The sequence below is a fragment of the Rhizobium freirei PRF 81 genome, assembly GCF_000359745.1.
In the GTDB taxonomy this organism is placed as follows: Bacteria; Pseudomonadota; Alphaproteobacteria; order Rhizobiales; family Rhizobiaceae; genus Rhizobium; species Rhizobium freirei.
The window spans coordinates 1-461373 of the sequence record NZ_AQHN01000084.1 but is presented as its reverse complement, the minus strand read 5'-3'; the positions used below and the strand labels follow the sequence as shown (position 1 = coordinate 461373).

Here is a 461373-nt window from a genome sequence, read left to right as displayed (position 1 = left end):
CTACGGCGGTCCCAACCAGCCTATCGGTCTCGCGGCAGGAAAGCGAGTGATCGTCGCTCTGGCGCGCGGTGGCTACTACGCAGAGGGATCGGCAGCCGCTCAGCATGAGCATGCCGAAACCTATCTGCGTTCCGTCTTCTCGCTCGTTGGCATCAACGACGTCGAGTTTATCATTGCTGAAGGCGTGGCGGTTGGTCCCGAGTTCCGCGAAACCGCTCTACGCGGCGCACTCGACACCATCCAGACGCTCGCCGCTTGATGTCGAGCTCGCGGAATTGACCAATGCTGAAAATCGACTTCTACACCGATATCGTCTGCCCGTGGTGCATCATCGGGCAACATCGGCTCGACAAGGTCCTGCGCGAGCGCTTTCCGGACCTCGACGTTGATATCGAGCACCATCCGTTCGAGTTGCATCCCTCCGCACCGCAGGGGGGATTCAAGCTCGAAGACTATTTCCGGATGCGCGGCATCGATGTCGCGCAGGTGGGCAAAGCCTTCGCCGGGCCGGAAGGAGAGGCGCGGGCGTCGGGCCTCGACCTGACGCTCAGTCTCGCGCAGCAGCCTTATATCTACCGCACCGTCCATGCTCATACGTTGTTGAGGCATGCACGCGAGCGCGGTACGCAACATGCGCTGTCAATGGCGTTGATGAAGGCATTCTTCTTCGACAGCCAAAACATCTCCGACAAAGCGGTCCTGGCTGAGATCGCCGTGCCGCACGGCTTCACCGCCCAGCAGGCGCGAACGATCCTGGCGGACCCGAAGGAACAGGCAGAGAGCGACAAGGAAATCGCCAAATCGCGGGCTAAGGGCATACGCTCGGTGCCGACCTTCGATATCGGCGGCGTTGTCATGGGAGGCGGCTCGGAGGATCAGATCGCGATGGCAATTACGAGATCCGTGAGCTGACGAATGCATGATTACGGCGGCGTCGCCGCCATGATGCTCGAAGACGTATCACGCCCTGTCCCCCAAGCTGGGTGCTGGTGCGTCTTCGGGAGGTGACTGCCGGTCTATCCGGCCAGTGGCAGGACGGAGTTCAGGTGCTGGCACCACTCATATCGAGCGGTGTCGGCGCCGTTACAGCCCTTGTCAAACGCCGGGTCTTCCTGGTCTCAAGATGCCGTTGGCATGCATCCCATTCAACATCTCGACCGAGACGTTCCTGAAGGAGATCCGCAAGTACCTTCACCTTGGTTGGCATCGCACCCGCCACCGGCGGTCTCACAAGATAGAGCCCCGCTTCCGGGCAAGGATAATCTTCAAGCAGGGGCACCAACTCGCCGGACAGAAGGCCGGGACCAATCAGGAACGACGGCAGCATCGCAATTCCGAGGCCCGCCAAGGTGGCGGTTAGCAAAGCCTGGCTGTTGTCCGCCATGAAATGACCTTGCGGGCGCAGGGTGACAACATCTGCTCCGTTCAGAAATCGCCATGGGTGATCGGCATGAACGAGCGTAAGGTGTCGCCCGATGTCATCCAGCGTTTCAGGGGTGCCGTGCGCCTCGACATAAGCGGGACTGGCAACGACGCCGCTCCTAATCGGCGCAATCCGCGTTGCCAGCAGGGTGGAGTCCGGCAGTGCGCCGATCCGTATCCCGACGTCGAAGCGTTCACCGACAAGATCGATGAGCCGATCGCTGTAGAAGGCATGGATGCGTAATTTCGGATAGCGCAGGCCGAGTTCGGCCAAAAGAGGCGCGAGATGCGACTGCCCGAACGACAAAGGCGCAGCAATCCGCAGTGTTCCGCTTGGTTCGTCCGTTCCGGTCATGGCGTCGCGCGCCGCCGCCATATCCGCGATCATGCGTTCGGCATAGGGTTTGAAGTTTGCGCCTTCTTCCGTCAGTTGGACACCGCGCGTAGTGCGCACGAACAGGGTGACGCCAAGCGACTCTTCGAGCCTCGCGAGGCGACGGCTCAATATCGATTTCGACATTCCGAGACGACGCCCTGCCGGCGTTAGCCCGCCCGCATCGGCGACCTCTGCAAACACAGCAATGTCCTCCAGATCCAGCATGCCGTTCCTCATTGTGCAACGCGACGTCGCGCAATAATGGTCCGGTGGATCGGCATTTGCAACTCTACTTTCGTCACGATGCTGGGATTGCTGGGGGAGCGCATTGCCGCAACGGCTGCTTTTGGACATTCCGGCTGCCATCTTGGCCACGAGACCATGGTGGCATTTGCTACCCAGTTCCGCAAATCTGCGATCGACGACTGGCTTTTATCGGCGCGATCCGAGCCGTCAATGCTGAAGTAAACCCTGTTTGATCAAGGATAACTTCGGCCGTCGTCTCAATACGCGTGTTGCCGGCCTCGCTAGTTTCTCGGCCGCATCGCCAAAGCGGTCCCTCCGATTTTACGATCGCGCAGCTCTTGCGCGACATGAACACCGGCGGATGGATCGGCATCACGCCAGCCGCGCCATCCGATCGCCAAGAAAGTTGCGTTCGGCCTCCGTGCCCGAAAGCTCTATCGCTTTCTCGTAGGCCATGCGTGCAAGGTCGTCTTTGCCGAGCCGGGCAAGGATATCGGCCCTGACCGCGTGATAGGGCTGATATTCGGCGAGCAGGCCGGCGATGGCTGCCAACCGGTCGAGCGCGACCGCCGGACCTTCGGCATAGGACAAGGCAACGATGCGGTTCAGCTCGAATACAGGGTTCGGCTTGACCGCAATCAGGGCGTCGTAGATCAGCGCAATCTCGCACCAGTCGGTCTCCTGGAACGACGGCGCCTCCACATGCACGGCCGCGATTGCCGCCTGCAGCTGATAGACGCCTGGTCTCCCGCGCCTGAGTGCCCTTTCGAGAAGCGATGTGCCTTCCGCGATCATGGCCTGGCTCCATGCAGCCCGATCCTGACATTCGAGAGGGATGATCTCGCCGAGATCGCCCAGGCGGGTCGCTGCGCGGGAGTGGTGGAGAAGCATGAGGGCGAGCAACCCCTCGATCTCGCCCTCATGCGGGCAGAGCGTCAGGAGAATGCGGCAAAGCCGGATCGCCTCGTCGCAGAGGTCGACCCTTACATGCCGGTCGGACGAGGCGGCATAGCCCTCATTGAAGGTGAGATAGATGACAGCGAGGACGGCGTCGAGCCGCTCGCTCCAGCTTTCAGGCCCCGCGACGGTGTAGGGAATGCCCGCCTTGGATATCTTATGACGCGCACGCACCAGGCGTTGCGCCATGGCGTCAGTGCTGACGATGAAGGCGCGGGCGATTTCCTCGGTCGTCAGGCCCGAAATGGAGCGCAGCGTCAGCGCCACACTGGTTTTACGGTCAAGCGCCGGATGGCAGCAGGTGAAGATGAGGCGAAGCCGCTCGTCGGGAATGGCCGCTTCTTCCGGCGGCTCGGCATCTTCACCGTCGAGTGCGATCAGGGCCGCCAGTTCGTCCGACTTGGCGCGGAAGTTGGCTGCCTTGCGGATACGGTCTATTGCCTTGCGCTGCGCCGTGCGCATCAGCCATGCCTCCGGCGAGCGCGGTAGACCATTGCGACCCCAGTGGATCAAAGCCGATTCCAGCGCATCCTGAAGACAGTCCTCGGCAAGTTGGAAATCCCTCAGCCTCGCAATCAAGCACGCCAGCAGCCGGCCACCGTCGGTACGGATGAGCCTGTCGATCTCGTTCGCCGTTTGGACGGCTGCTGGGGCATTGACCATCAGAGCATGTTCGCAAGGTTCCGAATAGGACGTACTTCGACACGGCCATAGGTCGCAGTAGGGATCATCGCAGCGTAGCGGATCGCGTCGTCGAGGTTAGCACAATCGAAGATGTAGAAGCCGCCGAGCTGTTCTTTGGACTCGGCGAACGGACCGTCCAACGTCTCTGTCCGGCCGTTGCGGACGCTTACCGTCGTTGCCGTCGAGGGTGCTTCGAGCGCATCACCCGCAACCAGAACGCCATCCTTGGCGAAGCGCTCGGTTACCGCCTGGTAAGCCGACATCAACGAGCCGAATTCAGGCGTACCGAAATTCGGCGACGAGTCGGGCGCAGAATAGATCAAAGCCATGTATTTCATCATAAGCTCCTCAATTTGCCTGTTTAGGTTTCTGCTCCTTCAAAGAAGGGACGTCGATGACGAACGGCTATGGTCCGGATCGACATTCCGACCGAAATATTTTTCGCTGGGCTCAAAAAAGTGACCGCAGCAGATATCCCGTTGCACCCAGCATGGAGACTTGCCTCTTTCGGCGTATCGCAACTATTTCTTTTCAGTCACGGTTAGCCTGCGTTGCCCTGCATTTTATGCCGCGCTACCCATTCGAAAGACAATTGCTCCACCTGTCATTCCCGCACCTGCGGCGGAAAAAAGCAACTGCTCACCGGGAGCGAAGGGCTGCCTTCGATTTTCCAGGGACAGGGAGAGCGGGATCGTTGCGGCCGAGGAGTTTCCAAAATCGCCGATGGTGCTGACCGCCCGCTCGACAGGAATCGCCAGCTGCTCGCAGACGGCCTCGATGATACGGATATTCGCCTGATGCGGTATGAAACGGTCGATGCCCTCCGGCAAGCATCCGGCCTGTGCTAAGGCCCGGCCGGCGGATTGGCTCATCATGTGAACGGCTTTCGTAAAGACGGCCCTGCCGTCCCGCATCGTCATCGTCAACAGATCCGGGTCCATGCCGGCATGAAAGGGATGGGCGCTGCCGCCGGCTGGAATGGAAATGAGATCGTAACCGGCGCCCTCCGACACGAGATCGACGCCGACAATGCCCGATTGCGGATCGGCGGAAGGCACCAGAACCACTGCGCCGGCGGCGTCTGCAAAGACCACGGCGCTTGCCCGCTCCTTCATGTTGACGCGCCGGCTCAGGATGTTGGCGGCGACCACGAGGACAGGCCTCCTCTGACTTCGCACGAAGCCATCCGCCAGCGTCAACGCATAAAGGAAGCCGGAACAGGCGCCCGCGAGATCGATGGCGCCCGAGGCCGAAAGGCCCAGCTTGTGCGTCAGCAGAGGTGCGGATGGCGGCAGCAGATGGTCGGGCGTGGACGTCGCCAGCAGCGTCAATGCGACCGTCGTACGATCGATACCGGCGTGATCGAGCGCCATGGATCCGGCATGGGCCGCCATATCGGTCAAGGTTTCGCCGGGTGCCGCCCAATGCCGTTTGCGTATGCCGGTTCTTCGCTCGATCCAGCCCGCCTCCAGGCCCAACCACCCCTCGATCTCGGCATTGTCGATGCGGCGTTCGGGAACATAGTGACCGAGGCCTGCGATCCTGCTCGACACGGTGCTCATGACGCGGCCGCGCCGATGAAATCGGCCGCCTCATCAATGGCCTCGTAGGCTCGCTGCAAGTCATGTGCCGTCACACAATAGGGCGGCATCAGATAGATAACGTTGCCGAGAGGACGGATGAGGAGATCCCTTTCACGGAAAAAGGCACGCAATTTCGGACCTACTTCCGAGAGATAGCCTTTTGTTTCCACGGCAAGATCGAGCGCCGCGATCGTGCCCTGCTGCCGGACGGCGGCAAAACGCGGATCGGACTGAAATTGGGAGAGCCAGTCGCGATGCATGGCTTCGATATTCTCAATCCGCGGCAGGACCGGTTCATCCCGCCAGATGTCAAGATTGGCAACCGCCGCCGCGCAAGCGATCGGGTTGGCCGTGTATGAACTGGAGTGAAAGAACATGCGACCACGATCTTCGGAGAGATGAGCCTCGAAGATTTCCGGGATGCACAGCGTCACCGCCAGCGGCAGCGCACCGCCGGTTATCCCCTTGGACAGGCACAGGATGTCCGGTGTGACGCCCGACTGCTCGCAAGCAAATAGCGTTCCGGTCCGGCCCCAGCCCGTCATGACCTCATCGGCAATCAGCAGCGTCTCATGGCGTGCGGTGATCCGTCGAAACTCCGTCAACAGATGGGGCGGATACATCTTCATTCCGCCGGCGCCGAGCACCAGCGGCTCGACGATAAAGGCGGCAACATCTCCGGTTCGGCAGTATGCTTCGAGTGCGTCGAGCGTCTCCTGCTCTCGACCGGGCACTGGGAAGGGAATGCTCGCGACGTCGAACAGCAGGGGTTCATAGGCGGCATTGAACACGCCTCGGGCGCCGATCGACATCGTACCGATCGTATCGCCGTGATAGCTATGCTCCATGACGACGATGCGGGAACGCGGGACGCCGCGGTTGTGAAACAGGCCAAGCGCCATTTTCAGTGCGACTTCGACAGCCGTCGATCCGCTGTCCGAGAAGAAAACATGCGACAATCCCGGCGGTGCCAGCTCGATGAGCCTCCTTGCCAGCCTCTCCGCCGCCTCATGGCTGTATTCCGCGAAGATAATCTGGTCGAGCTGCTCGAGCGCGCTCCCTATTGCCTGCATGATAACGGGATGGCGATGCCCATGGGTGATGACCCACCATGAGGAGATGGCGTCGAGGATCGAGCGACCGTCATGATCGAACAGATAGGCTCCTTCGGTCCGGACGATCTTCTTGAACACCGGATCAAGCTGATGCTGCGTGAAGGGATGCCAAATCGGCGAGGAAGCGTGGCCACTGGTCATGCGAAAACCTCGCGGAAAACGGAAAGATCGAAGTGATCGGCAAAGGCGGCGCGCAAGGCGGCAGAGGTCAAAGGATCAAGATGCGGTAGACGGCCGAGGATCGGAGCACCGCCCATCTCCCCGATGATCTTCATCGTGTCGGGGCGGTCGTTACCGATGAAGGCGACGCCGAGAATGGGTATCTCGCGCCGCCGCATCGCCTCAAGCGAAAGCAATGTGTGATTGATGGTGCCGAGTTCGGTGCGGGCGCAAAGAATGACCGGATAGCGCCAGCGCGCAAATACATCGGCAAAGGTGCATTTCGAGGTCAGGGGCACGAGCAGCCCTCCAGCGCCCTCGATCACCAAGAGCGATGGCGTGGGCGGTGGTGTCAGCATGTCGGGGTCTATCGCAACCCCGTCGATTTGCGCCGACAGATGCGGTGAGGCCGGCGTGCGCAGGCGCCATGCCTCTCTTAGAATGCGCTGCTGGGGGATCTGCCCAAGCATGGCGACCGTTTCGCTATCGGTCTCGTCCTCCAGACCCGATTGCACCGGCTTCCAGTAGCAGGCGCCGAGGGCATCCACGAGCGCAGCCGAGAACACCGTCTTGCCAATGCCGGTATCCGTTCCCGTTACGACGAGACTGTTTCTCATGAAGCCTCCGTCGTCAGGAGTTCTGCTAGCCGGTCTACCATGGCTGCGATCGTCGGCCTGTCGACGTTGGTCGTGATTGTGATGCGCAGACGCGCCGTACCGGCCGGAACAGTGGGGGGCCGGATCGCGCGGATATCGAAGCCGCTGGCGCGCATGCGCTCGGCAACGAGCATCGTGCGGCCGTTTTCGCCGATAATAACCGGAAGGATCTGCGTGCCGGTTCCGGCCAGACCTAGACGCTCGGCAAATTGGCTGTTGGCGAATGCGACGAGATTATGCAGCGTTTCGCGCCGTTGAGGCTCGTCTGCAAGGATAGCCAGTGCCTCGCGGACGCCTGCCGCCTGCAACGGCGATGGCGCGGTCGCATAGATGAAAGCGCGCGCCCGATTGACGAGATAGTCGCAAATCGTGCGGCTTGCTCCGACCAGTGCGCCGGCGGCTCCCAAGGCCTTTCCACAGGTATGCAGGACGATGACATTGTCCCGGCCTTCCAGATCGGCGGCGTAGCCCCGCCCACCTTTGCCATGAACTCCGGTTCCATGCGCCTCGTCGATATAGAGGAAGCCTTCGTTGCGGTCCGCGATCTCGACCAAGTCGCCCAACGGCGCACGGTCGCCATCCATCGAGTAGAGGCTCTCGGCGACGATCCAGGGCACGCCCTTGCCGCCGCTCCGGCGCCAAGAACGGATGGCATCCTCGACGGCGGCGGCATCATTGTGCACGACCGAAACGGCGGCCGCCCGTCCCGCCCCGATCCCGTCATGGGCGCTCGCATGGACCAGGGCATCATGGACGATCAGATCGCCGCGCTGAGGCAGGGTCGAAAGAATTGCGAGATTGGCGGCGTAACCGCCGCCGAAATAGAGCATTCGCTCGCAGCCGAAAAAGGCGGCGGCCTCCTCCTCAAGCATCTCGTGCTCGGCATGATTGCCGCGCAGCAGGCGCGAGCCGCCGGCACCGACCGGCACGCCACGCTCGAGAGCGGCGATCACGGCCGCCCGCATGCGAGGCGATGAGGCGAGGCCAAGATAGTCGTTGGAGGTGAAGTCCGATCCGATGTCCCGGCTGAGCTCCCGCTGACGCCCTCTCTGGCGAAGCTTTTGCAGCTTCACATCATAGAGATCGAGCAGACCGGCGCTCATTCGCGCATCTCCAGCGTTGCCGGCGTAAGACGCAGGCGGCGCAGCAGGCTGCTGTCGCGATCTTCGCCAGGGTTGGCCGCCGTCAGCAGCGTATCGCCGATGAAGATCGAGTTGGCGCCGGCAAAGAAGCAAAGGGCTTGCATCTCGTCGCTCATCGATGCCCGTCCCGCCGTGAGGCGGACATGGGATTGCGGCATCATCAGCCGGGCGAGAGCAATGATGCGAACGAAGTCGATGACATCGACGGGAGCAGCCGCGGCCATCTTGGAGCCGGGCATCGGGATCAGCATGTTGATCGGCACGCTTTCCGGGGGCTCGGGCAGATTTGCCAGGGTGAGCAGCATGTCGATCCGGTCGCCGACCTCTTCGCCCAGACCCAAAATGCCGCCGCTACAGACCTTGATCCCCGCTTGGCGAACATGGGCGAGCGTCTCCAGCCGGTCGTCGAAAGTTCTGGTGGTGACAACCTGCGGGTAGAACCGTTCGGACGTATCGATATTGTGATTGTAATAATCCAGCCCGGCCTCGGCGAAAGTGCGGGCCTGCTGGTCCGACAGCATTCCGAGCGTCATGCAGGTTTCAAGGCCGAGAGCCTTCACGCCCTCGATCATCGAGACGATCGCCGCTTCGTCGCGCGGCTTTGGGCTGCTCCAGGCGGCACCCATGCAATAGCGCGTCGCCCCTTCCTGTTTTGCCTTCTTGGCCTCGGCGATCACCGTTGCGGTATCCATGAGCTTCGTGGCCTTCACATTGGAGTTGTGGAAGGCGGACTGGCTGCAATAGCCGCAATCCTCGGGACAGCCGCCCGTCTTGATGTTGAGCAACTTGCTGAGCTGAACGAGATTGGGATCGAAATTTTCCCGATGGACGCTATGCGCGCGAAACAGCAGGTCGTTGAACGGCAGCTCGTAGAGATCGCGGGCTGCGTCAGACGTCCATTTTTCGCGTTCGGTATGCTCGGTGGTCCCTGGTGCTGGGTCAGCGTTCTGCATGGCACTCTCCTGGCGCGATGGTCCAAGGGCAGCACTCCATCAGGCACTTGAATAATAGATAATCTATGATTATGCTGCCACCTTCGAGGTTATTGGCATCTCGCAATTGAGATCAAGCAGTATTATCATAGATTATCTAGGATATGAGAATGGCAGAAACAGTCGCAGAGCGCATTGCCCATGTCATCGGAGAGCGCATCGTCTCAGGCGAACTTCTCCCCGGAACCCCTCTTCGCCAGGACCGGATCGCCGAGGAATTCGAGGCGAGCCACGTCCCGGCTCGCGAAGCTCTCCAGCTCTTGCGCGCCCAGGGCCTGGCGACGAGCGAACCGCGTCGAGGCATGCGCGTCGCTCCGCTGGACCCCGCATCGATCCGCGAAATCGTGGAAATCCGCGCGGCCTTGGAAACGCTGGCTTTCAGGCTGGCGGCCGCCCGGATGAACGCGGCAAACTTTGAAAAAATCGAGCAGGCGCTCGCCGAGGGGGAGCAGGCGAAGACCATGGCCGAATGGGAAAAGGCCAATCGCGCCTTTCACAGGGCGCTGGTTGCGCCCTGCAAAATGCCGAGACTCTTGTCCATGCTGGACGACCTCCAGCTTGCCAATTCCCGCATCATCTTCTCGGCGGCCCGTTCGACGGACCTGCAACCGGATTCCAGCTATGCTCACCGGCAGATCGTCGGCGCACTTCGGCGGCGTGACATCCACCGGGCGGTAAACCTGCTTGGTGCCCATATTCGTGGACTGGAACGGAATGTGGATGAGCCGGGCGCCAGATCACCCCATTCGGGCGCAAGCAAGACCGAGCCCGGATTTGAGTGACAATGTCGCAGCATCGGGCCTGAACCACTTCCCATCCTGCTCAGCCTCAGCCTCATCCAATCCGACGATCGGCTGTTCGTCGGGTAATGCAAGAACCTCCGCAGGCAGCCCAGGAGAAGGGACCGGCCTATTTTTCAACCGGCGACGAACACAGCCGATGACTGGTTTCAGGCAACGGAAAGATCGCCTGCATTCTGCCAGCGGTGCAGCAACGCATGCAACTCCTCGCGATCCTTCTGATCGAGGCGCAGCAGACCCGGGACGCGGACGGGGCCGACATTCAGGCCGGAATATGTGACCGCCTCCTTGACCACCGTAACGTTGGCACCATTGCGGAATTTGGTGCGCATGCGCTCGAAGGGTTCAAGCCTGTTGACGACGGCGCCGGCAGCAGCGAAATCGCCTTTCGCCAGGGCCGCGTGGACGGCAAGCGACAGCTTTGGCGCCACGTTGACGAGGCCGGAGGTGAAGCCTCGCGCACCCGCCGCCGCGAAGGTCGGAGCCCAGCTTTCGGCGAGACCGCAGACGAAAAGCGCACCGCCCGGATCGGAAGCCGCGATCGCTCTTGAAAGCAGCATCAGATCCGTCGTGGCAAATTTGATGCCGGCGATGTTGCCGTGACCGGCTAGGCGAACCATGTCTTCGACGCTGAAGCCATCGGCCCTGACATAGGCGACAAGCGGAAGCGGCGAAGCCTCGGCCAGTTCACGGAAGTAATCGATCTGCGAAGCAGGAGCGGCGAAAGGATCGACCGGCTGATGCGACATGACGGCAGAGGCGCCGATTAAAGCCGCGTCCCTGGCCATTCGGATCGCTTCGCGCAGTGAACGACCGATCGCCGCCGTCACCGGCGCCTTGCCGTCGACACCCGATATGGCGGCTTCGTGGACTTGGCGGATTTCTTCCGGGGTCAGCGCATAGAATTCGCCGGTATTGCCCGCCGCGACGATATTGTGAATGCCGGCCTCAGCCACGCGCCGATAGACCTGAGCGGTCACGCGCGGATCCACCGCGCCGCTTCCGTCATAAGCCGTGACGGGAACTCCGGACACACCGGTCAGCACCTGGCGCATGGTTTCAATGCTCATCGTCTTATCCTCCCTCTTTATCGATCATCGAAAAGCAAGCATGGCAATGCCGGGCGAAAGCAATTGAGCCACCGCCTGTGCCGACATCCCGTCAAACGCCCTGGAACATGCGGGCGCGCGCATTCAATATATGCCTCTTCATGGCGTCATGGGCTTCGGCTTCCCGCCGCGCGAAGATTGCCTGCACGATGGCGGCATGCTCATCCTGCACCATGCGGATCTGCTCAGGCGTTCGCTTGAGACTGAGGCTCCGGGTCACGGAATGACCGATGGCGAAATGCGACCGGAACAATTCACGCGCTGTGATGTGGAACTGATTGCCGGTCGCGATCGCAATGGCATCGTGGAATTCCTGATCCTCCTCGGCGCCAAGCCTGCTCTCCCGAAGACACTCCTCGATCTTCAAGAATGCCGCCGTGATGCGCTCCTTGTCGGCCGGCTGCCAGTCGCGCGCGGCAAGCTCGGCCGCCTCGGCCTCGAGACCAGCGCGGAACTCGAAGAAGCGCTGGACGTCGGCGAGCGATCCCACCGGCACCATCTTCAGGACCGACGAATCCGGTCGCTGCCGGACATAGGAGCCGGATCCCTTGCGAGAGACGATCAGACCATCCGCGCGCAAGCGCTCCAGCGCATCCCTCACCACGGGCCTGGAGGCCCCGAATATTTCGGCAAGCCTGGTTTCCGGCGGCAACCGTTCGTTCACCGGGAATTTTCCATCGGCGATCATCGCGATGATCCTCTCGTAGATGACATCGCCATAGCGGGTCGGGCCTGCGCTGGCGTCGTTGGCGACCGAGAGTTTCATTGGCGTCCTTCTTGAGGCTGCCAGTGGAGCAAAGCAGCCTTTCCAACGCGAACCTACATAATCTGTAAATATCTGTCAATTTCTGTATAAATATGAAAAGAAACACGGGTTGCGTCCAAAGGGCGCAACCCGCCATGCCTGCGGGAGCCTCCCGCACCACTGTTAGTTCTGGCGTGCAGTCGCGATCACTTCACGCGCGCCGCGCCTGAATGGCTGGGATCCTCAACCATCGGCGCGCTTGGCACCATGCGCCCGACGACAAGGACCAAAAGAGCCGCTGCAAGAAGGCAGGCTGCGAGGAAGAACATGGGTGCGATCGTATTTCCGGTCGAATCCTTGATCCAGGGAACGACGTTCTGCGCGATGAATCCGCCGAGATTGCCGACGGAATTGATGGCGGCGAGACCTGCCGCAGCCCCGGCACCGCGTAGGAAGCGCGAAGGCAAGCTCCAGAAGACCGGCTGGCCTGCGAAGATACCGCCGGCTGCAATGCACAGGAAGGCAAACTGCAAGGTATGGTCCGGGATGACGGCGGACAGGACGAGGCATATGGCGCCGAGAAGGGCGGGAATGACGATGAACGGCGTCTTGGAAGTCGCCTTGTCAGCCGCTGCCGGCACGACATAGAGCGCAATGGCGACGAGCAGCCAGGGAATGATGTTCAGGAAACCGTTCGTCGTGTTGCTGACACCGAAATTCTTCACGATGGTCGGCAGCCAGTAGCTAAGCCCATAGGCGGCCAGCGGGAAGCCGATATAGCAAAGCGCCATCAGCAGAACGCGCGGATTGACGAGAGCCTTGAAGCCATCGGAAGCATTCTGTTCCATGCCTGAATTTTCTGCGGCGAGCCGATCCTTGAGCCAGGTCTTTTCGGCATCCGCGAGGAAGGTCGCCTTCGACGGCAGATCGGGCAGATAGAACAGCGTGATGATACCGGCAATGATGGCGGGCACGCCCGTGACAAGAAAGACCCATTGCCAGCCGGCCATGCCGTAGAGGCCATTCAGATCCAGAAGAACGCCGCCCAGCGGCGCGCCGATCGCATTGGCAAAGGCGCTGAAGATCATGAAAAGGCCGACCATGGTGCCGCGATAGGCCGAGGGATACCAGAGCGTGAGCAGATAGAGCACGCCCGGAAAGAAGCCTGCCTCGCAGGCGCCGAGCAGGAAGCGCAGGATGTAGAACATCGTCGCATTTTGAGTATAGGCGAGCGCGACCGTGACGATCCCCCAGGACACGAGGATACGCGCGAACCATTTGCTGGCGCCGAACCTGTCGAGAAGCAGGTTGCTCGGCACCTCAAAGATGAAATAGCCGATGAAGAACAGCGAAGCGCCGAGACCATAGGCATATTCGCTCATGCCGAGGTCGCCGACCATTTCCAGCTTTGCGTAGCTGACGTTCTGACGATCGATATAGGCGATCAGATAAAGGATCCCCAGGAACGGCATGAGCCTCCAGGTGATCTTCGAGATAAGCTGCTTTTCATCAACCACGCCTCTTCCTCCCAGAAAGATGGTTACGATTGATATAGATAGCGCAACTCGGCTGTTATCAATGCATCGACCTACAAAGCTCATTTGCCGACCGGGTTCACGGTTAACGGCAAACGCGCAGGCCCTCTCCCTCACCGGGTTGAGCGCCTTTAAGCTCGCACCTTACGCGACGCGTTCGAACTGCGTGCGGATGTGTTCGATATAGTGCTGGCCGGGCGAAGACGCCTTTACCATGGCCAGTGCGGCCTTTTGCGGTACGCCGGTGAACTGACGCTCCTCGCCGTTCTTGAAGCGGATGTAAAGCCGCCCATCGTCCGAACCGAAGAAGACGGATTTGATGATTTTCGATGAAACCGGAAGTTCTTGCATGGGTCACCTCTCTTTCATCCGGCTTTTCGCATAGAAAACCAAAAGATGGGTGAAGTGACCTAGTTAATGAAAGATACAGTTGTATTGGCAGATTTTATCGATTGCCGCTCAATGGCTTACAGCTCCTTCGGCAAAGCGTCGTTGGCATAAAGGGCTGCGAATTCCGCGCTCGGCGGAATAGGCTTGATGATGTCGATCAGCACGCCGTTCGGATCGGCGGTCATGAAATGCCGTTGACCGAAGGCCTCGTCGCGAATGGCAAGCAGAATGGGCAAACCAGCCTCACTCAGACGATCATGGACGCCATCGACATCTTCCACCTCGAAATTGAGCAATAGCCCGGCCACCTTTCCCCGCCCCTGCTCAGGGATCGTCTCGTGCCGGCCGTCCAGAATGGCGAGATTGATGCCGCTATCCTCAGCCGATTGCAGATGCACGTACCAGTCGCTCGCGAAGTTCTTCTGAAAACCGAAATGCTCAAGGTAGAAGGCTGCGGTCTCTTCAACGCGCTCGGTCATGATGACCGGATAATAGCTCGTCACCTTCATGCTTCACTTCCCCCTCAAAACAACATACAGTCTGCCTGTATTTTCTCAAATAACATACAGGCTGCATGCATGCAAGACTACCGCTCCAATCGGGACAGAACCGAAAAGACCAAAGCCGCACTCATCGCGGCCGCGCGGACGTTGTTTGTGGACAAGGGCTATGCCGAGACCTCGACGCCGGAGATCGTCGCCGCGGCCGGCATTACGCGCGGGGCGCTCTATCACCATTTCGAGGACAAGCGCGCACTCTTTCGCGCCGTCGTCAGAGAGGAAGCCCTTGCGGTGACGCGCGCCATAGAGCAAGCGATACCGGAGCAATTTACGCCGCTCGAGGCGCTGGTGGCGGGGAGCAACGCCTATCTCGACGCAATGCGGATCGTCGGACGCACCCGGCTTCTGCTCATCGAAGGGCCGACCGTGTTGGGTTTCCTCGAAATGAAACAGCTGGACGAGGAAACCACCACGCTCAGCCTGAAGCACGGGCTTGCAGCAGCGCTCAGCCATGGCGGCGGGCCGGACACCGCCATCGAAGCGCTCGCCGATATTCTTTCAGCCGCATTCGATCGTGCCGCCCTCGCCGTTAATGCCGGCGGCGATGCAGACCGTTATCGCGCGGCTATTGCGCATATGATCGAGCGTATTGCAGGCTGAGCCGTCATATCAAGGCAGAATTCCGAGGAGCCGTCATGTTCGATCTGATCATTCGCAATGCCAACCTGCCCGATGGCCGCAAGGGCATCGATATCGCAATCAAGGATGGCAAGATCGCTGCCTTGGAAGCCTCGATCGCGGCGACTGGGAAGGAGGAAATCGACGCCACCAACCGGCTGGCAAGCCCGCCCTTCGTCGATCCGCATTTTCACATGGACGCGACCCTGTCGCTCGGTCTGCCGCGGATGAATGTCTCGGGCACGCTTCTCGAGGGCATCGCGCTCTGGGGCGAACTGCGTCCGATCGTGACGAAGGAAGAGCTTGTCGAGCGTGCGCTGCGCTATTGCGATCTCGCCGTGACGCAAGGGCTGCTGTTCATCCGCAGCCATGTCGATACCTCCGACCCCAGGCTGGTGACGGTCGAGGCGCTGCTCGAGGTGAAGGAAAGGGTCGAACCCTATATCGACCTGCAGCTCGTCGCCTTTCCGCAAGACGGCTATTATCGCGCCAAGGACGGCGTGGCGTCGCTCACGCGCGCCCTCGATATGGGCGTCGATATCGTCGGCGGCATCCCGCATTTCGAGCGTACCATGGAGGACGGCAGAGCCTCGGTCGCAGCGCTCTGCAGGATCGCTGCGGATCGTGGTCTGCCCGTCCATATGCATTGCGACGAGACCGACGATCCGATGTCGCGCCATATCGAGACGCTGGCGGCCGAAACCATCCGCTTCGGGCTGCAGGGCCGTGTTGCCGGCTCGCACCTGACCTCGATGCACTCGATGGACAACTACTATGTCTCCAAGCTCATCCCCTTGATGGCGGAAGCGCGGATCAATGTCATCCCAAACCCGCTGATCAACATCATGCTGCAGGGCCGGCACGACACCTACCCCAAGCGGCGCGGCATGACGCGGGTGCGCGAGCTGATGGACGCCGGGCTTAACGTCTCCTTCGGCCATGACTGCGTGATGGACCCCTGGTATTCGATGGGCTCGGGTGACATGCTCGAGGTCGGCCACATGGCGATCCATGTCGCTCAGATGGCCGGCATCGAAGACAAGAAGAAGATCTTCGACGCGCTCACCATCAACTCGGCCAGGACGCTCGGGCTCGAGGGCTATGGGCTGGAAAAGGGCTGTAACGCCGATCTCGTCCTATTGCAGGCTGTCGATACGCAGGAGGCTTTGCGCCTCAAACCCAATCGCCTCGCTGTCATCAAACGTGGCAAGGTCATCGCCCGATCCGCACCGCGCATCAGCGAGCTCTTCCTCGATGGCAGGCCTTCGCGGATCGACGGCGGACTGGACTACGTGCCTGTCGGCGGATGACGACGCAACCGCTCCATCAAGAAACTGTCGAGGCGCGCACCCAAAAGGCACCTTGGCGGAGCAAGCCGGATAATTTGAATGGCAACGATGCCGCGGAACGATTTGCGCGGCCGATGCCGGCGCTCGTCCGCTCGCCACCACATGCTTCATCCACAGACCGGACCTTGTGAAGGACGACTGATCGAAACTTGTCTTTACAACTAACATGTCAGCGTGATACGCACTAATTCACCAGATTGGGAGAGGATCGGATGAAAGAGAATTTTGGCCTATCGGCCGCCTTGGCAACGCCTTTTGACGCCGACGGTGAGATTGTCATCCCCGGCGTCATCGAACAGGCGAAGCATTGCATTGCCAATGGCTGCAAGAGCGTCACGCTTTTCGGCACCACGGGAGAAGGCGCGTCGATCGGCATGCAGGAGCGCAAGCAGGTCCTTGCAGCGATGATCGCGGCGGGCATCGCTCCCTCGCAGATCGTCATGGGCGTTCTCGTCGATGCCGCCGAGGATGCTGCCGCGCAGGCCGGCCAGGCACTCGCGCAAGGCGTTCGCAATATTCTTCTGGCGCCGCCTTCCTATTTCAAGAACGTCAGCGACGACGGCCTCTTCAAATGGTTCGCGGCCGTCTTCACCATGCTCGGCGCGCATGCCCGCGACGTGATCGTCTACAACATTCCGTCAGTCACGATGGTGCCGCTCTCGGTTTCGCTCGTCGGCCGTCTGCGCGCGGCTTTTCCGGATGTCGTCGTCGGCGTCAAGGATTCCTCCGGTGACTGGCCCTATACCGAAACGCTCTTGAAGACGCATGGCGATCTCATCATCCTGATCGGCGACGAGCGACATCTGGCGCGCGGGGTTCGCCTCGGCGGTCAGGGCGCAATCTCCGGCATGGCAAACCTGCTTCCCCGCGAAGTGCAGGCCATGGCGGAACAGGGTGCAGACGATGCCAATGTCGAGCGTTTTGTGGACGAACTGCTGAACTATCCCGTCATCCCGTCCATCAAGGCGATCCTCGCCCGCCTGACGGATGATGAAAGCTGGCTTGCCGTGCGCCCGCCACTCGTGTCAATGAACGGGCAGGATTCTGACAAGCTCTTTGCCTCTTTCGGCGCATTGTTTCGCGCCAAGGCGGCCTAACCGAACAGCCCGGAGCTGCCGATGGACGGACTAGGCGAACAACCGACGTTGAGAGAGAAGGCCTATGAAAGCTTCACGCGCCATCTTTTGGCGCGCGACGTCCGCCCGGGCCAGTTCATCTCGCAGCGACGGCTCGTCGAGCTGACGGGATTGACGCTCGGAGCGATCCGCGAGCTGATCCCTCGCCTGGAAGCAGAAGGTCTGATCAAGACGGTGCCGCAGCGCGGGTTGCAGATCGCCCATATCGATCTGGACCTGATCCGCGAAGCGTTCCAGCTTCGCCTTTTTCTAGAGAAGGAAGCGGTGGCGCTGTTCACCTATTCAGCCTCGGACGAGACGATCGCCAAGCTGTTGAAAGATCATCGCGATATCGCCGATGCCATCCGCGCCGGCGACAGCTCGCAGGAACTGGAGCTGCACGCGCAATCGGTGGATTGGGGCATGCACGACGCCTTTATCGACGCGCTCGGCAACACCATCATCTCCAATGCCTATCGGGTCAATTCCATCAAGATGCGGCTTATCAGTCAGGACAGGTTCCGCATCAACGGCCATGTCGGCCCCGTGATGGAAGAGCATTTGAAAGTGCTCGAGGCCATTGAGCGGCGATCGGCCGAAGAGGCCGTTACCGCTCTCGTATCCCACATTGGCGGAGCACGGGACCGCGCACTGAAGATTTGAATAGCTTTGAATAACGGGCCGCGAATGAGGAGATTTTCGGCCAAAGGAGGAGGAACAGGATGTCATCGTCATTTTTCAATCCGACACGTCGCGGCTTCATGGCCGGCACGGCCGCACTTGGCGCGGCAAGCCTTCTGGGCGTCCGCACCGCTTCGGCGGCCGTCGACTGGAAGCGCTTTTCCGGCACGACGCTCGAAGTCAACCTGGTCAAGAGCCCGCGCAGCGAAACGATCCTCAAATATTTGAGCGAGTTCGAAGCGCTGACGGGCATCAAGGTCAACGCAGAGGCGACGCCGGAGCAGCAGCAGCGCCAGAAGACCACGATCGAGCTAAGCTCCGGCAAGCCGAGCTTCGACGTCGTGCATCTGAGCTATCATGTTCAAAAGCGCCAGTTCGAAAAAGGCGGCTGGCTCGCCGATATCAGTGGCTTCATGAAGGATCCGTCGCTCACCGATCCGTCGCTGACGGAAAACGATTTTGCGGAGGCCGGCCTGAAGTTCGCCAAGGACTCGGCAGGCGTCATGCGCTCCCTGCCCTTCTCGGTCGATTACTGGATCGTCTACTGGAACAAGACCCTGTTCGAAAAGAAGGGCCTTGCCTATCCGGAAACCTTCGAGGACATGGCCAAGGCGGCCGAGGCGCTGACCGACAAGTCGACCAACACCTACGGCTTCGTCGCCCGCGGCCTGAAGAATGCCAACACGCCGGTCTGGACGACCTTGATGCTTGGCTATGGCGCAACGCCGCTTTCCGCCGACGGCAAGCTGCAGACGGAGTCTCAGGGAGCGGTGGATGCCGCCAAGCTCTATCAGCGCCTGATGACAAAATCGGCACCTCCCGGCATTTCCGGCTTCAACTGGGCCGAAGCGCAGTCGGCCTTCCTGCAGGGCAAGATCGGCATGTGGCTCGATGGCGTCGGCTTCGCACCACCGATCGAAAATCCGGAAAAATCCCGCGTTGTCGGCCAGGTCGGCTACGGCATCATGCCGAAGGGGCCGAATGCCCAGGCAGCAGCCACCACCGGCGACGGCATCGGCGTGACCGCCGCCAGCCAGAAGAAGGAAGCCGCCTACCTCTTCTGCCAATGGGCGATCTCGCATGACATGGGCGCGCGTCTCTTGCAGGCCGGCGCCGGCGTTCCCTTCCGCCAGTCCATTCTGGAGGACAAGAAGGTTCGCGAGGGCGTCAAGATGCCAGCCGCCTGGCTGGATGCCGTCGCCGGCTCCGCCAAGGTCTCCCAGCTTGCTCTGCCCGTCATCATCCCGGTCACGGAATTCCGCGACATCTATGGCGTCGGCTTGACGAATATGATCGGCGGGGCCGATCCGGCAAGCGAACTCAAGACGGCAACGGCACAGTTCGCACCGGTGCTGGCGCGAAGCGAGGGATAATGGCCTCCGTGAGCATTGAAGAGACCAGAGCGGCGACTGAGGGAAGGAGCAGGCCGAAAAGGCTTGCTCCCAACTATTGGCCTTTCGTCATTCCGGCACTGATCGTCATCGCCGCCGTCATCGTCTTTCCCTGGGTCTTCACCCTGTGGATGAGCGTGAACAAGTGGACGCTCGGCCAGTCGCAGAGCTTCATCGGCTGGGACAATTACGTCCGGCTGGCGACCGACGCGCGCTTCTGGGAATCGCTGTGGCACACGGTTCTCTATACCGTGCTCTCCGTCGTCGGCCCGTTGATCTTCGGAACGCTGGCAGCACTCATCTTCGATGCCAATTTCCCGCTGCGCGGCTTTTTGCGCGGCGTCTTCGTCATGCCGATGATGGCGACGCCCGTTGCCGTCGCCCTCGTCTGGACCATGATGTTCCACCCGCAGCTCGGCGTGCTCAACTACCTGCTGTCGCTGGTCGGCATCGGGCCGCAGGAATGGATCTACAACCAAAACAGCGTCATCCCTTCACTCGTCCTCGTCGAGGTCTGGCAGTGGACGCCGCTGGTCATGCTGATCGTGCTCGGCGGCCTCGCCTCCGTTCCGCGCGAACCCTATGAAAGCGCCGAAATCGATGGCGCCAATGCCTGGCAGAAGTTCCGCTATCTGACGCTGCCGATGATCATGCCCTTCCTGATGATCGCCGTCATCATCCGCGGCATCGACGCGATCAAGAGCTTCGACATCATCTATGCGATGACGCAGGGCGGCCCGGGAACGGCATCCGAGACGATCAACATCTACCTCTACAACACCGCGTTCTCCTATTACGACATCGGCTATGGCTCGGCCATGGCCGTGGTGTTCTTCATCCTCATCGTCGCGCTCTCCTTCATCCTGCTGATGATGCGGCAGCGCACGCGATGGACGGACGCGGAGGGACATTGAGATGAAGCGTTCGACACTCAACCGCATCGGCCTGTTCTTCGTGGCCCTGGTCATCGTTTCGCCCGTTGTGCTGTTTTTCCTCTGGATGATCTCGCTTTCGCTGAAATACGAGATCGACAACGGCGCCTATCCGCCGATCCTCATTCCGGATCGCATCGCCTGGGCGAACTACGTCAATGTTTTTCAGGAAAACAATTTCTTCCTGTATTTCTGGAACTCGATCCTGGTGACGGGTGCGGCTACCCTGCTTGCCCTCATCATCGGCGTGCCGGCAGGCTATGGCATTGCGCGGCTGAAGGCTGAGAAGTCCGCGATCGTCATCATGATCGCCCGCATGACGCCCGGCCTGTCCTTCCTCATTCCGTTGTTCCTGCTGTTCCAATGGCTCAATCTTTTGGGAACGCTCTGGCCGCAGATCATCATTCATCTCGTCGTCACCGTGCCGATCGTCGTTTGGATCATGATCGGTTATTTCGAAACGACCCCGATGGAGCTGGAGGAGGCCGCAAGCATCGATGGCGCGACGCCGTGGCAGGTCTTTCGCCTCGTCGCCCTGCCGATCGCGCGGCCCGGCATCGTCGTTGCCTTCATTCTCTCGGTCATCTTCTCCTGGAACAATTTCGTCTTCGGCATCGTGCTTGCCAGCCGCGAGACCCGTACGCTGCCCGTCGCCGTCTACAATATGCTCTCCTTCGAACAGGTGAGCTGGGGACCGCTCGCAGCTGCCGCCTTGATCGTGACGCTGCCGGTTCTTGTGCTGACGATGTTCGCACAACGACAGATCATCGCCGGCCTGACCGCCGGCGCCGTCAAATGACGCATCTCACCTTTCCGACAGGACCACATTCATGGCACCGGTAAACATACAAAACATCCAGAAGCGCTACGGCCAGGTGAAAGTCATTCACGACATCAGCGTCGATATCGCCGATGGCGAATTCGTCGTCCTCGTCGGTCCGTCCGGCTGCGGCAAGTCCACGCTGCTGCGCATGATCGCCGGGCTCGAAGAAGTCAGCGATGGCGAAATCCACATCGGCCGCCGCGAAGTCAGCCATCTGCCGGCGCGCGATCGCGACATTGCCATGGTGTTTCAGAATTATGCGCTCTACCCGCATATGACCGTCGCGGAAAACATGGGCTTTGCGCTGAAGCTGAAAAAGGCAAGCCCGGCCGAGATTAACGCCAAGGTGCAGAAGGCAGCCGCCATCCTCGGCCTGGAAAATCTGCTTGACCGCCTGCCGCGCCAGCTTTCCGGCGGTCAGCGTCAGCGCGTCGCCATGGGACGGGCGCTGGTGCGCGACCCGCAAGTCTTCCTGTTCGACGAGCCGCTGTCCAATCTCGACGCCAAGCTGCGTGTGCAGATGCGCGGGGAGATCAAATCCATGCATCAGCGCATCGGCACGACGACGATCTATGTCACCCACGACCAGGTCGAGGCGATGACCATGGCCGACAAGATCGTCGTGCTGCACGGTGGCCTTATCGAACAGGTCGGCTCGCCTCTCGAGCTTTACGACCGCCCGGCCAATCTCTTCGTTGCCGGCTTCATCGGCTCGCCCTCGATGAACTTCATCGACGGCCGGATCGAGGAAGGCGTCTTCCGCAGCGACAAGGGTCTTATCCTGCCGCTGCCGGAAGGCTTATCCATCGCCCAGTATGGGGGCAGGCCGCTGGTCTACGGCATAAGGCCCGAACATATCCGCGTCGCGACGAGCGGCATTTCCGGGCGGGTCGGCATCGTCGAAGGCACAGGATCGGAAATCTACGCCAAGCTCGATTGCGGCGGCGAGGAGATCTCCTGCCTGTTCCGCGAGCGTCTGAACATCCGCTTCGGTGACCAGATCGATATTGCGCTCGACCAGGCCAGCGTCCATCTGTTCGACAAGGCGAGCGGAAAACGGCTTTGACCTCCCCTTGCGTTTTCGATCCGCCGGCCGGCGCTCCCAGGCATGTCCTTTGCGTGGGGGCCGCTGTTCTCGACACGCTGTTTCGCGTTCGCACGCTACCGTCCGGCGAGGGCAAGGTTCTGCCCTACGACATGCTGCAGATCGCCGAGGGCATGGCCTCGAGCGCAGCCTATGCCGTTGCTCGGCTCGGCGGCCGGGCAAGCCTCTGGGGTGCCGTCGGCGATGACGAAACCGGCGAGCGGATCCTTCGCGAACTGAGCAATGCCGGTATCGTCACGGACGGCATGCTGCGCGTCGAAGATGCCCGCTCCGCCGTCTCGACCATCCTTGTGGATGACCTCGGCGAAAGACTGATCGTTCCCTTCTACGATGCGAAGCTGCATCACAGCGCCAAGGCATTTACGCCCGAAGACATGGCTGCTTTCGATGCCGTGCTGGTCGATGTCCGCTGGCCGGCACTGGCGCTGGAAGTACTGCGAACCGCAAGAGCAATGGGCAAGCCGGCCATCCTCGACGGCGACGTGGCGCCGGACGGCATCATCGAGCGCCTGGCGCCGGAAGCCACTCATATCGTCTTTTCCGAGCCCGCCACGCAGCGACTAACCGGAACGGACGATTTCACTGAGATGGCTCGCCTGCTGAAGCAGAGATTCAGCCATGCCTTCATCTGCGTGACAGCGGGTGCGGCCGGCAGCTTCTGGTTCGACGATGAGAGCAACGGCATCCGGCATAGCCCGACAATTACCGTCAAGGCCATCGACACGCTGGCGGCCGGTGACATCTTCCACGGCGCCTTCGCTCTTGCCATTGCCGAAGGCAAAATGCCCGCCGACGCCATCCAGCTCTCGTCCGTCGCTGCCGCGATGAAGTGCGAGGTGTTCGGAGGCCGATCGGGGGCGCCGACGCGTGCCGAGGTCATCGCACGCCTTGGCATGTATGACGCGTCAAGCCCAGCATAGGGAAGGCATTCAAATCCCGGCATAGCATTGGCCATCCGCCGTTAATGGGGGGTGACACCGATGCACGCCTGGATTATAAAAATTGCGCGACTCAAGCAGGAGGATCGCCAGATGAGAAATTTCAGCACCAATTGACGCTGAACGGCAATGCCGAATGGGGCTGCTGTCCAGCCTATTCTCGTCTACCGACATCCTCTTCCGTGCCCATGGAGGGCATTCATGCTTCGTCGTTTTTTCTCGTATTATGCACGCTATAAAAAGCTGTTTTTCCTCGATTTCGGCTGCGCCGTGCTGGCAGGCCTGCTGGAACTCGGCTTCCCTCTGGCAGTCAAGCTTTTCGTCGATGAATTGCTGCCGAGCCGCGACTGGGGTCTGATCTTTGCGACGGCCGCGCTGCTGCTTGTCGTCTATGCGATGAACACTGGCCTCTCGGCCATCGTCAACTATTGGGGCCATGCGCTCGGTATCTCGATCGAGTCCGACATGCGCCGTCAGGCCTTCGACCATATCCAGAAGCTCTCTTTCCGCTATTTCGACAACAACCGCACCGGTCACCTGATCACCCACGTCACCAAGGATCTCGAGGAGGTGGGCGAGATTGCGCATCATGGCCCCGAGGATCTGTTCATCGCGATCATGACCTTCGTCGGTGCCTTCCTGCTGATGTTCAGCGTCCATTGGAAGCTCGCGCTGCTGACGACGACTATCGTACCCTTCATGACCTGGCTCGTTAGCCGCTACGGCTCCAAGATGACGCTGAACTCACGCAGCCTGTTCGGCAAGGTCGGCAACTTCAACACGCGCATGCAGGAAACCGTCGGCGGCATCCGGGTGGTGAAGGCCTTCGCCAACGAGAGATATGAAAGCCAGCTGTTTGCCAGCGACAACGAGGACTACAAGACGACCAAGCTGGACGGCTATGCCTATATGACCGCCGGCATTGCGCTCAGCTATTTCAGCACGCGCCTGGTGCAGCTCGTCATCATGATGGCCGGGACCTGGTTCGTGATTTCGGGAGAGCTGAGCTATGGCGGCTTCGTCAGCTTCCTGCTGCTCATCAATGTGTTCTTCCGGCCGATCGACAAGATCACCTCGGTCATTGAAACTTATCCGAAGGGGATCGCCGGCTTCAAACGCTTCCTGTCTCTGATCGACACCGAGCCGGACCTTGCCGATCGGCCAAATGCGATCGCGGTCGATCATCTCAAGGGCGATATCGCCTATGATAGCGTCGCCTTCGGCTATTCCGAGCGGGACTCGATCTTCAAGGATCTCTCCCTGACCATCGCCGCCGGCGAGACTGTCGCTTTCGTGGGCGCCTCCGGCACCGGCAAGACGACGATCTGCTCGCTCTTGCCGCGCTTCTATGACGTGACGTCAGGCAGCATTACCATCGACGGCATCGATATCCGCGACATGACGCAGGCCTCATTGCGCAGCCAGATCGGCATCGTGCAGCAGGATGTCTTCCTGTTCGGCTCGACCATTCGCGAGAACATTGCCTATGGCAAGCTCGGTGCTACCGACGAGGACATCATGAAGGCGCTGGAACGCGCCTCGCTCGACGAGTTTATCCGCTCCCTCCCCGGCGGGCTCGACACACCGACCGGCGAGCGCGGCGTCAAGCTCTCGGGCGGGCAGAAGCAGCGTCTTGCGATCGCCCGCATATTCCTGAAGGATCCGCCGATCCTCATCCTCGACGAGGCAACTTCCGCGCTCGACACGGCGACCGAATATGCGATCCAGCAGGCGCTGTCGGAGCTGGCAAAAGGGCGCACCACGCTTATCGTCGCACATCGGCTGTCGACTATACGCAATGCGGATCGCATCATCGTCATGGGCGACAATGGCATTATCGAGCAGGGATCGCATGACGAGCTGCTCGCTCGCCGCGGTGCCTATGCCCGGCTTCACAACGCACAATTCGGCCTCTACGCCTGATTGGCCATGGAGGTCGATGCCCCAAGCCGAGGCTTCGCGCCTCGGCAACTGCCGTCTCCGACAGGCGGGGCTGGAAACGCCGTGCCATTTATCAAGCAGTTCCGAGCAAAACTGCGCGGCCTCATTGAAAATCGAACACACTGAGACCTGCGGCCATTTCATCGAGACCAAGCGGTCGCGTGACCGGCGGCTCGGCTCTCGCCAGGCAGCCCTGGCGCTCGCACAGGCGGCAGGCCGGGCCGATCGCCACGGACATCGGGCTCAGCGCCTTGCCGTAGACGATCTCGTCGCGATGGACGAGATCGCAACCGATAAGAAGCGCCGTGCGGCGTGCCCTTTCGCCGAAATCCGCCTGCGGGCCTTCAATGGTGCGCGATATCGTCAAGAAACCCATGCCATCAGGCATTTCCGTCACTTCGGCCAGTATCTGCCCCGGCTGGGCAAAGGCGGCGTGAACGTTGAGCTTGGGACAGCCGCCGCCGAAACGGGCCTGCGGGAAACCCTGTGCCCCGACCTTGCGCAGACGGTGGCCGGCGCTGTCGATTTCCATCAGGAAGAAGGCGATGCCGGAAGCGCCCGGACGCTGCAACGTCGTCAGACGCGTGGCGGCCTGCTCGAAGGAAACACCGAAACGGGCGCCAAGCCCGTCAATGTCATAATGCAGGCGCTGCGCCGCCGAAAGATAAGCGCCATAGGGCATGAGCAAGGCATGCGACGCATAGCGCGCCAGCTCGAAACGGGCGATCCGCCTGGCTTCCGGCGTCGAGAGAGCAAGCGCGTCCAGTTCGGCGGCAATCTCTTCGCGCATGACAAGCAGGGAGACCTCGGTCGCGATCTCGCGGAGCTGATCGAAGGGTGACAGCCTCTCGGAAAGGAACAGTCGCATCGAATGGCGGTCGTAACGCCGGCGCAGGCCGGGCATGACGCGCACCGGCAACAGACGAACGGCAACGCCGTGCTCGCTTTTCAGCCATGTCTTCAAGGCGCCGGCGATATCGTCACCCGGTGCAAGCCGCGTATGAAAACCCTCCGCGGCGTCCTCGATGCGAGCAAAGAAATTCGCCCTGCCCTGCAGCCGGTCATGCACCTCGTCGAGCGGCAGGCGCGGGCCGGCCACATCCGCAACCCGGCCCTCACGGGACAGAAGCTCGGCAAGATCTGAGAGCCTCGCCGCCTGCTCGCGATAGGCACGGTAGAGCCGGATCATGCCATTCGCCGCATTGGGCGCAGCCTCCGCAAGCTCGATCAATTCCTGATCGCCGGGGATCTCGCCGGCCAGCAGCGGATCGGCGAAGACTTCCCGCAATTGCCCGGCATTGCCGCCCTGCCCGCCCTGCAGCTCATCGAGATCGACCTTGTAGACGGCCGACAACTTCAAGAGCAGCTGCACGGTCAGCGGTCGCTGATTGCGCTCGATGAGATTGAGATAGGACGGCGATATGTCCAGCGCCTGCGCCATCGTCGTCTGCGTAAGACCGAGACCGGTCCGGATACGGCGAACCCGCGGTCCTGCAAAAATCTTACGCTCAGCCATTTGTCATTCCTTTTACAGAATTCACGGGAAGTCGATTTTCACAAACTTTACAAATTTACTGACAGCCGTTGTCAACAATAGCACATCATAACCCTTTTATCTATTGGGATCTTTTGGTTTTCCTGGCGATCAAAGCGAACATCTTGTAAAACTCGTCATACGCACAGCATCAACAAGACACTGCGTCGAACAGTATAGCGAGACCTGAATGACAGATTTTTACAAACCGATTTCCAGCGCCGTGGCAGGGCGTTTCGATAGGGTTTCGCCGATGACAACCGGCGGTCACACGCCAAGCAACAGTGCATGCGCGGCTGAAGCCGGCTGCAGAGGAATATCCAGCTCAAGAGGAGGAGAATGAAATGCCATCGATAGCACGCGTTCGGGAGAGAGCGGAAGAACAGTCGCTCACCATGAGTACCGACCAGCAGGCTGCAATCCGCATGCTGGCCAATGAGCTGCACCGCCTCAACCAGGCGGTCACGAACGCGGTCGAGGCTGGCGTTTCCGTTGAGCTCGTTCGCTCGGCGCGCCACCATGGCGGCAACGGCAACTGGGGCGACCTGTTGATCCCCGTCATCGTTGCCAATGCGGCTCGCACGAACTAGAGGGCCACATTCAGCGGCCATGCCCGTTGCGCGCCCGCGCGCTGATGAGTGGCGATGTCCACTCATCAGCCGGTCTCCGCACCTGCAAACGGCGGCCCTTGCCTGTGCCGACAGATGAACTGAAGATGGAGCCGCGGCGACCAATCGCTGCCGCAGTGCGATTGGTGGGTCACCAATGCAATTGCTGCATGAACGGATGGTGCAGGTGCCGGAGTTGTAATTTGGGCACAGGGCCTGGCACCGTGCAGGAGATTCCCGACGCGTTCGGCTTTCGCGATCCGACCTATTTCGGCTTTCAGCCACGTCTTCAAGCGGAAGACCGGGTTTTCGCCAGCCGCCTATCGCGACGTCGCCCGCAGCCGCGACGTCGCTGAAAATGGAATATGCCGGTTGACCGTGACCGCGAGCGATTGCAGTACTGATCAGGCGATCAGCCCTTTCATCGGCAGGACATGATCGGATCCGGGGAAGACATCGCGCGTCAACACGGCAGGCGAGGCGCCAAGCAGGTCGACCGCGATACCCTTGACCACGGCGCGCAGATCCGTCGTGGCGGCAAGGTCACGGCCATCTCGCAATTGCACCTGTTTGAGACCGGGCCAATCGGCAATCACCCGGCCGCCCTTGATCGCGCCGCCGGCGAGAAATGCCGTCGTTCCGGTGCCGTGGTCGGTGCCCTGCGTTCCGTTGACTTGAGCGGTACGGCCGAATTCGGTCGCAACGAGGATGGCCGTGTCCTTCCATGCCGGGCCAAGCTCCTGCTGAAAGGCAGCCAGGGAATTGTCGAGCCCGACGAGCAGCTTGTTGAGCCGTTCGACCTCGCCGGCATGGGTGTCCCATCCTTCGAAAGCCAATGCCGCGACGCGGGGGCCGTCATCCTGCGCGAGCAGGCGTGCAGCGCCTCTCGCCATCTGCTCCATTCCGGTGGGGTCGCCCGGGCCGCCTCTTGCCTTGACGTCGAGGCCAGCGGCGATCTTGCCGGTCGAAATGCCCTCGGCCAGGATTTTCGCAAAGAGCGGGTCGGTGTGATTGTAGAGATCCATCAGGCGTGGCGGCAGATCATCGCTGACCGGCTGCAGGTTGGACGGAGACCAGCCGAGCACCGGCGCCTTTCCGCGGATGACCAGCGGGGCGTTGGCACCCACGGACAATCCGCGGATCGCCGATGCGCCCGGCGCAACCTTGTCGCCCTTCGGCAGGCCTTCCAGCATCCGGTTCAGCCAGCCGGACTCGACGCGGCCGGGCGTCTCATAGCCCGATTCCAGCACATCCTGACCGTCGAAATGGGATCGGTCGCGATAGGGTGTCGCGCTCGCATGCACGACGGCCGCCTGCCCTGCCCGATAGAGCCGGTTGAAGTTCGGCATCGACGGATGCAGCGCAAAAAAGCTGTCGAGCGGCAGCGCTGCCTGAGGGCCGCTCGTCGTCATGGCGATCTGTTGCCGCAGCGTTTCGTAGTCGGGATCACCGACGGGCGGCACGGCCGTCAACCCATCGAGCGCACCACGCAGAATGATGGTGACGAAGCGCGGGTCGCGTCCGCCGGCCGCGTGGGCGAAGCGCGGAATGAAGGCCCAGGCGAACAAGGCGCCTGAAGCGCCAAGAACGGCACGACGGGTGGGGGTCATGAGTTCGCAGGTCATGGGTCAGCGCCTTTGAAATTCGGGGGAAAGATAAGCGATCGCCAGACCCTGATTGCGGGTCTCCGCGCGCGATACGGCCTGTAGCGTCTCATTCGAAAGCAGCGGCCCGAGGCTGTCGGAAGCGAACCGACGGGGATCGATCTGCGGCGGTACCGCATTCGCGATCATATTGGCGACATCCATGCGCATGCTGAGGCCCTCGCTGGAGGCCCAGACATCGACCGAGTCCGCAAAGCCGTTGGGGCCAGCCGGCGCCCAGAAGGGTTGGCCCATCGCGGTCAGCGCGCCGAGAACGACATTCGGCTTCGGCGTCTCGCCGCTCGCCCGCAGAAGAGCGATCATGAACTCGAGCGGCGAACGAACCTTGGACAGCGTCGGGTTCCAGGCCTCCTCGGAGCCGATCAGCGCCCGATAGACGGCGGAGAGATCGCCATCCGTCTTGCTGAATGTCGCAGCGACGGTCTGCACCAGCGCCGGCGGCGGCGTATCGGCGACGAAATGCCGAACAAGCTTGGTGGCGATATGCTGCGCGGTCGCCGGGTGGCGGGCGAGATCCCGCAACGCTTCCCGCCCCTGTCCGACGCCATTATCGGCATAGGTAAGGCCGAGAATTGTCTGGTCGCCAGGTTCATGGGCGCCCGCGTTGAAGACGAAGGTGCCGGGGTCGCCGAGCTTGCCTTCGGCGCGCGCCACCGTCCAGCCGGTGATGATCTTGGCAAGAGTCGTCACATCGGTTTGCGTGTAGCCGCCATTGACGCCGAGCGTATGCAGTTCCAGCGTCTCGCGGGCGAGGTTCTCGTTGAGGCCGCGTTTCTTGCTGGCGTTGGCCTTGGAGTTCGGGCCGATCGATTGCTGATTGTCGAGATAGCCAAGCATGGCCGGATGGGTCTCGACGGCGAGCAACATATCGGCAAAACGCCCGAAGACGTGCGGCCGGATGGCTTCGCGCTCGAAGGCGCCGGCAAGGATGTGAACCTCCTCGCTCTTCGAGACGGCGACCGCGAAGTGGTTTGCCCAGAACATGGCGAGCCGCTCGCCGAAGCCGATCAAGGGCTGCCGGATGGTGCCGTTGAAGCGCGCATCCGCTTCGGCCAAAAGGATCTGCTGCGGAAGATACGGCATTGCGGCCATTGTAGGCTTTTCCTGCTTCTCGACCGGCTTGCCTGTTGGCGCCGTCATGGCCGGATTGCCTGGCTGGGCTGCCATGGCGCCCGATGTCTGCACAGGCGGTTGTTGTTGTGGCAATTGAGGCCCTTGCATCGGCTTGTCCTGCTGCATGGCGGTTGCAGCCTGCTGTCTCGCCTCCTTGCGCTGTTCCTGGAAGGCAAAGAGAGAGACGAGAAGATCGGCGCTGGACTGAAGCTGCGGTCCGACCGGAACGGGAACGAAGCGTTCGGTGATTTCCTCCATCAATGCCCCGCGCGGGTTCGATGCGATCGGCGCGGTGCCGTTATGGTCCGCTCCCAACCCGAACCGGGAAAGGGCGAGCGCGGCATAAACATCATTCGATTGCTGAGCCATGTTCTGCCAACTCCTATTTCAAACACATTCCTTAAACGCGGTCGTCATTCCGATCCGTCGCCCGGCAAGCATGATCATTTTGTGACAGCGGCTTTCGGCACGCTGCGGCGGATCATGCTTTCGGCAAGGGCGCGGCGTTCGTCGTAGGAGAGCGTTGCCGCGAAATCGACGGCGCGCTGCTCCAGCTTGGCCCTCAACCCAATATCGGCGTTGCGGGCTCTGGCCAACGCAGCCGACAGCGCGGCCGTATCCAGCGTCGGCTGCCCCAGAATGGAAGCGGCGTCGACCTTGGCCTGTTGCCCGTCGAGAATGGTTTGCCGTTCCTCCTTGCGCGCCTCGTTGAGAGCAGCCCGCAGAGCCTTCCTCTGCGGCGACCGCAATTGCTCGCCGCCCAAGGGCATCATCCCGGTCGGCGCCTGCGAATTGCGGATCCAGGTCAACCCTCCACCTGCAAGTGCTGCAATCATGAAGGTGTTCAACACCAGCAGAGATATGACCAGTATTCGGAAACTGCGGTCTGTCATTGGCTTTCCTGCGTTATGGTCACGTCCGGTCCGATGTCGCCGAACATGGTGCTGGTGCCATCGGCTATGGATGGCGTTTCCGATGTCAGGCTTGGCGCCAATACGGCGATGGCAACGCTGCCGGCAAGAGCGCCCGCGAGCCCGACGCCGACAAGGCCAATGCCGGCGGAGCCGAATCGGAACCAATTGCGGATCTTCGACCGGCGGGCAAACCGCGCGACGATCCGGCTATCCAAGCCGGCGGGAGCGACTTTCGGCATATAGGTATCGAGCAGCGCATCGAGATCGGCAGCCCGCGCCAGCATGCCGTCCACATCGATGTTCCTGGCATAATCGCGCGCCGCCGCTCGCTCCGCCTGAGGCCAGCGGCCGATATCGCCGCCATAGGCATCGGCCAGTTCCGCAAACCGTTCGCCGCTCATCGGGCCTGCGATATGTTCAGCCATCGCTCTGTTCCTTCAACAAAAGCGCCTGCAGGGATCGCCTTCCCCGCGCCAGCAGGCTTTCCAATGCATCCACGCTGATATCCATGATCGCAGCCGCTTCCACATTCGACAGCGCCTGATAATAAACCAGAATGATCGCCTCGCGCTGCCGGGGCGCGATCATCTGCATCGCCCGCTCCACACGCCTGGAGGGATCATCCTCGCTCATCAGACCCGCATCCGGTCCCGGCCCTTCATCCTCGATGTCGGGCGGTTGCTCGGCAAGCACGTCCTTACGCCGGCGCAGGCGATCGTAGCAAAGGTTGATCGCGACGCGGTGCACCCAGGTGCTGAAGCGGGCGTTGCGCTGGCGCCAGCCGCCGGCGTTTCGCCACACCCGCAGGAATGTCTCCTGCGCCACATCCTCGGCCTCGGCGGCATCGCCAAGCATGCGGGTCGCCACCGAAAGGATGCGAGGCAGCTGCCGTGTCACCATCACGCGCATTGCCGGCACATCGCCGGCGGCGATGCGGCCCACCAGATCCTCATCCGGGTCGCCACTCTCGGGCGCGCGATCCCTTTTCATCGACAATCGCCACCGTCCAAGTTTCGTGCGACTTTGGCATAGCACGCCCCTTCCCTGCCGTTGACAAGAGAGCTTTGCCTACCCGGCGCATTGTACCAATCCGATCGCAGCGTCTCTTTCCTTCGACATCGAGCATGGGTTCTCAACGGTTCAACGGACCACGCGCCGAAATCCGTCGCTCTCCCCTCATCGATTTGCGAATAATTGTGGCCGGCTTCATGGCGCTGCGGCAAAGATGCAAAAGCCGGAGCGCCTGGATGCTGAGGCCTGACCTCTAACCTCCAGGCTGCCGGCGCATCGCTGGTTCAGATACGAAGGTCGATTCCGATCAGAGCGTGAGCAGATCGCTAGTCGTCTGTCCTTGGTCTGCGGCGGCGTAAGGGTTGCCAAATTCAGGCGCTTGCGGGCGCTGTGCCTTCACGGCCGCTTCGAACTGGCTTTGCGTCAGCGATCCCGAATTTGAGGTATCCAGGCCCTTGAACAATGCCGTTGCCTGATCTTCGCCGACACCCGACGGGCGGGCGGCCACGAATTCCGCTTCGGTCACGCTACCGTCGCCGTTGGTATCCATGGAGGAAAATAGGTCGGAGAGCTGCTTGTCGCTCATATGTCCGCCATGATGCATGTGCCGGCCCGAACGCATTGCCTCCGCCAACTGCGCTTCAGTGAGTGAGCCGGTCTTGTCCTTGTCGAAGCTTTCGAACAGCGTCCGGGCCTGATCCTCGCTGGCGCCGGAGGGACGCGCGGCGACGAATTCCGCCTCGCTGATATTGCCATCGCCGTTGGTATCCATGGCTTTGATCTTATCGTTCTGACTGCCGCTCACCGTAGCGGCCGCCGCGGACTGCTGCGTGCTCGACGTCGAATCGACGGAGCTGCCGTCGGAGTTAGACGTCGAGCCGTCGTTGCTATTGTCGCTGCCAGCCTGAAGGTTGAGAATGATGTTCATCAGTTGCGCCATCAATTGCTCAACGGCGGCGCTTTGAGATTGACCGTCTGATGATGACGAGGAGCTTGCGCCGGACGAACCGCCCGATAGGGTCAAGGATGCGGTATCGTCCGTTGCGGACGATGCCGAACGGGATGTCAGATACTGATAATAGTTGTTTGATAAGACCGAGGTAATGCTCGTCATAGGGGCCTCCTGGTGCGAGCGTTGAGGAGAATTGCGATAGCCTGCGCGTACACGAATAAAACTTAAGGCCGTCGAGGCCGGCCGGCGCCGGCGCGCCGCCATGGCTTCGACCATCGATATGGGCGGATGAAATTGCCGAAGGCTGGAGGTCAAATCCGCTTTGCGCCCGGATTTGACGGATCGGCCAGCCATGAAGCGGCGATCGCCAGCGGCGACCTGTCGCCATCATGGCGCTATCGGCATCTGCACATTTTCGATCTAGCACTTCCCAACGCAGCGAAATTGCCGAATGAAACTTGCGCGTGGCTTATAGGTGCTTGACGAATACGTCTCGTTGCGATTTTCATTATCGATTTATAGGGAGTATCTAGGGGTTCGCTTCGCAATCTGATGTTGTCGGCAATATGGGGTCACCGGCACTGACGCGGCGAGACGGAATAGAAATACCAAGAAGAGGGGTACGGCTGGAAATGGGCTTCTGTGGAGAACTGAATGCGGCGAACTAAGGAAGAGGCGGCGGAAACTCGAAACGAGATTTTGCAATCGGCAAAAGCCCTGTTCCTCGACAAGGGATATGAGAATGTCAGCCTCGAGGAGATAGCCACAGCAGCCGGTGTTACGCGGGGGGCGGTGCACTGGCATTTCAAGAACAAGCAAGGGCTGATGTTTGCGATCCGCGATGAGGCGCAGCAGCCATTTCAGGAGCTGGCCGAACGCATGTCGCGGGAGTTGCCGCCCAACCCGCTCGATCTCGTGGCGGATGCGATTGCGGCCATATTCGAGGACGTTCAGCATGATCCGCGCAAACGCAGCATGCTGAAGGTGATGATGCATCTCGACATGGCGTTTTGTGACGGAACGACGAGCCGCGCGAGTTCCTTCCGGCAGGACATGCACGATAATTTCGAGCGAATCTTCACGTTGATGAACGAGAAGACGCAGTTGCCGGCGCCCTGGACACCGGACACGGCTGCCTCGGCGCTAACCGCCGTCATCGGCGGCCTGATCACCGAATGGACGCTCGACAGGGGCAATTTCCAGCTCGCACCCTGCGGACAGATGTTCATCAAGATGGTTTTGAAGACCTGGTTCCCATCAGCGCAGATGCAGGAAATCGAGACATCTGCGGCTTAAAAGCTAAAAAGGATCCGGAGGGAAAGCCGGATCCTTTCTCTTTGATCGGAGGTCAACCGATCAGTTGAAGAAGCCCGACGGATTGGAACGTCAGGCTTCTCTTACCCGGCGCGGGCCGGGTAGTCTCTTATTAGAAGCTACGCTCGAAGCGCAGGATACCAGCCCACTGATCCTGGTTCACAGAATCGAAGTTGCTGTAGGAAACTTCCGGCTCGATGAGCAGGTTCTTGACCGGGTTCCACTTCAGGTTCGTGGTAGCGGCAAAGATCTTGCTGTCGGTGTAGGCGAGCTGGAGGTTCCACTTCAGCTTTTCGTTGATCGGAACGCTAGCGCCGCCCCAAACGGCCCAGTCACCCCAGCCGCACTTCGATGCATCAGCAACCGGGCAAGCAGAACGGTCAAGGTTCGTGCCGGCATACTTGTTCAGCTTCTTGCCATCGGTGTTGTAACCACCCATCAAGAAGGCCGAGAATACGCCGAAGTCAGCGTCGACGCGAGCCTTGATAGCGCCTTCTTCGACGATCGAGTCGTAACCGCCGACAACCTTGAAGCCGAAGTTGCCAACCTTGTAACCGATACCGGCAACGGCGTCAGGAGCGTAGTGGTTGGCCTTATCGTCTGCCCACCAGCTGGAGCCGTAGGAAGCGCCGGAGCCGCTGGAGTTGCTGTCTTCGACCGAGACCACAGCCGTGAAACCGTTGCCGGCATCGTAGTTGTAGCTGATCTGGTTCAGTTCGTACGGGCCGTCATAGATCACGTCGTCGTTGATGACGTCGCCGGCATAGCCGATGTAGGAGTTGTACTGCGAGTCAGCCTTACCGACGAGGAAGCCACCGAGGCTGATGTTGGCGAACAGCAGCTTGGTGCTGGTCGTGTTGCCTTCGCTCCAATCCCAGCGGATAACCATGTTGGTCTTCAGCGGACCGTATTCGGTGTCGGAAGCGGTATTGACGTTCAGCTCAGCACGGGTGTGCCACAGCGTGCCCTGCTTGCTGTTCGGGTTGTAGGCATCGTACCACTCGCCCTCGGTGCGGACGCGGCCGCCGATCTTGAGGCAGGTTTCCGTGCCCGGAATGAAGAAGTAGCCAGCACCGTATGCGTCGCAGATGCGAACGTATTCCAACGGCTCCGGCTGAGCAGCGACGATAGCGTCGGCTGCCTGGGCACCGGATACTGCTGCCAGCGCAGCAGCGGAGCCGAGAAGAAGGCTCTTGATGTTCATTATAAGCTCCTGGTTGCAATATGCATTTCTGACTTACCGCGAGTGCAGGGCTGGAATACCACTTTAAAGATCGGTCTCATTCAAACGCGACCAGGCAGCCCGGCAGATACGCACCTAATGTTGGCTTGAGTCCCCTCGAACCTCCACAATTGACCCCGCAGCAAAAGCCTTGAAATGCCTTTACCGATCCGGCCGATCCCTCGACCGTGAGACAACTTGTGTCCTGCATTCGATTTACAAACAGCCCGTATGTTTGTCAATTATGTGAAACCCACCCTGGTATTAGTCTTGACCGCTGTTGCCTAAATGCAACTGCCGACAGCGTGGCCCATGAAACCTCCTCCGGCGATAACCGAAAGGCGCCGATTGCGCCTACCGGAAGCATGAACGCGCAAGCGGGCGGCATCCTGGACAAGTCCGAGCTTGGTGGTCGACTCTGATCGGCGCGCACCGATATTTTCGACTCATGGTGGAACGTTCCCGTTGAAGCCATTCGGTGCCCGGCGCAGCTGGGAGCCACCAGGCAAAATGCGATCGTCGCTACAGGGTTGACAGCAGCCAAAGAGAGAGCTTAGCCTTTCCGCATTCACCAGGGGGGTCCCGGCAAGGGGCTGAGATACTGCTGGACAATATGGCTTTGCCTGTTGTGGCGCAGTGACCCGTTGAACCTGATCCAGTTCATACTGGCGTAGGGACGGTGCAAGCGCTCGATGGCTCTGGGTTCACGCGTGGAATCCATATCGACGTCTTTTCATCATTCCGGCTGATTGACTGGGTCTCCAACCGCAATTTGGAGCCTCAAACCATGAATATTGCCGCAAAAAACCTCACCCCCACCGTCACGACCGGCCCGCTGCCGGCCTCGAGGAAGATCTACATTCCCGGAGACATCCATGCCGATATCCGCGTGCCGATGCGTGAGATCAGCGTTCATCCGACGGCGGGCGAACCGCCAGTCATCGTCTATGATTCCTCCGGCCCCTACACGATCGAGGGCGCCGACATCAGCATCGAGCAGGGCCTGTCGCAGCTCCGCCGCGACTGGGTGCTCGCCCGCGGCGATGTCGAGGCCTACGAAGGCCGCCACGTGCGCCCCGAAGACAATGGCTTTGTCAGCGGCGACCGGTTGACACCCGAATTTCCCGGACGTCGCCAGCCGCTGCGCGCCAAAGACGGCAAGGCGGTCACGCAGCTTGCCTATGCGCGCGCCGGCATCATCACGCCGGAGATGGAATTCATCGCCATCCGCGAGAATCTCGGCCGCAAGGCGAAGGCCGAAGCCCTGATTCGCGACGGCGAAAGCTTCGGCGCCCATATTCCCGACCATGTAACGCCGGAATTCGTTCGCCAGGAAGTCGCCGCCGGCCGCGCCATCATCCCGGCCAACATCAATCACCCCGAAGCCGAACCGATGATCATCGGCCGGAACTTCCTGGTGAAGATCAACGCCAATATCGGCAACTCCGCCGTTACCTCCTCCATGGCAGAGGAAGTCGAGAAGATGGTCTGGGCTGCCCGCTGGGGCGCCGATACCGTCATGGATCTTTCGACCGGCCGCAACATCCACAACATCCGCGAATGGATCATCCGCAATTCGCCGCTGCCGATCGGCACGGTTCCGCTCTATCAGGCGCTCGAAAAGGTCGGCGGCATTGCCGAGGAACTCACCTGGGAGGTCTATCGCGACACGCTGATCGAGCAGGCCGAACAGGGCGTCGACTATTTCACCATCCATGCCGGCGTGCGGCTGCATTACATCCCGCTGACCGTCAATCGCGTCACCGGCATCGTCTCGCGCGGCGGCTCGATCATGGCGAAGTGGTGTCTCCATCACCACCGCGAGAGCTTCCTCTACGAGCATTTCGAGGAGATCTGTGACATCTGCCGCGCCTATGATGTCTCCTTCTCGCTCGGCGATGGCCTGCGCCCCGGCTCGATCGCCGATGCCAATGACGCCGCGCAGTTTGCCGAACTCGAAACCCTGGGCGAACTGACGAAGATCGCCTGGGCGAAGGACTGCCAAGTGATGATCGAAGGCCCCGGCCATGTGCCGATGCACAAGATCAAGGAAAACATGGACAAGCAGCTCGCCGTCTGCGGCGAAGCGCCCTTCTACACGCTCGGGCCGCTGACGACGGATATCGCGCCGGGCTACGATCACATCACCTCCGGCATCGGCGCGGCCATGATCGGCTGGTTCGGCACGGCCATGCTCTGCTACGTTACCCCGAAGGAGCATCTCGGCCTGCCCGACCGCAACGACGTCAAGACCGGCGTCATTACCTACAAGATCGCAGCCCATGCGGCCGATCTTGCCAAGGGTCATCCGGCCGCGCAGGTGCGGGACGATGCGCTTTCGCGCGCCCGCTTCGAGTTCCGCTGGGAAGATCAGTTCAACCTGTCGCTGGACCCGGACACCGCCCGCAGCTTCCACGACGAAACCCTGCCGAAGGAAGCCCACAAAGTGGCGCATTTCTGCTCGATGTGCGGCCCGAAATTCTGTTCGATGCGGATTTCACACGACATTCGCGCCGAGGCGCAGAAGGAGGGGCTGGACGCGATGGCGGCCAAATATCGCGAAGGCGGCGATCTCTACATGCCGGTCGACAACCTTCCGCATCCGGCCGAGTGAGATGCGCGTCCTTGTCAAAGGGGCCGGCGTCGCCGGCCTCGCGGTCGCCCATGAACTTCATGTTCGGGGCGCGGACGTAACCGTCCTGGACCCGTACCTGAACTTCGACCATGCCGCGTCCTGGCTCGCCGGCGGCATGCTGGCGCCCTGGTGCGAACGGGAAAGTGCCGATGAGGCGGTGCTCCGGCGCGGCATGGATGCCGCCGATCGATGGGATGCGATGCTGCCGGGCGAGGTGGTGCGCAACGGCACCCTGGTGGTCGCGCCGCCGCGCGATCACGGCGAGCTCAAGCGATTCGCGAGCCGCACCTCCGGCTATCATTGGGTGGAAGAGAGTGAAATCGCCGCTCTCGAGCCCGCCCTTGCCGGCCGTTTCAGGCAAGGCCTGTTCTTTCCGCAGGAAGCGCATCTGGACCCGCGCCGGGCGCTGCGCCGATTGCAGGAAAAGCTTCTGGCGAGAGGCGTTGCTTTTGCCGCCATGGATGTGAGCGAGGACGATTTCTCCGAAATCGTCGATTGCACCGGCGCCGCCCGCATCGGACACAGCAAGGATCTGCGCGGCGTGCGCGGTGAGATGCTCTATCTACGCACCGAAGAAGTGGCACTCGCCCGGCCTATCCGCCTGCTGCATCCCCGCATTCCCGTCTATATCGTTCCACGCGGCCAAGGGCTTTTCATGGTGGGAGCGACCATGATCGAGACCGAATTCGGCGGTCCGATCACGGCGCGTTCGCTGATGGAACTGCTGAACGCCGCCTACGCGCTGCATCCCGCCTTTGCAGACGCCGCGGTCATCGAAACCGGTGCCGGCATCCGTCCCGCCTTTCCCGACAATCTCCCGCGTGTAGGCCGCGAGGGAAATGTCGTCGTGACGAACGGTTTCTATCGCCACGGTTTCCTGCTGGCGCCGGCAATGGCGGCCGAAACTGCCGACCTCGTCCTTTCCGAACAATCCAGACAAAGGAGCCCCAGATGCGCCTGATCATCAATGGAGAAGCTCAGACAATCGCCGCAACCACGCTTTCGCAGCTTCTGACGGCGCTCGACTACGAGGGCGACTGGCTGGCAACCGCCGTCAACGGCGAGCTCGTGCATCGCGAAGACCGCGACGACCATGCGCTGAACGACAACGACAGGATCGAGATCCTGACACCGATGCAGGGAGGCTGAGCCATGCCCGATTTTTACGGAAGCCAAATCGAATCTCGCCTGCTCCTGGGTACGGCACGCTATCCTTCACCGGCAGTCCTTGCCGAGGCGGTCAAGCGATCGCAGACGGAGATCGTCACCGTATCGCTGCGGCGCGAAACCGCTGGCGGACGCAGCGGCGGCGCCTTCTTCGATATGATCCGCGCGCTTGACGTTCGCGTTCTTCCCAATACTGCCGGCTGCCATGGCGTCTCGGAAGCGGTGCTGACGGCAAAGATGGCCCGCGAGGTATTTCAGACCAACTGGATCAAGCTCGAAGTGATCGGCAATCACGATACGCTACAGCCCGATGTCTTTGCGCTAGTGGAGGCCGCACGCATCCTCGCCGGCGACGGCTTCGAGGTCTTTCCCTATACGACGGACGATCTCGTGGTTGCCGAACGGCTGCTAGAAGCCGGATGCAAGGTGCTGATGCCCTGGTGTGCGCCGATCGGAACGGCGGCCGGGCCGCTCAATCTGTCCGCCCTCCGCTCGATGCGGGCGCATTTCCCCGAGATACCGCTGATCGTGGATGCCGGCATCGGCAAGCCCTCGCATGCGGCGACCGTCATGGAACTCGGCTTCGATGCCGTGCTGCTTAATACAGCGGTTGCCGGCGCCGGCGATCCGGCCGCGATGGCGGAAGCCTTCGCCAAGGCCATCGATGCCGGCCGGCAGGCCTTCGGCGCGGGCATGCTCGAGCCCCGCGACATGGCTGTGCCGTCGACACCCGTGATCGGAAAGGCGGTGTTCGCGTGAGGCTCGATCCCTTCTACCTCATCGTCGACAGCGCCGCCTGGATCGAAAGGCTGGTGCCGCTGGGCGTCAAGCTGGTGCAGCTGCGCATCAAGGATCGAACCGCCGCTGAAATCCGGACGGATATCCGCAAGGCCAAGGCAGTCTGTGCCGCGCATGGATGCCAGCTTATCGTGAACGACTACTGGCAGCTCGCCATCGAGGAGCGCTGCGATTTCATTCATCTCGGCCAGGAAGATCTGGCCGAGGCGGACCTCGATACGATCCGGGCGGCAGGGATGAAGCTGGGGCTTTCGACGCATGACGAGGCGGAGCTGCAAACCGCGCTTGCGGCCCGCCCCGATTACATCGCTCTCGGGCCGATCTATCCCACGGTCCTCAAGGCCATGTCCTGGGCACCGCAGGGCCGACAGCGCATCGGTCACTGGAAAGCGCTACTCGGCGATATCCCGCTCGTGGCTATCGGCGGCCTGACCGTAGAGCGCATTCCCGGCGTGCTGGAGAACGGCGCCGACAGTGCTGCCGTCGTCACCGATATCACCCGCAATTCCGATCCCGAATCGCGAACGCTCGAATGGCTCAAGGCGACGCGCGGCCACATTCCGGCCATTTGATCGCACGCGAAACTTCGACGAAAGCACGGGATTTCCATCCCTTAGCGTGGATGAACGGCGCATTCATCGTATATTCAGCTGAACATAATCATGCTTCAAACGTTGAATAGATGACTCGCGAATTCGCTGAGCAATGTAGACTGCTTTGGAGGTGGTCATGATTAAGAAAACGGTCCTTACAGTTTTGCTGGCTGCCACTGTTGTCGGCGGCACATTGGCTCCCGCCAACTTCGCCCAGGCGCAGCAATATTATCGCTACCACCATCACCATCACAATGGTGGCGCAATCGCAGGCGGCGTAGCCGCAGGCCTCCTCGGCGGCCTTATCGTCGGTGGCGCGCTTGCCAACCGCGGCCCCGTTTACGGTGGCCCGGTTTACGAAGCACCGCCGAGATGCTGGCTTGAAAGCCGGCCGGTTCCGAACCGTTATGACGACGGTTACCACTACGAGCGCGTCCGCGTCTGCGATTAAGCAGCCAACGCTTCGTCGAGGCAGAGACGGAGGTCTCGGTTAACGAGCGACTTTGCGTTGCCGGCGGCTCAAACCGCCGGCAACATGTTTATGGGCTGCATTGGTGGCGGCTGTGCGCCGATCTAGAGGCCATGCGTTCTCGGATAGGCGTTACGCTCGGGGAAAGACCGGCCGGCTAGGCTCTCCGGATGAGGCCTCCAGATTTCGACGCTTAGCGGATAGCATGGCGCCGCATCGCTCGAATGGCCGCTGCCGCAATCACCGCCCGGGCAGGCGGAAAGAGCGCCGAGAAGATCGATCTCAGCAAAGAACTCAATGAAATCGCCCGGCCTTACGGGACTTGCCTTCATGAAATACTGATGGGTATCGTGGGTGAACCCCGTGCACATGAAGACATTCAGCACGTCGTGAACATGCATTTCCGCCTCCTGCACCGGCATGTTCATTTCGGAAGCAAGCGCGCGCGACAGGTTCGAATGGCAGCAGTGGTGGTAATCGCCGCCCTTCAGCAGCCGGTTTGTATAGGGATCGCAACGCGTGCCGATAACGTCGTGGACGCCGGCTCCATCCTTGTCCCATCCATACCAGCCGAGTGTGTCATGGGTGATCGTCGCCATCGGGCGCAGATATGGCAGGCTGCTCCACAAGCGATCGCCGACGCCGACATGCGTGGCGTGAAGGGCGCGGGTCTTGCCGCTGAAGAATCGTTCCGAAAGATCGTCGGCATTCCATAGATTGAGGTCGCCGACCTGCGAGCCTTCCATGCTGACGATGCGGAAGAAATGCCCCTTCGGCACCCGGAAGCTACCCGCTTCCCGCGGCGGCACGATGATCTCAGCGACCTTGATCATGCTTTGCCTCGCGGCCTGGAGTTTATCCATCCCGGCCGGCGGCAGGGTCTCATTCGGATAGACGACAACGGCCGGCTTGCTGCGCCGTTCCTCGGCATCGGCGGGAGCGGAAATATCACGAACTGTCTGCATTGCGGTCACATAGCCCCCTGGCGGATCTGGGTTTCGAGGTTTCGGGCCTGTAGAGCCGCGGCACCGCAGGCGCCGCCGCGCAAGCCACGACATCGCCTGCAATGTAGCGACATCAGGCCAATGCACAACGCTCATTGTTCTTGCGCTTTGGCTAAGTTTTACTTAGCCTTTGTTCATGCGACAGATCCCTCATGCCTCCCTTTGCGCCTTCGAGGCGGCCATGCGTCACGAGAGCTTCGCCCGAGCGGCGGCCGAACTCAACCTGACGGCGGCCGGGATAAGCCAGCATGTACGCATAATGGAGAACTGGCTCGGCGTTGCGCTATTTACGCGCCATGCCCGCGGCGTGACGGCAACGGCGGCCGGCCGCGAGTTTGGGGCAGCCGTGGCAAATGGCCTCGGCCACATCCTGAACGCGGCGCAGCAGCTGAAGCGTGAGAGCCATGACAGGCCGGTCAGCGTCGCCTGCATCGCATCCTTTGCTACACGCTGGCTGATACCGCGCCTGCCGGAATTCCGAAGGGAACACCCGGAAATTAGAATCAACATCGTCTATGCGCTCGATGCGAAGACGCCGGAAGCGGCGAGCGTCGATCTGCTGATCCGCCATGGAACAAGACCCGGGGCAAATTCCACCCCCCTTTTGAGCGCTCAAACGCAACCGACTTGCTCGGCGGAGTTCAAGCTTCGTCATGGCTCGTTCAACGTACCGGGCGACCTGATCGATGCCGAACTCCTGCATGATGAAACGACGGCCGCCTGGGGGCGCTGGTTCGCCCTCGAGAATGTCCATCGGCCTCTGAAGCCAGGCCCGATCTTTGCCGATTTCAGCCTAATGATCGGATCAGTCGTCGGTGCTCAGGGCATAGGCCTCTGCCCGGTCTCCCTGATTGCCGAGGAACTGGCCAATGGGACATTGGTCACCCTGTTCGATTCGCCCTTGGATACCGACAAATTCTATTGGCTGATCGAAGCCACGCGCCTTTCCAGGGAAGCGGAAACCTTTCGCGACTGGCTCGTTGCGGAGAGCAGCGGATCGGATTCCAAGCCGGATCCGTGAGCTATCAGCACCTCCTCACCTCGCCGCTGCACTGCGTCGTTAAGGCGCGGCCGATATCCACAAACGAAGCCGGGCAGGTCCGCCTAGACAGATGGAAACTATCGATTCTTTCTGATTTATCTATTTTGCTTATTGCGGCGCACGCTCTATGTTGCGACGCAAAAGTCATTCAGTCCAAACATTGCAAGGATACCATGTCCGTTCTCAATACCGCCGTTAAGCCGTTCAAAGCTCAGGCCTTCAAGCAGGGCAAATTCATCGAGGTCACGGAAGCTGACATCGCAGGCAAGTGGGCGGTCTTCTTCTTCTATCCGGCCGATTTCACCTTCGTCTGCCCGACCGAACTCGGCGACGTCGCTGATCACTATGCCGAGCTGCAGCGCCTCGGCGTCGAGGTCTTCTCCATCTCGACCGACACGCACTTTACTCACAAGGCATGGCATGACAGCTCCGAGACCATCGGCAAGATCCAGTATGCCATGATCGGCGACCCGACGGGTGCAATCACCCGCAACTTCGACGTCATGCGCGAAGCTGAAGGCCTTGCCGACCGTGGCACCTTCGTCGTCGACCCGGACGGTGTCATCCAGGCCATGGAAATCACCGCCGAAGGCATCGGCCGCAACGCCGTCGACCTCCTGCGCAGGATCAAGGCGGCTCAGTATGTCCGCTCGCATCCGGGCGAAGTTTGCCCGGCCAAGTGGGAAGAAGGCGAAAAGACGCTCGCTCCCTCGCTGCATCTCGTCGGCAAGATCTGATCTGAGGACGACTGGCCCTTCCTTGATCCCAGGGAGGGCCACCCAACACATGCAAGAGCCCATACGTCCGCCGTATCAGGCAGGCGACGAATTCTCATTTCCCGCAGGAGACATATCGATGCTTGACGACGCACTGAAAAGCCAATTGAAGGCCTATCTGGAAAAAGTCGTGCGTCCGATCGAGATCCGCGCCAACGTCGACGACAGCGCAAAATCGACGGAGATGGTGGCTCTTCTGAAAGACATCGTTGGTCTCTCCGACAAGATCACGCTTTCGCAGCAGCAGGATGGCAGCGAGCGCGCGCCCTCTTTCGCGCTGACAAGCCCGGGCCACGATATCAGCCTGCGTTTTGCCGGCATTCCGCTCGGCCACGAATTCACTTCGCTTGTCCTCGCATTGCTGCAGACCGGTGGCCATCCGCCCCGCGTCGAACAGGCGATCCTGGATCAGATCCGCGATCTTGAGGGCGATTTCCGCTTCGAGACCTATTTCTCGCTATCCTGCCAGAACTGCCCCGACGTCGTGCAGGCGTTGAACCTGATGTCGATCCTCAATCCGCGGATCAGCCATGTCGCCATCGATGGCGCCGTCTTCCCGCAGGAGGTCGCCGACCGGCAGGTCATGTCCGTGCCGACGATCTACCTGAACGGCGAGGTTTTCGGACAGGGCCGCATGGAAGTCGAGCAGATCATCGCCAAGCTCGACACGGGCGCCGTCAAGCGCGCCGCTGAAAGGCTCAAGACGCTGGAAGCCTTCGACGTGCTGGTCGTCGGTGGCGGACCGGCCGGTGCGGCTTCGGCAATCTATGCCGCGCGCAAGGGCATCCGCACCGGCGTCGTTGCCGAACGCTTCGGCGGCCAGGTGCTCGATACCACGGCGATCGAAAATTTCATTTCGGTTCCGCACACCGAAGGGCCGGCTTTCGCCACGGCGCTTGAGACGCATGTCAAAGACTATCCGGTCGAGATCATGAACCTGCAGCGCGCTCAGAAGCTTAGCCGCCACGGCGACCTGTTCGAGGTGGAGCTGGAGAGCGGCGCGACACTCAAGTCCCGCTCCGTCATCCTTTCGACCGGCGCGCGCTGGCGGCAAATGGGCGTACCGGGCGAGGAACTCTATCGCAACAAGGGCGTCGCCTATTGCCCGCATTGCGATGGTCCGCTGTTCAAGGGCAAGCGCGTCGCCGTCATCGGCGGCGGCAATTCCGGTGTCGAAGCGGCGATCGATCTTGCCGGCATCGTCAGCCACGTCACGCTCATCGAATTCGACGGCAAGCTTCGCGCCGACGACGTGCTGCAGCGCAAGCTCCGCAGCCTTGCCAATGTCGATGTCATTCTTTCGGCCAAGACGACAGAAGTGCTGGGCGACGGCAGCAAGGTCAACGGCCTTGTCTACGAGGATCGACTGAAGAGTGAAAAGCATACTCTGACGCTCGACGGCGTCTTTGTGCAGATCGGATTGCTGCCGAATACCGAGTGGCTGAAGAACACGATCGCTCTGTCTGTTCGCGGCGAAATCGAGGTCGATCATCACGGCCAGACATCGATGCCGGGCGTCTTTGCGGCCGGTGACTGCACGACGGTTCCCTATAAGCAGATCGTCATTGCCGTCGGTGAAGGCGCGAAGGCCTCGCTTGCAGCCTTCGACTATCTGATCCGCACCTCGGCGCCGAGCGAGGAAGAGGCCAAAGCCGCCTGAGCCGATCTCAGCATCGCCGATTACAAAAGCGGCTTTTGGCCTCAGCCGAAGCGGGCTACGAGAAAATCAATCACGCTGCGCAGCATCGCCGTGGGGCGCCGATCCGGTGCGTAAACCAGATGCATCGGCGTCGGCTTGTACGACCATAGCGGCAATACGGCTTCCAGCCGCCCGGCATCGAGATCGGCAGCCAAAAGCAGCTCCGGCTGCAACACGATGCCGGCACCATGCAGAGCGGCGACGCGCAGAGCACCACCCTGGTTTGTGGTGAACCTGCCCTTTATGGCGATTTCGCATGTCTCGCCTTGTGGACCAACGAGATGCCAGCGGCCCTGCAGGCGCCAGTAGGAATGCCCGAGACACATATGATTGACGAGATCCTCCGGTCTCTCCGGTTTGCCGCAGCGGGCAAGATAATCCGGCGACGCCGCGAGAATCCGCCGGTAAGGCTTTAAAGGGCGGGCCACCAGACCGGTATTCGTCAAGGCGCCGATCTGAATACCGAGTTCGTAGCCCTCGCCGATCAGATCATACGGATTGTTGTCGAGCGCCAGATCGACGCTGACTTCGAGATTCTGATGCAGATACTCGACAAGAGCCGGGACGAGGGTCTGGGTGCCGAAGCTGACGGGTGCGACGAGGCGAAGCCGGCCGCGCGGTGCCGATTGCAGTTCCGAGGCCGCCGCCTCGGCCAGCTCGACCTCAGTCAGCACCGTCTTGCACCGTTCATAGTAAAGCTTGCCGACCTCGGTCAGCTGATGGCGACGCGTGGTGCGATGAAGCAGCCGCGCGCCAAGGCGCTGCTCGATCGTCCGGATATGCTTGGCAACCATGGTGGCCGATACCTGGCTGACCTCCGCGGCCGCGGCAAAGCTTCCCTCGTCGACGACCCGGACGAACATCGCCATGCCAGCCAATTTGTCCATGATTGCGTACCTATAGGTTCGGAATGAACCAATTTACAGCCTATTTATCGACTTTTGGTTTTGCAAGATAGTCCCATCAGCCTGATGTCAGGCAAGGTTTATCAAGGAGTCGTCATGCCCATCTTGCGCTTGGAAATGCATCCCGGACGCACACAGGACCAGAAGCGTGCCTTCGTTCGCGAGGCGACCAAGGTCGCCGTCGAAACGCTGGCCTGCCCGCCGGAATCGTTGGAAATCATCATTACCGAGATTTCGAAGGATTCCTGGGCGACGGCAGGCAAGCTGAAATCGGATAGCTGAGAGGATCCGATCTGATGATCTTGGTCTGGCGGTCTTAATCGGACCGTCAGGCCTCGTTCGGCGTCAAGACATGGCGCCCCCATGCTTCGGCCCAATCCATCAGACGCGCCATCTCCTGCTTGAGAGCGTGGGAACGGACGATATCGGCAGCGTGGTTCAGATTGGCGCGCGGATTGTAAAATGCGCCGATTTCTTCGCCGCTCTCCTGCCTTGCCGCCTCTAGGCGGGGAGCTGACGGCCGCACACATCGTCGAGCGCTTCCCAGCGGGGCAAGAGAGCCCTGATGGCTGGGCAATCTCGGTGATAGGCGAAGCCGAATCTCAGATGGCTGGCATCGATTGCGTATCCGAGTTTTCCAAATCTATCTGGCCCACCGGCGAAGTAGCCTTGCTTGCATCCCGGATTAAGGCATATTTGACTTGCGTCGCTTTCAGGTCGCGATACCAATCCACCAGTGCACCCCAGGGGTCAGTCAGCTTCGAAAGGCCCGACACGAAGGCGACAACCGTGCCGATCTCGGTTTTTCCTGTTACGACATAATATCCACCCAGAACGAAGATGCCGACATAGCCCAGCTGGATCATCAGATTCATCAGGAAATTCATCGCATATTTCAGCTTGTAGATGCTCATGTTGATAGAAAAGAGGGCGTGAACGCGATCAGTCTGGGCCGTTTCAACATCGGTCGGGCCAAGATGCTCTATCATTCCTTCGCTAATATCACGCATGACATTGACCTTGCTTCCGACCCACCGGTTGATGGCGGCCTGCATGATCGGAACAAATCCGACCTGCGGGCAATAGACAACAGCGATCACTAGCGCCATCAGTGGCTGGAGGAAGACGAGGTAGCCGCCAACGGCAACGAGAATTCCGATCTGCAGAAGCGGTTCGGAGATACTCGTTCCGACGAAACCACCAACAGGTTCGGCCTCGGCGAGAACGATCGAAAGCTGAATGTTCTCCGCAACGACCTCCATTGAAGATCCATCCGAACACCCCGAGGATGCAATCGTCCAGTTACGGAGCCATCTAATCGCGACCTCTCCTACCCAGCTCCGATAGACGTTGAGCCCGAGTTTTATAAGACCTTCAGCAGTGACAAGACCGAGATAACCGAGCGCCAGCCACACAATGTCATGATATGCAGCTCCCGTTGTCGCAGCGTTGACGATGCGCCTCTGTAGCTCCAGTGGCGCCGCCTCGATGACAAAAAGCAAGACAGAAATGGCAGCAAGCGCAACCTGATTACGCCGCCCCATCATTAAGATAAAGCCAAATAGGCTGCTAGGCACCTCGGGGGCTCCTTGATATCGGTGACGGCACGCGCTGCCGCCTATTTTGAGGCACACTTGGCTATGGCGGGCTTTAACCAGCCCTAAATCCAAGGGGGCTGATCGCTCTCGCAATCTCGCCTCCAGGCGATCTCCACAACAACTGGACAAGCCGGAGCGGCACAGGACATTCGCGCACTTATGCGCCGGGCTCTGTTCTCAGAGAAAACTCATCGATCTTGGATCCGCTCATGTCCGATCTCGCTTATACTCTTCTGTTTCTGTCCGCCCCCTCAGTGCGAACTGAGGCATGCACGCGCTTCTTGCCAAACGCACTTGGTTGCGAGACGACCGATGCCGCCGGGATGAATACCAAACTGGCGCATAGTGCACTGGTCCAGGTCAAACCGGTCACAGCAGAAACGCCGATCACCCAGGGTGATACCGCCAGCCATGCGGCCAATACGATCCTTTCCCACTCCAGGCCCTGTCGATCCGGTTGCGTGGCGCCGGACATCAGCACGATGCCTGTCAAAACGAAATTCGCCGTAGATACGGCAAGACGAGGCAGATCCGGATAGAGGAAAAGCAGCGTAGCTGATGCGACGACAAGGAACACTCCGATCGCATTTGCGCTAAAGTCGCTTAGACTCTCGCTTCGCATGTTCATCTCCCACGATTTCTTCGCCGGTAGCATATAGTTCCCGAGACTCTCTGCATTGCTCTCGATCAATTCGAGCAGCCCCAGGCTGCTCGCCTCCGATCAAGGCATCGAGATAGCAATACCGCTATAGGGATCGATCCAGGTCAGATGATCGGTGACCGCCTTCACGCCCGGCACATTCTCCGCAAGTACCTTTGCCGCCAAGCGCTCGCGCTCGTCGAAAATGGAACCCGAGAGTTCCGCAATGCCATCCCTGACATTTACATGGATAAATCCGTTCTCACTCCAGCTGCGCTTTCCAAGTTCGTCAGCGATGCGGGCTTCTATCTCCGCGTCGCCACACGGCTCAGCCGTTGTGGCCAATATGCCCGCAAGAGCACGCAGCAGGTCGGAGCGAGTAACAATCCCCACCAGCTTTCCGCCATCCACGACGGGCAGCCGCTTGATGCTCTCGCGCTCCATCACGTCGACGGCTTCACTGATCGAAGAGAAAGGCGAGATCGTCTTTACGGGTGACGTCATGACTTCCTCGACCAGCCGCCCATTGGCGTGCGCATATTCCTGTGCCAATCGGCCGGGACTTACGAAGAACTCGAGGAGCGCAGAGCGCTGGCGTTCGGTTTTGAGCTCGCCCCGCCTCAAGAAATCGCCTTCGCTGATGATGCCGACGACAACGCCTTTGCCGTCGACGACGGGAAGCCCGCTCAGATGCTTGTCCAGCAGCAATTTTGCTGCTTCGGCGATCGGCGCAGACATTTTCACGGTCACGGGCGCGGGCGTCATGATGTCTTGAATAAGCATGGTTTTCTCCCTATGAGCGGACTTCGAAGGCAAACCCTGTGCGTAGCAGCACCGGCGTCTCAAGGCGCTGCCCGCCTCTCGCAAAGCGCCGGTTGTCAAAGGCAATGCCGGCTTGGCAATGCGTTCTGGAACAGATCGACCAATAGCGCCGATATGGAAGATCGGGGTTGATTGAGGTCAAAAACGGAGAGCAATGTTCGTGAGAAAAGGGCCTCCGGCGAATTGAGAGATCGCCGTGCCGGTGCAGGATCAGCTCCCCTGCCGGCCGAGCATTTCCATCTTCTTGAGCCACCGGCTTCTTTCTTCAGGGCTGGCCCGTTCGATCATGCCGAAGAACGTCTGGCGGACGGGTCGAATTCCGCAGAAGTTAAGGATGCTGCGACGCAAAACCTCCGTACCGTGAGCGCCGAACCAAAACCTATAGACAATGGTCGGCATACCCATCGTGACGATGATCCGCGCCGTGCAACCTCCAAGCAGTTTTCGCGTAGCGCCCCTCTCTGCATACTGGAAGGCAATCCCCGGCCGAAAAACCTGCTCAAGAAACGCCTTGAGCAGAGCTGGCATTGTGCCAAGCCATAGCGGGAAAACCAAAACGATGTGTTCCGCCCACTGAATTGCTTCACTCGCCGCAACAAGCACATCGGGTACGGGACCATTCTCAAACGCTTCCCGAGAGCGAAGCAACGGAAAATCCAGCTGCGAAATGTCGAGCCTGCGGAGCGTAAAGCCTGCTTGGGCGGCTCCATCCGCATAGGAATCGGCAAGTGCTCCGCAGATATGTCCTTGGCGGCCATCGGGATGTGCTTCAATGATCAATATATGCCGTGACGAGATCGCACCTCCTGCAGTTGAGGGAGAAACGTATGCCGAGGCAGTCTCTTCATACTGCTCTCTTGTCGACCGAACCGAAGTTGGCCGTTGGCAAATCCACCAGTTGACTTCCTATCGTTACGGATCCTGTCGACTTGGCCTTGATCTGTCGCAATACCGGATTCAATTTGACACCGGGCATTCCGGATATGTGAGCAGGATCAGTGCCAATCCATTCACGTCGGCGACATTCTTGCTGGGATGAAGGGAGCGATGCATATCGACGATATAGTGAAGCATCATTGCAGCGAGAGCGGCTGCTGCTCCTTGAAGGATATACCGAAGAAGAGCTCGTCACGTCGGTTCTGGCTCGCGACTTCAGAAGTGGCGTGGTTCGTTTGAGAGCTTTTGATGTCAACGGCGGCTTTACGGCCGTCTCAATGGTGTCAGCGGCGCCGTCGAGCAATTGATCCTTCCATTTTTTGATATGGTTCGGATGCACGTCAAACTACCAGGCAAGCTCGACTGCCGTCTTCTCGGCATTGATTGCACGGGGGTACAACCTTCGCCGTAAAGTCAGGGCTGGCGCCTGCTCAGGTCATACTGCCGCGTTCACAAGCCGAAAGTCGCTTATCTCAACGGTTCAATTTTCCCGAGCCGCTTCTATCGCCGATAGGATTTGCTTTTTCTGTCATGGTTGGCGCATTTTCGTGTATTATCCAGCACATAAGGTCGCCGGCCCAATCCGATCGAGGCTCTGCGCTATGAATAGTGGACGACATTGAGCGTTTCGGCCGGTTGCAGGCCCTTGTTGTCGGCAAACACACCCTCGCAGGAAACGATACCAACGATAGCGGTCTAAACGGGATTGGAGAGACCAAGGAGGCGAGAAATGAAGGAACGGCGCTGGCAAGACCATATAATATTCGTTGTCGGGTTGTGGCTAATCGTATCCCCCTGGAGTCTTGGCGCGCTGGGCTCCGATTCCCTTCCCCTCGGCGGCGCTGCGTGGAGCTTCTTCCTCTGCGGGCTGGCTGTTGCAGCGCTGGGAGGACTTGCATATGCCTCCCGTTACGTATGGGAGGACAGGCTGGACATCCTGTTTGGCGTTTGGCTTGTCGCGTCGCCGTGGATCCTGCGATTTGCCGACCATACCCTGCTCACATGGAACGCAATTCTCTCGGGGCTGCTGCTGACAGTTTTGGCGGGTTGGGTCCTTTGGGGAAAGCATCTTACGGACCTATAGATCGCGGCCATTTTGGTTGGCTATCCACGATCACCTGAGGCAGGTGCTCCGGCCTGACCGAGAATACAAGTGCCGGACCCAAGGTTTCCACTCTGTGTCGGTTCGGGGATAGATCCTTACGCGCCGATCCTCAGCATCGTTTGCTTCATCGGCATCAATTGGCCGAGCGCTGCAGCTCAGCGCCATTTTGAATCGGTTCGCCCCGTGTATGTACGAACAACACCCCGACCACGGTCACAATCATGAGAGCCAGGATAACAAGCAGCATATGATCGATCATAAACCAGCGCAGCGAAGAGAGCCGATTGAAGAAATGCGCCATAACAAGTAATCCCAAAGCTGGATATTCAGCCGTCAAGAAACAGCGGTCGGAGCCGTCATCGATGGGCTTCAATACGCCCACTTCCCAGCCTCATCTTCAGCAATTATGGTTGCGGTCAACCATCGGCGCATTGCGCAGGATCAATTCTCATTTCCGCGTCGACGTAGGTATGCTCAGACGTGAGCTCATGGCTTTGCGGAGGCCAATTCCATCCGCAAGCGAATTACCAGCATCCACTTGACTGCGATCAATGACCGCGAGGCGCATATAGATTTTATTGGTCATGCCGCCAGACGCGCTGCGTCTGGCGTCGGATGGGACGGCAGACTGCCACCCCATCCCTCCAAAAAGAGGAGAATGAAAATGGCCGATAAAGCAACGAAGCTGCCTCTGAAAACCGACGATAAACCTGGCAAGACGCCAGATCTCGGATGGTTACCGTTCGAAAGCCTGCGCTCGGAAATAGATCGTCTTTTCGAGGATTTTACGCCGGCACATTGGCACCGCCCTTTCGGGCGCCTATCGCGCGGAAGGACTTTCGTCGTAGCGACGGCGCCGGCGATTGATGTGATCGAAAGGGAACACGCCTATGAGATTTCGGCGGAACTCCCCGGCATCGATGCCAAAGACATCGATGTGAAACTTTCGAACAGCACCCTGACCATCAAGGGCGAGAAGCACGACGTCAAGGAAGAGAAGGATAAGGAATATTACCTGTCCGAACGTCGCTACGGCTCATTTGAGCGAAACTTCCAATTGCCTGAAGGTGTCGATACCGGAAAAATTGAAGCATCTTTTGTCAATGGTGTGTTGACGATCGTTTTGCCCAAGACCGCCGAGGCCCGCAAGAACGAACGGAAAATCGCCATCAAAGGCGCTTGAGTTAGAAGACGGCTCGCACAACAATGAACAGGCAAGATTCACGGTCTTGCCTATTCACTTTTTTGAATTGCTTCCGCCTCACGAGAACGATCGGCCATATGACACTCCGCGGCAAACCGAAGTCCCGGCTCATCGATGACCGACAAAAAGGCATGGCGCCTAGCGTTTCCGCTTTTCTTTGAATCGCAGAAACGCTCTATCTTCTTGTTTTCTTACGCATTCCGGACGGAAAACCGCTGCGCACTTTTCCTGGAAATGCTTGTCAAAAATATCTCGGATATTCAACCGATCGTCAGATGATTTTCGACGGCAGTCACGCCGGGTATCGACCAAACCGCGTGCTCCGCCGCACTACGCTCACTCCACGCATGTACGGCACCCTCCAGAGCCACTCGTCCATCTGTGATTTTGACGCGGATGCGATCCGCTTCGACCTCGGCGTTATGATCGCTCTTCGATGTCAGGCGTCATTGCGTTCAATCAATTCAGCTGGATGCAACTTCTCGTCTCGCGCAGGAGAGCTGGGTCCCGGATTGCTACGGTTGGACACCGATAGCTCAACCTGCCAAAGAGCTGTGTCGCTGGATGGTGCTGTCATTGTGAAGCCCGCCTTTCGGCAAAAACTCAGCATCTTGAAATTATCAGGCAGGACGGAACCGCACAGATCTTTCAGTCCTTGCGCACTGGCAAAATCAAGAAGCCGTTTCAAGAGCGCACTTCCAAGGCCCTTTCGTTGGCAGTCGCTTCGCACAAGCAGGCCGAAATCGGCTACTTCCTGAGCATTGTCAATCACAAGCCGGGCGACACCGACAATCTGCTCGTCGATATCAGTTGCGACAAAAGCCATTTCCCGCTCGTAGTCGATATGCGTCATTCGAGCGACGGCGGCATTGGAGAGCTTGGTTTGCCCAAAGAAACGCGCACGTATGTCGGATGGCGATATGCGCTCAAGCATCGAGCTGTATGCCCGGGCATCGCCGGGGCGTATGGGCCGCAGTACGAAAGTCCGGCCCGCCAGGCGGATCTTTCCTATCCATTCGGTGGGATAGGGTTTTATGACAAGGCGGCGACTTGGCGCCGGTTCGTGTAGGCGGGAAGGGTCAATCTCGATTCGCGCATCCATCGCAACGACGGCCTGACCGGTAACAGCCAAAGGATTAATATCGATCGCGCGGATGAAGGGGAAATCGACGGCCATTTGCGACAGAGCAAGAAGCGTCCTCTTGATGGCATCGAGATTTGCGGGGGGTACATGACGGAACCCGCGCAACAGCTTCGATATTCTCGTTTCTTCGATGAGGTCTGCCGCTAGGTTATCGTCAAGTGGCGGGAGCGAGATAGCAATGTCATCGATTTGCTCTACGGCTACCCCTCCGGCTCCAAAGGCAACGACTGGGCCAAAAATAGGGTCTACGGAAAGACCGGCGAACAATTCGATACCTCCTTCCACTCTTATCATGGGTTCGACGACAAACCCGTCGATCTGCTCCCTTAGCCCCGCCTCCGCTGCTCTGTTTTGCATATCACGCGCCGCACGGCATGCTGCGGCTCGGCTTCGAATGTCGAGCGCGACACCGCCAATTTCGGATTTATGCGTAATGGAGCGCGATAGGATCTTAACGACAATGGACCGATGGTTACGAAGCATTGCAGTGGCAAGCTGCGCGACGGCGGCGACATTTTTCGCAATTGAACATTCTGCACTGGGAATTTGATAGAGGCCCAAGACTGCCTTCGCCTCCGGCTCCGTCAGCATCGTTCGCGACTGGCTCGCGACGCCCTCCATCAGCCTTAGCGCTTGCTTCTTGTTGACTGCAAGTTCCGAGGTGACGGCGATGTCAGTCAGCGCCTTTTGGCGCCGTCCCCATTCTCCAAGAACATGCAGGGCGGCAATCGCGTCGTCGGGCATTCCATAGTCCGGTACGCCCGCGGCGCGCAGAATAAACCGGCCCTCACGGCTGGCCTTGCCACCAAGCAGACACGCTAGCAAGGGCTTGCCGGGCCAGTCCTTTTCCTGCACGGCGTTAACGATTGCCGCCGCCGTGGCGGCCGGCTGTGCGGCCTGGACCGGGCAATGCAGAGCAAGTATCGCATCAACATTTGGATCGCGCGCAACAATCCTGACGGTTTCGGCTATTCTTGCTGGCGGTGCGTCCCCCAGAACATCGACCGGATTGCTTTTCGACCATCCCGATGGAAGGATCTTGTCGAGCTCGCTTGTCGTTTGCGCGGTCAACGCTGCCAGGTGCTCGGCGCGATCAAGAAGGCTATCGACCGCTAAAACCCCCGCGCCCCCGCCATTGGTGACCAGCGCAACCCGCAATGATTGCGGTGGCTGGGCCTTTTGCGTAATTTCTGCAGCCGCGAGCAGTTCCGTCAGACTTTTGACTCGAATGATACCGGCGCGCTTCAGTACGGCGTCGACAAGGCGGGAATTACCGGTCAACGCGCCTGTATGGGTCGTTGCCGCCTTCGCTGCTTCGCGATGCCTGCCTGGCGCGATGGCGATCAGCGGCTTCGTCCGGCCCGCCGCGCGAGCAGCAGAGACGAATTTCCTCGGATCTGGAATGGATTCCAGATACATGACGATTGCCGCCGTCTGATGATCGGCAGCCAGAAAATCTATAGCGTCGCCCGCATCGACATCAATCATATCACCGAGGGAAATAATCTTTGAGAAACCTATGGAGTGATCGCATGCCCAATCCAAGAGTGAGCTGACGACCGCTCCCGATTGCGAAATTAAGCCGATTTTCCCATGTTCTGCACCCGTCAGGACGAAACTCAAGTTGAGGTTCGCATCCGGAAGAATGAGACCCACAACATTGGGTCCGACGATACGCAAATCGTATGGTTTCGCGGCAGCAAGCACCCCTTTTTTCAGTTCATCGTCAAAATTTCCGGTGACGATGATGGCAACCTTCGTTCCCCTACGGCCGAGTTCCCGGACAATGGAGACGACGGTCGGTGCCGGCGTTGCAATTATCGCGACATCCGGGGGACTGGGCAAAGCATCGACATCCCGAAAGCACTTCCTCCCGAGGACATGTGCGTATTTGGGGTTTACGGGCCATATCTCTCCACAAAAACCACCCTCAATGACATTCCTGAGAATTTTTGAACCGATCGCCTCCTCGCGACTTGATGCCCCGATGATCGCCACCGATTTCGGGCGCGATAACACAGCTAGATTCTTGATGGACATACGGGTACGTTTCCTCGGATTAGCGGTAGACCAAAACAGGTATGTGGGCTTTGGCGATTACGCTGGCTGCAACGCTTCCCATGAGCAATGAAGACAGACCACTTCGCCCATGCGTAGCCATCGCGATCAGATCGCAATCCAAGCTGTCAGCGGTGTCGACGATGGTCTTGGCGATATCATTGCTCTTGATAACCAGCGTCTTGCAAAGGACGCCCTTATCCGAAGCTCTGAGCTTCTGACGCGATAGCATGGCCTTGCAGTTTGAAGCGGCAGACTTTTCGTGCTCCTGCTGCTGATTTCGGTATTCATCGCTATCGATGGCCAGCATGCGGAAGGGCTCGGCCACGGCCAGCAAGGTCACCTCGGCATTCATCTCGGCAGCAAGCGCCATGGCCCGTGCGGCAGCTTGTGAGGCCATTTTGGATCCATCGGTTGGAACCAATATATGTCTGAACATCGATAGCCTCCTTGTTGAACTCGGGGCGGATCGTCAAACCCGCCACCATCGATCGAGCAGTCGGTTGTCGGCCGATTCGCGGGAGAACCCATTTGACGACTGCGCGGCTGGATAGCCGGGTTTGGGGCCAGCGAATTCAGGCGGATGACCACAGGCCTGCTAGTGTCCCCAGAATATGGGCAGCTTGGCAGTTTCAAGCATCGTGCGCGTAACGCCGCCAAAGACGAATTCCCGAAGGCGCGAATGGCCATACGCTCCCATGACAAGCAGGTCGGCCTGCACATCGACCGCGTGCTGGGCAAGCATTTGCGCTACGCCCTTGCCCTGACCCGAGAGAACGTCGACAACCACCGAAATTCCGTGCCGTGCGAGATAGGCCGCCACGTCGGCTCCCGGTTCTTCGCCATTCGAAGAAGCCGTCTCTGTGGGATCGATCATGGTCACATGAACTTCTTCCGCAGCTTTGAGCAATGGCAAGGCCTGTTGCACCGCGCGAGCGGCCTCCATGCGAGAATTCCATGCGACCACGATCGACCGTGGCGTCATCGTCGCCGGGCGATCAGTCGGATTGAAAAGCAAAGCTGTCGGCGACTGGAAAAGCGCCCCATCAATCACGCGCTTACTAAATTGCACGTCCGCGGCGGCCCCGGCACCGACAAGTACGAGATCGGCATAGAGTGCGCACGGCGCAATATCCTCTCCCGCCCACGCATATTCCGTGTACAAGTCCTGGACATCGTAGGACAGGCCGGATTGGCTGAGGCTGGCCTTGGCAGTTTCCACCGCATCAGCCAGCTTCGTAAGATCGCCCTCGCGCTCCTCCAGCCAAGCCGCGGAAACAAACTCGCCATAGCCGCCGACGGGCGGCGGCGCCGCCATCGCGACGACCAGGATCGAAAGATGCGCTTGGGCAGCCTCGCTGAACACGATAGCCTGCCTAAGATCTTTCTCCAGATGGTTTACTCCGATGGGAGCGAGGATTGTCCTGAAATTCATCGCCTGATCTCCAAGTCTGAGCACGAGCATTTCCCGATATTGCCGTACTCGTTCCAACGCGCCTTGATCGGCGTCAACTTTTCGGTCGCAACTTGTAAACCTCGACGCGATTTCATGTTTTTGCGATGTTTTGATCAAAGACAATGTGGGCAAGCCCACAGCCGGGCAAAGTTTCTCTCCAAAGAAGATTGTGGCAACGGAAGGAAACTTAGATGCTTCGAGCATTAATCGTATCCCTCGCCGCACTTGGCATTATTTACGCCAGTGCCGGTACAGGGAGGGACACAACAAGTACCGCGCAAAAGGAAAGCACAGGAAAGGCGGAGAAGAGGCCGCGAATGGGGTACGAGGACCCCTATTTCCCACCGGCCAAGGGCCACGGTTTTTGATGGAACTACTCGCCAGCGAGCGTTGAGCCCGCGTCCGTGCTGTTCGCGGGCTTTCAAGCCCTTTGATCGGGTCTTCCCTCCGATTGAGCATCGGAGCCCGCTCAAATTCCCTCGGCGATATAAGCAAGGCCTGGCTCTTTGGCTTGAATCTGGTGCAGAATTTCGTCGACTAGTTCGGTCGTCCTGCGCGCGGCATTCAGCTTGATCCAGTCGATTGAGGCCGTTTTCTTCGACAATTGCTGCGAAAGCACATCCACCGTTGCATCCGATACGCCTCCCTTGCGCGTCTGAACGCGTTGCCAAAGCAAGCCGGGGTCTGCGTCAAGCCAGAAACCAGAAAATGTGCACCTCTTCTCCCGGGCGGCGAACTCGAGAAGCTTGCGATTTTCGACCCTGTCAAAGACCGCATCGGCGACTGCCGCACCATCTTGAGCGAGGATAACCCGGCTACGCCATGAAATTTCCCGGTAGACTCGAACGGAAACCTCAGGGCAATACGCGGTTTGAGGTAAACGTGTTTCAGGGGGCACATCATAAAGGGACTTGCGAATGCGGTCACTTTCGAGAATGCGCGCCCCGGGCGGCACGCCTATATGGGGCGCAAGTGCTTCGGCAAGCGTTGATTTGCCCGATCCGCTAAGCCCGCCAATCGCAATAAGGCTTGGCCGGGGCGGCTGAAGAAGACCGACTGCCAGCTCGAAATAAGCTCGGGCTTCGGATGCAAGTGCCGAGGCTTGAGCACCGGCTCCTTCAGCCTGCGTGGCGACGACATGCGCGCGCACCGCAGCACGCACCGCCATGAAGAACGACAATGCGGCAAAGCCATCGTCCTCGCCGGTCTCATCAAGATATCGGTTCATGACGAGATTTGCCAACTCGACATATCCCCGATGCCAGAGGTCCATCAGCAGGAATGCCAGATCATAGAGAATGTCGCTGGTGGCGATATTGTCATTGAACTCGATACAATCGAACAGGCAGGGACAGCCATCGAGGAGAAAGATATTGCGCAGATGCAAATCTCCGTGACAGCGTCTGACTTTTCCAGCGGCCGCTCGTCTGTCGAGCAATCCGGCAAGCCCGGCGAGCCGCTTGTTGAAGCGCGCAGTCAATTCCTCGACCTCCTCCGGGGAAAAGACCTGGCTGGTGGCGAAGCCCGCCTCATTGATCTTGAGGACGGCTGCCGTGTTTGCAGCGCCGGCGCCATCATGAACGATAGGCGCTCGGCGGTGAAACTGGACAATGGCGCCTGCAAGCGCCGTCATCATCTGAGCAGTCAATCCGCCCGATTGGGCGACGTGGTCCAGAAGAAGTGATTGATCGAAACGCTTCATCTCAACAATGGTCTCGATCGCCGACCCCTCGCCGTCAATCGCGAACTCACCATCTGGTGCTTGCGTGATTGTGCGCATGGCAAGATAGATTCCGGGCGCAGTAGGGCCATTCAGCTCGATCTCTCTCAAGCAGGCGGTCCGCCTCTTATCCAAGGTGGAAAAGTCCACATAGGGCAGCAGGACCGCTCGTTTCATCTTATAGGCGCGATCTCCGGACAGGAATATTCGGGAGATGTGCGTCTCCATCATCTGCACCGGATCGCCATCCCGCGATAAAGAGTGCTTGAGAAAGGATGTGACCTTGGATTGGTCTTCGACGATCATCGGCCAGCTCCGCATATCGTTATATCGTTTCGATGATGGAAGTCTGATGCCGAAGGGGTTTTGCAGCATTGATGCGCATCAATGAAAAACCCGCATCTCGACATAGGGCTTCAGTGCAATAACGGCTGTAGGGGAAAGAGGAATGGAGAGATCTCCACGACAACGACTGGCCGAGGCCCTAGTCCCAATCGTTCGAAGAGCCGGAGCTGTCGTCTGTTCACTTCAAAACTGCGGCCATGTACCGTTCAACGTTTCGGATCAGCATTGAAGTTTGCATTGATCCCGACGCCTGAGGCCGACGCCTATATAAGGCTCTCACCGACGATGGTATGGGACTGCGTCGCTGATCCGTTCGCAACCGCGACGGAGAGAACCATCTTTCCGTAACGGAGCATCAGCTCCAATTTCAGTGTATCGCAATCAGGGCTTGGCGGAAGCGCATCGATGCAAGCCCGAAGAATGCGGCCCCGATGATGGCGAGAGCCAACATCTGTAGCCAGACGATGGAAAGGCCGGCGCCACGATAGAGGATTGCCTGGGAGAGGGCCACGAAATGCGTCGATGGCGAAGCCATCATACCCTGCTGCAGCCAGTTTGGCATGCTCTCAAGCGGCGTGGTGCTGCCCGATAGCAGGTTCATCACCACGAGAAGCGGCATAGCAATCAGGCCAAATTGCGCCATAGATGTCGAGATGGTGGCAATGAGAATGCCGAGGGCCGTGACCGAAAAGAGATAGAGGACAGCCGCCGCGACAAACAGCGGAAGCGAGCCTGCTACGGGAACCGCCAGTACACGTTCGACGACAACAAGCAAAGAGACGATTGCTGCTGCAACGATGACCAAGCCGTTCGCCCAGATCTTGGCGAGCATGATCTCGATAGGTCTTATGGGCATCACGAGGAGGTGTTCGATTGTGCCGTGCTCCCGTTCGCGGATTAAGGCCGCGCCCGCGAGGATCACTGCAAGAATGCTGACATTGTTAATGACCTGCATGACTGAAGTGAACCATTCGGATTTGAGATTCGGGTTGAACTTGGCGCGAACCACAAGATCGATTGGATCGATCGGTGTCTTTCCGGGGATTGCTGCCAGGACTTCCTGCAGGATGATGTTTTGAATGTAAGTGGCGCCATTGCCCGCCTGCGACATGGCGGTCGCATCAATATCGATGGCGACGGACGGGTGCCTGTTAGCAATTACGTCCTGCTCGAATTTTGGCGGAATTTCGACGACAAAAACAAAGCGCCCCGCGTCCATACTTGAATCGACCTTGCTGGCGTCAACTAACACCGGCTCGTTGAAGAATGGCTTGAGGAGCGCGTCGCGCAACCGCGCTGAGAGCATTGAATGGTCTTCATCCACGATAGCGACCGACGCATTTTCCACGTCGAACTTCGCACCCGTCGCCACAGCGTAGATCGCGAAGGTAAAGGTGTAGACGATCAACAGCATCAGGACCGGATCTGACCGGAGACTGTGGAGTTCCTTCACGCCGAGCCGCAAGATTCGCAAGAGGGAGGCGACCATGTCAGGCTCCCTGCTTGCGCAGCACGACGACTGCGGCAGTGATGAAGGCGATGCCGAACATGACCAGCGCGACAAAATCCGGCCATAGAGCCGAGAGGCCGAGCCCCTTGGCAAAGATACCGACGCTGACCGGCTGATACCAGGCAGCCGGAAAGGCAAGCCCCATCAATCGCCCGCTGCCGGAAAGCGAGGAAACAGGAACCAGCAAGCCCGAGAAGTTCACAGCCGGAATGATGGCGATGATCGCCGTGGCGAAGATGGCCGCAACCTGGGTTTTGACAAAACTCGATACAAGCAGGCCGAAACTGGTGGTGGCGAGGACATAGGCTAGTGAACCGGCGGCAAGCGTCGCAAAGGAACCTTTGAGGGGAACGTCAAAGACAAACCGGGACACCAGGACCAGGGAAAGGAAACTCAGAAAGGCGATCACCACGTAGGGAAGCTGCTTGCCAAGGAGAAATTCGAAACGAGTGACGGGAGTTGCCCGGAAATTGGCGATCGACCCTGTTTCCTTCTCTCTAACAATGCCGACCGCCGTCGTGATGGCTGGAATCAGCACCAACACCAATACGATAACGCTCGGCACGATAGCATTTACGCTTTTAAATGCCTGATTGTATCGAAAGCGCGGCTCAATATTGATCGGATAGGGGGAGCCCGCTTTGCCATTTCGGCGCGTTGCTTCATCCGTCAAATAGTTCAACGCGAGACCTGTCACGTAACCTCGCGTGGTTTCCGCCCGGAAGGGCATGGCGCCATCAAGCCAGACAGCGACCTCGGGCCGGCGCTGGCGTAGCAGGTCGTGGCCAAAGTCGGAGGGCACCTCGATTGCAAGCTTCAGCTCCCCGCTTTTCAATCGAGCGTCCATATCGCCGGACGAGATGATGGGCGGCTGCTCGTCAAAATACCGCGCCCCCTGGAAACTCTCCAGCAATTGCCGGCTTTGAGCAGTCTGATCTTGATCATAAGCTGCAAAGGGAAGGTGTTCGACATCGAAGGAAATGCCGTAGCCGAAGGCGAGAAGAAGAAGGACCGGCCCAAGGAAAGCGAAAACCAGACGCGTGGGATCGCGGAGGATTTCCAACGTCTCGCGCCATGCGTAGGCCCATAGGCGGCGCGGGTCGACCGCGCCGGACATCTCGGTCTTTTTATCCCGAACTGGATCCGAAAGTTTGACCAGCCCCGCATCGTGACCCGTTCCGGCCTCATCGAGTGCGCTAATGAACACGTCTTCAAGCGTTTCCTTCTTTCGCTGTTGTTTCAACTCGTCTGGGCTACCGATCGCCAGCACCTTACCCTCGTGCATCAGCGAAATGCGGTCGCAGCGCTCAGCCTCGTTCATGAAATGCGTAGATAGGAAGATCGTGACCCCCTCCTCGCGCGCAAGAGCGATCAGGAAACGCCAGAAATCATCGCGGGCAATGGGATCGACACCGGAAGTCGGCTCGTCGAGAATGAGTACCTCCGGCCTATGGATCACGGCGACGGCGAGCTGCAGCCGCTGGCGTACGCCCAGCGGAAGGCCCTCGGGCTGATCGCCGGCAACGTCCGAAAGATCGAAGCGGTCGAGCATTTCTCCGACGCGCGGTTCGATCGTATCATGTGGCATGCCGAACAGCCGAGCGTGCAGCGCCAAGTTCTGCTGCACGCTCAATTCACCATAGAGAGAAAAAGACTGTGACATGTAACCGACGCGGCGGCGGGTCGCCATGTCGCGTGCATCAAGCGGCTGACCGAATAAAGCTGCACGCCCCTCGCTTGCGGGCAAGAGGCCTGTCAGCATCTTCATCGTCGTACTCTTCCCCGAGCCGTTCGAACCGAGGAAGCCGAAAATCTCGCCCTTTTCGATACGAAAGCTGACGTGATCGACTGCGGTGAAAGTGCCAAAGCGGCGGGTAAGCTCCTCCGCCTCGATCGCAGGAGGGCCACCATAAGGCATGCGGGGAGGAACCTCGATCGGACTATGAGCCCGACCGACATTCTTCGGCATGAGGGCCACGAAAGATCGCTCGAGCGAGTTCTCACCCGTCCGTTGTTTGATCTCGGCCGGACTACCGGTGGCGATGACGCGGCCGGCATTCAACGCGACCAACCAGTCGAATCTCTCCGCCTCTTCCATATAAGCCGTCGCCACGATGACGCTCATCTCCGGACGGCGGTCACGCATGCCGGAAATGAGTTCCCAGAACTGCCGGCGCGACAATGGATCGATACCCGTCGTGGGCTCATCAAGGATCAATAGATCGGGATCGTGAATGAGAGCAGCGCAGATTCCCAGCTTCTGCTTCATGCCGCCTGAAAGTTTGCCCGCAGGCCGATCCCTGAACGGGGCAAGGCCAGTGGCAAGCAGAAGCTCATCGATTCTCGTTTTCCGAGTAACGCTGTCCTGCCCGAAGAGGCGGCCGAAAAAATCAAGATTTTCCGCAACCCCAAGCGTGGGATAGAGATTTCGCCCAAGCCCTTGCGGCATGTAGGCGATACGTGCGCACACCGACCGCCGCGCACGCGCGTGGCTCATATCGCCACCGAGCACTTCCACATCTCCGGCTTGAATGCGAACAACGCCTGCAGCAAGCCCAAGCAAAGTCGACTTGCCGACCCCATCGGGTCCGATAACGCCACAGGTGGAGCCGGCGGGAATTTTCAGGTCGACATCGTCGAGGGCCAGTGTCTTGCCGTAACGATGAAAAACATGCCGAAGGTAGACTGCCGCGTCGCTCATTGCGGCAGCTTCACGGTAAGCTCAGAGGGCCACGGGATGTTCTTGACGCCGCGCACATAGGCCACGCCCCGTACTCCGATCTTCACTTGCGCCTCATATTGCTTCAGGAGACTGGACGCGATCTGGAGTTTGACGCGGAACATCAATTTCTCCCGCTCGTCCTGCGTCTCGACGGTCTTGGGCGTGAACTGTGCATCGGTTGCAACGAACGAAACAGTGACGGGGACCACGTAGCTGGGGGCTGGATCGAGTATGATCCGTGCCTCATCGCCAATGGCAATTGATCCCGCTACCTTGGCTGGCAGGAAGACAGTCATATAGACATTGGAAAGATCGAGCAGCGTAACGATCGGAGCACCGGCAGCAACGACTTCACCCGATTGTACCAGCTTGTATTCCACGCGACCTCGGCGTGGTGCGGTCAAGACTGCGTCGTTAAGCAATGACTGAATTCGTGCGACTTCGGCGCGCGCTGTATCCGTCGCCGCCTTTGCCTCGTCCAGCGCCGCCGCAGCAGCAATACGGGCTGCCTGCGCGGCTCTCAGTTGGCTTTGGCGCAAATCGAGTTGCTGTCTCGTACCAGCACCGCGAGTATTCAGATCGGACGCACGGTCGTATTCCTGTTCGGCAAGCACAAGCTCGCTGTCACGTTGAGCGATCAAGGCTTCCGCCTGGATTGCCGCTTTTTCCGCGCGGCGAACCTCCGCTTGCGCACCAGCGAACTGAGCTTGCAGATCAGCGGTATCCATTCGAGCTACCACGGCGCCGGCATCAACGGTCTGCCCCTCGCTGACAAGAACTTCGGAGACGCGCCCGCCGAATTTGGCGGAGACCAGAACCTGTTCTGCCTCGATCCGCCCATTAGCCATGGTTATGCCTTCGGGAAGCCGCTTGCCTCCCAGCCTGTCCCATAATGCGTGCAATCTACCCGTGAGGTTTGCCTCATTCGCAGCTGCCGCAGGGCGGCAGCTGATGCCAGAGCCGATCGTCAGTGTCGCGATTATGAAGAGAGGCATAAAATGACGCACGAAACCGCAACTCCGGCAAGTGTTGAAAGACAAGGATCCGACATTGGAACCAATGTCTTGCTTCTATTGCGGGACAACGGCTCCCACATTGACTTAGATCACTAAGCATGGAGGTTTCCACCCGCTATCATGGCATAACATGCCGCTCCACAATCAAGCCTGCCGCGCTGAGAACGGGGAGAATATATCCTACCTTAGGTGTTGGATTCGATTTTGCGGCAATCAATGGCTCGAGAAAATCGGAAAGCCCGCCGTTTCAAGCATGGCCTGCGTCACGCCACCGAATATGACCTCTCGGAGACGAGAATGACTATAGGCGCCCATGACAACAAGACCGGGTGCGACATCGCCGACATCTCTTTTCAATGTTTCCTCAACGCTTCGTCTGCCGCTTGATAGAATACCGACAGCAACGAGCGCCGATTGCGGTGCCAGATTTGGGGGCATCGTTCGCAGCGTTGAAAAGAGCTGGCGCCCTCCCCGCGCGTTGATCCACGTCAAGGCACGGGGCCTTCTTTGGTCGAAGATATTCGAACACTTTTGTCAGGTTCTACCAAGGTATCAGCCGCATGCAATTTGCGAGCCGCGATCAAGTTAAGACCGCACTTCTGCTGCTGGCGCTGACAAGCCTATCGTTGGGGCTTGTCTTTCATTTTTGGGGCCGGGCTGATGCCGCTCGTACGACCTGGACGGTTGGTGTTTTCCCGATTCTTGCGGCGCTTCTGTTGGAAATCCTGCACGACCTATGGCGCGGAGAGGTTGGGCTCGACATCGTAGCAGCACTATCAATGTCCGCTGCAGTCATCTTCGATGAGACGCTTGCGGCCGCTGTTGTAGCGGTGATGTATTCCGGTGGCACCTTCTTGGAAGGCTTCGCCGAAGGTCGAGCGCGCAGGGAGATGCGCGACCTCCTCTCGCGCGTCCCCCGGACTGCGACGCGACATCGCAAAGGTGCGCTCGAAGACATAGCGCTGGACCAAATCAAGCCGGGCGACAGACTGCTGGTTCGGCAGGGCGATATTGTCCCGGTGGATGGAACGATAGCTTCCGCTCTCGCCTTTCTCGATACGTCTCCGTTGACGGGAGAATCTCTGCCTGTCCGCGTGGTAACGGGTGCAGAGGCCATGAGTGGCTCAACAAACGCAGGCGATGCATTTGACCTTATCGCTACACGGCTCGCCAACGAGAGCACCTATGCGGGGATCGTGCGCCTTGTGGAACAAGCGCAACGGTCCAAGGCACCGATGTCGAGGCTGGCCGACCGTTGGTCATTGGGCTTTCTTGCCATTACCGTCGCACTTGCTTTTGCGGCGTGGTGGTTCACACGAGACCCAACCAGAACAGTCGCCGTTTTGGTCGTCGCAACGCCTTGTCCACTGATTTTGGCGGTGCCGGTAGCCCTGGTGGCAGGTCTATCGCGGGCCGCGCATTTCGGGGTACTGATCAAGGGCGCCAAACCTTTGGAAATGATGGCGCGCATTCGCACACTTGTACTCGACAAAACAGGCACCTTAACGGATGGGCGCCCCGAGATTATCGAGATCGACAGCCGTAACGGCATGCCCGAAGATGATGTGCTCCGTCTTGCCGCAGCACTCGACCAAGCGTCCAAGCATCCGGTCGCACAGGCAATTGTCAGTGCCGCCAAGCAAAGAGGAATAACGCTGCCGGTGCCATTAGAGGTAGCGGAGATCCCGGGCGAAGGCGTCATCGGAACGGTCGACGGCCAGATGGTCATCGTGGGTGGCGAAGATTTCGTAGCGCGGCGTACAGGTCGAAAGGCCGGCAGCAATCAGGCCCTTGCAGCCGGCTCCGTCCTTGTGGCTCTAGCCGTGGACGGTCGCCTGGCTGGTTATCTCATCATGGCCGATCCACTTCGGGAGGGAGCTGAAGCGGTACTAACCAAGCTGCGTCAGGAAGGTATCGAACGCATTCTGCTCGCGACTGGCGACCGCATGGAGGTGGCAGAGCGCGTCACAAAAGGACTCCGTCTGGACGGGCTTTGCACGGAACTGACACCCGACCAAAAGGTCCTGACAGTTCTGACTGAGCGGAAGAACGGCCCGGTGATGATGGTGGGCGACGGCGTCAACGATGCGCCGGCGCTCGCGGCCGCAGACGTGGGCGTAGCTATGGGTGCCCGCGGAGCTGCCGCCTCGGCCGAAGCGGCCGATGTCGTCCTGCTCGTGGATCGCATCGACCAACTTGGAGTGGGGATCGAGATCGCCCGGCGCTCTCGGCGCATTGCGCTCGAAAGTGTCGCAACAGGGATCGGTTTTTCCGTTCTGGGCATGCTGGCCGCCGCATTTGGCTATCTTACACCCGTGCAGGGCGCCTTGCTCCAGGAAGCGATCGACGTTGCCGTCATTCTGAACGCCTTACGGGCACTGCGCATTCGGCCTTATGCGCCTGCTACCTGCGAGTCTAAGCCTTCTGACGACTCGATACAGCGGCCGGTCGCCTGAGCCCATTACCCGCCAAGGCGCCTCCTTGCCTGGCGACCGCTCGGCGCAGGCTTTCGAACAGAGACTTGATGCATTTCTTGACATCAAAAATGGGGGTGACAATTCGGCGCCGCTTCCTTCGGACATTCGAGCCTAGCGCGGGCACCGATGGCAAACTAGGTCGGTATTTGGCGGCATTGCAACAATATCTCTTCAACCCACAAGGGAAAGAGAGCCACTCTTTCACCTCTTGCGGTGACAATTGACTCGCAATCGCTCAGCCTCACCTGATTGCAGGGATGGATGGCGGTCGGCTCGCCGAGTAAGGTTTCGGAATCAGCAGGCGCTTTGGACGTAACAACTGGGCCGAGATGGTGGAAGCATAGCAAGAACACGCCACGCCGAATAAGGGACTGAGATGGAGAGCATTGAATCGTTCGAACGGCTCGCACTGGCATTGGCTATCGGCGCGGTTGTGGGTGTAGAGCGTCACTGGCGGGAGCGCGACGAAGGCGCCGGAAAGCGAACCGCCGGAATCCGCACCTTCATGATCGCTGGCATGCTCGGCGGTCTTTCGGGCCTGATCGAACAGACGCAATCCGCACCGCCGGCGCTGTACGGCCTCGTCGTCGGCGCCATGTTCGCGATCTTTAGCGCAATCTTCGCCCTCTATCAGTTTCGGGAATCGATCGTGGAGGGCGATTACAGTGTCACCACCGTCGTCGCCGCCATGGCAACCTTTGCACTGGGAATTTTGGCCGTGCTCGGCAATGCGCGGTTGGCAGCGGCCGGTGGCGTTTCGCTCGTGGCAATCCTGGCCAGTCGCGAGATACTGCATCGGTTCGTTCGGGCTCTCAGTTGGAACGAGCTGCGATCGGCCATCGTTTTCCTTGCAATGGCTGTCATTGTCCTGCCCATCCTGCCGGATGCGCCAGTCGGCCCGTTCGGTGGCATTTCCCCCTCCGGCACCTGGCAATTGGTCGTCCTTCTCGCCGGCATCTCCTTCCTGGGATATGTCGCCGTCAAGGCGTTCGGGCAGGTTCGCGGCGAACTCGTCGCCGGAGCGGTCAACGGCCTGGTATCGTCAACCGCGATTGCCGTCACGAATGCCCGCCTCAGTCTCACCGGGCAGTCCGCGGCATTGTTGGTTGCCGGCGCAACGGCCGCAAACGCTGTCTCGTACCTCAAGGTACTTCTCTATCTCGCCATCCTTGCGCCGCCGATCGCGGCGCGCCTCGGCCCCTCCCTGGTTGCCGCCGCCCTCGTGATGGCCGGTTTTTCACTGCTCTTTGCACAGAAGGATACTCCCCGGCCCCCTGAACTGGGCACCCGAAATCCGTTCGAATTGCTGTCCGTTTTGAAAACTGCACTTCTCCTGGTTGCTGTGAGCTTCTTGGCGCGGGCGGCCGCAGCCTGGTTCGGGCAGTCAGGCTTGCTCGTCGTCTCGACGCTCTCTGGACTCGCAGATATTGATGCCATCACCGTTACGATTGCTGGCATCATTGACACCATAGGCGCTGAATTTGCGGCGACGGCTCTCGGGGCAGCCGTCATCGCCAATACGGTGGCAAAAACGGCATATGCTTTAGCCCTGGGCGGTCGCGCGTACGGTGGCCGTTTTCTACTGGCCAGCGCCAGCGCACTCGTCGCTGCCATCGTCGTGTTCGAAACAATACCGATGATAGAGTGGCTTATGATGGAACATTTGCCGAGATAGCAAGCTGCCGGTTCTTCGATGAACGATAGAGACAGTTAAGTGTTTGAGTATGCAGTAAATCGGCTCAGAATACTCACGTCACGCGAAACCCACGGCAACCGTTTGGAAACGCATAAAAACCTGGAACGATGACGGGGTTATTTTTGCGCCGATCGCGGCCTCAATTGCCCACAAACCGCATAACCCGATCAATATCCTGGGTGCTACCTAAAGCCCGGCACGATCGCTACCTTGATTGCCCAGTCTTCCGGCGCATTCGACGAATGCCGAGCCTTTTTTTTCAAAAGGTCGGAATGGGCAGGCGTCAGCATCATCGAACCGGCACGTTAGAAGAAAACAAGCCCGTGAGCCCCGGCAACAGCGCCGAATGCCGTTGCGACCGCAAGCAGAAGAAGAAATTCGTGCAGGCGGCTTATGCGACGGAAGGCTGCCTGCGGGTCCTTCTGAGCGTCCCGCTGGAATTTCGCATGGGAGAGTGGCTCGATCACAAACAGCATAAGCATGAAGATCAGCCATATGCCAAACATTGCCGACATCCACCAGAAATTCGGATCGGCGAAGCGGTCCCAGAGCTCCATCCTATAGGTCATCCAGAGGCCCGTTATGCCCGCAACCGGTATGGAGATTCGAACCTGTGCCGAGAAATGCCGTTCAACGCTTTCGAACAACATCTGTGCGTCAGCACTGACCCGATCAGATCTGACGAGCGGCAAAATGACCAGCGTCACGAAGCTCAGTCCGCCGATCCAGTGAACGACGGCAAGAACGTGCAGAGCCCGGGCGACCGCGATGTCATCCATCATTCACGCCCTCACATGACGACCGTCGTTCCTGCAATCGATGGCACGAGCGCGGATGCTTTGCAGCGTCAACCAATTGCCAGCAAGATCCAACAGCTCAATTTCTTTGGCAAATCCGGCCGCGAACTCCCGAAACGGCACGAGGTTGATCTCTGGAACCCCGATCAAAGCGGGCACGGACAGTTCCATCGCCCGAACGATCAGCGATCGAAAGCCGCCACCTTCCACCTCGACCTTGCCGAATTTGGAGAGCACCAGAAGGTCAGTCCTGTCAGAGAGACTCTCTCCAACCGCCTCGCAGGCTACAAGCAATCGATCGGTATCGAGGGCGCATCCACGCGCTTCCCGCCCGCGATCCTCCGATATTGCATAGAGCTCATCACTCGCAAGATCCCTGAGATACATATCGCATTTGGTGCGATCAGATCGCGGCTCGCTGTGCTGGATCAGGCCGGCAAGGCGCATGCCCTCGTCCATCATCGTCTTCGTCGTATCTCTCAGAAATCTCTCGAAATCCGATCCCTTCGAATAGACGATTGCGGTAATGGGGTAGCTGGAGTGATCGAGGCGCATTGGTGGCATCCTTCGGATAGGGCCTGATTGAAGTTTCGATCGCATTCACCGGAAGAGCGGAAGGCAGGCCACCCTTGCCAATGACGCAGATGGCAGGCCACGTCAAAAGACGCCGCCCCGACATGTGCAGGGAAACATCTGTCATGCTTTAGCGCGAGCATCACAGCAAGTTTCCTCTGGCAGCACCTTGTTCAGGATGGCGCGAACCGCGGCAAGGCCCGGATCGTCGGAGCGATTCATGATGCCGATCAGCTGCACGAAATGATCGTCGGACGCCGTTTCCATGAACGAGCGGACAATCGCCGCAAAGTAGCTTGCCGGCTCCATCGCTTCTGCAGCAGCTGCGTTTTCGAGCCGTTCGGCCAGTCCCTCCATGCCAAGGGCATCGATCAGCCTTTCGGCGGTTTGGGGATTATCGAGGCTTGCCAGCAGCGCACCGAACATGGTTTCTCCTCACTGTACCAGAGGGGTCGCAGCACCCTTAAGCGTGATACCCCGGATGTCGGCACTGCCCACAAGCAGCGAAATATACTGCGCTGTCGCCTGCCGGCGGACATGTTCTTCGAGATATTCGGCGATCTGCGCTCTGACTGCTTCGAACGGCAGGAGCGAACCCTCGATCTTGCGAACGAGGCGAATGAGATGAACCCCATAGCGGCTTTCGACGGGCGCCGATATCTTGCCGACGGCAAGCTCAATCAATGCGGCTTCGAATTCCGGTGTCGTATCTCCCAGGCTGATCTGCCCGAGGCTGCCACCGACCTCGCGGGAGGGACAGTCGGAACAGTCTCTGGCCAATTCGGCAAAGCGCTCCGGCTCGCGTTCCAGAGCGCCAGCAAGGGAGGCCACTCGCTCGCGCGCCTCGGCGAAGGCGTCGGCATCCTGCCGCCGCGCTGCAATCAGGATATGATCCACCTCGAAAAGCGGCGGCGTCACGAAACGCTTGCGGTTATTGTCATAGAAGCGACGCAGCGCCTCCTCGTCTGCCGCAGGCGTCTGCACTTCCCGCTCGAGGAGCGCACGCAGCAGCGCGTCTTCGTCGGTTTCGACGCGCCCCTCGGCATCGGCCTGTGGCTCGATGAGGATGCCCAGGCACCGCGCCTCCTCCAAAAGCAGATGGCGAACGACGAGCGCTCGCGTTGCGGCATGCCACGCAGCACCCGGATTGTCGGCCGGGAAATTCTGCGTCTCGGCAGCGATGTCCTTGCGGGAGATCGGCACGCCATTGACGCTGACCGGCGGCATGATGCCTGCCCCGGCCGCGCGACTTGGCTGGTGATCGTGCCGGTGCTCGTGCTCGTCGAGAGGCTGTGTTGCGGTACGGTCGATGATGATGGAAACCATGGTTCATTCCCCCGGATGGCGGTAGGAACGAGACGGATGGCGCCGTCGATCGAAGCGGCTCCGCACGACCTGATAGCCGGGACGCCCGAGATACCAGATCGGTGCACTCCAGACATGGACCAGGCGGGTAAACGGAAACAGCAGGAAGATCGTCATGCCGAGCAACAGGTGCGTTTTGAAGATGGGATGCACGTCAGCGACGTAGGCAGCGGCAGCCGGCTGCAGCGTCAGAATGCCCTGCGCCCAGTTCATGAACTTTACCATCTCATGACCGTCCATATGGTGGAGCGAGACGGAGATGGTGGAGAGGCCCAGCGTCAGCTGCAGCCATAGAATGAGCAGGATCGCCATGTCCCCGAAGCTCGACGTCGCGCGGATGCGCGGATCGAAGAAGCGGCGATGGGCAAGAAGCGTGATGCCGATGAAGCAGGCGATGCCGGCCACACCACCGACGACGATCGCAAGTCCCTGCTTGAAACCGTGCGGGATCCCAAGCGCGTCGAAAATCGCGATCGGCGTCAGCAGCCCGCCGGCATGGCCGATGAAGATGACCAGAATGCCGATATGAAAGAGATTGGAACCCCAACGCAGCTGCTTGCGGCGCAGCAGCTGCGACGAGCCGGTCTTCCAGGTATATTGCTCGCGATCGAAGCGGATCAGGCTGCCAAGCAGGAAGACGGTGAGGCAGAAATAGGGATACCAGCCGAAGAGTGCGGAATTGATCGTCTCGGACATGATCTTCCTCCTTCAATGAGCGTTGCCGCGCGCATCGCGATGTGCGGCCCGCAGTCGGGTTTGAAGCCGTTCGGTAGAACAGCCATCCATGGCCCCGCTTCCCGGACCGAAGGTGACGGTCGTTTCCTCCCATTCCGCATCAAGCGCGGCGAGATCGCCGGCCTCTCCCTCGGACAGATCCGCTTCGCCGGCCGCATGGAGCGGGACGCCCGCCATGACGCGAATGGCCGTTAACACGGCTGCATAGGGAGAAGCCCTTGAGACCAGGCGCTCTTCAAGCGCACCCAGAATATGGGCCGTCTCGGTTAGGAGGTTGAGCGCCTCGCCAAGCGGCTTCGTCGACAGATATTCGAGGAAGAGCGGCAGATAGTCCGGAAGCTCATTGGCCTGGAGTTCCAATCCGTCCTTCTCATAGAGGGCGGCAAGATCGACCATGGCCTGGCCGCGATCGCGGCTTTCTCCGTGCACATGCTCAAAGAGATGCAGCGAAAGGCGCCGGCTCCTGTCGAAGAGTTCGACATAGCGTTCCTGCAGCTCGAAGAGATCGAGCGATGCAAGATCGTTAAGAAGCGGACGAAGCGCCGATGCGGCGGAAGGCGGTACGAGTTTTTCCGCCGCAATCGCCTCTTCGATCTCCGGCACGGCGGCGCAGAGCTCCTCTGACGGATAGGTCAGGAGTGCGGAGAGTGCGCGGAAGGTAAGAACGGCATGTCTCTCGGTCATTATGCGATCTCCATCGGGTTCTTGGCCTTCTTCTGCGGCTTCGTGCCGAAGAGATTGGTCTCGCTTGAGCCACCGGAACAGCCGTTGCCGAAGGAGAAGCCGCAGGAGCCGCGCAGATCATAGGCGTCCTCGCTCCATTCGCGGTGTGCCGTCGGGATGACGAAGCGGTCTTCGTAGTTGGCAATCGCCATGATCTGGTACATGTCCTCGATATCGGCGCCGGTGAGCCCGACATTCTGGGCAATACGTTCGTCGATGCGGCCGTCGATGGACTTGGCACGCATGTAGCCGCGCATGGCAAGCATGCGCTCCAGCGCCAGTGCCACGGGCTCTTCGTTGCCTGCAGTCAGGAGGTTGGCGAGATATTGAAGCGGAATGCGCAGCGAACGAACGTCCGGCATATCGCCGTTCAGCCCCATCTTGCCCGCGGACGCCGCCGATTGGATCGGCGAAAGCGGCGGCACATACCAGACCATAGGCAAGGTGCGATATTCGGGATGCAGCGGGAAGGCGACCTTCCAGTCCATCGCCATCTTCCAGATCGGCGAAACAACGGCGGCCTCAAGCCATGCCTCCGGCACGCCGTCGGCGCGCGCCTGGGCGATCACCTTCGGATCCTTCGGATCCAGGAAGAGATCGAGCTGGGCCTGGTAGAGATCCTTCTCGTCCGGTGCGCTTGCGGCCGCCTCGATGCGGTCGGCATCGTAAAGCAGCACGCCGAGATAGCGGATACGCCCGACACAGGTTTCCGAGCAGACGGTCGGCTGGCCGGCCTCGATACGAGGATAGCAGAAGATGCACTTTTCCGACTTACCGGACGACCAGTTGTAATAGATCTTCTTGTAAGGGCAGCCGGAAACGCACATGCGCCAGCCGCGGCACTTGTCCTGGTCGATGAGCACGATGCCATCTTCTTCACGCTTGTAGATCGCGCCCGAGGGACAGACGGCAGCACAGGCCGGGTTGAGGCAGTGCTCGCACAGCCGCGGCAGGTACATCATGAAGGTGTTCTCGAACTGGCCGTAGATCTCCTTCTCGATACCCTCGAAGTTCACGTCCTTGGAGCGCTTCTCGAATTCGCCGCCAAGGATTTCCTCCCAGTTCGGGCCCCATTCGATCTTTTCGATGCGCTCGCCTGAAATCAGCGACCGCGGGCGCGCGGTCGGAAAGGCCTTCGATTCCTTTGCGGTGTGCAGATGGTCGTAGTCGAAGGTGAAGGGTTCGTAGTAGTCGTCGATTTCAGGCAGGTCGGGATTGGCGAAGATATTGGCGAGGATGCGCCATTTCGCACCGATCTTCGGCTCGATCTTGCCGTTCCGCTTGCGCCGCCAGCCGCCGTTCCATTTCTCCTGGTTTTCCCATTCGCGGGGATAGCCGACGCCAGGCTTGGTCTCGACATTGTTGAACCAGGCATATTCGACGCCCTCGCGGCTGGTCCAAACGTTCTTACAGGTGACCGAACAGGTATGGCAGCCGATGCATTTATCGAGATTGAGAACCATCGCGATCTGGGCACGGATCTTCATTCTGCAGCCTCCTTCTGAGCATTGGTTGTAAGCGGCTCTTCCAGCCAATCGACCTTGGACATCTTACGCACGACGACGAATTCATCGCGGTTGGAGCCGACGGTGCCGTAGTAGTTGAAGCCATAGGCAAGCTGAGCATAGCCGCCGATCATATGGGTCGGCTTCAGGACCGTGCGGGTCACCGAATTATGAATGCCGCCGCGGTTGCCGGTGAGTTCCGAGCCGGGCGTGTTAATGATCTTCTCCTGGGCGTGATACATCAGTACCATGCCCGGCTTGATGCGCTGCGAAACGACGGCACGGGCCGTCAGCGCGCCATTGGCGTTGAAGACTTCGACCCAGTCGTTGTCGACGATACCTGCCGACTTCGCGTCCGTCTCGGAAACCCAGACGACTGGTCCGCCCCGGTTCAGGGTCAGCATCAGGAGGTTGTCGGTGTAAGTGGAATGGATGCCCCATTTCTGGTGCGGCGTCAGGAAATTGAGGACGATTTCCTTGTTGCCGTTCGGATGGCGATCCTTGACGACGCCGATGGTCTTCAAATCGACCGGCGGTTTCCAGGTAACGAGACCTTCCCCGAAAGCCCGCATCCAAAGATGATCCTGATACAGCTGCTGGCGGCCCGTGAGCGTACGCCAGGGGATCAGCTCATGGACGTTGGTATAGCCGGCATTGTAGCAGACCTTCTCGCTCTCGATGCCCGACCAGGTGGGAGACGAGATGATCTTGCGCGGCTGCGCCTGGATATCGCGATAGCGGATCTTCTCGTCTTCCTTGGGAAGGGCGAGATGCGCATGGTCGCGGCCGGTCGCCTTCGACAGGGCTTCCCAGGCCTTCACCGCCACTTCGCCATTGGTCTCCGGCGCGAGCATCAAGATGACCTCTGCGGCATCGATGTCGGTCTCGATTTTCGCAAGGCTCTTTGCCGCACCGTCCCGATGCACACCGTTCAGCGCTGCAAGCGCTGCCACTTCATGCTCGGTCTTCCAACTGATGCCCTTGCCGCCATTGCCGATCGAGGTCATCAGCGGTCCGAGTGCGGTAAAGCGGGCATGGATGTTCGGATAGTCACGCTCGACGACTGCGACTGACGGCATGCTGCGGCCAGGAATCGGCTCGATCTCGCCACGTTTCCAATCCTTGACGTCGAAGGGTTGCGCCAGTTCTCCGGCGCTGTCGTGTTGAATCGGCGTCAGTACGACGTCCTGTTCGACACCAAGTACTTCCGGGGCGACCCGCGAAAAGGCTTCGGCGATACCCTTATAGATGTCCCAATCGGAGCGTGCTTCCCAGGCCGGATCGACTGCCGCCGACAGCGGATGGATGAAGGGATGCATGTCCGAGGTGTTGAGGTCGTTCTTCTCGTACCAGGTGGCAGTCGGCAAGACGATGTCGGAGTAGACGCATGTGGTCGACATGCGGAAATCCAGCGTCACCAGCAGGTCGAGCTTGCCGCGCGGTGCCTCGTCGTGCCAGACGACTTCCTTGTTGCGGACAGCCCCTTCCGGTCCGAGATCCTTGCCCATAACGCCGTTTTCGGTGCCGAGCAGATGCTTCAGGAAGTATTCGTGCCCCTTGCCGGAGGAGCCGAGCAGGTTCGAACGCCAGACGAACATGTTGCGCGGCCAGTTGGCCGGATCATCCGGATCTTCGCACGAAAGCTCTAGCTCGCCGGATTTCAGGGCCTTCGCGACATAATCCTTCGCCTCCAGGCCGGCCGCCTTCGCTTTTTCCGCAATCGAGAGCGGATTGACCTTCAATTGCGGGGCCGACGGCAGCCAGCCCATGCGCTCGGCGCGGACGTTGTAGTCGATGAAACTGCTTTCCCAATCGCCTTCCGGCGCCGTCGGCGACAGGATTTCGGCCGCCGTCAGCGTCTCGTAGCGCCACTGATCGGTATGCGCATAGAAGAACGACGTCGAGTTTTGGTGGCGCGGCGGACGGGACCAGTCGAGCCCGAAGGCAAGCGGCGTCCAGCCGGTCTGCGGCCGCAGTTTCTCCTGCCCGACATAATGAGACCAGCCGCCGCCGGACTGACCGATCGCGCCGCAGAAGACAAGGAGATTGATCACGCCGCGGTAATTCATGTCCATGTTGTACCAATGGTTCATGCCGGCGCCGATGATGATCATCGAGCGGCCATTGGTCTTCTCGGCATTGGTTGCGAATTCACGGGCAACTGTAATGATCGCATCGCGCTTGACGCCGGTGATGTGCTCCGCCCAGGCGGGCGTAAAGGGCACATTCTCGTCGTAATCGCGAGCAACATTCGCGCCGCCGAAGCCGCGATCGAGACCGTAATTCGCCATCATCAGATCATAGACGGTCGCGACCTTGATGGGCGCGCCATCGGTCCCGGCGATTGTCCGGACAGGGACATTGCGGGTGAGGATTTCGCCATGTTCGGTCGCCACGAAATGCTCCGTGGCCCGGCCGCCGAAATAGGGAAAATCGACTGCCTCGATCGCAGCGCCCTCACCCGCAAGCGAGAGCTTGAGAGACGTGTTGCGGCCGTGGCCGTCCTTCTCCTCAAGATTCCACTTGGCCGTTTCTCCCCAGCGATAACCGACGGATCCAAGAGGAGCGACCAGCTCGCCCGTCTTCTCATCGATCGCGACCGTCTTCCATTCCGGATTGTTGGCTTCACCGAGCGCGCCTTCCAGTTCCGAAGCCCTGAGCAGGCGTTCGGGAACCAGCCGACCGTCGCGCTCCACAAGCCGCACGAGGAACGGCATATCGGTATAGCGGCGGGTATAATCCTCGAAATAGGGAACCGACCGCTCGAGGTAATATTCGCGCAGGATCACATGGCCCATGGCAAGCGCCAGCGCCGCATCCGTTCCCTGCTTCGGGTTCAGCCAGATATCGGCGAATTTCGTCGCCTCGGCATAGTCGGGACTGACGACGGCGCTCTTGGTGCCCTTGTAGCGGACTTCGGTGTAGAAATGCGCATCCGGCGTACGCGTCTGCGGCACGTTCGAGCCCCAGACGACGATAAAGCCGGCATTGTACCAGTCAGCGCTTTCCGGCACATCGGTCTGCTCGCCCCAGGTTTGCGGGCTTGCCGGCGGCAGATCGCAATACCAATCGTAAAAGGACATGCATACGCCGCCGATGAGCGAGAGATAACGCGCGCCCGCCGCATAGGAGACCATCGACATCGCCGGGATCGGCGAGAAGCCGATGACGCGGTCCGGGCCATGCGCCTTGATCGTATAGGCATTGGCCGCAGCAACGATTTCCGTCACCTCGTCCCAATTTGCCCGCACGAAGCCGCCATGGCCGCGAATGGAGATGTAGGACTTGCGCTTTTCGGCATCCTCGACGATCGACGCCCAGGCGGCGACCGGCAACATGGTTTGCCGCGCCTTGCGCCAGAGCTTCAGGAGCCGCCCCCGGATCATCGGATATTTCACGCGCGCGCCGGAATAGAGATACCAGCTATAGGAGGCGCCCCGCGAACAGCCGCGCGGTTCATGGTTCGGCAGGTCCGGCCGCGTACGCGGATAGTCCGTCTGCTGCGTCTCCCAGGTGACGATGCCGCCCTTCACATAGATCTTCCACGAGCAGGAACCCGTACAGTTCACGCCATGGGTCGAGCGGACGATCTTGTCGTGCTGCCAGCGTTTGCGGTAACCGTCCTCCCAGGAGCGATCCTCGCTGGTGACGATGCCGTGGCCGTTGGAAAACTGGCCGACATTCTTTCGAAAGAAGGTGAGCCGGTCGAGGAAATGGGACATGTGGTTCTCCTGGTCTTACTCGGCCGCCGCGGCCTTGCCGGTGGTATTTCGCTTGTTGCGCTCGACGTCGTAGAGAAGGCTGCCCTTGCGGGTATAGGCGGCCCATGTGAGGACGAGGCAGGTCACGTAGAAGATAAGGAAGGCCCAGATTGCCGCCTGCGGCCCGCCCGTGAAGGTGATCGACAGCCCGTAACCCATCGGAATGAAGAAGGCGCCGAAGGCAGCGATGGCCGAGGTAAAGCCGGTGATCGCAGCGGATTCCTTTCCCGCCTCCAGGCGACGGGCTTCGGGCGTCGCGTCCGGCATCAGCCGGATCATTTCCTTGCCCATGATCGCCGGGATCATCTGGAAGGTCGAAGCATTGCCGACGCCGGTTGCGAAGAAGAGCACGAGGAAGGAGATGAAGAAGCCCCAGAAGGCGCCCGGTTGATCCTTGGCCGCGATGAACCAGAGGACGCCGCCGGCACCGGCCATCATCAGTACGAAGACCCAGAAGGTGACCCGCGCGCCGCCGAAGCGGTCGGCAAGCCAGCCGGTTCCCGAGCGGGAAAGTGCGCCGACCAGCGGACCAAGGAAGGCGAACTGCAGCGCGTTGACATCGGGAAACAGCGTCTTGGCAAGCAGCGGAAAGCCCGCCGAATAGCCGATGAAGGAGCCGAAGGTTCCGGTGTAGAGCCAGCACATGATCCAATTGTGCCGACGCTGGAAGATGACCGCCTGCTCGGCGAACGAGGCCTTTGCCGAAGCGATGTCGTTCATCCCGAACCAGGAGGCAAAAGCCGAGATCGCGATGAAGGGCACGAAGAAGAAGCCGGCATTCTGCAGCCAGAGCGGTGCGCTGCCGGTCGCTGCTTTCGTCATCACCGGATCGCCGCCGAGCCAGCCGAAGATGCCGGCGGTGATGACCAGCGGAACGACGAACTGGACGACGCTGACGCCGAGGTTGCCGAGACCGGCATTGAGGGCGAGCGCATTGCCCTTTTCCGACTTTGGAAAGAAGAAGGAAATATTGGACATCGACGAGGCGAAGTTGCCGCCGCCGAAGCCGCAAAGCAGGGCAAGAAGAAGGAAGACGATATAGGGCGTATTCGGATTCTGCACCGCAAAACCGATGCCGACGGCAGGAATGATCAGTGACCAGGTCGTGAGCGTCGTCCATAGACGGCCGCCGAAAATCGGCACCATGAAGGAATAGAAAATCCGGAAGGTCGCGCCGGAAATACCGGGAAGAGCCGCCAGCCAGAAGAGCTGATCGGTGGTGAACGTGTAGCCGACGAGCGGCAGCTTCGCGACGACCACGGACCAGACCTGCCAGATGGCGAAGGAAAGAAGAAGCGCCGGAATCGAAAGCCAGAGATTGCGCCGCGCGATGCGCCTGCCCTTTTCCGTCCAGAAGGCCGGATCTTCCGGACGCCAGTCTGTGAGCACGGTATCGCTGCGGCGAGGCTCGACCTTCGGCGCCGGCATGCCCTGCATTTCCGGGAAGGGCGGCAGCGCGTCGAGGGTCTTTTCCACCGCACCACGCTCCATCTGACGGATGGCCATATGCATCCAGACGAGGGCGGCCGAAACCAGCAGGAACAGCGCCATGAAGCAGCTGGTCCAGAGGCCGGTGAGGTCAAGCAGGACACCGAAGAGGATCGGGAGCAGGAAACCGCCGAAGCCACCGATCATCCCGACCAGCCCGCCGACGGCACCGACATGATCCGGATAATAGGCCGGAATGTGCTTGTAGACAGCAGCCTTGCCCAGCGCCATGAAGAAGCCGAGAACAAAGAGGACGACGGTAAAGCCTACCAGGCCCATCTCAAGGTGGAAGGTGGCTGGGCCGTTGAGTGTTTTGACCGCGTAGTCGGTCGGCGGATAGGCGAGGATGAAGGTGGCGACGATGGAAACCAGGAACGTCCAGTAGAGCACGCGCCGCGCGCCATAGACATCCGACAGATGGCCGCCATAGGCGCGGAAAAGGCTGGCTGGCACGGAGAAGAAGGCCGCGATCATGCCGGCGGTGCGAATATCGAGCCCGTAGACATTGATCAGATATTGCGGCAGCCATAATGCAAGGGCGACAAAGGCGCCGAAAACAACGAAATAGTAGAGCGAGAACCGCCAGACCTGCACATTCTTCAGCGGTTCAAGCTCGAGCCATGCGCTCTTTGGCCTTTGACCGGTGCGGCGGCGTTCGGCATGGATGGGATCGTCTTCCGTCATGAACCAGAAGAGGATGGCCGTGACCACCAGGCCCGCCGCCCAGATCTCCGCAACCGCATGCCAGCCCCAGGCCACCAGGACCAGCGGCGCGAGAAACTTGGTGACGGCCGAGCCGACATTGCCGGCCCCGAAGATTCCGAGCGCCGTGCCCTGTTTGCCGGGTGGATACCACCGCGATACATAGGCAACCCCGACGGCAAACGAGCCGCCGGCGATGCCGACCCCGAGAGCCGCGAGAAGCATTTGCGGATATGTATGCGCATAGGTCAGCAGAAATGTTGCCGCGGCAGCGGCAAACATGGTCCCGACGAGCACGATGCGCCCGCCATAAAGATCGGTCCAGATTCCGAGTATGACGCGGATCAACGAGCCGGTAAGAATAGGCGTGCCGACCAGAAGGCCGAATTCGGTCTCGGTGAGCCCAAGCTCGTCTCGAATTCGAATACCGATGATGGCGAAAATGGTCCAGGCTGCAAAACATATCGTAAAAGCAATCGTACTTGCGGTAAGGGCAGTACGCTGTGCCTTGTGATCAATCTCATCGAGAGCAGGCATGACGATATTCCGTTCGTGACAAAGAACGAGTCCCTCTTTGGCCTCGAAATCGGAATAACTGCGAATGCGGGATGCGACTTTGATTTCCGTCAAATGGAGGAGCCGATGCAAAGTATTTTTAAATAATACCGAATACGCCGCAGAGGAAATTCGAGTAAAAGCGTCTAAATTGACTTATTTATACTTATAGATTGATAAATGTCGTGTCTTGAATATAAACTTGTCATCTATCTAAAGGAGGTCACATATGCGATCCGACAGTGCCGCGAAGATTCGGAATCTGGACCTCTTCGCAGGCATGCACGACGACGCGTTCGACACGCTTGTCCACGGCAGTTTCCTGCAACGTTTTCCCCAGGGCGTTACGCTCGTTCGTGAGAGCGACCCAGCTGATTTTCTCTACGTCGTCGTCGACGGATTGGTGGAAATGTATGCCGGAACCGGTGCGAGGGAGACGACGTTGGACATCGTGGCACCCGTTGGCGTCTTCATCCTTGCGGCCGTACTCAACGATGAGATCTGCCTTCAATCGGCACGAACGCTGGAACCGTCCAATATTCTGATGATTCCCGCGGCCAGGATCCGTCAGGCCATGCAAAGCGATGCTGCTTTTGCCCGTGCGACGGTGATCGAACTCGCCGCCAGTTATCGTCGAACGATTAAGGACTTGAAAGACCAGAAATTGCGTACTGGCGCCGAGCGCTTGGCGAACTGGCTCTTGCGAACCGAAACAGAACAAGGAGGCCAAGGGTCGGTCGAAATTCGTGTGGAGAAGCGAATTCTTGCCTCCCGGCTAGGGATGACGCCAGAAAATTTGTCGCGAGCGTTTTCCGCCTTGAAGGCATACGGTGTCAAAGTCAGAGGATCGCGCATCAGCATTTTGGACCCCGCCAGCTTAACCGGCTTTGCAAAGCCAAACACGCTGATCGATACTCCTGAGAAGAAAACCGCACTGCGCAGCAATTAGTTCTTCCGGCGGAACTTGATTGCTGCCTTCGGCGGGCGCGACATGATCGCTCGATATGAGGAATCCGCGAATTGCAGGGTCGTTGCCGAAAGCACGATAGGCCTCCAGTCTCACCGGCCTTCTCGATAGCAGCGTTCCAAATCAGGTGCACACTTATGATCCAATAGAACGAATCAACCGCTTCATGGATCGCGTAAAACCCACCCTTCGTCGCCCATACCATCGCAGCGTTTTGCTCGGCCCCTTGACCGGCGTCGATTGACCGACCTGCCGTTTGCCAATGAACGCGCTTGAAGGGATGTGAAGGCGCGACCCATCGGTGTCAGATCGCCAAGCCTCGAAAATGCACGATAATGTCCTTTACCGTGCATAGAAACGACAAGAAGATGACTTTCATCCGCCACTGCACATCATCGTCGGTCGCGCCCTCGATGACCCGTGGCCGGACACGCCGGCCTGCCCGCCGGAATCGTTGGAAATCATCATTACCGAGATGTCGAAGGATTCCTGGGCGACGGCGGGCAGGCTGAAATCGGATAGCTGAACCAGTCCGGTTTCATGATTACGGCCTGGCGGTCCCTGTCGGATCTTCAGGCCTCGTTCGGCATCAAGCTCTGGCGTCCCCATGCTTCGGCCCAATCCATCAGCCGCGCCATCTCCTGCTTGAGAGCGTGGGAACGGACGATATCGGCAGCGTGGTTCAGATTGGTGCGCGGATTGTAAAATGCGCCGATCTCTTCGCCGCTCTCCTGCCTTGCCGCCTCCAGGCGGGACTTCACTTCCTCTACTTCGGCCTTCACCGCAAAGTACCGCTTCATGACCTCGACAAGGTCACGGTCGCTGGCATTGGTCTCCATGCGTGCTCCATCTCACTCATTTTAGCGTTTCGCAATGATCCGATTCGGTTGGCGAAATCTAGACGGAGTGGCGGACCGACACAGATGTCCGGTACTCAGAGGGGGGTAATTGACGTTTCCATGTCGCATTGGAACTACGACCAGTTTTCCTTGACGGACTGCATCACCACATTGGTCGATGTGCTTGCAACGAAGGGCAGGCTGGAGATCTTCTCGCCGAGAACGATGCGATAACGGCGAATATCCGACGTCCGCACCTTGAGGAGATAGTCGAAGCGGCCGGCGATCATGTGGCACTCTTCGATTTCCTTGATTTTCTTGATGGCATTGTTGAAGCTGAGCAAAGCCTCCTCGCGCGTGTCGGTCAGCTTCACTTCGGCAAAGGCGACATGATCGAGGCCGAGCTTGATCGGATTGAGCACCGCCTTGAAGCCATCGATGTAACCGGAATCGATCAATTTCTTCAGCCGCGCCTGGCACGGCGTCTTGGAAAGACCGACCCGTTCGGACAGCTCCGTGATCGACATGCGGCCATCTTCGACCAGCGCGTCGAGGATCTTTTGGTCGAATTGGTCAATTTCACTGGATTTGGTCATTCTTATAGGCATTCCTATTTGAAATACGGGCCATTGAAGTCCAATATGACTAGAAAGCCGCAATTTCAAGGCGGAATGCCTTTCGGGAATGAAGTATGTTCGCACCGAAGCAACGGGAGGGCCAAGCAGGGCGAAATCGCTCGCTCCTGCCTGGTTATCGGGTCCCTTGCACCTTGAGGTTATCATGACTGCCATTGTCGCACACGCCGCAGAAGAACCATCGTCAGACGCCGCCCCATTCTCGCAGTTTGCCCCGCCGATCCAGCCTCAAAGCGCACTTCGCAGGGCAATCACTGCCGCCTACAGGCGTCCCGAGACCGAATGCCTCCCCATGCTGGTCGAGGCCGCCACCCTGCCGGAGCCGGTTCGTGAGGCTGCGAAGAAGACGGCCAAGACGCTGATCGAGGCGTTGCGCGCCAAGCACAAGGGCGACGGCGTCGAAGGGCTGGTGCAGGAATACTCGCTTTCGAGCCAGGAAGGCGTCGCCCTGATGTGCCTTGCCGAGGCATTGTTGCGCATTCCCGATACAGCAACACGTGATGCGCTGATCCGCGACAAGATCGCCGGCGGCGACTGGAAATCGCATCTGGGCGGCGGCCGCTCGATGTTCGTCAATGCCGCGACGTGGGGCTTGGTCGTCACCGGCAAGCTGACATCGACCGTCAACGAAAGCGGCCTTTCCGCCTCGCTGACGCGACTGATCGCCCGCTGCGGCGAGCCCGTCATCCGGCGCGGCGTCGATATGGCCATGCGCATGATGGGCGAGCAATTCGTCACCGGCGAGACGATCGACGAGGCACTGAAGCGCGCCCGCTCGCTCGAGGCGAAGGGCTTCCGCTATTCCTACGACATGCTCGGCGAAGCGGCGACGACGCATGCCGATGCCGAACGCTACTATCGCGACTACGAGACCGCCATCCATGCGATCGGCAAGGCGTCTGCCGGCCGCGGCATCTATGAAGGCCCTGGCATCTCCATCAAGCTCTCCGCGCTGCATCCCCGCTATTCGCGATCGCAGGTCGACCGCGTCATGGGCGAGCTTCTGCCGAAGGTGAAGGCGCTCGCGCTGATTTCCAAGCAATATAATATCGGCCTCAACATCGATGCCGAAGAGGCCGACCGGCTGGAACTGTCGCTCGACCTGCTGGAAGCGCTTTGCCTCGATCCGCAGCTTGCGGGCTGGGATGGCATCGGCTTCGTCGTACAGGCCTATGGCAAGCGCTGCCCCTTCGTCCTCGATTTCATCATCGATCTTGCCCGCCGCTCCGGGCATCGTCTGATGGTCCGCCTCGTCAAGGGCGCCTATTGGGACGCCGAGATCAAGCGCGCGCAGCTGGACGGCCTCGAAGGCTTCCCGGTTTACACCCGCAAGATCTACACCGATGTCTCCTATGTCTCCTGCGCCAGGAAGCTGCTCTCGGCAACCGACGTCGTCTTCCCGCAATTTGCCACCCACAACGCCCAGACGCTGGCGACGATCTATCAGATGGCCGGAAGCGATTTTTCGGTTGGCAAGTATGAGTTCCAATGCCTGCACGGTATGGGCGAGCCGCTCTATGAGGAAGTCGTCGGCGCCGAAAACCTCGGTCGCCCCTGCCGCATCTATGCGCCGGTCGGCACGCATGAAACGCTGCTCGCTTATCTCGTCCGCCGCCTGCTGGAGAACGGCGCCAACTCCTCCTTCGTCAACAAGATTGCCGATCCTGCCGTTCCCGTCTCCGAACTGATCGCCGACCCTGTCGAGCGCGTGCGCGCCATGCCGATCATGGGCGCGCAGCACGACAAGATCGTCCTTCCCGCCGATCTGTTCGAAGGCGCCCGGGCGAATTCTTCCGGCATCGACCTGTCGAACGAAATGGCGCTCTCCGACCTCGCCGGGCAGCTTCATGCGTCCGCCGCCAAGACGTGGGTCGCCAAGCCGCTACTCGCCGATGGCTCCGAACGCGGCGAGACGCGCCCGATCCTTAATCCCGCCGATCATTCCGATGTCGTCGGCCAGGTTGCCGAGCTCGCCCCCGATGACGCAGCCGAAGTGATGCGCCTTGCCGCCGCGGGTGCCGCGCAATGGGCTGCGGTCAGCCCGGATGCGCGCGCAGCTATATTGGAGCGCGCCGCCGAAATGATGCAGGGCGAGATGCCTCTGCTCGTCGGCTTGACGATCCGCGAGGCGGGCAAATCGGCTGCCAATGCCGTCGGCGAAGTCCGCGAAGCCATCGACTTCCTTCGCTATTACGCCGCCCAGGCGCGCAAGGTGCTGGCGCCCGAAAGCGTGCCGCTTGGCCCGATCGTCTGCATCAGCCCATGGAACTTCCCACTGGCAATCTTCACGGGTCAGGTTGCCGCCGCGCTGGTCGCCGGCAATCCCGTCGTCGCCAAGCCGGCCGGCAACACGCCGCTGATTGCTGCCCAGGGTATCCGCATCCTGCATGAAGCCGGGATTCCGCGTGAAGTACTGCAGTTCGCGCCGGGCAGCGGCAGGATGGGTTCTGCCTTGGTCGGTGCGCCTGAAACGGCCGGTGTCATGTTCACCGGCTCGACGGAAGTCGCACGCCTGATCCAGGCGCAGCTTTCCGAAAAACTGTCGAAATTCGGCAAACCAATCCCGCTGATTGCCGAAACCGGCGGCCAGAACGGCATGATCGTCGACTCCTCGGCCCTCGCCGAGCAGGTCGTCGGCGACGTCATCGCTTCCGCCTTCGACAGTGCCGGCCAGCGCTGCTCGGCACTGCGCGTGCTGTGCCTGCAGGAAGAAGTGGCGGATCGTACCCTGACCATGCTGCGCGGTGCGCTTCGCGAACTGTCGGTCGGCCGCACCGACAAGCTTGCGATCGATATCGGCCCCGTCATCGACGAAAGCGCCAAGCGCGGCATCGACGAGCACATCGAACGCATGCGCAAGCTCGGCTGCCCCGTCGAACAGCTCGACCTCCCCGCGAGCGCTGCAAAGGGCACATTCGTCGCCCCGACCATCATCGAGCTGAAGAAGCTGAGCGATCTCAAGCGCGAGGTGTTCGGACCCGTGCTCCATATCATCCGCTACAAGCGCAAGGGGCTCGACAAGCTGATCGACGACGTCAACGCATCCGGCTATGGCCTGACCTTCGGCCTGCACACCCGGCTTGACGACACGATCGCCCATGTCACCGGACGCGTGAAGGCGGGCAATCTCTATGTCAACCGCAACATCATCGGCGCCGTTGTCGGCGTTCAGCCGTTCGGTGGCCGCGGCCTTTCCGGCACCGGCCCCAAGGCAGGCGGTCCGATGTATCTGCGCCGCCTCGTCGTCTCCTCGACCGAACCGTTGCGCGACGCGAGCGTCCAGACCGATCCGGCTGCGCAGCAGTATCTCACCTGGCTCGACAGCAACGGTGCTGCCGGGGCTGCCAAGCAGGCCAAGGCGCTTGCCGGCCAGTCGTCCCTGGGCTTCAACGTCGAACTCCCAGGCCCGGTCGGTGAGCTGAACCTCTATGCGCTGCATCCGCGTGGGCGGATCCTGCTCGTCCCGCAGACCGCACTTGGCCTGCAGGTCCAGATCGCGGCCGCACTCGCAACAGGCAATTCGATCACCATCGACGCAGCTTCCGGCTTGCAGAGCGAGCTTCGGAATTTGCCGGCGGCAGTTGCCGCCCGCATCTCCTGGTCGAAGGATTGGGCAGTCGATGGACCATTTGCCGGCGCCCTCATCGAAGGGGATGCCGAGCGGGTCAAGCAGACCATCAAGACGATCGCCGCACTTCCCGGCCCGCTGGTCCTCACCCAAGCCGCCTCAAGCGATGAGATAGCCAACAAGGCCGATGCCTATTGCCTGAACTGGCTGCTGGAAGAAGTGACGACTTCGATCAACACGGCGGCTGCCGGCGGCAATGCCAGCCTGATGACGATCGGATAACGTCGGTTGCAAAGCTGAGAATCTGCCGGCCGGGCGAATACCGCCAGGTCGGCAGCATGTTATGTTGCGTCGATGATCGCACGGAACCTTCGACTTCAAAGCCCGACTAAAAATCCCATGGTGAAACGAGTTCAAGGCTTGCCGTCTGAAAATCAGACAGATTGCGCGTTGCCAGGCGGCCACCATTTACGCGCGCAATCGCCGCGATCATGCCATCCTGTGCCGACATCGGCCGCCCCTGTCGTTTCGAGCTGCCCATGATCTCGCCATAAGCCAAGGCAGCCTCCTCGGTCAGACCGAAAATTCGATCTGAAAATCGGCGGCGCCATTCCGACAGCCTTTGCTCCAGTTGTGCCGCACGCTGATCAGGTAAAATCTTATGGATACCGAAGGCGATTTCGCCGATCACGACAGTGGAAAGTGCGATCTCTGCATCATATCGGCCAAGCCAAGAAATCACTGCCGCATCCGGCAGCTTTCGGAATGTCTCCGAGATGACATTGGTATCGAGGAATATCACAGATCTATTCCGGGATTAGCCCGCCGCCCTTCCCGAATGACCGCCTCCAAATCAATGTCTTCTCCATCGGTCATGGCCATACGGGCATAGAAAGACGACGCGGGTTCGCGGCCGGCCTCGCGGATCTCGTAGGATTCCAGCGCACGTTCCACAATATCGGCAATGGTGCGGTTTTCGCGCCGGGCAAGCCGATGGGCAAGATCCCGCGCCTTGGCGCTACGAACGGATAGTTGAGGTTCAGCCATATCGATCTCCAGTCTAGTCAATATAAGCGCACCGGATTTAGCCATCAAGATGGCGGCTGATGGCTGGATGGCTAAGTAATACGAGGCGTCACGCCGCCTTGCTGATGCGCACCGGAATGGACTTATAGGAAGGCGTGCCGCTTTCCTTGTCCTGATAATCGATTGGGATCAGGCAATTGGCTTCGGGATAATAAGCCGCAACCGAGCCCTCCGAAATATCGTAGGAAATCGCCGTCAGCTGCAGCAGCCGCTTAGCCCCGGAGGGCAACGCCGTTTCGATCTCGATGAGATCGCCATGCTCCAAACCATTGGCGCGCAGGTCCTTGTCGTTCATGAACAGCACGTCGCGACGGCCAAAGACGCCGCGATAGCGGTCGTCCAAACCGTAGATCGTCGTATTGTACTGATCGTGGCTGCGGATCGTCGCAAGCTTGAGGATGCTGCTATCCGAAAGCAGGATATCCTCGTTAAGCCCGGAAAACAGCTTGAATTCGGCCTTGCCCGAGGGCGTATTCCAGAGACGTTCCGTCGGCCCAAGCGGCAGACGAAAGCCTCCAGGTACGCGGATGCGTTCGTTATAATTCGCAAAATCGGGATAGACGATTTCGATCTTGTCGCGGATCAGATCATAATCGGTCACGAGTTCCATCCATGAAACCTTGCTATCGGGCAAACTGGCCTGCGCCATGGCGGCGACGACGGCCGGCTCCGAACGCAATTCGTCCGAGGCCGGCTTCAGGCGGCCGCGCGAGGCGTGCACCATCGACATCGAATCCTCGATCGTCACCGACTGCGCACCGGTTGCCTGAACGTCCTGTTCGGTGCGGCCGAGCACGGGGAACAGGAAGGACTCCTTACCAACAAGCAGATTGGAGCGGTTGAGCTTGGTATTCATGTGGACGGCGAGATCGAGCTGGCGCATGCCCTCGGCACACAATTCCGGATCGGGAAGCGCGATCGAGAAATTACCGCCGAGGCAGATCAACACCTTGGAGCGCCCCGCCGCCATCGCCTGCATCGCGGCGACGGCATCATGACCATGATGGGCGGGAGACTTGAAACCGAAGGCGCGCTCGACGCCCTCGATCAGCGCGGCATTCGGCTTCTCGGTGATCCCGACGGTGCGGTTGCCCTGCACATTGGAGTGACCGCGCAGCGGGCAGATGCCGGCGCCGGGCTTGCCGAAATTGCCGCGCAGCAGCAGCAGATTGGCGATCTGCTGCACATTGGCCGTCCCCATGGCGTGCTGGGTGATGCCCATGCCATAGGCAACGATCGTCGCCTTGGATTTGGCATAGATCACAGCAACCCGCTCCAGATCGGCCCGGGCAAGGCCCGAAACCCGCTCGATGTCGGCCCATGCGGTCTGATTGATGTCGTGGACCAAAGCATCGAAGCCAGTGGTGTGTTCTGCAATGAAGGCATGATCGAGCACATCGTCCGAGGTCTCGGCAAGCGCCAGAACACCTTTCATGATCCCCTTGAGCGCCGCCGCATCGCCACCGATCTTGACCTGATAGTAGGAGGAGGCAATCCGGGTCGATCCGAAGGTTCCCATTTCGATCGGGTCCTGCGGATCGGCGAAACGCTCGAGCGCCCGCTCCTTCAGGGGATTGAAGACGATGATCGGCACGCCGCGGCGCGAGCATTCGTGCAGCGTGCCCATCATGCGCGGATGATTGGTGCCGGGGTTGTGCCCCATGGAAATGATCAGATCGCATTCGTCGAAATCGTCGAGCGATACCGTGCCCTTGCCGATGCCGATCGATTGCGGCAGGCCGACGCTGGTCGCCTCGTGGCACATGTTCGAGCAATCGGGGAAATTGTTGGTGCCGTATTCGCGCGCGAAGATCTGGAAGAGGAACGCAGCTTCGTTAGAGGCTCGACCCGACGTATAGAACTCGACCATATTCGGATCGGGCATGCTGCGCATGACCTCGCCGATGCGGGCAAAGGCGTCCTCCCAGGCAACGGGTCGATAGGTGTCGGTTGCGTGGTCAAAAACCATCGGATGGGTCAGCCGGCCTGAGTTCTCCAGCTCGTAATCGCTCCATGTCAGCAGCTCGCTGACCGTATGTTCGGCGAAGAATTCCGGCGTTACGCGCTTGTTCGTCGCCTCCCATGTGACCGCCTTGGCGCCGTTTTCGCAGAATTGGAAGGTGGAAGTGTGCTCCTTGTCGGGCCACGCGCAGCCGGGGCAATCGAAGCCGGTCGGCTTGTTGGTGCGGAAAAGAAGGCCGGGCGCCTCGGTAATGTCCATCTGCTCGCGCACCGCATTGGCAGTGGCCTTCAACGCTCCCCAGCCGCCGGCGGGGCTGTTGTAGGGACGGATACCAGGGACTTCACGCTTTTGCGCCATCATACGCTCCTGTGTTTATCCAACGGCCTGTTCCTAACGATTAGGCGCGCCGCAGAAGGGAGTAAAGCACAATCCACCGGCGGCCGGCGGGACGGTCCCTACACGGCGCCGACATATCTTCAATCAGCCTGGAAGATCGGCAAGCCTCAATTCTTGAACACCAGGCAGGTGCCGCCCTGCCGCCGGATCTGGGTGCAAACGGCGTCGGCCTCGGCGCGCGTCTGCCGGCCGATACGGGCCGCAAAGCGGATGCGCCGGCCGAAATCGGCATTGCGCTGGCGCACGATCAAAGGCTTTTCCGCATTCAAGGGAGAGGGCAGCTTCTGGACATTGCTTGCAAACAGACGGCGAGCGGCATCGACCTGGAAATGCTCGGCCAATTGCGCCCCCCAGGGCGCCCAAGGCCGCTCCTGTTCGAAGGGTATCGGCTTCAACCGCCGGCTTTCGGCAAGAGCGACACAGGATGGAATGAAAGGCTTGTTCTTATCCAGGGCAGGCGCGGCAAGATCGGGCGGCCCATCCCGCCATTCCTCGACCGTATGCGCAGTGATCGCACTGACGTAGCTGCGCGTCTCATAGGGAAGATCGCCGGAATTCAGGAAGTTCGCCAAGCCGCCTTCGCCGGCATTATAGGCGGCGGCGGCCAGTCCCAGATTGCCGAAGCGATTACGCAACTCGTCGAGGTAGGTCGCCGCCTTGCCGAGCGCTTCAAGCGCATCATAGCTGTCGCGAACACCGCGCAGCCGTGCCGTCCCAGGCATGAACTGCGCAATGCCGCGCGCGCCCTTGGGGCTAACGGCATCAGAGCGAAACGTACTCTCGCGCCAGACCAGCCTTGCCAGATAATCCGGCGGCAGATGATTGGCGCGGGCGAAATAGTCGATGGCCGCGCAAAGATCGCGGTTATAGCTTTCCTTGCGAAGGCAGAGAGTTTGACCCATGTCCGTGATCATGGGGCCGGAAATGCAGACCGACGGCGCAGCGCTCCATTCCGGCTGCGCATTTGCCGGGCGAAAGGCCGAAACCGTAACAACGCACAAAGTGACCAAGGCAACAACGCCTGTCCAATGCCGCTTGCCTGCCATCCGCGCGATACCCGTTGAAGATCGTCCGATCGCAAAGTTGCGATCTCTTCATAGCATCGTTGGACTGCGGCGAGAACCTATGACGGCGTGATGCGCCTATCATATGGCCGCCCGTCTATTCGGCAAGGCGTCCGCCACACATAGGCGCCGGCGCACCTGTTGTGCCAGGGAAGCTGATCGGCAAGCCCCGCAGCACCCGGACGGCCAGGAACGCAAAGCACTCCGCTTCGACGGCATCGCCGCGCCAGCCCAGAGTTTCGGCAAAGATCGGCTCGACGCCGGCGCGGCTCTGCAGCATTGACATGATCGTCGGATTGTGGCGGCCGCCGCCACTGACGACGACCTTCTTCGGCCGGCGCGGCAACAGATCGAGTGCCTTGCCGACGGCGCTTGCCGTGAAGGCCGAAAGCGTCGCGGCACCGTCTTCCGGGCTGAGGCCATCGGCCATCGAGGCGCCGAAATCGAAACGATCCAGCGACTTCGGATAGGGGGCCGTCATATAGGGATGCTGCAGTAGCCGCGCGAGCCTCGCCTCGTCGACCGTACCGGCACGGCCAAGCGCGCCGTCGCGATCCATTTCGCCGAGACCACGGGACTTGATGAAGTCGTTGAGCGGCGCATTGGCCGGTCCGGTATCGAAAGCAACGAAATTGCCCTCGCCATCCCACCAGGTGATATTGGCAACGCCGCCGAGATTGAGGATGGCGGTCTCGCCGGCAGCACCCGCGCCGCGCAGCAGGGCGGTATGATAGGCGGCTGCGAGCGGCGCGCCCTGCCCGCCGACGCGCATATCCGCCGAGCGGAAGTCATAGGCAACCTTGGTGCCGAGGATGGAGTGCATCAACTCTCCATCGCCGAGCTGACGCGTCTGTCCCAGCCTATCCTTTTGCGGCGCCCGATGCAGTACCGTTTGCCCATGAAAGCCAACGACGCCGATGTCGGCCATGGTCATCCCCTTGCTTTCCACCAGCTCTCTCACGGCCTCCGACTGAGCCCTCGTCAGAGCCTCTTCCGCCTCTTTGAAGATCGCGGGCTCAGGGCCTTCAAAATTCCACACCCGCGCCTGCCGCAGCGTCTCTTCCAGCAGCGTCCTGATCCAGCCGGGATAGGGAGCGAGCACATAGGGGCCGAATTCCTCGATCCGCTCGCCGTCCGTCTTCAGCATGGCGACATCGATATTGCCGTCGAGGACGGTTCCGGTCATCAGACCGACTGCCCAGATTGGTTCCATGGTCAGCTCCTATGCTGCGTTGACGAGATCGCTGATGGTCTGGCGAAGAGTAAGGATACCGCTGTCGAAATGGCGTGTCGGATGAATGCGGTTGGTGAGCAGGGTCCAGGCCCTGCCCTTGTCGAAGTCGATCCATAGAGCGGTGCCGGTAAATCCGGTATGGCCGATGGTTCCGGGCGAACACAGGGCACCGCCATGCCAGCCGTCGAAGGGCCGCTCCCAGCCATGCGTGCGTGTGGCGGAAAGCGGTGTCCGCATCAGCGCGATCGAATGCGCCGATACCCCGGTGCCATCGAGCAGGCCTTTGGCGAAATCGAGAACAGCCGCCGCCGTTCCGAAAAGCCCGGCATGGCCGGCGCCCTGCAATGCCGAGCAATTGTCGTCATGAACTTCGCCCGACAGGATGCGATGGCGCCAAGTGCAGTCCTCGGTCGCTGCTGCCTGATCGGGCGCGGCGGAAAAGGCAAAGCCCGGGCCGGGGTCCATGGCGCGGATCTTCTGCCCGCTCAGGCGCTCAAGTGCAAAGCCCAGCAGGATGAAGTTGATGTCGGAATAGACCGGCGGACCGGACCGCCACTCGCGCTGCAGGATGAAGGTGCGCAGGAGATCCGGGTCGCGGCCATAAGTGTAGATCGGCTCGACCGCCGGAAAAGGTGTCTGATGCCCGAGGCATTGGCGAAAGGTCACCTTTCGCTCCCACGCCTCGGCACTGTATTGGCGAAGATCAGGCAGAAGCGTCGTCAATGGCGCGTCAAGATCGATGGTGCCGGCCTCTGCCAGCGCCAGGATGCGCGGCGTGGTGAAAATGACCTTGGTGAGAGATGCCAGATCGAACCAGGTGTCGACCTCCATCGGCCTGACGTTTGGGATCTTCTGCGCCGAACCGATGGCGCGCACGAGCCGGTTGCCGCCGAGATCGACCATGCCGAGGACGCCGCCTGGAATACGGGCCGACGTCACCGCCTGTTCGAGCGGTGTAAAGGCCCGATCAAACCGTTCTTCAAATTGCATGTGCCCCCCAGCCATATCTCACTCCTCGCCGGTCGCTCAGGCTTCGGCCAGAGCCACGTGATCCGGCGCGAACCGGCGCCATTCCGGCGCTGCCGGCTCGAAGCCGATCGGCCGTACGAGTGAAGGAACCTGACGCGTGTCGAGCGCGAAGTTTTCCTTGCGCCGCGCAACCGTCGGCACCGCCGAAATCAGCCGTCTGGTATAGGAATGCTTGGGCTCCGACAAGACCGAGGCGGCATCGCCGATCTCAACAATCTGCCCGGCATAGATCACGGCGATACGATGGGCGATCCGCTCCACGACGGCCATGTCATGCGAGATGAAGAGATAGGCGAGCCCATATTCGCGCTGAAGCTCGATCAGCAATTCCAGAACCTGCGCCTGAACGGAAACGTCGAGCGCGGACACCGCTTCGTCAAGCACCAGCACGGACGGGTTCAGCATCAGCGCACGCGCGATGCAAAGCCGCTGACGTTGGCCGCCTGAAAATTCGTGTGGGTAGCGCTCCAGGGCGTTTTCCGGCAATCCCACGCGCTTCAAAAGCATCAGCATACGCTCGCGCATCTGTGCCGAAACGCGCGCGCCCGATGCGATCACCGGTTCGGCGAGGATGCTGTCGACGCGAAGGCGCGGATTAAGCGAGGCATAGGGGTTTTGGAAAACCATCTGCACGGCACTGGTACGATCGGCAGCCTTGCCGGCATTGGTCGTAAACGTGCCTCGGGTCGACTTGACCAGCCCGAGGATCGCCCGCGCGGTGGTGGATTTGCCCGAGCCGCTCTCGCCGACGATCGCCAGCGTCTCGCCGGGCATCAAGTCGAAGCCGACGCCTTCGACAGCATGGACCGCACCGGTCGCGCGGCGCAGGAAGCTGCCCTTGACCGGAAAGCGCACGGTCAAGCCATCCACCTTCAACGCCGGATTGGCCTGCGTCTCGGCACGCTGGAAATCCGTGCGTGCGGCCTGTCCGGATGCGAAATGCGGGACGGAATGCAAGAGATGCTGGGTGTAGGGATGCGTTGGCTGATCAAGGATCTGATTGAGTTCGCCTTGCTCGACCGCCTGGCCGGCCTGCATCACCATGACCTTGTCGGCAATGCCGGCGACAAGACCGATGTCGTGCGTGATAAAGATCATCGACATGCCGGTCTCACGCTTCAGCTCGGCGAGCAGCGCCATGATCTGCGCCTGCACGGTAACATCGAGCGCCGTCGTCGGCTCGTCGGCGATCAGCAGGCGAGGATTGCAGGCAAGAGCGGTCGCGATCATCACACGCTGAAGCATGCCGCCGGAAAGCTGGTTCGGGCAATAGGTGAGACGGCGCGCAGCATCGGGAATGCGCACACGATCCAAGGCATCCTTGGCCGCCGCCTTTGCCTGGCGTCCCGTCAGGCCACGATGCAGCCTGAACGACTCCTCGATCTGCGTGCCGATGGTCAGGACCGGATTGAGGGACGTCATCGGCTCCTGGAAGATCATGCCGATCTCGGCGCCACGGATCTTCGTCAGCTCCGCTTCGCTTGCCTTGGTGAGATCCAGAATGCTGTTGTCGGCGCGCTTTAGCAGGATCGACCCGCCGGTGATGCGGCCGCCGCCAAAATCGACGAGGCGATTGATCGAGAGCGCGGTAACGGATTTGCCCGAACCGCTCTCACCGACGATCGCCAGCGTCTCGCCGGCTTCGAGATCGAAACTGACGCCGCGAACGATAGGGTTTGCATCGGGATTGCGCCCGAAGCCGACACGAAGATCGGAAACCGAGAGAAGCGGTGTCATACCGTGGACCTCCGCATCTTCGGATCGAGAATATCGCGCAGGGCATCGCCCAGCAGGTTGAAGCCGAGAATAGAGATCATGATGGTCACGCCGGGGAAGATCAGCAGCCAGGGCGCTGTCTCCATGAGATTGCGGCTGTCGCTCAGCATCAGGCCCAATGAGGAGGCAGGCGGCTGCGTGCCCAAACCGAGGAAGCTCAGACCCGCCTCCGTCAGCAGCGACCAGGCGAGCGCCAAAGTCACCTGCACCGTCAAAGGCGCGACGAGATTGAGCAGCAGATGCCGCGTCAGGATATAGGAGCGGCTGCTGCCGAACGTGCGGGCGGCATCGACGAAATCGCGTCCCTTCAGGGAAAGAGCCGGGCCGCGCACGACACGGGTGAAGATCGGCGTATAGACGATCGCGATCGCAGCGACGCTGGTCCAGGTGCCGGGGCCGACGATGGCGATGATCAGCAATGCAAGCAGGATTGCCGGGAAAGCCAGCAGCACATCCATCGTGCGCATGACCACACCGTCCCAGCGCTTGCCCGACCAGGCGGCGGTCAGGCCAAGCAAGGTGCCGATCAAGGTCGCAACGGTGACGGAAAAGAAAGCGACGGTGAAGGATTCGCCGATGCCATGCATCAGACGGCTCGCGACATCGCGGCCGAAGAGATCGGTGCCCATCCAATAGGTGAGGCTCGGGGCGTGCAGACGGTCGATGCGGTTTTGCGTCAGGGGATCATGCGGGGTCACACCCAGCGTACCGAGAATGGCAAGCAGAACGTAGATAAGGACGATGACGCCGCCGATCCGGCCGCTCACATGTCCGAAAATAGCCTTGACGATCCGCATCAGCCTTCTCCCAGACGGACGCGCGGATCGAGCGCGACATAAGCGAGATCGACGAGCAGGTTGACGATCATGAAGTTGAAGGCAATGAACAGGACGCTGCCCTGCACCAGCGCATAATCGCGCTGCAGGATGGCATCGAGCACCATGCGCCCGAGCCCCGGCAGCGCATAGATCTGCTCGACCAGCACCGCACCGCCGAGCAGATAGCCGAATTCGACGCCACTCAGCGTCACCACCGGGATCAATGCATTTGGCAAGGCATGCCGCCAGATGACGCCGCGTGCCGGCACACCGCGACTGCGGGCGGTGCGGACATAGTCATCGCTCAGGACATCGAGCATGGCGGAGCGGACGACACGCGTCACGGAGGCGGCAAAGGCAAAGCCAAGCGTCAGTGCCGGCAGGATCATCTGGCCGAGATTTTCGAGCGGATTCTGCCAGATGGGCGTGAAAGCACCCATGGTCGGCAACACGCCGAAACCGGCCGACAGAGCGTAGATCAGCAGAAGACCGAGCACGAAATTCGGCGTGGATTGCCCGATCATGGCGACGATGCGCACGGCAAGATCGGACAGTTTTTCGTTTCGCGTGGCGGCAAAGACGCCCGCCGGCAAGCCGATGGCGAGCGCGATCACCATGGAGAGCAATGCAAGTTCAAGCGTCAGTGGAAAGCGCTCGAGGATCATGTCGAGCACCGGCTTGCCATAGGTAACGGATATGCCGAGATTGCCTTGGAATACCCCCAGCAACCAGTGCCAGTATTGGATAGGCCAGGACTGATCGATGCCGAAATAGGCAGCAAGGGCCTGCCGCTGCTCCGGCGTCAAAAGACCTGCGTTCGTTCCGAGCATCGCCGTGATCGCATCGCCCGGCACCAGCCGGATGGCGACGAAGACGAAGATGGACACGCCCAGCATGATCAGCGGGAATGTCATCAGCCGACGCGTCAGATATGACATTGCAATTCCTCTAGAGCAATTCCAGCAAAAGCGCGAAGCGGCTTTGCGGCTGGATTGCATGAAAACAAAGAGATAGAGCATTTCCGTCAGTCCGTTTGAAACGGAAATGCCCTAGGTCTCGGTCGTCGTTACTTGATCGAGACTTTGCTCAGGCCGAACAGCGAACCGGTCGGCGTCGGGACAAAGCCTTCGACGTTCTTCTGCTCGGCCGTATAGCCATAGGCCGTGTAGAGCCAGATCCAGGGCGAAACTTCGGCGATGTGCTTTTCGAAATCGGCAAAGATCGCCTTGCGCTTGGCCGGATCGGTTTCGGCGCGGCCCTTCTGCATCAGGCCGTCGAGCGTATCGTCGATATAGTTGGCGACCTTCTGCAGGTTGCCGGTCTTCGTCCAGTAGCGATTGTACATCGAATAGGGGTCGGCGCTGCCGCCATTGAGCGCGACTGCCATGTCAAAGTTGCCCTTGAGCCAGGTGTCGACATAGACGTTGAGTTCCATCACCTTGATGTCGAGCTTGATGCCGATTTCGGCGAGCTGCGACTGGATGACCTGCGCTTCGGCGGTCGCGGTCGGCGGCTCGCCGGTCGCGGCGATCACGGTCGCCGAAAAGCCATTGGCAAAGCCGGCGTCGGCCATCAGCTTCTTCGCCTTGGCAACGTCGCGCTTATAGCAGAAGAGCTGGCTCGGGTCGGTCGCATAAAGCGGCATCGTCAACGGCCCGGTCACCTTGCCCTCGCCGAGCGCTGCCGTATCCATCACGTCCTTGCGGTCGATGGCACAGGAAATCGCCTGGCGCACGGCAAGCTGGTCCATCGGCTTGCGGGAAGGATTGAGCTGAAGGACATTGTATGACAGCACCGGCGTGCGGGTCAGCTGCAGCTTCGGCTCCTTCGGCACCAAGGTCGCGACGAGCGGATCATTCAGCAAGGCAAAATCGGTCTGGCCGGTGCGCAGCGATGCAAGGATCGCCGTTTCGTCGGGCAATACGCTGATATTGATGCCGTCGACGCCGATAGTCCCGCCGGCCCAGTCCTTGTTGGCGCTCAGCACTTCCTTGGAATTCGGAACCCAGCTGTCGAGCTTGAAGGGGCCGGAGCCGATCGCCTTCGTGCCAATGGTGCCGGCGGCAATTTCGCTTGCCGGAACGACGGCGGCGTTGAGGCTGGTCATGGCCGTCAGAAGCGGAACGTCGGGCTGCGACAGGTTGAAGACCACGGTCGTGGCGTCCGGCGTGTCTATGCTGGCGATGGACAGGAAGTTGGCGCGGGCGACCGCACCGGTCGCCTGGTCGAGAATACGCTGGAAGGAAGCCTTCACGTCAGCCGAAGTGACGGGCGCCCCGTTCTGGAACTTGCCCTTGGCTTTAAGTTTGAAGGTCAGCTGCTTGCCATCGGGCGAGAACTGCCAGCTCTCGGCGACGCCGGGCACGATCTGCAGATTGCCGTCGAGGCGAACGAGCGGCTCGTAAATCAATTCCAGCAAGCGGATGGAGGAGAAGGCAGTCTGCTTATGTGGATCGAGGCCGGTCGCGTCCTGCGACCATGCCATGCGCAGCGTTGCTGCCTGCGCTGGCATTGCGACCGCGGCCATGCCGAAGCCTGCCGCCAGCACCACCCCCGAAATCAACTTCCTTACAAAATGCGCTTGCATTCCTATCCCTCCGACTTTTTTCAAATGTCCCCGGCCGATTTTGGCCAATTGATTGCCGTTGCGGCTCGCCGCGACGTCCTTTTAAGCACTCTTCGCATTGATGGCCTTGCGCAGGAATCCATCAGCGTTTTGCAATGCCACGCGGGCTTCTTCAATGCCCATTCCGGTTATTTCCATGAGAATGGCGAGCTTGACGTCGTTGCCGGTCAGGTCGAGCACGCGGCGCGCTTCCTGCTGCGAGCAACCGGTCGCCTGCATGACGATGCGCGCGGCGCGCGCCACCAGCTTCTTGTTGCTGGCGCTGACGTCAACCATCAGATTCTGATAGCTTTTACCGATGCGGATCATGCTCGCCGTCGTCAGCATGTTGAGAATGAGCTTCTGGGCCGTACCGGATTTCAGGCGGGTCGAGCCGGTCAGGATTTCCGGGCCGACGACCGGTGAGATCGCCAGATCGGCGATACCGGCAATGATGGAATTGGGATTGCATGACAACGCAACGGTGAAGGCACCTATGCTCTTGGCATAGTTCAAGCCGCCAATGACATAAGGCGTGCGGCCGCTGACGGCGATGCCGACGACGACATCGACCTTGGTCAGGTTGATCTCTTCCAGCGCCTGGCGTCCCTGCTCCGGATCGTCTTCTGCACCTTCGATCGAACGCCGCAGCGCATCCGGGCCGCCCGCGATCAGACCAACCACCATGTTCGATGGCACGCTGAAGGTAGGCGGGCACTCGGAAGCATCGAGAACGCCGAGACGGCCGCTCGTGCCTGCCCCCATGTAAATCAGTCTGCCACCCTTCTGGAAGGCGGCGACGATCTGATTGACGGCAGCGGCGATGGCCGGAATGACCTTCTCGACGGCGATCGGCACCGTCTGATCCTCATAATTGATCTCGCGCAGCAGATCGAAAGTCGGCAGCAGATCGATATGCATCGTATTCGGATTGCGGCCTTCGGAAACCAACTGCTCCAGCTCGGATATCAACTTCTGCTCTGTCATGGGCCTGTTCTCGAAATGAGGCTTCGATATCGATAGGTCAGGGTGATGCGCCCGATCCCCCGGGAATCGGACACACCGCAGCAAAGATCGGCTTTCAGCAAGACCGACGACCGAAGTCGGCCGAGACGCAGGATGGCCTTTTCGGCTTCGTTCCCCGTCCATTCCCTGTTTACCTTCATTAACATTATGTCCATTTATTCCTTTCGTCAATCTATAAAGGAATAAAATATTCCATGCTAGCCGTTCAAAACCGCAGCCGCAAAATCCATCACTCAATGCTGACAAATCGCCCTTCTGGCCAGGATGATCGCACCGGACACAGCATCGCCGTCAATCGGCTTGAGGCTGCGGCGCACATCCGGCGCAAGCCACGGCTCAAGCGGGCTTGCAAGTCCACCAAGCAGGCAGACGCGCGGCGCGCCTTTTTCGAAAAGAGTACGGATCAAAGTATCGATATGTCCGGCGGCACTCTGGACGATGCGCCGCGCCACGGCATCGCCCTGATCGGCATGACGCAGAACCATCGGTGCAAATGTCGCGTAGTCCGTCGCCGATGCGCGATCCATCCAGGCGACGGCCTCCATCGGATCGTTCTGGAACCGCTGCATGATCTCGCTCAGCAATGCCGTCTTCTGCTCGCGGCCATCATGGGCGCGCAGCGCAAGCTGCACCGCCTTCAGCCCGAGATAGGCGCCGCTGCCCTCGTCGGAGATCGGAAAGCCGTAGCCGCCGACCCGCAATTGCCGCCCCTCTACGAGACCGAGCCCGATCGACCCGGTGCCGGCGATGACGATCGCGCCGTCACGACCGGAATGGGCACCGAGACAGGCGCCCTCACCATCGCTGACGAAATCGATACTGGCGAAGGGATGCTCTATGGCCTTGAGGGCAGCAAGCGCACCCTTGCGGCCAATGCCCGCCAAGCCGACGCCGGCGTGAATGCGGACGATATCGGATGCGCTCAGACCCGCCTCTTCGATAGCAGCATCGAAGGCCCTGGTGATGGAAGCCCATGCCTGATCTATGCCGAGCCGCGTCGTTGCCGGACCGGATAGTCCCTGCCCCAGCACCGTGCCGGCGGCATCCTCGATGCGGGCGCGGCAGCCGGTGCCACCACCATCGATACCGAGGAAATAAGGGGGGCCTTTTGCCGCAGCGATCATGACGTCAGCCGTTCGATATCGGCGCCGCAGAGGCGCAGCTTGCGGTCGAGCTGCTCGTAGCCGCGATCGAGATGATAGACGCGATTGACGATGGTCTCGCCCTGCGAAACCAGCGCCGCCAGCACGAGCGACACCGAGGCGCGGAGATCCGTCGCCATCACCTGCGCCCCTTTGAGCGGTGCCCCGCCCCGCACCAGAGCCGTCGTGCCCTGCAGGGTGATGTTGGCGCCCAGCCGTATCAGCTCCGGCACATGCATGAAGCGGTTTTCAAAGACCGTCTCTCGGACGAGAGACGCGCCCTCCGCACAGCAGGCAAGCGCCATGAATTGTGCCTGCAGGTCCGTCGGGAAGCCCGGATAGGGCTCGGTGGTAATATCCGCGCCCTTGAGCGGTCCATCTCTCGAAACGACAAGGCCGCGGTCGCTCGGCCAGACGCTGACACCCATGGCTTCCAGCGCCTGCACGACCGAGGCAAGATTTTCCAACCGGGCGTGAATAAGCTCGAGCTGGCCGCCGGTGATGGCGGCCGCCACCGCGTAGGTGCCGGCCTCGATGCGATCGGGAATGCCGTGGTGTTTGGCCGGCCGCCATTGGGTGTCGCCATCGATCAGGATGCGGTGCGTGCCCGCCCCTTCGATCCTGGCACCCATGGCGCTGAGGCAGGCGGCGAGATCCGCGACCTCCGGCTCGCGCGCCGCGTTCAAGATCTCCGTCTCGCCCTTCGCGGCGCAGGCCGCCATCATCACCGTTTCCGTTGCGCCGACCGATGGGGAGCTGAGCACGATGCGGGTGCCCTTCAGCCCATTTGGGGTCTGTGCGACGATCAAACCGTTTTCGATGGCGATATCAGCACCAAGGGCCGCGAGCGCCTTGATATGCATGTCCACCGGCCTGGCGCCGATGGCGCAGCCGCCCGGAAGAGAAACGCGCGCATGACCGAAGCGAGCAAGCAGCGGCGCCAGCACCAGAACCGTCGCCCGCATGCGCCGCACCGTATCGTAGGAGGTTTCCTTCGAGACGATGGCGCTCGGATCGATCGTTGTGGAATGCGCCGTGCGTGTGATCTGTGCGCCATGGAGAGCAATGACACCGAGCATGTTCTCGACATCGCTCACCAAAGGCAGGTTGGTGAGCTCCAGCGGATGCGGGCTCAAAAGCGCCGCCGCGATCTGCGGCAGGGCGGCGTTCTTTGCACCGGAAATCGTCACGGCACCCTGCAACCTTTTGCCGCCGGAGATGCGAAGTCTGTCCATGATCAGAAACCCGTTGAGGCGGGATGCGAAATGCCGGAGATTTCGCCATCCGTTTCCCGCGGAAGATTATTCGATCATTCCACCCTGTCAATCTGGATTGGAATTTTTTATTCCAATTCTCTGTGATAGTCTCGTTGCTCGAAGCGCGGTTGCCGAGCGTCGCCCGAATGCTATTTTCGGTGAGCACGCGACGATGCGTGAATCGGCCGCGATGGCTCGGGGGGACCCCAAAGGACCAAATGTCTATCTTGAAGAAAATCAGCGCGCAGCTCGAAACCATGGCGCCCGCAGATCGCCAGATCGGGCAATTCATCGTCGAAAATCCCGACCAGATGCTGCGCCTCTCATCGGCGGCTCTGGCTAGCGAAACCGGGCGCAGCCAGTCGAGTGTCGTCAAGTTCAGCCAGAAGCTCGGCTATGCCGGCTATCAGGAGCTGAAGCTCGCCGTCAGCGAGGCGAAGGCCCAGGAGTGGCCGGCGCCGGCCGGCATGATCCACGGCACGATCGAAGTCGGTGACGGCTATCTGACCATCCTGCAGAAGCTGCTGGGCAGCAAGCTGCAGGCCATGCAACAGACGATCTCGGTCAACAACGAAGGCGATATCGACAAGGCGCTCGAGGCGCTTCACGATGCCAGGCGCATCCATCTGGCCGGTGTTGGCGCCTCCTCGCTGGTCGCCCGGGATTTTTCCTACAAGCTGATGAAACTCGGCCGCAATGTCCTGCATGATAGCGACAGCCACGTGCAGATGGCGAACGCATCGACGCTTGGCCCCGACGACCTGCTCTTTGCCCTTTCCTATTCCGGCGCCAGCATCGAGACGCTGCGGATCGCCGAGCTGGCGAGCCAGCGCAAGGCGACCGTCATCGCCGTCACCGGCCTCCAGGACAACCCGCTTGCCCGCGTCGCCGATATCTGCCTCCACACCGTCGGCGATGAAGATCGCGTCCGCTCTTCGGCGATTACCGCGCGCGATGCGCAACTGATGCTGACCGACCTGCTGTTCATTCTATTGGTCCAGCGCCAGCCCGATGCCAACGACTATGTCCATAATAGCGAGACGGCCGTTTCGGTATTGAAGGCGAAGCGGCTTTCCTAAGCAGCGTTTGCCGCACCGGTTCGCGGTAAACAAGCTGTGACGGCTGCGCGTCTGTACGGCACGGGTTTACGGACGTAGCCTGCGAGCCTTTCGCAACACACCCGGAGACATGTCATGGACCTTGGCCTCAAGGATAAAGTCGTTCTGATCACGGGCGGCTCGAAAGGCATCGGCTATGCCTGCGCCGAGCTCTTCGTGCAGGAGGGTGCACGGGTCGCAATCTGCTCGCGCTCGCAGGCCAATATCGATGCGGCGCTTTCCAGGCTTCGCGGAGTACGCGGCTATGCCGCCGACCTGATATCCGATGAGCAAGCACTTGCAGTCGTGAACAAGGTCGAGGCGGAAATTGGTCCGATCGATATCCTCGTCAACAGTGCCGGTGCGGCGGCGCGCACGCCGGCCGACGAGCTGACCCCGGCCATCTGGCGGGCGGCGATGGATGCAAAGTATTTCTCCTACATCAACGTGATCGATCCCGTCATCAAGCGCATGGGCGCGCGCGGTTCGGGCGCGGTAATCAACATCATCGGCAATGGCGGCAAGATCGCCTCTCCAGTGCATCTCGCCGGCGGATCTGCCAATGCCGCCTTGATGCTCGCCAGCGTTGGGCTTGCCAACGCCTATGCCGGCCGGGGCGTACGCGTCCTCGGCCTCAATCCGGGAATGACCGAAACGGATCGCGTCTCCGAAGGCCTGAAGGCGGCGGCAAAGGCTTCCGGTTCGACCGAGAAAGAAGCACTTGCCGAAGCGTTGAAGCGCATCCCGATCGGCCGCATGGCCGATCCCACCGACATCGCCAACGTCGTCGCTTTCCTGAGCTCCGCCAAGGCAAGTTATGTGACAGGCGTCGTGATCAGCATGGACGGTGCACAGGTGCCCGTCATCGTTTGAGTTCATCCTCTGAGTTCAAATTCGGCGGCTTCAAGCCGTCGACTTCCAATCCAGCCCGATATCGAGCGTCGGCGCGCTATGTGTCAGCCAGCCGGCGGATATGAGATCAACGCCGGCTGCCGCGATCGCGACGGCAGTCTCCGGCGTGATGCGGCCAGACGCTTCGGTGATCGCCCGCCCGGCGACGATATCGACCGCCTCGCGCAGTTGAGCGGAAGTCATGTTGTCGAGCAACACGGCATCGACGCCCTCGCGCATCGCTTCGCGCAGCTGCTCCAGCGTGTCCACCTCGACTTCGATCTTGACCATATGGCCGACGCCCGCCTTGGCGCGGTGGATCGCTTCAGCAACGCCGCCGGCAATGGCGACATGATTATCCTTGATCAGAACCGCATCATAGAGCGCGAAGCGATGGTTTATGCCGCCGCCGGCGCGCACGGCATATTTTTCCAGTGCTCTCAGACCCGGCGTCGTCTTGCGCGTGCAGACGATCGATGCCTTCGTGCCCGCGATCGCCTCGACGATACCGCCGGTCACGGACGCGATGCCCGAGAGGTGGCCGAGGAAGTTCAGGGCGGTGCGCTCAGCCGTCAACAAACCGCGCGACGGCCCTTCGATCGTTGCGATCACGTCGCCTGCCTTGACCTTCGTACCATCTGGTAGATGACGGGTCATTGCGATACCGGGATCGACCAGCTGGAAGGCGAGTTCCGACGCATCGAGACCGGCGACCACGCCCGGCTGGCGGGTCACCATCGCCACGCGGGACCGATGCGTCGCCGGAACGACCGCCGCCGTCGTAACATCCCCGGCAAGGCCGAGATCCTCCACCAGCGCGTTGCGCACCAGCGGCTCGATGATGAGGCGCGGAAGGGGAACGAGGGTCATGTCAGGCGCTCCTTGCAAGGGAATTGGAGGTAATGGAGGATGCGATATCAAGCGCATCCGACAGGCGCATGCTGCGGCGCTGTGCATCCGGCAACTTCAGAGGAAAATCCGTGCGGGCATGTGCCCCGCGCGATTCCGTCCGTAAGCTGGCAAAAACCGAGAGCAGCAGCGCGACGAGAGCCGGATCGGAGGCGGGGCCATCGCCATCAACCAGCGGCAGCAATGCGGCGATCGCGCCATGAATGGCTCCGGCATTGCGCAATACTCCGAGATGGCTGGAGACGATCGACCGAACAAGTGAAGGATCGGGCGTCGCAACATTTATCCGCTCCTGCGGCAGCGCCGTCCGGCCCGCGTCGAGGCCGGCGATATCTAGTCCGGCACGCATGCCCATGACGGCAGCCTCGAGCAGGGAGTTGCTGGCAAGCCGGTTGGCCCCATGCAGGCCGGTCGACGCCGCCTCGCCAACCACCCACAGGCCAGATACGGAACTGCGGCCCTGTTCGTCCGTGGCCACGCCGCCCATGTGATAATGGACAGCCGGGCGCACCGGAATGAGATTGCGCGACGGATCGACGCCGGCCTCCCGGCAAAGCGCGTCGATAACCGGAAAACGCGCCGTGAAGCGATCGCCGAGCACCTGACGGGCATCGAGGAAAACGCGGCCGCCGCGAGCAATTTCAGCGCTGATGGCGCGCGCGACGACATCGCGAGGAGCAAGCTCAGCCCCCTCGACCGCAGCCATGAAACGTTCGCTCTTTTCGTTCAAAAGCATGGCGCCTTCGCCACGAACAGCCTCGCTGACAAGCGCCAACGGCCATCGTCGACTGTCGAGTGCGGTCGGATGAAACTGCACGAACTCCATGTCGGCCAGAAGTGCGCCTGCCCGGGCGGCAAGCGCGATGCCCTGCCCGAAATTGCCGGCTGGATTGGTCGTCGCATCGTAGAGACCGCCTATGCCGCCCGTCGCGAGCACGACGCGGGAAGACGGGAGAATGACCATCCCCTTCTCGGTTGCGCACAACAAGCCGGCGATGCGATCGCCGTCGAGCAACAGGCGTCTTGCTTCATAGCCCTCAAGGATCGTGATCGATGGCGTGCGGACAGCCGCTTCCACGAGCGCGCGGACGATGGTCGCTCCGGAGCCATCACCCTTGGCGTGCACTATGCGGCGCAGCGAGTGAGCCGCTTCAAGCCCCAGAGACAGTTCCCCCTCGCTATCGCGATCGAACTCAACGCCAGCCTGCTCCAGTGCGGCGATGGCAGCGGGCGCTTCCGCAAGGATTCTCGCCGCCACTTTCGCATCGCAGAGCCCGTCGCCGGCGGCAAGCGTATCGGCAAGATGCAAGGAGGCACTGTCGCCCTTACCCACACTGGCGGCGATGCCGCCCTGCGCCCAGGCACTCGACGTCTCGCCGCCAAGCGTCGCGCGCGTCACGATCACGGACGGTTCCGGCGCTAGGGTCAGAGCCGTCATCAACCCGGCAAGACCGCTGCCGACGATGACGACTCGACCGTTCAGTTCTTCGAGAACCTCGCTCATATCGCCAGCATCCTTTCCACCGCGCGACGGGCGTCGGCCGCGATCGCCGGATCGACCGTCACTTCGTGCCGCCCCTCTTCCAATGCCTTGCGGATGTTGCCGAGGGTGATGCGCTTCATGTGCGGGCAGAGATTACAGGGCCGGACGAATTCCACATCCGGATGATGGACGGCGACGTTGTCGCTCATCGAACATTCGGTCAGAAGCACGACACGGGACGGGCGCTTCCTGCCGACATAAACGGACATCACCGCCGTCGAGCCTGCGAAGTCTGCCGCCTCGACGACGTCGGGCGGGCATTCCGGATGGGCAAGGACGGTCACGCCGGGATAATTCTCGCGAAGCTGGCGGATATCATCGGCGGTGAAAAGCTCGTGAACTTCGCAGTGTCCATGCCACGCGATGAGTTCGACATTGGTTTCACGCGCCACGTTGCGCGCAAGATATTCGTCCGGGAGCATCAGCACCTTCGGCACGCCGAGCGATTCCACTACCTGACGGGCGTTGCCGGAGGTACAGCAAATATCGGATGCCGCCTTCACCGCTGCCGATGTGTTGACATAAGTGACGACCGGAACACCGGGATGGGCCTGGCGCAGCAAGGCGATATCTTCGGGCGTGATCGATTCTGCCAGCGAGCAGCCGGCCTCCAAATCCGGGATCAGGACCGTCTTTTCCGGATTCAGCAGCTTGGCGGTCTCTGCCATGAAATGCACGCCGGCAAGGACGATGATGTCGGCCTTCACTTCCGTAGCCTTGCGGGCAAGCGCGAGACTGTCGCCGACGATATCGGCAACGCCATGAAAGATTTCCGGCGTCTGGTAATTATGCGCCAGGATGACGGCGTTGTGTCGTCGCTTCAATTCGAGGATCGCTTCGACGTCATCCTGGAACGTCAGCCATTCGGCTTTCGGGATAACGCGGCTGACACGGTCATACAGGGAGGATGCGGATGTGGGTTTGTTCATGGCCGTCTCCTTATTATACTCACTTTGAGCATATTGTGCGCAAATAGATATTCTCAATGTGAGTACATGTCAATTGCGGGAGAGTGGCAATTTCGTTCCGGCGAATTCGCGTTCTTCGAGAACCGCGCGGCGGAAGCGGAAGAGTTTGGCGGGCCGGCCACCGGTCTCGCTCTCGGTGCCGCCGGTCTCCTCGACCAGCTCCTGCTGTTCGATCAGCCGGCGGAAATTCTGCTTATGCAAAGTGAGCCCCGCCAAGGCCTCCACGTTTTTTTGCAATTGCAGAAGCGTGAAATTCTCAGGCATGAGTTCGAAGACGACGGGGCGATATTTGATCTTGGCTCTTAGTCGCGCCATGCCGGTTGCAAGGATGCGGCGGTGATCGGCAAACATCGATCTGCCGAAATTGTGCTTGATATCGCAGCCCGCCTCGGCGACGAGACGCGCCTCGTAGAGCAGTTCATAGCGCTGCAGGACGAGATCTTCGTTCCATATGGCGCCATTCAACGCAAAGGTGAAATCGGCGCGCCGGCGACGCTGATCGCGGCGCATCGCATCCTCATCGATCCACGGCACGAGACGGGCGGCAACGTCGTCAAGGATCGGCGGCCGGCCGCTTCGATGATCCTCCCAGGGAAGATATTCGTACCATCCGTGCCAGCCCGGCATCCCGCCACCGGGCGCCGCCTGCTCGCGCACCAGCCCCAGATAGCTGATGGAAATCGTGCGCCCGCCGAGAATTTCGTTGTTGCGATCGCGATCCGCAAACGTATAGAGCTGCTCCAGATAGCCGACGGGGTGGGCGGTCTGCTCCTGAACCCATTCGCGCAATCCGCTTTGCAGTGTTCGATGCCCAAGTTCGAACGGTCCCGATGGCAAAGCATCGCCCGACCGCAACGTCATCACCTTGGGGTCGCTGCCCGTGACGGCTGTCAGAACCGCGATCAATTCGGCATGCGCAAGCCCGATGGTCAAGCGAACTCCCTCACCTTGTTCATCACAGCTTTCTCGCACGAAGCGGCGCGCAAGCCAATGCGGGCGCAGGCGCGCTCCACATCTCCCGGTAAGATGAAGTGTATCAAATCGATCGTCGGGAATAGCGATCTTTACTGCCACGATGCCAGCAGGTCCTTTCCTGCCTCGGTCAGCACGACAAACCCATGTTCCCGCTCCACGAGACCAAGATCCACCGCATCCTCCCAAACGGGCAGGCGAGGACAACTCGTTCGTCAGGCGTCCATCACTTCATGGTAAGGCCGCGGGCCGGCCTTCAAGAAAACCAGGAGATCGATGACAAGAGTATTGGGCGCTTGCAATATCACCTCCCTGAGTAGGGAAATAGAAGAATACACCCTGAGGCCACACCTGTCATAATGCGCTCCGACAGCTTGCCAGTGACTTCAAGACTGCGGATGATCAATGGGGATGAGCGGACCAAGCTTAGCGGACCACATAATCGGGGTATTGCTCGCAAATCAGATCGATGATCGACAAGGTCCCGGACAGATGTCTACGCAAAGCTGCAACGGCCGCCTCGGCATCGGCGGAGCGAACCGCATCGACGACGGCCTGATGGTCGACGATGATCTGCTCCAGCTTGCCCGGCATCGGCAGATTGAGCATGCGCAGCCGATCGATGTGCACGCCCTGGCGCCGCACCGTCGACCACAGACCCAAAATGTCCGCCCGCTCGTAAAGCACCCGATGAAAATCCTTGTCGAGCATGTCGAAGAGATCGTAGGTTTCTGGCGACACCACATGTTTCTGACGGGCCAGAACTGTTTCCAGAGCTGCTGCCGTCTCATCGGGCGATTCCAGCGTTAGCCGGCGGACAGCCTCAAGCTCGATCGACAACCGTAGAAAGTGCGCCTCGATCGCGTTGCGGACATCGATCCGCGAGACGACGGTCGCATATTGCGGATAGACCTCCACCAGCCCCTCTTCCTCCAACCGGATCAAGGCGTCACGCACGGGGGTCTGGCTGACATTGAATTCGCTTTGCAGCGAGATGCGCGACAAGACCGTCGTCGGCGGCAAACTCATCGAAAGAATGCGTGATCGCAGGATTTCCAGAATCTGAGGTCCAACTTGGCGGGAGCGATCGAGGGTAAATTCTTTCGGGTTGAGCTTCACTGGCGTCCTTTCTGATCGAGAGCACTCGCTCATTAAACACAAATGAGGTCTTGATGCACTGATACATTAGTGCTTTAGTTGACCTATGCCAACTTCATTTCTCAGGGTTGGATCAATCGGGAGGAGTAAATGAGAGGATTTCTTCGCTGTCTGACCGCGGTCGGCATCACGCTCGCCGGCGCGTTTTCCGCCAGCGCGGCTGAGAAGACCGAGATTTCGATCACGCGTCAGCCGGGCATTCTTTATCTCGCGAGCCACGTCATGGAGACGCAGAAGCTGATCGAGAAACATGCGGCAGCCGATGGTCTTCAGGACGTCAAGGTGGAATGGCGTACCTTTAGCGGCGGCGGCGCCCAGACCGATGCCCTGCTGTCCGGCAATGTCGACATCGTCAACACCGGCACCGGCAATCTCCTGCTACTTTGGGACCGCACCAGGGGCAAGGTGAAGGGCATCGTCACAAATTCGGCCCAGCCGGTCATCATGGTGTCGCGCGATCCGCGCATCCAGTCGTTAAAGGATATCCAGGCCGGCGATAAGATCGCCGTGCCGACCGTCGGCGTTTCGACGCAGGCGATCCTCTTGCAGATGGCCGCCGCGCAAATGTATGGCGACGACCAGGTGCACAAGTTCGATGCCAATACGGTGCAGCTTGGTCACCCCGACGCGATGGCCGCGCTTGCCAACCAGACCCATGAGGTCAAGAACCACTTCTCCGCCCCGCCCTTTCAGTATCTGGAACTGAAACAGCAAGGCGTTCACAAGGTCATCGATTCCCGTGACATTATCGGCGGCGAGCTGACCCAAGGCACCTTTTTCACCACGACCCAATTCGCAAGCGCCAACCCGACTATCATCAGGGCGGTGCGCGAGGCAACGGCCGAGGCTATCGATCTCATCAAGAAGGACCCGAAGTCGGCGGCGGAAGCCTACAAGACCGTCAGCGGCGACAAGACAAGCGTCGACGATCTTTTGGCGATCCTCAACGAGCCGCACATGATGGAGTTCCGCACGGACCCGCAGGGAACCATGAAGTTTGCGGCGCATCTCTACAAGATCGGCACGCTGAAAACGATGCCGAAGGCTTGGACCGACTATTACCTGCCGGAAGCAGCCGACCTCAATGGCAACTGATGCCTGCGGGCGGCGCGAATGCCGCCTTCAAGCCACCCCTCGGAGAAGGCTCATGCTTCAGGCAAAAACTCGCGCCGACATGCCGATGACGGAAACAATGACCGCAACACCGCTTCTGAATGTCGACAAGGTGACGCTTCGCTATAAGACGCCGAACCTGCTCATCACTGCTACGGAAAACGTGAGCTTCTCGGTTGCCCAATCGGACCGCTTCGTCCTCCTCGGCCCTTCCGGCTGCGGAAAATCGACCCTGCTGAAGGCCATCGGCGGCTATATGACACCGACCGCCGGCCGGATCGAGATCAAGGGGCAACAGGTCAGGAAGCCCGGCGCCGACCGCATGATGGTCTTTCAGGAATTTGACCAGCTGCTTCCCTGGAAGACCGTACTCGAAAACGTCATGTTTCCGCTGACGACGGCCCGCCGCTTGCCGCGCAAGGAGGCGGAGGCCATTGCCCGCGACTATATCGAGAAGGTGAAACTGACACGCGCTGTGGACACCTATCCGCATATGCTTTCCGGCGGCATGAAGCAGCGCGTTGCTATTGCCCGTGGCATGGCGATGCAGCCCGATATCCTCTTGATGGACGAGCCCTTCGCGGCCCTTGATGCCCTTACCCGCCGCCAGATGCAGGATGAGCTCCTACAGCTCTGGGAGGATACCCACTTTACCGTCATCTTCGTGACGCACTCGATCGCCGAGGCGATCAAGATCTCCAACCGCATCCTGTTGCTGTCGCCACATCCCGGCCGCGTCAAGGCCGAAGTGCGCAATGTGGAAGCCGTCCGTGACGACCCTGCGGCCGCCGCCAAGCTGGAGCAGGAGATCCATCACATGCTGTTTGCCGAGCAGGGACATAGGGAGTAGACCATGAGCACGCCGCAGATTATCTTTGCTCCCCAGACGGCGGAAACCGCTGGCCATATCGCAGCCGTCGAGCAGAAGCTCGGCACGATGGAGCTCCTCTGGCAGTCCGGCCTGTTTCGCAAGTCATTGCTGATTGTCGTCCTTGCCATCATCTGGGAGGCCTATGCCCGGCATCTCGACAATCCGCTGCTGTTCCCGACACTGAGCGACACGCTGACAGCTCTTTACGACCATTTCGCCGACGGTGTGCTGCCGGCTCGCATCTGGACTACGTTGAAGATATTGGTGACAGGCTATGTGTCGGGAACGGTGCTGGCCGCCGCGCTGACGGTCGTTGCCATCAATACGCGCATCGGTACCGATTTCCTCGAAACCATGACGGCGATGTTCAATCCGCTGCCGGCGATCTCGCTCTTGCCGCTCGCCCTCATCTGGTTCGGCCTCGGCCCGGCAAGCCTCATCTTCGTGCTTATCCATTCCGTGCTCTGGGCGGTCGCCCTCAATACGCACGCGGGCTTCCTCGGCGTCTCCCGCACCTTGCGCATGGTAGGCGCTAACTATGGACTGACCGGACTATCCTACGTTTTCCGCATTCTGATCCCAGCGGCCTTTCCATCGATCCTCACCGGCCTGAAAATCGGCTGGGCCTTCTCCTGGCGCACGCTGATCGCCGCCGAGCTTGTCTTCGGCGTCTCCTCCGGTCAGGGCGGCCTCGGCTGGTTCATATTCGAGAACCGCAATCTTCTTGACATCCCCTCGGTCTTTGCCGGCCTGCTGACTGTGATCGTCATCGGGCTTATTGTCGAAAACCTGGTTTTCCAGACGATCGAGCGCCGGACCCTGCAAAAATGGGGTATGAAAGAGTGAAAAGGCACACGGACTTATCTCTTCGATCAACATTCGGATACAAGGCGCAAATATAATGAACAGCAGGAAGAAGCCCTCGGAGCTGCGCAGCGCCAGATGGTTCGCCCCGGACGACCTCAGAAGCTCCGGACATCGCTCGCGCACCATGCAGATGGGCTACGGTCCGGAAGAGTGGACCGACAAGCCGGTCATCGCCATCCTCAACACCTGGTCCGACGCCAATCCTTGTCACGCCCACTTCAAACACCGGGTCGAGGACGTGAAACGCGGCATCCTGCAAGCCGGCGGCTTTCCGCTGGAGCTGCCTGCGCTGTCACTCTCGGAAAGCTACGTAAAGCCGACGACCATGCTCTATCGCAACATGCTGGCGATGGAAGCGGAGGAACTTTTGCGCTCGCATCCGGTCGACGGCGCGGTGCTGATGGGCGGCTGCGACAAGACCACTCCTGGCCTCGTCATGGGTGCGCTTTCCATGGGCCTGCCGATTATCTACCTGCCCGCCGGCCCGATGCTGCGCGGCAACTATCGCGGCGAGTACCTGGGCTCGGGCTCCGATGCCTGGAAATTCTGGGACGAGCGCCGCGCCGGCACTATCTCGGAGAAGGAATGGGTCGATGTCGAGGCCGGCATCGCTCGTTCCTATGGCCACTGCATGACCATGGGCACGGCCAGCACCATGACGGCGATCGCCGAGGCGCTCGGCCTCATTTTGCCGGGCGCAAGTTCCATTCCGGCGGCGGATTCCAACCATATCCGCATGTCCTCGGCCGTTGGCCGCCGCATCGTCGAGATGGTCTGGGAGGATCTGGTTCCCTCCAAGATCGTCACGCAAGCCGCCGTCAACAATGCCGTCACGGTAGCAATGGCGACCGGCTGTTCCACCAATGCCGTCGTGCACCTGATCGCGATGGCACGACGCGCCGGCGTCGATCTCACGCTCGACGATCTCGACGCGGCCGGGCGCACGACGCCAGTGCTCGCCAATATCAGGCCGACCGGCAAGGCCTACCTGATGGAGGATTTCTACTATGCCGGCGGTCTTAGGGCGCTGATGGCAAAACTCTCCTCCAAACTAGACCTCACCACGCTCACCGTATCCGGTGTCACCCTTGGCGAAACGCTGGAGGGTGCCAAATGCTACAATGACGACGTGATCCGCTCGCTCGACAATCCCGTCTATCACGAGGGGTCGCTTGCGGTGCTGAAGGGCAACCTTGCGCCGACCGGTGCCGTCATCAAGCCCGCTGCCTGCGACCCACGCTTCCACAAACATCAGGGACCGGCCCTCGTCTTCGACAGCTATCCGGAGATGAAGGCGGCGGTCGACAACGAAGATCTCGATATCACGCCGGATCACGTCATGGTGCTGCGCGGCGCCGGCCCGCAAGGCGGCCCCGGCATGCCCGAATGGGGCATGCTGCCGATCCCGAAGGCGCTCCTGAAGAAGGGCCACAGGGATATGCTCCGCCTTTCCGACGCGCGCATGAGCGGCACGAGCTACGGCGCCTGCATCCTGCACGTCTCGCCGGAATCCCATGTCGGTGGTCCGCTGGCGCTGCTGCGCAATGGCGATATCATCCGGCTCGATCTCGAGGCGCGTCGCATCGACATGCTGGTAGACGAGGACGAGCTGCAGCGCCGGCGCGAGGCCTGGGTCAAGCCTGCGGAAAAATTCGGCCGCGGCTATGGCTGGATGTTTTCACGCCATGTGGCGCAGGCCGATACCGGCTGCGATTTCGACTTCCTGGAAACCAGCTTCGGCCCGACGCCGGGCGAACCCGACATCTATTGATCTCAAAGGATATATCGCATGAGCAATTATGTGCTGAGCAGCGAGACGCGCGACAAGCTGATGGGCGTCGCCACACCGACGATCGCCACCGCGCTTTTCCGGCGGGGTTTGCGCAATCAGTTCATCCAGGATGTGCGGCCACTCTCGCCAAAGAAGGCGAACATGGTCGGCCAAGCCTTTACGCTTCGCTACATTCCCGCACGCGAGGACCTGAACACGCTCGAAGTCTTCCGCAACCCCGAGCATCCTCAACGCGCTGCCGTCGAGCAGTGCCCGCCTGGCTTCGTGCTGGTTATGGATAGTCGCAAGGATGCGCGCGCCGCCTCGGCGGGTTCTATCCTTATCTCGCGGCTGCAGGTGCGTGGTGTTGCCGGCGTCGTTACCGATGGCGGTTTCCGCGACAGCCCGGAAATCGCGGCTCTCGATATCCCCTCCTATCATCACCGCCCATCCGCCCCGACAAACCTGACGCTGCATCAAGCCATCGAAATCAACGGCCCGATCGGCTGCGGCGATGTGGCTGTCTTCCCCGGCGACGTTCTCGTCGGCGACAATGAGGGCGTTATCGTCATTCCGGCGCATCTTGCCGACGAAATCGCTGCTGAGACGGTGGAGATGACGGCCTATGAGGACTTCGTCACCGAAGAGGTCATGAATGGTGCAACCATCATCGGCCTCTACCCCGCGACCAGTGACGCGCCGAAACTCAAATTCGCAGAATGGCGGAAGAAGAAGGGCCGATAGGGGCCGATCAAGTCACGCAGCCGGCGGGTACGGCCGGCTGCGATTCTCAAGACTATTCTTCCTTGACCAGCTTCAGAACGAGCTGCTGGAGATTGCCGCCATCGCTGAATTCGACCTTGTCGAAGTCGCTGTTCTTCTGCCGCTCTTTGTTGGAAATCTCGCCGAGCCGCTTCGTCAATTCCACACGAATCGTGCTGCACTTCGGATCATTGGGCACGGAGAAGCCGACGCTCATGGCCTCGATTTCCTTGACCATGTCCTTGATGTAACCACCATGCACCCGCTCATGCACTTCGACCCCGGCGATGAACTTCTGCCAGCTCTTGTGGGTCGACGCCGACAATTGCGCCGAAGGTTTCGGCAATGTGTAGGTGATGATCAGCTTCGGTATGTTGACGGTGATCTTGCAAGCGCCATCCGGCTGCGGCTCATATTTCCGCGTCCAGGTCAGCTTGAAATCCGTATGAGCAATCGCCCTGACCTTCGGTCCGAGCAACGGGCCGCGTTCGCCGATCGAATCGTAGAGCTCGCGCCCTGATGTGCCGGTAATCGCGTAGGTCTTCGTCGTCTCGACCGCCTGCCAATCGGCATGGGCCGCCATCGGCAAGGAAGCAATGCACATCGCCATTGCGAGCAATCGAATATCTGCTGTCACGAACGTCCCCATATCCACCGCGTCACGCGCGGCGAAGCTAGCCGGTGACCCCGGTTATTTCAACGAGCACCTGGCTTCAAAATGCCGAGTTCGTATTAAGCACCTCCTCGGCATCCTCCCGCTCCATCTCGAAGACCCTCCTGCCGACGGCGAAGCTGAAACCATTGCGGGCGAAAGCAGACAGTTCCTTTGCCTTGCGCTTCTCATCAAGATCGCCGCGCCGGAAAGGCCCGAAACCGCGTTTCCGGGCAAAGATGACGGCGGAGTGGAGGTCGTCGACCTCCTCGACCGCGGCAACGACGGTTTCGCCGTCAATGCCCTTGGATGCGAGCTTGAAGGCAATGGCCTTCTTCGATTTGCCGGAACGAACCGCCGAACGCGTGCTGATTTCGGCGAAGGCGACATCGTCGAGCACCTTCAGCTCATAGGCGAATTTGACCGCGAAATCGGCAAGCGCCTTGATCTGCGCCTCGCTGATGTCTTCGAACTTCTGCTTCGCTTTCTTGGCGATCGCGTCGAACAGCTGCTTCTCGGTCATCATCCGGCGCTCGAGACGATAGATCGTGGAATTGCGCGCCCAAGAGAGCATGCGGCTTGTCGGCGTTTCATCCATGAGGGAGGGCATTCGGCAAAAGGAGAATCATAGCAACGGGGATTTTAGCGCGGGCCAAGCGCCCCAGGCAACGAATGCGGTTTTCGGTCCAAATTCGCTTGGTAATCATGGGATGATTGGCTATGGTGATAGTGCGGCCGCGGCAATAATACGCCGAGCGTCGAACTCCCTTCGACGGTGGAGGCCGTCTCAAGCACCACATTGCTATGGATCACGGAGCCTGCGGCTCGCCTGAGAGCTTTGCCGATCGGCCAGCAGCGCTCCGTTCAGAGGAGGCAGGAATGGATTATCGCAAGCTCGGCCCAAGCGGGGCCGTCGTCACGGCCTATTGCCTTGGCACCATGACTTTCGGCGCGGAAGCGGACGAGGCCGCGTCGCATGGGCTTCTCGACGATTATTTCGCATGGGGCGGCAACTTCATCGACACCGCCGACGTCTACAGCGCCGGCAAGTCGGAGGAGATCATCGGCCGCTGGCTGAAGGCGCGTCCGACCGAGGCGCGCCAGGCCGTCATCGCCACGAAGGGCCGCTTCCCGATGGGCAATGGCCCGAACGACCATGGCCTGTCGCGGCGCCATCTCGGCCAGGCGCTGGACGATTCCCTGCGTCGCCTGGGCATCGAGCACATTGATCTCTATCAGATGCATGCCTGGGATGCGCTGACGCCGATCGAGGAAACGCTGCGCTTTCTCGACGACGCGGTCAGCGCCGGCAAGATCGGCTATTACGGCTTTTCCAACTATGTCGGCTGGCATATCGCCAAGGCCGTCGAGATCGCCAAGGCGCGCGGCTACACGCGGCCTGTCACGCTGCAGCCGCAATATAATCTGCTCGTCCGCGACATCGAGCTCGAGATCGTCGATGCCTGCCTGGACGCAGGCATGGGCCTGCTCCCCTGGTCGCCGCTCGGCGGCGGCTGGCTGACCGGCAAATACAAGCGCGACGAGATGCCGGCCGTCGCCACAAGGCTTGGCGAAAACCCCAATCGCGGCAGCGAATCCTTTGCGCCGCGCAATGCGCAGGAACGGACCTGGGCAATCATTGCGGCCGTGGAAGAAATCGCCAAGGCACGCGGCGTCACCATGGCACAAGTCGCCCTCGCCTGGACGGCCGCGCGGCCAGCCGTCACGTCGGTCATCCTTGGGGCGCGTACGCCGGAGCAGCTTGCCGACAATCTCGGCGCCGCCGAACTGAAGCTGTCCGAAGCGGAGATGGGTCAGCTGAATGAAATCAGCGCACCGCAACCCGCCGCCTATCCCTACGGCGAGAGCGGCAGAAACCAGCGCCATCGCAAGATCGGGGGCGGCCGGTAAGACGGATTTGGCGGCGGAGCGACACCGCCTCTGCCGCCAACTTCCTATCGCGCCGGTATTGGAGAGCTGCAAGCTCTGCGGTCAGACCAGCGGCGGATTGAGCCTGGCAAATCCCTCCTGCCGCCGATACGGAAAATAGGGATAGGGTGCAGCGACGGCGCTAACCTTATCCAGTTTCTCGATCTGTTCCTTGGAGAGCATCCAGCCGACCGCACCAAGATTCTGCCGCAACTGCGCTTCGTTGCGCGCGCCGATGATGACGCTTGCCACCGTCGGTCGGCTCAGCAGCCAGTTGATCGCGATTTGCGGCACGCCTTTACCGGTTTCGGCGGCAATCTCGTCGAGTACGTCGACAATATCGAACAGTTTCTCGTCATCGACCGGCGGCCCGAAGGATGCCGTCTCGTGCAGGCGGCTGGTTTCCGGCAGCGGATGACCGCGGCGGATCTTGCCCGTCAACCTGCCCCAGGCCAGAGGACTCCATACCAGCGCGCCGACATTCTGATCCGCGCCGAGCGGCATCAGCTCCCATTCGTAATCGCGGCCCGCGAGCGAATAATAGACCTGATGCGCGACGGGGCGGGCGTAGGAATGCCGTTCTGAAACGGCGAGCGATTTCATCAGCTCCCAGCCGGCGAAATTCGAGGCGCCGACATAGCGGACCTTGCCTGCCTTCACCAAGCCGTCGAGGGTGGACAGCGTCTCTTCGATGGGTGTCGAGGCATCGAAGGCATGAAGCTGCAGCAGGTCGATGTAATCGGTGCCGAGACGATGCAAAGCTGCATCGACCGACTTGATCAGCCGCGAGCGCGAAGCACCCCAGTCGGCAGGTCCATCTCCCATCGGCAACGCGGTTTTGGTCGAAATCAGCACGGCGTCTCGCCTGCCGCGGATCGCTTGGCCGAGCACCTCTTCGGAGGCGCCGGCCGAATAGACATCGGCAGTGTCGAAAAGATTGAGGCCGGCCTCGAAACAGATGTCGATGAGGCGGCGGGCCTCCGTCGCATCCGTCGTTCCCCAGGCGCTGAATAGCGGGCCGCTGCCGCCGAACGTACCGGCTCCGAAGCTGAGCACGGGTACTTTCAAACCGGAGGCACCAAGATTTCTGTAGTCCATCGTCGATCTCCTTTGCTGTCCTGAGTAGATAGACGCCGCGGCTTGGCTGATATAGATTGCCGGAAAGAAATTGATTTATGACTTGAATTCATCATGAGCCGACAGGATATCAATCGATCCGGGGAAATGGAGGTCTTCGTCCGCGCCGTGGAGCTCGGCGGCTTTACCGCGGCCGCAAGGGCCTGCCGCATGACGCCCTCGGCCGTCAGCAAGCTCGTTACGAGGCTGGAGAAGCGCCTCGGCGCACGCCTTATCAACCGTTCGACCAGACGCCTACAATTGACGCCGGAAGGCTGCGGCTTCTACGAGCGTAGCGTCGCAATCCTCGCCGATATGGCCGAGGCTGAACGCCACGCCTCGGCAGGCGAGCAGGTTGCCGGGCATATCCGCATCAATACCAGCGGTTCCTTCGGCAATCATGCGCTCGCTCCGCTTATTCCGACCTTCATGGCGCTCTATCCGGATGTCTCGCTCGAGCTCATTCACACCGATCGGGTCGTGGATTTGCTGGGAGAGCGGGCGGACGTGGCCATTCGCACCGGACCGCTCAAGAGTTCGAGCCTTACAGCTCGCAAGCTTGGCGCGGCGCGCAGAATGATCGTTGCATCGCCGGACTATCTGCGGCGATACGGCGTTCCCAGCATGCCGGCGGAGCTTGAAAGGCATTGCCGCATCGGCCTTTCCTATTCCCGAGCGATGGAAGGCTGGCCGCTTAAGCTCGGCGACCAAACAACGACACTTCCCGCGGCACGCGGCCTGCAGGTCGGTGACGGCGAGGCCATGCGCCACCTGGCGCTAGCGGGCGCGGGTCTTGCACGCCTTCCCGTCTTTACTGTCAGATCCGATCTCGACGCCGGACGGCTCCTGCCTGTCCTGGAAGGGTTCAATCCCGGCGATGTCGAGGAATTCTATGCGGTCTATATCGGCCAGGGCGGCCCGCTGCCGGCGCGTGTACGGACGCTTCTGGAGTTCCTGCGCGAAAATGTCAGCCTGTGAAGGAGCGGTGCGGCCCATTGGGCCGCACCGCATTGATGAGTGCTTTGCCGCTCGGCCCGGTTAGGCGGTCGGCTGGCGGGTCTTGCGCAGATAGGGCAGCACCGTATCGAACGAGCCGAAACGCGCAATTGCGTCCTCGTTGGAAACGGCGGCAGTGATGATGACGTCTTCGCCCTGCTGCCAGTTCGCCGGTGTTGCGACCTGGTGCTTGGCCGTGAGCTGGATCGAGTCGATGGCACGGAGAATTTCGCCGAAGTTGCGGCCCGTGGTCATCGGATAGGTGAGGATCAGCTTGATCTTCTTGTCCGGACCGATGACGAAAACGGAGCGAACGGTGGCGTTATCGGCCGGCGTGCGTCCTTCCGAGCTTTCGCCCGCGCCTGCCGGCAGCATGTCATAGAGCTTGGCGACCTTGAGATCCTTGTCGCCGATCAGCGGATATTCGACGTCGAAACCGGTCGCCGTCCTGATATCGCTCTTCCATTTGACATGGCTTTCGACCGGGTCGACCGAAATACCGATGACCTTGACGCCACGCTTGGCGAATTCCTGCTCCAGGCCTGCCATTGCACCCAGTTCGGTCGTGCAGACGGGCGTGAAGTTCTTCGGATGGGAAAACAGAACAGCCCAGCCGTTGCCAATCCAATCGTGGAACTGAAGCTCGCCCTGCGTCGTCTCAGCGGTGAAATCCGGAGCGATGTCATTGATACGCAAACTCATCACATTACCTCCCAAATAAAAGCCTCACCGCGTGCCTTGGACAGCGGGCAGAGGACATGGTCAAAAGAGCCGCGGCAGTACAATGGCGCTGAATGCACGGTGTGAAAAGCCCCCTTTCAAACCGAGGCGGCAACTGTCGCCGAAATACCTTGGGGCCTGCGATGCCTCGCACGCACCTTCAACGCTTCGAGAAAGCCATAACCGCTTGGCCACCGTCCAAATCCGCTCGCAATGTTGATATGTCCGGCAAGGCCGATATTGCGCACATCGGAATTCCAGAGCCGCCCGAACATGGTCAGCCGATCGAGCGTCATATAGATATCGTTCAGGCTTCCGACCGTGATGCTGGGAAAGGGCAACGCCTCAGTCGGCATCGTACCAAAGGAGAGATGACCGGCATGCAGCCTCTCGGTCACCGGAATATCGCAGGGCGCAACGAGAAGCGCGCCCTTTACCCTGCGTGCAGCCGGACGCCCCGCCAGTTTGGCCGCCAGCAGGCAGCCCAGGCTGTGGGCGACAAGATAGGCTTCACCGGCATCTTCGAGCGCCGCCTCCAGGTTTTCCATCCAGCGATCGAGATTGGGAAAATCCCAATCGGCCTGCTCGACGAGCCGAACGTCGGGTTGATCCTGCAACCAGTAGCGCTGCCAATGCCCGTCGCCCGATCCGAACAATCCGGGCACGATGAGTACTCTGCTCATGATATCCTCGCAGCCGATTTCAGCGAGACCCGCAAGACGAAGCAAGTGGCGCCTTCGTTCAATACCAGGGCGCCGGCGTGGCGCACCAATAATAGAGTTCGTAGTCGCGGGCCGAAGGCTCCCGGTCGTAGCTTGCGACAAACATCTCGTGCGTGGGTGCAGGCCCGCCCTTCCGCTTATTCAACGGAGACAAACCGAAGATCGCCTTCAGACGACTGATGATATTCGATGTCATGCAACCCTCCATCTCGTTGAACTTAAAAACCGCATGCTTGCCGGTCGAACCGGCGTTGCCTCGTTATTCCGCAGCCGCCAGCACCGTCACCGGATGCGGAAAGAAGGCGGCCAGCTCGCCGACGACCTCGTTGATCCGATTGGAAAGCTGTTCGGAGGAAACCTTGTAGCCGGTGAAATCGCGATCCGAAGCATAGACTGCGGTCGGCAGCGTGTGGGCCATGAAGAAGCCGAAGAGCGGCCGCAGCTGGTGCTCCACCATCAATGCATGCCGGTCGCCGCCGCCGGTCGCGGTGATGATGATCGGCTTGGCGCGCAGCTCATGCGGATCGATGAGGTCGATAAGATGCTTGAAGAGCCCCGGATAGGATCCCTTGAAGGTGGGGGAGCCGATGATCAGCGCATCCGACGAGACGATATCGTCGATCACGCTCTTCGCCTGATCGTCGAGATCCCTGCGCCATTGGGCCACGCCAAGCGAAGGACCGACATCGTGCAGATCGTAAACCTTGCTGGTAAATCCGTAGCGGTTGCCTGCCAGATCGGCGATGGTCTGGACCAGTGCATGGGTCTTGGACGGACGGTTGAAGCTGCCGGCAATACCGACCAGTTTAGGCGCACTCATTTTCATCCCTTTCAGAACGTCAGACGCGTGTTCGATAGTGCGAATATTGTCCACAAATTTTGTAGATTAAAAGGAACAGCCATCTCTGAGTTACCCGGAAAGGGAAAATCTGTTTCCTGCATCGGGCCGCGTGGATCAGGCTTTCCTATCAGGGTCTAGGCGCGTTAGCTGCCGATCGATCGAGGTCATTTCCTGTGGGAAAACAAAAAACTTCATGCCGCCAACACATGACCGGGACACGCATATGGCAGTAATCCCCGCGCATCCCGACCGTGATGATTGATCGGGATTGGCCCCAGCTTAGCCTCGCACAGCTGGGACAGCGCAAGAGCGAAGGGAAACGGTCGGCAAGTTCTGCGCGAGGCCCTTCCACAACAGCAACATCAGGACCTGGGGTCTTAAATGAGAAAGCATATCGCTGCCGCCGTCTTTGCTGCAGCACTCTACACCTTCGCCGGCGCCGCCCATGCCGATTGCGGCTCGGTGTCGATCGCCGAAATGAATTGGGCATCGGCCGGCGTCGCGGCAAATGTCGACAAGATCATCCTCCAGGAAGGTTATGGCTGCTCGGTCGAGCTTGTCACCGGCGATACGCTGCCGACCTTCACCGCCATGAACGAGAAGGGCCAGCCGGACGTCGCGCCCGAGCTCTGGATCAACGCCGTGCGCACCCCGCTCGATCAGGCGGTTTCTGAGGGCAGGCTTGTCATTGCGGCCGGCATTCTTTCCGAAGGCGGTCAGGACGGCTGGTGGATTCCCAAATTCCTGGCCGACGCCCATCCCGAGATCAAGACGGTCCAGCAGGCATTGGAACATCCGGAATTCTTCCCCTCGCCGAATGATCCGAAGAAGGGCGTCATCTACAATTGCCCGCCCGGCTGGCAATGCCAGGCCTCGCTCGGCAACCTCTTCCGGGCGCTCGATGGCGAGAAAAAGGGATTTGAAATCGTCGAAACTGGCTCTGCCGCCGCCCTCGACGGCACGATCGCCAATGCCTTCGAGAAGAAGACCGGCTGGCTCGGTTATTACTGGTCGCCGACCGCCATCCTCGGCAAGTACCCGATGGTGCGTTTGTCGTTCGGCGTCCCGCATGACAAGGCCGAATGGGACGCCTGCACATCGGTGATCGATTGCGCCAATCCGAAGGTCAACTCCTACCCCGTTTCGGAGGTCTTCACCGTCGTCACCAAGCAATTCGCCGACAAGGCCGGGGTTGCTATGGACTATCTGAAGAAGCGGAAATGGACGAACGGCCTGGTAAACAGCGTACTTGCCTGGCAGACGGACAATCAGGGCACCAATGAAGATACTGCGAGATATTTTCTGAAGAGCCACGAGGACATCTGGACGACATGGGTAAGCCCGGAAATCGCCCAGAAGGTGAAGGCTTCGCTCTAGGAGAACAACCCTGGCGACGCGAGGTGCTATCGCGTCGCCGATTCATATGCCGTGCTCACATACGATCCCATGAGCCGACCTGGAATTGCGACAAAAAAACTCGCTCCTGGGGGTGGGCAGAAAAGCAAAGCACGCTATCTGACGCATATGAGTGGGGAGACATATTAGATCGATGGAGGAGGTAATCCGGCACATGGAAGAGGCTTCTCATGCGTAATTCAGTCTTGAATGCTCTTGGACAACCGCTTTACTACAGCGACACGTCGACTGGTTTCTTTTCCGCTACCGGCTCAGGTCCGGTGCTCAACGGTACGGCAGGCAACGACTCCATGTGGGGTGATGGCTCCGTCAACGTGACGATGATGGGCGGCACCGGTGACGATATCTACTATCTCTATTCCAGCATCAACCGCGCCTATGAAGCGCCCAATGCCGGCATCGACACCATTAATACCTGGATGGATTACACGCTGCCCGCCAATTTCGAAAATCTCACGGTGACGGGCAACAACCGCCATGCCTATGGCAACGACGGCGACAATATCATCACCGGCGGCAGCGGCAGCCAGACCATCGATGGCGGCGCCGGCAACGACGTGCTCACCGGCGGCGGCGGGGCTGATACGTTCATCATTAGCAAGGGCAATGGCAGCGACCTCATCACCGACTTCAGCGATGACGACAAGGTCAGGCTCAACCAATATGGCCTGACCTCATTCGATCAGGTCGTCAGCCATTCCGCCCAGGAGGGAGCCAATGTCCGGCTCGATCTCGGCAACGGCGAAAGCCTGGTCTTTGCGAACAAGACCGTCTCCGATCTTCACGCAGACCAGTTCCAGCTCGGGCTCGACAGATCCTCGCTGACACAGACCTTTTCGGACGACTTCAATGCGCTTTCGCTGCATGAGGGTACGCAAGGTACCTGGGATGCCAAATATTCCTGGGCGCCAGACAAGGGCAGCAGCCTGAACAGCGAACTGCAATGGTACATCAACCCATCCTACGCGCCGACGGCATCGGCAAACCCGTTTTCCATCTCCGACGGCATTCTGACGATCACGGCAAAACAAACGCCGGATGCACTAAAATCGATCGTCGAAAACCATGACTATACATCGGGCATTCTGACCACCCATTCCACCTTCTCGCAGACCTACGGCTATTTCGAAATGCGGGCAGAGATGCCGCATAACCAGGGCGTCTGGCCTGCCTTCTGGCTGCTGCCAGAGGACGGATCCTGGCCGCCGGAACTCGACGTGGTGGAAATGCGCGGGCAAAATCCCGATACGGTCAACGTGACGGTTCATTCGAATGCCACCGGTCAGCACACGATGACCTCGATCCCGGTCGAGGTGCCAAGCACCGATGGTTTCCACAATTACGGCGTGCTCTGGGGCAAGGATCAGATCGTCTGGTATTTCGACGATGTTGCGGTCGCCCATGCCGCTACGCCTGCCGATATGCACAGCCCGATGTATATGCTGGTCGACCTCGCCGTCGGCGGCGTCGCGGGTACGCCAACGGACGGGCTGCCGAACGGATCCGAGATGAAGATCGACTATATCAAAGCCTATTCCCTGGACGATCATGCCGCCCAGCTCGCCGCCTCGGCCCAAACAGCGCATACGACCGATTGGCACATCTAGCGCGCTTGGTGCGTGGCGTGGCGGTTGTCAGTTTGCTGATGAGGCCGCGAAAACCGCTAACTGAGCATCGAAAGCACGCCTATATGCTGGCCGTGCTTCGCCGCGGGCGACATAGGCCGAGAGGTTCGGATACTCGTTCAATAGTTCCGAACCTTTCAGCCTGAGCAGCACCGACACCATCAAAAGGTCACCGGCGCTGAAATTGCCGTCGAGCCATTCGGCATCGCCAAGGCGACCGGAAAGTTCGCTCAGCCGTTTGCGAATGCGCTCCTCGACGATAGGCAGGCGCTGCTCGCACCAGCTCTCGCCGCGCTCCAGCAGTCTAGCGACTGCACGCTCGTTGATCGGTGGCTCCATTGTAGAGACTGCCGCAAACATCCATGTGATCGCACGCGCCCGTGCATTCGCATCGTTTGGGAAGAGGCCTTCGTGGCAATCCGCGATGTGGAACACAATCGCTCCCGACTCAAACAAGGCGAGATCGTTTTCCTCATAGGTCGGAATCTGCCCGAAAGGCTGAAGCGCGAGATGCGCGGGTTCCTTCATCGCCTTGAATGAAACAAGGCGGACCTCGTATGACTGGCCGACTTCTTCAAGCGCCCAGCGAACGCGCATGTCGCGGGCCAGACCTCTGCCGCCATCGGGCGAACGTTCGAACGCGGTAATCGTAATCGTCATGATGCTCTCCATAGCTTGTCCGTCTTAAAGACGATCGGCTAAACGAGAATCCGACATCGTCCGATCAGTGAGATCCGATCCTAGTCCTCCTTGAATGCGCGCTTGATCTGATCGGTCATCGGTTTCGTCAGATAGGCCAGGACGCTTCTCCGCCCCGTCTGCATGAAAGCCTCCACAGGCATGCCTGGCAAGGGCGTCAATTGCCCGAGGCGGACCCATTCCTGCTTTGCCACCCTTGCCCGTACGACATAATGGCTCTGGCCCGACCGCTGGTCGGTCACCAAATCCGCAGAGACGGTCTCCACATGCCCGTTCAGCTCCGGTGTGATCCGTTGATTGAAGGCGGGAAACCGCAATGATACCGGCTGTCCGACGGCGACCTGATCGATATCCTGCGGTGCGAGCTTCAGCTCGGCCACCAGCGCATCCCGGTCAGGAACGATCTGCATGATCGTCTCGGCCGGCGAGATCACGGCGCCCTCAGCATGGACGCCCAATTGATCCACGATGCCGGCCTGCGGCGATCTAAGATCGATCCGTTTGAGATCATCCTCGGCCGCGACCAGACGCTCCGAAAATTGCCCGATGTCGCTCTCCGCCTGACGCAGCTGCTCGGAGACCTGCGAGCCGCGGTCGGCATCGATCTGCAGGATCTGCAATTCGGTTTCCGCGATCTTGCCGCGGGTGCGGGCGATCGATGAGACGAGATTGCCGAGATCGCCGTTCAACGACGCGCTTTCACGCTGGAGCGAAAAGACCTTGGTGGCCGAAATAATGCCTTGGTTGAGCAGACCTTCGAGACTGCCAAGCTCCTTAGCGATCAAAGCAATCTCCCTTCGCTTGCCCTGCTCCTGCGCCACGAGACCTTCGATCTCCTGGTTCAACTGCTGAATTCGCTCGCGCAGCTGCGATTTCTGACCGTCGCGTGACGCCAAGCGGTCTCGAAAAAGCTGCCGCTCGCCGGCCAGAATGGCCCTGACATCCTCGGTGCCGGCGGCAGAAAGCAGATCGGCCGGAAAGACAATGTCGTCCTTGCCGTCGCGCTCGGCCACCAGGCGCGCCGTGCGCGCGGACAGTTCGTTGAGGCGCTTGCGGATGATGGCGAGATTTGCCCTGGTCTGCGTGTCGTCCAATCGCACAAGCACCTGGCCCGCATCGACATGATCACCGTTCCTGACGAAGATCGTGCTGGCAATGCCGCCCTTCAGATGCTTCACCGGTTTCACATAGCTGTCGACGACCAGGCTGCCGGAGGCGATCACCGCCCCGGAAATTTTGGTGGCGGCCGCAAGCCCTCCCATGACGCCGAATAGCAGCAGTATCGCGACCACCACAAACAGCGACAGGCGGCGAATGGCGCGTTCGGTCGATGATGAAGGCCTGTCGCTCATCGTGCTTCCCCGCCCGCGATCACTAGAGTTGCCGGTCCGGCAGGCTTGGGCGGCAATCCGAGAACATCCTTCTTCGGGCCGAATGCCTGCACCTGACCACCGGCAACGATCATTACCGTGTCGGCAGCCGCAAGCGCGCTTGGCCTGTGAGCAATGACAATGGCGATACCGCCGCGCTCCCGCACGCCCGAAAGCGCCGCGGTCAGGCACGCCTCCCCGTCCGCATCGAGGTTCGAATTGGGCTCGTCCAGCACCACCAGGAACGGATCCCCATAAAGCGAGCGCGCCAGCGCGATGCGCTGCCTCTGGCCGGCTGAGAGCCGTGATCCTGCCTCCCCGATCATCGTATCGAAACCATCGGGGAGCTTGACAATCATGTCATAGACGCCGGCAGCCTTTGCCGCTCTTATGACCGGCTCGGGCGTCGCATCCTTGGCGAAGCGGGAAATATTGTCCGCGATCGAGCCCTCGATGAGACCGACATCCTGCGGCAGATAGCCGATATGACGGCCCAGTTCGTTCACATCCCATTGGGACAAGGCCGCCTTGTCGAGCCGCACCGTGCCGATCGTTACCGGCCAAAGGCCCGTCAGCGCCCGGGCAAGCGACGATTTGCCCGATGCACTCGGGCCGATGATGCCAAGCACCGTGCCCGCCGATATTTTGAACGAGATATTGCGCAGGATGAAATCTCGGCCGCCGGGAGATATCACGCTGATATTTTCGACGCCGAGTTCGTTCACGGGTGCCGGCAGAGTAAGAACATGCTGCCCGGCCGGCGCGACATCGAGGAGAGCTGCAAGCCGCGCCCAGCCCTGACGGGCCGCAACGAAACCCTTCCACTGAGCAATTGCAAGCTCCACCGGCGCCAGCGCCCGCGTTACCAGGATCGAGCTTGCTATGATGATGCCACCGGTCGCTTCCTGACGAATGACGAGGATCGCACCGACCGCCAACACGGCGGATTGAAGCATCATGCGCGCCATCTTTGCCGCGATGGTCAGTGCGCCGACGATGGCACCCGCGGCAGACTGATGTCTCAGGTAGTCATCGTTCATGGCAGTCCATTTTTCGGTCAGCCGGCCGGCAAATCCCATCGAGATTGCGGCTTCCCAGTTTCGCCGTGCGGCCTGCGCGAAGCCGAGACGCGCGGCCGAAGATTTTGCCGCCTCAAGCGCCGGCCGCCGCGACAGCGTTTCGGCAAGCAGGGTGATGCCGACGAGCAGCACGGCGCCGCAGAGGGCGGTAACGCCGATCCAGACGTGAAACAGAAAGCAGAGTATCAGGTAGAATGGCACCCAGGGCAGGTCGAAAAACGCGGTGGAACCGCTGCCCGACAGGAAAGAACGGATCTGCTCGAGATCACGGATCGATTGCAATCCGTCATCCGAGGTCTGCTTTTGGGTCGGCAGGAACAGGAGCGAGCGGAAGATCCTTCCGTTCAATCGCTCGTCGAGCGACATGCCGATCCGCGCAAGCAGCATGGAGCGCAGCAGCTCCAACGCTCCCTGGAAAAGAAACAGCGTCGCAACGATGACGACAAGTCCGGAAAGCGTCGGCAGGCTGCGGCTCGGAATGACGCGGTCATAGACCTGCAGCATGAAGAAGGAGCCGGTCAGCGCCAGCATGTTGATGGCCGCGCTCGCAAGAGCGATGCTGAAGAAGGCCTTGCGCAATGATGAGAGCATCAGCGCGACGAAGGTCTGCGGCGGTTCTTTCGGGACGGCAAGCACCTCGCTTCGATCCTCAATATTGGCCGTCGCGAGCGACAGGAGTTTGCACAACGTTCGTCCGCGCCGCCTCCTATTCGGCGCTTGGAACCTGCAAAAAGGATCGGTGACGACGTCGCCGCCGTTTCCATTTTGCACCTAACCTTCGGCCATCCCACGCAGTTCAGGAGGCCGAAATCTTCCCTGATTCCAATCCCCGTGAAGCCAATCTGGGCGTCGGGTCATGGGACAATTGCGCCATCAGATGGAGCAGGAATATTCATCGGCAAGATCTGCCGACACTTAGATCGGGATAGGCAGGCGTTTTTTTTCATAAGCGCCTGCCATATCCAGCCTTATTCGAACTTCTCGGTTGTATCCGCCTTGCCTTTCACCCAGTAGCCGGATGCCTTGATCCAGCTCAGCGGATAGCCGCGCTCTTCGACGAGATAGGTTCGCAGCGCGCGTGTCACCGAGGCTTCGGCGGCAATCCAGACAAAGGTGCCGGCCGCAAGCTCGACCGAACGGAGAATGCTCATCAGCGCCGACGCATCGGTTGCCTGCGACAGGGGCCGATGCGCCCAATGCATCGTCACCCGCGCTTGACTTCGAAGGACCTGATGCTCGGCATCGTCAGCAACTGCGACGATGGCCGTGATATGTGCGTCGCCGCCGGCCTCCTCGATGCGGCGGCCGATTGCCGGCAAGGCCGTCTCGTCGCCGATGAGCAGCCAATTCTTGATGTCGTTGGAGATAACTGCGGAACCGCGGGGGCCGCCGATCTCCAGCCTGTCGCCAACGTTGGCTGCAAGCGCCCATTGGGTAACGGGGCCAGCTTCATGAATGGCGAAATCGATGACGAGCGTGCGCGCATCATTATCGTAACGACGAGGCGTATAATCACGCCGTTCCATTTCCCCGCCCGGCCCCGGAACGAAGACCTTGATGTGATCGTCGGGTGCCAAGCTGACGAAATCCGCGAGATCTTCGCCTGCAAATTCTATGCGCAGCATGCCGGGCGTGGTGTTTTCGACGCTGGCGACGGTCAGCAAACGCCGCTTCAGCTCATGGCGCACGCGCTCGATCTTTGGAGCGGAGCCATTCAGATTTGAGATATGGGAGTTATCCATCTGCATCCTTTCGAGGCTCTTTGGTCTCGATCTGCAGGACACAGTCGCGCAGACCGAAGCCGCAGAGCCGTTCGATCATACGCGTTGAGTGACGTTAACGCTTACGTGGCGGGGCAACACCCGGCCAATTCGCATTTCTCTATAGAAGAGGAGCGCTCATTTCGCAACGAAAAGATGATTATTTTAGACAAGATTTTGATCACAAGTGACGAAGCCATGCTGCGATCCTTTGCCGAGGAGACCGGCGCACCCTTTCAAGTGCGCCGGCAACCCTGATTACTGGAGCGCCTTTTCCATGATCCGCGCCAGCCGCTCGGCAAAGGCACGCGGATCAGCCGGCTTGTCGCCGTCGAGCACACGCGCCTGGTCGAGCAGCAGGAACGCCGCATCGTCGCGCAGCGAGGGCGCATCGATCTTGGCCGCAATCGCCTTGACGACCGGGTGCTCCATGTTGATTTCCAAGATCGGCTTGGCGCCGGACTGCAGGCGCCCAGCCCCTTGCAGGATCTTTTCGAGCTGCCGATCGTAGCCCCGCTCGGAAGCGACCAGGCAGACGGCGCTTTCGATCAGGCGATCAGACGCGCGGACGTCGGAGACCTCGTCGGCAAGCTTTTCCTTGGCAAAATCGATGAAGGCCTGTACCTCAGCCGGAGCCGTCGAGCTTTCCGGCTTGTCTTCATCCTGCTTCTTGAACTGCGCGAGATCAGCCGACCCTTGAGTGATCGACTTGAAGCTCTTGCCCTCGAATTCCGGAGCATTGGTCACCCAGAAGCTGTCGACGGAATCAGTCAGCAACAGAACCTCGATGCCGCGGGCGCGGAAGCCTTCGAGCTGCGGCGAAGCCTTCAGCTGTTCCAGGCTGCCGCCGACCAGATAGTAGATCGCCTGCTGGCCTTCTTTCACATCCTTGACGTAATCGGCAAGCGATCGGTAGCCGTCCGCAGAGGCCGTCGTGCGGAAGCGCGACAGCGCCAGCAATTGTGCGCGGCGCTCGAAATCCTCGTAGATCCCTTCCTTGATCAGGCTACCGAAGTTTTCCCAGATCTTCAGGAAAGCATCGTGGTCGCTCTCGGCCTGCTTCTCGATCGCGGTGATGATGCGATTGGTGACCCCCTTGCGGATCGCCGACAGGATCGGGCTTTCCTGGATCATCTCGCGCGAAACGTTGAGCGGCAGGTCTGCCGTATCGACAAGACCGCGCACAAAACGCAGATAGCGCGGCAGCAGATCCGCCTCGTCGGTGATGAAGACGCGCTTTACATAGAGCTTCATGCGGCCCTTGCGATCCGGGTCAAAGAGATCGAAGGGCTGCGAGCCGGGCACGAAGGCGAGTGCCGAATATTCATGGCGCCCCTCCGCGCGGAAATGCACCGTCAGCGCCGGCTCGTCATACTGGCCCGAAACGCCGCGATAGAAATCGGTATATTCCTCGGCCGTGATATCGTTCTTCGACTTGGTCCAGAGCGCGGTGCCGTCGGTGAGCTGCGTGGCTTCCTCGCCGGGCTTCTCGGCGATCTTGATCGGCACCGGCACATGACCGGACTGTTCCTTGACGATGCGCTCGACGGTCCAGCGCGAGGCATAGCTCTTGGCATCTTCCATCAGGTGCAGCGTGATGCGGGTGCCGCGGGCCGGAGCCTCGCTCACATCGACGGGGGAGACGCTATAGCCGCCCTTGCCATCGGAAGACCAGAGCCATGCGTCTTCCGCACCGGCGCGGCGGGAGATGACATCGACGCGATCGGCGACCATGAAACAGGAATAGAAGCCGACGCCGAACTGGCCGATGAGCTGGGCGCCCTCGCCCTGCTTGTTGGCCTCGATGCGCTCCATGAAGGCGCGCGTACCGGAGCGGGCAATCGTGCCGAGGGCCTCGATCATCTCGTCACGGCTCATGCCGATGCCGTTATCTTCGACGACGAGCTTGCCGCCATCGGCGTCGAGCGTCAGCAGAATGCGGCTGTCGGGATCGTTGGCCAGCAGGCCGGGATGGGCAATCGCCTCGTAGCGCAGCTTCTCGCAGGCATCGGCCGCATTCGAGATCAGCTCGCGCAGGAACACATCCTTATCCGAATAAACCGAGTGAACCATCATATGCAGAAGGCGGGCAACGTCGGCCTCGAAGACGTGGCTCTCGGCGGTCATTTCTGCGGTGGTGGTCGTCATATGCGTCTAGTCTCCTGGGAATGTTGAAAGTCGCGCCGAACAGGTGGCGGATGACGAGAGAAATTTCAAGCGGGCGTTGTCACGCCAAGCTCAAAACTGGCGGGTAGGCTTTGCTTCGTAGGCAAAATCACTCTCCCAGCGGTTCCTCCATTTGAGCCTATCATGCAGGATTGGCATCAGTGCGGCATGGTATCTCAACGACCGTCATGAGATTCGCAGCCCTATGCAGGTTCATTCCAGCCACTGACGAAACCGCCTCGCCAGCAGATGCCGATTGTACGTCATCTCGGGCTTTCGGTCATTGGATAGCGGCGGCAGTCGAACAGTATAAACCTCGCATCACTTGCATTGGCCGTGATAGTGAACTATATATGCTGCGGTAACGTTGCTGGTGAGCGCCAACAAAACTGGATGCTCGCAATGTTTCGGTCGCTTTGCTCTTCTGACCACGGATGTACTGGCATTGGTGTGGGAGCGACAATCAGGAAGGTCGGCGCGTTTCGCTCCGGCCTTTTTTGTTGCCTGCAATTCCGGGAGGCAACATTATCGCCTTTCGACAGTCAACCGAAGGCGCTCCTGTCCGGCAGGAACGGACTGCGATTGCCGCAAACCCGTCTGCGCGAACCATAATCCGGCGGGTTCAATTGATGATGCAGGCCGTGCCAATTCGCTGACACGTCCAAGTAAAGCTCGCCACATACGTCTGAGCACTTGGCCCTCGTATCCCGGGAACCCCGAGCTTAGGGAAACTCCCTCCATCGAGAACGTGATTTGTTCAGCTTACCATGCCGGGAATAACAACTTGGCGCCGACGAAATTGTCAATTTTTGCTGTTCAACAGCTCGATGATGTCAAGATTCTGAAGTTAAGAGGCGCGATGCGGCGCTTCGAAGCTCAGAACACGCTGTTCAGGCTAGAGCATTGGCGGTACTCGCCGAGGACGCACGCTGTACGATTCATGATCAAATGATGATATGGAAGCCCAGCCTAAAATGCTGATTCAAGCGATGAAAAATGTGACGTCGCCTGCTATATTCAAAGCGGCATCTTGTGCTGGGAGGCAGCTATGTCCGGGAGAAAAGAGCCAGCTCGTTCTAATATCGCCCCCATCCAAGGGCATCACATCCGCACGAAAAAGGGGCGGCAATCTCGAGTCTTTCAGAGAGCCAATCGCCAAGTCATCCTGATGGCCGCAGCCGTTATCATCGTGTTTTTTGTGGCAGTAACTCTGCAAGCCTTGCTAACGTAACTCAGGTCAGTTTCCCGAACTGGTTATTCTGGCTACCGGTACGCCGACACTTTATCGGCCCTTCGGGTTCCGTCAGATCAAAGAGGTGATCTTCAGTTCTGGATAGTTCCAGCGGTAAGGAAACTCCAGCATTTCCCGCTTCGAAAGGCCCGCGAGACACCGCGTATCAGCGCCAACGAGGCTGTCCAATGCCAATAGCAGCGCATGCGAGAGAGCCCGCGGCCTGCCGGCTTGACTCTGCTGACTTCCTATGAGAACATAAAGTGAACAAATGGAGGCATCCATGACGAAAGCCGAACAAGTCATCGAACGTGCCATGACCTTTGTCGCTGTCTCGAAGGCCCTTCGGGAGCGCGAACAGGAACGGCGCGCCAACTGGACGCGCCGTGTCGAAATCAGCCGGCCGCTACCGCCCCTGCCGCGCGCCGTTCAGCTTTCGTTGAAACTCGATAGCTGAAGCGGCCTGGGTGGTGACAGCACCCGGCAGGCTGAGAAGCGCCCGCCTTTCGGCGGGCGCACTGCTCTTTGGTGACATCAGGCCTTGAAGAAGGCGAGCAGGTCCGCATTGATGACGTCTGCATGCGTCGTCGCCATGCCGTGCGGCAAGCCCTTGTAGACCTTCAGCGTGCCATTCTTTAGGAGTTTGATGGAAAGCTCTGCCGAGTCTGCGATCGGCACGATCTGATCGTCATCGCCATGCATGACGAGCGTCGGCACGTCGATCTTCTTCAGGTCTTCGGTAAAATCCGTCTCCGAGAAGGCCTTGATGCAGTCGTAATGCGCCTTGGCGCCGCCCATCATGCCCTGGCGCCACCAATTATCGATCACGCCCTGCGAGACCGCAGCGCCCGGACGGTTGAAGCCGTAGAACGGGCCTGCGGGGATATCGCGGAAGAATTGAGCGCGGTTGGCAACAAGTGCAGCGCGGAAGCCGTCGAAGACTTCCAGCGGCAGGCCGCCGGGGTTCTTCTCGGACTTGACCATGATCGGCGGCACGGCGCCGATCAGCACTGCCTTCGAAACGCGGCCATGACCGCCATACTGAGCCACATAGCGGGCAACTTCGCCGCCACCGGTCGAATGGCCGACATGAATGGCGCCCTTGAGATCCAGATGCTCGGCAAGCGCCGCAACGTCGGCTGCATAGGTATCCATCTCGTTGCCGGTTGCCGTCTGGCTGGAGCGGCCGTGGCCGCGGCGATCATGGGCGATGACGCGATATCCCTGATTGAGGAAGAACAGCATCTGGGCATCCCAGTCATCGGAGCTCAAAGGCCATCCGTGATGGAAGACGATCGGCTGGCCCGTTCCCCAATCCTTGTAGAAGATCTGAGTTCCGTCCTGGGTGGTGATCGTGCTGCTGCTCATGGTGTCCTTACCTTTCGAAGATTGCTTTTTAGAGGCTTGTGCAGGTTGAGCGAAGGGTGTGGCGGCTGCGGCGGCGAGGCCTAGCCCAGCTGCCATGACACTCCGGCGCGTAGCTTGATGGATCGACTGGCTCATTTCAATCTCCATAAATTTATCACGCGATTTATTATCGCGCTGCAGAAACTCATAAACCGGTTGCGCCGCGCTGTCCATCATAAATTTATCTCACTATAATTTATCACGATAAATAATTTCTCAAAATCGGAATGATGCCACAGCAAAACGGCGGATAATCCGCCCCGCCGGCTCCGTCCCTTACCTAATTTTGATGACCGCCTTTTTGCCGCCCGGATCTATGGCCCAGGCTTGTCGGCAAAATGTGAGCTCGCGAACTCGGCGGCTTTGCCTCCCGCCTTCCTGGCATCGTCGAGCCAGAAGGGAAAAATCTGCCATTGGTGGATCATGCCGGGCCAGACTTCCAGGCTCACATTCCCACCTGCCTGCTGCACCTTGTCCGCCAGCCGCTTGCTGTCATCGAGCAGCGCCTCGCGCGATCCAACCTGAATCAGCAGCGGCGGAAAGCGGGCGAAACTGGCATAGAGCGGCGACAGATCGGGATCGGTGGTCGAGTGGTCGCGCGCAAAAGCATCGTGGATGACTGCGAGCTCGGCTTTGCTCATGAACGGATCCTGGGCAGCGTTGGCGGCCAGCGATGCTCCGGTTCCGGCAAAATCGGTCACCGGGCTCATGGCGATGACGGCAGCGGGAAGCGCTCCGCTGAAGCGGATCTGGTTCAGGACGACTTCCATGGCAAGAGTCGCCCCGACCGAGTCGCCGGCAATTACGATGTTTCCCGGCTTGTATCCGGAAGACAGAAGCCAGCGATAAGCGGCCATGGCATCGTTGATCTGTGCCGGAAAGCCATAGTCGGGCGCAAGACGATAGTCGATCAGCAGCACATCGGCCGATGCTGCCTTGGCAAATAGAGCGGCAATGTTGCGGTGCGTTCTCAGCGAGCCGCTATAGAAGCCACCGCCATGCAGATAGAGAATTGCCCGCCGGCCGATCGGATGATGCAGCCGGGCCGGCCATATCAGATTGGCATCGACCCCGTTGGCATCGACATGACGAATCTGCACGCGTGTCGGATCCGGCGTCGATGCCATCAGCTTTTCGAAGTCTGTGCGCCGTTGCACGAGATCCTTGTCGGACATGGCGCCATTCTGACGAATGGCTCCGATCAGCTTCTCGACCTGCTCGCTCGATGCCTTTGTCTGCTGCTCGACATCGGAGGCCCAGGCGTCCGATGTCATCAGCTTTGTCGACAGGCCTGCGGCGATCAGGACACTCATCGCCACGGCAAAACGAAGGATGAAACGAAATGACCGGAACTCATTCATACAAATAGCCTTTTTTCCCGCAAGGCTGCACACGATATCGTGATGCCACGGTCGCAGAAATGCGATTTGTGTCAAGTATCGCAGGCGATATGAGCTTGAATTCGATCTGCCTGACTGCCCATTGCGCCGGCAATCTGCCGCCATAGGAGAGACCGCCGAGGATGCTCTAACGTAGCGGCCACAAGCCGTGTATCCTACATTCGATTCCAGACCGGGCTTGCATCCGGATCAGAGCTTGCCATCGCTCTCCAGACTTCGATTTAGGGTTCTGTAAATAGGTGAGAACACGGTCTTTCCCGACACGATAAAGCTGTCATAGGGTCTTGCCGAACGAAATTGCTAACAAGGCTCCGTATCATGGCGACGCACCGTTTCACCCCCGCTCTCTATCACAATGTCATCGGCTCGCTGCCGCCGGCCCTGCATGTCGCCGATGGCGATACCGTGATTACCGAAACGCTGGATGCCGCCGGTTACGACAAGCATGGCGTTCACCGCATCTCGGGCCCCAATCCGATGAACGGCCCGATCTTCGTCGAGGGTGCGGAGCCGGGCGATTCCCTCAAGGTCGAAATCCTGAGCATGGTGCCGACGCGCGATAAGGGCTTCACCCGCAGCGTCGTCGCCAGCAATGTCGTCGATCCCCAGGATGTCCGCGCGCTGCCCGCAAGCGAGAAAGTCATCTGGCAGATCGATCGCGAAGCCCGGACGACGAGGCTCGCCGAACCAGTCGCCGGCCTTGAGGCCTTCACGTTGCCGCTCTCGCCGATGATCGGCTGCTTCGGGGTCGCGCCCGCGCTCGGGCAGGCCATCTCGACCGCCACCAGCGGCGAATTCGGCGGCAATATGGACTATCGGCTGCTTGGGCCGGGCACGACCATCTGGTTCCCGGTATCGGCTCCCGGCGCGCTTTTCTTCCTCGGCGATTGTCACGCCGTCCAGGGAGACGGCGAGATCGTCGGCACGGGGATCGAAACGACCTTCGAGGTGACGGTGCGGCTCAGCGTGGAAAAGAAAAAGACGATCATCTGGCCGCGCGGCGAAACGGCGGACGATATTTTCACCATCGGCAATGCCCGCCCGCTCGATCAGGCCCTGCAACATGCCACCAGCGAAATGCTGCGCTGGCTCGGCTCCGACTACGGGCTGGACAAGACGGCCGCCAGCCATCTTCTCGGTCAGGTCGTGCGTTACGATGTCGGCAATGTTTTCGACCCGGCCTACACCATGGCCTGCCGCGTTTCGAAATCCTGGCTGAAGCGCCGGTAAAGCGTAAGGCGTAAGGCGTCAGCCGGCATCCAGCGACTGGTCGCGCCGCTGGCGCGACACGTTGCTCTCCTGCCGCTCCCGCGCCATGTGGCTGACGGCAGCGCGCAGCTGTGGATGCCGCGACATGAACAGATTGAAATCGCGGCGCTCCAGCACAAAAAGCTGACAGAAATCCACGGCAACGACATCGGCGGTGCGGCGCGCGCCGGTCAGCAGCGCCATTTCGCCGAAGAAGGACCCGGCGCCGAGCGGAATTTCGTCGTCTTCCAGCTGCACCTCCACTGCACCGGAGGCAATGAAGAACATGCTGTCGCCACGATCGCCCGTGCGGATGACACGGTCGCCCGGCGAGGCCGATCTCGGCCGGAAGAGCAGAAGAAGCTCCTCATGCGCATTGTCGTCCAGCTCGGCAAACATCGGGAATGTTTCGATCAGCTGCTCGATCTCGAGATGATGCTGGCGATCGCGCTCCTCGCGCTGCTTGTTGATGACGGCCAGTTCGCGGCGAAGCCCATCCTGCTTTGCCATGCCGTATTTGTTCGCCAGCGACGGCCAGCGGGAAAACGTCCATTTCTCCAGCTTTTCGATGGCGAAGAAGGCGAGCGGATTGAGCGTAATCGACAGGATCGCGCCTGCGAGAATGAGATCCTGTCCTTCACGGGACAACAGGCCCAGCGAAACGCCGAGCCCGGCCAGGATGAAGGAGAATTCCCCGATCTGCGCCAGACCGGCCGCCACTGCAAAGCCCATGCTGGCGGGATAGCGCAGCAACAGCACGACGCCGAAAGCGATCAGGGACTTGCCCAGCATGATCAGCGCCAGCACGCCGATGATCATCAGCGGTTCGCGGATCAGGACCATCGGATCGAAAAGCATGCCGACCGAAACGAAGAACAGCACCGAGAAGGCGTTCTGCAATGGCAGGGAGTCGGCAGCCGCCCTGTGGCTGAGATGCGATTCACTCATCACGAGGCCGGCAAAGAACGCGCCGAGCGCGAAAGAAACCCCGAATATCTCCGCAGCGCCAAAAGCAATGCCGAGCGCGATCGCCAGAACCGACAGCGTGAACAGTTCGCGCGAGCCGGTGCGTGCCACCGACGTCAGAAGCCAGGGCACGATGCGCGGGCCGAGGAAGATCGCGACGGCAGCGAAGGCCGCCACCTTGACGAGCGTCATGCCGATCGTCAGCCAGATCGAACCCGAAGCCGTATGATCCCCAGCAGTCACATGGCCACCCATGACACCGGCAAAGGCCGGCAGCAGGACGAGGGCGAGCACCATGGCCAGATCCTCGACGATCAGCCAGCCGACAGCCACGCGGCCATTCGTCGAGCTCACCAGATTGCGTTCCTCGAGCGCCTTCAAGAGTACGACCGTACTGGCAACCGCCAGGCTCAAGCCGAAGACCACGCCGGCGCCGATGCTCCATCCCCAGAGGGAGGTCAAACCAATCCCCAGGACTGTGGCGATCATGATCTGGCCGATGGCGCCGGGAATGGCGACGCCGCGCACAGCCAAAAGGTCGGCGGCGGAGAAATGCAGGCCGACACCGAACATCAGGAGAATGACGCCGATCTCCGCCAGTTGCGAGGCCAGCGAGACATCGGCGACAAAGCCCGGAGTGGACGAGCCGATGATGACGCCAGCTACCAGATAACCGACGAGCGGCGGCAGACGCAGCCTGTCGGCCATATAGCCGAAAACGGCCGCGAATACGAAGCCGGCGGCAATCAATGCGATCAATGCAACGTCGTGCGGCACGGCGGTCCTTCCCGTTTCACGGCGTTAAAGCCCGTTCCTCTTTGTTTCAGGCTACCTAGAGCGCTTCCGCTTTTCTTCGAATCGCTAAAGTGCTCTATGTTCTTGTTTTTTCGCATTCCAGACGGAAAACCGCTTCGCACTTTTCCTGGAAGTGCTCTAGCATCGCTTCTGCCGGGCCGTCTACCGGTGATATGAAACTGAGAGAAAACACCGCCTTGCCGATAGACGGCCCGCTATCAGGCCGAAGACAAGGCGATGTGGCAGCTCAAGCTTATTGGTCAAGAACGATCTGCAACTTGACATCCGTCGGCCGGGCCTCGACAGCGCGGTCGAAGGCCTCGATCGATTGTTCGAAGGCGAAGGTCTCCGAGATCAGCGGCTTCAAGTCGACGCGGCCGGAAGCGATCAGCGCGATGGAACGTTCATACTGATGCGCATAGCGGAAGACCGTCTCGATACGGATTTCCTTGGTCGAAGCGGTGGAAACATCGAAGCCGACCGGATTGACCGGCAGGCCGACGGCGACGATGACGCCGCCGGGACGCGGCAGCTCCATCACGGTTTCCCAGGCCTTGGGCGAACCCGAGCATTCGAAGATGACATCGGCACCCCAGCCGTCCGTCAGGCGGTTGACCTCCTCGATCAGGTTCTTTTCGCGGATATTGACGGGGATGACGCCCTGATACTGGGTAGCGATATCGAGCTTCGGCTGCGCGAGATCGGCAACGATCGCCCGCGCGCAACCGCCGGCAAGTGCCGCAACCGCCACCATGATGCCGATCGGACCGGCGCCAAGCACCACGGCCGTGTCGCCGGGCGTAATGCGCGCCTTGGTCGCCGCCTGCATGCCGACAGCGAAAGGCTCGACCATCGCGCCCTCTGCAAAGCTGACATTGTCGGGCAGCTTGAAGGTATAATTGGCCGGATGAACGACAAAGGGCGTCAACACGCCATGGATCGGCGGCGTCGCCCAGAAGGTGACGGCGGGATCGACATTGTACATGCCGAGGCGGCTTGCCTTGGAATTGGCATCCGGAATGCCCGGCTCCATGCAAACGCGATCACCGACCTTCAGATGCGTCACTCCGGCGCCGACTTCGACCACAGTGCCAGCCGCTTCGTGGCCGAGCACCATCGGCTCGTTGACGATGAACGGGCCGATCTTGCCATGCGTGTAATAGTGAACGTCAGACCCGCAGACACCGACGGTATGGATCTTGATCTTGACCTCTCCCCGCCCGACCTCCTGCGGCAGTTCGATATCGCGGATCGCCAGCTCATGCTGACGTTCCAACACCAGGGCACGCACCTTGCTCATCACATTTTTCCTCTTTCAAAGCCGCCACCGACCCCGCTGCCGCAGAGCCGAGTTTCATGTCGGTTATACTCGTCCGAATGGATGCCGCGAAACGATCTTTGCACGACAGCAGGCTAAATCGCATTCAATCGGCGTAATACACCAACCTGGAATCCGGGAATTTTAGAGAAAGCTCATTATTTAACAGCCCTATTGCCAATATTGACTGGCGTTCCATTTCTTGTCTTTCTAATAATCGAGGAAAGGAGGGGCTCATTATGGCAGTATACGATTGGACCGGGCAGCGTACCCGCCGGATGAAAATGGTGCGCACAGCAAGCTTTGCAATGGTTCTGATCATCCTGATGGCGATACCCGCACTATTGCTGCACTACAATCTTATCCAGTACCCCCATTGAGCATCCGAGTAAGTAACAGCGTCACGCCGCTTTCTTCGCGCTAGCTTTCGGCTTGCGCGAAACATTGTCGCCAGCCTTGCGATCGAGCGGCAGGCAATCCAGCACGGCGAGAAGCGCGATAATTCCAAGCAGAATAAAGGCGAGACGAAACTCGATGGCGACGATGCCGCCCGCGCCAAGTGGCGCGCTGATCGCCTGGCCGATACGGATGCCGATGGCGCCGACGGCAATGCCCATGCCCATGGTCAGCTGAAAGATGGTGCTGAACAGTGTATTGGCGCCCGTCATCTGCTGCGGCGGAATGTCGGCAAACGCAATCGTGTTCAAGGCCGTGAAATGCATCGACCGGCACATGCCGCCGATGAACAGCACCGGCACGATGAACCAGAGCGGCGTATCAGGCGAGAACAAGGCACAGGCCACGATGAAGACGGCATTCAAAATGCCGTTGACGATCAGCACCGGCTTGAAGCCGAAACGTCGCAAGATCGGCGTCGTTGCCGGCTTCATCGCCAGATTGCCGGCAAAGACCGCCAGCGTCAGCATCCCCGCGTGAAAGGCGCTGAGCCCGAAGCCGACCTGGAACATCAACGGCAGCAGGAAGGGCACGGCCCCGATGGCGATCCGGAACAGCGATCCGCCGGCGATGGTAATTGCGAAGGTCACACGCTTCAGCCCGGAAAGATCGATGAGCGGATGCTCCGTCCGGAGAAAATGAAAGACGGCGACGGCAAGCAGAATGAAGCCGACGATCACATAGGACCAGGCTTCCAGCCACGCGGGATCCGGGCGCCCGATCAGCTCCATCCCATACATCAGGCTTGCAAGACCGATGCCACTGACGGCGAAGCCGACCCAATCGAAGGGTGGGCGCGCCGTGCTCTTGGTTTTCGGAATAAGCATGAGCGCGAAGACGAATGCCAGAACCCCGAGCGGCAGATTGAGGAAGAAGATCCAGCGCCAGCTCGCATGATCGGTGATGAAGCCGCCGAGCGGCGGCCCGAGGATCGGCGCCACCAGCGCCGGCCAGGTGATCGTCGCAATCGCCGAGATCAGCTTGTCCTTGGGCGTGTTGTTCAAAACGACCAGCCTGCCCACGGGCACCATCATCGCTCCGCCGATACCCTGCAGGATGCGCATGGCGACGAAGGAGGGGACGCCATTGGCGAAGCCGCACAGAACCGAGGCAAGCGTGAAGATGACGACTGCGGTCGTGAACACCAGCCGCGCCCCGAAGCGATCGCTGATCCAGCCGCTGATCGGAATGAAGACCCCGAGGGTCAGGAGATAGGCGCTCATGCCGATATTGAGATCGACGGGGCGGGCAGCGAAGGAAACGGCCATCTGCGGCAGAGCGGTCGCGATGACCGTTCCGTCCAGATTTTCCATGAAGAAGGCACCGGCGACGAGCAGTGCAATCCGCAGCGACCGGGAGCCCGTTGCCTGCGCTTCCTCCTTTTGCCCGCGCGTGGACATGTCATTCATACGTCTACCACTCCGAATCCGCCTCGCATTTTTGCGCATTTAAATGGTTCTGCAACGTTTCCGAAAGGCCGAAATCGGCCAATACGACCATTTGACCGATCACGTTTCGATTGGGAGACGGTGAGCAATTTGATCGTCATGCGATCACCTGTCACCATGCGAACGGGCCGAAACGCAGCGCGTCTGCGGATCACATCAATGAACAGACTGGTCAGTCTGTGCCAGTAGGCAGTCATGCGGAAGACATGTTAGGGTTTTCCGTCGAAACATGCCGCATGAAGAACGGCAGCATTGATACAAGAACCCTATGGAACAGCCTCAATGAAGCCGAGATACCAACATGAAGCCTCCCGAACCGGCATGGGTTGATGATTGGTCTCGCAATGGCGCATCAACAGGAATGAGAGCCCCGCATAATGAAACATGGCCTTGACGCAGTGCCTGCTCCGGAGTCGAAACTGATTATAACGCAGTCACCATTCGATGCTTTTGTGCGAAAATACGGCACGATCCCTCGCCGTGGCGTCTTCGGCTATTTCGTGCACGAACTCGGTCGCCGCATCGTCGGCGGGCGCTACCCGGTCGGCACGACGTTGCCGAACGAGCCGGATCTGGTCGAACAATTCGGCATCAGCCGCACCGTTATCCGCGAAGCGATGAAATGCCTTGCCGGCAAGGGGCTGGTGGAGATCAAAACCCGCGTCGGCACGCGCGTCAAGGAACGCTCCAACTGGCATCACCTCGATACGGATGTCATGGTCTGGTACTACGAGACCGGCCCCTCGGTGGAGATCATGCGCTCGATCAAGGACCTGCGGCTGGCGCTCGAGCCGGAAGCGACGGCGCGCGCAGCCGCACGCTGCACGGATGAAGATATTGCCGCCATTCGCTCCGCCTACGAGGAGATGGTTTCCACGATCGGCGACATCAACACCAACGCCGATGCCGATCTGCGTTTTCATACGGCCATTTTCGGCGCCACGCACAATATGATCTATTCGCAGCTGATCGACCTGATCGCCGTCGGAATCTACGCCAACCGGACGCTGTCAGGCCATGAAGACGTCGCGGAAGGCCAGAAACGCGCCCTGCCCTTTCACAAAGCCATTCTCGATGCGATCGCCGCGCGCGACGCCGATGCCGCGCTTCTGGCCTCGCGGCGCCTACTGGATTCCTGGCTGGTCAACTATCGCGACTTCTGATCGCAGCGGCACGAAACGAATGCCGGCGCCGGAAAAGATGGCCGCGCCGGCATCGTCGCATCAATGCGTTATCGCATCTTGCGCTTCCGTCTTGAGCTGAGACCGGCGGCCGGCATCGTCGGCAATCGGAATGAGCCAGACGGTTGCGAAGGTCGTGGCAGCCACGACGACGACACCCAAGAAGCTCCAATGCAGCGCCGCGTCGAAAACATTTCTGATCGCCGGATCGCCGACGAGGTCGGAAAGGCCCGTCGGCTGATTGAGGATATCATGAAGCCGGTTTGCCAGTTCGCCACTGCCATAATGCGCAATACCGATGTTCATGATCGCACCGAGCGCGGTCGCGCCGAGAGTATTGCCGAGACTGCGCGAGAATATGATCGATGCCGTGGCGCTGCCACGCATCGACCACTCGACGCTTTCCTGAACGAGCACGACGCTGGTGAGGCTGATCAACCCCATGCCGAAGCCCATGAGGAACGAACCGATGCCGGCAATGACAGGGCTGCTCTCAGGCGTCAGCAACAGGAGAAAGACCGCACCGAAGGGAAACATGAAGCTGCCGACACGCAATGTCCTGCGGATGCCGAAGGTGCGGAAGAACCGGCTCGACAGCATCACGGCGAGCGGCCAGCCGACGATCAGCATCGTCAGGGTGAAGCCGGCCTGAAGCGGCGAACGACCAAGCACGCCCTGAACATAGATCGGCAGAACCGTGGTCAGGCCGATGAGGGCCATGCCGGCAAGCAGGGTGGCGGCATTGCTGGTCGCGATCAGCCTGCGGCTCCAGAGTGCGATGGAGATGATCGGCTCCGGCGCCCGCCGCTCCTGTAACAGGAACAGAATACCAGTGACGACGAAGACGATCGCGAGCGGACAGAGAATCGCAAAACCCGCATCGGTCTCGGTCAGGATGATGAGCAGCGATACGATCGATATCGAAAACAGGATCGTGCCGAGATAGTCGATCTTCGCCTCGCGCGGGGTAACGGACTCGTGCAGAAAGACCATGAAACCGGCGATGGAGAGCACGCCGATAGGCAGGTTGATCCAGAAAATCCAGGCCCAGGAGAGATTGTCGACGATGATGCCGCCGGCGAGCGGGCCGATGACGGCGGAAACCGCCCAGACACTGGCAAGCGCGCCCTGCACCTTGGCCCGCTCTTCCAGCTTGTAGAGATCGCCGACGACGGTCATCGTCACCGGCTGAATAGCACCGGCGCCAAGGCCCTGCAGCAGCCGGAAAACGATCAGCGAGGCCATCGACCAGGCAATGCCCGCAAGCGTCGACCCCACCAGAAAAATGAGGATGCCGCAGATCAGTATGGGCTTGCGTCCGAAAGTGTCGGAGAGCTTGCCGTAGATGACCGTGGTCGTGGACTGCGCCAGGAGAAAGGCGGAAAACACCCAGCTGTAATAGGTAAAGCCGCCGAGCTGACCGACGATGCGCGGCATGGCGGTTGCGACGATGGTTGCTTCGACGGCGACCATGAAGGTCGCGAGCATGATCGAGACGATGACCAACGGGCGTCTCGAACGATCGACCGTGCTGGACATGACATTCCTTTCTGACTGCTGCCCCCGCATCGAACGCGCGCAGGCGGTCGAGACAGCCATGATCGAGCGTGTGTTTTTGGAATCGACGTCAGGGGACGAGGCGACGGGAGGGGCTTTTGCCTGCTGAATCGTTATAGTAAGCATTGCATACCGATGCTGGCGGATGTCAACCGTTTAAACGCGACCATTCACCTTGGAGACCAGGGCCTGGGAAACCGATCCGGCCGATTGAGGTGGCTCCGAGAAACCCGGCTTCATACCTCCCTTCCCAAAGGACGCCGTTCGGCAACTCTCCGCCACGGCAGCCCAAATTGGGCGCACGGAAAATTTATTCCCATTGATTTGTTTAGTTTCTGAACTTAGTGTCGAGAAAACGATGCCAAATCCAGACGGAACTTCGAATTGCTAACCTCTTCGCAGCAGCAGCTTTTGCGGGTCATCGGCCAATCCGGTCCATCGAGCCGTACGGTTCTGGCTGCGTCCATGGGTCTGAGCAAGGCGGCCATGAGCGGAATTGCCCGCGATCTGATTTCCCTTGGCGTATTGCACGAAACGGAGACGGTCCATGGCCAGGGTCGCCCGTCTATCCTGCTGGATCTGCATCCGGAAGGCGCCTTCTTTGTCGGCATATCCTTGCTCGAAGATCCGGCACCGATGGTCCTCAGCGACTTCAACGGCAATATCGTTGCGCGCCGGGCCATGCCGCTCTCGCGCGATCCGGACGTTATCGCCGATCTGATCTCCGAGGCGCTGCCGAAGCTGCTCGCAAGACGTAAGGATGCCGCCCAAAAGCTCTACGGGCTCGGCGTCGCCCTTTCCGGCTTCGTCGACGAAAAGCAGGCGAACTGCGTCCAGTCCACCCTGCTTGGCTGGCAGGATGTGCCGCTTGCAAATATCATTCGTCGAAAAAGCGGCATCGACACATTTATCGAGAACGATGCGAAGGCGGTCGCGGTCAGCGAGAAGCTGTTCGGCAGCGCCCGCGATATCCGGAACTTCAGCGTCGTCTCCTTCGATGACGGTATCGGCTGCGCCCATTTCATCGGCGGCCAGCTTTATCGCGGCAATCACGGCGGCGCCGGCGAGATTGCCCATTGCACCATCGAGCCCGGCGGCTCGCCCTGCCGCTGCGGCAAGCGCGGCTGCCTCGACACCGTAGCCTCGCTGAAGGCGATCAAGGAAATGGCGAAGGCGGAAGGTCTTTCCTGCCGTTCCATGAACGATCTCGAAACCGAAGCGTCGCTCGGAAACGCGGCGGCGATCCGCATCCTGCATCGGGCCGGCAATGCCCTTGGCCTGGCGATCGCTCATCTGATCCAGTTCAACGATCCCGGCATGATCCTGATTACCCATGTCGAAGGCCGTTTCGACGGCCTTTTCGGCACCGTCATGCGACAGGCCGTCGAGGCGAATGTGTTGCCGCGCTATGCCGGCCAGACGCCGATCCGCACGCGGCGCGTCGATGGCGACATCTGGGCGCGGGGCGCTGCCAGCATTGCCGCCCATAATTTTCTGATTGGTCCCACACCGAATTGAGGTTCCCATGCGCATTGCCGTCGGAGGCATTCATATCGAATGCAGCACCTACAATCCCGTCCTGAACGAGGAGAAGGACTTTCGCGTTCTTCGTGGCGAAGAGCTCACTGCCGCACCCTACTTCGCCTTCCTCAAGGATTATGACGGCGAATTCCTGCCGACCATTCACGCAAGGGCCATCGCCGGTGGGCCGGTCGCCCGCCGCACTTATGAGGCCTTCAAGGCGGAATTCCTGGAGCGTCTGAAGCCCTTGCTGCCGCTCGACGGGCTCTATCTCGCCATGCATGGCGCCATGTATGTCGAGGGCATGGAAGATGCCGAGGGCGATTGGATCAGCGCTGCCCGTGCTCTCGTCGGCGACGACTGCATGGTCTCGGCCAGCTATGATCTGCATGGCAACGTCACGCAGTGCATCATCGATGCGCTCGACATGTACTCCACCTACCGCACGGCGCCGCATATCGATGTCGAAGAGACCATGCGCCGCGCCGTCAAGATGCTGACGGAAAGCCTGAAGACCGGCGTGAAGCCGATCCTGCTCTGGGCGCCGATCCCCGTGGTGCTGCCGGGCGAACGCACCAGCACGGTCGATGAACCAGCCAAGGGCCTCTACGACATGCTGCCCGGGATCGACGCCATCGATGGCGTCTGGGATGCATCGCTGATGGTCGGCTATGTCTGGGCCGACGAGCCACGCACCACCGCAGCCGCCATCATGACGGGCACGGATCGCGCTGTCCTGGAGCGTGAAGCAAAGCGCATGGCACAGGCCTATTGGGACGTACGCAGGGACTTCGTGTTCGGCTGCGAAACCGGCTCGATCGAGGAATGCGTCACCAGGGCAATCGCCAGCACGACAGCACCTGTGGTTCTGGCGGAGTCCGGCGACAACCCCACAGGCGGCGGCGTCGGCGACCGCGCGGACGTGCTTGCCGAACTCATCGCCAAGGGTGCCAAGGGCGTCATCTTCGCCGGCATTGCCGACAAGGCGGCGACGGAAGCCTGCTACGCGGCCGGCATCGGCGCTACCCTTGAGCTCTCCGTCGGCGCATCGCTCGACACGAAGGGAAGTAGGCCGGTGAAAGGCAGCTTCACCGTCAAGTTCCTGCTCGATACCAAGGAGGCAAGCGACGCACAGGCCGTGGTTTCCATCGGCGGCATCGATCTCGTACTGTCGGCCAAGCGCCGCCCCTATCACAATATCGTCGACTTCACACGCCTCGGCCTTGATCCGCACAAGGCGAAGACCATCGTCGTCAAGTCCGGCTACCTCTCGCCGGAACTGGCGCCGATCGCCAATCCGAACCTGATGGCGCTGTCGCCCGGCGTCGTCGATCAGTTCGTCGAACGCCTGCCGCGGCTACGCAAGACCAAGCCGACCTATCCCTTCGACAAGGATTTCGACTTCATGCCAGAGACGACGCTTTCGGCGCGTACGGTTGGTCGCTGACGCTTCGGAGCGTTCAGCGACCGAGCATAGATCCTTTGGGACGACGGTCAGGCGCTCTGTTTCGCGACCGCCTGATCACATTGCGCACAGGCATTCTGCATCGCCGGAATTGCGCAAAAGGAACTTTGCGGCGAAGTTCTGGTCGGCACGGTGCGCCTGACCCGCGCGAAGCGTGAACAAACCGAAAGGATGCCCTCGATGACCGCCTTCACCACACGCCCCGAAATCCTCGGCACCTTCGGCGTCGTCACGTCCACACACTGGATCGCGTCGGCTGTCGGCATGAGCATTCTTGAAAAAGGCGGCAACGCCTTTGACGCCGCGGTTGCGACCGGCTTCGTGCTGCAGATTGTCGAGCCGCATCTTTGTGGCCCAGGCGGCGATATGCCGGCCATTCTCTATTCGAAGAAGAAGAACAAGGTCGAGGTCATCTGCGCTCAGGGGCCGGCACCGACGGGCGCAACGATCGAGCATTATACGCGCGAAGGGCTGAATCTTATTCCCGGTGACGGCCTGCTTGCATCAGTCATTCCCGGCGCCTTCGACGGCTGGATGCTGATGCTGCGCGATTATGGCAGACTGTCTGTTCGCGACGTTCTCGAACCGGCGATCCATTATGCAGAGCGGGGTCATCCCGTCCTGCCGCGCGTCTGCGCCACCATCGCGGGTCTTGCCGATTTCTATCGCAAGGAATGGCCGACCTCTTACGAGACCTGGCTTCCGGGCGGAGCTGCCCCGGAACCCTGGTCCAATTTCAAGAACCCGGTCCTCGCCGAAACCTGGAAGCGCGTCGTCGCCGAGGCGGAAAGCAAGAGCGACCGTGAGGCGCAGATCGAGGCCGCGCGCGACGCGTATTACCGCGGCTTCGTGGCGGAAGCGATCGACGGCTACCTCCGCAAGACCGAGGTCATGGATGCGAGCGGCGAGCGCCACAAGGGCGTGCTGACGGCCGATGACATGGCCAACTGGCGTGCCGCGATCGAGGCGCCGCAAACCTACGATTATCATGGCTGGACGGTCGCCAAGATCGGCCCGTGGGGCCAGGGGCCTGTCTTCCTGCAGGCGCTGTCGCTGCTCAAGGGCTTCGATATTGCCGGCATGGAGCCTGCCGGCGCCGATTTCGTCCACACCGTTACCGAGGCCATGAAGCTCGCCTTCGCCGATCGGGAAGTCTATTACGGCGATCCGAATTTCGCGACCGTACCGCTCGAAACCCTGCTGTCGGATGCCTATGCCGACGAGCGCCGCAAATTGATCACGCCGGAAGCCTCGCTTGCCCTTAGCCCGGGCAAGCTGGCGGGCTTCGAGGATCAATACGATCTTACCATGAAGATGCTCGAGGTGCCGGAAACCAAGAGCGGCGCGGTCTACGAGCCGACGATGTCGCACCTCACCGAGAAGCGTGGCGACACGGTGCATATCGACGTCATCGATCGCGAAGGCAATATGGTGTCGGTGACGCCTTCTGGCGGCTGGCTGCAATCCTCTCCGATTATCCCCGGCCTCGGCTTCTGCCTGAACTCGCGCGCCCAGATGTTCTGGCTGCAACCCGGCCTGCCCTCTTCGCTTGCTCCGGGCAAGCGACCGCGCACGACACTGACCCCGACGATAGCCTCGTATGAAGGGCGTCCGACGCTTGCTTTTGGCACGCCCGGCGGCGACCAGCAGGAGCAATGGCAGCTCTCCTTCTTCCTGCGCTATGTCCATCACGGCTTGAACCTGCAGGAAGCGATCGACAAGCCGCTATTCCACAGCACGCATTTCCCGAGTTCCTTCTATCCGCGCACGCGCGAGCCGGGCGGCCTGACGGCGGAGGCGAATTTCAGCGCCGCAGTGCTCGATACGCTTAAGGGAAAAGGCCACAGGCTGACCGTCGCACCGGAATGGACCGTGGGCCGGCTGACGGCAGCAAGACGCGATAATGATGGCCTTCTGCGTGCCGCAGCAACGCCACGCCTGATGCAGGCCTACGCCGTCGGGAGATAAGCGCTGACGGCCTGTCCGGCCGTTGCGCTCGCGCTGCGGTATAAAGTGCAATCCGCACGTCAACGAGCCGAAGACGCCACCCAAGCCCGTTTCTGGCCTTGACGTCCGTCAAATCCACGCAAATATCCATGGCGTGTTTTCATCTTATCTGGAGTGAACCTAATGACCGATAGCGTGCTCGATATTCCGGTAAAGAGGATCGATGGCAGCGATACGACGCTCGCCGACTACCGCGGCAAGGTCATCATGGTCGTCAACGTCGCCTCCAAATGCGGGCTGACGGTGCAGTACGAAGGATTGGAAAAGCTCTATGAGACCAATCGCGACGCGGGTCTCGTCATCGCCGGTTTCCCGGCCAACGACTTCAAGGGGCAGGAACCGGGCTCGAACGAAGACATTCTGAGCTTCTGCACGCTCACCTATGACGTCCAGTTCCCGATGTTTTCGAAGATCGCGGTCACCGGCGAAGAGCGTCATCCGCTCTACAACAGCCTGATCGCCTCGGGCGTCGAGACGACCGGCGACGGTCCGATGCGTGAACGCCTGGCGAAACATGGCCTCGAAACCGGGCAGGACGGCGGCATCGTCTGGAATTTTGAGAAATTCCTCATCGGCCGCGACGGCAAGGTCGCCGCTCGCTTCGCTCCCGATGTGACAGCCGACGATCCCCGACTTCTCTCCGCTCTGGAACGAGAGCTCGCCCGCGCTGACTGAGGCACGTCGTCGCCCTGTAAATTTCCAAGATAGCGCATGACATCAATGGGTTGCGCCTCTCTCAAGACAGGGCGAAGCATGCTCAGCCGGATGGCGTAGTTGCCTGCCCTTCCGCCCAGGAGTAAGTTTCCGTATCCGAATATGTCCGGACGGAACGCTGCATCAATTCTGATGGGAGGATGTCATGCGCGAACCTGATATGCAGAAACTCGATAATCTAGTCGGACGCCTGGTCGGCGATCTCGGCGCAGCGGTCTCGGGTGTGTTGGTGACACTCGGGGACCATCTGGGCCTGTTCAAGGCCATGGCTGACGGAACGCCGATGACGTCGGCGGAATTGGCCGACAAGATCGGCGTGAAAGAGCGTTATGTGCGCGAATGGCTGTCGGCTCAGGCCGCGGCCGATTATGTCACCTATGACGACGAGACCGAGCGTTTCTATCTGACGCCGGAACAGGCCATGGTGTTCGCGGAGGAAAACAGCCCTGCGTTCTTCGCCGGCGCTTTCGATGTCGTTCAATCCATGTGGATCGACGAGCCGAAGGTCGCTAGCGCCTTCAAGGCCGGCACCGGCCTTGGCTGGCATGAGCACAGCGCCTGCCTGTTCCGCGGCACGGAGCGGTTTTTCCGGACGGGCTACAACAGCCATCTCGTCGCGGAATGGATACCTGCGCTCAACGGCATGCATGAGAAGCTTCAAGCCGGTGCCGCCGTTGCCGATGTCGGCTGCGGGCACGGCGCCTCGACCATCCTGATGGCGCAAGCCTATCCGAACTCGACCTTCTTCGGCTTCGACTATCATCTGCCGTCGATCGAGCGAGCGAAAGCGGCCGCAAAGCAAGCGGGTGTCGACACCCGTATCACCTTCGAGCAGGCGACTGCCAAGGATTTCCCGGCCGCCGGCTACGATCTCGTGGCGATGTTCGATTGCCTGCACGACATGGGTGATCCGGTCGGTGCCGGCAAACATGTCAAGGAGAGCCTCGCCGACGACGGCACCTGGATGATCGTCGAACCCTTCGCGCGTGATTGCCTGAAGGATAATCTCAACCCGGTGGGCCGCGTCTACTACGGCGCTTCGACGATGATCTGCACGCCGGCCTCGCTATCGCAGGAGGTCGGGCTGGGCTTGGGCGCGCAAGCCGGCGAGCTGAAACTGCGCAAAGTTGCCATGGATGCCGGCTACTCGCATTTCCGCAAAGCGACCGAAACGCCGTTCAACATGATCTTCGAAGTCAAGGTATGAAAATCGTGCCGATCGCTCCGGCGAACGCGCGGCACACATGATGCTCTACAGGCGTTGTCCGTCTTCACCGAACAGCGAGGCGAGCGCCGGCTGAAAATAGACCGGCTGCTCGCGGTCGAGCGCGACATCCTCGTCGGCATCGATGCGCACCGACAGCGTTCGGCGAGGCGAATTGCTGGATCACGCCGCCGCTCATGACGGCAATGCGATCCGCCAAGATCAGTGCCTCGATCTGATCATGCGTGACATAGATCATGGTCGAACCAAGGCCGCTATGAAGCCGCTTCAACTCGACGCGCAACTCGGTTCTAAGCTTGGCATCGAGATTGGAGAGCGGCTCGTCGAACAGGAAGACATCGACATCACGTACGAGAGCGCGGCCGATGGCGACGCGCTGGCGCTGACCGCAGGAAAGTTCGCCCGGCCGCCGCTTGCGCAAGGGATCGATCTGCAGGATCCGCACGGCGCGGTCGACGCGCTTAGCGAGCTCGTCCTTAGCCATGCCGGCGATGCGAAGCCCGAAGGAGAGATTTCCCTTGACCGTCATCGTCGGATAGAGCGCATAGGACTGGAAGACCATGCCGATGCCGCGATCCTTCGGCTCCTCCCAGGTAACGTTCTTGTCGCCGATCCAGATCTGCCAGTCGCTGATATCGGTGAGGCCCGCAATGGTGTTGAGCAAGGTCGACTTGCCGCAGCCGGACGGGCCTAGCAAAACGATGAAGCGGCTTTTCCGAATAGACATGCTTGCCGGCAAGCAGCGCCTTCTTGCTGATGGCGTAATGCGAGACAGGCGTCGCCAGGTTGACGATGAGGCCGATCTGCGGATCGGAAAGCATCTCATCGAGCGCAACGGCTTCGATGCCGATGGCATGGGTCTTGCCGGTGCGAAGATTGATGCCGCCGAGATTGGGGCGATAGCCGAGCTCGCCTGCCGTGCGCTTGACGAGCTCGATGGTCTCCCGATTGACCTCGGGGCCTTCCTTCAGGGCCCGGCTGACTGTCGTGACGGAAAGGCCAAGAGCTGCCGCAACTGTCCGCAAGGTGACCCGCTGCCCCGCCTCGCGCCGCAAACCGCGCCCTACCGCCAATCCCTGCACTTTCGACAAATCATTCCGCTCCGCCATGTTGGCGCGAGCATGCCCGCAGGCGTGTGACGATGCAAGCGCGGGCTGTGATCAAAATCGAAGAGGGGTGCGTGTTTGAATCGCCGATCCAATGGTGTCGCGCAACATCGGGATACAACCTTAAGTGCCGATATTCAGGTCGCGTTCAGAAAAGCAATCTCAAAGTGTATTTCGTTGATCACTCCACCATTAGGGGCAAGCTCATGGACAAATATACCAAAACTATTTTGACAATCATCGCCGTCGCGCTCGCTGCAATCGCCATCCAAAACACAATTACGCCGGCGCAAGCCATCGGTGGTGGCTGCGGCACAGAAACCTACCGGCCCTGCTATGTAAAGCTGGTGAATTAGCGCAACCACCGCTGCCCGTGGGATACCTCGGGCAGCTCTTATTCCAGCCGATTATGAATCAGCGATCTTGCGTGCAGCCTGAATGGCCGTGCGTGCACCGGCGCGCAACTGCGCCGTTTCCGTACCAGCGATGACCAGATCGAGACCGAGCTTCAGATATTCTCCGGCGCGGGCGCCATCGCCGCCGAAGGCGCAGATCACCTTGCCGTGGGCACGGCAGCGTGCAAGCGCTGTTGCAAGCGCCTGATCGATGGCGGCGCTATCGGGCGCAAGCCGCGCGCCATTCGAAAGCGCGATGGAAAGATCGGACGGGCCGACGAAGATGCCGTCGATACCGTCAACGGCAAGAATCTCGTCGATCGCGTCCAGCGCGGTTCGCGTTTCCACCATGGCGATGGTGACGGTCAGGCTGTTGGCGGTCTGCAGATAGTCTTCGGCGGGAAGGCCGAAGTGATTGAGAGCAAGCGACGGCCCCCAGCTGCGCTCGCCGAGCGGCGGATACTTGGTGGCCTTCACCAAAGCGCGGGCGTCATCGGCGGAATTGATCATCGGCGCGATGATGGCGGAAGCGCCGGCATCCAGCAGCCTGGAGGCGGCGGCGAAATCGCCGACGGGAATGCGGGCAATCGCCGGCTTGCCGGCAAGTCTGACATGGGCGATGCCGCTTGCAGCCGATGTCATGTCCCACATGCCGTGCTGCATATCCAGCACGATGGTATCGAAACCCTCCTGCGCCAGATGGTTGACGAGCATCGGATCGGGTATGCCGACCCAGCCGGAGATCATGCCGCCATTCTCGCGGCGCTTCAGGCGTCCGGCAAAACCGTTCATGTCAGTCGTCATCGTCTTTCCTCACCTATCAACATCAGCCCCAATTTTTTGGAGCCAGCCTCAACCGCCAAATCACGGCGAGCCGTTGCAATCGACAATACTCAATTCCCATTGTCGAGCCACTCGAAAGTGCGCATCGGATAGACGCAAATCGACGTAGCACGACTCCGACGGCCTCACCTAACGTGCGTGAAATGGATTTCAAATCTGCCAGACGACCATGACAAATATGCAGCTATTTTTGTTGGCTGGCTGCGCTCACAAGATGACCAGGATATGACCGAAGACGAACGATGCCGCCAACCGGACGACATCGTTCGTCCACCCGACCACAAGGTTTCGACGGCCCCCTGAACGCTCAACGCCCCGCGAAGCGCTGTTTCGCAAAGTCAGTGACAGGCGTGTACAGACTGATGAGCGTGCCCTCGGGATCGCGAAGCTGCGCCGCCCGGTTGCCCCATGGCATCAGTTTCGGCTCGTGCACCACCTCTGCAGTGTCCTTCAGCCGGGAGAACTCCGCGTCGACATCATCGACCTGGAATTCGATGATGATCGAGCGATTGGCGCGGGGTTCGGCGCTGCCTTCCTTGAACAGGGCGACGGTCTCGGCGCTTCCGATCGCAAGCGTTGCCGCGGGGGTGACGATCTCGGCAAAGACCGGCGCCAGCCACTCGGCCGCCTGACCCGTGACCATCTCATAGAAGCCAACCATTTTCTTGATGTCTGAAGCGATCAGACGCGTGGATGCTAGTTTCATCGGATACTCCTTCAAAAGGCCGGCCAAACATATCGTTGGCGGTTCGAAGGCTCTTGTCGCACAGTCCTGTTGCCACCATACTGGCAGCAGGAGTCAGCAGGAATGCGTCGCGCCGACCGTTTGTTTCAGATCATACAGATATTGCGCCGGTCGAGCCGACCGGTAACCGCTGCCGTGCTGGCAGATGAACTCGAAGTCTCCAAGCGCACGGTCTATCGGGACGTTGCCGACCTGATGAGCCAGCGAATTCCCATCGCGGGCGAGGCAGGGTTCGGATATCTCCTCTCGCCCGACTATGACATGCCGCCGCTGATGCTGACCCCCGAGGAAATCGAGGCAGTCGTCCTCGGAGCGCAATGGGTTGCCGGTCGCTCCGACAAGAGCCTCGCCAATGCTGCCCGCGATGTCGTTGCGAAGATCACTGCAATTGTGCCTGCACACTTGCGCCCGTTCATCGTCGAGCCGAGCGTCGGCGCGAGACCGGTCATCCAGGGAGCGGCAGAGGAGAACATCGACCCCTCGATGCTGCGGGCAGCGGTTCGCGAAGGGCGGAAACTTCGACTGCGCTATCGCTCCGACGCAGGCGCGGAAACGGCAAGGACTGTCTGGCCCGTTATCCTTGGTTACTCCGACACCAGCCGAATTCTGGTGGCCTGGTGCGAGCTACGCCAGGGCTTCCGGCATTTCCGCACAGATCGGATTCTCGCGGCTGACATGCTCGGAGAAGGTCATGGCCTGCGGCCAGGTGAACTGCGTCGTCGCTGGTCCGACTGGCGAGAGGCCGAACTTCAGCGATCTCCTCGGCAAAACTAAGTCTCGGGTGCCGACGCTATTGTCCGCCGGCACCCGATAACCTCAGATGATCCCGCCGCCGCCGGCAACGGATGCCGGACGTTCGGCGGCAACCTTGCCGCGATAGCCGCTTGCTCGATAGGTCGCGACCGGATCGATGGCACCGCCGGCCCGGCGGCGTGCTTCGGCAAGGATAGGCTCGACATCGGCGCGATAGGCGCGCTTCAGCGTTTCCGATGCCATCAGCGCGTCGTTGGCATCCTGATAGTCGCCGAGTGCGTTGCGATCGACGATCAGCGCCTGCGCATAGGCGCGGCGGATTTCGTTGGCGCTGGAGATCAGGCTTTCGATCGGGTCCGTGACATTGTGCGACTGGTCGATCATGTGGGCCGGATTGAAGTCGTTGACCCCGCGCCGTTCCGCATCGACCAGTTCATTGAAGACAAGGAACAGGCGATAGGGCTCGATCGCACCGGCATCGAGATCGTCGTCGCCATACTTCGAGTCGTTGAAGTGGAAGCCGCCGAGTTTGCCGAACTGAATGAGGCGCGCCACGATCATCTCGATATTGGTATTCGGCGCATGATGGCCGAGGTCGACCAGGCACTGCGCTTTCGGGCCAAGCGTCTGCGCGATCAGGTAATTGGTGCCCCAGTCCTGAACCACCGTCGAATAGAAGGCCGGCTCGTACATCTTATGCTCGGAGAACAGCCGCCAGTCATCCGGCAGCGCCTTGTAGATGTCGGCCATGGCGGCGAGGTAGCGCTCGAACGCTTTGGTGAAATTGGTCTGCCCGGGGAAGTTCGAGCCGTCGCCGACCCACACGGTCAGCGCCTTCGAGCCGAGCGCCTTGCCGATCTCGATACATTCGATGTTGTGCTCGACAGCCTGGGCGCGGGTCGCCGCATCGACATGGCTGAGCGAACCGAACTTGTAGGAATGCGCCTGGCCGGGCGCATCCGAGAATGTATTGGAGTTCATGGCGTCGAAGCCGAGGCCAAGCGCCTCGCCCTTGACCTTGAGTTCCCGCGGGTCCGCCTTGTCCCAGGGAATATGCAGCGAGACCTTGGGCGTCGCGCGGGTCAGCTGCTGAATAACGGCGCAATCGTCGAGTTTGTCGAAAATGCCGCGCGGCTCGCCGGTGCCGGGGAAGCGGGCGAACCGCGTGCCGCCAGTGCCGACCCCCCAGGACGGGACCGCAACGAAAAATTCGGAAACCTTCTTGGTCACGGCCTCGATATCGACGCCACGTCGGGCGAGCGAGGCGCCAAGCGCCTCATAATCGGATTTCAGCGCGGCGGCGCGCTTGTCGTTTTCTGCAGCAACCAGATCGGGCGCAATTCTAAACTCGGCCATTCTTTCCTCCCAAACGATGAAGGCCCGCGCCGGCAAGCATAGCTGCGGCGCGGGCCGCTTGATATCAGCGCGTGAAGCTCTGCGCGTTGCCGGCGTCGACGTTGATGATATTGCCGGTCGACTTGGCGGACAGGTCCGAAGCCAGGAAATAGATCGCCTCGGCAATGTCCTCGGGCAGGACATTCAGCTTCAGCATCGAGCGCTTGCGGTAATGTTCCTCCAGCTCGTCCACCTCGATCTTCGAGGAGGCAGCGCGCTGTTCACGCCATTCACCGTTCCAGATCTTCGAACCGCGCAGGACGGCGTCGGGATTGACCGTGTTCACGCGGATGCCGGCTTCTGCGCCCTCCAGCGCCAGGCAGCGGGCCAGATGAATTTCGGCCGCTTTCGCCGTGCAATAGGCGGCGGCATTCGGCGAGGATGCAAGGCCGTTCTTCGACGCGACGAAGACGACGTTGCCGCCGAGGTTCTGACGGCGGAACAGCCGGAAGGCTTCCCGCGAAACGAGGAAGTAACCCGTCGCGAGGATATCCATGTTGCGGTTCCACATCGAAAGCTCCGTGCTTTCGATCGGCGCAGATGATGCGATCCCAGCATTCGAGACCAGGATATCGACACCACCGAACTCGACGCACGCCTCCGCAAAGGAGGAAATGACAGCATCTTCCTTCGTCACGTCAAGCTTGACACTGCGCACCGCATCGGCACCGTACATCTTGGCGAAATCTGCCTGCGTGCCTTCAAGCGCCGCCTGGTCGATATCCGCCAGAACGACGCAGGCGCCTTCGCCCACCAGGCGAGCGGCCGTGGCGCGGCCGATGCCGCCGGCACCGCCGGTCACGAAAGCGACGCGGCCGGCAAGGCTCTTCGGCTTCGGCATGCGCTGCAGCTTGGCCTCTTCCAGCAGCCAATATTCGATATCGAAGGCTTCCTGCTCCGGCAAGCCCTGATACTCGGAAACCGTGGAGGAGCCACGCATGACGTTGATGGCATTGACATAGAACTCGCCGGCGATACGGGCGGTCGCCTTGTCGCGGGCAAAGGAAAGCATGCCGACGCCGGGAACGAGGAAGATCACCGGGTTCGGGTCGCGCATGGCAGGCGAATTGTCATGCTTGCAATCATTGTAGTAGCGCGCGTAATCGGCGCGATAGTCTTCCAGTGCCTTGTCGAGACCGGCGATGACGGCATCGACGTCGGGCTTGGCGGGATCGAAATCGACGATCAGCGGGCGGATCTTGGTGCGCAGGAAGTGATCCGGGCAGCTCGTGCCGAGCGCGCCGAGCGGGCGAAGATTCTTCGAATTGACGAATTCGAGTACGGCGCCCTGATCGTCGAAATCGCCGAGCTTGCGTTCGGCCTTGCCGATGCGGCCTCGGATTTCCGGCATCAGCCGGGCGGCGATGGCACGGCGTTCCGCCTGCGGCAGGCTTTCGACGACCGCGCCGCCAAAAATGGTCTTGCCTTCCGTCTTGGCGGCAAACCACTCGATCGCCTTGTTGATGATCTGAAGCGTCAGCTCGTAGCATTCCTTGGCATCATTGGCCCAGGTGAAGAGGCCATGGCTTTCGAGCACAACGCCCTTGGCATTCGGATGCGCCTTGACGAAGGCTTCGAGATCGAGCCCAAGCTGGAAACCGGGACGGCGCCAGGGCAGCCAGCCGATCTCGTCGCCAAAAATTTCGCGCGTCAACTCGCGCGAATTCTTCGCAGCCGCAATGGCGATGATGGCATCGGGATGCATGTGATCGACATGGGTGAACGGCACGAAGCCGTGGAGCGGCGTATCGATGGACGCTGCGCGCGCATTCAGATTGAAGGTGCAATGCGGCAGGAAGCCGACCATGCGATCCTCGTCTGCAACACCCTGATAGATGTTCTTCAGGCTGTCGAGCTTGTCCTGGTAGAGCGTCGCGAAGCCATCGAGCTTAATGGTGCCGACATCGCCGCCGGAGCCCTTGACCCAGAGTACCCTAACCTTTTCGCCGGAGAGCGGATCGGTTTCCATGACCTTGGCCGAGGTGTTGCCGCCGCCATAGTTGGTGATACGCTTGTCGGCACCGAGCAGATTCGACCGATAAAGCAGCTTGCCCGGCTCATCGAGGCCGGCCGCATATGCATCATCCCAACGGTTCTTCAGAAGCTGAACGCCAGCCGCCATGTCATCCTCCCTTGAAATCAAGTCTTGTAGATCAAGCCTTCGGGCGGATCGGATCGTGATAGAGCCGCCCTTTGTGTGCAGGGTATCGCTCACACTTCATCATCTTGTCAATCGAAAACGATCAAAATCGATAATGCTGCGATGCGATATGAAAGATTATGATCGTTTATGATTGACACATTGTCATATTTGCGAAATAACCGCCAACACGGAGGAACCAATGCACGAACGTGAACGCCATCGCATTATTCTGAGCGCCGTACAGGAAAAGTCTGTCGTGACGATTCAGGATATTTCCGAGCTGACCGAGGCTTCGGAGGCGACGATACGTCGTGATATCGCTGCCCTGCATGTGCAGGGAAAGATCCGGCGCGTGCGCGGCGGCGCGGAATCGATCCATCCTCCGCAGCTTGGCAATCTGGCGGCGCGGCCGTTCCGCGTATCCGAAGCCGTCAATATCGATAGGAAACGCGCAATTGCGCGCAAGGCGGCCGAACTTTGCAGTCCCGGCGACGCCATCATCATCAACGGCGGCACGACCACGTTCCAGCTCGTGCACTATATCTCGGCCTTCCGGCTGCAGGTTATGACCAATTCCTTCGCCATTGCCGAACATCTGGTCAAGCATTCGAAGAACACGGTGACATTGCCGGGCGGCGCGATCTATCGCGAACAGAGCTTGATCCTTTCGCCCTTCGACAATGATACCATCCGGAATTTCTATGCGCGGCGCATGTTCATCGGCGCGCAGGGCGTCGGCCCGCTCGGCGTCATGGAAGCCGACGCGCTGGTCATCCAGAGCGAGCAGAAGCTGATGCGCCAGGCCGACGAGCTCGTCGTGATGGTGGATTCGAGCAAATTCCGTCAGCGCTCCAGCCTGATCCTCTGCCCGCTCGAACAGGTCTCAACCATCATTACCGACGACGGCATTTCGGCCGACACCGTCCGCATGATCGAGGATGCGGGCATTTCGCTTGTTGTCGCAAATGTTTCGGCTCAGGCCGAGGAGGAAGATTCCCCATCGGTCGCATGAAACGCGCGGCTGAGATGGGGTGAGCATGCCTATTAACTTTGGGAGGAAGTGACATGAATATAGCAAAGAAACTGACGCTCGGCGTTGCGCTTGCCGCCACGCTTTTCGCCGGCGCGGCAAGCGCCAAGGACGTCAAGATCGGTCTCGTAGTGAAGTCGCTGGGCAACGGCTTCTTCGAGGCCGCCAACAAGGGCGCTCAGGAAGCCGCCAAAGATCTCGGCGGCGTGCAGGTGATCTACACCGGCCCGACCTCGACCACGGCCGAAGGCCAGATCGAAGTGATCAATTCGCTGATCGCACAGGGCGTCGATGCCATCGCGATTTCGGCAAACGATCCCGATGCAGTCGTCCCGGCCCTCAAGAAGGCGACGCAGCGCGGCATCAAAGTGATTTCCTGGGATTCCGGCGTCGCAAAGGCCGGCCGCATCCTGCAGCTGAACCCTTCGTCCAATGAGCTGATCGGCAAGATGTGCCTGACGCTTGCCAAGGATCATCTCGATGGCGGCAAGGGTAACTTCGCCATCCTGTCGGCCACGACGACGTCGACGAACCAGAATATCTGGATCGGCGAGATGAAGAAGCAGCTCAAGGACTTCCCGGGCCTCAACCTGGTCACGACCGTTTATGGTGACGATCTCTCTGACAAAAGCTATCGTGAAGCCCAGGGCCTCCTGACCTCGCATCCGGAAGTCAAGGTCATCGTCGCCCCGACGACGGTCGGCGTGCTAGCCGCTTCGCAGGCCGTCAAGGATGCCGGCAAGATCGGCCAGGTCTACGTGACCGGCCTCGGCCTGCCGTCCGAAATGGCCGGCGCGATCAAATCCGGCGCGACGAAAGAATTTGCGATCTGGAACCCGATCGACCTTGGCTACTCTGCAACGCAGATCGCCTATCGCCTCGTCAAGGGCGAGACCGACGGCAAGCCGGGCAGCGAGATCAATGCCGGTCGCATGGGCAAGATCAAGGTTGGCGAAAACGGCGAAGCCGCCATGGCCGATCCGTTCGTCTACAACGCTTCGAACATCGATCAGTTCTCCAAGGTTTTCTGATCGAAACAAGCATCCGCAGCTCTCCGGCGGCGCCAGCCGCCGGACCTGGTTCCACTGATCCGGTACATTGCTGATGACCACAGTCCTTCAACGTTCCCTAGCGGATACACCAGCCGCGAACAGTCAGGCCATTCTGGAAATGCGCGGCATTTCCCAGATCTTTCCCGGCGTCAAGGCGCTGGATGGCGTCAGCATTTCGCTTTACCCCGGCAAGGTGACCGCCCTGATCGGCGAAAACGGCGCGGGCAAATCGACCCTCGTCAAGATTTTGACCGGCATCTACCGTCCGAACGAGGGCGAAATCCTCGTCGACGGCAAGCCGATGGCTTTCGCCAGTGCACAAGCCGCCATCGATGCTGGCGTGACGGCCATTCATCAGGAGACAGTGCTCTTCGACGAGCTGACCGTCGCCGAAAACATCTTCCTCGGCCATGCGCCGCGCACATCCTGGCGCACCATCGACTGGAAGAGGATGAACGGCCGGTCGAAGGAACTTCTTCAATCGCTTGAAAGCGCCATCGATCCGACAATCCGATTGAAAGACCTCTCCATTGCGCAGCGCCATCTCGTGGCGATTGCACGCGCCTTGTCGATCGAGGCCCGCATCGTCATCATGGACGAGCCCACCGCCGCCCTTTCCCGCAAGGAGATCGACGATCTTTTCCGCATCGTCGAAGGCTTGAAGGCAAGGGGCAAGGCCATCCTGTTCATCAGCCACAAGTTCGACGAGCTTTATGAAATTGCCGATAATTTCGTCGTCTTCCGCGACGGCCGCGACGTCGGCCACGGCGATCTGAAAATGACGCCGCAGGACGAAATCGTCCGCATGATGGTCGGACGCGACGTCAAGGACGCTTTCCCGAAAGTGCCCGTCACCATCGGCGATACCGTTCTCGAAGTGGAGAAATACTGTCACCGCACCGAGTTCCGCGACATCTCCTTCAAGCTCAGGCGCGGCGAGATCCTCGGCGTCTACGGGCTGATCGGCGCCGGGCGCTCCGAGCTTTGCCAATCGCTCTTCGGCATCACCAAGCCGCTCTCCGGGCGCTTGACCCTCGACGGGCAGGAAATCCAGGTCCGCTCGCCGCAGGACGCCATCGGCGCCGGCATCGTCTATGTGCCGGAAGAACGCGGCCGCCACGGTCTGGCGCTTCCGATGCCGATCTATCAGAACATGTCGCTGCCGTCGCTCGGGCGCACGTCGCGCAAGGGCTTCCTGAAGGCTGCCAATGAATTCGCCCTCGCCCGGAAATATGCCGAAAGGCTCGATCTGCGCGCCGCCGCCCTTTCCGTGCCGGTCGGCACGCTCTCCGGCGGCAATCAGCAGAAGGTGGTCATCGGCAAGTGGCTGGCGACGCAGCCGAAGATCATCATTCTCGACGAACCCACCAAGGGTATCGATATCGGCTCCAAGGCCGCCGTCCACGGCTTCATCAGCGAGCTGGCGGCCGAGGGCCTCAGCATCATCATGATCTCCTCCGAACTGCCCGAAATCCTCGGCATGTCGGATCGTGTGCTGGTCATGAAGGAAGGCCTGTCCGCGGGCCTGTTCGAGCGCGAAGGGTTGACGCCGGAAACGCTGGTGCGCGCCGCCACCGGCAACGCATAGAGCGTTAGGGCTTTTCTTCGATCAGCCGCAACGCTCGCTCTGTTTGTTTTTGCCGCATTTGTGCGACGCCAGGTAAGGACGCCTGGCTGCAAGATGCTCTAGGGAGGACGGGATGCCACGCATCCTCAAAAAGCGCGAAACACTGCTCGCCATCATCATCGTCGTGATGATCGCCGGTTTCGCAACGCGCGCCGCTGGCTTTGCCGAGCCCGCCAATCTCGCCAATATCTTCAACGACACGTCGATCCTCATCATCCTGGCCCTTGCCCAGATGACGGTGATCCTGACGAAATCGATCGACCTGTCCGTCGCCGCCAACCTGGCGCTGACGGGAATGGCGATTGCGATGCTGAACGCGGCCTATCCCGATATTCCGCTGGTCGCACTGGTCGTGATGGCAATCGCGATGGGCGCGGTTCTCGGCGCCATCAACGGCTATCTCGTCTGGGCTTTGGAAATCCCGCCGATCGTCGTCACCCTTGGCACCTTGACGATCTATCGCGGCATGGCCTTCGTGCTGTCGGGCGGCGCCTGGGTCAATGCCCATCAGTTCACGCCGATCTTCCTGAACGTGCCGCGCACGTCGCTTCTCGGCCTGCCGGTGCTTGCCTGGATCGGCATCGCAATCGTGCTCATGATGTATCTCTTGCTGCGCTATACCCAGTTCGGCCGCTCGGCCTATGCCAGCGGCGGCAATCCGGTTGCCGCCGTTTATGCCGGCATCGACGTTGGCTGGACGCGCTTCCTCGCTTTCGTACTGTCCGGCGCGCTGGCGGGCCTCAGCAGCTATCTCTGGGTGTCGCGCTATGCGGTCGCCTATGTCGATATCGCCAGCGGCTTCGAGCTCGACAGCGTGGCGGCCTGCGTCATTGGCGGCATCTCGATCGCAGGCGGCGTCGGTTCGGTCGCCGGTGCGGTACTGGGTGCTCTCTTCCTCGGCGTCATCAAGAATGCGCTTCCGGTCATCGGCATCTCGCCGTTCACGCAGATGGCGATATCAGGCACAGTCATCATCCTTGCCGTCGTCTTCAACGCCAGGCGCGAACGCAACCGCGGCCGCATCATCCTCAGGGATCAGGCCGCAAAAGACACTGCCAGTGAGGGAGCAATCGCATGAGCAACGGTTCGCAAGCGGCAACGGCGGAAAAGCGCGCCATTCCGGATCGCCTCGGCACGCCGTTCAAACGCATTCTGGCAAGCTGGGAAACGCTGCTCCTTGGCGTCGCGGTCGCCATCTTCATCTTCAATTCGCTGGCCTCGCCCTATTTCCTCGATCCCTACAATCTCTCGGACGCGACCTTCAATTTCACCGAAAAGGCAATGATCGCCTTTGCCATGGCGCTGCTTGTCATCGCTGGCGAAATCGATCTCTCGGTCGCAGCCATCATCGCGCTCGCCTCGACGGCGATGGGCGCTGCAGCGCAATTAGGTGTCGGCACGCCCGGCCTTGTGGCCATCGGCCTTAGCGTCGGTCTCGTCTGCGGCATTTTCAACGGCTTCCTCGTTTCCGCACTGAAACTGCCGTCGATCGTCGTCACCATCGGCACGATGAGCCTGTTTCGCGGCATTTCCTATATCGTGCTTGGCGATAAGGCCTATGGCAACTATCCGGATAGTTTCGCCTATTTCGGCCAGGGCTATGTCCTCTGGGTCTTCTCCTTCGAATTCGTGCTCTTCATCGTTCTCGCAATCGCCTTCGCAATCCTGCTGCATGCGACGAATTTCGGCCGCCAAGTCTACACCATCGGCAATAATGATTTCGCCGCACGCTTCTCCGGCATTCCGGTCGAGCGGGTCAAATTCATCCTCTTTCTCCTGACCGGCATCATGAGCGGTATTGCCGCCGTCTGCCTCACCTCGCGCCTCGGCTCCACGCGCCCCTCGATCGCGCTCGGCTGGGAACTGGAAGTGGTCACCATGGTCGTGCTCGGCGGCATATCGATCCTGGGCGGCTCGGGGACGATCGGCGGCGTCGTCATCGCCGCTTTCGTGATGGGCCTCGTCACCTTCGGCCTCGGCCTGCTCAACGTTCCCGGCATCGTCATGTCGATCTTCATCGGCCTCCTCCTCATCATCACCATCGCGCTACCGATCGTCGCCAAGCGCATCAAGACCATGAGCTCCAAATGACCGCAGCCTTCGAACGCCACGCCTTCAAGATGACGCTCAATCGCGGCATGGAGGCGGAATACAGGAAGCGCCACGATGAAATCTGGCCTGAACTTGTGGACTTGCTGCATCAGGCAGGAGTGAGCGACTATTCCATCCACCTCGACCGCGAGACGAACACGCTTTTCGGCGTGCTGACGCGACCGAAGGATCACACCATGGCGAGCCTGCCCGAACATCCCGTCATGAAGAAATGGTGGGCACACATGGCCGATATCATGGCGACCAATCCCGATAACTCGCCCGTTCAGAGCGATCTCGTTGCGGTCTTTCATCTGCCATGACCGCCGTATCAACCTATCGCCATATCGCCGTCATCGACATCGGCAAGACAAATGCCAAAGTCGTTGTGCTCGATGCCCGGACCGGCGCGGAAATCGCTGCCGTCAAAACCAACAACGGTGTGCTCAAAACCGCCCCCTACCCGCACTACGATATCGAACGGCTGTGGTCCTTCATCATCGAGGCTCTGAAGAGCTTTGCGGCGGTTCCCGGTTTCGACGCAATATCGATCACCACGCATGGCGCCTCCGCTGTTCTGCTCGACGCAGATGGCGATCTTGCCTTGCCTGTGCTCGATTATGAACACACCTACCCGCTGCCCATTCAACAGGCTTACGGGCAATTGCGCCCGGCTTTTGCCGAAACCTTCTCACCAGGGCTCTCGGGTGGCCTGAATGTCGGTGCGCAACTCCACTATCAGAAGAGCGCCTTCCCCGAGGATTTCGCTCGCGTCGCGGCAATTCTGACTTACCCGCAATATTGGGCGTATCGCCTGACGGGCGTTGCCGCGAATGAGGTTACCTCGCTCGGCTGCCATACCGATCTCTGGAATCCGACAACGGGTGCCTATTCCTCGCTCGTCGATACGCTTGGCATTCGCGAGCTGATGGCACCCGTGCGCTCGGCATTCGACGCTCTCGGGCCGGTGCTGCCTGCGCTTGCCGCGCAGATCGGCCTGGCTGCGTCGGTCCCTGTCTATTGCGGCATCCATGATTCCAACGCCTCGCTGCTGCCGCACCTCATCGAGAACGAAGCACCCTTCGCCGTCGTATCGACGGGAACATGGGTGATCAGCTTTGCCGTCGGCGGCGATCTCGGCCACCTCGATCCCGAGCGTGATGTTCTTGCCAATGTCGATGCTTATGGCAGCGCCGTGCCCTCGTCCCGCTTCATGGGCGGTCGCGAATTCGAAATCCTGGCGGCGGAGATCGGCACGGCGCCGTCGGACGCCATTGTAGCTGCGCTCGAACGGGTGATCGAAAAGAAGCTTATGCTGCTCCCCAATGTCGTCGCGGGCTCCGGGCCCTTTCCGGGCAGCAAGATGCGCTGGATCGGTGAGGCCTCGGCACACACTGCCGAACGCCTTTCGGCCGTCAGCCTCTATCTCGCTCTGATGACGGAAGCCTGCCTCGGCCTGATCGGAGCCAAGGGGCCGGTCTTCGTCGAGGGACCATTTGCCACCAATCGCGCCTATCTGATCGCCATGGCCGCGCTGACGGGCGCCCAGGTCATCGCTCTGCCCGACTCGACGGGAACCAGCCAGGGCGCCGCCCTGCTGACCGGTATTCACTCCCACTCGACGATTGAAAACGCACCTGTTCGCGCCGAGCTGCCAGGGCTCGGCGACTATCGAAAAGCATGGCGCGAGGCGCTGAGCCATAGCGGGCAGCCCATCGGATAGGTGTGGCGACATGGATCGCAACCCCTGCCTGTAAGGTTGCGGCAACCATCACTCGATGAAAATTCCCGAAAAATCGTCGAAATTGTCTTCGCGACGGTTATTTTCTTGCGGAATCGTCGCAACATTCCTACAGGAAATACTCTCATGAACGCTTTTGAGGTCAAAAATGTCCGAAAGCGATCATCGGCTTCAATGCCAATCCTGTCTCCTTAGGGAGGCGCTTACGGCAGTTGCGCTTCGAGACAGGCAGGGAGGTTCAAAGGGCGATGCCGCGCCCATCCAAGGAGAGATAACATGAGTCTGAAGACACTGACGGCCGCGACCTTCGTCGCTTCGCTGGCCTTCGCACCTCTCGCACATGCGGACATCACAATCGGCCTCATCGCGCCGCTGACCGGTCCGGTCGCCGCCTACGGCGACCAGGTCAAGAACGGCGCGCAGACCGCCGTCGACGAGATCAACAAAAGCGGCGGCGTTCTCGGCCAGAAGCTCGTCCTGAAGCTCGGCGACGATGCCGGCGACCCGAAGCAGGGCGTATCCGTCGCCAACGGCTTTGTTGGCGACAACATCCGCTTCGTCGTCGGCCCGGTCACCTCGGGCGTTGCCATCCCGGTTTCCGATGCGCTTGCCGAAAACGGCATCCTGATGGTTACGCCGACCGCAACCGCTCCGGACCTGACCAATCGCGGACTGACCAATATCCTGCGCACCTGCGGCCGCGACGACCAGCAGGCCACTGTCGCTGCCAACTACGTTGTGAAGAACTTCAAGGACAAGAAGATCGCCATCCTTGACGACAAGGGCGCCTACGGCAAGGGCCTGGCAAAAGCCTTCAAGACGACGCTCAACAAGGGCGGCGTGACCGAAGTGCTCGCCGACTCCCTGACCCCCGGCGAAAAGGACTACAGCGCCCTGACGGCAAAACTGAAGCAGGCCGGCGTCGAAGTTATCTACTTCGGCGGCTATCATCCGGAAGCCGGCCTTCTGGCCCGCCAGCTGCATGACATTTCCGTCAAGGCGCAGATCATCGGCGGCGACGGTCTGTCCAACACCGAATATTGGGCGATCGCCAACAACTCGGCTGCCGGCACCCTCTTCACCAACGCGTCCGACGCTCTGAAGAACCCGGATTCGCAGACGGCCGTTGCCGCCCTCAAGGCACGCAACATTCCAGCGGAAGCCTTCACGCTCAACGCCTATGCCGCCGTACAGGTGCTGAAGGCCGGTATCGAGAAGGCCGGCAAGGCTGACAACGCCGATGCCGTCGCCACCGCACTCAAGAAGGGCGAGCCCGTCGATACCGCCATCGGCAAGGTGACCTATGGCGAAACCGGCGACCTCACCTCGCAGAGCTTCTCGCTCTACAAGTGGCAGGACGGCAAGATCGTTTCGGCCGAATAAGCCATTACATCAACGCTTTGCGATGGAGCCGGGCCACTTGTTGGTCCGGCTTTTTTGTTGGCGATTCATTGTAGCCACTACGGCTCAGCAAACACTGCGGAAACGCTCGACGCAGGTGGATAAAACCTCTTCGCCCGGTCGCTTCCACCAATTGTTCTCGGAGAAGATCTCGACTTCCTGCAGACCGAAGAAGCCCGCCTTCTCGATCTCGGCGCGAATGCGCTTGAGGTCGATGACGCCGTCGCCCATCATGCCGCGATCAAGAAGCAGGTCCGTGGTCGGCACAAGCCAATCGCAGATATGATGTGCGAGGATTCGTCCGCCGGCACCGGCGCGGGCAATCTGTTGGTGAAGCTTCGGATCCCACCAGACATGATAGACGTCGATAGCGACACCGATGCCAGCGCCGAGCAAATCGCAGATGTCGAGTGCCTGCTCCAGCGTGTTCACACAGGCACGGTCGGCGGCATACATCGGATGCAGCGGCTCGATCGCCAACGGGATGCCGGCGCTGCGGGCATGCGGCAGGATCGCGGCGATACCATCGGCCACCATCTCGCGAGCATGGGCGATATTCTTCGATCCAGCAGGCAATCCGCCGACGACAAGGACAAGGCAGTCGGCATTCAACGCCGCCGCCTCATCGATCGCCCGCTTGTTGTCATCGATCGCCGCGGCCCGGCCCTCAGCATCAACAGCCGGAAACATGCCGCCGCGGCAAAGGCCCGTCACCCTGAGCTTGTTGTCGGCAACGATCCTGGCGGCTTCGGCAAGACCGATCTTGTGAACCTGATCGCGCCAGGGAGCGATCGCGACGATATCCTGCTTCAGGCAGGCTTCGACCGCCTGGCGCATGTCATATTGCTGGCGCACCGTCGCCAGATTGATGGATAGACCTTCTACGGCCATTGCGCTGCTCCTCCCCAATCGCTTTTCCGCCAGAGCCCTTCCGCTTTTCTTCGAATCGCGAAAACGCTCTATTTCCCTATTTCCCAGCACATTCCGGACGGAAAACCGCTACGCACTTTTCCTGGAAATGCTCTATTCGATGCCGACTGTGGCTAGGATGGCCTTCATCCGACGCACCGCCTGATCCGGATCGCGCAGTACGCGCGCCGCATCCGCCAATCGGAAAAGCTCCGAGAGATGCAGGATGGAGCGCGTGCTCTGCTGGCCGCCAAGCATCTGGAAATGATCCTGGAAGCCGTTGAGATAGGCAAGGAAGACGACGCCGGTCTTGTAGAAGCGTGTCGGCGCCTTGAAGATATGACGCGACAGCGGAACGGTCGGCGCCAGTATCTGATGAAAGGCATCGAGATCGTTCTCGGCAAGCTTCGCGAGGGCGGCACTTGCGGCAGGGGCGATGGCATCAAAGATGCCGAGCAGCGCATGCGAATAGCCCTGTTCGTCGCCGGCGATCAGTTCGGCATAGTTGAAATCGTCGCCGGTATACATCTTCACCGACGGATCCAGCCGCCGGCGCATGACGATTTCCTTCTCGGCCGAAAGCAAGGAGATCTTGACGCCATCGACCTTGGCGGCGTTCTGGTTGATGATCGCGACGGCCGTTTCCATCGCCTGCATATCGTCAGTCGATCCCCAATAGCCGGCGAGCGCCGGATCGAACATCGAGCCGAGCCAGTGGATCATCACCGGCTCCCTGACCTGCCCGAGAATGCGGTCGTAGACGCGGGCGTAATCGTCGGGGCCCTTGGCAGCCGCAGCAAGCGCACGGCTTGCCATCATGATGATGCGTCCGCCCTGCCCTTCGACATAGGCAACCTGCTCTTCATAGGCACGAATGACATCGTCGATCGTGACATCCGGGCCTGGCGGCAAATGGTCGGTGCCGGCACCATAGGCGATCATGGCATCCGGCCGGCCACGCGCCGCCGATTGGGCATGCGCGATCAGCTCCCTGGCACCGGCCCAGTCGAGACCCATGCCACGCTGCGCCGTATCCATCGCCTCCGCGACGCCGAGACCGAGATCCCAGAGATATTCGCGGAAGGCGATCGTGCGCTCCCAGTCGATATTGCGGTCAAGCCACGGATCGTTGTCGGCGAAGGGATCTACGACGACATGAGCGGCGGCATAGGCGACGCGATTGAACCGATGACCGCCGGCCGGCTTTAAGGGAGCGCTCACCGGCGCGTTGATCGGCGTGAAGTCGGCAAGCGTGCCGCCAGCCACTGGCAAGCGAAGGCTTCTCGTCATGATACCGGCTCCTCAGAGAGCAGAAAGCGCGGGAACATCGACCCAGCGACGCTCGGCCCAGCTCTGCTGCGCCAGTTCCGCCAGCTGTACGCCCTTGGCGCCTTCGCGAAGCGTGAATTTCCACGGCGCATCCTCGGCGATATGGCGCAGATAGTCTTCCCATTGCGCCTTGAAACCATTGTCGAAGACCTGCGTGTCCGGCACCTCGTCCCAAGTGTCGAAGAAGTTGATCGGCTGCGGCTGGTCGGGGTTCCAGACCGGCTTCGGCGTATTGACCCGATGCTGCGTCCAGCAGCGCATCAGGCCGCAGACGGCGGAACCATGCGTGCCGTCAACCTGGAAGGTGACGAGATCGTCGCGACGGACGCGCACCGCCCAGGAGGAATTGATATGGGCGATAACGCCGCCTTCGAGCTCGAAGGTGGCATAGGCGGCATCGTCGGCATCGGCGACGTAGGTCTTGCCGTTCTCATCGACGCGGCTCGGAATATGGGTGGCGCCGAGGCAGCTGACGGACTTGACCTCGCCGAACAGATTGTCGAGCACGTAGCGCCAATGCGGGAGCATATCGAGGATCATGCCGCCGCCCTCTTGTCTGCGGTAATTCCAGGAAGGACGCTGCGCCTTGACGCCCCAATCGCCTTCGAACACCCAGTAGCCGAACTCGCCGCGCACGGAGAGGATCTTGCCGAAGAAGCCGCTGTCGCGCAGCATGGCGATCTTGCGCAGGCCCGGCAGGTAAAGCTTGTCCTGGACCACGCCGTTCTTGACGCCGGCACGTTCCGCCGAAGCGGCGACCGATAGCGCCTCCTCCAGCGTCTCGGAGATCGGCTTTTCACAATAAACATGCTTGCCGGCGGCGATCGCCCGCTCGAGCAGTTCGACGCGCATCTGCGTCGAGCCGGCATCGAAGAAGATCGTGTTGTTCGGATCGGCAAGCGCGGCATCGAGATCGGTCGTCGTCTTGGAAAGACCATGCTTCCGGGCGATCGCCTCGATCTTTTCCGCATTGCGGCCGACGAGCACCGGCTCAGGCATCAGCCGGTCGCCATTTGCCAACAGGACCCCACCCTGCTCACGGATCGCCAGGATCGAACGCACCAGATGCTGATTGTAGCCCATGCGGCCGGTGATGCCGTGCATGATGATACCGATCGGCTTCGTTGCCATAAGTCATTCCTCCCGTAAATAACTATATAGTTACATAACTGACATGGCAAAGCGATGCTGTCAACGGCCAACGTCAATAGCCGCGGTGCAGATCATCGGAGATTGCCGAACTTGTGTGGAGAGGGCGCCTAGGGGCGTAGATAGGCAAAAATGACGTCGACGATATGCTCGCCCCAGGCGTCGATCTCCGCCTTGTCGGAAAGGTTGCGCCGGAAGATCGTCGAGAGCGTCCAGCGGTTCGTCAAGAAGAACGAGCCGAGTGCCGCAATGCTCATATAAATTTTAACGGGATCGCAGTCGGCACGGAAGTCGCCCGCAGCGGTCCCGCGCTCAAGCAGGCCGGAGATCTCGGAAACCAGCGGCGAATGCAGCTCGAAAATGCGCGCCGACCGCTTCAGGAAGCGTGCCTTGTGCATGTTTTCCGTGCTGAGAATACCAAGGAATTCAGGGTGATCCAGAAAATATTGCCAGGTGAAAACAACCAGCTCCCGCATGCCGTCGGCAGGCGAGCGATGGGAAAGATCGAGCCTTGCCTCAGCCGAGCGGATGGCGATGTAGCTGCCTTCGAGAACGGCGACATAGAGCGCGTCCTTGCCGCCGAAATAGTGATAGAGCATCCGCTTGTTGATCTTGGCGCGCTCGGCAATGGCATCGACGCGGGCGCCGCCGTAGCCGCGCTCGGCAAACTCCTTGGTTGCAGCTGCGAGGATCGCCTTGCTGGTGCGTTCCGCGTCCCTGAGACGTGGCCGTTCCGCTGACGCGCGCGGGGATGCCTGATCCGCATTTGCAGGGTCTTCGCTCTTCGTGCGGTGCTTTACGGTTCTGGCTTCCGGCATCATGGCTCCTGGCGGCATCTCTCAAGGCTGCGACGCCTTTCTTCTCGCCGATAAGTAACCGATCATCGCATAAGTTGACAGTCCCTTGCGATTTCCTGCTGGTAGTAACCAGACGGTTATATCGATTGAAATGTGGATATATGCCCGGCTACACGATCGGACGCGGCGTGGATTTCCCTGACAAATGAGGGCGGCCACCTTGCTTTCGCGGTCGGTCAGGCTCAAGAGAGCGAAGAGGAACGGACACCGGACGGCTCATGGCTGAGAAGCATATCGCAATCATCGGCGGCGGCCCTGCAGGGCTGATGGCGGCAGAAGTCTTGTCCGCGTCAGGCTACCGCGTGACCGTCTACGACAGTATGCCGACGGTCGCGCGTAAGTTCCTTCTCGCCGGAAAATCCGGACTGAACATTACCCATTCGGAAGAATTCGAGCTGTTCGCCAATCGCTTCGGCGCGGCGTCGCCTCGTCTGCGCGCCGCTCTGGATGATTTCATGCCGAACGACATCAGGGCCTGGGCCGACGGATTGGGAACGCAGACCTTCATCGGTTCGTCAGGCCGCGTCTTTCCGAAGGCGATGAAGGCATCGCCGCTGCTGCGCGCCTGGCTCGCCCGGCTGGAGGCACAGGGCGTGAGCATCATGACCCGGCACCGCTGGTCAGGCTTCGCCGACGATCGCCTGACGTTTGAAACGCCGCAGGGACAGAGCGTCGTCGATTGTGATGCTGTCCTCCTTGCACTTGGCGGCGCCAGCTACCCGCGCTTGGGTTCGGATGCGGCTTGGGTCGAGCGGCTGCGGGACAAGGGGATCGATGTCGCCGCCTTCCAACCCGCCAATTGCGGTTTCGACGTCGCCTGGAGCGCGCCGTTCAAAGACCGCTTTGCCGGCGCACCGCTAAAGGCGGTGACGGCAACCTCGGAAGCTGGAACCTTTCCCGGCGAATTCGTCATCTCGCAAGCCGGCATCGAAGGCAGCCTCGTCTATGCGCACGCGGCTGCCTTGCGCGACCGGCTGGCGGATGGAAATAGCGCAACGCTCGTTATCGATCTTGTGCCCGGACGCACGGGCGAGCGGTTGGCCAGCGATCTGGCCCGACAGGATCCGAAGGCCAGCCTTTCCAACCGTTTACGCAAGGGTGCGGGGATCGAGGGCGTGAAGGCCGGCCTCGTCCGAGAACTTGCCGAGCCGTCTGTCCTGTCGCAGCCGGAACGTCTGGCTCGCCTGATCAAAGCCCTGCCGATTCCGCTGCTGCGACCAAGGCCTATTGCAGAAGCCATCTCTTCGGCCGGCGGCATCCGCTGGAGCGAAATCGACGACAGCTACATGCTGAAAAAGCTCCCCGGCATGTTTGTCGCCGGAGAAATGATTGACTGGGAAGCGCCGACGGGCGGCTATCTCCTAACAGCCTGCTTTGCCACGGGACGGGCGGCAGCCAAGGGTATCGACGCCTGGCTCAAACATCACACGCCATGAGCATGGCCGCCTTGTTCGTCGGCCTGCGATGGACGCAGGCGTCGGAATTCCTATGATCGCGTACCGATGAGCTGTTTCGGCCCTTCCTGCATCTCCAACTCATCCTCCGAGCGGATATAGACCTGCAATGAATAGCCAATATGCTCGGTCATCAGCGCCTTGGCCCGATCGAGATCGCGGTCGAGCGCCGCATCCATCAGCGCCGTGTGATGCTCGATCGCCATCGCATCCTGCAGGGCGGCAGCCGCCTTCTCATAGCCGAGACTCATGCCGGCGGCGGCGCGTTGCGTCGGTGTTAAGCCGAGAAAGCGGTGATGGCGGCGAAGCTGGTCGCTGATGGTGGACTGGAAACGAAAAAGCCAATGCGAGGTCGCCGCACTCAGCAGTGCCGCATGAAAAGCCGTGTGCTTCTCGTCCCATTCGTCGGCCACTTCATCCGAAGCGTCATCGGGTGTGATCTTGCAGCGAGAGAGGCGATAATGCGCTGTTACGACAGCCGATTCCCAATCCGGGCCACCCTTTTCGATCGATTCCAGGAGCAGCGGCATTTCGACGATCATGCGCGCCCGCATCAGGTCTTCCAGTTCCGCACGCGAGACAGGAGCAACGGCAAAGCCGCGGTTGCTTACGGCCGTCACCAGCTTCTCGGCTTCGAGCCGCGACAGCGCCTCGCGAAGCGGCGTCCAGCCGAGGCCGTAGCTGTCCCGCAGAGCGCCGAGCCGCAATGATGCGCCAGGCCTCAGCCTCGTATTGAGGATATCGCGTCGCAACAGCAAATAAGCTGCCTCCGTCTTGCTCAACGTATCCTTGTCCTGCATGATCCTCATCCCCGTCATCTTCAGGCTAAGATTATATATAAAACCGCCGCAGCGGGGAAATATATATTAAAGATTGGCGCAGTGCATATCATATATCGCAAATTGACAGGCTTGCTGCAGTCGCTATGATCCGCGCCAAGAGAGCCGGAGGGAACGCGGCTCCTTGACACATCCGGGAGGAAAACATGCGCAATTCTACGTCCAAATGGCTGTCCGGCGTCCTGATTGCCGGCGCATTTATGGCAAGCATCGCTACGGCGTCGGCCGAGCCCATCAAGATCGCAATCGCCAATTTCGGCGAGCATCCGCAGCTGAACGCCTCGATCGCCGGCTTCAAGAAGGCTCTTGCCGCTAATGGCTTCGTCGAGGGCAAGGATGTCGTCTATTCCGAAAGCAACACCAGCTTCGATGCGTCGCTCGTGCCGCAGATGATCGCCAAGCTGCAGGCCGAACATCCGAAGCTGATGTATACCGTTACGACACCCGTATCGCAGATCGCCAAGAAGGCGCTTGCCGGCTCCGGCATTCCGATCGTCTTTACCGCTGTGACCGATCCGGTCGCTGCCAAGCTTGTTCCCTCGTGGGACGCCGGTGGTGACGGCATTACCGGTTCGAGCGACCTGCAGGACATTTCCGCCATTCTGACCTTCACCAAGAAGCTGCTGCCGAATGCCAAGCGCCTTGGCGTGCCTTACAATCCAGGCGAGGCTAACGACGTCGCCCTGATCGACAAGGTCAAGGCAGCCGCTCCGGCCGCCGGCTTCGAAGTCGTGCCCGTCGGTGTCGACAACGTCAACGACATCCAGCAGCGCATCGCATCGCTCGCCGGCAAGGCCGACGTGATCTACACGCCTGCCTCCAACCTGCTGCAGCCGGCAATTCCCGCCGTTGCCGCCGCCGCCCGCCAGGCGCAGATCCCGATCGTCAATTCCGACGACGCAGCAGTTCGCAGTGGCGTCGTGCCGGCAAGCTTCGCCGTCAACTACACGCAGGTAGGCGAGAATGCCGGCAAGATCGCCGCGCAGATCCTGAAGGGCGCCGATCCCAAGACGATCAAGCCCGCGCGTCCTGCCTACGCGGACCATGCGCCGCTGATCAACAAGGCCGTGCTGAAGGCATTTGGCGCCGAAGTGCCTGCCTCGCTTGCCGATTGCAATTGCTTCACGAAGTAATAGGCGGCATTTTCGAAGGATCAACTCGATCCATGGCGGCGTCAAAGACGCCGCCATTTTATAACCCTACACTGCAGGGGAGGCACGGATGCTGGATATCAAATCCGCGCGCAAGGTTTTCTACAAAGGCCAGCCCGACGAAAAGGTCGCGCTCAACGGCCTGACACTCGCCCTCAAGCCCGGAGAATTCGGCGTCGTCATCGGCTCGAACGGCGCGGGCAAGAGCAGCATGCTCAACGCGATTTCCGGCGCGCTCAGCCTCGATTCCGGTCAGATCCTCATCAACGGCAATGACGTTACGAACATCCCGGTGTATAAGCGCGCCGCGCGCCTTGCCCGCGTGTTCCAGGATCCGATGAAGGGAACCGCCGCCAGCATGACGGTCGGCGAGAACATGCTCCTGGCGGAGCTGCGCGGCAAGAGCAGAGGATTTCGGCCCGGCTTGAACGCCGCCCGTCTCGCCGCTTACAAGGAACGCCTCGCTGTTCTCGGCCTTGGCCTGGAGAACCGGCTCGATACCAAGGTGGAATTGCTCTCGGGCGGTCAACGCCAGTCGCTGTCCCTCATCATGGCGGTCGGCGGCTCGCCCGACGTGCTGCTGCTCGATGAGCATACGGCAGCGCTCGACCCGCGCACCGCCGACATCGTCATGCAGGCAACCGTTCGCACCGTCGAGGCACTAAAACTCACGACCTTGATGGTGACGCACAACATGCAGCACGCCGTCGATTTTGGCGACAGCATCATCATGCTCGATGCCGGGCGCGTTCATCTGGAAATCACCGGCGAAGGCAAGCGGCGCATCACCGTGCCCGAACTCGTCGGTCACTTCGCCGTCAAGACCGACCGCATGCTGCTGGTGAGCTGACATCATGATGGATTTCATTCAGACTACCGTTTCGAGCTTCGTCTCGCTCATCCCTGTCACGCTGGCGCAGAGCTTCATTCTGAGCTTCGTCGTCCTCGGCATCATGATTCCCTTCCGCATGCTGAGCTTTCCGGATTTGACCAGTGAAGGCGCGTTTCCGCTCGGTGGCTGCGTCTGCGGGATATTGCTGGCTGCCGGCGTCGCGCCGCCGCTCGCGATCGCCGTCGCCTTCGTCGTCGGCCTTGCTGCCGGCTGCTGCACGGCCTTCATCCATCTGCGCTTCCGCATTCATACGCTGCTTGCCGGCATTCTGATGTCGACCATGCTCTACAGCGTCAATCTCGGCATCATGGGCAAATCCAACCTGTCCGTCTTCGGCTCGCCAACCGTATTCGATGTCGTACCGTTCACGGAGCCCGGCTTTCCTGCAAGCAAGATTGTCATTGCAGGCTTGCTCGCCGTCATCGTGCTGATCGCCCTCAATCTCTATTTCAAGACGGAAAAGGGCACGGCCATGCGGGCCGTCGGCTCCAATCCCGACATGGCGGAGGCACAGGGCATCAATGTCTGGGCCGCCACCATCAGCGGCGTCGGCATCGCCAGCGCCTTTTCCGCCGCCAGCGGCGCGCTGATGGTGCAGTCGCAGGGCTTTGCCGACGTCAACATGGGCATCGGCATCCTGATCAACGGCCTGGCGGCGCTCATGATCGGCGAAGCCTTCACCGGCAAGCAGACCGTACTCAGGCAACTGCTGGCGCCCTTCGTCGGTTCGATCATCTATTACCAGCTCGTATCGCTCTGCCTTGCCGCCGGCATGCCGCCACCGAACCTGAAACTCGCAACCGGCCTTTTCGTGCTCATCATGCTGGCGCTGCCCAGCATCCGCCGCGGCCGCGGCGGGGCGGCCACCCGGGAAACCATTCGCGAATAAATCTAGAGGCAACAGCATCATGGACAGCCTTCCCGATCTCGCAGCCATCGAGGCTATGGACGAGGCCGACCCGTTGCGCCCCTTCCGCAACCGCTTTGCCCTGCCGGCAGGCGTTATCTACCTCGACGGCAACTCACTCGGCGCCGCATCGCATGAAGTCTTTGCCGAGGTGCGACAGGCGGCCATGGAGGAATGGGGCAACGGCCTGATCCGCAGCTGGAACAGCGCCGGATGGTTTCATCTGCCGCTTGAACTCGGCGACCGCATCGGCCGGCTGATCGGCGCCGCCGAAGGCCAGACCGTGGTGACCGACTCGACGTCGATCAACATCTACAAGACGCTGCATGCGGCCTTGGCGATGAGGCCGGGCCGCAACGTCATTGTTGCCGAAGGCGATAGCTTTCCGACCGATCTCTATATGGCCGAGGGCGTCGCTTCGACCCGTCCCGGCGTCACGCTGCGGCTCGAGGGCCGCGATGCCAATACCATCGAGGAGTTGATCGACGAGAGTGTCGCCGTCGTGCTCGTCAATCACGTCAACTACAAGAGCGGCGAGCTGCGCGACATGGCGGCGCTCACAAAGCGCATCCAGGCGTCAGGAGCGCTCGTCATTTGGGATCTTTGCCACAGTGCCGGCGCGATTACCGTGGATCTCGACGGCGCAGGCGCCGATTTCGCCGTCGGTTGCTCCTATAAATATCTGAACGGAGGGCCTGGTGCTCCGGCCTTCATCTATGCGGCCCGGCGCCATCACGCATCGATCGCCCAGCCGCTCAGCGGCTGGTGGGGCCATGCCCGTCCCTTTGCTTTCGAGCGAAACTTTGACGGCGATGCCGGGATCAAGCGTTTTCTCTGCGGCACGCAACCCATTCTGTCCTTAAGAGCACTGAAGGGTGCGCTCTCCATCTGGGACGAAGTCGACATGAAGGCGCTGCGCCAGAAGAGCATAGCGCTGACCGATCTCTTCATCCGGCTGGTCGAAGCGAAGTGCGGTCAGTATGGCGTGGTTCTAGACACCACCCGCGACGGCGAAAAGCGCGGAAGCCAGGTCTCCTTCACCCACAGCAACGGCTACGAGATCATGCAGGCGCTGATCGAGCGCGGCGTCATCGGCGATTTCCGTGCTCCCTCGACGTTGCGTTTCGGCTTTACGCCGCTTTACGTCAGCTATCGCGATGTGTGGCTCGCCGCCTCGGTGCTGGAGGAGATTCTGAGCAGCGGATCCTGGCGGGATCAACGCTTTGCCGTGCGCTCGGCCGTAACCTGATCCATTTTTGCCAGTCGCCGGCCGGAGGAGCTGCAGATGAGCTATTTCAAACTGACCGATTGGGACAGCGCCTATACCAATAGCGATTATATCGTCGACGGCGACCAATGGCCGGACGCCTGGGTCGAGCCCGCCCGATCTCTTCGCGACCGCCTGACCGCAGCGGGACGGGCGAAACTCGACATCGCCTATGGTCCCGCCGAGCGCAATCGCTTCGACCTCTTTCTGCCCGAAGGCCAGCCGAAGGGATTGGTCGTCTTCGTTCACGGCGGCTACTGGCTGCAGCTGGACAAGAGCTATTGGTCGCATCTGGCGGCAGGTTCGGTTGCCGCCGGCTATGCGGTCGCAATCCCGTCCTACACGCTTTGCCCGCAAAATCGCATCGGCGGCATCGGCAAGGAGATCGCAGCCGCAATCACGGCAGCGGCCGAACTGGTCGACGGCCCCATCATTCTGACGGGGCATTCGGCCGGCGGTCAGCTGGTCGCCCGCATGATGACGACGACATCGCCTCTTAGCGAGATGGTCGTCAAGCGCACCCGCCATGTCCTAGCCATTTCCGGCGTTCACGATCTGCGTCCGATCATGAGGCGCAAAATGAACGGAGAGCTTCGTATCGATGACGCCGAAGCAAGGGCCGAGAGCCCGGCGCTGCTGGAGCCCGTCGACACCGTTCGCCTGACCTGCTGGGTCGGCGGGGCGGAGCGGGCAGAATTCATCCGCCAGAATGCGCTGCTCGCCAATATCTGGACCGGCCTTGGTGCCGCGACGAACGCGGTGGTCGAGCCAGACAAGCATCATTTCTCAGTGCTGGATGGTCTCATGGACGCCGATCATCCGCTGACGCGGACCCTGCTCGCCGCATAGAAATATCGCCACCATAGCGGGAACATACCCTCGATACTTGGTTGTATCGAGGGCATTCCATCATCATTCGTCGACGGGCGCGTTCATGGCCCAGGTGACGCCGAAGGGATCGCGCATCTGGCCCCAGCGATCGCCCCAGAACATCACCTGCGGCTCGACCATGACTTCCAGCCCCGCGTCGACGGCGCGCTTCCACCATGTATCGAAGTCTTGGACCACCAGCTGCATCACGAAGGACTGCGGCTTCTCCAATGCGTGGCCATATTCGGGATAGGCATCTCCAAGCATGACCGAGCTGCCATTGATGTAGAGATGGATGTGCATCGTCCGGCCCTTTTCATCGACCGGAAACATAAGGGCCTCCTCCGCGCCAAAGGCACGCTTGTAGAATTCAGCCGCCTTCACGGCGCCGTCCACGGTCAGATAGGGCACTAACCCGCCGCGAACCGGCACGCGTGGCTGAGGGGATTGCTTCTGTTCTGCTGCATCAGTCATGTTCGTCTCCTTGCCAACGGGCTTGTCCATCCCACCCTTGCGATGAGCTACCCCAAGGACGTTGGCATAGACGACATTCCGACAGGCAGATCTTTTTTTATTATTTTTCGAAGGCGAGAAGCCGTCTGCAATCTGGAGGCCATATATGCAGACATTTACAGATTGAGGGGCACGCGCCAGCTTTCGTATCGGTCAAGCCGCGAGCGGCACTGCGACCTTTCGCTCCGATATTGTCGGCCACTCGGCTTGACAGCTTTTGTTGACCAACAATATGTCTTCGAGCAGCGGAGGATAGGTGGTGGTGGGGATCGCTGACATTGAGGAGAAGCGCTCAGCGATCGGTCATCGACTAGGCAGCGAGGTCGTGGCGGATGCGCCAGTGCCATCTACGGGCCGGCCTATATTTCATTGCGCCAAAGGCTGTTTGAGGCATCCATTTCATCACGGACACATGACATGAAAAGACAGATGCTCGACACCGGCTGGACCATCTCGCGCCTTCGCGGCCCCTCGACCGCGCCGACCCTGCCCAATACCATCCCCGCGGCAGTCCCCGGTAATGTGCATCTCGACCTGATGGCGGCGCAGCTGATCACCGATCCCTATCTCGATGTCAACGAGATATCGCAGGATTGGATTGGCCGCTCGGCTTGGCGCTATCGCCTCGCCTTCGACTGGGATGGCGAAGACGCCGAGCGCATCGATCTCTCATGCCTCGGTCTCGATACGGCGGCACGCCTGGAGCTGAACGGAACGGCGCTCGGCGAAACCCGCAACATGCACCGCAGCTATCGCTTCGATATCGGCGACCACCTCAAAAGCGGCCGCAACGAACTGATCGTCGACTTCCAATCGGCCTACGAGCACGGGGAAGATGTGCGCAAGCAGCTTGGCAGCGCCGCCGATATCCCTCAAAACTATCCCGGCCCGAGCAACCTCATCCGCAAGATGGCCTGCAATTTCGGCTGGGACTGGGGTCCGACCGTCGTCACCTCGGGGATCTGGAAGCCGATTGCCATCGAGAGCTGGTCGAAGGCTCGCCTCGGCAGCATCCGCCCGGAAATCACGCTGCAGGGCAGCCAGGGCGTTGCGCGCCTGCATGTCGAGATCGAATGGGCGGAAAAGGGCACGGATAGCGCCGCACTCGTCCTGTCCGTCGGCGGCAAGCGCGCGGAAGTTCGCGTGGCGCAAGGCGAGACCCATGCGCTGATCGAATGCCGCATCGACAATCCCCGGGTCTGGTGGCCGCATGGGATGGGCGGTCAGCCGCTTTACGATCTCGACCTGCAGCTGCTCGGCTCGGACGGCGCGACGCTTGACCACTGGAAGCGGCGCGTCGGCTTCCGTTCCGTACGGCTGGATACGACACCGGATGAGATCGGCTCCGCCTTCACGCTCGTCGTCAATGACGTGCCGGTCTTTGCCCGCGGCGCCAACTGGATCCCCGATGATTGCTTCCTGCCGCGCGTGACCCGCGAGCGCTATCGCGAGAGGATCACCCAGGCCCGCGATGCCAACATGAATATGCTGCGGGTCTGGGGCGGCGGCATTTACGAGACCGATACCTTCTACGAGGAATGCGATGCTGCCGGCATCATGGTCTGGCAGGACTTTCTGTTTGCCTGCGCCACCTATCCCGAAGAGGAGCCTGTTTACAGCGAGATCGAGGCGGAAGCGCGCGAGGCGATCACACGGCTCATGCCCTACGCCTCGTTGGTCATCTGGAACGGCAATAACGAAAATATCTGGGGCTATTTCGACTGGGGCTGGCAGGATGTGCTCGGCAATCGCCCCTGGGGCGCCGGCTACTATCTCGATCTCCTGCCGAAGCTGGTCGCGGAAATCGATCCGACGCGTCCCTATTGGGCGGGCAGCCCCTATTCCGGCTCCATGGAAATCGCGCCGAACGCAGACGAGCATGGCTGCAAGCACATCTGGGATGTCTGGAACGAGGTGGGCTACGAGACCTACCGCAACTATATCCCGCGCTTCTGCTCCGAATTCGGCTGGCAGGCGCCACCGACCTTTGCGACGCTTGCCCAATCCGTTCGCGAGAAAGACCGCGCGCCGGCCTCGCCGGGCGTACTGCATCATCAAAAGGCAACCACCGGCAACGACAAGCTGCTGATGGGGTTGGAAGACTGGTTCCCGCATCCCCAAAATTTCGATGACTGGCTTTTCGTCACCCAGCTCAACCAGGCGCGCGCTATCAGCTACGGCATCGACCATATGCGCTCGCATCGGCCAACCTGCATGGGCACCATCGTCTGGCAGATCAACGACTGCTGGCCTGTCACCTCCTGGGCAGCGGTCGATGGCGCCGGCAGGAAGAAGCCGCTCTGGTATGCCTTGAAGCATAGCTACGCTCCCCATCTCCTGACCATCCAGCCGCGCGGTGATGGCCTGGCTGCGGTTGCCGTCAACGACGCAACCCTGTTCTGGCGCGTGCCCTTCACGGCCGAGCGCTTCGACTTCAACGGCACGTTGCTTGCCCGTCACCACGTCTGGCGGATCCTCTGCGATCGCTTCGAAAATACCGATATCGATATCCCGAGCGATGTTGCGACGCCCGGTGATCCCAGCCGGGAATTCCTGCGCGCCCGCCTCGGCGACGCCGAAGCCTGGTGGTTCTTCGAGAAAGATATGAAGCTGCAGTATCCGAAGCCCCGCTTCGACATTGAGAGCGCTGATACGCCGGACGGGATCACTGTCACCGTCACCGCACAGTCGCTTTTGCGCGATGTCTGCCTGTTCGTCGATCGCATCAGCCCGAATGCCGAAGTCGACGACATGCTGATCAATCTCGCCCCCGGCGAAAGCAGGAGGTTCAAGGTGAAAGGCATCTCCAGGGAAGCTTTCGACGACGCCGATCTGTCGACCGTCCTTCGCACGGCCAATCAGGTCGCCGAGCCTCAGCATCACTGAACTTGAAGCACGCTTTGCTCGAGATATCCGGCGCATCGCGCCGGATCGCGGTATGCTTGCATGTAAATCGTCACGAAAGATTGCGCCGGTGAATGGCGAATTGCCTCCTATGATCGTACGTCGCCTTGTGATCTAGTGCACCTCATCCGATCCATGAATCAGCGAGACACCGCCTATGTCCTCCGACGCCAATCGCAGCTTTCAAACGCCCCGTCGCGAAGAACTCGGTCTTATCACGCTTGGCAACAGTGCCGGTCTTTCCGCTTCGGCTTTGCCGAACGGTACGCTGTTCTCCTTGGATTTCGCCGACCAGCAGGGCGGGATCATGATCAATCAGGTGCTCGGTTCGCCTGTCTACGGCGGCATCGGCCGGCTCTACCTGCGCATCGCCGGCGCGCAGCCGGCAACGGCTGAAATCGTCGGTCCGAAGGCTGCGGTGCAGTTCGGCCATGGTAGCAGCGGCTTTTCCTGGAGCGGCGAGACGGCCGGCGTAAGGCACACCGTCAGCCTGCGGCTGCATCCGGGCCAGACCGCATGGTTCTGGCACGTCTCGCTGGAAAACGGCACCAATGCGACGCTTTCGGCCGATCTGGTCCTCGTTCAGGATGTCGGCCTCGGCGACCGCGGCTTCCTGATGAACAGCGAAGCCTATGCCTCGCAATATATCGATCATCACATTGGCAATCATGCCGCCTTCGGCCCTGTCATCATGAACCGGCAGAACCTCAAGCAAGGTGGCGGACGAAATCCGTGGCTCGCACAGGGCTGCCTCGAAGGGACTGCGGCTTACGCGACAGACGCAATTCAGCTCCTTGTGCCCTCCAAGGGCAATGACGGCGTCATGGTGCCGGACTTCGGCACCAGCCTGGCAAGCACGCGCCGCCAGCACGAAGTCGCCTGCCCTGCAATCCAGTCGAAGCCGCTTGCGCTCGCGGCGGGCGCATCGGGCACGACAACCTTCTTCGGCCTCTTCATCGCCGATCATCCGGCCGCCTCCAGCGATGCCGATCTTGCTTATCTCGACAGCTTGCCGAAGCTTCAGGGCGAATTGGCAACCGACGCGATTGCCGCAGCGCAGCCGGCGCGCAGCCTCGTGCAGGACGCGCCCCTTGCCGAGAGCGATAGCCTCGATCAGGCGGCCATCGATGCACTCTACCCCAAGCGCATGCTGGAAGAGCATGCCGACGGAAAGCTGATCTCCTTCTTCGTCCCGGACGGGTCGCATAACCGGCATGTCGTACTGCGCGAAAAAGAGCGTCTGGCGGCTCGCCGTCACGGCGCCATCGTCCGCAGCGGCCAGAATATGCTGCTCGACGACCAGACGCTTGCCGCCACCTGCTGGATGCAGGGCATTTTTGCCGCGCAGCTGACTATCGGCAACACCTCCTTCCACAAGCTGTTCTCGGTTTCCCGCGATCCGTACAACCTGACGCGATCGAGCGGCCTGCGCATCCTCGTCGATCTCGGGGACGGCTGGCGCCTGCTCGGCGTACCCGCCGCTTTTGAAATGGGCTTGAGCGATACGCGCTGGATCTACCGGCTGTCCGGCCGAGCCATCACCGTGTCGGCCATTGCTGCGGGCGACGACCCGGCCATGCAGTGGAGCGTATCGGTCGAAGGCGCCGCCTGCCGCTTCCTCGTGTTCGGCCATATCGTGCTCGGCGAACGTGATTATGAAGCCGTTGCCAATATCGCGGTCGATACGACGGCCAAGCGCATTTCCTTCCGCCCGCAGCCATCCTGGCTCTGGGATCGCTATCCGAAGGCTGGCTATCACCTAGTGACCTCGACACCGGATGCTTTCGAGGCAGTCGGCGGTGATGAGCTGCTCTATAGCGATGGCGCAACCCGCAATGGCCCGTTCGTCGCGCTGAAATCGCACCAGACCCAGGAATTGCGCTTTGCCGTCACGGGATCGATGACCGATCCGGAAGCTGCGGAAGCGCTCGCTATCCGCTACAGTGCCGGTGTCGAAAGCGAAGAGATGCTGGCGCCCGCGCATCGCTTCTGGAGCCATGTGACGCGAGGCGCGCGCATCGAAGGCGATGGCCGCGATGTGGCGGCACAGGCCGTCATGCTGCCCTGGATCGCACATGATGCGATCGTGCACTTGAGCGTGCCGCATGGGCTGGAGCAATATACGGGTGCGGCCTGGGGAACGCGCGACGTCTGCCAGGGACCGATCGAGTTCCTGCTCGCCTATGAGCATGATGAAGAGGCCCGGCAGATCCTCAGCACGCTCTTTTCCGAGCAGTATCGGGACCGCGGCGACTGGCCGCAATGGTTCATGCTGGAGCCCTACGCCAATATCCGCGCCGGCGAAGCGCATGGCGATATCGTCGTCTGGCCGCTAAAGGCGCTCTGCGATTACATCGAGGCGACCGGCGACATCGCTTTCCTTGCCGAAACAGTGCCATGGCGCGCCGACGACAGCATGCAGCTCACTTCAGAGCGCGCAACGATCTCCGATCATATCGAAAAGCTGCTGGACACCGTACGCAGCCGCTTCGTGCCCGGCACGAGCCTGATCCGCTACGGCGAAGGCGACTGGAACGACAGCCTGCAGCCGGCCGATCCGCATTTGCGTGACTGGATGGTGAGCAGCTGGACGGTATCCCTGCTTTACGAACAGCTGGTGCGCTACGCCAACATCTTGACCCTTGCCAGCCGCAATGAGGAGGCGCAGTCGCTTCAAGCGACCGCCGTCGCCATGCGCGCTGATTTCAACCGGCTGCTGATGCGCGACGGCATCGTCGCCGGCTACGGCGTCTTCGATCCGAGTCATGACGGCGTCGAACTGCTGCTGCATCCCGAAGATACGAGGACGGGCCTGCATTATTCGCTGATCGCGATGACCCAGCCGATGATCGGCGGCCTGTTCACGTCCGATCAGCGCCACGCGCACATGAAGATCATTCGCGAGAACCTGCTGTTTCCGGACGGCGTGCGGCTGATGGAGAAGCCGGCCACCTATTCCGGCGGGCGGGAAAAGCTGTTCCGTCGTGCCGAATCCTCGTCCTTCTTCGGTCGCGAGATCGGGCTGATGTATGTGCATGCGCATCTGCGCTACTGCGAAGCGCTGGCGCTCGACGACGATGCGGAGGCGGTATGGGCGGCCCTTGCGCTTGCCAATCCGATTGCCGTCAGCGGACGCGTGGAACATGCGTCGCTGCGCCAGCGCAACACTTATTTCAGCAGCAGCGACGCGGCCTTCGACGACCGCTATCAGGCTTCGTCGGAATGGGCACGCGTCAAGGCGGGCGATATCGCCGTCGATGGTGGCTGGCGCATTTATTCCAGCGGTCCCGGCCTCTATACCAAGAGCCTGATCGGCAACATCTTCGGCTTCAAGCGGCAGTTCGGCCAGCGTATCCGCAAGCCGCTCCTGCCAGCCTCGATCGGCGCTTGCGACGTCGAGCTGGATTTCAAGGCCTGAGCCAATCGTGAATGGAAAGGGGGCCGCACTATCGGCCTCTTTTCATTCGCTCGCTATAATCGGCTGCACAGCAAAACCGACTTCTCACCTCTATCGACCTTCTGGTTAACCGAATCGGCTAAACCTCATCCGGATGTGCAAAGCCCGGAGGCGGATTTGGAAACGGCGCTCTATCTCCCGATCAAGTCATTTCTCGAAGCCGCCGGCTACGCGGTAAAGGGCGAGATCGGCGGCTGCGATCTCGTCGGGCTGAGCGATGGCGAACCGCCCATCGTCGTCATCTGCGAGTTGAAGATGAGTTTCAATCTTGAGCTGATCCTGCAGGCCGTGGATCGGGCGGCGGCGAGCGACGAGGTCTGGATCGCCGCCCGCGTCTCGGCAAAGGGCAAAGGGCGGGAGAGTGATCGCCGCTTCCGCGATCTTTGCCGAAAGCTAGGCTTCGGCATGCTGACGGTATCGGACAGCGATGTCGTCGATATCATCGTCAGCCCAGTCGCCCCGATGCCGCGCAAGAATGCGCGGCGCAGATCACGCCTTGTTGAAGAGCATCGCCGGCGCAAGGGCGATCCAGCCCTCGGCGGCAGCACGCGCAAGCCGATCATGACGGCCTATCGGCAACAGGCGCTAGTCTGCGCAGCTGCGATCGAAAATGGTGCGCAGCGGCCCAAGGACATGCGCGAAGCTGCACCGAAGGCCCCGCAAATTCTGAGGGATAATGTCTATGGCTGGTTCGAGCGCGTCGATCGCGGCATTTACGCGCTGACGGCGCTTGGAGTGGAGGCGCTCAAGAGATGGCCGGCGCCGCAAAGCTAAATATGGAAAAATTCCGGCTACCGAAAATTAAATTTATGTAATATCTTAAATTTTTGCAATAAAAACATGATCAATATTTAATTTGTAAAAGTCGATTGGCGGATCATATTGTTCATCAGCGCCAGTTCGGTTTTATACTTCACTTCCCTGGAGTAAAGGCGGGAAACCAAGGTTCCCCGAACGAATTGACGCGGCCCCATTCGACGCCTGTCCCGGACATGGACAAGACGCCAATTCGCCAACAATCTCGCAAGGGACTTTTGCCATGTCATCTCTTCTCCGCAAACATCGTACCGCCGCCATCGTCGGAGCCGCCATCATCGCCGGCGCTGGCGCATTGCCTTTCGCCTTCAGCACTTCCGCCACCGTTGCCGCCGCAGCCGAACCTGCCAGCATCATCGCGCCCGGTGGCTCTTTCGCGCCCATCGTCGATGCCGACAAGCCCGCTGTCGTGACCGTCACGACGACCATGAAGGCGACCGACACGAGCGCCGACAGCAATTCGCCGATGGACGAGCAATTCCGCCAATTCTTCGAAAATCAGGGCATCCCCTTCCCGAAGCAGGCGCCACATCAGCGGCAGAACCAGCGTGCCATGGCGCTCGGCTCGGGCTTCATCATCAGCCCCGACGGCATCATCGTCACCAACAACCACGTCATCCAGAACGCGGTTGACATCAAGGTCACGCTCGATGACGGCACCGAGCTGCCGGCCAAGCTGCTGGGCGCCGATGCTAAGTCGGACCTTGCCGTCCTGAAGATCAAGGCGCCGAAGCCTCTGGCGACCATTGCCTGGGGCGATTCCGACAGACTGAAGCTCGGCGACCAGATCCTGGCGATCGGCAATCCCTTCGGTATCGGCACGACCGTCACCGCCGGCATCGTTTCGGCTCGCGGCCGCGACCTGCATAGCGGCCCCTATGACGACTTCATCCAGATCGACGCCCCCATCAACCACGGTAATTCCGGCGGCCCGCTGGTCGACCGCGAAGGCAACGTCGTCGGCATCAACACGGCCATCTACTCGCCGAATGGCGGCAGCGTCGGCGTCGGCTTTGCCATTCCTTCCGACGAAGCCAAGGCGATCGTTGCCAAACTGGAAAAGAGCGGTTCGATCGATCACGGCTATCTCGGCGTCGCGATCCAACCGGTGACATCCGACGTCGCGAACGCCATGGGCCTGTCGAAGACGGAGGGCGCGCTGGTCGCCAATGTCACCGACGACACGCCGGCTGCCCGTGCCGGCATCAAGAGCGGCGATATCGTTACCGCTATCGGCAATGAAACCGTCAAGACGCCGAAGGACCTGTCGCGGCTCGTGGCCGATCTCTCTCCCGGCGACAAGCGCTCGGTCACGCTATGGCGCGACGGCAAGAGCGTGGATGTCAGCGTCACCATCGGCGGCAATGACGACGGCAAGCAGGCTGCCAACGACAATGGCGATGGCAAGATCCAGCCGTCCAGCCAGCCGAGCATCGGTGTCGGCCTTGCCAATCTCACGCCCGATGTCCGCCAGCAGTTGAACCTGCCGCGTGGCGTCGAGGGCGCCGTCGTTGCGAGCGTCAACCCGGACAAGCCAGCAGCTACGGCCGGTATCCAGACCGGCGACATCATCGTCTCGGTCAACGATCAGCCGGTGCGCAACGCTCATGAGGTTCAGACCGCCGTCGCCAAGGCCGGCAAGGATGGCCGCAAATCCGTCCTGCTGCTGATCGAGCGCGACGGCGCCAAGACCTTCGTTGCCGTGCCGTTCTCGGCCGCCTGACATTGAAGCTCATAAGAGCCAAAGCCCCGCTTCCGGTTTCGGAAGCGGGGTTTTTCGTGTCGCGACTTCAAGAAATGGCGCCCGCACCTTGCGCCCTGGCAGAGGCCACCCGGCCCTTGACTGCCTCGGCGCGCTCGGGAAACGAAACGCTGGCGGGTTGCTTGACAATCGCGGCCATCCTCCACAGAAGACTCCGCATTGGCTTTGACATGAAGCGGTTTTTGTCCAAACTCCGCCGTGGTGATGATACAAAGATTTCCGCGGGCGGGCGGGAACGGCCTGATGGCGGACTTATTTGCCTGCCAGAGAAACCAACCATGAGGGGTTCGGCCCCAGACATAGGACTAAGCGGCGGCAGGAGCTGGAGTGACTGATCCATACGATATTCTCGGCGTTGCGCGCGATGCGGGCGAAGAGCAGATCAAAGCGGCTTATCGCAAGCGTGCAAAGGCCGCGCATCCGGATTCTGGCGGCGACACCGATGCCTTCTCGCGCTTGCAGAAGGCCTACGAGCTGCTTCTCGACCCCGTGCGCCGGAAAGTCTTTGACGATACCGGCTATGACGTGGAGTTGACGGACGCTGTCGACCTGCAGGCGCTGGTTGCCATCGAAAAGCTTATCACCGAAATGGTCCTCGACGAGCGCGAACCCGGCACATTCGATCCTGTTGCCAAGATGCGGGCTGCCTTGCTCGAGGAAATCCGCAAGGCGCATTTCAGCAAGAGCGAGCTGGAGCGTCACTCCAATCGTATAGGCCTTCATCTCGACCGTCTTGGAAAGCGCCCTGGCAAGGATGTTGTCGGCCATATGCTGCGCGCGCGCATCAAAGCGATTGCCACCGCGATCAGCGAAACGGAAGCAAAAATCGGTGCCAGCGAGCGTGCCTGCGACATGCTCGACGGCTACCTCTATGTCATGGACGAGCCCGGCGACGAGGCCGAGCCTGCGCCCGACATCGAATGGGATGATGCGCCCAAGGTTCGCTCCGCTGCCCAGTGAAGATGCGGTGAGCATTCGCATCTATCTCGATCGCGAAATCTTTTTGGCAACGTAATGTTGCAATGCAACAACCGTCCCTAGACAAATCGAAGAGCTGGCCTAGATCAAGCCTCCAGAACGCCGTCTCCCAATCCATGGAAGGATGAAGAAGCGGCAATTGGCCGATGCGGCAAAGCTGGCGTCGGTTTGGGATCTAGAAGGCGAGGTATGCGATTGCTGGCTTCCGAAGCAGATGATATCGTCTTTGAACATCTGAGTGAAAACCGATCGCGGGCAGCCCTGAGAGGCGCATTCTGGTCGGCGCTGGACACGCTGATCCCGACAGCGCTCAACAGCCTCGTCTTCGTCGTCACGTCACGGTTTCTTTTGCCGCAGGATTTCGGCCTCGTCGCGCTCGCCTTTGCCATCGTCAGCTTCACCGCCGGCTTTGGCCCTACCGCCTTCGGCGAGGCGCTGATTCAGCAGAAGTCGATCCGGCGCAGCCATCTCGATACCGTCTTCTGGCTCTCCTTCTTCTCGGCCGCCATTCTCTACGCCGCGCTGTTTGTGTTGTCTCCGACCGTTGCCCACTGGGTCGGCCATGACGAGATCGTCAGCCTTCTGACGATCATCGGATTGAAGATCTTCTTCGACATGATGATCATCGTTCCCAATGCCTTGATCGGCAGGACGATGTCCTTTCATCTGGCGGCCGTGCGCACCGCGATCGCCACCTTCGTCTCGGCAATCATCTGCCTGTCGCTGATCCTTGCCGGCTTCGGCCTGTGGGCGCTCGCGATCGCACAGATCGCCGCGCCCGCCGCAGCGTGCATCGCAGCCTTCTGGGGCGCGAAATGGCTGCCGGGCGTCCGCATCAAGCTCTCGAGCCTGAAAGAGCTGCTGCATTACGGCATTTTCGCCTCCGGCAACCGCTTCCTGCAGACCATGAACCTCGATCAGCTGATCATTGGCACGCTGGTGAGCCCGGCTGCCCTCGGTATCTATAATTTTGCCCGGCGGCTCTACGAGATGCTCAACAATGTGGTCGCCGGCGGCCTGACCTCGGTGAGCCACGTTCTGCTGTCATCGCTGCAGCACGATCAGAACAAGGTCCGAGAAGCCTTCCTCATGGCGACCTTCGGCTGCTCGCTGGTATCATTTCCCGCCTTCATGGGGCTTGCGGCCGTCGCCGACGACGCCATTCCGCTGATCTTCGGCGCGCACTGGACGGCGGCCATCTGGCCGGTTCGCTTCTTCTGCGTGATCGGCCTCATGGGCGGCATCGGCGTGATCCAGGCATCCTTGATCACCAGCCAGGGAAAATCCAATTGGTGGTTCTACTACCAGCTCGTGCGCAACATCGTCACCATTCTGACCGTGCTTGTTCTCTACCCATATGGCGTCTCGACCATCGTCTTTGCGCTGATGCTCGAAGTGCTGATGCTGTGGCCGGCGACGCTGTGGATGGTCTCGCGTTTGATCGGGCTGAGCATCCCCGAATATTTCGGCCAGTTCCTGAGGCCGATCGCCGCCTATCTCGGCATGCTGGTCGCCGTCCTGGCAACGTCGTCGGCCTTGAGCGACTGGTCTGTGGCCGCGCGCCTCATCTGTGAGATCCTGGTTGGCGGCATCACCTATTCGGCCCTGATCTTTCTTCTGTGCAGAGAGAGAATCCTCTTCCTGGTGCGCACGACCCTGCAGAGCCGTCGCGCAAGAACCCAATAACTGCCGTTGGCGACGCCGGAGCGAAGCAAGTCATGGATCCGCAACACCTCTTTAGTTCCCGTAATAGCCGTACCTCCTGTCAAAAGGGCGCGTCATGACACTGGTTACCTTCATCATCCCCGTTCGCCACCAGGCCAATTCCAATGACTGGCCTTCGCTGAAAAGCCGGCTATCCCAAACGATCGCCTCCATTTCCGGGCAATCCAACGGCGACTGGCGCGGCGTGATCGTCGCCAATGAAGGTGCCGACCTGCCGGACCTGCCGCCGAAATTCTCCGTCGAGCGGGTCACATTTCCACCAAACCAGCTGCACGACATCAACGGCGCCGACCGCGAAAAGGTCTATGACGCCTTCCGTCTGGACAAGGGGCGGCGGGTGCTGAGTGGCATGCTTTCCGCCCGCGACACCCGGTTCTTCATGATCGTCGACGACGACGATTTCGTCAGCGCCAATATCGTCGAGTTTGCGGCGAGGAACAGTGACGCCAATGGCTGGAAGATCGACCGCGGCTATCTCTGGAACGAGGGCGGCCGGCTGCTGCTGCATCACAATGATTTCGCCAATTTCTGCGGCACGTCGCTGATCATCCGCTCCGACCTCTACGGGTTGCCGGCAACGTTCGAGGACGCCGATGTCGACTACATCAAGTCGATGCTCGGCAGCCATGTGCGCATCGGCAAGATACTCGCGGATGCCGGTCATCCGCTCGGGTCGCTCCCCTTCCGCGGCGCCATCTACCGGGTCGGGCATGCCGGCGCGCATAGCAAATCCTCCAACCTCATCCGGACACATTTTTTGAATGCATCGGTGCTGCGCCGCCCCCGCCAGCTCCTGTCCAATCTCTCCCGTGTCCGCCCGTTGGATCAAAGCCTGCGACGGGAATTCTTCGGTGCCCGCACGGTCGGATAGAACACAGACGGCGCTGTTACAAAACAAGGTCTCAACCCATGCCGGCTGACAATGCAAGACATAGATATGCCGCCCTGGATGCGATGCGCGGCCTCGCGGCATTCGCCGTCGTCGTCTACCACCTCGACAGGCCCTATGCGCCGTCGGCCTATATCGCCGTCGATTTCTTCTTCGTGCTGAGCGGCTTCGTGATCGCCAGGGCTTATGGCGAAAAGCTCGCCGGCGGCATGACCGTAGTGGCCTTCATGAAAGCGCGCTATGCGCGCCTCTATCCGCTCTTCCTGATCGGCAGCGTCTTCGGCCTCGTGCAATTGCTGCTGCATTGGCAGGCAGCCGGTGTCGGACGGGCGGATCTTGGGGCGAGCATTTTGTCGACCGTCTTCATGCTGCCGTCGCCGAGCTTTCTGACCCGATCGGCCGGCGATATCTGGCCGCTCTATCCACTGAACGGGCCGGCCTGGTCGCTGTTTTGGGAGCTGCTGGCCAATCTTGTATTCGCGCTCGTGCTGTTCAGGCTGAAAACGCGAAGCCTCATCCTCATCGCCGCCGCATCCCTGGCAATGCTGATCGGCTCGGTTTTCGTTCACAAATCGCTCGATCTCGGCTGGGAATGGCGCTCGGTCGATGGCGGCCTTGCCCGCGTCTTCTTCTCCTTCACCCTTGGCATGATCATCTACCGCCTTCGAAACGTCAACACGCTCGGCCGGACGGTGACCAGCTATGCCGCCCTGCTGCCCATCGCTGCGATCTGCATCCTGCTATTTCTGCCCACCTACTCGCTGAAATATGCGCTGGTGTTCTGCATCCTGATCTCGCCGCTCGTCGTCCTTGCCGGCACGATGCTCGAATTGCCGGCCAGGCTGCAGCGGCTCGGCATTTTTCTCGGCTATCTCTCCTACCCGATCTATATGTGCCATCGCGGCTTTACCGAGATCTACGGGCACCTGATGCGCGATGTGCAACTGCCGCATCCCGTCTATATCGCGATCTATCTCGTTGCGATTTCCATCATCGCTCTCATCTCGGCAAAGCTCGCGACCGTCCTGGTCAAATATGCCTCACCCGGGAAGGAGGCGCCTAAAGGTGCGGGCGCGGCGTCGAGCCGATAGCACCGTCGCTCAGGTATGAACTGCGGCCAGTGCGATTGCGTCCGCAACCTCTTTGCGCCGTTCCGAGAGATTGGCCGTCGCGACGCGCAAATGGCTGCTGGGCAGGATCGAAAACTTGGCGCCGGGATGCACGGCAATACCCCGCGCCGCCAGCGTTACCATTGCGAAAGGCTCTGACGATACGGGTATCCACGCACATAGTCCGCCCCCATGTCGCGCTTCCACGCCACGCTCGCCGAGAGCGTCGATCAGGCCGGCCCGGCGCTCCAGGTAGATCTGCCGGGCACGATCGAGACATGCCGCCGTTGCCTCATCCCGCAGCAACCAGGCAACGGCCGCCTGCAGAATTCGGCTCGTCCAGCCGGAACTGAAGCTGCGATAGGACTGGATCTGGTCGACGATCGCGCGCGAACTCGACAATACCGCCAGCCGCAGATCCGGCCCATGCGTCTTCGAGTAAGAGAGGATATGGATGACGCGATCGGGATAGAGATGTCCCATCGAATGGCGGGGCGCCGTCGAAATATCGGCGATACCATCATCCTCCACGATCAATGTGTCTTTGTCGCGAAGGATCGCGGCGATCGCTGCCATGCGCGCCGCACTCACGCTCTGGCCGGTGACGGAATGGATGCGCGGCTGGAAGATGAAAGCGACCGGGCGGTATTTCAGCGCCTCTTCCAGCGAAGGCGGCAGCGGCCCCTCCTCGTCGCATTTGACCGGAATGATGCGTGCACCACGATCCTCGAGAATATCGAGAAGGCGCATGCCTGTGGGGTCTTCGATCGCCACGGTGGCGCCGGGCATGACCAGAGCGTTGATCAGGGTATAGACGGCATTGTAGCCGCCATTGGTCGCCAGGAACGCCTCCGGCTCGTAGGGCCAGGTTTTCCTGACCTGCTCTTCCAGTTCCGGGAGGATACGGCTGCGCTCATAGCTGTTGAGATTTTCGGCCGACGCGCCATACGCCATCGCCGCCTCCAGCTTCGGCAGCAGCCGGATGTCGGGAACTGCGGCCGTCAGGTTCAGGGCGTCGTGGCCATAGTCACCGACGCTCGCAAGCCGCGCCGGCTTGGCAACGAAGCGATCGCCGCTGACCCAAGTGCCGTTTCGGCCGCGTCCGCTGATGATCTTCTGACGCCTGAGCTCGCTCCATGCTTCGGATAGAGTGGCCGGGCTTATGCCGAGCGCGAATGCGAGATCGCGGATCGGCGGCAACTTCGTACCAACGGGCAGTGCGCCGGCGCGAATAAGCGCGCTCGTCTCCAATGCGATGCCGCGGATTGTCCGATCGTTCAATTTTTCGGCAAACCACGCCGCGTCTCGATTTCCGCTCATTCCTGCGCCATTTTTAATGTTCAATAACGTAATAACATTTGATCGGCTCATATTGAACATTTACTCACTTGGAAAACAAGTTTTTCCGCGAGTGAATTTCATGCCCCTTACTCTCCGCCTTGCCCTCCGCGACTGGGACTACATAACGCCTCTGGTCCTCGGCGACGTCTCCTCCCCGAAACTCGACCTCAAGGTCGATCGAGTCGGCACGCTGGTCTCGCATGTCGGCAAGAGCGACGCCTATGACGCAGCCGAAACCTCGTTCAGTCGCTACACGCAAATGCGCATCGACGGCGACGAGAGCGTGGTCGGCATTCCGAACTTCATCATGCGCGGGTTCCGCCACCGCTGCGTCATCACCACGAAGGACAGCCCGATCACGAGCTTCGCTCAGCTTTCCGGCAAGCGTATCGGCGTCACCGGCTGGCGCGATTCCGGCAATACCTGGACACGCGCCGCCCTTCGCCGCGAAGGTGTCGGCGTCGAAGATGCCATGTGGTATGCGGGCCGCCTGACCGAAGCCCATCCGATCACCGATCGCCTCGACGGCTTCGGCCGACCTGGCCGGATCGAAGCAGCCCCCGGCGAAAGGCCGATGGTGGACCTGCTGAAGGAAGGCCAGCTCGACGCGATCTTCACGCCGTTCATGCCGGACGGCTATTTCGCCGGCAATTCCGGCTTCCGCCAGCTGCTGCCGGATTTCCGTGCCGCCGAACATCGCTATTTTGCCGATGTGGGCTATGTGCCGGGTATGCACCTGATCGGATTTAAGGCTGACATCGTCGCCGAGCATCCCTGGGTCATCGCCGAGCTGAGTGCGTTGATCGATGAATCGCAGCGCGTCTGGCTGAGCAAGCGGCGCAAATATGCCGACACCACGCCCTTCATGCTCGACGAGCTGTTGAAATCGGCAGTCGAGCTGCCCGAGGGTTGGGATGCGAGCGGCTTTGCTGCCAACCGCAAGATGATCGCCGACTTCGCTGGGGAATTGCACGTGCAGGGTATCCTGCCGCGCCTGATGACGCCGGAGGAACTTTTTCCGTTCGACGTCGACGGCAGCCACACGAGTGCAGCCTGATCATCGACTGAACATCAGAGACACAAAGCAAAAGGGGAATGAACATGTCGCTGAAGAAAATGACCTACGTCGCCGTGGCAAGCCTGATGATGTCGGGCACCGCCTTCGCTGAGGATGCCAGCCTGCCGAAACTCTCGGTCAACAAGGACCTGCAGGCCAAGCTGCCGGAAGCGATCCGCACATCGGGCAAGATGATTTCGGTCAACAACGGCTCGTTCCCTCCCTATGAAATCGTCACCGGCACCAAGCTGACCGGCGCCAGCGCCGATCTGACCGACGCGATCGGCCAAGTGCTCGGCGTGAAGATCGAGCATGAGAGCGTCAGCGGCCTGCCGGCCATCCTCGCCGGCATCAATTCCGGCCGCTATCAGTTCGCCTTCGGCCCGATCGGCGATTTCAAGAGCCGCGAAGAAGCGAATGACTTCGTCGACTGGGTGCAGGAATTCGTCGTCTTCGCGGTCCAGAAAGGCAATCCGAAGGGCATCACCTCGCTCGATACAGCCTGCGGCCAGCGCATCGCCGTCATGGCCGGCGGCTCGGCCGAAAAGGTCATTCAGGTGCAGGCCGAGAAATGCAAGGCCGATGGCAAGGGCGCGATCGAGGTACAGTCCTTCACCGACCAGCCGAGCTCGATCCTCGCCGTCCGCTCCAAACGCTCCGACGCCTTCTTCTCCTCGCAGGCTCCGCTCACCTATTTCGTGTCGCAGGCAAACGGCCAGCTGGAACTGACCGGCGTCGGCCAGAAGAACGGTTTCGAGGATCTCTATCAGGGCGCGGTCGTGCCCAAAGGCTCGCCGCTCGGTCCGGTCCTGAAGGATGTCGTCAAGGTTCTTATGGACAACGGCACCTATGCCGCCATCATGAAGAAATGGGGCCTTGAGAACAACATGATCAAGGAACCGGGTATCAATCTTGGCGGGACATTGCCGAAATGAGCACGAATGCCGGAAACATCGCATCGCCATCCGGCGATGCGTCGGAACGGGATGTGGCGAACGCCCATACGCCGTTCCCGAAGGGCCGTGTCGCGGCCTGGGTCGTGACACTCTTGATCGCGGCCTACTGCGCCTGGTCGATCGCCCATAACCAAAACTTCGGCTGGCATGTCGTCGCCCAGTATTTCTTCGATCCCGTCGTCATCGACGGCCTCTATGTCTCGCTTGGCCTGACCGTCGTCGCCATGGCCTTCGGCATCGTGCTCGGCCTGCTGCTTGCGATCGCCCGGCTGTCGAAGGATACGCTGGCAAGCTCGCTTGCCTCGCTCTACATCTGGTTCTTCCGCGGCACGCCGCTGCTCGTGCAGCTGATCTTCTGGTACAATCTTTCGACGCTTTTCCCCAGGCTGTCGATCGGCATTCCCTTCGGCCCGACCTTTGTCAGCTGGGATACCAATTCGGTCATCAGCCCGATGACGGCAGCGATCGCCGGCCTGGCGCTCAACGAAGCCGCCTATATGGCCGAAATCATCCGCGGCGGCCTGCTTTCTGTCGACAGGGGCCAGTTCGAGACCGCCGAGGCCTTCGGCATGACGCGCATCCGCGCACTGCGCCGCATCATCATCCCGCAGGCCATGCGCTCGATCGTGCCCCCGACAGGCAACCAGCTGATCAGCATGATCAAGGCCACTTCGCTGGTCAGCGTCATCGCCATGGCCGATCTGCTCTATTCCGTGCAATCGATCTACAACCGCACCTTCGAAGTCATCCCGATGCTGCTCGTCGCCGTCATCTGGTATCTGCTGATCACCTCGGTGCTGAACATCGGCCAGAGCTATATCGAGCGCCATTATAGTCGCGCCGACCGGCGCTCCGGCGCGGCGAAGCCCGCAAAGGACAGCACGCCGGCGCTCGTGCCGGCACAGGAGGCGGGACAATGAACGCCCCCATCAACATGCCGCCGCTCGTGCAGGCACGCAACGTCCACAAGTCCTTCGAGAGCCTCGAAGTCCTGAAAGGCATCGACCTCGATGTCGCCCCGGGCGAAGTGGTCGTCATCCTAGGCCCTTCCGGTTCTGGCAAGTCCACCTTCCTGCGCTGCATCAACCATCTGGAATCGATCAATCGCGGCTCGATCGAAGTCGACGGCGAGCAGATCGGCTACCGGCTGAACAAGGGGCGGCTGGTCAGACTGTCCAACCATGCGATTGCACTGCAGCGGCGCAAGATCGGCATGGTATTCCAGCAGTTCAATCTCTATCCTCATATGACGGCACTGCAGAATGTCATCGAGGCGCCGATCGGCATCCATGGCGAAAGCCGCAGGCAGGCGACCGAGAACGCCATGGCACTGCTCGACCGCGTCGGGCTGTCGGCCAAAGCGGACAATTATCCGCGGCAGCTCTCCGGCGGCCAGCAACAGCGCGTGGCGATTGCGAGAGCCCTGGCGATCAAGCCGAAGCTGATGCTGTTCGACGAGCCGACCTCCGCGCTCGACCCGGAGCTGGTCGGCGAGGTGCTCGCCACCATGCGCGACCTCGCCAAACAGGGCCTGACGATGATCGTCGTCACCCATGAGATCGGCTTTGCCCGCGAAGCGGCCGACCGCGTCGTCTTCATGGACGGCGGCAAAGTCGTTGAACAGGGCAAGCCGGAGGACGTGATCGGCAATCCGCAGCACCCCCGCACCCGAAGCTTCCTGTCGCGCTTCATCTAGCGCGGCAGCACCATCATCAGTGAGGCCTCCCGCACTATGCGGATGGCGGCTCAAGCGAACCATTGGAATAGCCATGACCCTCGACAACGATTTCGCCCGCCTCTCGGATTTCGAACCGATGAAAGCCGAATTGACCGGCATCCGCCAGCATCTGCACGCCAATCCCGAGCTCTCCTTCGAAGAGGCGGAAACCGCGCGTTTCGTCGCCGAAAAACTGGAAGCCTGGGGTTATGAGGTGACGCGCAATGTCGGCGGCCATGGCGTCGTCGCGCGACTGACGGCTGGAGCCGGCAAGAAGAGCGTCGCCATCCGTGCCGACATGGACGCGCTGCCGATCCTCGAGCAGACCGGCCGTCCCTACGCCAGCAAAACAGCTGGAAAGATGCATGCCTGCGGCCATGACGGCCACACGACGATGCTTTTGGGGGCTGCCGAATATCTCGCCCGCACCCGCCGATTCAACGGCACCGTGAACCTGATCTTCCAGCCCGCCGAGGAGGCCGGAGTGATCAGCGGCGCCCAGGCCATGATCAAGGACGGCCTGTTCGAACGCTTTCCCTTCGACGCGATTTTCGGGCTGCATAATCATCCTGGCGCTCCGGAGGGCAGCTGGCTGATGCGCTCAGGCCCGATGATGGCCTCTGCCGATACGGCCGAAATCACCATCACGGGCAAGGGCGGCCACGCCTCCCGCCCGCATCTGACCATCGACCCCATCCTCGTCGCCTGCAATCTCGTGGTCAGCCTGCAGTCCGTCGTCTCCCGCAGCATCGATCCCACGCAGACGGCTGTCGTCACCGTCGGCTCCATCCATGCCGGCGAAGCTTCGAACGTCATCCCCGAAAGCGCGAGGATGCTGCTCAGCATCCGCTCCTTCGATCCCAAAATCCGCGAACTTCTTGAAGCAAGAATCCGCAAGCTCACGCAATCGGTGGCCGAAGGCTATGGCGCAAGCGCGGAGATCGACTACACGCACGGCTATCCGGTCGTCGTCAATTCGGAGAAGGAAACCGAATTTGCACGCTTGGTGGTGGAAGAGCTCGTCGGTGCCGACAAGGTCACAACGTGCAGCCTCATCCCCGGTAGCGAAGACTTCGCCTACTTCCTGGAGCAGAAGCCGGGCAGCTTCCTGCGCCTCGGCAATGGCGTCAACTCGCCGGTTCTGCACAGCGCAAAGTATGATTTCGCCGATGAAAGTCTGACGGCCGGCGCTGCCATGTGGGCACGCCTGACCGAGCGTTATCTCGACGCCTAGAGCCATTCCGACAAAGTGCCGAGCGGCTTTGCGTCCGGACTTGTGTAAAAATAACGCATTTGAGCGGTTCAGCGATTCCATGAAGAGCTGAGCCGCTCTGAGACATCGACATCCCGTGCCAGCCCAAACCGCCACAGCTGAGCGACAGCCCTGACCGATGATCAGGGCTGATCCGAATTTCACTGCGATGTATTGGGGAAAAGTCAGGTGCCGAGTGCCGTTGGAAGCCCCGGCTCTCAGAAAGCGGTGTGAGCCGGTCTCTGGAAACCCGTTACTTATTCAAGGACCCGAAATTATCGGTCGTGACAGGTGCGGTGTTTTCTCGGGTCTGCGTCCGCAGCCCGGTCTTCAGCTGCGAATCCTGAGCCTGCATCAGCCGCCATTCGCCTTCCAGGCGATCAATCACATACGTAGGAATCTCATTTCGTACGTTTTCGAACTCTTGCATCACGACCTCCATTGTCATGCGATAGTGGGATGACATGGAAGAGTTTCTTTGTAAATCAAGGTATTAAAAAATTTAAACGATTAAAATCACTTTAATCGTTTGAAACCTCTGCGCTTGTGGAAAAGAAAATGTCTTCCTTCGGATTTTCTCCCGCGCCACGTCGGCGAAGGCAGCTATTTCGAGGCGCAATCATTGATCTCTCGGCGATAAGTCATCGTCAGGACCACCTTCCGCCAACGGCTGGGTTAAACCGCCAAGATCGAAATCCTGCGCGCGCCAGATCGAATCATGCTGCTCGCGCATCGTCTCGGCCGATTGGCGGACGACCTCCGAAATCCGCATGAGCTGCTTGGCCAGCGGGCTCGTCCTGCGCCAGATCATGCCGATCGTCCGTGAAGGCTGCGGGCTCTGGAAGCGCACCGCCGACACCGAAGCCGAACGCGTCTCCACGGCAACGGCCATCTCCGGGATCAGGGTGACGCCAATGCCGGCGCTGACCATTTGCACCAATGTCGATAGCGAGCTGCCGTCCATAAGCTCGCGCGGCAGCGCCGACTGTATGTTGCAGAAGGACAGGGCCTGATCGCGAAAACAATGCCCCTCCTCGAGCAGCAGCAGGCGCATCTCGCGCAGCGCCTCACGATTGGGCACCGGTTTGCCCTCGTCCTCGCTTGGCCGCACCAGCACGAAGTTCTCGGCAAAAAGCGCCACCTCCGTCAGAGACGGCTCGGATACCGGCAGAGCGACGATGGCCGTGTCGAGCCGGCCTTCGGCCAGCTCCTCGACCAGCTTCGATGTCAGCGTCTCCCGCACATGAATATCCAGACCGTCATACATGCTGGTGAGATTGCCGATGATCGTCGGCAGCAGATAGGGCGCGACCGTCGGAATGATGCCGATTCTCAGGCGGCCGACCGGCTGGGTGCGGGAAGCGCGCGCAAGATCTCCCAGCTCGTCCACAGACCGCAAAATCTCGCGGACGCGCTCGGCGAACGCCTCGCCGAAATTGGTGAGCCGGACCTGCCGGGCGCCTCTTTCGAAGAGGTCGGTGCCGAGCTGCTCCTCCAGCTCCTTGATCTGCATCGAGAGGGCAGGCTGAGAAATGGCGCAAACATCGGCCGCACGTCCGAAATGACCATGCTTTGCCAGGGCCTCGAAATAGCGCAGCTGCTTCAGAGTAAGATTTATCATAACCTCACCTTATCGCACCAATCAGGAAATCCAACTTAAATTAATCGAATAGCTTGGCTACAGTGCTTTCAGCAGCGGCGAGATGCCGTCGTATCGTCATACGTAGCTCACATTGCGAGCATTGACTGAGAGAATTCATCGATGCCTGGACTTCATATCTGTCCGGGCACGGAATTGTGTTTTGCTGAGGGACGATCCGCGTCGCGGGAAGTCCAAAGACAACAGAATCCACATTGCTTCCAAGAGGGCATCGATGTCCTCTTCGAGGTGGTGCAATTCAAGGCATCCAAGGGAGAAAGTCATGGATACAAAGGTTGAAAATGCGGGCAAGTGTCCGTTTCCGCACGGAAACACGAGCGTCTCGGCCAGATCGAATCGCGACTGGTGGCCGAACCAGCTGAACCTCAAAATTCTCCACCAGGGTTCTTCCTTATCCAGCCCGCTCGACAAGGGCTTCAACTATGCCGAAGAATTCAAAAAGCTCGATCTTGAAGCCTTGAAAAAGGACCTCTTCGCGCTCATGACGGATTCGCAGGATTGGTGGCCGGCCGACTTCGGCCATTATGGCCCGCTCTTCATCCGCATGGCCTGGCACAGCGCCGGCACCTATCGTACGGGCGATGGCCGTGGCGGCGCATCCTCCGGCACGCAGCGCTTCGCTCCGCTCAACAGCTGGCCGGATAACGTCAACCTCGACAAGGCACGCCGCCTGCTCTGGCCGATCAAGCAGAAATACGGCAACAGCATCTCCTGGGCCGACCTCCTGATCCTCACCGGTAACGTCGCGCTGGAATCCATGGGCTTCAAAACCTTCGGCTTCGGCGGCGGTCGCGAGGACGTCTGGGAACCGGAAGAAGACATCTACTGGGGCACGGAAGACACCTGGCTCGACGACAAGCGCTATACCGGTGACCGCAATCTGGAAAACCCGCTCGCAGCGGTGCAAATGGGCCTTATTTATGTCAATCCGGAAGGCCCGAACGGCAATCCTGACCCGCTCGCAGCTGCGCGCGACATTCGCGAAACCTTCGCCCGCATGGCGATGAACGACGAGGAAACCGTTGCGCTCATCGCCGGCGGCCATACCTTCGGCAAGACCCACGGCGCCGGCGATGCCGCCCATGTCGGCCCTGAGCCGGAAGCAGCCGGCATCGAAGAACAGGGCCTCGGCTGGAAGAACAGCTTCCGCAGCGGCAAGGGCGGCGATGCGATCGGCAGCGGCCTGGAAGTTACATGGACCTCGACGCCGACCAAGTGGAGCAACAACTTCTTCTGGAACCTGTTCGGCTATGAATGGGAACTGACGAAGAGCCCGGCCGGCGCACATCAGTGGACCCCGAAGCATGGCGCCGGTGCCGGCTCGATCCCGGACGCGCACGACAAGTCCAAGCGTCACGCTCCCGCCATGCTGACGACCGACCTCGCCCTGCGCTTCGACCCAGCTTACGAGAAGATCTCGCGGCACTTCTTCGAAAACCCGGATGAATTCGCCGACGCTTTTGCCCGCGCCTGGTTCAAGCTGACGCATCGCGACATGGGCCCGCGCGCCCGCTATCTCGGCCCGGAAGTACCGAGCGAAGAGCTCATCTGGCAGGATCCGGTCCCCGACGCTGATTACGCGCAGATCGACGCCAATGACGTCGCTGCGCTCAAGGCTCAGATCGCAGCCTCCGGCCTGACCATCCCGCAGCTCGTCTCCACCGCCTGGGCTTCGGCATCGACCTTCCGCGGCTCCGACAAGCGTGGTGGCGCAAACGGTGCGCGTATCCGTCTTGCACCGCAGAAGGACTGGGAGGCCAACCAGCCTGCTCAGCTCGCCTCCGTCCTGCAGACGCTCGAAGGCATCCAGAAGACGTTCAACGATGCCCAGACCGGCGGCAAGGAAGTATCGCTTGCCGATCTCATCGTTCTCGGCGGCTCGGTTGCCGTCGAACAGGCTGCCAAGAAGGCCGGCCACGACGTGGTCGTCCCCTTCGCACCGGGCCGTACGGATGCGTCGCAGGAACAGACCGATGCCGAGGCATTCGCCGTTCTCGAGCCGATCGTCGACGGCTTCCGCAACTATCAGCGGCGGGCCTACACGGTCTCTTCCGAAGAGCTGCTGATCGACAAGGCGCAGCTGTTGACGTTGAGCGCTCCTGAGATGACCGTCCTCATTGGCGGCCTGCGCGCGCTGAATGCCAATGCCGGCCAGACCCAGCATGGCGTCTTCACCAAGCGTCCGGAAACGCTGACCAACGACTTCTTCGTGAACCTGCTCGACATGAGCACGGAATGGAAGGCCGTTTCCGACGCCAAGGACGTGTTCGAGGGACGTGACCGCGCAACGGGCGACGTCAAGTGGACCGCCACCCGCGCCGATCTCGTCTTCGGCTCCAACTCGCAGCTGCGTGCGATCGCCGAAGTTTACGGCCAGGCCGACGCCGGGCAGAAGTTCGTCCACGACTTCGTGGCTGCCTGGACGAAGGTCATGAACGCCGACCGCTTCGACATCGCTTGACGGCAAAAGGCATGGGGCGCGACCAGCGTTGGTCGCGCCCTGTTCAGCCCATTTTCAAAACGGAGCGTTCGTGTTTGCCTCTTTCCAGCCACGCGTTCAATCTCGTGCGGGTCGGCTGCTCGACCAGATGGTAGCTCAGTAGACCGAAGCATATTGCTAGAACCAGCGCAGGAAGTTGGGTCAAGTGACGTTGCTGGGCAAGAATGTAAAATGGCTGCTGCCACAGATAGATCGAAAACGACATCCGTCCGATTTGTCGGATGATATCCTGTTCAAACAATATTCTCGAGAAGTGCCTAGCCCTTTCGATCATGCAGACGGCAATTGCCAGCAGCAGGGTCTTGAGGCCGAAAAACAACCAAGCGGCGTCAGCAAACAGGCGCATGGTCAGGCCGCAGAAAAATGCCAAAGGCACCAACCATTCCATAGCCTGTCGAGAGCGATATTGGCTGAATAACAGCAAGAACGCAGCCGAAATCAGTATCGGCGCCGCTGCTACATGCGTCGGCCAGAAGACGATGAATGGATCCCGCCCATAAATGTCGTATTGCAGAGTACCGTTGGCGAGCGCAGCAAGACCAAATGCCAGGATCAAAGGCCCAATGAACCTGCTACTCGCACCACGAAACAAAAGAGCGAACAGGCCAAGCAGGACGTAGCTGTGCTCCTCCACGCATAACGACCAAATGTGATCAAATATCGGGATGAAGGTACGGCTCTCGATTATGACGTAGTTCGTCGTGAAGGAGAGTGCGGAGAGCACTCCCGCGACGCCGGGTGCCAGCGGCGTTAGCGAAAAGATGGCCGCACTGACCAAGACGAATGTCAACAGGGCCGGATAGACGCGACTGAAACGTCGGAACAAGAAAGTCCCCAGGGGCATTTTCCTCACGAAGAGGATCTCAGCCATAAGGCGTCCGGAGAGAACAAAGAACAAATCAACGCCCGCCGACCCGAGATTCGGGATGTGCTCATCCCCGCCGAAATGCCCCATCAACACCAATAGAATGGCAAGTCCACGCCATCCATCAAGGGCTGGAATATAGGGTTGTCTTCCTGCTTCAGACATCGGAGACCATCGGATTGCCCTGCCGAGTAGCCACACTAGGATACGCACATTAAAAAATAGATATAAAATACCATCAATGGCAGGCGAAATACCCGCGACAGGGGAATTTCATCCAACAAAGCAAATCCTGATTTACCTCATCGGAACTGAATGGCGGTGAAGCAGCAATCGGCAAACTCGATTGCGAATCGGCCCTTTGACACTCGCATTATTCTCCGCACTGGTGTCGGCGCCGTCTTCCAACCAGCGGTAGGATAATTCCGACTTGTCCGCAAGTTGACAACGGCGCGCTTGCGGGAAATCGCGCCGTTGCCGGTCGCCCGTCAGCGGCCGGGCTGCAATTGCAAGCGTGAAACGCCGGCTGCAACATTCAGCCCGGTGCCTGCTTCCGCGCTCAAGGGCTGCAGGGCGAAGTTCTTCGAGTTGCCGCCCACCAGAGCGTTGGCTCCAAGGCCGAGTCCCACGGAAGCGCCCGCCGAGGCGCCGACATAAGTGCCGGCCAAGGCCCCTTCGCCGACCCGCGTGGGTGCGGTATTGATGACGACCCAGCTCAGATAGGTCTTGCGGGTGACGCCGATATCGATGCCGAGCTTGCCGATCGTACCGGTATAGCGCTCGACCCGGCCCGTACGCTGCTTGAAAGTGCAGCTCACCTGCTTGTTGGAGCCGATGATCATGCCGACGCCGCCTGCGACTTCACAGGAGAGCGTTCCAAGTCGTTGTTTCGGCTCGGACGCAACCGGCTCCGATGGCTTCTTGGGATGATGACCGGTGCTGGCAGCGGAAGCCGCCGAACCAAAGGCAACGGAAACGGCCGCGGCCACAATAACGATCTTTCTCATGACTTCTCCTTCGACAGTTTGAGCACCATGACCAGTCCGGCCCGCATTTGCGCGGCTAGACGCCGATCTCGGATTGGCCTGAAGGTTCTTGATCGGCGCGAAGGGCGATATTGTTGATGATGCGACCTCCGGCATATTCGCCGGCAATCCAAAGCGCCCGTTCGCGCGCCCGATCGGAGGATGCCACGCCGGACAGGACGATCGCATCCTCAATGGCAGCAACGTCGATGCGCGAGTCCTCGAGCCCATCGGCATAGGCAATCAGGCTGCGGATGGCCGCACAGGTCGCACGGCTATCCGACAATGTCGTCAGTGATGAAAGCTTGCGCGGGAAGAGCATCGGGAAGCCTCGATAGGATCGCGGGAATGGGAATTCACGAGCCTGTCGGCATCAGCGAAGCGCTTTCTTGACGGCATCCTTGGTCTTGCCGACTTTGACCAGGATTTTTCCCTCGACCTTTTCGACAGCGCCTCTAAACCGGAGCCGATCGTTGCCGATCAGCTTTCCTGCGGCCTCCTTGATCGAGCCGCGCACTTCCTTGGCAGCACCTACGACACGGTTTCTATCCATTGTCTTGTCTCCTCGGCTTGCTGAAAAAGAACCGGCGCCGGCCTTCGACCAGGGCCGTGGACAGGGAAGTAGGGCAGCAATGCCCGGGCTTACAGAGCAGAAAGTACAATTGCCTTAGTATAAAGTAGCTTTTTTGACGCCGAGGATGCAGATTCTTCCGCCGGTCGCGCGAATAGAACCGGTCAGGCGCCGTATTCAGCTCGATCTTCCCGCAAAGCAGGGCAAGATGATGGCGGGTCGCATTCCTTCTCTTGCCATTGCGGGCTTAGATAGGACGCTCAGCCGATGCGAGAAGACGAAACGCGAGCGGCCAAGAGCAGGCCTGAAAGAAATCAGGAGAGCCTGCGCCTCATCGTGGCATAATCGACACAGAAGGATGGCGCCGCATCTTTCAAGATCTGCGGCAAATCGAGCGAATGAACCGGAATCGTCAGCACATCGAGCGTTGCCGTCTGCTCCGGCGACAGCCGAACATCGAGCGCACCCAGGTCATCGTCAAGCTGCTCAACAGTATGGACACCGATGATGGTCGACGACACGGCCGGCCGCGCCAGGACCCAGGCAAGGGCGACACGGGCGGTGGTGGTGCCGAGTTCGGCAGCGATGCGGATCAGGGCGTCGACGATTTCAAGACGCTGCTCGTCGGGATACCGCGCAAACGGCGACGTACGATCGGACTCGAGATTTGCAATATTCTTGCGCGTATATTTTCCGCTGATGAGACCGCCATTCAGCGGCGAGTGCGAGACGACGCCGAGCCCCATTCCACGCGCCATCGGAATGAGCTCGCTTTCGAACAGCCGTGCGGCCAGCGAATATTCGATCTGCAGGCCGATGAACGGCTCCCAGCCGTGAAATTGCGCAATCAGCTGCGCATGTGCGACCTTCCAGGCCGGAGCATCGGAAATGCCGAAATAGCGCAGTTTTCCCGACTGAATGAGATCGTTCAATCCCGCCAGTATTTCGTCGAGCGGGACCTGCATGTCCCAATTATCGAGCCAAAAGAGATCGAGATAGTCCGTGTGCAACCGCCGTAGCGTCGCTTCGCAGGCTGCTATGATGGATTTGCGGCCGGGGCCGGCACCCTGCTGATCGACGCCGAACTTGGCGCCGATGACGAGCCGGTCGCGACTGGGCGATGTCCGCCCGAGGTAGTTGCCGACAATGGTCTGAGCCCCCGCTTTGGCATCTCCTCGGCCGGTGTCGAGATAGTTGCCGCCGAGAGCGAGATATCGATCCAGGATGGCCGCAGGCCCGTTTGCACCCGCCTGCCAGGTGAGGCCGCCGCTGAAAGTCATCGTTCCGAGGGCAAGCGGACTGACACGCAAGCCGGATCGGCCAAGCGCGGTAAGATCATCAAGCAGCATTCCGTGTCCCCCGGCCGGCCTGGATTCCATGGGTATGTAAGTCCTGTCCATAGATAATATCGGCAAAAAAAGCGAATTAGACCGAAATTTATGATTTTAGTTTTCGACAATCCGGACAATCAGCCTGATGTCGACAACAGCCTATTCGGGAGGCGGAAAATCGCCTCTTTTTCGGGCGGTTTTCGCATACTCGATGCCTGCGAGGTAATCGATCTCCGCACCGGCAGGCGGCATTCTTCCCGATTGCCGATTTTTTTGCCCGAACGAGTCATCGAGGCTCTCGCGAGCCATAGAGCGCCAACATTCCCCGCTGCTTCATGATCGAGATAGCATCGATGTTCGCCATCAGCCGCGATAGCGCAATGCATCGACCAAAAGCGAGAAGGCGGCCGAAGGTTGGCGGCGACTCGGATAATAGAGGTGATAGCCGGAAAACGGCGCGCACCAATCGCCGAGAACCCGCACCAGCCGGCCGCTCGCCAGATCCTCGGCAACGTGATCTTCCATGACGAAGCCGAGGCCCAATCCAGCCTTCGCAGCGCGCACGATCATGCCGACATTGTTGAACGCAAGCTGGCCATCCACCCGGACGCGCACTTCGCGCCCGTCCTTCTCCAACTCCCAGGCATAGAGACCGCCGGAACTGAGCAAGCGCAGATTGATGCAGCTGTGCTCTGCAAGATCGCTCGGCGTTTTCGGAGCAGGACGCCTGTCAAGATAGGTGGGAGAGCCGACGATGGCCATTCGCATGTCGGGACTGATCCTCACGGCAATCATGTCCTTGGCAAGTGCCTCTCCAAGCCGCACGCCGGCATCGAAACGATCGGCAACGATATCCCGCAAGCCGGAATCGATACTGAGTTCGACATGGATGTCGGGATATTGCGGCAAGAGCCTTTCGAGCGCCGGCCACAGGACGGTGACGGCGGCGTGTTCCGACGTGGTGATGCGAATGGTGCCGGCCGGCTTCTCACGCAGTTCACTTAGGGAGGCAAGTTCGGCGCCAATGCTTTCCAGTGCCGGCCGGAGCGTCGCCAGCAGCCGCTCTCCGGCTTCGGTCGGCGCGACGTTGCGTGTCGTCCGTGTCAACAGACGCACGCCGAGCCGCGCCTCCAGACGCCGGATCGTATGACTGAGAGACGATTGCGACGTTCCGAGCTTGGCGGCGGCGCGCGTGAAGCTTTTCTCTTCGGCAACGACGGTAAAGGCGTTCAGATCGACCAACTCCTCGCGCTGCATTTATGAACCTCAGCTATAATTATATGCCGTTTATATTGTATGGTCCCAACAATCAGGCAAGTCTAAGCTGCCTTGAAGAACGGCTCTCGCGCCGTCTTTTTCACCAGGGAGTTCGAGAGACATGGATATCAAGCAAAGCGGCTCGCAACCTTCGGCCCAGGGACCGGAAAACTACTTTACCGGTACGGTGCGCATCGATGCGCCCTTCAATGGCCGAGGCAATCTGAGTGGCGGAACGGTGACCTTTGAACCGGGCGCCCGCACCGCCCGGCATACCCATCCCTTCGGCCAGACCCTTCTCGTCGTCTCGGGACTGGGACGCGTACAGCGTGAGGGCGGTCCGATTCAGGAAATTCGACCCGGCGATATCGTCTGGTTCGAGCCCGGCGAAAAACACTGGCATGGCGCGGCACCCGATTGCGCCATGAGCCATATCGCAATTGCCGAGAAGGAAAACGGCTCGGCCGTGATCTGGATGGAGAAGGTGAGCGACGCCGACTACCTCGGGAAAACGCAGCTATGAAGCCCTATGTCATCTGCCATATGATCTCCTCGCTCGACGGCGGATTGCATCCGGGCCGCTGGACGGCGAGCCCCGACGGCACGCTCGGCGATTGGACGGCGCTCTATCAATCATGCCACGAAAAACTGGCGGGCGATGCGTGGATGGTCGGCCGCGTTACCATGGCCGAATTGAGCAAGGGCGTCCCGCATCCGCCGCGCGAGCACGGCAAGATCGACCGCCCTTTCCACTTCGCCAATCGGCAAGCCGGCAACTATGCAATTGCCGTCGACACTTCCGCCAAGCTGCATTTCGCCAGGAACGAAATCGATGGCGACCACATCGTCGTCCTTCTCGGCGGCGATGTGCCCGACAGCCACCTGGCCGAACTGGCGGCCGACGGCATTTCATACGTCGTTTCCGCGCAAGCCCAACCCAACCTAGCCGATATGCTTGACGTTCTTGAACGCGAACTCGGCATCAGGCGTCTGCTGCTGGAAGGCGGCGCCGGCATCAACGGCTCCCTGCTCGCGGCCGGTCTGGTGGATGAGATCAGCCTGATTGTCGCGCCGGCCCTCGACGGAGGTGCTGGAAGTCAGAGTATCGTCGAGTTCGGCAAGGAAGGTCTGGCCGGCAAGGTCCAACTTTCGCTCAAGAGCTGCGAAATGTTGGAGCACGGAACAATCTATTTGCGTTACGCCGTCATGCCGCGCTGACACCAATACTCTTGCGCAGATGCAAGGCCGGATCGGCGGCCAGCTTCACGATAAGATCCGACAGGCTGTTCAGGGAGACGTCATGACCTTTGAATGGCTCGCCTTTCTGCGTGATCCGGTAACGAATATCCGGATCGCGGAGGAATGCGCCGGTTGTGTTGCGCGCAAGCTGGCCATTGGCATCGAGAATGAGAACATTGGTCATGACGACTTCTTTCCGATGTCCCAAAGCAGGCTTTAGCGGCGGCTTTGAACGGGTGTTACCATGCACGCGCAGGCGAAACTGCCTATGCCTGCAACGCCGATGACAAGCCCCATCGGCCAGGGCGTGCCATTGGCGAACGTACCGACCAGCGCGGACCCCAGGATGCCGCTTCCATAATGCAGGGCGCCGACAAGGGCCGAGACGGCGCCGGCGCGTTCGGGAAAATCGTTCAATGCGCCCGCGATTGAATTTGCAACGATCAGTCCCGACCAGGATACGAAGACGAACAACGGAATGGTGAGACCCCATAGGCCGCCGATATCGGTCAAAGCCGCCAATGCCGAGACCGCTCCCGATAGCGCCGCGCCGAAAGCGCCCCATTTCAGCAGCCGCGCGCTTCCCGATCGCATCACAAGGCGGGAATTCAAGACATTGGTCGCCATGATACCGAGAATGCCCGCCGCAAACAGCAATCCGTAGAGCCCTGCCGGCACATGATGATAGGAAATGTAAGCAAACGGCGTGCCGGCGATATAGGCATAGATGCCTGCATAGAAGAAACCGCCCGCTCCGGCGTAGGCAAGCAGCCGCCGGTCGGCAAGAAGGCTGCGATAGCCAGCGAGCGCACGGATAAGAGGCTCGCGGTTTCGCCGTTCAGGCGAAAGCGTCTCAGGCAAGGTGAACAGAGCCGCCAGCGTCAGGAGCCCGACACCGACAAGCACCCAGAAGATCGCCCGCCAGCCGGCATAGGCCAAAATCTGGCCACCGGCGATGGGACCGAGCAGCGGCGCAAGCGCCATCACCGTGATCAGGGTGGAGAGCATCTGCGCGGCCCGCTCACCCGCGTAGAGATCGCGAACCATCGCACGGGAAAGGACCACGCCTGCGCAGGCTCCGGCGGCTTGCACGACACGCCACACCACCATCATCCCGGCAGTCGTGGATATTGCGCATCCGGCCGAGCCGAGAACGAACAGGAGGAGGCCGATGGCGATCGGCAGTCTTCGTCCGTAGCGGTCACCGATCGGCCCCCAGAACAATTGCCCGAGACTGAAGCCGATGAGGAAGCCGGAGACGGTCAGTTCGATCGAGCCGGCATCGGCACCGAGCTCCCGCCCCATATCAGGCATAGCCGGCAGATAGAGATCGGTGGAAATCGATGCGAAGCCCATCAATGCGCTGAGCACGGCAAGGACGCGCCAGCCGCGCCGCGCAGGCTGCTGCTCCGTCACATTTGCCGCTTCGTCCAATATCGACATAGTTGTTTCCATAGTTTCGGCCACGGGAACGTCGCCTCGGCGTCGCATATGCCGGCGATGTTCCAGCGCCGTGATCCTTTCACGGTGAAATGAGGCCGCCGGCTGGCGGCCTCGGGATCGGCATCCGCCTCAGCGACCGGTGGTCTTCATCAGCTGTTCGGGATAGCGTTCGCCCTCGATGGCAATCTCCGCCGCAGCGCGCTGTATTTCTGCCAAATCGGAGGTGCTCAACTCGACATCTGCGGACGCCAGGTTTTCCTCCAGACGATGCAGCTTCGTCGTGCCGGGGATCGGGACGATCCAGGGCTTCTGCGCCAACAGCCAAGCCAGCGCGATCTGGGCAGGCGTCGCCTTCTTCCGATCGGCGATCTGTTTCAGGAGATCGACGAGCGCCTGGTTCTTTTCCATCGCCTCGGGCGTGAAGCGCGGCAGGATCTTGCGGAAATCGTTCTCGCTGATCTTCGTATCCTTGCCTATGGCGCCGGTCAGGAAGCCCTTGCCGAGGGGGCTATAGGCAACGAGGCCGATGCCCAGCTCTTCGCAGGCCTGCAGGATGCCATTGCTTTCCGGTCCGCGCGTCCAGAGCGAATATTCGTTCTGCAGGGCGGTGACCGGCTGAACGGCATGCGCCCGGCGCACCGTCTGCGCACCGGGCTCGGAAAGACCGAAATGCCTCACCTTGCCGGCAGCGATCAGATCCTTGACGGCACCGGCAACGTCCTCGATCGGCACTTCCGGGTCGACGCGATGCTGATAGAAGAGATCGATGACCTCGATGCCCAGCCGCTTCAGCGAGGCGTCCGCCACCTCGCGAATATGCTCGGGGCGGCTGTCGAAGCCGTTCATCTTGCCATTCTCGATATTGAAGCCGAATTTCGTGGCGATTACTACCTGCTCGCGAACGGGCCGCAGAGCCTCGCCAACGATTTCCTCGTTGGTATAGGGACCATAGACCTCTGCGGTATCGAAAAAGGTGACGCCGCGCTCGACGGCATCGCGCACGAGCTTGACACCCTCATCCTTGCTCAGGGCATGGCCATAGCTGAAATTCAGTCCCATGCAGCCGAAGCCCAGAGCCGAGACCTCAAGGCCGCTATTTCCAAGCATACGTTTCTTCATCGCATTTCTCCTGCTCTCGCGAGCGTTCCGGGTTCGATGCGGCGAAGATAGGCGAAGCAGCGTCTAACGATTAGACGACATAATCGGCATGGAGCTATATTCAAATTTCATGAATATGCGAAGCGAGCCATCAGTTTTGCGGTTTCAGCACGGCTGCCGGCCAGGGATTGCTGCCCTCGCGCAGCCATGACAGCGTATCGGTCCAGAAGCCGGCCGAATGACTGTCGTGAAACAGGGCGAAATGACCGATCGCGTCGCGGCCATAATGCTCAGGCTTCAGCAGCACCGCCGCACGCTCCGCGCCGGTATAATAATTCAGCGTGCGATGTACAGCGGGCACGGTGCCGAGTTCGTCATCCGAAACCGCAACCGCCAGGATCGGCGCCTTGACCGCAGCCATCCGACGCAACACCTCGTTTCTCTCGGCTCTTGGATGGCTAAGCTCGAACCGACGCCTGCGGAAACTCCACTCGTTTGCCACGCCGGCCGGCAGATCCTCTAGCCAGCCAAGGCGGCGGCCTGGAAAATAGCCATAGAGAGCCGTCATCACGGGCATGGCGATATGCCATTTGACGAAGAGGCCTAAACGGCGGCGCGGCATGTAATCGCCCCACCAGGCATATTGAGCCCCGACCGTGAGCATTCTATCGATTTTCCCGGCGTTTTCGGCGAGCCCCGGCAGGAAGCCGCCGATACTATGGCCGACCACCATGAGGGGGCCATTGCGGCGGTCGGCCGTCATCCAGCGAAGTGCTGCATCGAAATCCTGCTCGCCCCATTCCCGCCAGCGGTATCCGGAGCCGCGCAATTTTGGCGGACGCGACTGACCGATGCCGCGATAGTCGAAGGTCAGGACATCAAATCCATGTCGCGCCAGAAATTGCGCGTAACGATGATAGTAGCGCGCAAGGACGCCCGTCGCCGGATTGATGATGACGCTGCCTTCCAGCTTCTTCGCCTCCGCCAGCCAAAGATGCCCGCCGAGAACGACGCCATCCTGGCAGCGAATGGAAATCGGCAGGCTGCTTGCGCTAGGGGATGTCAATGGTTGCGGGCTCATGGCCGGCAAGATGGGACGATCGTCGCGTTGTGTATATTCACTACCCGGTATACATTGGGCCATGAAAGACGGCGCCCAACCGACACGCGAACGCATTCTTCAGGCCGCCGGAAAGCTCTTCCATCGGGATGGCATCCGCGCGATCAGCGTCGACGCCATTGCCGAAAAGGCCGGAGTCACCAAGCGCACCCTCTATTATCATTTCCGCAGCAAGGACGACCTGATCGCCGCCCATCTGCAGGCGCGCGACGAACCGAACCTCACGCTCTTCAAACGCTGGTTCGATGAGGCGGAAGGCGATATTGCCGCGAAAGTTGCCGGCATCTTTCGCCATCTGGCCCAGTCTGCTCGTGACGCCAAATGGAAAGGGTGCGGTTTCCTGCGCACGTCGGTGGAACTGATCAATCTTCCGGGCCATCCGGCGCTGGTTGCGGCACGCGCCCATAAGAAACGTATCGAGGATTGGCTAAGCTCTCTTTTCGCGGAAGCGGGAGCCGGCGACGACGCATTGCCGCTCGCACGCCGGATCATGCTGCTTCTCGACGGCTCGTTTGCAGTCGTACTGCTGCATCGAGATCCGAGCTACATGGAAACCGCGGCAGATGCGGCGGCGCAACTCATTGCCGACAGCCTATCGGGCGCAAGAGGGAATGGCAGCGACCTCCCGGGAGCGGCATCGGTCGGCTGATCAATGATATTTCAGACGTTCCCGCCCGAGGATGGCAGGAGCGTCGACGCCAGCGATAGGCTGGGAGAGATCGCTCGAAATGTCGCCTGCAAGCTGCAGGTCGAGATAGCGCGCGCAGCAAACCCGCAGGAACGATGTGAAATTGCCGAGATCGTGGCCGGCATCGATCGATTCATGGTGCAGCTTGGTAATCAGCTGCACCACGTTCATGCCGTCACGCCGTGCGATTTCCTCCAGCTTCGACCAGAAGAAGTTTTCCAGTCTGACGCTGGTCACCATGCCGTCGATGCGGAGCGACCGCGTCGTGCTTTCCCAGAGCCTGGCATCGGCCTTGATGAACAATTCGCACATGCATGCCTCCTCTTTTAGAGCGTGACGCCGAAAAGTGTAGGCGGTTTTCGGACGACATCACGCTCTACTTCTTTGTTTCTAGAGCGGATTCAGATTTTAGGTCGAACAGACCTAAAATCATCCGGCTCTAGCCTCAGGCGGCGTTTGCCTCCGACAAGGCGGCGGCATCGAGCAACGCCATGAATTGCCGCAACCACGACGGATGCGCCGGCCAGGCCGGTGCCGTGACAAGATTACCGTCAGCGACGGCGTCATTGATAGCGATATCGGCATAGATGCCGCCGGCAAGTTCCACCTCGGGACGGCAAGCGGGATAGGCCGAGCAGGTGCGTCCCTTGAGAACGCCTGCGGCTGCCAGCAATTGCGCGCCATGGCAGATGGCGGCAACAGGCTTGCCCGCCTCGAAGAAGTGCTGCACAGCCTTGATCACATCGGGATTGAGGCGAAGATATTCCGGCGCGCGGCCGCCGGGAATGACAAGCGCATCATAGTCTTCGGCACGGATGCTGGCGAAAGTGGCATTCAATGCAAAATTATGACCGCGCTTTTCCGAATAGGTCTGGTCGCCTTCGAAATCGTGAATGGCCGTTGCCACCGTCTCGCCGGCATTCTTGCCGGGGCACACGGCATGGACCGTATAGTCGCAGGCAAGCAGCGTCTGGAATGGCACCATGGTCTCGTAGTCCTCGGTGAAGTCACCGGTGATCATCAAAATCTTTGCTGCTGGCATCGTCTTCCTCCCTGAAAACCAACCTTCGCACTGTAGCAAAGCACCTGGGATGGCGGGTATTAGGCGAATACTACACGCCGTTTTGACGGGACTTATCACATCGACGGACGGCGAATGGCCGGGATCGCGCATGCCTCGCCGCCACCGAACAGACGCGAACGGGTCAGAAACCGCTTCTCCCGCCCATTGTCGAGAGAGAACATGCCGCCGCGCCCCGGCACGACGTCGATGATGAGCTGCGTGTGTTTCCAGGCTTCGAACTGGCCGCCGCTGATATAGACAGGCACGCCGCCGATCTCGCCGAGCTTGACGTCATTGTCGCCGATCATGAATTCGTTTGCCGGATAGCACATCGGCGAGGAGCCGTCGCAGCAACCGCCCGATTGGTGAAACAGGATATCGGGATGATCCTTCTGTATCTCTCGGATAAGCTCGAGCGCCTTGTCGGTCGCGAGCACCCGCGGCTGGGATTCACTCTCGTCCATGATGATCCTCCATCACCAAAGGGCAGATGCTAGAAGGCCCCCGGCCGCGGCCGGGAGCCTTTTGGCTTCGTTGGGAGGGCTCAGAAGAAGCCCAGTGCCTTCGGGCTGTAGCTTACCAGCATGTTCTTGGTCTGCTGGTAGTGATCGAGCATCATCTTGTGCGTTTCGCGCCCGATGCCGGATTGCTTGTAGCCGCCGAAGGCCGCATGGGCCGGATAGGCGTGGTAGCAATTCGTCCACACGCGGCCGGCCTGGATCTCGCGGCCGAAACGGTAGGCGCGATTGCCGTCGCGGGTCCACACGCCGGCGCCGAGGCCGTAGAGCGTGTCATTGGCGATTTCGAGCGCTTCCTTCTCATCCTTGAAGGTCGTGACCGACACCACCGGCCCGAAGATTTCCTCCTGGAAGACCCGCATCTTGTTGTGGCCTTTGAAGATGGTCGGCTTGATGTAGTAGCCGCTCGACAGTTCGCCGCCGAGATCGGCGCGTGCGCCGCCCGTCAGCACCTCGGCACCTTCCTGCCTGCCGATATCGAGGTAGGAGAGGATCTTCTCCATCTGCTCGCTCGATGCCTGAGCGCCGATCATGGTTGCGGAATCGAGCGGGTTGCCCTGCTTGATGGCTTCCACGCGCTTGACGGCTCGCTCCATGAAGCGGTCGTAGACCGATTCCTGGATCAACGCGCGGCTGGGGCATGTGCAGACTTCGCCTTGGTTGAGAGCGAACATCGCAAAGCCTTCGAGCGCCTTGTCGAAGAAGTCATCGTCCTCGGCCGCGACATCGGCAAAGAAGATGTTCGGTGACTTGCCGCCGAGCTCCAGCGTGACGGGGATCAGGTTCTGGCTGGCATATTGCATGATCAGCCGGCCTGTCGTCGTCTCGCCGGTAAAGGCGATCTTGGCAATACGCGGGCTGGTGGCGAGCGGCTTGCCGGCTTCCAGGCCGAAACCATTGACGATGTTGAGCACACCGGGCGGCAGGAGATCGCCGATGAGCTCGGCCCAGACCAGCAGCGAGGCCGGCGTCTGCTCGGCCGGCTTGATGATGACGCAATTGCCGGCGGCAAGCGCCGGCGCAAGCTTCCAGGCGGCCATCAGGATCGGGAAGTTCCAGGGAATGATCTGCCCGACGACGCCGAGCGGCTCATGGAAGTGATAGGCGACTGTATCATGGTCGATCTCGCCGATCGAACCTTCCTGCGCGCGAATGCAGGAAGCGAAGTAACGGAAGTGATCGATGGCAAGCGGAATGTCTGCCGCCATGGTCTCGCGGATCGGCTTGCCGTTATCCCAGCTTTCCGCCTGCGCCAGCACTTCCAGCTTGTCTTCCATGCGCTGGGCGATCTTCATCAGGATATTGGAACGCTCGGTGGTCGAGGTCCGGCCCCATTTGTCCTTCGCGGCATGGGCGGCGTCGAGCGCGGCGTTGATGTCCTTCTCGTCCGAGCGCGGGATTTCGCAGATCTTGCCGCCGGTGATCGGCGTGAGATTGTCGAAATACTTGCCGGCGATCGGCTCGCGCCACTCGCCGCCGATATAGTTGCCATATCTCAGCTTGAACGGAGATTCGACGATCTTCTGATGCAGCATGTAATCCTCCCTTGGTCGCGGGTCCGGTCAGCGAACCCAATGGAGGAAGTCTGCGTGCATATGCATTCGAGCGGTAGGGCCACCGTTTCATGCTGCAGCGCACAGTGTCGCAACTCTGCGACATCTGCCCAGGCGATCGTGCCCCTATCGGTAATTCAGTGCAGATTGAGCCGATTCATCTTCCGATGCAGCGTCGAGCGGCTCATCCCGAGCGCCGCAGCGGCTTGCGACACATTGCCGTTAGCGCGGGAAAGCGCGCGCATCAAAGCTGCGCGCTCGGCTGCCAGCAGATCCTCGCCAGCCTCCCCTTGCTGCTCGCTCAACAGGTCGGAAGCGGGAATGCCGGCCTCGATACGATGATCATCGAGCTTCAGCGCAAGGCGGGCAGCCCTCGTCGCCCCGAGCACGAGATCGTTGCGGTCGACAGCGAGAAGCGCTGAGGTAGAGGCCGTATCGGTCGGAACCATGACGAAGCGGGCACCGGCATAGGCGCTCTTAAACAGGTTGAGTTCGATACGCAGTGCCGCATCGCGAACGGTCTGCGACAGGATCGCCAATGTGGCATCGTTGACGTCATCGCGGCGGGTGGAAATGTCGAGCGCTCCGGCCAGCTGCCCGCGATGATCCCGGATTGGCGCGGTCGTGCAGCTCAGGTCGATGTTGGCGCAAAGGAAATGTTGGTCACGGAAGATCGCGACTGCTCGCTCATCCGCCAACGCAGTGCCGATACCGTTCGTGCCGACGCTTGCCTCCGTCCAGACCGAGCCGGTCCAGAGACCGAGATCACGAAAGTCCTTGTCATCGCCGACAGCGCCTCGGCGCTCGAGCGCAATGCCATCCCGGTCCGTCAGCAGCAGGCAGCAGCCAGCTTTGCCGACCGAGAGAAAGAGACGATCCAGTTCATTGGAGGCTTCGGCGATCAGCCGCCCCGAACGTTCCATGGCCGCGGCGAACTCCTGTTCCGCCAGCCGCATAGGCAAACGCGTTTCTTCCGGTGCAAGGCGATGCATGACCATGCAGCGCCGCCAGGAGGCAGCGACAGACGAACTGGCCGCGGCTGACTTCGCGGATGCATAGACCTGATCCGCATGCGCGGAATATTCGTGCATCTGGCTCCTCCCACCGAACGCATCTGCAATTGTCGCTAAAAAAGCCGGCGAGCGCAATCCTCCCCACCGATCCTTTCGTTGTCCCACATCCCCAGCAGATTTCGGGCGCATGCATCCTCTCGGGCCGGCCCGTGCCAGGCTTCCGATGGCGCACCCCTTTCAGGCGGTTGTCAGCGTGTTATTATAACAGCAGCGAAGCGAAAAGACGGAGTTCGAGGCCCAGTTTCATGAATGCCAGGTTCATCGGTGAGCGTTTTGCCCGCGGTGGGAAAGCGGACCTCTGTCCGCTCATGGGATTCTGACTTCATGAAGGAAACCTTGATCGGAACCGCCAATACCTGCCGCGCCCGCCTGGTCAGCGGCGTCAGACGTTTCTTCGAAACACCAGCTCTTGCGCCCCCTGCAAATCGCCCACTCCTCGAGCGCCCGATCGCGATCATCGTCATCTTCCTCATCCTGTCCCTGCTCGTCATGAAGACGGCTGACTACCCGCTCGGGGTCTGGATGAAATCATTCCCCGAGCAGCTGCGCGGAACGGCGAAGTGGATCAGCAGTTTCGGCACCGGCCTTCTCGTGCTGTCGTTCAGCGGCGTTTTGCTGATACTCGCCGTCCTCATACCCGCGCATAAGTTGCGGAAATCGGTGCGGGCCGGCGCCGAGCTCGTTGCGACTGCCGCCGCATTCATCTTCCTGTCGGTGGCCGGTGGCGGCATCGTCGACTCGCTTCTGAAGAATATTATCGGTCGCGCCCGTCCCGAGCTCCTTGAGACAAATGGCGCGTTTTACTTCCGGCCTTTCGCCTTCCATGCGGATTTCGCGTCATTTCCATCCGGACATTCGGCAACGGCAGGCGCGATGGCCATGTCGCTGGCGCTCGTTTTCCCCCGCCTGCGGCCGTTTTTCATACCGGCCGGCGTATTGATCTGTCTGTCGCGGCAGTGGGTGGGCGCCCATTGGGCGAGCGATACCTTGATGGGTTGGGGCGTCGGAGTGGCATTCACTCTGTCGCTGGCCCATACCTTTGCCCGTCGTCGCCTGCTGTTCGCCTATCGCGCCGACGGTCATTTGTGCCCGGGAGAGCACTACAAGAAGGTTCCGATGATCCTGCGCGCTTTGCTGCGACGCAGGCTGGCGGGTAGTAAGAAGGCCGGGAAGGCGTGCGCCCTGAAATCCAGCCATCCTTCCTCGGCTTTGGAAACGCAACCCTGACCTGGCTGCAAGCCCGGCGCTGAACGGCCAATTCCTCTGATGCCGCGCCGGTCATCCGGCAAAGACAGTCGCATACGCCGTCTGGAGCAGCTGTGCGGACCAGGCTGCGGCCTCTTCCCCGCTACCCAACATCAACCTGGCTCCGATCCGCGTAACTCCCATGCAATCGCCTGCAAATTTCGCGCTTGAGCAGCGACGGATTTGCTGGTTCCCACCGTTCAAGCAATGAAGGGATAACATCAGGTTCATTTGGAAGAGAGTACATTATGAGAAAGCTCACTTTGCTTGCCTTGGCCGCCGCCGCCTGCTTTGCCGCCATTTCACCGGCCGAGGCCCGCGATGGCTGCGGCATGGGTTTCCATCGCAACCCCTATGGCTATTGCCGCCCGAACGGACGGCCTATTGTCGTCGTGCCCGTCGGTCCGGTCTATGGCACCTTCTATCCGGGGCGCGGCTATTGGGATGGGCACCGTTACTGGGTGCATCGCGAGCGGTGGTATGGTGGGTGGCGTTATCGCTGAGACGTGACATTCGACCCGATCAGCGCGATTGGATCGAATGCAATCTGCGCGCGTCAACCTGCAATTGACGCGCGCTTCACAACCAGGCAAAGCTGTCGCGAAAACAAGCCGCAACGAGCATCGGCCTCGCATATGAGCGACAGTAACAACATCGACTATCACGGCCCCGTCATCGTTTTCGACGCCATGTGCGTCCTATGTTCCGCCAATGCGCAGTTCGTGCTGCGCCACGACCATATCGGGCGCTTTCGCCTCGCCTCCATGCAGGACGAAACGGGCGCTCGGCTCTATCGGCGCTGCGGTATCGATCCCGCCAATCCGGATAGTCTGATCATCGTGGATGGCGCGGAAGTGCTGCGTGACAGCGACGCGGTGCTTGCCATCTATGCCGGCCTCGGCTGGCCTTGGAAAGCGCTGGCGCTTCTGACGCTTGTACCGAGAATGGTACGCAATCCCGTCTACCATTGGCTGGCCCGCAATCGATACCGCTTCTTCGGCAAGCGCGAGACATGCTGGCTACCGACACCGGAGCAGGCGCGCCGCATCCTTTGACGAAAGTCCTCGTTCTCGTCGGATATCGCGGCTTGTTCGACGTCTCGATCGCCTTGCCTCACATTGGCTTGGTCGTCCGTAACCGGGGCCTGCCACGGCAATCTCGTGATCCCGATGGCGGATGCTGCAGGCTGCGAACGCCGGAAGGGAGCTATCCTCTTTCCAACTCTTCCTCTGCCTTCAGGGCAAAAGCCGCTACCGTTTTGTTGCGCCCGCTCAACTTCGCCCGGAGCAAGGCCCCATCCGCGCGATTGATCAACGTCGTCGTCGGCCCCGAGATCGGGGCCGAGGCTACGCCGACGGAAATGGAAAGCGGTCCCACGATGCGGCCGCGATAGGAGAAGGGCGTGGTGAAGACTATCGTGCGGAGTTTCTCGGCAATTTCGAAGCCCATCCCATCGGCAATGTCGGTTGCGATCACCGTCAGCTCCTCCCCTCCGAACCGGTAGACGGTGCCAACATCGCCCACCGTGTCCGAAACGATCTGTGCGACATGGCGCAACACCTCGTCCCCCGCATCATGACCGAACTCGTCGTTGAAACGCTTGAAGTGATCGATGTCGATCATCATGCAGACGACCGTGCGGGCAGACTGATCCCGGTGGAGATTGTTCAGCGCCTCGTCCAGTGAGCGCCGATTGAACAGGCCCGTCAGCGCATCCCGCACGGCGAGGTGGACGAGCTTGTCCCGCAATTGCAGATTCGCGATGGCCAGGCCGATATTTTCGGCGATCAGCTCGAGATAGAGCTGCGGTGCGTCCACGGCGGTCGCATCCTTCGTACGGTCTTCGAAATAGAGCAGGCCGATCGCCTCGCCAAGCGCGGTCAAGGGAACGCAAAGCCCCGGAACGGCGGTTTCATCCAGATGCTGGCACGCAATATCATTATCCGCAACATGGCTCACATGCAGCCGTCCGCGGCGCAAGCCCCAGCAGGCCGATGCCGGAAAGGACGGCTGCGTGTTCGCGGGCTCGAGCCATCGGCTGACCTCGGTTAGCGCCGACCGGCTCTCATTCATCGTATAGAGACAGCCGGCAATTCCCGGGAAGATCTGCGGCACGAAAAGCGCCACGACTTCGGCCAGCTCTTTTTGGGCATAGCAAGCCTGGAGGCGATGCATCATCTGCAGGATAAGATCCTTGGTCTGCAGATCCTGCTTGCGCTCGGCATCCAGCCGATTACGCTCCAATCCGTTCTCCCGGAAGACCTGGATCGCGTCGTTCATCTCGCCGATCTCGTCGCGTCGGCTGTCGTTGGGCACCTCGACGGCATAGTCCTGCTTTGCGAGCCGATTGACGATTCCCGTCATGCGAACCAGCGGCAAGGCAACCCTGCGCCGAAGAATGAAATAAAGCACGGCAAGAAATATCACCGCGGTCAGAGCGAGCATGACCTTGGCGACATCGCCCCAAAGATCGCTCCGCGCCTGTGCGCTGCGGACCGCGGCCTGGGTGCGCGCCGCGGCCAAAGAGCGAAATTGGGTCACGTCATTGAGAAGAGCGGTCTGGATGCGCTCGTGTTCCGGGCCGAACAGGGTGTCGCGCGCACCCGTCTGATTGCCGTTGCGATAGGCCGCGACCGCCGCTTCCTCCACTTTGTCCAGTGCTTCCGCATCGGTGGCGGCCTGCTCGACGAGCTGAAGTTCACCATCAGGAATGCCGAGGCCGCGCAGGGCATTGATCGCGGTATCGCGGCGGCGCTCTTCACCTTCGTCGATGGTGAAGGCATCGAGATGCCGCGCCTCGCCGCGCATGACATAGAGACGGGCTTCATCCGTCGTCTCCTCCGCACCAAGCGCAAGCTCCTCGGCCATGCTATTGAGCAAAAGGTGCTGCTCCACCGCCCGTCTTTCCTGGATAGCGCTTTGAGCGGACAGAATGAAAGCCGTAGCAGACAGCACGGTCAGGACCATGGTGATACCGTAGGCCCAATTCGTAATTGTCGTAATTCTCATCTGCCGACTTCCTCTTCGCCTGGCTCATGCATGCCCAGAATGCCTGCTTTGCCGATCACCCCAGTTATGGCATCCGTTCATCAGGATAAAGCGCGAATACGCCGAGGGGAAAGCCGCGAGGCTATCGGGCGTGAATCTCCCTGTGCTGATCTGATGCCGGCGCTGCATGCTGACATGGGAACACCCTTCGTGACGCCCGTCAGCGTGATCCGAAAGGGCGAGGCATCCCGATCGCTTTTCATTGACGAGAATCCCGAGCCTGCCTGAAAGGCAGGCACCGGGACTCCCGGCTGTCGTCAGGGGTGCGTACGACAGCGCGGTCAACAAACCGATTTTCAGATTGGCAATCCATAAGTGGACGGCAAGTTGGCAAACACAGGCTTAAGTTCCACAATGGATTGCTTCATTTCGAAACATCAGGCGCAGAATCCTGCAGTTCATCCTCGCTTCGATGGAATCTGCCGGTTGCGGTCATTGCCGGCACTCCCGATACCGCAGGTTGCGAACCAGCTTCCAACTTGAGAAATCGCCCGGCAACTTTCCTGAATAGCTCCTCGGCCATGCTCGCCTCGCATGGGGGCATCATCGAGTTGCTGGAAAGCGACGAGGACGGCACCACTTTCCAGATTACGCAGCCGCCCACTAGGTGACATGCGGGCCAGCGTCGACAGCAAAGGGCGGTCGGTGGCATGAGCCATCGATCGCCCATCTGTTCAAGCGTGACGCTCAGGCTGCTTGCTGTTCCGAAAGACCTTGGAGTGCCATCGCGCGCGCCGTCACGAAATCGACTTTGCCCGAGCCGAGGACCGGCACCTTGCCGACGCCCACTTCCGCGGGGACCATCATTTCCGTGGCGCCTTTCGATTTGGCGAAGGCGAGGAAATCGCTTCGCGTGGCGTTCGGGGCATCGGTGAGGAGAATGAGACGCTCACCCTTCTTCGCGTCAGGCACCGCCGAGACGACGCTCAGCGCACCCGGCCAAAGCTGCGCGGCAAGCGCCTCCACAGCTGCGAGCGACACCATCTCGCCGCCGATCTTGGCAAAGCGCTTGGCGCGGCCGCGGATCTTGACGAAACCGTCCTCGTCGATGGTAACGATGTCGCCGGTATCGTGCCAGCCTTCCGGCAGCGGTTCGAGGACGCCGGGATTGTCGGCGCGCAGGTAGCCGGCCATGACGTTGGCGCCGCGGATGAGAAGCCGACCACCCTCCTCGATGCCGGGAACCGGCTCGAGCTTCCACTCCATGCCCGGCATGATCTTGCCGACCGTTCCAGAGCGGTTGTACATCGGCGTATTCAGCGAGATCACCGGGGCTGCCTCGGTCACACCGTAGCCTTCCAGAATGCGCAGGCCGAATTTTTCCATATAGACCTCGCGGGTCGATGCCTTCACTGGTTCGGCGCCCGAGAAGATGTAGCGGATCGATCTCAGGTCGTAGGGATGGGCACTGCGCGCATAGCCGTTCAGGAACGTGTCCGTGCCGAAGACGATGGTGGCGTTCGAGACGTAGATCAGCTCCGGCACGATGCGATAGTGCAGCGGCGACGGATAGAGGAAGATCGGCACGCCCGAAACCAGCGGCAGGATCGTGCCCGCGGTCAGACCGAAGGAGTGGAACATCGGCAGGATGTTGAACACCTTGTCGCCGTGGTGGAAATCGATACGCGAGGCCGCCTGAGCCGCGTTCGAGAGGATATTGCGGTGGCTCAGCACCACGCCCTTCGGCGCGCCTTCGGAGCCGGAGGTGAAGAGGATGACAGCCGGATCATCGGCATTGCGCTTCACCAGCGGCCGATATTTGCGAAGCAACCCGACGATCTTATTCAGGAAAGTGACTTGCGTGCGCAGCTCATCCAGCCAGACGAAGGTCACCTGCTTTTCGAGCTCCTCGACCACCGGGCCGAGCTTGGCCTGCGTGATGAAGGCGCGCGAGGACAGGACGTGCTTGACTTCAGCGGTCCGGCAGGCCGACAGGATATTGGCAGCGCCAGCCGTGAAATTCAGCATGGCAGGGACTTTGCCCGCCGACATGACACCGAGGACGGTCGCGGCTGTGCCGTTTGCGTTCGGCAGCATGACGCCGAGCGTCTTCTCTTTGGGGAACATCTTCTTGAACTTCGCACCGAGCACCGCAGCGCCGGTCAGAAGTTTGGCATAGGACAGCTTTCCGGCAATCGGATCCTCGACGGCGAGTTTCTTGCCGCCGTGTTCATGGGCGGTCTCGATGACACGGCCGAGGACCGTGTTGTCGGTGTCGGCGGTGCGGAACATCAGCGTCGACATGATCTGGTAGAGGGCGGCACCGGCCGCAATGCGCCGCTTGCGGCCCTTCAGTTCCGCCGGAACGTCCAGCTTCACCGGCTCAAGGATCGTCACCTTGACCTTGGGAAAGAGACGGCGGCGGACATGGCTCGACGTCAGGTAGGAGGCGTAGCTCTTTTCCAGACCATCGATACGAACGGGCACGATCATTGTGCCGGTCTTGTCGGCAACCATGGCGGCGCCGTCATAGACCTTCATCAGCGTGCCCGTCACGGTCAGACGACCCTCGGGAAAGATGCCGACCGGGCTGCCGTCCTGGATCACCTTGATCAGAGAGCGCGTCGCCATCGGCTTCGTCGGGTCGAGCGGCAGGAACTTGCACTTCTTCAGGAGCGGCCGCACCCACCATTTCTTGGCGAAGGCATAGTCGATGGCAAAGACGGGCTCTTCCTCGGTGATGGCAAGTGCAAGCGCACCGTCGAGCAGGCTGACATGGTTGAGCGCGATGATCGGCGCCGGGCCGGCCTTGCGGATGTTTTCCAGACCCTCGACTTCCAGCCGCATGAAAGCGCGGAAGATGATCGAGATGAGGTCGCGGAAGGCATTGGTCGGCAACATTTCCAGCATGACCCAGGCGATCGCGATGTTGAGCACGGAGATGCTGAGAATGATGACCGGAATCGAGAGGCCAACGGCCTGCAGCACGGCCACAAGCGCCAAGCCCACTGCAATAAAGAGAGCCGACAGGACGTTGGCTGCGCCGATGACGCGGGCGCGACGATCCTCGTTCGCCCAGCTCTGCATGGCTGCAAAGGTCGGAACGGCGAGGAAGGCGCCGCCGATCGCCATGCCGGCAAGATCGATGGCGACGCGGATAGTTTTCGGCCCGGCGAAGAAGGCGAGAATGGTTTGCGCGTGATCGGTCGACTGCAGGCCCCACAGGTTCCAGGCGAGATCGACGCCGAAGAGCGCGACGATCAGCATGCCGACAGGCGCGGGCAGAAGCACGATGCGGCCGGCAGCCATCCATCCGGCAATGGCCGAGCCGATGGCAACGGAGATCGCAAAGATCGCCAGATAGGCCGGAACGACGATTTCCGAACCACCGAGAATATCGGTGACCATCACAGGCAGCATCGACATGGTGAAGGCACCAACGAACCAGAACCAGCAGTTCATCAACGAGGCACGCCAGATGCGGCTATCGGCGCGAAGTTCGTTGACCAGCCTGTAGCTGGAACGCACGACATTGGTGTCGACGGCAAGATCAGGCGCCTTGGAACCGGTGGACGGGATCATGCGGGCGGCAAACCAGCAGAGGATGGAAAGTCCCATCATCATCGGGCCGAAGATCCAGACATTCTCACCTTGCCGGAAGGCGACCGCGGCAACCATGGTGCCGGTCAAGATGGCGATGAAGGTGCCGCCTTCGATCCAGGCATTGGCCTTCGGGAGGTCCCGGTTCGCCAGATGATCCGGCAGGATGCCGTATTTGATCGGCCCGAAGAGGGAGGAGATGACGCCGAAGCCGAAAAGGGCAAGCATCAGGATCCAGATGGCGGAGAAGGCGATGCCGACGACGGAGATCGCCGCCACGCCAAGCTCGCAGCGCTTCAGAAGCTCCGCCATCTTGGCCTTGTCGTATTTGTCGGCAAGCTCGCCGGCTATCGCCGACAAGAACAGGAACGGCACGATGAAGATGCCGCCGGCGAGCGTCACCAGCGACGCGCCCTCGGTCGCCATCTGCGCGAGAATGACGAAAACCAGTGTTTGCTTGAGGAAATTATCGTTGAAGGCGGTGAGGAACTGCGTCCAGAATAGCGGCGCGAACTTCCTCGATCTCATCAGGTGCTTTTGCATGGCATATCCCTCGTTTAGCCAACAAGACGCCACACAGTTGTTACGCAAAGGTTGAGCGCAAATACAACCCTGCGGCGTCGTTAATAAAGTTTAGTCCTGACCGTCCCGATTGAACTTAACCAAAAGCTTTTCCGTGCGGGCATCCTCTACCTTGCGGATCAGCTTGTCAGCCTCTGTGTTGTCGCGAACCGTCTTGGTGACGTTGACCGTCGTCTGCACCAGCATCAGGATGCCCATGGCGAGATAGCCTTTGCCCCAGAGGTCGATCGGCATCATGTAGAGACCGACGAATAGCATGAAGGCAGCGGCAGCAAAGGAGATGTAGGAGAAGCTGACCCAAGCCTGGGAATGTTTCTGGAAGCTGTCGTTCATGATCGTACCCTCTCTCATATGTTTGGTGTGTTCGGTTTCAGGCTGCTGAATTCATGCGGTCGCGAAGTCGGGCAAGCACGTCGTCGGCCGAAGGCCCGAGCGGTGCGCCGAAACCGGCATTGGCGAGCTTTTCGACGATGGTCGCCTGCCGGCTCGCAGCGTCCATTTCCTTCATGACGGAGGCGGCGACCTCGCAGCGGTTCTGATAGGCCTGAAGACGAGCAAGCGTTTCCTCGGCATCGTCCAGGGTTGCGAGCCCGGAATTGTCATCGCAGGCAACGCTAAGCTTCTGAGTCTGCGCCGTGGCGCGCGCCAAACGTTCGCCGCGCTGCAATTCCTGCAGCCGCGCTTCCGATGCGCGAACCGTTGCCTTCAGCTTGCCGATCGTCTGGGTGAATTGCGCCTGCGCCTTTTCGGAAGCATCACGCTCGGCTTCGAGCTGGGCGATTGCCTCGGCCCCTTCCCTGGCAAGTTCGTCGCTGCCCTTCTGAAGAGCGGCGACAGCGCGGGTTTCGAGATCGGCGATGCGGTCAATAATCGCTGAGTAACGGCTCTTTTCCTGCTCATTCTGCGCAACGGCAATTGCCACCGCCCGCCGTGCCGACTGAATGGCGGCGGCCGCGTCGCGGATCTGCTGCGCGAGCAGAGGCACGGCATTGCGATCGATGAATGCCTGCTCCGCATCGTAAGCTCTACCGCGGATGAGCGTCAGAATTGAATTGAACATTTGTCGTCTCCCGTTTATGAACGATGTTCATGAACAGATGTATGCCAGAATCATGAACGACGTTCAAGAAAAATTTTGAACAACGTTCAGAAAATCGGATTGGAATTGATAATGGCGAGAAAAACCCAGGAAAAGCGCGAGGATCTGAAGCAGCGGCTGATCGAGGCGGCGCGCAATCGCATCGCGGCCGACGGGCTTTCCAACCTGCGGGCGCGCGATGTCACCCAGGATGTCGGCTGCGCTCTCGGCGGCCTCTATACGGTCTTTGCCGATCTCGACGATCTGGTTATCCACGTCAATTCGGCGACTCTGAAGGGGCTCGAAGCCTCTCTGGCGCTGGCGGAGGTCAAAGATCACACGCCGACCGACCGGCTGCGCAACCTCGCGCGCGGCTATCTGCGGTTTGCCGTCGCGCACCGCAATCTATGGAAGGCGCTCTTCGACCATCGACCACCGGACAACCGCCCGAGCCCGGAATGGCATCTGGAGGAGCACATGTTCCTGATGGGCGTCATTGCCGAACCACTCGCCGAACTACAGCCGACCATGTCGGAGACGGCGCGCGCCATCCGCGCCAGGACCCTGTTCGGCGCGGTTCATGGGGTCGTCAGCATCAGCCTTGAGGGACGGTTCGTCGGCCTGCCGATCGAAAGCCTGGAACAGGAACTCGACGACTTCATCCTGACCGTGGCAGCCGGAGCTGCGGCGCGACAGGTCTAAGTAAGCTCTGCGGCTCAGGGATTCGACGGCGCGTAGTCCCTGATATCGCCGAAAGCATAGCCGCGCTCACGAAGCTTGCGGATGAGCGACTTCAGGTTTTCCTGGCCGTTGAACTGGTCCTGAAACATTTCGTCGTGCATCAGCAGGATCATCTTGCCGCGTTGCGTGAAGCGTCCGTACTGAAAGAGGTGGCCGATCTCGTTGACCAGACGGTCCACCGATTGAACCGGCTTGCCGTCGTCGCTGTGGACCCATTCGAAATCCCAGCCGTAGAGATAGAAGCCCGCTTCGGCGACGAACTCATAGTCCAGCCACTCGCGCTCCCATTGGGCGACATTGATGGAGAGATCCTCTCTCGACACGGTCGGCAGCCGAAAGACGTCCCTGCCCGGCAACCGCGCATGGACGACCGGCTTCAGGCCAAGAACGTCGTTGGCATGGAGCATGTCCGCAACGACGGCCTGGGTATTGGAGTAATATTTCCTGTAGCGATTGTTGGCGTGGCTGTAGCTATGGTTGCCGACCGTCACCAGCGACATCGCCTTGGCTTGCGCCAACAAATCTCGCCCGGCTGGAATGGTCTCGACATGCTGGCCAACCATAAACATGGCGGCGGGCACATTTTCCTGGCTCAGTACCGAGAGAATGTTCTTCGTTCCGGGCAGCGGCCCGTCGTCAAATGTCAGAAAGATCGTCTGGTCCGCAGCCTGGGCACCGACCGCGCATGCCATGAGAAAAATGCCGGCAAGCATCCACCTGAACAACGCACTTACCGGATCACGCACTTCGCCCAAGCCGTCGCCCCCCGCATCATCTTTGCAGACTGGCATATCGCGCTGGACAAGAAAAGTGCAACGAATGCGACAAAAGCAAAGGGCGCTCTACCCATTTCTGGGGAGCGCCCTTGCTTTTTTGACCCGGACAGCGAACACCGGCTCGACACAGAAATGTCAGCACGGCAGGCCATCGATACAGGTGATGGCCGTGAGATAATCGCGAATCGCACCCTTTGCAAGGGTAAACTTCGAAAAAGTTCGGAATTCCGCCGCTTGGGATCCCAAGTGGCGGAATTCGCACATATGCACCCAGCCTGAGCTTCCGTCAGGCGGCCTTCAAGGCGGCGTCGCGCGGAATCTCGACGTCGATCTCCAGCATGGAGACATCCTTGTCGCGATCCATCTTCACCTGCACCTTGTCGCGGTCGACCTGGACGTGCTTGGCGATGACGGCGAGGATTTCCTCTCTCAGCACGGATACGAGATCCGAACCCACAGAGGCACGCTCATGGGCAAGGAGGATCTGCAGACGCTCGCGCGCCATCGGTGCAGATCTCTGCTTGCGAAACAGTTTGAAAATGCTCATGCGGCCCTCCTTGCGAAGAACTTGCCGAAGATACCCCGCTTTTCGCCGGGGATGGTGACCGGCAGCTGCTCGCCGGCAAGACGGCGTGCGGCTTCGAAATAGGCAAGCGCTGGCGCGCAGCGCGCGTCGGCGAGCGTCACGGGCGAGCCGAGGTTGGAGGCGCGCAGAACGTCCGTGCTTTCAGGAATGATGCCGAGCAACGGAATGGAGAGAATTTCCAGCACATCGTCGACCTTCAGCATGTCGCCGCGCTCGGCGCGACCGGCATCGAAGCGGGTCAGCAGCAGATGCTTTTCCATGCGCTCGCCGCGCTCGGCCTTCAGCGTCTTGGAGTCCAGCAGGCCGATGATGCGATCGGAATCGCGTACCGAGGAGACTTCCGGATTGGTGACGACGACGGCGACGTCGGCATGACGCATGGCAAGCGTTGCACCGCGCTCGATACCGGCCGGGCTGTCGCAGATGACCCAGTCGAAATAGTTCTTGAGCTCGTTGATGACGCGTTCGACGCCCTCGGGGGTAAGATTGTCCTTGTCGCGGGTCTGCGAAGCCGGCAGCAGGAAGAGCGTCTCCAGCCGCTTGTCGCGGATCAGCGCCTGCGGCAGCTTGGCATCGCCATGAATGACGTTGACCAGATCGTAGACGACGCGCCGTTCCGCACCCATGACCAGATCGAGATTTCGCAGCCCAACGTCGAAATCGACCACGACGACCTTATCGCCCCTCTGTGCCAGAGCCGCCCCCAATGCGGCAGTCGAAGTGGTCTTTCCAACTCCGCCCTTGCCCGATGTGACGACGATTACCTTGCCCATCTCGCTCTCCTGTTTTCGCCGGCTTCGGCTCAGATTAGTTTTTCAGCCATGATCGTTTCACCATCCAGCCAGAGCTGAACAGGCTGCCCTCTGAGGCTGGGTGATACGTCTTCCGCCATTTTGTAAATTCCATCGATCGCCAAAAGCTCGGCCTCGAGCTTGCGGCAAAAGATTCGCGCCGAGGCATTGCCGATCGAGCCCGCCATGGCGCGGCCGCGCAGAGCGCCATAGATGTGGATGGATCCGCCCGCGATGACTTCCGCACCGGATGCCACCGAACCGATGATCGTGACATCGCCTTCCGGAAAGATCACCGACTGGCCCGAACGTACCGGCTCGCGGATGATCAGCGACTGCGTGACCGGCCGGATTTCCGGCGGCGGTGCCTTGGGTTCGCTGTTGCGGCGCTCCACCACCGGCTCTGCTTCCGAGACTTCAAAATCGGCGGCCGGACGCCCGCCCTTCAGTATCGGCGGCATGCCAGGCCCGGCGATCGACGGACGACCGCCCTCGATACCCATGATGCTGACATTGCGCGCCGAAAGCTCTGATATCAGCTCCTTGAGCTGCGCCTTGTCGATCGGCAGATCGGTGATGTCGAGTACGACCGGCCGCCCAAGAAAGAAGCCGGCCGAACGAGCTGCGAGGTCGTCAAGCCTGATCAACCACTGGTCCAGCGGAAGGTCCGGCGAAAGCATGACCGCCAGAAAGGAGCGGCCCTTGATACGGATCGAGCGAGCGTCTGTTAGCACTTTGGTCATCTATGTAAATAAATCGTTGACCTTGTGTACCGCTGATATGGTTAACAAGTGGTTAACGCGACGCTCCATTCGAGCCCGAACCGCCCCACAAAACGGCAATGCTCGCAAGCGCGGAAGGCTCGTTGGAGCTGGGGTCATAGACGCATGGAGCGGCGAAAATCGCAGCTCCCGCAAGGAGAAGAATAATCGGTCTCATGAGATCCTCCAGGCGCAAAGCAGGCGCTGCCTTACTGATTATTCGATGCGGAAAAATTAACGATTCGGCGCGCCGCCCCTTCCGGAACGGCGCGCAATATCAGCGTACAAGCGATTCTCAGGCGAGCTTCAGCTCGACATCGATGTTGCCGCGAGTGGCCTTCGAATAAGGGCAGGTCTGATGCGCTTCTTCAACGAGCGCCCGCGCCAGCTCCGGCTCGATGCCGGGCATGCTGATGGTCAGACGCGCCTGCAGGAAATAGGCGCCTTCCGTGGTGCCGAGATCCACCTCGGCATCGACGGCGAGATCGGCCGGTAGCTTGATCTTGCGCTTACCCGCAGCAAGGCCCATTGCGCCGATGAAGCAGGCCGACCAGCCGGCTGCGAAAAGCTGCTCGGGATTGGTGCCGGCATGGGCGCTGCCGGGAGGCGAAAGCTTGACCTCCAGCTGGCCGTCATCGCTGCGCGCGGAGCCGTCGCGGCCGCCGATGGTATGCGTTCTTGCCGTGTAGAGAACCTTGTCGATCTTGGTCATGGAACACTCCTTTGTTGCGTCGCCCGGTCTGTTGTGTCGTCTGGGGCGACGTCCGTTGACGGAGTTGTTTTTGACGGATCGACGTATCCGGCATGTTTCCGGAATCGCCGGAAGTGTTACAAAACGTAGGCCGTTACAGGCCGGATACAATCGCTTACAAAGAGCCTGAAAATCGTAAATTAGGCGGAAAACGGTAACGGCGAAATCGGAGACACGCTTGGGGCAAAACGAGACCAAACAACATTTCGGGACACGCGATCTCGACGGGGACGCGGAGAAGATTCGGATGGAAACATATCGAGTTGTTTCCAAAGAGGATGCCAAGCGGGTATCCAGGGACCGACTCCTGCTTTGGCTGGCATTAGCCGCGATAATCTCGCTACTAGCCTGGCTGTTTGGATGGATTTAGCCGCTGTCCGGACGAACAGAAGCCACTTCCAAAAAATCCTCTCCGCGAGCGATCAGGAAATGACGACTTCGGCCGCGAGACCGCCGCCTTCACGGTTGTAGAGCCTGACCGAGCCGCCAAGCGTCCGGGCCAGTTGCTGGGCGATCGCAAGGCCGAGCCCGGTGCCGCCCGTGTTGCGGTTGCGCGATTGTTCCAGCCGGAAGAAGGGCTGCATAGCCGCTTCTATCTGGTCCTGCGGAATGCCCGGACCGCGGTCCAGCACCGTTATGACAATCTCGCCCTTGTCCCTGCGTTCCACGGCAATCTCCGCGGCGCCTGCGAACTTTATGGCATTATCGATGAAATTGGTAAGGATGCGACGCAGGGCATGTGGTTTCGTCGTCATCGTCCCGTGAATGAGGCCGAGAATCTCGACGGATTTGCCGGTGTCCTGATAGTCGTAGCAGATGCTTTCGACGAAGGAGGCAAGATCGATGCGGGAGCTCTTCTCGCCGTTGCCATGGGCGCTGCGCGCATAGGCTATACCATCCTGCACGAGGCGCTCGATCTCGCCGAGATCCTGCAGCAGCTTGGCTTTTTCAGGCGAATCATCGGCAATATCGGCGCGCAGGCGCATGCGCGTGATCGGCGTCTGCAGATCGTGCGAGATCGCCGCGAGAATCTGCACGCGCTCCTCAAGGTAATGCGCGATACGGTCGCGCATCGCGTTGAAGGCTTTGGCGGCGTGAGCCACCTCGCTCGGTCCGCCATCGCTTAAATCCGGTCCCTTCTTGTCAGGATCGAGCGCATCGGCCGCTGCTGCAAGCGCGGCGAGCGGACGGATCGCCAGACGGACGGCGAACCAGGTACAAAGGACGATCACCAGCATCTGCACCACGAAGACGTAAGGCAGCCAGCTGGCGATGGGCATGATGCCCTTCGGCACGATGTCGATGGTCAACGGGCTGCCGTCGCTCAGGTTCAGATGCGCCTGCAGACGCATGATCGGACCGGGTATCGATTCGACATGGATGGGAAAGCGATGGCCCACCGCATCCTCTATCTTGGCGGCGATCTCCGCGCTGCGGGCAGAGCTATCGGGCACGCCCGGCAGCCCCGTCCCCAGCTCGAAATTATAGTTGCCGCGGCTCAGCCAATCGACAAAATTCGCCCTTTCTCCCGCCGGCAGGCGGTCGAGCACGGCGATCGAGGTCGCGACATCGCTCTCCAGAGTACCGAGCATGACGGCCTTCGCCGACATATAACGCTCCAGGTACAAAACGCTGAAGGAGAGCCCATAGGCGATCGCAAGTCCGAGCAGCAGGATGAGGAAGATGCGCGAGCGCAAGGTGCCGGGCCATGACAGCCTTCGAGGTTGCAAGGTCGCCGTGCTCATGGACGCAGCTCCGCGATCTCCACCGGAACCGAGAAGACATAACCTTCGCTGCGCACCGTCTTGATATAGGTCGGCTCGCGCGCATCGTCGCCCAAGCGCTGACGCAAGCGGCTGACAAGCAGGTCGATCGAGCGATCGAAGAGATCGGCATCGCGGCCCTGCGTCAGGTTCAGCAGCTGATCGCGATTGAGCACCCGCTGCGGGTGGTCGATGAAAACGCGCAGCAGACGGTATTCGGCTCCGCTCAGCGTAATTTCAGTTCCATCCTTGTCGAGCAGATGGCGGCCGACCGTGTCGAGCCGCCAATCCCCGAAGACAAGCAATTGACCGGCTTCGCTGATCTGCAGATTGGGCGGCAGCATGCGCGTGCGCCGAAGGACGGCTTTGATGCGGGCGAGAAGTTCGCGGGCGGCGAACGGCTTGGCCAGATAATCGTCGGCCCCCATCTCCAGGCCGAGGATCCGGTCCATTTCGTCGCTGCGCGCCGTCAGCATCAGGATGGGCGTCGCCTTGTGCTTTCCGGCGCGAAGCTCGCGGCAAAGCACAAGGCCGTCGTCGCCCGGCATCATCACGTCGAGCACGATCAGATCGACCGAATTGGCCTCGAGAAAACTGCGCATCTGCCGGCCGTCGGCAGCCACCGTCGCCCGCAGGCCGTTCTTCTTCAGATAGCTCGACACCAGCTCGCGGATTTCCCGATCGTCATCCACGATCAGGATATGGTCGACATGGTCCATTTCGATTTCCCACTCATCATCGTAAGCATCAAGCTACGAACATTCATCCCTTTGGCGTGCCAACGGCGGAGGGCGCCAGCTTACGCCAGCGCCTCCCGCACACTATCGCCGAACTATGAACGATCAACATCTATCACAGCCTGTGCAAAGGCTTGCGGCGCTTCCTGGGGAAGATTGTGCCCGATGCCGCCGGTGATGGTGCGATGCTCATATTTGCCGGAGAACTTGCCACGATAGGCTGAGGGCTCGGGGTGAGGCGCCCCGTTGGCGTCGCCTTCCATGGTGATCGTCGGGATCGAAATCACCGGGCCTGCGGCCAGCTTCTTCTCATAGGCATCGAACTTCTCCTCGCCTTCGACGAGACCAAGGCGCCAACGGTAATTGTGAATGACGATATCGACATGGTCGGGATTGTCGAAGGCAGCGGCCGAGCGATCGTAGGTGGCGTCGTCGAAGGCCCATTGCGGCGAGGCGGTATGCCAGATCAGCTTAGCGAAATCGTGCCGGTTTTCCTGATAGCCGAGGCGGCCGCGCTCGGTAGCGAAATAGAACTGATACCACCAGGCAAGCTCAGCCTTCGGCGGCAGCGGTTTGCGGTTGATTTCCTGGCTGCCGATGAGATAGCCGCTGACCGAGACCAGCGCCTTGCAACGCTCGGGCCAGAGTGCCGCCATGATGTCGGCGGTACGGCCGCCCCAGTCGTAACCGGCAACGACGACCTTTTCGATCTTCAGCGCATCGAGAAGCGCGATCATGTCGGCGGCAAGTGCTGCCTGCTGACCGTTGCGCGGGGTTTCCTTCGAAAGAAAATGGGTGGTCCCATAGCCGCGGAGATAGGGAATGATGACACGGTAGCCGGCACCGGCCAAAAGCGGCGCGACATCGACGAAGCTGTAGATATCGTAGGGCCAGCCATGCAGCAGCAATACGACCGGTCCATCGGCCGGACCGGCTTCGGCATAACCGACATTGAGCACGCCCGCATCGATCTGCTTCAGCGCTTCGAAGGAGGTGTGGCTGCCGGCCTTGACGGCGGGCAAGGTCGAAGCGGAAGACTTCGCTTCCTCGGCGCCGGCGATGGCGGGCAGACCAAATTCGGCGGCGGCGACGGCGATTGCGGCAATACCGAAAAAGCGGCGGCGGTTGTGGTTGATTTCCTCGGACATCTGTCTCTCCTGTGGATTGGATCGTGAGCTTGAGAAAGCCAGCCGCATGTATCGCCGATGTGTCGCTGGCGACGGCCTTTTGAATGCCTTTGTAGTTTCGGGCCGCCAAGATACAGTCTGATACAATCCGTCGCTCCTGGCGGCAGTGCCTCGGCAAGCGGCCCGGCTCGTTGCAAAATCAAGCCGGCAACACCCAGTTTGTATCGCAATGTATCGAAGCCGAAGAGATCGACGTTTCGGTACATTCTCCCGTCCAATCAGACACATTCGAGATACGTCGCCGACGGCAGATAGCGTCACTGCTGGGGACGGCACATTGCCGCCGCCAGCCGGTCAATCGCTTCTAAAGGAACAAGACGATGACGCTTCTCATCATTGCCTATCTCGGCGGTGCGCTGACGATCCTAAGTCCATGCATCCTGCCCATCCTCCCCTTCGTCTTCGCCCGCGCCGGACAGCCCTTCGTTCGGAGCACCTTGCCCATGCTTGCGGGCATGGCGCTCACCTTTGCATTCGTCGCAACCCTTGCTGCGGTCGGCGGCGCCTGGGCCATCCGCGCCAATGAATATGGTCGCCTTGCAGCAATCGTCCTGCTCGGACTCTTCGGCCTGAGCCTGATTTCGCCACGTATAGCAAGCACCCTGTCGCGGCCGGTTGTCGATCTCGGCAACAATCTCCTGAATGCCGCCGGCGCTCAGCGCACAACTGCGAGCGTCAGAAGCTCCTTCGTGCTCGGCATTGCAACCGGCCTGCTCTGGGCGCCCTGCGCCGGCCCGATCCTCGGGCTCGTGCTCACTGGCGCCGCCTTGAAGGGCGCCAATCTGCAGACGACATTCCTGCTGCTGGCCTATGGCGCCGGTGCCGCGACCTCGCTTGCCGTTGCCCTCTTTGCCGGTGGCAAGATCTTTGCGGGCATGAAGCGATCTCTCGGCGTCAGCGAACGCATCCGCCAGTTCGCCGGAGCCGCCGTTCTGGCCGGCGTTGCAGCCATCGCGCTTGGCCTCGATACCGGCCTGCTCGCCCGCCTCTCCTACGCAAGCACCGGCTCCTTCGAGCAGGCCTTGCTGGAGAAGCTGCACACCAAGGCTTCAGGCCCTGACCCCGAAGTCGCCAGCAACGGCGCCATGAAGGTTGCCACCGACGCGACGCGGCCGTTCCATAGCGACCTCCCCATCGAAGGCCCCGCCCCTTCGCTCGACGGTGCCGTGACCTGGCTGAACTCTCCGCCGCTAACGTCAGCCGAGCTTCGCGGCAAGGTCGTGCTCGTCGATTTCTGGACCTATTCCTGCATCAATTGCATCCGCACCATCCCCTATGTTCGTGCCTGGGCGGAAAAGTATAAGGATCAGGGCCTCGTCGTAATCGGCGTCCATGCTCCCGAATTCGCCTTCGAAAAGAATGTCGACAACGTCAAGAAGGCAATCGCTGACTTCAAGATCGGCTATCCGGTCGCAATCGACAACGACTATCGCATCTGGCGCGCCTTCGAGAACAACTACTGGCCTGCCCATTACCTGATCGATGCCAAGGGACAGGTCCGCTACCAGCACTTCGGCGAAGGCAATTATCGCCAGACCGAACAGGCGATCCAGGATCTCTTACGCGAAGCGGGCAGCGACATGGCCCAAAGCGGCGCCGTCGTTCCGGATGCAAAGGGCGCGGAAGCGAGCCCCGATCTCGGTCATATCCGCTCCGGCGAGACCTATGTCGGCTACAAACAAGCGACCGGCTTCGTCTCCCCGGAAGGAGTTAAGGCGGATACCGCCGCCGACTATTCGGTCGCCAATCCCGGCCTCAACCAATGGGGTTTGGCAGGCAGCTGGACCGTCGGTGCGGAGCAGGCATCGCTGAACAAGGCAGGCGGCGGCATCAGCTATCGCTTCAGCGCCCGCGACCTGCACCTCGTCCTCGGTCCCTCGGCCGACGGGAAGCCGATCCGCTTCCAGGTGACCGTGGATGGGAAAGCGCCTGACGCCGACCACGGCTCCGATACCGACGCCGCCGGAAATGGGACTGTCACTGCGACCAAGCTCTACCAACTCGTCCGCCAGTCCGGCGATGTCACCGCGCGCAACTTCGAGATCCGCTTCCTCGACCCCGGGGTTCAGGCCTACGCCTTCACCTTCGGCTGAAATTCCCTCTTCACCTCAAGCATGAACCTCAACTGACAGGAGTCATACCATGAATACCCGTTTTCTCTCCATCGCCGCCCTTGGCCTTGCCGCAAGCACTTTTGCCTTTGCGGCACAGGCAGCCGAGATCAAGAACATCGTTATCGTCCACGGCGCTCTTGCCGACGGCTCGGGATGGCGCAAGACGGCCGATATCCTTGACAAGGATGGCTTCAAGGTCACGGTCGTCCAGGAGCCGATCACCTCACTTGCCGACGATGTCGCCGCCACCAATCGCGTGCTCGACCTTCAGAACGGCCCGAGCCTGCTCGTCGGCCACAGCTATGGCGGCATGGTCATTACCGAAGCGGGCAATCGCCCGGATGTCGCCGGTCTCGTTTATGTCGCCGCATTCCAGCCGGACAAGGGCGAAAGCCTGATCGGGCTTGCAAGCTCCAAGCCCGTAGGCAGCATGAATATCCGCGAAACGAAGGACGGACAGTATCTCTACATCGATCCGGCGACCTTCGCAGCGGACTTTGCCGCGGACTTGCCGAAGGACGAGGCCGATTTCCTGGGGAAATCGCAGGTTTTCGCTTCCAAGGCAGCCTTTACGGCCAAGGTTGGCGATCCCGCCTGGAAGGCGAAGAAGAGCTGGGCGGTCGTCGCCAGTGACGATCGCGCTATCAATCCCGACCTCGAACGCGACATGGCCAAGCGCGCCGGCAGTGAAGTGACCGAAATCAAGGCAAGCCATGCCGTCTTCGCATCGCAGCCGGAAAAGGTTGCGGCCGTCATCGAAAAGGCAGCCAAGGACGCTGGCAAGTAGCAACAAACCTGCGGCGGCCTCCTGAACGAGGCTGCCGCCGATTTCTGTGCTTTACACAGGATCGTAACGGCTGACTTCGATGCCGGAGCCGACCGGCAATAAAACGGAGGTGATCCCCGGCTTGGCGCGAACGGCCTCGCCATAGCGTTTCACATCTTCGTTTGCAGGCATGAAGATGTTGTCGGCAACGATGAGCGCGCCGGGATTGAGCTTTGGGTAGAAGGCTTCAAGGCAGGGAATGTAGAGATCCTTCCACATATCGACGAGAACGAATGTCCGAAATTTACCCCTTCGGCAGCACTCCACCGGACGCATTCTGCTCACGAATGAGATCGATGAAGGCGCGAAGCCTTGCAGGCATTTGACGTCGCTGCGCGAAATAGAGGCTGAGCCCCGGATAGGGCGGGCTCCAATCCTCCAATACGGGGATCAAATGGCCGGTCGCAATATGATCGGACATGGATGCTTCAGCGATATAGGCAAGGCCTGCGCCTTCGAGAACGGCCGTCAACATCAGGTCGGACGCGTCGAGGGTCAGGCTGCCCGGGGCATCGATCAGGATCGATTGCCCGTGCTTTTCGAACTCCCAGCGATAGAGTTTGCCGCTCGCCATGCGGGCACGAATGCAGCGATGTTGCAGGAGATCGCCCGGGGCAAGAGGCTTCGGCCGGTTGCTGAAATAGCCGGGTGATCCGACAACGAGCGAGCGAATAGTCGGAACGATCGGTATCGCGACCATGTCCGTCGGGACAGCTTCAGCGAGGCGCACACCGGCATCGAAACCCTTGCCAATGACATCGACCAGAGCGTTGTCGGTAACGATCTCGACTTCCACATTCGGGTAACGCCGCCCATATTCGAGGATAAGGGGAACCAAAAGCATACGCGCTGCGCCGGGCGCCATGTTCAGCCGCAGCGTGCCTGATACGGATCCGGACGATATGCCGGCGTTCTCGATCGCCCTGTCGATCGCGGCGAGAGCCGGCGCTATATCCGCGATAAAACGTTCACCCGCATCCGACAGTGTCACGCTGCGCGTCGTTCTGTTGAAGATCCGCAGAGATAGACGCTCCTCCAGCGCCGCGACCGCATGGCTGAGCGCCGATGAGGACATACCGAGCTCGCGTGCGGCGGCACGAAAGCCACCATGCCGCGCAACGGCCGCAATCGCCTCAAGCTCCGCCAGGCTTGCCTTCATTGCGCTATTTTCCTTATCAGGCTGTCCATCTTTGTCCTACTACCCCAATCAAATAGCGCGCTTTACCTTTATCGGAAAGATGAAGGAGACGCTTATGCGCACGATAGATACGATTTACGTCAACGGCCGCTTCGTTCAGCCTCACGGCACGGAGCTCGCCCCTCTTTTCAACCCGACGACCGAAAAGCAGATCGGCACGGTACGCCTCGGAAACGAGCAGGACGTCGATGATGCCGTGAGCGCCGCGAAGGCCGCATTTCCGAGCCTGTCGCAAAGCTCCAAGGCCGAACGCATTGCAATGCTGCACAGCTTGCATGAGGCCGTCTCCGCCCGCGCTGCGGACCTTACGGAGGCCATGCGCGAGGAATACGGCGCTCCGGCTTCGTTCATCGGCTTTTCCGTACCCCACGCGGCGACGGCATTTCTCCACATGGCCGAGACGCTCGAAAATTACCAGTTTCGACGCCGCATCGGCCATGCCGAAGTGGAAATGAGACCCGCCGGCGTCGCCGCCGCCATTACGCCCTGGAACAGCAATTACGGCTTCATCTGCAGCAAGCTCGCGACAGCGATCGCCGCCGGCGCGACGATGGTCATCAAACCCTCGGAAATGAGCGCGATCCAGACCCAGCTCATCACCGAATGCCTTCATACGGCGGGCTTACCGGATGGCGTGTTCAACATCGTCAACGGCTATGGCCATGTCGTCGGCGCTGCCCTTAGCGCCCATCGCGACATCGCAAAGATCAGCTTCACCGGTTCGACGGCGACCGGACGCGCCATCTTCCAGGCCGCTTCGATGACCATGAAGCGGGTGACGCTTGAGCTCGGCGGCAAGAGCCCGAACATCATTCTCGATGACGCCGATCTCGATCTCGTCATTCCGCAAGTCCTGGCGGCAGGCCTTGCCAATAGCGGCCAAGCCTGCATTGCCGGCACCCGCATTCTCGCTCCCCAGAGCCGTCTCGACGAAATCCAGCAACGACTGGCTGATGCCGTTTCGGCGCTCAAGGTGGGCGACGCCAAGGACCCGGCCGTCAGCATCGGTCCCATGGTCAGCCAAAAGCAGTGGGATCGCGTTCAGTCCCATATTCACCTCGGCCAGGAAGAAGGCGCCCAGCTGGTCGTCGGCGGAGAGGGACGACCCGAAGGGCTCGATCGAGGCTGGTTCGTTCGCCCGACGGTCTTTTCCGGCGTCAACAACGATATGCGGATTGCGCGCGAAGAGATCTTCGGACCTGTGCTGTGCGTCATCCCCTATCGCGATGAAGCCCACGCTGTCGAAATCGCAAACGACACGGTCTACGGCCTGCAGGCCTATGTCTTCTCCGCCGATATCAACAGGGCAAAGCGGGTGGCGGAGCAGATCGAGGCGGGCCGCGTCGTCATCAACGGCGCGCCGCACGAGCCGCTGGCGCCCTTCGGCGGTTTCAAGCAATCCGGTATGGGTCGCGAATTCGGCACCTACGGCCTGGAATCGTTTCTCGAGCCCCGCGCCGTGCTGAGCTGATATGCCAGAGCCCTGGAGAACCTTGATGGCTTTCCGGGGCAACCCTTCCGCCGCCAACCCAAAGCTGGCGACCAGAGGCTTCTTTGGCCATCCCGACCAATGATATCGATCCTGAGTAAAACAAGCGGATTGCCACGACATTCAGGTTCTCGTTAGAATCATGTTCTAGCCTTAGAACAATTCCAATCTAAGGAGGTCCGATGCTAGCCAGATCCGCCTACTCCGTTCCACAACGCATCCTTCACTGGCTTATGGCCATACTCATCTTCTTCAATCTCTTGTTTCCCGATGGCATGAATGCCTGGCGACGCCTTATTCGCCACGGCCAGACGCCGACGCCTGCCGATATCGCCAGTGCCAATATCCACGCCTATGCCGGAATCGCTATCCTGCTTTTGGCCGTCGTGCGCCTTGGCTTGAGGCTGGTGTCCGATGTCCCAACGCCGCCGGACGATCAGCCTGCGTTCCTGCACTATATCGCCAGCGTGACACATTTCCTGCTCTATGCGCTGATCTTCGCAATGCCTCTGACGGGAATAGCCGCCTACTATTTCGGCATCGACACGGCCGCCTTCGTTCATGGCGGCCCGATCAAATCCCTGCTCTGGGCCGTCGTGGTCCTGCATATATTCGGTGCGCTCGTGCAGCACTTCTATTTCAAGTCGAACGTGCTGCGACGTATGACGATCGGCTAGAGTTTCCGGGAAATGCTCGCAGCGGTTTCCCGGAAATTCCTAAAGAAACAATGGGATAGAGCGTTTCCGCGAGACGAGGGAAGCGGAAATGCTCCGATACGCCTAGCGCGATCGGCGGCTATGCCGATTGGCCACCAAAGTGCTTCTCGAAAGAGAACAGAGCAGTCGGCAATGCGCTTCCACCCTGAAGCGCCAGATCCGCGAGAATTTCGCCGACCACGCTGGTAAACTTGAATCCGTGGCCGGAGCATGCCGATGAAACGACCACGTTCGGCTGCCCCGGCAATGTGTCGATCAGAAAATCCTCGCTCGGCAGCATGGTGTAGCGGCAGGTCGTCGCCCGCACGCGATACGAGGCCGCGTCCGGCAGTCGCTTGCGGGCGAATCCGTCAAGCAGCGCGGTATCGGCGTCGTTGACCGGCGGATTGGGTGCCTTCGGATCGATCAGCTCCCTGAAATGCGCGTGACGGCCAATTTTCACGCCATCGACGCCAATTGCCGGAAAGCCGAAATAGGAGCCTTCGGCCCCTTCGTCCCGCAGAAAGCAGGGCATGCGCTGCGGCTCCGCGACGAAGCCATCCTTCGGCTGATACCAGGCGACGACCTGCCGGATCGGCTGCGCATGGGGCTTCAGCTGCGGCACGAGCTCGGCAATCCATGCGCCGGTCGCGACGATCACCTTGCGCGCCCGATATCGCCCGGTCGTCGAAACGATGGTGACGCCCGCATCGTCGGGCTCGATGGCAACGACACGTTCGCCGAAATGCAAGACGGCGCCGTCTTCGGCAGCAAGCTTCAGATAGCCCATGATCGCGGCTTCAGGCCTGACATAGCCGCCCTGCGGATCGAGCAACCCGATTTCGCCCTCCTCAAGCGCGAATGCCGGGAAGCGCCGCTTCATGGCATCCCTGTCGAGTATCTCATGCGGCAATCCATGCATGTCGCAGGATGCGCGCGTGCCGCTGACGATCTTGCTGTCGGGCGCGCCGATCTGCAGGACGCCCGTCACGGTCAGGATCTCGGCGCGCAGCCGCGCATCGAGTGAGCGCCAGTTTTGATAGGCGCGCTGCAGCAGCGGGACATAGGACGGATCCTCGAAGTAGCCGAGGCGGATCAGGCGGCTGTCGCCATGCGAGGAACTGAGCGCATGCGCCGGGAAATGCGCTTCTATGCCGATCGCCTTTGCGCCTCGGGCGGCGGCAGACGCCAATGCGGCACTTCCCATCGCGCCGACGCCGATGACGGCAACGTCGAATTCCCCAGACACCCTAGGCTCCCGTTTCACTTTCAGCAGGCGGCGCGACCTTTACGATCATATCCCGCAAGTTTTCCATATCGGCATTCAACGGCCGATCGTCGCCGTAAAGAGGAATACGCGAACGAACGGCAGCGTAGACGCGATCCGTTCCTGGTGCTCTTCCGCCCTTCGAAACAAGGAGATCGTGCGCCTGTGCCCCCGCCATGAGTTCAATCGCGAGGATATATTCGGCATTGTCGAGGATCGCGAGCAGTTTGCTGGCGGCTGCCGTCGGATGCGCAAGAAAATCTTCCTGCAGACCCGATGTCAGGCCGCCATCGAGCGATGCCGGAGCGGCAAGCCTCCGGTTGTCGTTGCTGAGTGCAGCAGCGGTATATTGCGCAATCATGAAGCCCGAATGGCTGCCGGCATCGCTCGCCAGGAACGGCGGCAACCCGCTCACCAGCGGATTGACAAGACGATCCATCCGCCGCTCGCTCATCGCGGCTATCTGCGCGATCGCGACCGCCAAACTATCGGCCGCCTGACCAAGCGCCGGCGCAACGGCATGGGCTTCCGAGGAGACTACAGGCTGCTCGGGCGTGCCCGAAACCGCCGGATTGTCCGTTACCGACGCCAGTTCCTGGTCGACGATGCGGGCGGTCTGCTCGAGGACGTCCCAGGCAGCGCCATGGGCGTGCGGCACCGACCGCAGGCTCAATGCATCCTGCGTCCGCCGGCCAAGGGCTGCGGCAATGAGGCCGCTACCCCGGAGACGGCTGCGCAGCCTGGCACCGACCTTGGCGATACCCGCCGAGGGGCGGAGTGCGAGCACGGCCTCATCGAAGGCCGCCATCTGGCAACCGGCGGCTTCCAGCGTCAACGCGGCGATGGCGTCGGCCCAATCGAGCAGGCGCTCGGCGCGGTAGACGGCAAGCGCCGACAATCCCGTGGCGCAAGCCGTGCCGTTGACGAGGCTGAGCCCCTCCTTGGCGCCAAGCACCAGGGGGCTAAGGCCGATCGCGGCAAGAGCCTGCGCGCCGGTCATCGCCTTCCCCTTCACAACAGCCCGTCCCTCGCCGATCAGAACGAGCGCGGTATGGGCGTTGTGGGTCAAATAGCCGGCCGAGCCCTTGGAGGGCACTTCGGGGATGCAATCATGCTCGAGAAACGCCGCAAGATGCCGGATAATCTCAGGCCGCACGCCGGAATGACCATGGGCGAAATTGGCAATCTGCGCCGCGATGATGGAGCGCACTTCGCACGCCGGCAGCAGGGGACCAACGCCGCAGGCGTGGCTCATGATGATATTGCGCGAAAGACGGCTTTGCGAGGCGCGGTCAACAACGGTATCGGACAGGGCGCCGACGCCTGTGTTGACGCCATAGGCACGCACGCCCGTCTCGACGATGCGCTCGACGATTCGGCTCGCCTCGCCGACACGCTCCCAGGCAGTTTCGGACAGGCCGAGCGGCTCGCCGACGCCGACGCGTGCGACCTCGCGCCAGGATAGTGGCTTGTCGATGGTGACCGTCATTGTCCGTTTCCGAAATGACCGATGAACTGGCGGAAGGCCGGCGATGCGCCGCCGCCGAACATCTCGTCCGGCGTGCCGGTGCTCTCGACGAGCCCTTCCTTCATGAAGACGACGCGGTTGGAGACGTTGCGGGCAAAGCTCATCTCATGGGTCACGACGAGCATCGTCATGCCTTCCTCGGCAAGGGCGCGCATGACGCGCAGCACTTCGCCGACGAGCTCGGGATCGAGCGCCGATGTCGGTTCGTCGAACAGCATGACCTTGGGCTTCATGGCAAGCGCACGGGCAATCGCCGCACGCTGCTGCTGGCCGCCGGACAGGTGGGCTGGATAGGCATGACGCTTGTCGGCAATGCCGACCTTCTCCAGAAGCGCTTCGGCTTCGGCGATGCATTCGGAACGCGAGCGCTTCAGCACATGAACCGGTCCCTCGATCACGTTCTGCAGGATCGTCATGTGGGACCAGAGATTGAAGCTCTGAAAGACCATGCCGAGCTCGGAACGGATATGATCCACCTGCTTGTGGCTTGCCGGGTAGCTTTTGCCATTCTTGTGAATCATGCGGATCTGTTCGCCATCCACCCAGATCTCGCCGTCGCTGGCGATCTCCAGCAGGTTGATGCAGCGAAGGAAGGTGGACTTGCCGGAACCCGAGGCACCGAGCAAGGAGATGACGTCGCCATCCTGGGCATCGAGGGAAATGCCGCGCAGAACCTCATGATTGCCGAAACTCTTGCGGATGTTGCGAACTGAAAGTCGGGTGACACCTGGCATGATTTGCCTGCTCCAATGAAGTCTTTAGGCCTTCATCGCCGGCGGAACGGCGCGGCGATGGCGGGACAGCGAATATTCCAGCAAGGCTGTGGCCTGCAGAATGACGAAATTCAGCACGAGATAGATGATCGCCGCACAGAGAAAGACCTCCATGGTGCGATAGGTGTGCGAGATGAGACGCTGGGCAACGCCCGTCACTTCCCAAACGGTGACGAGACTGGCGAGTGCTGTCGATTTCATCATCAGCACGATCTCTGTCGAGTAGGCCGGCAGGGCGTGACGGAAAGCGATCGGCGCGATGATGCGGCGTACGAGCAGCAGGCGCGACATGCCGATCGAGCGCGCCGCCTCGATTTCCTTCGGCGAAACCGCGCGGATGCCGCCGCGGAAGATCTCGGCCGTGTAGCCAGCCGTGCAAAGCGCCAGCGAAAGGATCGCGCAGACCACGGGCTCACGCAGGAAAGGCCAGAGGAACGAATAGCGGATGAAGGAGAACTGCGCCAAGCCGTAAAAGATGAGGAACATCTGGATCAGCAGCGGCGAACCGCGAAAGACGAAGATATAGCCCTTGGCGAAACCAGACAGGACCGGATTGCCGCTGACGCGCATGGCGACGATAACGAGCGCCAAAAGGCCGCCCGATACGACCGACAGGGAGAACAGCAGCAGCGTCATCGGCACGGCCTGTAAGAGCGTGATCATCGTGCTCGAAAGGAAGTCGAAATCCATGTCTTCCTCCTCAGGCCTGGCCGATGGTCGCAGACGGCATGCTGCGGTTGGCGCGGCGTTCTGCCTTGTTGAAGATACGATCCGACAGGCTGGTCAGGATCAAATAGAGAATGCCGCCGACGATGAAGAACAGGAAATACTGGCGGGTAGAGCCGGCAGCGACCTGGCTGGCGCGCATCAGTTCCGCAAGGCCGGTCACGGAGATCAAGGCGGAATCCTTCAGGCTGAGCTGCCAGACATTGCCAAGACCGGGAATGGCGTAGCGTATCACCTGCGGAATGATGATGCGGCGCAGGCGCAGACCGCCATGCATGCCAATCGCGGACGCCGCCTCTAATTCACCCTTGGCAATGGCGAGATAGGCGCCGCGAAACACCTCGGCCTGATAGGCGCCCGAAATGATGCCGACGGCAAGCGCACCGGCTGCAAAGGACGGCAGGCCGAGAAAGCCGTCATAGCCCAGCCATTTGCCGACCGAAGTGACCGCCGACGAACCGCCGAAATAGATGAGATAGATGATCAGAAGCTCCGGCACGCCACGGAAAACCGTTGTGTAGACATTGCCGAGCGTTTTCAGAAGCAGGCTGCCGGAGAGCTTCGCAGAGGCGACGATTGCGCCCAGCACCGCCCCGATCGCCAACGCCGTCGCCGTGACGGCGAGCGTCATCAAGGCCGCGACGAGCAGCAGCGCGCCCCACCCGTTCGAGCCGAAGCCCAGCAGTTGCAAGGTTGCCATAGCGTCCATTCCCCGTCCGTGGCAGTTTCAAGCGTCAGGATATCATACGGTCTCCGGCGGCAAAGCCGGAGACCGTGGCCGCGACCCGGAGGTCGCACCGATCAATTCGGGCTGACGTCGACCTTGAACCACTTCATCGACAGAGTCTTGATGGTGCCATCGGCAAGGGCCGACTTGATCGCCTCGTTGAGCTTGTCGCGCAGGTCGGTATCGGCCTTGCGGATGCCAAGGCCTTCGCCCTCGCCCCAGATGGAGCCGGCGATTTCCGGACCAGTGAAGGCGAGCGAATCATTGGCGCTGGCAAAAGCGTTCGCGAAGTAGACCGCGTCGTCGAAACCGAGATCGATGCGGCCGTTCTGCAGATCGAGGTCGCGGTCAGCACCGGTCTTGTATTCGCGGATCGTGGCGATCGAGCCGAAATTGTCATAGACGAACTTGGCATAGACCGTGGCGGCCTGGATGCCGATCGTCTTGCCCTTGAAGGCCTCCTTCAGCACGTCGATTTCTTTGACGCCGGTCTGGCCGGGGGTCATCTTGATCGTGGCGCCGGTGCCGGCAGCCTTGGCAAGCGGGCTGTCCTTGGCGGTTGCGAAGGCGGCCGGGGTGGCAGCATAAGGAACGGTAAAGCCGATCACCTGCTTGCGCTCGTCGGTGATCGACAGCGCATCCATGATGACGTCAAACTTGCCGGCGTTGAGAGCCGGGATCATGCCGTCCCAATCGGAAGCGACCAGCTTGCAGTCGATCTTGGCGCGCTCGCACAGGATCTTGGCGAGTTCAGGCTCGAAGCCGCCGAGCGTACCGTCGGCATTCGTCATGTTCCAGGGGGCATAAGCGCCTTCCAGGGTGATCGTCGCCGTCTTCCAGTCCTTGGCGACTGCGGGCGCCGTGAAGGCGACGGCAGCTACGACGCCTGACAAGAGAATTGCACTGAATTTCATCGTATAGAGCTCCTCTGAGGTTGAAACAGGCCTTGCAGCACTTCCTACCGATCTTCGCCGGCTTGCCCGCTTTTTTCCAATTTATTTTTGGATTGATTGCGAGGTTGTATAGGGTACCATATGAGATAATTTATGATATGCAAGTGGGAAAGTTGTTTTCGAGGCAGATTCAGGTCGTGCAAAGGGATTAGTCAATGAAGCACTCCGGCGAGATGAAACGCGAACTGGCGGAAAACGACGCATCGCCGCTCTACGTCGGGGTCAAGCAAATGATACTCGATCGCATCCACAGCGGCGAGTGGCCGCCCAAGCATCGCGTACCTTCCGAAAACGAGCTCGTCACCGAACTCGGCGTCAGCAAGATGACGGCGAACCGCGCCCTGCGTGAGCTAGCCAACGAAGGCGAACTGGTCCGCATCCAGGGCGTCGGCTCCTTCGTTGCCGAGCGCAAGGGCGCATCCGCCCTGTTCGAAGTGCGCAATATTGCCGAAGAAATCGCCGAACGCGGGCATTCGCACCAGGCAACCGTGATCGTGCTTGCCCGAGAAGCAGCGTCGCCAGACGTCGCCGACGCGCTGGAACTGGACATAGGATCGTTCGTTTTCCATTCGCTGATCGTGCACAGCGAGAATGGCGTGCCGGTGCAGATCGAAGACCGCCACGTCCATCCCGAAGCCGCGCCTGACTACCTGCAGCAGGACTTCACGGTCATGACGCCGAATGCCTATCTTTCGGACGTTGCCCCGCTCAGCGGCTCCGAACATGTGGTCGAAGCGGTCATGCCGCAGGCCTGGGAATGCAAGCTATTGACGATCCTCAAGACCGAACCCTGCCTGACCATCCGTCGGCGTACATGGTCGGCGCGCGGCGTCGTCTCCCTGGCGCGCCTCGTGTACCCCGGGCATCGCTATCGGCTGGAGAGCCAAAGCGGCAAGCCTTCGGATCGTTAGTTGTATATGGAAGGTCGGATCACCTGTTCACTGCAGGAGAGCAAGGCTTAGGCGCCTGCGTTTCGCAGTGCTCTATATCAGGCCGTCAAAGCTTCTAAATCTGCAGCACGCATTCCACGAGCAGCGCCCCCGATAGCAAACCCGCTACCGTGGCGAGCACTTTCAGGATCGCACGCTCGATCCGCAGACATTTTTCCGGCAGGACCGACATCATCCCCTCGCTTACCGCGGCCACCGCTATGCAGACGAGCGCGGTAACACGGCGGTCTTCAGGATAGGCCATGACGAACAGGAACCCCAAAAGCCCAAAGGGAATGACGCTGTCTATGCTCGCCATCGCCATGAATGGATATTTCGTCCCGACCGGGACGACGGTGGTCAATACGACCAGACCGAGCACGGTCCAGGCAAGTGCGTGAGCGAGCAAAGTAAGTTCCATTCAGAAATCATAACAACAAGCCACAGGTTTTCAAGCCGAGGGCTTCGGCCTTGCGAGCCGAAGCTCAAGCCAACGGCATGACGACCGTCACCCGCTGAAAGAACCCAATATTGGCCCGCCGCGGCCGCTCCGCATCGATGGAAATGGCAGCTCGTGCGGTTGACAACGACCTGCGGCATCGGATGTATCGTTGCTGCAATCTGCCAGCCAATCGTCCGTACGTTCTCGCCGACAAATTTCACAGACACGATGGGACCCGATCATGCCTGACGCAAATGCCGAGACGCAGCCAGCCACGTGGCGCATCGTGCTTGCCGCCATCTTCGACTTTCTGACCGCCTTTTTTGTTCTTGGCTACATCATTGCGTCGATCTTCGGCGGCAAGACCGAGGACGGCTTCCAGCTTCACGGCCTGCCGGCCCTTCTGCTGTTCGCACTCATCGTCGCCTATTTCATCGTGTTCAACCGATATCTGGGCGGCACCATCTGGAAACGCATATTCCGCGCCCGCCGCCAATAAAGCGGCGCCGAGCCGACCGGGCCATCGTGATCGACGACTTTCGGGATGAGAATCCTCAGAGGCTGCTCAGCAACAGACTGGTCTCGCTGTTGGCCACGCCATCGATCATGCGGACCTCGCGCAGCACGCGGTCAAAATCCGAAAGGCTGATTGCCCGGATATTGGCAACGAGATCCCAGTTGCCGTTCGTGGTGTGAAGCGAATAGATTTCGGGCAAGCCTCTGAGCTTGCGGATGACCTGCGTGGTCGATTTTCCCACCACCTCGATCATCATGACGGCATGGACGGTCTGCTCGTCATAATCCTCCCGCACCCGCACGGTGAAACCCATCAGCGTCCCGGTCTCGATAAGACGATCCAGCCGGTTCTGCACCGTGCCGCGCGCCACGCCCAAAACATCCGACAACTTGGAGAGCGAGGCGCGGCCATCGGCGCGCAGATGACCGATGATACGGCGGTCGAGATCATCGGGAATATATTTGGCAACGGACATTCTAGAATCCAGACTCTGTCATTTTTACAGTAGCAGCTATACAATCTGCACAGCACGATACCAAAACTGGCACAGTTTTGAGATTTCAGTCAATCGGCCTGCTTGTTACCCTGCTGGGAATAATCTGATCGAGGACACCAAAATGCCCGCACTGCTTCCGTCGGAAAAAGCTTTCATCCCCTTCGTCAGCGTCGAGAACATGATGCGGCTCGTGCACCACGTCGGCATCGAAGCCATGCTCGTCGGGCTGACCGAAGCTGTCGAAGAGGATTTTCGTCGCTGGGATCTTTTCGACAAGACGCCACGCGTCGCCTCCCATTCCCATGATGGCGTGATCGAACTGATGCCGACCTCCGACGGCGCGGTCTACAGCTTCAAATATGTGAACGGGCACCCGAAGAACATGTCACAGGGGCTGCAGACCGTGACTGCCTTCGGCCTGCTGGCGGAAGTGTCGACCGGCTACCCGGTGTTGCTCACGGAGATGACGCTGCTGACGGCGCTGCGCACTGCCGCCACCTCGGCCATGGCCGCGCGCCATCTCGCGCCGGCGGGAGCCCGCGTCCTGGCGCTGATCGGCAATGGCGCACAGGCGGAGTTCCAGGCGCTGGCGATGAAAGCGGTCCTCGGGATCGAAGAGGTTCGTCTCTACGACATCGATCCGAGAGCCACGGAAAAGACCGTGCGCAACCTTGGCGGAAAAGGCCTGCGATTGGTTCCCTGCACAACGGCGCAGGCGGCCATCGAAGGCGCCCACATCATTACGACCTGCACCGCCGATAAGCAGTTTGCCACGATCCTGACCGACAACATGGTCGGCGCCGGCGTCCACATCAACGCCATCGGCGGCGACTGCCCCGGCAAGACCGAGCTGCATCGCGATATCCTGCTGCGTGCCGATACCTTTGTCGAATATCCGCCGCAAACCCGCATCGAGGGCGAAATCCAGCAGATGGACGCGGACTATCCGGTAACCGAGCTCTGGCAGGTCGTGAACGGCCGCGCGCAGGGCCGACGCAGCGACGCACAGATCACCCTGTTCGACAGCGTCGGCTTCGCCATCGAGGATTTCTCCGCCTTGCGCTATGTGCGCGAAAAGCTGGCCGGTACGGATTACTTTCAGAAACTGGATATCATTGCCGACCCGGACGATCCGCGCGATCTGTTCGGCATGCTGCTCCGGGCGGAGTAAGGAAGCGCCGCGGCCAGCCGCCTGTTTTGGCGCAACACCAGCCGCCGCGGCTCGCCGCTTTCAGCGGGAATTCTTCGGCCGTGTCGCGAGCACGTTGCGGATCGAGAAGCTTGAATGGATGCGCAGCACCCCCGGCAATGCCGAGAGGATTTCTTTGTGGATGCGCTCGAAGTCGCCAGCGGTGGCGACCTCAACGCGGAGCAAGTAATCGGAACCGCCCGTCATCAGAAAACACTCGCGGATTTCCGGATGCTTGCGGACGGCCGCCTCGAAACGATCCAGGTGATCTTCCGTCTGCCGCTCGAGCGTGATGTTGATGATGACCGCAATCGCCGCTTCGGCCTGCGACGTGTCTACGAGCGCTGTATAGCCCCGGATCACGCCTGCCTGCTCCATCAATTTGATGCGCCGCAAGCATGCCGACGGCGACAGCCCGACTTCGTTTGCCAGCCATGCATTGCTGACCCGGGCATCGAGGCGCAGCAGCCGAAGAATATTGCGGTCGATCGCGTCGAGGGCGGACATGTGGATTCTTTCAAAAATTCGTCGATCGTTTCAATATCGACGCAACTACACAATAATCAATCACTATTTGATGGGTAATTTCACGATCATTTCAATAATCTCGCGGCGGAAAGCGAGGGGCGGACATGGATGGCGGCATAGTGGATTCGCGGACGTCAAAACTGACGATCGACAGAGGGGCTTGCGGTTATCTGACGATCGATCTGACCGCCTTGTGCCGGAATTACGACAAGCTCTGCTCCATTGTTGCGCCCGCGCGCGCAGCAGCTGTCGTCAAGGCGGACGCCTATGGGCTTGGCGCGAACCAGGTATCGAAGGCCCTCTACGGCCGGGGTAGCCGGCACTTCTTCGTTGCCCATTTCGTGGAAGCGCTGCGGCTGCGTCCGCACTTGCCGCGCGATGCATCGATCTTCGTGCTGAACGGCCTGTTGCCGGGCAACGAAACGGCTTGCGCGGAAGGCGGCTTCGTGCCCGTTATCAATTCGCTCGATCAGCTGCAGCAGTGGTCGGAGACCGCTCGTTCCCTGAAGCGAAGGCTTCCCGCCGCCCTGCAGTTCGATACCGGCATGTCACGCCTCGGCATCCCTCCGGAAGAAAGAGGCGCCGTCGCGGCCCATTTGACAGCCGCCGACCATCTCGACATCCTGTTCGTTATGAGCCATCTGGCTTCCGCTGATGAAGCCGAGAGCATACAGAATGCCGATCAGCTTGCGGAGATGCGTCGCGTCGCCGAAGAATTCCCCGGTTACGATCTCTCTTTTGCCAATTCCGGCGGCATTTTCCTCGGCGGCGATTTTCACGGCGTACTGGCACGACCCGGTATCGCGCTTTATGGCGGCGCGCCGACCGGCGGCGTGCGCAATCCGATGGAACCCGTCGTCAGGCTCGAGGTCGCCGTAGTGCAGACGCGCACCGTGCCCACCGGCGCGCGCGTCGGCTATGGCGGCGTGCACGTGACGAAGACGGAGACCCGGCTTGCGACGATCGCTGCCGGCTACGCCGATGGCCTTCCCCGCAGCCTCAGTGACCGAGGCTCGGTCTATTACAACGGCGTACGGCTGCCGATCGTCGGCCGCGTGTCGATGGACAGCACGACAATTGACATCAGCGCCTTGCCCGAAGGAACCCTGTCATTCGGGAGCCTCGTGGAAGTCCTGGGAGATCATCAGACCATCGACGATATCGCCCGGGACGCCGGCTTGATTTCCTATGAAATCCTGACCAGTCTCGGCCATCGCTTCCACCGGCAATACCGCTGACCTTCCCATTGCTCAATTTACTGAGGACATCATGAAAGTCGTCGTTCTGGGGGCCGGCATCGTCGGCGTCACATCCGCCTATCAACTCGCCAAGGCGGGCCACGAGGTGACGGTCATCGACCGGCAGCACGGGCCGGCGCTGGAAACGAGTTTTGCCAATGCGGGTGAAGTCTCCTTCGGCTATTGCTCGCCATGGGCCGCGCCCGGCATTCCGATGAAGGCGATCAAGTGGCTTTTCATGCACCACGCGCCGCTCATCCTGCGCCCCAAGGTCGATGGCGCGATGCTGTCCTGGCTCGTGAAGATGCTGTCGAACTGCACCTCGGAGCGCTACGCGATCAACAAGAGCCGGATGCTGCGCCTTGCCGATTATAGCCGCATCTCTCTCGCTCAAGTACGCGAGGAAACCGGCATTGCCTATGACGAGCGCATGCAGGGCACGCTGCAGCTCTTCCGCACGCAGCAGCAGCTCGACGCCTCCGCCAAGGACGTCAAGGCTCTGGCAGCCGACGGCATTCCCTATGAAGTGCTCGATCCCCAGGGTTGCATCCGCGTCGAACCGGCTCTGCGGCATGTTCGCGAAAAGATCGTCGGCGGCCTGCTGACGCCGAAGGACGAGACCGGCGATTGCTTCAAATTCACCAATGCGCTGGCCGCCAAGGCAGTCGAGCTCGGCGTGCGCTTCCAATACGGCACCACGATCAAGGGGCTCGACGTCCAGGGCGGCCAGGTGCGCGGCGTTGTTACCGACCATAGTCGTGTGGATGCCGATGCCGTCGTCGTCGCGCTTGGCAGCTACTCGCCGATCATGCTCAAGCCGCTCGGCATCAAGCTTCCGGTCTATCCGGTTAAGGGCTACTCGCTCACGATCCCGATCACCGATCCCTCGCGTTCGCCGGAATCGACGGTGATGGACGAAACCTACAAGATCGCCATCACGCGCCTTGGCGATCGCATCCGCGTCGGCGGCATGGCCGAAATCTCCGGCTATACCAACGATCTCGGCCTTGCCCGGCGCAAGACGCTCGAGCATTCCGTCACCGACCTATTCCCCGGTGGGGACGTGGCCAAGGCGTCCTTCTGGTCTGGCCTGCGGCCGATGACGCCGGACGGAACGCCGGTGATCGGACCGACGAAGATCAAGGGGCTGTTCCTCAACACCGGACACGGCACGCTTGGATGGACGATGAGCTCCGGCTCTGCACGCGTCATCGGCGATCTCGTCAGCGGCCGCAAGCCTGATATCGACGCGACGGATCTTGCCGTCAGCCGCTATGCCTGATCAGGCACGCCTCATCCGCCATCCCTTTCTACGGCTATGGGAATGGCCCCCTCTCCCCGCAAGCGGGGAGAGGGGGCTCTTATATCCGCATGAGAGTCGAGTTCATCGCCCGCCGATACCAATCAATGCCTGGAAATGCGCGGCAGGAAGATCGTGAACAGACCGAGCAGCGGCAGGTAAGAGCAGATCGTGTAGACGAAGGAGATGCCGTGCGTATCGGCAAAATCCCCGAGCGCTGCCGCGCCAAGTCCGCCTGCTCCAAAGGCGAAACCGAAGAAAATGCCGCCGATCAATCCGACGCGACCCGGGATCAGCTCCTGTGCGAACACCACGATCGCCGGGAATGCCGAGGCGAATACCAGCCCGATTATGACGGTCAGGACGCAGGTCCAGAACAGGTCCGCATAGGGCATCAAGAGCGCGAAGGGAATGACGCCGAGGATCGAGAACCAGATCACGAAGCGTGCACCGAGACGGTCGCCGACCGGCCCACCCATGATCGTTCCGGCGGCGACCGACCCCAGGAAGAGGAAGAGCATAAGCTGCGCATCGCGGACGTCGAGGTGGAACTTGTCGATGACATAGAAGGTGAAATAGCTCGAAATGCTCGCCATGTAGACGTTCTTCGTCGCCGTCAGCAGGATGAGGATCGCAAGCGCCCACATCGCCTTGCTGCGCGCAATCGGCAAGGTGCGGTTGGGCACAGGACGGCTGGCCTGCTGGCGGCGATGGTTGACGTACCAGGTGCCGACCCAGCTCAGAACGATGAAGCCGATGACGGCGAGCACCGAAAGCCATGCCACGCTCTTCTGGCCATGCTGAAGAACGAAGAATGCGGCAATCAGCGGCCCGATTGCCGAACCGGCGTTGCCGCCGAGCTGGAACAGCGATTGGGCGAGGCCATGACGGCCGCCGGAGGCCAGACGCGCGACGCGCGAGGCTTCCGGATGGAAGACGGCAGAACCGAAACCGATCAGGCAGGCGGCGCCTAGCAACATGCTGAAGCTTCCGGCATAGCCGAGCAGCAGGAGGCCCGAGAATGTGCTGACCATGCCCACAGGCAGCGAATAGGGCATCGGCCATTTATCGGTGACGATGCCGACAACAGGCTGCAGCAGCGAGGCGGTAATCTGGAACATCATCGTCAGCAGCCCGATCTGCACGAAATCGAGCGCGTAATTCTCTCGGAACATCGGATAGAGCGACGACAGCAGCGATTGCATGATGTCGTTCAGCAGGTGGCAGGTGCTGACCGCAATAACGACCGAGATCGTCGTCTTCTCAAATCGGGTTTGCGCACCCGAAAACGCCGCAACCATGGGGATTCCTTCCAGCGCCGGCGATTCCCACCGACCAAATTGTTCGATCCGCCTTTTACACGGCTTGTGGGTGACCTTCTTTCGTGTTTTGGTCCAATAGTTTCTCGATTGGGCCATTATGGAAAAACTGCCGAAACAATTGCTGGCCACCCTCGACGACCTGCATGTCCAGAGCATGCGCTGGATGGAGGAATCCGATGCGGATGTACTCGTCCACAGCGCCGAGCCGCCACAGGGTTACACCGTTCCATGGCACCATCACCGCCGCACGCAATTGCTCTGCATCTTTGCCGGCGTCGCCCTGATCATGACGGCGCGGGGGCGCTGGATGGTGCCTCCGGGGCACGCTCTGTTCATCCCCGTGGGGCTTGAGCATTCGATCGAGATTCTAAGCGACGTCAGCATGAAATCCGTCTATGTCGCGCCGCGCAATCAGCCCCCGAAGGATGAGGTTCCGCGCGTCGTCGAGGTCACGGATCTCGCCCGCAGCCTGTTGCTGGAAGCCATACGGTTACGGGAGGCGCCTGTCGGCCATCGCAAGGCCAAGCTGGTCCTGTCGCTGCTCGTCGAAGAGATCGCCACGCTGCCGGAACGCCCGCTCGGCCTCCCCTTCCCTTCCGATCGTCGGCTGGCAGCGCTCTGCCGCGAATACCTCGCCAACCCTTCACCCAACGCCAGGCTGGATGACTGGGCCGAAAAGCTTGCCATGAGCCGGCGAACCTTCACGCGCCAGTTCCGCAAGGAGACCGGCATCAGCTTCACGACCTGGCGCCAGCAGGCAAGCGTTTTCGCCTGCCTGCCACGGCTGGCCGGGGGGCAACCCGTGACCAACGTCGCGCTCGAAGCGGGCTATGAGAGCGTGGCGGCATTTACCACCATGTTCCGGCGCATGCTCGGCTCGTCGCCACGCGCCTACACAGTCAACCGCTGAGCCTTCGATCGGCAATCTTGAACCTGGGAAGCCGATCTGGCCCCACCCCTCTTGAAACGGCCCGTTGCTTGCGGCAAACAGCGCTGGAAACAGGGACAAGCATATGCGGCACATTCAGATCGTCGGTATCGGCACCGGAAATCCCGAGCATATGACGGTGCAGGCGATCAACACCCTGAATGCCGCCGATGTCATCTTCATTCCCAGCAAGGGCGCGGCAAAGGCAGAACTCGCCGATGTCCGCAAAGATATCTGCGAGCGCTACGTCACCAACAAAACCATCCGCTTCATCGGCTATGAGGTGCCATCGCGACGCACGGCCGATCGCAGCTATGTACAGGGCGTCGATGAATGGCATGAAGAGATTTCAGCCATTTACGAACGGCTTTTCCTTGAGCATCTGGCGGAAAAGGAACGCGCGGCCTTCCTGGTGTGGGGCGATCCCGGCCTGTACGACAGCACGTTACGCATCATCGAGCGTGTCGCAGCGCGCGGCAATGTCCCACTCGACTACGGTATCATTCCCGGCATCACCAGCATTCAGGCGCTGACCGCAAGCCACCGCATTCCCCTCAATCTCGTCGGCAAGCCGGTGCAGATCACCACGGGACGCCGGCTGGCCGAGAGTTTTCCCGGCATAGCGGAAACGGCCGTCGTCATGCTCGACGGCCAGCAGGCCTTCAGCAAGATCGACGATCCGGACGCCTATATCTATTGGGGAGCCTATCTCGGCACAAAGGACGAGATTATCATATCCGGCAGGCTGGCTGATGTTTCCGAGCGCATTGTTTCGACACGGGAAGAAGCCCGCGCGAGACACGGGTGGATCATGGACATCTACCTGCTGCGCAAGGGCCAGGACTTCGACGATCGGACATGAACCGTCGCTAAGCCAAATCATTTGCCCGCCGATCCGGTTTATGCAAGGAAGTGTCCCTTATGAAGGGCAATCTCCTGGTTGCGGCCAACGGACAGATGATGGATGAACTCGCGTGCGTCTCGCAAGAGCCAGCCGAAGGCCTCGTCGACGCCTCGCCTTCGCCGGCCATGGTTCGCGGCGCCTGCCCGTCGCTCAGCGAGCCGATGCAGACCGGCGATGGTCTCCTGGTGCGGCTGCGGCCGGTGACCACGGGATTGACGGTTGCCCAGTTTCGCGCACTCGCCGCTACGGCCGAAAAACATGGCAACGGTCTGATCGAGATCACTGCGCGCGGCAATCTGCAACTGCGCGGCATGACCTCGCAAAGCATGGCCGGATTGGCCGCCGATGTCGATCGCGCTGGCATTGTGCCGGAGATCGGCGTTGCGATCGAAGTCCCGCCGCTCAGCGGCGTCGATCCGGCGGAAGTCGCCGACGCACGATCCCTTGCCGAACGCCTGCGGTACGCCATCGATTCACTAGATCCAAAACCGCTTCTGGCGGCGAAGCTCGCGATCATCATCGATGGCGGCGGTCAGCTCGCTCTGGACGGACTTTCGGCGGATATCCGGCTGAAGGCGACCAAACCCGATGATGGCGCAGGCCGTTTATGGACGCTCGCGATCGCAGGAACGAATGCAACGGCAACGCCGCTTGCCACATTGCCTAGCGACGAGGCGATTGCCGGCGTGGTCGCGTTGTTGAAAAGATTGAGCCTCCTCGGACCTCGCGCCCGCGGTCGCGACCTTGATCCGGCGGAGCTGCGAGGACAATTTCCGGGCGTAACCGCCCATGCTCAGACGACAGTCAAGCCACCCACCTCCCCCATCGGGATCATCTCACTGGGGATAAACGGTTATGCGCTCGGATTGCGCCCATCCTTCGGCCAGATCCACGCAAAGGACCTCGCACGCTTTCTCGCCGTTGCCGAAGAGAACAGCGTCTCCGAAATCCGCACCGGGCCGCAACACAGCATGCTGTTGCTGGGCCTTGCGGCCGACGAACTCGAGCGCGTTCGCACGGTAGCTGCTTCCTGCGGTTTTCAAACGCGCGACGGCGATCCGGCAAATCACATCGTTCCTTGCTCGGGCGCTGGAGCCTGCGCATCCGCACACTACGCCACTAAGCAGGCCGCCTTAGATTGTGTTGCTGTCGCTCCCGAGCTGCTCGACGGTTCGTTCGAACTGCACCTGTCCGGCTGCTCGAAGGGATGCGCCCATCCTGCTCCGACAGCGCTCGCCATCGTCGGCATTCCGACCGGCCATGCGATCGTCCTGGATGGATCGGCATCGGCCGAACCCGCCGTCCATATCGGCAAAGAGAATCTGAAATCGGTGCTGGCTCGGCTGGGGGAGCTGGTGCGAAACAACAAAGTTGCTGGCGAATCGGCGCGCCAGTGTCTTAAACGGCTCGGCCGGGACGCAATCGCGACGGCTTTACGACAGGGATAGAAATGCCTGACTATGACTATATCCGCGAGGGACAAGCGATCTATGAACGCTCCTTCGCGATCATCCGCGGCGAAGCCGATCTCAAGCGCTTTTCCGATGCCGAGGCCGATGTTGCGATCCGCATGATCCATGCCTGCGGACAGGTGGAAGCAGCCCAGCATTTCCATTTCTCGCCCGACTTCGTCGCCGCTGCCCGCAAGGCGCTGTCTGACGGCGCACCGATTCTTTGCGATGCCGAGATGGTCGCCCGCGGTGTCACGCGTGCCCGTCTGCCGGCAGCCAACGAAGTGATCTGCACATTGCAGGACCCGCGCACGGCTGAGATCGCCAAGGCCATCGGCAACACGCGTTCTGCCGCTGCCATGCATCTGTGGACCGAGCACCTAGCCGGCTCAGTCGTCGCCATCGGCAATGCGCCAACCGCCCTCTTCCATCTTCTCGAAATGCTGCGCGATGGCGCGCCGAAGCCTGCCACCATCATCGGCATGCCTGTCGGCTTCGTCGGCGCGGCCGAATCCAAGGATGCGCTAGCGGAGAATTCCTACGGCGTTCCCTTCGCCATCGTGCGCGGTCGCCTCGGCGGCAGCGCCATGACGGCAGCGGCCCTCAATGCACTGGCGAGGCCGGGCCTATGAGCACCTCTTCCTCTGGCCAGTTGATTGGCGTCGGCACCGGTCCCGGCGATCCGGAACTGCTGACGATCAAGGCCGTCAGAGCCTTGGAGCGCGCCGATGTCGTCGCTTATTTTGCCAAGCAGGGCAAGAACGGCAACGGACGCACAATCGTCGGCGACCTGCTGAGAGCGGACGTGACGCTCCTGCCGCTCTACTATCCGGTCACGACCGAGATCGATAAAGACGCCCCGGGCTATATCAGCCAGATCACCGCCTTCTATGACGCCTCGGCCGAATTGGTGGCGGCGCGGCTGCGCGAAGGAAAGACTGTTGCGGTGCTCAGCGAGGGCGACCCGCTCTTTTACGGCTCCTACATGCACCTGCATGTCCGCCTCGCCAATCGCTTCCCGACCGAGGTCATACCTGGCGTGACGGCCATGTCCGGCTGCTGGTCTTTGGCCGGGTTGCCGATGGTGCAAGGTGACGACGTGTTGTCCGTGCTGCCGGGGACCATGGCTGAAGCCGAACTTGCCCGCCGCCTGGGCGACACGCAGGCAGCGGTCATCATGAAGGTCGGCCGCAATCTGCCGAAGATCCGCCGCGCGCTTGATGCCGCCGGCCGGCTGAACGACGCCATCTATGTCGAGCGCGGCACGATGGCAAATGGCGCCATGACGCCGCTCGCCGGCCGTGACGATGCCGAGGCGCCGTATTTCTCTCTGGTTCTGGTTCCGGGCTGGGAAGGAAGGCCATGAGCGGGCGTCTCTATGTCATCGGCACCGGCCCCGGCAATCCCTCGCAGACGACGCCGGAAGCCTTGGCTGCCGTCGCGGATGCCCATGAATTCTACGGTTACGGTCCTTACCTCGACCGCCTGACGCTGCGCGGCGACCAGATCCGTCAAGCATCCGACAATCGCGAGGAGCTGGATCGCGCCAAGGCGGCGCTGCAGCGAGCCGCGGCCGGCGTCAATGTCTGCGTCGTCTCCGGCGGCGATCCCGGCGTTTTTGCCATGGCGGCGGCAGTCTGTGAGGCGATCGATCATGGTCCGGCGGAATGGCGCGCAATCGACCTCGTCGTCGTGCCGGGCATCACCGCCATGCTTGCGGTCGCTGCCCGCATCGGTGCGCCTCTCGGCCACGATTTCTGTGCGATCTCGCTGTCTGACAATCTGAAGCCCTGGCCTCTTATCGAAAGCCGGCTTCGTGCCGTCGCAGAGGCCGGCTTTGTGATCGCGCTCTACAATCCGATTAGCAAAGCGCGGCCCTGGCAGCTCGGCAAGGCCTTCGAAATCCTGCGCGCCATATTGCCCGGCGATACGCCCGTCATCTTCGGCCGCGCCGCCGGCCGGCCCGACGAGCGTATGATCGTGGCGCGGCTTGGCGATGCCGAGGTCTCGCAAGCGGATATGGCGACCTGCGTCATCATCGGCTCGGCCGAGACGCGCGTCATTGCCCGTGAAGGGCGTCCGGATCTGGTCTATACGCCGCGTTTCATCAGGGAAGAGACGAAATGATCGATGCGATCGAGCGCAGCGTCCACTGTTTCGGCCACCGGCAGGCCGGCAGCCTCCGTGCGCTCGATCATGATCACCTTGATGCCGAGGTGCCTTGCCGCTTCGATCTTTCCGTAGGTCGCGCCGCCGCCGCTATTCTTGGCGACGACCACGTCGATCCCATGCCGCTGCAACATGTCGAGCTCGTCGGCCAGTCGGAACGGGCCTCTGCTGATGATGTAGCTGACATTGGGCACAGTCAGCGGCGGCTCGACGGGATCGACGCTGCGGACCCAGTAATGGTGCTGCGGCGCCGCATTCGCCTGATGCGCCTCCTGCCGACCGGTCGCCAGGAAAACCCGCAAGGGTCTGGCCCCGAGCGCGGCCACGGCCTGCGCAATACTATGCACCGAGAGCCATTCATCGCCTTCGACCGGCACCCAGGCGGGGCGGCGCAACGCAAAAGCCGATACATCGCATTGAGCGGCCGCCTGGCTGGCGTTTGTGGAAATACGCGCTGCGAAAGGGTGGGTGGCATCGATCAGCAGATCGATCGCTTCCTCGCGAAGATAGCGGGCAAGCCCTTCCGCACCGCCGAAGCCGCCTCTGCGCACCGGCACGGGCTGCAGGGCGGGATCGGCAGTCCTGCCTGCGAGCGACAAGACAACGTCAAGATCAGCGCGGGAGGCGAGCGACGCCGCCAGAGCACGGGCCTCCGTTGTACCGCCCAGGATCAGAATACGGGCCTTGTCCATGGCTGAGACACCTTCAATTCAACGCTGGCTCACTCTTATCGGCATCGGCGAAGACGGTCCAGCCGGCCTCGGCGACGCGGCCAAACAGCTGATCACATCGGCACCGGTCGTCTTCGGCGGAGCGCGCCATATCGAGTTGATGAGCGCCGTTATTACCGGCGAGACACGGCAATGGCTTTCGCCATTCGAAAAATCCATCGAAGCGGTCCTTGCCCGGCGCGGCAAGCCGACCGTGGTTCTCGCCTCCGGCGACCCGTTCTTCTACGGCGTCGGCGCGACGCTTTTGCGGAGCATTCCAGCCGATGAGATGTCTGTCATTCCAGCAGCATCTTCGTTCAGCCTGGCCGCCTCCCGCCTGGGCTGGCCTTTGCAGGAGACGACGGTCCTCTCGCTGCACGGACGACCCATCGACCTCATCCGGCCTCACCTCCACCCCGGCCGAAAGATCCTGGCGCTGACATCCGATGGCAATGGCCCTGCCGCGTTGGCCGCCCTGCTGCAAAGCTCTGGGTTCGGTCAGTCTGAGCTTACGGTTCTGGAAGCGCTGGGCGGCCCGCATGAGAAGGTCTCCCGCCAGAGGGCAGCTGGGTTCACCCTTTTCGGTATCAATGATCTGAACATCTGCGGCATCGAGGTCAAGGCCGAAGCCGGCGCCCGGATTTTGTCGCTGAGCGCCGGCTTAGCCGATGAGCTTTTCGATCATGATGGCCAGATCACCAAGCGCGAGATCCGCGCGATGACGCTGTCGGCACTGGCGCCCCGCCATGGCGAGCTGCTCTGGGATATCGGCGCCGGCTCCGGGTCGATCGGCATAGAATGGATGCTAGCCGATATCTCACTACGCGCCATCGCCATCGAGGCTTCCGGCGAGCGCGTGGCGCGGATCCGCCGCAACGCGACGAATTTCGGCGTGCCGGGCCTATCCATTGTCGAGGGTGAGGCGCCGAATGCGCTTGCGGGACTGCCGACGCCGGATGCGGTCTTCATCGGCGGCGGCGGCAGCGACGCCGGCGTTCTCGATGCCGCCATCGGCCAATTGAAAAGCGGCGGCAGGCTGGTTGCCAATGCCGTCACGACCGAAATGGAAGCTCTTCTGCTCGCAGAACACGCACGCAGGGGTGGCTCGCTGATCCGCATCGACATTGCCCGCGCCGCACCCGTCGGCCGCATGACCGGCTGGCGGCCGGCCATGCCAGTGACGCAATGGTCTTGGACCAAGCCATGAATGAGTATGAGGTAGAGCGATGACAGTGCATTTCATTGGCGCAGGCCCCGGCGCAGCCGACCTGATCACGGTGCGCGGCCGCGACCTGATCGGCAAATGCCCCGTCTGCCTCTATGCCGGCTCGATCGTCTCGCCGGACCTGCTGCAATATTGCCCGCCCGGCGCCCGTATCATCGACACGGCTCCGATGTCGCTCGACGAGATTGAGGCGGAATATCTGAAAGCGGCCGCCGCCGGCGAGGATGTCGCACGCCTTCACTCCGGCGATCTCTCCGTCTGGAGTGCCGTTGCCGAGCAAATCCGCAGGCTCGATCAGCATGGCATCGACTATACGATGACGCCTGGCGTCCCCGCTTTCGCAGCCGCAGCCTCAGCGCTCGGACGCGAGCTGACCATCCCGGCCGTCGCCCAGAGCCTGGTGCTGACGCGGGTCTCCGGCCGTGCCTCGCCGATGCCGAACAACGAGACGCTGGAGAAATTCGGCGCGACCGGCGCGACGCTCGCCATTCATCTGGCAATCCATGCGCTCGGAAAGGTGGTCGAGGAGCTGACGCCGCTTTACGGCGCCGATTGCCCGGTCGCGATCGTCGTCAAGGCCTCATGGCCCGACGAGCGGATCGTTCGGGGCACGCTTGCCACGATCGAGGAGAAAGTGGCGGCCGAACCGATCGAGCGTACCGCCCTGATCTTCGTCGGCCCATCGCTCGCCGCCAGCGATTTCCGCGAAAGTTCGCTCTACGATCCGGCCTATCAACGTCGTTTCCGCGATCGGCAATAATCCAGGACGCTGTTGCAAAACTGGCTGAAATTTCCTTTAGATCATTTTCGCTTTTCCTCGAACCGCGAAAATGATCTATCTTCCTGTTTTTTTACGCATTCCGGACGGAAAACCGCTGCGCACTCTTCCTGGAATTGCTTTAGCCTGCTCCGAGAACTCCCGGCACCAAGAGGATCAGTGGATACAGCGCATTACCATCGCCATCGATGATGATCTTCTCGAGACGATCGACAAGATCAGCGCGCAACGCGGCTATGCCAGCCGCTCGGAAACGCTGCGCGACCTGGTTCGCGATGCCGTTACGCATGCACAACCGACCATAGATGGCGATGCGAAATGTTACACAGCACGTACCTATGTCTACCAACACGAAACTCGGGATCTGTCGCGCCGCCTGACGATGGCCAAACACGATCATCATGACCTTTCGGTCTCGACCCTTCATGTCCATATCGACGGACACGATTGCCTCGAGGTCTCGGTGCTGAAGGGCAAGGCTGGCGAGATACAGACCTTTGCCGACAGCGTGGTTACCCAGCGCGGCGTCCGCTTCGGAGACCTGCACCTCATTCCTTCGGAGCTTGGCCCGCATCACGCGGAGCCTCATTCGCACGACTGAATGCGCGAGTTGCCCGCGGACAACGGCAGCCGTCAGAGCTTGCCCGTCATATAGGTCATGCTCTCCTTGATGGCCGCGACCGGCTCCTTCAAAGCATGTACCGCCGGGGCGAAGGGTTCGAACGAAGCCGGTCCCACGTAGCCTGCCGATAGCAGAGCCCGCAGCTGCCCGACATTGTCGAGACGGTCGCTGGCATCGACCAGAACGCGATGCGGATCGCGCATGTCGGCAACCGAGACGTCGGGATCGCTGACGCCGGAAATATGCACCAGGCCAGTCAGCTCCGGAAAAGTCGCAGCCTCGCCGGCGAGGTGGTGATGGAAGGTGTCGTGAACCAGGCGGAAGGTGGATTTCGCGCCGAGTTCTTCGATGGCGCCGGCCGCTTCGCTCTTCAGGCGCAGCGAGCAGATTTCGAAGCCAAGCGGCTCGACCAGCCCGACGATGCCGGCAGCTTCCAACATCGGCGTCAAAGCCGAAAGCGCCTTGCGAAGATTGGCCCGGCGTGCTTCCGGCTCGCGGCCGCTGCCGTCATTGACCGGCACGAGGACCAGCGCCTTGGCGCCGCAATCGCGCGCATAATCGATCAGCTCCGCTGCCTCCAGGGCGCGCTCGTCATTCCATTCATTGAAGCGCTGAAGGGCATTGATGGAGATGATCGTGAGCCCTTGACGCTCGGCCAATTCCTTGACGCCGTTTGCCGGCGTGCCGTCCAGTATTGCGTTGCCGGCAAGATCGTTTCGGATCTCGACGCTATCGATGCCGAGCTCCTTTGCAGCGGCGAAAAACGATTCCAGGCTCATGGATGGGGCGCACATATGATTGAGCGCGAAACGAATGGAACTCATAATGGGCACTCCTCCTCAGGGCGTCCGGCCGCAAAAGACATCTCGATTTGCCGCGCCGCTGTGCGAAGGACTAGCGAGATTCATTGCCTTGTTCCATCGGCTTTCGCTATCATTCCTGATAGATTTATTCCGATAATGATGGAATTACATCATTCGTGCTAGATGTTCTCGGAGACGAATATTTCGAACGGCAGGAAGCTCTGGCCGGGTACGGCCGCCTCGCCATTCTCGATCGCCGCAATCATGAGGCTCATCAGTTCCTTGCAGAGCGCCGGCAACGGCGTGCCGATCGCCATGGCGACGACATCGTCGGCGAGAGCAGCCCGCGATTCCGGCGTCAGCTCATTGACGACAGCGATCAGCTTGCCGGCCAGCCGCTCCTCGCGAATGGCTGAAATAGCTCCCTCCATGCCGCCGCCGCAGACATAGAAGCCGATCAAATCAGGATGCTTTTTCAGGAGATCGAGCGTTGCCTCATGCGTGATCTCCGGCGTGTCCAGATTGATGAGCGTATCCAAGACCTCGAATTCCGGCGCGTTTTCGCGGAAATAGGAACGAAAGCCGATTTCGCGCAGCTCATGTCCAAGGAAGCGATGGCTGGCGACAAAGCAGGCGACCTTGCCGGGACCCCGCGCCGAGCGCGCGATGAGCCAGGCCGCCGTGCGCCCGACCTTGCGGTTATCAACACCGATATAGCCCCGACGGGCGCCGGTAGAGAAGTCCGACAGCAGGGAAAAGACAGGAATACCCTTTTCCTTCAATTCCTCGATCGCGGCCGTGACGGCCGGATAGTCCGGCGCAACGAGCGCGATCGCCTGGCTGCGGGCCGCCATCGCCTTCAGTCTCTCGACGATAGCCGTTGGCGTCGAGGCCGGCACGAAGTCCACATGGGCATTGATCCGAGCTGTTGTGACCGCCTGTGCAGCCATGGCAATCTCCTTGGCGAAAGCCTGGTAGAAGGCCTGAACCGGCTTCTGCAGCACGAAACCCAATCGATACTGCGGCAGGTCCTCGAAGACGCGCTGACGCAGCAGGCCGACAGCATGGTAGCCGATTTCCTGGGCCGCCTCGTAAACCCTCCTTGCCGTCTCCTCTCTGACGCGATGACGTCCGTTCAGGACGCGATCGATCGTGGCGACGCTGACGCCGGAAGCCTTGGCAAGATCGGATATGGTGGGGCGACGCATGATTGCTCCTGAGATATGCCATCATCGATGACATCAAAATTTGATATGTTTTGATAGATTCCATCATTCCCGCATTGAGGCAAGCAAAAAGTCGATCTATCGTTTCCGGCATCGAGGGCGAGGCGCTGTTGAGCATCGCGGGAGGCAGGGATGACGACGATAATCAAGCGTGACTACGATCTGCTTGGCGCAAGCGGCAGGCTGGCGGTGGAAGCCGGGCTTGCGGCCGCCGAATGGTATCATACGGATGTGCCGCGCAAGGACATGAAGGCGCTGATGCAGCGATCGGATGCGCCAGCGATCCGCGATACCGTCATCTGGCTCGGCAGCATGGCGGTCTTCGCCGCTCTGGGTGTCTATTTCTGGGGATCGTGGATCTGCATCCCGTTCTTCCTGGCTTATGGCGTGCTTTACGGCTCGGCTTCCGACAGCCGCTGGCATGAATGCGGCCACGGCACAGCCTTCAAGACGCGCTGGATGAACGACGCGGTCTATCAGGTCGCCTGCTTCATGATCATGCGCAACCCCGTGACCTGGCGCTGGAGCCATGCACGCCACCACACCGACACCGTCATTGTCGGCCGTGACCCGGAAATTGCCGTCATGCGGCCGCCGGACCTCTTCCGTCTCGTTCTGAATTTCTTCGGGATCCTCGACGTCTGGCACGCCGTCGTCGACATGCTGCGCAATGCATGCGGCGTCGTCAGCGCCGCGGAAAAGACCTTCATCCCGGAGATGGAGCAGCCGAAAGCCATTCGTATCGCCCGCATCTGGCTCGCCATCTATGTCGCAACTATCGCAACGGCGATCGCCATGGGCTCGATCCTGCCGCTGATGCTGATCGGGCTTCCCCGGCTCTATGGTGCCTGGCATCACGTCCTGACCGGCCTCCTGCAGCATGGCGGCCTTGCCGACAACGTCATCGACCACAGGCTCAACAGCCGTACCGTGATGATGAATCCAATCAGCCGCTTCATCTACTGGAACATGAACTATCACGTCGAACATCACATGTTCCCAATGGTGCCCTATCACGCGCTGCCGAAGCTGCATGCGATGATCAAGCACGATCTGCCGGCGCCGAACCCATCCATGTGGTCCGGCTATCGCGAGATGATACCGGCATTCCTGCGGCAATTGCGCAACGAGGACTATTTCCTGAAGCGGGAGCTGCCGCCGACGGCACGGCCCTATCGCGAGGAGTTCCACGGCGAACTTCCGGCCACGGCCGCCCAGTAAACTAAACCGGACATGCAAAGGGAGGAAAACATGAGCAACTGGATCGAAGTCTGTGCTGCCGAGGCGATCGACGAAGAGGATGTCATCCGCTTCGACCATGACGGACGAACCTTCGCCGTCTATCGCAGCCCGGAGGACGACTATTTCGCCACCGACGGCCTATGCACGCACGAGAAGATCCACCTCGCCGACGGCCTGGTCATGGACAACATCATCGAATGTCCGAAGCATAACGGCCGTTTCGACTATCGCACGGGCGAAGCCAAGGGTGCGCCGGTCTGCGTCAACCTGCCGACCTATCCGGTCAAGGTCGAGAACGGCACCGTCTTCATCGGGCTGTGAGGAGGCAATCATGGCTCATTTCGTCATCGTCGGAGCAGGAGAATGCGGTGCGCGCGCCGCCTTCGCGCTTCGGGAAAAGGGATTTGAGGGCGACATCACCCTGATCGGCGCCGAGCCGCTCGCCCCATACGAACGTCCGCCGCTTTCGAAAGGCAGCTCAGGTGACGCGCCGGAACCCAAGTTCGTCGCCGCATTAGAACGGTATCAGGAGCAATCGATCCACCTGAGACTCGACGCGACGGTGACGGCGATCAATCCCGCTACGAAGACGATCAGTCTCGCCGACGGACAAACACTCGGTTACGACAAACTTCTGCTCACGACCGGGGCCTCGGCGCGCAACTTTCCCGGCGCCGATGGCACCTCCTGCCGCATCCGCATGCTGCGGACCCATGCGGATGCTGTGGCTTTGCATGCCGCCCTTCAACCCGGGCGGCACATTGCCATTATCGGCGGCGGCTTCATCGGCCTTGAACTGGCGGCAACGGCACGCATGCGCGGTGCCGACGTCACCGTCATCGAAGGCCTGCCTCGGGTGTTAAAGCGCGGCGTGCCGGAGGAAATCGCCGAAGCGATCACGGAACGCCATCGCCAGGAAGGCGCCGATATCCGTTGTGGCCAAGTCATCGAAGCCTTGCAGGAAGAGGCCGACAAGGTGATCGTTCGCCTGGCGGATAGCGAAAGCGAAGCAATTTCCGCCGACCTGCTGCTCGTCGGCATCGGCGCCTTGCCGAATGTCGCGCTCGCCGCGCAAGCGGGGCTTGCGATCGAGAATGGCATCGCCGTCAACGAGCGGCTGGAGACCTCGGTTGCCGAGATCTATGCAGCGGGGGATTGCTGCTCCTTCCCACTGGCACTTTATGGCGGTCGGCGCGTTCGGCTCGAATCCTGGCGCAATGCGCAGGAGCAGGCAAATCTGGCCGCTGCCAACATGCTGGGAGAAGGTGCGGAAATATCCGCCGTGCCATGGTTCTGGTCCGATCAATATGATCTGACGCTGCAGATCGCCGGTCTGGCGGATGAGGCGACCGTTCATGTAAGGCGAGACCTCGATGATGGTGCGTTCATCCTGTTTCATCTGGATGGGCAAGGGCGATTGCTCGCCGCCAGCGGCATAGGCCGCGGCAATGCCGTCGCGCGCGATATCCGTCTCGCCGAAATGCTGATTGCCGCCCGTGCCCATCCGGATCACAATGCTCTAGCGGCAAGCACTGTCAAACTGAAGTCGCTGCTTGCCGCATAAGATCGCCCTTAGACCTTGACGCAGGACGCCGAAGCATAAATGTCTTCCTGTAACGGCAAACGGGGGAAACGATGAAGATACTCGGCATTTCTGGCAGCCTGCGCAAAGGCTCCTTCAATACAGCCTTGCTTAACGCCGCGGTCGAACTGGCACCAAGCGGCGTCGAACTGATCGCCCGCACCATCCATGGCGTACCGCTCTATGACGCCGATCTCGAAGCAGCGGACGGCATTCCGGAAAAAGTCCGCGAGCTCAAAGATCTGGCTATCGCAGCCGATGGCTTGATCCTGTTCACGCCGGAATACAACAATTCGCTTCCCGGCGTGTTCAAGAACGCCATCGACTGGATGAGCCGCCCCTCGACCGACATCGCTCAAGTCTTCGGCGGCAAGCCGATCGCCATTCTTGGCGCCTCGCCCGGCAATTTCGGCACCATTCTCAGCCAGAACGCCTGGCTGACGGTGTTGCGCACGCTCGGCGCCGAAGCATGGTTCGGCGGCCGGCTGATGGTGTCGCGGGCCGGCAGCGTCTTCGATGCCGACGGCGCGATCGTCGACGAGAAGGTGAAACACAATCTCGCGGCTTTCATCGAAGGTTTCAGTGCTTTCGTTGAGGCTCGTAAAAAAGGCTGACGCGCCGCTGTTCGGCTAATCCGCAAGGCAGATATGAAGCCTATGACCAAGCCGATGAACAACCTAATCTGACTGTGGCGCCGGGTTCCGGCGCTTCTTGCCCCGCACATCTTCTTCCGTCGAAAACAATGAAATCCAATAGTACCGGTTACGTCTTCACGCTGTTGGCCATCAGCATATTCGCCATACAGGACGGCATATCCAAGCATCTCGTCAGCGCCTATCCGCCGCTTCTGGTGGCGATGATCCGCTATTGGGCATTCATGCTTTTTGCCATTGCGATGGCCTCGCGTGCACCGGGCGGCCTGCGACGCAATGTCAGGACCAAGCACCCTGCCCTGCAGATTGCCCGCGGCCTGCTGCTTGCCGCACAGATCGTCGTTGCCATCTCGTCCTTCGTCATCGTCGGACTGGCCCATTCGCAGGCGATCTTTTCATCCGGCCCGCTGATGGTGGCCATGCTGTCCATACCGATCCTCGGGGAAAAAGTGGGCTGGCGGCGATGGCTGGCGATCTGCTTCGGCTTCGTCGGCGTCCTCCTGATCCTGAAGCCGGAGAGCGGCGTCTTCGACGTGCGTTTCCTGGTGCCGCTTTCCGGCGCGCTGCTATTCTCGTTCTACGTCGTCCTTACCCGCTATGTCAGCCGGGAGGACAGTGCGATGACCAGTTTTTTCTACACAGGGGTTGTCGGCGCGGTCGCCATGAGCTGCATCGGCCCATTCTTCTGGACGACGCTTGCGCCGCATGACTGGATCTTCATGGGCATTCTCTGCCTGACGGGCGTGTCGAGCCACTATTTCCTCATACGCGCCTACGACCTGCTCGACGCGGTGGTGATCCAGCCGCTGACCTATCTGCAGCTTGTGCTCTCCGCCATCATCGGTGTCAGCATATTCGGCGAAAAGCTGAGCGCGCCCATGATTTTGGGCGCGCTCATCGTCGTTGCGGCGGGCATATTCACGATCTGGCGCGAACATGCCCTGGCGAGGACCCGGCCCAAGGCCGGCAAGGCATCGGCAGATTAGAGCATTTCCGTTTTAAACGGAGTCACGGAAATACTCTATCTCTTTGTTTTCACACAATTCCGGACGCAATACCGGCTTCGCATTTTTGCGGGAATTGCTCTAAGCATCCACCTGGGCGCGCGGCTGCACCTCGGTGTAGTAGCTCACATATTTCTGCCGGTAGCGCTCCGTTCCGCCGAAATCGCTGTAGCGCGGCAATTCCGACATATCGGTCTTGTTGAGGATGACGCCGAGGATGCGCGAATTGATCTGCGGCTCCTGCTCGAGGATGTCACGGACCAGATTGGTCGGCGTCGCGCCCCATTCGGCAACCAGCAGGAAGGCGTCGACCTGCGGCGCAAAGGCCTTTGCATCGATGACCGGGCCGAGAGGCGCGAGATCGACGACGATGTAGTCGAACAACTTGCGCGCATTTTCCATCAGATGATGCATGCCCTGCGAGGACAGAAGCTCGCTGGTGTGCAGCAGATGATCGCGTACGACAACGGGTAGAATGGCAAGCTTGGTGCGCGGATCGACCTTCACGGCATTGGTCCACGGAACCTCGCCGAGCACGGCCTCGATCAAGCCGGCCTGCGGCTGCGACTTCAATGTCCGGCTGAGACCCGGATTGCGCAAGTCGGCGTCGATGAGCAGCGTACGCTTGCCGCTGCTGGCGAGCAGGGCGGCGAAATTGGCGGCCGTCGTCGACTTGCCCTCGCCGGGCAGTGCCGAGACGACGCCGATCACGCGATCGGCACGGCCTTGCAGCATGACGTCGCTGGCGAGCTTGGCGTTCCTCAAGGTCTCGGCAAAGATCGAGCGCGGCGCTTCGACCGAGATGCGCATCATACGCTCAAAGGCGACGCCGTTTTCCGGCTCTTCCGCCGTTGCCGGCTCGGGTCCGGCGTTGGGTTTGCGCAGCTGCCTCCTGCTCCTGCTCTGCTGGCCGAGCAGCGGCAGATAGCCGAGGAACTTCAACCCGAGAGCCGAGCGCACGTCCGCTTCGACACGGAAGAAGCGATCGCGGAACTCCTGAAGGGCAGCCAATCCGCAGCCGGCCATCAGGCCGAGGATGACCGCGAGTGCCATGACAAGCGTCTTCTTCGGGCTGGAGGGTGCCGTCGGCACACCGGCAACCGAAATGACACGCGCCTTGGCGATCGGGAAGGAACGCTGCTGCGTCGCCTGTTCGAAACGGCCCAGATAGGATTCGTAAAGGCTCTTCAGCGCCGTCGCCTTCTGGTTCAGCTCGTTCAGATGAACCAGCGACTTGTTGGCTTCGGAATTCTTGCCGACAACGTTTTCGATGCTTTCACGCAGCGACGACGCACGCGATTGCGCCACGTCATACTCATTCTTGTAGCTGGCAGTAAGCTGCTGGAGTTCCTGATAGATCTGACGGGTAATATCCTGCCGCTCGGCGCGGAGCGCCACGGCTTGCGGATGGTTGGCGCCGAAATTCTGCGTGACGTCCTGCTCGCGCTTTTGGACGGCGAGATAGCGGGTCTTCAGATCCTGCAGCACCGAGTTGTCGGTCGAGCTTGATGAGATGGTCGCGTTCTTGACGGCGTTGTCGGGACCCTGGTCGATGATCGACTTGTACTGATTATAGCGAGCGGAAGCGCTGGCCGTATCGGCCTGAGCGATGATCAGCTGCTTGTTTAAATCGGAAATCTGCTGTTCCGACATCAGCTCGCCGCCGGTCGAGGTCAAACCATTGTCGGCCTTGTATTTCTCGACTTCGAGCGAAGCCTCCTGCGCGCGCTGACGCAGATCGTTCAGGCGTTCCTGCAGCCAGACGGAGGCACGTTCGGTCGCGTCGAAATTGGCGTTCAACTGATCGGTGAGATAGGCATCGGCATAGGCGCGCGTGACCTTGGCGGCCAACTGCTTGTCGGTCGAGCTGTAGGAAACCGCGACAACCGAGCTTCGCGTAACCCGCTCGACCTTGAGATTGTCCTGCAGAACGGCAGCAACCTTCTGACGCTGGGCTTCTCGCTGCTCTTCCGGCGTCATCGGTGGACGACGCGGCGTAAAGATGCTGACGATGAGATCGACACCGGATTTCATCAAGGCTGCCGGCGATAGCGGCGGATTGAGCAGCCTGTTGTTGTCAGCAAGACCACCGGTATCGACGACGCGCAAAGCCATCTCGTTCGATTTGAGGATTTCGACGGCGCTGGCGATTTCCATGTCCGCCTGCTGGCCGCTGGCGGCCGGCGGCTGATCCTCAGCATATTTCGTCATGCTTTCGTCGAGCAATATCTGCGTCATCGACGTGTAGCTCGAGGTGGCAGTCAGCAAATAGGCCACGGCCAGAATGACGCAGGCGGCCGCAGCAAGGAGGATGGTACGGAAGCGACGCGTCACGACCGCCATCAGCTTGTCGAGGTCGATGAAGCTATCCTGCGACCCTCCTTGGGGAACAGCGCTGTGGAAAGTGAAATTCTTCTGATGCATGGCGACCACCTTGTCGGAGAAGCCTGAATGAACAATAGCCATGGCCTGCGGCCCTTCCGGCCGCAGGCCAGATGTGAACAGGCTTAAGCGGCGGTCATCTGCGCTTCATGCGAGACGACCAGGTTGCGGATCGAGTCATAGACCAAGCCGCCGATGTCGGCGCGAGCGAGCGCAAAGGCGACGTTTGCTTCGATGAAGCCATGCTTGGACCCACAGTCGAACGTGCGTCCGCCGTAAACCTGGGCATGGAAGGATTGTGTCTCGGAGAGACGCAGCATGCCGTCGGTCAGCTGGATCTCATTGCCGGCACCGCGCTCCTGACGGGCCAGAATGTCGAAAATCTCGGGCTGCAGGATATAACGACCATTGAGGTAAAAGTTTGAAGGCGCTTCCGACGGATGCGGTTTTTCGACCATCTTGGTCACGGCAAAGCCGTGACGGACCGCCGAGCCCTTGCCGATGATGCCGTATTTCGACGTCTCTTCCGGAGCGCACTCCTCGACGGCGACGATGTTGCCGCCGGTCTCATTGTAGAGATCCATCAGGCCGGCCATGCAGCCGCGCATGCCGTAGCACAGCATGTCGGGCAGCAGCAGCGCGAAGGGTTCGTTGCCGATCAGGTCGCGAGCGCACCAGACGGCGTGACCGAGGCCGAGCGGAGCCTGCTGGCGGGTGAAGCTCACCGAGCCCGGCCGCGGCAGGAGGCGTTCCAGCTCGCTGACCTGATGGCTCTTGCCTGCTCTCTGCAACGAGGAAATCAGCTCCGGCGTGTCGTCGAAATGATCTTCGATCGCCGACTTGTTGCGGCTGGTGACGAAGACGATGTGCTCGATGCCGGCCTCGATGGCTTCGTCGACAGCATATTGCACGACCGGACGATCGACGATCGTCAGCATCTCCTTGGGCATCGCCTTGGTGGCGGGCAGGAAGCGCGTTCCGTTGCCGGCAACCGGGATGACTGCTTTTCTCACGCGAGTTTTGGGGTCCATGGCTCTATCCTTTGTTAGAGTGAGGGCCTGCGCCCAGATTGGGCAGGGGGGAGGAAAGTTGAGGGGTAGGCGCCGGCTGATGGTGGCTCCGCAGCGATGTGGCCAGCCGGCGAAAACGGGCAAAAACCGGCATGCTGAGATGACGCACCGCGCGGGGATTGAGGCATGCGATCTTGAACGCGGCTTGCAATTCGCGTCCCTTGATGCTGTCGACCAGCTTCAAAAAGGCAATGACCTCCTTCAGGTTGCGCGTGCGCCGCCGCTGCGCCGCAAGGGCGGCGGCACCAAAGGGATGCTCGGCAAAGAACCTGGTATCGGCTGCGAGCATCGCCTCGACGTGTTCCTGCTTGAGCACCCTCGAGATCGATCCCTCGCGAATGTAGTAGAGGTAGCCTGCGGTCGGTTCGACGACGCAGACGCCGCCCCTCGCCAGAGCCGACGCCAGGAAAATATAGTCTTCGCCGATCCGCAGCGTCTCGTCGAAGCGCAGGTGGTACTTCTCGACGAAGGCACGCTCGAAGATCGGCTTCATGTAGCCGAAATTGTGCTCCGACTGAAAAATCATGTTGGAGGCGATGAATTTTGCCAGCGTCAGCAGCGGCATACGCGCCAGCATCGGCTCGGGGAACATGGTCGCCGTCGTTCCGACGTCCTCGCGAATGACGTCGAGATTGTCGACCGCGATCTGCGCCTCGGCCCTTTCCGCCTGGGCGATCAGCCGCACCATGCGATCCGGGCGCAGGGCGTCGTCGGAATCGAGCACGGCCACCCAGCGGCCACGGGCTGCATCGAGCCCGGCATTGCGGGCAGCGCCAGGACCGCCGTTGCGGGGCATAGCGACGAGGCGAACGCGCGGATCCGGGTGATTGCCGACAATTTCGCGCGTACCGTCCGTCGAGCAATCGTCGACGACGATGACTTCCATGCTGACGGCACCTTGGGCAAGTGCGCTGTCGATGGCACGCTCGAGCGTGTCCTCGGCATTGTAGGCAGCGATGACGAAGCTGACATCGGGGATGAAATCCGTCATTGCGGTGCTTTCTCCAGACTTCCGTATTGTTCGATTTCGCGAACTCCGAAGAGGCCGCTGACGACGCCGGCATGCATGATACCGCGCAGGCCATAGCGATGCCGCTTGATGGGGGATGCGGAGAGCAGCGCAGCCGCAGCAAAGCAATAGGCGGATTTCGTGCCGGCAAGCGCGATCGCGCGCCAACGTCCGAAACCGCCTTTGCCCTCCAGCAGCATGCGACCATGCGTCTGCCCCATGCGATAGCGGCGTTTCGACAGCCAGGACACCGTCGCTCGTCCGTTGGGAACGGGCTCATGGACCAGAGCGTCTTCGGCATAGGCGATCCGGCCGCCGGCCTTGTGCATATGGCTGAAGAACTCGGTGTCCTCGCCGCCGCTGCGCCCAAGCGCGATGTTGAAGCGCCGGCCGGCAAGCGAGAGCGCGCCGCGGCGCAGCAGCACATTGCAGGTGTAGCCGGTCAGAATTTCTCCCGCGACCCAGACGGGCAAGGTCGAATGGAAATCGCCGCGCTGCATCCAGGCGGGAGCGACGTTGGCGTAGACCGCCTGGACGGGACCAAGAACGGCGTCGGCGCCGGTCGTATCGGCCATGACGAGCATTTCCGTGAGCCAGTCCTGCGAAGCGGTCTCGTCGTCGTCGATGAAGGCGAGGAAGTCACCGCTTGCATGATCGAGACAGGCATTGCGGGCAATGGAGATATTCGATGCCGGGCAATGGACATAGACGATCTCAAACGGCACAGCCGAACGCATGGCTTCGACACGGTCCCGCGCGCTTGGCGTGACATCATTGTCGGCAACGATGATCCGGATGATCGCGCCGGCGGGAATGCTGAGCACGGCAAGCGACAGCAACGTCTGATCGAGCTCTGCCCGCCGATAGGTGCAAACAGCGATGTCGATCTTTATCGGACGCCGATGGACCTGTGTCATGACGCAACCCCGCGATTGCGGAAACTGAAGACCTCCATCCAGAAGCCCATCGACCAGGCGAAATGCATGACCATGGCGGAGATGGCGGCGAGCGGCCCATAGGGGTTCCCCTGGCCGAGCGCGATCCAGAAGCCGTAGGCGATGCAAGCCACAGCCCAGAGACCGACCGGGATGACCGCAATCCAGCTGAGGACGGCCAGGAAGGCGCCGATGAAGATCGGCACGACCGCAAGCGGCAGCATCTGGCGCAGGCTCGGCATGCTGCGGTGCTTGAGGATATTGCGCGCGCGGCCGCGGCCGTAGCCGAGATATTGCTTGAAAAGCGTCGGGATGCTGGAGCGCGGATAATAGGTCATGGCCGTCTTGTCCGTGAGCCAGATCCGATAGCCGGCCTTGTGCAGCCGGTAATCGAGCTCGGCATCCTCATTGTGGCTGAAGGTCTCGTCATAGCCGCCGACCGAGCGGAAGGCCGAGACCCGCATCAGCGCATGGTGCCCATGCTCGGCCCAATGCCCCTTGGCGCCCTCGCGATGCTTCGAGCCGCCATTGCCGAGCTTCGAATTCTGCGCCACGGCGGTTGCCTTCTGGAAGGCGCTGAAGCCCATCGTGCGCATGGCAACGACGACGGAATCCGCACCGGTCGCGCCAGCTTCCTCAACCAGCGTCTGGCAATAATCGGCCGGATAGTCGCCATGAGCGTCGATGCGGATGAAGTATTCATAGTCTTCGCCGAAGACTTCCATGGCGAGATTGATCGCAGCGCTCTGCAGCCGCTTCGGATTGTCGAGCAGCAGGATACGCGGATCTCTCTCGGCGATGTCACGGACGATCTCGCGCGTGCGATCGGTGCTGCCGCCATCGGCGACGACGATGCGGGCGTCAAGATCATCCAGCGCCTGACCGAGTTTACCGATCAGCGGCTCGATATGCTTTTCCTCGTTGAGGCAAGGAATAACGATTATGCAGCGCATATCTCCTGAACTTCCGGTCGTCATTGCAATCCACCTCTATTGCGATGCAGTTGTGGGAGGGTCTGTATTTCGGCAAGCTGCTGGTTGGCGCACGTCAAGGATGCCAGCCGCTGCACCAGTCCCTGGCAATCGGCGCGATCGGTCATCCACTGTTTGCGATCCTGAGATGCCACGGCCTCGAAGGCTGCGAGATAGCGCTGCTCATCCATCTTGCCCAAAAGCGAGGCCAGATGTGCGGCGTCGGCAGCATCAAGCGTAAGCCCGATCTTCCGGCCTGCGAGAAATCTTGCCGTCTCGGTGCCATGGAATGCGATCGGCACGGCGCCATAAAGGCCGCCTTCATAGAGGCGGTTCGGCAGCAGCCAGCTCGAGTTCAACCCTTCCTCGAAGAAATCGATCGCCCAGGAGAACTGAACGTCGTTGTAGATCCTCGAAAGATCCTCGGGGTTCTTGTAGGCACCGGCAAAATGCATGAAGGGCGCATCGCGCACGAGGCGATCGAAATCTTCGAATTCGGAATAGGCGGGCCGGCCTCTAAGGACGATCTCGAAGCGACCTCCCATCAGCCGCGAGAAATCATCGAGCAATGCCAGAGACTTGCGGCAGCGAAGCGCCCCGAACCAGCCGATCTTCCATGGCTTGTCCGCAGCCGGAGGTCTTGCGCTCGGTGCAACGGCGCGCGCTGCGGGCTCAAGCGCCAGCACCTTGTTTTCGAGCAGCATGATCGGCAGATCCAGGCCGGAGCGCGGACGGAAATAGCGCTCGACGAAGGCGGGAGAGCTGGTGATCAGCAACGCCGCCTGGGAACCGAAATGGCGTTCCGCGCCGCGAAGCGCGCTGCCCACTACATCGTCGCGCAGCAGCAGCCGATGGATATCGAGGCATTCATAGACGATCGGCATGTCGCCGCCGAAGACGGACTTGGCACGATTGGCCAGCGCCAGCATTTCGAGATTGCGGCCGATGATGAGGTCAGGTCTTGCGATCGAGCTCAGCGCACTGCGCAATTTCGCCGCCGATCTGGCGACTGCGGTGACGCGCTGCGCAAACTGCGCATCCTTCGTCCTGCCAAGCTCGATCGGCTCGACGCCGTGGACGGAAGCAAGCGCATTGTCGTCGCGGCGGAAGCCCGCCAACGTCACCAGCGCTCCGCCGGCCTGCAGCATGAGGACGCGCCTGCGCACGGCAGGATCGGCGAGATCATGGACGAAATATAGAATATGCAGCATCAAAATTTCCGCTTCCACGCCCGGCTTAAACCAGGCGCCTCGTGTGGTCGGTGTTGCACGGCGACATTGCGATCGGTCGCGGACGGCGCCCCGCGACCGGTCAGGTTCAGTTGATCTTGCAGGTGATCGATTCCGGGAATAGGCACTTCTCGCCCGGAGCAGTGAAGGCAACCCGCTTGATCTGCATGGTTGCGGGCTCACCGCTATAGGCGAACTTGCCCATCCAGCCACTCAAGGTGTCGGTGCCCCACAGGCTGAAGAAGATCTTCTGGGCATTTGACGGTATCTTCGAGGGATCCGTTACGTCCTGGACAAGCTTGCCGTTCACGTAATAGCGCAGGCGATCCTTCTCCCAGATGAAGGCGTAGTCGTTGAAGCCCTGATCGGCGCCGCCGGAAACCGGTGCCAGCTTCTCGTTACCGCCCTTGGCGGAGATATATTGGTTGACCTGAACCTGACCGGCGTTCTTGCCGAGCACTTCGAAATCGATCTCGTCATGCGGTTTCTTGTCGGTCGGGCCGATATAGGTGAAGAAGGCGGAGTTCAGGCCAGGCCCGGTGGCCGTGCGATAACGCGCCTCATAGGTGCCGTAACCGTAACGCTTGGTCGTCTGGATCTCGCCGCAGGCATAGTTGCGCTCGCCTGTCTTGGACTGGACGAACTGCAATTGCAGCATGCCGTCCTTGATGGTCACCTGCTTTCGCGACCAGGTGCAGTTCTGGTGCGGCCCATTGTTCCAGCCATCGGAGATGTACCAGCGGCCGGTATCGATGCGCTCGAAATTGTCGACGAAGGACGCGCCCGACTGCTGCGCATCCTCTGCGGATGCTGCCTGCGGCAGAAAGCAAGCGCTCACGAGAGCGATTGCAGCAAGACCAAGTCCTTGCACGTAGTTTTTCTTCGATGTCGTCATGGCATCACCTTTGCTTGGAACGCACACGCCGATCCTCGGCGGTGCGGCTCTGGACTGCGAGGGCGCCAGTTTGCGGGCGCACCCGGCTGCCTGTCAGCAGGTTGTAGAAGCTTGGCAGGGCATTGCGCGCCATGCCATTGGTCAGGGGCAGCAGCAGCAAGGCGAGTGCTACCGCCAGAAGATAGAAGATCGGATAAACTTCGCTGCCACCGCGGTTCCAAAGAACCCAGAGGCAGAAAAGCAGCGGATAATGGGCGCAGAAGATCCAGAAGCTGAGACTACCGGTTGCCGCAAGGCCCTGCCCGACGCGACTGCGGATCAGGATCGCCGACAGCGCCCAGAAGCCCGGAATACCGACCAACACCATCAGATTGCGGCAGACCTCGAGCCACAACGGCAAATCAGGACCGTTCATGTACGCAGCAGTTGCCAGAAGAGCGGCAAGCGCGATGAAGGTAGGTACGATCAAGGCGGCATAGCGATCCATGATCGTGACGTCGACACGATAGAGGCTGAGATAGATGCCAAAGCTGAAACTGAACAGAATAGAATTCCGCAACACGATACCGAGCGATATCGGCCAAGCTGCAAGTAGAAGCAGAAATGCCAAGGTCAGCAACGGTGCGCGCAGAATGAGAAACGCCAGAAGAGGCGATATAATGATGCAGACGAACAGATCGCGCAGGAAATAGAGCGGCAGATTAATCGGCGTACCGTCGATCGCAAACAGGAGAGTCGATAGTGTATGCGGGCTGGCTTCCGATAGATCCGGCATATATCCATCTCCGATTCCGTAATATTGGAGGATCAGGACGAATAGAAAGAAAGTACAATTCCAGAGAAGAAACGGCAACATGACCGTCTTCGTCTTTCGCTGGATCGTCTTTCCATATTCTATCGATGCCGATCCATTACGAAACAACAGATAACCCGAGATCGCACTCAAGCAGGGAACTCCAACTCGAAACAAACTGTCACGCAGAAATACTCGCAGCCAATCGAAAAGGCCGTAAGCACCACTGAACGGGCTGCTTTGCATATCGAACGGTATATGGACAAAGAGGATGCCCGAGATAAGCACGATACGCATGAGGTTTATCCGCGAAGACACACTGGCAGTCACATTCACGATGTCTGTCACCCCTTCTTCGGGCCGCATCCCCCTCGCAGCCGTTTCAATGAGAGCAGAGCAAGGCTCGCAGACGATAACCTAGGGCGCTCTCTGGAAAGGGAATATGGCGGCGCAGCAAAAATGAGCGGAAAATGGTGTGCACGCAGGCGCCGGAAACACCGTTTTGCGCCGCCTCAAGGAGGAAACAATCGATTTAGATCGAAGAAAAACCTAGCTGTGAGAGGCATTTAGCCGCCACTCGATATCCGGGCGTCGGCTTTTGAGGGAAGCGACCAGCCCACTTCGATTTTTTTGCCGGAGAGTGAAGATTTTTTGCAGCGCAGCAGATTTGAGCGTGTGAAGAGTGACCAAAATGCGACAAACCTGCAATCCTTGTGGGAAAGTGGCTTGGCATGGCTCCCCCTGTAGATGCAGCAACGTTCGATCCCGGCGCGCAATATCTCAAAATGGTTCAGCGACGCGTAGTTCGGCGATCTCCGCCTTGCGTGAATAAAGTTCCAGAAAATCTCGCTCTTCGACATTGCTCCGCATCGAATGGGCGCTACCTCTTGGCGTCACGGCGGCATTCACGGCCGGTCAGGCAACCGGAGAATGGCGGTTGATGCAGCCGAAGAGCCGCTGGTTACGTCCGCAAGAGACGACACCACAAGCCCCTGAATCGAAACCGTAAAGGCGGGAAAATGGCGTCAATCACGATTGTTATTCCCTTCTATCAGAAGCAAACCGGCGTTCTGCAACGCGCCCTGAGATCGATATCCCGGCAGACATTTCAGGATTTCGATATTCTCATCGTCGACGATGAATCTCCCCTTCCGGCAGAAAGCGAGCTGCAATCGCTGAGCAGCAAGGAGCGAAAACACATCCGGGTGATCCGCCAGACCAATGCGGGACCGGGAGGCGCACGCAACACCGGTCTCAACAACGTGCCGGCCGAAAGCAGGTTCGTGGCGTTCCTCGATTCCGATGACGAATGGGCACCGGAGCACCTCAGCAATGCATTCGGCACCCTGACCCACCACAACGCCGATTGCTATTGGGACTCCATCGATGGCGGCACGGAGTTCTATTATCATTTCAGCATCGCGGAACTCGGGAAATCGGCAGATACGATACGGTTGTCGGACAGGCCTGCCGTGGTCGAAATCCCCAATATCGCCAGCGTCATGCTGCAGGACTGGAGCTTCCTGCACATGTCCTGCATGGTGATCGGGCGCCCGCTTTTCGAAAAAATCCGCTTCGAGCCGGCGTTGCGGCTGGCCGCAGAAGACGTGCTTTTCTTCTGCGACTGCGTCCTTGCAGCCAAGCGTGTGCTGCTGTGCGAAGATGCCGGTGCGCGGCGCGGCGAAGGCGTGAATATCTTTCACAGCATCGATAATGACTCGCCGCAATTCCTGCGCCAGCAGTTCAACACGTGGACGGCACTCAATACGCTGGAGCAGAGATTTTCGCGGCGGCCGCAGGATGTCGCCGCCATCAGACTCTACAAGAACCGTGCTCGCCGCCAGGCGCTCTGGAGCCAGGCTCGGCAGGTAAAAAGCCGGCGCATGCCTCAGCTCGGACTTCTGGCGAAATGGGCCTTGCGCGACCCTGGAATTTTACAAAGCGCCATGCAGCTTGCCGTCGGCAAACTCGCGCCCTAGATTTTGCAGCGCAGCATAGGCTGCTCATGCCGCATCGAAGATAATTACGGCATGCCCCGCTATCGTTTGGATCAGCAAGGAGTCCTGCATGAAGCCGTTCCACTGGGAATCCACCCATGGCAATTTCGGTGACGACCTCAATCTCTGGCTCTGGGACTTCCTGCTTCCCGGCCTTCGCAATGCCCATGAAGAGACCTTGCTGGTCGGCGTCGGCACGGTCCTCAACACGGAGATCCTGCCGGCCGATGGGCGCAAGCTCGTCATCGGCAGCGGCTTCGGCTACGGCTCACTTCCCGACATGGGCGACAGTTCTCAGTGGGACGTCCGCTGCGTCCGTGGCCCGATGACGGCGCAAAAAGCCGGCCTGCCGGTCGAAATGGGCATTGTCGACCCGGCCGTGCTCGTGACGGAGATGCCTGAATTCCAGAACCTGTCGAAATCAGGCCGGCGCACCTTCATACCGCATTGGGAATCCGCTGCCGCTGGTATCTGGCCCGAGATCTGCAAAACCGTCGGGCTTTCCTATCTGGACCCGCGCGGCGAGGCGAAAGCCGTAATCCGCGAGATTGCGACATCCGAGCTGATCGTGGCGGAATCCATGCATGGTGCTATTCTTGCCGACGCCTTCCGCGTTCCGTGGATCGCGGTCAGCTCCTCGCGTTCGATCAACAGCTTCAAATGGAACGACTGGGCGCGTTCGCTCGGCGTCACTTATGCGCCGAAGCACATTCCAGTCTCCACCCGTGCGGAAGCGATCGCCAAAGGCGCCAAATTCTGGGGTGTCGGTTTCGAGCGCAATCAGCAGGCGGCAACCGATCTCGAAAAGCGGCGGCACGGGGGAACCGTCCTGCTTGCCGACCCCGAACAGACGACGCTTCGTGTGATGGCCAAGCAGGCGCTCGCCATGCCTTCAGCGCTTGCCCTCTGGCAGGCGAGCAAGGCGAAGCCGCAATTGAGCAAGGACGGCACACTTGCTGCCTGCAAGGAGCGCCTTCTGAACGTGATCGAAGGCGTGCGCCGCGATTACCTGTAAATTAAGATAGCCCTATTCCGGAGCGGCCTGCAGAAGATAACGCAGGCCGTTTGCTCCCGAATGCGCGATCGGCGAGCCGACCTTGCGGAAGCGTTCGGTTTTGTCGGCAAAGATTCCGCCAGCTATGGCCGGTATGGCAAAGGGGTGGCGAAGCGCGTAGCTCGCAGCCGCAGCGAGACCCGATTGCGATTTGATATCCAGGAAATGCCGTAGCTCGTAGCGATCGCGAACATGCCGTTCATGGCGGCGGATCGCTGCGGCATCGGGCGCTGGCAGTCCACCTTTCGCCAGGATTGCCCGGTCTGCCTCGTAAAGCCGCCGCAGATCCTCGGTTCTGTGCCGGCCGCTGAGGGAATCGCCGCGGACCACCGCGCCATAGCCGCAGCTGTGGATGATCTTGTAGCGTGCTGCCTTGGCGAGCGCACGGGCATAGAGATCGTAATCCTCGCCCAGGCGTAGCGTTTCGTTGTAGCGCAGGCCATGTGCCTCCAGGAAAGAACGGCGCATGAGCGGCTTCAGGAAGCCGATCTCGCCACGACGGACGCCCCGCTTGGAAATATTGCCTTCGACAAAGGCGACGAGATCGAGAAATCGCGGCTTCGCATCGAAGTGGTCGAGCCTGCTGTGAGCGTCCGGTACGGTATCGGCGTTCACGAAAGCGATGTTGTCGGCAACGAAGTCCCAATCGTCATTGGCAAGCAGCAACTTGAAGCGCCCGGGAAAGAAGAAATCATCGGCGTCGAGAATACCGATCAGCGGCGCCGCGGATATTTCTATGGCATGATTGCGCGCTGCGGCGGGGCCGCGGTTCTTTTCGAATTCGCGGATTATGAGCCTGCCGCTGCCATCATCTGCCCGGGCGGCGATCGCTGCGGTGCCATCGGTCGAACCGTCGTCGATGACGACGACTTCGGCCACTTCCGGCTCTCGAAGAGCCGATTGAATGGCAAGCCCGATGGTGTCGCCAGCATTCTTTGCTGCGATGATTACGCAAACACTCGTTTCTGCACTGTCGGTCACGTCAGCCTCCAATGGTTCTGCCGGAGACTTAGGACGTGGCTCAAATCCGGCAACCTGCCGGCAGGCAAAAGATATGGCAGGATGTGTCCGTCAGGGGTTGAACGGTTCGGAACGTTTGAGGCCGGGTGCCGGCATCCCGCCGACGCCCGTGTCTTCGCCAATGGGCGCGGCGGTCTTGTCTTCGTTCGATAACGCAAGTTTGGCCTTGCGCTCTTTCCAAACGAGATAGAGCACACCGAGAAAATACCCGATCTGCAGAAGCACGGCGCAAATGACCGTTTCGATCAGGGTCGTCGACAGAGAGTTCGTCAGAAAGTAAGTCGCGACGGCAAAAACCACCAGCGTGCCCAACATGCTGATGAAAACGCGAGGTGCATACATAATGTTACCTCGCCCGCTTAGCCATTGGAAAAAATGCGATCAAGGTCTTTCCTCCATTATCAGACCTGTAGGTCAAATATATTTTATGAGTCATTGAGATTCAACCAAGTCACGATGATCCGTTACGAATTGATACGATCCTAGCGCCGAGCTCGTTAAAACTACGCGTCGATTATAGTTACAATTGAATTTGTTCGTTTTCCCGCATTCACCCATGGAGTGCTCCCCCGAAATCACACAATCTCCCGGATATGGATGGGCCACATCGAGGATGCGGCTTTCGCCGCAATTCAATCAACTTTTATTACAAAGTGCGGGAGCGGGAGCCGTCAGTAATGTGCATTGCAATATATTGTTGCGGCGCAATATATCCAAACAATGAAGCAGGTGTGCACACGCGGGACCGAAAACGACGAGAAGGCTAGAGAAGCCAAAGAGAATGAATAGCTTGCCCTTCGGCACCTATAAAATCCTTGAAAAGCATCTTCGGCAACGCGAATGAGCTATCGACGCGGACTTTATACGCAGCTCGATACAGTAGAGCTCATATATAGAAAATCCCTGATTTAAATCGGCTCACCAATGATGAGGTAGCTTCATACCTCCATTCCATATCGCTACAAAAATTTGGCTTAAAAAGTCAAAATCGCCGCCTACACTCCAGCCATAACAGCTCTAATTACGCGTCCGAGAATTTCCGACCAATTCGCCAACATGAATGGAGTTTTCTCTATGAAGTCTGCGACGAGATCGGCCACATCGGCTTTTTTCAGCGCTACGGAAAGCGACGTCTTTCCGCCCACAGGTGGAGTACTAAAGCGCGTTTTCGACGTCTCCGCCGCAATGACTGCACTGGTTTTCATCAGCCCTCTCTTCCTGATGCTGATGTTGCTGGTGAAACTTTCCGACCGGGGACCGGCCTTTTATGGCCACCGCCGTATCGGCCACAACGGCAAAAGCTTCCGCTGCCTGAAGTTCAGGACAATGGTGGTTGATGGAGACAAGGTTCTCCATGCGCACTTGCAAGCCAACCCAAGGGCTATGGAAGAGTGGCGTGCCACGCGCAAGCTGCAGAACGACCCGCGAGTGACCCTCGTCGGTGCGGTACTGCGCAAGCTCAGCCTCGATGAACTGCCGCAGCTCGTCAACATCATCCGCGGCGAAATGAGCGTCGTCGGTCCGCGTCCCGTCGTGGAAGACGAGCTTGAGCGCTATGAGACTTCGGCGATCTACTATCTGCAGTCCCGTCCCGGCCTGACCGGGCTCTGGCAGGTCAGCGGCCGCAACGATGTCTCCTATGAAAGCCGCGTCGCCTTCGACACGCATTACGTCAAGAACTGGTCGCTCAGCAGCGACATGATGATTATCGCCAAAACGATCCCGGCCGTCTGCCTGTCACGCGGCAGCTACTGATGACGACCTGCAGCGACCGCAGGATGTGTCCTGCGGTTTCCCGTACTGACGGGACTGCGATCCATTAACAGGGAAGATCCTGCATGATTGAATTTCAGCCTTCCAAGAGGCTTGCCCGCATATACAAGTCGGTCCGATATTCGGCTCTCCTTGTCCTCGGCACTTGCGCCATATCGGGTGCAGCCCACGCCGAAAATCTGCCCGGATATCATCTGGGCATCATGGATAAGCTGCATGTGCGCGTTGCCGAATGGCAGACTGCCGAGGGCACCATCCGCGATTGGTCGGTGATCTCGGGCGATTATACGGTCGGCCCTTCAGGCTCGATTTCCGTCCCCTTCATTGGCGATATGCCCGCGATGGGCAAAACGACGGATGAGGTTGCCCAGGCGATCGGCCTCGGGCTGCAGAAGCAGTTCGGCCTGCGCGATCGGCCATCGGCTTCCGTCGAAATGTCGCAGTTCCGGCCGATCTACCTTTCCGGAGAGGTTCAAAATCCGGGCGAATATCCCTTTGCTCCCAATCTGACCGTGCTCAAGGCCGTGAGCCTTGGCGGCGGCATGCGCCGCGGCGACGCCGGCCAGCGTTTCGCGCGCGATTTCATCACCGCCAAGGGCGACGCCGTGGTCTACATGGCCGAGCGCGGACGCCTGCTGATGCGCAAGGCCCGCCTTCTGGCCGAGTTGACCGGCAAGGACGAGATCGAGACCCCGGCGGAGCTCAAGCAATTGCCGCAAGCGGCAAGCCTGCTCGCCAGCGAAAAAGCGCTGATGGAGACGCGCAGCCAGCGCATGAAAACCCAGATGCAGTCGCTGGACGACCTGAAGACGCTTCTGCAGAACGAGGTCGAGGCTCTGGGGAAGAAGAATGAAACCCAGAGCCGCCAGCTGGAGCTCGCCAAAGCCGACCGCGACAAGGTTGAAAGCCTTGCCGAGAGAGGGCTGGAGCTCGCCTCCCGCCGCATCTCGTCCGAGCAGCGCGCTTCGGATCTGGAGGCCACCCTTCTGGACACCGAGACGACCGCGCTGAAGGCCAAGCAGGACATCAACAAGGCCAACCAGGACGAGATTACCCTGCATAACGACTGGCAGAGCTCTCTGGCACAGGACATGCAGGATACGGATTCGAAGCTGGAAACGCTGCAGCTGAAGCTTTCCACCAGCCAGTCCCTGATGCAGGAAGCCGTCGCTCAATCTGCCGATGCCAGCAACCTCGATCCCAGCGGGCAAGGCGTGAATGTCGTCTATACGATCATTCGCGGCGACAACGGCCAGATGAAGGAAATCCAGGCCCAGGAAAACACGCAGGTACTGCCGGGCGACCTCATCAAGGTCAGCACCGGTGTTGCCATGCGATAAGGACAGTCGATGCGGATTGCCAAATCGATCTTTGTCCGACCAGGCAGCAACGCCACCTATGGCATGGTGGCGACTGCTCTGTCTTTCTTCGTCTTCGCCTATTCTTCCCGCTTCGGTCAGCCTTCGATCCTGCTCTACTACGCGCTCTGGTTTCCGCTGGTGCTGATCGACTATCGCAATGTGCTCGGCAGCTATCATAGGCAGCTCTGGCTGTTCGCCTTCGGCGTCTTCACCTGCCTGTCGATTTTCTGGTCGGTCGTTCCCTCCGTGACGGCGCGAGCCGCGATCCAGTATACGACGCACATCTTCTGCGCCTTGATTGCCATGCGAACGCTCGACATCCGCACGCTTACGCGCGGCGCGATCGCAGGCACCGGCATCGTGCTCATCTATTCGATATTGTTCGGCTACTATGCCTACGACCCCATCGATGGAACCTACAGCTTCGTCGGCGCCTTCGATTCCAAGAACCAGCTCGGCTTCTATGCCTCGCTCGGCATCTATTTCGCCTTTGCCGCCGTTTTTGTCCTGGGCGAGCGGCGAATCTGGATGCTGGGTGCGGGTCTTGCCGGCCTGCTGTCGGCCTATTGCCTGCTCGCATCGGCATCGGCGACATCCGTACTGACGACGGGATTGGTCGTGGTATTGTGCATCAGCCTGCGCGTCATCCTGTTTCTGTCGCCGAGACAGCGCAAAACGCTGTTTGCGACCGTCGCGATATCAGGCGTCGTGCTCGCCGTTGCCGGCGTCTATCTCGGCGCGGTGGATCTCGTCCTCGGCGCCTTCGGCAAGGATTCCACGCTCACCGGACGCACCTATCTCTGGCAGCAGGGCATCGCGACCGCGCTGCAGAATCCTTTCTTTGGCGTCGGCTATCAGGCTTACTGGGTCCAGGGCTTTTCTGAGCCCGAGCGACTGTGGGAGGAGTTTTACATCACCTCGCGCGCCGGCTTCCATTTCCACAATACCTATATCGAAACGACTGTAGAGACCGGCCTCATCGGCGTCCTCCTGCTCGCCTCGATCCTGTTGACGGCCTTCGTCGGCCATATCAACCGCTTCCTCAGCGACATCAGAAATGATGAATCCTACGTCCTTCTGGGCGTCGCCACCCTGCTGCTGATCCGGTCCTTCGTGGAGATCGATATTCTCAATCCGTATCATGTCGGCTCCTTCCTGTTCTATTTCACGGCAGGAAAGCTCTCCATGCGGATGCGTGCGCCAGTAAGCGCACCTCTGCCGGTCGACCAGCGGATGGAATTTGCTCCGCCCGCAAATTGGGGGACACAGACGAGCCGATGAAAACGCTTCATGGCATCCAATATCTTCGCGCCTTCGCAGCGCTTGCCGTGGTGCTGTTTCATGCAGCCGAGCGCAGCGGCAACCATTTCCGTATCGGAGCCGCCGGCGTCGACGTCTTCTTCGTCATCAGCGGCTTCATCATGTGGACCATGAGCGAGCGGCGCCCGGTGACACCGCTTCAGTTCGTGCTCGACCGGCTGCAGCGCATCGCACCGTCCTACTGGATCGTCACCGCCATCATGATCGGTGGCGCAATTGTCGGACTGTTTCCGAGCATGAAGCTGACGGCAAGCCATATCCTCGGCTCGCTGCTGTTCATCCCCGTTCGCTCGCCAAGCACGGGCAATGGCGAAATATGGCCGGTTCTGGTGCAGGGATGGACGCTGAACTTCGAGATGTTCTTCTACGTCGTCTTTGCCGCCTGCCTGTTCCTGCCGCAGCGCCTGCGTCTTGGCAGCCTGATCGGCGTCTTTGTCGCCTTCGTGATCGCCGGCGCCATCATCCATCCGCAATCGCCGCTGCCTGTCACCTATACCAGGCCGATCATTCTCGAATTTGTCGCTGGCGCGGTTCTCGGGCAGCTCTGGCTGAAAGGGACCACTCCCGGATTTGGACTGGGTGTTGCCCTCATGGTCGCCTCGGTTGCCGGTTTCGCTGCCATCGAGCTTCTCGGCCTCGAATTTAACGAGCTAACCTGCGGGCCGCTCGCCATAGCGCTGGTGCTCGGCATGGTTTCGGTCGAACGCAGCGGCAGGCTGCTGCAGATTCCGCCGCTCACCTATCTCGGCAACGCCTCCTATTCCATCTATCTATGGCATACGCTGGCAATCTCGGTGATCGTAAAGCTCGTGGCGTCGACGCCGATCCCTTCCGATGCCGTCGCCTTTATCGGCGTGATACTTGGAACCTTGCTCGGCGTCTTTGCCTATGAGCTGGTCGAAAAGCCGCTGCGCAATCTGTTGCGGAACGTCAGCTGGCGAAGGGCTCGCCCCTCGCCAGCGTAAAAGCGGACCGGTTAGAGCCGCCGGCGCCGCAGCTGATCGAAATAGACGATCACGATGATCAGGACGCCGGTGATGATGCGCTGCCAGAAGGAATTCAGGTTCAGCAGGTTGGCGCCGTTGTTGATGGTCGCCAGGATGAAGGCGCCGATCAGCGGTCCATAGACGGAGCCGACCGCGCCGAACAGGCTGGTTCCGCCGATAACCGACGAGGCGATCGCCTGCAATTCCCAACCGTCCGCCTGGGTCGCATTGCCGATGGCGATGCGCGAGGCAAGCAGAACGCCGACGAAGGCAGCGCAGGTTCCCGACAGAATATAGGCGAGATAGATCATCCAGTTGACGTTGACGCCGGAAAGGCGGGCAGCCTCGCGATTGGAGCCGACGGCGAAAAGATAGCGGCCCCAGCGGCTCAAATGCAGAAAGACGACAGCCGGGATCGCCACCAGGATCACCATCCAGAACAGGCTTGGAATCCCCAGGAAATCCGAGACGGAGAAATTGGTGAAATCGTCATTGACGATGTTGATCGTCGAACCATTGGTAATCAGCAGCCCGATGCCGCGCAGGGAGGTCAGCGTCGCCAGCGTGATGATGAAGGGCGGCAGGCCCATGCGCACGATGCCGAAACCATGGAACGCGCCGATCAGGACCCCGAACAGCAAAGTGATGAGGATCGCGGCCCACACCGGAAACCCGGCATGAAGCAACCAGGCGATAATGACGGTGCAGAAGCCGACAATCGCGCCGACGGAAAGATCGATACCCGCGGTAATGATGACGAAGGTCTGGCCGAGCGCAAGAATCGCCGTCATCGAGCCCTGGCGCATCAGGTTGGTGATGTTGAGCGGCGTCCAGAACTTGTCGGTCCAGAAGCCGAGAACGATCCAGAGTGCGAGAAGCAGCAAGATCAGCGTCAAGCTGAAGAGGATATTCATCTTGCGCCTCGGCGCAACGGTCGGGCCCTCTGTCGTATTCGCGGCCATTTTTGTTCTCCCTCTTTCGACTTGTTTGTTGTTCAGACGCCGATCGCTTCGCCAAGGACTTCCTCATGCGTTGCAGCATGGAAATCATGGCTGGCGACCAGCTGGCCGTGGCGGAAGACGTGCAGACGATCGGCGAGCTCGTAGACCTCCGGCAGATAGGACGAGATGACGATGATGCCGGCGCCACCGCGAAGCAGCTTGGCAAACAGCCGATAGATTTCGGCCTTCGTCCCGACATCGACACCGACGGTCGGCTCGTCGAAGATGAAAAGCTTGGCACCGTGGCTCAGCCACTTGCCAATGACCACCTTCTGCTGATTGCCGCCGGACATGGCGGAGACCAGAACCCGCCGGCTGGGCGTCTTGATGCTGAGATCGCGGATTTGCTTGTCGGCATTGTCCGCCTCGCCCTTGTTGTTGATGATTGGGCCGCGGCTCAACCGTTTGAAGACGGGCAGATTGATGTTCAGCCCGATCGGCAGGTTGAGGCAGAGCCCCTGATCGCGCCGACTTTCCGGCGCGAGCGCAATGCCCAGTTCCATCGCATCACGCTCGTTGCGGATGTCGACCTTGCGTCCCTGCCAGTAGATTTCGCCGGTGGAGAGCGGCTGGCGCCCATAAAGACCGAGAGCGAATTCGCTGCGGCCGGCGCCGATCAGGCCATAAAGGCCGACAATTTCGCCGGCACGAACGCTCATCGAAACATTCTCGAAGCCAGGGCCGGAAAGGCCGCGCGCCTCGAGGATGGTGTCGCCGAGCGGAATCTCCTCCTTATGGTAGATCTGCTCGATGGAACGATTGATCATCAGCTTGATCAGCTCGTCGTCGTTGGTTTCGGCGATGGTGCGGGTGCCGACATGTGTGCCGTCGCGCAACACGGAGACGCGATCGGCCAGCTCGAACACTTCTTCCATGCGATGACTGATATAGACGATCGTCACACCCTCGCCCTGCAGGCGGCGGATCAGCTTGAACAATTGCGCCGATTCCTGACGGGTGAGATAGGCGGTCGGCTCGTCGAAAATCAGAAACTGCGTGCCGCGCATCGCGGCTCTTGCAGTTGCGACCAGCTGCTGCTGGCCGATGGTGAGAGAACTCAGGAGTTCGCCGGCCGGCAAGCCGAAGCCGAGATCGTCGAGCACCGCCTGCGCCATCGCCACCATCTGCTTCTTGCGCATCAGGCCGAAACGATTGACTTCATCGCCAAGGAAGAGATTGGCCGCAACCGTCAGATGCGGACAGAGCACGACTTCCTGATGCACGGCATTGATGCCGCGGGCGATCGCCTCATTGGGTGTTGCGAGCGCCACAGGATGGCCGCACCAGAAGATCTCGCCAGCCGTCCTCGTGATGACGCCGGTCAGGAGCTTGATGAGCGTCGACTTGCCGGCACCGTTTTCGCCGACGATCGCATGGATCTCTCCGGCCAGAAAGGTAACCGTCGCCGGCTTCAGCGCCTCGACATAGCCGTAGCGCTTCTGCAGTCCCTTGAGCTCGAGGATGGGCGAGCCAGCCGGAATGCGGTTTGCTTCCGTCTTGACGGTGTCGTCGTGCCGATGGCTGATTTCTTCAAGGCTCGTCATGAGGTCTCCTCCATTCGCATCGTCGCGCAGCCGCTTCGGGGAAGCAGCCAGACGAAAAGACCGCGCCCGATCCTTTCGGGCGCGGTCTCAGGCCTTACTTGACCTTCGGATTGATCAGGGCATCGATCTTCGGATCGCTCATATTCGCCTTGGTGACGAGGTTGGCGCCGGTATCGACATTAGCCTCGACCTTTTCCTTCTTTGAGGCGGCAAGCGCCGTCTTGATGCCGTCATAACCCATGCGATAGGGATCCTGAACGACGAGGCCGGCAAGAACGCCTGATTTCAGGAAGCCGACGGTCTTGTCGTCATTGTCGAAGCCGATGACCTTGATCTTGTCGCCGAGCTTGTTTTCGGCAATCGCCTGGCCGACGCCCTGCGCCATGATCAGGTTGGAAGCGAAGACGCCTACGAGCTTCGGATTGGCGGTGATCAGGTCGGTCATGATGTTGAGGCCGGTGGTCGCCTGGCCATCGGCATATTTATCGGCAACGACCTTGAGGCCCGGATACTTGCTCTTGACCTCTTCCAGGAAGCCCTGACGGCGCTGGTCGAGAGAGCCGACGCCCGGCAGGCTGGTGATGATGGCGACTTCACCTTCTTCCTTGCCGGTCATGCCCTTGATCGCCGCAGCAAGGCCATCAGCAGCAATGCGGCCGCCCTGCGTGTTGTCGGTCGTCAGGAACGACACGAAGGCTTTGGAATCGGCGGCCGAGTCGATGCCGACCACGGGCACGGACTTGGCGGCTTCATCCACCGGCTTGCCGAGTGCTTTGCGTTCGGTCGGCGCGATCACGACGGCGGCCGGCTTGCCGGCAACGGCGTTTTCGAGAATGCTGATCTGGCCGTTGATGTCGGATTCCGACTGCGCGCCAAGCTCCGGCACCTTCACGCCGAGATCCTTGCCCGCCTGGCGAGCGCCGGCGAGAACGATCTGCCAATAGAAGGATGTCGTATCCTTGACGATGATCGGGATGGTCACGTCGGCCGCAAAGGACTGCACAGGCATCGCCATTGCGATGATGGCAGCGCCGGCAAGGCCGGCGAAGCTGCGGCGGGACAGAAGTGACTTGGCAATTTTCATCTGCTTCTCCTCTCAACGCGCTCTGCTTCCTGCACACCGGCCGCTGAACGCTTACGGCTCGGTACCGCAACGCCTTTAGGCGTCACGCATCGCGCGGCGGAAAGGCCGCCGACGCCAAAACAGGCTTTCCTCCTCCTCGAAGCCGCCTCTCCTGACGGCTCGATAGCTCTCTGTCTATCGGAGCGGTTTAACGTCTCACGGAATCGCAAAACCGCTCCATCTGCTATTCCACGCAATTCCGAACGGAAAACCGCTGCGCACTTTTCCTGGAATTGCTCTAGACCCGAACCGCCTCGTCTCCCAACGGAGGCGCAACCAGGGTCAATCCTTCGAATTCCGCATAAAGGCTGTCGGGAAGCCGAGGCTCCACGAGCCGCATATTGCGGATAAGACTTTCCGGCTTCGCCGTGCCGATCAGGACCGAGGCTACGCAAGAACTGCGCAGCGGGAACTGAAGCGCCGGCTGGGCGAGCGGCACGGCATGCTTGCGGGCGAGCTCCTCCATCGCCCCCACCTTGGCCAAGATATCCGGCGTTGCCGGCAGATAGTCGAAATGTGCACCGGGCACCGGCCCCGTCGCCAGAATACCGGAATTGAAGACGCCGCCTACCACCAGCGACGTTCCCTTCTTCTCACAGAGCGGCAGCAACTCGGCAACGGCGGAACGGTCGAGCAGAGTATAACGTCCCGCCATGAGAATGCAGTCAATATCGGCCGCATGCATCACGTCCAGACAGACCGGCACTTCGTTGACGCCGAGGCCATAGGCCTTGATCGCACCCGATGATTTCAGCTCCTCCAGAGCCTTCAACCCTGATCCCAAGAGCTGTCCGAGATAACGTTCGTTCAGCGCCTTGCCGTGAGTATAGCCGCCAATGTCGTGGACATAGAGAATATCGATGCGATTGAGCCCAAGGCGGGCGTAGCTGAATTCGACCGAGCGCATGATGCCGTCATAGGAGTAATCGTAATCGGCATCGAAAGGCAGCGGATCGACATAGCCGTAATTGGGCACCTTATCCGTCGGCACCGGGCGCATCAGGCGGCCGACCTTGGTCGACAATACATAGCTGTCTTCGGGCTGATCGCGCAGGAAATCGCCGACGCGGCGCTCGCCAAGGCCGAAGCCATACCAGGGGGCGACATCGAAATAGCGGATGCCGCTGTCCCAGGCCGCCTGCAAGGTCTCCATCGCCTGGTCGCGGGGGCAGGTGCGATAGAGGCCGCCCAGCGCCGCGGCGCCGAAGCTGATTTCGGTGACCTCAAGCCCCGTCCTACCGATTGTTCTCGTCTTCATCACCTCTCCCTTGTGATGACTGTCATTCCAATTCCCGTCGCATACGGCCCGACGGAGTGGCCATCACCATGTTGCGTAATATCTGCGCCGGCGCGAGGCAACGAGGCAACGAGGCCGCATCCCGAGCTGACAATTGCACTCCGGCGGCAGGATTCGAGCCTTGTCATTCCTAAGCCCTCCCTGCTCATCGGCGTTATCGGAAGCTCCCAACATCCATCGCCAATTGATTTTGTTTTTTATCTACAATAAACATTTTGGTGTCAACGAGGAAATCGCCACCCGCCACGGAGGAAGGCGGCCTGAACGGTTCCGGCAAACACTCCTGCAATTGACTGCCATTCGATCATGGTTCAGACAGCGCCGCCGGTAAAGAGCGGCGACGATACGCGAGGGGGGAAATGGCAAGGCAAAACACGCTCTTCAAGGAAGCGTACAATCGCTACGCGGCGCGGCTGAAGCTCGATACGGAACTGCCGAGCGAGCCCGAAATCGCAGCCGAACTCGGCGTCAGCCGCAGTACGGCGCGGGCAATCCTCATGCGTCTCAGCGACGCCGGCATCATTCTCTGGAACAAGCGGCAAAAGACCGTGCTGCGCCTGCCGAACCAGGCGGATTTCTTCCCCAAGGAGGAAACCGATTCACTGCACGATATCATCGAGCGCAGCTTCATGATGCGCATCATGTCCGACGAAGCACAGCCCGGCATGCAGATCAACGAACTGGAACTCGCACGCGAAATCGGCACCGGCACCTCCGTCGTGCGCGAATTCCTCATCCGCTTCAGCCGCTTCGGTCTGATCGAGAAACGACCGAACAGCCATTGGATCCTGAAGGGTTTCACCAGCGAATTCGCGCTTGAACTCGCCGATGTGCGCGAGATGTTCGAGCTGCATTCTGCCGCAGAATTTGGCCGCCTGCCTCTAAACCATCGCGCTTGGGAGGATTTGAAGGCGATCGAGCGCGAACATCACGCGCTATTGAAGGATTTCGATGCGCATTACCGTGACTTTTCACGCCTCGACGAAAAGTTTCACCTGCTCATCCATCGCGCCTCGAGCAATCGCTTCATTGCCGATTTCTACGATGTCATTGCCATCGTCTTCCACTATCACTTCCAGTGGAACAAGGCCTTCGCTCGCGAGCGCAATGCCCGCGCCATCGCCGAACATCTCGATTATATCGCAGCGCTGCAATCGCGCGACCCGCAACGGATCGACGCCGCCTGCCGCACGCATCTTGCTTCCGCGAGACAGACGCTGCTGCAGTCCATTCCGCAAAGCCAAGGGGACGCTGCCGGCTCAGCCGCTTGATGGACAGAGCCGGCTATCCCCTATTTTGCAGTGAAACTTACGCTTTGAGTGGCAAAGCGCGGAGATGAGACTTCGAGCCTGATGGCGCCAATCTTGCCAGTTGCCTGCAACCAGAAGCCCGTGGTTCCGCCCTGAAATGCCACGGTTTCCGACCCGACAACCCTGGCCGGCCCGTCGATCTTGATGGTGATGGCCTCATTGAGGAAAGCCAGCCGCGATCCGGCCTGATCGAGTGCGCGCACGATGACACGCACCGTATCGCGCTCTTCTGCCCTCAAGGTATCCGCATCTGCCTCCACCTGAAGCAACGTCGGCAGCGGATTGGCGACCATATGCTGCTCCGCCACCGGCTTGCCGCCGATATAGCCGGTGAAATGCACATCCTCCCACTCCATTCCCCATACTCCGAGCTCGTCCGGCGTAAAGGAACGGTGATCGAAGACGACAGGCGCATACGGCAAATGCGGGAACGTTTCCCGGTCCGGGCCTAGACGCTTGGTAAGCGAACCATAACGCAGCTCGACCTCATCGCAGTTCGTCAGAACGATCAGCGGCAGAGCGCCGCCGATGTTGCGCTCGCCGCGCGCCCAGATCGTCACCGGCTTCATGACCACCTCTTCGGATGGTTCGCATTGGCTGGCGTAGACGTAGGCGGCGAATTTCGGCTCACGGAACATGTCCATGACGCCGTGATAGCAGATGCGGTCGCCCGAGCCGAAATCGCTGTGGGTGTTATAGTCGAACATGCACCATCCGATCGCGCCCGAAATCGATGGGTCGCCATAGGCGGCATTCAGAACTTCCAGATGCCGGCGCACATGCTCGGCCTGCCGCTGTTCCTGATCGTAGATTTTCGTCGGATACATATGGCCGCCGAACTCGGTGATCAGATAGGGCACGTCCTTGGAAAGGCCGGTGTTTTCCTGCTGTGGCCTCAGCGGCGTACGCGGCCGGTTGGCGCCCGGCAGTTCCTCATTGCCGAGTATAAAATCATTCATCGTGTAGACGTCCTCGAGCATTTCGCTCTCGGTGATGTAGCGGACGCCGCCTGTCTGGCGCGTCGGATCGAGTTCGCGCGCCAGCCGGTTCGTCTCGGCGTAGAAATCGTGAGAATCCTGCGATTCGTTGATGCGCACGCCCCAGATGATGATCGAGGGGTGGTTCCAGTCGCGTTCGATCATGCGACGCACATTGCGGATCGATTCCTGCTGCCATTCCTCATCGCCGATATGCTGCCAGCCGGGGATTTCCTCGAAGACGAGCAGGCCGATACGGTCGCAATGATCGAGGAACCATTTTGACTGAGGATAATGCGATGTGCGCACGATGTTGCATTTGAGAGTATGCTTCATCAGCTCGGCATCGCGCTCCTGGGCCGAACGGCCCATCGCATAGCCGACATAGGGGAAGGCCTGATGGCGGTTGAGCCCACGCAGCTTCAACACCTTGCCGTTCAGCAGAAAGCCCTCGGCGGTAAAGCTCGCGGTGCGGAAACCGAAGGTCGCGGCATGACGATCCGTGCCGTGACCGGTCGCAAGCTCCACTTCTGCCGAATAGAGGACGGGATTGTCGAGATCCCAAAGCGATAGGCCCGAGAGACCATTGAAGCCGAGCGTCACGCTTTCGCCCGACGTGCCCGCCTCGCCCGAAGCAATGGCCTTGCCATCGACGGACCGCAAGGTCACTTTCACATTGCCTTTGAAGACGAGGTTTTGCGGATTGGAGATATCGCAGCGGATGGCCGCGGATTTACTGTCGGAAAGGACATCCGCGGTCTCGACCTTGATATTGGCAATAAAGACGGGATCGGTGAGTTTTAGCCAGACATCGCGGTAGATGCCGGCATAGGTCAGATAATCGATCCGGCCGCCGAAGGGCGGGATTTCGGGATTCTCGCTCCCGTCGATCTTGACGGTGATAAGGTTCTCGCCCTCTCGCAGACGTCCGGTCAGGCGCGCCTCGAACGGCGTGTAGCCGTCCTTGTGCGCAACGATCTCCTCGCCGTTCAGATAGACAACAGCGTCAGCCATCGCGGCATCGAAAACCAGCGATATCTCGCGACCCCTATATGCCTCGTCCCAGACGATTGTCTTCTGATAGGTGAAGGCACGCTGATAGGATTTCTCGTCGAAATAGTTGAACGGCAGTTCGATGGCGGTATGCGGTAGCGTGACGGGTTGGCCCTCCTGCAAACGGCCTGCATCGGCCCGGGAAAACCCTTCGCGAAACGTCCAGGATTGGTTGAAGGCAACAACTGAGCGCATATTCAGTCCTATCGATTAAGCCCGTCACATCGGGGGAAGAACACATATTGCATGGAAAATCAGGCGTAGGGTGCGGCGGACATGGTGCCGCGGGGCGATATCTATACAGGCTCGCCGCAGACGCGCAATGCGACCGGTTGGCGGATTTCAGTTCTCCGACTTTGAACGACAGCGGCGCGTGTCGCCCTGCGGCAGCCTACCGGTTGCGGCTGCCCTTTCCCTCTTCGACAGGGCTGCGCACCGCGGCATACATGCCGGTCGTGCGGAACTCCGTTGGATTGATACCGTAGATGCGGCGAAACACCTTGGAAAAATAATTGGCATCATCGAAGCCCGACATGATCGCGACTTCCTTGACCGGAATGAAGGCCGCCTTCGTCAGCAGTTTCGCCGCGCGCTGCATGCGCTGCTGCAGCACGAATTCCGCCGGCGGCACACCCTCGCTCTCGGCAAAGACACGCGAGAAATGCGCACGGCTGAGACCGCTCACCGTGGCGAGTTCATCGACGGGAAGCGGCTTATCCAGATTGGCGTTGATGTGGTCGATGACGATCTGCATGGCGGAGCGATCGGCGGCAAAGGCATGCGAGCCGAAGACATCGTCATAGAGCGCCATCGCCACCTCATAGGCGACGGCCGAGGCAGAGGCGGGCGTCTGGGCACCCCTGATAAGCCGCAGGCCGCAATCGGCAAGGTGATCGATGGTCGCCTGCTGCAGCTTCAGCACGGGGCCGGCCGCGGACAGGATCAGGCGATGGATGCGCAACGCTTCCTCGCCGTTCATCGAGATCCAGAAATATTCCCAGCGCTCCCCCTTCTCCAGCCAGTAGCGGTGATTGTGCGGCACGAGAACGAGCAGCGTCTCCCCGGTGTTCACACGATAGCTGCGACCCTCATAGCGCAACCGGCCGGAGCCGCTGATCGTATGCTGAAGCACGGTAAACGGTGTCTGGCCGCGCCGGCGCCCGTCCCAATCATAGGGTTCGTTATATCTGATTTCATAGCCGGCGCTGGTCGGCATGGCATGCAGCCGGTGGCGGCCGCGCGGCAGCGAAACCGTCCGCATGACCTGTCCGTTATCGATCAATTCCTGCAGCACAAAATTACCCTTGAAAGCATAATAGTTCTCTGTTCGCTCCGGCGATTATAGGCATAATTCCGCCAGAAAACAGCGCTTGACCGCCGACGAGGACCGGCGATTGGAGAAAAAAACATAATTTCTGCCCGTTTCGCAATCGATGCGATCATAGGGCGGAGATGCTGCTATCTCCCCTGCCGCTGCTCGTTCGACCGACTTGAAGGTGAGGATCATGAGTTTCAAAATCGCTATTATCGGCGCGGGCAGCGTCGGCTTCACGAAAAAGCTGTTCACCGACATTCTCTGCGTGCCGGAATTCCGCGACGTCGAATTCGCGCTGACGGACATGAGCGAGCACAATCTGACGATGATCAAGGCGATCCTCGACCGGATCGTCGAAGCAAACAAGCTGCCGACGCGCGTGACGGCCACGACGGATCGCCGCAAGGCGCTCACGGGCGCGCGCTATATCATCAGCTGCGTCCGCGTCGGCGGCCTGGAAGCCTATGCCGAGGATATCCGCATTCCGCTGAAATACGGCATCGACCAGTGCGTCGGCGATACGATCTGCGCCGGTGGCATTCTCTACGGTCAGCGCAACATTCCGGTCATCCTCGATTTCTGCAAGGATATCCGCGAGGTCGCCGAGAGCGGCGCCAAATTCCTGAACTATGCCAACCCGATGGCGATGAACACCTGGGCGGCGATCGAATACGGCAAGGTCGACACGATCGGTCTCTGCCATGGCGTCCAGCATGGTGCCGAACAAATCGCTGAAGTGCTCGGCGCCAAGGACAAGAGCGAGCTCGATTATATCTGCTCGGGCATCAACCATCAGACCTGGTTCGTCGATCTGCGCCTCAACGGCCGCAAGATCGGCAAGGACGAATTGATCGCCGCCTTCGAGGCGCATCCGGTCTTTTCGCAGCAGGAAAAGCTGCGCATCGACGTGCTGAAGCGGTTCGGCGTCTATTCGACGGAGAGCAACGGCCACCTGTCCGAATACCTGCCCTGGTATCGCAAGCGTCCCGACGAGATCAACAAATGGATCGACATGTCGGACTGGATTCACGGCGAAACCGGCGGCTATCTGCGTCACTCCACCGAGACGCGCAACTGGTTTGAGACGGAATTCCAGCAGATCCTCGACAGCGCTTCGCAGCCGATCGACCCGGCACGCCGCTCCAACGAACATGCGAGCCACATTCTGGAGGCGCTCGAAACCAACCGCGTCTATCGCGGCCATTTCAACGTCAAGAACAATGGCGTCATCACCAATCTGCCAAGCGACGCTATCATCGAATCCCCCGGCTTCATCGATCGCTTCGGCGTCAATATGGTGGCGGGCGTAACTTTGCCGGAGGCCTGCGCGGCCACCTGCATTTCTTCGATCAACGTTCAGCGCATGTCGGTCCATGCCGCCATCAGCGGCGATATCGACCTGCTGAAACTTGCCGTCCTGCACGACCCGCTGGTCGGCGCCATCGCCACGCCGGAGGAGGTCTGGCAGATGGTCGACGAAATGGTCGTCGCCGAGGCGCGTTGGCTGCCGCAATATGCGCATGCGGTGGAAGGTGCCAAGGACCGGCTGTCGCGCAGCAAGGTCAAGACGCGCGACTGGAAGGGTGCCGCCAGCCGCAACGTCCGTACGATCGAGGAGTTGCGCGCGGAGAAAGCCGCTCTGAAGCAGGCGGGCTGATGAACATGCAGGCCGGAAGATAAGGGATGAGGCGGGATTTCAAGGGGATATCCCGCCCCAACCGGTCATCTTTCGTTTCAAAGGAGGAACGCGAGGCCTCGAACGGAACGCTCGCGATTTTGGGAGAGAGAACAAGATGAGACATTTTCGACCGATCGGCCTTCTCGCCGCGCTGACGATTGCCACATCCGCAATCGCGATCAGCGCCTATGCAGCCGAGCCGACTGTACCGCCCGTTCCACCGGTCTTCCCGGCGGAAGGCAAGATCAAATATGTCGAGCGCAGCTCCATCCTGGAGTTCAAGGCGCTGCCGGACTATCACGAGCCTTCCTGGGTCACCGACAAGTTCGTCAAGACCGGCAAGCTGCCGCCCGTCAAGGATCGCCTCCCGAAAGAGCCGCTGGTCTACAAGAGCGGCAACATGCCTGACGGCGTCGGCGTCTATGGCGACACGCTACGCCACGTCATCGGCGGCCGGCCGGAAGGCTGGAACTATACAGGCGGCCAGAGCCAGGGTTGGGGCGGCATCGATATCGGCCTGTCCGAATGCCTGACGCGCACCGCTCCGCTCTTCCAGGTCGAAGCCAAGGATACCGAGCCGCTACCGAACCTTGCCAAGAGCTGGGACTGGTCGACGGACGGCCATAAGCTCACCATGCACCTGATCGAAGGCGCAAAATGGTCCGACGGCGCACCCTTCAACGCCGACGACTTGATGTTCTACTGGGAAGACGAGGTCAACGATCGGAACGTCTCGCCTTTGAACGGCGCGAGCCCGGATACGTTCGGAGCCGGCACGACGCTGAAGAAGATCGACGACTACACCGTCGAATGGACCTTCAAGGAAGCATTTCCGAAGCAATATCTCTATGCCATGGCCTACGGCACATTCTGCCCCGGCCCGTCGCACATTCTGAAGCCGCAGCATCCGAAATATTCCAAGAATACTTACGATCAGTTCAAGAATGCCTTCCCGCCGGAATTCATGAACATGCCCGTCATGGGCGCCTGGGTGCCTGTGGAATATCGGTCCGACGATATCATCGTCATGCGCCGCAACCCCTATTACTGGAAGGTCGACGAGAAGGGCAATCAGCTGCCCTACCTCAACGAGCTGCACTATAAGCTCTCGACCTGGGCTGACCGCGACGTGCAGGCGGTTGCCGGCTCCGGCGACTTTTCGAACCTCGAACAGCCGGAAAACTTCGTCGCCTCGCTGAAGCGCGCCGCGCAGTCCGAAGCTCCGGCTCGCCTTGCCTTCGGTCCACGTCTCATCGGCTATAACCTGCAGATGAATTTCTCCGCCAATGGCTGGGGCAATCCGGACGCGCGTGCTCAGGCGGTTCGAGATCTGAACCGCAATGAGAGCTTCCGCAAGGCCGTTACCATGGCGCTCGACCGCAAGGCGCTCGGCGAGTCGCTGGTCAAGGGACCGTTCACGGCAATCTATCCGGGCGGACTCTCCTCCGGCAGCGCCTTCTATGATCGCAGTTCCACGGTCTATTATCCGTTCGATCTCGCCGCCGCCAAGGCAGAGCTTGCGAAGGCCGGCCTGAAAGACACCGACGGCGACGGCATCGTCAACTTCCCGGCGGGCGTCAATGGCGGCAAGGATGTCGAGATCACGCTTCTGGTCAACAGCGGCTACGCCACCGACAAGAGCCTTGCCGAGGGCGTCGTCGCCCAGATGGAAAAGCTCGGACTGCGCGTCATTATCAATGCACTCGACGGCAATCAGCGAGACGATGCGAACTATAGCGGCCGCTTCGACTGGATGGTCCGGCGCAACAGCACGGAGCTGGCCTCCGTCGTGCAGAATACCGAGCAGCTTGCACCGGTCGGCCCGCGCACGAGCTGGAACCACCGTGCCGCCTCGGACGGCATGGTGGACCTGATGCCTTTCGAAAAGGACATGGTCGACATCGTCGGCAAGTTCACGAAATCGCAGGACAACGGCGAGCGCGTGGCCTTGATGAAGCAGTTCCAGAAGATCTCCACCGGGCATCTCTACAATATCGGCCTGACGGAATATCCGGGCGCGCTGATCATCAACAAGCGTTTCTCCAACGTCCCTGCGGGCACGCCGATCTTCCTGTTCAACTGGGCTGAGGACTCCATCGTCCGCGAGCGGCTTTGGGTGCCTGCCGACAAGCAGGGCAAATACGAGCTGTTCGCCGAGCAGCTGCCGGGTGCACCGGGCGGCGCCGGTCCGATCAAATAAGGTCGAATGACGTAACCCGTGGCAGGCGACGAAAATGCCGGCTGCCACGGAACCTGAAACATCCAGCGATCAGCTATCGCCGGGTAAAATGAACCGCTGGCGCATATCGTCCTCAAGGAACGAGACTGCCGACAGCATCAAAGAGAAGCGAACCGTTCCATGTTACGATTCCTGCTCGTGAGAATAGCCTCCGCCATCCCCGTGCTCTTCATCCTGAGCGTGGTGACTTTTGCCATCATCCAGGCACCACCGGGCGATTATGCCGATTACATCCGCTCGCAATTGATGAACCAGGGCGGCGCGTCCTTCGAGCAAGCCGATGCCCAAGCACAGGCCTATCGCCGAGAGCATGGGCTCGATAAGCCAATGGTCGTTCAATACGTCAACTGGATCGGCGGCATCGTCACCAGAGGCGATTTCGGCTACAGCATGTTCTACAACAAGCCCGTTGCCGATGTCGTCGGCGAGCGTCTGCCGCGAACGCTGGCGCTGGCGCTCGTATGCCATATATTCGCATCCATTCTCGGCATCGGTTTCGGCATATGGGCGGCGACGCGGCAATATAGCTGGATCGACAGCCTGCTGTCCGGCATCTCCTTCCTCGGCATGACGGTGCCGCGCTTCCTGATGGCGCTGATCATCGTCTATCTCCTCGTCTTCCAGCTCAACGTCTCGGAAATCGGCAGTTTCTTTTCGCCGCAATATGGCGGAGCACCCTGGTCCTGGGGCAAGTTCGTCGACCTCGTCAAACATGTGTGGCCGGTCGTCGCCATCGCCACGTTCGGCGGCCTCGCTTACAATATGCGCGTCATGCGCGGCAATCTGCTCGACACGCTGAATGCCCAATATGTCGAGACCGCGCGCGCCAAGGGGCTTTCCGGCGGTGCCGTCGTCATGCGTCATGCCGTGCCGAACGCGCTGCACCCGCTGGTCATGTATCAGGGTGTGGTTCTGCCCTACATGCTGACCGGCGAGATCGAAACCGCAATCATCTTCACGCTGCCGACCGTCGGGCCGGCCATCGTCGGCTCGATGGCGGTCGGCGACGTCTATGTCACAGCAACCTTCATGATGGTGCTTTCGGCAACCCTCATCGTCGGCAACATCATCGCCGACATGCTGCTTGCCCTGCTCGATCCGCGCGTGCGTCAACAGGGAGGGATCCACTAATGCTCGCTTTCAGCAACTCCCCGCCCCCACCGGAAGAAAAGATCAAGCACAAGAGCGGCAGCGAAAGCTACATCGCACTGGTCTGGCGGCGCCTGAAGCGCTCCTGGACGGGCATGAGCGGCCTCATCCTCGTCGTCCTGCTGCTGATGATGGCGATCTTCGCGGAATTCGTCGCGCCGATCGACCCAAAAGCAACCGATACCGGTTTTGCGCCGCCGCAGCTCATCAGCTTCCATGACAAGGACGGCAATTTCGTCTTCCAGCCGCGGGTTTACGCGCTGGTCGAAACCAGCGACCTGGATCCCGTCACCTTCCAGCCGATCGTCGGACCGGACTACGACAACCCGCGTTTGCTCGGCCTATTCGTCAAGGGCGCTCCCTATCATCTCTTCGGCCTGATCCCCAGTGACCGGCATCTCTTCGGCACGACCGACGGCGGCCCCGTGCATTTCCTCGGCACCGACAAGTTTGGCCGGGACGTGCTGTCGCGGGCGATCTACGGTTCGCGGATATCGCTGATGATTGCGTTGACCGTGGTCGCCATCGTTACCATCGTTGGAACGACAGTCGGCATGATATCGGGCTATTTCGGCGGCGCGATCGACGCCTGGATCCAGCGCTTCGTCGAGGTGGTACTGGCGTTCCCGCAATTGCCGCTCTATCTGGCTTTGACCTCGCTGATCCCTGTGACGGCGCCGACCAATGTCTTCCTGGCCTTCGTCATCATCGTCATGTCGGCACTCGGCTGGGCGCAGATGTCACGCGAAGTGCGCGGCAAGACGCTGGCACTGGCAAGGATCGACTATGTGCGGGCGGCGATGGCCATCGGAGCCACCGACCGGCGCATCATCCTGCAGCACATCTTCCCCAACGTCATGAGCCACGTCATCGTCGCCGTGACACTTGCGATCCCGAGCGTGGTTCTGCTCGAATCCTTCCTGGGTTTCCTCGGCTTTGCCGTCAAGCCGCCGCTGATTTCATGGGGGCTGATGCTGCAGGATACGTCGACCTATTCGGTCATCGGCTCCTACCCCTGGATTCTCTCGCCCGTCGCTTTCGTTCTCGTCACCGTCTTCGCCTTCAACGCGCTCGGCGACGGGCTGCGCGACGCGATCGATCCCTATTGAGAGGAGAACGGATATGGCTCTCGCACTCGTCAATCCCTTCGCTCCCGATATTCGCTTCGACGCCGGCGAAAGGGCTGTCGCGCCCGTTATCGATGCCCGCAACATCGCCGTCAAATTCAAGGTGGAAGACGGCGTGGTCGATGCCGTCAAGGATATTTCCTTCCAGCTCCATCGCGGCGAAACCATTGCGATCGTCGGCGAATCCGGCTCGGGAAAATCGGTGACGGCCCGCACGGTCATGGGGCTTTTGACCAAACGCGCCGTGGTTTCGGACAAGTCCGCCGTTCATTATGACGGCAAGAATGTCCTGAAATTCTCCGAGCGCGCGCGCCGGCAGCTGCGCGGCGACCGCATCTCGATGATTTTCCAGGAGCCGATGAGCTCGCTCAATCCGATCTACACCATCGGCAGCCAGATCGTGGAAGCCATCCGGGTTCATCGCAAGGTCAACCGCCGTGACGCCGAGAAAAGAGCACTCGATCTCTTGAAGCAGGTGCAGATTCCCGATCCCGAGGCACGACTCAAGCAATATCCGCATCAGCTTTCCGGCGGGCAGCGCCAACGCGTCATGATCGCCATGGCGCTCGCCAATGATCCGGACGTGCTGATTGCCGATGAGCCGACGACGGCACTCGACGTGACGGTGCAGGCGCAAATCCTGAACCTCATCCGCGACCTGCAGAAGCAACTCGGCATGGCGGTGATCCTGATCACCCACGACTTGACCGTCGTGCGCCAGTTTTCCGACTACGTCTATGTGATGCAGCATGGGGAAATGCGCGAGCACAACACGACGGAGGCGCTGTTCGCGAACCCGCAGCACCCCTACACCCAGCATCTGCTGACGTCGGAGCCGCGCGGGCGGGCAAAGCCGCTGCCGCCGAATTGCGACACAGTACTTGAGGGCAAATCCGTCAAGGTCGCGTTCATGCTGCGGCATGGGAGCTTCTTCAAGCCCGACATGCGCGAGCTTGTCGCCGTCAATGGCCTGAATCTGGAACTGCGACGCCATGAAACGCTCGGGCTGGTGGGCGAGTCCGGCTCCGGCAAGACCACCTTCGGGCAGGCGCTACTGCGCCTCATCGATGCCGATAGCGGTGAGATCTTCTTCGACGGGCAGGCAATTCACGGCCGGTCTCGCGCCGAGATGCGGCCTTTGCGCTCCCGCATGCAGATCGTCTTTCAGGACCCGTTCTCGTCGCTCAATCCGCGCATGACCGTCGGCCAGATCATTTCCGAGGGACTGGTGGTCAACAATATCGGCACCGGCAAAACCGAGCGGTCGGAGCGCGTCAAGGAAGCGCTTGTCAGCGCCGGTATGCCCGCCAATATCCTCTCGCGCTTCCCGCATGAATTTTCCGGCGGGCAGCGTCAGCGCATCGCGATCGCACGCGCCATCGCGCTCGAACCGGAGTTCATCCTGCTCGACGAGCCGACCTCGGCGCTCGATCTCTCCGTTCAGGCCCAGATCATCGACCTCCTGCGCAAGCTGCAGGACGAGCGGGGCCTGAGCTATCTTTTCATTTCACACGACCTCAAGGTCGTCCGCGCCCTTTGCCATCGCGTGATCGTCATGCAGCACGGCAAGATCATGGAAGAAGGGCCGGTCGATGAGGTTCTATCCCATCCCAAGACCGCTTACACCGAACGCCTCGTCAGAGCGGCGTTCGAGGTAGCTTCATAGCATCCAGGAGATTTTGAAATGACAAGCACTCCCAAGATCACCTTCATCGGCGCCGGCTCGACCGTGTTCATGAAGAACATCATCGGCGACGTCTTGCAGCGTCCGGCGCTTGCGGGCGCAAGGATCGCGCTGATGGACATCAATCCGCAACGGCTGGAAGAAAGCGCCATCGTCGCGCGCAAGCTCGCCTCGACCCTCGGCGCCTCAGCGACCGTCGAAACCTTCACCGACCAGCGCAAGGCGCTGGACGGCGCTCACTTCGTCGTCGTCGCCTTCCAGATCGGCGGCTATGAGCCCTGCACGGTCACCGATTTCGAGGTGCCGAAGAAATATGGCCTCCGTCAGACGATCGCCGACACCCTCGGCGTCGGTGGCATCATGCGCGGCCTGCGCACGGTTCCGCATCTGTGGAAGATCTGCGAGGACATGCTCGCCGTCTGCCCGAACGCAATCATGCTGCAATATGTGAACCCGATGGCCATCAACACCTGGGCGATCGGTGAGAAATACCCGACGATCAAGCAGGTCGGGCTTTGCCATTCGGTGCAGGGTACGGCCATGGAACTGGCGCACGATCTCGACATCCCCTATGACGAGATCCGCTACCGCTCGGCCGGCATCAACCACATGGCCTTCTATCTCGAATTCGAGCATCGCCAGCCGGATGGTTCCTATCGCAACCTCTATCCGGATCTCGTCCGCGCCTATCGCGAAGGACGTGCGCCAAAGCCCGGCTGGAACCCGCGCTGCCCGAACAAGGTGCGCTACGAGATGCTGACCCGCCTCGGCTATTTCGTCACCGAAAGCTCGGAGCATTTTGCCGAATACACGCCCTACTTCATCAAGGAAGGCCGCGAGGATCTGATCGAGAAGTTCGGCATCCCGCTCGACGAATATCCGAAGCGCTGCATCGAGCAGGTGGCGCGCTGGAAGAACCAGGCCGAGGAATATCGCACCGCCGAGAAGATCGAGGTCAAGCAATCGAAGGAATATGCCTCCTCGATCATCAATTCGGTCTGGACCGGCGAACCCTCCGTCATCTACGGCAACGTCCGCAACAATGGCTGCATCACCTCGCTGCCTAACAACTGCGCCGCGGAAGTCGCCTGCCTGGTCGATGCCTCCGGCATCCAGCCGACCTATGTCGGCGATCTGCCGCCGCAGCTGACCGCCCTCATCCGCACGAACATCAACGTGCAGGAGCTGACGGTAAAGGCGCTGTTGACGGAAAATCGCGAGCACATCTACCACGCCGCGATGATGGATCCGCACACGGCAGCCGAGCTCGATCTCGACCAGATCTGGTCGCTTGTCGACGAGTTGTTGGCCGCGCATGGCGAATGGCTGCCTGAATGGGCGCGCGGCAATCGCAAGGTTCAGGCCGCCTAAAGCTACTCTCTCCCGGCTTGCGGCCCAAAGGGCCTCGCGGCGCTGCCGCGAGGCCTTACATTTTCAGCTGCTGGGAAAAGATGAAAATCCAAAATGCAGCGAATGATGGCGGGACAACAGATGGCAAAGCGGGATCGACTGCGCTAGAAACGCTCGCAGTTTGGAGGAGACGAACGACATGGCCAGCTCGGAAACATTCACCACCGGAACATTTGTCGGTCGCATCTGGCGCCCGGATGTGGAGGGCCCTGCCCTGGTCACCGTCCGCGATGGCACGCTTTACGACATCACGTCGAAGGAAGCGCCGACCATGCGCGACCTCCTGGAAATGGACGATCCGGTTGCTTTCGTTCGCACGCAGACGGGCGAAGCCATCTGTGAGCTGGACACCCTGCTCGCGGGCAGAGCCGATCGCTCGTCCATCCATCTTCTCGCCCCCATCGATCTGCAGGCGATCAAGGCCTGCGGCGTCACCTTCGCCCGCTCGATGCTTGAGCGTGTCATCGAGGAACGCGCGGCCGGTAATCCGGATCTCGCCGAAGCGATCCGTGGTAAGGTCACCGCGCTCATCGGCGACAGCCTGCGCAACCTCAAGGCCGGCTCTCCCGAAGCCGCCAAGGTCAAAGCGGCACTGATCGAAGAAGGCGTCTGGTCGCAATATCTCGAAGTCGGCATCGGGCCGGACGCGGAAGTCTTTTCGAAATCGCAGGTGATGTCCTCGGTAGGGCTCGGCGCGGATGTGGGCCTGCATCCGATCTCCAAATGGAACAATCCGGAACCGGAGATCGTCCTTGCAGTCGACAGCCAGGGCCGGGTCAGAGGCGCTACGCTCGGCAACGACGTCAATCTGCGCGATGTCGAAGGACGGTCGGCGCTTTTGCTCGGCAAAGCCAAGGACAACAATGCTTCTTGCTCGATCGGCCCCTTCATCCGTCTGTTCGACGAGACTTACAGTCTCGACGATGTCCGCAACGCCGATCTCGACCTCAAGGTCGAGGGCGAGGACAGCTATGTGCTGCACGGCCGCTCGTCGATGAAAGAAATCAGCCGCGATCCGCTTGACCTCGTCTCTCAGACCATCGGCCGCCATCATCAATATCCGGATGGCCTGGTGCTGTTCATGGGAACGCTCTTCGCGCCCGTCGAAGACCGCGACACACCCGGGCAGGGTTTCACGCATAAGGTCGGCGACGTCGTCACCATCTCCAACGACAAGCTGGGTGCCTTGCGCAACCGCGTGCTTCTATCGACGGAATGCCCGCCATGGACCTTCGGTGTCTCCCACCTGATGCGCAATCTGGCGCGGCGCGGATTGATTTGAGAGGCCGGACGGCCAGCGCCCGGCAATCGTCTTTTTCAACGAGTTCGGAATGATCGATATTGTTCGCATCGCATGCCTCATCCTCGCCATCATCGGGATCGGCGGCGGATGGCGTCGCATCATCGCGACGAATGTGCAGGCCGCCGGCAATCCGGCTTTCAAGAATGACAAGGCGGCGAGAAGAGCTTTTATTCGCGAGAAGATGAAGGCGACCTGGCGCCTGCTTCTCATCGGCTGGATCGGGATCGCGCTTCTGATCTCGACCTTCTTTATCGCCCGCTAGAGCATTTCCAGGAAAAGCGCGAAGCGGTTTTTCGTCCGGAATGCATAAGAAAACAAGAAGATAGAGCGTTTCCGCGATTCAAAGAAGAGCGGATACGCTCTAGCAGGCGAAAGATGCCTGCAATCCCATCTGGGTTGGATTGCGTAGCGCGCTTCGCAAGGAATTTTAGCCGGACTAGGCAGAGCTACCTCAGTGCGTGGACATCGGCTGCGGTTGGCTCAAACGGCTGCGAACGGCCGTGAGTTCGGAGGTCGTATGGTTCAGACGATCCGCAAGAACGCGCATGATCTCGACGGCCATTTCCGGGAAATCGCTGAGCAGCTTCAGGAAATGCTCCTTGCTGATCTTCAGCGCCTCCAGCTTTGAGGTGGCCTTCACGGTCGCGGTACGGGAGACATCACAAAGGATGGCAATTTCGCCGACGATGGAGTTGAGGTCGACTTCGGCAACTTTGATCTCGCCGGCTGGGCTATCGACGAGAATATCAGCAGTTCCGGAAAGAACAACATAGGCCGCATCGCCTTGATCGCCCTGATGAAACAGGATCTGGCCAGCATTGTAACTAACGCGATCTGACGTAAACGCCAAAAGTTTCAACTTCGCGGGCGCAATGCGCGAAAAAATCGGCACCCGCTTCAGCATTTCGACTTCATCTTTCAGAAGCATGAGCTTCAAACCCCCAGTGTTCGGCCCCAGACGCCACTGTGCAGATAGAATATTACGATAACAGTTCTTTGAACATACCGTTTTTCTCTAAAAGATCGGTGGTCGATCCGCTTTCGACAAGGCTGCCGTGGTCGAAGACCAGCACACGGTCGAACAGCTCGGCAAAACTCGGATTGGACAGGACCCAGACAATCGCCGGCGCATGATCGCCGTTGTCGAGATCCCCCAGGATCGCTCTTGCGATCTGATCCTGGATGCGATGGTCGAGCGCCGGCAGAGGACGATTGCAGATGATGTAATCCGCCCGTTTCAAAAGCGCGCGGCCGAGATTGAGCTTCTGGCGCTGCACGTTCGTCAGACGCTTGCCGCCCGAACCGACATCGAAATCCAGGCCGATCGACAGCACGCCGTCATGCATGCCAAGACGCCCGAAGACATCATACATGATCTGGTGAATGCGCTCCGGAGCATTGGCCTGCTGATGCGCGATACGACCGAACAGCACATTGTCCATCAAGGTCGCGGACGCGGTGAAGCGTTCCGGATCATAGCGCTCGATGACGCTGGCAAGATCCGCCGGAATGTTTTCATAGAACTTGGCGCGCGCCTGGACGATCTTTTCCATGAGCATCTGCGTCAGAAGGCCGAAACGGTGACGAGGCTCGATGTAGGAAAAGCTTAGGCGGATAATCGCGGAGCGTTCGTCGTCGGTCGCAGCCTCGTAGCCCTTGCCGTTCAGCTTCTGCAGCAGCGCCTCGTAGGTCGGAATATCCTCCGCCGTCATGAAGGTCAGCTGCTGGAAGAAGGGATGATCAGGCGGCAAGTCCGTGAAGAGTTCGACGGCGTTTTCAGCAATCTCCAGACCCATATCGTATAGGTCGGAAATCAATCCCGTTTCTGCGAACAATTGCCGGAAATACGGATGCGCTGCAAGCTTGCGGTTGGTCATCTGCGGCCGCTTCAGCGTGCCGAACAGCAGATTTTCGCCAACGGTCGCCTGCAGATTATAGACATCGAACTGGAAGGGAACGACGAGATCCTCGAGTTTCTCCTCCTGCAGCCTCAGCCGCAACGCCTGACGCAGTTCGACGATGCGCGACGTCAGGTCCTGATGCGTCGCCGTATCGACATTCGAACGCAACGCCATGTCGAAAATATCCTGCGACATGGCAACGGCATCCAGGACCGGGCGGATAACGGAATAGATATCGTCCGGGCCGGTGGCGCCTGCCGCGGCGTAATCGACCCAATCGCTGTCGAGTTCCAGTTCGGGATTGGCCGCGCGCCGTGCCTCGTTCGCGCGCCACTTGGCCTTGGTCGCCTCTTCCTCGTCATAGACGGGAGGAATGAGTGGTGCGTGCTTGAGGCCATAGAGAAGATTGCTGCGCAACGTACCATGGAAGAAGAAGGTTTCGGAGGACGCGTAGGCGATGCGCCTTCCGGTCAGAGACTCCGGCAATTCCAATAGGTCACGCCCGTCAATCGAGATACGGCCGCTATCGGGCCAGACCAGCCTGCCGAACGCTTCGGCCAGGTATTCGCCACCGGCGCCGCTGTCGCCGACAACGGCGACCCGTTCTCCAGGCTGGATCTCGACCGAGATGTGATCGAGCACGCGAGCGCCGCTGTCGTCCATGACGGTCACGTTGGTCGCAACCAGGGAGTGGGTGATGCGGCCTGCGGGTGCGTGCGAAACGACCTGAATTTTCGGATCGATCAGGTGGTCGACACTGAACTGCTCGACCACCTGATTGTACTTGACCTGAACGTCCTGGCGCGACTGGTCCCAGTCGATCAGCTCCTTGAGGGGGCCGGGCAGATCCTTGTAGGCATTGATGACGGCGACGAGCTGACCGATGTCCAAACGCCCCTGCAAGGCGAGGAAGCCGCCAACCAGATAGAACAGGAAGGGCGTGACCTGTGCGAGGAAGTTGTTGATGAATTTCACCAGGAACTTCCATTGATAGAGATCGTAGCGGATCGAGAAGATCAGCCCGAGGCGGTGGGCGATGTCGGCACGCTCCAGGTTCGTCGTGTCGTTGGCATGAATGGTGCCGATACCATCGACAATCTCGCCGACGCGGCCGGAAAGCTCGCGTGCCGTCAGCTGCCGCTGGCGGCCGAGCTCGAGCAGCCGCTTGCGCATGCGGGGAATGACGATCGCCTGCACGGCGACGATGCCGGCTGCGATCATGCCCAGCCAGAAATTCTGCATGATGATGAAGATGAGAGCGGTGACCGCCTGACCGCCCAGCAGCGCCGGCTGCACGAAGGCATCGCCCGTGAAGCCGCCCATCGGCTCCACCTCGTCCTTGATCATGGTGGCAATCTCAGCGGGCTTCACCCGCTTGAAATGCGCCGGCGGAAAGCGCAATACGCGGTCGATCAGCTCGAAACGGATGCGACGCAGCATACGCTCGCCGAGCCGACCCTTATAGGTGTTGATATAGAGCTTGAAGAGACCGTTGAGCACGACGAGCGCAAGGAACACCAGGCTCAACGCGATCAGCATCCACATGCGGGTGAGATGTATGCCTTGAAACACTTCCAAATGGCCGATCAACGGCACATCGAAAGCAATATGCATGAACGTCTGTGTGTCGCCCGGATGCTCGAAACCCTTGCCCTGGATCGGCCCGTTGACGATCTGCTTCGGCAGGTCGAAGGACAGGAAATACGGGATCATCGAAGCCGCAACGACCAGCAGGATCCAAACCTGCTCCAGCCGGGTGTTCGACCAAATGTAACGCGCTAGGCTTTTTTCCATCGCTTATTGCAGGCTTTCAGATTAAAGCGCCCAGCGCCGACTGAATGCCGGCACCGTAGTTGCATAAATGCAGGGTGAGTTTGTTGCGGATGCGTGGCCCCATTATGAAAACGGACTCCGACCGATCTTTCGTCCACGCTCCTCCCGATTCATCGATTTCCTGATTTATATCACAAGATTGCAGGAATCCAGGAGCATAAATCGACGGGACAACTCGATCGTCATCTTGCCCCGGCCGTCACGCGGCTCCGCGAATGACGGACGAGGTTCTTGCCGCTCCGCCAAGATCGATGTCGGGGCTATGCGGCTTGGGCCGAGACAGGGCAGTCTCCACCGCCGCGACAAGCAGGTCCGTCGTCAGCCCCGCCTCCGGCAAAGCGAGCGCCAGACCCAGCCTCTCCAGTCGCTCGGCCCGGACCGATTGTTCCGTTTCGCCGCCAGCCGTGAACGGCACCAGAATGGCGCGGCAGCCGGCAACGAGGAGGTCGCCGACGGTATTGTAGCCCGCTTGGGAAATCGACAGCTCCGCCCCTCTCAGCAGGGACGGGAAATCCTTGCGGAATCGGACGAGCTCGACATTGCCAGGCGCATCCGCGGCGAGATCGGCAAAATCCTGCTCCGGCAGGTTCGGCCCGGTCACCAGCAGCCAGCGGCGGTCGATCGCCACGCGGCGTGCCGCCTCGAGCGACGCGCGGATGAGATCGCGGCCGACGGCGCCACCGCCGGCCGAGACGACGATATCGAAGGCCTCCTCAGGCTCCGGCGGCAGCGCCGGCGCGACAAGCCCGGTGTAGACGATCTTGTCGGCGATGGATGCGGTCAGGGGAAAAGTCTCTTCCAACCGGATGAAATGAGGATCGCCGTGAACGAGAACACCATCGAAGTGATCGCGAAGCAGCCCCACGGTCTCCTCGTCCCGGCCCGGCTTCTTCTGCTGCTGCAGAATATCGCGTACCGACGTATAGAGCCGCGGCTTGCGATCGGCCTTGGCAATGGCATCGAGCAGGGGCAGCAGCTCAAAGCGCATCTGCCGCCGCCCGAAGGGAAAGGCTTCAATGATGACGACGTCCGGCTCGGCTTGCCGAAACGCTTCGAGCAAAAGCTCGCAGCGGCGCGCCAGAAACGCCTCGTCGACCGGGTTGCCGGATTGGTCGGCAAGTCCGGAAAAGCCGGCGCTGCTGGCGACCACAGGCGGCAACGTGACGGAGGTCACGTCGCTGCCAGGAAAGCCATTCACGGGAATGCCACCGGTGACGACCGTCACCTGGCAGCCGTCCTTCGCCATGGCGCTGGCGATGCGGCTGGCCCGCGCCAGATGGCCGATGCCGAGCAGATGCTGAACGTAGAAGAATATGCGCAAGGGGTTGGCACGTGTGACCGTCATGCGGATTTCCGCCATTGATCTTCCTTTTGCCACTGCTCCTCGAACAGCCGCGTCAATTGCCGAATGCTGGCATGATGGTCGAAATGTTCGCGCACCCGACGCTCAGCGGCATCCCCGAGCCGGTGGCGCAGCGCCGGATTGCGGATCGCAAGCTCCAGCGCCGCCGCAAGCGCCTGGGGATCTTCCGTGGGAACTACAAGGCCGTTTTCGCGATCGTCGAGCAGCTCGGGAACGCCGGAGACATCGGTTGAGATGCAGACAAGGCGCTGACTGGACGCCTCGACAAGCACATTCGGCAGACCGTCGCGATCGCCATCGGCAGCCACGCGGCAGGCGAGCGCGAAAATATCCGCCTGCCGGTAATGTGCCAGCACCTCTTCCTGTGCCAAGGCGCCCTTCCAGGTGAGGCGATCGACAATGCCGAGCGTCTCGGCCAATGCCTTCAATTTGGACAGGCCGTCGCCGCCGCCGATATGGGTGAAACGCCAGTTGAGATCGCCCGGCAACAGTGCCAGTGCCCGAAGCAGCACGTCATACCCCTTCTTCTCCACCGCGCGCCCGACGCTGAGGATGAAGGCGGGATCGGAAATGTCGGCGCCATCACGATTGGAATGTCCGCCGACAAAGGGTCCGAAACGGTCGAGATCGAGGCCGTGATAGCTCAGATAGACCTTGTCATCCACCTTGATCAGGTCGCGCATGTGCTCGAAGCCGTTGTGTGTACAGGTCACCGTCCAGCGAGCCCGGCCAAGCTTCTCCGAAAGCTCCCAGTCCGGCGAGGTCCAGATATCCTTGGCATGTGCCGAGCAGGTCCAGGGAATGCCGGTCATGATGCTGGCATAAGCGGTTACCGACGCCGGAGTGTGAATGAAATGCGCGTGCAGCCACTCGCCCCCTTCAGGCCATTCATGCGCCAGCACCAAGGCCTGACCGAAGCGGCGCACGCGATTTGGCGTGATATCGCGCTTGAGATCGGCCCAGAATTGCTTCAGCAGCGGCTTGAACCCGGGTTTGGCGATGCCGGCGAAGAAGGCGCGCAGAACTCTCACCGGCTCGTTGTGCAGGTATTCAGGCAGATAAACCACGCGCGCCTTGATCTCGTCATGGACGGGATGGCGCTTCTTGTCCGTCGGCTTTCGCATCGAAATCAGCGTCAGGTCGAACCCGGCCCTTTCCAGGCCGAGAAGTTCCTGTGCGATGAAGGTTTCCGACAGGCGGGGGTAGCCCTTGAGGACTACCAGTATTTTCTTTCGCATCGACGAGTCCCGATGATCTACTCGGCAACGATCGATAGCGGCGTATAGCGCTCGCGATCATCGAACCACTCGCCGATGGTGCGCGAAATGCGCACCAGCCCTTCCAGACGCATGTCATTGCTGCTCGCCGAAGGCGGTGCACGATTGGGCAGTCGCTTCAAGGCGGCGGCAAGCTGCTTCGGATCGACGGATTCCTCCGGCAGCAGCATATCGACGAGACCGAGCTCGCTTGCCCGCTGCGCCCGGATCAGCTGCTCCTCGCGCGGCCGCGTGCGCGGAATGATCAGCGCCGGCTTGTCGAAGGAGAGGATCTCGCAATAGGTGTTGTAGCCGCCCATGGCGACGACGCCCTTTGCGCCGGCGATCAGCTCCTCCATCTTGTTGTCGAACTCGATCACCTGCAGACAGGCAATCTTGCTTGCGCGTTCCAGGAGCTGGCTTCGCTCCTTAGCCGGCATATAGGGGCCGAGAACGATGAGCGTCTTGTGCGTCAGGGTTTCGTCATGCTCGAAGGCGCCGATGACATCGCTGACCAGATCCGCACCATCGCCGCCGCCGCCGGTGGTCACCAGGATATAGTCCTCGTCGGGAACATGTTCCGACTTCGTGCCGAGGGTGGAAACGCTGCGCTGGAGGAAGCCGACGAACTCCATCTTCCGGCGCACGCCCGCGGGAACATCAAGGCCGACGAGCGGATCGTGAAAATCCGGTGGGCCGTAGACCCAGACGCGATCGTAGAACTGGTCGATCTTGTGCAGAACGTTGTTCTTCTTCCACTCCGCATCCAGCAGATGCGGTGCGTCCATGACGTCGCGCATGCCGAGGACGAGCGTCGTGCCACGAGCCTTGAGATAGGTCAGCGTTTCCTCGATTTCGCCCTTTAGCCCCATCGGCTCCTTATCGACGATGAATACGTCGGGCTGAAATGTTTCTGCGGTATGGCGAATGATCGATTGCCGCATCTTCAGCGTTTCCTGGAGGGCGACGTGGCTCGCCATCGACGTATATTCGCCATCGCGCAGCTTGATGACGCTCGGCACTTTGACGAAATCGACGCGCGATCGATAGTCGAAAGCACCGGCGATCGTTGCGCCGGAAATGATCAACACGTTCAGCCCGCGATAATCCTCCACGAGAGAATGTGCGATCGTACGGCATCGTCTGAGATGGCCGAGACCGAACGTGTCGTGGCTATACATGAGGATTCGAGCATCTTCTAAGCGCCGCTTCATGGGCAAAACCTCTGGGGGATGAAAGTCATGTACGCGATTTGTCGGCAAACGACATCCGCGTCCGCTCGTCGAATTGCAATCCTGTCTTCGCCATTCACCCTGCTATTTGTAGGGATCGGCTGCATCGCGCAAGCCGTCTCCTAAAAAGTTGAACGCCAGAATGACCAAAATCACCGGGATCATCGGGAAAAGAAGCCATGGATAGAAGGCGATCACGCTGACGTCCTTGGCCTCGGTCAGCAGAATACCCCAGCTCGTGATCGGCGGGCGCAGGCCTAATCCGAGGAAGCTCAGCGCCGTCTCGCCGAGAATCATGCGAGGAACAGCGGTCGTCGCCGCAGCGATCAGATACGACATGAACCCCGGCACAAGATGACGGCCGATGATGCGCCTCGTGGGGGCGCCCATCAGCTGCGCGGCAAGCACATAGTCTTCCTCGCGCAACGATAGAAGCTTGGAGCGAACTGCGCGCGCAAGACCCGTCCAGTCCAGAATGCCGAGAATGATGGTAATGCCGAAATACACGATAATCGGGCTCCAGCTTACCGGCATGATCGCTGCTAGCGCCATCCATAGCGGCAGGCTTGGTATCGATTGAAGGATTTCGATCACGCGCTGGACAAGCAGGTCGAACAGGCCGCCGTGATATCCCGCAAGACCGCCGATGACGATCCCGAGCACGAAGCTGATGGCAATGCCGATCAACCCGATCGTCAGGGATATGCGTGCGCCGTAGATGATCCGCGACAGCACGTCACGGCCGAGCCGGTCGGTTCCCAGCAGATACATCTGACCGCCGACGGCCGGGCAAACCAGATGGACGTTTGACTCCACCAGCCCCCAGAAGCGATAGGCATCGCCGCGACAGAAGAAGCGGATGGGCTGCACGTCCGATGTGTTGTCGGTGTAGCTCCGGCGCAACGTGTCAATATCGAGCGTCATCTTGCGGCCATAGACGAACGGCCCGACGAAGTTGCCCTTATCGAAAAAGTGAATCGCCTGCGGTGGCGAATGAATATAGTCGACGTTGCGGCTGTGCAGCCCATAAGGCGCCACGAACTCCACAATCAGGATCATCCCATACATCAGCGCCAGGAAGATGCCGGATGCGAGCGCGAGCTTGTGTTTCTTGAACTTCCACCACATCAGCTTCTTTTGAGAGGCCATGTAGTAGCGTTGCTGGCCAGCGGACATGGCCTCGAACTGATCCGGATCGAAATCCGCGCTCGAGACATAATGCTCCAGTGGGGCGCCGGGGCTTGGCAGGGGTGCGGTCACTTTGTACTCCTGCCTTGCAAGCGGATGCGGGGATCGAGAAAGCCGAGAGCGATATCGGAAATCAACACGCCGATGACGTTGAGGAAGGCCAGGAACATCAGGAACGAGCCGGCAAGATACATGTCCTGGCTCTGCAAGGCACGGATCAGCATCGGGCCTGTCGTCTCAAGCGACAGCACAATGGCGGTGATTTCGGCGCCGGAAATGATCGACGGCAGGATGGAACCGATATCGGCGACGAAGAAGTTCAACGCCATGCGCAACGGATATTTGACCAGCGCCCTCAGCGGATGCAGGCCCTTGGCGTGCGCGGTGATGACATATTGCTTCGGCATTTCATCGAGCAGGTTGGCGCGGAGGCGGCGGATCATCCCGGCCGTCCCCGCCGTGCCGACGATGATGACGGGGATCCACAGATGCGCCAGGATCGAACGCGCCTTTTCCCAGCTCATCGGCTGCGACAGGTATTTTTGATCCATCAGATGGCCGACCGACACTCCGAACCAGACATTGGCGAAATACATCAGGATCAGCGCCAGCATGAAGTTCGGGATGGCGATGCCAAGCAATCCGAGAAAGGTGAGGCCGTAGTCGCCCCAGCTGTATTGATGCGTGGCCGAATAGATACCGATCGGGAAGGCGATCAGCCACGTCACGAGGATCGTCGTCATCGACACCAGAATGGTCAGCCACAGGCGGTCGCCGACCACATCCGATACCGGCAGCTGATATTCGAAGGAGTAGCCGAAATCGCCATGCAGCATGCCGGCGACCCAGCGGAGATATTGAATCGGAAGCGGCCGGTCGAGCCCATATTCGTGGCGAAGCTCTTCTATCTGCTGGAGGTTTGCGGTCTCGCCCTGAGCGCGCAGTTCGGCGATCTGGCTTTCGAAGAAATCGCCAGGCGGGAGCTGGATGATGGTGAAGACCAGCATGGAGATGACGATCAACGTCGGGATCATCACCGCAATGCGCCAGAAGATATATCTAAGCATTGGGACGATCCTCCTTCATCCAGAAGGTGTCTGGCATGTAAACCCCGAGATAGCAGGTCGGATCGAAGCCGTAGAGCGCCTTATCGGGCACGTTCTGCATGCGCGACGAGTGAACGATCGGCTGCAGCGTGCCGTTGACGAGCCCGATGGAGAAAACCTGGTCCGCATAGATCGCCAGCATATTGTGCCAGATCTCGGCACGCTCGAAGGAGGATGCGGCCTCCTCCCACTCATGAAGCAGCTTGACGAGTTTGGCCGCCTCCGGAACGTCGGGCGCAACCCCTTTCGTCTCGCGCGAGAGGTAATACATGCCCCAGAGCGGCCATTGCATCTGGTCGTCGGTCGTGGGTGCCAGCTCCGCCGGATTCATGTCCGCCGTCGGCACGCCGTTGTCGAGGCCGTACCACAACGACATCTGAATGCGCCCGCCCATGGCACGGCTGCGAAAGACATCGCGTTGTGACACACGCGTGAAAAGCGCAATGCCGATCTTGCGCCAGTGATCGGTCACCAGTTCCAGGACGTCGGAATCAAGCGTGCTTTCACCCGGCGTTTCCACGGTGATCTCCATCCGCCGCCCATCCGGCAACAGACGGATGCCGTCATCGTCGCGCTTGGCAAGGCCGGCGGTATCGAGGAGAGCATTGGCCTGATCCGGATCGTGCGCGATCCAGGCCGACGCATATTCAGGCTTGAAGAGCGGGCTGTCCGGCAGGACGGTATTGGCGCTTTCCGTGCCAAGGCCGTAGAAGACGGCCATGTTGATCTCATGGCGGTCGATCGCCAGCGACATGGCTCTACGCACCCTGACATCGCGCAGGACATCCCGCCAGACAGCATCGGCGCTGTTCATATTTGGAAACAGCGCGACGCGCGAGCCGCGCACCATTTTCCAAAGATTGACCTTGACCGGATAGCGCTTCTCCGCCTCTTTCAGGAAAGTATAGTCGCTGAAGTCTATGCCGGTTGCCTGCAGATCACTCTCTCCCGCACCGGTCTTGGCGGCGATGATCGACGACGAACTGATGTTCAGGATCATGCGGTCGATGTAGGGCAGCTGCCGCCCATTCTCGTCAACGCGATGAAAATAGGGGTTGCGTTCGAATATGAACTGCTCGGCTGGCGGTGCCGTCGTGTTTTTCCAGGGATCGAGGACCGGCAGATTGGGATTTTCAGGCCGGTACGAGCGGCCCATCTTGATATGAAGGTCCTGCCACTTCTTCGCCCGGTTTTCCTGCATCAGCGAAGCAAGGCGAATGCTGTCCTGGTATTTCTTGTGGAACTGCTTGAGGTAATGCGCCGGGCCGGCGATGATCAGCGGCTGCGGGGCGGCAAGGGTCGACAGGAAACCCGGATTGGGATCGTCCCAGGAATAACGCACCGTCAATTCGTCGAGCATCTCAAAACGCGGCAGGCTGCCGTGCGGACGCAGCTCCAAGGCCCCGCCGCCGGGTGTGAGCTGCTTGTCGAGAATGACGTCTTCCCACCAGTAGCGGAAGTCATTGGCAGTGAAGGGCTGCCCGTCCGACCATTTATGCCCTTCGCGCAACTTGAAGGTGAAAACCATATCGTTGACGGAGGAAAAAGACTCCAGAATATCCGGCTGTAGCGTCAGGCTGCGGTCGTAGCCGACGAGACGGGCATAGCCGTAGATCGTCATGAAACGGATATCGTTCTGGCTGCCGATGATAGTTCGCACCGAACCGCCATAGTGGCCCGGTGTGCGTCCCATGGCGGCGACGTTGACGACGCGCGGGAATTTCGGCAGGCGCTTGGCGAGATGCGGCAACTGGCCGGCTCTCAGCCAATCGGCGAGATATTCGGGCTCGTTGTCGACATCGGCTGCGGCAAGAGGCGAAGGAAGCACCGCGGAGGCCAGTAGGCCGAGAAAGGTTCTGCGAGTTACCATTTGCGCAGCTCCTGGGCATCGACACCCCTGCGTGCGCGAACGAAATGACCACCGCCCAAATCGGTATAGGCGAGGGCTGCGTCTCCGCTTTCCGAGAACTGCGGCCCCCATTTCTGCCGTGCTGCTGGCCCCTCGCTGTTCAATGCCGAGAAATCCAGCGGCCGGTCGAGATCGGGGAACGGCACGGCTGCAAGCAGCGAGCGGGTGTAGGGATGGACGGGCTCGCGCAAGATGATCTCACGCGGCGCGATTTCGACGATCCGACCCCGCGCCATGACGGCAATCCGGTCGGCCATATAGTCGACCACGGCAAGGTTATGCGAGATGAACAGATAGGTCAGGCCGAGCTCCTTCTGCAGATCCTTGAGAAGATTGAGGATCTGCGCCTGGACCGAGACGTCGAGCGCTGAGACGGGCTCATCGAGGATCAAAAGCTTCGGCCCCAGCGCCAATGCGCGCGCAATGCCGATGCGCTGGCGCTGGCCGCCCGAGAAGCTGTGGGGATAGCGGCTCAGATAGTGCTTATCGAGCCCGATCGCCTGCATCAGCGCCTTGACCTTCTCCCTGCGTTCGTCGCTATCGCCATGCCCATGGATCTCCAGGGGCTCGCTTAGGATATTACGGACCGTCATGCGCGGCGAGAGCGACGAGACAGGGTCCTGGAAGACCATCTGTATCTTCGTGCGCAGATCCATCAAATCCCTGCCTTTGACGGCGAGCAAATCGATCTTGCCGCTGCCGTCGTCGAAGCTGACGGAGCCGCTGTCGGCCCTGATCGCCCGCATGAGGATCTTGCTCACCGTCGTCTTGCCGCAGCCGCTTTCGCCGACAAGACCAAGACATTCACCGCGACGGATATCGAAGCCGACATCATCCACGGCGCGGAATTTCGTGCCGTCCCGCTTGCCGAACAGCCCGCCGGCTTTCGAAGTATAGGTCTTGGTCAGGTTGCGCACGCTGAGCAGGATTTCCGGCGTCGTACCCGATGTCGCCGGACTGCCGGCGATGAGCTTCTTCTTGCCGGAAAACGTGCCGAGATTGACGGGAACCTCGCGTAGAGCCTTCAGCCGCTCGCCCGGCTTCATGTCGAAATGCGGCACCGCGGCCATCAGCGCCTTCAGATAGCGGTGCTGCGGATTGCGGAAGATCGCATCGACCGGCCCCGCCTCCATGATCTCGCCATGATAGATGACAACGACCTCATCGGCCATGTTGGCGACGACGCCGAGATCGTGGGTGATCAACAGCATCGCCATGTTGAAGCTCTGCTGCAGATTGCGCAACAGGCCGAGGATCTGCGCCTGGATGGTGACGTCGAGCGCCGTCGTCGGCTCATCGGCAATCAGCAGCGCCGGGTTGCAAATCAGCGCCATGGCGATCATCGCACGCTGCCGCATGCCCCCCGAAAGCTCGAAGGGATACATGTTGAACGTATGATAGGGATCCTGAAAGCCGACAAGGCCCAGCATCTCCTCGGTCATTTCGCGCTGCTCCGCCCTGCTGATGCCGGGACGATGGATACGCAGCGCCTCACTGATCTGATTGCCGACGGTGTGCAACGGCGACAGCGAGGTCATCGGCTCCTGAAAGATCTTCGCCATGCGCGCGCCGCGCAGCCTGCGCATCTCAACTCCATCACGCGGCAACTGGAGAAGGTCCGTCGTCTGGCCATCGAGCGGATCGGTAAAGAGAATGCGTCCCGTTGCCTTTGCCGCGGCGGGAAGAATGCCCATGATCGACTGACTGATAATCGATTTTCCCGAGCCGGATTCGCCCACCAATGCCGTAACCTTGCCGGGAAGCACCCTCAGGCCGGCATTCTTGACGACATTCAGCTTATCTCCATAAAGCGAGAACGAGACGTCGAGGTTCTCGACACGCAGCAGATCAGTCCCTGACGCCATACATATTACTTCCCGCTCACCTGACCTTTGTGGCCTTATACGGCACACTAACGTAGGCCAGAACAGGTGTCTAGCTTATCTGAGCAGTGCTGGGACTGTTAAAAAACTGTCGTCTTTCCAGTGGTATATGGGCTTATGCTGAACTGATCGAATGCAACAGTCAGGGTCGGAACCTATCGACTTGAAGACGGCTCTCGAACTTCTTGGCATCCCTATGTAACAGAATGACCTGCTCCGCCTCGGATAACCCATCCGTCTCCGTGTCGCTGAAGATATCCGCCACGCGGCTGGCCGCCGTTGCGGGCTTCGGAGAGACGACTGTAAAGCGCTGACGCACGCCGCGCAGCTTCTCCTCCCCAAGCGTTCCCCATTCGCAATCCGTGTAGCCGGAGAATGCCTGGCTGGCGACGACCTCGGTCGCATATTTCTTGGTCAGCGATTGCAATCGCTCCACTTCGTTGACGGCAGCACCGAAGGCCGAAAACGTCAGCCGGTCCTTCAAGCCGACATTGCCGAACATGACATTGCCGACATGCAGACCGATCCCGTAGCGCACGGCGCTCAGATTGCGGGACTGGCGCTCCTCGTTCAGGGCGGAGACGCGACGCTGCGCTTCGAAGACGGCCGACAGCGCCGCCTCGCAGGCCACCTTCGACGGATCCTTGTGCCGGCCGCAAGGGTAGACGGCCAGAAATCCGTCGCCGAGAAAGCTCATTATTTCGCCACCATTGCGGTTAAAGGGCGCAGCAATCGCGTCGAAGAATTCGTTGAGCGTATCGATATAGGCCTGCCGCCCCTCCTTCTCGGCATAAACGGTGGATTGCCGCATGTCGCCCATGACCAGCGCGGCACGGATCGTCTCGCCGTCGCCGCGGCGGATTTGCCCGTTCAGCACGCGCTTGCCGGCGTCGCCGCCAAGATAGGTCGTCAGCATGTTGTTCGCGAGCCGGCCGAGAACGGCCATCTTGGCAGCCATGGCCAGATGGTTCTGGATGCGCATCAGCGCTGCGATCATATCCTCGCTGAACCCGCCGATGCTGTCGGTGGACCAGGAACCCATCATGCCCTGCACCGACCCCGCGCCGAAGGTCTGCACGAAGGCGAGGTAATCGGTGACCTTCTCCTTACGCAAATCCTCGAAAATCGGAAACTCGATGGCGCCGTCAAGATCGATCCGGCGGCGCAAGTGCTGGAGATTGTTCGACAGCAGATAATAATAGGGGCTCTGAACGAAGCGCTCGGGCTTTTCGTTCACATGCCGGTAGCCCTCGATCGTCAGCCCGCCGGCACGCCGCCAGGTAAAGCCAAGCGCATCATAGAGCGGATGCAGCATCGAGAAGGTCAGATGCACCCGATTGATCGGCATACCGGTGGCTGCCATGCGCTCGCAGAACCCCCGAACGATGGTCTCAAGGTTCTCCCCGGTCAACGCCGCCTGCGTCAACCACTCTGCCACCTTGTCGAGAAGAATATCGGAAACAGTCGAATGAGCAGTCATTATCCCCGCGGCCTATCTTTGCAATTATCGACGCGTCGCCCAACACTGCATCGGCGGCCGATCCCCGAGCTGCCCCTGCAGTGCCTCCGGCCTAGTTGGGTCGGATGAAACAATCATGTGAGGCAGCGGCACTTCTCCCCGAAAGCCCAGGATCGCACCGATGCCATAAAAATCTTGCTGCATTTCGCCGCGGTCGGCGCCGCCAAAGTGCAGCAAAAGCCATCGGCCAAAATCGCCGACTCTCGTTTTGTTCTCCTTCAGATAAGGCGAACATATCGCTGAAACAATGGGGAAAAGCTGGGCTGACTCGATAAAATTGTGTTCGCGGCAAAATAGCCGACGAAATGTATCGCTGTCCCGGAACCTACGGCATCAGCCGCCGACCGCAATCTCAGGCGGTCTCTTGCCCCGCATTGCCATCGCGGCCATCGCATAGCCGCCGCTCGCTCCGTCGATGAAATGCATATGGTCGCGCATCAGCGGCGTCGGCACGAAGCAGGTCATCAGCGCGCTGTCCTGCCGATGCAGACCATAGCGGCAGACGCCTTCCGCCTCTGCCTGGCGCAGCCTCGCCTCGATGCGTGAGAGGTGGTCGGCATCGACATCTATCGTCATCTTCAGGCCGTCGTCGAATTTGCGGAAATCGGAGTTGGCGGCCAAGTCACGCCTGTAGATCTTCGCGTCGAAAGACGCAACGCGCAGCCCGAACCTATCGAGGATGTAGACGAGAACAACCTGCGCGTCGATGGCTAGCTTGCGCCACCAGCGATCGGCAGCCGGCGCCTGAGCGCGCGCTTCCATGTCAGCTCCGTCGAAGACCAGCGACGGTGTCGGCCCCTCGGCCGGCACCGGATGGCCGTCGCGGCTCTCTTCTCTGGAAATGGCGATGATGTCGGCAACGAGCAGCTGGAATTTCGCGCTGTTGCCGATATCGCCGGGAACGGCGATGATGGAGACGATTTCGCCATTATGGGCCTTGATCGGATTCCAGCGGCACGACAGGCCGGTCAGGTCGGGCCTTGCTTCCGGCGCCGCCGGCTCGACGATGAAGTTTCCCGCTTTCATCTGCTTTTCAGCCCAGCTTGTGCCACCACCGAAAAACATGGCGTAGGACACATATTCGCTGGGGCTGAAGCGGGCGACCATGACATCCAGCCCCTCGCCGCGAACGGCCGACATCGGCACGAGCGCGGTACGCAGATCGAGCTGCAACTCCTCCTTGACCCAGCTGCGCACGGCCGCAAGGGCCGGGCGCACCCGTGCCTCTCCCGTCGGCGGGATGGCAACCAGTGCGCCGTCGCCACCGAAAACGAAGGGATAGTCGCCCTTGTCGAGTGCGTTGAGCACGGCGGAGATCACGCTGGCGCCGGCCATGTTGACGGATTTATAGTGACCTGCCGCGATCGCCTTTGTCGAGCTGACGATATCGGCGATCGCAATCAGCCAATCATCCGGAAGAGGCCGATAATTGGCACTGTCGGTCACCCCCTCGAAGCGGGTAAAGGCCGTCAGCTTATGGAAGAAATCGTCATTGGATACCTCTACCATGACTGCTCCCCCTTTTATGAGCGCTGCGACACTCTATCCCTACAGCAAACATGCTGAAAAACCAGCGGGCGGTCGACCGACAATGCCGGCCGTGCTACTGCGAGCGACAGAGGCATCAAAAACGCCAAGGATATAACAGATACGATGAGCCGCCTGGATAGTTTCATTCGCCGCCTGAGCGCACAGCGCGATATCCTCAATGCCGTCGCCGACCAGGTCAGAATGCTCGAAGGCCCGGTGCTGGAGCTCGGCCTGGGCAATGGCCGCACCTTCGACCATCTGCGCGAACTCTTCCCCGATCGTCGCATCATCGCCTTCGATCGGGCCGCCAACGCCTACGGCCCTTCCATGCCGTCGGCCGACAATCTCGTTCTCGGTGAAATCAAGGACACAGTCGGGCGCTTCGTCGGCGCGGGAGCCTCGCTTGCCCATGCCGATATCGGCACCGGCTACGAAGACAAGGATGCGGTCACGCTCACCTGGCTGCCCGGGATCATGGCCGGCGTTCTGGCGTCGGGAGGACTTGCAGTCAGCGGCCTGCCACTCGACCATGCCGACCTCCAGACTTTGCCGCTGCCGGATACCGTCAAAGCCGGACGCTATTTCATCTATCGACGCAGATAGAGCATTTCCAGGAAAAGCGCGCGGCGGCTTTTCGTCCGGAATTCTTAAAAAACAAGAAGATAGAGCGTTTTCGCAATTCGAAGAACAGCGGAAACGGTCTCGCTTCAGCCCAGAAACAGCACATCGAACTGCTCACCCTTTGTCGGCAGGTCGGCGACTTTCATCGTCTCCTCGCGGCCTTCGAAGAAGGCAAGACATTCGCTGTAGTGGCTGGCAAGGTCGCCGACGAAGGCCTCGGCCTGCTCCTGGCCGTAGAAGGCAGGCGTGAATTCCATGTAAAGCGGCACTTTGCGGGCCATCAGCATCCGCATCGACCGGCAGGCGACCGGCTCGTAACCCTCGATATCCATCCAGATCAGGCCGACATCTCCAGGATCGACCCCAGCCTGCATCAGAATGTCGGCGACAGGCCGGACGGGAACGGAGATCTTCTCGTCGCTTGCGCTCTGGCACAGGGCGCTGCTTTTGCCATGGTTCTTGCGGTTCAGATAGAAATCGAGCTGCCCATCGCGATCGCCAGCGGCGCAATTGACCGCAGTTACGACCGCCTGAAAGCCGTTATCGGCGATATTGGCCGATAGCAGCCGAAAATTGCGCGGATCCGGCTCGACGCTGATGATACGGCCATAGACGCCGCTGAGAGCGAAATAGCAGGTCTGCGTGCCGATATTGCCGCCGAGTTCCAGCAGCGCCGAACCCTTGCGCAGCAGACCGCGCTCGCGCAACACACTCAGCAGCCGGTCGACATGGTCGCGCTCGAAATGCCCCTTTCGAAAGACCTTGCGGCCGATGTAATCGGCCGGCGAAAAGCTCATGACGTGATCGCCGCAATCCACCGTCATCGTCTTGACGCGCGGGCCGAGCGCGCTGACAAGGATATCCCGGCCGAGGCGCGTATCGAACAGGCGCGTCGCGATCGCATCCCGCTTCCTGCGGAAGGCGCGTTTCCAGTATTTTCTCATGAGGATCTTGCCGTCGAACATGGGCGCCATCCCTACACCAGCGCCTTGCCGTTGGAAACGGGGGACACGGGATTGCACGCTGCATCAGACAAAGCGGCGGCTCGCTTCCTTCGAAACGATATAGACCCGCAAGGGCTCGCCCCGGCCTCGAACGGCAATCTCGCGGCTTTCGACGCCGGCGACGTCGATCTCCGAAAGCCGGGCCACCGGCTCGGAAAAGACCAGGGCGCTATTATACTCCTTGGCGACGCTCTCCAGGCGGCTGGCGACATTGACCGTATCACCGATCGCCGTCACGTTCTTCACGCTGCCGTAGCCCATCGAACCGACCACCGCCAAACCGGTGTGCAGCCCGATGGCGATTTCGAGTGGTGTGGTCAATTCGTCGGCGAGTTCGGCGCTGAGCTTGTCGATTTCCCGCACGATCGCTGCGGCCGCTTTCAACGCCTGACGATTGGCCTCCTTGGGGGTAGTGCGAAGACCGAAGAGAGCCATGGCGCCATCGCCGATGAACTTGTCTATCCGGCCGCCATTCTCCTCGATGATGCGCCCGACGATAGCGAAATAGCGATTGAGCAGGAAAACAATATCGAAAGGCAGGCGCGCTTCCGTCAGCGCGGTGAAATGGCGGAGATCGCAGAAGAACACGACGATCTCGCGCTCGCGACCGGGACTGGCCGCCTGGGTGTAGACCGGGATCGTCGCTTCCGCCATCGGCGTCAGGAGTGGCACGACAGTAACGTTCCCGGTGGGCCGCAGCTGACAGGCAAGCCGGACATCCGGCGTCGCGCCGATGCGGTTCAGGGTCTTCTGTTCCAAGGCTTCCGGCTGCGGCAGATTTTCGGCGCCATCGATGATCTGCACGCGGCAGGTGGAGCACTGGCCCTTGCCGCCACAGACGGAATAATGCGGGATGCCGCCGAGGCGGCTCGCTTCGAGGACGCTGAAGCCGCGCGGGGCGTGCACGACCTCTCCACCGGCATAACGGATGGCGACCTGATGTTGCCGCTCGCGCAATCTGCGATGCGTGCGGAAACCGAAAAGAGCGACGATCGACAGGCTGAAGGCGCCATAGAACCCTGCCCTATATGGCCACAAGGCTTGCGCCATCTGGCCGCCCGGCGCGGAACCGGTTTCGCCATAGCTCCGCACGTCGCTGTAATAGCCACCGCGATAGCCGCGCTCATCCTCATGAGCGACTTCATGTGCCACGGTCTTGCCCATAGCCGCAAAACCGAGCAAGGCAAGAACCGGCAGAACGATGGCAAGCGACAGGATCACAGGAGCGATCGCCATATACCAAGAGCGGTAGCGCAGCCAGAAATGAACGCCGATACATCCATGCAGCCAAACGATCAGGAGCACGAGCGACTGACGCACGCCGTTGAACGGTGTCGTCACCCATAGGGTGCGCACGATCGCCTTGTAGCTATCGTGATAACCGTAGACGTCATGGACGATGCGTGTCGAAACGATGTGGTCGATCAGGAGAAGGGGCACCAGCAGACCAGTGACGATCTGAAAAGCTTCGCCGGCGGGCATGACCAGCGTTCTGCGCCTATAGAGCATTCGCAGCACGAGCAGGATGTGGAGAATCAGCGCTCCATAAAGAAGCACGGTTCCGGCCGGATTGCGCCAGACGGCCATGAACCAATGCTGCGCAGATTCGGCTGCACCGAGCGAGATCAGCCCGAGCGAGTGATTGGCCAGATGCATGATCACGAAGGTAAAAACGACCAAACCCGAGCCAAGTCGCAGCTTTCGCACAAGGCGATCGGAAATGATTGGCTTTCTTGCCTCGATGGTCATCGTACCCAATGTATATTGTCCGTTCACAACAGAAGCGAAAACGGCTATCGCCTATTCATCTAGCCGCAACGCCACATACTGTCGAGCATGCGGCGTTTTGAAGCAGGCACCTTATTGTCACGCAACCGGTCGGAATTCGGGCAATCCCTTCACGTTTCAGGCTTCCATCATCACTTAATCGTCAACCGTGTGCCGGCATCATGAAAATCGCTTTCTACGCTCCGCTGAAACCGCCCGGCCATCCGGTCCCATCCGGTGACCGGCTGATGGCCCGGCAGATCATCGCGGCGCTGGAAATGGCAGGGCATCGGGTCGAGGTCGCTTCCGAATTGCGCAGTTTCACGCCAACTCCGGAGGCCGCTCCGCGGGCGGAAATTGCCCGGCAGGCCGAAAGCGAAATGGTCCGGCTGCTTGGCCGATGGCAGCGCGAGCCCGCCCCCGACCTGTGGTTCACCTACCATCCCTATTACAAGACGCCCGACCTCCTCGGCCCGCCGATCGCCCGCAGGATCGGCATTCCCTATGTTACCGCCGAAGCGTCCTATTCCCGCCGCCACGATGCCAACGGCTGGGACGAGAACCAGCGCCTTATCGCCGATGCGGTGCGGCTCGCCGCCGTCAATCTATGCTTTACGGAACGGGACCGGATCGGCCTGCTGGATGCCATCCCCGATGGCCGTTACGAGCGCTTCCTGCCCTTCATCGACACCACGCCCTTTACGCGCTCCGCCTCCGATCCGCGGCGGCTGATTGCGGTGGCGATGCTGCGCAAAGGCGATAAATTCGACAGCTATACGATGCTGGCAAGCGCTCTCGATCTGATCCGCGATCAAGATTGGACCCTGACCATCATCGGCGACGGGCCGATGCGGGCCGAGGTCAGGTCACTGTTTTCCGCATTTGGCGAAAGCCGGATCATCTGGCGCGGAGAGCGCTCCACATCCGAGATCGCAGCGGAGCTCGCGGCAGCCGGCCTTTATGTCTGGCCCGGCTGCAACGAGGCCTATGGCCTTGCCTATCTGGAGGCGCAGGCCGCAGGCCTCCCCATTGTCGCACAGGCGACGGCGGGCGTGCCGGAAGTGGTGATGGCTGGCAGGACGGGATTGCTGACGCCGGAAGGCGATATCCAAGCCTATGCCGACGCCGTCGGAGAGCTTTTGAACGATCGGAACCGGCGGCAGGCCATAGCGGATGCAGCCTATGACTTCGCCCACCAGGAGCGATCCCTGACCGCCGCCTCGAAGCGATTGGAAACCATTCTTCGAAAATATCTGGGAGACACCTATTATGAGCGATAAGGCCGAATGGCAGCCATTGCGCGACGAGTTGCGGCGATGGAGCGAGGCAGGGCGGAAGGTGAAATTCTGGTTCCGTGACGACGACGCCATCGAGCCCACCCCTGCCCTCGACCGGCTGCTGGCGCTTTCCAATCGCTTCGAAGTGCCGATGACGCTTGCGATCATTCCGGGGCCGACAGCAGAGCCGCTCGCGGAGCGACTGGCGCGTGAAAGCCGCATCACCGCCACGGTGCATGGCTGGACGCATCAGAACCATGCTCCGGATGACACCAAGAAGCAGGAGCTTGGCCTGCACCGGCCTCAAGAGGTCGTGCTCGACGAGCTTCACCGCGGCTTCGACAAGCTCAAGGCCCTTTATCCCCAGCAGTTTATCCCGCTGCTCGTGCCGCCATGGAACCGGATCGACGATGCGCTGCTGCCGCATCTCGCACCCTTTGGCTATCGCGCCGTCTCGGTTTTCGGCTTGGCAAAGCAGGCCCCCATCGGCCTGATCAACACACATATCGACATCATGAGATGGCACGGCGTACGCGGAGGCCTACCACATGCCGAAATCATCGGCCGCCTGGTGGAAGAACTTCAGAACCGCTTTGACGGTAACGACGAGCCGATCGGCGTGATGACGCACCATCTGGTGCATGATGCTGTCGCCTGGAGTTTCATCGAGACGCTGTTTGAGGAAACCGCTGGCCATGCCGCCATCGAATGGCGGCCGGTCGGCAATTTCGTGCATTAGCGCCGTGCTGTAAGTTCGGTCTGTCGCTGCGAGCGCTCAGAGCTGCAGCGACTGTCCGTCGAAGGCGAAGAACGCTTCGGGGAAGCTCTTCTGCGCTTCGCGCTGCATCTCGTCCAGCTCGCGATCCGTACGGCCGGGCGCATGATGAAACAGAGCAAGCCGCTTGGCGCCTGCCTTCTTGGCGAGCTTGATGCCTTCCACCCAGGTGGAGTGGCCGAAGCCCAGATATTTCGGCATTTCCGCTTCGATATAGGTCGCGTCGTATACCACAAGGTCGGCATTGGCCATCAGCGCGAGGGCAGCTTCATCAAGCTGGCCGTTCACATGCTCGGTATCGTAAACCATCGCGATCACCCGGCCCGACCATTCGATGCGATAGCCGATACAACCGCCTGGATGGTTGAGACGAGTTGTATGCATGACGATGCCCGGATGCGGTTTCAGCGTGTCACCGGCAGCAAAATCGCGAAAATTCATCTCGGCGCGACAGATATCCGGTTCGACCGGGAACCATGGCGGGCGCATGAACTGGCCGATCAGCTGCCGCGTTGTCGTTTTGCCGGCAAGATGGCCCGACCAGAGATCGACGCTGACGCGCGGATCATAGATGGCGTTGAAGAAAGGCAGGCCGATGATGTGGTCGTAATGCGAATGCGTGAAGAAGAGATCAATGTTACGGACCCCTTCCTTGGCAAGGGATGCGGCCGCCTCGCGCAAACCGGTCCCGGCGTCGAATAGAATATGCCTGCCGGCATGTCTTAACTCAATGCACGACGTATTGCCGCCGTACCGCTCAAATTCCGGTCCCGATACAGGGATGCTCCCCCGCACGCCCCAAAATTTCAGCTCGAAACTATCGTTGTTCATGGAAGTTTTTACACCATTCCCCTTTCGGTCAAAAAAAGCACACTTTTGCTATCGTGCGAAGCCAGCAATTTCCAAAAGTTGCGCGGTGGTAAAAACTGGATCTCATCGTTCTGTCGATAAGGATCGTTGGGCGAGTACCGCCAACGGATCGCACGGATCTAATATAGGTATGCTATGACAAAATAGATAAGGGGCCGGGATCAACTGTCGCGGCCCGATCGTTCAGCGCGAAATTACTCGCGGAACGGGAGACCGATCTTGGGAGGATCGGGGCCAAGACAGATTCGTCCCTATTGCTGCTTTACAGCGTAGCTGCCGAGCGTGCGGCCTGTTCGTAATAGCCGGACAGTGCTCTGAGATGCGAGGCGATATCAGAGAGGCCGTCCTGCGAGAGACCTGACACCTTGGTCGCCTCCACCAGCAGCCGCTCGCGAATTTCGGTGTAGCGCTTCAGCGCGTCCAGGCCCTTGTCGGTAACCCGGATCGTCTTTTCCTTGCCGGCCTTGCCGCTTTTGACGAGGCCCGCCGCCTCCAGCTTCTTGATGGCGTAATTGGCCACATGCGTATCCTCGATGTCGAGGACGAGGCAGAGATCGGCAAGCGTTTTCGGCCTGTCGCGATGCCGCACCGAATGGATGATGAGGATCTCGACCGGCGAAAGGCCGGGCACGCCGGCCGCCGCCATGCAGCGGACAAGCCACCGATTGAAGGCATGGGAAAAGAGGATCGACCCGTATTCCAGCTCTGAGAGAGCCGGCGAACTGCCACCTGCAAGATGGGCCGACGATACGATCAATTCGCGTCGCTTACTCTTTTCCTCAGACGTCACCTGAAAACTCCTTCGAACCGGATCACGACACCTTCAAGATCGCCGAAGCCGGGCGTCGACTGTCGCCCTGCCTCGGCATTACATTCCTATTCGCCCCGCTTTCCGTAACCGCCGCCGGTCGGGGTCACGACGGTAAAGGCTTCGCCGGCCTCAAGCACGGTATGGGCCGAGCCGATCAATTCCTCGATCTTGCCATCGTTGCGGCGGACATAATTGCGCCCGGTCTGCCCCGCCTCACCGCCCTTGACGCCGAAGGGCGCCACACGCCGATGGCCCGACAGGATCGCGAATTCCAGCTTTTCGCGGGTGCGGATGGTGCGCTGCGTGCCGTTGCCCGAATTCCATTTGCCGCGCCCGCCGGAATTCGGGCGAATGTGGAAATCCTCCAGCACGACCGGAAAACGCGTCTCGAGAATTTCGGGATCGGTGAGACGCGAATTGGTCATGTGCGTGTGGACGGCATCGGCACCATTGAAGCCCGGTCCTGCCGGCGCACCGGAGCAGATCGTCTCGTAATACTGATAGGCGTCGTTGCCGAAGGTCAGATTGTTCATCGTCCCTTGCGCAGCGGCAAGCGCCTCGACCGCGCCGAACAGGCAGTTGGTCACGGCCTGGCTGACCTCGACATTGCCGGCGACGACAGCTGCCGGATATTTCGGCGTCAGCATGGTGCCTTCGGGAATGATGATCCGGATCGGCCGCAGGCAGCCGGCATTCATCGGAATATCGGCCTCGACGAGAACACGGAAGACATAGAGCACGGCGGCACGCGTTACCGGCTGCGGCGCATTGAAATTGTCCGGGCGCTGTGCGGATGTACCGGCGAAATCGACCGTTGCCTCGCGCTTGTCCTTGTCGATCGAGATCTTGACGACGATCTTGCAGCCCTGATCCATCTCATAGCTGAATTCGCCATCCGATAGACGGTCGAGAACGCGGCGCACGCTTTCGGCGGCGTTGTCCTGAACGTGACCCATATAGGCGTCGACCACATCTTCGCCGAAGAGCGCAATCATCTTCTTCAGTTCGGCCACGCCTTTTTCGTTGGCGGCGACCTGGGCCTTCAGATCATTGATGTTCTGCGCGAGCGTGCGCACCGGATAGCGCGCGCCGGTCAGCAGCTTAGTAAGCTCTGCCTCACAGAAGCGACCACGATCGAGCAGCTTGAAATTGTCGATATAGACGCCTTCCTCCTCGATATGAGTGGCGAGCGGCGACATCGATCCCGGCGAAATGCCGCCAATATCGGCGTGATGGCCACGGCTGGCGACCCAGAAGCGGATCATTTGGCCGGCATCGTCAAAGACCGGGGTGCAGACGGTGAGATCGGGCAGATGCGTGCCGCCATTGTAAGGCGCATTGATCAGGAAAACATCGCCCGGATGGATGACCGCGTTTTCGCGGATCGCGGTTGCCACGGACGCGTCCATCGAGCCGAGATGAACCGGCATATGCGGCGCGTTGGCAACCAGATTGCCTTCCGCATCGAAGACGGCGCAGGAGAAATCCAGCCGCTCCTTGATGTTGACCGAATAGGCCGTGTTCTGCAGCGTCATGCCCATCTGCTCGGCGATCGACATGAAGAGATTGTTGAAGATCTCCAGCATGACGGGATCGGCCTTGGTGCCGATGGCGTTGCGTTCCGGCAGCGCCTTGATCCGCTTGAGGACGATATGATCCTTGGCGGTCAGCTGCGCCTGCCAGCCGTCCTCGATGACGATCGTCTGGTTCGGCTCGATGACGATGGCCGGGCCGGTCACGGTCTGGCCCGGCTTGATCGCCTGGCGCAGGACAACGGCCGCTCCGTGGCTTTCGCCGTTCGAATAGAAGACAGTGCGCCTTGCGGCTTCAGCCTCGCCCTCTGCAGGCGCCCCCAACTCGACCGCGATATCGGCAGCCGCGCCGCCGATGGTTTCGATCTCGACAGCTTCCACGACGAGCGGCTTGTCCTCGGCAACGAAGCCGAAGCGGCGCTTGTGCAACGTCTCGAACTGGCTGCGCAGCCGCGCGGGATCGTCGATCTCGGGGAAGGTCGTCTCGACCGCGAGCAGCGTGTCGGTGCCGGCATAGCGGATATGGGCGCGCTGCACTGTCTTGATTTCAGCTGTTGCGACGCCCTGCGCTTCCAGTTCGGGCACGCAATCGCCGCGCAATTCGCTGCCAAGCGCCGCGATCGCCGCCGGTGCGGCATCATCGAGCGGAACGCCAAGCGCCTTTTGGCGCGTTGCCCTGATGTCGGCAAGTCCCATGCCATAGGCCGAGAGAAGGCCGGACATCGGATGCAGAAGAATGCTCTTCATGCCGAGCGCATCGGCCACGAGGCAGGCGTGCTGCCCGCCGGCGCCGCCAAAGCAGTTCAGGGCATAACGCGTCACGTCATAGCCGCGCTGCACCGAGATCTTCTTGATCGCCTCGACCATGTTGGCAACGGCGATGCGGATGAAGCCGTCGGCCACATCTTCCGGGCTGCGGCCGTCGCCGATTTCGGCTGCGAGTACCGCGAACTTGGCTCGCACCGTTTCGACATCCAGCGGCTGGTCCTGGTTGGGACCGAAGATGGAGGGGAAGAACTCCGGCAGGAGCTTGCCGGCCATGACGTTGGCATCGGTGACGGCAAGCGGTCCGCCATTGCGATAGCAAGCCGGACCTGGAAAAGCGCCTGCCGAATCCGGGCCGACGCGAAAGCGATCGCCATCGAAATGCAGGATCGAGCCGCCGCCTGCCGCCACCGTATGGATCAGCATCATCGGCGCACGCACGCGCACGCCGGCCACTTCTGTTTCAAAGGCACGCTCGTATTCGCCGTCGAAATGCGCCACGTCGGTCGAGGTGCCGCCCATGTCGAAGCCGATGACATTGGCAAAGCCTGCCTGCTCGCCGGTCTTTGCTAGCCCGACCACGCCGCCGGCCGGACCCGAGAGGATGGCGTCCTTGCCCTGGAACATATCGGCGGCCGTCAACCCGCCCGACGACATCATGAACATGACGCGCGCGCCGGTGCGCTCAACATCGAGCTCATCGCAGACCTGACCGATATAACGACCCAGCACCGGCGAGAGATAGGCGTCGATGACAGCGGTATCGCCACGGCCGACGAGCTTGATCAGCGGTGAGACTTCGTGGCTGACCGAGACCTGTTCGAAGCCGATAGATCTCGCGATTTTAGCAACAGCAGCCTCATGTGCCGGAAACTTGTAAGCATGCATGAAGACGATGGCGACAGAGCGATAGCCCTTGGCGAGAAGCTTGAGCAGCGCCGCCTCGGCGGCTTTCTCGTCCAGGGCAAGCTCGACGGTGCCGTCGGCAAGCACGCGCTCCTCGATCTCGACGACATCTTCATAGAGCGCTTCCGGCTTGACGATCTCGGTCGCGAAGATCTTCTTGCGCTCCTGATAGCCGATGCGCAGCGCGTCCCGGAACCCCTTCGTCGTCACCAGAGCGAGGCGCTCGCCCTTGCGCTCGAGCAGCGCATTGGTGGCAACCGTCGTGCCCATGCGGACCTCGCCGATCGCATCTTCGGGAACCGGCTCGCCCTTGCCGAGACCGAGATGCAGGCGGATGCCGTGAACGGCCGCATCGCGATAGGCCTCGGGATTTTCCGAGAGAACCTTGCGGGCGTGGAGCGTGCCGGACGGATCGCGTCCGACGACGTCGGTAAAGGTGCCGCCGCGATCGATCCAGAAATCCCAACGACCCGAAATGTTCTCCGACAAATCCGCCTCCAGCAGAACGACGCCAACAATGATAATATATCGATAAATCGTCAACGTTTTGTCGTCAACATGAATTCCTGAAGGCGAGCGCCGTCGACTGGTTTTATCAGTATAATCCCCGGTGCGAGTGCGCCCTAATCCTCCGAGCGGCCCGCCGCCTCGCGATCGCGCTCGTATCGTCTTGCGAGCGGAAACGGCGGCAACCAGGATTCGCGGCGGATGGTCCAGAGTTCGTAAGTCGGCGTCAGCTGATCAGGAGCATCGAGTGACCCGAGATTGATTTCAATTTCATCTGCGCTTCGCGAGAAGACGGACGAGCCGCAGTGGGGGCAGAAAAACCGTCCGCCGTAGTTGCTCGTCTCGCCCTCGCTCGTCACGGCATCCTCAGGAAAGATCGCGGAGGCGTGAAAAAGCGCGCCATGAAACTTGCGGCAATCGAGACAATGGCAGATGCCGACCCGGTAGGGGTGCCCCAACGCCACAAATCTTACTTTGCCGCACAGGCAGCCACCGGTGAACCGGTCCATGTCTCATCTCCTCTGAAACCAAGCAGGCGTAATGCTTACGACAAACGGAACAGCCACCGCAATTGCGCCTGCACACGCATCGCGCCATCGCCGAGCCGCACTGCTGCTATCGAGCCGGAAGCGGCGGGAGCGCTAGTGCAACCCGCCGACGCCGAGCAGGCGTTCGACCGCATGATGATCCTTGGCGAGCGCCTCGGGCGTCCCCTTCCAGGCAAGCCGGCCGCGCTCCAGAATGATGACATCGCTGGCAAAATCGAGCGCACTCTGGATGCGCTGTTCGACGAGCAGGATCGTCATGTCGCCCGATTTGGCGAGCTTGGCGAAGGCGGCCATCAACTCCTCGCAGATGACGGGAGCAAGCCCCTCCAGCGGCTCGTCGAGAAGCAGGACGGAAGGACGGCCGAGGATCGTGCGCGCGGTCGACAGCATCTGCTGCTCGCCGCCGGAAAGCTGGCCGCCAAGGTTCCGGCGGCGCTCCTTCAAGCGCGGGAACATGTCAAAGGCTTCCTGCAGAGCACTTTTGGGTCGTCCCTTTAGCCCGACGGAGAGATTTTCCTCGACCGTTAATGTCGGAAAGACGTCGCGCGTCTGCGGCACATAGCCAAGGCCCTGATGGGCACGCCTGGCACTTGGCAGGCCGGCGATGTCGGCCGAACCCAACCGGATACGGCCATCATAGCGCCGGGTCTGCCCGGCAAGCGTGGCAAGCAGCGTGCTCTTGCCCATGCCGTTACGGCCGAGCACGGCGAGCCGGCCGCCGGCCGGCACGGAAAACGAAACTCCTTCCAGCACGCGCGTCGGACCGTAGCCGGCCGACAGATTTTCCACTTCAAGCGGCGTGGCCGGCATTGGCGTAGCTCCCAAGGTAGGCTTCGCGCACACGCGCATCCTGCGTCACGTCTTTCGGTGATCCATCGAATATGATCGTACCGGCGGCGAGCACGCCCACGCGCTTGGCGAAGCGGAAGACGAGATCCATGTCATGCTCGATTATCAGCACGGCGAGATCGGCGGGCAGATCGGCCAGTGCCTGCTCGATGCGGCCGGTATCGCTCTGCGGCACGCCCGCGGCAGGCTCGTCGAGCAGAAGCACTTTCGGCTTCAAGGCCATGGCAACGGCAATTTCCAACAGCCGCTGCTGGCCGTAAGCAATCTCGCTGACTTTGCGATGCGCGAGGGCTGCGAGACCGAGCGTGCCGAGCAGTTCCTCCGTCTCGGCCATGACATCGCGCATGGCGAGGAAATTGCCGAACATGCGGCCGGAGCGGCCCGTCCGCTGCAGCACAGCCATGCCGACATGTTCGGCCGGCGTCATGTCCTGAAACAGCCGCGTCACCTGGAACGAACGCACCAGACCGCGCCTCACCCGGCCGATGGCATCGACTTTGTTGACGTTCTGCCCCGCGATGCGCACCTCGCCAGAATCCGCCGGCAGATTGCCTGTTACAAGATTGACGAAGCTGGTCTTGCCGGCGCCGTTCGGGCCGATCAGGGCAACGCGATCTCCCGGCGCCATCGACAGGCTGACATTGTTCGTCACCGTCAGACCGCCGAATGCCTTCTTCAGATTGCTGACTTCGAAGATCGCGCTCATGTCCGCGCCTCGCTGCGGCGAGCCACATAGGCGGCGGCCGTGCCGTAGATGCCCTTCGGCGCGAAGAGAACGACGAGGATCAACAAAGCGCCGACGATCGTCAGCCAATGGAAGGGATTGGCGGCGGAGACGTAATCCTCGAACAGCATGAATATCAGCGTGCCGACGAGTGCGCCGAACAGCGACCCGGTGCCGCCAAGCACGAGCATGACGAGCGCCTCGGCCGATTGCGTGAAGGAGAGGCTGTCGAGGCCGACGACCTGCGTCGAGATCGCGTTCAGCGCGCCACCGATACCTGCAACCGCACCGGAAATCATATACATCTTGATCAGCGCCACTGTCGGCGAGGCACCCATGGCGCGGATGCGCAAAGGATCCTGCCGGATGCCGCGGCAAAGCATCCCGAAGGGCGAACGCACGAGGAAGCGCAGCAGCACAAGCGCGATCAACAGCAGCGCAACGCCATAGAGGTAAGCCGTATGCCCGTAGAGATCGAATTCGAAAGTGCCGAACAGCGGATCGGCTGAAATGCCCGACAATCCGTCGCTGCCGCCCGTCCAGCTCGACGCTTTGTTGGCGAATTCGTGGAATAGATAGACCAGGGCGATCGACAGCACGAGTTGCGGCAATCCATGCGCTCTCAAGATAACGACGCCACAGACCAGGCCGGCGATGGCTCCGGCGACAATGCCGGCAAGCGTCATCAGCAGCGGATCGTTGATGCCGTAATGAGCAGACGCTATGCCGGCGGCATAGGCGCCGGCGCCGAACAGCGCTGCGTGGCCGAGGGTCGCTACGCCGCAATAGCCTGTGACGAGATCGAGCGACAGCACGAGAAGCGCGATCGCGATCAGACGGGTGAGAAGCGCGAGGTTATCGGGAAATAGCAGGTAGCCGGCGGCAGCCGCGACGACGATGACCGCGACCGCGATCAGGTCCAGCCCGAATGTACGATGTCTGGTCACGGTCACAGCCGTCTCTCTTTCAAGGGTCAAAGCCATGTTACTTCATTCTCCCGGCAAAGCCGCGCGGGAAGACGCAGACAATGGCAATGACGGCCAGATAGAAGAAGAATTCCCCATATTCCGGCATGAGGTAACGGCCGGTCGTGTCGATGCAGCCGAGGATGAGGCAGGCGAGCAATGCGCCGGAGATCGAACCAGCACCGCCGACGGAGACGACGACGAGGAAGGTCACCATATAGCGCAGGGCATAATAGGGCTCGACCGGTAGCAGCTCGGCGCCGACGACGCCGCCGAAGGCGGCAAGCCCGACGGCGACGGCGAAACTGACCGCGTAGACCACTTCCGTCCGAACGCCGAGAGCCGCCGCCATTGCGGCATTGTCGACGGAGGCGCGCAGCTTCACGCCGAAGGAGGTCTTCTCGATGGTGTACCACAGCGCCAAAGCGACGATGAGGCCGCAAACGATCGCGAAGATGCGATGGGTGCCGATAGTGCGAAAGCCGAGATCGACGGAGCCTTGCAGGCTACCCGGCAAGGGGATGGTCTTCAAGGTCGGGCCGAAGACGTAATTGGCGATGCCGATGATGCAGAAGGTGATGCCGATCGTCATCAGCACCTGCGTCAACTCCGGCGCACCATAGATGCGCCGATAGAGCAGCCGCTCGATCGGGATGGAGATGATGACGGTGCCCACCACGGCCAGCAAGACGGCAGCGCCATAACCAAGACCAAGATCATGTGCGGCATAAGAGGCGATATAGCCGCCGATCATGGCGAAAGCGCCATGGGCCAGATTGACGACGCGCATCAGGCCCATGGTGACCGAGAGGCCGATGGAGATGACGAACAGCACCATGCCGTAAGCGAGGGCATCGACTGCTATGCTGAGCACGGTTTGCATTGATATCGCTGGTCCGGTTGTTGTTGCGCGACCGCTGTCGTCACACCCCTGAACGGAGGCTTCCGATCAGGGGTATCAGGCTCTGGAGCACTTACTTCGCGGCAGCAAGGCCGGGATCGCCCTGCTTCTCGAAGGTCTGGATTTCCTTGTTGTAGTATTTGCCGTCGCTGCCCTTGGCGACTTCGCGCAGATAGATGTTCTGCGTGATATGCCGGCTTTCCGGATCGATGGCGACCGGACCGCGCGGGCTGACCCAGGACAGGCCCTTGACGGCATCGACCGCTTTCTGCGCATCCTGCTTGCCGCCGGTCGCCTCGATCATCTTATAGATGACGTGCATGCCGTCGAAGGCGCCGACAGCCGGGAAGGTCAGCTCGGCCGGATTGCCGATCGCCTTGCCGGCGGCAGCGACGAAGGCCTTGTTTTCGGCTGAGTCATGCGAAATCGCATAATGGAAGGTCGTCTGCATGCCGAGGGCGGCGTCGCCAAGCGCCGGCAGATCGGATTCCTGCGTCAGGTCGCCGGGCGCGAACAGCTTGATGCCGGCGCTCTTCAGGCCGTTTTCGTTATAGGCCTTGACGAAACCGAGCGTCGTTGGACCGGACGGCAGGAAGGCGAAGACGCCTTGCGCGCCGGAATCCTTGATGCGCTGCATGATCGGGCTGAAATCATTGGTCGAAAGCGGCATGCGGATCGCCTGGACCACTTGGCCGCCCTGTTTCTCGAAACCGGCCTTGAAGGCATTTTCGGCATCGACGCCCGGGCCGTAATCGCTGACGACGGAGATGACCTTCTTCACGCCTGCGTCAGAGGCGACCTTGGCGATCGGCGTCGAGGTCTGCCAGGTGGTAAACGAGGTGCGCACGACCAGCGGGCTCTTGGTGACGATTGCCGAAGTGGCGGCATTGAAGATCACCATCGGCACATTGGCCTGCTTGAGGATCGGCGTCACGGCCATCGCGTCCGGGGTAAAGTAGAAACCGGCGAGATACTGAACCTTCTCTTTGACCACGAGTTCCTGGGCCAGCGCCTTTGACTGGGCGGGATCGGCCTGCGGCACGTCGCGGTAGATCACTTCCACCTCGTCCTTGCCCACCTTCTTGCCGTTCATTGCCATATAGGCGTCGATGCCGGCCTTGAAATTCTTCCCCTGCAGAGCGAACGGTCCCGAGAAAGGACCGATGACGCCGACCTTGATGGTATCGGCATAGGCAGCACCGCCAAGGGCAACGGCCGCAATAGCGGCCAAGACAAACCGTTTCATTCTTTCTCCTCCCGGCAGCCGTTTCTCGAGCCGCCCATGATCGTTCAAATTCCGATCACCACCAATTTCTCATAGGAAATGGTGATGTAAAATGAAATAAAAGCCGCAAACCATATTTATATGGTTATGAATAGCGATGAGTATTCTACTCAGTTATCGTTCCCAGGCGCTTCACGGTGCCGATCAGTTGCAGCCCATGGCGCAGCGATGCCGCCGTCGCCACCACCATAGGCGGCAATAGCAGCCATTCCAATGTCCAGGCAGCCCCCGAGCGCTCCTGCTCGTGCACCAGCGACTGGTGAATGCCCGAAAGTTGGACGGCATTGAACCGGGCAAGCGTAACCAGCGTTTCGGCCGAGACCGGATTTTGTTTGTGCGGCATGGCCGAGGAGCCACCGCCACCGGCAAGCTCGATCTCGTCGCCGGCCTGCGCCAGAAGTGCAACATCCTGACCGATCTTGCCAAGGCTGCCGGAGATCATGGACAAGAGCCCGGCAAGCTCGGCAATGCGCCCCCTTTGGCTCTGCCATTGCGGCTCGTCCGTCAGGCCGAGCGCCTGCGCCAGCGAGCTCCGGATTTCGGCCGCCAGCGGCCCGAATTTTTCCAGCGTGCCGGCGGCACCGCCGAACTGCAGCGGGAAGGTCTCCTGCGTCAGCCGGTCGCGATATTGATCGAGCGGATGGCGCCATGCCCGCAGCCGATCCGACACGGTGATGGCAATCGCCGCCTGCATCCGCGTGTGGCCCATAAGCCTGTTCGCTCCGAAACGCTCCTCCAGCTTGGCGAGCGCGGATGATACGGCAAAGAGACGGCCGCTCAGGATAAAAGCCGCCGCCTTCAGCCGCATCATCAGGCTGGTATCGATGACGTCCTGGCTGGTGGCGCCGAAGTGAACATGCTTGCCCGCCTCTTCGCCGACAGCCTGGCGCAGCTGCCTTACAAGATCCGGTACGACGACGCCATCCGACGCCGTTGCCGTCTTCAGGCTCGGCAGATCAGGCTCGAAATTCGTGCAGACCTCCGCGATCCGCTGAGCCGCGGCCGGCGGGATCAGCCCATGCTGCGCCTCGACCTTGGCAAGTGCGGCCTCGAAGACGAGCATGGAACGAATGTCGGCCTTAGCGGAAAAATATTCCGCCATCTCCTCGTCACCGAGGAGACCCGAGAGAAACGGATGATCGAAAGGAGAAACGCTCATGACCTATATATCGAGGAAAACCGTCTCTTTGTCGCCCTGCAAATGGACATCGAAGGTGTAGACGGAGCCCTCCTTGACGGCAACGAGCGTCGCAACGCGATCCCTGTGTTCGATGCGCGCAAGCAAGGGATCTTCTGCGTTTGCTGCAGCCTCTTCCGGAAAATACATCCGCGTGTGCAGGCCGATATTGATACCGCGTGCGACGATCCAGAAGGTGATGTGCGGCGCCATCTTGCGGCCGTCCTTGAAGGGAACGCGGCCGGGCTTGATCGTCTCGAAACGGAAGACGCCGTCGGTAGAGCTGGTCGGGCAACGCCCCCAGCCGGCAAAATTCGGATCGGCCGCGCCGCGCAGTTCCGAGGGGCTGTTATAAAGCCCGGCGCCATCGGCCTGCCAGATCTCGAGGACCGCATCCTTGACCGGTGCGCCCGCACCGTCGAGAACCCTGCCCGTCACCGTGATGCGCTCGCCGAGCGTCTTGTCATTGACCATGGCGGAGCCGAGATCGGCCTCATAGACGCCGCCGATCTCGCTGTAATTCGGCGTAAGGCCGATGTGAACGTAAGGCCCTGCCGTCTGCGACGGAGTTTCCTTGAGATAGCCGAGTTCCTGTACCATCAATTGCCCTCCAGCCGGTTTTCGAACAGGGTCGAGCGGCGACCGCGCAGCACGATATCGAATTTATAGGCGCGGGCATCCATCGGTATCGTGTTGCCCCAGTCGAGCGGCGCAATCAGCTGCTCGATTGCCTGCTTGTCGGGGATCGTGCCGACGATCGGACACTTCCAGATCATCGGGTCGCCCTCGAAATACATTTGCGTGATCAGCCGCTGCGCAAAGCCATGGCCGAAGACGGAGAAGTGAATATGCGCCGGACGCCAGTCATTGACGCCATTCGGCCAGGGATAAGCGCCGGGACGGATGGTACGGAAGGCATAGTGCCCTTCATCGTCCGTAATGGCACGCCCACAGCCGCCGAAGTTCGGATCGATGGCGGCGAGATAGGTTTCCTTCTTGTGGCGATAACGCCCGCCGGCATTGGCCTGCCAGAATTCGACCAGGACGCCGGGTACCGGCCGGCCGCGCTCGTCGAGCACGCGGCCATGCACGATGATCCGCTCGCCGATGGCGCTTTCGCCGGGCTTGGCGAAATTATGGATCAGATCATTGTCGAGTTCGTTCAATATGGAATGGCCGAAGACCGGTCCGGTGATCTCGGAAATGGTGCCGTCGAGCGACAGCAGCGCACGCCGCGGCGAGCGCAGCACGGACGTCTTGTATCCCGGCGCAAAGGCCGGCGGATGCCAGGCGCGGTCTCTCGCAAAAAAGGCGCCTGTTTCGGGCTTGCTATTGCTTCTGTCGGACATGGTCTGCCTCGCTTCATGCCGCCTGTTCGGCGTCCATCTGTTCGAAAACCTGTTTGGCGATCTTGATCGCGTGGTTGGCGGCCGGCACACCGGCATAGATCGCCACATGCAGAAGCGCCTCGCAAATATCATCGCGTGTCGCCCCGGTGTTGCGCGTGGCCCGCACATGCATGGCCACCTCATCGTCCTGACCGAGGGCTGCCAGAAGCGCAATCGTCACGATGGAGCGCTCACGCCGGCTAAGCGTCGGGCGCGACCAGACGTGCCCCCAGGCAGCCTCGGTGATCAGCTCCTGGAAAGGCTGGTCGAACGCGGTCGATCCCTGCTGAGCGCGATCGACATGGCTGTCGCCGAGCACCGCGCGGCGTGTCGCCATGCCCTGCAAATAACGCTCGGATGGCGCGGTGGGGTCATTCATCAGGCTTGTTCTCCACGCAGGACGACGTCGATGAAGGCACGGATGACTTCGGTCAACGCCTCGGGTTGTTCGACGCAGGGGATATGGCCGGCGTCCTTGATCACTTCATAGCGCGCATTCGGAATGAGCTTTGCCGTCGACAGCACCAGTTCCGGCGGGGTAGAGCCGTCCTGGTCGCCGACGATGCAGATGGTGGGCACCGCGATCTTGGCGGCGGCTTCAGTCAGGTCGGCATCACGGAGTGCCGCACAGGTGGCGACATAACCTGCAATCGGCTGGCGGATCAGCATATTGCAATAGCCGGCATAGGCGATGTTTTCCGGACGGCGGAAGGTCGGCGTGAACCAGCGCTCCATGATCGCGTAGACGATGGATTCGATGCCATGTGCCTCGACCTGCGCAATGCGGGCATTCCAGCTCTCGGCGGTGCCGATCTTCGCAGCGGTATCGCAAAGGATCAGCGCCCTCACCAGATCCGGACGCCGCTGATAGAGCGACTGTGCAACCAGCCCGCCGACCGACAGGCCGCAAATGATGGCGTTCTTGACCGAAAGGAAATCAAGCAGGCCGGCAAGATCGGTCGCGTGATCCTCGATGGAATAAGGCATCTGGCCGAGATCGGAGAGGCCATGGCCGCGCTTGTCATAGAGCACGATGGCAAAATCGCCGGCCAGACGCACGATGACATCCCGCCAGATCCGGAAATCGGTGCCGAGCGAATTGACAAAGACAAGCACCGGCTTGTCGGCAGGGCCACCGATGATCTGATAGTGGATCGTGACGTCGTTGATGCGGGCAAACTGCACTGGAAATCTCCTCGGACACGAGATTGGATCTATAATCTGGTTAGGTAAAATGATATTTCTTTGCCCTACGATAACTCAGCGGTTATGAATAAACATGCTCGACGCGCGCATTAAGTTCCGCCATCTACAAACCTTTGTCGAGGTTGCGCGCCAGAAAAGCGTCATCAAGGCAGCGGGATTGCTGAATATCAGCCAGCCGGCGGTGACGAAGACGATCCGCGAACTGGAGGAGGCGCTCGGTGTCGCCGTCTTTGAACGCGACGGGCGCGGCATCCGCATTACCCGCTACGGTGAGGTCTTCCTGCGCCATGCCGGTGCTGCGCTGACCGCACTCCGCCAGGGATTGGATTCCGTCTCGCAGGAGCGTTCCGGTGAAGCGCCGCCGATCCGCGTCGGCGCGCTGCCGACGGTTTCGACGCGGATTATGCCTCGCGCGATGGACTTGTTTCTCAAAGAGGAGACCTGGAGCCGCATCAAAATCGTGACCGGCGAGAACGCCGTGCTTCTGGAACAGCTGCGCGTCGGCGATCTCGACCTGGTCGTCGGACGGCTTGCCAGCCCCGAAAACATGGCAGGCTTTTCCTTCGAGCACCTCTATTCCGAACAAGTCGTCTTCGCCGTAAGAGCCGGCCATCCGCTGCTATCCGACAAGCAATCGCCGTTTTCCGATCTCAGCCGCTACACGATCCTGATGCCGACGCGGGGCTCGATCATCCGCCCCTTCGTCGAGAGCTTCCTGATTGCCAACGGCGCCGGCGGCCTGCCCAACCAGATCGAAACCGTTTCCGACTCCTTTGGCCGCGCCTTCGTCCGCGCGAGCGATGCCATCTGGATCATCTCGGCCGGCGTCGTTGCCGGCGACGTCGATGACGGGCTGCTGGCGCTCCTGCCGATCGACACCAGCGAGACGAAGGGACCGGTGGGATTGACCATGCGCACCGACGGGATCCCAACCCTACCCCTGTCGATCCTGATGCAGACGATCCGCGAAGCGGCAAGCGAGGTTGCAAGGAAGCTGTAAAGCCAGCTCAGAACGGCAGGCCGACATAGTTTTCGGCAAGCGCGGTCGACGCGGCGCGCGAATGGGTGAGATAATCGAGTTCGGCTTCCTGGATCTTCTGGTCGAAATCGCTGGTATCGGGAAAGCGATGCATCATCGTCGTCATCCACCAGGAGAAGCGTACCGCCTTCCAGACCCGGGCGAGCGCCCGCGCTGAATAGGCATCCACTCCGGCATTGGAGCGATCCTGATAATGCTCGACAAGGCCTGAAAACAGGTAATGCACGTCGCTCGCCGCCAGATTGAGCCCCTTGGCACCGGTCGGCGGCACGATATGGGCGGCATCGCCGACGAGGAAGAGGCGGCCGAAGCGCATGGGTTCGGCCACGAATGAGCGCAGCGGCGCGATCGATTTCTCAAAGGACGGCGCGGTGATCAGCGCCTCGGCATGATGGGCGGGCAAGCGGTGGCGCAATTCGTCCCAGAAACGGTCGTCGCTCCAGTCCTCGACCTTCTCGTCGAGCGGACATTGGATGTAATAGCGGCTGCGCGTCATTGACCGCATGGAGCACAATGCAAAGCCGCGGGGATGATTGGCATAGATCAGCTCGTGATTGACGGGTGCCACTTCGGCCAGCACGCCGAGCCAGCCGAAAGGATAGACTTTCTCGAAGCTGCGAACCGCCCTTTCCGGCACCGATTTGCGGCTGACGCCATGAAAGCCGTCGCAGCCGGCGATGAAATCGCAATCGATACGATGCGAAATGCCGTCCTTCTCGTAGGTCAGATAGGGCGTATCGCCATCGAAACCGTGTGGCTGAACATTGGTGGCGCTGTAGATGGTCGGAGCGCCGCTTTCTTCACGGCGGGCCATCAGGTCGCGGGTCATCTCCGTCTGGCCGTAGATGACGACCCGCTTGCCGCCTGAGAGACCATGAAGATCGATGCGATGATCGCGGCCGTCGAAGGCGAGCGAGAAGCCGTCATGCGGCAATCCCTCCGCATGCAGGCGGACACTGGACTTCGCCTCGTCCAGCAACCGGACGGTGCCCTCCTCCAGCACGCCGGCGCGCACGCGGCCGAGAATGTAATCCTTGCCGACGCGATCGAGGATGACGTTATCGATCCCGGCCTCCGTCAGCAACTGGCCGAGCAAAAGCCCGGACGGTCCTGAACCGATAATTGCGACTTGAGTACGCATCATATCCTCCCATGCGAAACTTGCTTCAAGTCTCTTCGGCGCATCGCAGATCCGCAATGGACATTTCGGTCATGAAATTGCACAAATCGAACATGGCGAGGGAGAATAGCCATGACGAAGAACGTGCCGATCTATGATCTCTACGGCGAAAATACCGGCCGAAAGCCGGATTTTTGGCTTCATTGCGAGACTATCCCATCCCGCAGCAGCCTTCATCACTGGGAAATCCGCCCGCATCGGCATGAGAGCTTCTTTCAGATCTTGTACATAGACGCCGGATCCGGCGACGCCATCTTTGACGGAACTCCTCACGCCATCACCCCACCCGCGATCATTACGGTGCCGCCACGCCTCAATCACGGCTTCCGATTTTCGCGTGATATCGATGGTTTCGTCATCACGGTGCTGATCTCGCATCTCAAGGCTTCACCGGGTGATCGCAGCCGGCTGGGCACCTGGCTTGCCGATCCGCATCTGACCTTACTCGATACGCAAAACGAAGATGCAGCGCATGTCGCCGGCACGCTGAGGCGCCTGGGCAAGGAGTTTGCCAGCCACCGCAATGGCCGTACCGATCTGCTCGAAGCCTATCTGACCACCGCATTGCTGCTGACGGCGCGCATCGCCCAGAACGCCGATGAAGGGTCGAACCCTGATGATGAAGGCGAACGCCGGATGGAGATGCTGCAAGGCCTCATCCAGCGCCACTTCCGTTCGCACAAGCCTGCCGCCTTTTATGCCGAAAGCCTCGGCATCTCGCCAGCGCATCTCAGCCGCATCGTGCGCGGCCGAACGGGGCACGGCGTACATGAGCTGATCACGCGCAAATTATTGGACGAGGCCAAACGCGAGCTGGTCTTCACCTTCGCGACCGTGCAGGAAATCAGCTATCGCCTCGGCTTTGCCGACCCAGCCTATTTCTCCCGCTTCTTCGTCAAGCAGACCGGCCAGACGCCCCGCGCCTGGCGTATCGAGGAGCGGGAGAGGCTTGGGATGTGAAGCTTACGGCAGCACCAGCCGCAGCGCCTTCTGTGTCTCCTTCAGCAGCGGCAGGAACCGCTCCGCCATCTCGGCGGCTGCGACGTAGGCGGCGGGTGCGCCGATATTGATCGCCGCAACGGTCTGCCCACGATCGTTTTCGACCGGGACGGCAATCGAGCAGAGGCCGATTTCCAGCTCTTGGTCGATAACGGCATAACCCTGCTCCCTCACCCGGCGGAACTCGGCCATCAGTTCCTCGGGATCGGTCTTGGTATTTGGTGTATTCGCCTTGAGGTCGGTCCGCTCAAGCACCGAACGCGCCTCGCTTTCCGGCAGGGCCGCCAGCAGAACGCGGCCCATCGAGGCGCAGAAGGCAGGAAGGCGACTGCCCGGCGTCAGGTTGATCGACATCACCCGGCGCTGCGAGGCGCGGGCGATGTAGACGACTTCCGTTCCGTCAAGCACCGAAGCGGAAGCATTCTGCCCGGCGCGCTCGGCAAGCTGATCGAGATGAGGCTGAATGATGATCGGCAGCGGCGTCGCGGCCAGATAGGCATGGCCGAGCCGGAGGATCTTCGGCGTCAGCGTGAAGAATTTCCCGTCAAAGACCGCATAGCCGAGCTCCGAGAGCGTCAGTAGCGAGCGGCGCACGGTGGCGCGGTCGAGCCCGGTCAGCTTCGATGCCTCGGCAATCGTCAGGCGCTGCCGCGTCTCGCCGAAGGCCTCGATGACTTTCAATCCTCTGGCAAAGCCACTGACGAAATCTGTTTCGCGCATCTCGTATCCCCAAATCTTGGCCATTTTGTGCGATATATGAACAAATGTCAAATATCGCACAAACTCGTTGACGATCCCGAACCGAAGGCGCTTATTGACGCGCACAGAGGACTGCATTTGTTGAGGAGACCCTATGGCGAAGATCCTATCGCTTTCGCAGGCGGTGGCGGAGAATGTGCGGGACGGCGACACCGTCGCGATGGAAGGGTTTACCCATCTCATTCCCTACGCCGCCGGCCACGAAATCATCCGTCAGGGCAAAAAGGATCTGTTCCTGATCCGCATGACGCCGGACATTCTCTACGACCAGTTGATTGGCGTCGGCGCAGCCCGAGGCATGAAATTTTCGTGGGGCGGCAATCCGGGCGTCGGCTCGCTCCATCGCTTCCGCGACGCGGTCGAGAACCAGTGGCCTCGTCCGCTTGAGATCGAGGAGCATTCGCACGCCGCCATGGCCAATGCCTATGAGGCCGGCGCGGCCAATCTGCCCTTTGCCATGCTGCGCGGCTATATCGGCGCCGACCTGCCCAAGGTCAACCCGAACATCAAGAGCGTTACCTGCCCCTTCACCGGCGAAGTCTTGGCCGCCGTCCCTGCCATCCGGCCAGACGTTTCCATCATCCATGCGCTGCGTGCCGACCGGAAGGGCAATGTGCTGCTCGAAGGCATCGTCGGCGTCCAGAAGGAGGCGGTGCTCGCCGCCAAGCGCTCGATCGTCACGGTCGAGGAAATCGTCGACGAATTGAACCCGCCCTCGCCGAACTCCGTCGTGTTGCCGACATGGGCGGTAACCGCGGTCGCAGTCGTGCCGGGCGGCGCATTCCCCTCCTATGCGCAGGGCTATTATGCCCGCTCCAACGCCTTCTATATCGCCTGGGACGAAATCGCCCGCGATCGCGACAGCTTCCAGGCATGGATCGACGAGCATGTGATGAAGGCCGGCCCGGAGGATTTTGCCAAATATGCCGGCAAGCAGCCGGTCAAGTCGGCGTGAGGAGGTCAAGATGAGCGATTTTACGCCTACCGAAATGATGACGATTGCAGCCGCCCGCGCGCTGACGAATGACGACGTCTGCTTCGTCGGCATCGGTGCGCCGTCAGCTGCCTGTAACGTCGCCCGGCTGACCCATGCGCCCGACATCACCTTGATCTATGAAAGCGGCACGGTCGGCACCAAGCCCGATGTGCTGCCGCTGTCGATCGGCGACGGCGAGCTTTGCGACACCGCACTCTTCACTGTTTCCGTGCCTGAGATGTTCCGTTACTGGCTGCAGGGCGGCCGCATCACCACGGGCTTCCTCGGCGGCGCGCAGATCGACAGGTTCGCCAATCTGAACACGACCGTCGTCGGCCCTTACGATCACCCCAAGGTTCGCCTGCCTGGCGGCGGCGGCGCACCGGAAATCGCCAGCAATTGCGGCCAGATTTTCATCACCATGGCGCTCTCCAAGCGCGGCTTCGTCGAAAAGCTGCCTTTCATCACCTCGATGGGCCACGGCGAGGGCGGCAATCATCGCGAGCGCCTGGGCATGAAGACGAAAGGCCCGACTCGCGTTATTACCGATCTCTGCATTCTCGAACCTGATCCGGTCACCAAGGAATTGACTGTCGTGTCGATCCACGAAGGTGTAGCCCGCGAACAGATCATTGAGAATTGCGGCTGGGCGATCAAGTTTGCCGACGAGGTCATCGAGACGCCCCCGCCAACCGAAACCGAACTATCCGTCCTGCGCGACATCAACGCGCGCACCAAGAAAGCCCATGAGGCAGCCTGATGACCGACGCTTTTATCTGTGACTACATCCGCACCCCGATCGGCCGCTTCGGCGGATCGCTCTCCTCCGTTCGCGCCGACGATCTCGGCGCCGTGCCGCTGAAGGCGCTGATCGAGCGCAACGGCTCGGTCGACTGGGAAGCCGTCGACGACGTGATCTATGGCTGCGCCAACCAGGCCGGCGAGGACAACCGCAATGTCGCTCGCATGGCAACCCTGCTTGCCGGCCTGCCGATCTCAGTACCCGGCACGACGATCAACCGGCTCTGCGGCTCGGGCATGGATGCCGTCATTGCCGCAGCCCGCGCCATTCGCGCCGGCGAGGCCGAGTTGATGATCGCGGGCGGCGTCGAAAGCATGTCGCGCGCCCCCTTCGTCATCCCCAAGGCCGAAAGCGCCTTTTCGCGCAACGCCGAGATCTACGACACCACCATCGGCTGGCGCTTCATCAATCCAATGATGAAGAAACAGTATGGCGTCGACTCCATGCCGGAAACCGGCGAGAACGTCGCGGAGGACTGTAAGGTCACCCGTGAAGATCAGGACGCCTTTGCCGTTCGCTCGCAGGCAAAGGCTGCAGCCGCACAGGAAAATGGCCGGCTTGCCAAGGAAATCACCTCCGTCACGATCCCGCAGCGCAAGGGCGATCCGGTCGTCGTCGGCAAGGATGAGCATCCGCGCGCCACGACGATGGAAGCGCTTGCCAAGCTCGGCACGCCTTTCAAGAAGGAAGGCGGCACGGTGACGGCCGGCAACGCCTCCGGCGTCAATGATGGTGCTGCCGCACTCATCATCGCCTCCGAAGCCGCCGCAAGGAAATACGGTCTGACGCCGATCGCCCGCATCCTCGGCGGCGCTGCCGCCGGTGTGCCTCCGCGCATCATGGGCATCGGCCCGGTTCCGGCTTCGCGCAAGCTGATGGCTAGACTCGGCATGCGCCAGGAACAGTTCGACGTCGTCGAACTCAACGAAGCCTTCGCCTCGCAGGGGCTTGCCGTACTGCGCGAACTCGGCATTGCCGATGACGACGCCCGCGTCAATCGCAACGGCGGCGCCATCGCGCTCGGCCATCCCCTCGGCATGTCCGGCGCCCGCATTACCGGCACCGCCGCCCTGGAGCTCAAGGAAACCGGCGGGCGCTATTCGCTGTCGACCATGTGCATCGGCGTCGGCCAGGGCATTGCCATCGCCCTCGAACGGGTCTGATCGCTCCGATCAGCCCCGGCCTGCCGCATGGGCGGCGGGCCATGTTTGCTGACGATTCTAAAATGCCGGGCTGGCGTGGAGGTCTTCGGCATACAGCGAAATGCAGGCGGCTCGCAGACCGTACACGCGTGTTGAAATGAAGATCGGGATCGCGCGGAAATCGCCTTCGAGCATGTCGCGATAACCGGATCGCCCGGTCTAATCACCGTTGTCTTGAGCATCGGCATCGTCACGGACGAAATTCGCTATGCTCCTTGCCTTTGCGGTCTTGTCGTACCGAGCTGACGTTCAAGCCGATGCCTGCCACCGGCGCCGTTCTGGCTGCCTGACGGCAATCGGATGCTTGAGCGGCGGAGCCGGCCGGCCGATAAAGTATCCTTGGACAGCGTCGATGCCAAAGGATTTGACCAGGTCCAGTTGCTCCTCATTCTCAACGCCCTCGACCAGGATGCGATGGCCGCGATTGCGCACCAGGCCGATAATGTCCTCGAGAAGGATCTTGGCGCCCTCGCTGCTTGCCGCATCGTGCAGGAACGACTTATCGATCTTGACGGTCTCGAATTCCATCAGGCGCAGCCAGGAGAGGCCCGCAAATCCTGTTCCGAAATCGTCCAGCCAGAATTTGATGCCCAGCCGCTTCAGATCCTGAATGCTGTCGAGCACGTCCGGACGGATCTCCATATCGACGCCCTCGGTGATCTCGAAGGCGATCCTGTGCCCTGAAATGCCTGTTTCGGCGAGGATGGCGGCAACTTGCGCCGCAAAGCCGGGCGCCCGCAGCTGGATCGGCGAGACATTGACGCTGACCGTTTCGACGATGTTGCGAGAGAGCAGCTCGCAGCACGCACGTCTGATCGCCCAGTAGCCGAGCTCTATGATGGCGCCGGTACGCTCCGCTATCGGAATGAACATTGCCGGCGACGCACTCGACCCGTCGAGCAATTGCAGACGCATCAGGGCCTCGTAGGCGCCGATTTCCCCGGTGTCGAGATATTGGATCGGCTGATAGACCAGCGAAACAAGGTTCTGCTGAATGGCGATCTTCAAAATAGCCGCGATATTCTCGCTCGCATCGCCGCCGGGCAATTCGTTCGGATCGAATAGTCTTGCACAATTCCGGCCGCTGGCCTTCGCGGAGTAAAGGGCACGGTCGGCTTCGTTGATGACGTTTTCGAGCTTGGTGCCGGCCACGTCTCTGGTAATGGTCGCACCGACGCTGACCGTGACGTGCTGGAAACCATCCAGCCGCTGCGCATGGACGATATCGAGAGCTTCGATCCCCTGGCAGATGGCGTCCGCCAGAGCAAGGGCATCCGCGCCGCGGTCCAGATCGAGAATGACGATGAACTCTTCGCCGCCATACCGCCCCACCGTCGCGCCTAAAGGAACCACGATATCGGACAGGGCGTTGGCGACGGTGACGAGACAATGGTCGCCTTCCTGATGCCCATAGTAGTCATTGTATTTTTTGAAGAAATCGACGTCGACGAGCAGCACGGCAAATGCCACTGCGTCCTGGCGCCAGCGCTCCCAGAACTGCTTCAGACGAATATCGGCAGCTCTTCTATTTTCCATCCCCGTGAGGGAGTCCGTGATCGACAGGCGCAGAAGGGCCTCACCGCGCTCCGCCGCCTGGCGCTGCTGCAGCTCGGCTTCTCTGGCATTGAGAAAGACGTTGAAACGCTCCTTGTTCAGTTTCCAGTTCACATAGGACGTGAAAACAAAGCAGCAGAGATAGAAGGTCGTGAAAGCCAGGCAGTAGGCGGTGCTGTAGTGAAACTCGGCAAGCGACAGCAGGAAAGAGGCGAAGATCAGGCCGGACGAGGCGATTGCCAGGCCGAATTCGAGACTGAAGAACAGATTGACGCCCATCATGAAGATCGCGCCGAAGGCGGCATAATAGGAAAATGCCTCGGCATTGCTGGTCTGCAGCGCCGGCACCAGCCACACGACATATCCCAAAACCACTGCGGTGGCGCATGTGGCTTCAAGCTCGCCTGCGGGACGCTTGCGCGCAAACTGGATTTCGAGAACCAGAAGCGAGGTGAGCCCGATCATGAAGCGCGCCGGAATCGTCACCTGCGAGACGTCGGGAATGAAAACCAAGTCCGTTATCAGGAAAAGGATATAGACGGGCACAGCAAGCCACAGACCGCTGCGCGCTACGGCGCGGCGTGCCTCGTTGCTATAGTCCTTATAAAGAGCGCGAAGTCCGATGGCGCCGCTTGTCGGGCGTGCCTTTTCCCGGCCAGGATCGCTTCCTCTCGACAGTCGACGCATGTTCACCATTACCCGAGTTCGCCGAGACTTCATGTCCACCGCAGTTAGCTTTGCGTCGCTCTATTGAACAGATTGCTTGCTTTACCGGGCTGCTACTTTGGTTCGTTTGATAGCGACAGCGTTGCAGCAGTGACATTAACAAAACCATAGCGCTCACATTTTATGTGCGATATGGTTTTTATAGTCTTCACGGAATCATTTAAAATTGAAACAATTCCAAACTGCTCTCGACGGCTACAGCCTTGTGACCGCGCAATCGATCTCGAAACATACGAGATCGGCGGTTAGCAAATTTTCGAACGATCAGATCAAGGAGGGCGAGGCCGAACTCGCCCTCGTTCTTTCCCTGGCGCAGCAGGCATTCGAAGCGAATGCCCCTGTTCAAGACACGATGAAAGCCCTGACCGAACGGCTGCAGGCACTGAAAAGCAAGACGACACCCATGACCTGGGCACATCTCACCTCCCTGGCACAGGTGCATCCGGTCTCGTCTTTCCTGCTTCAGGACCCCCTGACCCGCTGGTCTTTCGAGAAGCCGCGCGGCTATAGCGGCGACGCCCAACTGCTGGATTTTATTTACGAACATCCGGCAGTTGACGTTCAAGTCAAGGCGGCGTCGCCGCTCGGCGCCGAGATCTACGACTTCACCCGCATGGCAGCATCCGCAGTCGCCGTGCGCGAAAGGCGTGATCTCCTTGCCGCGCATGTCGACACTGTGGCCGATGGGACGGAGAACGCGGAAGTTCTGGCGATCGCCGCCGGGCATCTTCGCGAGGCGGAGCGTTCCAACGCTCTCAAGAGCAACAAGCTCAAGCGCTGGGTCGCACTCGACCAGGATCCCATCAGCGTTGGAACGGTCAGTTCGGCCTTTCGCGGCACCTGCATCGAAGCGGTCAACGGCTCCGTTCGTACCATTCTCGGACGCGCGCAGAAGCTTGGGACCTTCGATTTCATCTATGCGGCCGGCCTTTACGACTACTTGGCCGAAAGCGTTGCGGTGAAGCTGACGGAGCGCTGCCTGCAGATGCTGAAACCGGGCGGCAAGTTCCTTCTGGCAAATTTTGCACAGGATATCGGCGTGGAAGGCTACATGGAAACCTTCATGAATTGGCCGCTGATATGGCGAACGGACAGGGAAGTCCAATCGATCATCGACAAGGTCAAGCACCCGATTACCGACAGCGCCGTCACGCGCGGCGAAAACGGCGGCGTCATCTACGCCGTGCTGACCGTGTAGCGCATCGGATCGTCACTGCCGACCGAGCCGCATAGCGGCTTGGCCGGCGGAGTCGGAACACCGTGAACAATAGAGGATAAGCCAGTACGATGACGGCAAAGGCCGCAGGCAGCGCTATATCCCGATCGAACATGTGCTTGCGCAGCATGTAGCCCGATATCAGATATGGCGTATTCCAGAGAACCGCCCCGAAGAAGGTCGCGGTGGCAAAGCCTTTTGCAGGTACGGCAAGCACCCCTGCGGGAAAGGCGATATAGGCCCTTGCAAAGGGTATGATTTGGCTGACGAACGTCAGGGCAAACCCGCGATGACGGTAGCCGTCTTTCAGTCGCCAATACCATTCGCCGCCGATGCCGAGACGCCGGCCGAGCCGCACGGCAAGAAGGTCACCGCGCTCAGCGCCGAACCATCGGCCCAACACGTACCAAAACAGCGAACCTGCCGTTGATCCCGTGGCCGTAATGGCGACCACCCATGGCAGATCGCTCGGATCCGACACGCCGAACATCCCAAGCGCAATGAGCATGCCGCCCGAGGGTATGATAGGTATAAGCTTTTCCACCGCGGCACAGAGGAGAAAACCGAACAGCCCCCATGCAGCCAGGGCAGGCAACAAGTCGAGGAAATCGGACTGATCGATCATGCCTTGGCCACCAGCCGCTTCGGCGGCTTCCGCTTGACGATCTTGTAGACCCGGGCGGGCGGAAAGTTGCGCAGCACGCGCCCATGCAGCGTCGCCTTGAAGCCGAAACGATCGAGCAGCCGATGCGGCACCGGACAGCGAAGCCCATAAGTGAACTGATAGAGCGCGCCCCCTTCGCGCAGCCGCGACAAGGCGCCGTCGAGAATCGCAACCACCACTCTTGGCGACATGTTCAAGAGCGGCAGGCCGCTGATCGCGCAGCCGAATGGGAGATCTTCGGGCGAGATATGCATGTCGAGCCTTGCGGCATTGGCACATAGGACGCGCGCATGGGGAAAGCGCCGTTGCAGCATATCCGCGAAGTCGGTACTGAACTCCACCAGCGTCAGGTCGCTTTCGCGAACGCCGCGAGCAAGCAGCGCTTCGGTGAAAACGCCCGTTCCCGGCCCAAGTTCGAGAACAGGCCCTGCGGCGGGGTCCACTTCGCTCGTGATGAGATCCGCCAGCATCGCGCCGGACGGTGCTATTGCGCCCACCATCCGCGGATTGGAAAGAAGAGTTCGAATGAATAATGACGTATTGGACATGAGTTCCCGTCCGTGCGGTCCTGGAGTTTCGGCTATTTCACTCGCCACTCCTACCGTCGCGCCGATTGCGGGAACATTGCATCCTCAGAGAGAACGTCGCTCTATCCCGCCAAAGGGAAACTCAATCTGAAGGCCGCGCCGCCAGTCGGCCCCTCCAGCACCTGAACCTGTCCGCCATGAAGCCGGGCAATTTCCTGGACGAGGTTGAGACCAAGACCGAACCCCTTGCCGTGGCCGGACAGCCGGTGAAATGGCTCGAAGACGCGCCCCCGCTGCTCGGCCGGAATGCCGTTGCCCTCGTCCGTCACCGTGATGCCCGTTGCCCGGCCGACATGCACCGTAATGCTGCCTTGCCGCCCGCCATGCTGGATCGCGTTCTGCACCAGATTGGTAACGGCGCGCTCAAGTGCGACGCGATCGCCGAAAATTTCGACCGCATCCTCATCCGCCAGGAAACAGGGCTCGTAATTGGCGGCGATGGCAAGCGGCGCCAATTCGGAAACGACGTGGCGCGCGACATCGACGAGATTGACCGGAGCGGGCTCGAAACGATGGTTGAGACGCTGCAGATCGAGGAACTGCTCCGCCAGCGTCGCAAGCCGCACGGTGTCCTCGAAGATCCTCTCCTTCAGCGGCCCGGAAGGAAGGCCGTCAAGGCGGGCTTGCAGGATTGCGACGGGCGTACGCCACTCATGCGCAAGGTGAGCAAACAGGCGCTTCTGGCGCTCGTGACCTTCATCCAGCCGGCTGAGCGCGTCATTGACGGCTTCGACGAGCGGCAAAATCTCCTGCGGGACATTGTCGACGGGCAGCCGCGTCCCCTGTCGATCGATGTCGATCTGCCCGGCGCGGGCGACGGCGGAATCGAGCGAGGAAAAGGCACGGCGAACCACCATCGGCGCCGCAACCATGGTCGCGACCGCCGTTACGGCGAGCAGCGGCAAGAGGGTACTGAAAAAAATGAGGCTGGTAGCGGCCATGACCCGGGACGGCGAAACGCCACCGTCAATCCCGGTCAGAACCTGCACCTCGCCGATCGGGGATCCAACCCATCGAAGCCGCGCGGCAGGCACGGCATTGCCGCCAAGATTGCCGCCGAAGCGACCCTGGCCGATGCCGTCGAGCGTGCCGCCGATGTTGGCATAGGCCTGCGGCACGGCACCCTCGGCAATCGTCGCCCCGCTGCGGTCCCTTACCACAAACCAGAGACCCGGCAGCTCGGCGCGCCGCGCCACGAGCATAGGCGTTACCTTGACGGCAAGTGCGCCATCTTTGTCTCGCTCGATCGATTGCGCGATCGCGTCGATGGTTTCGTCTTCCGGCTGAAGCGAGATGACGCTTCCAGTCGTCCAGAGGGCCGCAACGATCAGGAGCGCCAATATGCTCAGAAAAACCGCCTGCAGGGAGGCAAGTTGCCGCACCAGGCGCCAACGCAACGAAGGCTGGCTTGCACTCATGAGGTCGGCTTCATGAGGTAGCCGATGCCGCGCACCGGATGGATTTCGAGGCCGGCATCGACGGAAATGAGCTTCCGGCGCAGGCGGGAGATATGGGCGTCGAGCGTATTCGATTGAATATCGTCATCGAAGCCGTAAACGGCCTCTTCGAGCATATGCCGCTGAACGGTGCGGCCGAGCCGGCGGGCGAGCGTTTCGAATACCAGCAGTTCCCGACGCGGCAAATCGAGCCGGCAGCCGTCGATTAGCGCTTCGCGGCCGTCGAAATCGTAGGATACCCGGCCGAAATTGACCACGTCGACACGGACATCGCCCGGCCGGCGCATGACGGCGCGCAGGCGCGCGAGAAGCTCCTCGACGGCAAAAGGCTTGACGAGATAATCATCGGCCCCGGAGTCAAGGCCGTCTATGCGGTCGTCGAGTTCACCGCGGGCGGTCAACATGATGACGGGTGCGCTCACGCCATTCGATCGAAGCTTGGGAATGAGCGAGAGGCCGTCACCATCGGGAACCTGCCGGTCGAGCAGGATGACATCGTAGACGACGATCATTGCCGCCTCTTCGGCATCGGCAAGCGTTGTCATATGGTCCACAAGAGCATCGCGCGTGCGCAACGCACTACAAAGTGCGGAAGCCATTTCCGGCTCGTCCTCAAGCAGCAGAATTCGCAATGTCACCCCTTTGCGCAAAGAATGTTCGAATTGCATAGGCTCATTGCGGGAACATTGCGACCCCGATTTTGCCCCACCCATGCCGCCGTCGCTGACGAGGAACGCCGGTGACGATCGGGCAGGCAATATCGATGACAACTAGGGCCGGCGGCGCAACAGGGGAAGGCAGCGATTACCCTCCCCTGTCTGGGTTGCGACGGGATGATTTTCAAGCGTAAGCCACGGCACACGCAGTCGCTTGGCTGCGTGCAGCAGCTCACGCTCTCGGCTCCCTCGAACCGTCGGCCAAAGGCCATTTCCAAACCGGCCTTCCCAGCCGGCCGAATGCCATGAAGCGCTCATTCGCATCGGTTCCATCCTAATCGAAGCGGCGCAGATGCGGCGGCGTGAAATAGGGCAAGCGCGAGGTGCTCTGCCGCTCGGGAAGACCGATATCGCGAAGCTGGTAGTCCGACAGCTCAGCGACCCGCATGCGCGTCTGCCGCTGCCTCCAGATGACAAACAGCAAGGCGCGCGCGGTCCTCCACGCACCGAATTTCTGGTACAGTTCATCGACCGTTGCCGTTAAGCTCTCAGCAACCAGTAATTGTGAAGACGTCATTATCTTTTCCTGGCGCCATCAAGCGGCCAGGTCCTCTGAAGCTTGACCGGCTTCAGGAGCTGATACGTCGAAGACGCATCAAATTATTCCCGCAGCAAGTCTTATGGGTTTAACGGAAAAGTGCCTAAGTGGCGGCAGATAAAGCGTTTAGGAGCTTTAGTTAAAGATACGTCGCGAATTCGGTGCAGCACACACCATATTCATCGAGATCAGTCCGCCAGAGGCGTTGTTATGCATTCGTGGATGTTGCATTGCACGCCTCCTCTGTTTGATTTGCGGACGTGCGTATAATACGCGAGATCCGAGGATCGGCAACCCCACAATTTCGAATTGCAGCCATCTCGCGCAATGTGTTGCATTGATACAACAGCAGACGCCGCATGATGAGAGCGCGGCGCGGTGCAAAATCGCGCCCTCGGAAAGGCTGCCCGGTGTTGAGACGTGACTAGAACGAGTTGACGATCCCGCCGCCGGTGCGCATCTGCTGAACCATGATATGAGCATGATAATGCATGGCGCACTTGATCGCGTAGATCTGCAGAATGATCGGGGACCGGCGATGCCGCAGCAGCTTCAGAAACCGCTGGCGGTACACGGCGCGCAAATCCGCTTCCTTCACCCGGCTCATCAGCCTGACGAAGATGCCGAACGCTTCGAACGCCCATGTCGCGTTGAGAGCGAGCAACCGTAGTGGATGACGGCGCAGATGCCGTAAGCGCGTGCTTTCCGGTTTGATATTCCCATCGATATAGAGCGCGTCCAGCCGATCGAAATAGGCGGCCGGCTGATGCAGGTCGCTGAGGACCGAGAGATATCCGTCCCGCAAGGTTTCGCGGGAAAGATTAAGGGGAATGACATTCGTGCCGTAGGCTGGCGGATCGTCGTGATCGAGCCGCCCTTCCTTGGCGAGACGCGTATAGAGCGGCGTCTTCGGGATAGCGGCCAGCATCCCGATCATGGCATTGACGATGCGGGCATCCTTGATGAACACACGCTGCGCATCGAAAATCGTCGCATCGTCGCTGTCGAAGCCAAGGATCATGCCGCACCAGACTTCCATGCCGGTCTGCTGGATGCTGTGGATCTTCTCCAGCATCGTCCCGCCCTTGCGCAGGTTCTGCAGCTTCTTGGTTTCTCGCAACGCCTCCTCGTTCGGCGTCTCGATGCCGATGAAGACGACGCGGATATTGGCGTCGACCATCAACTGCATCAGCTCGGCATCGTCGGCCAGATCGATCGACGCTTCCGTCAGGAAGGTCATCGGATAATGACGGCTCTCCTGCCAGGCGACGACATCGCGCAAGACCTCCTTGATCGCCTTTTTGTTGCCGATCAAATTGTCGTCGACGATGAAGGCCGTATCCATGCCGGAGGCCAGCAGAGCCTCCATTTCGGCGATGACCTGGGCGCTTTGTTTGATGCGCGGCTTGCGCCCGAAGACGACGATAATATCGCAGAAATCGCAGGTGAAGGGACAGCCCCGCGAGAACTGCACGCTGCCAACGGCATATTCATCCATCTTCAGGAGATCGAAGCGCGGCACCGGAACCTTGCTCATATCCGTCTTGTCGGATTGTTCGTAGCGCCGCGCGTGGTTGCCTTCCTCCCATTCAAGGAGGAATTTCGGCCAGGTCTCCTCCGCCTCGCCGATGAAGGAGACATCAACGAGATTGCCGAAATAATCTTCCTTGACCGTAATCCAAGGTCCGCCGACGACGGTGAAGCAATTGCGTCGTTTGAGTTCGGTCAGGATTTCCGTCATCCGGAAGCGCTGGACGATCATCCCGGTCAGCGCGACGATATCGGCCTTCTCGCACAGGTCGAAGTCCAGCGGTTCGACATTCTCGTCGACGAGGGTGACGGTATGTTCCGAAGGCGTAAGTGCCGCCAGCAAGGGCAGGCAGGCCACCGGAAGATTAGCCTTCACGTCGAACAGCGGCAGTGCGTGTTCCATCCCCCAATAGGAGGTTTCGAAACGCGGATTGATAATGACGATATGAGCCATTGAATATGCCGCTCCATGACTGCGAAGATCTGGTTCGGTACTATGTCAAGCTTGCATGTCATTCGTGCCGCTTGCGCTGGCATTGGAGCAGCAAAGCGGCTTTCAACAGGAAGGCAGCATTAGCAGCCCTGCATGAGCCCAAAATTAAAAACTGCGGGCGATATTGGCAATCTGTCACGCACGTTTTCAGGCCGCCAGAGTTTTTTTCGGACGACAATGTCGAAATGGCCGAGACGCAATCGTCTTCATTGAGGCGGGTCGCGAGAGAGGAACACCGGATCCTTCCTGCCACAAGTCGAATTGTCAAAGAGGAACTGGGAGATGAGTTCATCATATCGTTGGGTAATCGTCGGTGCCGGGGCGCTGATGACCTGCGTCGCGCTCGGCGCAATGTTTTCCTTGGCGATCTTTCAGGTGCCGATCGCTGCCGACACGGGTTGGTCGCATGCCGGTATTGCCGCGGCCATGACGCTGAACTTTCTCGTCATGGGGCTGGGCGCCTTCGCCTGGGGTGCTGCGAGCGATCGCTTCGGCATACGCATCGTCGTCGTCATCGGAGCATTGCTGCTTGGGCTGGCGCTTGTCCTGGCGAGCAGGGCAGGATCGCTTCTGCAATTCCAGCTGACCTACGGCATCCTCGTCGGTGTCGCCGCCAGCGCCTTTTTCGCGCCGATGATTGCGGCAACGACCGCATGGTTCGACAAAGGCAGGAGCCTTGCGGTATCCCTGGTTTCCGCAGGCATGGCCGTCGCCCCGATGACCGTATCGCCCTTTGCCCGTTACCTTATTTCCGCCTATGACTGGCGCTTCGCCATGCTTGTCATCGGCATCATGGCCTGGGTCCTTCTCATACCGGCAGCGCTGCTGGTGCGGCGGGCGCCTATTCTTGCCGATAAAGCCGGTTCAGACGGGCAGGCGACGGAACAAAGCCTGCCGCTTGGCCAGATTTTCCGCTCACCGCAATTCCTCGTTCTTGGGGCGACCTTCTTTGCCTGCTGCGCAGCCCATTCCGGCCCGATCTTTCATATGGTCAGCTACGCGACGATCTGCGGCGTCGGGCCGATGGCCGCCGTCAGCATCTATAGCGTCGAGGGGCTGGCGGGCCTTGGTGGTCGCCTGTTTTACGGGACGCTTGCAGATCGGGTCGGCGTCAAGCCGGTGCTGATCGCCGGCCTTCTGGTTCAGGCCGCCGCGCTTGCCACCTATCTGCTGGTGAGCGAACTCGGGGAATTCTATGCGCTGGCCGTCGTCTTCGGCAGCGCCTATGGCGGCGTCATGCCGCTCTATGCCGTGCTGGCGAGGGAGTATTTCGGACCTCGCGTCATCGGCACGGTCTTCGGCGCCGCTTCGATGCTGTCGAGCATCGGAATGGCCGCTGGCCCCCTGATCGGCGGCTGGATATTCGATACCTTCGCCAATTACTCCTGGCTGTTCATCGGATCGTCCGTGGTGGGACTGGGTGCTGCGGCCATCGCCTTCGCCTTCCCGCCGATGCGGCGCCTGCGGCTGCAAGCCGCATGATAAAGGCCGAAAACGGTCCGGATCGGCACCTCCGCGGTTCGCCGGGTGCGTCGCATTTCGACGTGCCTGGCGCCGCCTTTCCGGACTGAATACGGCGCTGCGGCGCCGGACCGCGATATATTCGTGTCTCTCGATGCTTACACACAGTTTTCCATAAGCGGCAGCAGTTGCAGGCATTGCAATTTTCAATTTTTGGCCAACACTCACCAACGCATCAGGGGCGTGATCTCCTCGCGGAGGGAATCGGGAGAGCACCCGCTGGCACGACTTTCCGCGCCTCTTCGGCGCGGGGGCCCTGCATAATGTCATCATGGAGGACATGGGACAGATTTGTTGACGATGTCCCTGGCGCAATTGGGAGGATTGAGGAATGGCAATCACGTCCGCGACCGAGACGACGGGTGGAGGCATGACCCGGGAAGAGAAGAAGGTCATCTTCGCCTCTTCGCTCGGAACAGTTTTCGAATGGTACGACTTCTATCTTTACGGGTCTCTGGCTGCCTTCATCGGCACGACCTTCTTCAGCGACTATCCGGAGGCAACCCGCAACATTTTCGCCCTGCTCGCCTTTGCGGCGGGCTTCCTCGTCCGGCCCTTCGGCGCCTTGGTTTTCGGCCGGATTGGCGATCTTGTCGGACGCAAATATACCTTCCTCGTCACGATCCTGATCATGGGTCTTTCGACCTTCCTGGTCGGCGTTCTCCCCGGGTCGGCAAGCTGGGGCATCGCCGCCCCTGTCATCCTGATCATCCTTCGCCTGCTGCAGGGCCTGGCGCTTGGCGGTGAATATGGCGGCGCCGCCACTTATGTTGCCGAGCATGCACCCGACAACAAGCGCGGCTACTATACGTCCTGGATCCAGACAACGGCGACGCTCGGACTGTTCCTGTCGCTGATCGTCATTCTGGTCGTTCAGAATGCCCTCGGCAAGGACGCATTTGCCGCCTGGGGCTGGCGCATTCCTTTCCTTGTGTCTTGCGTTTTGCTTGCCATCTCCGTCTGGATCCGGCTGTCGCTCAGTGAATCGCCGGCTTTCAAGAGGATGAAGGAAGAGGGCAAGGGTTCCAAGGCTCCGCTCTCGGAAGCCTTCGGCCAGTGGAAGAACGCCAAGATCGCCCTTATCGCGCTGCTCGGCCTCACCGCCGGCCAGGCGGTCGTCTGGTATGCCGGCCAGTTCTACTCCTTGTTCTTCCTGCAGAACGTGCTGAAGGTCGATGGCCAATCGGTCAACATCATGATCGCGATCGCGCTTCTGATCGGCAGCGGCTTTTTCGTGTTCTTCGGCTGGCTTTCGGACAAGATCGGCCGCAAGCCGATCATCATGGCGGGTCTCCTACTCGCAATCCTGACCTACTTCCCGCTGTTCAAAGCATTGACGAGCGCGGCAAATCCGGCGCTCGCCCAGGCGGAGCAAACCGTCCGCGCCACGGTGACGGCTGCTCCCGGCGACTGCACATTCCAGTTCAACCCGGTGGGAACGGCGAAGTTCAACAATTCCTGCGATATCGCCACGTCTTTCTTGGCGAAGTCCTCCGTTCCCTATACGATTTCAGCAGGCCCCGCAGGCCAGCCGGCAATCGTCAAGGTCGGCGACGCCACGGTAACATCCTATGATGCCACAGCCGCCGGCAAAGACGCGACGGCCAAGGGTGCGGCGTTTACGCACGACATGAGCCTTGCGCTACAAAAGGCCGGCTTCCCGCTGGCGCGCGATCCCGCCAAGGTGCCAGATGCCAAGCTTGATGCCTTCATCGCCGCAAACCCCGAGCTCGGGCTCAATGCGGCAACGGTGCGGGCAGGCGAAAAGACCGTCACGCCGGTCGCCGACCTCGTCAAGGCCAAGCTCCTGACGGCGGAACAGGCAGGCGGAGCAACGGACATGCCGGTCTATACCGTCGCCAGCGGCGGCGCCTTCAAGATGGTCGCCAACCCTTCGGCCATCAACTGGCCGCTGACGATCGCCATTTTGACGATCCTCGTCATCTACGTCACCATGGTCTACGGTCCGATTGCCGCGATCCTGGTGGAGATGTTCCCGACCCGCATCCGTTATACCGGCATGTCGCTGCCCTATCACATCGGCAACGGCTGGTTCGGCGGCCTGCTGCCGGCAACGGTCTTTGCCATGAGCGCTGCCACGGGCGATATCTATTATGGTCTCTGGTATCCCATCGCGATTGCCGCCATGACCCTGGTCATCGGCATCATCTTTGTCCGTGAGACCAAGGGCGTCGATCTCGACGCAATCGACTGACGAGAATAAGGCCCGGCGTGTCAATCCACGCCGGGCTTTCCGCTGCGCAAGCGGCGAAGTCGTAATCCTTCCCCCTTCGAGTGATTTTGGTGACCGGTTGGCACCTTTCCGCCTTGGGCCGTGGCGAAATGCCATCGATCAAGCAGCCTCCGACGGGGAAAAGAAATTTATTCTATAGAATAAGTCATGAAAAGAAGACCGCTCCTTGTGATCGGATAGCAGAAGCCTAGGAGTGTGACAGGCTTTCATCGAATCTATCCTTATGACCTTGCTGAGCATACAAAATCTGTCCCGCGCTTTCGGCTCGACACAAGCCCTGGCAGGCGCATCGCTAATCATCGACGGCGGCGAGATCGTTGCGCTGATGGGAGCCAACGGGGCCGGCAAATCGACGCTGGTGAAGATCCTTTCAGGCATTTACCCGGCCGATTCAGGCAGCATTCTATGGAATGGTAGAAATTATCGCGCCGATAGCCCCGCTGAGGCAGCCGCCCAGGGTATCGTTACCGTTCATCAGTCGACCGATGTTGTCGGCGTCGCCGGCCTTTCGGTGGCGGACGCGCTTCTGCTCAATCAATTCGTCGATGGCCGTCAGCCTTTCTTCCTGTCGAAACGTTCGGTGCGAAGGAAAGCGGCGGCCATTCTGAAGGAGGCCGGATTCGACCTGCCGCTGGATCGGGATTTCGGCGATCTAGGCACGGCCGACCGCCAGATGGTCGCCATTGCCCGCGCCCTGTCGAACAAGGCGCAACTGCTGATCCTCGACGAACCCACGGCAAGCCTTTCCGCCCGCGAGGCAGGGCGGCTTTATGAAATCGTCCGTCAGCTGAAAGCCCGCGGGATGGGCATTCTCTATATTTCCCACCGCACCGCCGATCTCGATGCGCTTGCCGATCGCGTCGTCATCCTGCGCGGCGGCCGTAACGTCGGTGCCTTCGCGCGACCGATCGATTTCGACGCCGCCATCGAGACCATGATCGGCCGATCGATGAAAGCCGCTCGCCCGCATCGGCGCGAGCAGTTCGACAGGATAGTGCTTGAGCTTCGGGGCATAAGACTTCTTTCCGACAGCGCACCTTTCGATCTTACGCTTCACGCCGGCGAAGTCGTGGCCATCACCGGCGTTCTAGGGGCGGGCAAGAGCCGGCTTCTCTCCGCGCTCTTCGGCATCCAGCACCTCGCGGCTGGCGATGCATTGTTGGATGGCGTGCCCTATCAGCCGGCGTCACCGGCCGAGGCGATTGCACGCGGCGGCGTCATGGCCGCCGCGGACCGTCATCGCTCTTCGCTCATGCCGCCGGACTGGCCGGGAGAGAGCATTGCAGCCACGATAAGCCTGCCGCATCTGAAGCAATGGTATCCATCCGGCTTCCTGTTTTCCGGGCGGGAAACCCGCGAAGGAGAGAAGGCAATCGGGCGCCTTGGCATAAAGGCATCTGGAGCGGGCGCATCGGTATGGTCGCTTTCGGGCGGCAACCAGCAGAAGGCCGTGCTGGCGCGCTGGGAGGCCGAGCCGAGCCGACTATTGCTGCTCGACGAGCCATTTCAGGGCGTCGATGTCGGGGCTCGCCAGGACATTATCGCAGCCATACGCGCCCATACCGACCGCGCCACCCTGATTGCAACATCCGATCCGGAAGAAGCGCTCGAAGTCGCCGACAGGGTGCTGATCATGGACCATCACAGCCTGAAGGACTTCGCTCCCGCGATCACCGGCGACCGGCAAAATAAGGAATAGGCCAGATGAGTGAAGGCACTGCCCAAATCGGGGAAAAGGGAAAGCCGGCAAGCGAAGCGCTCTCGCCCAAGGAACTGGTGCGCCGAGGTGCGGTCTTTTTCCTGCTCTTCGCCCTGATCCTCATCTTCGGCTTTGCGCAGCCGGCCTTCATCAACATCAACAATCTGATGAGCATCCTGCAGGCGGTCTCTGTCGTCGCCGTCATCGGCGCAGGCGTCACCATCACGCTTGCCATCGGCGGTTTCGATCTGTCCGTCGGCGCGGTTGCTGCCTCCAGTGTCATGGCCGCCAGCTATGCCATGATCGTGCTTGATCTCAATGCCTATCAGACCGTGCCTCTGGTGCTTGCCTTCGGCGCGCTGGTCGGGCTCGCGAATGCTTTGTTGATCGTTCGTCTGAAAGTGCCGGACCTGCTTGCGACCCTTGCCACGATGTTCCTGCTGACCGGCCTCCAGCTCATCCCGACGGCTGGGCGTTCGATCTCGGTGGGCTTGATTCTTCCCGATGGGACGAAGGCCACCGGCAAGGTCGACCCTGCTTTCCTGACCATCGGCCGATCGAGCCTGTTTGGAACCATTCCTCTGCCTGTCATTCTGATGCTGGTTGTCGCGCTGGTGCTCCATATCCTGGCCGAGCGGACACGCCTTGGCCGCCTGCTCTATGCAACCGGCGGCAACGAAGCCGCGACACGACTGGCCGGCGCCAATATCGCCCGTTTGAAGACCTTCGCCTATGTGTTGTCCGGCGTTCTAGCCTCGCTCGGCGGCATCATCGTTGCCGCCCGTGTTGGACGCGGCGATGTTTCGTCCGGCGCCTCGCTGCTGATGGACTCCGTGGCCGCCTCGCTCATCGGCTTTGCGGTTCTCGGCCTGCGTCGGCCAAACGTCCTTGGTACGACGATCGGCGCAGTCTTCGTCGGCATTCTCCTCAACGGCCTGACGATGCTGAATGCTCCCTATTACACGCAGGATTTCATCAAGGGCGCCGTTCTCGTCGGTGCTCTTGCACTTACCTATGGCGTCAGCCGCGGCAAGGCCTGATCCAGGCAGAGGTGACGCGCGGATCCCAGAGAACCCAGACGAGGGCGAGTTGCGCAAGCGACTGACCGCGACGCTTGGTATAGAACAGATCAACCTTCGCGGCCTCAAAACGTTTGAGCCGCCTGCTCACGCAGTACGGCTCAAACCAACCTGCTCTTAGAGCAGCTTTTCCAGCGTGATCGGCAAGTCGCGGATGCGCTTGCCCGTCGCATGGAACACGGCATTGGCAATGGCCGGCGCAACGCCGACGATGCCGACTTCGCCGACACCCTTGCCGCCGAGTGCCGAGGCATTGTGATCCGGCACGCCGACGGAGATCACCTGAATATCCGGAACGTCGGAATTCGTCGGCACGAGGTAGTCGCCCACATTGTTGTTGACGGTTCGCCCGTTACGCGGATCGATCAACCCCTCTTCGAGAAGAGCCTGACCGATGCCCATGATGATGCCACCGCGCCACTGGCTTTCGACCAGCTTGGGATTGTAGAGGCGGCCGCAATCGAAGGCGGAAACCATGCGGGAGACCCGCACCGTGCCGAAATCCTCATCGACCCGCACTTCGGCGAAATGGGCGCACCAGCTGTGCATGGAATAATCGCCCATGGTCGGCCCTTGAACCCTAGCCATGGTGGTCCAGGCCTGGAGCTGCTCCTGGGCGTTCGCGCCGTCCGGCAAAGTATTCCGCCGGACCTCGATCTCCTCGCGCTTGAGCGCAGACATGAGCTCCGCCAACGTGAGCGATGGTGCCTCACCGCGGGGCGCTCCGATGCGGCCCTCGGCGAAATTCAGCGTATTCGCACCCGTCTCGCGGAATGGCGAGTTGGCGTCGCTGAGCGCAAGGCCGATAAGCTCGTCGCGGGCGGCGACCGCAGCCTTGTGCACGGCCCCCATGATCGAGCCGGCGAGCATCGAACCGCCGGCAATCGCCGAACCCGGCAGCCGTGAATCGCCAAGATGCACTTCGACCTGCTCCACCGGAATGCCGAAGACTTCCGCCGCACTCTGGGCGAGGATCGTATAGGTCCCCTGCCCCATGTCGATGGCGCCGCTGACGACCTCGACCCGGCCGTTGGACAGGATGCGGATCATGGCCTCGCTCGGCGCCCGGATAACCGGGAAGGTGCCGCAGCCGATGCCCCAGCCGATCAAGGTCTTGCCGTCGCGCATCGAGCGCGGCGCGTGACTGCGCCGCGACCAGCCGAATGCTTCGGCCCCTCCGGTCAGCGCCTCGCGCAACCGGCGTGTCGACCACGGCTTGCCCGACTGGTAGTCGTGATCGGCATCATTCTTCAGACGAAGTTCCAGCGGGTCCATGCCGAGCTTGTAGGCAAGCTCCTCGATGGCGCATTCGATGCCGTAGGCGCTCGGATTTTTGCCCGGACCGCGCAAGGCCCCGGGCGTGACGCTATTGACCGGCACGATGCGATGCTGCGAGGAGAAATTCTCGACCTTGTAGAGGATGGACGTTGCCGCACCCGTCTGCTCCGGCCAGTCGGCATAGACCGAGGTCTCGCTGGCGCCGCGATGAACGATCGCCTGCAGAATGCCGTCTTCCGTCGCGCCAAGCGCGATCGTCTGTCTGGTCCCCGCACGGCCGCCGTAGCTCGTAAAGTTCTGCGGGCGTGTGACCGCAAGCTTGACCGGCCGGTCGAGCTTTCTTGCAGCCGCGATCGCGACCGCGCCATAGGCGAGCGGCTGCCCCTTCGATCCGAAACCGCCGCCGATGAAGGGCGAGATGATCCGGACATTTTCATAGGGCATGTCGAACCATTCGGAATACATGCGCGCCATGCCGTGCGACCATTGGCTCGGTTCCCAGATCGTCAGCTGGTCGTCATCCCATTTTGCCGTCAGTCCGTGCGGCTCCATGGCCACATGATATTCGCGCGGCGTCGAATATTCGGCCTCGACCTTAACCGGGGATGCCGCAAGCGCCGCCTCGGCATCGCCCCAGGCAACCGAAAGCGGCTCCACGAGCTTGCCCTCGCCGGCATGCGGATCGTTGAGATCGGCGACGTGCTTGCTCGCCTCATAGGTGACGCGCACCAGCCTGGCGGCCTCCGTCGCTTGCTCGCGGCTCTCCGCCACCACGGCAGCAATCGATTGACCGTTGAACTGCACCTCGCGCGGCAGCGGATAATAGGGGCCATCGACCGGCTTGTTACCGCCCCAGTCGGCAGAAAGCTTGAGACCAAGATCATCCTCGGGGGTCAGCACCAGAAGCACGCCCGGCATGGCAAGCGCCGCCGACGCGTCGACGGTCACGACACGGCCGGCCGGGATCGTGCTCTGCACGAGAACGGCGTAAGCGAGGTTTTCGACAGGGTATTCCAGCGCATAGGTCGCCTTCCCTGTCACCTTCATATTGCCTTCGAAGCGCGACTGGCGACCGCCGACCGTACCGTCGGAAGCATCGCCATGTTTACGTGGTTCCATCATGGTCATGCCAAGCCTCCCATCCTCAAAATGGCGCGGGCGATGACGCGCGGCGCAAGTTCGATCTTGTAACGGTTGCCGCCATGCGCGACGGCGCCCTCCATGGCGAGCCGGCTGGCTTTTTCCACGGCTTCCGCAGTAAGAGCCTTGCCGATGAGCGCCCGCTCGACATCACGCACACGCCAGGGCTTGGTAGCGACGCCGCCGAGCGCCACGCGGATATCGCGCACAGTTCTGCCATCCGCTTCAAATTCCAGGCCAACGGCAGCACTCGCAGCGGCGAATTCATAGGATTGCCGGTCGCGGACCTTGATGTATGTCGAGTTCCGTGCAGCAGCGGAAGCAGGAATAGCGATGGCGGTAATGATCTCGCCGCGCTGAAGGATCGTTTCCTTATTCGGCGTATCGCCGGGAATGAGGAAGAAATCGTCGACAGCAATCTTGCGGCCATCCGTCTCGACCACTGCGTCGAACGCCACCAGGGCGACCGCCAGATCGCCGGGATAGGAAGCAATGCATGCCTCGCTCGTTCCGAGCACCGCATGATTGCGCGTGATGCCGCCGATCGCCGAACAGCCGGAACCGGGGTTACGCTTGTTGCAGACCGGGAAGGCGCCGGGATCGCGGAAATAGGAACAGCGCGTCCGCTGCAGGAGATTGCCGCCGATTGTTGCCATGTTGCGAAGCTGGGCTGAGGCGGCAAGCGACAGCGATTCCGAAACCGCCGGAAAAGCCGCGCGAATATCCTTGTGATCGGCAACCTCGCTCATCCTGGCGAGCGCTCCGATCCGGACACCGGCTGCCTCGGCCGTAATGTCGCTCATGCCGGAAAGATTGATGATATCGATGACCGTCTCGGGCTCAGTCACCCCGCATTTGGCGAGGTCCAGCAAAGTCGTGCCGCCGGCAAGCAGCATGGCACCGGCCTGTTGCGCCGCCTGGCTGGCCTCAGTCGCGGAGTTAGCCCGCAAATACGAAAAGTTCCGCATTACGCCACCTCCCCTGCCTGGCGCACCGCCGCGACGATGCTGTTGTAGGCCCCGCACCGACAGAGATTGCCGGACATATATTCGCGGATCTCCGCATCCGAACCGGCATGTCCCTCGCGAATGCAGGCAACCGCCGACATGATCTGGCCCGGCGTGCAATAGCCGCACTGGAAGGCGTCCTGCTCGATGAAGGCCGCCTGCACGGGATGCAGATCGCCGCCGTCACCGGCGATACCCTCGATCGTCGTGATTGCGCGCCCCTCGACCTGAGCGGCAAGCGTTAGACAGGAGAGCACGCGCTTGCCGTCGACATGACAGGTGCAGGCACCGCACTGGCCTTGATCGCAGCCCTTCTTGGTGCCGGTGAGCGAGAGATGTTCGCGCAGGGCATCAAGCAGGGTCACGCGTGGCTCAAGATCGAGTTCGTGTCGCTGCCCGTTGATATCGAGTGCGATATGGATGGTCCGTGTCATGATAAGCTCCTGCTATCGTCACGAAGATGAGACCTGCGGGATCTATCCCTCGATCTACCGATTGCTATGGGTTTCTTTCGGAAAGACGAGGACGATGGAATTCTGGCGTCATGGTCGGCTCTCGTCTGAATTAGGAAGCAAGGGGCGCCTCGGATAAACGGAGGGGCCTCCGTTTAAATTAATGCCTAGCTTGTTTTCGTCAAGCCCCGACATTTAGGCTAGTCTAGCTTTGAACCGATCGAGATGGAGGATGGGCAAGAGGCGGGGCCGAAAGGGCCGCTGCTATTTGTCCTCGGTCGCCCTCACTGCGTGCCGGCGGGATTAGGGGATCGATCAACGCCCATTCCCGGTCCGTCAAATCACTTGAAAAATGAAGCGCGTCTCAGTTATGCTCAAATAGAGTATTAGCAATCCAGGTCATCGGAAACCCCATTTTGATTCAGCACAAAAAGGAATCACAACCTGCTGTTATCGCTCAACTACATTTAAATCGGGCTCTCATGGACAGGCTCGGTCTGTTCTGAATTCACTCAAGGAGGATTTTCCATGATCCATGAAATGCGTATCTATACTTGCTTGCCCGGCAAGCTGCCAGCGCTCCAGGAGCGTTTCGAAACGGCGACGCTGGCGATCTGGGATCGACTCGGCATCCGCCCCCTCGGTTTCTGGACGACGATGATCGGACCTTACAGCAACGACCTCATCTATTTCCTCGAATGGCAATCGCTGGAGGAGCGCGAGCGGAAATGGGCGGAATTCCTGGCTGATCCGGCCTGGAAGGAGGCTAAGGCAAAGAGCGAGATGCCGGGCCAGATTATTGCCAATATCGCCAGTTCGATCCTGCAGCCGACTGGATTCTTTCGCCCCTTTATCTCCGTCGAGGCCGATGACTGAAGACGGATAGAAGATTGATGGGCCTGTCGCAAATTCGGATCCTTAACTGTATGTTGGCGATATCACGAGCAAACCGCGCTCCGATATTGTAGAGCGTACCAATGATTTTGAATGCCATTGCCGAGAAGCTGAAGCGCCAATCGAAGAATGCTTTCAAGGATCGACCTTTCGAGGCATGGCTGATCGTACAGGCGGTGAGTTGGCACTTGCGCTATCCGTTCAGCTACCGAGACGTTGAGGAAATGTTCCGAGAGCGCGGCTTCGAAGTGGACCACAGCACGATCGACCACTGGGCCCTCGCCTATGCACCGATGATCGGGAAGTGGTTGCGCCAGTTTCGCCGACCCCATTGTGGTTCGGTCCGCATCGATGAAACCTATGTCAAGAGCCGCGGCAAGTGGTGCTATCGCCAGAGAATCAGAAAGCCGGGACATGCCCGGCTTCCAGCTTCACAGTTAAAATCTTTTCGGCAGGCGCGGCTGCCGCTTTCCGGTCAGCCGTTCTGATCGCCGCTTTTGTCGGCGGCCGGCTGCTCTTCCTTTTCCTTCAGGACGTCCGTCAGCTTGTTCACGCCCTCAAAACCTGCGACCGCGGCGGCTGCCTTTGTCAGGATACCTGCATTCGGATCGACGGCCTCTACCGCGTCTTCGGCGGCGACAGCGCCTGCTACTTCTTCAATCAGCTTTCCGATACCCATTTTAAGCTCCAGATTATTTCGCTCCGCTGCTGGATTGCGGCGTTCGAGCGTTATGAACGCTCCGCCCTCGACATCCGAACGGTCGCAGAACTGGACATGGCTGCAACCTTTCCGTCCTGGAGCGAGGCATGTTTCCCCCGGCCCTTGCCATCCAGGCAACCAAACTGAAAACGGCCTTAAGCCGGAATGAAGCGAGAATGATATCGATCGTTAGCAATGCCGATATCACCATCGCTCTGGTCTCTTCTCCATCATACCGTCATAACCGCCTTACAGGCTCGGATTATGGTCCAGAGAATTTCGAGGAACGCCAAGCCGTTCGAACAAGGGAATCTTTGTGCATGACAATTTCGCGCCGCGTCACGGCCCTTACCGCCTCCTTTCTTCCACTCCTCTTTGCTCCGGCCTTTGCCGATTCCGACGTACTGTGGAAGATCGTACATGACAAATGCGTCGTGCAGACCGCGCCGTGCCTCTCGGTCAACACCGCCGAGCACTATGCAATCCTCAAGGACCTGAGGGGTGTCGCACAGGTTCTTCTGATCCCCACCGACAAGATCACAGGGATTGAAAGCGCCGCCCTCCTCGACCCTGCCACACACAATTTCTTCGCCGATGCTTGGTCCGAACATGGCGATGTCGATGCCCGCCTGCCGCGCGCCGTCCCGCGGGATGGTCTGAGCCTTGCCGTGAACGCCCAGCAGGCCCGCTCGCAGAATCAGCTGCACATCCACGTCGACTGCCTCAGCGCCGAGGCCCAGGCCGCGCTGAAGGCGGATGCCGATCGTATCGGCACGGATTGGGCGCCCCTACCCGATACCGTTGCAGGCCATCAGTTCACCGCACTGCGCGTCAAGGGGGAGATATTGGGCGATTTCAATCCGTTCCTGGCACTCGCCAAGACGCTGAAGGACCCTGCCAAGGAAATGGGCGACCACAACCTCGTTGTCGTCGGCGCGAACTTTGCCGATGGCCCTGGCTTCATCGTGCTGACGGACGTCGCCCGGCCCAGCATGGGCGGCGAAGACGTGCAGGACCACAGCTGCACGATCATGCATTGATTCTGATAGCCGTCACGACCATGCTGCGCGGCATGGTCGGTGAGGAGATCGAGTTGAGCTGCACCAATCGCGATCTGCATTCCGGCATGTTCGGCAATGCAGCCCGCAATCTGTTGCAGGTCCTTGCCGACATCGTTTCCAGTCTGCGCACGCCGGATGGCGTCGTCGCCATTGCCGGCTTTTATGACGGCACGCCCGACTGCTCGGTCAGCTTCAAGGATCATGGCCTCTCGCCGGCAACGATTATGCCGCTCGACAAGCCCGTTCCTGCGTAAGACATTGGAAGCCTTGACTACCGAGTGGCAGCGCGAGGCGGCGCTGGCGGGAACCGGCGGCTCTATCCCGATCATCGGCGAATTCAAGCGTCGCCTTGGCTGGGATGCCCTATTGGTCGGCTTTGCCCGCTTCGACAATCGCGTCCACAGCCCGAATGAAAAATACGATCTTTCGAGCTTTCATAAGGGGATCCGATCCTGGGTGCGCATCCTCGCAGCTTTGGCGAGATATGATTGAGCATCTGCCGAGCCGTGAGATCGGGTTGGTTGCCCGATCTCACGGAGAGTAGCTCTACACCTCGACCGACACTTCGGGCTCATGGTTTACCGTCATGTAGATGACGGTTGCCGCAATGGCTATGAGGAACAGACAACTCGTATAGATGGTGCCGAAACCGAGACCTCCGTATTCCACCGGCTGCGAAAGATAATCCCCGAACGAGGCTCCGAGTGGCCGCGTGAAGATATAGGCCACCCAGAATGCCAGGATGGCGTTGAGCCTGAAGCCGAAATAAGCGATCGCGACAGCAGCAATCACGCCGGCAAAGATCAAACCCGTCGCTATATAGCCGAAGCCGAATTGTTCAGCGATCAGATCGCCAACCGCCGTCCCGAGCGCGAAAGTGAAGAGAATGGCCAACCAATAGAACTGCTCGCGCCTGGCCGAGTAAATCGAGTGGATAGACAAAGTCCCTTCCATTCTCCACCAGACGAAGAAGGTGAGGCCCAGCGCAATGCTGAACCCGACCGTCGAGACAGCGAGCGGAACGCCAAGATTGTCCGAGAGATTATCGGTCAGCAATGTTCCGACAACGCTGATCAGGACGACGGCGATCCAATAAGCCCAAGGAACGTAGCGCTCCTGCAGAAACTGGATCGCAAGCACACCGACAAGCACTACGGCCATGGCGAGCGACGTCAGCGTAAGGCCAAGCCCCATGTTGACGGCGAGATAATCCGCCGCGGTTTCGCCCATCGTTACCGCCAACAGCTTGATCAGCCAGAAATCGATCGTGACGCGCGGAACCCTGTTCAAGAGCGGCTCCGGACTTGCTAGAAATTGCTGGGTCATGTTGCTTCTGCCTCGTTGACCGGTCTCACTTCTTCATCAGCTTCATCGCATCGTCCAGAAAGCCGTCGGCCCGCCTGTCGTCATCGGCATTGCAGCGTTCGACTGCCTTCGCCTCGAGCGCATCGACCTTGGCTTTATCGTCCGCGCTGAGTTTTGCGGTTGATTTTGCAGCGCGCATTTCCTTGAGCATGTCTTCGCATGGACGAGGTGCCGCGGCATGGGCGGCGGCGGGCACTATCACGAGCCCCGCGAGGATGGTGAGAGTGATACGTTGAGCGGCTTTGGACATGTTCATGAAGATGGCTCCGGTTTGTGACCTGTGGTCTCAGGTTGATCCGCCGACCGCATTGACTGCGCGTCGGCGCCGTCCCTTCTACGGAGCCGCCTATACATGGTCTTTGCCGAGAGCATACTGTTTCGTAAGAAACGCGCGCCCTCCCGACGGGCGCGACCTTACGGATTTGTAAGCGCCCGTTCAGGCTGCCGACACCTTCTGGAGCCATACTTCCGCGCGTATCACGGTCAACGGAGCGCAGCCGAAGCATGAAAATACTTGTCGTCGAGGACGACCGGAAGACTGCCGATTACATCTCCCGCGGCCTGAGCGAAGCCGGGCACGTCTGCGATGTGATCCGCGATGGCACGGATGCGCTGTTCCAGGCGACGCGCGAACACTACGACGTCCTCATCGTCGATCGCATGATACCCGGGCTGGATGGCCTTTCGCTGGTCAAGGCCGCCAGGGCCGCCAAGGTCGAGACGCCGGCCATATTCCTGACCTCCATGAGCGGCGTCGACGACAGGGTCGAAGGGCTCGAGGCAGGCGGCGACGACTACCTGACCAAGCCCTTTGCCTTTTCCGAATTGCTCGCGCGGCTGAACGCGCTGGCGCGACGGCCGCCCGTACAGGATCGCAAGACGGTGCTGCGGATCGCGGACCTTGAGCTCGATGTCATCAAGCGGCAAGTCAGCCGGGGCGGCGCGCCGATTGATCTTCAGCCCCGGGAATTCACGCTCTTGGAGGTTCTGATGCGAGCCGAGGGCCGGGTGCTGACGCGAACCATGCTGCTTGAGCGGGTCTGGGATTTCCATTTCGATCCCAAGACGAGCGTTGTGGAAACGCATATCAGCCGGCTGCGAACGAAGATCGACAAGCCGTTTGACGTCCAGCTGGTCCATACGGTCCGAAATACGGGATATTGCATGCATGCGCCGCGCTAGACTGCTGCGCAGCACGCCTTTCAGGCTGGCCTTATCCTTCGGGCTTTTCTTCATCCTCGCCCTTCTCGTGGCGGGCGCGATCGCCTATGGGCTGATGGAGCGGGAACTTGCGCGCGCCATCGATCGGTCGGTAGGCGACACTTATTCCGTCGTCGCATCGACGTATTCGGCCGATGACCTCGAAGACCTGATCGCCGCCGTCAATACATATTCCGCGCTCAAGAACGCCGAGGATCAGGTATTCCTGCTGTTGAACGCGAGAGGAGAGAAGCTTGCGGGCAATATCAGGGTGTCGCAAATCCAGCCTGGACTTTCGACGGTGCCGGCGGCCAATCTCGGATTGGGCGGCAGTGATCCGATAAGGATTATGGCTGGCAATGTCGGCGGCAATTCTCTCTTCGTCGGACAAAGTTACCGTGAGACCGACGCGATCGAACATATCGTCCTCGCAAGCTTCCTGTGGGCTTCCGGCCTCATCGTGGCTGTCGTGATTGTCGGAGGCGCGCTGCTTGCCAGACGGGCGACGAGACGGCTGGAATCCATCGAATACACCATGATAGAGATTTCGGGCGGCAATCTTACATGCCGGATTCCGATCCATGGAAATGGAGATGATATCGATGTCGTTTCCACCCATATGAACCATGCGCTCGGCCGGCTCTCCAGCCTTGTGGAGGGCATGCGCCAGGTCAGTGCCGATATCGCACATGATCTGAAAACGCCGCTCAATCGCCTGCGCATGACGATCGAGCAAGCTTTGCAGCGGCAGGGGCAGACCGAGACCGTCGAGGGCCTGCTTCTCGACGCCCGCGAGGAATGCGACAGGATCGACGCGACATTCGGCGCACTTCTGCGGATATCGCAAATCGAGGCAGGCGCCGGCAAGGCCCGATTCAAGCGTTTGGACCTGCGCGACGTCATGTCCTCGGTGGCGGAAATCTATGAACATGTCGCCGAGGACAATGCGCAAAAGCTGGAACTAAGCCTTCAGGTATTGGCGCCATCTACCGTCAATGGCGACCGCGAGCTGCTAACCCAGCTCTTCGTCAATCTCATCGAGAATGCGATCACCCATTGCCCGGCCGGGACCAGCATCCTGATGACGCTTGCGGCAACGGAGCAAGCCTATCTTGCCTGCGTCTCGGACAACGGGCCGGGCATCCCGATGGAGGAGCGCGAGCTGGTATTCAGGCGGCTCTACCGTCTGGACAAGAGCCGCACAACGCCCGGCAGCGGATTGGGGTTGAGCCTTGTCAAGGCAATAGCGGATCTGCACTCGGCCCCGATCGCGCTTGAGGATGGCAGGCCTGGGCTCCAGGTCTGCCTGTCCTTTCCAAAGATCTGAAACTCGGTCGTCGTTTCAACCTATTTCATCGGTTTGACTTGCGAAGCCAGGGCGTGGCCGGATTTCTGCACGCTGTATTTTACCGAGACGTGCTCGCCGACCTTTAAGGATTCGACCTCGATGCTTTCGGGCAGATTGATGACTGTGCCCGAGGAAAGGGTAATCTGATCCGCCTTTGCATCGATATTGGTGATCGTTCCCACCTCGTCGCGGGCCAAAGCCGCGCCCGCTGCCAATCCGACGACGGAGACGATCCCGATTGCAACCAGTTTTCCGAACATGCTTCACTCCTTTCAGATGGATCTGAGTTCCTAGGCTCACTGGAGCCGATGCTACCCTATCGCCCATTCCTGCCGCCCACTTTGCCGGAACCTTACGGTTTCGAGATGATTGCAAACGCGGCTCGCCGGTGGATCGCAACCCGGACGGCCCATATCCAGAACCTGCTCTGCGCCTCAACGCCTCCATGACCGGACAATTGCGCCGTGAAAATCCGCGGACAAATCTGTCGAATTGCGAAAATTATTTACATACAGACGCACGAATATACAAAAACACGTTGACAATGACGAATTTCATGTCGTTATTAAGAAAAAAAATTACATGACAAGATGTCAATGGGTGAACAGCGCAGCGGCAGGCCTTCTTAAGATGAACTTGGCTTGGTGGCTGTCCATATTCGATCACTATGAGCCTGCGGAAGATCGCGGTGCCATGCAAGCAGCGGCCGCGCTTGAGCGAACCGCGATGCCTTGAACCTGACATCGACCGGACAAAAGCCGGTTGCATGCATGCTGATTGACAAAAGCGACGGCCCTGACAGGGCGGCTGACAAAAAGGGGATGATGATGAAAAGCGCATTCGTTCTGCTCACGCTGGCCATGCTCGCAGGCACCAGCAATCTGGCAATTGCCCAGACATCGGACGGAGTCCTGACCGTCGCCACCATCGGCGAATTGCCGACCCTCGATGCCATGCAGACGCCCACCGATATTGTGCTGACGGTCGATCAGCATATTTTCGAGACGCTTTACACCTATGATGCTCAATGGAAGTCCGTTCCGCTGCTGGCAGCCGCCATGCCGACGATTTCCGCTGACGGCCTCACCTATCGCATTCCGCTGCGCGAAGGCGTCAAGTTTCATGACGGCAGCGATTTCGGCTCCAAAGACGTCGTCGCCTCGCTGAAGCGCTGGATGAACGTCAATTCCAAGGGCAAGCAGGTTGCCACCATCGTCGACAGCCTGACGGCCGATGGCGATCATGCCGTGGTCTTCAAGCTGAAGTCGCGCTATGCGCCGCTGCTGGCGACGCTCTCCCAAGCCTCGATCATCCTTCCGGCAGCCAAGGTCGCCGACACGATTACCGACTTCATCGGCACCGGCCCCTACATGCTGAAAGAGCGCAAGCCGGACCAGTATACGCAGCTCGTGCGTTTCGACGGCTACAAGTCGCCTGATGGCGAACCGAACAACTATGCCGGCAAGCGCGAAGCCGTCGCCAAGGAGATCCGCTTTGTACCGGTCCCGGATGCCAATACCCGCGTCGAAGGGCTGATCTCCGGACAATTCGATTTCGCAGATTCGCTCCCCGTCAGCGCTTATGAGCGCATCGAAAAGAGCGGCAATGCCAAGCCCGTCATCTTCGAGAACACCGGCTGGGTATCGCTCAACATGAACATGAAGCAGGGCCTGCTGGTGAAGAAGCCGCTGCGCCAGGCCGTGCAGGCAGCGCTGAATTCTTCCGACATGATGCTTGCCGCCTTCAACGACCAGCGCTTCTTCAGCGTCGACGGCTCCATCTTCCCCAAGGGGTCGTTCTGGCACACCGAGGCCGGCGTGGCGCGCTATGGCGAAGGCGATCCCGAGACGGCGGCAAAGCTGCTGAAGGACGCCGGATATGACGGCACGCCGCTGCGCCTCCTGACCAGCCGCCAGTACGAATTCCATTACAAGATCGGCGAAGTCGCCAAGGCCTATCTCGAGGCCGCCGGCTTCAAGGTCGACATGCAGGTCGTCGATTGGGCCACGCTGACGACCCGCCGCGCCGATCCGAAGGAATGGGATGTCTTCATCACCCACTCCAACTTCCCCGGCGACCCGACGACGATCAACACCATCACCGACACCTATCCCGGCTGGTACGTTTCAGACCAAAAAGCCAAGGCCGTTTCCACCTATATGGACGCGACCACCGACGACGCCAAGCAGAAGGCTTGGGCAGGCATCCAGACGGTCATCTACGACGATGCTCCCCTCTATAAGGTCGGCAACTTCAACGCTCTGTCGGGCATATCAGGCTCGGTCACCGGCTACACGCCGACCTATTGGCCGCACTTCTGGAACGTCACCCCGAAGAAATAAGGCTGAACGCACATGGCAAAGATCGCCCAGGCGCTTTTGAGACGTCTCGGAGGCATGGTGATTGTGCTCGCGCTCGTCGTGACGGTCGTCTTCGTCATCGTCCGGGTTACCCCGGGCGATCCGGCGGCCGTCATGCTCGGGGCCGACGCCACGCCGCAGGACATTGCGCAGCTGCGAGCCAAGATGGGGCTCGACGCGCCGCTGCTCGTTCAATACGTTCAGTTCGTTCTGGGCCTGTTGAAGGGCGACCTCGGGCAATCGATCTTTCTCAACGAGCCGGTCACGCATGCACTGGCATCCCGCGCCGAGCCCACCTTCTTCCTGACGCTGTTTTCCATCCTGATCGCCACAGCGATCGCGCTTCCCGTCGGGATCATTTCGGCGGTCAAGCGGGGAACGGTGTTCGACCAGGTCGTCGTCGTCCTCACCATGGTGGCGGCGAGCGTACCGAGCTTCTGGCTCGGCCTGATGCTGATCCAGATCCTGGCCGTCGGCCAGGGCTGGTTTCCGGCTTCGGGCTATGGCGGCCCGGATACGGATTTCCTGGAGAGGCTGCACCACCTCATTTTGCCGGCGATCACGCTGGGCGTCGTCAATTCCGCGATGATCACGCGCTTCACTCGGGCCGCCATGCTCGACGTGCTCGGCGACGACTATGTCCGCACCGCCCGCGCCAAAGGGGCGAGCGAGCGCCGTGTGATCCTGAAACATGCGCTGAAAAACGCGATGATCCCGATCATCACCGTCATCGGCCTTTCGGTCGCGATGCTTGTCGCCGGCGCGGTGGTGACCGAGACCGTCTTCGGCCTCCCCGGTGTCGGCAATCTCGTCGTCTCCGCCGTTCTCAGGCGCGACTATCCGGTGATCCAGGGCGCGCTTCTGGTGGTCGCGGCCATCTATGTGCTCATCAATTTCGCCGTCGACATGCTCTATATTCTCGTCGATCCGCGGGTGCGCCTATGACCGTCGGCTCCTTCACCCTCCCCTTTGCTTCGAGCCTGCGGCGCCTCTTCGGCAATCGCGCCATGCTGTTCGGCGCCATTATCCTGCTCATCGTCATCCTTGCGGCCATCTTCGCGCCCTGGATCGCACCCTATGCGCCCAACAAGCTTTCGATCATCAACAAGCTGAAGGGGCCATCGGCGGCCCATATCTTCGGCACCGACGAATTCGGGCGTGACATCTTCTCCCGCGCGATCTTCGCGGGCCGCATCTCGCTGCTGGTCAGCCTCGGTGTCGTCTGTATCTCCACCGTGCTCGGCGTGTTTCTCGGCGTCATTGCCGGATATTTCCGCCGGCTCGACGCACCGATCTCGCGTCTGCTCGATGCGATGATGTCCTTTCCCGATATTCTTCTCGCCATCGCGCTTGTCGCTGCACTCGGGCCGTCGCTTGTCACGGTCATCCTGGCGCTCGGCATTACCTATGCGCCGCGTCTTGCCCGCATCGTTCGCGGCTCGACGCTGGTTCTGCGGGAACTGCCCTATATCGAGGCGGCGATCTCGATGGGCCTGCCGACCTGGCAAATTCTCGGCCGCCATGTCCTGCTCAATCTGGCATCGCCCATTCTGGTGCAGGCGACCTTCGTCTTTGCCTCGGCGATGCTGGCGGAAGCAAGCCTCTCCTTCCTCGGCGTCGGCGTATCCTCAGACATGCCGACCTGGGGAACGATGCTCGCCTCCGGCCGGGAATTCATGAACAACGCACCCTGGCTCATGGTCTTCCCCGGCCTTGCCATCGTCTTCTCGGTCCTGTCGCTGCAATTGCTGGGCGACGGCCTGCGCGATCTGGTCGATCCGCGCCTTGCAAAGGAGAGCTGATCATGGCCGACACGATCCAACCGGTTCTCTCGATCGAAAACCTGACGACCTCGTTCAAGACGGCCGAAGGCTGGCGCGCGGTCATCCGCAATATCAACCTCAAGGTCTCCGCGGGAGAGACAGTCGCCATCGTCGGCGAGTCGGGATCGGGAAAGAGCGTGACGGCGCTCTCAACCATGCGCCTGCTGCCCCCGGGCAGAGCCCGATGCGAGGGCAAGATCCTGCTTGCGGGCAAGGATCTCCTCACCGTTTCGGAAGCGGAGATGCGTTCCGTCCGCGGCGGCTCCATCGGCATGATCTTTCAGGAGCCGATGACCTCGCTCAACCCGGTGTTCACGATCGGCAACCAGATTGCGGAGGCGCTGGTATTGCACCAGAACCTCTCATGGAAGGCGGCCGAAGCAGAAGCGCTGCGGCTGATGGAGCGCGTGCGCATTCCGGCGGCAAAGACGCGGCTCAACGAATATCCGCATAAATTCTCCGGCGGCATGCGCCAGCGCGTCATGATTGCCATGGCACTCGCCTGCCGCCCGAAGCTTCTGATTGCCGACGAGCCGACGACGGCACTCGACGTCACCATCCAGGCCGAAATCCTTCACCTCATCCGCGAACTGCAGCGCGAAGAGAACATGGCGGTCCTCTTCATCACCCACGACATGGGTGTGGTGGCGGAAGTGGCCGACCGCACGGTCGTCATGTTCCGCGGCGACATGATCGAGACCGGTGTCACAACGGATATTTTTGCCGCGCCGAAGGAAGTCTATACGAAATCGCTACTGGCCTCGATCCCGCGCCTCGGCACCATGGGCGAAACCGAAGCTCCGAGGCGCTTCCCGGAAGTCGACGCAAAAACCGGCGAAGCCACGGAAGGCCGCGAGATGAAGCCGGTGGCGCAAAGCGCAGCGCCGATCCTCAAGGTCGACAATCTCGCCGTGCGCTTCGACCTGCCGAACGGCCGCATCCACGCCGTCGAAGACGTCTCCTTCGATCTTCGCCCAGGCGAGACGCTCTCGCTCGTCGGCGAATCCGGCTGCGGCAAGTCCACGACCGGACGCACGATCATGCGCCTGATTGAAGCGACCGCCGGATCCGTCGCCATCGACGGCAAGGATGTGACCAAGGCCGGAAGCAGGGAGCTTCGGGCCATGCGCCGGATGGCCCAGATCATCTTCCAGGATCCTTTCGCCTCGCTCAATCCGCGCATGACAGTTGGCACCGCCATTGCCGAGCCGATGCTGTCGCACGGGCTGAAGGGCCGGCGGGAGGCGAAGGAGCGTGTTGCCGAGCTGCTCGATCAGGTCGGCCTGTCGGCCGCCGTCGCCAGCCGATATCCGCATGAATTTTCCGGCGGCCAGCGCCAGCGCATCTCCATTGCCAGGGCGCTGGCGCTTGACCCGAAATTCATCATCGCCGACGAGGCGGTGTCGGCGCTTGACGTTTCCGTCAAGGCACAGGTCTCGAACCTGCTGCTCGACCTGCAGGAAAAGCACGGGCTTGCCTATCTCTTCATCTCGCACGACATGGCCGTCGTCGAGCGCATGAGCCACCGCGTTGCCGTGATGTATCTCGGCGAAATCGTCGAGATCGGCCCTCGCGCCGCCATCTTCGACAATCCCCAGCATCCCTATACTCGCCGCCTGATTTCAGCCGTGCCGATCCCCGACCCCAGGCGACGCGGTATGCAGCCGCAAGCCCAGCGCGAGGAGATCAAGAGCGCGATCCGGCCACATGATTATGTGCCGCCGAAGCGGACCTATCAGGAAGTATCGCCCGGACATTTCGTGCAGGATACGGCGGCAACGTGGTCGGAGAGCGCCCCTGCCTGAGAAGCGCCTCCGTTTCAGACGGAGGCTCTATCTCTTTGTTTTCTCGCAATTCCGGACGCAAAACCGCTGCGCACTTTTGCTGGAATTGCTCCAGGTCGCAAAGAGCGATGCTCCTTGTATCAGGCTGCCATTTCCACATCGAGGCCGGCTGCCTTCCACTCGGGAAAGCCGTCCTCCAGCCGACGAATACGGTAACCCTTTGCCCTTAGTGCTGCGACCGCCTCAAAGGACAGGACGCAATAAGGACCGCGGCAATAGGCGACGATTTCCTGTTCCTTTGGCAAGTCGGCGAGCCGCCGTTCCAACTCTTCCATCGGGATATTGATCGCACCCGGCAGATGACCGAGGGCAAACTCGTCATCCGGCCGGACATCGAGAAGGGTGACATCGCCATCCATTAACCGACCGACCAGCTCATCACGCGTAACCGGCTCCAGCGTGTCGAGTTTGCCGAAATAGTCCGCAGCGATCTCGCGCACCTCCGCGCTGTTGCGCTCGGCATAGCAGCGCAACGCCGAAAGCAGCTCAAGGACAGGCCCATCCGCAAGCCGATAAAGAACATGCTTGCCATCGCGGCGTGTTTTGACGAAGCCGCCTCTACGCAGCTGCTGCAAATGTGCCGAGGTATTGGCGACGGATAGGCCTGAAAGCTCCGCTAACCGCTCAACCGGCCGCTCGCCCTGCGAAACATGCTCCAGAAGCTCCAGCCGGTGCGCATGACCCAGCACGCGCGCCAGCGCGGCGAATTGTTCGAACATCAGAATTTTTGCGCTTGTCATTGACGCGGAACCTAGCATTCCTTAAACATTCAAACAAGTCTTTGATTGTTTAAGTGGCGGCCGAACATTTCGAGAGGAACCAGCATATGACAGGCAACACCACGCACCGGCAGGTCTTCCTGCTCGCAATCGCTCAGGCGCTGTTTCAAACCGCATCCGTCCTCGTCATGACCGTCGGAGGACTTGCGGGCGGACAGATCTCGCCACGCCCGGAGCTCGCGACCATGCCGATCGCGGCAATGTTTCTCGGAACCGCGGCGGTGACCTTTCCGGCATCCATCTGGATGACGCGCGTCGGTCGGCGCACCGGTTTCGTCATCGGTGCACTGTCCGGCGTTGCCGGCGGCCTCTGTGCGGCGTTCAGCATATGGCTCAGCTCGCTGTCGCTGCTATCCTTCGGCACCTTCCTCGTCGGCGCGTATCAGGCATTCGCACAATTCTATCGATTTGCCGCCAGCGAGGTCGCGGACGAAGCCTTCAAACCACGGGCAATTTCACTTGTGCTTGGCGGTGGTGTCGTCGCGGCACTGGCAGGTCCGATGCTCGGCCGTCTCGGCGGGCCGCTCCTTCATCCGGAATATGTCGGCTCCTTCCTGTTGCTGGCCCTCGTCTCCATGATGGCTGCCGGCGTACTGCTCGGACTGCACATACCGAACACAAAGGCCACGCAAAATAGCCGCCAGAAAGGCCGGTCTTGGGCCACGATCGTCACGCAACCCACCTATCTTGTCGCGCTTTTCGGCGCGGCAACAGGCTATGGCATCATGATCCTGGCGATGACGGCGACGCCGATCGCCATGACGCATCACCACCATGACCTCTCAGTCACCGCCACGGTTATCCAATTCCATGTGCTCGGCATGTTCCTGCCGTCCTTCTTCACCGGCTCGTTGATCGCCCGCTTCGGCGTGCTGCGCATCATGCTGGCGGGGCTCGCCCTGTTTGCCGGTCATGTCGCGATGTCGCTGACCGGCACCGGTTTCAGCTCCTTTGCCGGCGCGCTCGTGATGCTCGGAATTGGCTGGAACTTCCTTTACATTGGCGGGACCACCTTACTGACCACGACATATGCACCGGAAGAGAAAGGGCGCGCGCAGGCGACAAACGACATGACGATCTTCGCCGTCGGCCTTGCCTGCTCCTTCAGCGCCGGAGCGCTGCTGCAGCATTTCGGATGGCAAAACCTCAACATCATGCTGCTGCCATGGATGGGCCTTGCTGCGCTCGCGCTGATCTGGCTCGATTATCGTCAGCGGCAACGCCTCCGGCAGGCGCCGGCCTGACGTCGCAATGGCGCTGCGTTCGGTTATAATATCGGGATGATCGTTGCTAGGGTGACGCCGCGGGCGCGCCCGGTTCAACCATCGGCGGAGATCGAAAATGAATGAGGCTTTTCCAGCGACATCGATGCCGGATCGCGACTGGTGGTCGGCGCTTTGGCCCGACCCGCAGGACACGCTTCGAGCGCTGCACATTACCCCGGAAATGACGGTCCTCGACCTTTGCTGCGGCGATGGATATTTCACCGCGCCCCTGGCAAAACTGGTCGCCGGGAACGTCTACGCGCTCGATCTGGATGCAGCCATGCTTGAAATGGCAAAAGCGGAATGCCTGCGGCAAGGCGCCTCGGTAAAAGAGTGGATATGTGCCGATGCACGCGATGTCGCCACATATCTCCCCGAAAAGGTCGACTATGTCCTGATGGCGAACACGTTCCATGGCGTGCCCGACCAACCGGCACTTGTGCGCGTCATTCGCGCGGTTCTGAAATCCGGAGGGCTGCTGGGCATCGTCAATTGGGTCAACCGGCCGCGAGAAGAGACGATCGTACTTGGCCAGCCGCGCGGGCCGAAGACCGGCATGCGCATGGCTCCCGAAGATGTCACAGCTATCGTCGAAGCCGATGGTTTCAGATTGCTGGCTGCGATAGAGCTGCCGCCCTATCACTATGGCGTCGTCTTCGCCGCTTCTTAGGAAGCGTGGGAACGGGTGTCAACGGACGGGCACCATCGCACCAAGACCGATCATGTTCGGAGGCGGTAATCGCGAGAACTGCTACACACGGCACCAAGCGTCGTCGAAGCCTTGCGCGACGGGAGACCTATTCGGCAACCGGACCACACCAGCCGGGCAGATAATCCGCATCCTTGCTCTTGGCATAATCGAGCGCTTTCGCCAGAGCAGCCTCGAAGTCGCGGTCGAGATCCTTGCGCTTGACGCGGCGGCGCAGGAAATCCGCCCAGAGGAACTCGCTGAACGGCGTCGTATCCTTGGCATAGCCGCCAACGTGCCGCAATTCGCCCGCCAGCGACCGATAGGGATCATCGATCAGATCCTTGATGCTTTTCGGAATGTCGTCATAGTCGCGGCGTTTTCCGTCCGCATCGAATGGATGCATCCAGTCATGGCAATCCATCACGAACCAGAAGGATTCACGATCGAGCCGGGAGAGATCGGCGACCGTTGTCACCAGCACATCCTTCACGCCTTCCTCGTGGAGCGCCAGGGAGAGATGATGATGATCGACAACATAGTATCGACCGCGTGGTCCACGCACGGCGGGGATCATATGGTTTCCCAGGAATTCGCTGGCTTTCTCGCCGTCGGCTTCCGCCTTCGCTCGCCATGCCTTTCGCTTGGCCTTGACCTCGCGCATCCCAACCGTGATCTGGGTGGGCCTCAGTTCTTCGATCGGGACAGGTTTCAGAACCGGTTCGCGCACCATAACCATTTGAAGCTCTCCGTACGGGGAATGTCACGGCAGACTAACACAACGACCAGAGCCGACAAGGTTGTTCGCAAGCATTAATTTAGAATAAAGCCACATACTTCATGAGGGCATAATGGCGTCTGACGACAACCGTATCGACGCTACCCGCGATATTTCTCGCGTCTGTGCTCACCCGGCGTTCGTGCGGACCAGCCTGAACTGAGAACGACGGTAAAAAACCACCATTTCCCGCTCAAAACTCTCCATCGCGTGCACAATCCACGGCTCGTAACGGCTCTTGCGCGCGCGCCCTCTACATCGGTTATCCATGTCGGCCAAGCCGCGTAGCGCCCAATCCACCAACACCATCCCGTCACTCTCACCCGAAAGCCCCTGCCGCAGGCCCTTGCGTCGTCCACCGCACAGGCCCGTGCCGCATTCGACGGCGCGGCCAATGCTAAATAGGTAACTCCTAATTAAAGGAAAGGTGAACAAACGTTCTGTTAAGGCCTGTAACATGCCTTCGGCCGATGGCGTTCCATTCCGCAGAGCGCAATGCTTTGGCCGATGATCACGCCATTCCGGCCGGCCGTCGTAAGTGATGTCACGTGCGAATGAAGCCTTGCCGCTATAGCGGCGGAAATAGCCAAATGCCTGCTGCAAGCTGTGCTCACTTGACTATCAGGCGCGAAAAGAACCGATCGATCACCTTCGCATTCAGGTCGACCCAGCGCCAAATCCACGCCATGGCAAAAACCGTCAGCAGCCAGCCCAGCATCACGTCGGACAGGAAATGAGCGCCGAAAACGACGCGATTGAACGCAACCAACATCAGGCATGGCGTGATGACAGCCGCAGCACCCCATCTATACCTCCCGGGGACGAACACCAGCAGGGAAAGCGCCGCGGCGGCAACCGCGGTTTCGCCCGAAGGAAAAGAGCAGTTGCTGCTGCATGCCGTGGAAAACTGCCATACAGGGGTGAAATCCGCATTGCCGCCGAACTCGACGAGTTCGCGGGGGCGCACGCGTCCGATCACGACCTTCAGCGTTTGCACGATGGCAAGCGGGCCTGCCGCAAAACTCAGAAGCACGAATAGGGGCTTGTGCGGAGCGCAGAACCTGAACCGCTTCGGCAGGAAGACATGCAATGCAATCAACAGCACCATGCCGGAGAGGAGATAAACCTGTCCGCCGCGCGTAACATCCCTCACCGCCTTCAGGAAAGGGTTCTCTGCCAGCCAGAACGCATGTCCCTGGAAGAACAAACGCGCCACGGCAAGATCGAGCCTGGGGAAGACCACGAAGATGAAACTGGTCCAGACGATCAGCATCCCGAGAACGGCCAGCCCCCCGTCAGTGTTCGATTGCATTTCCGGTTGACGCAGACGCGTTACGCCGGAGACGGAACTCCAAGAACGCGATGCAAATTTCCACATGCCGAATCTCCTGAGGCTGGACGGCGGCAAGCTGACCTCCGATTGTCAAGAAATGACGAAGATTGCATGAAGGCCATGTTCAGACTTGGCCATTGGGCGGTCGAAGGACTGTTTCGAATTTGCAGAAGCCGGTTTTGTCCGCAATAGTGCTTCTCCACGGCGGCAAGGCCGAGAGGAAAATCAGGGGCATAGGCACTAGAGTGGACAACAGTCTCGTTCTCATCGTGGAGGATGAACCGGCCATCGCGCAGATATTGGAAGCCTATCTGACGCGGGACGGCTTTCGCACCGTGCGCGCCGGCGATGGCGAGACCGCACTCCAGCATCATGCGCTTCTGAAACCGGATATCGTGCTCCTGGATGTTCGCCTGCCGAAGCTCGACGGCTTTGGGGTGCTCGGCCGTCTGCGTCAGGCCGGCTCGACGCCGATCATCATGGTCACCGCGGTCGCCGACGACATAGACCGCTTGAGTGGACTGCGGCTCGGAGCCGATGACTATGTCGTCAAGCCGTTCAACCCGCAGGAGGTTGTCGCACGCGTCCGCGCAGTCTTGCGCCGGACGCAGGGGGACCGTGCTGAAACGGTTCGCCGTTTCGGCGCTCTGGAAGTCGATTTCGGCAGCTACACCGCCTTCATCAATAGCGACGGGCGTCGCGTTCCGCTGCCCCTGACCCTCAGCGAATTCCGGATTCTTGCCTATATGATCCGACACCCGACACAAGCTTTCGCGCGCACCGACATCCTCGATGCCTGCCTGCCCGAAAGCGATGCCCTGGTGCGCACCGTCGACACGCACATCTCAAACCTTCGGCGCAAGCTGGAGGATATGGGGCAGGACGGTTTCTTTCCCGCTGTACGCGGCATTGGCTACCGCTTTTCGGACCCGAGATGAAGAAGTTCAGATTTCCCTGCGTCTCCCTCGCCACGCTGACCGCCATCGTCACAATCATCATGCTGCTTCTGAGCGTCGGCCTGACATATATGGGGGTCAGCTGGTATGCCTCCTATCTGGAGGAAAGCATTACCCAGACGCTGCCGCCGAAAGCCTCGGCCGCCTATACGATGCTGAGTGAAGGCAAGGTTCCCGACGGAGAGTCTCTGACGCTGCTTTTCGAGCACCTCAATGCGCTGACGGGACCGACGGATCTGAAGGTTCAGCTTTCGGTTCTGGTCTGCGGCCTGCTTTCGGCCCTGGTCTGCGCCCTGATCGGCATATATCTGGCGCGACGGCTCGCCAGCCCTCTCGGAGAACTCACTTCGGCGGCCGAAGGCCTGAAATCCGGAGACTTCTCGGTTCGGGTCGCCGAACCCTATCGCAGCACGCGTGAGGTCGCGAGCCTGGTCACGACCTTCAACGCGCTTGCGACCAGCCTCGAAACCATGGAAAAGAGATTACGCTTCAACAACATGGCGGTGGCGCACGAACTGCGGACACCGCTGACGATCCTGCAGGGATCGCTGCAGAGCATGCTTGACGGCGTCTTTCCGATGGACCGGAAGATAGTATCGGATCTTCTGCTGCAGGTCGAAGGACTGGGGCGTATCGTCGAAGATCTGCGCACCCTTTCTCTGGCCATCGGGCAAAAGCTCGTCATCGAGCGTCAGCGGATCGATGTTTCCGATGTCGTCGAGACAGTCCTTGCCTCGGCCAAACCGATGCTGGATGCCAGCAAGCTGCTGGTCGAGACCAATCTGCGGCCCGCCCGGATTTCGGCGGATTCGCCAAGGATCCGGCAGGCGGTCCTGGCACTCCTCCAGAATGCCTGTCGCTACGCTGCAGAGGGCGGCTGGCTGCGATGCGAGACGGAGCGGCTGCGGGATGGAGGCGTCATCATCCGCATTCTCGACCGCGGCCCCGGATTTCCGCAGGACATGGATGCGATCGACACCAATCCCTTCTGGCGTGGCGAATCCTCCCGCTCGCGTGCAACCGGCGGCACCGGACTGGGGCTCTCCGTCGTGCAGGCCATCGCCATTGCCCATGGCGGGCGTCTCGAGTTTGGAAACCGGCCGGAAGGCGGGGCAATGGTCGCAATCCATCTGACGGATCGGAACGCCTAGAAGACCGGCACCTCACGCGCTCGGTCTTCATGGTTCGCCAATCGAACGCCGCGGAATGAGAGCGTGCTTCCTTCTTCAGCTCGCGGCCAAGTTACGGCTGGCAAATCCAGCCGAATTCGCGGCACCTGAGCTCACCCCTCAATAGAAGAGCTCACCAACATTGTAGAACCACAGCTTGCTCTGGCTGCGCTTGTCAGCGCCGTAGGTTTTCGAATGCGGGACAAGGAAGCCGAACGTGCTTTCCGGTTCGCCGGAGCGTTCCGCCCAGAAAGCATCGATATTCGACATCATCATCGATTGCTTGCTGCCGCGCCGATAGTGGATCGGGTGCCTGGCTTGCGAGATGGCCAGGAAATGCTGCGCACGGCCCTCGACCGTCAGACCTTGCAGTACGACCAGCATCGCCTCCTTCGGACGCAAGCCGTAGAGGTCGCGGGTCACCTCGACCATGCGCTGCTTGGCATTGCGCAGGCCCTGCATGCTGCCAACGACGAATGTATAGCAGCCTTCCGCCCCGTGATGTACAAACATGAAGCGCGCCGTGCAAAGAACGGCCTTGTCGCGCAGCCGAACGAGCTTGATGGCAAAAGCACCCTCATGGCGTCCGCCGCTGCGATCGGCAAGTGCGATAAGACATGCATATGTTTCGCTGCGTCCCTGGACAGTGCCCATGTCGAGCCACTCGCCGCGCCAAAGGCCGATCATGCTTTCGCGGGACAGGATCCGCTCGGCAATCGAAAAATGGTCGATGAGAAGTGCGAGCCGCTTGGAACTGCTCAAGCCGTAGACGAGAAATTTCGACAGCGGCTTCTGCAACAATTCATCGTGCGGAGCAGGAAATGCCCGTGTTGCCGTAAACGTCGCGAGGAAATGCCACCATCGGATCGTCAGCAACGGATTGGCAGCAAAGCGAAACCAAAAGAGAAACGCACGCTTCAAGCGCACCCGCAGACTGAAGGTCAATATTCTCAAGAGCAAGAGGTGGCGGGAGCGCTGCGGTTCGCCTGGCGTCCGCGGCATCGGTCCGCGAAGAGCAGCACTGGACATGCCGCCATCCGGCGCAGTCGCGATCGATATGTTCTGATTCATCCCAATACCCGGCGCATCCTGTTACGCCGGAACATCTGCGCTGGGATTGTCAAGGTAGCGTCAAGACAAGGTCAGCCTTTCATGGGGAGAGCCCAGACAGGGCGAAGCCGATCAGGTTGAGACGCGCACGGAGGGAAAGCACCTTGACCTCGCTGCCGGTCGTCGAGAGGCATCGTGACTTGACATGCGCAGCACAGGCGGAAACATGGCGCGGTTTTGTATTTGCCGATCGCCTCAAACAGATAGGTGTGAAAAATGCGCCCCTTCCTCCTGTTTCCCTTTCTGGTTTTGCTCGCTCCTTTTTCCGCCGCAGCTGCCGAAACGCCATGCGCCGACCTCGTCAATGGCAGCGAAGCCATTCAGCATAGGGATGGTTTCGCCGTGTCCGAACTACATGACGGCTGCGCCGTGACGAATGGGCTTTTCAAGTCCGGCAGCAGATTGGGATGGACGTTCGAACGTGCGGAAATGAAGGGCGACGATCTCGTCGCCTTCCTGAAAGCCATCAACACCAAGCCCGACAATATCCCCAGCTGGGGGCGCTTTTCCGTCGAAGGCATACGCTTCACACCGTTGCTGGATAATGCTTTTGCGAACTATATCGCCACGGTCCAGCAATGGCCGATGGATATTTCCGGCTCGTTTCATTTCGAACCCAAGGACGGCTATCTCGACATTCAGGAAATGCAGCTCACCAATCTGCGCCTCGGCAAGGCATCGCTATCGGCTGAGTTTACCCTGCCCAAGAATAGCAATGTGCAGGCACTGGCCGAAGGCGGCTCCGCTGGCCTGACGCATTTGCGCTTCCGGCTCGACAATCAGGGACTGTTCGAAGGAATGGCCGTGCCGTCGCTGGCCTCTTTTCTGCAGCAGGCTGGGGGCTCGGACGATCCAGCGCAGGGCATCAACCAGCTGCGCGACAATGCCTCGACGGCGCTGCAGATCCTCCCGGACAGCCAGATCGACGCAGACTCGAAGAAGGCCCTGCTCCGCTTCCTTCAGGATCTTCCCCATCCCACCGGCTTCTTCACCCTCGATCTCGCCTTTTCCAAGCCGTTGCAGATCGGTTCGCTCGGTCTCGACGCCACACAGCTGGCGCAAACCGCCCTGGCGAGTGCCAAAATTTCGGTCAGCTACAAAGCGCGCTGATACCAAACGTGACCGTTGACCAGACCAGCTTCGCCTCGCTGCCATTCAGCGCGAGGTGAAGCTGGTCATCCTGTGCGCGCCGATCCGTGCGGCTTCAAAGGCTATACCGGCAAACGGCGTGGGTTAGCAGATACCGCCCCACATTGCCGGCCTTACCCTCAGACCGGGTCTTCGCGATGCAGATCGTGGATCGCGACGGCGTCGTCGGTGAGTGGCGGCAGCAGCCATTCGCTATGGCGCAGCGTGCGCTTGGTGTCCTCGAGACCCATGTCCCAATGTTCGCGCATCGAGGTGCCGGAGAACTCGTAGTCCTTGGCGTGACCCTCATAGTTCTTGTGCTGATAGATCAGGTGGACGATGTTGACCACGCCGGCATCGGAATAGTCGGCAATCAGCTCTTCCTCGTCCGGCGTCAGCTGGTCCTTCGGCACTCGCTTAAGAGCACCGAGCAGCTTCATCTTCAGCCCGTGGATGCGCTTGAAATTGTCCGTATTTTGCCGGGTGCGGCTCGAATACATGATATCCTTGTGGCGCGACAATACGTCCGGCATGCTGCGCGGCAGCACGCCGCGTGCGCTGAACAGATCAACCTGGAAGACCAGCGAGCTGCGGTCCTCTTCCTGATCGAGCAGATATTGCAGCGGCGTGTTGGAAACGATGCCGCCGTCCCAATAATATTCGCCTTCAATGCGGATGGCCGGCAGGGCGGGCGGCAAGGCGCCGCTCGCCATGATGTGTTCGGGGCCGATGCGGATATTGTCGGTGTCGAAATAGACGAAGTTGCCGGTGCGGACATTGACCGCGCCGACGCTGAAGCGCTTCTTGCCGTCGTTCAGCACGTCGAAATCGATCAGCATCTCCAATGTCCTCTTCAGTTCCGACGAGTCATAGAAGCTGGTCGCTCCCTCCGCGCCGGGCAGCTCTAACCAGGGATTGGGAAAGCGCGGCTTGAAGAAGCCGGGCTGGCCCATCGTCATGGTCATCCATGAGCTTGTGCGATTGCGGATGTCGCGAAAGACATCGCCTTCCGGCGTGTAGGCCCAGATCTTGCGGCCGGAAATGATCTGCCAGAATTGCTCCAGGCGCTGCAGGCGGCGGCTCGGCTCGTTGCCGGCGATGATTGCGGCGTTGACGGCGCCGATGGAGACGCCGGAAAGCCAGGTCGGTTCGCATTCCGCTTCGGCCAGCGCCTGATAGACACCGGCCTGATAGGCGCCGAGTGCGCCACCGCCCTGAAATACCAGGGCGACACGATCATATTGAATGGCAATTTCCGGGATTGTCGGCGCTGCGGCCTTGGTGTTTCGTTCGAGCACGGTCCGTCTCCTGCAAAGGGCAAAAATAAGGCTGTGTTATCTGCGCTCGGCGAGGTAGTCGTGAACGACTTCGCCAAGACCGAGCGTCAGATCCGCGATGAAATGAACGGCGGAAACCACTTCGAGAACCGGCAGTCGCGCGACGTCGGCCATGACATGCGGGCGGAGATCGAGCGCCGCCGGCGAAGTCCAGGCTTCCTTGATGGTGATATCGGTGAGGTAATAGCGCACCAGCTCGCAGATCCGCGGCGTGGCATCGACATGCGGAACGATCTTGATCAGGAAATTCGGCTCCGACAGCGCGGCCAGAAGCGGCCCTTGATCGACGGGCTTGTGCTTGTAACCCATCGTTCCCGTCGCGCAGAGGACGCTGCCGTAATGCAGCGTGCCGACGATGACTTCACCTTCGTTGACGATCTTCGGATTGGCGAGCTTCTTCGGAAAGCCCCAGATCTCGCGGCCGCCGGTGATCGGCGCGTCGTCATCGAGATACATGGAATGGACATAGCCGCCCGCCTGTCCGCGATATCTTACCGGAATGACTTGCCCCGTCTCCGTGTAGTCGCCGAAGCCGGTGGAATCGGGCATGCGGATGAACTCGTATTTCACCAGCGGCTCGTCGATTTCGAGCGGCGCCGGCACCACGGCCTCCAGCGCCTCGCGTGTCGTGCGGTAGGTGATGATGATGTATTCGCGGTCGAAGAACCGATAGGGTCCCGGAGGATAGGAAGGATTGGTCAGCGGCATCGCATAGGCATGCTTGAGAATGTCTTCGACCTTCATCGTATTTTCCGTCGTTGGAGCAAACAGCCGGGCGCCGCGGCGAAAGCTTGCACGGTTGCATGACAGTGAAGTGTCAGTTGCCGGATGGTTGCCGCGGGCGGGCGGCCGCACCTGTTATCAAAGCGACATACGACACTGGCAGTGTGCGCTCACCTCGGCATTTTCAATTTGCTCAACCTTGTCATAGAGATTGCGGGAGTTGCATCATGGGTTCGTTGACTTCGAAGAATGCGCTGGTCACCGGTTCGACGAGCGGCATCGGGCTTGCGATTGCGCGCGCCTTTGCCGCCGAAGGCGCGAATGTGACGATCAACGGCCTCGGTGACGCCGATGCGATCGAAAAGGAACGCGCAGCCATCGAAGCCGATTTCGGCGTGAAATGCCGCTACTCCGGCGCCAACATGATGAACGGCGAGGAAGTCACCGCCATGGTGCACGACGCCGAGGAAGCCTTCGGCAGCCTGGATATCCTCGTCAACAATGCCGGCATCCAATTCGTCGCCCCGATCGAGGAATTCCCGGACGACAAGTGGGAAGCGATCATCCGCATCAACCTGCTTGCAGCCTTCTATGCCATCAAGGCCGCCATTCCCGGCATGAAGGCGCGCAAATGGGGCCGCATCATCAACACGTCCTCGGCACATGCCCTGGTCGCCTCGCCGTTCAAATCGGCCTATGTTTCGGCCAAGCACGGCATTACCGGCCTTACCAAGACCGTCGCTCTGGAAGCCGCGCGGGACGGCGTCACCGTCAATTCCATCGCGCCGGGCTATGTCTGGACGCCGCTCGTCGAAAAGCAGATCCCCGAGACCATGAAGGCACGCAACATGACGGAAGAGCAGGTCAAGCACGACGTGCTGCTGGCCGCGCAGCCAACGAAGGAATTCGTGACCGTCGACGAAGTTGCCGCCATCGCCGTCTTCCTCTGCGGCGACGCCGCCAAGCAGATTACCGGCACGACGCTTTCCGTCGATGGCGGCTGGACTGCGGAGTAAGGCCGAGACGTAGTCGGCACATGTTCGCTGAAAGTGCCGGCCTTTGCGGCCGCAGGCCGCGGCAGCATCAACGTGAAAAGAAAGTAGGAGGCGCGCAATGACCAACGAAACCCAGGACCCGCTCGACCGCATCAAGGATGAGATCGTAGACAGCTTCGACGAAGAGCTCGAGATGCAGCTCGAGGAAGATCGCCTGGACGAACTGGTCGCCGAAGGCTTGATCAGCGAAGGCGAAGCGACGCTGGAGCGCAGGGTCTATTTCCGTGAACTCTTCCGCCTTCAGCATGAGCTGGTGCGCCTGCAGGACTGGGTGCAGTACAAAAAGCTCAAGGTCGTGGTGCTGTTCGAGGGACGCGATTCCGCCGGCAAGGGCGGTGCCATCAAGCGCGTCACCCAGCGGCTCAATCCGCGGGTCTGCCGCGTGGTCGCGCTACCAGCACCGACCGAGCGCGAGCGGCACCAATGGTATTTCCAGCGCTATGTCGCCCATTTGCCCACCGCCGGCGAAATGGTGCTGTTCGACCGCAGCTGGTACAATCGCGCCGGCGTCGAACGCGTCATGGGCTTCTGCTCGTCCGAAGAACTGGAAGAGTTCTTCCGCTCGGTTCCCGATTTCGAACGCATGCTCGTGCGCTCCGGCATCATCCTGCTCAAATACTGGTTCTCGATCACCGACGAAGAGCAGGAATTCCGCTTCAACATGCGTATTCAGGATCCGCTGAAGCAGTGGAAACTGTCACCGATGGACCTGCAGAGCCGCGTGCATTGGGAAGAATACACCAAGGCCAAGGAAGAAATGCTGGAACGCACGCATATTCCCGAAGCGCCGTGGTGGGTCGTCCACGCCGTCGACAAGAAGAGGGCGCGCCTTAACTGTATCGCCCATCTCCTGAAGCAGATCCCCTATGAAGCCGTGCCGAAGCCGGAGATCATCCTGCCGGAGCGCATGCGCAACGCCGACTACCACCGCACGCCGGTGCCGCCGGAAATGCACGTACCGGAAATCTACTGAGGAAACCGACAAGGCGAGCCCGCCCCGGGCGGCTCGCCGCCGGCGCAAAGACTATGGCGCGCAACCACCTCAACTAATGATATGATGCGAATCTAATGTTCGTGTCGTCGGCTGAGGAGACCGTCATGACTGCGCCGCATCCTTCCAAAACGCATATCGGCAACCACCCCCTCCACCCCGAAACCCAGATGCTGAACTATGGCTACGACCCCGAATTGTCCGAGGGTGCGGTCAAGCCACCCGTTTTTCTGACCTCTACCTTCGTCTTCAAATCCGCCGAGGATGGGCGTGATTTCTTCAACTACATATCCGGTCGAAACGAACCGCCGAAGGGCACGGGCGTCGGTCTCGTCTATTCACGCTTCAACCAACCGAACAGCGAAATCGTCGAAGACCGCCTTGCCGTCTACGAGCGAACGGAGAGCTGCGCGCTGTTCTCATCGGGCATGTCGGCAATCGCCACCACCCTGCTTGCCTTCGTTCGCCCCGGTGATGCAATCCTGCACTCGCAGCCGCTTTATGGCGGCACGGAAACGCTGCTTGCCAAGACATTTCTCAATCTCGGCGTTTCGGCGGTCGGTTTCGCAGATGGCGTCAACGAGGCTTCGGTGACGGCGAGTGCGGAAGAGGCGATGGCAAAAGGCCGTGTCTCGCTCATTCTCGTGGAAACGCCCGCCAATCCGACCAATAGCCTCGTCGATATCGCCATGATCCGCCGCGTCGCCGATGCCATCGGCGAAAAGCAGGGCCATACGCCGGTTGTCGCCTGCGACAACACTTTGCTGGGGCCTGTATTCCAGCGGCCGATCGAGCATGGCGCCGATATTTCCCTCTATTCTCTCACCAAATATGTAGGCGGCCATTCCGACCTGATCGCCGGCGCGGCCCTCGCCTCGAAAGCCGTGATGAAACAGGTCAAGGCGCTACGCGGAGCGATCGGCACACAGCTCGATCCGCACTCCTGCTGGATGCTCGGCCGCTCGCTGGAAACGCTGCAAATCCGCATGGAGCGGGCAAACAGCAATGCCCGCGCCGTTGCGGACTTCCTGCGCGATCATCCGAAGGTCGAGCAAATTCACTATCTCGCCTATGCGGATCCGGCATCGGCGACCGGACGGACCTTCGCCAAGCAGTGCAGCGGGGCGGGCTCTACCTTCTCCTTCGACATCAAGGGCGGCCAGCCGGCTTCGTTCCGGTTCCTGAACGCGCTGCAGATCTTCAAGCTGGCCGTCAGCCTGGGCGGTACGGAATCGCTTGCCTCCCATCCCGCGACGACAACGCATTCCGGCGTACCGATAGATGTTCGCCACCGCATCGGCGTGCTGGAATCGACGATCCGCCTGTCGATCGGGATAGAGCATCCAGACGACCTGATCGCCGATCTGGCAGCGGCCCTCGAAATCGCGTGATGAATGGGGTTGGATTCGGCGTTCCGATGAAAACGTAATCAGCTCTCGAAATCGCCGAACACATCCTGCAGCCGGGTCAGCAGTTCGACACGCTCGCCCACCTTGCCGCTCAGGACGACGATGATGTTGGCGAGAAGAAGATCCATCACGGCAGTCATGGTCGCCGCTCCATCCCAGAGCGGACCGTGCGAGCCGGGGATGACGAGCGAGATATCCGACGCCTCTTCTGCCCAGGGGCAGAATTCATCCGTCAGCAGGATGACCTTTACGCCGGCACGACGTGCCTCCTCGGCGAGCGGTTTTGCCTTGGCCGCGAAGCGGCGGACGTCGTGAAGGAAGAGCACACGGCCCTCGACGGCGCCGTCGAGCAGTTCGGCATAGGTGCCGTTCAGCCCGTCCATGAAGGCGACGCGCGACCTCGTATAGGAAAGCTGCGCTGCGAAATACTGGGCGATGCCGCGGACGTTCTGGTAGGCGGCGACATAGACTTCGCTTGCCGAGATCAGCGCATCGATGGTCTGCTGCCATTGCGGCGCGGTCGTCAGCTCATAGATCAAGCCGAGATTTTCGACCTGCTGCTGCAGCAACCCGGCGAGAAATTTGCCGTCACGCAGGTCCTCCTGGAAACGATCCAGGGAGCCCTTGATCTGCCAGGCGGGATTGGAGCGGCTGCCGCGGCGCAGGGCCGCCTTGAGCTCATCGAGGCCATCGAAGCCGAGACGCCTCAGATAGCGACCGACGGTCATCTGCGAGATCTCTAGTCGGGCGGCAATGGATTTCGCCGTCTCGAAGGGAAGTTCGGCAATGTTTCGCTCGATATAGCTGGCGATCAGCTTGTCGGACTTCGACTTGCGCATGTCAGCGCTCTGCACAAGCTTCAATAGATCCTTCGACAATCTTCCCTCCGGTGAAGCTCCGCCCGGAACCGGGCGGAGTGTCACTCCTGACATTATTGCGCCGTCTTGACCTTGGTCCATACACGATCGAATTGACGGAGCCCCGGCCCGAGATTCTCGAAAATCTGCAGACGCTTCATGGTTTCGTCAGTCGGATTGATTTCCTTGCTATTCTTGATGTTTTCCGGCGTCAATTGGCGAGCCGGCACATTGGGGGTGCCGTTCGTCTGCTGCGCGACATTAAGGGCGGGGACTTCCGGACGGGTATAGAATTGCAGGAACTTGATCGCGTTCGCCTTGTTGGGAGCCGTTTTCAGCACGCACATATCTTCCTGATACATGGTCGCGCCCTCCTCCGGAATGACGTAGCCGAGGTCCTTCGGGTTGCCGAAGACGTTGATCATGGAGCCGACGAAGAAGTGGGCAGCAGCAATGTCGCCGGACTCCACCATCGGGCGTGAGTCATAGGTGAAAGCCGCCACATAGGGCTTCATGTCGATGACCGTATCGGCCGCCTGCTGGAGGTCTTCCGACTTGGTCGAATTGACCGAGTGGCCGTTGAGGATCAGGCCGACCCCAAGCACTTCACGCATATCGTCGAGCAGCGTGAATTTGAGGCGCTTGGCCTTCACGGTTGCGACGAGATCCTTCCAGCCGGTGATATCCTTGCCGAGAACCCGGCGGTTATAGAGAATGCCGACCGTGCCGAAGGCGTAAGGCAGGCAATATTCACCTTTCGGATCGCTCTTGGCACGCAGGAATTTGGGATCGATGTTCTTGAAACCCTCATAGGTATTGATGTCGGTCTTTTCCAAGAGGTTCAGCTTGGCCATGATCTCCTGCATGTGCACGGACGGAAAGACGATGTCGTAGCCTGTCGCGCCGCCCTGGATCTTGGCAAGCATTTCCTCGTTGGAAGAATAGGTCGACAGATTGACCTTGATCTTGGTTTCCTCCTCGAATTTCTGGAGGACGGCCGGATTGATGTATTCACCCCAGTTATAAATATTGAGCTCGTCGGCAAGGACTGCGGTCGGCAGCAGCGCCGTAAGCGCAACAAGTCCCAGGCGCCTGAACGCGCCTTTCAAAATCGTCATTTCTGTTCCCCTTAGTAGGATTATTGTCCCTTCGGCACGCTTGGCTCGGCCTTTCTCGGAAGCAGTAACCGACCGCACTGAGGGCGTTGACTTCGACGAAAAAATGATATCAACATATCCAAATCGCGCAAGAGTTAATTTAATAACATTTTGGGGAACGACGAATGCGAGATGCAATCGTGCGGCTGGCTTCAGCCGCAAAGGCCTTTTCGACTCCCGAGGGTCGGCAGGTCAAAGCGCTTGACGGCATCGATCTTGAGATCGGCCGCAATGAGTTCATCACACTTCTGGGACCATCCGGCTGCGGTAAAACCACGCTGTTGCAGGCGATCAGCGGCTTCGTCGAGCTTGATGCCGGCCGCATCGTGATCGATGGAGACGACGTCACGGATCGGCCTCCGTATCGCCGCCCGGTCAACACCGTCTTCCAGAACTACGCGCTCTTCCCGCACATGAGCGTCGGCGAGAATACAGGCTATGCCCTTGAAGCCGCCGGCGTCGGCAAAGCCGAACGGATCGAGCGGGTGCGCGCGGTGCTGAAGATGGTCGGCCTTGAAGACATGGAAGGTCGTCTGCCGCGGCAATTGTCAGGCGGCCAGCAGCAGCGCGTGGCGCTTGCCCGTGCCATCGTGGCGCGGCCCAAGGTACTGCTGCTCGACGAACCGCTTTCGGCCCTCGACCGCCATCTGCGCGAAGCCATGCAGCTGGAGTTGAAAAACCTGCAGCACGAGCTTGGCATCACCTTCATCTTCGTGACGCATGACCAGCAGGAGGCGCTGACCATGTCCGACCGCGTCGCGGTGCTGAATGGCGGAAGCATCCAGCAGCTCGGTACGCCAAGACAGATCTACGATCATCCGGCCAATACCTTCGTCGCCAGCTTCATCGGTGCAAGTAACCTGTTCGAAGGGCGCAGCGACGGCCGGGACTTCATCACCGGCGAGGGCACCGCGATCCGGCATACGCCGAATGCGGCAATTGCGGGTAAGGAGCCGGCGGTCGCGCTGATCCGCCCTGAAAATTTCTTCCTGGCCACCTCTACCAGCACTTGCCCGGCTATCGACGTTACGGTGGAGCAGATCGTCTATGTCGGCTCGTCCTTCGAGGTCTTCGGCAGGACAGCAGGCGGCCGCAAGCTTCTGGCCCATGTTCCGGCCGCCCAGCGCGCAGCGGTCGGCCTGCTTGCCACAGGCCAATCGGCACGCTGGCACTACGATCCGGCGAGCGTCCACTTGATCGCTACGAGGGGAGAAGCCTGATGACGATTGCTGCGCGCCGGCGTTTCCAGCTCGGGCTGCTGCTCGGGCCGGTAACGCTCTTCCTGCTGATCTTCTTCATCATCCCCCTTGGCATCATGGTGGTGACGAGCTTCCTGACGCCGGGCCTTTACGGCGGCGTCGAATGGAGCTTCTATCCCGATAATTTCGGCCGCATCCTCGGCTTCGCCAATCCGGAATTCGAGGAATACGACCCGGTCTATATCGGCATCTTCCTGCGTTCGCTCCGAATTGCCGCCATAACGGTGGTGGCGACGCTGATCGTCTGCTACCCGGCCGCCTTCTACGTCAGCCGGCTGCCGGATAAATGGAAGAATTTTTGCCTCTTTCTGATCACCCTGCCGTTCTTCTCAAGCCTGATCGTGCGGCTCTTCGTCTGGGTGATGATCCTGCGCCCGACGGGGCTGATCAACAATGCACTGATGGCGACCGGCGTGGTCTCGATACCATTGGAGATGATCTATACGGACGGCGCGATCATCCTCGGCATGGTCTATGTCTTCGTGCCGTTCATGTTCATGCCTGTCTATGCCAGCATCGAGAAGCTCGACTGGCGGCTTATCCAGGCATCGCTGGATCTCGGCGCCGGCCCTGTCCGCACGTTCTTCCGCATCATCCTGCCGCTCACGACCCCTGGAATCATCGGCGGCTCGATCATCGTCTTCATCCCTGCGCTCGGCAATTTCGTCGTGCCGGCCGTTCTTGGCGGGGCCAAGGTGATGATGCTGGGCAATCTTATCGAGGCGCAGTTCCTCTCCGCTCGCAACTGGCCGTTCGGCTCGGCGCTCGCAATGATGGTCATGGCCGTCATGCTGGTGCTGCTCGTCGCCTATGTCATCGTCTCCGGCCGCCGCAATGCGACCGCAGCACTGACGGCATGAGGAGGGGATCATGAAAATTGCACGCACCCTCGTCAACGGCGGCCTGGCGCTTTACACCGTCCTGTTCTTCGCTTTCATCTATATCCCGCTCGTCCTGATCGCGGTCTATTCGTTCAATTCGAACCCGGTCAACATGATGAGCTGGAGCGGCTTCACGACGGACTGGTACGCCAAGGTCTTCGGCTTCAAGACGGCGTCTTCCGAAAGCGCGCTTTATATCGAATCGACCGACCAGCTGATCGCCGCCGTCTTCAACAGCCTGAAGATCGCCATTTCCACCACGGCGATCTCGACCGTGCTCGGCACGGCCATGGCGATAGCGCTTCACCGTTTCAACTTTCTCGGCAGGCGCTTCTACCAGGTCGCCATGTTCATGCCGATGCTGATGCCCGACATCGTTCTCGGCATCGCGCTCTTGATCTTCTTCGTCAGCGCCGGAATAAAGCTCGGTCTGATGACCATCATCATCGGCCAATGCACTTTCCTGACCTCCTATGTCTTCATCGTCGTTTCAGCACGGCTGGCCGGCATGGACCGGACGCTGGAGAATGCCTCGGCCGATCTCGGCGCCAACGAGTGGATGACGTTCCGCCGCGTGGTGCTGCCACAGCTCATGCCGGGCATCCTCGGCGGGGCACTGCTTGCCTTCATCATCTCGATGGACGACCTGGTGATCACCTATTTCATCGCCGGCGTCGACGTCACGACGCTGCCGATGTTCATCTTCGCCATGCTCCGTCGCGGCATCAAACCCGAGATCAATGCGATCGCGGTGATGATGCTGACCTTCTCCTTCCTCGTGGCCTCTCTTGGCCTTTATCTTCGCTCCCGGCAGAAATGACATGACAATAAAAACAAGCACCCGCAAACCGCGCGGCCGCCAGCTCGGCTTGCCGTTTACCGGCCGCACCGGCGCAAACAATGCCATCACGGACGTGGCCGGCGTCGGCGTCGGCTTTCAGACGATCATCGAGAACGAGCCGCGTCCCGGCCGCAAGCGGCCGACGCGCACCGGGGTGACGGCGATCCTGCCGCATATGGGCTCCGAAACGCCGGTTCCCGCCTATGCCGGCGTACATCGCTTCAACGGCAATGGCGAAATGACCGGCACACACTGGATCGAAGACGGCGGCTACTTCCTCGGACCTGTCGTCATCACCAATACGCATGGTGTCGGCATGGCGCACCACGCCACCATCAAGTGGATGATCGACCATTACGCCTCGACCTATCAGACCGACGATTTCCTCTGGATCATGCCCGTCATTGCAGAGACCTATGACGGCGCGCTGAACGATATCAACGGAATGCATGTCAGCGAGGCCGACGTGCGCGCCGCTCTCGACAGCGTTGCGGCAGGCCCGGTGCAGGAGGGTAATTGCGGCGGCGGCACCGGCATGATCACCTACGGCTTCAAGGGCGGTACGGGCACCTCGTCCCGCGTCGTCGAGTTCGACGGGCGGACCTATACGATCGGGACGCTGGTTCAGGCCAATCACGGCCAGCGGGACTGGCTGACGATCGCGGGCGTGCCGATTGGCCGGCACCTGCGGGACGGCACCCCGCAGAGCCAGCTTCAGGAGCGCGGCTCGATCATCGTCGTCATCGCCACCGATCTGCCGCTGGCACCGCACCAGCTCAAGCGCCTTGCTCGCCGCGCCGCCATCGGCATCGGCCGCAACGGCACGCCGGGCGGCAACAATTCCGGCGACATCTTCCTGGCATTCTCGACCGCCAATGCGCATCCGATGGCGCACAGGGCCAATGGGCACCTTCCCCTGCAAATCGTCAACGACGAACCGCTCGACCCCGTCTATATGGCAGCCGTCGACAGCGTCGAAGAGGCGGTTGTCAACGCGATGCTGGCGGCCGAGGATATGGGCGGCACGCCGCATGATCGCTTCCGAATCCAGGCCATTCCTCACGACCGGCTTGCCGAACTGATACGGCAATATGGAAGGATGGAGCCGGAAAAGGCATATTCGTAGGCCAATGGATCCGCAGACGGATCGTCAGCGCCATTGGGTTGCCCCCGGCGCTGATCACCTTTGCGACGGTGTGCTAGCTCCCTTTCGAAATCGGGAGCCGCGGCACCGCTGCGCCGCGTCCGGACAAGGCCGTTATCGCGACCTGAGTTGGGCGATCGACAGCAGCAAGTCCGCACTCATACCGATATTGGACCCGCCTGCCAGGATCGCCGATCCCGGCGAATTCGTGTTCACGCCATTTGCCGCATCGTAAACGGCGGAGAAGCGCTTGAGCAGATTATTGACCTTGGCGGGATCATGCAGGTCCTTCACCGCAAATAGCTTTTCCAGCATCTTGGCCTGGCGGGTCACGTCCATATTGGACATGGCGGACGGCAAGGAGAACGTGGTCTTGATCACATTATAGAGCGCTGGATCCGCCATGATATCGTAGACGGAATTGACCTGCGGCGCCTTTCGCTGGAAGTAGAGCGCCAACCGGACGCCGTCGTTGGAAGCACCCTGCTGAGATTCCAGGCTTTGATGGAGATAAAGATCGTCCGTGGCAAGACGCGTGCCCTTGTTTTGGCTCGTCGATATCTTGGAGTTGGTCAGATTCCCCTTGGAGTCGAAATTGAAGACACTGACCATCGCCTTGAACTTCTGACCGGCCGGCGAGTTCAGAAATCCCTTCGCATCCTCCGGATCGGAGGTGAAAGCCTTCTTCAGCGTGTTCTTGTCGACCGTCTTGGGATCGATGTTGTTGGCGACGAGGATGAAATCCGTCAGCTTCTTGTCCGCCAGAAGATCGTCAACGCTCTTGACCTTGCCGATCGACTTGATGAAATTGTTGGCCGCGTCCTTCACATCCTTGACGGCCTTTTCTCGCATCTGGCCCGTCAATCCGAAGGTTTTTTGCCTTGGAATAGGCCGATACGAAGCTGTTCATCGAGGCGAGCGGCAGAGCCTCGACAGCCGGGCGAAGATGGCCTTTGCTATCGAAGTTGAACGCCTTCGCGAGATCGACAAATCTCTGGTCATTGAGGGATCCGACATAGCTCTTGCTGTCGTATGGATCGCTCTCCAGTATTTTTCGCAGCTGCTCTCTCGATACTTCGTTCTTGTCTATCCCGTAGGCCCGAAGCGCCATCTCCTGCACGGTCGGAAGATCTCTGGACTGAAAGTCGTTGGCGGCGAAGAAATCGTTGATCGTCTTTATCTTGCCGACCACCGCGGCGTAGTGGGTTTCGGCGTCCTTGAACAAGGTCTGCCGGGCATCCGCATAGTGCGCCATGTATTTATCGGAGGTCGTCTTGATGCTGGCGTCCGTCTGCGCCGGCTGGCCGGCGGGAAGCGATCCGTCCGGCGAAAAATTGAACGCGGAAACCATTTCGGTCATTCCGGTCACGGCCGCATAGTTTTTGTCGGAAACAGCCAGGCTGAATTGCTTGGCCGTGACTTTCGAACTCACCCCGAAAGCGCTCTTTACGTAGGAGAACAGTCTGTTATCGCCGGTGATGTCATCGGCCGATCGGACCTTCCCAATCTGCTGGTGATAATACTGGTCGTTGCTGGTCGCCGAAGCCAAGGTGGTCAGGGTCGGCACCGTGTTATCGTAGCGGGATATCAGCGCCTCTTTCTGTTGTTCCGTTTGGGCGGTGGCGCCGGAAAGCGTCCCGTCCGGCTTGAAGCCGAATTCCGAGGCGATCAGCTTGTATGTTGCCTGGGCCGAAGTCGACGAGAAATTGCTCGCTGTATTGACGAAGCTGTTGGGATCATTGACGTCGCTGGTCAGAACAGACTTCAGGAAGCTCTTTGATATGTGGGTCGCGTCAAGGCCATGGGCGGTCAACACGTAATCCCGCATCCTGGTATTGTTGACGATGTCATCGACATTCGCCACCTTGTCGATCCACTTGCTGTAAAATGCGCTCTCTTGCTTTGCTAACGTCGCCTCGTTGGCGAAAGAGCGCTCGTAAAGGCCGATGGTATCGTTCTTCTGCGCATCGCTTTGAGCCGACGGCTTGGTGGAATTGGCGGTGAAATTGAAGGCGGCCGCAAATTGCCGGTAGCGATTGTCCGTCAGCTTGTTTGCAAAGCTGCTGCTATTGCTGAGATCGCTCGTCAGCACCTTCTTCATGAAGGCTTTGGCGTAGGTCATGTCCCCTAGGCCGTAGGCCTTCATCGCATAGCTGTATAGCTTTTGATCCGCGAGGAATTCGTCGACGTTTTTGATCTTGCCGATATGAGTATCGTAATACTGCTGGTCGCTTTTGACGCTGGCCTGCTTGGCGACACGCGCAAGCGTTGTCGCCATGTCCTTTGTCGCAGTCACGTAGCCGAGATACGTTGAAATCATGGATCGCCCCCACAGCGCGCAATTCACCAACACTAGCCCCGATCGCACAATCGCAACCAGACCTTGCGCGAGGCTAGATCGGCAATCTTAGGGCTTGCTTCCTATATCGCTGGCATCCTTAAAACCGGCTAAAGGGCCGCATTTGCCAACAACGGAACAGTCAACCTGGCCGGCTTGTCTGGAAGACTAAAAACCCAACGAACGGCGGATCCGTTTAAAGGTCAGCCGATTGTATCCCCGCCCCGAGTCGCTGCCTTGGAATCCCCAGAGATTTGACGATTATTGTACGAGGACGGGCTGCATGCAGCGGGCATCGGTGACTTGGATATCGGCTTGCCCTATGCCGATACCGAGAAGCCCCAGCAGGTTGGAGAGAAGTTGATCGAGGGGCGCGGTGACCGCGGAAAGCGTGTCGGCAACTCCCGAGAGTACCCCGCTCGGCGTCCCGATCGTCAGAATGAGCAGCTGAATGCTGATATTGGCATTCTTCAGGAGGGACTGGACCAGGGATGTCGTGACGTCCCTGGTCGAGACCGTTTTGATGGTGCCGGCCGAGATTTCCGAGGGCTGGTAGGTCAGCCGCGTGGGGCTCATATTGGCGATGTCGATCTGGGCGCTTGCAAGAACCCGCAGCAGCAGGGAATCGATGATGGCTGCCTGTGTGACCCGCGGCTTGGTGCCGAAATTGACGAAGGCGGTGGTATCCACGTCCCCCAGCGCTATCTCGGCAACGCCCGGCACGGCATCAATTCCGACGACCGCATTGGGCATATTGCCGCCCACGCAGGTGATCGAGGCCAGCCTGGCCTCGGCGGGAGCAACCTCGACATAAAGCGGCACCCGAACCTTCAGCCCTGCGATCGCCGACAGTCCCGTCACCGAAACCTCGATGGCGGCGCGCACCTGCGGCGTACGGATGGTGGTGCCCGGCGCACCGACCGCCGCGGATGGCGTCTGCTGTGCCATCTCGCCGATCGCCAGCGTCAATTTGGCCGAGGCAAGACTGGGCAGCGCAACCCCGAGATCGACGGCAACCTGCTTTTGCTGGTTGGCCGCCATTGCGGTCAGGGACAGAAAGCTCATCAGGCTTATGCTGGACGTCAGGTTAGGCCCGGAGCCGATGATGTTTTTACCCTCGGGGCCAAGGTTCAGGATATCCTCAAGCTTGACGGTGAGCTTCGTCGTGCCGAGCGATTTGCTCAGGCTATTGATAATGCGGATGGCTGCAGGCGACAGGTTGGTCGACTTGCCGAGCGCTCCCAGAAGCTTGTCATAGGGGACATCCGTCGCCAAAAGATCGTTGTAGCTGCCTGCCGTAAGGTTGAGATCGGTCGCCAGAAGATTGAGGTAGCTCAGGAGGTTTACGTTCGCGCCGACAAGCGACTGATAATCGACGAGGTTCAGAGATATCTGCGTCCCCAGAAGAGAGCCCAGCAGCTGGTTCAGAATGCCGCCGTTGAGACTGGCAAGCCGCGATCCGATAGAAAACGCTGCCAAACGCTCGCTGGAAGCAGTGCCTGTGGCGCTCAGCGTCGGCGCTGTGGCAAAGGCGGAGGCGAAGGGCATCACGGCCTGTTGCGTGAGCGTCACTCTCACGGAATCATAGGGCGCGCTTCCCGATGAGGAAAAGCGGTTCTGGGGCGCGACAGATGCGTCTGCCGTGTAGGTCCCGAGGACCATGTTGGCGAGCGTTTCATATTGACCTGAATTGGCCGTGGCCACCGAGATGGTCCCGCCGGACGTCAGATAACCGGCGCCCGAAGCAAGCGCCGCAGTCGTTCCATTCGACTGGAGATTGTTAAGGAGCACGGTATTGGCATTCGCAATATCGGAAGCTGCCGTGATTGCGCCGATGTCGCTGAGCTGCTGCAGGCGCTGCTGCTGCAGCGTCATCATGCCGTAGTCGATACCGAGACCAAGACAATAAAGGATCAGGGGCGAGACGAGCGCCGTCGTGATGGCAACGTTTCCCCTCCGGTCGCGGCAGAAGGCGAACCGCCTGAGAAATTCTTTCATTACATTCCTCCGATCCTGATCGTGGAATAGCGACGGATGGTCTGATCCGGCATAGCGAAGGTATAGAGATTCCAGATCGGGAGGTTGGAGGCATCGTAGCTGGCGCTGACGGTAAACTGGTTCGCATTGGTCGGATCGGTCGCGACGGTGACGGTCAGCTTGTCCTTCGTCAGGAACGCATCGTTGATCGTCGAGCGATTGACGTAATCCTGAACGAGTTGCGTCCGCTCAGCCGAAGAAATGCCCGCAATCGCGGTGCGTGCAGCATCGGCTGTAAGCTGCTGCAGGGAATGGGCGGCGGTGAGATAGATGGCAAAGGCAACGAGCGTTAGGAGCAAGAGGACGAAGAGCGGTGCGACAAGGGCGAATTCGACCGCGGCCGCGCCCCCTTCTGCCCTATTGAAATCAGAAACACGAGCCATGATCCTGTCTCCTCTAACCGACTGCTCATCCGCGATGATGACGATCGAGGAAACCTTAGATTGCGGATATTAATTTTATATTTCTAAATATACTATTTTCTAATGTTTTTACATCTAAAAGATGTTGGTCTGATTGATAAAAACGTCGTCACAGCAATGACTTGGCCGTGTTTTTCGAGAGCCGCCGATCTACTTATCCCGCTCGACAAGCCGCCGCGATCGGAGACCTTGCAGCCGGTAATCTTTCTCTGCCCATAGACCGTTGCACGGACGCTGGACCACATCGATATGATGCGGCTTACCCCTCAAAAGATGGTTTGAAAGCCGGGCGGTGGGCGCATGCTCGAAACCAAAAGGCAGAGTGAGAGAAAAGCGGCCCTGCCACTCGATTGGAGATTGGACGTTCTCGTTGTAACTGGCCCTGACAGGGATGGTCAGGACACTATAAGACCTCGACGGTATAGCCCCCGCGACGATCGCATGCCGATGGCATATCGGCTGGGCGATCGGATGTCGGGATGAGAAGGATCTATTTCTTCTTCGGCTCCAGATCCCAGCCGCCCTGCGTATTCTTCGCAAAGCGACGATTGCCCTTGTAGTAGCTGACGGCACCCGTCCGATCCACTTTGATCGCGGTGGGTAGCAATTGCGCCGCCGCCTTCAGGCGTTCGACCATATCAAACGCCTCCTGCCGTTTTCCCGCACGGATCAGCACCATCAATCTGGACTCTCGCTTCATCCTTTATACTCCCGTTCATGGAGAATTGGGGGTCGCCGAAACGTGCAGTTCTGCAGTCTTATTCGCATATCGATCACTCCGCTCGGCGTTGCATGAGCAGCGAGCGCAGTGCCGCGGCCACCACGCAAACGCTGGAAACAAGAAGGATTGCGCCCGACATCGCATAAATCGTCGGCGAGGCGCCGGCATTCATCTTGCCGAACAGCACCACCGGCAACGTGTTCTGCCGGCCTGCCAGATAAAAGGCGCGCGTAAACTCGTTGAGCGACAGCAGGAACGAAAAGATGAAAGCGCTGATGAGACCCGGCCTGATGAGAGGCAGGGTAATATCGCAGAACTGTCTGAAACGGCTGGCGCCGAGGTCGTCCGCCGCCATCAGATAGGTCCGCTTGACGGCCGCAAAGCTCGTTAGGATCACGATGAAGGCGAAGGGCGTTGCCCATAGCAGATGGCCGGCGATGACGGTCAAGGCCGATGCCTTGACGCCAACCCGGCTGATGACGGTCGAGAGCGCCAGCCCCTGGATGACACCCGGCACGAACATCGGCAAGAGCATGGTCAAAAACCATAGGCTTCGGCCACGATGAAGTTCGCGGTATGCCAGAGCAGCGCCGAGTGACAGCACCGTCGCGATGACAGCCGTCGCAAACGCAATGATGAGCGATTGGACGAGCGCGGCAATGAGCGCGCTTTCTCCCCCTAAAGCCACATACCATTTCAAGGTCAGATCGGAAAAATGCGGTAATCCCGGCTGCAAGGACGGATTGAACGAGACGCCGAGAAGATAGAGCGGCGGCGCATAGATCATTGCCAGGCCGATGAAGGTCACCGTCCAGATGATGATACGCGGGCTCGTTCCTTCCCTGACGATCATTGGCTGCGATCCTCGAACAGAGAGGAGAGGCCGAATACGGCATCTCCGATCAGCACCAATCCGAAGACGATGACGAGCATGAGCGTCGAAATCGCAAAGGCGAGCGGGAAATTGGCGACGCGCATGACATCATTGATCATCACGGACACGATCGACGCGCCGGCGCCGCCAAGCATCTGCACCTCGGTCGAGGAGCCGGCAACCATGACGAAAACAAACAGAAAGCCCGCAAACACGCCGGAATAGGTCAGCGGCAGCAGCACGGTGCGCGCCATCGTCCAGAAACCGGCACCGAGATCGCGCGATGCCGCAAGGGCGATGGGATCGACGCGGCGCATGGAGAGCAGAACGGGAAAGGTCGCGAACGGCAGGTAGGAGGCGACAAGCCCGACGATCACGGCGAAATCGCTGAACAGCAGCCAGTCGAGCGGGGCGTCGGTGACGCCCGCCTGCTGGAGAAGCGTGTTGATGACGCCGGTGCGACCCAACAGCAGCCGCCAGGAGAAAGAGCGGATCAAGTAGGAGGTGAAGAACGGGATGGTAAGAAGAGCGGCAAGCACGACCGACAGCGTTCGTCCGGCGAGGAAATGCATCGCGTAGGCTGTGGGATAGGCGATCACGAGGCAAATGGCCGCCGTCAAGAACGCCTTGACGAGCGTGGACAGGAATACGCTCCAGCGCCCGGCCTCCAGAATGGCGCTATAGGCGGCGAGGCTGAATTCCGGCTTGATCCAATAGGTTGCCGGATCCCAGGCGCAGAAACTCCAGACCACGACGAGAACCAACGGCGCCAGGCCGAGCACCAGGATCGCCGCAAGCGGAGCAGCCAGCAATGGAACTGAGGTCTTCATGGTCTGGTTCCGCTTCTATCGGCGTTGATCTCATCGGCTCGGGGCCGGCCTGTCCGTGGACAGATGCGCCAGCCCCGCTCCATCGCATCACATCAGGCGTTGCGCAGCTTCTGCCACCACTCTTCGTAAAGTTGGAAATTGTCCGGGCGGCAATTCTGCCAATAGACTTTTCCGGAGAACTTGGCCTTCACATGGTCGGCGAGCTTGGCAACGTCGTCGGCCTTGTATTCGTCCGGGTGAGCCTTGGCATAGGCGAGATTGTTGTCGGTCGGCACGAGATAGCCGCGCGCCTTGCCCAATTCGCAGCCATAGAGGCCGGCAAGCAAGCCATCGACGAATTTGTGGGCGACGTCCGCCTTGCCGCGCTCTGCCGCACCCTTGAGCAGCACCGTGTTGTTGCCCCAGCCCTCATAGCCTTCGACGGGAGCGGCGTATTCCACCTGAAGCCCGCGCTTGCGGCCCTCGTACACGATCGGCTCCCAGCCGGTCATGGCATCGACTTCCTCGTTGGCGACGAGCTGAACGCCCTGCTCCCAGCCGTTCCAGAAGGTGCGGAACTGGCCGTCCTTCTTGTGCTTGATCAGGAACTCCATGACGAGGCCGAGCTCGGATTCGGTAAGATTACCGGGATCCTTGATCGGCTTGTTTTCCGCTCCCTTGAGGTAGATGGCCGTGAAGATGGCGCTGTTGATCCAGGCATCTTCCATCGCCACCCGGCCCTTGAGCTTGGGATCGAAGATCACGCCATAGCTGTCGACCTTGCCGAGCTTGTCGGCGCGATAGATGATGGAGTCGGCGTTGACGACAGTCGGAATGCCATACTGCTTGCCTTCATAGGTCAAGGTCGGGATATCCTTGGCCCATTGCCAGATGCCGGCGAAATTCGGGATCTTGGAGACATCCCACGGAGCGATCAGCCCCTGCTTGGCAAGCTCGCGTTCGGCGCCGCCCTGAAAGCCGCCGATATCGAAAAGATCATTGGCATTGCCTGCGGCAAGACGTGCGACCACCGGGCCGACATCGTTGCCATTATCGGTGAATTCAGGCGAAACACCGCTCTGACGGGCAAATTCCGGCCATTTGTCGCCGATGTCGAGCGTGGCAGTCGCCCAGAATGCAACCGTTGCTTCAGCAGCCATGGCGGGCGTAGCAGCCATTCCGCCGAAGGAGAGCGCGGCCGCACCCGCACCCATCAGCTTGAGCATGTCACGGCGCTGCATGTTGCTCCTCAAGGCAGAGGAGGCGAAATCATTGCGTTTGTTCATCGTGTCATTCCCTTCCCTCATTTTTCGCTTATGTCGGCTATTCGGATTTTACTCATCGCCCCCAGCCAAGGCCGGTATTCCGGAACGATCGATCAAGAGCGCGGCACCCGGCTTCAGGCGCACACGCACGCTCTCGCCCGGCAAGGGTGGAGTTGCGTCCGCGCTTGTCGTTAACACCACACGCTGGCCGTCGGCGAAAGCGAGCGTAACGTCATGACTCAATCCGCGATAGATGTTTTCGACAACCTTAAGTTCAATTGTTTCCGTCGACTCTTCGACAGCCGGGACAAATTCGATTCGGTCGGGGCGGATTGCGACAAGGGCGCCGGACGGTGGAGTGGCCCCGGAAAAGGTCGCGTTCACCCGCTGGCCGGCGATCGTAGCAATGGCCTTGCCGCCAGAAATCGAAATGTTTTCAGGCTTCAGAAGCGTATCGATACCGATGAAACGGGCAACGAAGGCATTGGCCGGCGCCTCGAAGAAACGCGCTGGCACGTCGGTCTGCTCGATCCGCCCCTTGTGCATGACAGCCATGCGGTCGGAAAGGCTGAGAGCCTCGTCCTGATTGTGGGTGACGAGAATGAAGGTCGCGCCGGTGCGCTTGTGAAGCCGTCCGAATTCGTCGCGCATTTGCTGGCGCAGACGTTCGTCCAAGCCGGTCAGCGGCTCGTCGAGCAGAAGGATGCCCGGCTCCATGACGAGGGCGCGGGCCAGCGCCACACGCTGGCGCTGACCGCCTGAAAGAAGATTAACGTCGCGATCGGCAAAGCCGGAAAGCTCGACGAGTTCAAGAGCATCCTGAACCTTAGCCTTCAATGCCGCTCCCGAAAGCCCGCGCAACTTCAGTCCATAGCCGACATTCTTGGCGACATTCATATGCGGGAAGAGCCCGAGCGACTGGAAAACGGTATTGACCGGCCGGCGATTGGCGGGAATGCCAGCCATATCCCTTCCGTCGAAAAGCACACCGCCCGAAGTGGGCCTGTCGAAACCGCCGATCAGCTTCAGGAGCGAGCTCTTGCCGCAACCGGACGAGCCGAGCAGCGTAAAAAACTCCCCGGCCCGGATGTCGAGCGTCACGTCGTCGACCGCGCGCATCGGCCCGTAGCTTCTGACGATATGGTCGAGACCGATCGCTATCGCCATGTCAGACGCTTCTCCCGTCGCATTCTCGGATGAGGAGCAAGCCTTCCTCGCTCACTTCAAGCTCCTGTCCGCCAACCACCAGCGATGTCGCGGTCGCCTCCTCGACGATCAGCGGACCAGCAATCCGCTCCAAAGAAGGCAGCCGCCCGCGTTCGTAGACGGGGCAGGACACCCAACCGGTCGTCCCGCCGAAATAAACGTCTCGATGCCCTTTGAAAGCCACCTCCAGCGATCGGCCGGCATCATCGAGTTTCGGGATGGCGATGACCGGGCCGTGAAGCACGGCCTCCAGATGGATCATCGTGATCTCGACAGGTGAATTGGGCAGGCGGAACGTGTAGGCGCGCTCATGAGCGGCATGGAAACGCTCCGCAAAGCTTTCGGCATCGTCCTCCATGTCGAAGAGGGCGAAGACGCCGTGCTCCTGTCCGCGATAACGGGCTTCGACGCGGCAAACGTAACGGATTTCTGCCGCATCGCCCTTGGCGAAATAGGCAACCGCCTCCCGCTTCAATTCGTCGAAACGACGCTTGAGATTGCTGATGGCCTCCGGTTCGAGAGGCGAGAACCAGGTGCTGCGAAAATCGGCGCGCGGTTCGGCCGCCAGCATGCCCCAGGCAGAAAAGATGCCGGGATGCGGCGGCACGACCGTCATCCTCACGCCGAGATCGCGCCCAAGGCGGGCGGCAAGCGCCGGCCCCGCGCCGCCGGAAATGACGAAGGCGGCATCGCGCGGATCGTGTCCGCGCTGAACGGTCACGAGCTTCAGCGCATTGATCATCGAGGCATGCGCGATCTCGACGATGGCGAGCGCCGCTTCTTCGACCGATAGTCCAAGCGGCTTGGTAACCGTCGCAATGGCCGCCGCCGCCTTTTCCTTGTCGAGCTGCATCTGGCCGCCGGCAAAGCTTGCGGGATCGAAAATACCGAGCGTCAGCAAAGCGTCTGAGAGCGTCGGTTTGTCACCGCCGCGTCCGTAGCAGGCCGGTCCCGGCGTCGAACCGGCGCTTTCCGGCCCCACTCGCAGCGCACCGCGCTCATCGATGCGGGCAATGGATCCGCCACCTGCACCGATTTCGACGATGTCCACCACCGGCACCTGGACGGGGTAGCCTGGAGCGATCCGGCTATGCTCGAGCTTGTATTCGCTGTCCAGTGTCGGACTGTTGTCATGGATCAAGGAGCATTTCGCCGTGGTGCCGCCGACATCGAGCGAAAGCACTTGCCGTTGGCCGAGCACGGCGCCGATGCGTGCGGCACCCGCAACGCCACCGGCCGGGCCGGATTCAACAAGCGTCAGCGGGCTCATCTGCGCCTGATCGAAAGTCGAAATACCGCCGTTGGATTGCATCGCGTAATAGGGGCAGGAGAGATCGCGCTCGGTCAAAGCGCGCTCAAGCCGCGCAAAATAGCGCTTGATGATCGGCTGCACGTAGGCATTGAGCACGGCGGTATTGGAGCGCTCATATTCGCGCCACTGGCGGGAGACCGCGTGGCTGGCGCAGATCGTCACGTCGGGAAGAGCCTCGGCAAGCGCCTTGGCGCAGGCGATCTCATGTTCGGGATTGACGTAGCTGTGAAGGAAGATGACGGCCACAGCCTCGACCTTACGCGCCCGGCATTCGCGGATGATCGGTTCGATATCGCCAAGGTCGATCGGCGTCAGCACCCGCCCTCTGGCATTCATGCGTTCCCGCACCTCGAAGCGAAGGCTGCGCGGCACGAAGGGCTCCGGGCTTTTGAACTGGAGATTATAAAGATCGGGGCGATTGCCGCGGCCGATTTCCAGCACGTCGCGAAAGCCGGCAGTGGTGACGAGCGCCGTCTTGACGCCCTTGCGCTCGGTGATCGCGTTGATCACGGTCGTTCCGCCATGTGCGAAGAAAATGACGTCGCGCGTGGAAAGCCCATCCTTCCTTTCAGCAAGGTCGATGGCCGAAAGCACGCCTTCAGACTGGTCATGAACGGTCGTGAGACTTTTGGCCGTGAAAATCTCGCCGGTGCGCTCGTCATAGCCGACGAGGTCGGTGAAGGTGCCGCCCACGTCCGTCGCCAGCCTGATCATCCGGTCATCCTCTCGTCAAATCCATACAGCTCCCGTGCCGCCTCCTTCGACAGATAGCCGTCTTCGATATCGCGGCGGACAAGCTCGGCCTCGCGAGAGCACGCCTCGCCCCAGCCGCCGCCGCCGCCGGTAATGATGCGCACGAGATCGCCGCGTTTCAGCGCAATATGCGGCTCCCGGCCGAAATTGCTGACTTCGCCGGCAGGATCTTCCACCTGCAAGAGGTTGGCGGAACCGGACGCGCCCCCCTCGATCCCCCAGGGAGCTGTTTCCGTCCGCCCGAAGCTGCAATAGGCGGAAGCTCCGTCCTCGAGAAGCTCGTAATCGCGGATGACGCCGAAACCGCCGCGACGGCGGCCGGCGCCCGATCCGCCTTCGATGTTGAGCGCATAACGGCGCACCATCAGCGGAAACCGCGCCTCGATGACCTCGACGGAATAATTGTAGGTGTCGCCGTCGGTCAGCGCGATCAAGGCATTCGCGCCGTCCGCATCCCTGCTCGCTCCCCAGCCGCCATGCTGCGGCTCGATGTGGATGAACGGCTGACCGGCCGCATCCTTGCCCGAAATATAGACGACGCAGAGGCTGGTGTAGGAACCGGCGGAAAACCGCTCCGGCATGAGCCCGGCAAGCGCCTTCCAGACAAGCTCGGAGGCGTGGACGGACCCCTCGTAGTACCAACCCGTCGGGGACGGCTTTTCCGCGGTAAAGACGGACCCCTGCGGCGCGATGACGGCAAGCGGCCGAAACCACCCCTCGTTGGAGGGTGCCTGCGGCGCCACCAATGCCTTGAATATGGTGCGCACGGCCGATTGCAGGGCACCTGCGGCGCAATTGATCGGTCCGGCAACTGCCGGCGGGCAGCCGGTGAAGTCGGCGGTCAGCCGATCTCCTGCAATCGTAATGGCCACTCGGACCTCGATCGGGTCGGTGTTCACGCCGTCGCCGTCGATGATGTCCTGCGCCTCATAGACCCCGTCGGGCAGGGCGGCGATGGCGGCACGCGCCTGTCTCTCGCTGGTCGCAAGCAAGTGATCGAAGGCGGCCTCGACGGTGTCAACGCCATATTTCTGCGAGAGCTCCGCCATTCGTCGCGCCGCTACCCGAACGGTCGCCACCTGGGCGGTGAGATCGCCGATGGCGATATCGGGCAGACGAACATTCTCGCGGATAATACGCAGGACTTCGCCCGAAAAACGGTCGTTGCGCACCACCTTGACCCCCGGCAGCCGCAATCCCTCCTGGAAAACCGAGATGGCATCGGGGGCGAGCGAGCCGGGAACCGAGCCGCCGACATCGAGATAGTGCGCGACATTGATGGCATAGGCCAAAATCCGGCCATCGAAGAAGATCGGCTTGACGATGGCAAAATCGCAGGCATGCGTGCCGCCCGAATAGGGATCGTTCGTCAGAAGGATGTCGCCATCTTCGAGATCGTCGCCATAGAGCGCGATCAGCGATTTGACCTGCGTGCCGAAGGTGCCGGTGAACAGGGTGATGCCGTTCATCTGCGCCACCAGCTCTCCCTCTCGCGTCAGGAGACCGCAGGCAAAATCCAGCACTTCATAAATGACCGGGCTCATCGAGGTCCGGGCCATGACCACACCCATCTCGTCGACGGTGGCGGCGAGCTTGCCCTCGATAATCTCCTGAGTGACCGGATCGACGATGATCACGAATCCATTCCTCATCATCTATTCGCATCAAAGCAGACTAGGCGTTTTTTCAAACCCCGATAGCCTTCACAATGGGTGGGTGAACATTCGAACCCTACCCGTTCGGGTAGGTTAGCGATTGAGCATGCCCTTTTGCCGGGCTGCCGTCACCGCCGCCGTCCGTGTCGAAACATTGAGCTTGGTAAAGATGTTCCGCAGATGGAACTTGATGGTGTTGTCGGAAAGCTGGAGCGTTCGGCCGATTTCCTTGTTGGAAAGCCCGGCGCTCAGCAATTCCATGACCATGCGCTCACGTCCGGTAAAAAGAGACAGGTCGTCGCTGCCGGCGGGCTGCTGCTCCGAGCCTGCGCTGCCCAGCAGGGGCTGGAGACGTTTGCGGGTCACGCTGGCGATGGCCGGGTGGTTAGCGAGCGTGCGAAGTTCGTCGAGCCCTGCGGCATGTTCGAGATGAAGCAGGGCGCGATAGTCGCTGAGCGGCAGCGTCACCACGAGATCGGAAAGGCGGGCCGCGGCCTGATCATTGCGGCCCTCGGCGATCAAGATCCGCATTTCGATGAGGGCCAGCTCGATCCTGCGCGGGATATGCGGACGTTGCGTCTGACGCGCGGTAAGCTGATCGAAAACCTCGCGCGCCTTTGGAATTTCGCCGAGCGCCAGATAGGCCCGGGTCCAGAAAATGGCCGGCGTCGCACCACGCAGGTGAATCGATAGCATATTGGCACGGTCGGATCCGATCGCCTGCGCGCCGAAACCGCTGGCTTCGGCATGGCGGATCGCCTGATCGAGATCTCCCGACGCCATCAGAAGCATGGCCCGCTCTCGATCGATCAACCGGGTAAGCCGGTCGAAGCCGCGGCGCCGCGCCACCGCGCGGATGCGGTCCATCGCCGTGTGAGCGGCGACAGGATCCTCTCCCATCCGCAAAATCCGCTGCTCGGCCATGAAGCCGGCGGCGAGAAGATCAAACCAGGTATCGTGGCGCTCGAGATGCGGCAACGCCCAGCCGAGCATCTCGGCTGCCGCCTCCGTCTCGCCGCGCATCGAGAGAATTTCCGCCTTCAGCACCTGACCGACGGCATCCAGATCGCTACCGGGAGCAATATTGGCCTGAGCCTCGCTGATCAGTTCGTCGTAGGCCGCAAGCGCACTTGCGCAATCGCCGGAAAAAAAGAATGCCTGGCCGATATGAGTGTAAAGGTGCATCGCACCGAAATCGGCGCCGCCGTCGCGAAAGGCGCGCAGGGCGAGATGGCCATAATGCAATGCCCGATCAAGCTCGCTGCGGATCAGGAAGTTATAGGAGAGCATATTGAGCGCCAGCGCCCGGTGGATGAGCTCCATCCCGTCGGGCTGCTGCAAATCATTCTCCAATGCGGAGAGATCAGCGGCGCTTGCCCAGTGATCGGTGTAGAGCGCCAGAAGGATGCGCACCACGCGCAGGTCTTTCGCCAGAATTTCGTCACCGCCGGCAGCGCGCTCGGCTATGACCAGATAGTGATTGGCGGCGGCAAGTTGCGCCGCCTTGGCATTGAAGATCGAGAGCCCCAGAGTGGCAAGCGGAAAGCGGCCAAGATCGATTTCCGCGGCCCGCCCGCTCAATGCCTGGAAGAGCGTCGTACCGCCGCGCGTCGTGGCATAGACGCGTCGCCAGCCACCGGCGGTTTCGACGATACGTGCCGCGAGATTGGCGTCGTCCGCCAATAGCGCGTGGTGAACCGCCCTATCGATATCGCCCGTCCCCTCAAACCAGTGCGCTGCCCGGTTCAGAATGCGTTTGGCATCGACGCCTCTTCGGCTGGCGGTCTGCTTGAGGAACTCGTTGAAGACCGGGTGGTAGCGCATCCAGTTGCCGGGGCCGGCAAGCAGCGTGACGGGAAGAGCATAGTCGTTGAGGCGTTCGATCAAGCCTGCACTCCCGCTATCTTCGAGAACAGCCTCGAGAAGCGAGTGGTTGAACGCGGGCAGTGCAGCGGTCTCCGTCAAAAAACGACGAATCTCCCCGGGCAGATGTTCAAACACCTGCTCGGAAAGATAGGCACCCATGTCAGCGCCGCCGCCATCGAAGGAGGCCAGAATGGCGTCGCTTTCCTCCGATTCCGATACAAGCAGGCTTACCATCTGCAAAGCGACGGCCCAGCCCTCGGTCCGGCGATTGAAAGAGCCGACCTGCTCCTCGGTCAGATGCGCTCCCTTGCCGGTGAACAATTCGCGCGCTTCGGCATCGGAAAAGCCGAGTTCGGCAACGCCGAACTGCTTGAACTCGCCGCGAAGGCGCAATGCCGACAATGGAAATCGCGGCGGGCTACGGCTCACCAGCACCAGTTTGACATGTTCGAGGGAAGGGTCGGCGAGGATCTTCGCCATCAGGGCCTCGATCGCATCCGCCTGAGCGAAATGGTAATCGTCAAGGAAGAAGGCGAAGGGACTTGGGATCCTGCGCAGCCGCGTTGCGAGCACGGAGAGAAGCGCGCCAGCCGGCAGGTTGCCGGCATCGCCGCCATCCTCGTCCAGAAGCGTCTGCAGCGCATCGATGAGCGCGAGCAGAAAGGTTTCCTGGTTCGTATGCTCCGCATCGAGCGATACCCAGCACAGGTTGACCCCGTCTTCCTTCAGCAGCTCATACCATTGGACGGCAAGGGAGGTCTTGCCATAACCAGCGGGTGCGACGATGGCCGTCAAACGGCGCAGCCCGGCGCGCCGGAGCTGCCGCAACAGGTCGCTTCGTCTAATGGTTTGCTGCCCGCTGGACGGGGGAGCAAATCGATTCTGTCCGCTCATAGCGCAGGATGATGCTGACTTGGCAGGCAGTTGGCAACCCAAGAGAAAACGTTTGCAAAGCTCGTAAATCGTTATTTTTTATGTTTCTTGTCGCTCTGTTGACAGCATGGCATGGGCATGTTTGCGAAGACGGCCGCAACGTCTTCACCGGATGCTTAACAAGCAGGAGACTGCCGCAAAATTGCCGCGTGAAACCAGCATGCAAGCACCTCGTGCCGCCCCGTTTTGGGCCATAAACGGTCCGTTAGGAATTTATTGACCATAATGCGAGGTATATCGATGCCGCACGCGCGGCGCCTCTGATCTCTGTGTCTCTTAGCAAGGGCGAAAGTCGTATCCGTGCATCAAGCGATCCTTTCCATTCCGGCGGCAACCCTCGCCATGCATGTCTCGTTCGCCGCTTGCCGGCTGGCTATGATCGCGATGCTGATGGTTGGCGCCCTTGCCGGCTCCGCGGCGGCCGAGGACCGGGCGCTCAAGCTCTTCTTCACGCACACGGGAGAAAGGGCGACCATCGTCTTCAAGCGGAACGGCCAATATGATCCGCGCGGCCTCGCGCAGATCAACCGCTTCCTGCGCGACTGGCGAAAGAACGAACCGACCAGGATCGATCCGGGTCTCCTCGATCTCGTCTGGGAAGTCTATGGCCGCAGCGGCGCGAGGGAGCCAATTCACGTCGTCTCCGCCTATCGCTCGCCGTCCACCAACAGCATGCTGCGCAATCGCTCGCGCAGTTCAGGCGTCGCAAAGCACAGCCAGCACACGCTCGGCAAGGCGATGGATTTCTATATTCCGGGTGTGAAGCTTGCGACCCTGCGCGGCATCGCCATGCAGATGCAGATCGGCGGGGTTGGCTTCTACCCCAACTCCGGATCTCCCTTCGTGCATCTGGACGTCGGCCGTGTCCGCGCCTGGCCAAGGATGTCGCGCCAGGAGCTTGCAAGGCTGTTCCCAAGCGGACGGACCCTGCACATGCCGGCCGACGGCCGGCCGCTTCCCGGCTATGAGCTGGCGCTTGCGCAATCGAAAAAGCGTCCGAGCAGGATCGCAGCCGTTGCGGACGATGATGACGACGATACGGCATCGCCGGCGCCGGCCCAGGTCGTGGCCTCGAGTCCCAGCCTTCTGACGAGCATGTTGCCGATACCGCAAAGCCGGGCGGCGAACGTGCTGGAACGTCAGCTCGGCAAGCGAATTGCCGAGGAAGGCAAGGTTGAACCCTTCACCGACCTGACATCCTATGCCGTCCCTCTCCCGGCATCGCGACCGATGAGCATTGCAGTAATCCCCATCGCAGCCCCTGAAAGACCGGCCCGCTCTGTCCTTGCAAGCTTGGTGGTCGGGCGGAGCGACGCAGGCAAGCTGCTCGTTGCCGAGAACTCCAAGGATTCCATCGGCAATGCCATGGAGAAGATGCAGCCCGTAGCCGCCCTGCCCGCCTCTGCCACCCAGGACGTATCCCGCGGCGTCGGCGCTATGACTACCGGGGCACTGGTCGCCTGGGCCTTGCAGCCTCCGGGCATTGCGATCGACATGAAGCTCCCGGGCATGATCGGCGCTCCTATTCCTATCGAACAGGATGCGGACAATATTCAGGGCCGCGCTGCCATTGTGGACGACGATTTCGATATCGAACGGTTCGGCTTCGAGGGCTGAGTGATGGCGGCGTTCCGCGGCGCGCTGCCAATTCGTCGCACAAAGGCGCGTCGTCAAGGATTTTCAGCGATGCAACTCCACCCCTGACCCCGTCCAGGCTACCTCCGCGCTCGCCCAAGCGGGACCAACCGGCATGTGTAATGCCGACGTAATCTTCCGACTCTAGAGCCTGCACTCCAAACTGGATTGCTCCATGCTCCTTCGTCGCTCCCTCCCCGCTCTATTTGCCATCGGTGCCTTGGTGCTCATGGGGTGGGTTTTCGTCGTCATGAAGGATTCTATCGGCCGGCCGGCTCATGCGGCCATGCTGCATTTTGGAGCGCCGATCGGCATACTCGACCTCGAACACGGCGAGCGCATCCAGCAACTGCAACGGGTTTCCGGCGATGTTCTGAAGCTTTCGCAAAACAGTAAGGTCGAGCGGGATCGCGAGGCCGCGAACACCGAAACGACGCCATCGGGAGGCTATATCAAGCGGGCGAAAATGCTTCTATTCCTTATACGTACCCGCCATTGGCGAACTTTGGCTGATGACCAGACTCCACAAACCAAGCCCGGAACATGAGTGGGGATGCCGCTCTTTTTGGACGTACGCAAACCGAGGTCGGATAAAATCTCATGCACATCCTGCCAGTCGAGGACGAACCGGAAATGGCGTCGGTGCTCATGGCGGCATTGAAACGTCAGGATGTGGTCGTCGACCACGCTTTCGAGCCGCCGCAAGGCAGGGTCGATGTCGAAGTCAACGTGCTGCAGATAGCGCAGCTGCATGGCGGCAGCATTGCAATCCTGAACGGCCCGTGGAAGGGAGCTCACGTGCGCATTCAGCTTCCCTTGCATCGCCGAGCGGCATGAGCCGACGACCGGCGAAGCCGTCAACTACTGTGATTGAGCAGTTTGGGCCGAGTACACAAAGCACGAGCTGTTCACGCATCTGGATCCTTTGTCGATGCGCAAACCAAGCTACCGCTTGTTCCAAGGCTGCGCGGCCTTAGACTCGCCGATAGTCGATATTGCGGGCAAGCCAGCAACCGAGCCTCAGACCGGACACCTTGCCGGAGGAATCGCGCCGGATCTGCACGGTCCAATCTCCCGGCGGGGCGGCATCCATCGAGCGACGGGTTGTGATCACCCATAGATCATCCGCCAGCGGATACATGCGCTCCATCGGCCCTTGCCCCAGCATGCCTTCGAAACCGACATAGGTGGCGCCATCGCGGGCTTCGATTTCAAGCCGCGCACCGATCTCTTCCGAATGGTACAAACCGGCAATCCCGGCACCGTCAGCCCATTCGACCGGCGAGACCGGCTTTGCAATGACGCAGAGGTTCTCGCCCGGCCGCTCCATGAGCAACCTTCCCTCGTCCCGCCGAAGCACTATGTCGCGCGCATGCGCGGTTCCATCCGGCGCAGGCGTGCACAGGCCGGGGGCGGTCGCGTAAAGCAGCCGCACGCCCTCCTTCTGGTCTTCCGTGCGCAGATAAAGCCCCTGCGTCTCATCCAGCCAGAGACCCGTCCAGCCTTCGGCCGCAACGGCGTCCTCGCCGGTGCGGCAGCCAAGCGCAGCCTCCATCAGCGACCAGGCGGCCCGCATGGCGCTGGCCTCATGATTGAAGATCACCACGATCGACAGCCGCTCGGAGGCAATATGCATCCGGTAGGAGCAAAAGCCGCGCAAGGCGCCGCCGTGAGCGGTGATGTCATAGCCGCCGATCCGGTCACGGCGTATTCCATAGCCATAGGGGGCGGGCTTGCCATCGGCAAAGCTGACGGGAACGCTGATGCGATTGTAAAGGCTCGCCGGATCGTCGCGCGTGGCGTCGATATGGCGCTCCCATGCCAGCATATCGTCAAGCGAGGCGGAGATGCCGGCATCGCCAAACCAGAAGATGCCGCTTTTGGCGGGCAGGAAGCCCACGGCGTCATTGCCCTCATAGCCGATGACGCCATCCAGCGTCTGGCGCGTATCGGAAGCCAGCACCGCACCGGTCATCGCCGCCGGGCCGAAGATGCGTTCGCGCAGCAATTCGCCGAAATCGCGGCCGCTGGCGCGGCGGATCAGTTCCGCCAACAGGCGGAAGTTGCCGTTGCTATAGGAATAGTTCGCGCCCGGCGCAAAATGTCCGGATTTTGCCTGCGACAGCAGTCGCATGCCGTCCTCTTCGGTGAAGACAGCTTCGGGCACAGCTCCTTGCAGCACCGTCAAGGCCCAATAATCGCGCAGGCCGGACTGGTTGTGGCAGAGATCGGCTACCCGCGGCAGCGGACCGCGGAAATTCGGCAGAAGCTCCGGCAGCAACGGATCGAGCGCTTCCGGACCGCCAAACATATTCAGCAGCAACGCGCAGGTCATATGCTTCGAAATCGAGCAGATCGGCAGGCGGCTCGCCGCAGTCATCGGCAGGCGCCGCTCCATGTCGGCAAAACCCCAGGCGCGGCGGGCGATCACCTCGCCATCCTTCACCACGCCCACCACACCGGCGGGACCGCGATAGCGATCCGGCAGCACGTTCAGCGCCTGCTCCAGCGCCGCATGATCAATTCCACTCATGATTCAACCCTGAAAGCAGAGCCGCGTGCCGGGCTCGGCCATAGTCAGAAATTCCTGCAGATGCTCGAGCGTCAGCGCGGCGCAGCCGGCGGTCGAACTGTAACCCTCGCTGGCGACGTGCAGAAAGATGGCGCTCCCGGCCCCCGGCACCACCGGATCATCGTTTTGACCGAGCACGACGACGATGTCGTAGAGATCGTCCTTGCGCCACATCTCTTCGTGGCTGGCGGCAAAGGGCAGGCGCACCGGACGATTGTAGTCGGGATGATCGGCCGCATCGCACCAGCCGTCCTGTGGATCGATAACGGCAGTTTCGAATACGGAGACGGGAGCCGCCTTCAGCTTGTCGGCGCGATAGAGCACACGGCGGATCGGCCAGCAGCCGATGGGGCTCACACCGTCGCCCTCTGTCTTGTCGGCGCGGATGCCGCTGCGTCCCACCGCCGCGCGCCAGACCTTGTCGCCATAGCTCGCCTGCCAGACGTCGCCGGCGCGTTTCACGATCAGATCCAAGTCCATCTCCTTCAAGTCTCCGGCGGAAAATGACAGGCAACCTTCCGGCCATCCCGCGGCTGCGGGGCAGGGTCTTCTACCCGACAAACATCCCCGGCAAAAGGACAAGCTGTATGAAACTGACCATCGATGACAGGTTTATGGGGCTTGGGGTTTCACACTTTCGTACCGGCCCGCTTCGGTTGGCCCGGCCTGTTTCATTCGAACAGTCCTCTTCGTGCGAGGCGCCAAAATCGACAAAGGCCGAAGCGGAAGCTCAAGCCTTTGTCTGGCTAATTATTCCGGGTGACTCATTGCTCAAAGCGCCGCCGACGATGGCGCCTGCTATCTTCACTCCATCCCGATCGATCTCGTGAAAAAACGGCTCGGCGCCTGTGCGCTCATCTCAAGCAACGGCAGCATCCTTGATCGGCAGAAGTCGCGCCATGGCACTCAATAGATCCGTCTGCGATATCAAGCCGAGAACTCGCCAATCGGCATCGACAACGATGACGGCATGGGTGCGCCCATCCGTCAGGACAGGCAGCAGCGATAGCGCAGGATCGCCCGCATCTGTGGTGGCGGGTTTCGACAGTGCCCGCTCGATGCTGCCGACCTCTTCCGACAGCTCGCGCAGCCCAACGGTCCCGATCAACCGTCCCTCCCGGTCTTTTACCGGCAAGGTGCGGATATTGTGCTTCAGCAGAAGATACCGGGCATGATCCGGATCGGCATCTTCGCTAATGGCGATGACATCGCGCGACATGATGTCGGCACAGCTGATGTCTGCATGCGATCGCACGGCGGCCTGCAGTTCGACCTGCCGCAAAAGGCGGCTGAGGTCTGCACGGTCGATATCGAACGTCTCGTCGAACATTTCCAAAGCGGAATCGACGTCTTCCTCCCGGAAGCCCACGCGCAAAGCCGGCGGCAAATCGCGGGTCTGATGGCTATTCTGCACAGGCTTTGCGACATGCGGATAATTGCGCCTGGAGAGCTTGTGGAACACCAACCCAAGACCAACGAGTATGCAGGAATTGAGCGCAACCGGCACAAACGGGAACAGAAACCCCCAGCTCGCGACAACCGGACCTCCGAGAACGGCCGTCAGGGCCGCAGCGCCGCCCGGCGGATGAAGGCACCGCGTAAACGACATGGCACCGATCGCCAGCGAGACGCCGACGCCGATGGCAACGATCGGATCGTGGATGAAATAGGCGGCGATGATACCCATCATGGCGGAGATCGTATTGCCGCCAATGATCGACCAGGGTTGGGCGAGCGGACTTGCGGGGACGGCGAAAAGCAGCACCGCAGACGCACCCATTGGTGCGACGATGAGCGGCAGATACGGCCCCTGCCCGAAGAAATAGCCGCTGATGGCACCGGTCAGACCGATGCCGATCAGGGCGCCAAGGCAAGCCATCAATCGTTCGCGCAAAGTCGCGCCGGCAAGGATCGGGGAAAATAAGCGGAACCGGCTGGATCCCGCCTTATGGGGGTCTGGATGCTGCATGATGAAACCAGTCTTGAGGGCATACGTCGTAAGGAGGATGGAATGTCGGCTATTGCGTCGCCAAGCGCAAATCCCTGCCTTTGGCGGTGCCGAGGACTTCGCGAAACGCGTTGAATGCGCTCGGGCGGTCATTTTTGCGATAGACGAGGATCGTATCGACAGCGGCAAGCTGATGCGTGGGCGCGGTCACCGGCCAATGCATGAGATCAAGGACTGACTTGGGCATGACGCCTGCAGCGTTGCCGGTCGCCACGCTTGCGAGAATGGCGTGATAGGAGCCAAGCTCGGTCGTCTGCAAGGCGCTCGACTTGCATGCCCAGCTTTCGGCTATCCTTCGATAGGTGCATCCTGGCTCCAGGGCGGCGATCGATCCGACCCGCAAGTCGGCCGCCGACCGGATCGCCGGATGGCCGGACGGCAGCACCAGCAATAGATCCTCGACAAACACCGCCTCGGCCTCGAGCTGCTTGAGTTCGTCGTCAAAGCTGCGTCTTCATTCAGCATTGCCTCTGGTGGCCGGGCGATCAGCGCGCAATCCAGGACGTCGCGCAGAACATCGCGGGCAAGATCGCGGGAGGCGCCAAGGGTCAGCTGCAGCGACACATCCGGCCACATCTGATTGAATTGGCTAAGCGCTGCCGGCAGCCGGCTTGCCGCCGTGCTCTCCATCGTTCCCAAACGCAATGTGCCCGTTGGGCGCTCGGGCCGCACCGCCTGGCGCGCTTCGAGCGCAAGCGCCGCAAGCCGATTGGCGTAGGATAGAAAGGTCTCGCCTTCTTTCGTCAGCGTCATTTTCTTTCCGTCACGGCTGAAGAGCAAGACGCCAAGATGGTCCTCAAGCTGCTGGATCCGCGTCGTCACGTTCGACGGCACGCGCCCGATCGTTTTTGCAGCCTTCGTCACGCTGCGGTCATTGGCAACAGCGAGGAAAATTTCGATTGATGAGAGGTCCAATGAAAAGATCTCGATTTAAGAATTATGACGATCTATCATTCCCTATATAAAAATCATTATCGCAGCTCAAGCATGTTTCGACATTGGGCGATGGCAAAAAACGGACAGAGCGAATGGCAAGATCCGATCGAACTCAACCTGCGAGATGACTCGCCTTGCGCCCCTCAATATTCATTCTCCTCCTCCACGAAACCTCCACATACTATCGATCAGGCCGCAACACTTAGGGTGTCTTATCGACCCTGGCGCTTCGACCGCAATCTTTTGGACGGACGCTCAGATATGAGACGGCGGGAGCGCTGAACGAAGACCTCCTGCCTCTAATCCAACGGGATGCCTCGATGCCCATAGAGAGCATAGACCAAGATTCTGCGGCTCATTCCCTGCCGCTGCTCTATCGATGGGGACCCGAAGGCTCCACCTAAGCGGAAAGGACACCTCAATGTTCAGGTTGCTGATGCTCGCGCTACTGGCTGCGATGCTGCTGACCGCGCTCTTGCTGCTCGGCGCAACGGCGGCGCTAACCGGAGGCTGGGTCCGACTGGCGGTTCCGGTTGTCATTCTGGTTGCAACCGTAGTCGCCGTAGGGTTCGCGTTAAGCGAACAGCCGTGAACAGCGCATCGCCGAAAAGCAAGGACGCCTGATTGCGAAGGCATGCGGTGTTCAGCTATGAGTATATTTGGAAAATGATGTTCTGGAAGGTTTTCGATGCCCGAATGCGCCCGAAATCAGCCGCCTCAAGCGGCCACGGATCGCTCATGACGATGACTTCCGCGCAGTTCGTCGGCAGATCGGGACCTTCCGGCATGATGTCGGAAGCGCGACAGGGCGGATTGCGGCATAGAGATTTTATGGATCATTCTCTTTCGGCCATTTCCACCAGAGGTCGTCGGTTGGCAAGAAAGCCTGCGGCCGGAATGCCCCACCTCGCCGGTCCCTCTGTCGCCAGCGGAACCCATCGCCGCTTCCCCAACCGGAGGCGAAGGTCATGAACCTGTTCGCCTTCACGGGTCGTGCGCAAAGTCTCCATGAAATCCACACAATCATGGGTTATGCAACCGGCCGCAGAGGGTCGCCTTATTGTTTCGGGCCTCGCCGCCGGAGGCTGACGATTTGCAAAGACAGTTCTTTCACCATAACCGAAGCAATCGCGATCTTTGCAGCGGATCGGCCGGAACGCCGGCGGCAGCGCCTGGTGCATGGCGCGGCGCGTGTGAAAACAATTGATCTTCGACCGGTCGGGAAGGACCTCGCCCAGACATGAATGTCAAATCCGGAATTCAACGGGCACTTTTCGCGGCCGCGCTTGCGATGGCCGCGCTTGCGTTCGTGGAACCGGCTGCCGCAGGATATGTGCGCACCAACGTCGTGCTTCGGTCGGGACCGAATGCTCACGTTCCGGCCGTGGGAATGGTGCTGGCCGGCTCTCGCCTTCATCTTTACGGATGCGAGAAGGGCTACAGGTGGTGCGACGTCAGCGTGGCGGGCCGGCGTGGCTGGATGTCTTCCCGCTATGTCAACATGACGTATCACGATAAAACAGTATTGCTTCCGACCTATATCCACATGATGCAAAGGCCGAACATCGCAGTTGTGCCTTTCAACATTGATTCCTACTGGTCCAGCAATTATTCAGATTTTTACTTCTATGATGAGATCGGCGCCTGGCGCAATGTCGACTGGGGTCACGATGAATAGCATCGAAGATTTACGCCGCTTCTCGCCCTGCTTTTCCGGGCAGGACCGCAGCCGTCGAACGCATGGAGCCAGGCAGTGGTGCGAAGACAACAACCTGCCCATGTTCGCGCCGACGGTTGCGAGATGGATTGCTTAGTGATGACGCTATGACGAATGAAGCAAATTGTATTGAGTGCCGCTCGCGCAGAATAGATCACACAAGCAGAATCGAAAGATCGGGCATCGGACGAAAGACTTGCCGGGTTCTCATGTCCATGGCGGGTTTCGTCATGGTGCTGTCGGGCTGCCAGTCGTCAGATCTCGCGCTGCAGGTGACGCCGCCGCCGCTGCCCAAGGCCTATGATGGAGCGCCCTATAGAACCTCCACAGCGAGGTCGAACACATCGGCCTGGTGGGAAGGCTTCCATGACAGGACGTTGTCGTCGCTTGTTTCCCGCGCCGAGAGCATGAATCTGACCGTCGCCATGGCGCATCAGAATCTGACATCGGCAAGAGCCCTGGCGAATTCCGCGATGTCGGCCTATCAGCTGGACGCTTCCGTATCCGGCATGGCCAACGCCGCGACCGGCTCGCGCATTAAGGACGACTTCACCCGCCGGCCCGTCCAGCTCAATCTGGACGCGAGTTGGGAAATCCCGCTCTTCGGCCAGGACAAGCAAGCGCAGAAGATGGCCGATCTCAGCATAGCAATGGCAACGGAAGATGTTGCCGCGGCCAAGGTGGCCGTGACAGCGGAGATCGCCAGCAACTATGTCCGCCTGCGCGCACTTCAGAAGCGCCGCTTCGACACGGCGGAGCTGGCTGGTCTTCTGGAGAACAACGCGAAGATCGCCGGCGTGAAGGAACAGGCGGGACTTGCGACATCAATCGAAAACGAGCCCATGCGAGCGGGCCTCGATACCGCCAAATCCACGCTGCTGCTTCTGGACAACGAGATCGCCAGCACCCGTCAGCAGATCGCCACTCTCTTGGGTACATCCACTCCGGACCCTGCCCTTTTCAAGTACGAACCACAGCCCGTCGCGACAGCAGGCATGGCGGAAGGCAAGCCGGCCGATCTCCTGCGTGCGCGGCCCGACGTGTTGCGTGCCGAATACGCCGTGGGGCAAGCCGCCGCTCAAGTCGGCATCGCCAAGGCCGATCTCTATCCGAAGCTGCGCCTGAACGGCACCATCGGGATCGGAACCCCGGTGTCGAATTCTATCCTGGGAGCTTTCGCCGGACCCTCAATACAGCTGCCCGTTTTCGACTACGGCCGACGCAAGGACGTTGTCGCCGCCCGCGAAGCCGAGTTCCGCCAGTCGGTGCTCGTCTACAAGCAGGCCGTGCTTGTTGCCTATGAGGAAGCCTCTCGGGCGCTGCACGAAGTCAACGCCGCGCGGGCGCGTACGGCTATTTTGCGGGCGCGGTTGCAGCGCGTCTCGAAACTCAAAGCCAGCACCGACATCCTCGTGCGGGAGGGACTTGCGGAGAAATCGAAATCCATTGCCGGAGCCATCGATCTTCTGGAGCTGCGCTCGTCTCTGACCGAGAGCATCGAAAACGAGGCACGCGCCACGATCGCCTTCTATAAGGCAACGCGTGGCGTGCAGCCCCTCGCCGCTGTCGACGATACGAAGCGTCCCATCAAGGCGGAAGGGCGAAAGTAACCATGGCAGTTGCGATCGCACGCAAGACGCTTCTCTACGAATGGCGCCGGTTCCTGCCGGCTGTCGCCGCGGTGGCGTTTTCCGGACTGCTGATGACAGCGCAAGGAGCGCTGCTGCTCGGCATCGTCAGCGCGAACTCGCTCTACGTCACCCAGTCGGCTGCGAGCTACTGGCTCGGCTTTCCCGGCACGCAAAGCGTCGAACTTGGACGCACCGTCCCGGCCAGCGTGCTGACGAACCTCTATGCGGAGCCTGCTATCTCGCATATCGAGCCGTTTCTTCTGGGCTCGGGTGATTGGCGCGGCATTCATGGCGGCGGCGGTGTCAGCGTCACGGTCGTCGGCATCGACGCGCAATCCGACAGCATAGGGCTGGCCCGGGTTGTTCCGCCGAACCTGCGCGCTCGGCTTCGCGAGCCGTCCGCGGTCGTCGTTGACGCGGCAGACAGCGACAAGCTTTCGATCGGAGCCGGCGACCTCGCCGAAGTGAACGGCCATACGGTGCATGTCATCGGCTTCATCGACGGTCTGCGTGGTCTCGGAGGGGTCAATGTGGTGGGCTCGCTCGACACGGCACGCATCCTCGACCAAACGCTGCCGGCCGATGGCGCCGCCACCTATTTCCTGTTCAATATCGGCAAGGAAAGCGAGCAGTCGCGCGTTTTGAGCCGCCTGAACAAGCGCGCCCCGATCGAACGTTTCGAGATCTGGCCGGCAAAGGAACTCGCGGACATGTCGACCAGCTACATGCTGTTCGATTCCGGCGCCGGCATCGCATTCGTGTTTGCGACGCTGATTGCGGCCACCATCGGCGCTCTCATTACCAGCCAGACCTTGATGGCCGCGGTTGCCGGAACCATCCCGCAATATGCGACGCTTCGCGCTCTCGGCGTGCCGTTCAGCGGACTGAGGAAAATCGTCATAGAGCAAGCCGCCTGGGTCGGATTTTCGGGGCTGATCATCAACGGGGTGCTGAGCGTCGCCATTGGCGTCATCGCCATGGTCTACAAGGTTCCCTTCGAACTTGACGGCGCGGTTCTGGTGTCGGCATCGTTGGTCGTGCTTGTCGTGGCCATCCTGGCATGCCTTCTGGCCATACACCGGCTTCGCCAGGCCGATCCTGCAACCTTGTTGAGGTGATATCATGCTTCCCGCTATATCAGCCTCGAACCTCTACAAGTCTTTCACCGTGCAGGGCATGCGGACGAACGCGCTCATCGATGTTTCCGTCGACATTTTCAGCGGCGAGTTCACCGTGCTCAGCGGCCCCTCCGGATGCGGAAAAAGCACGCTTCTGGCAACGCTCGGCGGCATGACTGAACCGGATAGCGGCCGCATACGGGCTGGAAACACCGACCTGTCATCCTCGACCGGCAATGAACGGGATGCGTTTCGCCTCCAGAACTGCGGCTTCATCTTCCAGGGCTTCAACCTGTTTCCAGCTCTTACGGCTCTCGAACAGGTGCAAGTGCCGCTCGATTATCTGAATGTGCCGGAGGAAGAAGCCCGGCTCAGGGCGCGGGATGCGCTGGAGCGCGTCGGCCTGCTCGAGCGACGGCATCTGCGCCCCTCGCATCTGTCCGGTGGCGAAAAGCAGCGCGTCGCGATAGCAAGAGCAATCGTCAAGGACCCGGCGATCCTGTTTGCCGACGAACCGACGAGCGCCCTGGACAGCAGCAATGGATTTAGGATCGTCGAGATCCTGCGCGAGACGGCGAGGCAATTGGGAACGGCGGTGCTGTGCGTTTCCCACGACGCGCGTCTCTTTTCAAAGGCAGACCGTGTCCTCAAGATGGAGGACGGACGGCTGCTGTCTGACCAGCGGCCCGTCTCCGGGCGCGGCATCGATGTACGAGAGGACTGGCATGGATAGGCTGAAGCGTTCCCACCGCGTTTTCGCGACTGCATTACTGGGCACGTCCGTGACCCTGTGCGTCCTATGGCTGACCGTCGGCATGCCAAGGGCCGGCGAAAATCCCGACACCGTCGAGGCGCAATCGCCGACACCCGCGATCGCCGCCGCCGCACGCGGCACGGTCGACGTCGAAGGCGGGCTGTATCGCATAACGGCGATGCGCGATGGAGTCGTCGCCTCGGTTGAAGCCCCGGAAGGCGCCTATGTCCGCAAGGGCGACGTTCTCGCCGTCCTCGACAGCCGGCAGGAAGAATCCGCTGTCCGCATCGCCGATGCTGAGCTTTCTCAGGCCGAAGACCGCTACAAGCTCCTTCAGCTCAAATCGAAGAACCTGGCGAAAACGCTTGAGAGGATGCAGCGAGCCGCTGCCGGCAAGGCCGTTTCCGATCAGGCGCTCAGCGATGCGCGGGACGCTTATGAAACGCAGGCGATCGAAACCAACTCCGCGTCATCGGTGGTGTCGGTTGCACGGGAACGTCTTGAAATCGCCAAGCGCGAGGTGACCCAGCGGTCGATCAAGGCACCTGCCGATGGCGTTGTCGTCCGCCAGTCCGTCAAGGCAGGCGAAACGGTTTCCGCCCAGGCAATGACCGAGATGTTCGTCCTGCTGCCGGATGGACCGAAGATCGTGCGCGCAGATATTCCCGAGGAATATCTTAACCTTGTGGGTCCCGGCATGGCCGTCGAGATCGCCGCCGAAGGACGGACGACCCAATCCGTTCCCGGCAAGATCACTCGAATTTCCAAGGTGCTGTCGCGTCCGAAATCGGCGGAGAATTCCGGCGAGCGAAATGATGTCAGGGCAGCGAACTGCATCATCACCATCGCGCGTGACACTCCATTGGCGATCGGGCAGCGCGTCGTTGTCCGAGTGCTCAAATAGGCAGTCAATCCGCCGCGGATTCTTGCCAGGAGTTTTATGCGCTTATGTCGAGGCAGAGATATTTTAGCTCAACGTAATCTTCAATGCCGTATCTGGAGCCTTCGCGACCCTGACCAGACTGCTTGATCCCACCGAATGGGGCGACTTCTGTGGAAATCAGACCGGTATTGATGCCGACCATGCCGTATTCGAGCGCTTCGGCAACGCGGAATACTTTCGACAAATCCCGGGAATAAAAGTAGGAGGCAAGGCCAAACTCGGTGTTGTTGGCCATGGCGATAACCTCCTCCTCCGTCTCGAACCTGAAGAGCGGTGCGACGGGACCGAACGTCTCCTCGCCTGCCACCTTCATCTCGGTCGTGACGCCGGTCAGGATCGTCGGCTGGAAGAACAGGCCGCCGCGTTCGCTTGGTTTACCGCCAAGTATCACGGTGGCCCCCTTCGACACGGCATCTTCGATATGCTCCTCGACCTTGGCGAGCGCCTTTTGCGAAATCAGCGGCCCGGCTGCGACACCCTCCTCGAAGCCGTCGCCGATCTTGAGAGCGCGAACCTTCTCGGCAAGCTTCGTAGCGAAGGCATCGTAGACGCCCCTCTGAACGTAAAGCCGGTTGGCGCAGACACAGGTTTGGCCATTGTTGCGGTATTTCGAGACCATGGCACCTTCGACGGCGGCATCAAGGTCCGCGTCATCGAAGACGATAAAGGGGGCGTTGCCACCGAGCTCCAGGCCCAGTTTCATGATCTGCTCGGCACCTTGGCGCATGAGGATCTTGCCGACGTTGGTCGAGCCGGTAAAGGTCAGCTTACGCACCTTGTCATTCTCGGTGAACGCCTTGCCGACCGCGGAGGACTCCGTCGAAGTAACGATGTTGAAGACGCCCGCGGGAATGCCGGCGCGTTCGGCGAGCAGCGCGAATGACAAGGCCGAAAGCGGTGTTTCTGCCGCTGGCTTCGCCACCATCGCGCAGCCAGCGGCAATCGCCGGGGCAAACTTGCGCGCCAACATGGCGTTCGGGAAATTCCAGGGCGTAATGGCAGCAACGACACCGACCGGCTGCTTGATGACGATGATGCGCTTGTCGGCCTGATGGCCGGGAATGGTATCGCCGTAGACGCGCTTCGCCTCCTCGCCGAACCATTCGACATAGGATGCACCATAGAGAATCTCGCCTTTCGCCTCGGCGAGCGGCTTGCCCATTTCCGTCGTCAGGATCGTCGCCAGATCGTCGGCATTGGCAACCATCAAATCGAACAGATTGCGCAGGATGGCGGCGCGCTCCTTGCCGGTCTTCTTCGCCCATAGCTTCTGTGCTTCATAGGCGGCTTCGACCGCGCGGTCGACCTCGACCCTGTTCATATCGGGTAAAACGGCGATCGTCTCCCCGGTCGAGGGGTTAAAGACCTCGAAGGTCTTGGCTGTCTCGCTTGCGGCGACCCACTTGCCCCCGATCAGCGGCTTGTCGGTGAGCAGAGCGGGGTCCTTCAGCCGGCCACGGAGGGATTCAGAAAGGGCCATTGGTGCATCCTCATGGATTTAGAGGGGAAAGATCGACGGAGGCGGCCGTTCGGGCCTCCTGATATTGCGGGGTCAGGCGAAAGCGTGCGCCGAATTGGCTTCGAAGCCGAGCCATGCCTGATCGCCGCGGGCAAGGTGCGAAATCGCCTCATGCCCGAATGGAAGGCGAACGGATAAGCTGTCGCCGCTCGCAGTTCGCGTGCTGACCTCGACGTTGTTACCCAGAAAGGTGATGTCGCTGATCGTAACGGCGAGACCGGCATCGATCTGAGCCCGCGACAAAGACAGTCTCTCCGGCCGGAGCAACAGCGATGCCTTCGTACCGCCCGCGCTGCCGGCATGCATCGGCACGCCATCGACAATGGTGCCACCCGGTAGCGCCAGGCGCGCCTTGCCCTCCCTGCGTCCAATCACCTGCGCATCGATAAAGTTGCTGTCGCCGATGAAACCGGCGACGAAATGGGTAGCGGGGTTGGCATAGAGCTCCTGGCCGGAACCGATCTGATCAATCTCGCCGTGACTGAAGACCGCGATACGATCTGAAAGGCGCAGGGCCTCCTCCTGGTCGTGGGTGACGTAAAGGATCGTGACGCCTGTCTCCTGATGAATGCGCCGGATTTCGAACTGGATTTCCTCGCGCAGCTTCTTGTCGAGTGCAGACAGCGGCTCGTCCATCAAGAGGACCGGCGGATTATAGACAAGCGCCCGAGCAAGCGCGACGCGCTGTTGCTGCCCGCCCGACATCAGAGCAGGTTTCCGATCTTCAAACCCTTCGAGGCGTACCAGCCGCAAAGCCGCCTTCACACGTTCGGCTATCTCGGCTTGCGGGGTACGGCGCACCCGCAATGGGAAGGCGACATTCTCGCCGACCGTTAGATGCGGGAAAAGCGTGTAACGCTGGAACACCATCCCGATGCTACGCTTGTGCGACGGCGTCGAAAGAAGGCTTCGGCCTTTCAAAAGAATGTCCCCTTCCGTCGGGTCCTGAAACCCAGCAAGAATATAAAGCGTTGTCGACTTTCCCGAGCCGGACGGGCCAAGGAAGGTCATGAACTCGCCTTCGGCGATGTCCATCGTCACGTTCTTGACCGCTGTCACCTGGCCATAGATCTTGCGAATGCCGCGGATAGAGAGAAACGCTTCGGTCATGCTTTGTGTCCTTTGCGGAGGATGGCTGCCAGGACCATGAGGACGATGGTAAAGGCAATGAGTATGGTGGAAGCTGCGGCGATCACCGGCGTCAGGTCCTGACGCAAGGTCGACCAGATCTTGACCGGGAGCGTCTGGAGCGTCGGGCTCGCCATGAATATGGCCAGCACCACCTCATCCCAGGAGGCGAGGAAGGAAAAAATGGCGGCGGCAAAGATTCCGTGGCTGATCGCCGGCACGGTGACCCGAAGGCGCGCTTCCCAAGGGCTCGCACCACACAGAACCGCAGCATCCTCGATGGACTTGTCGAAGCCTTCCAAGGCGTTTCCAATCGAAATGATCGAGAACGGCAGCGCAATCAGCAGATGCGCGATAATGAAGGCGATCGTCGTCCCGGCCAGGCCGAGCTGCAGGAACAAGGCATAAAGCGCAACGGCAAGAACCACGACAGGCAGGATCATCGGTGTCAGAAAAAGGGCTCGCAGCGCCTCACGTCCAAAGAAAGTGCCGCGGTTCAGGCCGAATGCGGCCAGGAAACCAATGATGACCGAGAGAACCGTAACGACGGCCGCGATCTCAAGACTCGTCAGCGCGGAATAGAGCCAGCGCGGATCCGCGAACAATTCCTGATACCATTTGAAAGTCCAGGACGGCGGCGGAAAAATCAGCCATTGCGACGAGCCGAATGAGAGGGCAGCGATAAACGCAATCGGGAGGATCAGAAAAAGACAGACGATAACCGTCAATCCGATTAGAAAAAACTTGAGCGCGCCGAGCTTTTCGAAATCGAGCAACATAACCTACCTCGCCCGATGGGTGTTGAAGAATTTAAGCTGGATCGCATAAAGCGCCAGAGTGACAAGCAGCAAGACAAAGGCCGCAGCTCCGCCCATACCCCAGTCGACAAGTGACTGAACAAACTGCGCAACAAGCTCGGCGAGCATCATATTGGCGGTTCCGCCCAGCAATGCCGGCGTCACGTAGTATCCAAGCGACATCACGAAGACCATCAGCGCACCGGCGGCAACGCCCGGCAAAGACAACGGCAGCAAGACCTGCGTGAAACATTGGCGCTTATTGGCCCCACACAGTGCTGCCGCTCGCAATATGCCGGGATCGATCGAGCGCAGAACGCCCATAAGCGGCAGGATGACGAAGGGCAGCATGATGTAAGTCATGCCAATAGTCACACCAACGAGATTGTTGACGAGAGCAAGCGGCTTGTCGATCAATCCAAGCCCCATCAGCAGCTTGTTGACGACGCCCGTCCGCTGCAGCAGCACCATCCAGGCGTAAGTTCTGGCCAGAAGGTTCGTCCACATGGACAGAATGATGATCGCCAGAACCAGCCGCGACCAGCGCTCGGGCATGATGGCGAGCAGCCATGCGATCGGGTAGCCAATAACGATCGACACGATCGTTACTAGGCCCGCTACCAGGAAGGTATTGAGGAAAACCCGCAGGTATGTTGTCGAGCCGAGCAGTGCGGCGTAGTTCTGCAGCCCGAGCTGCGGCTCGAATACGCTCCGCATCAGGAGCATGCAGACCGGGACGATAAAGAACAACGCGATGATGAGAAGCGCCGGCAGAAGATATCCGAAGCTACCTTGCCGTGGCGATTTCCGTATCGCGCTGCCGATCGTTGCCGTTAGAGCCATTTGCACCTCCAGGGATTCTGGCGATCTCGACGGCCCGGCGGTGCCGGACCGTCGACAGACAAGCCATGAGCTACTTACTTCGCCTGCCAGGCATACCAGCGCGTACCGATCTCATCTCGGTGCTGCGCCCAGTAGTTCATGTCCGCGTTGACCTGCGATGCCGCCTGCTGGTCGGGCAGCGATTTGCGCAGGGCGGGATCCATCAGTTCAGGCGAGCCGAGATTGATCGGCGCATAGCTGGTTTTTGCGGCAAACTTGGCCTGTGCGTCGGCGCTTGTCGCATTGGCGATGAACTTCATCGCCGCCTCCTTGTTCTTCGCACCCTTCGGAACGACGAGCGCATCTGCTGCCGTGATATTGTTCGTCCAGGACGTTTCGACCTTCACTCCGGTCTGGGCGAGTGCGGTCAGGCGGCCGTTCCAGAAGGATCCAAACGGCGCCTCCGCGGACGCCAGCAACTGCTGCGACTGTGCGCCGCTATCCCACCAGACGATATCCGACTTGATCGTGTCGAGCTTCTTGAAGGCACGGTCGAGATCCAGCGGATAGAGCTTGTCGGCCGGCACGCCGTCGGCCAGAAGCGCTGCCTCGATCACGCCGGGCGCCGACCACTTGTAGAAGGTGCGCTTGCCGGGAAACTTCTTGCTGTCGAACAGGTCTGCCCAGCTTTTCGGGCACGCATCGACGGCATCCTTGTTGCAGCCGATGACGAACGAATAATAGAAGCTGCCGACGGAATAGTCGGTCACGAACCGCGGATCGAGCTTGCTCTTGTCGATGACGGTGAAGTCCAGCTTCTCCAACAGGCCCTTCTTGCCCGCCTGAACCGCGTAGTCGCCTTCGACGTCGACGACATCCCAGCCGACCGCTTTCGCTTCAACCATGGCTTTCAGCTTGCCGTAGTCGGTCGGACCATCCTGCGTTACGTTCACCTTCGCCGCTTTGCTGAAGGTTTCGGCCCAAAATTCCTTTTGGGCATCCTGGGTGGTGCCACCCCAGCTGGTAAACACCATATCCTGCGCCGCAGCGGCTCCGGCAAAACCGAGACCGGCGGTAAGAACTGCAATTGCGAATGTCTTAGTCATGTTCCCACTTTCTTTTTCTGTTGGATAGTTGCTTGCTTCAGATCGGATCTTTTCCGCCGAGCGGCGAAAACGACGCCGGCGACATGATCTTGTTTTCTGCCGTGACGATGAGATCACGTATCTTCGGCAGGAAGGCCTGCCATTCGGGATCGGCCGCCAGCTGCGCGCGCCGTCTCTGGCGGTCATCCAGTGTCGCGTAGCCCCAGATGTGGACGATCTCGTTGATCGGGCCGATCTCCGAGGAGAAATAGCCAATGAGATTGCCGAGATGCCTCTTCTGGATTGCGATCCCGATTTCCCCGACGACCCTCAGATATTCGGGAATGCTGCCGTTCTTCAGACGATAAGTCCTGATCTCGTAATACATGGGCTCACCGCATGACGAAGGGATCGGGGAACGGATCGTCCGAGGTTCTGAGCCAGACGGTCTTGGTTCGCGTAAAATCGAGAGCGGCGACGAGCCCTCCTTCCCGGCCATGGCCGGACGCGCCAAATCCGCCGAAGGGAGCGATCGGCGAAACGGCACGATAGGTGTTGACCCAGACGATACCGGCGCGGATCCTCCTGATCATACGGTGCGCTCGGGCTAGGTTCCGGGTGAAAACGCCGGAAGCCAGGCCGTAGGGAGTGTCGTTTGCCATAGCGACTGCCTCGTCCTCGCTGGCAAAGGAGACGACCGAAAGGACGGGACCGAAAAGTTCGGCTTCGAACGACGGCGCCTTGACGCCGTCGCAATCAATGATCGTCGGCGGGTAATAGAAGCCATCGCCGGCTCGTGCCTTGCCGCCAGTCACGATCCTGGCGCCAGCATCGAGCGACGCAGCCACCACGCTCTCGATATGCGCCCGCTGGCGCGCAGTGCAAAGCGGCCCGACCTCGGTCGCCATATCGAGGGGCGCTCCGATGCGGATCGCTTCGGCCTTTGCCTTCAAGAGGGCAATGAATTTGTCCTTGATGGACGCTTCCACCAGCAGCCGGGAACCGGCAACGCAGCTCTGGCCCGTCGCTGCGAAGATGCCGGCGACCTGGGCGTTGGCGGCACTTTCAAGGTCGGCATCGGCAAACACGATGAAGGGAGACTTGCCGCCGAGCTCCAGCGAGGTGCTGGCAAGGTTTTCAGCGGAGTTGCGAACGACATGGGCCGCGGTCGCAGGCCCGCCGGTAAAGGCGATGTGTGCGACGCCCGGATGACGCGTCAGCGCACTGCCGCAGGACGGCCCAAAGCCGGTAATGATGTTGACAACCCCTTTCGGAAACCCGGCCTCATGCACGAGGCGCGCGAATTCCAGCATGGGCGCCGGTCCGTCTTCGGATGCTTTGACCACCAGCGTGCAACCGGCGGCGAGCGCCGGGCCGATCTTGACGGCGGAAAGGAAAAGCTGGCTGTTCCATGGCACGATGGCAGCGACGACGCCGACCGGTTCGCGGCGGGTCCAGACCTCCATGTCAGCCTTGTCGATCGGCAGGGTCGATCCTTCGATCTTATCAGCGAGCCCGGCATAGTAACGATAATAGTCGGCGACATAGGCAATCTGCGCGGAGGTCTCCCGGATGATCTTGCCGGTATCGAGAGTCTCGAGTTCGGCAAGGCGCGCAGCATTCGCCTGGACGAGATCGGCCAGCTTGAGCAGGAGCTTGCCCCTTGCACTTGCCGTCATGGCCGGCCATTCGCCTGACCAGAGCGCCTGTTCCGCAGCCTTGACCGCGCGGTCGACATCGCCCTCGCGCGCCTCGGGCATGGACGCCCAGACATGGCCCGTTGCCGGATCGAGGCTGTCGAAACGCGCCGAGCCGTCATCAAAAACGCCATCGATATATTGCTGGAACCTCTGCATCTTGAGCCTCACTGAAACGCGGGCATGACGTCGGCGATGAAGCGCTCGAGCGATGCCTTCTTGCGCTCGTAACTCATGCCGGTGTCGATCCAGAACGAGTATTCGTCCCAACCCTGCTTCTCGTAGACCTTCAGGCGGTCGATCACCGTTGCAGCGTTACCGATCGGCATGTTCGCGATCATCCTGTCCGGAGACAGGTTCGCATTCGCGACAAGTTCATCTTCGCTCAATGGCTGAATCAGCCCCTGTTGAATGGGGCGCTCATTTTTGAACCAGGCAAAGAAGTAGTTGTAGTAAATGCTGATTTCTTTGGCCGCCTGCGCGATATCGGCCTCGTCGGAACCGATGTAAGTATGCTGCAGCAGCATGATCTTGGGACGTTTTACATTCGAAGCCTTTTCGCAGGCCGCATTGAAGCGATCCATCAGGCTTGCAATCTCAGCCTCGCCGTTCGCCAGCGGGGTGCACTGCACATTGCAGCCGTTGGCCACTGCAAATTCATGGCTGTTTGGATCTCGCGCGGCGACCCAGATCGGCGGATGCGGCGCCTGAACCGGCTTGGGGGCTGAGGTCGTTGCGGGAAATTTCCAGAATTCGCCGTCATGGGCATAGTCGCCCGCCCAGAGACCCTTGATCGCCGGGATCAGCTCGCGCATCCTCTGTCCCGCGCCCCAGGCGTCGAGCCCCGGCAGCAGCCGCTCATATTCGAAGCTATAGGCTCCACGGGCAATGCCGAGATCCAGGCGACCGCCACTTATGATGTCGGTCATGGCGGCTTCACCGGCAAGCTTGATCGGATGCCAGAATGGGGCGATGACCGTGCCGGTGCCCAGGCGGACGTTTCTCGTACGGCGAGCAAGATCGGCAAGATTGACGAACGGGTTCGGCGCGATGGTGAAATCCATGCCATGGTGTTCGCCGGTCCAGATTGCATGCATACCGCCTTTGTCGGCGATCTCGCAGAGCTGAATGAACTCTTCGTACAGTTCCGGATGGTTCTGGCTGGCATTCAGCCGTTCCATGTGAACGAAAAGCGAGAATTTCATGCGTCACCTTTTTTGGCCACGGCGTGAACCCGGCCCTTTTCGTGGTTGCCAAAATAAATGCCGAAGTTGCCCAGCATGCTTTCCTGCGCGTAGCGCTTCACGGTCTCGCGCACGGCGCTGTCCGAAATTTCGGCAAGCGGAAGGTCTTGAAGCGGGAAAAGCCGGCCGATCTTCGCTCTTCCGGCGCCCAGACTTGCGCGATAGACGATATGCTGGCAGCCGGTCTTCGTATCCTCGTAGATGGAGTATAGAAGGCCAGTCTGGATCTTGAGGCCGATCTCGGCGGCGAATTGCCGTTCGAGAACGTCCATCCCTTCGCTTTCGGCCTTGTCGACAAAGGGGAGCGTCCAGCCGCCCGATACCGCCGGAACGAGAAGAATCTCGCCGGATCGTTCTGCGACTGCGCCGACAGACAGGCTTCCCTCAACATTGGAGAGAAGATCCTTTTCCGTCGCAGCCGGTGTGAAATAGCCGCCGCGGGCGTAACCCAGCCCGGTTTTGCCCGTATTCTCCAGAGCCTCGACACGGCCGATCAATATGACGTGGTCGCCAGCATCAATGCGCTCATGCATGGAGCAGTCGAACCACGCGGCAACGTCGGCAAACACGGGTGAACCGAATGGTCCTGGCGTCCATGCCACAGATGCAAAGCGATCTTCCACGGGGCGGGCAAAGGTATTCGACACATCCTTTTGATCTTCGGACAGAATGTTAACCGCAAAGCCGCGCGCGGTGGTCAGTGTCTGGTAGTTTCGCGAGGTCTTGGCCAAACACACGAGCAGCAACGGCGGGTCGAGCGATACGCTCGTGAAACTATTTGCGGTGAAGCCGATCGGCGCTCCTGCCTCATTCGTCGTCGTCACGACGGTCACGCCAGTGAGAAATGCGCCGAATGCGTCTCTCAGAGCCCTTGCTTCAAGCATTTTGTCCTCCTCGTTAGGCTGTCCAGGTCAGCCAGTTGGCTAAGGCTGCAGTCACCTCATCCGGTGCCGTCAGGTTGACCATGTGACGGTGACCCTTGATGATCGCCGCTCTGCCATTCTGTGTTGCCTTTGCCATATCCTGGGCCATCTCCGGCGTCGAATTCGCGTCGCCGTCACCGGTCAGAAACAAGGCGGGACTGGTGACGGCCGGCCAGCAGTCGCAATAAAACGTATCCCCCGTCGCAAAGGCCCGGTAAGCGGCAGCATATCCGCTCGCATCGACCTGCTGGAGAAGGTTGCGCACTAGGCGGTAGGCATCACTATTCACCTCATCTGGCGCAAACCATCGCCCCAGTGGCGCATCCCGATCGAACGCACCGGTGACTATTTCGTCCGCACGCGCTTCGACGGCCTGCCGGGCTTCGGTTGTTCGCTTGTAGATCCCGTTCAGCAAGGCGATCCGGGAAAGCCGCTCCGGCGCCGTTGCAGCCATCCCGGTCGCGATCAGGGCGCCCATGGAGTGGCCGGCAATATTGACCGCGCCAAGCTCCAGTTCATCGATGACCGCGCCAAACCAAGTCACGAAGTTCGAAAGATCCGGCCTGCCCTTAAGCGGCGCCGAAAATCCGTGACCCGGAAGATCGACCGCGATGATGCGGTGGCGCATCGACAACTGCTCGATCTGCGGTCCCCAGGCCTCGATCCTCATTCCAACACCGTGAATGAGGACGAGGATTTCGCCCCCGCCGCCGCGGTCGATATAGGCCGCGCCGGACGGCGTCTTAGACCGCTGCAGGGTTTGCAACATCGTGACCCAGCTCCTTGAGATCCTGATAGCGATCACCGATGCGATGGTGCGGGCGGCCGCCGATCGAGGCGCCCAGCGCCACGACAATCTCGTCCGCGGCGGGTGCGTCTGGAACTGCGCATTGGATCGTCAGGTAATGCGAGCGGCGCCCTTCATCATTCTTGTCCATGAGCGGGATCATGATCGGGGCATTTGCCGGCCCGCGCGTGTTGCAGAAGGCGAGATAGGATTTGGCGCCAACGGCGGTCCGATAGTGGTTGCCAAAGCGCAGCGTGTGGATGAGTGCCGAGGCGTGTTCGATTTCGCCATCGAGGCCGACGATTGCCGATTTCCCATAGGCTTCGACGATCTCCCCCGAACCGGCGGTGTCGATGATCATCTTCGTAAGCAGCTCGCCAAGAACGGGGGCGACCGCGTGGATCTCGGGCTTTAGATCCTCGATGAAGCCGCGACCGGCCCAGGGATTCTTCAGGACGGCGATGGCGGCGATCAGCTTCAGCGGCACGGCGGCTTCCTTTCCGCCTTCGATATGAGTTGTCTCGACCTGCAACAAAGTCTTGCGAATAAGTGACGCCATCTGCCTCTCCAGTCCATTTATCTGCTCGTATGTTGGTATACCATAATACAACGTGTCAAGAGCTTGTGCGAAATTTCTTTTCGTTCTAAAAAGCCGTCATGAGCCAGAACGCAAACGACCTCGCCGCCCTTCGCATCGATTCGCCACCCGCAACCTTGAGAGAAATTGCGCTTGATCGAATGCGACGGGCGATCATCAACGGCTTGTTCGAACCGGGCGCGCGCCTTGTGGAGCGGACCCTTTGCGAGCAGCTTGGCGTTTCGCGCTCCGTCATTCGGGAAGTGCTCCGGCATCTGGAAGCCGAGGGGCTTGTCGAGATGCTGGCCAAACAGGGCCCGATCGTTGCGCGGCTCGAATGGGATGATGCTCGCCAGATTTATGAGATCCGGGCCTCATTGGAATCCACCGCCGTCGCGGATTGTGCACGAACGGCCGCGGATGGCGTCAAGAGCAGACTTCGTCAGGCGCTGGACGAATTGGATCGCACCTCTCGCCAGCAGTCCCCGCAGGGTATACTTGATGCAACCACCGAGTTTTACCGCATCATTTTTGAATCAGGCGGTCACAACATTGCCTGGGACATTGTCAGCCGCCTGAATAGTCGAATTTCAAGACTTCGTGTGATGACATTGTCCACGATGAACAGAACGACGACGGGTCCGGCCCAGATCCGGAAAATCTTTGCGGCGATCGAACGGAATGAGCCGGAAATTGCAGCCGAAGCTTGCCGAACGCATGTTCAGGCGGCCGCGGCCATTGCGAAAGAGCTGCTGGCGAACACACGCTGAAGGCCACTCGCCGCACCGTGGCCGATACCGACCGGCATCGGACTTCGATGGATCGATCCTTCGAAGGAAGGGACAGGCCAGCATCGGCTTGATGCTGGGCAGGGTTGTCTCGCATGAGCTTCATGAAAGCAATCGTGGCACATCGCGATGCCGGTGGAGGAGCCGTCCACAGCATCAAAAGCGGTCATCAGGAAGCTTCAAACACCTTCGAAACATGTTGAACGGCTCTCGTCACAGCAGCCCTTGCAGGAGCGACTGCGGGGTCCTGCTCTGCCTCGACGACGAGCCAACCTTGATATCCGCTGTCGCGTACGAACCTCGCAAGGGGAGAAAAGTCGATGTTGCCATCACCGGGAACAGTGAACATCCCGCGCCGAACGCCTGTGTTGAAGCTTAGGTCTCGTTGGCGAACCTCATCCATAACCGCGCCTCGAACGTCTTTCAGATGGATGTGAACGATACGGTCTCCGAAACGATCTATAAGTCTTCGGTAGTCGAATCCCCCTCCGGCGCAATGTCCGGTGTCGAGAAGCAAGCCTGTTTCATTGCCGGCGAGATCAAACAGACGGGAGATCTCGCCATATGTCTCCGCGACCATCATGAGGTGATGGTGATAGGCAAGCTTCAGTCCATACTCTCCAAGGAGGCGTATTGAGAACTCGGTCAGACGTGCGGCATATCCGGGCACATCTTCCTTCGGCATGATCATTCGCTGCGACATTGGCTGGTCGAGCGGCGATCCAGGAGACATCATGGCGACCTCCCCGTAGACCATAACCTGGCAGCCCATGGCACGAAGCAGCCTGGCATGGCTTGCTACCGCTGCCATTTCTTCGTCGACACTGCGTTCCGCAAGCTCGCCGGAGTGCCAACCCGAGGCCAGCGAAAGTCCGTAATTCCCCAGCAACGGGCGCAGCACCTCGGCATCGCGTGGAAACTTCCGTCCAAGTTCGATACCCTGATAGCCTGTCCCGGACGCATCAGCGAGGCAGGTTTCCACGGTGATGTCGGCGCCAAGGTCCTCGAGGACATCGTTTGCCCACGATAAGGGACTGACGGCAAGCCGGACCCCCATTGGCAAGGTCTCGATCATATTCACGCTCCCCCGCGGCTGCCCCACAAGTTCAGGACACCTTAATTCTATTCATCTCTGGATTTATGGCTTTTGGGTCCCGTGCTGCTCCCCAGCAACAGAGCGTAAGTGCTGGCGAAACAATGATTTGAATTCTTTGAACGTCTCGAAGCCGAGAGCGTTGGCCATCCGCACGACCGTCGAGGGCGAGACGACGCACTCGTTCGCAAGGGAGCTGATGGTGCCGAAGGCTACGATATCCGGACGAGCCAGAGCTACCCGGGCAACTCGTTCCTGCTGCTCGGGTAGCCTTAGACCCGCTGCTGCGATCATGCCTTTCAGTTCTCTGACATCGTTGGGTTTTTTCATCGTCCGATGCATGCTCATGGAGCAACCCCGTGCGCGATTATGGATGCGAGAGTGGCGCGCTGGGCACCAGCGCGCCGCCATCTCACTTCAGAATGACCGGCTGTTTCTTGGAGACGGATTGGATGCTGGCCAGGGCAATCGCCAACGCGTTGCGAGCATCGAGGCCCGTCGGGCCGTCCTTCAGCGCTCCATCACGCACGGCGTTGACGAAGGAAGCGAGCTGAGCGGTGTAGGCATGGATGAAGTGATCCGTGTCGCGCCGCCAGGTGTCGTTCGAGACGCCGTCCTTGTCGAAGCGGGTCATGCTCGAACGACGCACGTCGCCCATGGTCACCATGCCACCGGAGCCAAAAACTTCGCCCCGGATGTCGTAGCCATAAAGAGCGGAGAAGTTCGCCTCGGCGACTGCGATGGAGCCGTTGTCGAAGCGAATGTTCACGACGGCGGTATCGAGGAACCCCTTCTCTCTGGCATCCGGTCGCACAAGCGCGTCCGCCATTGCAAAGACTTCAACCGGCTTGGCACCAGGGTTCAGCCAGAGCAGCGTGTCAAAATCGTGGATGAGGGTCTCGTAGAAGATCGTCCAGAGCGGAATCCTGTCGGGATCGGCGCCGAACGGGCCTGGATCACGCGTCAAGGATCGAATGAGTTGCGGAGCGCCGACCTTGCCGGCGTCGATGGCGGCGCGACCTTCGGCGAAAGCCTGATCCCAGCGGCGGTTGAAGCCGACCTGAAGCGGCACGCCGGCTGAGCGCGCGGCCGCAATGGCCCGATCGGCGTCTTCAAGCGTCAGCGCCATCGGCTTCTCGCAGAATATCGCCTTGCCAGCCTCGGCGGCCTGAACGACGATATTGGAGTGGAACCGGGCGGGCGTGGCGATGATGACGGCATCGAGACCAGGATGCGCGAGAAGATCCGCAACGTCGGTGTACGAGGTATCGGCGCCGAGTTTATCCGCGAGCTTTGCCGCGGCACCGGGCGCCGGATCGGCGATGGCGACAAGTTCAGCGTCGACCAGCCGCCTGGCGATGGTTTCACCATGGAAGGAGCCGATACGGCCGGCACCGATGAGGCCGACATTGACGGGTTTAATCTTGGGCATGGAGTTTGTCCTGTGAGTTTATGATGTCAGATTGTGAATGCGGTGCGGAATGCCGAGAGCGCTGCATCGGCGTCGCCGGCAGCCCAGGCTTCCATGCCGATCGGACCTGTATAGCCCATCGCTTTCAGCGCTTTCGCGATGCCATTCCAGTTGACCTCACCAGTGCCCGGCTCGCAGCGGCCCGGCACATCGGCGACCTGAATCTCTCCAATCCACGGCAGGCACTTTCGGCAAAGCTCGATCAGATTTCCTTCGCCGATCTGCGCGTGATAGAGATCGAGGTTGAGACGCAGCCGAGGATGGTCGATGCTGGAAACGAGCGCCAGCGTATCCTCGGCCCGGCCGAAGGGCACACCTGGGTGATCGACGGGAAGGTTCAGGTTCTCAAGCGTGAAGACGACGCCTTCTGCCTCGGCCAGATCGACGATCCGACGCAGGGTGTCGCGGGCCTTCAGCCACATCGCTCCCGTGACCATTTCGATCGGCTGTACGGGCAAGCCGCGATCGCCAAGCCCGGTGCCATGGAGGTTCAGTCGCTGGACACCGAGGCGCTTGCCGACCTGCGCCGTCTCGCGCGCTGTTCTCAGAAGTTCGTCGGCCCCTTCATCATCGGTGAGACGACCGGTGAGATAGCCATTCATGATCGTGAAAGTCGCGCCCGTCGCCTCCAGCTTGGCAATGTCATGTTCCGGCCAGTTCCACAGGCCGACACCAAAGCCCATTTCCTTGAGACGCGTGGCGCGCCACTCGATGGGCTTGTCACGCCACAGCATCTCGGCACAGGCGGCCAATGGGAAGAAAGTCGTGGGAGCAGTCATGGGTTTTACCTTGTTGATGGATATGAAGATCCGTGGCGCGGCGCACGTGCGCCGAACCGAATGGCTGTTCTGGAATGTTCGATCAGACGGTTCCGCCGAGCTCCTCGGAGAGGGACTGCAGCTCCTTGCCGCCTGCCATCAAATTCTGAAGGCCATCCAGATCGATTTCGCTCTTGGCAAAGGTGCCGAGCGTCTTTCCGCGGTTGAGTGCAGTGAACCTGTTGCCCACCGCATAGGCGTGGCGAACATTGTGTGTGATGAAGATGACCCCGAGCCCTTTGCTACGGACCTGGTCGATGTACTTCAGGACCATCGAGGTTTGGGCAACGCCGAGCGCCGAGGTCGGCTCATCAAGAATGAGAACCTTAGCACCGAAATAGACGGCGCGCGCGATGGCGACACACTGGCGCTCGCCGCCGGATAGCGTGCCGACTGCCTGGTCCGGCTCGCGGACATCGATGCCGATCTTGCGCATCTCGTCGCGCGTCACGTTGCTGGCGAAGTCCATGTCCATATGCTTGAACGGGCCGAAGCCTTTCAGGGGCTCACGTCCCATGAAGAAGTTCCGGGTCACCGACATCAGGGGGATCATCGCAAGATCCTGATAAACGGTGGCAATGCCGGCGTCGAGCGCGTCACGCGGGCCGTTGAACGTCCGCGGCTGCCCCTCGACAAGGAACTCTCCCGATGTCGGCTTGAACACGCCCGACAGCGTGTTGATGAGCGTGGACTTGCCGGCTCCATTGTCACCGAGAAGGCAGAGGACTTCGCCGGCATTGACACTCAACGAGACGCCATTAAGGGCGATGATCGAGCCGAAGTGCTTGACGAGGTTCTTCACCTCGACGATGGGCGTCTGAGACGTGCTCATCAGCGTTCTCCCGTAACGCGTTTGCGGATGACATTGTTGAAGATGACGGCCGTCAAAAGCATGCCGCCAAGGAAGACGAGGTACCAATCCTGATCGATCGACGTGTAGGTCAAGCCGATCAGAACCATGCCGAAGACGATAGATCCGAAGAATGCACCGATCGCAGACCCATAGCCGCCGGTCAGGAGGCAGCCGCCGATGACGGCCGCGATGATTGCCTCGAATTCCTTCTGGAAGCCGCGGCGGGCGTCCGTCGATCCGGCGTCGAGCACCGTCAGGATTGCGACGAGCGTGGCGCACATTGCAGTGACAATGAAGAGTGTCGTCTTGACGCGGGCGACCGGAACGCCGGACTTGCGTGCGGCGCGCGGATCGCCGCCGGACGCAAAGATCCAGTTGCCGAAGCGCGTCCGCAGGAGAACCCATGTGGCAGCCAGCGCGATCAGGATGAACCACAGGATCTCCACCGGGATGCCGGGAACCTTCGGCGCCCCGCTTGGAAAGGTCTCAATGATGCCTCGGCTTCCGAGCCAGGAGAACAGTCCCGTAAACGCCTCGCCCGAAAAGAGAGGCGCGAGCGGACTGTTGGCAGCTGCTTCCTTCATGCCCCGCAGCTGTGTTGCACCACCGCTTGCCCATTTGAGCCCGACCAATGTCAGGCCGCGCAGGATGAACAGAAAGGCGAGAGTGACGATGAACGAGGGAAGACCGGTGCGCATCGTGAGCTGCGCATTCGTGACACCGATTGCCACAGCGAATCCCATGGCAATCAGGATTGCGACGCTGAGCGGCAGGTTGAGAACCACGAGAGCAGTGCCGAACACCAGGCCTGCAAACGCAACCATCGATCCGATCGACAGGTCGAACTCGCCCCCGATCATCAGCAGAGCAGCGCCGATGGCAAGGATTCCGAGCTGGGCGGCCGGGGCCATGAAGTTGATTATGCCGGCCAGCGTAAACATGGCGGGGTTGGCGGTGAAGAAGAAAAAGATAGTGACGAGCACCAGTCCAGCGACTGCGCCGAGTTCCGGACGCCGCAGCAGCGCGGTCATCGTCGAAACCTTTTTCAGCCGCTCGTCGGATCGGGCCGAGGTCCCGTTCTGTTCGTTGGCCAGCGTCATGGGTTCGTTCCTCAGATTGTTCGTTGTCTTTGCGCGCCACAGCATTCAGCGGACGAGGTCGTGCAGAAAGGCAAGCGTGGCTGTTAGGGCAGCTCCCGCCGTAGCGGGAACTGCGACGGCTCCGGCCTAGCGGATGCCCCGGGAGGATTTTTCGATGACCTTGGCCGCCGTGTCCTTCTCGACGAAGCTCGGGCCAGACGCGACGTTGCCTGCCGGCATCGTGCCGTAACGCGAATTCGTTGCGAGGAAGGTCACCGGCAGATAGCCCTGGAGATAAGGCTGCTGGTCGACGGCGAACAAAGCCTTGCCGTCAGCCACCGCCTTGAGGAAGCCTGCCGACAGGTCGTAGGACGCGACCTTCACCTTGTCGCCAACGCCCGTCTTCTCGACGACTGCGACGGCGCGTTCGCCGACCAGCGGAGCCGATAGACCGAGGACGACGTCGATCGACGGATCGGAGGTGAGTGCAGCCTTAATCTTGGCTTCGATCTCGGCCGGATCGGCTGTCGTCGGCAGCACTGTCACCTTGCCGCCTTCGAAGCCTTTCTCCGTTCCTGCACAACGCTGGTCGAGAGCAGCGTTGCCGACTTCCTGATTGACGCACAGAACATGCTTCAGGCCGAGGGACTTCAGCTTTGCTCCGACCTTGATACCGGCTGGAAGTTCGTCCTGGCCGACATGCAGCTTGATGCCGAGCTTTTCGGCGGCAGAGATACCGGAGTTCATGGAGATGACCGGAATGCCGGCAGCAACAGCCTTGCGGATCGCCGGACCGAGAGCATCCGGATCAGGGTCCGAGATGACGATCCCGGCGGGATTCTGGTTGGCAGCGGCTTCGATGAGCTGGCCCATGGCGACCATATCGAAGGTTTCGGGGGCGCGGTAGTCCACCCTGACATTGCTGTCCTTGCCGGCCTGCATCATGCCGTTCTTGACGATGGACCAGAACGGGTCTGATGCCTGGCCGTGCGTGACGGCGATGATCGTCGGTTGGTCCTGCGCTCGCACAGCCGTTGAACAAGAGACGGCGATCCCCGCGGCAAGAATGCCATGGGCGAGTTTGCTGAGAATAGATTTCATGTCGTTCCTCCTCCTTGTGCCGCCCGCTCCTCAGGTCGGCAAAAATGCGATTGCTACCGGGTGCAAAAGTCTTGCTACCGGGTGCAAGCAGGTGCATCATAGGCGCGAATAAGGTAAAAGCAAGCATTCATTTCACCGAAATCAGAAAATAGAATGTTTGTTCTATTTTTCCGGAGGCAGCATGCGAAAGCGCGACACGGTCAGGCGAACTACGGCAAAAGAAGTCGCGGCCGCAGCCGGAGTGTCGAAATGGACCGTCATTCGTGCGTTCACGCCCGGATCGTCGATCACCGAGGAAAGCAAGCGGCGCGTCATGGAGGCGGCCGCAGCACTGAATTACTCGCCGAACCTTCTTGCGCGTAGCCTTGCAACCAATTCCACGCGGCAGGTCGCGGTGTTTGTGGACGACTTTCGCAACCCCCAGAAGCTGCCATTCCTTGAAACGTTGACGGAGCGCCTGCAGGCCGCCGGCCTTGTGGTAATGCTCATTAATATCAACAACCACTTCGATCACGTGCATGCCCTGTTGCACGCGGACCAGCGGCAGGTTGACGCCGTCATTCTTTTTGGCACCGCGTTTCGCGACGAGACGCTGGCGGATCGGAAACTCGGCCATGGGATGCCGCCAATGTTCGTCCTGGCACGGGATAGCCAGATCGAAGGCGTCCCTGCGGTCGTTTGTGACGCGGAGTTGGCTCTCCGGGAAATCGTCGATCATCTGCACGAAAAAGGGTATCGGCGGCCCGGCTTCATGAGCGGCGCAACCGCACTCTCGACTGCACTGAGACGCCGGCAGCACTTCACAGACTTCTGGGCGGAGAAAGGCGTCGACAAAATCGAATTGCTCTCCGCCGAAAAATATAGCGCCGAGGCCGGAGCAACATCGGTCCACGAGTATCTGTCTCGGACCGCACCCGCCGAGCGGGTCGACGTTCTTATGTGCGAAAACGATATCCTGGCATTGGGAGCCATGGACGAGATCCGCGGGAAGTTCGGCCTAAGAGTGCCTGAAGACATCGCGATCGTAGGCTTTGATAACTACGAACTCGGAGGCTCGTCCGCCTACAGTCTCACAACATACGAGCAGCCTCGCTTCGAAATGGTCGAGGCGATCATTGGGATGATTGTCGGAACTACGGAAGCCGAAACGGTTACTCTGCCGGGTAAGATGATCATCCGAAATTCAACATGACGTCCGCCAGGGCCAAATGCGATGCCTGCCCGACCTGAGAGATGGGTGACGGAATGTACCGGAGACGCGGTTAACATCTTTTGCTTTGCGGGGGGTGTTGATGCCGCGGAGAGAGACTTCGGTGATGGAGGAACAGCGGCTCGCCCAGCACCGGCTACAAGATCTTCAATCGCGACAAGGATGGAGGCTTGGAGGCGCCGACAGACGCTCGCTGAGACCGGTGCGCTATGCTGACCAGTTGCCCGAGCCGGTCGAGGCAATGATCGTGCGGCTCAAGAAAGGCAAGCCGCATTGGGGCGCTGGCAAGATCTGGGAATTGCTGATGCCGTATTTGTCGCAAGCGCCACCGGTTAAGTCGGCTCTGCCGTGGCGAATGACGTGCTAGCGATGTCGATTTCAGAGAAAAGCGGCGCGTCCGAGACGCGCCGCTTCGAGATTTGGGAGCCGGCGAAACAGCGTCAGGCGCCAGCGGTTTGCGCATGGGTCGCTAGCTGCTCGTCATGATTGTTGAACAGCACGTGGACGGCGTCGTGACCTGTCGGCGCGTAATTCTGCAGTGTGGCGACCACATGGGTTTCAGAGCCAGTGTTGATGCTGATCTTCGTCGAATTGGTTGCGGTATCGACCGCCGCCGTCATCGACGCGACAGCACTCGCCTCGGTCATGCCCGGATGTTCGCCGACCAGCGCATTCAGCAGGTTCGAAACATCCAGACGGTCGCCCTCTCCCTTCGGGCTGAAGTCGGTGATGACGTCGGCCATGTTGAGATTATGCAGGGCCTGGGCATCGAGCACGAAGGTATCGGCGCCAGCGCCGCCGGTCATGGTGAAGCCGCCGCCGCTCGTCAGCGTGTCGTTGCCGTCTGTACCATAAAGGTGGCCGATCCCACTGAAGTCGATCTCGGCAGACGAGCCGTCATGGCCGAGCGCGAAGTCGCTGGCCGAGTAGTCGCCGGCAAGACTGATAGTGGCCGTGTGGGCACCGTCGGTGACCGTCAACACGCCGCCGGTCTTCGCCGCGTTTTCAGCGTAGGAGAAGCTGGCGGTTGCGGCAGAAATGTCGCCAAACCGCAGCACGTCATTGCCGTCGAGGCCGGCGATCGTGCCTGTGAAGGCCGCCGCGTGATCGATGGTAACAGTCGCCTGCGCATCCTTGCTCAGGCTGATCGCTTCGCTGAACGAGCCGCCGATTTCGAGGCCGGCATGACCCGACACCAGCACGCTGCCGCTGCCGCTGACATTGCCTTCGAGATGGACGCTGCTGCCGTTCGCCCACAATAGGCCGTCATTCACGACGCCGCTGTGGATGTCGAGGCCGCCGGTTCCGGTTGCCTCCAGCGTGCCGGCGTTCTTCACCGCGTTGACGCCGGTGTCGATGACAAGCGCGTGGCTGCCATCGGCAATGATCGTGCCCTGGTTGACCAGCGTCAGGTGACCGTCGCCGAGCTGGCCGGCGCCGGAGATGGTGTTGTCGACATTGGTCAGCGTGACATTGTCGCCGCTGCCGAAGATGACGTTGGATGCGTTGTCGGACAACGTCACCGTGCCGCCGCCGGTCAGCGTGAGGCCGTGCTGCACGATTTCGAAGGACGTCCCGCCGCCTGTCGAGGCGAGATGAATGCTACCGGTGTTGTCGAGCGTGCCGCTGAATGGCATCAGCGCGCTATCGCCAAGCACCATGTCGCCGGTATTATGCGTCACCACTGCCTCGTTGAAGAGGAAGTCATTCGCAGTGAGCGCTGCGGCGCTGACACCTGCCAGGGTGATGGTCTCGCCATCGCCGAGGGTAATGACGGCATTGCCCGACGCATCGCTCGACAGATGGGCCTGAACATCCGCGAAGCTATTAAAACCTGCGAAGCCGATCAGGTCGATCTTGTCATGTGCCGTATCGAAATTGTGCACGACATCTTTGCCGATGGTGTTGGCAAAGACCAGCGTGTCGTTGCCGCTCGAAGCGGTGAGCGTATCGTCGCCCGACCAGGCGAAAATCGGCGAACCCTTGGCATAGGCTTCGACGTTGTCAGCCACAATGGCCAAGCCGGTCGAGCCATCCGCATTTGTCCAGGTCTCGGTGACCTGAAGAACCACCGCACCGGTGACGCCATCGGGCGAGGTGACCGTCAGCGACGACGGATCGTTCGTCACCACGGACCAGGTGCCATCGGCGTTAAGGACGCCTTCGCTGAGCACCCAGCCGGCGGGAAGGCCGGCAACGCTCAAGGTGACCGCACCGACGTGGTGCGACGGATCTGAGAGCGCAAGGTTGATGGCCTCGCCGGAGGTGCCGGCGGGCTTGAAATCCAAAGAGCTGGCTGCTCCGGAATTACCGGCCAGATCCGTATAGCTGCCGCTTGCGATCGACGCAGTCTTCCAGCCGTTGTTGCCGGAAGCATAATTCACCGTGTAGACGTCCTGCCCGAAACCGTTCAGGCCAACATGTGTGAAGTTGGAGAGCGTATAATTGCTGGCGCCCCCGATGTCCGAAAGGGTAAAGCCGGACACCGCCTCGCTGAAGGTGAAGGTCAGGCGGCTGCTTCCGCTATTTTGCGTTATGGCGACCGTCGGCGCCGTCGTATCGATCTTGATATTATACGCGTTGCTCGGCGATAGCGGGGTGGTGACGCCCCCATCCGTGATTGAGGCCCGGAAATTGTAATTCGATCCGTTGGCCAGGGTCGGCGTGGTAATATCGACATACCCATTGCTGATATTGGTCGACGTTAGCGCGACCGCCGTGCCAAGCGCGATCGTGCCGTTATACAGCTGCACCGTATCCCCGCTGATGGCACTAGTTCCGGTCAGGCTCACGCGGATGCCAAGGTTGGTGTCATCGGTAATCGCACCATTCGCAAGGCTACCTTGGATCGAGCCGACGTCGTCGGTGACGCTGCTGATGCTCGGCGCAGATACCGGTTCGTTGGTGCCGTGGATGGTCACAGCGATATCCTGAGAAGCCGTCCCGTCTGCGGATGCTACGGTCAGCTTGTCCGTCACCGTCTGGCCGCTGTTCAATGCCTGCACATTCGACGCGGAATTGTTGAGCGTGTAACCCCACGCACCGGTCGCCGCATTGAAGGTGAACGTACCATAGGTACCGGTCAGCGATGACGGCGCCTGGAAGTGGTTCTGGCCATTGTCCACGTCGGCAACGGTCAGCACACCATTCGTCGTCAATTGGCCATCCTCGGTGACCGAACCGGTCGCCGTACCCGAGATCGAGGCGGCATCGTTGGTGCCGTTGACCGCCACGACGACCGTCTGCGTCGTGATGCCGCCCTGGCCGTCGCTCAGCCGAACCGTGAAGCTTTCCTGCGGATGATCCGAGACATTCAGCGGCTCCGCCTTCGACTGATCCAGCACGTAGGTCCAGGTGCCGTTCGCGCCGACGCTCAGCGTGCCATATGCGCCGGTAACGGACCCATTCCCATTGGCCGTTTGGCCAAGACCCGCAGCCACCGACCAGGTCAAAGAGGAGCTATCAATATCAGCGCCGGTCAGATGGCCGGAAGCCGTATTGTGAGCGCTGTCGTTGGCAACGCCGATACCAGCTTCGGTCACTTGACCGCTGGCACTGTCGCCATTGGCGATCGTGATCGTCGGCGCGTCA

Annotated in this window: 415 protein-coding genes, 8 pseudogenes and 1 riboswitch (1 of these 424 only partly in view); of the genes and pseudogenes, 177 read left to right on the top strand and 246 right to left on the bottom strand. The window is 60.4% G+C overall.

All coding sequences use genetic code 11. From position 1 onward, the window contains the following. Together RHSP_RS25525 and RHSP_RS25520 are read left to right on the top strand one after the other, a co-directional pair. On the top strand, positions 1–259 hold the final stretch of the coding sequence (locus RHSP_RS25525) for an FMN-dependent NADH-azoreductase (RefSeq protein WP_004125305.1). 362 nt of this gene lie to the left of the window's left edge; 259 of the gene's 621 nt are visible here — the last part of the coding sequence; the start codon falls outside the window, past its left edge; it ends in the stop codon at positions 257–259. Positions 260–282: 23 nt separating this feature from the next. Further along, the gene (locus tag RHSP_RS25520; RefSeq protein ID WP_004125301.1) at positions 283–912 is read left to right on the top strand and encodes a DsbA family oxidoreductase; all 630 of its coding nucleotides are present in this window, start codon (positions 283–285) and stop codon (positions 910–912) included. 130 nt (positions 913–1042) lie between these two features. On the opposite strand, the gene RHSP_RS25515 is transcribed toward RHSP_RS25520, so the two are convergent. The 8 genes from RHSP_RS25515 to bioB form a co-directional block, all read right to left on the bottom strand. Next, positions 1043–2020, bottom strand: coding sequence for a LysR family transcriptional regulator (locus RHSP_RS25515; protein WP_157385437.1), 978 nt, complete (start codon positions 2018–2020; stop codon positions 1043–1045). A gap of 396 nt (positions 2021–2416) precedes the next feature. Further along, the gene (locus RHSP_RS25505) at positions 2417–3664 is read right to left on the bottom strand and encodes an RNA polymerase sigma factor (RefSeq protein ID WP_037154419.1); all 1248 of its coding nucleotides are present in this window, start codon (positions 3662–3664) and stop codon (positions 2417–2419) included. Further along, on the bottom strand, positions 3664–4023 hold the full coding sequence (locus tag RHSP_RS25500; protein WP_004125293.1) for a YciI family protein: 360 nt from the start codon (positions 4021–4023) through the stop codon (positions 3664–3666). The genes RHSP_RS25505 and RHSP_RS25500 overlap by 1 nt, the downstream gene beginning before the upstream one ends. Before the next feature lie 225 nt (positions 4024–4248). Continuing rightward, the gene (locus RHSP_RS25495) at positions 4249–5247 is read right to left on the bottom strand and encodes a beta-ketoacyl-ACP synthase III (RefSeq protein WP_004125290.1); all 999 of its coding nucleotides are present in this window, start codon (positions 5245–5247) and stop codon (positions 4249–4251) included. Then, positions 5244–6524 (bottom strand): adenosylmethionine--8-amino-7-oxononanoate transaminase, encoded by a 1281-nt coding sequence (locus RHSP_RS25490; protein WP_004125288.1) that lies wholly within the window; start codon positions 6522–6524, stop codon positions 5244–5246. The genes RHSP_RS25495 and RHSP_RS25490 overlap by 4 nt, the downstream gene beginning before the upstream one ends. Continuing rightward, positions 6521–7159, bottom strand: coding sequence for a dethiobiotin synthase (gene bioD / locus RHSP_RS25485; protein WP_004125284.1), 639 nt, complete (start codon positions 7157–7159; stop codon positions 6521–6523). Before bioD ends, RHSP_RS25490 begins: the two co-directional genes overlap by 4 nt. Then, the gene (locus RHSP_RS25480; RefSeq protein WP_004125282.1) at positions 7156–8301 is read right to left on the bottom strand and encodes an 8-amino-7-oxononanoate synthase; all 1146 of its coding nucleotides are present in this window, start codon (positions 8299–8301) and stop codon (positions 7156–7158) included. Before RHSP_RS25480 ends, bioD begins: the two co-directional genes overlap by 4 nt. After that, positions 8298–9293, bottom strand: a complete 996-nt coding sequence (bioB, locus tag RHSP_RS25475) for a biotin synthase BioB (RefSeq protein ID WP_004125279.1) — start codon at positions 9291–9293, stop codon at positions 8298–8300. Before bioB ends, RHSP_RS25480 begins: the two co-directional genes overlap by 4 nt. Positions 9294–9442: 149 nt before the next feature. Between bioB and RHSP_RS25470 the strand changes: the two genes are divergently transcribed. Beyond that, positions 9443–10114 (top strand): GntR family transcriptional regulator, encoded by a 672-nt coding sequence (locus tag RHSP_RS25470; protein WP_004125276.1) that lies wholly within the window; start codon positions 9443–9445, stop codon positions 10112–10114. A gap of 167 nt (positions 10115–10281) precedes the next feature. Here RHSP_RS25470 and RHSP_RS25465 read toward each other — a convergent pair whose 3' ends face one another. From RHSP_RS25465 to RHSP_RS25445, 5 genes are all read right to left on the bottom strand, one after another. After that, positions 10282–11202: a dihydrodipicolinate synthase family protein gene (locus RHSP_RS25465; RefSeq protein WP_004125274.1), complete on the bottom strand. Its 921-nt coding sequence runs from the start codon at positions 11200–11202 to the stop codon at positions 10282–10284. 91 nt (positions 11203–11293) lie between these two features. Then, the gene (locus RHSP_RS25460; RefSeq protein ID WP_004125271.1) at positions 11294–12007 is read right to left on the bottom strand and encodes a FadR/GntR family transcriptional regulator; all 714 of its coding nucleotides are present in this window, start codon (positions 12005–12007) and stop codon (positions 11294–11296) included. 185 nt (positions 12008–12192) lie between these two features. After that, positions 12193–13503, bottom strand: a complete 1311-nt coding sequence (locus RHSP_RS25455; protein WP_037154416.1) for an MFS transporter — start codon at positions 13501–13503, stop codon at positions 12193–12195. A 162-nt stretch (positions 13504–13665) separates the two neighbouring features. Next, complete coding sequence (locus tag RHSP_RS25450) at positions 13666–13872, bottom strand: KTSC domain-containing protein (protein WP_037154412.1); 207 nt, start codon at positions 13870–13872, stop codon at positions 13666–13668. 116 nt (positions 13873–13988) lie between these two features. Beyond that, positions 13989–14420: a VOC family protein gene (locus RHSP_RS25445; RefSeq protein ID WP_004125266.1), complete on the bottom strand. Its 432-nt coding sequence runs from the start codon at positions 14418–14420 to the stop codon at positions 13989–13991. 69 nt (positions 14421–14489) lie between these two features. Here RHSP_RS25445 and RHSP_RS25440 point away from each other — a divergent pair, with 69 nt between their 5' ends. The 10 genes from RHSP_RS25440 (at position 14490) to RHSP_RS25395 (ending at position 25346) form a co-directional block, all read left to right on the top strand. Then, positions 14490–15071: a TetR/AcrR family transcriptional regulator gene (locus RHSP_RS25440; protein WP_004125264.1), complete on the top strand. Its 582-nt coding sequence runs from the start codon at positions 14490–14492 to the stop codon at positions 15069–15071. 35 nt (positions 15072–15106) lie between these two features. Beyond that, entirely contained in the window at positions 15107–16399 is a 1293-nt protein-coding gene (locus RHSP_RS25435) for an amidohydrolase family protein (protein WP_004125262.1), read from the top strand. A 251-nt stretch (positions 16400–16650) separates the two neighbouring features. Next, complete coding sequence (locus RHSP_RS25430) at positions 16651–17535, top strand: dihydrodipicolinate synthase family protein (RefSeq protein WP_004125260.1); 885 nt, start codon at positions 16651–16653, stop codon at positions 17533–17535. Positions 17536–17556: 21 nt separating this feature from the next. Beyond that, positions 17557–18216, top strand: coding sequence for a GntR family transcriptional regulator (locus RHSP_RS25425; RefSeq protein WP_004125257.1), 660 nt, complete (start codon positions 17557–17559; stop codon positions 18214–18216). Between the two features lie 59 nt (positions 18217–18275). Then, positions 18276–19607, top strand: a complete 1332-nt coding sequence (locus tag RHSP_RS25420) for an ABC transporter substrate-binding protein (protein WP_004125255.1) — start codon at positions 18276–18278, stop codon at positions 19605–19607. Then, positions 19607–20539, top strand: a complete 933-nt coding sequence (locus RHSP_RS25415; RefSeq protein ID WP_004125253.1) for a carbohydrate ABC transporter permease — start codon at positions 19607–19609, stop codon at positions 20537–20539. The genes RHSP_RS25420 and RHSP_RS25415 overlap by 1 nt, the downstream gene beginning before the upstream one ends. Position 20540: 1 nt before the next feature. Then, complete coding sequence (locus tag RHSP_RS25410) at positions 20541–21356, top strand: carbohydrate ABC transporter permease (protein WP_004125251.1); 816 nt, start codon at positions 20541–20543, stop codon at positions 21354–21356. A 31-nt stretch (positions 21357–21387) separates the two neighbouring features. Continuing rightward, a complete protein-coding gene (locus tag RHSP_RS25405) occupies positions 21388–22446 on the top strand; it encodes an ABC transporter ATP-binding protein (protein WP_004125239.1) in 1059 nt (352 codons plus the stop codon). Further along, a complete protein-coding gene (locus tag RHSP_RS25400) occupies positions 22443–23405 on the top strand; it encodes a sugar kinase (RefSeq protein WP_037154410.1) in 963 nt (320 codons plus the stop codon). Before RHSP_RS25405 ends, RHSP_RS25400 begins: the two co-directional genes overlap by 4 nt. Positions 23406–23624: 219 nt before the next feature. Further along, on the top strand, positions 23625–25346 hold the full coding sequence (locus RHSP_RS25395; protein ID WP_037154407.1) for an ABC transporter ATP-binding protein: 1722 nt from the start codon (positions 23625–23627) through the stop codon (positions 25344–25346). 121 nt (positions 25347–25467) lie between these two features. Here the strand turns inward: RHSP_RS25395 and RHSP_RS25390 are convergent, their stop codons facing one another. Next, positions 25468–26880, bottom strand: coding sequence for a helix-turn-helix domain-containing protein (locus RHSP_RS25390; protein WP_004125227.1), 1413 nt, complete (start codon positions 26878–26880; stop codon positions 25468–25470). Between the two features lie 362 nt (positions 26881–27242). Between RHSP_RS25390 and RHSP_RS25385 the strand changes: the two genes are divergently transcribed. Next, on the top strand, positions 27243–27488 hold the full coding sequence (locus RHSP_RS25385) for an SMc00767 family acetate metabolism repressor (RefSeq protein WP_004125225.1): 246 nt from the start codon (positions 27243–27245) through the stop codon (positions 27486–27488). Between the two features lie 422 nt (positions 27489–27910). Here the strand turns inward: RHSP_RS25385 and RHSP_RS25380 are convergent, their stop codons facing one another. The 6 genes from RHSP_RS25380 to RHSP_RS25355 all read right to left on the bottom strand — a co-directional run bounded on the left by RHSP_RS25380 (position 27911) and on the right by RHSP_RS25355 (position 33322). After that, on the bottom strand, positions 27911–29131 hold the full coding sequence (locus RHSP_RS25380; protein WP_004125222.1) for a DUF1501 domain-containing protein: 1221 nt from the start codon (positions 29129–29131) through the stop codon (positions 27911–27913). 3 nt (positions 29132–29134) lie between these two features. Beyond that, positions 29135–30652 carry a DUF1800 domain-containing protein gene (locus tag RHSP_RS25375; RefSeq protein WP_004125216.1) on the bottom strand — a complete coding sequence of 506 codons (1518 nt, stop codon included), beginning with the start codon at positions 30650–30652 and terminating at the stop codon, positions 29135–29137. A gap of 74 nt (positions 30653–30726) precedes the next feature. Beyond that, on the bottom strand, positions 30727–31176 hold the full coding sequence (locus RHSP_RS25370; RefSeq protein ID WP_004125209.1) for a periplasmic heavy metal sensor: 450 nt from the start codon (positions 31174–31176) through the stop codon (positions 30727–30729). Beyond that, positions 31173–31622 carry a hypothetical protein gene (locus RHSP_RS25365; protein ID WP_004125208.1) on the bottom strand — a complete coding sequence of 150 codons (450 nt, stop codon included), beginning with the start codon at positions 31620–31622 and terminating at the stop codon, positions 31173–31175. The genes RHSP_RS25370 and RHSP_RS25365 overlap by 4 nt, the downstream gene beginning before the upstream one ends. Beyond that, the gene (locus RHSP_RS25360) at positions 31615–32232 is read right to left on the bottom strand and encodes an RNA polymerase sigma factor (RefSeq protein ID WP_276307844.1); all 618 of its coding nucleotides are present in this window, start codon (positions 32230–32232) and stop codon (positions 31615–31617) included. The genes RHSP_RS25365 and RHSP_RS25360 overlap by 8 nt, the downstream gene beginning before the upstream one ends. A 283-nt stretch (positions 32233–32515) precedes the next feature. Next, a complete protein-coding gene (locus RHSP_RS25355) occupies positions 32516–33322 on the bottom strand; it encodes an EF-hand domain-containing protein (protein ID WP_004125204.1) in 807 nt (268 codons plus the stop codon). A gap of 492 nt (positions 33323–33814) precedes the next feature. Here RHSP_RS25355 and RHSP_RS25350 point away from each other — a divergent pair, with 492 nt between their 5' ends. Beyond that, positions 33815–34456 (top strand): TetR family transcriptional regulator, encoded by a 642-nt coding sequence (locus RHSP_RS25350; RefSeq protein ID WP_037154403.1) that lies wholly within the window; start codon positions 33815–33817, stop codon positions 34454–34456. Between the two features lie 130 nt (positions 34457–34586). Here RHSP_RS25350 and RHSP_RS25345 read toward each other — a convergent pair whose 3' ends face one another. Continuing rightward, positions 34587–35678: a porin gene (locus tag RHSP_RS25345; RefSeq protein ID WP_037154400.1), complete on the bottom strand. Its 1092-nt coding sequence runs from the start codon at positions 35676–35678 to the stop codon at positions 34587–34589. A 581-nt stretch (positions 35679–36259) separates the two neighbouring features. Next, a riboswitch (TPP riboswitch) is annotated at positions 36260–36391 on the top strand. Between the two features lie 92 nt (positions 36392–36483). Between RHSP_RS25345 and thiC the strand changes: the two genes are divergently transcribed. From thiC to RHSP_RS25315, 6 genes are all read left to right on the top strand, one after another. Beyond that, positions 36484–38310, top strand: a complete 1827-nt coding sequence (gene thiC, locus RHSP_RS25340) for a phosphomethylpyrimidine synthase ThiC (RefSeq protein ID WP_037154398.1) — start codon at positions 36484–36486, stop codon at positions 38308–38310. A gap of 1 nt (position 38311) precedes the next feature. After that, positions 38312–39292, top strand: a complete 981-nt coding sequence (gene thiO / locus RHSP_RS25335) for a glycine oxidase ThiO (protein ID WP_004125198.1) — start codon at positions 38312–38314, stop codon at positions 39290–39292. Then, positions 39283–39480, top strand: a complete 198-nt coding sequence (gene thiS, locus RHSP_RS25330) for a sulfur carrier protein ThiS (protein ID WP_004125194.1) — start codon at positions 39283–39285, stop codon at positions 39478–39480. The genes thiO and thiS overlap by 10 nt, the downstream gene beginning before the upstream one ends. Before the next feature lie 3 nt (positions 39481–39483). Further along, a complete protein-coding gene (locus tag RHSP_RS25325; RefSeq protein ID WP_004125192.1) occupies positions 39484–40257 on the top strand; it encodes a thiazole synthase in 774 nt (257 codons plus the stop codon). Then, positions 40254–40868: a thiamine phosphate synthase gene (locus RHSP_RS25320; RefSeq protein ID WP_004125189.1), complete on the top strand. Its 615-nt coding sequence runs from the start codon at positions 40254–40256 to the stop codon at positions 40866–40868. Before RHSP_RS25325 ends, RHSP_RS25320 begins: the two co-directional genes overlap by 4 nt. Before the next feature lie 157 nt (positions 40869–41025). Next, positions 41026–41340, top strand: coding sequence for a hypothetical protein (locus tag RHSP_RS25315; RefSeq protein WP_004125188.1), 315 nt, complete (start codon positions 41026–41028; stop codon positions 41338–41340). A 122-nt stretch (positions 41341–41462) separates the two neighbouring features. On the opposite strand, the gene RHSP_RS25310 is transcribed toward RHSP_RS25315, so the two are convergent. Then, positions 41463–42323, bottom strand: coding sequence for an urea carboxylase-associated family protein (locus RHSP_RS25310; protein ID WP_004125182.1), 861 nt, complete (start codon positions 42321–42323; stop codon positions 41463–41465). 175 nt (positions 42324–42498) lie between these two features. Between RHSP_RS25310 and RHSP_RS25305 the strand changes: the two genes are divergently transcribed. From RHSP_RS25305 to ahpF, 3 genes are all read left to right on the top strand, one after another. Continuing rightward, on the top strand, positions 42499–43383 hold the full coding sequence (locus tag RHSP_RS25305; protein ID WP_037154395.1) for a LysR substrate-binding domain-containing protein: 885 nt from the start codon (positions 42499–42501) through the stop codon (positions 43381–43383). 194 nt (positions 43384–43577) lie between these two features. Beyond that, positions 43578–44141, top strand: a complete 564-nt coding sequence (gene ahpC, locus RHSP_RS25300) for an alkyl hydroperoxide reductase subunit C (protein ID WP_004125176.1) — start codon at positions 43578–43580, stop codon at positions 44139–44141. A 118-nt stretch (positions 44142–44259) separates the two neighbouring features. Further along, the gene (gene ahpF, locus RHSP_RS25295; RefSeq protein WP_004125174.1) at positions 44260–45840 is read left to right on the top strand and encodes an alkyl hydroperoxide reductase subunit F; all 1581 of its coding nucleotides are present in this window, start codon (positions 44260–44262) and stop codon (positions 45838–45840) included. 41 nt (positions 45841–45881) lie between these two features. Here the strand turns inward: ahpF and RHSP_RS25290 are convergent, their stop codons facing one another. Further along, positions 45882–46766 (bottom strand): LysR family transcriptional regulator, encoded by an 885-nt coding sequence (locus tag RHSP_RS25290; protein WP_004125171.1) that lies wholly within the window; start codon positions 46764–46766, stop codon positions 45882–45884. Between the two features lie 114 nt (positions 46767–46880). Between RHSP_RS25290 and RHSP_RS25285 the strand changes: the two genes are divergently transcribed. After that, positions 46881–47066, top strand: coding sequence for a 4-oxalocrotonate tautomerase (locus RHSP_RS25285; protein WP_037154392.1), 186 nt, complete (start codon positions 46881–46883; stop codon positions 47064–47066). A gap of 46 nt (positions 47067–47112) precedes the next feature. Here RHSP_RS25285 and RHSP_RS25280 read toward each other — a convergent pair whose 3' ends face one another. The 5 genes from RHSP_RS25280 to RHSP_RS25260 form a co-directional block, all read right to left on the bottom strand. Continuing rightward, positions 47113–47310 (bottom strand): hypothetical protein, encoded by a 198-nt coding sequence (locus tag RHSP_RS25280; RefSeq protein ID WP_420820110.1) that lies wholly within the window; start codon positions 47308–47310, stop codon positions 47113–47115. Between the two features lie 76 nt (positions 47311–47386). Further along, entirely contained in the window at positions 47387–48361 is a 975-nt protein-coding gene (locus RHSP_RS25275) for an ABC transporter ATP-binding protein (RefSeq protein WP_004125167.1), read from the bottom strand. Between the two features lie 244 nt (positions 48362–48605). After that, entirely contained in the window at positions 48606–49004 is a 399-nt protein-coding gene (locus tag RHSP_RS25270; protein ID WP_157385430.1) for an SPW repeat protein, read from the bottom strand. 99 nt (positions 49005–49103) lie between these two features. Continuing rightward, the gene (locus RHSP_RS25265) at positions 49104–49805 is read right to left on the bottom strand and encodes a CBS domain-containing protein (protein ID WP_004125165.1); all 702 of its coding nucleotides are present in this window, start codon (positions 49803–49805) and stop codon (positions 49104–49106) included. Between the two features lie 249 nt (positions 49806–50054). Then, on the bottom strand, positions 50055–50624 hold the full coding sequence (locus RHSP_RS25260) for an NAD(P)H-dependent oxidoreductase (protein ID WP_004125164.1): 570 nt from the start codon (positions 50622–50624) through the stop codon (positions 50055–50057). A gap of 886 nt (positions 50625–51510) precedes the next feature. Between RHSP_RS25260 and RHSP_RS25255 the strand changes: the two genes are divergently transcribed. Further along, the gene (locus RHSP_RS25255) at positions 51511–51864 is read left to right on the top strand and encodes an SPW repeat protein (protein WP_004125163.1); all 354 of its coding nucleotides are present in this window, start codon (positions 51511–51513) and stop codon (positions 51862–51864) included. A gap of 154 nt (positions 51865–52018) precedes the next feature. Here the strand turns inward: RHSP_RS25255 and RHSP_RS34865 are convergent, their stop codons facing one another. Then, on the bottom strand, positions 52019–52258 hold the full coding sequence (locus tag RHSP_RS34865) for a hypothetical protein (protein ID WP_157385429.1): 240 nt from the start codon (positions 52256–52258) through the stop codon (positions 52019–52021). Between the two features lie 291 nt (positions 52259–52549). On the opposite strand from RHSP_RS34865, the gene RHSP_RS25250 reads away from it, so the two are divergent. Next, entirely contained in the window at positions 52550–53068 is a 519-nt protein-coding gene (locus RHSP_RS25250; protein WP_004125161.1) for an Hsp20/alpha crystallin family protein, read from the top strand. A gap of 281 nt (positions 53069–53349) precedes the next feature. On the opposite strand, the gene RHSP_RS33995 is transcribed toward RHSP_RS25250, so the two are convergent. From RHSP_RS33995 to RHSP_RS25215, 8 genes are all read right to left on the bottom strand, one after another. Next, entirely contained in the window at positions 53350–53532 is a 183-nt protein-coding gene (locus tag RHSP_RS33995) for a BON domain-containing protein (RefSeq protein ID WP_081615355.1), read from the bottom strand. After that, a complete protein-coding gene (locus RHSP_RS25245) occupies positions 53529–56273 on the bottom strand; it encodes a bifunctional acetate--CoA ligase family protein/GNAT family N-acetyltransferase (protein ID WP_004125158.1) in 2745 nt (914 codons plus the stop codon). Before RHSP_RS25245 ends, RHSP_RS33995 begins: the two co-directional genes overlap by 4 nt. A 19-nt stretch (positions 56274–56292) precedes the next feature. Next, complete coding sequence (locus tag RHSP_RS25240; RefSeq protein ID WP_004125155.1) at positions 56293–56730, bottom strand: universal stress protein; 438 nt, start codon at positions 56728–56730, stop codon at positions 56293–56295. A gap of 159 nt (positions 56731–56889) precedes the next feature. Beyond that, on the bottom strand, positions 56890–57972 hold the full coding sequence (locus RHSP_RS25235) for a universal stress protein (RefSeq protein WP_338059934.1): 1083 nt from the start codon (positions 57970–57972) through the stop codon (positions 56890–56892). A 244-nt stretch (positions 57973–58216) separates the two neighbouring features. Beyond that, the gene (locus RHSP_RS25230; protein WP_004125148.1) at positions 58217–59773 is read right to left on the bottom strand and encodes a bifunctional aminoglycoside phosphotransferase/ATP-binding protein; all 1557 of its coding nucleotides are present in this window, start codon (positions 59771–59773) and stop codon (positions 58217–58219) included. A 406-nt stretch (positions 59774–60179) separates the two neighbouring features. Beyond that, positions 60180–61301 (bottom strand): ABC transporter permease, encoded by a 1122-nt coding sequence (locus RHSP_RS25225; protein ID WP_004125145.1) that lies wholly within the window; start codon positions 61299–61301, stop codon positions 60180–60182. 1 nt (position 61302) lies between these two features. After that, a complete protein-coding gene (gene rbbA, locus RHSP_RS25220; protein WP_004125142.1) occupies positions 61303–64023 on the bottom strand; it encodes a ribosome-associated ATPase/putative transporter RbbA in 2721 nt (906 codons plus the stop codon). After that, positions 64020–64892, bottom strand: coding sequence for an HlyD family secretion protein (locus tag RHSP_RS25215; RefSeq protein ID WP_004125139.1), 873 nt, complete (start codon positions 64890–64892; stop codon positions 64020–64022). The genes rbbA and RHSP_RS25215 overlap by 4 nt, the downstream gene beginning before the upstream one ends. Positions 64893–65620: 728 nt before the next feature. Here RHSP_RS25215 and RHSP_RS25210 point away from each other — a divergent pair. Together RHSP_RS25210 and RHSP_RS25205 are read left to right on the top strand one after the other, a co-directional pair. Then, a complete protein-coding gene (locus RHSP_RS25210) occupies positions 65621–67516 on the top strand; it encodes a heavy metal translocating P-type ATPase (protein ID WP_004125135.1) in 1896 nt (631 codons plus the stop codon). 397 nt (positions 67517–67913) lie between these two features. Continuing rightward, on the top strand, positions 67914–69212 hold the full coding sequence (locus RHSP_RS25205; RefSeq protein ID WP_004125133.1) for an MgtC/SapB family protein: 1299 nt from the start codon (positions 67914–67916) through the stop codon (positions 69210–69212). A gap of 326 nt (positions 69213–69538) precedes the next feature. Here RHSP_RS25205 and RHSP_RS36100 read toward each other — a convergent pair whose 3' ends face one another. From RHSP_RS36100 to RHSP_RS25160, 9 genes are all read right to left on the bottom strand, one after another. Continuing rightward, the gene (locus RHSP_RS36100) at positions 69539–70015 is read right to left on the bottom strand and encodes a hypothetical protein (protein ID WP_167332674.1); all 477 of its coding nucleotides are present in this window, start codon (positions 70013–70015) and stop codon (positions 69539–69541) included. Next, the gene (locus RHSP_RS36095; protein WP_051074142.1) at positions 70016–70585 is read right to left on the bottom strand and encodes a DUF2478 domain-containing protein; all 570 of its coding nucleotides are present in this window, start codon (positions 70583–70585) and stop codon (positions 70016–70018) included. Between the two features lie 141 nt (positions 70586–70726). After that, a complete protein-coding gene (locus tag RHSP_RS25190; RefSeq protein WP_037154378.1) occupies positions 70727–71029 on the bottom strand; it encodes a hypothetical protein in 303 nt (100 codons plus the stop codon). A gap of 9 nt (positions 71030–71038) precedes the next feature. Further along, positions 71039–71929, bottom strand: a complete 891-nt coding sequence (locus tag RHSP_RS25185) for a peptidylprolyl isomerase (protein ID WP_037154375.1) — start codon at positions 71927–71929, stop codon at positions 71039–71041. Between the two features lie 3 nt (positions 71930–71932). Continuing rightward, a complete protein-coding gene (gene narI / locus RHSP_RS25180; protein ID WP_037154372.1) occupies positions 71933–72664 on the bottom strand; it encodes a respiratory nitrate reductase subunit gamma in 732 nt (243 codons plus the stop codon). 12 nt (positions 72665–72676) lie between these two features. Further along, positions 72677–73387, bottom strand: a complete 711-nt coding sequence (narJ, locus tag RHSP_RS25175; protein ID WP_004125125.1) for a nitrate reductase molybdenum cofactor assembly chaperone — start codon at positions 73385–73387, stop codon at positions 72677–72679. Continuing rightward, positions 73387–74913: a nitrate reductase subunit beta gene (narH, locus tag RHSP_RS25170; RefSeq protein WP_004125122.1), complete on the bottom strand. Its 1527-nt coding sequence runs from the start codon at positions 74911–74913 to the stop codon at positions 73387–73389. The genes narJ and narH overlap by 1 nt, the downstream gene beginning before the upstream one ends. Further along, positions 74910–78653, bottom strand: coding sequence for a nitrate reductase subunit alpha (locus tag RHSP_RS25165; RefSeq protein WP_004125119.1), 3744 nt, complete (start codon positions 78651–78653; stop codon positions 74910–74912). The genes narH and RHSP_RS25165 overlap by 4 nt, the downstream gene beginning before the upstream one ends. A gap of 15 nt (positions 78654–78668) precedes the next feature. Continuing rightward, positions 78669–81419: a nitrate/nitrite transporter gene (locus tag RHSP_RS25160; RefSeq protein WP_037154592.1), complete on the bottom strand. Its 2751-nt coding sequence runs from the start codon at positions 81417–81419 to the stop codon at positions 78669–78671. Positions 81420–81666: 247 nt separating this feature from the next. Between RHSP_RS25160 and RHSP_RS25155 the strand changes: the two genes are divergently transcribed. After that, positions 81667–82386, top strand: coding sequence for a helix-turn-helix domain-containing protein (locus RHSP_RS25155; protein ID WP_004125101.1), 720 nt, complete (start codon positions 81667–81669; stop codon positions 82384–82386). Positions 82387–82976: 590 nt separating this feature from the next. On the opposite strand, the gene RHSP_RS25145 is transcribed toward RHSP_RS25155, so the two are convergent. Both RHSP_RS25145 and RHSP_RS25140 read right to left on the bottom strand, forming a co-directional pair. Then, positions 82977–83243, bottom strand: a complete 267-nt coding sequence (locus RHSP_RS25145; protein WP_004125093.1) for a hypothetical protein — start codon at positions 83241–83243, stop codon at positions 82977–82979. Positions 83244–83377: 134 nt separating this feature from the next. After that, positions 83378–83839: an Lrp/AsnC family transcriptional regulator gene (locus RHSP_RS25140; RefSeq protein WP_004125091.1), complete on the bottom strand. Its 462-nt coding sequence runs from the start codon at positions 83837–83839 to the stop codon at positions 83378–83380. 184 nt (positions 83840–84023) lie between these two features. On the opposite strand from RHSP_RS25140, the gene putA reads away from it, so the two are divergent. Next, on the top strand, positions 84024–87728 hold the full coding sequence (gene putA, locus RHSP_RS25135; RefSeq protein WP_037154364.1) for a trifunctional transcriptional regulator/proline dehydrogenase/L-glutamate gamma-semialdehyde dehydrogenase: 3705 nt from the start codon (positions 84024–84026) through the stop codon (positions 87726–87728). Between the two features lie 106 nt (positions 87729–87834). Here the strand turns inward: putA and RHSP_RS25130 are convergent, their stop codons facing one another. From RHSP_RS25130 to murA, 13 genes are all read right to left on the bottom strand, one after another. Continuing rightward, positions 87835–88248 (bottom strand): type II toxin-antitoxin system VapC family toxin, encoded by a 414-nt coding sequence (locus RHSP_RS25130; protein WP_004125086.1) that lies wholly within the window; start codon positions 88246–88248, stop codon positions 87835–87837. Beyond that, on the bottom strand, positions 88245–88493 hold the full coding sequence (locus RHSP_RS25125) for a hypothetical protein (RefSeq protein ID WP_004125085.1): 249 nt from the start codon (positions 88491–88493) through the stop codon (positions 88245–88247). Before RHSP_RS25125 ends, RHSP_RS25130 begins: the two co-directional genes overlap by 4 nt. An 88-nt stretch (positions 88494–88581) precedes the next feature. Further along, positions 88582–90852 (bottom strand): FdhF/YdeP family oxidoreductase, encoded by a 2271-nt coding sequence (locus RHSP_RS25120; RefSeq protein WP_004125083.1) that lies wholly within the window; start codon positions 90850–90852, stop codon positions 88582–88584. A 146-nt stretch (positions 90853–90998) separates the two neighbouring features. Beyond that, positions 90999–91937, bottom strand: a complete 939-nt coding sequence (locus RHSP_RS25115) for a lytic transglycosylase domain-containing protein (protein ID WP_037154360.1) — start codon at positions 91935–91937, stop codon at positions 90999–91001. Positions 91938–92052: 115 nt separating this feature from the next. Further along, on the bottom strand, positions 92053–93168 hold the full coding sequence (locus RHSP_RS25110) for an anhydro-N-acetylmuramic acid kinase (protein ID WP_004125079.1): 1116 nt from the start codon (positions 93166–93168) through the stop codon (positions 92053–92055). Positions 93169–93177: 9 nt separating this feature from the next. Then, a complete protein-coding gene (locus RHSP_RS25105) occupies positions 93178–94194 on the bottom strand; it encodes a serine hydrolase domain-containing protein (protein WP_004125075.1) in 1017 nt (338 codons plus the stop codon). 21 nt (positions 94195–94215) lie between these two features. Next, complete coding sequence (locus tag RHSP_RS25100; protein ID WP_037154357.1) at positions 94216–95955, bottom strand: ABC transporter ATP-binding protein; 1740 nt, start codon at positions 95953–95955, stop codon at positions 94216–94218. Beyond that, positions 95952–96791, bottom strand: a complete 840-nt coding sequence (locus RHSP_RS25095; RefSeq protein ID WP_004125070.1) for an ABC transporter permease — start codon at positions 96789–96791, stop codon at positions 95952–95954. The genes RHSP_RS25100 and RHSP_RS25095 overlap by 4 nt, the downstream gene beginning before the upstream one ends. Further along, positions 96791–97750 carry an ABC transporter permease gene (locus tag RHSP_RS25090; RefSeq protein WP_004125067.1) on the bottom strand — a complete coding sequence of 320 codons (960 nt, stop codon included), beginning with the start codon at positions 97748–97750 and terminating at the stop codon, positions 96791–96793. Before RHSP_RS25090 ends, RHSP_RS25095 begins: the two co-directional genes overlap by 1 nt. A 128-nt stretch (positions 97751–97878) precedes the next feature. Further along, entirely contained in the window at positions 97879–99399 is a 1521-nt protein-coding gene (locus tag RHSP_RS25085) for an ABC transporter substrate-binding protein (protein ID WP_004125064.1), read from the bottom strand. An 81-nt stretch (positions 99400–99480) separates the two neighbouring features. Beyond that, a complete protein-coding gene (gene murQ, locus RHSP_RS25080) occupies positions 99481–100404 on the bottom strand; it encodes an N-acetylmuramic acid 6-phosphate etherase (RefSeq protein WP_037154354.1) in 924 nt (307 codons plus the stop codon). A 272-nt stretch (positions 100405–100676) separates the two neighbouring features. Beyond that, the gene (locus tag RHSP_RS25070; protein WP_004125059.1) at positions 100677–101567 is read right to left on the bottom strand and encodes a glucosamine kinase nucleotide-binding domain-containing protein; all 891 of its coding nucleotides are present in this window, start codon (positions 101565–101567) and stop codon (positions 100677–100679) included. Continuing rightward, on the bottom strand, positions 101564–102820 hold the full coding sequence (gene murA, locus RHSP_RS25065; protein WP_037154348.1) for a UDP-N-acetylglucosamine 1-carboxyvinyltransferase: 1257 nt from the start codon (positions 102818–102820) through the stop codon (positions 101564–101566). The genes RHSP_RS25070 and murA overlap by 4 nt, the downstream gene beginning before the upstream one ends. Before the next feature lie 239 nt (positions 102821–103059). Here murA and RHSP_RS25060 point away from each other — a divergent pair, with 239 nt between their 5' ends. Together RHSP_RS25060 and RHSP_RS25055 are read left to right on the top strand one after the other, a co-directional pair. Beyond that, on the top strand, positions 103060–103920 hold the full coding sequence (locus RHSP_RS25060) for a MurR/RpiR family transcriptional regulator (protein WP_004125048.1): 861 nt from the start codon (positions 103060–103062) through the stop codon (positions 103918–103920). A gap of 114 nt (positions 103921–104034) precedes the next feature. Beyond that, positions 104035–104811, top strand: coding sequence for an SDR family oxidoreductase (locus tag RHSP_RS25055; RefSeq protein WP_004125046.1), 777 nt, complete (start codon positions 104035–104037; stop codon positions 104809–104811). 30 nt (positions 104812–104841) lie between these two features. On the opposite strand, the gene nadC is transcribed toward RHSP_RS25055, so the two are convergent. The 5 genes from nadC to RHSP_RS25030 all read right to left on the bottom strand — a co-directional run bounded on the left by nadC (position 104842) and on the right by RHSP_RS25030 (position 110340). Continuing rightward, a complete protein-coding gene (nadC, locus tag RHSP_RS25050; RefSeq protein ID WP_004125044.1) occupies positions 104842–105699 on the bottom strand; it encodes a carboxylating nicotinate-nucleotide diphosphorylase in 858 nt (285 codons plus the stop codon). A gap of 1 nt (position 105700) precedes the next feature. Continuing rightward, positions 105701–107242 (bottom strand): L-aspartate oxidase, encoded by a 1542-nt coding sequence (locus RHSP_RS25045; RefSeq protein ID WP_004125042.1) that lies wholly within the window; start codon positions 107240–107242, stop codon positions 105701–105703. Beyond that, the gene (nadA, locus tag RHSP_RS25040) at positions 107239–108210 is read right to left on the bottom strand and encodes a quinolinate synthase NadA (protein ID WP_037154345.1); all 972 of its coding nucleotides are present in this window, start codon (positions 108208–108210) and stop codon (positions 107239–107241) included. The genes RHSP_RS25045 and nadA overlap by 4 nt, the downstream gene beginning before the upstream one ends. Positions 108211–108279: 69 nt before the next feature. Continuing rightward, a complete protein-coding gene (locus RHSP_RS25035; protein ID WP_037154342.1) occupies positions 108280–109182 on the bottom strand; it encodes an NUDIX hydrolase in 903 nt (300 codons plus the stop codon). A gap of 465 nt (positions 109183–109647) precedes the next feature. Further along, a complete protein-coding gene (locus RHSP_RS25030) occupies positions 109648–110340 on the bottom strand; it encodes a GntR family transcriptional regulator (RefSeq protein WP_004125039.1) in 693 nt (230 codons plus the stop codon). A 129-nt stretch (positions 110341–110469) separates the two neighbouring features. On the opposite strand from RHSP_RS25030, the gene RHSP_RS25025 reads away from it, so the two are divergent. The 5 genes from RHSP_RS25025 to RHSP_RS25005 are packed head-to-tail and all read left to right on the top strand — an operon-like array spanning position 110470 to position 115745. Further along, the gene (locus RHSP_RS25025; protein ID WP_004125038.1) at positions 110470–111474 is read left to right on the top strand and encodes an ABC transporter substrate-binding protein; all 1005 of its coding nucleotides are present in this window, start codon (positions 110470–110472) and stop codon (positions 111472–111474) included. A gap of 52 nt (positions 111475–111526) precedes the next feature. Beyond that, positions 111527–112342, top strand: a complete 816-nt coding sequence (locus RHSP_RS25020) for an ABC transporter ATP-binding protein (RefSeq protein WP_004125037.1) — start codon at positions 111527–111529, stop codon at positions 112340–112342. Between the two features lie 3 nt (positions 112343–112345). Next, complete coding sequence (locus RHSP_RS25015; RefSeq protein WP_004125036.1) at positions 112346–113209, top strand: ABC transporter permease; 864 nt, start codon at positions 112346–112348, stop codon at positions 113207–113209. 55 nt (positions 113210–113264) lie between these two features. After that, a complete protein-coding gene (gene araD, locus RHSP_RS25010) occupies positions 113265–115001 on the top strand; it encodes an L-arabinonate dehydratase (protein ID WP_004125035.1) in 1737 nt (578 codons plus the stop codon). Between the two features lie 18 nt (positions 115002–115019). Further along, positions 115020–115745, top strand: a complete 726-nt coding sequence (locus tag RHSP_RS25005) for a ribonuclease activity regulator RraA (protein WP_004125034.1) — start codon at positions 115020–115022, stop codon at positions 115743–115745. A gap of 52 nt (positions 115746–115797) precedes the next feature. Here the strand turns inward: RHSP_RS25005 and RHSP_RS25000 are convergent, their stop codons facing one another. Both RHSP_RS25000 and recX read right to left on the bottom strand, forming a co-directional pair. Then, positions 115798–116412, bottom strand: coding sequence for a DUF922 domain-containing Zn-dependent protease (locus RHSP_RS25000; protein ID WP_004125033.1), 615 nt, complete (start codon positions 116410–116412; stop codon positions 115798–115800). Positions 116413–116476: 64 nt separating this feature from the next. Further along, positions 116477–117013 carry a recombination regulator RecX gene (gene recX, locus RHSP_RS24995; protein WP_004125032.1) on the bottom strand — a complete coding sequence of 179 codons (537 nt, stop codon included), beginning with the start codon at positions 117011–117013 and terminating at the stop codon, positions 116477–116479. Between the two features lie 281 nt (positions 117014–117294). On the opposite strand from recX, the gene RHSP_RS24990 reads away from it, so the two are divergent. After that, positions 117295–118326, top strand: a complete 1032-nt coding sequence (locus RHSP_RS24990; protein WP_037154335.1) for an aldo/keto reductase — start codon at positions 117295–117297, stop codon at positions 118324–118326. Between the two features lie 81 nt (positions 118327–118407). Here the strand turns inward: RHSP_RS24990 and RHSP_RS24985 are convergent, their stop codons facing one another. Further along, positions 118408–119442 carry an aldo/keto reductase gene (locus tag RHSP_RS24985; RefSeq protein ID WP_004125027.1) on the bottom strand — a complete coding sequence of 345 codons (1035 nt, stop codon included), beginning with the start codon at positions 119440–119442 and terminating at the stop codon, positions 118408–118410. Positions 119443–119535: 93 nt separating this feature from the next. Between RHSP_RS24985 and RHSP_RS24980 the strand changes: the two genes are divergently transcribed. Then, entirely contained in the window at positions 119536–120438 is a 903-nt protein-coding gene (locus tag RHSP_RS24980; RefSeq protein WP_037154329.1) for a LysR family transcriptional regulator, read from the top strand. Between the two features lie 60 nt (positions 120439–120498). Here the strand turns inward: RHSP_RS24980 and RHSP_RS24975 are convergent, their stop codons facing one another. The 4 genes from RHSP_RS24975 to msuE all read right to left on the bottom strand — a co-directional run bounded on the left by RHSP_RS24975 (position 120499) and on the right by msuE (position 122718). Next, the gene (locus RHSP_RS24975; protein WP_004125021.1) at positions 120499–121158 is read right to left on the bottom strand and encodes a peroxiredoxin; all 660 of its coding nucleotides are present in this window, start codon (positions 121156–121158) and stop codon (positions 120499–120501) included. A 116-nt stretch (positions 121159–121274) separates the two neighbouring features. After that, positions 121275–121859 (bottom strand): RBBP9/YdeN family alpha/beta hydrolase, encoded by a 585-nt coding sequence (locus tag RHSP_RS24970; protein WP_037154588.1) that lies wholly within the window; start codon positions 121857–121859, stop codon positions 121275–121277. Positions 121860–121917: 58 nt separating this feature from the next. Continuing rightward, positions 121918–122094 (bottom strand): hypothetical protein, encoded by a 177-nt coding sequence (locus RHSP_RS33980; RefSeq protein WP_240535504.1) that lies wholly within the window; start codon positions 122092–122094, stop codon positions 121918–121920. Between the two features lie 63 nt (positions 122095–122157). Beyond that, a complete protein-coding gene (gene msuE, locus RHSP_RS24960) occupies positions 122158–122718 on the bottom strand; it encodes an FMN reductase (RefSeq protein WP_004125015.1) in 561 nt (186 codons plus the stop codon). A gap of 402 nt (positions 122719–123120) precedes the next feature. On the opposite strand from msuE, the gene RHSP_RS24955 reads away from it, so the two are divergent. Both RHSP_RS24955 and eglC read left to right on the top strand, forming a co-directional pair. Then, positions 123121–124116, top strand: coding sequence for an ABC transporter substrate-binding protein (locus tag RHSP_RS24955; RefSeq protein ID WP_037154324.1), 996 nt, complete (start codon positions 123121–123123; stop codon positions 124114–124116). A 209-nt stretch (positions 124117–124325) separates the two neighbouring features. Next, positions 124326–125762: an endo-1,3-1,4-beta-glycanase EglC gene (gene eglC, locus RHSP_RS24950; RefSeq protein ID WP_004125010.1), complete on the top strand. Its 1437-nt coding sequence runs from the start codon at positions 124326–124328 to the stop codon at positions 125760–125762. Positions 125763–125789: 27 nt separating this feature from the next. Here eglC and RHSP_RS24945 read toward each other — a convergent pair whose 3' ends face one another. The 4 genes from RHSP_RS24945 to RHSP_RS24930 form a co-directional block, all read right to left on the bottom strand. Further along, a complete protein-coding gene (locus RHSP_RS24945) occupies positions 125790–126440 on the bottom strand; it encodes a glutathione S-transferase family protein (protein WP_004124999.1) in 651 nt (216 codons plus the stop codon). An 80-nt stretch (positions 126441–126520) separates the two neighbouring features. Then, positions 126521–127831, bottom strand: a complete 1311-nt coding sequence (locus tag RHSP_RS24940; protein WP_004124996.1) for an HlyD family type I secretion periplasmic adaptor subunit — start codon at positions 127829–127831, stop codon at positions 126521–126523. Then, positions 127828–129564, bottom strand: coding sequence for a type I secretion system permease/ATPase (locus RHSP_RS24935; protein WP_004124976.1), 1737 nt, complete (start codon positions 129562–129564; stop codon positions 127828–127830). Before RHSP_RS24935 ends, RHSP_RS24940 begins: the two co-directional genes overlap by 4 nt. 332 nt (positions 129565–129896) lie before the next feature. Further along, positions 129897–130670, bottom strand: coding sequence for a siderophore-interacting protein (locus RHSP_RS24930; RefSeq protein ID WP_004124975.1), 774 nt, complete (start codon positions 130668–130670; stop codon positions 129897–129899). An 84-nt stretch (positions 130671–130754) separates the two neighbouring features. On the opposite strand from RHSP_RS24930, the gene RHSP_RS34860 reads away from it, so the two are divergent. Further along, a complete protein-coding gene (locus tag RHSP_RS34860) occupies positions 130755–130946 on the top strand; it encodes a hypothetical protein (RefSeq protein ID WP_157385427.1) in 192 nt (63 codons plus the stop codon). Here RHSP_RS34860 and htpG read toward each other — a convergent pair whose 3' ends face one another. Next, the gene (htpG, locus tag RHSP_RS24925; RefSeq protein ID WP_037154321.1) at positions 130947–132836 is read right to left on the bottom strand and encodes a molecular chaperone HtpG; all 1890 of its coding nucleotides are present in this window, start codon (positions 132834–132836) and stop codon (positions 130947–130949) included. A 1532-nt stretch (positions 132837–134368) separates the two neighbouring features. Here htpG and RHSP_RS35215 point away from each other — a divergent pair. Continuing rightward, the gene (locus tag RHSP_RS35215; RefSeq protein WP_086005378.1) at positions 134369–134542 is read left to right on the top strand and encodes a hypothetical protein; all 174 of its coding nucleotides are present in this window, start codon (positions 134369–134371) and stop codon (positions 134540–134542) included. 77 nt (positions 134543–134619) lie between these two features. On the opposite strand, the gene RHSP_RS24910 is transcribed toward RHSP_RS35215, so the two are convergent. Beyond that, positions 134620–135453 (bottom strand): alpha/beta fold hydrolase, encoded by an 834-nt coding sequence (locus tag RHSP_RS24910; protein ID WP_157385426.1) that lies wholly within the window; start codon positions 135451–135453, stop codon positions 134620–134622. Positions 135454–135806: 353 nt separating this feature from the next. Then, complete coding sequence (locus RHSP_RS24905; protein ID WP_051074148.1) at positions 135807–136805, bottom strand: alpha/beta hydrolase; 999 nt, start codon at positions 136803–136805, stop codon at positions 135807–135809. Positions 136806–137210: 405 nt separating this feature from the next. Between RHSP_RS24905 and RHSP_RS24900 the strand changes: the two genes are divergently transcribed. Further along, positions 137211–138122 carry an acetamidase/formamidase family protein gene (locus tag RHSP_RS24900; RefSeq protein WP_004124963.1) on the top strand — a complete coding sequence of 304 codons (912 nt, stop codon included), beginning with the start codon at positions 137211–137213 and terminating at the stop codon, positions 138120–138122. An 18-nt stretch (positions 138123–138140) separates the two neighbouring features. Here RHSP_RS24900 and RHSP_RS24895 read toward each other — a convergent pair whose 3' ends face one another. After that, a complete protein-coding gene (locus RHSP_RS24895; RefSeq protein WP_004124959.1) occupies positions 138141–139883 on the bottom strand; it encodes a cation:proton antiporter domain-containing protein in 1743 nt (580 codons plus the stop codon). A gap of 271 nt (positions 139884–140154) precedes the next feature. Next, complete coding sequence (locus tag RHSP_RS24890; protein WP_037154311.1) at positions 140155–141201, bottom strand: NAD(P)-dependent alcohol dehydrogenase; 1047 nt, start codon at positions 141199–141201, stop codon at positions 140155–140157. A gap of 257 nt (positions 141202–141458) precedes the next feature. On the opposite strand from RHSP_RS24890, the gene RHSP_RS35210 reads away from it, so the two are divergent. Then, complete coding sequence (locus tag RHSP_RS35210) at positions 141459–141599, top strand: hypothetical protein (protein ID WP_167332673.1); 141 nt, start codon at positions 141459–141461, stop codon at positions 141597–141599. A gap of 21 nt (positions 141600–141620) precedes the next feature. Here the strand turns inward: RHSP_RS35210 and RHSP_RS24885 are convergent, their stop codons facing one another. After that, a complete protein-coding gene (locus RHSP_RS24885) occupies positions 141621–143084 on the bottom strand; it encodes a DHA2 family efflux MFS transporter permease subunit (protein ID WP_004124954.1) in 1464 nt (487 codons plus the stop codon). Between the two features lie 416 nt (positions 143085–143500). On the opposite strand from RHSP_RS24885, the gene RHSP_RS24880 reads away from it, so the two are divergent. Then, complete coding sequence (locus RHSP_RS24880) at positions 143501–144286, top strand: FadR/GntR family transcriptional regulator (protein ID WP_004124949.1); 786 nt, start codon at positions 143501–143503, stop codon at positions 144284–144286. Positions 144287–144346: 60 nt separating this feature from the next. On the opposite strand, the gene RHSP_RS24875 is transcribed toward RHSP_RS24880, so the two are convergent. Next, positions 144347–145843, bottom strand: a complete 1497-nt coding sequence (locus RHSP_RS24875; RefSeq protein ID WP_004124945.1) for an MDR family MFS transporter — start codon at positions 145841–145843, stop codon at positions 144347–144349. A 402-nt stretch (positions 145844–146245) separates the two neighbouring features. Here RHSP_RS24875 and RHSP_RS24870 point away from each other — a divergent pair, with 402 nt between their 5' ends. The 5 genes from RHSP_RS24870 to RHSP_RS24850 all read left to right on the top strand — a co-directional run bounded on the left by RHSP_RS24870 (position 146246) and on the right by RHSP_RS24850 (position 152775). After that, positions 146246–147379, top strand: coding sequence for an ROK family transcriptional regulator (locus RHSP_RS24870; RefSeq protein ID WP_037154307.1), 1134 nt, complete (start codon positions 146246–146248; stop codon positions 147377–147379). A 7-nt stretch (positions 147380–147386) separates the two neighbouring features. Continuing rightward, on the top strand, positions 147387–148829 hold the full coding sequence (locus tag RHSP_RS24865; protein ID WP_037154303.1) for a M81 family metallopeptidase: 1443 nt from the start codon (positions 147387–147389) through the stop codon (positions 148827–148829). 198 nt (positions 148830–149027) lie between these two features. Then, entirely contained in the window at positions 149028–150815 is a 1788-nt protein-coding gene (locus tag RHSP_RS24860; RefSeq protein WP_004124936.1) for a gamma-glutamyltransferase family protein, read from the top strand. Between the two features lie 162 nt (positions 150816–150977). Next, on the top strand, positions 150978–151529 hold the full coding sequence (locus RHSP_RS24855; protein ID WP_004124935.1) for a glutathione peroxidase: 552 nt from the start codon (positions 150978–150980) through the stop codon (positions 151527–151529). Positions 151530–151713: 184 nt separating this feature from the next. Continuing rightward, positions 151714–152775 carry a class I SAM-dependent methyltransferase gene (locus RHSP_RS24850; RefSeq protein WP_004124932.1) on the top strand — a complete coding sequence of 354 codons (1062 nt, stop codon included), beginning with the start codon at positions 151714–151716 and terminating at the stop codon, positions 152773–152775. A 151-nt stretch (positions 152776–152926) separates the two neighbouring features. Here RHSP_RS24850 and RHSP_RS24845 read toward each other — a convergent pair. Then, a pseudogene (locus RHSP_RS24845) lies at positions 152927–153499 on the bottom strand (ABC transporter ATP-binding protein); the annotation flags it as partial. Positions 153500–153743: 244 nt separating this feature from the next. Further along, positions 153744–153902, bottom strand: a pseudogene (locus RHSP_RS36090) (hypothetical protein); the annotation flags it as partial. 203 nt (positions 153903–154105) lie between these two features. On the opposite strand from RHSP_RS36090, the gene RHSP_RS35205 reads away from it, so the two are divergent. Then, positions 154106–154255, top strand: coding sequence for a hypothetical protein (locus RHSP_RS35205; protein WP_037154574.1), 150 nt, complete (start codon positions 154106–154108; stop codon positions 154253–154255). 51 nt (positions 154256–154306) lie between these two features. Here the strand turns inward: RHSP_RS35205 and RHSP_RS24830 are convergent, their stop codons facing one another. Together RHSP_RS24830 and RHSP_RS24825 are read right to left on the bottom strand one after the other, a co-directional pair. Then, positions 154307–155098, bottom strand: a complete 792-nt coding sequence (locus RHSP_RS24830) for an HpcH/HpaI aldolase family protein (RefSeq protein WP_004124925.1) — start codon at positions 155096–155098, stop codon at positions 154307–154309. A gap of 346 nt (positions 155099–155444) precedes the next feature. Next, positions 155445–155843: a VOC family protein gene (locus RHSP_RS24825; protein WP_004124923.1), complete on the bottom strand. Its 399-nt coding sequence runs from the start codon at positions 155841–155843 to the stop codon at positions 155445–155447. Positions 155844–155945: 102 nt separating this feature from the next. Between RHSP_RS24825 and RHSP_RS24820 the strand changes: the two genes are divergently transcribed. After that, positions 155946–156656 carry a helix-turn-helix transcriptional regulator gene (locus RHSP_RS24820; RefSeq protein ID WP_004124921.1) on the top strand — a complete coding sequence of 237 codons (711 nt, stop codon included), beginning with the start codon at positions 155946–155948 and terminating at the stop codon, positions 156654–156656. A 42-nt stretch (positions 156657–156698) separates the two neighbouring features. Here RHSP_RS24820 and rhaI read toward each other — a convergent pair whose 3' ends face one another. Next, positions 156699–157991, bottom strand: a complete 1293-nt coding sequence (gene rhaI, locus RHSP_RS24815) for an L-rhamnose catabolism isomerase (protein WP_004124919.1) — start codon at positions 157989–157991, stop codon at positions 156699–156701. A 64-nt stretch (positions 157992–158055) separates the two neighbouring features. Beyond that, entirely contained in the window at positions 158056–160152 is a 2097-nt protein-coding gene (locus RHSP_RS24810) for a bifunctional rhamnulose-1-phosphate aldolase/short-chain dehydrogenase (RefSeq protein WP_037154296.1), read from the bottom strand. Positions 160153–160372: 220 nt separating this feature from the next. On the opposite strand from RHSP_RS24810, the gene RHSP_RS24805 reads away from it, so the two are divergent. From RHSP_RS24805 to RHSP_RS24770, 8 genes are all read left to right on the top strand, one after another. Then, positions 160373–161185: a DeoR/GlpR family DNA-binding transcription regulator gene (locus RHSP_RS24805; protein ID WP_004124914.1), complete on the top strand. Its 813-nt coding sequence runs from the start codon at positions 160373–160375 to the stop codon at positions 161183–161185. A gap of 53 nt (positions 161186–161238) precedes the next feature. After that, positions 161239–162234, top strand: coding sequence for a rhamnose ABC transporter substrate-binding protein (gene rhaS, locus RHSP_RS24800; protein ID WP_004124911.1), 996 nt, complete (start codon positions 161239–161241; stop codon positions 162232–162234). Between the two features lie 73 nt (positions 162235–162307). Next, the gene (locus RHSP_RS24795; protein ID WP_004124909.1) at positions 162308–163843 is read left to right on the top strand and encodes a sugar ABC transporter ATP-binding protein; all 1536 of its coding nucleotides are present in this window, start codon (positions 162308–162310) and stop codon (positions 163841–163843) included. 112 nt (positions 163844–163955) lie between these two features. Further along, positions 163956–164960 (top strand): ABC transporter permease, encoded by a 1005-nt coding sequence (locus RHSP_RS24790; RefSeq protein WP_004124907.1) that lies wholly within the window; start codon positions 163956–163958, stop codon positions 164958–164960. Further along, entirely contained in the window at positions 164957–165973 is a 1017-nt protein-coding gene (locus RHSP_RS24785; RefSeq protein WP_004124906.1) for an ABC transporter permease, read from the top strand. The genes RHSP_RS24790 and RHSP_RS24785 overlap by 4 nt, the downstream gene beginning before the upstream one ends. Then, the gene (gene rhaM, locus RHSP_RS24780; protein ID WP_004124905.1) at positions 165970–166296 is read left to right on the top strand and encodes an L-rhamnose mutarotase; all 327 of its coding nucleotides are present in this window, start codon (positions 165970–165972) and stop codon (positions 166294–166296) included. Before RHSP_RS24785 ends, rhaM begins: the two co-directional genes overlap by 4 nt. Continuing rightward, positions 166293–167696: an FGGY-family carbohydrate kinase gene (locus RHSP_RS24775; protein ID WP_004124904.1), complete on the top strand. Its 1404-nt coding sequence runs from the start codon at positions 166293–166295 to the stop codon at positions 167694–167696. Before rhaM ends, RHSP_RS24775 begins: the two co-directional genes overlap by 4 nt. A gap of 294 nt (positions 167697–167990) precedes the next feature. After that, a complete protein-coding gene (locus tag RHSP_RS24770) occupies positions 167991–169097 on the top strand; it encodes a branched-chain amino acid ABC transporter substrate-binding protein (RefSeq protein ID WP_004124903.1) in 1107 nt (368 codons plus the stop codon). Between the two features lie 84 nt (positions 169098–169181). Here the strand turns inward: RHSP_RS24770 and RHSP_RS24765 are convergent, their stop codons facing one another. From RHSP_RS24765 to RHSP_RS24750, 4 genes are all read right to left on the bottom strand, one after another. Further along, the gene (locus RHSP_RS24765) at positions 169182–170006 is read right to left on the bottom strand and encodes a sugar phosphate isomerase/epimerase family protein (RefSeq protein ID WP_004124902.1); all 825 of its coding nucleotides are present in this window, start codon (positions 170004–170006) and stop codon (positions 169182–169184) included. A 132-nt stretch (positions 170007–170138) separates the two neighbouring features. After that, positions 170139–171314, bottom strand: a complete 1176-nt coding sequence (locus tag RHSP_RS24760; protein WP_004124901.1) for a dihydrodipicolinate synthase family protein — start codon at positions 171312–171314, stop codon at positions 170139–170141. Between the two features lie 12 nt (positions 171315–171326). Next, positions 171327–172484, bottom strand: a complete 1158-nt coding sequence (locus RHSP_RS24755) for a Gfo/Idh/MocA family protein (RefSeq protein WP_004124899.1) — start codon at positions 172482–172484, stop codon at positions 171327–171329. Between the two features lie 128 nt (positions 172485–172612). Continuing rightward, positions 172613–173320, bottom strand: a complete 708-nt coding sequence (locus RHSP_RS24750) for a TetR/AcrR family transcriptional regulator (RefSeq protein WP_004124896.1) — start codon at positions 173318–173320, stop codon at positions 172613–172615. Positions 173321–173577: 257 nt separating this feature from the next. Between RHSP_RS24750 and RHSP_RS24745 the strand changes: the two genes are divergently transcribed. After that, positions 173578–174795, top strand: a complete 1218-nt coding sequence (locus RHSP_RS24745) for a TIGR03862 family flavoprotein (protein WP_004124894.1) — start codon at positions 173578–173580, stop codon at positions 174793–174795. 50 nt (positions 174796–174845) lie between these two features. Here RHSP_RS24745 and RHSP_RS24740 read toward each other — a convergent pair whose 3' ends face one another. Beyond that, a complete protein-coding gene (locus RHSP_RS24740) occupies positions 174846–175613 on the bottom strand; it encodes a GntR family transcriptional regulator (protein ID WP_004124891.1) in 768 nt (255 codons plus the stop codon). Positions 175614–175798: 185 nt separating this feature from the next. Between RHSP_RS24740 and RHSP_RS24735 the strand changes: the two genes are divergently transcribed. The 5 genes from RHSP_RS24735 (at position 175799) to RHSP_RS24715 (ending at position 180718) form a co-directional block, all read left to right on the top strand. Then, positions 175799–176785, top strand: coding sequence for an ABC transporter substrate-binding protein (locus RHSP_RS24735; RefSeq protein WP_037154292.1), 987 nt, complete (start codon positions 175799–175801; stop codon positions 176783–176785). Positions 176786–176873: 88 nt separating this feature from the next. After that, entirely contained in the window at positions 176874–177653 is a 780-nt protein-coding gene (locus tag RHSP_RS24730) for an ABC transporter ATP-binding protein (protein WP_004124885.1), read from the top strand. A 7-nt stretch (positions 177654–177660) separates the two neighbouring features. Further along, entirely contained in the window at positions 177661–178584 is a 924-nt protein-coding gene (locus tag RHSP_RS24725; RefSeq protein ID WP_004124882.1) for an ABC transporter permease, read from the top strand. A gap of 19 nt (positions 178585–178603) precedes the next feature. Next, positions 178604–179851, top strand: coding sequence for a kynureninase (gene kynU, locus RHSP_RS24720; protein WP_004124879.1), 1248 nt, complete (start codon positions 178604–178606; stop codon positions 179849–179851). 36 nt (positions 179852–179887) lie between these two features. Next, entirely contained in the window at positions 179888–180718 is an 831-nt protein-coding gene (locus RHSP_RS24715; RefSeq protein ID WP_004124876.1) for an alpha/beta hydrolase, read from the top strand. A gap of 63 nt (positions 180719–180781) precedes the next feature. Here the strand turns inward: RHSP_RS24715 and RHSP_RS24710 are convergent, their stop codons facing one another. Beyond that, entirely contained in the window at positions 180782–181213 is a 432-nt protein-coding gene (locus RHSP_RS24710) for a VOC family protein (RefSeq protein ID WP_004124873.1), read from the bottom strand. Positions 181214–181669: 456 nt separating this feature from the next. On the opposite strand from RHSP_RS24710, the gene RHSP_RS24705 reads away from it, so the two are divergent. The 8 genes from RHSP_RS24705 (at position 181670) to RHSP_RS24665 (ending at position 194874) form a co-directional block, all read left to right on the top strand. After that, positions 181670–184138, top strand: a complete 2469-nt coding sequence (locus tag RHSP_RS24705; RefSeq protein ID WP_004124870.1) for a glycoside hydrolase family 2 protein — start codon at positions 181670–181672, stop codon at positions 184136–184138. A 175-nt stretch (positions 184139–184313) separates the two neighbouring features. Then, the gene (locus RHSP_RS24700) at positions 184314–187574 is read left to right on the top strand and encodes a GH36-type glycosyl hydrolase domain-containing protein (RefSeq protein ID WP_004124867.1); all 3261 of its coding nucleotides are present in this window, start codon (positions 184314–184316) and stop codon (positions 187572–187574) included. A gap of 156 nt (positions 187575–187730) precedes the next feature. Further along, positions 187731–188387, top strand: a complete 657-nt coding sequence (locus RHSP_RS24695) for a DUF2161 domain-containing phosphodiesterase (RefSeq protein WP_004124865.1) — start codon at positions 187731–187733, stop codon at positions 188385–188387. Positions 188388–188652: 265 nt separating this feature from the next. Continuing rightward, a complete protein-coding gene (locus tag RHSP_RS24685; RefSeq protein ID WP_004124863.1) occupies positions 188653–190152 on the top strand; it encodes a DegQ family serine endoprotease in 1500 nt (499 codons plus the stop codon). A 366-nt stretch (positions 190153–190518) separates the two neighbouring features. Then, positions 190519–191151: a J domain-containing protein gene (locus tag RHSP_RS24680; protein ID WP_004124861.1), complete on the top strand. Its 633-nt coding sequence runs from the start codon at positions 190519–190521 to the stop codon at positions 191149–191151. Between the two features lie 207 nt (positions 191152–191358). After that, the gene (locus RHSP_RS24675; protein WP_004124859.1) at positions 191359–192855 is read left to right on the top strand and encodes a lipopolysaccharide biosynthesis protein; all 1497 of its coding nucleotides are present in this window, start codon (positions 191359–191361) and stop codon (positions 192853–192855) included. Positions 192856–192949: 94 nt separating this feature from the next. Next, on the top strand, positions 192950–193765 hold the full coding sequence (locus tag RHSP_RS24670; protein ID WP_004124856.1) for a hypothetical protein: 816 nt from the start codon (positions 192950–192952) through the stop codon (positions 193763–193765). A 38-nt stretch (positions 193766–193803) separates the two neighbouring features. Next, positions 193804–194874: an acyltransferase family protein gene (locus RHSP_RS24665; RefSeq protein ID WP_004124852.1), complete on the top strand. Its 1071-nt coding sequence runs from the start codon at positions 193804–193806 to the stop codon at positions 194872–194874. 9 nt (positions 194875–194883) lie between these two features. Here RHSP_RS24665 and RHSP_RS24660 read toward each other — a convergent pair whose 3' ends face one another. Then, positions 194884–196212 (bottom strand): aminotransferase-like domain-containing protein, encoded by a 1329-nt coding sequence (locus RHSP_RS24660; protein ID WP_004124850.1) that lies wholly within the window; start codon positions 196210–196212, stop codon positions 194884–194886. A gap of 100 nt (positions 196213–196312) precedes the next feature. Between RHSP_RS24660 and RHSP_RS24655 the strand changes: the two genes are divergently transcribed. The 5 genes from RHSP_RS24655 to RHSP_RS24635 all read left to right on the top strand — a co-directional run bounded on the left by RHSP_RS24655 (position 196313) and on the right by RHSP_RS24635 (position 201197). Continuing rightward, on the top strand, positions 196313–197290 hold the full coding sequence (locus tag RHSP_RS24655; protein ID WP_037154284.1) for an ABC transporter substrate-binding protein: 978 nt from the start codon (positions 196313–196315) through the stop codon (positions 197288–197290). Positions 197291–197334: 44 nt separating this feature from the next. Beyond that, positions 197335–198225 carry an ABC transporter substrate-binding protein gene (locus RHSP_RS24650; protein ID WP_004124846.1) on the top strand — a complete coding sequence of 297 codons (891 nt, stop codon included), beginning with the start codon at positions 197335–197337 and terminating at the stop codon, positions 198223–198225. Continuing rightward, positions 198222–199166, top strand: coding sequence for an amino acid ABC transporter permease (locus RHSP_RS24645; protein WP_004124844.1), 945 nt, complete (start codon positions 198222–198224; stop codon positions 199164–199166). Before RHSP_RS24650 ends, RHSP_RS24645 begins: the two co-directional genes overlap by 4 nt. Then, positions 199163–199942 (top strand): amino acid ABC transporter ATP-binding protein, encoded by a 780-nt coding sequence (locus tag RHSP_RS24640; RefSeq protein ID WP_004124841.1) that lies wholly within the window; start codon positions 199163–199165, stop codon positions 199940–199942. The genes RHSP_RS24645 and RHSP_RS24640 overlap by 4 nt, the downstream gene beginning before the upstream one ends. Positions 199943–200015: 73 nt before the next feature. After that, positions 200016–201197, top strand: coding sequence for a M20 aminoacylase family protein (locus RHSP_RS24635; RefSeq protein WP_037154281.1), 1182 nt, complete (start codon positions 200016–200018; stop codon positions 201195–201197). Positions 201198–201468: 271 nt separating this feature from the next. On the opposite strand, the gene RHSP_RS35200 is transcribed toward RHSP_RS24635, so the two are convergent. Both RHSP_RS35200 and RHSP_RS24630 read right to left on the bottom strand, forming a co-directional pair. Next, on the bottom strand, positions 201469–201645 hold the full coding sequence (locus tag RHSP_RS35200; RefSeq protein WP_167332672.1) for a hypothetical protein: 177 nt from the start codon (positions 201643–201645) through the stop codon (positions 201469–201471). A 189-nt stretch (positions 201646–201834) separates the two neighbouring features. Beyond that, positions 201835–202836 carry a hydrogen peroxide-inducible genes activator gene (locus RHSP_RS24630; RefSeq protein WP_004124834.1) on the bottom strand — a complete coding sequence of 334 codons (1002 nt, stop codon included), beginning with the start codon at positions 202834–202836 and terminating at the stop codon, positions 201835–201837. Between the two features lie 301 nt (positions 202837–203137). On the opposite strand from RHSP_RS24630, the gene katG reads away from it, so the two are divergent. After that, positions 203138–205336 carry a catalase/peroxidase HPI gene (gene katG, locus RHSP_RS24625; protein ID WP_004124831.1) on the top strand — a complete coding sequence of 733 codons (2199 nt, stop codon included), beginning with the start codon at positions 203138–203140 and terminating at the stop codon, positions 205334–205336. A gap of 43 nt (positions 205337–205379) precedes the next feature. On the opposite strand, the gene RHSP_RS24620 is transcribed toward katG, so the two are convergent. The 6 genes from RHSP_RS24620 to RHSP_RS24595 form a co-directional block, all read right to left on the bottom strand. Next, entirely contained in the window at positions 205380–206405 is a 1026-nt protein-coding gene (locus RHSP_RS24620) for an acyltransferase family protein (protein WP_004124828.1), read from the bottom strand. Between the two features lie 323 nt (positions 206406–206728). Next, positions 206729–207247, bottom strand: a complete 519-nt coding sequence (locus tag RHSP_RS24615) for a DUF992 domain-containing protein (protein WP_004124826.1) — start codon at positions 207245–207247, stop codon at positions 206729–206731. A gap of 55 nt (positions 207248–207302) precedes the next feature. Beyond that, positions 207303–207587 carry a BON domain-containing protein gene (locus tag RHSP_RS24610; RefSeq protein ID WP_004124822.1) on the bottom strand — a complete coding sequence of 95 codons (285 nt, stop codon included), beginning with the start codon at positions 207585–207587 and terminating at the stop codon, positions 207303–207305. Between the two features lie 51 nt (positions 207588–207638). Further along, entirely contained in the window at positions 207639–207818 is a 180-nt protein-coding gene (locus RHSP_RS24605) for a CsbD family protein (RefSeq protein WP_037154277.1), read from the bottom strand. A 332-nt stretch (positions 207819–208150) separates the two neighbouring features. Continuing rightward, a complete protein-coding gene (locus tag RHSP_RS24600; RefSeq protein ID WP_004124817.1) occupies positions 208151–209185 on the bottom strand; it encodes an aldo/keto reductase in 1035 nt (344 codons plus the stop codon). Between the two features lie 345 nt (positions 209186–209530). After that, positions 209531–210424 carry a LysR family transcriptional regulator gene (locus tag RHSP_RS24595; RefSeq protein WP_004124813.1) on the bottom strand — a complete coding sequence of 298 codons (894 nt, stop codon included), beginning with the start codon at positions 210422–210424 and terminating at the stop codon, positions 209531–209533. 121 nt (positions 210425–210545) lie between these two features. Here RHSP_RS24595 and RHSP_RS24590 point away from each other — a divergent pair, with 121 nt between their 5' ends. Next, the gene (locus tag RHSP_RS24590) at positions 210546–210947 is read left to right on the top strand and encodes a (R)-mandelonitrile lyase (protein WP_004124810.1); all 402 of its coding nucleotides are present in this window, start codon (positions 210546–210548) and stop codon (positions 210945–210947) included. Next, positions 210944–211642 carry a RibD family protein gene (locus RHSP_RS24585; RefSeq protein WP_004124807.1) on the top strand — a complete coding sequence of 233 codons (699 nt, stop codon included), beginning with the start codon at positions 210944–210946 and terminating at the stop codon, positions 211640–211642. The genes RHSP_RS24590 and RHSP_RS24585 overlap by 4 nt, the downstream gene beginning before the upstream one ends. Here RHSP_RS24585 and RHSP_RS24580 read toward each other — a convergent pair. From RHSP_RS24580 to RHSP_RS24565, 4 genes are all read right to left on the bottom strand, one after another. Then, complete coding sequence (locus tag RHSP_RS24580; protein ID WP_004124805.1) at positions 211629–211847, bottom strand: Rossmann-fold NAD(P)-binding domain-containing protein; 219 nt, start codon at positions 211845–211847, stop codon at positions 211629–211631. The two genes, RHSP_RS24585 and RHSP_RS24580, sit on opposite strands and share 14 nt — an antisense overlap. Before the next feature lie 32 nt (positions 211848–211879). Beyond that, the gene (locus RHSP_RS24575; protein WP_037154273.1) at positions 211880–213106 is read right to left on the bottom strand and encodes a multidrug effflux MFS transporter; all 1227 of its coding nucleotides are present in this window, start codon (positions 213104–213106) and stop codon (positions 211880–211882) included. 129 nt (positions 213107–213235) lie between these two features. Continuing rightward, complete coding sequence (locus tag RHSP_RS24570) at positions 213236–214225, bottom strand: aldo/keto reductase (RefSeq protein ID WP_004124799.1); 990 nt, start codon at positions 214223–214225, stop codon at positions 213236–213238. Positions 214226–214355: 130 nt separating this feature from the next. Further along, positions 214356–215285, bottom strand: a complete 930-nt coding sequence (locus RHSP_RS24565; protein ID WP_037154269.1) for an alpha/beta hydrolase family protein — start codon at positions 215283–215285, stop codon at positions 214356–214358. A gap of 61 nt (positions 215286–215346) precedes the next feature. Between RHSP_RS24565 and RHSP_RS24560 the strand changes: the two genes are divergently transcribed. Further along, entirely contained in the window at positions 215347–215973 is a 627-nt protein-coding gene (locus RHSP_RS24560; RefSeq protein WP_004124793.1) for a TetR/AcrR family transcriptional regulator, read from the top strand. On the opposite strand, the gene RHSP_RS24555 is transcribed toward RHSP_RS24560, so the two are convergent. From RHSP_RS24555 to RHSP_RS24535, 5 genes are all read right to left on the bottom strand, one after another. Beyond that, complete coding sequence (locus RHSP_RS24555; RefSeq protein WP_004124790.1) at positions 215974–216324, bottom strand: ribbon-helix-helix domain-containing protein; 351 nt, start codon at positions 216322–216324, stop codon at positions 215974–215976. Between the two features lie 133 nt (positions 216325–216457). Further along, positions 216458–217054, bottom strand: coding sequence for a DJ-1/PfpI family protein (locus RHSP_RS24550; RefSeq protein WP_004124788.1), 597 nt, complete (start codon positions 217052–217054; stop codon positions 216458–216460). 95 nt (positions 217055–217149) lie between these two features. Then, the gene (locus tag RHSP_RS24545) at positions 217150–217539 is read right to left on the bottom strand and encodes a DUF779 domain-containing protein (RefSeq protein ID WP_004124785.1); all 390 of its coding nucleotides are present in this window, start codon (positions 217537–217539) and stop codon (positions 217150–217152) included. Between the two features lie 80 nt (positions 217540–217619). Beyond that, a complete protein-coding gene (adh, locus tag RHSP_RS24540) occupies positions 217620–219128 on the bottom strand; it encodes an aldehyde dehydrogenase (protein ID WP_004124781.1) in 1509 nt (502 codons plus the stop codon). Positions 219129–219283: 155 nt separating this feature from the next. Next, positions 219284–220237, bottom strand: coding sequence for a GAF domain-containing protein (locus RHSP_RS24535; protein ID WP_037154266.1), 954 nt, complete (start codon positions 220235–220237; stop codon positions 219284–219286). A 306-nt stretch (positions 220238–220543) separates the two neighbouring features. Here RHSP_RS24535 and RHSP_RS24530 point away from each other — a divergent pair, with 306 nt between their 5' ends. The 3 genes from RHSP_RS24530 (at position 220544) to RHSP_RS24520 (ending at position 222519) form a co-directional block, all read left to right on the top strand. Then, positions 220544–221446: a phosphatase PAP2 family protein gene (locus RHSP_RS24530; protein ID WP_004124778.1), complete on the top strand. Its 903-nt coding sequence runs from the start codon at positions 220544–220546 to the stop codon at positions 221444–221446. A gap of 266 nt (positions 221447–221712) precedes the next feature. Beyond that, on the top strand, positions 221713–221967 hold the full coding sequence (locus RHSP_RS24525) for a GCG_CRPN prefix-to-repeats domain-containing protein (RefSeq protein ID WP_004124776.1): 255 nt from the start codon (positions 221713–221715) through the stop codon (positions 221965–221967). Between the two features lie 132 nt (positions 221968–222099). Beyond that, positions 222100–222519, top strand: a complete 420-nt coding sequence (locus tag RHSP_RS24520) for a thiol-disulfide oxidoreductase DCC family protein (protein ID WP_004124774.1) — start codon at positions 222100–222102, stop codon at positions 222517–222519. A 151-nt stretch (positions 222520–222670) separates the two neighbouring features. Here RHSP_RS24520 and RHSP_RS24515 read toward each other — a convergent pair whose 3' ends face one another. The 4 genes from RHSP_RS24515 to RHSP_RS24500 form a co-directional block, all read right to left on the bottom strand. Further along, positions 222671–224473, bottom strand: a complete 1803-nt coding sequence (locus RHSP_RS24515; RefSeq protein WP_004124771.1) for a diguanylate cyclase — start codon at positions 224471–224473, stop codon at positions 222671–222673. Positions 224474–225199: 726 nt separating this feature from the next. Beyond that, entirely contained in the window at positions 225200–228595 is a 3396-nt protein-coding gene (locus RHSP_RS24510; protein ID WP_004124768.1) for an acyl-[ACP]--phospholipid O-acyltransferase, read from the bottom strand. A 90-nt stretch (positions 228596–228685) separates the two neighbouring features. Then, complete coding sequence (locus RHSP_RS24505) at positions 228686–228967, bottom strand: YiaA/YiaB family inner membrane protein (RefSeq protein WP_004124763.1); 282 nt, start codon at positions 228965–228967, stop codon at positions 228686–228688. Positions 228968–229004: 37 nt separating this feature from the next. Continuing rightward, a complete protein-coding gene (locus RHSP_RS24500) occupies positions 229005–229694 on the bottom strand; it encodes a PspA/IM30 family protein (RefSeq protein WP_004124761.1) in 690 nt (229 codons plus the stop codon). Between the two features lie 111 nt (positions 229695–229805). On the opposite strand from RHSP_RS24500, the gene RHSP_RS24495 reads away from it, so the two are divergent. After that, entirely contained in the window at positions 229806–230414 is a 609-nt protein-coding gene (locus RHSP_RS24495; protein ID WP_004124759.1) for a TetR/AcrR family transcriptional regulator, read from the top strand. Between the two features lie 14 nt (positions 230415–230428). On the opposite strand, the gene RHSP_RS24490 is transcribed toward RHSP_RS24495, so the two are convergent. Next, a complete protein-coding gene (locus RHSP_RS24490; protein ID WP_240535511.1) occupies positions 230429–231061 on the bottom strand; it encodes a polysaccharide deacetylase family protein in 633 nt (210 codons plus the stop codon). On the opposite strand from RHSP_RS24490, the gene RHSP_RS35705 reads away from it, so the two are divergent. Beyond that, positions 231002–231508: a hypothetical protein gene (locus RHSP_RS35705; RefSeq protein ID WP_240535514.1), complete on the top strand. Its 507-nt coding sequence runs from the start codon at positions 231002–231004 to the stop codon at positions 231506–231508. The genes RHSP_RS24490 and RHSP_RS35705 overlap by 60 nt on opposite strands. Positions 231509–231515: 7 nt before the next feature. Here RHSP_RS35705 and minE read toward each other — a convergent pair whose 3' ends face one another. The 7 genes from minE to RHSP_RS24450 all read right to left on the bottom strand — a co-directional run bounded on the left by minE (position 231516) and on the right by RHSP_RS24450 (position 237766). Then, a complete protein-coding gene (minE, locus tag RHSP_RS24485; RefSeq protein ID WP_004124753.1) occupies positions 231516–231776 on the bottom strand; it encodes a cell division topological specificity factor MinE in 261 nt (86 codons plus the stop codon). After that, positions 231773–232588 carry a septum site-determining protein MinD gene (gene minD, locus RHSP_RS24480; RefSeq protein ID WP_004124750.1) on the bottom strand — a complete coding sequence of 272 codons (816 nt, stop codon included), beginning with the start codon at positions 232586–232588 and terminating at the stop codon, positions 231773–231775. Before minD ends, minE begins: the two co-directional genes overlap by 4 nt. A gap of 29 nt (positions 232589–232617) precedes the next feature. After that, positions 232618–233349, bottom strand: coding sequence for a septum site-determining protein MinC (minC, locus tag RHSP_RS24475; protein WP_004124747.1), 732 nt, complete (start codon positions 233347–233349; stop codon positions 232618–232620). A gap of 313 nt (positions 233350–233662) precedes the next feature. After that, positions 233663–234079, bottom strand: coding sequence for an organic hydroperoxide resistance protein (locus tag RHSP_RS24470; RefSeq protein WP_004124744.1), 417 nt, complete (start codon positions 234077–234079; stop codon positions 233663–233665). Between the two features lie 461 nt (positions 234080–234540). Beyond that, positions 234541–235863: a sensor histidine kinase gene (locus tag RHSP_RS24460; protein ID WP_004124741.1), complete on the bottom strand. Its 1323-nt coding sequence runs from the start codon at positions 235861–235863 to the stop codon at positions 234541–234543. Continuing rightward, positions 235860–236600, bottom strand: a complete 741-nt coding sequence (locus tag RHSP_RS24455; RefSeq protein WP_004124738.1) for a response regulator — start codon at positions 236598–236600, stop codon at positions 235860–235862. Before RHSP_RS24455 ends, RHSP_RS24460 begins: the two co-directional genes overlap by 4 nt. 113 nt (positions 236601–236713) lie before the next feature. Continuing rightward, positions 236714–237766 (bottom strand): alpha/beta fold hydrolase, encoded by a 1053-nt coding sequence (locus RHSP_RS24450; RefSeq protein ID WP_037154256.1) that lies wholly within the window; start codon positions 237764–237766, stop codon positions 236714–236716. 359 nt (positions 237767–238125) lie between these two features. On the opposite strand from RHSP_RS24450, the gene RHSP_RS24445 reads away from it, so the two are divergent. Further along, positions 238126–239898: a cytochrome c biogenesis protein DipZ gene (locus RHSP_RS24445; protein ID WP_004124733.1), complete on the top strand. Its 1773-nt coding sequence runs from the start codon at positions 238126–238128 to the stop codon at positions 239896–239898. A gap of 49 nt (positions 239899–239947) precedes the next feature. Beyond that, positions 239948–240706 carry an alpha/beta fold hydrolase gene (locus RHSP_RS24440; RefSeq protein ID WP_004124732.1) on the top strand — a complete coding sequence of 253 codons (759 nt, stop codon included), beginning with the start codon at positions 239948–239950 and terminating at the stop codon, positions 240704–240706. Positions 240707–240757: 51 nt separating this feature from the next. On the opposite strand, the pseudogene RHSP_RS24435 reads toward RHSP_RS24440, so the two are convergent. Then, positions 240758–240979 (bottom strand): annotated as a pseudogene (locus RHSP_RS24435) (O-methyltransferase); the annotation flags it as partial. A gap of 10 nt (positions 240980–240989) precedes the next feature. Next, entirely contained in the window at positions 240990–241904 is a 915-nt protein-coding gene (locus RHSP_RS24430) for a LysR family transcriptional regulator (protein WP_037154253.1), read from the bottom strand. A gap of 94 nt (positions 241905–241998) precedes the next feature. Here RHSP_RS24430 and RHSP_RS24425 point away from each other — a divergent pair, with 94 nt between their 5' ends. Then, positions 241999–243414, top strand: a complete 1416-nt coding sequence (locus RHSP_RS24425; RefSeq protein ID WP_037154558.1) for an aldehyde dehydrogenase family protein — start codon at positions 241999–242001, stop codon at positions 243412–243414. Positions 243415–243614: 200 nt separating this feature from the next. After that, positions 243615–244109, top strand: coding sequence for a cytochrome b (locus RHSP_RS24420; protein WP_004124729.1), 495 nt, complete (start codon positions 243615–243617; stop codon positions 244107–244109). Between the two features lie 118 nt (positions 244110–244227). On the opposite strand, the gene solA is transcribed toward RHSP_RS24420, so the two are convergent. From solA to RHSP_RS24390, 6 genes are all read right to left on the bottom strand, one after another. Continuing rightward, a complete protein-coding gene (solA, locus tag RHSP_RS24415) occupies positions 244228–245376 on the bottom strand; it encodes an N-methyl-L-tryptophan oxidase (protein WP_004124728.1) in 1149 nt (382 codons plus the stop codon). A 1-nt stretch (position 245377) separates the two neighbouring features. After that, entirely contained in the window at positions 245378–246883 is a 1506-nt protein-coding gene (locus RHSP_RS24410; protein WP_037154249.1) for an HAL/PAL/TAL family ammonia-lyase, read from the bottom strand. Next, the gene (locus RHSP_RS24405; RefSeq protein WP_004124724.1) at positions 246880–247656 is read right to left on the bottom strand and encodes an ABC transporter ATP-binding protein; all 777 of its coding nucleotides are present in this window, start codon (positions 247654–247656) and stop codon (positions 246880–246882) included. Before RHSP_RS24405 ends, RHSP_RS24410 begins: the two co-directional genes overlap by 4 nt. 24 nt (positions 247657–247680) lie before the next feature. Beyond that, positions 247681–248385, bottom strand: coding sequence for an ABC transporter permease (locus tag RHSP_RS24400; protein ID WP_004124721.1), 705 nt, complete (start codon positions 248383–248385; stop codon positions 247681–247683). Between the two features lie 10 nt (positions 248386–248395). Beyond that, positions 248396–249121 (bottom strand): ABC transporter permease, encoded by a 726-nt coding sequence (locus RHSP_RS24395; protein WP_004124718.1) that lies wholly within the window; start codon positions 249119–249121, stop codon positions 248396–248398. A gap of 101 nt (positions 249122–249222) precedes the next feature. After that, positions 249223–250062, bottom strand: a complete 840-nt coding sequence (locus tag RHSP_RS24390) for a transporter substrate-binding domain-containing protein (protein ID WP_004124716.1) — start codon at positions 250060–250062, stop codon at positions 249223–249225. Positions 250063–250256: 194 nt separating this feature from the next. On the opposite strand from RHSP_RS24390, the gene hutC reads away from it, so the two are divergent. Further along, on the top strand, positions 250257–251012 hold the full coding sequence (hutC, locus tag RHSP_RS24385) for a histidine utilization repressor (protein ID WP_004124713.1): 756 nt from the start codon (positions 250257–250259) through the stop codon (positions 251010–251012). A 94-nt stretch (positions 251013–251106) separates the two neighbouring features. Here the strand turns inward: hutC and RHSP_RS24380 are convergent, their stop codons facing one another. Then, positions 251107–251451, bottom strand: coding sequence for a hypothetical protein (locus tag RHSP_RS24380; protein ID WP_037154245.1), 345 nt, complete (start codon positions 251449–251451; stop codon positions 251107–251109). 262 nt (positions 251452–251713) lie between these two features. On the opposite strand from RHSP_RS24380, the gene RHSP_RS24375 reads away from it, so the two are divergent. Further along, entirely contained in the window at positions 251714–251971 is a 258-nt protein-coding gene (locus tag RHSP_RS24375; RefSeq protein WP_004124707.1) for a hypothetical protein, read from the top strand. Between the two features lie 55 nt (positions 251972–252026). Here the strand turns inward: RHSP_RS24375 and RHSP_RS24370 are convergent, their stop codons facing one another. Then, positions 252027–252464 (bottom strand): Lrp/AsnC family transcriptional regulator, encoded by a 438-nt coding sequence (locus tag RHSP_RS24370; protein ID WP_037154240.1) that lies wholly within the window; start codon positions 252462–252464, stop codon positions 252027–252029. Between the two features lie 142 nt (positions 252465–252606). On the opposite strand from RHSP_RS24370, the gene RHSP_RS24365 reads away from it, so the two are divergent. Beyond that, entirely contained in the window at positions 252607–253656 is a 1050-nt protein-coding gene (locus RHSP_RS24365; protein WP_037154237.1) for an ornithine cyclodeaminase, read from the top strand. Positions 253657–253716: 60 nt separating this feature from the next. On the opposite strand, the gene RHSP_RS24360 is transcribed toward RHSP_RS24365, so the two are convergent. After that, on the bottom strand, positions 253717–254181 hold the full coding sequence (locus RHSP_RS24360) for an Lrp/AsnC family transcriptional regulator (RefSeq protein ID WP_004124701.1): 465 nt from the start codon (positions 254179–254181) through the stop codon (positions 253717–253719). Positions 254182–254306: 125 nt separating this feature from the next. On the opposite strand from RHSP_RS24360, the gene alr reads away from it, so the two are divergent. Continuing rightward, positions 254307–255440 carry an alanine racemase gene (alr, locus tag RHSP_RS24355; protein WP_004124699.1) on the top strand — a complete coding sequence of 378 codons (1134 nt, stop codon included), beginning with the start codon at positions 254307–254309 and terminating at the stop codon, positions 255438–255440. A gap of 31 nt (positions 255441–255471) precedes the next feature. Further along, complete coding sequence (locus RHSP_RS24350; protein WP_004124697.1) at positions 255472–256722, top strand: D-amino acid dehydrogenase; 1251 nt, start codon at positions 255472–255474, stop codon at positions 256720–256722. 122 nt (positions 256723–256844) lie between these two features. Here RHSP_RS24350 and RHSP_RS24345 read toward each other — a convergent pair whose 3' ends face one another. Continuing rightward, a complete protein-coding gene (locus RHSP_RS24345; protein ID WP_004124695.1) occupies positions 256845–258041 on the bottom strand; it encodes an MFS transporter in 1197 nt (398 codons plus the stop codon). Between the two features lie 118 nt (positions 258042–258159). On the opposite strand from RHSP_RS24345, the gene RHSP_RS24340 reads away from it, so the two are divergent. The 6 genes from RHSP_RS24340 (at position 258160) to RHSP_RS24315 (ending at position 263472) form a co-directional block, all read left to right on the top strand. Then, positions 258160–258972, top strand: a complete 813-nt coding sequence (locus tag RHSP_RS24340) for an AraC family transcriptional regulator (RefSeq protein ID WP_004124693.1) — start codon at positions 258160–258162, stop codon at positions 258970–258972. A 103-nt stretch (positions 258973–259075) separates the two neighbouring features. Beyond that, the gene (cobF, locus tag RHSP_RS24335) at positions 259076–259852 is read left to right on the top strand and encodes a precorrin-6A synthase (deacetylating) (RefSeq protein ID WP_004124690.1); all 777 of its coding nucleotides are present in this window, start codon (positions 259076–259078) and stop codon (positions 259850–259852) included. 59 nt (positions 259853–259911) lie between these two features. Next, positions 259912–261342: a precorrin-3B synthase gene (gene cobG, locus RHSP_RS24330; protein ID WP_004124687.1), complete on the top strand. Its 1431-nt coding sequence runs from the start codon at positions 259912–259914 to the stop codon at positions 261340–261342. A 2-nt stretch (positions 261343–261344) separates the two neighbouring features. Beyond that, the gene (locus RHSP_RS24325) at positions 261345–261977 is read left to right on the top strand and encodes a precorrin-8X methylmutase (protein ID WP_004124684.1); all 633 of its coding nucleotides are present in this window, start codon (positions 261345–261347) and stop codon (positions 261975–261977) included. After that, the gene (locus RHSP_RS24320; protein WP_004124680.1) at positions 261974–262711 is read left to right on the top strand and encodes a precorrin-2 C(20)-methyltransferase; all 738 of its coding nucleotides are present in this window, start codon (positions 261974–261976) and stop codon (positions 262709–262711) included. The genes RHSP_RS24325 and RHSP_RS24320 overlap by 4 nt, the downstream gene beginning before the upstream one ends. Next, positions 262708–263472 (top strand): precorrin-3B C(17)-methyltransferase, encoded by a 765-nt coding sequence (locus tag RHSP_RS24315; RefSeq protein ID WP_004124677.1) that lies wholly within the window; start codon positions 262708–262710, stop codon positions 263470–263472. Before RHSP_RS24320 ends, RHSP_RS24315 begins: the two co-directional genes overlap by 4 nt. Here RHSP_RS24315 and RHSP_RS24310 read toward each other — a convergent pair. After that, a complete protein-coding gene (locus tag RHSP_RS24310) occupies positions 263436–264206 on the bottom strand; it encodes a cobalt-precorrin-6A reductase (RefSeq protein ID WP_004124674.1) in 771 nt (256 codons plus the stop codon). The two genes, RHSP_RS24315 and RHSP_RS24310, sit on opposite strands and share 37 nt — an antisense overlap. Here RHSP_RS24310 and RHSP_RS24305 point away from each other — a divergent pair. From RHSP_RS24305 to nikR, 3 genes are all read left to right on the top strand, one after another. Next, entirely contained in the window at positions 264205–265431 is a 1227-nt protein-coding gene (locus RHSP_RS24305) for a bifunctional cobalt-precorrin-7 (C(5))-methyltransferase/cobalt-precorrin-6B (C(15))-methyltransferase (RefSeq protein ID WP_004124671.1), read from the top strand. The two genes, RHSP_RS24310 and RHSP_RS24305, sit on opposite strands and share 2 nt — an antisense overlap. Positions 265432–265450: 19 nt before the next feature. Beyond that, positions 265451–266209: a precorrin-4 C(11)-methyltransferase gene (gene cobM, locus RHSP_RS24300; protein WP_004124668.1), complete on the top strand. Its 759-nt coding sequence runs from the start codon at positions 265451–265453 to the stop codon at positions 266207–266209. Between the two features lie 181 nt (positions 266210–266390). Continuing rightward, positions 266391–266828 carry a nickel-responsive transcriptional regulator NikR gene (nikR, locus tag RHSP_RS24295; protein ID WP_037154552.1) on the top strand — a complete coding sequence of 146 codons (438 nt, stop codon included), beginning with the start codon at positions 266391–266393 and terminating at the stop codon, positions 266826–266828. A gap of 32 nt (positions 266829–266860) precedes the next feature. On the opposite strand, the gene RHSP_RS24290 is transcribed toward nikR, so the two are convergent. Both RHSP_RS24290 and RHSP_RS24285 read right to left on the bottom strand, forming a co-directional pair. Next, the gene (locus RHSP_RS24290) at positions 266861–267673 is read right to left on the bottom strand and encodes a TIM barrel protein (protein ID WP_004124662.1); all 813 of its coding nucleotides are present in this window, start codon (positions 267671–267673) and stop codon (positions 266861–266863) included. A gap of 158 nt (positions 267674–267831) precedes the next feature. Continuing rightward, a complete protein-coding gene (locus tag RHSP_RS24285) occupies positions 267832–268860 on the bottom strand; it encodes a LacI family DNA-binding transcriptional regulator (protein WP_004124653.1) in 1029 nt (342 codons plus the stop codon). A 150-nt stretch (positions 268861–269010) separates the two neighbouring features. On the opposite strand from RHSP_RS24285, the gene RHSP_RS24280 reads away from it, so the two are divergent. The 5 genes from RHSP_RS24280 (at position 269011) to RHSP_RS24260 (ending at position 273341) form a co-directional block, all read left to right on the top strand. After that, positions 269011–270099, top strand: coding sequence for a fatty acid desaturase family protein (locus tag RHSP_RS24280; protein ID WP_004124649.1), 1089 nt, complete (start codon positions 269011–269013; stop codon positions 270097–270099). Between the two features lie 30 nt (positions 270100–270129). Next, positions 270130–270441 (top strand): MocE family 2Fe-2S type ferredoxin, encoded by a 312-nt coding sequence (locus RHSP_RS24275; protein WP_037154230.1) that lies wholly within the window; start codon positions 270130–270132, stop codon positions 270439–270441. Between the two features lie 10 nt (positions 270442–270451). Then, positions 270452–271684 carry an NAD(P)/FAD-dependent oxidoreductase gene (locus tag RHSP_RS24270; RefSeq protein WP_004124641.1) on the top strand — a complete coding sequence of 411 codons (1233 nt, stop codon included), beginning with the start codon at positions 270452–270454 and terminating at the stop codon, positions 271682–271684. Between the two features lie 71 nt (positions 271685–271755). Next, positions 271756–272316: an NADPH-dependent FMN reductase gene (locus RHSP_RS24265; protein ID WP_004124638.1), complete on the top strand. Its 561-nt coding sequence runs from the start codon at positions 271756–271758 to the stop codon at positions 272314–272316. 128 nt (positions 272317–272444) lie between these two features. Beyond that, positions 272445–273341: a DMT family transporter gene (locus RHSP_RS24260; protein WP_004124633.1), complete on the top strand. Its 897-nt coding sequence runs from the start codon at positions 272445–272447 to the stop codon at positions 273339–273341. Positions 273342–273440: 99 nt separating this feature from the next. On the opposite strand, the gene RHSP_RS24255 is transcribed toward RHSP_RS24260, so the two are convergent. From RHSP_RS24255 to RHSP_RS34855, 9 genes are all read right to left on the bottom strand, one after another. Beyond that, on the bottom strand, positions 273441–275783 hold the full coding sequence (locus tag RHSP_RS24255) for a polysaccharide biosynthesis tyrosine autokinase (protein WP_037154549.1): 2343 nt from the start codon (positions 275781–275783) through the stop codon (positions 273441–273443). Between the two features lie 83 nt (positions 275784–275866). Further along, on the bottom strand, positions 275867–276772 hold the full coding sequence (locus tag RHSP_RS24250) for a UTP--glucose-1-phosphate uridylyltransferase (protein WP_004124627.1): 906 nt from the start codon (positions 276770–276772) through the stop codon (positions 275867–275869). Between the two features lie 4 nt (positions 276773–276776). Beyond that, positions 276777–277802, bottom strand: a complete 1026-nt coding sequence (locus RHSP_RS24245) for a glycosyltransferase family 2 protein (protein ID WP_004124624.1) — start codon at positions 277800–277802, stop codon at positions 276777–276779. Beyond that, positions 277799–278737 (bottom strand): glycosyltransferase family 2 protein, encoded by a 939-nt coding sequence (locus tag RHSP_RS24240; protein WP_037154225.1) that lies wholly within the window; start codon positions 278735–278737, stop codon positions 277799–277801. The genes RHSP_RS24245 and RHSP_RS24240 overlap by 4 nt, the downstream gene beginning before the upstream one ends. Beyond that, on the bottom strand, positions 278734–279732 hold the full coding sequence (locus tag RHSP_RS24235) for a glycosyltransferase family 2 protein (protein WP_004124619.1): 999 nt from the start codon (positions 279730–279732) through the stop codon (positions 278734–278736). Before RHSP_RS24235 ends, RHSP_RS24240 begins: the two co-directional genes overlap by 4 nt. Beyond that, positions 279729–280937, bottom strand: a complete 1209-nt coding sequence (locus RHSP_RS24230) for a glycosyltransferase family protein (protein ID WP_004124616.1) — start codon at positions 280935–280937, stop codon at positions 279729–279731. The genes RHSP_RS24235 and RHSP_RS24230 overlap by 4 nt, the downstream gene beginning before the upstream one ends. A gap of 106 nt (positions 280938–281043) precedes the next feature. Further along, positions 281044–281850, bottom strand: coding sequence for an endo-1,3-1,4-beta-glycanase ExoK (gene exoK / locus RHSP_RS24225; protein ID WP_004124614.1), 807 nt, complete (start codon positions 281848–281850; stop codon positions 281044–281046). Positions 281851–281854: 4 nt separating this feature from the next. Then, complete coding sequence (locus tag RHSP_RS24220; RefSeq protein WP_240535502.1) at positions 281855–283009, bottom strand: acyltransferase family protein; 1155 nt, start codon at positions 283007–283009, stop codon at positions 281855–281857. A gap of 200 nt (positions 283010–283209) precedes the next feature. Next, on the bottom strand, positions 283210–283503 hold the full coding sequence (locus RHSP_RS34855; protein ID WP_157385423.1) for a hypothetical protein: 294 nt from the start codon (positions 283501–283503) through the stop codon (positions 283210–283212). A 159-nt stretch (positions 283504–283662) separates the two neighbouring features. Between RHSP_RS34855 and RHSP_RS24215 the strand changes: the two genes are divergently transcribed. Continuing rightward, positions 283663–284622, top strand: a complete 960-nt coding sequence (locus tag RHSP_RS24215; RefSeq protein WP_004124606.1) for a glycosyltransferase family 2 protein — start codon at positions 283663–283665, stop codon at positions 284620–284622. An 88-nt stretch (positions 284623–284710) separates the two neighbouring features. Beyond that, positions 284711–285655, top strand: a complete 945-nt coding sequence (locus RHSP_RS24210; RefSeq protein WP_004124603.1) for a polysaccharide pyruvyl transferase family protein — start codon at positions 284711–284713, stop codon at positions 285653–285655. A 12-nt stretch (positions 285656–285667) separates the two neighbouring features. Here the strand turns inward: RHSP_RS24210 and RHSP_RS24205 are convergent, their stop codons facing one another. Continuing rightward, complete coding sequence (locus RHSP_RS24205) at positions 285668–286675, bottom strand: glycosyltransferase family 2 protein (protein WP_004124599.1); 1008 nt, start codon at positions 286673–286675, stop codon at positions 285668–285670. Positions 286676–286765: 90 nt separating this feature from the next. Then, positions 286766–287056 carry an exopolysaccharide production repressor protein gene (locus RHSP_RS24200; protein WP_004124595.1) on the bottom strand — a complete coding sequence of 97 codons (291 nt, stop codon included), beginning with the start codon at positions 287054–287056 and terminating at the stop codon, positions 286766–286768. A gap of 732 nt (positions 287057–287788) precedes the next feature. Here RHSP_RS24200 and RHSP_RS24195 point away from each other — a divergent pair. From RHSP_RS24195 to RHSP_RS24180, 4 genes are all read left to right on the top strand, one after another. Continuing rightward, positions 287789–288469, top strand: coding sequence for a sugar transferase (locus RHSP_RS24195; protein ID WP_004124592.1), 681 nt, complete (start codon positions 287789–287791; stop codon positions 288467–288469). Between the two features lie 83 nt (positions 288470–288552). Further along, positions 288553–289827 (top strand): polysaccharide biosynthesis/export family protein, encoded by a 1275-nt coding sequence (locus tag RHSP_RS24190; RefSeq protein WP_004124589.1) that lies wholly within the window; start codon positions 288553–288555, stop codon positions 289825–289827. 9 nt (positions 289828–289836) lie between these two features. After that, positions 289837–291129, top strand: coding sequence for an O-antigen ligase family protein (locus RHSP_RS24185; protein WP_004124586.1), 1293 nt, complete (start codon positions 289837–289839; stop codon positions 291127–291129). Further along, positions 291126–292133 carry an acyltransferase family protein gene (locus tag RHSP_RS24180; RefSeq protein ID WP_004124585.1) on the top strand — a complete coding sequence of 336 codons (1008 nt, stop codon included), beginning with the start codon at positions 291126–291128 and terminating at the stop codon, positions 292131–292133. Before RHSP_RS24185 ends, RHSP_RS24180 begins: the two co-directional genes overlap by 4 nt. A gap of 11 nt (positions 292134–292144) precedes the next feature. Here the strand turns inward: RHSP_RS24180 and RHSP_RS24175 are convergent, their stop codons facing one another. The 4 genes from RHSP_RS24175 to RHSP_RS24160 all read right to left on the bottom strand — a co-directional run bounded on the left by RHSP_RS24175 (position 292145) and on the right by RHSP_RS24160 (position 297080). Further along, positions 292145–293116 carry an ABC transporter permease gene (locus RHSP_RS24175; RefSeq protein WP_004124583.1) on the bottom strand — a complete coding sequence of 324 codons (972 nt, stop codon included), beginning with the start codon at positions 293114–293116 and terminating at the stop codon, positions 292145–292147. A gap of 32 nt (positions 293117–293148) precedes the next feature. Next, entirely contained in the window at positions 293149–294699 is a 1551-nt protein-coding gene (locus RHSP_RS24170; protein WP_037154219.1) for a sugar ABC transporter ATP-binding protein, read from the bottom strand. 94 nt (positions 294700–294793) lie between these two features. Then, entirely contained in the window at positions 294794–295783 is a 990-nt protein-coding gene (locus RHSP_RS24165; RefSeq protein ID WP_004124578.1) for an ABC transporter substrate-binding protein, read from the bottom strand. Positions 295784–296060: 277 nt separating this feature from the next. Continuing rightward, positions 296061–297080 (bottom strand): aldo/keto reductase, encoded by a 1020-nt coding sequence (locus RHSP_RS24160; RefSeq protein ID WP_004124574.1) that lies wholly within the window; start codon positions 297078–297080, stop codon positions 296061–296063. Positions 297081–297478: 398 nt separating this feature from the next. Between RHSP_RS24160 and RHSP_RS24155 the strand changes: the two genes are divergently transcribed. Continuing rightward, positions 297479–298390, top strand: coding sequence for a GntR family transcriptional regulator (locus tag RHSP_RS24155; RefSeq protein ID WP_004124571.1), 912 nt, complete (start codon positions 297479–297481; stop codon positions 298388–298390). A gap of 20 nt (positions 298391–298410) precedes the next feature. On the opposite strand, the gene RHSP_RS24150 is transcribed toward RHSP_RS24155, so the two are convergent. Further along, on the bottom strand, positions 298411–300654 hold the full coding sequence (locus tag RHSP_RS24150) for a glycoside hydrolase family 2 protein (protein ID WP_004124568.1): 2244 nt from the start codon (positions 300652–300654) through the stop codon (positions 298411–298413). A 196-nt stretch (positions 300655–300850) separates the two neighbouring features. After that, positions 300851–301753, bottom strand: a complete 903-nt coding sequence (locus RHSP_RS24145; protein ID WP_037154216.1) for an AraC family transcriptional regulator — start codon at positions 301751–301753, stop codon at positions 300851–300853. A 211-nt stretch (positions 301754–301964) separates the two neighbouring features. On the opposite strand from RHSP_RS24145, the gene melA (RHSP_RS24140) reads away from it, so the two are divergent. The 8 genes from melA (RHSP_RS24140) (at position 301965) to RHSP_RS24105 (ending at position 312626) form a co-directional block, all read left to right on the top strand. Beyond that, complete coding sequence (melA, locus tag RHSP_RS24140) at positions 301965–303431, top strand: alpha-glucosidase/alpha-galactosidase (RefSeq protein ID WP_037154211.1); 1467 nt, start codon at positions 301965–301967, stop codon at positions 303429–303431. Positions 303432–303567: 136 nt separating this feature from the next. Then, positions 303568–305652: an ABC transporter substrate-binding protein gene (locus tag RHSP_RS24135; RefSeq protein WP_004124561.1), complete on the top strand. Its 2085-nt coding sequence runs from the start codon at positions 303568–303570 to the stop codon at positions 305650–305652. Positions 305653–305811: 159 nt separating this feature from the next. Then, positions 305812–306822 (top strand): ABC transporter permease, encoded by a 1011-nt coding sequence (locus tag RHSP_RS24130; protein ID WP_004124559.1) that lies wholly within the window; start codon positions 305812–305814, stop codon positions 306820–306822. Further along, positions 306822–307949 (top strand): ABC transporter permease, encoded by a 1128-nt coding sequence (locus RHSP_RS24125; protein WP_004124557.1) that lies wholly within the window; start codon positions 306822–306824, stop codon positions 307947–307949. Before RHSP_RS24130 ends, RHSP_RS24125 begins: the two co-directional genes overlap by 1 nt. 13 nt (positions 307950–307962) lie before the next feature. After that, entirely contained in the window at positions 307963–309633 is a 1671-nt protein-coding gene (locus RHSP_RS24120) for an ABC transporter ATP-binding protein (protein WP_004124555.1), read from the top strand. 18 nt (positions 309634–309651) lie between these two features. Next, positions 309652–311022: an alpha-glucosidase/alpha-galactosidase gene (gene melA, locus RHSP_RS24115; protein WP_004124552.1), complete on the top strand. Its 1371-nt coding sequence runs from the start codon at positions 309652–309654 to the stop codon at positions 311020–311022. Between the two features lie 178 nt (positions 311023–311200). Next, complete coding sequence (locus RHSP_RS24110; protein ID WP_004124549.1) at positions 311201–312343, top strand: fumarylacetoacetate hydrolase family protein; 1143 nt, start codon at positions 311201–311203, stop codon at positions 312341–312343. 49 nt (positions 312344–312392) lie between these two features. Continuing rightward, positions 312393–312626 carry a hypothetical protein gene (locus RHSP_RS24105; protein WP_004124547.1) on the top strand — a complete coding sequence of 78 codons (234 nt, stop codon included), beginning with the start codon at positions 312393–312395 and terminating at the stop codon, positions 312624–312626. 189 nt (positions 312627–312815) lie between these two features. Here RHSP_RS24105 and RHSP_RS24100 read toward each other — a convergent pair whose 3' ends face one another. From RHSP_RS24100 to RHSP_RS24050, 11 genes are all read right to left on the bottom strand, one after another. Continuing rightward, positions 312816–313292, bottom strand: coding sequence for a cyclic nucleotide-binding domain-containing protein (locus tag RHSP_RS24100; protein ID WP_004124544.1), 477 nt, complete (start codon positions 313290–313292; stop codon positions 312816–312818). A gap of 52 nt (positions 313293–313344) precedes the next feature. Then, positions 313345–316059 (bottom strand): ABC transporter ATP-binding protein, encoded by a 2715-nt coding sequence (locus tag RHSP_RS24095; RefSeq protein ID WP_037154206.1) that lies wholly within the window; start codon positions 316057–316059, stop codon positions 313345–313347. Positions 316060–316297: 238 nt separating this feature from the next. Next, positions 316298–317443: a glycosyltransferase family protein gene (locus RHSP_RS24090; protein ID WP_037154542.1), complete on the bottom strand. Its 1146-nt coding sequence runs from the start codon at positions 317441–317443 to the stop codon at positions 316298–316300. Then, a complete protein-coding gene (locus RHSP_RS24085; RefSeq protein WP_004124534.1) occupies positions 317440–318699 on the bottom strand; it encodes a glycosyltransferase family 4 protein in 1260 nt (419 codons plus the stop codon). Before RHSP_RS24085 ends, RHSP_RS24090 begins: the two co-directional genes overlap by 4 nt. Before the next feature lie 17 nt (positions 318700–318716). Continuing rightward, on the bottom strand, positions 318717–319931 hold the full coding sequence (locus tag RHSP_RS24080; RefSeq protein WP_004124532.1) for a glycosyltransferase family protein: 1215 nt from the start codon (positions 319929–319931) through the stop codon (positions 318717–318719). Positions 319932–320033: 102 nt separating this feature from the next. Further along, the gene (locus tag RHSP_RS24075) at positions 320034–321209 is read right to left on the bottom strand and encodes an ABC transporter permease (RefSeq protein WP_004124531.1); all 1176 of its coding nucleotides are present in this window, start codon (positions 321207–321209) and stop codon (positions 320034–320036) included. Beyond that, on the bottom strand, positions 321206–322204 hold the full coding sequence (locus RHSP_RS24070) for an ABC transporter permease (protein WP_004124524.1): 999 nt from the start codon (positions 322202–322204) through the stop codon (positions 321206–321208). The genes RHSP_RS24075 and RHSP_RS24070 overlap by 4 nt, the downstream gene beginning before the upstream one ends. Next, the gene (locus tag RHSP_RS24065) at positions 322197–324113 is read right to left on the bottom strand and encodes an ABC transporter substrate-binding protein (protein ID WP_004124521.1); all 1917 of its coding nucleotides are present in this window, start codon (positions 324111–324113) and stop codon (positions 322197–322199) included. Before RHSP_RS24065 ends, RHSP_RS24070 begins: the two co-directional genes overlap by 8 nt. Then, the gene (locus RHSP_RS24060) at positions 324107–326017 is read right to left on the bottom strand and encodes an ABC transporter ATP-binding protein (RefSeq protein WP_004124519.1); all 1911 of its coding nucleotides are present in this window, start codon (positions 326015–326017) and stop codon (positions 324107–324109) included. Before RHSP_RS24060 ends, RHSP_RS24065 begins: the two co-directional genes overlap by 7 nt. Before the next feature lie 160 nt (positions 326018–326177). After that, on the bottom strand, positions 326178–327515 hold the full coding sequence (locus tag RHSP_RS24055) for an adenylate/guanylate cyclase domain-containing protein (protein ID WP_037154201.1): 1338 nt from the start codon (positions 327513–327515) through the stop codon (positions 326178–326180). 372 nt (positions 327516–327887) lie between these two features. Continuing rightward, positions 327888–329063 carry a DUF3095 domain-containing protein gene (locus tag RHSP_RS24050; protein ID WP_004124514.1) on the bottom strand — a complete coding sequence of 392 codons (1176 nt, stop codon included), beginning with the start codon at positions 329061–329063 and terminating at the stop codon, positions 327888–327890. A gap of 144 nt (positions 329064–329207) precedes the next feature. Between RHSP_RS24050 and RHSP_RS24045 the strand changes: the two genes are divergently transcribed. Continuing rightward, entirely contained in the window at positions 329208–329687 is a 480-nt protein-coding gene (locus tag RHSP_RS24045) for a class I SAM-dependent methyltransferase (protein ID WP_004124513.1), read from the top strand. A 104-nt stretch (positions 329688–329791) separates the two neighbouring features. On the opposite strand, the gene RHSP_RS24040 is transcribed toward RHSP_RS24045, so the two are convergent. Next, a complete protein-coding gene (locus RHSP_RS24040) occupies positions 329792–330670 on the bottom strand; it encodes an FkbM family methyltransferase (protein WP_004124512.1) in 879 nt (292 codons plus the stop codon). 63 nt (positions 330671–330733) lie between these two features. Beyond that, positions 330734–332458 (bottom strand): adenylate/guanylate cyclase domain-containing protein, encoded by a 1725-nt coding sequence (locus RHSP_RS24035; RefSeq protein ID WP_037154198.1) that lies wholly within the window; start codon positions 332456–332458, stop codon positions 330734–330736. Positions 332459–332658: 200 nt separating this feature from the next. Between RHSP_RS24035 and RHSP_RS24030 the strand changes: the two genes are divergently transcribed. Next, complete coding sequence (locus tag RHSP_RS24030; protein WP_004124510.1) at positions 332659–333756, top strand: glycosyltransferase family 4 protein; 1098 nt, start codon at positions 332659–332661, stop codon at positions 333754–333756. Beyond that, entirely contained in the window at positions 333746–334492 is a 747-nt protein-coding gene (locus RHSP_RS24025) for a polysaccharide deacetylase family protein (RefSeq protein ID WP_004124507.1), read from the top strand. Before RHSP_RS24030 ends, RHSP_RS24025 begins: the two co-directional genes overlap by 11 nt. 36 nt (positions 334493–334528) lie before the next feature. On the opposite strand, the gene RHSP_RS24020 is transcribed toward RHSP_RS24025, so the two are convergent. The 14 genes from RHSP_RS24020 to pcaD form a co-directional block, all read right to left on the bottom strand. Next, a complete protein-coding gene (locus RHSP_RS24020; RefSeq protein WP_004124505.1) occupies positions 334529–335359 on the bottom strand; it encodes an MBL fold metallo-hydrolase in 831 nt (276 codons plus the stop codon). A gap of 301 nt (positions 335360–335660) precedes the next feature. Beyond that, positions 335661–336188, bottom strand: coding sequence for a winged helix DNA-binding protein (locus RHSP_RS24015; RefSeq protein ID WP_004124501.1), 528 nt, complete (start codon positions 336186–336188; stop codon positions 335661–335663). An 86-nt stretch (positions 336189–336274) separates the two neighbouring features. Continuing rightward, positions 336275–339901, bottom strand: coding sequence for a hydantoinase B/oxoprolinase family protein (locus RHSP_RS24010; protein ID WP_051074146.1), 3627 nt, complete (start codon positions 339899–339901; stop codon positions 336275–336277). A gap of 134 nt (positions 339902–340035) precedes the next feature. Beyond that, positions 340036–340428: a GFA family protein gene (locus RHSP_RS24005; protein WP_004124497.1), complete on the bottom strand. Its 393-nt coding sequence runs from the start codon at positions 340426–340428 to the stop codon at positions 340036–340038. 132 nt (positions 340429–340560) lie between these two features. Further along, entirely contained in the window at positions 340561–341277 is a 717-nt protein-coding gene (locus RHSP_RS24000; RefSeq protein ID WP_004124494.1) for an ABC transporter ATP-binding protein, read from the bottom strand. Continuing rightward, the gene (locus tag RHSP_RS23995; protein ID WP_037154194.1) at positions 341258–342022 is read right to left on the bottom strand and encodes an ABC transporter ATP-binding protein; all 765 of its coding nucleotides are present in this window, start codon (positions 342020–342022) and stop codon (positions 341258–341260) included. The genes RHSP_RS24000 and RHSP_RS23995 overlap by 20 nt, the downstream gene beginning before the upstream one ends. Further along, positions 342019–343023 carry a branched-chain amino acid ABC transporter permease gene (locus tag RHSP_RS23990; RefSeq protein ID WP_037154191.1) on the bottom strand — a complete coding sequence of 335 codons (1005 nt, stop codon included), beginning with the start codon at positions 343021–343023 and terminating at the stop codon, positions 342019–342021. The genes RHSP_RS23995 and RHSP_RS23990 overlap by 4 nt, the downstream gene beginning before the upstream one ends. Position 343024: 1 nt before the next feature. Continuing rightward, the gene (locus tag RHSP_RS23985; RefSeq protein ID WP_004124489.1) at positions 343025–343888 is read right to left on the bottom strand and encodes a branched-chain amino acid ABC transporter permease; all 864 of its coding nucleotides are present in this window, start codon (positions 343886–343888) and stop codon (positions 343025–343027) included. 91 nt (positions 343889–343979) lie between these two features. Beyond that, entirely contained in the window at positions 343980–345152 is a 1173-nt protein-coding gene (locus RHSP_RS23980) for an ABC transporter substrate-binding protein (protein WP_004124487.1), read from the bottom strand. Between the two features lie 145 nt (positions 345153–345297). After that, positions 345298–346350: a 3-carboxy-cis,cis-muconate cycloisomerase gene (locus RHSP_RS23975; RefSeq protein WP_004124483.1), complete on the bottom strand. Its 1053-nt coding sequence runs from the start codon at positions 346348–346350 to the stop codon at positions 345298–345300. 3 nt (positions 346351–346353) lie between these two features. Next, positions 346354–346968 carry a protocatechuate 3,4-dioxygenase subunit alpha gene (gene pcaG / locus RHSP_RS23970; protein ID WP_037154188.1) on the bottom strand — a complete coding sequence of 205 codons (615 nt, stop codon included), beginning with the start codon at positions 346966–346968 and terminating at the stop codon, positions 346354–346356. Beyond that, the gene (gene pcaH / locus RHSP_RS23965) at positions 346968–347717 is read right to left on the bottom strand and encodes a protocatechuate 3,4-dioxygenase subunit beta (RefSeq protein WP_004124477.1); all 750 of its coding nucleotides are present in this window, start codon (positions 347715–347717) and stop codon (positions 346968–346970) included. Before pcaH ends, pcaG begins: the two co-directional genes overlap by 1 nt. Positions 347718–347730: 13 nt before the next feature. Then, on the bottom strand, positions 347731–348135 hold the full coding sequence (gene pcaC / locus RHSP_RS23960; RefSeq protein WP_004124474.1) for a 4-carboxymuconolactone decarboxylase: 405 nt from the start codon (positions 348133–348135) through the stop codon (positions 347731–347733). Continuing rightward, positions 348135–348941, bottom strand: coding sequence for a 3-oxoadipate enol-lactonase (gene pcaD / locus RHSP_RS23955; RefSeq protein ID WP_004124471.1), 807 nt, complete (start codon positions 348939–348941; stop codon positions 348135–348137). The genes pcaC and pcaD overlap by 1 nt, the downstream gene beginning before the upstream one ends. A gap of 94 nt (positions 348942–349035) precedes the next feature. Between pcaD and pcaQ the strand changes: the two genes are divergently transcribed. Then, positions 349036–349962, top strand: a complete 927-nt coding sequence (pcaQ, locus tag RHSP_RS23950) for a pca operon transcription factor PcaQ (protein WP_004124468.1) — start codon at positions 349036–349038, stop codon at positions 349960–349962. Positions 349963–349969: 7 nt separating this feature from the next. Here the strand turns inward: pcaQ and pobA are convergent, their stop codons facing one another. Further along, positions 349970–351142 carry a 4-hydroxybenzoate 3-monooxygenase gene (gene pobA, locus RHSP_RS23945; RefSeq protein ID WP_004124465.1) on the bottom strand — a complete coding sequence of 391 codons (1173 nt, stop codon included), beginning with the start codon at positions 351140–351142 and terminating at the stop codon, positions 349970–349972. Between the two features lie 111 nt (positions 351143–351253). Between pobA and RHSP_RS23940 the strand changes: the two genes are divergently transcribed. Further along, positions 351254–352141: a helix-turn-helix domain-containing protein gene (locus tag RHSP_RS23940; RefSeq protein ID WP_004124461.1), complete on the top strand. Its 888-nt coding sequence runs from the start codon at positions 351254–351256 to the stop codon at positions 352139–352141. A 3-nt stretch (positions 352142–352144) separates the two neighbouring features. Here the strand turns inward: RHSP_RS23940 and RHSP_RS23935 are convergent, their stop codons facing one another. Beyond that, positions 352145–352900: an IclR family transcriptional regulator domain-containing protein gene (locus RHSP_RS23935; protein WP_004124458.1), complete on the bottom strand. Its 756-nt coding sequence runs from the start codon at positions 352898–352900 to the stop codon at positions 352145–352147. A 133-nt stretch (positions 352901–353033) separates the two neighbouring features. On the opposite strand from RHSP_RS23935, the gene RHSP_RS23930 reads away from it, so the two are divergent. Genes RHSP_RS23930 through pcaF form a run of 3 tightly spaced genes read left to right on the top strand, consistent with a single transcriptional unit; the run spans position 353034 to position 355880 of the window. Then, positions 353034–353894 (top strand): CoA transferase subunit A, encoded by an 861-nt coding sequence (locus tag RHSP_RS23930; RefSeq protein ID WP_004124455.1) that lies wholly within the window; start codon positions 353034–353036, stop codon positions 353892–353894. Between the two features lie 10 nt (positions 353895–353904). After that, positions 353905–354675: a CoA-transferase subunit beta gene (locus tag RHSP_RS23925; protein ID WP_004124451.1), complete on the top strand. Its 771-nt coding sequence runs from the start codon at positions 353905–353907 to the stop codon at positions 354673–354675. After that, positions 354675–355880 carry a 3-oxoadipyl-CoA thiolase gene (gene pcaF, locus RHSP_RS23920; RefSeq protein WP_004124448.1) on the top strand — a complete coding sequence of 402 codons (1206 nt, stop codon included), beginning with the start codon at positions 354675–354677 and terminating at the stop codon, positions 355878–355880. Before RHSP_RS23925 ends, pcaF begins: the two co-directional genes overlap by 1 nt. 288 nt (positions 355881–356168) lie before the next feature. Here pcaF and RHSP_RS23915 read toward each other — a convergent pair whose 3' ends face one another. Continuing rightward, positions 356169–358169: a putative bifunctional diguanylate cyclase/phosphodiesterase gene (locus RHSP_RS23915; RefSeq protein ID WP_157385422.1), complete on the bottom strand. Its 2001-nt coding sequence runs from the start codon at positions 358167–358169 to the stop codon at positions 356169–356171. A 196-nt stretch (positions 358170–358365) separates the two neighbouring features. Here RHSP_RS23915 and RHSP_RS23910 point away from each other — a divergent pair, with 196 nt between their 5' ends. Then, a complete protein-coding gene (locus RHSP_RS23910) occupies positions 358366–359397 on the top strand; it encodes a class I SAM-dependent methyltransferase (protein WP_004124441.1) in 1032 nt (343 codons plus the stop codon). Here the strand turns inward: RHSP_RS23910 and RHSP_RS23905 are convergent. The 6 genes from RHSP_RS23905 to RHSP_RS23880 form a co-directional block, all read right to left on the bottom strand. Further along, positions 359372–360040, bottom strand: coding sequence for a DedA family protein (locus RHSP_RS23905; protein WP_051074139.1), 669 nt, complete (start codon positions 360038–360040; stop codon positions 359372–359374). The genes RHSP_RS23910 and RHSP_RS23905 overlap by 26 nt on opposite strands. Continuing rightward, the gene (locus RHSP_RS23900) at positions 360037–360627 is read right to left on the bottom strand and encodes a class I SAM-dependent methyltransferase (RefSeq protein WP_037154182.1); all 591 of its coding nucleotides are present in this window, start codon (positions 360625–360627) and stop codon (positions 360037–360039) included. Before RHSP_RS23900 ends, RHSP_RS23905 begins: the two co-directional genes overlap by 4 nt. Positions 360628–360728: 101 nt before the next feature. Further along, entirely contained in the window at positions 360729–362084 is a 1356-nt protein-coding gene (locus RHSP_RS23895) for a sensor histidine kinase (RefSeq protein WP_037154177.1), read from the bottom strand. Further along, on the bottom strand, positions 362081–362755 hold the full coding sequence (locus RHSP_RS23890; RefSeq protein ID WP_037154531.1) for a response regulator transcription factor: 675 nt from the start codon (positions 362753–362755) through the stop codon (positions 362081–362083). Before RHSP_RS23890 ends, RHSP_RS23895 begins: the two co-directional genes overlap by 4 nt. Before the next feature lie 358 nt (positions 362756–363113). Continuing rightward, on the bottom strand, positions 363114–363356 hold the full coding sequence (locus RHSP_RS23885) for a DUF1127 domain-containing protein (RefSeq protein ID WP_004124432.1): 243 nt from the start codon (positions 363354–363356) through the stop codon (positions 363114–363116). Positions 363357–363801: 445 nt separating this feature from the next. After that, complete coding sequence (locus tag RHSP_RS23880) at positions 363802–365361, bottom strand: B12-binding domain-containing radical SAM protein (protein WP_004124431.1); 1560 nt, start codon at positions 365359–365361, stop codon at positions 363802–363804. A gap of 321 nt (positions 365362–365682) precedes the next feature. On the opposite strand from RHSP_RS23880, the gene RHSP_RS23875 reads away from it, so the two are divergent. The 4 genes from RHSP_RS23875 (at position 365683) to RHSP_RS23860 (ending at position 371914) form a co-directional block, all read left to right on the top strand. Next, positions 365683–366882, top strand: a complete 1200-nt coding sequence (locus RHSP_RS23875; protein WP_004124429.1) for an MFS transporter — start codon at positions 365683–365685, stop codon at positions 366880–366882. Positions 366883–367252: 370 nt separating this feature from the next. After that, the gene (locus tag RHSP_RS23870; protein WP_004124428.1) at positions 367253–369136 is read left to right on the top strand and encodes an MFS transporter; all 1884 of its coding nucleotides are present in this window, start codon (positions 367253–367255) and stop codon (positions 369134–369136) included. Positions 369137–369398: 262 nt separating this feature from the next. Beyond that, positions 369399–370874, top strand: coding sequence for a sugar ABC transporter ATP-binding protein (locus tag RHSP_RS23865; RefSeq protein WP_004124427.1), 1476 nt, complete (start codon positions 369399–369401; stop codon positions 370872–370874). 5 nt (positions 370875–370879) lie between these two features. Beyond that, the gene (locus RHSP_RS23860) at positions 370880–371914 is read left to right on the top strand and encodes an ABC transporter permease (protein ID WP_004124426.1); all 1035 of its coding nucleotides are present in this window, start codon (positions 370880–370882) and stop codon (positions 371912–371914) included. 156 nt (positions 371915–372070) lie between these two features. Here the strand turns inward: RHSP_RS23860 and RHSP_RS23855 are convergent, their stop codons facing one another. The 4 genes and pseudogenes from RHSP_RS23855 to RHSP_RS35700 all read right to left on the bottom strand — a co-directional run. After that, positions 372071–374359: a xanthine dehydrogenase family protein molybdopterin-binding subunit gene (locus RHSP_RS23855; RefSeq protein ID WP_004124425.1), complete on the bottom strand. Its 2289-nt coding sequence runs from the start codon at positions 374357–374359 to the stop codon at positions 372071–372073. Beyond that, positions 374356–375339: an FAD binding domain-containing protein gene (locus RHSP_RS23850; RefSeq protein WP_004124423.1), complete on the bottom strand. Its 984-nt coding sequence runs from the start codon at positions 375337–375339 to the stop codon at positions 374356–374358. The genes RHSP_RS23855 and RHSP_RS23850 overlap by 4 nt, the downstream gene beginning before the upstream one ends. Then, positions 375339–375812 (bottom strand): (2Fe-2S)-binding protein, encoded by a 474-nt coding sequence (locus RHSP_RS23845; protein ID WP_004124421.1) that lies wholly within the window; start codon positions 375810–375812, stop codon positions 375339–375341. Before RHSP_RS23845 ends, RHSP_RS23850 begins: the two co-directional genes overlap by 1 nt. A gap of 292 nt (positions 375813–376104) precedes the next feature. Continuing rightward, positions 376105–376233, bottom strand: a pseudogene (locus RHSP_RS35700) (transposase); the annotation flags it as partial. A gap of 125 nt (positions 376234–376358) precedes the next feature. On the opposite strand from RHSP_RS35700, the gene RHSP_RS23840 reads away from it, so the two are divergent. Both RHSP_RS23840 and RHSP_RS23835 read left to right on the top strand, forming a co-directional pair. After that, positions 376359–376706, top strand: a complete 348-nt coding sequence (locus RHSP_RS23840) for an NIPSNAP family protein (protein ID WP_004124419.1) — start codon at positions 376359–376361, stop codon at positions 376704–376706. Between the two features lie 101 nt (positions 376707–376807). Then, positions 376808–377122: pseudogene (locus RHSP_RS23835) on the top strand (IS6 family transposase); the annotation flags it as partial. A 77-nt stretch (positions 377123–377199) separates the two neighbouring features. Here the strand turns inward: RHSP_RS23835 and RHSP_RS23830 are convergent. Beyond that, the gene (locus RHSP_RS23830; protein WP_037154173.1) at positions 377200–377403 is read right to left on the bottom strand and encodes a hypothetical protein; all 204 of its coding nucleotides are present in this window, start codon (positions 377401–377403) and stop codon (positions 377200–377202) included. 341 nt (positions 377404–377744) lie between these two features. On the opposite strand from RHSP_RS23830, the gene RHSP_RS23825 reads away from it, so the two are divergent. Together RHSP_RS23825 and RHSP_RS33970 are read left to right on the top strand one after the other, a co-directional pair. Further along, positions 377745–378464: a CDP-diacylglycerol diphosphatase gene (locus RHSP_RS23825; protein WP_004124415.1), complete on the top strand. Its 720-nt coding sequence runs from the start codon at positions 377745–377747 to the stop codon at positions 378462–378464. An 8-nt stretch (positions 378465–378472) separates the two neighbouring features. Beyond that, a pseudogene (locus RHSP_RS33970) lies at positions 378473–378977 on the top strand (zinc-binding metallopeptidase family protein); the annotation flags it as partial. A 54-nt stretch (positions 378978–379031) separates the two neighbouring features. Here the strand turns inward: RHSP_RS33970 and RHSP_RS23815 are convergent. Together RHSP_RS23815 and RHSP_RS23810 are read right to left on the bottom strand one after the other, a co-directional pair. Continuing rightward, entirely contained in the window at positions 379032–379811 is a 780-nt protein-coding gene (locus RHSP_RS23815) for a COG4705 family protein (protein WP_004124408.1), read from the bottom strand. A 25-nt stretch (positions 379812–379836) separates the two neighbouring features. Then, a complete protein-coding gene (locus RHSP_RS23810; RefSeq protein WP_037154525.1) occupies positions 379837–380100 on the bottom strand; it encodes a hypothetical protein in 264 nt (87 codons plus the stop codon). A 254-nt stretch (positions 380101–380354) separates the two neighbouring features. On the opposite strand from RHSP_RS23810, the gene RHSP_RS23805 reads away from it, so the two are divergent. Both RHSP_RS23805 and RHSP_RS23800 read left to right on the top strand, forming a co-directional pair. Next, positions 380355–381032 carry a winged helix-turn-helix domain-containing protein gene (locus tag RHSP_RS23805; protein ID WP_037154169.1) on the top strand — a complete coding sequence of 226 codons (678 nt, stop codon included), beginning with the start codon at positions 380355–380357 and terminating at the stop codon, positions 381030–381032. Further along, positions 381019–382377, top strand: a complete 1359-nt coding sequence (locus RHSP_RS23800; RefSeq protein ID WP_037154166.1) for a sensor histidine kinase — start codon at positions 381019–381021, stop codon at positions 382375–382377. The genes RHSP_RS23805 and RHSP_RS23800 overlap by 14 nt, the downstream gene beginning before the upstream one ends. Positions 382378–382397: 20 nt before the next feature. On the opposite strand, the gene RHSP_RS23795 is transcribed toward RHSP_RS23800, so the two are convergent. Further along, on the bottom strand, positions 382398–382658 hold the full coding sequence (locus RHSP_RS23795; RefSeq protein WP_004124399.1) for a DUF1344 domain-containing protein: 261 nt from the start codon (positions 382656–382658) through the stop codon (positions 382398–382400). Between the two features lie 567 nt (positions 382659–383225). Between RHSP_RS23795 and RHSP_RS23790 the strand changes: the two genes are divergently transcribed. Genes RHSP_RS23790 through RHSP_RS23775 form a run of 4 tightly spaced genes read left to right on the top strand, consistent with a single transcriptional unit; the run spans position 383226 to position 388386 of the window. Then, complete coding sequence (locus tag RHSP_RS23790; protein WP_420820109.1) at positions 383226–384740, top strand: ABC transporter substrate-binding protein; 1515 nt, start codon at positions 383226–383228, stop codon at positions 384738–384740. A gap of 21 nt (positions 384741–384761) precedes the next feature. Continuing rightward, the gene (locus RHSP_RS23785; protein ID WP_037154520.1) at positions 384762–385703 is read left to right on the top strand and encodes an ABC transporter permease; all 942 of its coding nucleotides are present in this window, start codon (positions 384762–384764) and stop codon (positions 385701–385703) included. Continuing rightward, a complete protein-coding gene (locus RHSP_RS23780) occupies positions 385700–386560 on the top strand; it encodes an ABC transporter permease (RefSeq protein ID WP_004124390.1) in 861 nt (286 codons plus the stop codon). Before RHSP_RS23785 ends, RHSP_RS23780 begins: the two co-directional genes overlap by 4 nt. A gap of 2 nt (positions 386561–386562) precedes the next feature. After that, entirely contained in the window at positions 386563–388386 is a 1824-nt protein-coding gene (locus tag RHSP_RS23775) for an ABC transporter ATP-binding protein (protein ID WP_004124385.1), read from the top strand. A gap of 119 nt (positions 388387–388505) precedes the next feature. Here the strand turns inward: RHSP_RS23775 and RHSP_RS23770 are convergent, their stop codons facing one another. After that, the gene (locus RHSP_RS23770) at positions 388506–389165 is read right to left on the bottom strand and encodes an ArsR/SmtB family transcription factor (protein WP_051074137.1); all 660 of its coding nucleotides are present in this window, start codon (positions 389163–389165) and stop codon (positions 388506–388508) included. Between the two features lie 86 nt (positions 389166–389251). On the opposite strand from RHSP_RS23770, the gene RHSP_RS23765 reads away from it, so the two are divergent. Next, entirely contained in the window at positions 389252–390448 is a 1197-nt protein-coding gene (locus tag RHSP_RS23765; RefSeq protein ID WP_037154163.1) for an MFS transporter, read from the top strand. Between the two features lie 97 nt (positions 390449–390545). Further along, entirely contained in the window at positions 390546–391139 is a 594-nt protein-coding gene (locus RHSP_RS23760) for a class I SAM-dependent methyltransferase (RefSeq protein WP_004124366.1), read from the top strand. Between the two features lie 127 nt (positions 391140–391266). On the opposite strand, the gene RHSP_RS23755 is transcribed toward RHSP_RS23760, so the two are convergent. The 3 genes from RHSP_RS23755 to RHSP_RS23745 all read right to left on the bottom strand — a co-directional run bounded on the left by RHSP_RS23755 (position 391267) and on the right by RHSP_RS23745 (position 393313). After that, positions 391267–391896, bottom strand: coding sequence for a ParB-like protein (locus tag RHSP_RS23755; RefSeq protein ID WP_004124365.1), 630 nt, complete (start codon positions 391894–391896; stop codon positions 391267–391269). Between the two features lie 168 nt (positions 391897–392064). Beyond that, a complete protein-coding gene (locus tag RHSP_RS23750; RefSeq protein ID WP_157385420.1) occupies positions 392065–392538 on the bottom strand; it encodes a hypothetical protein in 474 nt (157 codons plus the stop codon). A gap of 7 nt (positions 392539–392545) precedes the next feature. Continuing rightward, positions 392546–393313 (bottom strand): phosphatase PAP2 family protein, encoded by a 768-nt coding sequence (locus RHSP_RS23745; RefSeq protein ID WP_004124362.1) that lies wholly within the window; start codon positions 393311–393313, stop codon positions 392546–392548. Positions 393314–393513: 200 nt separating this feature from the next. Between RHSP_RS23745 and RHSP_RS23740 the strand changes: the two genes are divergently transcribed. Both RHSP_RS23740 and RHSP_RS23735 read left to right on the top strand, forming a co-directional pair. Then, positions 393514–394206, top strand: a complete 693-nt coding sequence (locus RHSP_RS23740; RefSeq protein WP_004124359.1) for a response regulator — start codon at positions 393514–393516, stop codon at positions 394204–394206. Continuing rightward, on the top strand, positions 394203–395375 hold the full coding sequence (locus RHSP_RS23735) for an ATP-binding protein (protein WP_004124356.1): 1173 nt from the start codon (positions 394203–394205) through the stop codon (positions 395373–395375). The genes RHSP_RS23740 and RHSP_RS23735 overlap by 4 nt, the downstream gene beginning before the upstream one ends. 138 nt (positions 395376–395513) lie before the next feature. Here RHSP_RS23735 and RHSP_RS23730 read toward each other — a convergent pair whose 3' ends face one another. Continuing rightward, positions 395514–396464, bottom strand: coding sequence for a DUF535 family protein (locus RHSP_RS23730; protein ID WP_051074136.1), 951 nt, complete (start codon positions 396462–396464; stop codon positions 395514–395516). Between the two features lie 255 nt (positions 396465–396719). Here RHSP_RS23730 and RHSP_RS23725 point away from each other — a divergent pair, with 255 nt between their 5' ends. Next, positions 396720–397613 (top strand): hypothetical protein, encoded by an 894-nt coding sequence (locus tag RHSP_RS23725; RefSeq protein WP_004124352.1) that lies wholly within the window; start codon positions 396720–396722, stop codon positions 397611–397613. A 158-nt stretch (positions 397614–397771) separates the two neighbouring features. Here the strand turns inward: RHSP_RS23725 and RHSP_RS23720 are convergent, their stop codons facing one another. Beyond that, positions 397772–398929 carry a patatin-like phospholipase family protein gene (locus tag RHSP_RS23720; RefSeq protein ID WP_004124351.1) on the bottom strand — a complete coding sequence of 386 codons (1158 nt, stop codon included), beginning with the start codon at positions 398927–398929 and terminating at the stop codon, positions 397772–397774. Positions 398930–398965: 36 nt separating this feature from the next. After that, on the bottom strand, positions 398966–399712 hold the full coding sequence (locus RHSP_RS23715) for an acetoacetate decarboxylase (RefSeq protein WP_037154154.1): 747 nt from the start codon (positions 399710–399712) through the stop codon (positions 398966–398968). Between the two features lie 206 nt (positions 399713–399918). On the opposite strand from RHSP_RS23715, the gene RHSP_RS23710 reads away from it, so the two are divergent. The 3 genes from RHSP_RS23710 (at position 399919) to RHSP_RS23700 (ending at position 403128) form a co-directional block, all read left to right on the top strand. After that, entirely contained in the window at positions 399919–400707 is a 789-nt protein-coding gene (locus RHSP_RS23710) for a 3-hydroxybutyrate dehydrogenase (protein WP_004124349.1), read from the top strand. A gap of 97 nt (positions 400708–400804) precedes the next feature. Beyond that, on the top strand, positions 400805–401719 hold the full coding sequence (ppk2, locus tag RHSP_RS23705; protein ID WP_004124346.1) for a polyphosphate kinase 2: 915 nt from the start codon (positions 400805–400807) through the stop codon (positions 401717–401719). 125 nt (positions 401720–401844) lie between these two features. Then, positions 401845–403128: a cystathionine gamma-synthase family protein gene (locus tag RHSP_RS23700; RefSeq protein ID WP_004124344.1), complete on the top strand. Its 1284-nt coding sequence runs from the start codon at positions 401845–401847 to the stop codon at positions 403126–403128. 38 nt (positions 403129–403166) lie between these two features. On the opposite strand, the gene RHSP_RS23695 is transcribed toward RHSP_RS23700, so the two are convergent. Then, a complete protein-coding gene (locus RHSP_RS23695; RefSeq protein ID WP_037154152.1) occupies positions 403167–404024 on the bottom strand; it encodes a MurR/RpiR family transcriptional regulator in 858 nt (285 codons plus the stop codon). A 53-nt stretch (positions 404025–404077) separates the two neighbouring features. Then, positions 404078–405121, bottom strand: a complete 1044-nt coding sequence (locus RHSP_RS23690; protein ID WP_004124339.1) for a polyamine ABC transporter substrate-binding protein — start codon at positions 405119–405121, stop codon at positions 404078–404080. Between the two features lie 164 nt (positions 405122–405285). On the opposite strand from RHSP_RS23690, the gene RHSP_RS23685 reads away from it, so the two are divergent. Genes RHSP_RS23685 through RHSP_RS23670 form a run of 4 tightly spaced genes read left to right on the top strand, consistent with a single transcriptional unit; the run spans position 405286 to position 409267 of the window. Then, positions 405286–406380: an ABC transporter ATP-binding protein gene (locus RHSP_RS23685; RefSeq protein ID WP_004124336.1), complete on the top strand. Its 1095-nt coding sequence runs from the start codon at positions 405286–405288 to the stop codon at positions 406378–406380. Then, entirely contained in the window at positions 406380–407279 is a 900-nt protein-coding gene (locus RHSP_RS23680; RefSeq protein ID WP_004124334.1) for an ABC transporter permease, read from the top strand. Before RHSP_RS23685 ends, RHSP_RS23680 begins: the two co-directional genes overlap by 1 nt. Before the next feature lie 10 nt (positions 407280–407289). Next, on the top strand, positions 407290–408120 hold the full coding sequence (locus RHSP_RS23675) for an ABC transporter permease (protein WP_004124332.1): 831 nt from the start codon (positions 407290–407292) through the stop codon (positions 408118–408120). Between the two features lies 1 nt (position 408121). Continuing rightward, on the top strand, positions 408122–409267 hold the full coding sequence (locus tag RHSP_RS23670) for a DmpA family aminopeptidase (RefSeq protein ID WP_037154147.1): 1146 nt from the start codon (positions 408122–408124) through the stop codon (positions 409265–409267). A 132-nt stretch (positions 409268–409399) separates the two neighbouring features. On the opposite strand, the gene RHSP_RS35695 is transcribed toward RHSP_RS23670, so the two are convergent. From RHSP_RS35695 to RHSP_RS23615, 12 genes are all read right to left on the bottom strand, one after another. Further along, a complete protein-coding gene (locus RHSP_RS35695; protein WP_051074135.1) occupies positions 409400–410137 on the bottom strand; it encodes a DUF1217 domain-containing protein in 738 nt (245 codons plus the stop codon). Next, positions 410058–411605, bottom strand: coding sequence for a DUF1217 domain-containing protein (locus tag RHSP_RS23665; protein WP_051074134.1), 1548 nt, complete (start codon positions 411603–411605; stop codon positions 410058–410060). Before RHSP_RS23665 ends, RHSP_RS35695 begins: the two co-directional genes overlap by 80 nt. A gap of 279 nt (positions 411606–411884) precedes the next feature. Beyond that, positions 411885–413621 carry a pilus assembly protein TadG-related protein gene (locus RHSP_RS23660; protein ID WP_004124320.1) on the bottom strand — a complete coding sequence of 579 codons (1737 nt, stop codon included), beginning with the start codon at positions 413619–413621 and terminating at the stop codon, positions 411885–411887. Continuing rightward, positions 413621–414043 (bottom strand): TadE/TadG family type IV pilus assembly protein, encoded by a 423-nt coding sequence (locus RHSP_RS23655; protein ID WP_004124305.1) that lies wholly within the window; start codon positions 414041–414043, stop codon positions 413621–413623. The genes RHSP_RS23660 and RHSP_RS23655 overlap by 1 nt, the downstream gene beginning before the upstream one ends. A 529-nt stretch (positions 414044–414572) precedes the next feature. Continuing rightward, the gene (locus tag RHSP_RS23650) at positions 414573–414761 is read right to left on the bottom strand and encodes a hypothetical protein (protein ID WP_037154144.1); all 189 of its coding nucleotides are present in this window, start codon (positions 414759–414761) and stop codon (positions 414573–414575) included. 94 nt (positions 414762–414855) lie between these two features. After that, positions 414856–415656 (bottom strand): ABC transporter permease, encoded by an 801-nt coding sequence (locus RHSP_RS23645; protein WP_004124302.1) that lies wholly within the window; start codon positions 415654–415656, stop codon positions 414856–414858. Beyond that, entirely contained in the window at positions 415653–416507 is an 855-nt protein-coding gene (locus tag RHSP_RS23640) for an ABC transporter permease (RefSeq protein ID WP_004124299.1), read from the bottom strand. The genes RHSP_RS23645 and RHSP_RS23640 overlap by 4 nt, the downstream gene beginning before the upstream one ends. A 92-nt stretch (positions 416508–416599) precedes the next feature. After that, positions 416600–417772, bottom strand: a complete 1173-nt coding sequence (locus tag RHSP_RS23635; protein WP_037154141.1) for an ABC transporter substrate-binding protein — start codon at positions 417770–417772, stop codon at positions 416600–416602. Between the two features lie 48 nt (positions 417773–417820). Continuing rightward, complete coding sequence (locus RHSP_RS23630; RefSeq protein ID WP_004124295.1) at positions 417821–418918, bottom strand: ABC transporter ATP-binding protein; 1098 nt, start codon at positions 418916–418918, stop codon at positions 417821–417823. A gap of 1 nt (position 418919) precedes the next feature. Beyond that, complete coding sequence (locus RHSP_RS23625) at positions 418920–420983, bottom strand: hydantoinase/oxoprolinase family protein (protein WP_004124292.1); 2064 nt, start codon at positions 420981–420983, stop codon at positions 418920–418922. After that, a complete protein-coding gene (locus RHSP_RS23620; RefSeq protein WP_420820108.1) occupies positions 420980–422674 on the bottom strand; it encodes a hydantoinase B/oxoprolinase family protein in 1695 nt (564 codons plus the stop codon). The genes RHSP_RS23625 and RHSP_RS23620 overlap by 4 nt, the downstream gene beginning before the upstream one ends. Positions 422675–422770: 96 nt before the next feature. Then, positions 422771–425371, bottom strand: a complete 2601-nt coding sequence (locus RHSP_RS23615; RefSeq protein ID WP_240535501.1) for a winged helix-turn-helix domain-containing protein — start codon at positions 425369–425371, stop codon at positions 422771–422773. Between the two features lie 447 nt (positions 425372–425818). Here RHSP_RS23615 and RHSP_RS23610 point away from each other — a divergent pair, with 447 nt between their 5' ends. The 3 genes from RHSP_RS23610 (at position 425819) to RHSP_RS36085 (ending at position 427948) form a co-directional block, all read left to right on the top strand. Continuing rightward, positions 425819–427093 carry a peptidoglycan L,D-endopeptidase MepK gene (locus RHSP_RS23610; RefSeq protein ID WP_037154518.1) on the top strand — a complete coding sequence of 425 codons (1275 nt, stop codon included), beginning with the start codon at positions 425819–425821 and terminating at the stop codon, positions 427091–427093. 193 nt (positions 427094–427286) lie between these two features. Beyond that, positions 427287–427658: a hypothetical protein gene (locus RHSP_RS23605; RefSeq protein WP_037154134.1), complete on the top strand. Its 372-nt coding sequence runs from the start codon at positions 427287–427289 to the stop codon at positions 427656–427658. A 53-nt stretch (positions 427659–427711) separates the two neighbouring features. After that, on the top strand, positions 427712–427948 hold the full coding sequence (locus RHSP_RS36085; RefSeq protein ID WP_004124280.1) for an ATP-binding protein: 237 nt from the start codon (positions 427712–427714) through the stop codon (positions 427946–427948). 136 nt (positions 427949–428084) lie between these two features. On the opposite strand, the gene RHSP_RS23595 is transcribed toward RHSP_RS36085, so the two are convergent. Together RHSP_RS23595 and RHSP_RS23590 are read right to left on the bottom strand one after the other, a co-directional pair. Further along, the gene (locus tag RHSP_RS23595; protein ID WP_004124278.1) at positions 428085–429644 is read right to left on the bottom strand and encodes a D-aminopeptidase; all 1560 of its coding nucleotides are present in this window, start codon (positions 429642–429644) and stop codon (positions 428085–428087) included. A 3-nt stretch (positions 429645–429647) separates the two neighbouring features. Next, the gene (locus RHSP_RS23590) at positions 429648–430163 is read right to left on the bottom strand and encodes a L,D-transpeptidase family protein (protein WP_420820107.1); all 516 of its coding nucleotides are present in this window, start codon (positions 430161–430163) and stop codon (positions 429648–429650) included. A 107-nt stretch (positions 430164–430270) separates the two neighbouring features. Here RHSP_RS23590 and RHSP_RS34840 point away from each other — a divergent pair, with 107 nt between their 5' ends. Beyond that, positions 430271–430513, top strand: a complete 243-nt coding sequence (locus RHSP_RS34840; protein WP_157385419.1) for a hypothetical protein — start codon at positions 430271–430273, stop codon at positions 430511–430513. A gap of 29 nt (positions 430514–430542) precedes the next feature. Here RHSP_RS34840 and RHSP_RS23585 read toward each other — a convergent pair whose 3' ends face one another. Beyond that, entirely contained in the window at positions 430543–431652 is a 1110-nt protein-coding gene (locus RHSP_RS23585; protein WP_037154131.1) for an HPP family protein, read from the bottom strand. A 49-nt stretch (positions 431653–431701) separates the two neighbouring features. Further along, positions 431702–432606: pseudogene (locus RHSP_RS23580) on the bottom strand (LysR family transcriptional regulator). A gap of 442 nt (positions 432607–433048) precedes the next feature. On the opposite strand from RHSP_RS23580, the gene RHSP_RS34835 reads away from it, so the two are divergent. The 7 genes from RHSP_RS34835 (at position 433049) to RHSP_RS23550 (ending at position 438751) form a co-directional block, all read left to right on the top strand. After that, the gene (locus RHSP_RS34835) at positions 433049–433219 is read left to right on the top strand and encodes a hypothetical protein (protein ID WP_157385418.1); all 171 of its coding nucleotides are present in this window, start codon (positions 433049–433051) and stop codon (positions 433217–433219) included. A gap of 376 nt (positions 433220–433595) precedes the next feature. Beyond that, entirely contained in the window at positions 433596–433871 is a 276-nt protein-coding gene (locus RHSP_RS23575; RefSeq protein ID WP_037154128.1) for a hypothetical protein, read from the top strand. Next, complete coding sequence (locus tag RHSP_RS23570) at positions 433868–434305, top strand: SH3 domain-containing protein (RefSeq protein ID WP_004124264.1); 438 nt, start codon at positions 433868–433870, stop codon at positions 434303–434305. Before RHSP_RS23575 ends, RHSP_RS23570 begins: the two co-directional genes overlap by 4 nt. 254 nt (positions 434306–434559) lie before the next feature. Beyond that, positions 434560–435954, top strand: a complete 1395-nt coding sequence (locus RHSP_RS23565) for a TolC family protein (protein WP_157385417.1) — start codon at positions 434560–434562, stop codon at positions 435952–435954. A 2-nt stretch (positions 435955–435956) separates the two neighbouring features. After that, positions 435957–437093, top strand: a complete 1137-nt coding sequence (locus RHSP_RS23560) for an FtsX-like permease family protein (RefSeq protein WP_004124252.1) — start codon at positions 435957–435959, stop codon at positions 437091–437093. A gap of 4 nt (positions 437094–437097) precedes the next feature. Then, entirely contained in the window at positions 437098–437826 is a 729-nt protein-coding gene (locus tag RHSP_RS23555) for an ABC transporter ATP-binding protein (protein WP_037154116.1), read from the top strand. Next, entirely contained in the window at positions 437819–438751 is a 933-nt protein-coding gene (locus RHSP_RS23550; RefSeq protein ID WP_051074133.1) for an efflux RND transporter periplasmic adaptor subunit, read from the top strand. Before RHSP_RS23555 ends, RHSP_RS23550 begins: the two co-directional genes overlap by 8 nt. 34 nt (positions 438752–438785) lie before the next feature. Here the strand turns inward: RHSP_RS23550 and RHSP_RS23545 are convergent, their stop codons facing one another. The 11 genes from RHSP_RS23545 to RHSP_RS23495 all read right to left on the bottom strand — a co-directional run bounded on the left by RHSP_RS23545 (position 438786) and on the right by RHSP_RS23495 (position 449351). After that, positions 438786–440270: an NAD-dependent succinate-semialdehyde dehydrogenase gene (locus RHSP_RS23545; protein WP_004124247.1), complete on the bottom strand. Its 1485-nt coding sequence runs from the start codon at positions 440268–440270 to the stop codon at positions 438786–438788. A gap of 72 nt (positions 440271–440342) precedes the next feature. Then, entirely contained in the window at positions 440343–441419 is a 1077-nt protein-coding gene (locus RHSP_RS23540; RefSeq protein ID WP_004124246.1) for an ABC transporter ATP-binding protein, read from the bottom strand. Continuing rightward, positions 441416–442216 carry an ABC transporter permease gene (locus tag RHSP_RS23535; RefSeq protein ID WP_004124245.1) on the bottom strand — a complete coding sequence of 267 codons (801 nt, stop codon included), beginning with the start codon at positions 442214–442216 and terminating at the stop codon, positions 441416–441418. The genes RHSP_RS23540 and RHSP_RS23535 overlap by 4 nt, the downstream gene beginning before the upstream one ends. 3 nt (positions 442217–442219) lie before the next feature. Next, the gene (locus RHSP_RS23530) at positions 442220–443077 is read right to left on the bottom strand and encodes an ABC transporter permease (protein ID WP_004124243.1); all 858 of its coding nucleotides are present in this window, start codon (positions 443075–443077) and stop codon (positions 442220–442222) included. Between the two features lie 74 nt (positions 443078–443151). Further along, positions 443152–444162, bottom strand: a complete 1011-nt coding sequence (locus tag RHSP_RS23525) for an ABC transporter substrate-binding protein (protein WP_037154111.1) — start codon at positions 444160–444162, stop codon at positions 443152–443154. A gap of 37 nt (positions 444163–444199) precedes the next feature. Continuing rightward, positions 444200–444529 (bottom strand): NIPSNAP family protein, encoded by a 330-nt coding sequence (locus RHSP_RS23520; RefSeq protein WP_037154108.1) that lies wholly within the window; start codon positions 444527–444529, stop codon positions 444200–444202. 4 nt (positions 444530–444533) lie between these two features. Next, complete coding sequence (locus tag RHSP_RS23515) at positions 444534–445997, bottom strand: aldehyde dehydrogenase (protein ID WP_037154106.1); 1464 nt, start codon at positions 445995–445997, stop codon at positions 444534–444536. An 8-nt stretch (positions 445998–446005) separates the two neighbouring features. Then, positions 446006–447043, bottom strand: a complete 1038-nt coding sequence (locus RHSP_RS23510; protein WP_037154104.1) for an LLM class flavin-dependent oxidoreductase — start codon at positions 447041–447043, stop codon at positions 446006–446008. Next, the gene (locus tag RHSP_RS23505) at positions 447040–447966 is read right to left on the bottom strand and encodes a flavin reductase (protein WP_004124237.1); all 927 of its coding nucleotides are present in this window, start codon (positions 447964–447966) and stop codon (positions 447040–447042) included. The genes RHSP_RS23510 and RHSP_RS23505 overlap by 4 nt, the downstream gene beginning before the upstream one ends. Before the next feature lie 13 nt (positions 447967–447979). After that, positions 447980–448774 carry an alpha/beta fold hydrolase gene (locus tag RHSP_RS23500; protein WP_004124234.1) on the bottom strand — a complete coding sequence of 265 codons (795 nt, stop codon included), beginning with the start codon at positions 448772–448774 and terminating at the stop codon, positions 447980–447982. Further along, the gene (locus RHSP_RS23495; RefSeq protein WP_004124232.1) at positions 448749–449351 is read right to left on the bottom strand and encodes an amino acid synthesis family protein; all 603 of its coding nucleotides are present in this window, start codon (positions 449349–449351) and stop codon (positions 448749–448751) included. The genes RHSP_RS23500 and RHSP_RS23495 overlap by 26 nt, the downstream gene beginning before the upstream one ends. A gap of 98 nt (positions 449352–449449) precedes the next feature. Here RHSP_RS23495 and RHSP_RS23490 point away from each other — a divergent pair, with 98 nt between their 5' ends. Then, the gene (locus tag RHSP_RS23490; protein ID WP_004124230.1) at positions 449450–450139 is read left to right on the top strand and encodes a GntR family transcriptional regulator; all 690 of its coding nucleotides are present in this window, start codon (positions 449450–449452) and stop codon (positions 450137–450139) included. Between the two features lie 187 nt (positions 450140–450326). Here the strand turns inward: RHSP_RS23490 and iolE are convergent, their stop codons facing one another. The 7 genes from iolE to RHSP_RS23455 form a co-directional block, all read right to left on the bottom strand. Beyond that, positions 450327–451232, bottom strand: coding sequence for a myo-inosose-2 dehydratase (gene iolE, locus RHSP_RS23485; protein ID WP_004124227.1), 906 nt, complete (start codon positions 451230–451232; stop codon positions 450327–450329). Between the two features lie 63 nt (positions 451233–451295). After that, positions 451296–451598, bottom strand: coding sequence for a MurR/RpiR family transcriptional regulator (locus tag RHSP_RS23480; protein WP_037154510.1), 303 nt, complete (start codon positions 451596–451598; stop codon positions 451296–451298). 64 nt (positions 451599–451662) lie between these two features. Beyond that, positions 451663–452682, bottom strand: coding sequence for a Gfo/Idh/MocA family oxidoreductase (locus RHSP_RS23475; protein ID WP_037154101.1), 1020 nt, complete (start codon positions 452680–452682; stop codon positions 451663–451665). A 26-nt stretch (positions 452683–452708) separates the two neighbouring features. Further along, positions 452709–453500 (bottom strand): TIM barrel protein, encoded by a 792-nt coding sequence (locus RHSP_RS23470; protein ID WP_004124218.1) that lies wholly within the window; start codon positions 453498–453500, stop codon positions 452709–452711. 82 nt (positions 453501–453582) lie between these two features. After that, the gene (locus tag RHSP_RS23465) at positions 453583–454371 is read right to left on the bottom strand and encodes an ATP-binding cassette domain-containing protein (protein ID WP_004124215.1); all 789 of its coding nucleotides are present in this window, start codon (positions 454369–454371) and stop codon (positions 453583–453585) included. Next, positions 454371–455492 carry an ABC transporter permease gene (locus RHSP_RS23460; protein ID WP_004124212.1) on the bottom strand — a complete coding sequence of 374 codons (1122 nt, stop codon included), beginning with the start codon at positions 455490–455492 and terminating at the stop codon, positions 454371–454373. Before RHSP_RS23460 ends, RHSP_RS23465 begins: the two co-directional genes overlap by 1 nt. A 126-nt stretch (positions 455493–455618) precedes the next feature. After that, a complete protein-coding gene (locus RHSP_RS23455) occupies positions 455619–456572 on the bottom strand; it encodes a sugar ABC transporter substrate-binding protein (RefSeq protein WP_004124209.1) in 954 nt (317 codons plus the stop codon). A gap of 181 nt (positions 456573–456753) precedes the next feature. Between RHSP_RS23455 and RHSP_RS23450 the strand changes: the two genes are divergently transcribed. Then, positions 456754–457764, top strand: a complete 1011-nt coding sequence (locus tag RHSP_RS23450; RefSeq protein WP_004124206.1) for a LacI family DNA-binding transcriptional regulator — start codon at positions 456754–456756, stop codon at positions 457762–457764. A 140-nt stretch (positions 457765–457904) separates the two neighbouring features. Beyond that, a pseudogene (locus RHSP_RS36080) lies at positions 457905–458101 on the top strand (helix-turn-helix domain-containing protein); the annotation flags it as partial. 121 nt (positions 458102–458222) lie between these two features. Here the strand turns inward: RHSP_RS36080 and RHSP_RS33185 are convergent. After that, positions 458223–461373 (bottom strand): VCBS domain-containing protein (locus tag RHSP_RS33185; RefSeq protein ID WP_157385416.1); only part of this gene is annotated, 3151 nt, incomplete at its 5' end.

Excerpts from the sequence above, each read along its gene's own strand:
- RHSP_RS25520 (WP_004125301.1), top strand. The coding sequence starts at position 283 with ATGCTGAAAATCGACTTCTACACCGATATCGTCTGCCCGTGGTGCATC.
- RHSP_RS25505 (WP_037154419.1), bottom strand. The coding sequence starts at position 3,664 with ATGGTCAATGCCCCAGCAGCCGTCCAAACGGCGAACGAGATCGACAGG.
- RHSP_RS25500 (WP_004125293.1), bottom strand. The coding sequence starts at position 4,023 with ATGAAATACATGGCTTTGATCTATTCTGCGCCCGACTCGTCGCCGAAT.
- RHSP_RS25495 (WP_004125290.1), bottom strand. The coding sequence starts at position 5,247 with ATGAGCACCGTGTCGAGCAGGATCGCAGGCCTCGGTCACTATGTTCCC.
- RHSP_RS25490 (WP_004125288.1), bottom strand. The coding sequence starts at position 6,524 with ATGACCAGTGGCCACGCTTCCTCGCCGATTTGGCATCCCTTCACGCAG.
- bioD (WP_004125284.1), bottom strand. The coding sequence starts at position 7,159 with ATGAGAAACAGTCTCGTCGTAACGGGAACGGATACCGGCATTGGCAAG.
- RHSP_RS25480 (WP_004125282.1), bottom strand. The coding sequence starts at position 8,301 with ATGAGCGCCGGTCTGCTCGATCTCTATGATGTGAAGCTGCAAAAGCTT.
- bioB (WP_004125279.1), bottom strand. The coding sequence starts at position 9,293 with ATGCAGAACGCTGACCCAGCACCAGGGACCACCGAGCATACCGAACGC.
- RHSP_RS25470 (WP_004125276.1), top strand. The coding sequence starts at position 9,443 with ATGGCAGAAACAGTCGCAGAGCGCATTGCCCATGTCATCGGAGAGCGC.
- RHSP_RS25465 (WP_004125274.1), bottom strand. The coding sequence starts at position 11,202 with ATGAGCATTGAAACCATGCGCCAGGTGCTGACCGGTGTGTCCGGAGTT.
- RHSP_RS25460 (WP_004125271.1), bottom strand. The coding sequence starts at position 12,007 with ATGAAACTCTCGGTCGCCAACGACGCCAGCGCAGGCCCGACCCGCTAT.
- RHSP_RS25450 (WP_037154412.1), bottom strand. The coding sequence starts at position 13,872 with ATGCAAGAACTTCCGGTTTCATCGAAAATCATCAAATCCGTCTTCTTC.
- RHSP_RS25445 (WP_004125266.1), bottom strand. The coding sequence starts at position 14,420 with ATGAAGGTGACGAGCTATTATCCGGTCATCATGACCGAGCGCGTTGAA.
- RHSP_RS25440 (WP_004125264.1), top strand. The coding sequence starts at position 14,490 with ATGCAAGACTACCGCTCCAATCGGGACAGAACCGAAAAGACCAAAGCC.
- RHSP_RS25435 (WP_004125262.1), top strand. The coding sequence starts at position 15,107 with ATGTTCGATCTGATCATTCGCAATGCCAACCTGCCCGATGGCCGCAAG.
- RHSP_RS25430 (WP_004125260.1), top strand. The coding sequence starts at position 16,651 with ATGAAAGAGAATTTTGGCCTATCGGCCGCCTTGGCAACGCCTTTTGAC.
- RHSP_RS25425 (WP_004125257.1), top strand. The coding sequence starts at position 17,557 with ATGGACGGACTAGGCGAACAACCGACGTTGAGAGAGAAGGCCTATGAA.
- RHSP_RS25420 (WP_004125255.1), top strand. The coding sequence starts at position 18,276 with ATGTCATCGTCATTTTTCAATCCGACACGTCGCGGCTTCATGGCCGGC.
- RHSP_RS25415 (WP_004125253.1), top strand. The coding sequence starts at position 19,607 with ATGGCCTCCGTGAGCATTGAAGAGACCAGAGCGGCGACTGAGGGAAGG.
- RHSP_RS25410 (WP_004125251.1), top strand. The coding sequence starts at position 20,541 with ATGAAGCGTTCGACACTCAACCGCATCGGCCTGTTCTTCGTGGCCCTG.
- RHSP_RS25405 (WP_004125239.1), top strand. The coding sequence starts at position 21,388 with ATGGCACCGGTAAACATACAAAACATCCAGAAGCGCTACGGCCAGGTG.
- RHSP_RS25395 (WP_037154407.1), top strand. The coding sequence starts at position 23,625 with ATGCTTCGTCGTTTTTTCTCGTATTATGCACGCTATAAAAAGCTGTTT.
- RHSP_RS25390 (WP_004125227.1), bottom strand. The coding sequence starts at position 26,880 with ATGGCTGAGCGTAAGATTTTTGCAGGACCGCGGGTTCGCCGTATCCGG.
- RHSP_RS25385 (WP_004125225.1), top strand. The coding sequence starts at position 27,243 with ATGCCATCGATAGCACGCGTTCGGGAGAGAGCGGAAGAACAGTCGCTC.
- RHSP_RS25380 (WP_004125222.1), bottom strand. The coding sequence starts at position 29,131 with ATGACCTGCGAACTCATGACCCCCACCCGTCGTGCCGTTCTTGGCGCT.
- RHSP_RS25375 (WP_004125216.1), bottom strand. The coding sequence starts at position 30,652 with ATGGCTCAGCAATCGAATGATGTTTATGCCGCGCTCGCCCTTTCCCGG.
- RHSP_RS25370 (WP_004125209.1), bottom strand. The coding sequence starts at position 31,176 with ATGACAGACCGCAGTTTCCGAATACTGGTCATATCTCTGCTGGTGTTG.
- RHSP_RS25365 (WP_004125208.1), bottom strand. The coding sequence starts at position 31,622 with ATGGCTGAACATATCGCAGGCCCGATGAGCGGCGAACGGTTTGCGGAA.
- RHSP_RS25355 (WP_004125204.1), bottom strand. The coding sequence starts at position 33,322 with ATGACGAGCATTACCTCGGTCTTATCAAACAACTATTATCAGTATCTG.
- RHSP_RS25350 (WP_037154403.1), top strand. The coding sequence starts at position 33,815 with ATGCGGCGAACTAAGGAAGAGGCGGCGGAAACTCGAAACGAGATTTTG.
- RHSP_RS25345 (WP_037154400.1), bottom strand. The coding sequence starts at position 35,678 with ATGAACATCAAGAGCCTTCTTCTCGGCTCCGCTGCTGCGCTGGCAGCA.
- thiC (WP_037154398.1), top strand. The coding sequence starts at position 36,484 with ATGAATATTGCCGCAAAAAACCTCACCCCCACCGTCACGACCGGCCCG.
- thiO (WP_004125198.1), top strand. The coding sequence starts at position 38,312 with ATGCGCGTCCTTGTCAAAGGGGCCGGCGTCGCCGGCCTCGCGGTCGCC.
- thiS (WP_004125194.1), top strand. The coding sequence starts at position 39,283 with ATGCGCCTGATCATCAATGGAGAAGCTCAGACAATCGCCGCAACCACG.
- RHSP_RS25325 (WP_004125192.1), top strand. The coding sequence starts at position 39,484 with ATGCCCGATTTTTACGGAAGCCAAATCGAATCTCGCCTGCTCCTGGGT.
- RHSP_RS25315 (WP_004125188.1), top strand. The coding sequence starts at position 41,026 with ATGATTAAGAAAACGGTCCTTACAGTTTTGCTGGCTGCCACTGTTGTC.
- RHSP_RS25310 (WP_004125182.1), bottom strand. The coding sequence starts at position 42,323 with ATGCAGACAGTTCGTGATATTTCCGCTCCCGCCGATGCCGAGGAACGG.
- RHSP_RS25305 (WP_037154395.1), top strand. The coding sequence starts at position 42,499 with ATGCGACAGATCCCTCATGCCTCCCTTTGCGCCTTCGAGGCGGCCATG.
- ahpC (WP_004125176.1), top strand. The coding sequence starts at position 43,578 with ATGTCCGTTCTCAATACCGCCGTTAAGCCGTTCAAAGCTCAGGCCTTC.
- ahpF (WP_004125174.1), top strand. The coding sequence starts at position 44,260 with ATGCTTGACGACGCACTGAAAAGCCAATTGAAGGCCTATCTGGAAAAA.
- RHSP_RS25290 (WP_004125171.1), bottom strand. The coding sequence starts at position 46,766 with ATGGACAAATTGGCTGGCATGGCGATGTTCGTCCGGGTCGTCGACGAG.
- RHSP_RS25285 (WP_037154392.1), top strand. The coding sequence starts at position 46,881 with ATGCCCATCTTGCGCTTGGAAATGCATCCCGGACGCACACAGGACCAG.
- RHSP_RS25270 (WP_157385430.1), bottom strand. The coding sequence starts at position 49,004 with ATGCGAAGCGAGAGTCTAAGCGACTTTAGCGCAAATGCGATCGGAGTG.
- RHSP_RS25265 (WP_004125165.1), bottom strand. The coding sequence starts at position 49,805 with ATGCTTATTCAAGACATCATGACGCCCGCGCCCGTGACCGTGAAAATG.
- RHSP_RS25255 (WP_004125163.1), top strand. The coding sequence starts at position 51,511 with ATGAAGGAACGGCGCTGGCAAGACCATATAATATTCGTTGTCGGGTTG.
- RHSP_RS25250 (WP_004125161.1), top strand. The coding sequence starts at position 52,550 with ATGGCCGATAAAGCAACGAAGCTGCCTCTGAAAACCGACGATAAACCT.
- RHSP_RS25245 (WP_004125158.1), bottom strand. The coding sequence starts at position 56,273 with ATGTCCATCAAGAATCTAGCTGTGTTATCGCGCCCGAAATCGGTGGCG.
- RHSP_RS25240 (WP_004125155.1), bottom strand. The coding sequence starts at position 56,730 with ATGTTCAGACATATATTGGTTCCAACCGATGGATCCAAAATGGCCTCA.
- RHSP_RS25230 (WP_004125148.1), bottom strand. The coding sequence starts at position 59,773 with ATGATCGTCGAAGACCAATCCAAGGTCACATCCTTTCTCAAGCACTCT.
- RHSP_RS25225 (WP_004125145.1), bottom strand. The coding sequence starts at position 61,301 with ATGGTCGCCTCCCTCTTGCGAATCTTGCGGCTCGGCGTGAAGGAACTC.
- rbbA (WP_004125142.1), bottom strand. The coding sequence starts at position 64,023 with ATGAGCGACGCGGCAGTCTACCTTCGGCATGTTTTTCATCGTTACGGC.
- RHSP_RS25215 (WP_004125139.1), bottom strand. The coding sequence starts at position 64,892 with ATGGCTAATGGGCGGATCGAGGCAGAACAGGTTCTGGTCTCCGCCAAA.
- RHSP_RS25210 (WP_004125135.1), top strand. The coding sequence starts at position 65,621 with ATGCAATTTGCGAGCCGCGATCAAGTTAAGACCGCACTTCTGCTGCTG.
- RHSP_RS25205 (WP_004125133.1), top strand. The coding sequence starts at position 67,914 with ATGGAGAGCATTGAATCGTTCGAACGGCTCGCACTGGCATTGGCTATC.
- RHSP_RS36100 (WP_167332674.1), bottom strand. The coding sequence starts at position 70,015 with ATGATGGATGACATCGCGGTCGCCCGGGCTCTGCACGTTCTTGCCGTC.
- RHSP_RS36095 (WP_051074142.1), bottom strand. The coding sequence starts at position 70,585 with ATGCGCCTCGATCACTCCAGCTACCCCATTACCGCAATCGTCTATTCG.
- RHSP_RS25190 (WP_037154378.1), bottom strand. The coding sequence starts at position 71,029 with ATGTTCGGTGCGCTGCTGGCAAGCCTCGATAATCCCCAAACCGCCGAA.
- RHSP_RS25185 (WP_037154375.1), bottom strand. The coding sequence starts at position 71,929 with ATGGTTTCCATCATCATCGACCGTACCGCAACACAGCCTCTCGACGAG.
- narI (WP_037154372.1), bottom strand. The coding sequence starts at position 72,664 with ATGTCCGAGACGATCAATTCCGCACTCTTCGGCTGGTATCCCTATTTC.
- narJ (WP_004125125.1), bottom strand. The coding sequence starts at position 73,387 with ATGACCGAGAGACATGCCGTTCTTACCTTCCGCGCACTCTCCGCACTC.
- narH (WP_004125122.1), bottom strand. The coding sequence starts at position 74,913 with ATGAAGATCCGTGCCCAGATCGCGATGGTTCTCAATCTCGATAAATGC.
- RHSP_RS25165 (WP_004125119.1), bottom strand. The coding sequence starts at position 78,653 with ATGTCCCATTTCCTCGACCGGCTCACCTTCTTTCGAAAGAATGTCGGC.
- RHSP_RS25160 (WP_037154592.1), bottom strand. The coding sequence starts at position 81,419 with ATGCCTGCTCTCGATGAGATTGATCACAAGGCACAGCGTACTGCCCTT.
- RHSP_RS25155 (WP_004125101.1), top strand. The coding sequence starts at position 81,667 with ATGCGATCCGACAGTGCCGCGAAGATTCGGAATCTGGACCTCTTCGCA.
- RHSP_RS25145 (WP_004125093.1), bottom strand. The coding sequence starts at position 83,243 with ATGGAGACCAATGCCAGCGACCGTGACCTTGTCGAGGTCATGAAGCGG.
- RHSP_RS25140 (WP_004125091.1), bottom strand. The coding sequence starts at position 83,839 with ATGACCAAATCCAGTGAAATTGACCAATTCGACCAAAAGATCCTCGAC.
- putA (WP_037154364.1), top strand. The coding sequence starts at position 84,024 with ATGACTGCCATTGTCGCACACGCCGCAGAAGAACCATCGTCAGACGCC.
- RHSP_RS25125 (WP_004125085.1), bottom strand. The coding sequence starts at position 88,493 with ATGGCTGAACCTCAACTATCCGTTCGTAGCGCCAAGGCGCGGGATCTT.
- RHSP_RS25120 (WP_004125083.1), bottom strand. The coding sequence starts at position 90,852 with ATGGCGCAAAAGCGTGAAGTCCCTGGTATCCGTCCCTACAACAGCCCC.
- RHSP_RS25115 (WP_037154360.1), bottom strand. The coding sequence starts at position 91,937 with ATGGCAGGCAAGCGGCATTGGACAGGCGTTGTTGCCTTGGTCACTTTG.
- RHSP_RS25110 (WP_004125079.1), bottom strand. The coding sequence starts at position 93,168 with ATGGAACCAATCTGGGCAGTCGGTCTGATGACCGGAACCGTCCTCGAC.
- RHSP_RS25105 (WP_004125075.1), bottom strand. The coding sequence starts at position 94,194 with ATGGCTGGGGGGCACATGCAATTTGAAGAACGGTTTGATCGGGCCTTT.
- RHSP_RS25100 (WP_037154357.1), bottom strand. The coding sequence starts at position 95,955 with ATGACACCGCTTCTCTCGGTTTCCGATCTTCGTGTCGGCTTCGGGCGC.
- RHSP_RS25095 (WP_004125070.1), bottom strand. The coding sequence starts at position 96,791 with ATGCGGATCGTCAAGGCTATTTTCGGACATGTGAGCGGCCGGATCGGC.
- RHSP_RS25090 (WP_004125067.1), bottom strand. The coding sequence starts at position 97,750 with ATGTCATATCTGACGCGTCGGCTGATGACATTCCCGCTGATCATGCTG.
- RHSP_RS25085 (WP_004125064.1), bottom strand. The coding sequence starts at position 99,399 with ATGCAAGCGCATTTTGTAAGGAAGTTGATTTCGGGGGTGGTGCTGGCG.
- murQ (WP_037154354.1), bottom strand. The coding sequence starts at position 100,404 with ATGACAGAGCAGAAGTTGATATCCGAGCTGGAGCAGTTGGTTTCCGAA.
- RHSP_RS25070 (WP_004125059.1), bottom strand. The coding sequence starts at position 101,567 with ATGATCGCTGCGGCAAAAGGCCCCCCTTATTTCCTCGGTATCGATGGT.
- murA (WP_037154348.1), bottom strand. The coding sequence starts at position 102,820 with ATGGACAGACTTCGCATCTCCGGCGGCAAAAGGTTGCAGGGTGCCGTG.
- RHSP_RS25060 (WP_004125048.1), top strand. The coding sequence starts at position 103,060 with ATGTCTATCTTGAAGAAAATCAGCGCGCAGCTCGAAACCATGGCGCCC.
- RHSP_RS25055 (WP_004125046.1), top strand. The coding sequence starts at position 104,035 with ATGGACCTTGGCCTCAAGGATAAAGTCGTTCTGATCACGGGCGGCTCG.
- nadC (WP_004125044.1), bottom strand. The coding sequence starts at position 105,699 with ATGACCCTCGTTCCCCTTCCGCGCCTCATCATCGAGCCGCTGGTGCGC.
- RHSP_RS25045 (WP_004125042.1), bottom strand. The coding sequence starts at position 107,242 with ATGAGCGAGGTTCTCGAAGAACTGAACGGTCGAGTCGTCATCGTCGGC.
- nadA (WP_037154345.1), bottom strand. The coding sequence starts at position 108,210 with ATGAACAAACCCACATCCGCATCCTCCCTGTATGACCGTGTCAGCCGC.
- RHSP_RS25025 (WP_004125038.1), top strand. The coding sequence starts at position 110,470 with ATGAGAGGATTTCTTCGCTGTCTGACCGCGGTCGGCATCACGCTCGCC.
- RHSP_RS25020 (WP_004125037.1), top strand. The coding sequence starts at position 111,527 with ATGCTTCAGGCAAAAACTCGCGCCGACATGCCGATGACGGAAACAATG.
- RHSP_RS25015 (WP_004125036.1), top strand. The coding sequence starts at position 112,346 with ATGAGCACGCCGCAGATTATCTTTGCTCCCCAGACGGCGGAAACCGCT.
- araD (WP_004125035.1), top strand. The coding sequence starts at position 113,265 with ATGAACAGCAGGAAGAAGCCCTCGGAGCTGCGCAGCGCCAGATGGTTC.
- RHSP_RS25005 (WP_004125034.1), top strand. The coding sequence starts at position 115,020 with ATGAGCAATTATGTGCTGAGCAGCGAGACGCGCGACAAGCTGATGGGC.
- RHSP_RS25000 (WP_004125033.1), bottom strand. The coding sequence starts at position 116,412 with ATGGGGACGTTCGTGACAGCAGATATTCGATTGCTCGCAATGGCGATG.
- recX (WP_004125032.1), bottom strand. The coding sequence starts at position 117,013 with ATGGATGAAACGCCGACAAGCCGCATGCTCTCTTGGGCGCGCAATTCC.
- RHSP_RS24990 (WP_037154335.1), top strand. The coding sequence starts at position 117,295 with ATGGATTATCGCAAGCTCGGCCCAAGCGGGGCCGTCGTCACGGCCTAT.
- RHSP_RS24985 (WP_004125027.1), bottom strand. The coding sequence starts at position 119,442 with ATGGACTACAGAAATCTTGGTGCCTCCGGTTTGAAAGTACCCGTGCTC.
- RHSP_RS24980 (WP_037154329.1), top strand. The coding sequence starts at position 119,536 with ATGAGCCGACAGGATATCAATCGATCCGGGGAAATGGAGGTCTTCGTC.
- RHSP_RS24975 (WP_004125021.1), bottom strand. The coding sequence starts at position 121,158 with ATGAGTTTGCGTATCAATGACATCGCTCCGGATTTCACCGCTGAGACG.
- RHSP_RS24970 (WP_037154588.1), bottom strand. The coding sequence starts at position 121,859 with ATGAGCAGAGTACTCATCGTGCCCGGATTGTTCGGATCGGGCGACGGG.
- RHSP_RS33980 (WP_240535504.1), bottom strand. The coding sequence starts at position 122,094 with ATGACATCGAATATCATCAGTCGTCTGAAGGCGATCTTCGGTTTGTCT.
- msuE (WP_004125015.1), bottom strand. The coding sequence starts at position 122,718 with ATGAGTGCGCCTAAACTGGTCGGTATTGCCGGCAGCTTCAACCGTCCG.
- RHSP_RS24955 (WP_037154324.1), top strand. The coding sequence starts at position 123,121 with ATGAGAAAGCATATCGCTGCCGCCGTCTTTGCTGCAGCACTCTACACC.
- eglC (WP_004125010.1), top strand. The coding sequence starts at position 124,326 with ATGCGTAATTCAGTCTTGAATGCTCTTGGACAACCGCTTTACTACAGC.
- RHSP_RS24945 (WP_004124999.1), bottom strand. The coding sequence starts at position 126,440 with ATGACGATTACGATTACCGCGTTCGAACGTTCGCCCGATGGCGGCAGA.
- RHSP_RS24940 (WP_004124996.1), bottom strand. The coding sequence starts at position 127,831 with ATGAGCGACAGGCCTTCATCATCGACCGAACGCGCCATTCGCCGCCTG.
- RHSP_RS24930 (WP_004124975.1), bottom strand. The coding sequence starts at position 130,670 with ATGGATAACTCCCATATCTCAAATCTGAATGGCTCCGCTCCAAAGATC.
- htpG (WP_037154321.1), bottom strand. The coding sequence starts at position 132,836 with ATGACGACCACCACCGCAGAAATGACCGCCGAGAGCCACGTCTTCGAG.
- RHSP_RS35215 (WP_086005378.1), top strand. The coding sequence starts at position 134,369 with ATGACGAAAGCCGAACAAGTCATCGAACGTGCCATGACCTTTGTCGCT.
- RHSP_RS24910 (WP_157385426.1), bottom strand. The coding sequence starts at position 135,453 with ATGAGCAGCAGCACGATCACCACCCAGGACGGAACTCAGATCTTCTAC.
- RHSP_RS24905 (WP_051074148.1), bottom strand. The coding sequence starts at position 136,805 with ATGAGTGTCCTGATCGCCGCAGGCCTGTCGACAAAGCTGATGACATCG.
- RHSP_RS24900 (WP_004124963.1), top strand. The coding sequence starts at position 137,211 with ATGGCGACGCACCGTTTCACCCCCGCTCTCTATCACAATGTCATCGGC.
- RHSP_RS24890 (WP_037154311.1), bottom strand. The coding sequence starts at position 141,201 with ATGAGCAAGGTGCGTGCCCTGGTGTTGGAACGTCAGCATGAGCTGGCG.
- RHSP_RS35210 (WP_167332673.1), top strand. The coding sequence starts at position 141,459 with ATGGCAGTATACGATTGGACCGGGCAGCGTACCCGCCGGATGAAAATG.
- RHSP_RS24885 (WP_004124954.1), bottom strand. The coding sequence starts at position 143,084 with ATGAATGACATGTCCACGCGCGGGCAAAAGGAGGAAGCGCAGGCAACG.
- RHSP_RS24880 (WP_004124949.1), top strand. The coding sequence starts at position 143,501 with ATGAAACATGGCCTTGACGCAGTGCCTGCTCCGGAGTCGAAACTGATT.
- RHSP_RS24875 (WP_004124945.1), bottom strand. The coding sequence starts at position 145,843 with ATGTCCAGCACGGTCGATCGTTCGAGACGCCCGTTGGTCATCGTCTCG.
- RHSP_RS24865 (WP_037154303.1), top strand. The coding sequence starts at position 147,387 with ATGCGCATTGCCGTCGGAGGCATTCATATCGAATGCAGCACCTACAAT.
- RHSP_RS24860 (WP_004124936.1), top strand. The coding sequence starts at position 149,028 with ATGACCGCCTTCACCACACGCCCCGAAATCCTCGGCACCTTCGGCGTC.
- RHSP_RS24855 (WP_004124935.1), top strand. The coding sequence starts at position 150,978 with ATGACCGATAGCGTGCTCGATATTCCGGTAAAGAGGATCGATGGCAGC.
- RHSP_RS24850 (WP_004124932.1), top strand. The coding sequence starts at position 151,714 with ATGCGCGAACCTGATATGCAGAAACTCGATAATCTAGTCGGACGCCTG.
- RHSP_RS35205 (WP_037154574.1), top strand. The coding sequence starts at position 154,106 with ATGGACAAATATACCAAAACTATTTTGACAATCATCGCCGTCGCGCTC.
- RHSP_RS24830 (WP_004124925.1), bottom strand. The coding sequence starts at position 155,098 with ATGACGACTGACATGAACGGTTTTGCCGGACGCCTGAAGCGCCGCGAG.
- RHSP_RS24825 (WP_004124923.1), bottom strand. The coding sequence starts at position 155,843 with ATGAAACTAGCATCCACGCGTCTGATCGCTTCAGACATCAAGAAAATG.
- RHSP_RS24820 (WP_004124921.1), top strand. The coding sequence starts at position 155,946 with ATGCGTCGCGCCGACCGTTTGTTTCAGATCATACAGATATTGCGCCGG.
- rhaI (WP_004124919.1), bottom strand. The coding sequence starts at position 157,991 with ATGGCCGAGTTTAGAATTGCGCCCGATCTGGTTGCTGCAGAAAACGAC.
- RHSP_RS24810 (WP_037154296.1), bottom strand. The coding sequence starts at position 160,152 with ATGGCGGCTGGCGTTCAGCTTCTGAAGAACCGTTGGGATGATGCATAT.
- RHSP_RS24805 (WP_004124914.1), top strand. The coding sequence starts at position 160,373 with ATGCACGAACGTGAACGCCATCGCATTATTCTGAGCGCCGTACAGGAA.
- rhaS (WP_004124911.1), top strand. The coding sequence starts at position 161,239 with ATGAATATAGCAAAGAAACTGACGCTCGGCGTTGCGCTTGCCGCCACG.
- RHSP_RS24795 (WP_004124909.1), top strand. The coding sequence starts at position 162,308 with ATGACCACAGTCCTTCAACGTTCCCTAGCGGATACACCAGCCGCGAAC.
- RHSP_RS24790 (WP_004124907.1), top strand. The coding sequence starts at position 163,956 with ATGCCACGCATCCTCAAAAAGCGCGAAACACTGCTCGCCATCATCATC.
- RHSP_RS24785 (WP_004124906.1), top strand. The coding sequence starts at position 164,957 with ATGAGCAACGGTTCGCAAGCGGCAACGGCGGAAAAGCGCGCCATTCCG.
- rhaM (WP_004124905.1), top strand. The coding sequence starts at position 165,970 with ATGACCGCAGCCTTCGAACGCCACGCCTTCAAGATGACGCTCAATCGC.
- RHSP_RS24775 (WP_004124904.1), top strand. The coding sequence starts at position 166,293 with ATGACCGCCGTATCAACCTATCGCCATATCGCCGTCATCGACATCGGC.
- RHSP_RS24770 (WP_004124903.1), top strand. The coding sequence starts at position 167,991 with ATGAGTCTGAAGACACTGACGGCCGCGACCTTCGTCGCTTCGCTGGCC.
- RHSP_RS24765 (WP_004124902.1), bottom strand. The coding sequence starts at position 170,006 with ATGGCCGTAGAAGGTCTATCCATCAATCTGGCGACGGTGCGCCAGCAA.
- RHSP_RS24760 (WP_004124901.1), bottom strand. The coding sequence starts at position 171,314 with ATGACGAGAAGCCTTCGCTTGCCAGTGGCTGGCGGCACGCTTGCCGAC.
- RHSP_RS24755 (WP_004124899.1), bottom strand. The coding sequence starts at position 172,484 with ATGGCAACGAAGCCGATCGGTATCATCATGCACGGCATCACCGGCCGC.
- RHSP_RS24750 (WP_004124896.1), bottom strand. The coding sequence starts at position 173,320 with ATGCCGGAAGCCAGAACCGTAAAGCACCGCACGAAGAGCGAAGACCCT.
- RHSP_RS24745 (WP_004124894.1), top strand. The coding sequence starts at position 173,578 with ATGGCTGAGAAGCATATCGCAATCATCGGCGGCGGCCCTGCAGGGCTG.
- RHSP_RS24740 (WP_004124891.1), bottom strand. The coding sequence starts at position 175,613 with ATGCAGGACAAGGATACGTTGAGCAAGACGGAGGCAGCTTATTTGCTG.
- RHSP_RS24735 (WP_037154292.1), top strand. The coding sequence starts at position 175,799 with ATGCGCAATTCTACGTCCAAATGGCTGTCCGGCGTCCTGATTGCCGGC.
- RHSP_RS24730 (WP_004124885.1), top strand. The coding sequence starts at position 176,874 with ATGCTGGATATCAAATCCGCGCGCAAGGTTTTCTACAAAGGCCAGCCC.
- RHSP_RS24725 (WP_004124882.1), top strand. The coding sequence starts at position 177,661 with ATGGATTTCATTCAGACTACCGTTTCGAGCTTCGTCTCGCTCATCCCT.
- kynU (WP_004124879.1), top strand. The coding sequence starts at position 178,604 with ATGGACAGCCTTCCCGATCTCGCAGCCATCGAGGCTATGGACGAGGCC.
- RHSP_RS24715 (WP_004124876.1), top strand. The coding sequence starts at position 179,888 with ATGAGCTATTTCAAACTGACCGATTGGGACAGCGCCTATACCAATAGC.
- RHSP_RS24710 (WP_004124873.1), bottom strand. The coding sequence starts at position 181,213 with ATGACTGATGCAGCAGAACAGAAGCAATCCCCTCAGCCACGCGTGCCG.
- RHSP_RS24705 (WP_004124870.1), top strand. The coding sequence starts at position 181,670 with ATGAAAAGACAGATGCTCGACACCGGCTGGACCATCTCGCGCCTTCGC.
- RHSP_RS24700 (WP_004124867.1), top strand. The coding sequence starts at position 184,314 with ATGTCCTCCGACGCCAATCGCAGCTTTCAAACGCCCCGTCGCGAAGAA.
- RHSP_RS24685 (WP_004124863.1), top strand. The coding sequence starts at position 188,653 with ATGTCATCTCTTCTCCGCAAACATCGTACCGCCGCCATCGTCGGAGCC.
- RHSP_RS24675 (WP_004124859.1), top strand. The coding sequence starts at position 191,359 with ATGCGATTGCTGGCTTCCGAAGCAGATGATATCGTCTTTGAACATCTG.
- RHSP_RS24670 (WP_004124856.1), top strand. The coding sequence starts at position 192,950 with ATGACACTGGTTACCTTCATCATCCCCGTTCGCCACCAGGCCAATTCC.
- RHSP_RS24665 (WP_004124852.1), top strand. The coding sequence starts at position 193,804 with ATGCCGGCTGACAATGCAAGACATAGATATGCCGCCCTGGATGCGATG.
- RHSP_RS24660 (WP_004124850.1), bottom strand. The coding sequence starts at position 196,212 with ATGAGCGGAAATCGAGACGCGGCGTGGTTTGCCGAAAAATTGAACGAT.
- RHSP_RS24655 (WP_037154284.1), top strand. The coding sequence starts at position 196,313 with ATGCCCCTTACTCTCCGCCTTGCCCTCCGCGACTGGGACTACATAACG.
- RHSP_RS24650 (WP_004124846.1), top strand. The coding sequence starts at position 197,335 with ATGTCGCTGAAGAAAATGACCTACGTCGCCGTGGCAAGCCTGATGATG.
- RHSP_RS24645 (WP_004124844.1), top strand. The coding sequence starts at position 198,222 with ATGAGCACGAATGCCGGAAACATCGCATCGCCATCCGGCGATGCGTCG.
- RHSP_RS24640 (WP_004124841.1), top strand. The coding sequence starts at position 199,163 with ATGAACGCCCCCATCAACATGCCGCCGCTCGTGCAGGCACGCAACGTC.
- RHSP_RS24635 (WP_037154281.1), top strand. The coding sequence starts at position 200,016 with ATGACCCTCGACAACGATTTCGCCCGCCTCTCGGATTTCGAACCGATG.
- RHSP_RS35200 (WP_167332672.1), bottom strand. The coding sequence starts at position 201,645 with ATGCAAGAGTTCGAAAACGTACGAAATGAGATTCCTACGTATGTGATT.
- RHSP_RS24630 (WP_004124834.1), bottom strand. The coding sequence starts at position 202,836 with ATGATAAATCTTACTCTGAAGCAGCTGCGCTATTTCGAGGCCCTGGCA.
- katG (WP_004124831.1), top strand. The coding sequence starts at position 203,138 with ATGGATACAAAGGTTGAAAATGCGGGCAAGTGTCCGTTTCCGCACGGA.
- RHSP_RS24620 (WP_004124828.1), bottom strand. The coding sequence starts at position 206,405 with ATGTCTGAAGCAGGAAGACAACCCTATATTCCAGCCCTTGATGGATGG.
- RHSP_RS24615 (WP_004124826.1), bottom strand. The coding sequence starts at position 207,247 with ATGAGAAAGATCGTTATTGTGGCCGCGGCCGTTTCCGTTGCCTTTGGT.
- RHSP_RS24610 (WP_004124822.1), bottom strand. The coding sequence starts at position 207,587 with ATGCTCTTCCCGCGCAAGCTTTCATCACTGACGACATTGTCGGATAGC.
- RHSP_RS24605 (WP_037154277.1), bottom strand. The coding sequence starts at position 207,818 with ATGGATAGAAACCGTGTCGTAGGTGCTGCCAAGGAAGTGCGCGGCTCG.
- RHSP_RS24600 (WP_004124817.1), bottom strand. The coding sequence starts at position 209,185 with ATGCTGCTTGATGATCTTACCGCGCTTGGCCGATCCGGCTTGCGTGTC.
- RHSP_RS24595 (WP_004124813.1), bottom strand. The coding sequence starts at position 210,424 with ATGCAGCGCGAGGAGTTGGTCGATCTGAACGCCTTTACCGTCGTTGCC.
- RHSP_RS24590 (WP_004124810.1), top strand. The coding sequence starts at position 210,546 with ATGGATATCAAGCAAAGCGGCTCGCAACCTTCGGCCCAGGGACCGGAA.
- RHSP_RS24585 (WP_004124807.1), top strand. The coding sequence starts at position 210,944 with ATGAAGCCCTATGTCATCTGCCATATGATCTCCTCGCTCGACGGCGGA.
- RHSP_RS24580 (WP_004124805.1), bottom strand. The coding sequence starts at position 211,847 with ATGACCAATGTTCTCATTCTCGATGCCAATGGCCAGCTTGCGCGCAAC.
- RHSP_RS24575 (WP_037154273.1), bottom strand. The coding sequence starts at position 213,106 with ATGTCGATATTGGACGAAGCGGCAAATGTGACGGAGCAGCAGCCTGCG.
- RHSP_RS24570 (WP_004124799.1), bottom strand. The coding sequence starts at position 214,225 with ATGAAGAAACGTATGCTTGGAAATAGCGGCCTTGAGGTCTCGGCTCTG.
- RHSP_RS24565 (WP_037154269.1), bottom strand. The coding sequence starts at position 215,285 with ATGAGCCCGCAACCATTGACATCCCCTAGCGCAAGCAGCCTGCCGATT.
- RHSP_RS24560 (WP_004124793.1), top strand. The coding sequence starts at position 215,347 with ATGAAAGACGGCGCCCAACCGACACGCGAACGCATTCTTCAGGCCGCC.
- RHSP_RS24555 (WP_004124790.1), bottom strand. The coding sequence starts at position 216,324 with ATGTGCGAATTGTTCATCAAGGCCGATGCCAGGCTCTGGGAAAGCACG.
- RHSP_RS24550 (WP_004124788.1), bottom strand. The coding sequence starts at position 217,054 with ATGCCAGCAGCAAAGATTTTGATGATCACCGGTGACTTCACCGAGGAC.
- RHSP_RS24545 (WP_004124785.1), bottom strand. The coding sequence starts at position 217,539 with ATGGACGAGAGTGAATCCCAGCCGCGGGTGCTCGCGACCGACAAGGCG.
- adh (WP_004124781.1), bottom strand. The coding sequence starts at position 219,128 with ATGCTGCATCAGAAGATCGTCGAATCTCCGTTCAAGCTGAGATATGGC.
- RHSP_RS24535 (WP_037154266.1), bottom strand. The coding sequence starts at position 220,237 with ATGCACGAATATTCCGCGCATGCGGATCAGGTCTATGCATCCGCGAAG.
- RHSP_RS24530 (WP_004124778.1), top strand. The coding sequence starts at position 220,544 with ATGAAGGAAACCTTGATCGGAACCGCCAATACCTGCCGCGCCCGCCTG.
- RHSP_RS24525 (WP_004124776.1), top strand. The coding sequence starts at position 221,713 with ATGAGAAAGCTCACTTTGCTTGCCTTGGCCGCCGCCGCCTGCTTTGCC.
- RHSP_RS24520 (WP_004124774.1), top strand. The coding sequence starts at position 222,100 with ATGAGCGACAGTAACAACATCGACTATCACGGCCCCGTCATCGTTTTC.
- RHSP_RS24515 (WP_004124771.1), bottom strand. The coding sequence starts at position 224,473 with ATGAGAATTACGACAATTACGAATTGGGCCTACGGTATCACCATGGTC.
- RHSP_RS24510 (WP_004124768.1), bottom strand. The coding sequence starts at position 228,595 with ATGCAAAAGCACCTGATGAGATCGAGGAAGTTCGCGCCGCTATTCTGG.
- RHSP_RS24505 (WP_004124763.1), bottom strand. The coding sequence starts at position 228,967 with ATGAACGACAGCTTCCAGAAACATTCCCAGGCTTGGGTCAGCTTCTCC.
- RHSP_RS24500 (WP_004124761.1), bottom strand. The coding sequence starts at position 229,694 with ATGTTCAATTCAATTCTGACGCTCATCCGCGGTAGAGCTTACGATGCG.
- RHSP_RS24495 (WP_004124759.1), top strand. The coding sequence starts at position 229,806 with ATGGCGAGAAAAACCCAGGAAAAGCGCGAGGATCTGAAGCAGCGGCTG.
- RHSP_RS35705 (WP_240535514.1), top strand. The coding sequence starts at position 231,002 with ATGCTGGCCAACCATAAACATGGCGGCGGGCACATTTTCCTGGCTCAG.
- minE (WP_004124753.1), bottom strand. The coding sequence starts at position 231,776 with ATGAGCATTTTCAAACTGTTTCGCAAGCAGAGATCTGCACCGATGGCG.
- minD (WP_004124750.1), bottom strand. The coding sequence starts at position 232,588 with ATGGGCAAGGTAATCGTCGTCACATCGGGCAAGGGCGGAGTTGGAAAG.
- minC (WP_004124747.1), bottom strand. The coding sequence starts at position 233,349 with ATGACCAAAGTGCTAACAGACGCTCGCTCGATCCGTATCAAGGGCCGC.
- RHSP_RS24470 (WP_004124744.1), bottom strand. The coding sequence starts at position 234,079 with ATGACCAAGATCGACAAGGTTCTCTACACGGCAAGAACGCATACCATC.
- RHSP_RS24460 (WP_004124741.1), bottom strand. The coding sequence starts at position 235,863 with ATGAGCACGGCGACCTTGCAACCTCGAAGGCTGTCATGGCCCGGCACC.
- RHSP_RS24455 (WP_004124738.1), bottom strand. The coding sequence starts at position 236,600 with ATGGACCATGTCGACCATATCCTGATCGTGGATGACGATCGGGAAATC.
- RHSP_RS24450 (WP_037154256.1), bottom strand. The coding sequence starts at position 237,766 with ATGTCCGAGGAAATCAACCACAACCGCCGCCGCTTTTTCGGTATTGCC.
- RHSP_RS24445 (WP_004124733.1), top strand. The coding sequence starts at position 238,126 with ATGACGCTTCTCATCATTGCCTATCTCGGCGGTGCGCTGACGATCCTA.
- RHSP_RS24440 (WP_004124732.1), top strand. The coding sequence starts at position 239,948 with ATGAATACCCGTTTTCTCTCCATCGCCGCCCTTGGCCTTGCCGCAAGC.
- RHSP_RS24430 (WP_037154253.1), bottom strand. The coding sequence starts at position 241,904 with ATGAAGGCAAGCCTGGCGGAGCTTGAGGCGATTGCGGCCGTTGCGCGG.
- RHSP_RS24425 (WP_037154558.1), top strand. The coding sequence starts at position 241,999 with ATGCGCACGATAGATACGATTTACGTCAACGGCCGCTTCGTTCAGCCT.
- RHSP_RS24420 (WP_004124729.1), top strand. The coding sequence starts at position 243,615 with ATGCTAGCCAGATCCGCCTACTCCGTTCCACAACGCATCCTTCACTGG.
- RHSP_RS24410 (WP_037154249.1), bottom strand. The coding sequence starts at position 246,883 with ATGACGGTCACCATCGACAAGCCACTATCCTGGCGCGAGGTCGCACGC.
- RHSP_RS24405 (WP_004124724.1), bottom strand. The coding sequence starts at position 247,656 with ATGCCAGGTGTCACCCGACTTTCAGTTCGCAACATCCGCAAGAGTTTC.
- RHSP_RS24400 (WP_004124721.1), bottom strand. The coding sequence starts at position 248,385 with ATGGATTTCGACTTCCTTTCGAGCACGATGATCACGCTCTTACAGGCC.
- RHSP_RS24395 (WP_004124718.1), bottom strand. The coding sequence starts at position 249,121 with ATGGCAACCTTGCAACTGCTGGGCTTCGGCTCGAACGGGTGGGGCGCG.
- RHSP_RS24390 (WP_004124716.1), bottom strand. The coding sequence starts at position 250,062 with ATGAAATTCAGTGCAATTCTCTTGTCAGGCGTCGTAGCTGCCGTCGCC.
- hutC (WP_004124713.1), top strand. The coding sequence starts at position 250,257 with ATGAAGCACTCCGGCGAGATGAAACGCGAACTGGCGGAAAACGACGCA.
- RHSP_RS24380 (WP_037154245.1), bottom strand. The coding sequence starts at position 251,451 with ATGGAACTTACTTTGCTCGCTCACGCACTTGCCTGGACCGTGCTCGGT.
- RHSP_RS24375 (WP_004124707.1), top strand. The coding sequence starts at position 251,714 with ATGCCTGACGCAAATGCCGAGACGCAGCCAGCCACGTGGCGCATCGTG.
- RHSP_RS24370 (WP_037154240.1), bottom strand. The coding sequence starts at position 252,464 with ATGTCCGTTGCCAAATATATTCCCGATGATCTCGACCGCCGTATCATC.
- RHSP_RS24365 (WP_037154237.1), top strand. The coding sequence starts at position 252,607 with ATGCCCGCACTGCTTCCGTCGGAAAAAGCTTTCATCCCCTTCGTCAGC.
- RHSP_RS24360 (WP_004124701.1), bottom strand. The coding sequence starts at position 254,181 with ATGTCCGCCCTCGACGCGATCGACCGCAATATTCTTCGGCTGCTGCGC.
- alr (WP_004124699.1), top strand. The coding sequence starts at position 254,307 with ATGGATGGCGGCATAGTGGATTCGCGGACGTCAAAACTGACGATCGAC.
- RHSP_RS24350 (WP_004124697.1), top strand. The coding sequence starts at position 255,472 with ATGAAAGTCGTCGTTCTGGGGGCCGGCATCGTCGGCGTCACATCCGCC.
- RHSP_RS24345 (WP_004124695.1), bottom strand. The coding sequence starts at position 258,041 with ATGGTTGCGGCGTTTTCGGGTGCGCAAACCCGATTTGAGAAGACGACG.
- RHSP_RS24340 (WP_004124693.1), top strand. The coding sequence starts at position 258,160 with ATGGAAAAACTGCCGAAACAATTGCTGGCCACCCTCGACGACCTGCAT.
- cobF (WP_004124690.1), top strand. The coding sequence starts at position 259,076 with ATGCGGCACATTCAGATCGTCGGTATCGGCACCGGAAATCCCGAGCAT.
- cobG (WP_004124687.1), top strand. The coding sequence starts at position 259,912 with ATGAAGGGCAATCTCCTGGTTGCGGCCAACGGACAGATGATGGATGAA.
- RHSP_RS24325 (WP_004124684.1), top strand. The coding sequence starts at position 261,345 with ATGCCTGACTATGACTATATCCGCGAGGGACAAGCGATCTATGAACGC.
- RHSP_RS24320 (WP_004124680.1), top strand. The coding sequence starts at position 261,974 with ATGAGCACCTCTTCCTCTGGCCAGTTGATTGGCGTCGGCACCGGTCCC.
- RHSP_RS24315 (WP_004124677.1), top strand. The coding sequence starts at position 262,708 with ATGAGCGGGCGTCTCTATGTCATCGGCACCGGCCCCGGCAATCCCTCG.
- RHSP_RS24305 (WP_004124671.1), top strand. The coding sequence starts at position 264,205 with ATGGCTGAGACACCTTCAATTCAACGCTGGCTCACTCTTATCGGCATC.
- RHSP_RS24310 (WP_004124674.1), bottom strand. The coding sequence starts at position 264,206 with ATGGACAAGGCCCGTATTCTGATCCTGGGCGGTACAACGGAGGCCCGT.
- cobM (WP_004124668.1), top strand. The coding sequence starts at position 265,451 with ATGACAGTGCATTTCATTGGCGCAGGCCCCGGCGCAGCCGACCTGATC.
- RHSP_RS24290 (WP_004124662.1), bottom strand. The coding sequence starts at position 267,673 with ATGAGTTCCATTCGTTTCGCGCTCAATCATATGTGCGCCCCATCCATG.
- RHSP_RS24285 (WP_004124653.1), bottom strand. The coding sequence starts at position 268,860 with ATGCGTCGCCCCACCATATCCGATCTTGCCAAGGCTTCCGGCGTCAGC.
- RHSP_RS24280 (WP_004124649.1), top strand. The coding sequence starts at position 269,011 with ATGACGACGATAATCAAGCGTGACTACGATCTGCTTGGCGCAAGCGGC.
- RHSP_RS24275 (WP_037154230.1), top strand. The coding sequence starts at position 270,130 with ATGAGCAACTGGATCGAAGTCTGTGCTGCCGAGGCGATCGACGAAGAG.
- RHSP_RS24270 (WP_004124641.1), top strand. The coding sequence starts at position 270,452 with ATGGCTCATTTCGTCATCGTCGGAGCAGGAGAATGCGGTGCGCGCGCC.
- RHSP_RS24265 (WP_004124638.1), top strand. The coding sequence starts at position 271,756 with ATGAAGATACTCGGCATTTCTGGCAGCCTGCGCAAAGGCTCCTTCAAT.
- RHSP_RS24260 (WP_004124633.1), top strand. The coding sequence starts at position 272,445 with ATGAAATCCAATAGTACCGGTTACGTCTTCACGCTGTTGGCCATCAGC.
- RHSP_RS24255 (WP_037154549.1), bottom strand. The coding sequence starts at position 275,783 with ATGCATCAGAAGAATTTCACTTTCCACAGCGCTGTTCCCCAAGGAGGG.
- RHSP_RS24250 (WP_004124627.1), bottom strand. The coding sequence starts at position 276,772 with ATGGACCCCAAAACTCGCGTGAGAAAAGCAGTCATCCCGGTTGCCGGC.
- RHSP_RS24245 (WP_004124624.1), bottom strand. The coding sequence starts at position 277,802 with ATGACGGATTTCATCCCCGATGTCAGCTTCGTCATCGCTGCCTACAAT.
- RHSP_RS24240 (WP_037154225.1), bottom strand. The coding sequence starts at position 278,737 with ATGACACAGGTCCATCGGCGTCCGATAAAGATCGACATCGCTGTTTGC.
- RHSP_RS24235 (WP_004124619.1), bottom strand. The coding sequence starts at position 279,732 with ATGACGACCGGAAGTTCAGGAGATATGCGCTGCATAATCGTTATTCCT.
- RHSP_RS24230 (WP_004124616.1), bottom strand. The coding sequence starts at position 280,937 with ATGCTGCATATTCTATATTTCGTCCATGATCTCGCCGATCCTGCCGTG.
- exoK (WP_004124614.1), bottom strand. The coding sequence starts at position 281,850 with ATGACGACATCGAAGAAAAACTACGTGCAAGGACTTGGTCTTGCTGCA.
- RHSP_RS24220 (WP_240535502.1), bottom strand. The coding sequence starts at position 283,009 with ATGCGGCCCGAAGAAGGGGTGACAGACATCGTGAATGTGACTGCCAGT.
- RHSP_RS34855 (WP_157385423.1), bottom strand. The coding sequence starts at position 283,503 with ATGTCGAAGAGCGAGATTTTCTGGAACTTTATTCACGCAAGGCGGAGA.
- RHSP_RS24215 (WP_004124606.1), top strand. The coding sequence starts at position 283,663 with ATGGCGTCAATCACGATTGTTATTCCCTTCTATCAGAAGCAAACCGGC.
- RHSP_RS24210 (WP_004124603.1), top strand. The coding sequence starts at position 284,711 with ATGAAGCCGTTCCACTGGGAATCCACCCATGGCAATTTCGGTGACGAC.
- RHSP_RS24200 (WP_004124595.1), bottom strand. The coding sequence starts at position 287,056 with ATGTATGCACCTCGCGTTTTCATCAGCATGTTGGGCACGCTGGTGGTT.
- RHSP_RS24195 (WP_004124592.1), top strand. The coding sequence starts at position 287,789 with ATGAAGTCTGCGACGAGATCGGCCACATCGGCTTTTTTCAGCGCTACG.
- RHSP_RS24190 (WP_004124589.1), top strand. The coding sequence starts at position 288,553 with ATGATTGAATTTCAGCCTTCCAAGAGGCTTGCCCGCATATACAAGTCG.
- RHSP_RS24185 (WP_004124586.1), top strand. The coding sequence starts at position 289,837 with ATGCGGATTGCCAAATCGATCTTTGTCCGACCAGGCAGCAACGCCACC.
- RHSP_RS24180 (WP_004124585.1), top strand. The coding sequence starts at position 291,126 with ATGAAAACGCTTCATGGCATCCAATATCTTCGCGCCTTCGCAGCGCTT.
- RHSP_RS24175 (WP_004124583.1), bottom strand. The coding sequence starts at position 293,116 with ATGGCCGCGAATACGACAGAGGGCCCGACCGTTGCGCCGAGGCGCAAG.
- RHSP_RS24170 (WP_037154219.1), bottom strand. The coding sequence starts at position 294,699 with ATGACGAGCCTTGAAGAAATCAGCCATCGGCACGACGACACCGTCAAG.
- RHSP_RS24165 (WP_004124578.1), bottom strand. The coding sequence starts at position 295,783 with ATGAAAATTGCCAAGTCACTTCTGTCCCGCCGCAGCTTCGCCGGCCTT.
- RHSP_RS24160 (WP_004124574.1), bottom strand. The coding sequence starts at position 297,080 with ATGAAGACGAGAACAATCGGTAGGACGGGGCTTGAGGTCACCGAAATC.
- RHSP_RS24155 (WP_004124571.1), top strand. The coding sequence starts at position 297,479 with ATGGCAAGGCAAAACACGCTCTTCAAGGAAGCGTACAATCGCTACGCG.
- RHSP_RS24150 (WP_004124568.1), bottom strand. The coding sequence starts at position 300,654 with ATGCGCTCAGTTGTTGCCTTCAACCAATCCTGGACGTTTCGCGAAGGG.
- melA (WP_037154211.1), top strand. The coding sequence starts at position 301,965 with ATGAGTTTCAAAATCGCTATTATCGGCGCGGGCAGCGTCGGCTTCACG.
- RHSP_RS24135 (WP_004124561.1), top strand. The coding sequence starts at position 303,568 with ATGAGACATTTTCGACCGATCGGCCTTCTCGCCGCGCTGACGATTGCC.
- RHSP_RS24130 (WP_004124559.1), top strand. The coding sequence starts at position 305,812 with ATGTTACGATTCCTGCTCGTGAGAATAGCCTCCGCCATCCCCGTGCTC.
- RHSP_RS24125 (WP_004124557.1), top strand. The coding sequence starts at position 306,822 with ATGCTCGCTTTCAGCAACTCCCCGCCCCCACCGGAAGAAAAGATCAAG.
- RHSP_RS24120 (WP_004124555.1), top strand. The coding sequence starts at position 307,963 with ATGGCTCTCGCACTCGTCAATCCCTTCGCTCCCGATATTCGCTTCGAC.
- melA (WP_004124552.1), top strand. The coding sequence starts at position 309,652 with ATGACAAGCACTCCCAAGATCACCTTCATCGGCGCCGGCTCGACCGTG.
- RHSP_RS24110 (WP_004124549.1), top strand. The coding sequence starts at position 311,201 with ATGGCCAGCTCGGAAACATTCACCACCGGAACATTTGTCGGTCGCATC.
- RHSP_RS24105 (WP_004124547.1), top strand. The coding sequence starts at position 312,393 with ATGATCGATATTGTTCGCATCGCATGCCTCATCCTCGCCATCATCGGG.
- RHSP_RS24100 (WP_004124544.1), bottom strand. The coding sequence starts at position 313,292 with ATGCTTCTGAAAGATGAAGTCGAAATGCTGAAGCGGGTGCCGATTTTT.
- RHSP_RS24095 (WP_037154206.1), bottom strand. The coding sequence starts at position 316,059 with ATGGAAAAAAGCCTAGCGCGTTACATTTGGTCGAACACCCGGCTGGAG.
- RHSP_RS24090 (WP_037154542.1), bottom strand. The coding sequence starts at position 317,443 with ATGACGGTCACACGTGCCAACCCCTTGCGCATATTCTTCTACGTTCAG.
- RHSP_RS24085 (WP_004124534.1), bottom strand. The coding sequence starts at position 318,699 with ATGCGAAAGAAAATACTGGTAGTCCTCAAGGGCTACCCCCGCCTGTCG.
- RHSP_RS24080 (WP_004124532.1), bottom strand. The coding sequence starts at position 319,931 with ATGAAGCGGCGCTTAGAAGATGCTCGAATCCTCATGTATAGCCACGAC.
- RHSP_RS24070 (WP_004124524.1), bottom strand. The coding sequence starts at position 322,204 with ATGCTTAGATATATCTTCTGGCGCATTGCGGTGATGATCCCGACGTTG.
- RHSP_RS24065 (WP_004124521.1), bottom strand. The coding sequence starts at position 324,113 with ATGGTAACTCGCAGAACCTTTCTCGGCCTACTGGCCTCCGCGGTGCTT.
- RHSP_RS24060 (WP_004124519.1), bottom strand. The coding sequence starts at position 326,017 with ATGGCGTCAGGGACTGATCTGCTGCGTGTCGAGAACCTCGACGTCTCG.
- RHSP_RS24055 (WP_037154201.1), bottom strand. The coding sequence starts at position 327,515 with ATGACTGCTCATTCGACTGTTTCCGATATTCTTCTCGACAAGGTGGCA.
- RHSP_RS24050 (WP_004124514.1), bottom strand. The coding sequence starts at position 329,063 with ATGGTAGAGGTATCCAATGACGATTTCTTCCATAAGCTGACGGCCTTT.
- RHSP_RS24045 (WP_004124513.1), top strand. The coding sequence starts at position 329,208 with ATGAGCCGCCTGGATAGTTTCATTCGCCGCCTGAGCGCACAGCGCGAT.
- RHSP_RS24040 (WP_004124512.1), bottom strand. The coding sequence starts at position 330,670 with ATGTTCGACGGCAAGATCCTCATGAGAAAATACTGGAAACGCGCCTTC.
- RHSP_RS24035 (WP_037154198.1), bottom strand. The coding sequence starts at position 332,458 with ATGACCATCGAGGCAAGAAAGCCAATCATTTCCGATCGCCTTGTGCGA.
- RHSP_RS24030 (WP_004124510.1), top strand. The coding sequence starts at position 332,659 with ATGAAAATCGCTTTCTACGCTCCGCTGAAACCGCCCGGCCATCCGGTC.
- RHSP_RS24025 (WP_004124507.1), top strand. The coding sequence starts at position 333,746 with ATGAGCGATAAGGCCGAATGGCAGCCATTGCGCGACGAGTTGCGGCGA.
- RHSP_RS24020 (WP_004124505.1), bottom strand. The coding sequence starts at position 335,359 with ATGAACAACGATAGTTTCGAGCTGAAATTTTGGGGCGTGCGGGGGAGC.
- RHSP_RS24005 (WP_004124497.1), bottom strand. The coding sequence starts at position 340,428 with ATGGACCGGTTCACCGGTGGCTGCCTGTGCGGCAAAGTAAGATTTGTG.
- RHSP_RS24000 (WP_004124494.1), bottom strand. The coding sequence starts at position 341,277 with ATGCCGGCCACGCCGCTTGAAGTGGAAAATCTGTCGGCCGGCTACGGT.
- RHSP_RS23995 (WP_037154194.1), bottom strand. The coding sequence starts at position 342,022 with ATGAGCGCGATCTTCGAAGTCAGCAATCTGAAGAAGGCATTCGGCGGT.
- RHSP_RS23990 (WP_037154191.1), bottom strand. The coding sequence starts at position 343,023 with ATGGCTTTGACCCTTGAAAGAGAGACGGCTGTGACCGTGACCAGACAT.
- RHSP_RS23985 (WP_004124489.1), bottom strand. The coding sequence starts at position 343,888 with ATGCAAACCGTGCTCAGCATAGCAGTCGATGCCCTCGCTTACGGCATG.
- RHSP_RS23980 (WP_004124487.1), bottom strand. The coding sequence starts at position 345,152 with ATGAAACGGTTTGTCTTGGCCGCTATTGCGGCCGTTGCCCTTGGCGGT.
- RHSP_RS23975 (WP_004124483.1), bottom strand. The coding sequence starts at position 346,350 with ATGAGCGTTTCTCCTTTCGATCATCCGTTTCTCTCGGGTCTCCTCGGT.
- pcaG (WP_037154188.1), bottom strand. The coding sequence starts at position 346,968 with ATGGTACAGGAACTCGGCTATCTCAAGGAAACTCCGTCGCAGACGGCA.
- pcaH (WP_004124477.1), bottom strand. The coding sequence starts at position 347,717 with ATGTCCGACAGAAGCAATAGCAAGCCCGAAACAGGCGCCTTTTTTGCG.
- pcaC (WP_004124474.1), bottom strand. The coding sequence starts at position 348,135 with ATGAATGACCCCACCGCGCCATCCGAGCGTTATTTGCAGGGCATGGCG.
- pcaQ (WP_004124468.1), top strand. The coding sequence starts at position 349,036 with ATGCTCGACGCGCGCATTAAGTTCCGCCATCTACAAACCTTTGTCGAG.
- pobA (WP_004124465.1), bottom strand. The coding sequence starts at position 351,142 with ATGCGTACTCAAGTCGCAATTATCGGTTCAGGACCGTCCGGGCTTTTG.
- RHSP_RS23940 (WP_004124461.1), top strand. The coding sequence starts at position 351,254 with ATGACGAAGAACGTGCCGATCTATGATCTCTACGGCGAAAATACCGGC.
- RHSP_RS23935 (WP_004124458.1), bottom strand. The coding sequence starts at position 352,900 with ATGCGCGAAACAGATTTCGTCAGTGGCTTTGCCAGAGGATTGAAAGTC.
- RHSP_RS23930 (WP_004124455.1), top strand. The coding sequence starts at position 353,034 with ATGGCGAAGATCCTATCGCTTTCGCAGGCGGTGGCGGAGAATGTGCGG.
- RHSP_RS23925 (WP_004124451.1), top strand. The coding sequence starts at position 353,905 with ATGAGCGATTTTACGCCTACCGAAATGATGACGATTGCAGCCGCCCGC.
- pcaF (WP_004124448.1), top strand. The coding sequence starts at position 354,675 with ATGACCGACGCTTTTATCTGTGACTACATCCGCACCCCGATCGGCCGC.
- RHSP_RS23915 (WP_157385422.1), bottom strand. The coding sequence starts at position 358,169 with ATGGTGAACATGCGTCGACTGTCGAGAGGAAGCGATCCTGGCCGGGAA.
- RHSP_RS23905 (WP_051074139.1), bottom strand. The coding sequence starts at position 360,040 with ATGATCGATCAGTCCGATTTCCTCGACTTGTTGCCTGCCCTGGCTGCA.
- RHSP_RS23900 (WP_037154182.1), bottom strand. The coding sequence starts at position 360,627 with ATGTCCAATACGTCATTATTCATTCGAACTCTTCTTTCCAATCCGCGG.
- RHSP_RS23895 (WP_037154177.1), bottom strand. The coding sequence starts at position 362,084 with ATGAGTGCAAGCCAGCCTTCGTTGCGTTGGCGCCTGGTGCGGCAACTT.
- RHSP_RS23885 (WP_004124432.1), bottom strand. The coding sequence starts at position 363,356 with ATGACGTCTTCACAATTACTGGTTGCTGAGAGCTTAACGGCAACGGTC.
- RHSP_RS23880 (WP_004124431.1), bottom strand. The coding sequence starts at position 365,361 with ATGGCTCATATCGTCATTATCAATCCGCGTTTCGAAACCTCCTATTGG.
- RHSP_RS23875 (WP_004124429.1), top strand. The coding sequence starts at position 365,683 with ATGAGTTCATCATATCGTTGGGTAATCGTCGGTGCCGGGGCGCTGATG.
- RHSP_RS23870 (WP_004124428.1), top strand. The coding sequence starts at position 367,253 with ATGGCAATCACGTCCGCGACCGAGACGACGGGTGGAGGCATGACCCGG.
- RHSP_RS23865 (WP_004124427.1), top strand. The coding sequence starts at position 369,399 with ATGACCTTGCTGAGCATACAAAATCTGTCCCGCGCTTTCGGCTCGACA.
- RHSP_RS23860 (WP_004124426.1), top strand. The coding sequence starts at position 370,880 with ATGAGTGAAGGCACTGCCCAAATCGGGGAAAAGGGAAAGCCGGCAAGC.
- RHSP_RS23855 (WP_004124425.1), bottom strand. The coding sequence starts at position 374,359 with ATGACCATGATGGAACCACGTAAACATGGCGATGCTTCCGACGGTACG.
- RHSP_RS23850 (WP_004124423.1), bottom strand. The coding sequence starts at position 375,339 with ATGCGGAACTTTTCGTATTTGCGGGCTAACTCCGCGACTGAGGCCAGC.
- RHSP_RS23845 (WP_004124421.1), bottom strand. The coding sequence starts at position 375,812 with ATGACACGGACCATCCATATCGCACTCGATATCAACGGGCAGCGACAC.
- RHSP_RS23840 (WP_004124419.1), top strand. The coding sequence starts at position 376,359 with ATGATCCATGAAATGCGTATCTATACTTGCTTGCCCGGCAAGCTGCCA.
- RHSP_RS23830 (WP_037154173.1), bottom strand. The coding sequence starts at position 377,403 with ATGGGTATCGGAAAGCTGATTGAAGAAGTAGCAGGCGCTGTCGCCGCC.
- RHSP_RS23825 (WP_004124415.1), top strand. The coding sequence starts at position 377,745 with ATGACAATTTCGCGCCGCGTCACGGCCCTTACCGCCTCCTTTCTTCCA.
- RHSP_RS23815 (WP_004124408.1), bottom strand. The coding sequence starts at position 379,811 with ATGACCCAGCAATTTCTAGCAAGTCCGGAGCCGCTCTTGAACAGGGTT.
- RHSP_RS23810 (WP_037154525.1), bottom strand. The coding sequence starts at position 380,100 with ATGTCCAAAGCCGCTCAACGTATCACTCTCACCATCCTCGCGGGGCTC.
- RHSP_RS23805 (WP_037154169.1), top strand. The coding sequence starts at position 380,355 with ATGAAAATACTTGTCGTCGAGGACGACCGGAAGACTGCCGATTACATC.
- RHSP_RS23800 (WP_037154166.1), top strand. The coding sequence starts at position 381,019 with ATGCGCCGCGCTAGACTGCTGCGCAGCACGCCTTTCAGGCTGGCCTTA.
- RHSP_RS23795 (WP_004124399.1), bottom strand. The coding sequence starts at position 382,658 with ATGTTCGGAAAACTGGTTGCAATCGGGATCGTCTCCGTCGTCGGATTG.
- RHSP_RS23790 (WP_420820109.1), top strand. The coding sequence starts at position 383,226 with ATGAAAAGCGCATTCGTTCTGCTCACGCTGGCCATGCTCGCAGGCACC.
- RHSP_RS23780 (WP_004124390.1), top strand. The coding sequence starts at position 385,700 with ATGACCGTCGGCTCCTTCACCCTCCCCTTTGCTTCGAGCCTGCGGCGC.
- RHSP_RS23775 (WP_004124385.1), top strand. The coding sequence starts at position 386,563 with ATGGCCGACACGATCCAACCGGTTCTCTCGATCGAAAACCTGACGACC.
- RHSP_RS23770 (WP_051074137.1), bottom strand. The coding sequence starts at position 389,165 with ATGACAAGCGCAAAAATTCTGATGTTCGAACAATTCGCCGCGCTGGCG.
- RHSP_RS23765 (WP_037154163.1), top strand. The coding sequence starts at position 389,252 with ATGACAGGCAACACCACGCACCGGCAGGTCTTCCTGCTCGCAATCGCT.
- RHSP_RS23760 (WP_004124366.1), top strand. The coding sequence starts at position 390,546 with ATGAATGAGGCTTTTCCAGCGACATCGATGCCGGATCGCGACTGGTGG.
- RHSP_RS23755 (WP_004124365.1), bottom strand. The coding sequence starts at position 391,896 with ATGGTTATGGTGCGCGAACCGGTTCTGAAACCTGTCCCGATCGAAGAA.
- RHSP_RS23745 (WP_004124362.1), bottom strand. The coding sequence starts at position 393,313 with ATGTGGAAATTTGCATCGCGTTCTTGGAGTTCCGTCTCCGGCGTAACG.
- RHSP_RS23735 (WP_004124356.1), top strand. The coding sequence starts at position 394,203 with ATGAAGAAGTTCAGATTTCCCTGCGTCTCCCTCGCCACGCTGACCGCC.
- RHSP_RS23730 (WP_051074136.1), bottom strand. The coding sequence starts at position 396,464 with ATGAATCAGAACATATCGATCGCGACTGCGCCGGATGGCGGCATGTCC.
- RHSP_RS23725 (WP_004124352.1), top strand. The coding sequence starts at position 396,720 with ATGCGCCCCTTCCTCCTGTTTCCCTTTCTGGTTTTGCTCGCTCCTTTT.
- RHSP_RS23715 (WP_037154154.1), bottom strand. The coding sequence starts at position 399,712 with ATGAAGGTCGAAGACATTCTCAAGCATGCCTATGCGATGCCGCTGACC.
- RHSP_RS23710 (WP_004124349.1), top strand. The coding sequence starts at position 399,919 with ATGGGTTCGTTGACTTCGAAGAATGCGCTGGTCACCGGTTCGACGAGC.
- ppk2 (WP_004124346.1), top strand. The coding sequence starts at position 400,805 with ATGACCAACGAAACCCAGGACCCGCTCGACCGCATCAAGGATGAGATC.
- RHSP_RS23700 (WP_004124344.1), top strand. The coding sequence starts at position 401,845 with ATGACTGCGCCGCATCCTTCCAAAACGCATATCGGCAACCACCCCCTC.
- RHSP_RS23690 (WP_004124339.1), bottom strand. The coding sequence starts at position 405,121 with ATGACGATTTTGAAAGGCGCGTTCAGGCGCCTGGGACTTGTTGCGCTT.
- RHSP_RS23685 (WP_004124336.1), top strand. The coding sequence starts at position 405,286 with ATGCGAGATGCAATCGTGCGGCTGGCTTCAGCCGCAAAGGCCTTTTCG.
- RHSP_RS23680 (WP_004124334.1), top strand. The coding sequence starts at position 406,380 with ATGACGATTGCTGCGCGCCGGCGTTTCCAGCTCGGGCTGCTGCTCGGG.
- RHSP_RS23675 (WP_004124332.1), top strand. The coding sequence starts at position 407,290 with ATGAAAATTGCACGCACCCTCGTCAACGGCGGCCTGGCGCTTTACACC.
- RHSP_RS23670 (WP_037154147.1), top strand. The coding sequence starts at position 408,122 with ATGACAATAAAAACAAGCACCCGCAAACCGCGCGGCCGCCAGCTCGGC.
- RHSP_RS35695 (WP_051074135.1), bottom strand. The coding sequence starts at position 410,137 with ATGCGAGAAAAGGCCGTCAAGGATGTGAAGGACGCGGCCAACAATTTC.
- RHSP_RS23665 (WP_051074134.1), bottom strand. The coding sequence starts at position 411,605 with ATGATTTCAACGTATCTCGGCTACGTGACTGCGACAAAGGACATGGCG.
- RHSP_RS23660 (WP_004124320.1), bottom strand. The coding sequence starts at position 413,621 with ATGAAAGAATTTCTCAGGCGGTTCGCCTTCTGCCGCGACCGGAGGGGA.
- RHSP_RS23655 (WP_004124305.1), bottom strand. The coding sequence starts at position 414,043 with ATGGCTCGTGTTTCTGATTTCAATAGGGCAGAAGGGGGCGCGGCCGCG.
- RHSP_RS23650 (WP_037154144.1), bottom strand. The coding sequence starts at position 414,761 with ATGGTGCTGATCCGTGCGGGAAAACGGCAGGAGGCGTTTGATATGGTC.
- RHSP_RS23645 (WP_004124302.1), bottom strand. The coding sequence starts at position 415,656 with ATGATCGTCAGGGAAGGAACGAGCCCGCGTATCATCATCTGGACGGTG.
- RHSP_RS23640 (WP_004124299.1), bottom strand. The coding sequence starts at position 416,507 with ATGAAGACCTCAGTTCCATTGCTGGCTGCTCCGCTTGCGGCGATCCTG.
- RHSP_RS23635 (WP_037154141.1), bottom strand. The coding sequence starts at position 417,772 with ATGAACAAACGCAATGATTTCGCCTCCTCTGCCTTGAGGAGCAACATG.
- RHSP_RS23630 (WP_004124295.1), bottom strand. The coding sequence starts at position 418,918 with ATGGCGATAGCGATCGGTCTCGACCATATCGTCAGAAGCTACGGGCCG.
- RHSP_RS23625 (WP_004124292.1), bottom strand. The coding sequence starts at position 420,983 with ATGATCAGGCTGGCGACGGACGTGGGCGGCACCTTCACCGACCTCGTC.
- RHSP_RS23620 (WP_420820108.1), bottom strand. The coding sequence starts at position 422,674 with ATGAGGAATGGATTCGTGATCATCGTCGATCCGGTCACTCAGGAGATT.
- RHSP_RS23610 (WP_037154518.1), top strand. The coding sequence starts at position 425,819 with ATGCATGTCTCGTTCGCCGCTTGCCGGCTGGCTATGATCGCGATGCTG.
- RHSP_RS23605 (WP_037154134.1), top strand. The coding sequence starts at position 427,287 with ATGCTCCTTCGTCGCTCCCTCCCCGCTCTATTTGCCATCGGTGCCTTG.
- RHSP_RS36085 (WP_004124280.1), top strand. The coding sequence starts at position 427,712 with ATGCACATCCTGCCAGTCGAGGACGAACCGGAAATGGCGTCGGTGCTC.
- RHSP_RS23595 (WP_004124278.1), bottom strand. The coding sequence starts at position 429,644 with ATGAGTGGAATTGATCATGCGGCGCTGGAGCAGGCGCTGAACGTGCTG.
- RHSP_RS23590 (WP_420820107.1), bottom strand. The coding sequence starts at position 430,163 with ATGGACTTGGATCTGATCGTGAAACGCGCCGGCGACGTCTGGCAGGCG.
- RHSP_RS34840 (WP_157385419.1), top strand. The coding sequence starts at position 430,271 with ATGAAACTGACCATCGATGACAGGTTTATGGGGCTTGGGGTTTCACAC.
- RHSP_RS23585 (WP_037154131.1), bottom strand. The coding sequence starts at position 431,652 with ATGCAGCATCCAGACCCCCATAAGGCGGGATCCAGCCGGTTCCGCTTA.
- RHSP_RS34835 (WP_157385418.1), top strand. The coding sequence starts at position 433,049 with ATGTTCAGGTTGCTGATGCTCGCGCTACTGGCTGCGATGCTGCTGACC.
- RHSP_RS23575 (WP_037154128.1), top strand. The coding sequence starts at position 433,596 with ATGAACCTGTTCGCCTTCACGGGTCGTGCGCAAAGTCTCCATGAAATC.
- RHSP_RS23570 (WP_004124264.1), top strand. The coding sequence starts at position 433,868 with ATGAATGTCAAATCCGGAATTCAACGGGCACTTTTCGCGGCCGCGCTT.
- RHSP_RS23565 (WP_157385417.1), top strand. The coding sequence starts at position 434,560 with ATGGCGGGTTTCGTCATGGTGCTGTCGGGCTGCCAGTCGTCAGATCTC.
- RHSP_RS23560 (WP_004124252.1), top strand. The coding sequence starts at position 435,957 with ATGGCAGTTGCGATCGCACGCAAGACGCTTCTCTACGAATGGCGCCGG.
- RHSP_RS23555 (WP_037154116.1), top strand. The coding sequence starts at position 437,098 with ATGCTTCCCGCTATATCAGCCTCGAACCTCTACAAGTCTTTCACCGTG.
- RHSP_RS23550 (WP_051074133.1), top strand. The coding sequence starts at position 437,819 with ATGGATAGGCTGAAGCGTTCCCACCGCGTTTTCGCGACTGCATTACTG.
- RHSP_RS23545 (WP_004124247.1), bottom strand. The coding sequence starts at position 440,270 with ATGGCCCTTTCTGAATCCCTCCGTGGCCGGCTGAAGGACCCCGCTCTG.
- RHSP_RS23540 (WP_004124246.1), bottom strand. The coding sequence starts at position 441,419 with ATGACCGAAGCGTTTCTCTCTATCCGCGGCATTCGCAAGATCTATGGC.
- RHSP_RS23535 (WP_004124245.1), bottom strand. The coding sequence starts at position 442,216 with ATGTTGCTCGATTTCGAAAAGCTCGGCGCGCTCAAGTTTTTTCTAATC.
- RHSP_RS23530 (WP_004124243.1), bottom strand. The coding sequence starts at position 443,077 with ATGGCTCTAACGGCAACGATCGGCAGCGCGATACGGAAATCGCCACGG.
- RHSP_RS23525 (WP_037154111.1), bottom strand. The coding sequence starts at position 444,162 with ATGACTAAGACATTCGCAATTGCAGTTCTTACCGCCGGTCTCGGTTTT.
- RHSP_RS23520 (WP_037154108.1), bottom strand. The coding sequence starts at position 444,529 with ATGTATTACGAGATCAGGACTTATCGTCTGAAGAACGGCAGCATTCCC.
- RHSP_RS23515 (WP_037154106.1), bottom strand. The coding sequence starts at position 445,997 with ATGCAGAGGTTCCAGCAATATATCGATGGCGTTTTTGATGACGGCTCG.
- RHSP_RS23510 (WP_037154104.1), bottom strand. The coding sequence starts at position 447,043 with ATGAAATTCTCGCTTTTCGTTCACATGGAACGGCTGAATGCCAGCCAG.
- RHSP_RS23505 (WP_004124237.1), bottom strand. The coding sequence starts at position 447,966 with ATGCTTGAAGCAAGGGCTCTGAGAGACGCATTCGGCGCATTTCTCACT.
- RHSP_RS23500 (WP_004124234.1), bottom strand. The coding sequence starts at position 448,774 with ATGTTGCAAACCCTGCAGCGGTCTAAGACGCCGTCCGGCGCGGCCTAT.
- RHSP_RS23495 (WP_004124232.1), bottom strand. The coding sequence starts at position 449,351 with ATGGCGTCACTTATTCGCAAGACTTTGTTGCAGGTCGAGACAACTCAT.
- RHSP_RS23490 (WP_004124230.1), top strand. The coding sequence starts at position 449,450 with ATGAGCCAGAACGCAAACGACCTCGCCGCCCTTCGCATCGATTCGCCA.
- iolE (WP_004124227.1), bottom strand. The coding sequence starts at position 451,232 with ATGATCGAGACCTTGCCAATGGGGGTCCGGCTTGCCGTCAGTCCCTTA.
- RHSP_RS23480 (WP_037154510.1), bottom strand. The coding sequence starts at position 451,598 with ATGAGCATGCATCGGACGATGAAAAAACCCAACGATGTCAGAGAACTG.
- RHSP_RS23475 (WP_037154101.1), bottom strand. The coding sequence starts at position 452,682 with ATGCCCAAGATTAAACCCGTCAATGTCGGCCTCATCGGTGCCGGCCGT.
- RHSP_RS23470 (WP_004124218.1), bottom strand. The coding sequence starts at position 453,500 with ATGACTGCTCCCACGACTTTCTTCCCATTGGCCGCCTGTGCCGAGATG.
- RHSP_RS23465 (WP_004124215.1), bottom strand. The coding sequence starts at position 454,371 with ATGAGCACGTCTCAGACGCCCATCGTCGAGGTGAAGAACCTCGTCAAG.
- RHSP_RS23460 (WP_004124212.1), bottom strand. The coding sequence starts at position 455,492 with ATGACGCTGGCCAACGAACAGAACGGGACCTCGGCCCGATCCGACGAG.
- RHSP_RS23455 (WP_004124209.1), bottom strand. The coding sequence starts at position 456,572 with ATGAAATCTATTCTCAGCAAACTCGCCCATGGCATTCTTGCCGCGGGG.
- RHSP_RS23450 (WP_004124206.1), top strand. The coding sequence starts at position 456,754 with ATGCGAAAGCGCGACACGGTCAGGCGAACTACGGCAAAAGAAGTCGCG.